This window comes from Actinomadura scrupuli (assembly GCF_050971785.1).
Taxonomy (GTDB): domain Bacteria; phylum Actinomycetota; class Actinomycetes; order Streptosporangiales; family Streptosporangiaceae; genus Actinomadura_E; species Actinomadura_E scrupuli.
On sequence record NZ_JBPCCU010000009.1, the window covers coordinates 1 to 384,794 of the forward strand.

Annotated in this window: 343 protein-coding genes, 4 tRNA genes, 1 other RNA gene and 2 pseudogenes; 162 read left to right on the top strand and 188 right to left on the bottom strand. The window is 70.6% G+C overall.

What is annotated here, in order from left to right:
• Positions 1-172 precede the first annotated feature (172 nt).
• On the top strand, positions 173-832 hold the full coding sequence (locus tag ACRYCC_RS32520; protein WP_433817589.1) for an HAD family hydrolase: 660 nt from the start codon (positions 173-175) through the stop codon (positions 830-832).
• Here ACRYCC_RS32520 and ACRYCC_RS32525 read toward each other — a convergent pair.
• Positions 813-1,646: an NsdA family TPR-like regulatory protein gene (locus tag ACRYCC_RS32525; RefSeq protein WP_433817997.1), complete on the bottom strand. Its 834-nt coding sequence runs from the start codon at positions 1,644-1,646 to the stop codon at positions 813-815. The two genes, ACRYCC_RS32520 and ACRYCC_RS32525, sit on opposite strands and share 20 nt — an antisense overlap.
• Here ACRYCC_RS32525 and ACRYCC_RS32530 point away from each other — a divergent pair.
• Positions 1,645-2,166, top strand: coding sequence for a tyrosine-type recombinase/integrase (locus ACRYCC_RS32530; protein WP_433817590.1), 522 nt, complete (start codon positions 1,645-1,647; stop codon positions 2,164-2,166). The genes ACRYCC_RS32525 and ACRYCC_RS32530 overlap by 2 nt on opposite strands.
• A 152-nt stretch (positions 2,167-2,318) precedes the next feature.
• Positions 2,319-2,456 carry an integrase gene (locus ACRYCC_RS32535; protein ID WP_433817591.1) on the top strand — a complete coding sequence of 46 codons (138 nt, stop codon included), beginning with the start codon at positions 2,319-2,321 and terminating at the stop codon, positions 2,454-2,456.
• 64 nt (positions 2,457-2,520) lie between these two features.
• Here the strand turns inward: ACRYCC_RS32535 and ACRYCC_RS32540 are convergent.
• The 3 genes from ACRYCC_RS32540 to ACRYCC_RS32550 form a co-directional block, all read right to left on the bottom strand.
• Positions 2,521-2,593: transfer RNA gene (locus ACRYCC_RS32540), tRNA-Thr, on the bottom strand.
• 66 nt (positions 2,594-2,659) lie between these two features.
• A complete protein-coding gene (locus ACRYCC_RS32545; RefSeq protein ID WP_433817592.1) occupies positions 2,660-4,177 on the bottom strand; it encodes an alpha/beta hydrolase in 1,518 nt (505 codons plus the stop codon).
• A gap of 190 nt (positions 4,178-4,367) precedes the next feature.
• Positions 4,368-4,787, bottom strand: coding sequence for a MarR family winged helix-turn-helix transcriptional regulator (locus tag ACRYCC_RS32550; RefSeq protein ID WP_433817593.1), 420 nt, complete (start codon positions 4,785-4,787; stop codon positions 4,368-4,370).
• A gap of 167 nt (positions 4,788-4,954) precedes the next feature.
• Between ACRYCC_RS32550 and ACRYCC_RS32555 the strand changes: the two genes are divergently transcribed.
• Together ACRYCC_RS32555 and ACRYCC_RS32560 are read left to right on the top strand one after the other, a co-directional pair.
• Positions 4,955-5,683 (top strand): response regulator transcription factor, encoded by a 729-nt coding sequence (locus ACRYCC_RS32555; protein WP_433817594.1) that lies wholly within the window; start codon positions 4,955-4,957, stop codon positions 5,681-5,683.
• Complete coding sequence (locus ACRYCC_RS32560; protein ID WP_433817595.1) at positions 5,680-7,116, top strand: sensor histidine kinase; 1,437 nt, start codon at positions 5,680-5,682, stop codon at positions 7,114-7,116. The genes ACRYCC_RS32555 and ACRYCC_RS32560 overlap by 4 nt, the downstream gene beginning before the upstream one ends.
• Before the next feature lie 133 nt (positions 7,117-7,249).
• On the opposite strand, the gene ACRYCC_RS32565 is transcribed toward ACRYCC_RS32560, so the two are convergent.
• The 4 genes from ACRYCC_RS32565 to ACRYCC_RS32580 form a co-directional block, all read right to left on the bottom strand.
• Positions 7,250-7,855, bottom strand: coding sequence for a single stranded DNA-binding domain-containing protein (locus ACRYCC_RS32565; protein ID WP_433817596.1), 606 nt, complete (start codon positions 7,853-7,855; stop codon positions 7,250-7,252).
• A gap of 64 nt (positions 7,856-7,919) precedes the next feature.
• Complete coding sequence (locus tag ACRYCC_RS32570) at positions 7,920-8,813, bottom strand: ABC transporter permease (RefSeq protein WP_433817597.1); 894 nt, start codon at positions 8,811-8,813, stop codon at positions 7,920-7,922.
• A 120-nt stretch (positions 8,814-8,933) separates the two neighbouring features.
• Positions 8,934-9,644 carry an ABC transporter ATP-binding protein gene (locus tag ACRYCC_RS32575; RefSeq protein ID WP_433817598.1) on the bottom strand — a complete coding sequence of 237 codons (711 nt, stop codon included), beginning with the start codon at positions 9,642-9,644 and terminating at the stop codon, positions 8,934-8,936.
• Positions 9,645-9,670: 26 nt separating this feature from the next.
• Positions 9,671-10,852 (bottom strand): efflux RND transporter periplasmic adaptor subunit, encoded by a 1,182-nt coding sequence (locus tag ACRYCC_RS32580; RefSeq protein WP_433817599.1) that lies wholly within the window; start codon positions 10,850-10,852, stop codon positions 9,671-9,673.
• 144 nt (positions 10,853-10,996) lie between these two features.
• Here ACRYCC_RS32580 and ACRYCC_RS32585 point away from each other — a divergent pair, with 144 nt between their 5' ends.
• The 4 genes from ACRYCC_RS32585 (at position 10,997) to ACRYCC_RS32600 (ending at position 16,225) form a co-directional block, all read left to right on the top strand.
• Entirely contained in the window at positions 10,997-12,397 is a 1,401-nt protein-coding gene (locus ACRYCC_RS32585) for a bifunctional glycosyltransferase family 2/GtrA family protein (protein WP_433817600.1), read from the top strand.
• Positions 12,394-14,595: a mannosyltransferase YkcB-related protein gene (locus tag ACRYCC_RS32590; protein WP_433817601.1), complete on the top strand. Its 2,202-nt coding sequence runs from the start codon at positions 12,394-12,396 to the stop codon at positions 14,593-14,595. The genes ACRYCC_RS32585 and ACRYCC_RS32590 overlap by 4 nt, the downstream gene beginning before the upstream one ends.
• A 192-nt stretch (positions 14,596-14,787) precedes the next feature.
• Positions 14,788-15,426: an RNA polymerase sigma factor gene (locus ACRYCC_RS32595; RefSeq protein ID WP_433817602.1), complete on the top strand. Its 639-nt coding sequence runs from the start codon at positions 14,788-14,790 to the stop codon at positions 15,424-15,426.
• Positions 15,427-15,460: 34 nt separating this feature from the next.
• Positions 15,461-16,225 (top strand): hypothetical protein, encoded by a 765-nt coding sequence (locus ACRYCC_RS32600; RefSeq protein WP_433817603.1) that lies wholly within the window; start codon positions 15,461-15,463, stop codon positions 16,223-16,225.
• An 88-nt stretch (positions 16,226-16,313) separates the two neighbouring features.
• On the opposite strand, the gene ACRYCC_RS32605 is transcribed toward ACRYCC_RS32600, so the two are convergent.
• The 5 genes from ACRYCC_RS32605 to ACRYCC_RS32625 form a co-directional block, all read right to left on the bottom strand.
• Complete coding sequence (locus ACRYCC_RS32605; protein ID WP_433817604.1) at positions 16,314-18,413, bottom strand: ArnT family glycosyltransferase; 2,100 nt, start codon at positions 18,411-18,413, stop codon at positions 16,314-16,316.
• A gap of 103 nt (positions 18,414-18,516) precedes the next feature.
• The gene (locus ACRYCC_RS32610; protein ID WP_433817605.1) at positions 18,517-19,347 is read right to left on the bottom strand and encodes a trypsin-like serine peptidase; all 831 of its coding nucleotides are present in this window, start codon (positions 19,345-19,347) and stop codon (positions 18,517-18,519) included.
• Positions 19,348-19,541: 194 nt separating this feature from the next.
• Positions 19,542-20,390: an SDR family oxidoreductase gene (locus tag ACRYCC_RS32615; RefSeq protein ID WP_433817606.1), complete on the bottom strand. Its 849-nt coding sequence runs from the start codon at positions 20,388-20,390 to the stop codon at positions 19,542-19,544.
• Positions 20,390-21,736, bottom strand: coding sequence for a cytochrome P450 (locus tag ACRYCC_RS32620; RefSeq protein ID WP_433817607.1), 1,347 nt, complete (start codon positions 21,734-21,736; stop codon positions 20,390-20,392). The genes ACRYCC_RS32615 and ACRYCC_RS32620 overlap by 1 nt, the downstream gene beginning before the upstream one ends.
• Positions 21,737-21,874: 138 nt before the next feature.
• Positions 21,875-22,477, bottom strand: a complete 603-nt coding sequence (locus ACRYCC_RS32625; RefSeq protein WP_433817608.1) for a TetR/AcrR family transcriptional regulator — start codon at positions 22,475-22,477, stop codon at positions 21,875-21,877.
• Between the two features lie 92 nt (positions 22,478-22,569).
• On the opposite strand from ACRYCC_RS32625, the gene ACRYCC_RS32630 reads away from it, so the two are divergent.
• The gene (locus tag ACRYCC_RS32630; protein WP_433817609.1) at positions 22,570-22,932 is read left to right on the top strand and encodes a YrdB family protein; all 363 of its coding nucleotides are present in this window, start codon (positions 22,570-22,572) and stop codon (positions 22,930-22,932) included.
• Between the two features lie 65 nt (positions 22,933-22,997).
• Here ACRYCC_RS32630 and ACRYCC_RS32635 read toward each other — a convergent pair whose 3' ends face one another.
• The 7 genes from ACRYCC_RS32635 to topA all read right to left on the bottom strand — a co-directional run bounded on the left by ACRYCC_RS32635 (position 22,998) and on the right by topA (position 32,457).
• Complete coding sequence (locus tag ACRYCC_RS32635) at positions 22,998-23,828, bottom strand: PSP1 domain-containing protein (protein ID WP_433817610.1); 831 nt, start codon at positions 23,826-23,828, stop codon at positions 22,998-23,000.
• A gap of 65 nt (positions 23,829-23,893) precedes the next feature.
• Positions 23,894-24,916, bottom strand: coding sequence for a hypothetical protein (locus ACRYCC_RS32640; protein WP_433817611.1), 1,023 nt, complete (start codon positions 24,914-24,916; stop codon positions 23,894-23,896).
• Between the two features lie 138 nt (positions 24,917-25,054).
• On the bottom strand, positions 25,055-25,870 hold the full coding sequence (locus tag ACRYCC_RS32645) for a fructosamine kinase family protein (protein WP_433817612.1): 816 nt from the start codon (positions 25,868-25,870) through the stop codon (positions 25,055-25,057).
• 4 nt (positions 25,871-25,874) lie between these two features.
• The gene (locus ACRYCC_RS32650; RefSeq protein ID WP_433817613.1) at positions 25,875-26,366 is read right to left on the bottom strand and encodes a low molecular weight protein-tyrosine-phosphatase; all 492 of its coding nucleotides are present in this window, start codon (positions 26,364-26,366) and stop codon (positions 25,875-25,877) included.
• A 27-nt stretch (positions 26,367-26,393) separates the two neighbouring features.
• Complete coding sequence (locus ACRYCC_RS32655) at positions 26,394-27,545, bottom strand: DNA polymerase III subunit delta' (RefSeq protein WP_433817614.1); 1,152 nt, start codon at positions 27,543-27,545, stop codon at positions 26,394-26,396.
• 79 nt (positions 27,546-27,624) lie between these two features.
• Positions 27,625-29,685: a dTMP kinase gene (tmk, locus tag ACRYCC_RS32660; RefSeq protein ID WP_433817615.1), complete on the bottom strand. Its 2,061-nt coding sequence runs from the start codon at positions 29,683-29,685 to the stop codon at positions 27,625-27,627.
• A 54-nt stretch (positions 29,686-29,739) separates the two neighbouring features.
• Positions 29,740-32,457 (bottom strand): type I DNA topoisomerase, encoded by a 2,718-nt coding sequence (topA, locus tag ACRYCC_RS32665; protein ID WP_433817616.1) that lies wholly within the window; start codon positions 32,455-32,457, stop codon positions 29,740-29,742.
• Positions 32,458-32,595: 138 nt separating this feature from the next.
• On the opposite strand from topA, the gene ACRYCC_RS32670 reads away from it, so the two are divergent.
• Positions 32,596-32,781: a DUF5703 family protein gene (locus ACRYCC_RS32670; RefSeq protein WP_433817617.1), complete on the top strand. Its 186-nt coding sequence runs from the start codon at positions 32,596-32,598 to the stop codon at positions 32,779-32,781.
• A gap of 188 nt (positions 32,782-32,969) precedes the next feature.
• On the opposite strand, the gene ACRYCC_RS32675 is transcribed toward ACRYCC_RS32670, so the two are convergent.
• The 3 genes from ACRYCC_RS32675 to ACRYCC_RS32685 all read right to left on the bottom strand — a co-directional run bounded on the left by ACRYCC_RS32675 (position 32,970) and on the right by ACRYCC_RS32685 (position 37,421).
• A complete protein-coding gene (locus tag ACRYCC_RS32675; RefSeq protein WP_433817618.1) occupies positions 32,970-34,865 on the bottom strand; it encodes a chaplin family protein in 1,896 nt (631 codons plus the stop codon).
• A 136-nt stretch (positions 34,866-35,001) separates the two neighbouring features.
• On the bottom strand, positions 35,002-35,988 hold the full coding sequence (locus tag ACRYCC_RS32680; protein WP_433817619.1) for a hypothetical protein: 987 nt from the start codon (positions 35,986-35,988) through the stop codon (positions 35,002-35,004).
• Positions 35,989-36,110: 122 nt separating this feature from the next.
• Positions 36,111-37,421 carry a M20/M25/M40 family metallo-hydrolase gene (locus ACRYCC_RS32685; RefSeq protein ID WP_433817620.1) on the bottom strand — a complete coding sequence of 437 codons (1,311 nt, stop codon included), beginning with the start codon at positions 37,419-37,421 and terminating at the stop codon, positions 36,111-36,113.
• 120 nt (positions 37,422-37,541) lie between these two features.
• On the opposite strand from ACRYCC_RS32685, the gene ACRYCC_RS32690 reads away from it, so the two are divergent.
• Positions 37,542-37,627, top strand: a tRNA-Leu gene (locus ACRYCC_RS32690).
• Here the strand turns inward: ACRYCC_RS32690 and ACRYCC_RS32695 are convergent.
• Both ACRYCC_RS32695 and ACRYCC_RS32700 read right to left on the bottom strand, forming a co-directional pair.
• Positions 37,609-37,896, bottom strand: coding sequence for a hypothetical protein (locus ACRYCC_RS32695; RefSeq protein WP_433817621.1), 288 nt, complete (start codon positions 37,894-37,896; stop codon positions 37,609-37,611). The two genes, ACRYCC_RS32690 and ACRYCC_RS32695, sit on opposite strands and share 19 nt — an antisense overlap.
• Complete coding sequence (locus ACRYCC_RS32700; protein ID WP_433817622.1) at positions 37,893-39,050, bottom strand: recombinase family protein; 1,158 nt, start codon at positions 39,048-39,050, stop codon at positions 37,893-37,895. Before ACRYCC_RS32700 ends, ACRYCC_RS32695 begins: the two co-directional genes overlap by 4 nt.
• Before the next feature lie 239 nt (positions 39,051-39,289).
• On the opposite strand from ACRYCC_RS32700, the gene ACRYCC_RS32705 reads away from it, so the two are divergent.
• From ACRYCC_RS32705 to ACRYCC_RS32720, 4 genes are all read left to right on the top strand, one after another.
• Positions 39,290-39,688 carry a hypothetical protein gene (locus ACRYCC_RS32705; protein WP_433817623.1) on the top strand — a complete coding sequence of 133 codons (399 nt, stop codon included), beginning with the start codon at positions 39,290-39,292 and terminating at the stop codon, positions 39,686-39,688.
• A 326-nt stretch (positions 39,689-40,014) separates the two neighbouring features.
• The gene (locus ACRYCC_RS32710) at positions 40,015-41,334 is read left to right on the top strand and encodes an AAA family ATPase (RefSeq protein WP_433817624.1); all 1,320 of its coding nucleotides are present in this window, start codon (positions 40,015-40,017) and stop codon (positions 41,332-41,334) included.
• A gap of 89 nt (positions 41,335-41,423) precedes the next feature.
• Positions 41,424-41,606, top strand: a complete 183-nt coding sequence (locus ACRYCC_RS32715; RefSeq protein ID WP_433817625.1) for a hypothetical protein — start codon at positions 41,424-41,426, stop codon at positions 41,604-41,606.
• Positions 41,607-42,040: 434 nt separating this feature from the next.
• On the top strand, positions 42,041-42,637 hold the full coding sequence (locus ACRYCC_RS32720; RefSeq protein WP_433817626.1) for a hypothetical protein: 597 nt from the start codon (positions 42,041-42,043) through the stop codon (positions 42,635-42,637).
• A gap of 1,168 nt (positions 42,638-43,805) precedes the next feature.
• Here the strand turns inward: ACRYCC_RS32720 and ACRYCC_RS32725 are convergent.
• Complete coding sequence (locus ACRYCC_RS32725; protein WP_433817627.1) at positions 43,806-44,048, bottom strand: hypothetical protein; 243 nt, start codon at positions 44,046-44,048, stop codon at positions 43,806-43,808.
• A gap of 60 nt (positions 44,049-44,108) precedes the next feature.
• Here ACRYCC_RS32725 and ACRYCC_RS32730 point away from each other — a divergent pair, with 60 nt between their 5' ends.
• On the top strand, positions 44,109-46,463 hold the full coding sequence (locus ACRYCC_RS32730; RefSeq protein ID WP_433817628.1) for a hypothetical protein: 2,355 nt from the start codon (positions 44,109-44,111) through the stop codon (positions 46,461-46,463).
• Between the two features lie 31 nt (positions 46,464-46,494).
• On the opposite strand, the gene ACRYCC_RS32735 is transcribed toward ACRYCC_RS32730, so the two are convergent.
• Genes ACRYCC_RS32735 through ACRYCC_RS32745 form a run of 3 tightly spaced genes read right to left on the bottom strand, consistent with a single transcriptional unit; the run spans position 46,495 to position 47,899 of the window.
• Positions 46,495-46,950, bottom strand: coding sequence for a TadE/TadG family type IV pilus assembly protein (locus tag ACRYCC_RS32735; protein ID WP_433817629.1), 456 nt, complete (start codon positions 46,948-46,950; stop codon positions 46,495-46,497).
• A gap of 6 nt (positions 46,951-46,956) precedes the next feature.
• Positions 46,957-47,178 (bottom strand): hypothetical protein, encoded by a 222-nt coding sequence (locus ACRYCC_RS32740; RefSeq protein WP_433817630.1) that lies wholly within the window; start codon positions 47,176-47,178, stop codon positions 46,957-46,959.
• A 46-nt stretch (positions 47,179-47,224) separates the two neighbouring features.
• On the bottom strand, positions 47,225-47,899 hold the full coding sequence (locus ACRYCC_RS32745) for a hypothetical protein (RefSeq protein WP_433817631.1): 675 nt from the start codon (positions 47,897-47,899) through the stop codon (positions 47,225-47,227).
• A gap of 399 nt (positions 47,900-48,298) precedes the next feature.
• Here ACRYCC_RS32745 and ACRYCC_RS32750 point away from each other — a divergent pair, with 399 nt between their 5' ends.
• Positions 48,299-48,637 carry a hypothetical protein gene (locus ACRYCC_RS32750; RefSeq protein ID WP_433817632.1) on the top strand — a complete coding sequence of 113 codons (339 nt, stop codon included), beginning with the start codon at positions 48,299-48,301 and terminating at the stop codon, positions 48,635-48,637.
• 128 nt (positions 48,638-48,765) lie between these two features.
• Complete coding sequence (locus ACRYCC_RS32755; RefSeq protein ID WP_433817633.1) at positions 48,766-50,835, top strand: hypothetical protein; 2,070 nt, start codon at positions 48,766-48,768, stop codon at positions 50,833-50,835.
• A gap of 105 nt (positions 50,836-50,940) precedes the next feature.
• Here ACRYCC_RS32755 and ACRYCC_RS32760 read toward each other — a convergent pair whose 3' ends face one another.
• The 3 genes from ACRYCC_RS32760 to ACRYCC_RS32770 form a co-directional block, all read right to left on the bottom strand.
• Positions 50,941-51,567 (bottom strand): type II secretion system F family protein, encoded by a 627-nt coding sequence (locus ACRYCC_RS32760; RefSeq protein ID WP_433817634.1) that lies wholly within the window; start codon positions 51,565-51,567, stop codon positions 50,941-50,943.
• Positions 51,568-51,654: 87 nt separating this feature from the next.
• Complete coding sequence (locus tag ACRYCC_RS32765; protein ID WP_433817635.1) at positions 51,655-52,227, bottom strand: hypothetical protein; 573 nt, start codon at positions 52,225-52,227, stop codon at positions 51,655-51,657.
• Between the two features lie 390 nt (positions 52,228-52,617).
• A complete protein-coding gene (locus ACRYCC_RS32770) occupies positions 52,618-53,574 on the bottom strand; it encodes an AraC family transcriptional regulator (RefSeq protein ID WP_433817636.1) in 957 nt (318 codons plus the stop codon).
• A gap of 82 nt (positions 53,575-53,656) precedes the next feature.
• Here ACRYCC_RS32770 and ACRYCC_RS32775 point away from each other — a divergent pair, with 82 nt between their 5' ends.
• Both ACRYCC_RS32775 and ACRYCC_RS32780 read left to right on the top strand, forming a co-directional pair.
• A complete protein-coding gene (locus tag ACRYCC_RS32775; protein WP_433817637.1) occupies positions 53,657-54,385 on the top strand; it encodes an SDR family NAD(P)-dependent oxidoreductase in 729 nt (242 codons plus the stop codon).
• Positions 54,386-54,577: 192 nt separating this feature from the next.
• Positions 54,578-54,829, top strand: coding sequence for a hypothetical protein (locus ACRYCC_RS32780; RefSeq protein WP_433817638.1), 252 nt, complete (start codon positions 54,578-54,580; stop codon positions 54,827-54,829).
• A gap of 229 nt (positions 54,830-55,058) precedes the next feature.
• On the opposite strand, the gene ACRYCC_RS32785 is transcribed toward ACRYCC_RS32780, so the two are convergent.
• Entirely contained in the window at positions 55,059-55,721 is a 663-nt protein-coding gene (locus ACRYCC_RS32785) for a response regulator transcription factor (protein ID WP_433817639.1), read from the bottom strand.
• Positions 55,718-56,884 carry a sensor histidine kinase gene (locus ACRYCC_RS32790; protein WP_433817640.1) on the bottom strand — a complete coding sequence of 389 codons (1,167 nt, stop codon included), beginning with the start codon at positions 56,882-56,884 and terminating at the stop codon, positions 55,718-55,720. The genes ACRYCC_RS32785 and ACRYCC_RS32790 overlap by 4 nt, the downstream gene beginning before the upstream one ends.
• Before the next feature lie 246 nt (positions 56,885-57,130).
• Here ACRYCC_RS32790 and ACRYCC_RS32795 point away from each other — a divergent pair, with 246 nt between their 5' ends.
• The 4 genes from ACRYCC_RS32795 (at position 57,131) to ACRYCC_RS32810 (ending at position 61,576) form a co-directional block, all read left to right on the top strand.
• Positions 57,131-57,811 (top strand): SDR family NAD(P)-dependent oxidoreductase, encoded by a 681-nt coding sequence (locus tag ACRYCC_RS32795; protein ID WP_433817641.1) that lies wholly within the window; start codon positions 57,131-57,133, stop codon positions 57,809-57,811.
• Between the two features lie 55 nt (positions 57,812-57,866).
• On the top strand, positions 57,867-58,289 hold the full coding sequence (locus tag ACRYCC_RS32800) for a hypothetical protein (RefSeq protein ID WP_433817642.1): 423 nt from the start codon (positions 57,867-57,869) through the stop codon (positions 58,287-58,289).
• A gap of 1,393 nt (positions 58,290-59,682) precedes the next feature.
• Positions 59,683-60,015: a MerR family transcriptional regulator gene (locus ACRYCC_RS32805; RefSeq protein WP_433817643.1), complete on the top strand. Its 333-nt coding sequence runs from the start codon at positions 59,683-59,685 to the stop codon at positions 60,013-60,015.
• Positions 60,016-60,994: 979 nt separating this feature from the next.
• Positions 60,995-61,576 (top strand): TIGR03086 family metal-binding protein, encoded by a 582-nt coding sequence (locus ACRYCC_RS32810; RefSeq protein ID WP_433817644.1) that lies wholly within the window; start codon positions 60,995-60,997, stop codon positions 61,574-61,576.
• Positions 61,577-61,661: 85 nt separating this feature from the next.
• Here ACRYCC_RS32810 and ACRYCC_RS32815 read toward each other — a convergent pair whose 3' ends face one another.
• The 6 genes from ACRYCC_RS32815 to ACRYCC_RS32840 form a co-directional block, all read right to left on the bottom strand.
• Positions 61,662-62,234 carry a recombinase family protein gene (locus tag ACRYCC_RS32815; protein WP_433817645.1) on the bottom strand — a complete coding sequence of 191 codons (573 nt, stop codon included), beginning with the start codon at positions 62,232-62,234 and terminating at the stop codon, positions 61,662-61,664.
• 229 nt (positions 62,235-62,463) lie between these two features.
• Positions 62,464-63,030: an RICIN domain-containing protein gene (locus tag ACRYCC_RS32820; RefSeq protein WP_433817646.1), complete on the bottom strand. Its 567-nt coding sequence runs from the start codon at positions 63,028-63,030 to the stop codon at positions 62,464-62,466.
• A gap of 938 nt (positions 63,031-63,968) precedes the next feature.
• Complete coding sequence (locus tag ACRYCC_RS32825; protein WP_433817647.1) at positions 63,969-64,184, bottom strand: three-helix bundle dimerization domain-containing protein; 216 nt, start codon at positions 64,182-64,184, stop codon at positions 63,969-63,971.
• Positions 64,185-64,207: 23 nt separating this feature from the next.
• On the bottom strand, positions 64,208-64,618 hold the full coding sequence (locus tag ACRYCC_RS32830) for a luciferase domain-containing protein (RefSeq protein ID WP_433817648.1): 411 nt from the start codon (positions 64,616-64,618) through the stop codon (positions 64,208-64,210).
• A 185-nt stretch (positions 64,619-64,803) separates the two neighbouring features.
• Positions 64,804-65,061: a three-helix bundle dimerization domain-containing protein gene (locus tag ACRYCC_RS32835; protein ID WP_433817649.1), complete on the bottom strand. Its 258-nt coding sequence runs from the start codon at positions 65,059-65,061 to the stop codon at positions 64,804-64,806.
• Positions 65,058-66,896 carry a pyruvate kinase gene (locus tag ACRYCC_RS32840; protein ID WP_433817650.1) on the bottom strand — a complete coding sequence of 613 codons (1,839 nt, stop codon included), beginning with the start codon at positions 66,894-66,896 and terminating at the stop codon, positions 65,058-65,060. The genes ACRYCC_RS32835 and ACRYCC_RS32840 overlap by 4 nt, the downstream gene beginning before the upstream one ends.
• 338 nt (positions 66,897-67,234) lie before the next feature.
• Between ACRYCC_RS32840 and ACRYCC_RS32845 the strand changes: the two genes are divergently transcribed.
• Genes ACRYCC_RS32845 through ACRYCC_RS32855 form a run of 3 tightly spaced genes read left to right on the top strand, consistent with a single transcriptional unit; the run spans position 67,235 to position 68,242 of the window.
• Entirely contained in the window at positions 67,235-67,561 is a 327-nt protein-coding gene (locus tag ACRYCC_RS32845; protein ID WP_433817651.1) for a PadR family transcriptional regulator, read from the top strand.
• Positions 67,558-67,914 (top strand): DUF1048 domain-containing protein, encoded by a 357-nt coding sequence (locus ACRYCC_RS32850; protein ID WP_433817652.1) that lies wholly within the window; start codon positions 67,558-67,560, stop codon positions 67,912-67,914. Before ACRYCC_RS32845 ends, ACRYCC_RS32850 begins: the two co-directional genes overlap by 4 nt.
• Position 67,915: 1 nt before the next feature.
• Entirely contained in the window at positions 67,916-68,242 is a 327-nt protein-coding gene (locus ACRYCC_RS32855) for a DUF1048 domain-containing protein (RefSeq protein WP_433817653.1), read from the top strand.
• A gap of 204 nt (positions 68,243-68,446) precedes the next feature.
• Here ACRYCC_RS32855 and ACRYCC_RS32860 read toward each other — a convergent pair whose 3' ends face one another.
• From ACRYCC_RS32860 to ACRYCC_RS32890, 7 genes are all read right to left on the bottom strand, one after another.
• Entirely contained in the window at positions 68,447-70,228 is a 1,782-nt protein-coding gene (locus ACRYCC_RS32860) for a hypothetical protein (protein ID WP_433817654.1), read from the bottom strand.
• 1 nt (position 70,229) lies between these two features.
• Entirely contained in the window at positions 70,230-75,419 is a 5,190-nt protein-coding gene (locus tag ACRYCC_RS32865) for a hypothetical protein (RefSeq protein WP_433817655.1), read from the bottom strand.
• Positions 75,412-78,510 (bottom strand): hypothetical protein, encoded by a 3,099-nt coding sequence (locus ACRYCC_RS32870; protein ID WP_433817656.1) that lies wholly within the window; start codon positions 78,508-78,510, stop codon positions 75,412-75,414. Before ACRYCC_RS32870 ends, ACRYCC_RS32865 begins: the two co-directional genes overlap by 8 nt.
• Positions 78,510-81,902: a DUF6603 domain-containing protein gene (locus tag ACRYCC_RS32875; protein WP_433817657.1), complete on the bottom strand. Its 3,393-nt coding sequence runs from the start codon at positions 81,900-81,902 to the stop codon at positions 78,510-78,512. Before ACRYCC_RS32875 ends, ACRYCC_RS32870 begins: the two co-directional genes overlap by 1 nt.
• The gene (locus tag ACRYCC_RS32880; RefSeq protein ID WP_433817658.1) at positions 81,895-83,241 is read right to left on the bottom strand and encodes a chymotrypsin family serine protease; all 1,347 of its coding nucleotides are present in this window, start codon (positions 83,239-83,241) and stop codon (positions 81,895-81,897) included. The genes ACRYCC_RS32875 and ACRYCC_RS32880 overlap by 8 nt, the downstream gene beginning before the upstream one ends.
• Positions 83,238-84,788, bottom strand: a complete 1,551-nt coding sequence (locus tag ACRYCC_RS32885; RefSeq protein WP_433817659.1) for a hypothetical protein — start codon at positions 84,786-84,788, stop codon at positions 83,238-83,240. Before ACRYCC_RS32885 ends, ACRYCC_RS32880 begins: the two co-directional genes overlap by 4 nt.
• 460 nt (positions 84,789-85,248) lie before the next feature.
• A complete protein-coding gene (locus ACRYCC_RS32890; RefSeq protein WP_433817660.1) occupies positions 85,249-85,884 on the bottom strand; it encodes a TetR/AcrR family transcriptional regulator in 636 nt (211 codons plus the stop codon).
• Positions 85,885-86,138: 254 nt separating this feature from the next.
• On the opposite strand from ACRYCC_RS32890, the gene ACRYCC_RS32895 reads away from it, so the two are divergent.
• The gene (locus ACRYCC_RS32895) at positions 86,139-86,699 is read left to right on the top strand and encodes a hypothetical protein (RefSeq protein WP_433817661.1); all 561 of its coding nucleotides are present in this window, start codon (positions 86,139-86,141) and stop codon (positions 86,697-86,699) included.
• Between the two features lie 361 nt (positions 86,700-87,060).
• Here ACRYCC_RS32895 and ACRYCC_RS32900 read toward each other — a convergent pair whose 3' ends face one another.
• The gene (locus ACRYCC_RS32900; RefSeq protein ID WP_433817662.1) at positions 87,061-87,822 is read right to left on the bottom strand and encodes a hypothetical protein; all 762 of its coding nucleotides are present in this window, start codon (positions 87,820-87,822) and stop codon (positions 87,061-87,063) included.
• A 46-nt stretch (positions 87,823-87,868) separates the two neighbouring features.
• Entirely contained in the window at positions 87,869-88,756 is an 888-nt protein-coding gene (locus tag ACRYCC_RS32905) for an NmrA/HSCARG family protein (RefSeq protein ID WP_433817663.1), read from the bottom strand.
• A gap of 120 nt (positions 88,757-88,876) precedes the next feature.
• Here ACRYCC_RS32905 and ACRYCC_RS32910 point away from each other — a divergent pair, with 120 nt between their 5' ends.
• On the top strand, positions 88,877-89,644 hold the full coding sequence (locus tag ACRYCC_RS32910; protein ID WP_433817664.1) for a TetR/AcrR family transcriptional regulator: 768 nt from the start codon (positions 88,877-88,879) through the stop codon (positions 89,642-89,644).
• Between the two features lie 4 nt (positions 89,645-89,648).
• Here the strand turns inward: ACRYCC_RS32910 and ACRYCC_RS32915 are convergent, their stop codons facing one another.
• Positions 89,649-90,167, bottom strand: coding sequence for a DUF4760 domain-containing protein (locus ACRYCC_RS32915; protein ID WP_433817665.1), 519 nt, complete (start codon positions 90,165-90,167; stop codon positions 89,649-89,651).
• A gap of 330 nt (positions 90,168-90,497) precedes the next feature.
• Between ACRYCC_RS32915 and ACRYCC_RS32920 the strand changes: the two genes are divergently transcribed.
• Positions 90,498-91,433, top strand: coding sequence for a hypothetical protein (locus ACRYCC_RS32920; protein ID WP_433817666.1), 936 nt, complete (start codon positions 90,498-90,500; stop codon positions 91,431-91,433).
• Positions 91,434-91,623: 190 nt separating this feature from the next.
• Entirely contained in the window at positions 91,624-92,301 is a 678-nt protein-coding gene (locus ACRYCC_RS32925) for a hypothetical protein (RefSeq protein ID WP_433817667.1), read from the top strand.
• A 25-nt stretch (positions 92,302-92,326) separates the two neighbouring features.
• Here the strand turns inward: ACRYCC_RS32925 and ACRYCC_RS32930 are convergent, their stop codons facing one another.
• Positions 92,327-93,577 carry an MFS transporter gene (locus tag ACRYCC_RS32930; protein ID WP_433817668.1) on the bottom strand — a complete coding sequence of 417 codons (1,251 nt, stop codon included), beginning with the start codon at positions 93,575-93,577 and terminating at the stop codon, positions 92,327-92,329.
• Positions 93,578-93,763: 186 nt separating this feature from the next.
• On the opposite strand from ACRYCC_RS32930, the gene ACRYCC_RS32935 reads away from it, so the two are divergent.
• Both ACRYCC_RS32935 and nadE read left to right on the top strand, forming a co-directional pair.
• Positions 93,764-93,949 carry a hypothetical protein gene (locus ACRYCC_RS32935; RefSeq protein WP_433817669.1) on the top strand — a complete coding sequence of 62 codons (186 nt, stop codon included), beginning with the start codon at positions 93,764-93,766 and terminating at the stop codon, positions 93,947-93,949.
• A gap of 69 nt (positions 93,950-94,018) precedes the next feature.
• Positions 94,019-94,861: an NAD(+) synthase gene (gene nadE / locus ACRYCC_RS32940; RefSeq protein ID WP_433817670.1), complete on the top strand. Its 843-nt coding sequence runs from the start codon at positions 94,019-94,021 to the stop codon at positions 94,859-94,861.
• A 159-nt stretch (positions 94,862-95,020) separates the two neighbouring features.
• On the opposite strand, the gene ACRYCC_RS32945 is transcribed toward nadE, so the two are convergent.
• Positions 95,021-95,431 (bottom strand): hypothetical protein, encoded by a 411-nt coding sequence (locus ACRYCC_RS32945; RefSeq protein WP_433817671.1) that lies wholly within the window; start codon positions 95,429-95,431, stop codon positions 95,021-95,023.
• 19 nt (positions 95,432-95,450) lie between these two features.
• A complete protein-coding gene (locus ACRYCC_RS32950) occupies positions 95,451-95,966 on the bottom strand; it encodes a zf-HC2 domain-containing protein (RefSeq protein ID WP_433817672.1) in 516 nt (171 codons plus the stop codon).
• A gap of 274 nt (positions 95,967-96,240) precedes the next feature.
• Here ACRYCC_RS32950 and ACRYCC_RS32955 point away from each other — a divergent pair, with 274 nt between their 5' ends.
• Both ACRYCC_RS32955 and ACRYCC_RS32960 read left to right on the top strand, forming a co-directional pair.
• Positions 96,241-96,867: a DNA topoisomerase IV subunit B family protein gene (locus ACRYCC_RS32955; protein ID WP_433817673.1), complete on the top strand. Its 627-nt coding sequence runs from the start codon at positions 96,241-96,243 to the stop codon at positions 96,865-96,867.
• A 77-nt stretch (positions 96,868-96,944) separates the two neighbouring features.
• A complete protein-coding gene (locus ACRYCC_RS32960) occupies positions 96,945-97,490 on the top strand; it encodes an HAD domain-containing protein (protein WP_433817674.1) in 546 nt (181 codons plus the stop codon).
• Between the two features lie 103 nt (positions 97,491-97,593).
• Here ACRYCC_RS32960 and ACRYCC_RS32965 read toward each other — a convergent pair whose 3' ends face one another.
• A complete protein-coding gene (locus tag ACRYCC_RS32965; protein ID WP_433817675.1) occupies positions 97,594-98,538 on the bottom strand; it encodes a LysR substrate-binding domain-containing protein in 945 nt (314 codons plus the stop codon).
• A gap of 71 nt (positions 98,539-98,609) precedes the next feature.
• Here ACRYCC_RS32965 and ACRYCC_RS32970 point away from each other — a divergent pair, with 71 nt between their 5' ends.
• From ACRYCC_RS32970 to ACRYCC_RS32980, 3 genes are read left to right on the top strand one after another with little or no spacing between them, the layout of a single operon-like run.
• Complete coding sequence (locus ACRYCC_RS32970) at positions 98,610-99,791, top strand: thiolase family protein (protein WP_433817676.1); 1,182 nt, start codon at positions 98,610-98,612, stop codon at positions 99,789-99,791.
• Positions 99,788-100,483: a 3-oxoacid CoA-transferase subunit A gene (locus tag ACRYCC_RS32975; RefSeq protein WP_433817677.1), complete on the top strand. Its 696-nt coding sequence runs from the start codon at positions 99,788-99,790 to the stop codon at positions 100,481-100,483. Before ACRYCC_RS32970 ends, ACRYCC_RS32975 begins: the two co-directional genes overlap by 4 nt.
• Before the next feature lie 2 nt (positions 100,484-100,485).
• Entirely contained in the window at positions 100,486-101,118 is a 633-nt protein-coding gene (locus ACRYCC_RS32980; RefSeq protein WP_433817678.1) for a 3-oxoacid CoA-transferase subunit B, read from the top strand.
• 143 nt (positions 101,119-101,261) lie between these two features.
• Here ACRYCC_RS32980 and ACRYCC_RS32985 read toward each other — a convergent pair whose 3' ends face one another.
• The 5 genes from ACRYCC_RS32985 to ACRYCC_RS33005 form a co-directional block, all read right to left on the bottom strand.
• The gene (locus ACRYCC_RS32985; RefSeq protein WP_433817679.1) at positions 101,262-101,888 is read right to left on the bottom strand and encodes a DJ-1/PfpI family protein; all 627 of its coding nucleotides are present in this window, start codon (positions 101,886-101,888) and stop codon (positions 101,262-101,264) included.
• Complete coding sequence (locus ACRYCC_RS32990) at positions 101,888-102,859, bottom strand: GlxA family transcriptional regulator (protein ID WP_433817680.1); 972 nt, start codon at positions 102,857-102,859, stop codon at positions 101,888-101,890. Before ACRYCC_RS32990 ends, ACRYCC_RS32985 begins: the two co-directional genes overlap by 1 nt.
• A 193-nt stretch (positions 102,860-103,052) precedes the next feature.
• Positions 103,053-103,460: an SRPBCC family protein gene (locus tag ACRYCC_RS32995; RefSeq protein WP_433817681.1), complete on the bottom strand. Its 408-nt coding sequence runs from the start codon at positions 103,458-103,460 to the stop codon at positions 103,053-103,055.
• Positions 103,457-103,930: a MarR family winged helix-turn-helix transcriptional regulator gene (locus ACRYCC_RS33000; RefSeq protein ID WP_433817682.1), complete on the bottom strand. Its 474-nt coding sequence runs from the start codon at positions 103,928-103,930 to the stop codon at positions 103,457-103,459. Before ACRYCC_RS33000 ends, ACRYCC_RS32995 begins: the two co-directional genes overlap by 4 nt.
• Positions 103,931-103,935: 5 nt before the next feature.
• Entirely contained in the window at positions 103,936-104,841 is a 906-nt protein-coding gene (locus tag ACRYCC_RS33005) for an N-acyl homoserine lactonase family protein (RefSeq protein WP_433817683.1), read from the bottom strand.
• Positions 104,842-105,328: 487 nt separating this feature from the next.
• Between ACRYCC_RS33005 and ACRYCC_RS33010 the strand changes: the two genes are divergently transcribed.
• The 11 genes from ACRYCC_RS33010 (at position 105,329) to ACRYCC_RS33060 (ending at position 119,503) form a co-directional block, all read left to right on the top strand.
• Positions 105,329-106,363 carry a threonine aldolase family protein gene (locus ACRYCC_RS33010; RefSeq protein ID WP_433817684.1) on the top strand — a complete coding sequence of 345 codons (1,035 nt, stop codon included), beginning with the start codon at positions 105,329-105,331 and terminating at the stop codon, positions 106,361-106,363.
• Positions 106,364-106,489: 126 nt separating this feature from the next.
• Positions 106,490-107,155, top strand: coding sequence for a 2OG-Fe(II) oxygenase (locus ACRYCC_RS33015; protein WP_433817685.1), 666 nt, complete (start codon positions 106,490-106,492; stop codon positions 107,153-107,155).
• Between the two features lie 14 nt (positions 107,156-107,169).
• Positions 107,170-107,994: a hypothetical protein gene (locus ACRYCC_RS33020; protein ID WP_433817686.1), complete on the top strand. Its 825-nt coding sequence runs from the start codon at positions 107,170-107,172 to the stop codon at positions 107,992-107,994.
• 212 nt (positions 107,995-108,206) lie between these two features.
• A complete protein-coding gene (locus tag ACRYCC_RS33025) occupies positions 108,207-109,352 on the top strand; it encodes an MFS transporter (protein ID WP_490885257.1) in 1,146 nt (381 codons plus the stop codon).
• A 140-nt stretch (positions 109,353-109,492) separates the two neighbouring features.
• Positions 109,493-112,330: a helix-turn-helix transcriptional regulator gene (locus tag ACRYCC_RS33030; RefSeq protein WP_433817688.1), complete on the top strand. Its 2,838-nt coding sequence runs from the start codon at positions 109,493-109,495 to the stop codon at positions 112,328-112,330.
• A gap of 124 nt (positions 112,331-112,454) precedes the next feature.
• Positions 112,455-113,249, top strand: coding sequence for an alpha/beta hydrolase (locus ACRYCC_RS33035; protein WP_433817689.1), 795 nt, complete (start codon positions 112,455-112,457; stop codon positions 113,247-113,249).
• A 218-nt stretch (positions 113,250-113,467) separates the two neighbouring features.
• Positions 113,468-114,253, top strand: coding sequence for an oxidoreductase (locus ACRYCC_RS33040; protein WP_433817690.1), 786 nt, complete (start codon positions 113,468-113,470; stop codon positions 114,251-114,253).
• Positions 114,254-114,420: 167 nt separating this feature from the next.
• Positions 114,421-115,215 (top strand): SAM-dependent methyltransferase, encoded by a 795-nt coding sequence (locus tag ACRYCC_RS33045; protein ID WP_433817691.1) that lies wholly within the window; start codon positions 114,421-114,423, stop codon positions 115,213-115,215.
• A gap of 121 nt (positions 115,216-115,336) precedes the next feature.
• Positions 115,337-116,335: a phosphotransferase gene (locus tag ACRYCC_RS33050; RefSeq protein WP_433817692.1), complete on the top strand. Its 999-nt coding sequence runs from the start codon at positions 115,337-115,339 to the stop codon at positions 116,333-116,335.
• Between the two features lie 192 nt (positions 116,336-116,527).
• Complete coding sequence (locus ACRYCC_RS33055; RefSeq protein ID WP_433817693.1) at positions 116,528-117,547, top strand: aldo/keto reductase; 1,020 nt, start codon at positions 116,528-116,530, stop codon at positions 117,545-117,547.
• Positions 117,548-117,781: 234 nt separating this feature from the next.
• Positions 117,782-119,503 carry an ArnT family glycosyltransferase gene (locus ACRYCC_RS33060; protein ID WP_433817694.1) on the top strand — a complete coding sequence of 574 codons (1,722 nt, stop codon included), beginning with the start codon at positions 117,782-117,784 and terminating at the stop codon, positions 119,501-119,503.
• A 54-nt stretch (positions 119,504-119,557) separates the two neighbouring features.
• On the opposite strand, the gene ACRYCC_RS33065 is transcribed toward ACRYCC_RS33060, so the two are convergent.
• The 16 genes from ACRYCC_RS33065 to ACRYCC_RS33140 are packed head-to-tail and all read right to left on the bottom strand — an operon-like array spanning position 119,558 to position 135,170.
• Positions 119,558-122,542: a hypothetical protein gene (locus ACRYCC_RS33065; protein WP_433817695.1), complete on the bottom strand. Its 2,985-nt coding sequence runs from the start codon at positions 122,540-122,542 to the stop codon at positions 119,558-119,560.
• Positions 122,542-122,793, bottom strand: a complete 252-nt coding sequence (locus ACRYCC_RS33070) for a hypothetical protein (protein ID WP_433817696.1) — start codon at positions 122,791-122,793, stop codon at positions 122,542-122,544. Before ACRYCC_RS33070 ends, ACRYCC_RS33065 begins: the two co-directional genes overlap by 1 nt.
• Positions 122,794-122,798: 5 nt before the next feature.
• The gene (locus ACRYCC_RS33075; RefSeq protein ID WP_433817697.1) at positions 122,799-123,431 is read right to left on the bottom strand and encodes a hypothetical protein; all 633 of its coding nucleotides are present in this window, start codon (positions 123,429-123,431) and stop codon (positions 122,799-122,801) included.
• Positions 123,424-126,585 carry a LamG-like jellyroll fold domain-containing protein gene (locus tag ACRYCC_RS33080; RefSeq protein ID WP_433817698.1) on the bottom strand — a complete coding sequence of 1,054 codons (3,162 nt, stop codon included), beginning with the start codon at positions 126,583-126,585 and terminating at the stop codon, positions 123,424-123,426. Before ACRYCC_RS33080 ends, ACRYCC_RS33075 begins: the two co-directional genes overlap by 8 nt.
• The gene (locus ACRYCC_RS33085) at positions 126,582-127,901 is read right to left on the bottom strand and encodes a baseplate J/gp47 family protein (RefSeq protein ID WP_433817699.1); all 1,320 of its coding nucleotides are present in this window, start codon (positions 127,899-127,901) and stop codon (positions 126,582-126,584) included. Before ACRYCC_RS33085 ends, ACRYCC_RS33080 begins: the two co-directional genes overlap by 4 nt.
• Positions 127,902-127,908: 7 nt before the next feature.
• Positions 127,909-128,334, bottom strand: a complete 426-nt coding sequence (locus ACRYCC_RS33090; protein ID WP_433817700.1) for a hypothetical protein — start codon at positions 128,332-128,334, stop codon at positions 127,909-127,911.
• Positions 128,331-128,651 (bottom strand): hypothetical protein, encoded by a 321-nt coding sequence (locus tag ACRYCC_RS33095; protein ID WP_433817701.1) that lies wholly within the window; start codon positions 128,649-128,651, stop codon positions 128,331-128,333. The genes ACRYCC_RS33090 and ACRYCC_RS33095 overlap by 4 nt, the downstream gene beginning before the upstream one ends.
• Positions 128,651-130,345 carry a hypothetical protein gene (locus ACRYCC_RS33100; protein WP_433817702.1) on the bottom strand — a complete coding sequence of 565 codons (1,695 nt, stop codon included), beginning with the start codon at positions 130,343-130,345 and terminating at the stop codon, positions 128,651-128,653. The genes ACRYCC_RS33095 and ACRYCC_RS33100 overlap by 1 nt, the downstream gene beginning before the upstream one ends.
• Positions 130,342-130,710 (bottom strand): hypothetical protein, encoded by a 369-nt coding sequence (locus tag ACRYCC_RS33105; protein ID WP_433817703.1) that lies wholly within the window; start codon positions 130,708-130,710, stop codon positions 130,342-130,344. Before ACRYCC_RS33105 ends, ACRYCC_RS33100 begins: the two co-directional genes overlap by 4 nt.
• A gap of 36 nt (positions 130,711-130,746) precedes the next feature.
• On the bottom strand, positions 130,747-131,253 hold the full coding sequence (locus tag ACRYCC_RS33110) for a hypothetical protein (protein ID WP_433817705.1): 507 nt from the start codon (positions 131,251-131,253) through the stop codon (positions 130,747-130,749).
• Positions 131,254-131,268: 15 nt separating this feature from the next.
• Entirely contained in the window at positions 131,269-131,436 is a 168-nt protein-coding gene (locus ACRYCC_RS33115) for a hypothetical protein (RefSeq protein ID WP_433817706.1), read from the bottom strand.
• 5 nt (positions 131,437-131,441) lie between these two features.
• Positions 131,442-131,834 carry a hypothetical protein gene (locus tag ACRYCC_RS33120; RefSeq protein ID WP_433817707.1) on the bottom strand — a complete coding sequence of 131 codons (393 nt, stop codon included), beginning with the start codon at positions 131,832-131,834 and terminating at the stop codon, positions 131,442-131,444.
• A 10-nt stretch (positions 131,835-131,844) separates the two neighbouring features.
• Positions 131,845-132,978 carry a phage tail sheath protein gene (locus ACRYCC_RS33125; RefSeq protein WP_433817708.1) on the bottom strand — a complete coding sequence of 378 codons (1,134 nt, stop codon included), beginning with the start codon at positions 132,976-132,978 and terminating at the stop codon, positions 131,845-131,847.
• A gap of 21 nt (positions 132,979-132,999) precedes the next feature.
• Entirely contained in the window at positions 133,000-133,185 is a 186-nt protein-coding gene (locus ACRYCC_RS33130; protein WP_433817709.1) for a hypothetical protein, read from the bottom strand.
• Between the two features lie 14 nt (positions 133,186-133,199).
• On the bottom strand, positions 133,200-134,027 hold the full coding sequence (locus ACRYCC_RS33135) for a hypothetical protein (protein WP_433817710.1): 828 nt from the start codon (positions 134,025-134,027) through the stop codon (positions 133,200-133,202).
• A gap of 60 nt (positions 134,028-134,087) precedes the next feature.
• Complete coding sequence (locus ACRYCC_RS33140; RefSeq protein ID WP_433817711.1) at positions 134,088-135,170, bottom strand: hypothetical protein; 1,083 nt, start codon at positions 135,168-135,170, stop codon at positions 134,088-134,090.
• 162 nt (positions 135,171-135,332) lie between these two features.
• On the opposite strand from ACRYCC_RS33140, the gene ACRYCC_RS33145 reads away from it, so the two are divergent.
• A complete protein-coding gene (locus ACRYCC_RS33145) occupies positions 135,333-136,157 on the top strand; it encodes a CHAP domain-containing protein (RefSeq protein ID WP_433817712.1) in 825 nt (274 codons plus the stop codon).
• 36 nt (positions 136,158-136,193) lie between these two features.
• Here ACRYCC_RS33145 and ACRYCC_RS33150 read toward each other — a convergent pair whose 3' ends face one another.
• The 3 genes from ACRYCC_RS33150 to ACRYCC_RS33160 form a co-directional block, all read right to left on the bottom strand.
• The gene (locus ACRYCC_RS33150; RefSeq protein ID WP_433817714.1) at positions 136,194-136,373 is read right to left on the bottom strand and encodes a hypothetical protein; all 180 of its coding nucleotides are present in this window, start codon (positions 136,371-136,373) and stop codon (positions 136,194-136,196) included.
• Between the two features lie 70 nt (positions 136,374-136,443).
• Positions 136,444-138,003: a phytoene desaturase family protein gene (locus ACRYCC_RS33155; RefSeq protein WP_433817715.1), complete on the bottom strand. Its 1,560-nt coding sequence runs from the start codon at positions 138,001-138,003 to the stop codon at positions 136,444-136,446.
• A gap of 58 nt (positions 138,004-138,061) precedes the next feature.
• The gene (locus ACRYCC_RS33160; RefSeq protein ID WP_433817716.1) at positions 138,062-138,673 is read right to left on the bottom strand and encodes a TetR/AcrR family transcriptional regulator; all 612 of its coding nucleotides are present in this window, start codon (positions 138,671-138,673) and stop codon (positions 138,062-138,064) included.
• 71 nt (positions 138,674-138,744) lie between these two features.
• On the opposite strand from ACRYCC_RS33160, the gene ACRYCC_RS33165 reads away from it, so the two are divergent.
• The gene (locus tag ACRYCC_RS33165) at positions 138,745-139,239 is read left to right on the top strand and encodes a DUF2834 domain-containing protein (RefSeq protein ID WP_433817718.1); all 495 of its coding nucleotides are present in this window, start codon (positions 138,745-138,747) and stop codon (positions 139,237-139,239) included.
• Between the two features lie 4 nt (positions 139,240-139,243).
• On the opposite strand, the gene ACRYCC_RS33170 is transcribed toward ACRYCC_RS33165, so the two are convergent.
• Together ACRYCC_RS33170 and ACRYCC_RS33175 are read right to left on the bottom strand one after the other, a co-directional pair.
• Positions 139,244-140,575, bottom strand: coding sequence for an MFS transporter (locus tag ACRYCC_RS33170; protein ID WP_433817720.1), 1,332 nt, complete (start codon positions 140,573-140,575; stop codon positions 139,244-139,246).
• 79 nt (positions 140,576-140,654) lie between these two features.
• Positions 140,655-140,954 carry a hypothetical protein gene (locus ACRYCC_RS33175; protein ID WP_433817722.1) on the bottom strand — a complete coding sequence of 100 codons (300 nt, stop codon included), beginning with the start codon at positions 140,952-140,954 and terminating at the stop codon, positions 140,655-140,657.
• Between ACRYCC_RS33175 and ACRYCC_RS33180 the strand changes: the two genes are divergently transcribed.
• From ACRYCC_RS33180 to ACRYCC_RS33190, 3 genes are all read left to right on the top strand, one after another.
• On the top strand, positions 140,953-141,729 hold the full coding sequence (locus tag ACRYCC_RS33180; protein ID WP_433817724.1) for a serine hydrolase: 777 nt from the start codon (positions 140,953-140,955) through the stop codon (positions 141,727-141,729). The two genes, ACRYCC_RS33175 and ACRYCC_RS33180, sit on opposite strands and share 2 nt — an antisense overlap.
• A 161-nt stretch (positions 141,730-141,890) precedes the next feature.
• A complete protein-coding gene (locus tag ACRYCC_RS33185; RefSeq protein ID WP_433817725.1) occupies positions 141,891-142,925 on the top strand; it encodes a sigma-70 family RNA polymerase sigma factor in 1,035 nt (344 codons plus the stop codon).
• A gap of 101 nt (positions 142,926-143,026) precedes the next feature.
• A complete protein-coding gene (locus tag ACRYCC_RS33190; protein ID WP_433817726.1) occupies positions 143,027-143,560 on the top strand; it encodes a pyridoxamine 5'-phosphate oxidase family protein in 534 nt (177 codons plus the stop codon).
• A gap of 49 nt (positions 143,561-143,609) precedes the next feature.
• On the opposite strand, the gene ACRYCC_RS33195 is transcribed toward ACRYCC_RS33190, so the two are convergent.
• Complete coding sequence (locus ACRYCC_RS33195) at positions 143,610-144,221, bottom strand: hypothetical protein (protein ID WP_433817727.1); 612 nt, start codon at positions 144,219-144,221, stop codon at positions 143,610-143,612.
• A gap of 255 nt (positions 144,222-144,476) precedes the next feature.
• On the opposite strand from ACRYCC_RS33195, the gene ACRYCC_RS33200 reads away from it, so the two are divergent.
• Positions 144,477-145,649, top strand: coding sequence for an amidohydrolase family protein (locus ACRYCC_RS33200; protein ID WP_433817729.1), 1,173 nt, complete (start codon positions 144,477-144,479; stop codon positions 145,647-145,649).
• A 181-nt stretch (positions 145,650-145,830) separates the two neighbouring features.
• On the opposite strand, the gene speD is transcribed toward ACRYCC_RS33200, so the two are convergent.
• Complete coding sequence (gene speD / locus ACRYCC_RS33205) at positions 145,831-146,220, bottom strand: S-adenosylmethionine decarboxylase (RefSeq protein ID WP_433817730.1); 390 nt, start codon at positions 146,218-146,220, stop codon at positions 145,831-145,833.
• A complete protein-coding gene (locus ACRYCC_RS33210; protein ID WP_433817731.1) occupies positions 146,220-146,750 on the bottom strand; it encodes a hypothetical protein in 531 nt (176 codons plus the stop codon). The genes speD and ACRYCC_RS33210 overlap by 1 nt, the downstream gene beginning before the upstream one ends.
• Before the next feature lie 340 nt (positions 146,751-147,090).
• On the opposite strand from ACRYCC_RS33210, the gene ACRYCC_RS33215 reads away from it, so the two are divergent.
• Entirely contained in the window at positions 147,091-147,702 is a 612-nt protein-coding gene (locus ACRYCC_RS33215) for an ATP-dependent Clp protease proteolytic subunit (protein ID WP_433817732.1), read from the top strand.
• On the top strand, positions 147,702-148,310 hold the full coding sequence (locus ACRYCC_RS33220; protein WP_433817999.1) for a ClpP family protease: 609 nt from the start codon (positions 147,702-147,704) through the stop codon (positions 148,308-148,310). Before ACRYCC_RS33215 ends, ACRYCC_RS33220 begins: the two co-directional genes overlap by 1 nt.
• 4 nt (positions 148,311-148,314) lie before the next feature.
• Here the strand turns inward: ACRYCC_RS33220 and ACRYCC_RS33225 are convergent, their stop codons facing one another.
• Both ACRYCC_RS33225 and ACRYCC_RS33230 read right to left on the bottom strand, forming a co-directional pair.
• On the bottom strand, positions 148,315-148,698 hold the full coding sequence (locus ACRYCC_RS33225) for a helix-turn-helix domain-containing protein (protein ID WP_433817733.1): 384 nt from the start codon (positions 148,696-148,698) through the stop codon (positions 148,315-148,317).
• A gap of 132 nt (positions 148,699-148,830) precedes the next feature.
• Positions 148,831-149,304, bottom strand: coding sequence for a MarR family winged helix-turn-helix transcriptional regulator (locus ACRYCC_RS33230; protein WP_433817734.1), 474 nt, complete (start codon positions 149,302-149,304; stop codon positions 148,831-148,833).
• Between the two features lie 111 nt (positions 149,305-149,415).
• Between ACRYCC_RS33230 and ACRYCC_RS33235 the strand changes: the two genes are divergently transcribed.
• The 3 genes from ACRYCC_RS33235 to ACRYCC_RS33245 all read left to right on the top strand — a co-directional run bounded on the left by ACRYCC_RS33235 (position 149,416) and on the right by ACRYCC_RS33245 (position 153,459).
• On the top strand, positions 149,416-150,861 hold the full coding sequence (locus ACRYCC_RS33235) for an MFS transporter (RefSeq protein WP_433817735.1): 1,446 nt from the start codon (positions 149,416-149,418) through the stop codon (positions 150,859-150,861).
• A 173-nt stretch (positions 150,862-151,034) separates the two neighbouring features.
• On the top strand, positions 151,035-152,438 hold the full coding sequence (locus ACRYCC_RS33240) for an SPFH domain-containing protein (protein WP_433817736.1): 1,404 nt from the start codon (positions 151,035-151,037) through the stop codon (positions 152,436-152,438).
• A 172-nt stretch (positions 152,439-152,610) separates the two neighbouring features.
• Positions 152,611-153,459 carry a DUF3152 domain-containing protein gene (locus ACRYCC_RS33245; protein WP_433817737.1) on the top strand — a complete coding sequence of 283 codons (849 nt, stop codon included), beginning with the start codon at positions 152,611-152,613 and terminating at the stop codon, positions 153,457-153,459.
• 11 nt (positions 153,460-153,470) lie between these two features.
• Here the strand turns inward: ACRYCC_RS33245 and ACRYCC_RS33250 are convergent, their stop codons facing one another.
• Positions 153,471-154,310 carry a class I SAM-dependent methyltransferase gene (locus ACRYCC_RS33250; RefSeq protein WP_433817739.1) on the bottom strand — a complete coding sequence of 280 codons (840 nt, stop codon included), beginning with the start codon at positions 154,308-154,310 and terminating at the stop codon, positions 153,471-153,473.
• A gap of 87 nt (positions 154,311-154,397) precedes the next feature.
• Between ACRYCC_RS33250 and ACRYCC_RS33255 the strand changes: the two genes are divergently transcribed.
• From ACRYCC_RS33255 to ACRYCC_RS33270, 4 genes are all read left to right on the top strand, one after another.
• Complete coding sequence (locus ACRYCC_RS33255; protein WP_433817740.1) at positions 154,398-155,075, top strand: winged helix-turn-helix transcriptional regulator; 678 nt, start codon at positions 154,398-154,400, stop codon at positions 155,073-155,075.
• Positions 155,076-155,162: 87 nt separating this feature from the next.
• The gene (locus ACRYCC_RS33260) at positions 155,163-156,242 is read left to right on the top strand and encodes an NAD(P)H-dependent amine dehydrogenase family protein (RefSeq protein ID WP_433817741.1); all 1,080 of its coding nucleotides are present in this window, start codon (positions 155,163-155,165) and stop codon (positions 156,240-156,242) included.
• Positions 156,239-156,718 carry a carboxymuconolactone decarboxylase family protein gene (locus ACRYCC_RS33265; RefSeq protein WP_433817742.1) on the top strand — a complete coding sequence of 160 codons (480 nt, stop codon included), beginning with the start codon at positions 156,239-156,241 and terminating at the stop codon, positions 156,716-156,718. The genes ACRYCC_RS33260 and ACRYCC_RS33265 overlap by 4 nt, the downstream gene beginning before the upstream one ends.
• 306 nt (positions 156,719-157,024) lie before the next feature.
• Positions 157,025-158,590: a GMC oxidoreductase gene (locus ACRYCC_RS33270; RefSeq protein WP_433817744.1), complete on the top strand. Its 1,566-nt coding sequence runs from the start codon at positions 157,025-157,027 to the stop codon at positions 158,588-158,590.
• A gap of 164 nt (positions 158,591-158,754) precedes the next feature.
• On the opposite strand, the gene ACRYCC_RS33275 is transcribed toward ACRYCC_RS33270, so the two are convergent.
• Together ACRYCC_RS33275 and ACRYCC_RS33280 are read right to left on the bottom strand one after the other, a co-directional pair.
• Complete coding sequence (locus ACRYCC_RS33275) at positions 158,755-160,200, bottom strand: dihydrolipoyl dehydrogenase family protein (RefSeq protein ID WP_433817746.1); 1,446 nt, start codon at positions 160,198-160,200, stop codon at positions 158,755-158,757.
• 306 nt (positions 160,201-160,506) lie between these two features.
• A complete protein-coding gene (locus ACRYCC_RS33280) occupies positions 160,507-160,878 on the bottom strand; it encodes a DoxX family protein (RefSeq protein WP_433817748.1) in 372 nt (123 codons plus the stop codon).
• Between the two features lie 145 nt (positions 160,879-161,023).
• On the opposite strand from ACRYCC_RS33280, the gene ACRYCC_RS33285 reads away from it, so the two are divergent.
• The 4 genes from ACRYCC_RS33285 to ACRYCC_RS33300 all read left to right on the top strand — a co-directional run bounded on the left by ACRYCC_RS33285 (position 161,024) and on the right by ACRYCC_RS33300 (position 166,610).
• Positions 161,024-162,619, top strand: coding sequence for a serine/threonine-protein kinase (locus ACRYCC_RS33285; protein WP_433817749.1), 1,596 nt, complete (start codon positions 161,024-161,026; stop codon positions 162,617-162,619).
• A complete protein-coding gene (locus tag ACRYCC_RS33290; RefSeq protein WP_433817751.1) occupies positions 162,616-164,172 on the top strand; it encodes a protein kinase domain-containing protein in 1,557 nt (518 codons plus the stop codon). Before ACRYCC_RS33285 ends, ACRYCC_RS33290 begins: the two co-directional genes overlap by 4 nt.
• A 261-nt stretch (positions 164,173-164,433) precedes the next feature.
• The gene (locus ACRYCC_RS33295) at positions 164,434-165,189 is read left to right on the top strand and encodes a hypothetical protein (protein WP_433817752.1); all 756 of its coding nucleotides are present in this window, start codon (positions 164,434-164,436) and stop codon (positions 165,187-165,189) included.
• Between the two features lie 119 nt (positions 165,190-165,308).
• Positions 165,309-166,610, top strand: coding sequence for a glycosyltransferase (locus tag ACRYCC_RS33300; RefSeq protein ID WP_433817754.1), 1,302 nt, complete (start codon positions 165,309-165,311; stop codon positions 166,608-166,610).
• A gap of 135 nt (positions 166,611-166,745) precedes the next feature.
• Here ACRYCC_RS33300 and ACRYCC_RS33305 read toward each other — a convergent pair whose 3' ends face one another.
• A complete protein-coding gene (locus ACRYCC_RS33305; RefSeq protein ID WP_433817755.1) occupies positions 166,746-168,011 on the bottom strand; it encodes a ricin-type beta-trefoil lectin domain protein in 1,266 nt (421 codons plus the stop codon).
• Positions 168,012-168,443: 432 nt separating this feature from the next.
• Here ACRYCC_RS33305 and ACRYCC_RS33310 point away from each other — a divergent pair, with 432 nt between their 5' ends.
• Entirely contained in the window at positions 168,444-169,223 is a 780-nt protein-coding gene (locus tag ACRYCC_RS33310) for a hypothetical protein (RefSeq protein WP_433817756.1), read from the top strand.
• Between the two features lie 4 nt (positions 169,224-169,227).
• Here the strand turns inward: ACRYCC_RS33310 and ACRYCC_RS33315 are convergent, their stop codons facing one another.
• The 3 genes from ACRYCC_RS33315 to ACRYCC_RS33325 form a co-directional block, all read right to left on the bottom strand.
• Positions 169,228-170,703, bottom strand: coding sequence for an RNA polymerase sigma factor (locus ACRYCC_RS33315; protein ID WP_433817758.1), 1,476 nt, complete (start codon positions 170,701-170,703; stop codon positions 169,228-169,230).
• A 209-nt stretch (positions 170,704-170,912) separates the two neighbouring features.
• A complete protein-coding gene (locus tag ACRYCC_RS33320; protein WP_433817759.1) occupies positions 170,913-172,745 on the bottom strand; it encodes a sigma-70 family RNA polymerase sigma factor in 1,833 nt (610 codons plus the stop codon).
• 96 nt (positions 172,746-172,841) lie between these two features.
• Positions 172,842-173,561, bottom strand: coding sequence for a hypothetical protein (locus tag ACRYCC_RS33325; RefSeq protein WP_433817760.1), 720 nt, complete (start codon positions 173,559-173,561; stop codon positions 172,842-172,844).
• A 214-nt stretch (positions 173,562-173,775) separates the two neighbouring features.
• Here ACRYCC_RS33325 and ACRYCC_RS33330 point away from each other — a divergent pair, with 214 nt between their 5' ends.
• From ACRYCC_RS33330 to ACRYCC_RS33340, 3 genes are all read left to right on the top strand, one after another.
• Positions 173,776-175,701, top strand: a complete 1,926-nt coding sequence (locus tag ACRYCC_RS33330) for an N-6 DNA methylase (protein ID WP_433817762.1) — start codon at positions 173,776-173,778, stop codon at positions 175,699-175,701.
• A 69-nt stretch (positions 175,702-175,770) separates the two neighbouring features.
• A complete protein-coding gene (locus ACRYCC_RS33335; RefSeq protein WP_433817763.1) occupies positions 175,771-177,315 on the top strand; it encodes a serine/threonine-protein kinase in 1,545 nt (514 codons plus the stop codon).
• A gap of 105 nt (positions 177,316-177,420) precedes the next feature.
• Positions 177,421-178,173, top strand: a complete 753-nt coding sequence (locus tag ACRYCC_RS33340) for an alpha/beta hydrolase (protein WP_433817764.1) — start codon at positions 177,421-177,423, stop codon at positions 178,171-178,173.
• Positions 178,174-178,202: 29 nt separating this feature from the next.
• Here the strand turns inward: ACRYCC_RS33340 and ACRYCC_RS33345 are convergent, their stop codons facing one another.
• Together ACRYCC_RS33345 and ACRYCC_RS33350 are read right to left on the bottom strand one after the other, a co-directional pair.
• Positions 178,203-178,640, bottom strand: coding sequence for a VOC family protein (locus ACRYCC_RS33345; protein WP_433817766.1), 438 nt, complete (start codon positions 178,638-178,640; stop codon positions 178,203-178,205).
• A 144-nt stretch (positions 178,641-178,784) separates the two neighbouring features.
• Positions 178,785-179,066 carry a hypothetical protein gene (locus ACRYCC_RS33350; RefSeq protein ID WP_433817768.1) on the bottom strand — a complete coding sequence of 94 codons (282 nt, stop codon included), beginning with the start codon at positions 179,064-179,066 and terminating at the stop codon, positions 178,785-178,787.
• A gap of 244 nt (positions 179,067-179,310) precedes the next feature.
• On the opposite strand from ACRYCC_RS33350, the gene ACRYCC_RS33355 reads away from it, so the two are divergent.
• Positions 179,311-180,210 (top strand): YbgA family protein, encoded by a 900-nt coding sequence (locus ACRYCC_RS33355; RefSeq protein WP_433817769.1) that lies wholly within the window; start codon positions 179,311-179,313, stop codon positions 180,208-180,210.
• Between the two features lie 99 nt (positions 180,211-180,309).
• A complete protein-coding gene (locus ACRYCC_RS33360) occupies positions 180,310-181,059 on the top strand; it encodes a 3-keto-5-aminohexanoate cleavage protein (protein WP_433817771.1) in 750 nt (249 codons plus the stop codon).
• A gap of 18 nt (positions 181,060-181,077) precedes the next feature.
• Here ACRYCC_RS33360 and ACRYCC_RS33365 read toward each other — a convergent pair whose 3' ends face one another.
• Positions 181,078-181,845 (bottom strand): HAD-IIA family hydrolase, encoded by a 768-nt coding sequence (locus tag ACRYCC_RS33365; protein WP_433817772.1) that lies wholly within the window; start codon positions 181,843-181,845, stop codon positions 181,078-181,080.
• Between the two features lie 152 nt (positions 181,846-181,997).
• Here ACRYCC_RS33365 and ACRYCC_RS33370 point away from each other — a divergent pair, with 152 nt between their 5' ends.
• The gene (locus ACRYCC_RS33370; protein ID WP_433817774.1) at positions 181,998-183,488 is read left to right on the top strand and encodes a hypothetical protein; all 1,491 of its coding nucleotides are present in this window, start codon (positions 181,998-182,000) and stop codon (positions 183,486-183,488) included.
• A 76-nt stretch (positions 183,489-183,564) separates the two neighbouring features.
• On the opposite strand, the gene ACRYCC_RS33375 is transcribed toward ACRYCC_RS33370, so the two are convergent.
• Complete coding sequence (locus ACRYCC_RS33375) at positions 183,565-184,053, bottom strand: cupin domain-containing protein (protein ID WP_433817775.1); 489 nt, start codon at positions 184,051-184,053, stop codon at positions 183,565-183,567.
• A gap of 131 nt (positions 184,054-184,184) precedes the next feature.
• Positions 184,185-184,538, bottom strand: coding sequence for a YciI family protein (locus tag ACRYCC_RS33380; RefSeq protein ID WP_433818000.1), 354 nt, complete (start codon positions 184,536-184,538; stop codon positions 184,185-184,187).
• A gap of 229 nt (positions 184,539-184,767) precedes the next feature.
• Here ACRYCC_RS33380 and ACRYCC_RS33385 point away from each other — a divergent pair, with 229 nt between their 5' ends.
• Positions 184,768-186,396 carry an MFS transporter gene (locus ACRYCC_RS33385; protein WP_433818001.1) on the top strand — a complete coding sequence of 543 codons (1,629 nt, stop codon included), beginning with the start codon at positions 184,768-184,770 and terminating at the stop codon, positions 186,394-186,396.
• A gap of 49 nt (positions 186,397-186,445) precedes the next feature.
• On the opposite strand, the gene ACRYCC_RS33390 is transcribed toward ACRYCC_RS33385, so the two are convergent.
• The gene (locus ACRYCC_RS33390; RefSeq protein ID WP_433817777.1) at positions 186,446-187,570 is read right to left on the bottom strand and encodes an XRE family transcriptional regulator; all 1,125 of its coding nucleotides are present in this window, start codon (positions 187,568-187,570) and stop codon (positions 186,446-186,448) included.
• The gene (locus ACRYCC_RS33395) at positions 187,567-188,289 is read right to left on the bottom strand and encodes a hypothetical protein (RefSeq protein WP_433817778.1); all 723 of its coding nucleotides are present in this window, start codon (positions 188,287-188,289) and stop codon (positions 187,567-187,569) included. Before ACRYCC_RS33395 ends, ACRYCC_RS33390 begins: the two co-directional genes overlap by 4 nt.
• Positions 188,290-188,439: 150 nt before the next feature.
• On the opposite strand from ACRYCC_RS33395, the gene ACRYCC_RS33400 reads away from it, so the two are divergent.
• Together ACRYCC_RS33400 and ACRYCC_RS33405 are read left to right on the top strand one after the other, a co-directional pair.
• A complete protein-coding gene (locus ACRYCC_RS33400; protein WP_433817780.1) occupies positions 188,440-188,679 on the top strand; it encodes a hypothetical protein in 240 nt (79 codons plus the stop codon).
• Between the two features lie 110 nt (positions 188,680-188,789).
• Entirely contained in the window at positions 188,790-189,404 is a 615-nt protein-coding gene (locus tag ACRYCC_RS33405; protein WP_433817781.1) for a hypothetical protein, read from the top strand.
• Positions 189,405-189,467: 63 nt separating this feature from the next.
• Here the strand turns inward: ACRYCC_RS33405 and ACRYCC_RS33410 are convergent, their stop codons facing one another.
• Together ACRYCC_RS33410 and ACRYCC_RS33415 are read right to left on the bottom strand one after the other, a co-directional pair.
• Complete coding sequence (locus ACRYCC_RS33410; protein ID WP_433817782.1) at positions 189,468-189,869, bottom strand: STAS domain-containing protein; 402 nt, start codon at positions 189,867-189,869, stop codon at positions 189,468-189,470.
• A gap of 170 nt (positions 189,870-190,039) precedes the next feature.
• Positions 190,040-190,411 (bottom strand): hypothetical protein, encoded by a 372-nt coding sequence (locus ACRYCC_RS33415; RefSeq protein WP_433817783.1) that lies wholly within the window; start codon positions 190,409-190,411, stop codon positions 190,040-190,042.
• Between the two features lie 220 nt (positions 190,412-190,631).
• On the opposite strand from ACRYCC_RS33415, the gene ACRYCC_RS33420 reads away from it, so the two are divergent.
• A complete protein-coding gene (locus tag ACRYCC_RS33420; protein WP_433817784.1) occupies positions 190,632-195,053 on the top strand; it encodes an HAD-IC family P-type ATPase in 4,422 nt (1,473 codons plus the stop codon).
• Positions 195,046-195,303 (top strand): Sec-independent protein translocase subunit TatA, encoded by a 258-nt coding sequence (tatA, locus tag ACRYCC_RS33425; RefSeq protein WP_433817786.1) that lies wholly within the window; start codon positions 195,046-195,048, stop codon positions 195,301-195,303. The genes ACRYCC_RS33420 and tatA overlap by 8 nt, the downstream gene beginning before the upstream one ends.
• A 66-nt stretch (positions 195,304-195,369) precedes the next feature.
• Here the strand turns inward: tatA and ACRYCC_RS33430 are convergent, their stop codons facing one another.
• Complete coding sequence (locus tag ACRYCC_RS33430; RefSeq protein WP_433817787.1) at positions 195,370-195,636, bottom strand: hypothetical protein; 267 nt, start codon at positions 195,634-195,636, stop codon at positions 195,370-195,372.
• Positions 195,637-195,919: 283 nt separating this feature from the next.
• On the opposite strand from ACRYCC_RS33430, the gene ACRYCC_RS33435 reads away from it, so the two are divergent.
• Positions 195,920-196,600, top strand: coding sequence for a hypothetical protein (locus ACRYCC_RS33435; RefSeq protein WP_433817788.1), 681 nt, complete (start codon positions 195,920-195,922; stop codon positions 196,598-196,600).
• A 118-nt stretch (positions 196,601-196,718) separates the two neighbouring features.
• Here the strand turns inward: ACRYCC_RS33435 and ACRYCC_RS33440 are convergent, their stop codons facing one another.
• Positions 196,719-197,918, bottom strand: a complete 1,200-nt coding sequence (locus ACRYCC_RS33440) for a glycoside hydrolase family 3 N-terminal domain-containing protein (RefSeq protein WP_433817790.1) — start codon at positions 197,916-197,918, stop codon at positions 196,719-196,721.
• 630 nt (positions 197,919-198,548) lie between these two features.
• Here ACRYCC_RS33440 and ACRYCC_RS33445 point away from each other — a divergent pair.
• The 5 genes from ACRYCC_RS33445 to ACRYCC_RS33465 all read left to right on the top strand — a co-directional run bounded on the left by ACRYCC_RS33445 (position 198,549) and on the right by ACRYCC_RS33465 (position 202,625).
• Positions 198,549-198,776, top strand: a complete 228-nt coding sequence (locus ACRYCC_RS33445; RefSeq protein WP_433817791.1) for a hypothetical protein — start codon at positions 198,549-198,551, stop codon at positions 198,774-198,776.
• Positions 198,777-198,919: 143 nt separating this feature from the next.
• The gene (locus ACRYCC_RS33450; RefSeq protein WP_433817792.1) at positions 198,920-200,524 is read left to right on the top strand and encodes a peptide chain release factor 3; all 1,605 of its coding nucleotides are present in this window, start codon (positions 198,920-198,922) and stop codon (positions 200,522-200,524) included.
• An 83-nt stretch (positions 200,525-200,607) separates the two neighbouring features.
• On the top strand, positions 200,608-201,009 hold the full coding sequence (locus ACRYCC_RS33455) for a cupredoxin domain-containing protein (RefSeq protein ID WP_433817793.1): 402 nt from the start codon (positions 200,608-200,610) through the stop codon (positions 201,007-201,009).
• A 276-nt stretch (positions 201,010-201,285) separates the two neighbouring features.
• Complete coding sequence (locus tag ACRYCC_RS33460; protein WP_433817794.1) at positions 201,286-202,143, top strand: helix-turn-helix domain-containing protein; 858 nt, start codon at positions 201,286-201,288, stop codon at positions 202,141-202,143.
• 278 nt (positions 202,144-202,421) lie between these two features.
• The gene (locus ACRYCC_RS33465) at positions 202,422-202,625 is read left to right on the top strand and encodes a DUF397 domain-containing protein (protein WP_433817795.1); all 204 of its coding nucleotides are present in this window, start codon (positions 202,422-202,424) and stop codon (positions 202,623-202,625) included.
• 6 nt (positions 202,626-202,631) lie between these two features.
• Here ACRYCC_RS33465 and ACRYCC_RS33470 read toward each other — a convergent pair whose 3' ends face one another.
• Positions 202,632-203,312 (bottom strand): hypothetical protein, encoded by a 681-nt coding sequence (locus tag ACRYCC_RS33470; RefSeq protein WP_433817797.1) that lies wholly within the window; start codon positions 203,310-203,312, stop codon positions 202,632-202,634.
• Between the two features lie 319 nt (positions 203,313-203,631).
• On the opposite strand from ACRYCC_RS33470, the gene ACRYCC_RS33475 reads away from it, so the two are divergent.
• Complete coding sequence (locus tag ACRYCC_RS33475) at positions 203,632-204,117, top strand: peroxiredoxin family protein (RefSeq protein WP_433817799.1); 486 nt, start codon at positions 203,632-203,634, stop codon at positions 204,115-204,117.
• Positions 204,118-204,325: 208 nt separating this feature from the next.
• Positions 204,326-205,858 carry an LCP family protein gene (locus tag ACRYCC_RS33480; RefSeq protein WP_433817801.1) on the top strand — a complete coding sequence of 511 codons (1,533 nt, stop codon included), beginning with the start codon at positions 204,326-204,328 and terminating at the stop codon, positions 205,856-205,858.
• On the opposite strand, the gene ACRYCC_RS33485 is transcribed toward ACRYCC_RS33480, so the two are convergent.
• Complete coding sequence (locus ACRYCC_RS33485) at positions 205,855-208,032, bottom strand: molybdopterin-dependent oxidoreductase (RefSeq protein WP_433817802.1); 2,178 nt, start codon at positions 208,030-208,032, stop codon at positions 205,855-205,857. The genes ACRYCC_RS33480 and ACRYCC_RS33485 overlap by 4 nt on opposite strands.
• A gap of 130 nt (positions 208,033-208,162) precedes the next feature.
• Here ACRYCC_RS33485 and ACRYCC_RS33490 point away from each other — a divergent pair, with 130 nt between their 5' ends.
• Positions 208,163-208,633, top strand: a complete 471-nt coding sequence (locus tag ACRYCC_RS33490) for a group II truncated hemoglobin (protein ID WP_433817803.1) — start codon at positions 208,163-208,165, stop codon at positions 208,631-208,633.
• Between the two features lie 53 nt (positions 208,634-208,686).
• On the opposite strand, the gene ACRYCC_RS33495 is transcribed toward ACRYCC_RS33490, so the two are convergent.
• Positions 208,687-209,430 (bottom strand): alpha/beta hydrolase, encoded by a 744-nt coding sequence (locus ACRYCC_RS33495; protein ID WP_433817804.1) that lies wholly within the window; start codon positions 209,428-209,430, stop codon positions 208,687-208,689.
• A 196-nt stretch (positions 209,431-209,626) separates the two neighbouring features.
• On the opposite strand from ACRYCC_RS33495, the gene ACRYCC_RS33500 reads away from it, so the two are divergent.
• Positions 209,627-210,175 (top strand): hypothetical protein, encoded by a 549-nt coding sequence (locus tag ACRYCC_RS33500; protein WP_433817805.1) that lies wholly within the window; start codon positions 209,627-209,629, stop codon positions 210,173-210,175.
• A gap of 150 nt (positions 210,176-210,325) precedes the next feature.
• Here the strand turns inward: ACRYCC_RS33500 and ACRYCC_RS33505 are convergent, their stop codons facing one another.
• Both ACRYCC_RS33505 and ACRYCC_RS33510 read right to left on the bottom strand, forming a co-directional pair.
• Positions 210,326-210,970, bottom strand: coding sequence for a response regulator (locus tag ACRYCC_RS33505; protein ID WP_433817807.1), 645 nt, complete (start codon positions 210,968-210,970; stop codon positions 210,326-210,328).
• Positions 210,922-212,238, bottom strand: coding sequence for a sensor histidine kinase (locus ACRYCC_RS33510; RefSeq protein ID WP_433817808.1), 1,317 nt, complete (start codon positions 212,236-212,238; stop codon positions 210,922-210,924). Before ACRYCC_RS33510 ends, ACRYCC_RS33505 begins: the two co-directional genes overlap by 49 nt.
• Before the next feature lie 303 nt (positions 212,239-212,541).
• Between ACRYCC_RS33510 and ACRYCC_RS33515 the strand changes: the two genes are divergently transcribed.
• A complete protein-coding gene (locus ACRYCC_RS33515) occupies positions 212,542-214,731 on the top strand; it encodes an MMPL family transporter (protein WP_433817810.1) in 2,190 nt (729 codons plus the stop codon).
• A 21-nt stretch (positions 214,732-214,752) separates the two neighbouring features.
• On the opposite strand, the gene ACRYCC_RS33520 is transcribed toward ACRYCC_RS33515, so the two are convergent.
• From ACRYCC_RS33520 to ACRYCC_RS33530, 3 genes are read right to left on the bottom strand one after another with little or no spacing between them, the layout of a single operon-like run.
• Positions 214,753-215,742, bottom strand: coding sequence for a ribonuclease Z (locus ACRYCC_RS33520; protein WP_433817811.1), 990 nt, complete (start codon positions 215,740-215,742; stop codon positions 214,753-214,755).
• A gap of 3 nt (positions 215,743-215,745) precedes the next feature.
• Positions 215,746-216,600 carry a spermidine synthase gene (locus ACRYCC_RS33525; protein ID WP_433817812.1) on the bottom strand — a complete coding sequence of 285 codons (855 nt, stop codon included), beginning with the start codon at positions 216,598-216,600 and terminating at the stop codon, positions 215,746-215,748.
• Positions 216,600-217,457 carry a hypothetical protein gene (locus ACRYCC_RS33530; protein ID WP_433817814.1) on the bottom strand — a complete coding sequence of 286 codons (858 nt, stop codon included), beginning with the start codon at positions 217,455-217,457 and terminating at the stop codon, positions 216,600-216,602. The genes ACRYCC_RS33525 and ACRYCC_RS33530 overlap by 1 nt, the downstream gene beginning before the upstream one ends.
• Before the next feature lie 160 nt (positions 217,458-217,617).
• Here ACRYCC_RS33530 and ACRYCC_RS33535 point away from each other — a divergent pair, with 160 nt between their 5' ends.
• Positions 217,618-218,817 carry a thiolase C-terminal domain-containing protein gene (locus ACRYCC_RS33535; protein WP_433817815.1) on the top strand — a complete coding sequence of 400 codons (1,200 nt, stop codon included), beginning with the start codon at positions 217,618-217,620 and terminating at the stop codon, positions 218,815-218,817.
• A gap of 66 nt (positions 218,818-218,883) precedes the next feature.
• On the top strand, positions 218,884-219,528 hold the full coding sequence (locus ACRYCC_RS33540) for a TetR/AcrR family transcriptional regulator (RefSeq protein ID WP_433817816.1): 645 nt from the start codon (positions 218,884-218,886) through the stop codon (positions 219,526-219,528).
• A 36-nt stretch (positions 219,529-219,564) separates the two neighbouring features.
• Here the strand turns inward: ACRYCC_RS33540 and ACRYCC_RS33545 are convergent, their stop codons facing one another.
• A complete protein-coding gene (locus tag ACRYCC_RS33545; protein ID WP_433817818.1) occupies positions 219,565-220,917 on the bottom strand; it encodes a serine/threonine-protein kinase in 1,353 nt (450 codons plus the stop codon).
• 194 nt (positions 220,918-221,111) lie between these two features.
• Between ACRYCC_RS33545 and ACRYCC_RS33550 the strand changes: the two genes are divergently transcribed.
• The 3 genes and pseudogenes from ACRYCC_RS33550 to rho form a co-directional block, all read left to right on the top strand.
• Complete coding sequence (locus ACRYCC_RS33550) at positions 221,112-222,830, top strand: MFS transporter (protein ID WP_433817819.1); 1,719 nt, start codon at positions 221,112-221,114, stop codon at positions 222,828-222,830.
• A 5-nt stretch (positions 222,831-222,835) separates the two neighbouring features.
• Entirely contained in the window at positions 222,836-223,276 is a 441-nt protein-coding gene (locus tag ACRYCC_RS33555) for a MarR family winged helix-turn-helix transcriptional regulator (RefSeq protein ID WP_433817821.1), read from the top strand.
• A 331-nt stretch (positions 223,277-223,607) separates the two neighbouring features.
• Positions 223,608-224,723, top strand: a pseudogene (gene rho / locus ACRYCC_RS33560) (transcription termination factor Rho); the annotation flags it as partial.
• Positions 224,724-224,896: 173 nt separating this feature from the next.
• On the opposite strand, the gene ACRYCC_RS33565 reads toward rho, so the two are convergent.
• The gene (locus ACRYCC_RS33565; RefSeq protein ID WP_433817822.1) at positions 224,897-226,477 is read right to left on the bottom strand and encodes an acyl-CoA synthetase; all 1,581 of its coding nucleotides are present in this window, start codon (positions 226,475-226,477) and stop codon (positions 224,897-224,899) included.
• Between the two features lie 272 nt (positions 226,478-226,749).
• On the opposite strand from ACRYCC_RS33565, the gene sigE reads away from it, so the two are divergent.
• The 4 genes from sigE to ACRYCC_RS33585 all read left to right on the top strand — a co-directional run bounded on the left by sigE (position 226,750) and on the right by ACRYCC_RS33585 (position 230,834).
• The gene (gene sigE / locus ACRYCC_RS33570; protein ID WP_433817824.1) at positions 226,750-227,298 is read left to right on the top strand and encodes an RNA polymerase sigma factor SigE; all 549 of its coding nucleotides are present in this window, start codon (positions 226,750-226,752) and stop codon (positions 227,296-227,298) included.
• A gap of 101 nt (positions 227,299-227,399) precedes the next feature.
• The gene (locus ACRYCC_RS33575; RefSeq protein WP_433817825.1) at positions 227,400-228,197 is read left to right on the top strand and encodes an alpha/beta fold hydrolase; all 798 of its coding nucleotides are present in this window, start codon (positions 227,400-227,402) and stop codon (positions 228,195-228,197) included.
• A 261-nt stretch (positions 228,198-228,458) separates the two neighbouring features.
• The gene (locus ACRYCC_RS33580; RefSeq protein ID WP_433817827.1) at positions 228,459-230,114 is read left to right on the top strand and encodes an acyl-CoA synthetase; all 1,656 of its coding nucleotides are present in this window, start codon (positions 228,459-228,461) and stop codon (positions 230,112-230,114) included.
• A 171-nt stretch (positions 230,115-230,285) separates the two neighbouring features.
• On the top strand, positions 230,286-230,834 hold the full coding sequence (locus ACRYCC_RS33585) for a YceI family protein (protein ID WP_433817828.1): 549 nt from the start codon (positions 230,286-230,288) through the stop codon (positions 230,832-230,834).
• Between the two features lie 79 nt (positions 230,835-230,913).
• Here the strand turns inward: ACRYCC_RS33585 and ACRYCC_RS33590 are convergent, their stop codons facing one another.
• A complete protein-coding gene (locus ACRYCC_RS33590) occupies positions 230,914-232,245 on the bottom strand; it encodes a HAMP domain-containing sensor histidine kinase (RefSeq protein WP_433817829.1) in 1,332 nt (443 codons plus the stop codon).
• A 77-nt stretch (positions 232,246-232,322) separates the two neighbouring features.
• On the opposite strand from ACRYCC_RS33590, the gene ACRYCC_RS33595 reads away from it, so the two are divergent.
• Together ACRYCC_RS33595 and ACRYCC_RS33600 are read left to right on the top strand one after the other, a co-directional pair.
• Complete coding sequence (locus ACRYCC_RS33595) at positions 232,323-232,664, top strand: YidH family protein (protein ID WP_433817830.1); 342 nt, start codon at positions 232,323-232,325, stop codon at positions 232,662-232,664.
• A gap of 218 nt (positions 232,665-232,882) precedes the next feature.
• A complete protein-coding gene (locus tag ACRYCC_RS33600; protein ID WP_433817831.1) occupies positions 232,883-234,358 on the top strand; it encodes a glutamate-cysteine ligase family protein in 1,476 nt (491 codons plus the stop codon).
• 108 nt (positions 234,359-234,466) lie between these two features.
• Here the strand turns inward: ACRYCC_RS33600 and ACRYCC_RS33605 are convergent, their stop codons facing one another.
• On the bottom strand, positions 234,467-235,741 hold the full coding sequence (locus tag ACRYCC_RS33605; RefSeq protein ID WP_490885256.1) for a PucR family transcriptional regulator: 1,275 nt from the start codon (positions 235,739-235,741) through the stop codon (positions 234,467-234,469).
• Between the two features lie 227 nt (positions 235,742-235,968).
• Here ACRYCC_RS33605 and qcrB point away from each other — a divergent pair, with 227 nt between their 5' ends.
• The gene (gene qcrB / locus ACRYCC_RS33610) at positions 235,969-237,594 is read left to right on the top strand and encodes a cytochrome bc1 complex cytochrome b subunit (RefSeq protein ID WP_433817833.1); all 1,626 of its coding nucleotides are present in this window, start codon (positions 235,969-235,971) and stop codon (positions 237,592-237,594) included.
• Here the strand turns inward: qcrB and ccrA are convergent.
• Together ccrA and ACRYCC_RS33620 are read right to left on the bottom strand one after the other, a co-directional pair.
• On the bottom strand, positions 237,575-238,891 hold the full coding sequence (gene ccrA / locus ACRYCC_RS33615) for a crotonyl-CoA carboxylase/reductase (RefSeq protein ID WP_433817834.1): 1,317 nt from the start codon (positions 238,889-238,891) through the stop codon (positions 237,575-237,577). The two genes, qcrB and ccrA, sit on opposite strands and share 20 nt — an antisense overlap.
• Entirely contained in the window at positions 238,884-245,513 is a 6,630-nt protein-coding gene (locus ACRYCC_RS33620) for an SDR family NAD(P)-dependent oxidoreductase (RefSeq protein ID WP_433817835.1), read from the bottom strand. The genes ccrA and ACRYCC_RS33620 overlap by 8 nt, the downstream gene beginning before the upstream one ends.
• Before the next feature lie 304 nt (positions 245,514-245,817).
• On the opposite strand from ACRYCC_RS33620, the gene ACRYCC_RS33625 reads away from it, so the two are divergent.
• Positions 245,818-247,632, top strand: coding sequence for an MFS transporter (locus ACRYCC_RS33625; protein ID WP_433817837.1), 1,815 nt, complete (start codon positions 245,818-245,820; stop codon positions 247,630-247,632).
• Positions 247,629-248,879 (top strand): glycosyltransferase, encoded by a 1,251-nt coding sequence (locus ACRYCC_RS33630; protein ID WP_433817838.1) that lies wholly within the window; start codon positions 247,629-247,631, stop codon positions 248,877-248,879. The genes ACRYCC_RS33625 and ACRYCC_RS33630 overlap by 4 nt, the downstream gene beginning before the upstream one ends.
• A gap of 193 nt (positions 248,880-249,072) precedes the next feature.
• On the opposite strand, the gene ACRYCC_RS33635 is transcribed toward ACRYCC_RS33630, so the two are convergent.
• From ACRYCC_RS33635 to ACRYCC_RS33650, 4 genes are all read right to left on the bottom strand, one after another.
• Positions 249,073-250,095 (bottom strand): alpha/beta hydrolase, encoded by a 1,023-nt coding sequence (locus tag ACRYCC_RS33635; RefSeq protein ID WP_433817840.1) that lies wholly within the window; start codon positions 250,093-250,095, stop codon positions 249,073-249,075.
• Positions 250,085-252,823 carry an MMPL family transporter gene (locus ACRYCC_RS33640; RefSeq protein ID WP_433817842.1) on the bottom strand — a complete coding sequence of 913 codons (2,739 nt, stop codon included), beginning with the start codon at positions 252,821-252,823 and terminating at the stop codon, positions 250,085-250,087. Before ACRYCC_RS33640 ends, ACRYCC_RS33635 begins: the two co-directional genes overlap by 11 nt.
• Before the next feature lie 107 nt (positions 252,824-252,930).
• The gene (locus ACRYCC_RS33645; protein ID WP_433817843.1) at positions 252,931-254,721 is read right to left on the bottom strand and encodes a fatty acyl-AMP ligase; all 1,791 of its coding nucleotides are present in this window, start codon (positions 254,719-254,721) and stop codon (positions 252,931-252,933) included.
• 244 nt (positions 254,722-254,965) lie between these two features.
• Positions 254,966-256,318 carry a hypothetical protein gene (locus ACRYCC_RS33650; protein WP_433817844.1) on the bottom strand — a complete coding sequence of 451 codons (1,353 nt, stop codon included), beginning with the start codon at positions 256,316-256,318 and terminating at the stop codon, positions 254,966-254,968.
• A 253-nt stretch (positions 256,319-256,571) separates the two neighbouring features.
• Here ACRYCC_RS33650 and ACRYCC_RS33655 point away from each other — a divergent pair, with 253 nt between their 5' ends.
• Positions 256,572-257,321, top strand: a complete 750-nt coding sequence (locus tag ACRYCC_RS33655; protein WP_433817846.1) for an IclR family transcriptional regulator — start codon at positions 256,572-256,574, stop codon at positions 257,319-257,321.
• Between the two features lie 67 nt (positions 257,322-257,388).
• Here ACRYCC_RS33655 and ACRYCC_RS33660 read toward each other — a convergent pair whose 3' ends face one another.
• A complete protein-coding gene (locus ACRYCC_RS33660; protein ID WP_433817847.1) occupies positions 257,389-257,757 on the bottom strand; it encodes a YkvA family protein in 369 nt (122 codons plus the stop codon).
• A 280-nt stretch (positions 257,758-258,037) separates the two neighbouring features.
• Between ACRYCC_RS33660 and ACRYCC_RS33665 the strand changes: the two genes are divergently transcribed.
• A complete protein-coding gene (locus ACRYCC_RS33665) occupies positions 258,038-258,901 on the top strand; it encodes an NAD(P)-dependent oxidoreductase (RefSeq protein ID WP_433817849.1) in 864 nt (287 codons plus the stop codon).
• Between the two features lie 34 nt (positions 258,902-258,935).
• Here ACRYCC_RS33665 and ACRYCC_RS33670 read toward each other — a convergent pair whose 3' ends face one another.
• The 3 genes from ACRYCC_RS33670 to ACRYCC_RS33680 all read right to left on the bottom strand — a co-directional run bounded on the left by ACRYCC_RS33670 (position 258,936) and on the right by ACRYCC_RS33680 (position 262,519).
• Positions 258,936-259,544, bottom strand: coding sequence for a septal ring lytic transglycosylase RlpA family protein (locus ACRYCC_RS33670; protein ID WP_433817850.1), 609 nt, complete (start codon positions 259,542-259,544; stop codon positions 258,936-258,938).
• Between the two features lie 357 nt (positions 259,545-259,901).
• Positions 259,902-260,468: a hypothetical protein gene (locus ACRYCC_RS33675; protein ID WP_433817852.1), complete on the bottom strand. Its 567-nt coding sequence runs from the start codon at positions 260,466-260,468 to the stop codon at positions 259,902-259,904.
• A 947-nt stretch (positions 260,469-261,415) separates the two neighbouring features.
• Positions 261,416-262,519: a ferritin-like domain-containing protein gene (locus ACRYCC_RS33680; RefSeq protein ID WP_433817854.1), complete on the bottom strand. Its 1,104-nt coding sequence runs from the start codon at positions 262,517-262,519 to the stop codon at positions 261,416-261,418.
• 322 nt (positions 262,520-262,841) lie between these two features.
• On the opposite strand from ACRYCC_RS33680, the gene ACRYCC_RS33685 reads away from it, so the two are divergent.
• From ACRYCC_RS33685 to ACRYCC_RS33700, 4 genes are all read left to right on the top strand, one after another.
• On the top strand, positions 262,842-263,729 hold the full coding sequence (locus ACRYCC_RS33685; RefSeq protein WP_433817855.1) for an ABC transporter ATP-binding protein: 888 nt from the start codon (positions 262,842-262,844) through the stop codon (positions 263,727-263,729).
• Positions 263,730-263,847: 118 nt separating this feature from the next.
• Positions 263,848-264,588: an ABC transporter permease gene (locus ACRYCC_RS33690; protein ID WP_433817857.1), complete on the top strand. Its 741-nt coding sequence runs from the start codon at positions 263,848-263,850 to the stop codon at positions 264,586-264,588.
• On the top strand, positions 264,585-265,865 hold the full coding sequence (locus tag ACRYCC_RS33695) for a sensor histidine kinase (protein ID WP_433817858.1): 1,281 nt from the start codon (positions 264,585-264,587) through the stop codon (positions 265,863-265,865). The genes ACRYCC_RS33690 and ACRYCC_RS33695 overlap by 4 nt, the downstream gene beginning before the upstream one ends.
• Before the next feature lie 35 nt (positions 265,866-265,900).
• The gene (locus tag ACRYCC_RS33700; protein WP_433817859.1) at positions 265,901-266,506 is read left to right on the top strand and encodes a response regulator transcription factor; all 606 of its coding nucleotides are present in this window, start codon (positions 265,901-265,903) and stop codon (positions 266,504-266,506) included.
• 16 nt (positions 266,507-266,522) lie between these two features.
• Here ACRYCC_RS33700 and ACRYCC_RS33705 read toward each other — a convergent pair whose 3' ends face one another.
• The 3 genes from ACRYCC_RS33705 to ACRYCC_RS33715 form a co-directional block, all read right to left on the bottom strand.
• Positions 266,523-267,530 (bottom strand): hypothetical protein, encoded by a 1,008-nt coding sequence (locus ACRYCC_RS33705; RefSeq protein ID WP_433817860.1) that lies wholly within the window; start codon positions 267,528-267,530, stop codon positions 266,523-266,525.
• Between the two features lie 130 nt (positions 267,531-267,660).
• Complete coding sequence (locus ACRYCC_RS33710; protein ID WP_433817861.1) at positions 267,661-268,260, bottom strand: LURP-one-related family protein; 600 nt, start codon at positions 268,258-268,260, stop codon at positions 267,661-267,663.
• Positions 268,261-268,353: 93 nt separating this feature from the next.
• Positions 268,354-269,547 carry an aminotransferase class V-fold PLP-dependent enzyme gene (locus ACRYCC_RS33715; RefSeq protein WP_433817862.1) on the bottom strand — a complete coding sequence of 398 codons (1,194 nt, stop codon included), beginning with the start codon at positions 269,545-269,547 and terminating at the stop codon, positions 268,354-268,356.
• Between the two features lie 226 nt (positions 269,548-269,773).
• Here ACRYCC_RS33715 and ACRYCC_RS33720 point away from each other — a divergent pair, with 226 nt between their 5' ends.
• Both ACRYCC_RS33720 and ACRYCC_RS33725 read left to right on the top strand, forming a co-directional pair.
• The gene (locus tag ACRYCC_RS33720) at positions 269,774-270,841 is read left to right on the top strand and encodes a CapA family protein (protein ID WP_433817863.1); all 1,068 of its coding nucleotides are present in this window, start codon (positions 269,774-269,776) and stop codon (positions 270,839-270,841) included.
• Between the two features lie 223 nt (positions 270,842-271,064).
• Entirely contained in the window at positions 271,065-272,165 is a 1,101-nt protein-coding gene (locus tag ACRYCC_RS33725) for a CapA family protein (protein WP_433817865.1), read from the top strand.
• Here ACRYCC_RS33725 and ACRYCC_RS33730 read toward each other — a convergent pair.
• Positions 272,130-273,935 (bottom strand): HNH endonuclease signature motif containing protein, encoded by a 1,806-nt coding sequence (locus ACRYCC_RS33730; protein WP_433817866.1) that lies wholly within the window; start codon positions 273,933-273,935, stop codon positions 272,130-272,132. The two genes, ACRYCC_RS33725 and ACRYCC_RS33730, sit on opposite strands and share 36 nt — an antisense overlap.
• A 223-nt stretch (positions 273,936-274,158) precedes the next feature.
• On the opposite strand from ACRYCC_RS33730, the gene ACRYCC_RS33735 reads away from it, so the two are divergent.
• The 4 genes from ACRYCC_RS33735 to ACRYCC_RS33750 all read left to right on the top strand — a co-directional run bounded on the left by ACRYCC_RS33735 (position 274,159) and on the right by ACRYCC_RS33750 (position 277,752).
• Positions 274,159-274,707, top strand: a complete 549-nt coding sequence (locus tag ACRYCC_RS33735) for a DinB family protein (protein WP_433817868.1) — start codon at positions 274,159-274,161, stop codon at positions 274,705-274,707.
• Positions 274,708-274,833: 126 nt separating this feature from the next.
• A complete protein-coding gene (locus ACRYCC_RS33740) occupies positions 274,834-276,615 on the top strand; it encodes an SDR family oxidoreductase (protein WP_433818002.1) in 1,782 nt (593 codons plus the stop codon).
• 39 nt (positions 276,616-276,654) lie between these two features.
• On the top strand, positions 276,655-277,293 hold the full coding sequence (locus ACRYCC_RS33745) for a GNAT family N-acetyltransferase (protein ID WP_433817869.1): 639 nt from the start codon (positions 276,655-276,657) through the stop codon (positions 277,291-277,293).
• A gap of 75 nt (positions 277,294-277,368) precedes the next feature.
• Positions 277,369-277,752 (top strand): VOC family protein, encoded by a 384-nt coding sequence (locus ACRYCC_RS33750; RefSeq protein WP_433817871.1) that lies wholly within the window; start codon positions 277,369-277,371, stop codon positions 277,750-277,752.
• Positions 277,753-277,815: 63 nt separating this feature from the next.
• Here ACRYCC_RS33750 and ACRYCC_RS33755 read toward each other — a convergent pair whose 3' ends face one another.
• Both ACRYCC_RS33755 and ACRYCC_RS33760 read right to left on the bottom strand, forming a co-directional pair.
• Positions 277,816-278,019 carry a DUF397 domain-containing protein gene (locus ACRYCC_RS33755; protein ID WP_433817872.1) on the bottom strand — a complete coding sequence of 68 codons (204 nt, stop codon included), beginning with the start codon at positions 278,017-278,019 and terminating at the stop codon, positions 277,816-277,818.
• A 5-nt stretch (positions 278,020-278,024) separates the two neighbouring features.
• On the bottom strand, positions 278,025-278,858 hold the full coding sequence (locus tag ACRYCC_RS33760; RefSeq protein ID WP_433817873.1) for a helix-turn-helix domain-containing protein: 834 nt from the start codon (positions 278,856-278,858) through the stop codon (positions 278,025-278,027).
• Between the two features lie 78 nt (positions 278,859-278,936).
• On the opposite strand from ACRYCC_RS33760, the gene ACRYCC_RS33765 reads away from it, so the two are divergent.
• On the top strand, positions 278,937-279,392 hold the full coding sequence (locus ACRYCC_RS33765; protein ID WP_433817874.1) for an ATP-binding protein: 456 nt from the start codon (positions 278,937-278,939) through the stop codon (positions 279,390-279,392).
• 40 nt (positions 279,393-279,432) lie between these two features.
• Here ACRYCC_RS33765 and ACRYCC_RS33770 read toward each other — a convergent pair whose 3' ends face one another.
• The gene (locus ACRYCC_RS33770; RefSeq protein WP_433817875.1) at positions 279,433-280,776 is read right to left on the bottom strand and encodes a GH1 family beta-glucosidase; all 1,344 of its coding nucleotides are present in this window, start codon (positions 280,774-280,776) and stop codon (positions 279,433-279,435) included.
• A gap of 218 nt (positions 280,777-280,994) precedes the next feature.
• On the opposite strand from ACRYCC_RS33770, the gene ACRYCC_RS33775 reads away from it, so the two are divergent.
• The 3 genes from ACRYCC_RS33775 (at position 280,995) to ACRYCC_RS33785 (ending at position 283,659) form a co-directional block, all read left to right on the top strand.
• Positions 280,995-281,546, top strand: coding sequence for a TetR/AcrR family transcriptional regulator (locus tag ACRYCC_RS33775; RefSeq protein WP_433818003.1), 552 nt, complete (start codon positions 280,995-280,997; stop codon positions 281,544-281,546).
• A 195-nt stretch (positions 281,547-281,741) separates the two neighbouring features.
• Positions 281,742-282,188: a Fur family transcriptional regulator gene (locus ACRYCC_RS33780; protein ID WP_433817876.1), complete on the top strand. Its 447-nt coding sequence runs from the start codon at positions 281,742-281,744 to the stop codon at positions 282,186-282,188.
• A gap of 16 nt (positions 282,189-282,204) precedes the next feature.
• Positions 282,205-283,659 carry a catalase gene (locus ACRYCC_RS33785; protein ID WP_433817877.1) on the top strand — a complete coding sequence of 485 codons (1,455 nt, stop codon included), beginning with the start codon at positions 282,205-282,207 and terminating at the stop codon, positions 283,657-283,659.
• Positions 283,660-283,749: 90 nt separating this feature from the next.
• Here the strand turns inward: ACRYCC_RS33785 and ACRYCC_RS33790 are convergent, their stop codons facing one another.
• The 4 genes from ACRYCC_RS33790 to ACRYCC_RS33805 all read right to left on the bottom strand — a co-directional run bounded on the left by ACRYCC_RS33790 (position 283,750) and on the right by ACRYCC_RS33805 (position 287,814).
• A complete protein-coding gene (locus tag ACRYCC_RS33790; protein WP_433817878.1) occupies positions 283,750-284,799 on the bottom strand; it encodes an alpha/beta hydrolase in 1,050 nt (349 codons plus the stop codon).
• A 209-nt stretch (positions 284,800-285,008) separates the two neighbouring features.
• Positions 285,009-286,136: an alpha/beta hydrolase gene (locus tag ACRYCC_RS33795; protein ID WP_433817880.1), complete on the bottom strand. Its 1,128-nt coding sequence runs from the start codon at positions 286,134-286,136 to the stop codon at positions 285,009-285,011.
• Between the two features lie 194 nt (positions 286,137-286,330).
• Positions 286,331-287,377, bottom strand: a complete 1,047-nt coding sequence (locus ACRYCC_RS33800; protein WP_433817881.1) for an SPFH domain-containing protein — start codon at positions 287,375-287,377, stop codon at positions 286,331-286,333.
• Complete coding sequence (locus ACRYCC_RS33805; RefSeq protein ID WP_433817882.1) at positions 287,374-287,814, bottom strand: NfeD family protein; 441 nt, start codon at positions 287,812-287,814, stop codon at positions 287,374-287,376. The genes ACRYCC_RS33800 and ACRYCC_RS33805 overlap by 4 nt, the downstream gene beginning before the upstream one ends.
• Before the next feature lie 198 nt (positions 287,815-288,012).
• Here ACRYCC_RS33805 and ACRYCC_RS33810 point away from each other — a divergent pair, with 198 nt between their 5' ends.
• Positions 288,013-290,289 (top strand): molybdopterin oxidoreductase family protein, encoded by a 2,277-nt coding sequence (locus ACRYCC_RS33810; RefSeq protein WP_433817883.1) that lies wholly within the window; start codon positions 288,013-288,015, stop codon positions 290,287-290,289.
• 57 nt (positions 290,290-290,346) lie between these two features.
• Here ACRYCC_RS33810 and ACRYCC_RS33815 read toward each other — a convergent pair whose 3' ends face one another.
• Positions 290,347-290,691, bottom strand: coding sequence for a hypothetical protein (locus ACRYCC_RS33815; RefSeq protein ID WP_433817884.1), 345 nt, complete (start codon positions 290,689-290,691; stop codon positions 290,347-290,349).
• Between the two features lie 198 nt (positions 290,692-290,889).
• On the opposite strand from ACRYCC_RS33815, the gene ACRYCC_RS33820 reads away from it, so the two are divergent.
• Positions 290,890-291,813, top strand: a complete 924-nt coding sequence (locus tag ACRYCC_RS33820) for a Rieske (2Fe-2S) protein (RefSeq protein WP_433817885.1) — start codon at positions 290,890-290,892, stop codon at positions 291,811-291,813.
• A 26-nt stretch (positions 291,814-291,839) separates the two neighbouring features.
• Here the strand turns inward: ACRYCC_RS33820 and ACRYCC_RS33825 are convergent, their stop codons facing one another.
• From ACRYCC_RS33825 to ACRYCC_RS33840, 4 genes are all read right to left on the bottom strand, one after another.
• Positions 291,840-292,094 (bottom strand): DUF8836 family protein, encoded by a 255-nt coding sequence (locus ACRYCC_RS33825; protein WP_433817886.1) that lies wholly within the window; start codon positions 292,092-292,094, stop codon positions 291,840-291,842.
• Between the two features lie 92 nt (positions 292,095-292,186).
• Positions 292,187-292,942 (bottom strand): sulfite exporter TauE/SafE family protein, encoded by a 756-nt coding sequence (locus tag ACRYCC_RS33830; protein ID WP_433817887.1) that lies wholly within the window; start codon positions 292,940-292,942, stop codon positions 292,187-292,189.
• 64 nt (positions 292,943-293,006) lie between these two features.
• On the bottom strand, positions 293,007-293,999 hold the full coding sequence (locus ACRYCC_RS33835; protein WP_433817888.1) for an SPFH domain-containing protein: 993 nt from the start codon (positions 293,997-293,999) through the stop codon (positions 293,007-293,009).
• A gap of 123 nt (positions 294,000-294,122) precedes the next feature.
• The gene (locus ACRYCC_RS33840) at positions 294,123-294,911 is read right to left on the bottom strand and encodes an ABC transporter ATP-binding protein (RefSeq protein ID WP_433817889.1); all 789 of its coding nucleotides are present in this window, start codon (positions 294,909-294,911) and stop codon (positions 294,123-294,125) included.
• Positions 294,912-295,001: 90 nt separating this feature from the next.
• Here ACRYCC_RS33840 and ACRYCC_RS33845 point away from each other — a divergent pair, with 90 nt between their 5' ends.
• Positions 295,002-295,799, top strand: coding sequence for an Rv1486c family protein (locus ACRYCC_RS33845; protein WP_433817891.1), 798 nt, complete (start codon positions 295,002-295,004; stop codon positions 295,797-295,799).
• A gap of 74 nt (positions 295,800-295,873) precedes the next feature.
• Here the strand turns inward: ACRYCC_RS33845 and ACRYCC_RS33850 are convergent, their stop codons facing one another.
• Genes ACRYCC_RS33850 through ACRYCC_RS33860 form a run of 3 tightly spaced genes read right to left on the bottom strand, consistent with a single transcriptional unit; the run spans position 295,874 to position 298,507 of the window.
• Entirely contained in the window at positions 295,874-296,629 is a 756-nt protein-coding gene (locus ACRYCC_RS33850; RefSeq protein ID WP_433817892.1) for a PP2C family protein-serine/threonine phosphatase, read from the bottom strand.
• Positions 296,630-296,661: 32 nt separating this feature from the next.
• Complete coding sequence (locus tag ACRYCC_RS33855) at positions 296,662-297,330, bottom strand: response regulator (RefSeq protein ID WP_433817894.1); 669 nt, start codon at positions 297,328-297,330, stop codon at positions 296,662-296,664.
• Complete coding sequence (locus ACRYCC_RS33860) at positions 297,323-298,507, bottom strand: GAF domain-containing sensor histidine kinase (RefSeq protein ID WP_433817895.1); 1,185 nt, start codon at positions 298,505-298,507, stop codon at positions 297,323-297,325. Before ACRYCC_RS33860 ends, ACRYCC_RS33855 begins: the two co-directional genes overlap by 8 nt.
• A gap of 144 nt (positions 298,508-298,651) precedes the next feature.
• On the opposite strand from ACRYCC_RS33860, the gene ACRYCC_RS33865 reads away from it, so the two are divergent.
• From ACRYCC_RS33865 to ACRYCC_RS33900, 8 genes are all read left to right on the top strand, one after another.
• Positions 298,652-299,326, top strand: coding sequence for an SDR family NAD(P)-dependent oxidoreductase (locus tag ACRYCC_RS33865; RefSeq protein ID WP_433817896.1), 675 nt, complete (start codon positions 298,652-298,654; stop codon positions 299,324-299,326).
• Positions 299,327-299,331: 5 nt separating this feature from the next.
• A complete protein-coding gene (locus ACRYCC_RS33870) occupies positions 299,332-300,690 on the top strand; it encodes an MFS transporter (protein ID WP_433817897.1) in 1,359 nt (452 codons plus the stop codon).
• Positions 300,683-301,894, top strand: coding sequence for an S-adenosylmethionine:tRNA ribosyltransferase-isomerase (locus ACRYCC_RS33875; protein WP_433817899.1), 1,212 nt, complete (start codon positions 300,683-300,685; stop codon positions 301,892-301,894). The genes ACRYCC_RS33870 and ACRYCC_RS33875 overlap by 8 nt, the downstream gene beginning before the upstream one ends.
• Positions 301,895-302,064: 170 nt before the next feature.
• Positions 302,065-303,270, top strand: a complete 1,206-nt coding sequence (gene serB, locus ACRYCC_RS33880) for a phosphoserine phosphatase SerB (RefSeq protein WP_433817900.1) — start codon at positions 302,065-302,067, stop codon at positions 303,268-303,270.
• 437 nt (positions 303,271-303,707) lie between these two features.
• Positions 303,708-304,814 carry a sugar ABC transporter substrate-binding protein gene (locus tag ACRYCC_RS33885; RefSeq protein ID WP_433817901.1) on the top strand — a complete coding sequence of 369 codons (1,107 nt, stop codon included), beginning with the start codon at positions 303,708-303,710 and terminating at the stop codon, positions 304,812-304,814.
• Between the two features lie 75 nt (positions 304,815-304,889).
• Positions 304,890-305,666 carry an ATP-binding cassette domain-containing protein gene (locus ACRYCC_RS33890; protein WP_433818005.1) on the top strand — a complete coding sequence of 259 codons (777 nt, stop codon included), beginning with the start codon at positions 304,890-304,892 and terminating at the stop codon, positions 305,664-305,666.
• Positions 305,663-306,913 (top strand): sugar ABC transporter permease, encoded by a 1,251-nt coding sequence (locus tag ACRYCC_RS33895; RefSeq protein WP_433817903.1) that lies wholly within the window; start codon positions 305,663-305,665, stop codon positions 306,911-306,913. Before ACRYCC_RS33890 ends, ACRYCC_RS33895 begins: the two co-directional genes overlap by 4 nt.
• Positions 306,914-306,989: 76 nt before the next feature.
• Entirely contained in the window at positions 306,990-308,201 is a 1,212-nt protein-coding gene (locus ACRYCC_RS33900) for an ROK family protein (protein WP_433818006.1), read from the top strand.
• A 19-nt stretch (positions 308,202-308,220) separates the two neighbouring features.
• Here ACRYCC_RS33900 and ACRYCC_RS33905 read toward each other — a convergent pair whose 3' ends face one another.
• From ACRYCC_RS33905 to ACRYCC_RS33930, 6 genes are all read right to left on the bottom strand, one after another.
• Positions 308,221-310,371, bottom strand: a complete 2,151-nt coding sequence (locus ACRYCC_RS33905; protein ID WP_433817905.1) for an FUSC family protein — start codon at positions 310,369-310,371, stop codon at positions 308,221-308,223.
• Between the two features lie 54 nt (positions 310,372-310,425).
• On the bottom strand, positions 310,426-310,902 hold the full coding sequence (locus ACRYCC_RS33910; RefSeq protein WP_433817906.1) for a SixA phosphatase family protein: 477 nt from the start codon (positions 310,900-310,902) through the stop codon (positions 310,426-310,428).
• A gap of 4 nt (positions 310,903-310,906) precedes the next feature.
• Positions 310,907-311,041 carry a hypothetical protein gene (locus ACRYCC_RS33915; protein WP_433817907.1) on the bottom strand — a complete coding sequence of 45 codons (135 nt, stop codon included), beginning with the start codon at positions 311,039-311,041 and terminating at the stop codon, positions 310,907-310,909.
• A 188-nt stretch (positions 311,042-311,229) separates the two neighbouring features.
• A complete protein-coding gene (locus ACRYCC_RS33920) occupies positions 311,230-313,686 on the bottom strand; it encodes a sodium-translocating pyrophosphatase (RefSeq protein WP_433817909.1) in 2,457 nt (818 codons plus the stop codon).
• A 466-nt stretch (positions 313,687-314,152) separates the two neighbouring features.
• Positions 314,153-314,623, bottom strand: a complete 471-nt coding sequence (locus tag ACRYCC_RS33925; RefSeq protein WP_433817910.1) for an ATP-binding protein — start codon at positions 314,621-314,623, stop codon at positions 314,153-314,155.
• Between the two features lie 97 nt (positions 314,624-314,720).
• Positions 314,721-315,074 carry an STAS domain-containing protein gene (locus tag ACRYCC_RS33930; protein WP_433817911.1) on the bottom strand — a complete coding sequence of 118 codons (354 nt, stop codon included), beginning with the start codon at positions 315,072-315,074 and terminating at the stop codon, positions 314,721-314,723.
• A 220-nt stretch (positions 315,075-315,294) separates the two neighbouring features.
• On the opposite strand from ACRYCC_RS33930, the gene ACRYCC_RS33935 reads away from it, so the two are divergent.
• Both ACRYCC_RS33935 and ACRYCC_RS33940 read left to right on the top strand, forming a co-directional pair.
• On the top strand, positions 315,295-317,643 hold the full coding sequence (locus tag ACRYCC_RS33935) for a DEAD/DEAH box helicase (protein WP_433817913.1): 2,349 nt from the start codon (positions 315,295-315,297) through the stop codon (positions 317,641-317,643).
• Between the two features lie 70 nt (positions 317,644-317,713).
• A complete protein-coding gene (locus tag ACRYCC_RS33940; RefSeq protein ID WP_433817914.1) occupies positions 317,714-318,088 on the top strand; it encodes a hypothetical protein in 375 nt (124 codons plus the stop codon).
• Between the two features lie 517 nt (positions 318,089-318,605).
• On the opposite strand, the gene ACRYCC_RS33945 is transcribed toward ACRYCC_RS33940, so the two are convergent.
• The 9 genes from ACRYCC_RS33945 to ACRYCC_RS33985 form a co-directional block, all read right to left on the bottom strand.
• Positions 318,606-320,504 (bottom strand): hypothetical protein, encoded by a 1,899-nt coding sequence (locus ACRYCC_RS33945; RefSeq protein WP_433817916.1) that lies wholly within the window; start codon positions 320,502-320,504, stop codon positions 318,606-318,608.
• Positions 320,505-320,726: 222 nt separating this feature from the next.
• Positions 320,727-321,497 carry an Rv3654c family TadE-like protein gene (locus tag ACRYCC_RS33950; RefSeq protein ID WP_433817917.1) on the bottom strand — a complete coding sequence of 257 codons (771 nt, stop codon included), beginning with the start codon at positions 321,495-321,497 and terminating at the stop codon, positions 320,727-320,729.
• A gap of 421 nt (positions 321,498-321,918) precedes the next feature.
• Complete coding sequence (locus ACRYCC_RS33955; RefSeq protein WP_433817918.1) at positions 321,919-322,308, bottom strand: TadE family type IV pilus minor pilin; 390 nt, start codon at positions 322,306-322,308, stop codon at positions 321,919-321,921.
• A gap of 74 nt (positions 322,309-322,382) precedes the next feature.
• Complete coding sequence (locus ACRYCC_RS33960) at positions 322,383-322,586, bottom strand: DUF4244 domain-containing protein (protein ID WP_433817919.1); 204 nt, start codon at positions 322,584-322,586, stop codon at positions 322,383-322,385.
• Between the two features lie 147 nt (positions 322,587-322,733).
• Complete coding sequence (locus tag ACRYCC_RS33965; RefSeq protein ID WP_433817920.1) at positions 322,734-323,363, bottom strand: type II secretion system F family protein; 630 nt, start codon at positions 323,361-323,363, stop codon at positions 322,734-322,736.
• A 146-nt stretch (positions 323,364-323,509) separates the two neighbouring features.
• Positions 323,510-324,322 (bottom strand): type II secretion system F family protein, encoded by an 813-nt coding sequence (locus tag ACRYCC_RS33970; RefSeq protein ID WP_433817921.1) that lies wholly within the window; start codon positions 324,320-324,322, stop codon positions 323,510-323,512.
• Positions 324,319-325,563: a TadA family conjugal transfer-associated ATPase gene (locus tag ACRYCC_RS33975; RefSeq protein ID WP_433817922.1), complete on the bottom strand. Its 1,245-nt coding sequence runs from the start codon at positions 325,561-325,563 to the stop codon at positions 324,319-324,321. Before ACRYCC_RS33975 ends, ACRYCC_RS33970 begins: the two co-directional genes overlap by 4 nt.
• Positions 325,560-326,648, bottom strand: coding sequence for a septum site-determining protein Ssd (ssd, locus tag ACRYCC_RS33980; RefSeq protein ID WP_433817924.1), 1,089 nt, complete (start codon positions 326,646-326,648; stop codon positions 325,560-325,562). The genes ACRYCC_RS33975 and ssd overlap by 4 nt, the downstream gene beginning before the upstream one ends.
• A 996-nt stretch (positions 326,649-327,644) precedes the next feature.
• A complete protein-coding gene (locus ACRYCC_RS33985; RefSeq protein WP_433817926.1) occupies positions 327,645-328,457 on the bottom strand; it encodes a Fic family protein in 813 nt (270 codons plus the stop codon).
• A gap of 295 nt (positions 328,458-328,752) precedes the next feature.
• Between ACRYCC_RS33985 and acs the strand changes: the two genes are divergently transcribed.
• From acs to ACRYCC_RS34005, 4 genes are all read left to right on the top strand, one after another.
• Positions 328,753-330,714 (top strand): acetate--CoA ligase, encoded by a 1,962-nt coding sequence (gene acs, locus ACRYCC_RS33990; RefSeq protein WP_433817927.1) that lies wholly within the window; start codon positions 328,753-328,755, stop codon positions 330,712-330,714.
• 354 nt (positions 330,715-331,068) lie between these two features.
• Positions 331,069-331,500, top strand: a complete 432-nt coding sequence (locus ACRYCC_RS33995; RefSeq protein ID WP_433817928.1) for a phage holin family protein — start codon at positions 331,069-331,071, stop codon at positions 331,498-331,500.
• Between the two features lie 7 nt (positions 331,501-331,507).
• A complete protein-coding gene (locus tag ACRYCC_RS34000; protein WP_433817930.1) occupies positions 331,508-332,428 on the top strand; it encodes an alpha/beta fold hydrolase in 921 nt (306 codons plus the stop codon).
• Between the two features lie 76 nt (positions 332,429-332,504).
• Positions 332,505-332,978: a DUF309 domain-containing protein gene (locus ACRYCC_RS34005; RefSeq protein WP_433817932.1), complete on the top strand. Its 474-nt coding sequence runs from the start codon at positions 332,505-332,507 to the stop codon at positions 332,976-332,978.
• A 26-nt stretch (positions 332,979-333,004) separates the two neighbouring features.
• On the opposite strand, the gene ACRYCC_RS34010 is transcribed toward ACRYCC_RS34005, so the two are convergent.
• The 3 genes from ACRYCC_RS34010 to nth all read right to left on the bottom strand — a co-directional run bounded on the left by ACRYCC_RS34010 (position 333,005) and on the right by nth (position 335,861).
• The gene (locus ACRYCC_RS34010; protein ID WP_433817934.1) at positions 333,005-334,201 is read right to left on the bottom strand and encodes a MarP family serine protease; all 1,197 of its coding nucleotides are present in this window, start codon (positions 334,199-334,201) and stop codon (positions 333,005-333,007) included.
• Between the two features lie 161 nt (positions 334,202-334,362).
• Entirely contained in the window at positions 334,363-335,067 is a 705-nt protein-coding gene (locus ACRYCC_RS34015; RefSeq protein ID WP_433817936.1) for an NUDIX hydrolase, read from the bottom strand.
• A gap of 20 nt (positions 335,068-335,087) precedes the next feature.
• Positions 335,088-335,861 carry an endonuclease III gene (gene nth / locus ACRYCC_RS34020; RefSeq protein WP_433818008.1) on the bottom strand — a complete coding sequence of 258 codons (774 nt, stop codon included), beginning with the start codon at positions 335,859-335,861 and terminating at the stop codon, positions 335,088-335,090.
• Positions 335,862-335,889: 28 nt separating this feature from the next.
• Here nth and ACRYCC_RS34025 point away from each other — a divergent pair, with 28 nt between their 5' ends.
• Positions 335,890-336,615, top strand: coding sequence for a Crp/Fnr family transcriptional regulator (locus ACRYCC_RS34025; RefSeq protein WP_433817938.1), 726 nt, complete (start codon positions 335,890-335,892; stop codon positions 336,613-336,615).
• Between the two features lie 15 nt (positions 336,616-336,630).
• Here the strand turns inward: ACRYCC_RS34025 and ACRYCC_RS34030 are convergent, their stop codons facing one another.
• The 5 genes from ACRYCC_RS34030 to ACRYCC_RS34050 all read right to left on the bottom strand — a co-directional run bounded on the left by ACRYCC_RS34030 (position 336,631) and on the right by ACRYCC_RS34050 (position 340,239).
• A complete protein-coding gene (locus ACRYCC_RS34030) occupies positions 336,631-337,539 on the bottom strand; it encodes an MBL fold metallo-hydrolase (RefSeq protein ID WP_433817939.1) in 909 nt (302 codons plus the stop codon).
• On the bottom strand, positions 337,539-338,399 hold the full coding sequence (locus ACRYCC_RS34035; protein WP_433817941.1) for an NUDIX hydrolase: 861 nt from the start codon (positions 338,397-338,399) through the stop codon (positions 337,539-337,541). Before ACRYCC_RS34035 ends, ACRYCC_RS34030 begins: the two co-directional genes overlap by 1 nt.
• Positions 338,400-338,590: 191 nt before the next feature.
• Positions 338,591-339,052, bottom strand: a complete 462-nt coding sequence (locus ACRYCC_RS34040) for a RidA family protein (protein ID WP_433817942.1) — start codon at positions 339,050-339,052, stop codon at positions 338,591-338,593.
• Positions 339,049-339,204, bottom strand: a complete 156-nt coding sequence (sp36, locus tag ACRYCC_RS34045; RefSeq protein WP_433817943.1) for a Sp36 family protein — start codon at positions 339,202-339,204, stop codon at positions 339,049-339,051. Before sp36 ends, ACRYCC_RS34040 begins: the two co-directional genes overlap by 4 nt.
• A gap of 123 nt (positions 339,205-339,327) precedes the next feature.
• Positions 339,328-340,239, bottom strand: a complete 912-nt coding sequence (locus ACRYCC_RS34050; RefSeq protein ID WP_433817944.1) for a slipin family protein — start codon at positions 340,237-340,239, stop codon at positions 339,328-339,330.
• Between the two features lie 236 nt (positions 340,240-340,475).
• On the opposite strand from ACRYCC_RS34050, the gene bagA reads away from it, so the two are divergent.
• Positions 340,476-341,471: an ATPase BagA gene (bagA, locus tag ACRYCC_RS34055; protein ID WP_433817945.1), complete on the top strand. Its 996-nt coding sequence runs from the start codon at positions 340,476-340,478 to the stop codon at positions 341,469-341,471.
• Between the two features lie 43 nt (positions 341,472-341,514).
• Positions 341,515-342,687 (top strand): ATPase BagB, encoded by a 1,173-nt coding sequence (gene bagB / locus ACRYCC_RS34060; protein ID WP_433817947.1) that lies wholly within the window; start codon positions 341,515-341,517, stop codon positions 342,685-342,687.
• A 148-nt stretch (positions 342,688-342,835) separates the two neighbouring features.
• On the opposite strand, the gene ACRYCC_RS34065 is transcribed toward bagB, so the two are convergent.
• Entirely contained in the window at positions 342,836-343,162 is a 327-nt protein-coding gene (locus ACRYCC_RS34065; protein ID WP_433817949.1) for a WhiB family transcriptional regulator, read from the bottom strand.
• Between the two features lie 243 nt (positions 343,163-343,405).
• On the opposite strand from ACRYCC_RS34065, the gene ACRYCC_RS34070 reads away from it, so the two are divergent.
• A complete protein-coding gene (locus ACRYCC_RS34070; protein WP_433817950.1) occupies positions 343,406-345,796 on the top strand; it encodes a penicillin-binding protein in 2,391 nt (796 codons plus the stop codon).
• Between the two features lie 111 nt (positions 345,797-345,907).
• Here ACRYCC_RS34070 and ACRYCC_RS34075 read toward each other — a convergent pair whose 3' ends face one another.
• Positions 345,908-347,170, bottom strand: a complete 1,263-nt coding sequence (locus tag ACRYCC_RS34075; RefSeq protein ID WP_433817952.1) for a L,D-transpeptidase — start codon at positions 347,168-347,170, stop codon at positions 345,908-345,910.
• A gap of 296 nt (positions 347,171-347,466) precedes the next feature.
• Entirely contained in the window at positions 347,467-347,922 is a 456-nt protein-coding gene (locus ACRYCC_RS34080) for a GatB/YqeY domain-containing protein (protein ID WP_433817953.1), read from the bottom strand.
• Positions 347,923-348,074: 152 nt separating this feature from the next.
• Between ACRYCC_RS34080 and ACRYCC_RS34085 the strand changes: the two genes are divergently transcribed.
• Positions 348,075-348,977, top strand: a complete 903-nt coding sequence (locus tag ACRYCC_RS34085; protein ID WP_433817955.1) for a metallophosphoesterase — start codon at positions 348,075-348,077, stop codon at positions 348,975-348,977.
• A 144-nt stretch (positions 348,978-349,121) separates the two neighbouring features.
• Positions 349,122-349,195: transfer RNA gene (locus tag ACRYCC_RS34090), tRNA-Pro, on the top strand.
• 324 nt (positions 349,196-349,519) lie between these two features.
• Here ACRYCC_RS34090 and ACRYCC_RS34095 read toward each other — a convergent pair.
• From ACRYCC_RS34095 to ACRYCC_RS34110, 4 genes are all read right to left on the bottom strand, one after another.
• Positions 349,520-349,948, bottom strand: coding sequence for a RidA family protein (locus ACRYCC_RS34095; RefSeq protein WP_433817956.1), 429 nt, complete (start codon positions 349,946-349,948; stop codon positions 349,520-349,522).
• Positions 349,949-350,194: 246 nt separating this feature from the next.
• A complete protein-coding gene (locus tag ACRYCC_RS34100) occupies positions 350,195-351,598 on the bottom strand; it encodes a hypothetical protein (protein WP_433817957.1) in 1,404 nt (467 codons plus the stop codon).
• Between the two features lie 306 nt (positions 351,599-351,904).
• Positions 351,905-352,531: a TetR/AcrR family transcriptional regulator gene (locus ACRYCC_RS34105; RefSeq protein WP_433817958.1), complete on the bottom strand. Its 627-nt coding sequence runs from the start codon at positions 352,529-352,531 to the stop codon at positions 351,905-351,907.
• A 164-nt stretch (positions 352,532-352,695) separates the two neighbouring features.
• Positions 352,696-354,129 carry a serine/threonine-protein kinase gene (locus tag ACRYCC_RS34110; protein ID WP_433817959.1) on the bottom strand — a complete coding sequence of 478 codons (1,434 nt, stop codon included), beginning with the start codon at positions 354,127-354,129 and terminating at the stop codon, positions 352,696-352,698.
• 184 nt (positions 354,130-354,313) lie between these two features.
• Between ACRYCC_RS34110 and ACRYCC_RS34115 the strand changes: the two genes are divergently transcribed.
• The 3 genes from ACRYCC_RS34115 (at position 354,314) to ACRYCC_RS34125 (ending at position 357,579) form a co-directional block, all read left to right on the top strand.
• A complete protein-coding gene (locus ACRYCC_RS34115; RefSeq protein ID WP_433817960.1) occupies positions 354,314-354,973 on the top strand; it encodes a TetR/AcrR family transcriptional regulator in 660 nt (219 codons plus the stop codon).
• 81 nt (positions 354,974-355,054) lie between these two features.
• Positions 355,055-355,972 carry an ABC transporter ATP-binding protein gene (locus ACRYCC_RS34120; RefSeq protein ID WP_433817961.1) on the top strand — a complete coding sequence of 306 codons (918 nt, stop codon included), beginning with the start codon at positions 355,055-355,057 and terminating at the stop codon, positions 355,970-355,972.
• Positions 355,969-357,579, top strand: a complete 1,611-nt coding sequence (locus tag ACRYCC_RS34125; RefSeq protein WP_433817962.1) for an ABC transporter permease — start codon at positions 355,969-355,971, stop codon at positions 357,577-357,579. Before ACRYCC_RS34120 ends, ACRYCC_RS34125 begins: the two co-directional genes overlap by 4 nt.
• Positions 357,580-357,648: 69 nt before the next feature.
• Here ACRYCC_RS34125 and ACRYCC_RS34130 read toward each other — a convergent pair whose 3' ends face one another.
• Entirely contained in the window at positions 357,649-358,335 is a 687-nt protein-coding gene (locus ACRYCC_RS34130) for an alpha/beta fold hydrolase (protein WP_433817963.1), read from the bottom strand.
• 130 nt (positions 358,336-358,465) lie between these two features.
• On the opposite strand from ACRYCC_RS34130, the gene ACRYCC_RS34135 reads away from it, so the two are divergent.
• The 4 genes from ACRYCC_RS34135 (at position 358,466) to ACRYCC_RS34150 (ending at position 362,979) form a co-directional block, all read left to right on the top strand.
• Positions 358,466-359,176, top strand: a complete 711-nt coding sequence (locus ACRYCC_RS34135) for a winged helix-turn-helix transcriptional regulator (RefSeq protein WP_433817964.1) — start codon at positions 358,466-358,468, stop codon at positions 359,174-359,176.
• A 109-nt stretch (positions 359,177-359,285) separates the two neighbouring features.
• Positions 359,286-359,636, top strand: a complete 351-nt coding sequence (locus tag ACRYCC_RS34140) for a hypothetical protein (RefSeq protein ID WP_433817965.1) — start codon at positions 359,286-359,288, stop codon at positions 359,634-359,636.
• A gap of 69 nt (positions 359,637-359,705) precedes the next feature.
• Positions 359,706-361,715 (top strand): erythromycin esterase family protein, encoded by a 2,010-nt coding sequence (locus tag ACRYCC_RS34145; protein WP_433817966.1) that lies wholly within the window; start codon positions 359,706-359,708, stop codon positions 361,713-361,715.
• Positions 361,716-361,878: 163 nt separating this feature from the next.
• On the top strand, positions 361,879-362,979 hold the full coding sequence (locus ACRYCC_RS34150) for a hypothetical protein (protein ID WP_433817968.1): 1,101 nt from the start codon (positions 361,879-361,881) through the stop codon (positions 362,977-362,979).
• On the opposite strand, the gene ACRYCC_RS34155 is transcribed toward ACRYCC_RS34150, so the two are convergent.
• Positions 362,958-365,453, bottom strand: coding sequence for a hypothetical protein (locus ACRYCC_RS34155; protein ID WP_433817970.1), 2,496 nt, complete (start codon positions 365,451-365,453; stop codon positions 362,958-362,960). The genes ACRYCC_RS34150 and ACRYCC_RS34155 overlap by 22 nt on opposite strands.
• A 334-nt stretch (positions 365,454-365,787) precedes the next feature.
• Between ACRYCC_RS34155 and ACRYCC_RS34160 the strand changes: the two genes are divergently transcribed.
• Positions 365,788-366,903: a ferredoxin reductase gene (locus tag ACRYCC_RS34160; RefSeq protein ID WP_433817971.1), complete on the top strand. Its 1,116-nt coding sequence runs from the start codon at positions 365,788-365,790 to the stop codon at positions 366,901-366,903.
• Between the two features lie 20 nt (positions 366,904-366,923).
• Positions 366,924-368,030 carry a fatty acid desaturase family protein gene (locus ACRYCC_RS34165; protein ID WP_433817972.1) on the top strand — a complete coding sequence of 369 codons (1,107 nt, stop codon included), beginning with the start codon at positions 366,924-366,926 and terminating at the stop codon, positions 368,028-368,030.
• A 72-nt stretch (positions 368,031-368,102) separates the two neighbouring features.
• Here the strand turns inward: ACRYCC_RS34165 and ACRYCC_RS34170 are convergent, their stop codons facing one another.
• Positions 368,103-369,092, bottom strand: a complete 990-nt coding sequence (locus ACRYCC_RS34170) for an alpha/beta hydrolase (protein WP_433817973.1) — start codon at positions 369,090-369,092, stop codon at positions 368,103-368,105.
• A 349-nt stretch (positions 369,093-369,441) separates the two neighbouring features.
• Here ACRYCC_RS34170 and ACRYCC_RS34175 point away from each other — a divergent pair, with 349 nt between their 5' ends.
• Positions 369,442-370,362: a serine hydrolase gene (locus ACRYCC_RS34175; RefSeq protein WP_433817974.1), complete on the top strand. Its 921-nt coding sequence runs from the start codon at positions 369,442-369,444 to the stop codon at positions 370,360-370,362.
• A 105-nt stretch (positions 370,363-370,467) separates the two neighbouring features.
• Complete coding sequence (locus ACRYCC_RS34180) at positions 370,468-372,234, top strand: S9 family peptidase (protein WP_433817976.1); 1,767 nt, start codon at positions 370,468-370,470, stop codon at positions 372,232-372,234.
• A 26-nt stretch (positions 372,235-372,260) separates the two neighbouring features.
• Here the strand turns inward: ACRYCC_RS34180 and ACRYCC_RS34185 are convergent, their stop codons facing one another.
• The 8 genes from ACRYCC_RS34185 to ffs all read right to left on the bottom strand — a co-directional run bounded on the left by ACRYCC_RS34185 (position 372,261) and on the right by ffs (position 379,519).
• Positions 372,261-372,932: a TetR/AcrR family transcriptional regulator gene (locus ACRYCC_RS34185; RefSeq protein ID WP_433817978.1), complete on the bottom strand. Its 672-nt coding sequence runs from the start codon at positions 372,930-372,932 to the stop codon at positions 372,261-372,263.
• A 75-nt stretch (positions 372,933-373,007) separates the two neighbouring features.
• Positions 373,008-374,072 (bottom strand): aspartate-semialdehyde dehydrogenase, encoded by a 1,065-nt coding sequence (locus ACRYCC_RS34190; protein WP_433817979.1) that lies wholly within the window; start codon positions 374,070-374,072, stop codon positions 373,008-373,010.
• Positions 374,069-375,346, bottom strand: coding sequence for an aspartate kinase (locus ACRYCC_RS34195; protein WP_433817980.1), 1,278 nt, complete (start codon positions 375,344-375,346; stop codon positions 374,069-374,071). The genes ACRYCC_RS34190 and ACRYCC_RS34195 overlap by 4 nt, the downstream gene beginning before the upstream one ends.
• Positions 375,347-375,489: 143 nt before the next feature.
• Complete coding sequence (locus tag ACRYCC_RS34200; protein WP_433817982.1) at positions 375,490-376,023, bottom strand: DUF5063 domain-containing protein; 534 nt, start codon at positions 376,021-376,023, stop codon at positions 375,490-375,492.
• Positions 376,016-376,615 carry a recombination mediator RecR gene (recR, locus tag ACRYCC_RS34205; RefSeq protein WP_433817983.1) on the bottom strand — a complete coding sequence of 200 codons (600 nt, stop codon included), beginning with the start codon at positions 376,613-376,615 and terminating at the stop codon, positions 376,016-376,018. The genes ACRYCC_RS34200 and recR overlap by 8 nt, the downstream gene beginning before the upstream one ends.
• A 97-nt stretch (positions 376,616-376,712) precedes the next feature.
• On the bottom strand, positions 376,713-377,072 hold the full coding sequence (locus ACRYCC_RS34210; RefSeq protein ID WP_433817984.1) for a YbaB/EbfC family nucleoid-associated protein: 360 nt from the start codon (positions 377,070-377,072) through the stop codon (positions 376,713-376,715).
• A gap of 159 nt (positions 377,073-377,231) precedes the next feature.
• Positions 377,232-379,385: a DNA polymerase III subunit gamma and tau gene (locus ACRYCC_RS34215; RefSeq protein WP_433817985.1), complete on the bottom strand. Its 2,154-nt coding sequence runs from the start codon at positions 379,383-379,385 to the stop codon at positions 377,232-377,234.
• A gap of 38 nt (positions 379,386-379,423) precedes the next feature.
• Positions 379,424-379,519, bottom strand: an RNA gene (gene ffs, locus ACRYCC_RS34220) — signal recognition particle sRNA small type.
• A gap of 59 nt (positions 379,520-379,578) precedes the next feature.
• On the opposite strand from ffs, the gene ACRYCC_RS34225 reads away from it, so the two are divergent.
• The 3 genes from ACRYCC_RS34225 to ACRYCC_RS34235 all read left to right on the top strand — a co-directional run bounded on the left by ACRYCC_RS34225 (position 379,579) and on the right by ACRYCC_RS34235 (position 380,882).
• Complete coding sequence (locus tag ACRYCC_RS34225) at positions 379,579-379,905, top strand: DUF952 domain-containing protein (protein WP_433817986.1); 327 nt, start codon at positions 379,579-379,581, stop codon at positions 379,903-379,905.
• 10 nt (positions 379,906-379,915) lie between these two features.
• Positions 379,916-380,003 (top strand) — tRNA-Ser (locus tag ACRYCC_RS34230).
• A gap of 396 nt (positions 380,004-380,399) precedes the next feature.
• Complete coding sequence (locus tag ACRYCC_RS34235) at positions 380,400-380,882, top strand: MerR family transcriptional regulator (RefSeq protein WP_433817987.1); 483 nt, start codon at positions 380,400-380,402, stop codon at positions 380,880-380,882.
• 120 nt (positions 380,883-381,002) lie between these two features.
• Here the strand turns inward: ACRYCC_RS34235 and ACRYCC_RS34240 are convergent, their stop codons facing one another.
• Positions 381,003-381,758, bottom strand: coding sequence for an SDR family NAD(P)-dependent oxidoreductase (locus ACRYCC_RS34240; protein ID WP_433817989.1), 756 nt, complete (start codon positions 381,756-381,758; stop codon positions 381,003-381,005).
• Positions 381,759-381,868: 110 nt separating this feature from the next.
• Here ACRYCC_RS34240 and ACRYCC_RS34245 point away from each other — a divergent pair.
• Positions 381,869-382,159, top strand: a pseudogene (locus ACRYCC_RS34245) (MmyB family transcriptional regulator); the annotation flags it as partial.
• A gap of 72 nt (positions 382,160-382,231) precedes the next feature.
• Positions 382,232-382,927, top strand: a complete 696-nt coding sequence (locus tag ACRYCC_RS34250; RefSeq protein ID WP_433817991.1) for an ATP-binding protein — start codon at positions 382,232-382,234, stop codon at positions 382,925-382,927.
• Between the two features lie 63 nt (positions 382,928-382,990).
• Here the strand turns inward: ACRYCC_RS34250 and ACRYCC_RS34255 are convergent, their stop codons facing one another.
• A complete protein-coding gene (locus ACRYCC_RS34255) occupies positions 382,991-383,245 on the bottom strand; it encodes a hypothetical protein (protein ID WP_433817992.1) in 255 nt (84 codons plus the stop codon).
• Complete coding sequence (locus ACRYCC_RS34260; protein WP_433817993.1) at positions 383,242-383,532, bottom strand: DUF6247 family protein; 291 nt, start codon at positions 383,530-383,532, stop codon at positions 383,242-383,244. The genes ACRYCC_RS34255 and ACRYCC_RS34260 overlap by 4 nt, the downstream gene beginning before the upstream one ends.
• Positions 383,533-383,803: 271 nt before the next feature.
• On the opposite strand from ACRYCC_RS34260, the gene ACRYCC_RS34265 reads away from it, so the two are divergent.
• The coding region (locus tag ACRYCC_RS34265) for an ATP-binding protein (RefSeq protein WP_433817995.1) at positions 383,804-384,794 on the top strand (991 nt) is incomplete at its 3' end.

Genomic DNA, 384,794 nt, shown 5'->3' on the forward strand with positions numbered 1-384,794 from the left:
GCGAGCTGCACATCCAACCCGCCCGTGATCTCGTCGTCGTTCACTGGTGATCCTTCCCAGCCAGAGCATCCGCTCCAGCCTTCCGGATCACCGCCCCACACACACGATCTTTATGACACTCCCGGGGTCAGTCCCATCTGATGCTTGACGGTCGGGGTCGTAGGCTTTTCGCATGATCAGGGCTGTGGTGTTCGATGTCGGTGAGTGTCTGGTGGATGAGACCCGGGAGTACGGGACCTGGGCTGATTGGCTGGGTGTTCCCCGGCACACGTTCGCTTCGGTGTTCGGCGCTGTGATCGCGAAGGGCTTGGACTACCGGGAGACGTTCCAGGTTTTCCGGCCGGGGTTCGATCTGACGCAGGAACGGGAGAAGCGGGCTGCGGCCGGCAAGCCGGAGTGGTTCGGCGAAGCCGACTTGTACCCGGATGTGCGTACCGCGCTGGGCAAGCTGCGTGCCGATGGGCTGTGGGTGGGCATTGCGGGCAACCAGACCGTGCGTGCGGGCGGGCTCCTGCGGGGCTTGGATCTCCCCTCGGACATGATCGCGACGTCGGATGACTGGGGGGTGTCCAAGCCGGATCCGGGGTTCTTCTCCTGTGTGGTTGACGCGACTCCGTACAGCGCGGGGGAGATTCTGTATGTCGGGGATCGGCTCGATAACGATGTCCGGCCGGCGGCCGAGGTCGGGCTTGAGACCGCTCTGATCCGGCGTGGTCCGTGGGGCATTATCCAGCGTGATGACCCTGAGGCTGATCGGGTGCCGACGATGCGCATCGACTCGTTGGCGGAGTTGCCGGGGCGGGTCGCGGAGTTCAACGCTGCAACGCGTTGAGCGTGGTGCTCCACCCGTACAGGCGGTCATCGAGGCGGCGTACACAGTCGCGGTCGGCGAAGGGTTGCAGGGAGCGCCGTACGCCGGTCACGCGTTCCATGCCGGTGGCGTACCAGGTGAGTTCGAGCTGGTCTAGCGCCTGCTCGGCGTAGGCACACGCCTCTTCCGGGTTGGCGGCTGCGGTTTCGACGGCGGCGAGATCAGCCAGGACGACGGCCCGTTGTTTCCCGTCGCCTTCGCGCAACGCCTCAAGGACACCGGTGAGGGTCTCGCGGGCCTGGACCAGGTGGCCGGCCTCAAGCTGGGTGTTGCCCTTGAACGCGGCGAGACGGACCGGGGTGAACCAGTCGAACCATTCCGGTGAGCTGTGCTCGCTGCCTTCCGCGAGCACGTCTTCCCCGTGGCCGATCAGGCGCAGCGCCTCGCGAGTGTGACCGCACCGGGTTTCGCATTCGGCCTCGACCGCGTCCAGCCAGGCGAGGAATTCTGCGGCCGCCGGCCCACGGCGGGCGTAGGTGCGGGCGGCTCGCATCCGCTCGGCAGCCTCTTCGCGTCGTCCGGCCCAGCCGGGGATGAACGCGGCGTGTGCGAGGATCGCCGCGCCAAGCGGTGAGTCGTCGGCTTCCCCCGCTGCCTGCAACGCCCGGACATAGGTGGCATCCGCGTCGTCGGGCTGGCGCAGGTCGAAGAACTCGATACGCCCGGCCAACAGCAGCGACTCGGCAAGTGCGGCGGCGAGGATGCGGCGGGCGACGCCGTTGGTCTCCGAGAGCAGATGGGTGCCGAGGCGCCTCCAGGCCGTCCGCCCGGCCATGATCACCAAGCTCTACCGTGACCTCCTCAAGACTGGTGGGACGGACGGTAAGCCCCTCGTCCACCGTGCTGCGTACCATGCCATTCTCCGCAAAGCCTTCGGGGATGCCGTCCTGGTCGACGAGCTGATCCCGAACAACCCGGTTGACCGGGCCAAACGACCCAAGGGACAGCTCCGCGAGCCAGGGAGCGTCTGGACTCCGGCACAACTACGGACGTTTCTGTCGGCCTTCTCCCACCTGGCCGCCTACACCGGGGCCCGGCGCGGGGAGCTGCTCAACCTCCGCTGGTCGAACCTCGACCTCGACGGACTCCGGATCACCATCACCGGGTCGACAGGGGTGATCGGCGGTGAGCGAATCGAAGGAACGACCAAGAGCGGCCGGTCCCGGGTCGTGACCATTGACGAGGAGACCGTGATCATCCTCAAGGCACACCGCAAGGCCCGAGCGGCCGATCAGCTCTTGGCCGGGGAAGAGTGGCACGGTGCCAAGGACGGATACGTGTTCGCAACCGGCTGAGGTGATCCGATCCACCCGGACTCGGTCGGCTGGCTGATGACGAAGACCATCCGGGCCCGCAACGCAGCCGAGGAAGAGCCTGCAGAGCCGCTCCCCACGCCCGCGTCCATGATCTACGCCATATCCACGCGACCACGCTCCTGCTGGCGGGAGTGCCCGTCCATGTCGTCGCCGCGAGGCTCGGCCATGCGGACCCGGCGATCACGCTCCGGGTCTATGCCCATGTGATCCGGTCCGCTGAGGTAGCGGCCGCCGAGGTCTTCGCGCGGGTCATGGCGGAGTCCGCGTAGCCCTGTTAGCAAGCCCGTTAGCAAAAGGCCCCTTGCGAAGATCGCAAGGGGCCTTTGAGCTGGGAGCCGCCTATCGGAATCGAACCGATGACCTATTCATTACGAGTGAATCGCTCTGCCGACTGAGCTAAGGCGGCCAGCCGTCCGGGGACAGCGGCATGAAGTCTACCGGGTCCGGGCACCTCTCCGCTCACGCCCGGTGGTCACCGGCAGAGGGTGTTCTTCTCGGGTGGTTTGCCGGCCGTCAGGTAGGTCTCGACCGCGCTGCTGATGCAGGGATTGCCCTGCAGGTAGGCGGTGTGGCCGTCGGCGTCGAAGCTGAGCAGGACTCCGGAGCTGAGCTCCGACGCCAGCCCCTTGGCCCATTCGTAGGGTGTGGCGGGGTCACGGGTCGTACCGACCACGACGATGGGCGGGGCACCGGTCGCGGCCAGCGGGCGGGGTTGCTCGGTGGTCCGGACCGGCCAGTATCCGCAGGTCAGGGTGCTCCAAACGATGAAGGGGCCGAAGCGCGGTGCGACCTTCTTGGCCTCGTCGGCCTGCCGCTGGAAGGAGGCGACGTCGTGGGCGAAGGGCTTGTCGATGCAGTTGACGGCGTTGTTGGCCTCCATCAGGTTGGTGTAGGTGCCGTCGGGCTTGCGCTCCACCTGCTCGTCGGCACTGGCCAGCAGGCTGGTGCCGTCGCCGTTCTTGATCGCTTGGGTGAGGGCCAGCCGCAGGAACGGCCACAGCTGCTTCACGTAGAGCGGCTGGGCGATACCGAGCGCGACGATCGCCTCGTTGATGGTGCGGCCGTCGCCGGTGCCGTTGCGCAGCGGGGTCCTGTCCGCCCGGGCCAGCAGGGCCGACACCTGGGCCAGTGCGTCGTCCACGGAGCCGGTGCCCAGCGGGCAGTTCGGCTTCTTCACGCAGTCGGCGGCGAAGGCGCGTAGGGCACGCTCGAAGCCCTTGGCCTGCTCGATGTTGACCTGTTCGGCGGTCAGCTTGGGGTCCACCGCGCCGTCGAGCACCATGGCCCGGATGTTCCTGGGGAACTGCTCGGCGTAGAAGGCACCGAGGTAGGTGCCGTACGAGGCTCCGTAGTAGGTCAGCTTCTGGTCGCCGAGCACCGCGCGCAGGATGTCGATGTCCCGCGCGGCGTCGACGGTGCCCACGTGCGGCAGCAGGCGGCCGGAGTCGGTCTGGCAGCCGTTGGCGAACTTCCTGCTGACCGCGGCGATCTGGTTCACCTCGGCCTGGTCGTCGGGCGAGGTGTCGGTGGCGAAGTACTGGTCGAGTTCCTTGGGGCTCAGGCAGCGCACCGGGTCGCTCTGCCCGACCCCGCGCGGGTCGAAGCCCACGAGGTCGAAGCGGTCGCGGAGCGAGGTGCCGAAGGCCCGGGCGGCGTTGCGGACGAACTCGACGCCGGAGCCGCCGGGACCGCCCGGGTTGGTGACCAGGGAGCCGATCCGCTCGGCGCGTTTGCGTGCGGGTAGCCGGATGACCTTGAGCTTCAGCTCACCGGTCGTGGGTTTGGCGTAGTCGAGCGGCACGCGTACGTCCGCGCACTGGAAGCCGTCCTTACAGTCGGTCCAGGTCGGATGCTGCCCGTAGAACTGCTCCAGGCCCGCCGGTCCCCGCTCTGACGCCTTGGCCGAACCGCCCGGCTCCTGCCCGCCCGTGCAGGCGGTCGCAGCCAGCGCGGCGGCGGCGATCATGGCCACCGTAGGAAGTGCCCTCACCCTGACCCCGTCTCGTCATACCCGCATGCGCGGCGCGCACTTCGAGGGACATTCCCTGTGTGCGTCCCCATATTCGTACGCTCGTCGGCGAAGGGCCAGCACTACGGGTAGGCATTCCATTACAGAATAGGACAGAAGATGACATCTTTCTGTTCTGGCGGCGGAGGCGGCGCGTGACGGGGTGCCGGGCTCACACCCTGGCCATCCGGGCGAGCCACTCCCGGACGACCTCGCGTTGATCGTCGGTGAAGGCCGCTTCGAGCTCGTCCTCACGACGGGTGACCGCGGGCCGGGCCTCCTCCAGCCGGCGGCGGCCCAGCTCGGTGAGGCTGAGCTGCTGGGTGCGCCGGTCGCGGGGGTGCGGACCGCGCATGATCAGGCCGTCCCGCTCCAGCCCCACGAGGAGCTCGTTGGCGGACTGCCGCGAGCTGGAGACGGCTCGCCCGACATCGGCGTTGGAGCAGCCCGGGTGGTCCTCGACGATGATCAACGTCGCGTACTGCGCCACGGAGAGCCCGTGCACCCTCAGCTCCGCCTCGATCGCCGACCGCATGCTCAACCAGGCCTGCCGGACCAGGAAGCTCAGCGATCCGCCCTGAAACTCGCTCACAGGATCCACGCTCTCACAGCCCGGCGAACGAGAGGCCGTCACGAGGCGAACGCCGGCCCGGCCTGGGGATGAGACGGACGTCAGGCCCGGATGAGAAGTGCCTGAGAACAGGCTGAACAGGGCCGTCCGAGCAGGCATGACGGGCCGGACGTGGTTAGCGTGGACGCATGGACGCTCATGACCCGCCGGATCGGCGCGCCCGCATCCTGGTCGTGGACGACGAGCCCGCGGTCCGGGAGTCCCTGACGAGCAGCCTCACCTTCGAGGGGTACGAGGTCGTCGAGGCCTCGGACGGGGTCGAGGCGCTCGAGCGGGTGGCGGAGGCCGAGCCCGACCTGGTCGTGCTGGACGTGCTGATGCCCCGGATGGACGGCCTGACGACCTGCCGCCGGCTGCGCACCGGCGGGTCCATGCTGCCGGTGCTGATGCTGACCGCCCGCGACATGGTGGGCGACCGGGTCACCGGTCTGGACGCGGGGGCCGACGACTATCTGGTCAAGCCCTTCGAGCTGGACGAGCTGCTGGCGCGCATCCGGGCGCTGTTGCGGCGCAGCACGCGTACGTCGGCCCCGGCCTCGGGCGATCCGGAGGAGTACGCCTTCGACGGCCTGACCATGAACGTCCGTACCCGTGAGGTGTCCCGGGAGTCCAGGCCGCTGGAGCTCACCCGGACCGAGTACATGCTGCTGGAGATGTTCCTGCTGCACCCCCGCCAGGTGCTGACCCGTGAGCAGATCCTGGAGACGGTGTGGGGGTTCGACTTCGAGCCGGCCTCCAACTCCCTCGACGTGTACGTGATGTACCTGCGGAGGAAGACCGAGATCGACGGGCTGCCCCGGCTGATCCACACCGTACGCGGCGTGGGCTACGTGCTCCGCTCGGCGGCGGCGTCGTGACCAGGCGGCTGACGCTGCGTGCCCGGCTGGCCCTGCTGGTCGCGCTGGCCGTGGCCGTGGCGGTCGCCGCCTGCGCCACCGTCAGCTGGTTCCTGGTACGGAGCGAGCTCTACAACGAACTCGACCACCGCCTGCGCGCCACCAGTGACCGGGTGAACAGGCCGCCCGGCGACTTCAGGCCGGACCACGACCCGATGTCCATGCAAGTGGCGGAGGCGGTACGGAACTGCACCGCCAAGCCCACCAGCGCCCCTGCCACGTTCGGGCCACCGCCGGGCTACACGTTCACGCAGGTGCTGAAGGCCGACGGGACGCCCTGCACCATCCCCGGCGGCGGTGCGCTGGAGGTGACCGAGGAGGATCGCGAGGTCGCCGCCGGCCGGCGCGACGAAGCCGTGCACGACGGCGCCGGCCTCGCCCCCGACAGCGGGGATCGGGTCCCGGTGCGCATCATGACCCGGCGGCTCCGCGGATCCGGGGTGGCAGTCTCCTTCGCGCTCCCCGTCAACCAGGTCGAGGGGCCGCTGGGCACGCTGGCGCTCATGCTCATCTCGGTGTCCGCCCTGGGCGTCCTGCTCTCCGCGCTGGCCGGTCTCATGATCGCTCGCGCCTCCCTGAAGCCGGTGGACCGGCTGACCGACGTGGTGGAGCACATCGCCCGCACCGAGGACCTGGACACCGCCATCCCGATCGAGGGCACCGACGAGATCGCCCGGCTCAGCCGGTCGTTCAACACCATGACCACGGCGCTGGTCAGCTCCCGGGACCACCAGCAACGTCTGATCGCCGACGCCGGCCACGAGCTGCGCACGCCGCTCACCAGCATGCGCACCAACATCGACCTGCTGATGCGCAGCGAGTCGACCGGCCGGGCCCTGCCACCCGAGACCCGGGCCAAGCTGCTGGTCAGCGTCAAGGCCCAGATGCTGGAGCTGTCCAGCCTGGTGGGCGACCTGCTGGAGCTGGCGCGGCAGGACGAGACACAGCGGCCCAAGCAGATCGTCCCGCTGCACGACGTGGTCGGCCAGGCGGTGGAACGGGCCCGGCTGCGCGGCCTGGGCCACGGCCTGCGGCTGGAGGCCTCCGTCGAGCCGTGGTACGTGCACGGCGACCCGGGCTCGCTGGAGCGCGCGGTGGTCAACCTGCTCGACAACGCCGTGAAGTTCAGCCCGCCGGGCGGCGCCGTGGACGTACGCCTGCACAAGGGCGAGCTCACCGTGCGAGACCACGGACCGGGCATACCGGACGAGGAACTGCCCCACGTCTTCGAGCGTTTCTGGCGCTCCCCCTCGGCCCGCAGCCTGCCCGGCTCGGGGCTGGGCCTGTCGATCGTGCACCGGGTCGCCGGTGAGTCCGGCGGCACGGTACGGCTCGCACCGGCCCCCGGCGGTGGCACCGTCGCCTCGCTGACCCTCCCGGGCAGCTCCGAGTAGCCGCACAGCTCCGCGCGGCCGGCGACCCGGGCCCTGAAAGGCCCGCCGGAACCGGCCCGGGACGCGCGACCGGCGACGCCCCGGCCGGAGGGAGCACCTGCCCGGCCAGGGCGTCACGTCCAACCGGCCGGCGTCAGCCGGGCGGGCCTCCGCCCGGGGTGCCACCGGTCTGCGGGCCAGTGCGCGGCGAGCCGCCGCCTTCGCTGACGGTGGTGGCGGTGATCGTGCCGTTCTCACCGGTGGATCCCTGGACGGTGACGGCGGAGCCGGAGGCGAGGTCCTTGGCCGAACCGCTCCGGGAGACCTTGACCTTGGTGGACCCGTCGGTGGCGACCTTGACGGTCCTCCCGTCCGTGGTCCGCAGATAGATCGTCTTTCCGTCGATCCTCTGTACGGTGCCGACCGTGAGGTCACCGGCGGTGCCGGCACCGTTCTGCGGGCCGCCGGTCCCGGTACGGGCACCGGCCCCTCCGGCGGCCGAGACGCCGGGCGGTACCGCGGGGTCACCGCCCCAGAGCCGGTCGGCCTGGATGCCCCCGGTGAAGCCGATCACGGCCAGGATCGCGGCGCCCAGGTACACGGCCGGGCCCGGCGCCATCGCCCGGGGCGGTCTCGCCGCCAGATCGGCCTCCAGGTCACCGTCGAACGGTGACGTGGCGAGCAGGTCCGCACCCTCCGCCTCGTCCTCGCTCCCCGGCAGGTTCACGGGGACCGGCTTGCGCCGCCGGATGTTCTTCACTCTGTCCCTCCTTGCTGTGCGTACTGCCGCTGCGTACTGCCGCTGTGCGTACTGGCGCCGGCGCTCACTGATGCCGCAGTGCTTCGATCGGGCGCAGCCTGGCGGCGCGGCCGGCGGGGTAGCCGCCGAAGAACAGCCCGATCGCCACTGAGACCCCGAGGGCGAGGGCGACCGAGGACGGGACGATCACCGGTTGGATGCCGGCGATCCGGAAGAGCCCGCCGGCCAGCCCGATGGCGACGCCGAGGACGCCGCCGACGAGGCTGAGCACGGTGGCCTCGGCGATGAACTGGCCGAGGATCGCGCCCTTGGGTGCGCCGATGGCCTTGCGGATGCCTATCTCCCGGGTCCGCTCGGTGACGGTCACCAGCATGATGTTGGTGATCCCGATCCCGCCCACCAGCAGGCTGATCGCCGCCACCGCGCCCAGCAGGACCGTGAACGTCCGGCTGGAGTCGGCCACCGTCGACTGCAGGCTCGCCGAATTGAGGATCTGGAAGTCCGCAGCCGCCGAGCCGCTGATGCCGTGCCGCTGGTCGAGGATCGCGGTCACCTCCGACTGCGCCGCGTCGACCGTGGTGGAGCCGGTGGCGGAGACCAGGATCTGGTCGAGCCCGCCATAGCCGGTGATGCTCTGCCGCACCGCCGACAGCGGCGCGATCGCCACGTCGTCGGCGTCCTGGAAGCCCGAGGAGGACGCGCCCGACTCCTTGAGCACTCCGGAGACGGTGAACAGGACCCCACCGACGTTGACCTGCCTGCCGACCGGAGTCACGGTGCCGAACAGCTCCGTGGCGACCGTGCTGCCGATGACCACGACCTTGCGTCCACTGGCGACGTCGTCCTGGGTGAAGGCCGTTCCCGTGGCGACGAGCCTGTCGGAGGCCTCGAAGTACGAGGCGTACGTGCCGATGAACTGGCCGATGGCATGGCTGGTACCGGAGTACGTGGTGGTCACCGACGAGGCGGTGACCACCGGGGAGGCGCTCTTCACCGAGGGCGCGGCGGCGGGCGAGGCGACTGCGCAGCTTGTTCGCGGTGAGGCCGCGCAGCGCGAACCTCACGATCTCCACGGGGCTCATCGGGCCCGCTCGGGCGTGGGGGCGGACCTGGGCGGCGGCCCGTCCACGGGAGCCTGCCGGCGATCTTCGACGATCTCGCCGTCGACCAGCCGGATCACCCGCTTGGCATGGGCCGCGACCTCATCCTCGTGCGTGATCAGCACGATCGTCCGGCCACTGACGTTGAGCCGGTCGAGGATCCCCAGCACCTCCTGAGTCGACGTCGTGTCGAGGTTGCCGGTCGGCTCGTCGGCCAGCAACAACGCCGGCGCCGTCACCAACGCCCGCGCCACCGCCACCCGCTGCTGCTGACCACCCGACAACTCACTCGGCTCATGACCCACCCGATCCGCCAGACCCACCCGATCCAACGCCGCCAACGCCCGACGCCGCCGCACCGCCCCCCTCACACCCCCGTACGCCAACGGCAACTCCACATTCGCCAACGCCGTCATCCGCGGAATCAAATTGAACGACTGAAAAACAAACCCGATCTTCCGATTACGCAAGACCGACAACCGCCGCTCCTCCAACACCCCCACATCCACACCATCCAGCAGATAACGCCCCCCACTCGGCACATCCAAACAACCCAGAATGTTCATCAACGTCGACTTCCCCGACCCCGACGCCCCCATGATCGCCACATGGTCACCGCGGTCGACCTGCATCGTGATCCCGCGCAGGGCGTGCACGGCCGTGTCACCCGCCCCGTACACCTTGGTCACGGCCCGCACGTCCAGTACGGGGGCGCTCACGGCCGTCCCCCACCCGGCACGCCGCCGCCACCGCCGGGCACACCGCCACCGCCGCCGGGGAGTCCGCCCCCGGAGGTCGTGGCCGTGCCCCCGGTGCCGGTGGTGATGACGACCTGCTCGCCCTCGGCCAGCCCGGACGTGATCTCCGTGCCGGTGTCGCCCTTCATCCCGATCCGCACGGTCCGGGTGACCTGCTCACCGTTCGTCAGGACGGTCACGGTGCTCTGGCCGCCGGCCGTCCGTACGGCCGCCGAGGGCACGTAGAGGACGCCGGACTTCGAGCCCGTACTGATCACGACGGTTGCGGTCTGGCCGATCCGCACCGAGGACGGGCGGCTCGTCAGCGTGATGGTCACGCCGTACTGCACGACGTTGCCGGAAGTGGTCGGGGAGACGTCGATCGCGCCGACCTTGCCGGTGGCCGTCACGTCGGTGAGGGCGTCGAAGGTGACGGTCGCCGGCTGCCCGGTCTTGAGCTTGGTGGTGTCGGCCTCGGTGAACTGCCCGGTGACCTTGAGCCTGGCGGTGTCCGACAGCTCGAGGAAGCCGCTGGAGGCCGACGAGGTGGAGCCCGACCCGGACGAGGAGCCGCCGGTGCCCGACGAGCCCGAGCCGGACGATCCAGCCGATCCGGACGATCCCGAGGACGCCGAGGACGAGGCGGAACCGCTCGAGCTCCCGCCCACCGAGCCGTTGAGCGCGGTGACCGTGCCCGCGATCGGCGCGGTGAGCACCGTCCCGGCGAGCTGGCGTACGGCGTTGTTGTAGGAGTTCTTCGCGGAGACGTAACCGGAGTAGCCCTGCGCCGTCGAGGTGTCCCCGTCCGCGGCCACCGCCAGGGCGGCCTTCGCGGCGTTGACGCTCTCCATCGCGGCGGTCTGGTCGAGCCGGGCGAGCACCTTGCCCTTGGCGACCTTCTGCCCGACCTTCACATAGATCTTGGTGACGGTGCCGGACGTACCGAAGCTCAGCGAACGGGTCACCGCACTCTCAACGGAACCGGACGCGGACACCGAGGACCGCACCGTGCCGCGGGTCACCTGAGAGGTACGGGTGGTGGCGCCCGCGTTCGCTCCCTGGTCGGTGAGCGAGACGTAGGCGAAGCCGATCCCCCCGGCCAGCAGCACGCCCAGCGCGCCGTTGACCAGGAAGGCCCGGCGTTCGAAGAGGGGTTTCATGCGCCAGAGGCTCTTACCCGCGAGTGGGCTGAATCTGATCCGCGGATGAGAATCGAATGAGACCGGCCTGCCCCGGCCCGATTCTCATCGGGCTCTCATTCCGGCATCACAGCGTTCCCACGACCCGCGCCGACCGTGGTCGCCATGACCGAACTCATCCGGTTCCCGGAGACCAGCGGGACAAGCGGGACCAGGCCCGGCACCAGGCCCGGCGAGGGGGGACGCGACCGCCTGCGGGTGGCCGGTCCGCACGGTGGCGGCTCGCCGGACCCTTCCGGTGGCCGCCGCGATCGCCTGGTCGAGGTCGTGGTGCCGGTGTACAACGAGGAGCGGGTCCTCGCCGCGAGCGTGCACCGGCTCGACACCTATCTGACCAGGAACTTCCCCTATTCCTTTCGCATCACGATCGCCGACAACGCCAGCACGGACGGCACCTGGCAGGTCGCCCACGGGCTGGCCCAGCGGCTCCCGCACGTCCGGGCCGTCCATCTGGACCGCAAGGGCCGGGGCCGGGCGCTCCGGCACGTGTGGAGCACCAGCGACGCCGACGTGGTCGGCTACATGGACGTCGACCTCTCGACGGACCTGGACGCCTTCCTGCCGCTGGTCGCACCGCTGATCTCCGGCCACAGCGACCTGGCGATCGGCACCCGGCTGTCCCGTGGTTCGGCCGTCGTGCGCGGCCCCAGGCGGGAGTTCATCTCCCGCGCCTACAACCTGCTGCTGCACACGACCCTGGCGGCCCGGTTCTCCGACGCCCAGTGCGGGTTCAAGGCCGCCCGTACGGAGATCGTGCAGGCTCTGCTGCCCACCGTCGAGGACGAGGAGTGGTTCTTCGACACCGAGCTGCTGCTGCTGGCCGAGCGCAACGGGCTGCGCATCCACGAGGTCCCGGTGGACTGGGTGGACGACCCCGACAGCCGGGTCGACGTCCTGCAGACCGCCCGCGACGACCTGCGCGGCATGGTCCGCGTCGGCCGCCGCATGCTGAGCGGGGCCTTCCAGGCGCCGGTCGGCGGACGGAACCGCGCCGGCGGCCCGGCCGAGCTGCCCAGCGGCATGGCCAGGCAGCTGCCGAGCTTCGCGGTGATCGGCGTCATCAGCACGGTCGCGCAGCTCCTGCTGTACGTGACCCTGCGCGCGGTGCTGCCCCCGCTGGCGGCCAACGCGCTGTCGCTGCTGATCACGACGGTGGCCAACACCGCCGCCAACCGGCGGTTCACCTTCGGGGTGACGGGCCCGGCCAACGCCTTCCGGCAGCAGTTGGAGGGCGGTCTGACCTTCCTGCTCGGGCTGGCCCTCAGCAGCGGCGGGCTGGCGCTGCTGCACCTGCTCGACCCGCATGCCGGGCGCGGCATCGAAGTGGCCGCGCTGGTCATCGCCAACGCGGTCGCCACCCTCGTCCGGTTCCTGCTGCTGCGCGCCTGGGTCTTCCACCCGCGCCGTCTCGGCAGGGCCGGAGCCACCTCGCCCACGTCCATCTCAACCACGTCCATCTCACCCACGTCCACCTCACCCGACACCGCTCAGGAGCCAAGCCAGTGACCACGCATCTCGCACCCCCGGACACCGGCACGCGTGCCGACCCGGCAGGGGGACGCCGCACCGGACGGGTCCGCCGGGCCCTGCTCGGCCGCCCGGACGAGCCACGCTGGGCCCGCCCCGCACTCTGGGCGGTGCTCGTCCTCACCGCCCTGCTCTACACCTGGTCGCTGTCGGCCAACGGCACCGCCAACTCGTACTACTCCGCCGCGGTGCTGTCCGGGACCAGGAGCTGGAAGGCGTTCTTCTTCGGCTCGCTGGACGCCGGTTCGTACATCACCGTGGACAAGCCGCCGATGGCCCTGTGGGTGATGGCCCTGTCGGCCAGGATCTTCGGGTTCTCCTCCTGGAGCCTGCTGCTGCCGCAGGCCGCCGCCGGGGTCGCCTCGGCGGGCGTGCTCTACACCACGGTGCGCCGCGCCCTCGCCGGACGGGCCGGGGACGCGGGGGGCGACGGTGGGCCGGGGGGCGCCGCCCCGTACGCGGCCGGGCTGCTCGCCGCGCTGGTGCTGGCGCTGACCCCCATCACCGTCGCGATCAACCGGGACAACAACCCCGACACGGTGCTGGTCCTACTGCTGGTGCTCGCCGCCTGGGCCCTCCAGCGCGCCATCGAGACCGGGCGGCTCCGGCCGCTGCTGCTCTGCGCGTTCTTCGTCGGCTGTGCTTTCAACACCAAGATGCTCCAGGGCTTCGTGGTGCTGCCCGGCTTCGCGCTGGTCTACCTGATCTGCGCGCCGGGAACGTGGGTGCGCCGTGTCGGCCGGCTGCTCGCGGCCGGGGCCGTGCTGGCCGTCTCCAGCGCCTGGTGGATGGTCATCGTCGATCTGCTGCCGGCGAGCGACAAGCCGTACATCGGAGGCAGCACCGACGGCACCGTCTGGGACCTGGTCATCGGCTACAACGGGCTCGGCCGCGTCTTCGGCGGCAGCGGCGGCGGCCCCGGCCGGGGCAACGGCGCGAGCTTCGGCGGTGCGGCCGGGGCCGGCCGGTTGTTCAACGACATCGTGGGCGGTCAGATCTCCTGGCTGATCCCCTTCGCGGCGATCGCCCTGGTGGCCGGGGTGGTGCTCCGTGGCCGCCGGCCCCGCACCGACCTCCCCCGGGCGGCCCTGCTGCTGTGGGGCGGCTGGCTGGCCCTGCACTTCGTGGTGTTCAGCTTCGCCGAGGGCACCTTCCACCCCTACTACACGACCGCGCTGGCACCGGCCATCGGAGCGCTCACCGGCCTGGGCGGCGTGCTGATGTTCCAGGCGGTCCAGGGGCGGCGTGGCACCGCCTGGGCGCTGATGGTGGCCTTCGCGCTGGCCCTGACCGGCGCCTGGTCGTACACACTGCTGCGTCGTACCCCGGACTGGAATCCGTGGCTGGCGTGGGTGGTCGCCGCGGCGACCGCGCTCGCCGTGGCCGGTCTGGTGGGCGCGCGGCTGGTCCGGCGCGCGGGCCCTCGCCTGATCTCCCGGCTGCTGACCGGAGCGGTGGTCGCCGGCCTGGTCGGCGGGCTGGCCGGGCCCGCCGCGTACGCCGCGTCGGCGGCGGCGGCCCGGGCCAACGGCACCAACCCCACGGCCGGGCCGTCGTCCGGTGCCATGGGCGGCCCCGGTGGCATGGGCGGGCCTGGTGGCATGGGGATGCCTGGTGGCATGGGGATGCCGGGCCGGCCGGGCGGCGGGGGCGGTATGCCGGGAGGGATGACCAGTGGCCCGCCACCGTGGCTGAACGGCGGCCGGCCACCCGCCGGCGCGCCCGGTCTCGGTACGGCCGCCCGGGGTCAGCGCATGACCGGCCCGATCGGCGGCGGGATGGGCGGGGGCGCCGACTCCAAGCTGGTCGGCTATCTGGTGAAGAACCAGGGGGGAGCCCGGTGGCTGGTCGCCGTGGGCAGCGCCCAGTCCGCCTCGTCGATCATCCTGCAGACCGGCAAACCGGTGATCGCCATGGGCGGCTTCACCGGCGGCGACCCGGCGATGACCGTGGCGAAGCTCCAGGGGTACGTCACGGCGGGCAGGCTGCGCTACCTCCTCCTCGGCGGCGACGACCGAGGCGGCGACCGGGGCGCGAGCACCCAGATCACCTCCTGGGTCCAGCAGAACTGCACCGTGGTCGAGGCCGGTGCGTACGGCGGGACGAGCAGTGCCACGGCCGGCGGAACGGGCGGTGACACGAGCGCCGGCCAGCGGCTTTACCGCTGCGGCACCTGACCGGCCCGGCCAGCGGAGGGCGGATCCACGAGCGGGTGGATCCGCCCTCCGCGTGTGTGACGGTGGGCTCCGCAGTTGTGTGAGGCAGGTCATATTTGTACGGTGTGACGCGATAAACCCGTTTGGCGCTTATCCAGCTGTGGGTTCCCAGTGCACAGCGGCAGCATCCTGAACCACCCGCACACCTTGCGAATGGCGACCTTGACCGAGCTCCACTCCCCGTCGGTCGACGGGCCGGACGACATCACTCATGCGATACGCCAGGCCCAGAAAGGCGACGAGGAGTGCTTCCGAACCCTGTACCGGGCGGTTCAGCCACGGCTGCTGCGATACCTCCAGGCGCTGGTGGGAGAGGACGCGGAGGACGTCGCCTCGGACGCATGGCTGCAGATCGCACGCGATCTGGGATCGTTCCACGGCGACGACGCCGGTTTCCGCGGATGGGCGGCGACGATTGCCCGTAACCGGGCCATGGACCATCTGCGGCGGCAGCGGCGGCGGCCGGTGCCCGCCATGTCGATCGAGGATCTGGCCGACCGGGCGGGCCCCGAGGACACCGCGGGGGCGGCGATGGAGGCGATGTCGACGCAGGCCGCCATCAAGCTGATCTCGACGCTGCCGCGCGACCAGGCCGAGGCGGTGCTGCTGCGGGTCGTCGTGGGCCTGGACGCCAAGAGCGCGGCGGAGGTCCTCGGCAAGCGGCCGGGCGCGGTCCGCACCGCCGCCTACCGCGGCCTGCGCCGACTCGCGCAGTACCTGCAGGAAGACGGCCCCGGTCCCGCACACCGGCGCGAACACCCTCCCATCGGCCCGAGCGGTGCCGCACAGTGACATCGGCGGCGGCTTCGGCGCTAAAGGACATGAGATGAGCGAACACCGTCCCAGGAAGATCGACCGGGAGACCGCCGAGCGGCTACTCCGCGGTGGGTCAGCCCTGCCTCCGGACGGTTCAGAAGCCCTCGCCGGCCTGCTCGCCGCGGCGGCCGCCCCCGCCCAGGCCGGCGAGCTCGCCGGCGAGTCAGCCGCCCTGGCCGCCTTCTGGGAGACGAGCAGGTCCGCCAGCTCGTCCCAGGTGCGCCCAGGGTTCCGCTCCACGGTCGCGCGATTCCTCACCGTGAAGGCGGCGGCCGCCGCCGTGGCGCTCACGGCCTTCGGCGGCGCCGCGCTGGCCGCCGGGGCCGGAGCACTGCCGGCCCCGCTGACCGATTCCGATCCGGCCGCGCACCGGCAATCGGCCCACCGGACCTCCAAGCCGGCGGCCCCCATCGCGCCGCTGGTCTCTCCGCACCCGGTCGGGTCCCCGGAGCCGACCCAGACCGCCGCCCCGGCGCCCAACATGGCCAAGCTGTGCAGCAGCTACCTCTCGCGGCTGCGGAGGATCGGGTTCCACGACAACTCGGGCAGCGTCCGCCGGCTCGCCGGCGAACCCCGCTACGCGGCCCTGGTCAAGGCCGCCGGCGGCGAGCAGAAGATCACCGCACACTGCCTGACGGTGCTGCGCCAATTGCGCGGCGGCCAGCAGAACCGCTGGCCGACGCTGCCCCCCGGCTTCCCGACCAAGATGCCGTCCTGGCCCACCGGCCAGCCGTCCTGGCCCACCGAGCGATCGGGCGACCATGACGGCCACTGACCACTCTCCCCCGCTGCGGAGGGGCGGCGGTTTCCCCCGTGACCGCCGCCCCTCCGCACCCCCTCCGCGACAGGACCGGCCGGTCCGCTCATGACCCGGTCAGGTCGTAGACCGTGGTGCCGCCCACGGTCGACGCGGTGAAGTTCGACTGGACCCACGAGCTGATCTCCTGCGCGTCGTCACTGCCGCTGGAGCCCTGACCGCCGCGACCGCCCATGAGCCCGCCGGTGCCGCCGCCGATGAAGTAGTGGATCCTCCCTTCGCGGACGTACTGCTGGAACCGTGCCGGCGTCGGTGCCGGGTCGGTGCCGTTGAACCCGCCGACGGCCATCACCGGCTCCCCCGTCGCCAGCTGGTAACCGGCCGCGTTGTTGGAACCGATGGCCGCCGCGACCCAGGTGTAGGAGCCGGCGCCCTGCTTCAGCAGCGTGGTGAGGGCGGCGCTGGGCGTGCCCGCGTCGAGCAGACCGCCCGCACCGGGACCCCTCATCCCCATCGGCCGTCCCTGGCCCTGGCCCGGCGGCCGCGCGAATCCGGCGGCGCCGCCCGCTCGGCCCGGCACCGTCCCGGCCCCCGGTCCTGCTCCCGGGCCTGCTCCCTGTCGTGCGCCCGCCGGGCCTGTTCCCGGGCCGCCCCGGCCTCCGCCGGGCACCGCGCCGGGACGGCCCATGCCGCCCGGGCCGCCGGTGGCGGGACCGGCCGAGGGGATCGCCCCGGTGTGCGGCGACGACGCGGTGTCGAGGGCGTACGCGGCGGGACCGGCGATCGAGGTCGTCACCGCGAGGGCTCCGGCGACGGCGAGCACCCGGCCCGAGCGGCCGCTCGCCGCCAACAGCGCCGCGGCGGCCACACCACCGATCAGCACGGCCGGCCGGAGCCAGGCGTTCCAGTCCGGGGCCCGGCCCAGCAGCGTGTACGCCCACCAGGCGGTCACCGCAACGCAGCCCGCCAGCGGCCCGCGGGCGGCGAGATCATGCCGCCGCGACCAGAGCAGGACCGCGCCGATGCCCACCAGCGCGGCGATCGCCGGGGCCAGCGCCACCGCGTAGTAGGCGTGGAAGATGCCCTGCATGAAGCTGAAGACCAGCCCGGTCACCAGCAGCCACCCGCCCCACAGCAGCAGTGCGGCCCGGGCCGGGTCGTCGCGGGATGAGCGCCGGGTGGCCCAGAGCCCGGTCAGGAGCAGGATCAGCGCGGCGGGCAGCAGCCAGGAGACCTGACCGCCGAGCTCGGCGCCGAAGAGCCGGCCCCAGCCGGCGTCCTGGTCGAGGTTGCCCAGCCCGCCGGTCTCGTCTCCGGTGAGCCGTCCGAGCCCGTTGTAGCCGAGGGCGAGCTCCAGCACGCTGTTGTGCTGGGAGCCGCCGATGTACGGGCGGGAGCCTTCGGGCACCAGGGCCACGATCGCCACCCACCAGCCGGCCGACACCACCATCGCGGCCCCGGCGAGCAGCAGTTGCCACAGCCGGCGGCGCACCGGAGCGGGGGCGCACACCAGGTAGACCAGCCCGAAGGCCGGCACCACCAGGAAGGCCTGCAGCATCTTGGCCAGGAAGCCGAAGCCGACGCAGCTCCCGGCGAAGACCAGCCAGCCGGTGCTCGCGTCCCGCTGGGCGCGTACGACCCCGTACGCGGCGAGCGTCAGCAGCAGGACCAGCAGCGCGTCGGGGTTGTTGAAGCGGAACATCAGCGCGGCCACCGGCGTGAGCGCCAGCACGGCACCCGCCAGCAGCGCGGCACCGGCGGCCTGCCCGGCCGGGACGCGTCCGCCGCCGAGCGCGCGCCGCACCGCCGCGTACAGCACCGCCACCGTGCCCACGCCCATCAGTGCCTGCGGCACCAGGATGCTCCAGGGACCCACCCCGAAGATCCGTGCGGTCAGCGCCATCGGCCACAGCGCGCCCGGGGTCTTGTCGACGGTGATGGCGCCGGCCGCGTCGGAGGAGCCGAAGAAGAACGCCTTCCAGCTGGTCGCCCCCGCCTGCACGGCGGCCGAGTAGAAGGAGTTGGCCCAGCCGGACGCGCCGAGCCCGTACAGGTAGAGGACGGCGGTGGCGGCGAGCAGGGCGATCAGCGCGGGACGCGCCCACGGCGGCTCGGCCCGGCGGCCGAGCACCAGCCGGCGGACCGGTGAACGTGGCTGTGGTCCGTCCGGTCCGGTGGCGGGCCCGGGCAGCAGTGTCGAGGGCATGCCACGGACGCTAGAGACCCGCCGTGGGCGGACGGTGAGAGCCGTCTGAGAACCCGATGAACCCGCTGTCCGGGTGGGGCTCTGATGAGGGCCCGCCGTTCGGTCAGCCCCGGCCGACGGCCCTGGCGTAGAGGCGTTCGACGTCGTCGTCGAAGTAGGAGCTGTAGGAGACCGAGTCGGTGAGGCCGCCCAGCTCGTAACCGCCGATCACCCCGACGATCTCGCCGGTGCGCTTGCGGGGATCGACGTGCACGACCCAGGGGCTGCCGCTGGTGCCCGGCGGATAGCCGCCGCAGGCGAACCGCATCTGATAGGTGCTCTGCCGCGAGCTCCTGGCCATACAGGTGATCGGCTTGTCGCTGTTCCTGGGATAGCCGGTGACCCGGACGACGTTGTCGAATCCCTTGTTGACGCCGAGCCTGTTGGCGCCGAGCACCTGTTCGATGTTCTTGCCGTCCCTGGACCGCAGCGACACGAACCCGACGTCCAGGTCCGGGTCGGCGGACCTGATCCACCGGTCGTCGACGAGCATCGACTTGGTCGCCCACACCCCGTAGGGCATCTCGCCGTTCTCGTAACCGGGCACGAACACGATGTTCTTGCTGTAGCCGCCGCTCCTGCTGTAGATGCAGTGCGCGGCCGTGACCAGTAGGTTGTTGTGCGGGCTGTCCAGCACGCCGGCGGTGCAGTAGTGATCGCCCTGGGCGTTGTCGTAGAACAGCGCGCCGACCCGGATGGCGAGAATGGCGGGCCGGGCGGTCGGCGACGGGTTCTGGGTGGCGAGCCGGTTCATGAGCCGCTCAAAGCGCTGCGGGTTCCACTTACCGGGGCTGGGATGCGGGGTGATCCCGCCACGCGCCGCACCGCAGGCCGTCAAGAGCGGTGCCACCATCAGGAACGTCGCCATCAGCCGGGCCAGCGCCCTGCGGTCCATGCCCCACCCCCGGGTCGCAGACCAGTCCTCCCACTGGAATCATGCCGTCCCGGCGGCTCCTTCCGGGCGGGGAGCGCCGCATTCCTGGGTGCCCCTTGACCGAAGTCCGGTGATGACGGGGACCGGGCGTCACGATGCGGGCCATCGGCTCGGCGGGCGGAACGGGGTCCATCGGCTCGGGCTCACCGCGAGGGTCAGGAGCGGATGCGCTCGTCATAGGCCTTACGGGCATCGTGATCGAAGTCGAGGAAGATCGTGTCCAGCCCGTACCGCCGGTTGGCCGCCTGCCTGACGCGGTCCGGGATGAGCCCCAGCAGCCGGACGTTGGCCGCGAGCCTGCGGGGCACGATCGCCTGCGGGCGCGGTTTGGCGATCATGGCGAGCACCGCGGCGGCGATGTCCTCGGGCTCACAGTTGCGCTGCCCCCTGGGGCTGCGGGTGCCCGCCACCAGCTCGGTGTTGGTGAACGTCGGCAGCACGGCGCCGACCCGGACACCACGACCGGCGACCTCCAGCCGGGTCGCCTCGGTGAACGTCACGACGGCCGCCTTGCTGGCGTTGTAGAGCGCCAGGCCGGGTGTCGGCAGCACCCCGGCCAGCGAGGCGATGTTGATGATGTGGCCCCTGCCGCGCGGCAGCATGCGGGCGAGCGCGAGCTTGGTGCCCAGCATCACGCCGTGCACGTTGATGTCCAAGCAGCGCCGGGCGTCGGCGTCGCTCTCCTCTAGCACGGGGCCGATCGGCATGATCCCGGCGTTGTTGACCAGCACGTCGAGCGGTCCCAGCTCCTCCTCGACCTGGTCGAGGAAGGCGGTGAAGGACTCGCGGCCGGTGACGTCGACGGTGAACGCGGGGACGCCGAGCCGCTCGCCCGCCTCCTTGGCCGCCGTGGCGTCGATGTCGCCGATGGCGACCTTCGCGCCGGCCGCCTTCAGCGCCGTGGCGGTGGCCAGGCCGATGCCCCTGGCCGAGCCGGTGATCGCGACGACCATGCCCCCGCCGACGTCGCCGGTACGGAGGGGGCCGGAGGCGGAACGGGCCATCAGATCTTCTCCAGGGTGACGGGGAGCCCGTCCTTGGGGACGGGGAGGGTGCTCATGTCGAGCGGCCATTCGTAGCCCGCCGGGACGCTCCAGCGGTAGCGCCGCACCAGCTGGTGCATGACGGACTTGATCTGCATGCCCGCGAAGTGCAGGCCGATGCACTTGTGCACGCCGCCGCCGAACGGTTCCCAGGCGTACTGGTGGACCTTGTCCTCGCGGCGGTCCGCGGCGAACCGCTCCGGATCGAACCGGTCGGGGTCCGGCCAGTACTCGGCGAGGTGATGGTTGACGTTGGGCGACAGGGTCACGGTGGTGCCCGCCGGGACGTGGAAGCCGAGGACCGAGGTGTCCTTGACCGTGTGCCGCGGCAGCGCGGGCACCGGCGCGACCAGCCGCAGGGACTCCTTCATCACCAGGTCCAACGAGACCAGCGTGTCGAGGTCCTCGGCGTCCAGGACGTCCTTGCCGAGGGCCAGTGACTCCGCGCGCACCCGCTCCTGCCACTCGGGGTTCTTCGCCAGGTAGTAGGCCATCGTCGTCATCGTGATGGTGGAGGTGTCGTGGGCCGCCATCAGCACGAAGATCATGTGGTTCACGACGTCCTCGTCGCTGAACCGGTGGCCGTCGTCGGTCTCGGCCTGGCACAGCGCGGCGAACAGGTCCTCCCCGCCCTCGGCCCGCTTGGCCGGCAGGTGCCGGTAGAAGAACTCCTCCAGCACCTTGCGGGCCTTGAGCCCGTTGGACCAGCGCAGTCCCGGCACCGGGAAGCGGACGATCGCCAGCCCGGCGCGGACGGCGTCCACGAAGGCGCGGTTGATGCGGTCGGCGGAGGCGCCGTCGAGTTCCACCCCCATGAACACGTCGATCGCCAGGTCCAGGGTGAGCTGCTTCATGTGCGGCAGGACCTTGAACGGGCCCGGCCGCCAGCCGTCGAGGCCGCTCTTGATCCCGGGGCCCATGGCCCGCTGGTAGCCGCGCAGCCGGTCGCGGGTGAACGCCTGCTGCATGATCCGGCGGTGGTGCAGGTGCTCCTCGAAGTCCAGCAGCATGATGCCGCGGTAGAAGAAGGGCCCGATGAAGAAGCTCCACGCCGGTCCGTTGGCGAACGCCTTGTCCCGGTTGACCAGTACGGTCTCGGCCGCGTCCGGGCCCAGCAGCGCCACCATGCGCTGGCCGAGGATCTTGCCCCAGGAGACCGGTCCGTACTTCTCGTTCCGCCGGTGCGCCGACCCGATCGGATCCCGCAGCATGGCGAGCGTCTGCCCGATGAACGGGAGGCCCGGGCCGCCGGGGATCGGCTTGAGGTCACTGCCCTCGGGGGCCTCCGCGAGCACTCTCATGGCCATGAACCACTCCAATGAGACAAAGACCCGGAATATGTCTCATTGTTGTACTCCGAACCGGGATCGCTGTCTAGAGCACCATTCGGTTTGATCTTGCAGGACTCCGGTCCGGGGCGAGCGGGCCGGCCGCCGCCGTCCGGGTCACGTACCGGTGAAGACGCCGGCACGAGCCGCGGCCAGGACGGCCGCGACGGACCGGTCGGCGAGCGACTCGGTCAGCGGATCGAAGGTCACCAGCAGCCGGTGGTAGAGCGGAGCCGCCATCTGCCTGATCACCTCACCGGCATCGGTGCCCTCCGGCAGCTGCCCGCGCTCGACGGCCCGCTCGACGATCGGGGTGACCTGGGCGAGCCGCACCGCCCACAGCCGTCGCGCGATCCGCTCGATCTCGGGCGAGCTCTGCGCCCCGGTGACCAGCGCCCGCAGCAGGGCGACGGCGTCCGGGTCGAGCAGCAGCGCCAGCGTGCCTCGCGCCAGCGCACGCAGATCGGCGTCGACGTCACCGGTGTCCGGCACCTCGATCAGGCCGTCCGCGATGCTCTCCAGCGCCTCGGCGACCAGCTGTTCCTTGGTCCGCCAGCGCCGGTAGAGCGTGGTCTTGTGGACGCCCGCCCGCTCCGCGATCGTCTCCACGCTCACCTGCTCGTAGCCGCGGGCCCGCAGGTCGGCCAGCGCCGCCTCGAACGCCACCGCGCGGGTCCGGGCCGTACGTCCGCCCGGCCGCACGGTTCCCGGCTCGGCCATCGGACCTCCTAAGGCAACCATCCGTTGCATTTAGTGTCTCACGCTGCCATACTCACACTAACGCAACAATGAGTTGCAACTAGGAGGATCCCATGAACCGCCCCGACGCTCAGGCCTGGACCCCGGTCACCGCCGTCAACGCGGGGCTCGCCTTCGCCCTGGAGATGGGGCTGCTGGCGGCCCTGTGCTTCTGGGGGGTCAGGACGGGCGGTGGCGTGGTGGGGAAGACGCTCCTCGGCGTCGGCACCCCGGTCCTCGCCGCGGCCCTCTGGGGGCTGTTCCTCGCCGCCGGCGGGCCGAGGTACGCGATCCCCGTACCGGCACAGATCGCGCTCAAGCTGGCGCTGTTCGGCGCCGCCGCGATGGCGCTCCACCGGACCGGGCACACCACCCTCGGCATCGCCTTCGGCGTGCTGGCCGTGCTCTGCGTCAGCGTGGAGTATCTGACCCGCTGACGCGGGTCAGCTTGTGGGTGAGCTCGGGGCTCAGGTCGCGCGGGTCAGGTCGCGGGTCAGGGCGGTCAGGGGAGGTCTTCCTGGTAGCGCTCCTCGTGCTGCTGCCGGGGCGAGCAGACGGAGGCGGACGGGCAGGCACAGCGACGGCCGCCGTCCAGCTTCACCGTCACCGTGTCGGCGGGCACGTTGCGGCCGACCACCTGGCCTTCGCCCTCGGGGGTCTCCACCCGCGCACCCGGCTGCGGCATGCGCTGGTGCGCCTCGGTGTAGAGCGGGTGCTCGTACTTCAGGCAGCACATCAGCCGGCCGCACGCACCGGCGATGCGCAGCGGGTTGACCGGCAGATCCTGTTCCTTGGCCATCCGGACCGACACCGGCTCGAAGTCCTTGAGGAAGGTCGCGCAGCACAGGTCCCTGCCGCACGGGCCGATGCCGCCCTGCAGCCGGGCCTCGTCGCGCGGCCCCACCTGCCGCAGCTCCACCCGGGCCTTCATGCCGCGGGCCAGGTCCCGGACCAGCGCCCGGAAGTCCACCCGGTGCGGCGCGGAGAAATAGACCTTGAAGACGTTCTCGTCATCGAGGTAGTCCACCCCGATGACCTTCATGGGCAGATCGTGCTTGCGGATGAGGCGCTTGGCGACGCTGCGCCCCTCGATCCGGCGCCGCCGGTTGTCCTCGTCCCGAGTCAGGTGCTCGTCCCCGGCGACCCCCGCGCACACGGGCAGCCCGCCGATGTCCTCCGAGACCCACTGCGGCGCCCACACGCACTCGGCCACCTCGGGACCGGAGTCGGTCGGCACCAGCACGCGGTCGCCGACCTTGGGGGAATGCTCGCCCGGATCCAGATAGTAGAGCCGCCCGTACCGTGTGAAGCTGACGGCCATCACCATGCCCATCTTCACTCCATTCGCCCGGGTCCTCACCACCCTACGTCGTCCGCACACGAACCGTCAGAACAAGATCACCAGGCGGCGTCGCGGTCATCGGTCGGCTGGGCGGGCAGATCGTGCGCGGGATCGGTGACTATCTCGCCCTCCGACGTGGTGGCGAGCAGATGCGTCCCGGTGGAGTCGGGCTTCAGCCGGGCCAGCCGCACCGTCCCCTTCGCCTGCCGCTGCCACATCACGCCGGTGCGTTCCCGGGTCACGGCCGAGAACTCCGCGACGGCCACCCCGCCCGGCTGCGTCACCGCGGTGAGCACCGTCGTGCCGTCCCGGCTGAGCACGGCCGCGTCGGTGCCCGCCGGCAGCGTCAGCAGGGGCCGGCTGGCACTGAGCACACCGCCCGGACCGAGCGTGTCGAGCAGTCTGACCTGCCGCTTCCCCGGGCGGGGCGGGATCCACACGAAGGCCAGCCGCGGACCTGCCCAGGACAGGCTGGTGACACGGCCGCTGGCCCTGCTCGTCCAGGTCTGCGTGGCGCCGGTGCTGATGGAGACGATCTGGATCCGGGCGAGCCTCTTCGCATAGGTCACGTACGCGATCCGGTCGCCGCTCACCGCCAGGTCCGACCACCTGGTCGAGACGCCGGTGAGCGCGGCGTTCTCCAGCGGCGTGAACTCGGCGGCCCCGCCCTTGGCGTTCAGCCGCAGCCGGTCGAACGACACCCGGCCCCTGCGGTAGCTGGAGACCACGTACGTTCCGTCGTCGACGGCGGCCACCTGCTCGAACCGGTGACCGGCCAGGGCCGCGTTGCCCACCACCGCGCCGTTGCGGACGTCCCGGACGACCACCTCGGTGCCGGAGCGCGGGATCGCGACGACGAACCGCGGCGCCGAAGCCGCCCGCGGCGCGCGTGGCGCGGCGCGCGACTTGGCGTGCGGTCTTCCCGGATGCCGGTCCGTCCTGTCGATGTACTCGAAGATCCCCGCCAGCGTGAGCGCGAACGCCGAGGCGACGGCCACGGGAGCGACCCACTCGCGTACGAAGATCAGGAATCCGTTGTTCTTGCCGTCCATCGAGGCGCCGTCACACCGACCTTCCACGCTCAGCTCACCGTACGCCCCCATCCTTTCGCCTTCGCCGTGGTGCGCGAGACGAGGACGGCTCAGCGGGGCCATCCGGTCGGGGGACTGCGCCAGAGTACGGCAGGGCGGGCGGCGGCGGGCCCACGAGGGATGTGCTCACCGTGCCCTGAGGGCGTCCTGCGCGGCCCGTGCCACCGCCTGGTGGTAGGTGCCGCCGTACAGCGTGACGTGCACCAGGAGGGGATGCAGCTGGTGCAGCGGGACCCGGTCGCGCCAGCCCGGTGCCAGCGGAGCCGCCTCGTCGTACGCGGCGATGATCCGATCCAGATGAGGCACTCCGAAGAGCGCCAGCATCGCCAGGTCGGTCTCCCGGTGACCGCCGTGCGCGGCCGGATCGATGAGCCACCCCCGGCCGCCCGACCACAGGACGTTGCCGGACCAGAGATCGCCGTGGATCCGGCTGGGCGGCTCCGCCGGACCGGCCAGCTCGCCGAGGGACTCGATGACCCGCTCCACCAGCCGTACGCCCACCGGATCGAGATCGCGCAGGAAGGGCACCAGCCGCCGCCGCGCGTAGAAGGCCGGCCAGTCGTCGTCTCCGGTGTTGTCCAGCGGTAGCTCGGCGATGAATCCCTGCCAGGGCGCGCCGTACGCCGGTGCTCCGTGCAGGTGCAGGGCCGCCAGCTCCCGGCCGAACCGCTCGGCGTCCCGTGCGGACGGGGCACCGGTCTCCAGCCAGGGGAGTACGAGGATACGGTCGTCGGCGGCCAGCACCTCGGGCACCGGCGCGGCCCCGGCCTCGGCCAGCCACCGCAACCCGGCCGCCTCGGCCTGGAAACCCCCGCCCGGCCCGTCCGCCCGCTTGACGAAGACCTTCCGGCCATCGGCGAGCTCCGCCCGGTGCAGGGTCCATTCATGGCTCGCCCCGAGGTCGGCCATCGTCACGACGGCGGAACCCAGCAGCTCCCTCATGAGGCTAGCCTCGCGCCTTCAGCCCCCGGCGCACCTCGTCCAGCAGCCCGGGCACGGCGGCCTCGATCAGCTCCAGCACCTGGTCGAAGCCGTCCTGCTCACCGTAGTAGGGGTCGGGCACGTCGAGATCGCCCGCCACGGCCTGTGGATCGAACTCCCGGAGCAGCCGGACCTTGTCGCGGTCCTCGGGCGTGGGGGCCATGGCGCGCAGGTCGCCCAGATGCCCCTCGTCCAGCGCGACGATCAGGTCGTAGTGGTCGAACCACTCCGCCTGGAACTGCCGGGAGCTGTGCTCCCAGGTGTAGCCGTTGCCGTCCAGCGTGCGTACGGTCCGGTGGTCGGCGACGTCGCCCAGGTGCCAGCCGCCGGTACCCGAACTGTCCACCTCCACGTCGAGCCCCTCCTCCTCGGCGTGGCGGCGGAACACGTGCTCGGCCATCGGCGAGCGGCAGATGTTCCCGGTGCAGACGAACGTGATGCGATACGGCTCACCCATGCGCCCATTGTGCCCGAGCCGTACTCCTCAGCCGGTCCGGAGGGCCAGGGCCATCGCCTCGACGGCGAGGAGGGGGTTGACGTTGAGCTCCAGGCGCTCGCGGCACTGCATGATGGCGTCCAGCCGCTTGAGCGTGGCCTCCGGGCCGCCCGCACCGGCGGCCGACCGCAGCTCCGCCGTCCGGTCCGCGTTGACCAGGTCGACGCCGGAGCCGAGCTGCAGGGCCAGCACGTCCCGGTAGTAGGACGCCAGGTCGAGCAGCGCCCGGTCCAGCGAGTCACGCTTCACCCGGGTGGCCCGGGACTTCTGCCGGTCCTCGAGCTCCTTCATGGCCCCCGCGGTGCCGCGCGGCATCCGTCCCTTGGCGCTCTCACCGAGGGCCTGCCGCATCGCCGAGGTCTCCGACTCGTTCATCTCCTCGGTGGTGGCCTTGGCGTCCGCGTCGGCGGCCTTGACCAGCGCCTCGGCCGCGCCGACCGCCTGCCCGACCCCGGTCAGCCGGGACGGCATCGCCAGCACCTCGTTGCGGCGCCGCCGGGCCTCCTCGTCGGTGGCGAGCCGCTTGGCCCGCCCGATGTGGCCCTGCGCGGCTCGGGCCGCACCGGCCGCGACCTCCGGATCGATGCCGTCCCGCCGGATCAGCACGTCCGCGACCGCGTCGGCCGGCGGGGTGCGCAGGTTCACCAGCCGGCAGCGGGACCGGATGGTCACCAGCAGGTCGTCCGGCGCCGGCGCGCACAGCAGCCAGACCGTACGCGGCGGTGGCTCCTCGATCGCCTTCAGCAGCGCGTTGGCGGCCGCCTCGGTGACCCGGTCGGCGTCCTCGAACAGCACGACCTGCCAGCGGCCGCCGCTGGGCGCCGACGCGGCCCGCAGCACCAGCGCGCGGGTCTCCTTGACGCTGTAGGACAGCCCGGACGGCCGTACCGCCAGCACGTCCGCGTGCGTCCCCTGCAGCACCTGATGGCAGGAGGGGCAGTGCCCGCACCCGCGCGGCGCGTCCTGGCACAGCAGCGCGGCGGCGAAGGCCCGGGCGGCCGTGGACCGTCCCGACCCGGGCGGCCCGGTGAACAACCACGCGTGCGTCATGCTGCCCTGCCCGGAGACCGACCCCTCCACGGCCGTACGCAACTGCGCGACGACCGGCTCCTGCCCCACCAAGTCGTCCCACACGCTCATGCACCCAAGATTAGGGGCTCACCCCGGCCGGCACCGACCGCCCGCTCCGGAAAGGAGCGCACGCGGGTGAGCAGGAAGATCAAGCGTCCGTGATGGCGGGGAAGGTGCTGGTGGCGTCCTCGGTGCCGAGCGGTACGGGGTCGGGCAGGATCGAGCGGATCCGGTCCTGGATCTCCCGGGTGATCTCCTGCTGCGGCCGTGCGGCGTCGATGATGAGGTAACGGTGCGGTTCTGCCTCGGCCAGTGCCCGGAACCCGCGCCGGACCCGCTCGTGGAACTCGGGCGGCTCGGACTCGATGCGGTCGGCCGGTGAGGCGAACCGGTTGAGCCCCACGATGGGCGGCACGTCCAGCAGGACCGTCAGGTCGGGCAGCAGGCCGGCGGTGGCCCACTTGTTGATCTCGAAGATCTCGTCCACCGGAAGCTCACGGCCGTAGCCCTGGTAGGCCAGCGTGGAGTCGATGTAGCGGTCGGTGACGACGACGGCGCCCCGGCGCAGCGCCGGAGCGATCACCCCGTCGACGTGGTCGGCACGGTCGGCGGCGTACAGCAGGGTCTCCGCCCGGGTCGACAGCCCGGTCATCTCCTTGTCCAGCAGGATGGCGCGCAGCCGCATGCCGACCTTGGTGGAGCCCGGCTCCCGGGTGGTCACGACCTCGTACCCGTTGTCGCGCAGCCAGATGGCGGTCAGCCGCGACTGCGTGGTCTTGCCGGCGCCCTCGCCGCCTTCGAAGGCGATGAGGACCCCCCGGTTGCCGATCGGCTCGGTGGCGACGTACGGAACCCCGCGCAGCGCACCGACCAGGTCCCGGCTGAGCGGGATGCCCTTCCGGTCGTCCATCTGCCGGTAGGCGATGAGGCCGACCAGGACGGCGACCGCGGCGGCGATCAACAGCACCGCGTTGGTGCCGTCGAACCGGTAGGAGACGCTGCGGAAGGAGACCTGGTGCGCGCCGATCAGCCCCGCGAGCAGCGGTACGACGGCGAGCACGAACAGCAGGACGACCCGTACCAGCGACTGCAGGAAGGCGAAGGTACGGCCGCGCAGCTCGTCGGAGACCTCCAGGCCGACCAGCGTGTAGCCGATCACCCACGAGACCCCGGCCGCGGCGCCCAGGAACGTGGTCAGGAAGACCACCACGACCAGGTTCTGGATGATCGCGATCAGCATCAGCGCGAACCCGGCGACCACGATCGACAGCCCGAACAACCGCCGTCGGCTGAACCCGCGCAGCATCCGCAGCCCGAGGAACATGCCGAGGGCCAGGCCGATGAAGACGGCGGCGAACACCGCTCCGTACGCGGCGTCCCCGCCCCGCAGCGCCTGGACGTAGACCTTGGCGATGGCGATGACGACGCCGCCCGCGGCCGACGCCCCGACCAGCCCGATGATGAGGCCCCGGATCACCGCCGTGGAGCCGGCGAACCGCCAGCCCTCGCTGATCTGCTTCAGCATCGACGGCACCGAGACGTGTTCGGTGCGCGACGGGATGCTCTTGAGCGTGAAGATCGTGATGGCCGAGACCAGGAACGTCAGGGCGTTGATGTAGAGGGCCAGGTCGGCCTGGTCGGTCTTGCGGAGGAAGGCTCCGGAGATCAGGGCCAGCACCGAGAAGAGCCCGGCGGCGACCGGCGCGGAGCCGTAGGTGGCCATCAGGCTGAACTGGTTGGCCTGCTCCAGCCGGTCCTTGGGCACCAGGTTGGGGACCGTGGCGTCCTTGGCCGGGATCCAGAACAGCGTCACGCATTCGACCAGGAACGTGGCGATGAACAGCCAGTCCAGCCGGCCGACCAGCGGAATCGACAGGAACAGGCCGAACCGGCAGATGTCGGCGATCACCATGGTGAGGCGCCGGTCGAACCGGTCGGCGACCGCACCGCCCAGCGGCCCGAGGATCACCGAGGGCAGCATCTTGACGATCAGCACGCCGCCGACCGCGTACGACTGGGCCTGGAAGCCACCCGTCTTACCGGTGAGGCTGCTGGCCAGCGCGGTCAGGGCGAGAATGCTCAGCCAGTCGCCCAGGCTGGACAGCGAGAGCGCGATCCACAGCCGCCGGAACGGCTTGATCGACAAAACGTTGGAGTTTCGGCCACCGCTGTCGCGCCCACGCGGTTCGGCCGCGCCCGTTCTGGTCATGTTGGTCAGCGTATCGGCGCTCCGGGGGTCCGGTGGGGCCGGATGACCGAAGTCTTACGAGCGCGACTTCGCCGTCCCCCGCCTGACGGGCGTCTTCTTACCTCCGCCCGCGGCGACCTTCTCCCGGCGTTCGGCCAGCAACTCCGCCGCACGCTGGATCGTGACCGACTCGACCTCGTCCCCCTTGCGCAGGCTGGCGTTGGTCTCACCGTCCGTGACGTACGGCCCGAAGCGCCCTTCCTTCACCACGACCGGCTTACCGCTCGCCGGGTCGTTGCCCAGCTCACGCAGCGGCGGAGCGGCCGCGGCCCGGCCGCGGCCCCGCTGCTTGGGCTGCGCGAGCAGCTCCTTGGCCTGCTCCAGGGTGACCGTGAAGAGATCATCTTCGCTGGTCAGCGAACGGCTCTCCGTGCCCTTCTTGACGTACGGCCCGAAACGGCCGTTCTGCGCGGTCACCGGCTCACCGTCGAGCTCACCGAGCGTGCGCGGCAGCGAGAGCAGCTTGAGCGCGTCGTCCAGGGTGACGGTGTCCAGCGACATCGACTTGAACAGCGAACCGGTCCGCGGCTTGGCCACAGCGGCCTTCTTGGTCCTGGTCCGCTTCTCGGCGGCGGGCTTGTCGCCGTTGCCGGAGGGCGGATCATCCGGCAGGACCTCGGTGACGTACGGCCCGAACCGCCCGGACTTGGCCACGATCAGGTGACCGGTCGCCGGGTCGACGCCCAGCTCCCGGTCGCCGCTCGGCTGCGCGAACAGCTCCGCGGCCTTGACCGCGTCCAACTCGTCCGGAGCGAGGTCCTCGGGGATGTTCACCCGCTCGCCGTCCCGGTCGAGGTACGGCCCGTACCGGCCGACCCGGATCATGATCTCGGTGCTGCCCTTGAGCGGGAACGAGCTGATCTCCTTGGCGTCGATCTCGCCGAGGTCGCTGACCAGCTCCTTCAGGCCCTCGTCGCCCTCGCCCTCGTCACCGAAGTAGAAGTGCCGCAGCCACGGGACCCGCTCGGACTCACCCCGGGCGATCGAGTCGAGGCAGTCCTCCATCCGGGCGGTGAAGTCGTAGTCCACCAGGTTGCCGAAGTGCTTCTCGAGCAACTGGATCACGGCGAACGCCAGGAACGCCGGGACCAGGGCGGTGCCCTTCTTGAAGACGTAGCCGCGGTCCAGGATCGTGCCGATGATCGACGCGTACGTGGACGGACGGCCGATCTCCCGGTCCTCCAGCTCCTTGATCAGGCTGGCCTCGGTGTAGCGGGCCGGCGGCCGGGTGCTGTGGCCCTCGGGCTCGACGCTGAGCGCGGTCAGCGGGTCGTCCTCGTCGAGGTTGGGCAGCCGGCGTTCCCGGTCGTCCCGGTCGGCCTCGGGGTCGTCGGCCCCCTCGACGTAGGCCTTCAGGAAGCCATAGAAGGTGATGGTCTTACCGGTGGCGCCGAACTCGGCGGCCTCCCCGGCGGTCGAGGTGCCGGCGATCCGGATGGAGACCGACTGGCCGACCGCGTCCTTCATCTGGGAGGCGACGGTCCGCTTCCAGATCAGCTCGTACAGCCGGAACTGGTCGCCGGACAGGCCGGTCTCACCCGGCGTGCGGAAGGAGTCACCGGCGGGCCGGATGGCCTCGTGCGCCTCCTGGGCGTTCTTGACCTTGCCGGCGTAGACCCGCGGCTTGTCCGGGACGTACTGCGCCCCGTACAGCGTGGTGGCCTGGGCCCTGGCGGCCGCCAAGGCGGTCTCCGACAGCGTGATGCTGTCGGTACGCATATAGGTGATGAAGCCGTTCTCGTACAGCTTCTGGGCGACCTGCATCGCGTACTTCGGCGAGAAACCGAGCTTGCGGCTGGCCTCCTGCTGCAAGGTGGTGGTCCGGAACGGGGCGTACGGCTTGCGGGTGTACGGCTTGCGCTCGACGGACTTGACCGCGTACGGCCTGCCCACGAGCCGGGCGGCCAGGCCACGCGCGGCCGCCTCGTCCAGGTGCACCAGATCGGCCGACTTGAGCTGCCCCAGCGCGGAGAAGTCCCGGCCCTGGGCGACGCGCCTGCCGTCCACCGCGACCAGACTGGCGGCGAAGGAATCGGGGTCTTCCGGCTCGGCGGGACCCGCCGAGGGCGTGAACTGGGCCTGGATGTCCCAGTAGTGGGAGGGGACGAAAGCGATCCGCTCGCGCTCCCGCTCGACGACCAGGCGGGTGGCGACGGACTGGACGCGGCCGGCAGACAGGCCCGGCATCATCATCTTCTTCCACAGGACCGGGCTGACCTCGTAGCCGTAGAGGCGATCGAGGATGCGGCGGGTCTCCTGGGCATCGACGAGCCGGAGGTTCAGTTCGCGGGGGTTCTCCGCGGCGGCCCGGATCGCGTCCCGGGTGATCTCGTTGAAGACCATCCGGTGCACCGGCACCTTGGGCTTGAGGACCTCCCGCAAGTGCCAGGCGATCGCCTCGCCCTCGCGGTCCTCGTCCGTCGCGAGGAAGAGTTCGTCCGCGTCCTGCAACAACTTCTTGAGTTTCGCGACCTGCTGCTTCTTGTCGGTGTTGACGATGTACAGCGGCTCAAAATCCTGGTCGACGTTGACGCCGAGCTTGGCCCACTCCTCGCCCTTGTATTTGGCCGGGACCTCCGAGGCCTTCCCAGGAAGGTCACGAATATGGCCGATACTGGACTCCACGACATAGTTGCCGCCAAGGTAGCCCGCGATGGTCTTCGCCTTCGCGGGCGACTCGACGATCACCAGGCGGGTGCCGCCGGACTTGGCAGTGCCGTTGTTGGCTGGCACAGTCGCTCCAACCTCGCTGTCTTGTCGTCTGTCTTGCTCCGAGCGGGAGTCTCAGTTCGTACCCCCGTACCGCCTCAACACTGAAGGACGGTACTCCAAGGGGTTCCCCATCCGTTCACCCCAGCCATAATGCATGCAATGGCGGAGTACACCTACCTCGTACTGCGACTGCCGCGCGGCACCACCCGGGAAGCCGCCCGGCAGATCCTCACCGAGCACGCCGAGTATGGAAGATGGGAACTCGACCGTCTGCGGCTCTACCCCGACGGTAGCCGTTACATACAACTCCGTCGAAAGATCATCCGTCAGGTGCGCACGATCTAGTACGGTCAGTGCGGACCTGGTGACTCTGTGTAGACAGGGCTTTGCCCGCTCCGGACCGCGCCTCCGGAACGGGCAAAGCGTCTGCGGCTTCACCCGCCGGAGGTGTCGTGCGGTCGTGCGGACCCGCACGACACCGTCCGAGGGTAAAGCGATTTTTGTACGCCGCTAGATCACCAGGGGTCCGGTGACTATCGACGGCGGAGGCGGCGGACGACGCCGCCCAGGGCGGCCGCACCGGCCAGGAGCGTCCCGACGACCATGACGTACAGCGAGCCACCGCTCATCCCACCGCCCAGCGGCTGAGCGCCGGAGGCCGGGCGCATGGCGCCGACCTGCTGCTGCAGGTCGCCGGCCTTGCCGGTGACCGTGTCGCCGACCTGACCGGCGACCTCACCGGCCTGCGGCCCGGGGAGGTGGCCGGCCTGCGGGCCGGGCAGGTGGCCGGCGGCCGCGGGACGAACGGCCCCCGGCAGCGCGTCGATGACCCCGGTGCCGGGGGCGGACGCCGCGCGGCCGACCGGTAGCTGAGGCGCTCCGGCCGGAGCCTGGGCGGGCAGGTGCGGGACCGGCAGCACGGACTGCGGCACCGTCCTGGCCGGGCCCTGGACGGGAAGCTGCGGCATGGCCGGAAGGGCGGCGGCGGGGACCACCGACGGCGCCTTGGCCTGGCCGGGCAGCATCGGCAGCACGGGCAGGCCCGCGGCGACCGGCTCACCGGACTGCCGGTGCGCGCCGGAGCCGTGACCGCCACCGCAGGTGGGGTCGACGGTGCCGGCGACCGCGGCGACGTTGCCGCAGACGTCGATCGGCGCCTTCACCGGGGCGAGAACCTGGTTGCCGGCGCCGACACCGTGCGCACCGGAGGTCTTCAGCCGGGGAACCCCGGAGTTGTTGGCGCGCGCACCGCCGACGCAGCCCGCCGCCGCGTCACCGAGGACCGCGGCGGCGTTGCCGCAGACGTTCACGGGAGCGGTGATCGGAGCGAACACCTGGTTTCCGGACAGCACGCCCTTCTTGCCGGAGGTGGTCGGGTCGCCAGGGGTGGTGGTCACGGACGAGCCGCCGTGGCACATCGCGGCGGCGTCACCGAGGACCGCGGCGGCGTTGCCGCACGCGTTGATCGGCACTCCCACGGGGGTGTAGATCTGGTTGCCCGACCCGACACCCTTCTTGCCGGTGGTGTTGTGGGTGATCGTGCCGCCGTTGTGGACCATCGCGCCGCCCTTGCAACCCGCCTCGGCGTTGCCGACGGCGTTGCCGCAGACGTTGATGGGGGCGCTGATCGGAGCCGTGACCTGGTTGCCGCCCAGGACACTTCCCTTGCCGGAGGTCTTGAGCTTGCCGCTGCCGCCACCGTTGTGGACCTTCGCACCGCCCTTGCAGCCGGCGACCGCGTCCCCGAGGAGCGCCGCGGAGTTGCCGCAGACGTTCACCGGGGCGCTGATCGGGGCGTAGACCTGGTTGCCGCCGCCGACGCTGTAGGCGCCGTTGGTCTTGCCGCCCTTGGAGCCGGTGCCGTTGTTCAGGACGGTCGAGCCGCCCTTGCAGCCGACGTCGGCCGAGCCGAACAGCGCGACGGCGTTGCCGCAGGCGTTGATCGGAGCGCTGATGGGGGCGTTGACCTGGTTGCCGCCCAGCACACTCCCCTTGCCGGAGGTCTTGCCCACGCCGCTCTTGCCGCTGTTGGTGACCGCAGCGCCGCCCTTGCAGCCGGCGTCCGCGGTACCGAAGATCGCCACGGCGTTGCCGCAGGCGTTGATGGGAGCGCTGATGGGCGCGTTGATCTGGTTGCCGCCTCCGACACTGTGCACCCCGCTCGTCTGGCCGCCACCGTTACCGCCGCCGCCGCGTACGGCCGTACCTCCCTTGGAGGACGCAGCGGACTTGCCTGCGACGCCGACGGCGTTGCCGCTGGCGTCGATCGGTGCGGAGACGGGCAGGTCGAGCTGGTTGCCGCCCAGCACGCTGCGGTTGCCGTTCGTGTCGGCGAATGCGCTGTTCGGGAAGACGGTGCCGGCGCCGAGCGCGACGAAGCTCGCGGTGAGTACTACGGCACGTGCCGTGCCTTGAGCCCACGTTCGCATGGAATGCTCCCTTGAATGGAGATCGACTGATCGAGGTTTGCTGGAGTGTTCGATTGACTGCCGCATGCCGCCGAGGGGGACGGCATGCCCCGGCCACGGCCCGGATCAAGCTGGTGCCGGGGCCGGTGGGAGGTGACTAGTCAGGTGAGAAAGAAGGCTCGTCCGTGGCCGCGTGCACCGCGGGAGGGACCTCGCCGAGCATCCGCGGGAGGACGAACGTCGGCCGGGCGTACGCCCCGGGCCGGATGACATGCCCGAGCCCCGGGCCGGTGGGGGCGGAGCCGCACAGGGACGACACCCCTCCGGACTGAGGGCTCACCGGCCGGGGGAACTCCGGCCCGGGTGCCGGATACGAGGCGGCCACATGAGCGACTGTCCAACCGCTGCCGACGACCTTGGGCGCCCCCGATGCGGTGTGGGCCGTGACGGCGTTCGCCGCCCGTCGGTCACCACCACCACCGGCAACCGCGCCTTCGCGGTGCCACAGGGCCCAAGAGATGCCGGAAGGCGTACAGTCCATCTGCGATCCGGCCGACACGAGCTCGGCGACCGCCTGCTCGATCTTGCCGGGCAGTACTTCGAAGATCGCTGATGGGCGTACCGGCAGGGCGTCGCTCACCTGTACGGCGGCGCCGTGGATCCCTCCCTGGCCGAACAGGTTCTGCACCGGATCGGCCAGCGTGCGGGCCAGATCACTGATGATGCCGTGCGGCGGCGACGCAGCTGACACCCGGGGTGCGGGGAGTGCCCCGTCCGTGGTGTGCTCCGTCTGATGGCCTCGCGAATGCCCCGGGGACGAGTGGGCGGCGCCGGAGGCCGTCTTGATGGAGCCACGAACGGACTGCGCGTGGACCGGGACGCCTCCGTGCGCCTCGTGCCGCACCTTGTCGGCCAGCCCCGCACCATCGGTGACGGGGCTGAGCGCGGCATGAGGCACCACGGCGGCGACGGGTGCGGGAACCGCGGTCTCGGCGTGAGCCTGCCCGGCGCTGCCGAGCAACCAGCCGGTCGCCGCGATCCCTCCGACCACGAGCAGGCGGCGAACCGTCGAGGAAGGACGCCGGGACAGCATGGAGCGCAGGCGGACGGAGACCGTCCGTTCCTGCGGCTGCCCAGCGGTCACGAATCCTCCTCGGCGGTGTCCCCGCCATCAAGGGAGCACCAACCGGCTCCCTACGGAGAGTCACGGTAGCACCACGGTCTGCGTGCTCCGCAAGCCATTCCGAGAAGGTTTTTGTGACTTATTCAGGAGAGATCAAGGAAACGGTCGAGAACTCGTACGCCGAAGCGCAATCCGTCGAGCGGGACCCGTTCGTCGATACCGTGGAACATTCCGGAAAAGTCCAATTCTGGGGGAAGCCGGAGCGGCGCGAAACCGTAGCAGCGCATGCCGAGCCGGGCGAACGCCTTCGCGTCCGTGCCGCCGGACAGGCAGTACGGCACCGGCCACGCGCCCGGGTCCTCGGCCTTCAGCGCGGTCTCCATGGCCGCCACCAGGGCGCCTTCGTAGTCGGTCTCCACCGCGGCGTCGTGATGGACGAACTCCCTCCGCACCGCCGGACCGAGCAGCCGGTCGACGGTCGCGAAGAACTCGTCCTCATGGCCGGGCAGGAAACGGCCGTCCACGTGGGCGGTCGCTTCCTGGGGAATAACATTGGCTTTATACCCTGCGTCGAGCATTGTCGGATTAAGGGTATTTCTAATGGTCGCCCCGATCATGCGGGCCAACGGCCCCAGTTCGGCCAGCGCCCTCTCCGGGTCCCCCGGATCGAACTCGATCCCGTACGCCTCGCAGGCCTGTTCGAGGAACGCCCGGACGGTCTTGGTCAGCCTGATCGGGAACTCATGGGTCCCCAGCCTGGTGACCGCGGCCGCCAGCTCGGTCACCGCGTTGTCGGGGTGCACCATCGAGCCGTGCCCGGCCCGCCCCTGCGCGGTGAGCCGCATCCAGGCCAGGCCCTTCTCCGCCGTCTCGATCAGATAGAGCCGACGGTCGCCCGGCACCGTGAGGCTGAAGCCGCCGACCTCGCCCACCGCCTCCGTGCAGCCCTCGAACAGCTCCGGATGCTCGTCCACCAGCCACTGGGCACCCCATTTGCCGCCCGCCTCCTCGTCGGCCAGGAAGGCCAGCACGACGTCCCGGGGAGGCCTCCGCCCCTCCCGGAGGCGCTGCCGTACGACCGCGAGGATCATGGCGTCCATGTCCTTCATGTCCACCGCGCCGCGGCCCCAGACGCAGCCGTCCTGGATCTCGCCGCTGAACGGGTCGAGCGTCCAGTCCTCCTTGCGGGCCGGCACCACGTCGAGGTGACCGTGCAGCAGCAGGGCGTCCCGGGAGCGGTCCTCGCCCTCGATGCGGACGACCAGGCTGGTGCGCTTGGCGTGGGATTCCAGGATCTGGGGCTCCAGGCCGACGTCGGCGAGCCTCTCCGCGACGTACTCCGCGGCCGCGCGCTCACCGGGCCCAGAATGATCACCGGGGTTGCTGGAGTCGATCCTGATGAGGTCGCGGCAAAGCTCGACGACCTCGTCTTCCGCGGTCGGCCGGTCGTCCATGGGTGCTCTCCTTCGCGCCTCGGGTCCTACGGTCTCCATCGTGCCCCGCGATCGACTTCGCCGCGACTCCTGACCTTTGGTATGGTTGGCCCGCCGCAGCGCGTTCGATCGCGCATGCAAGTCCGGGTGGCGGAATAGGCAGACGCGCTAGCTTGAGGTGCTAGTGCCCTTTACGGGGCATGGGGGTTCAAGTCCCCCCTCGGACACGCACCGAACGCACATGTGGGGGTTCCGGGATCACCCGGGCCTCCACTAGTTGCTTTTCGGGATAGTAGGTCATCCTCAGGCCGAGGCGCTGGCACAAACCGGCCTTGTCCAACGGGTCGGCGACAGCGATCATCTGGGCCAGGTTCCCGGCTCTGCTCAGAAGCTCGGTGATCTCCTGCGCGGAGATCCGATCCGCCCGCGGGGCGTTGAGCAACTGGGCGTCCAAACTGGCCCGCTCAGCTTTGACGGTGTTGATCCAGCCGGTCACCTCGGCCGGGTCGGCTCCGGCGTCGAGAGCGGCCCGGTACTGCTTGAGCCTGCGGTCACAGTCGGCCAGCTGGTTCCGCAGGTCCAGGGTGGCCGTCTCTGTTGAGTCGGAGGCCTGTGGTGGAGCTCGTTGACCAGGGCGTACTCCTGCGGGAACCGGCACCGGTAGTAGACCTGCCGGTTGTTCCAGTTTCCCTGCATTTTGCGCTCGCAGTACCCGCAGTGCAGGCAGCCACGGAAGACGTAGGGCCGCCCGGTCGCTTTGCCCTTCTTGGAGTACTGGCCGCGGGCTCGTACGGCCCGCAGCTCTCGGGCCTTTTCGAAGTCGGCCACACTGACCAGGGCGTCGTGGACCTCGTGCTCGGACCAGATCCAGGCGTCACGCTCGTTCCACCGCATCTTGACGGTGTAGCCGAGCGCCACGTCCTCGATGTCGAGCAGGACCTCGCCCTTGCGTTGCTTGTTCCATACCTGGCGGCCGGTGTAGCGCGGGTTGGTGAGGATCACCTTGACCGCCGACTTCGACCAGGCGACCTGGCAGCGGTGCCGGTTGCGTTCCGGATCGGCGGCCGAGGGCGACAAGATGCCCTGCCGGGTGAGTTCCTCGGCGATGTCCTTGGTACCGCGTCCCCGCAGGTACTGCGCGAAGATCCACTTCACCACCAGTGAGGTGACCGGGTGGGCCACCAGCCGCTTGAGGCGCTTGCCGTCAGCGGCCTTGGACGGGTTCGGGTGGGCGCCCACGTCCTCGAGGTCGTACCCGTAGGGCGGGCGTCCGCCGAGATAGTGGCCCTCCGTCGCGGTGATCGCCGACATCGCGGCCTTTACCCGGATCTTGATCCGGTTACGTTCACCCTTGGACAGGCCCCCGAACACCCCCATGATCATGTCGTGGGCCTCGTTGGCGGGATCGATCGGGCCACCGACCTCCGGCACCCATAGCGGGACGCGGAAGTGCTCGAACAGCGGGAACGTCAGGCTGTACTGGTTGCCGTAGAACGCCCGGTGCGGCTCCCCGATCACTACGGCGTCGAAGCCGCAGGCAGGGTCCTTCAGCTCATCCAGCAGGGCCTTGGCGTATGGCCGAGGCGACCAAGGGATCGAGCGGGACTTGTCGATGTCGACTCGATGGGGCTCTGGTGATCGTCCTGTCACAGATCATGGTCGCGCAGGGTGGTCTCCACCCGCTGAGCATCGGGGGATCCGAGGCGCTGGTAGATCGCCAGGACCTGCCGTAGATGTGCGGCGCCTTCACCGGGCCGGCCTTCATCCAGTGGGATCGGCCGATGCCCCCGGAGGGCATGCGGGCCGTGTGCGTGGTGTGCCCGGCTCGGCACGGTAGATCCCTGAAGCGCGACCCAGCATGAGGCGCGCCACAAACAGGGAGAATCAACATGAAGCGTGGTAGTCGCCTCGCCATCGCCGTCGTATTCGCCGTCATCTTGGGCGGCTTCTTCGGTGGCCTCTGCGGCGGTATCCTGGCCGGGATCAGCACCGACCTCTTCGACGCCGTCCTCGACTCCGGCGACGTCATCTACTGCCTGGTCACCTTCGGCGTCATCGGTGTCGTCGGCGTCCTGTGGGGCGTCTTCACCAGGGGCGTCGCCAACCGCGCCTCCATCATCGCCGGTGTCGCCCTTCCCGTGACCTGCATCGGCATCATCGTCGGCTTCGTCGGCGGCTCCACCATCGCCGGCGTCGCCGGCATCACCGCCGTCGTCGGCCTCAACGCCATCCTCGTCGCCATCGGCGGCTGGATCGGTGCCATCGCCGACCTCCACGACGGCGTGTAGCCCACTTGCAGGGGCCCGGTGTGTGCCGGGCCCTTGCTCTGTTTCCCGCCTGTGCATTCCCGCGCCACCAGGGTGATCGTGAGTCCGGCGAGCGGGCGGTCCCCGGCTGCAGATCAAGACGATCGCCGTGGGGTGGACAAAAGCGGACCGGCCTCCTGAACGGAGGCCGGTCCTTAAGAGTGTGTCCTGCGTGGTTATCGGGTGATCACCCGATAACCACGCAGGACACACTCTTAAGTTGAACATGATCTTGCATCGTTCGGATTGACCTTGCGCGCCGCTACCGACCATCAGGCTTCTGGGTCGTCGCCCTCGTCGGTCTCGGCATGGTGTTCTCGGTGGTCGGTAGGGCCGAAAAGCGCAGCGGGCGCGGTTACCTGCTCCTCGGAGAGGCCATCGAGGTGCGCGGCGATCCAACGCAGAGTGATGTCGAAGAGGACGGCCAGGGCGTGATCCGATCGTCGGGCCGTGCCGGATCCGTTAGCCTGGCGCTGGTGCGACGCGGCTCGGTCCTGTGGCTCTGCGGCCCGCCCGGGGTCGGGAAAACCTCCGTCGGATTCGAACTCTTCGACCAGATCAGCGATGCCGGAACCGCAACCGCTTACGTCGACCTGGACCAGCTCGGCCTCTGTCGCCCGGCGCCCGAGGACGACCCCAACAACAACCGGGTGAAAGCGCGCAACCTTGGACAGGTCTGGTCGGGCTTCCGGGCAGCGGGGGCGCAGTGCCTGGTGGTGAGCGGCATCGTCGATGACGCCGAGGAGGTACGCCGGCACGCTGACCTGCTTCCCGATACCGCCTTGATGGTGTGCCGGCTGCGCGTCGGCCACGAGGAGTTGCGCGACCGGATCGCGCGCCGGGGGTCGCTGCGGCACCTGACCGAGGAGGCGGTCCGCAATGCGGCGGAGCTGGACCGCACCGACTTCGCCGACCTGATCGTGGACACCGCAGGGGTGGCCGTCGCGCAGGTGGCGGCACGGGTACGCGGCGCCGGCTGGCCGGGCCGGGTGCCACCACGGCAGGTGTCCCCGCTGCCGCCGTTGGACGCCGCGCGCACCGGTACGGTCCCGGTGTTGTGGCTGTGCGGGCCGCCGGCGGTCGGCAAGTCCACGGTCGGGTACGAGATCTTCACGCGGGTGCTCGGCGACGGGGTACCGGCCGCTTACATCGACCTCGCCCAGCTCGGGTTCTGCCGGCCCGCGCCGGATGACGATCCCGATCACCACCGGCTCAAGGCACATCACCTCGGCTGTGTCTGGGAGGGCTTCCGCGTGGCCGGCGCCCGGTGTCTGATCATGTCCGGGAACGTCGCTGAGCAGGAAACCGTCGGTCGGTACATGGGAGCGATCCCGTCGGCGGCGTGGACGGTGTGCCGGCTCCGCGCCGGACGGGACACGCTCGCCGAGCGGATCCTGCTGCGTGGCCAGGGCGGTGGACCGGCCATCGCCGGCGACGAGTTGCGCGGGCGGTCAGAGGCGGCGTTGCGCCGGCGCGTGGTCGAGGCCGCCCAGATCGCCGACGCACTCGACCTCGCAGGTATCGGCGACGTCTCAGTCGACACCGACGGGCGAGAAGTCGCCGAGCTCGCCGGCCTCGTGCGTGCCGAGGCCGGCGGCTGGCCCGGCCGAGCGCTCTCAGCTCCGTAAGCGCCGGGCCTGGAACCCGCCCGCGCCCGCGAATACGAAGAGCGCAACCTCGTCGGGAAAGAAAGGCGACCCCCACCGACCGCGCAGACGTGGACATCCGCACCAGCCGGACCACGCACATGTGGGAGTCGTCGATCGGGAAGTCCGGCCTCTCGGTGACCACGGCCAGCGACACCCCGACCAAGTCCGCCACCGAGATCACCAGCGCGATGGTCCAGCTGTCCATCGCCGGCGCGATCGCGGCCGCGACCATCACCGGCATCGGCGCGTGATGGCCGCACCCGCCTGGGTCACCGTGGTGGTGGAAGGCCTGATCTTCTGCATCACCACCGGCGTCGGCATCCACCTGATGCGCACGCCTCACCGCACCTGATCACCGGTCAAAGGTGCACCGTTTTTCGGCACAGGTCCCGGGCCTTCACAACGGCCCGGGACCTCGCCCGGTCGATCCGAAAGCGTCAGGGATACCTGGGCATGACCGCGTCCTAGTCATCGAGAACGTGTCGAAGGATCGGGGCCAGGCGTGCCCTGGCACTCCGGCACCTGCCACTCAGTGAGGACGGGAAACCCCGAGGATCTCGGCTGCGGTGCCGTCCCAACCACGTCACCGTGGTCCCCGCAATGCGTGCGCGTCTACACGCCCTGGAGGGGAAGTCATGCCTTCGTCGAAGGGGGGTCAGAGTTCGGGTCAACCTATGCTCGTTGTGTGGACGAAGAGCTGATCGCTGAATGCCACCGGTTGCTGCGCGATGGCTTCCCGGACGAGCTCCCGGAAAGACGCGTACTCAGGGACGAACACGATTTCATCCCGCTCGGCCTCGATGTGGACGGCGACATCGCGGTGGTCGCGATGCTGCGATGGTGGAAAGGCCCACCCGAACGTCCCTCCCGCCTGCCCCAACCGCGCCCCCTGATCGATGTACGGCCGTTCCTTCGGCTGGGCGGCAACTGGAGCAGCCTCGGGGGCGGAGGCGGCCTGGTACCCGAATACCCCCTGACCGACCGCCCCGCCGCCGCCCACCTCGGCGGCCACCTCCGGCACCACGGCGCCGGCAGCACCTACGCCGGCGACACATCCCTAGACACTGATCTCTACATCAGCCACGCCCGGATACGCGCCGCAGCGGAAATCGACCGCGTCCAGGTCGGCGCCCGTCTGCTCCCGGTGCCGTTCCACGGCCACGTCGTGGTGGTCTGGCCCGGACGCCACGCCCCGACCATCGACGCGCTGGCGGCAGACGGAACTCGATTGGTCTCTCTCACCATTGATTCCGACCGGGAGTCCGGGGGTCGCTTCCAATGACGCAACTCCTCAAACCGCGTAGAAAACACATCCGACGCACAGAGCGTCATGAGTGAATTTTAAATGAACGAACCTCGACTAGTTGAGTTTTCTATCGTATTCGGTGCTGATTAATTCACTCAGCGTGAACCTTTACATCTATTTTGACCCACAGTGGTCACTCACCTTGAGATCGGGCTGGACCCCCGCTGACGATCGTCACGACTCGAAGATCGAGCACCCCCTGACAGGGGGGCCGGCCTCACTCCTCAGGGATGGATCGACCATGCGCATCAGAGCCGTGGCCATGGCTGTCGTAGCAGGCGGAGCCGCGTTTGTACCTGCGACATCCGCCCTCGCCACCCCACACCCCACTCCTTCTCCAGGTGTGAGGGTCATCATCCCCAAGACCAACGCAGAACGTGAAGCCCTGCGGAAGAAGATGGACACCCTCCGGCCTGCCGACGTCCCCAAACCCCCCGCGACCGTCCCCTACGCGCAAGTCGTTCTCGGTCCTGACTGCATCGGAATCTATGACGGCCCCTACCCTGGCGGCGGTAGCGTATGGGGAGAAGTAGGAACATACTGCGCCAGCACTTCACCCGGGACCATCGCCAAATCAGACCTCTATCGGACCGGCGGAAAGCTGGTTGACACAGATACAGATTCCGGCACCAACAGCTCCTATGCCGTCACCCAAACCGGCTGTTCTGGCGGGACCAGGTATTACCGGCACGAAGAGTACATGAAAGCCGGTGGCTACTCCTACGCGCACTACGACGCACTCAACATCAACTGCTAAGAACAATCCATACCTGGGCCCACGCGGCCGGACGTCCCCGCTGCTCGTTGTGAGCGGCTGCTCGCCCGGTCGAGATCAGCGTCGCAAGCCTCCGCGGAAAGCCTGCTGCCCTCAAAGCAACCTGGCACATTGAACCGATATACTCCGGCACCTCCCCGCGGAAGTGCTCACCTCATGCGTTGAGTTCCCCCGCTTAGGGAGCACCTTCTCAACGCCGCCGACGATCAGGCGCCCTCCTCTCCTGGATGGGGCTGACAGTCGAGCTGAGGGACCCGTCCCGCGTCAACGTCGCGACGGCCGCCGGTGCCAGCGACGCGACGAAAGGCCCTCCCCGAGGTTCAGCTCCGGGAGGGCCTTCGTCGTTTCGTCGCGATGCTGCAGCTGGCCTCAGCCACGATGATTCTCACGTCGGGGCACCGCACTCGACTCCGGCCGGACCAGGCGGCGGGAATCGTCGACGCCATCGTCGGCGGAGTCCTCCGCCGAGGGACCGGCAGAAAGGACCAGGATCAGCACCGGGATGATGATCATCGTCTCGGCGGTGACACTGCCCCGGTCGCGGCCGAGAGGCCGTGCCAGAGAGCGGGTGCTCACCATCTGGCTGGAACCAGCGGCATCGTCGCCGGCCACTTCCGTGCGTGGCGGCAGCCGGTCACACTCCCTGTGACGGGGACACGTGAGGAGGCCTTCATGATGGCCGACGATCGGCTGGCCGAACACGAACGCCGTATCGTGGCGGCCGCCCGTACCGGGCGACTGGTCGACCTGCGCGTCCACGATGACGGGCTGGACGATCCCGCAGGCGGTGCGAGCCGGCAGGATGCCCGCGCTGTGCGCGCCGAGCTGCTGATCGAGTTGCTCACCGCAGAACCCGCAGGCGAGGCCGGAGGGGGGCGAGCCATCAAGATTCAAGGCGCCCGCATCACCGGTCCACTCGACCTGGAGGGGTGCACGCTCCTTCGCCCGCTGCTGCTGCGAGGCTGCCACTTCGAACAGCCCCTCAACCTCGGCGAAGCCACCGCGCCCTCCATCCGCCTGCCCGGTTGTGACCTTCCTGGCCTGTCGGCCGGGTACCTGCGCACCACCGGCAGCCTCGAACTCAACGACGGCTTCACCGCCCATGGCGAGGTCGACCTCACCGGCGCCCACATCAGCGGCCGGCTCAACCTCAACGGAGCCCACCTGGCCAACCCCGGCGGGTACGCATTGAACGCCGAGGGACTCACCAGCACCGGAGACATGTCCTGCCGGGAGGGCTTCAACGTCCAGGGCGAAATGAACCTGACCGGCGCCGACATCGGCGGCAAAGTCGACCTCACCGGGGCGCACCTGACCAACCCCGGCGGACGTGCGTTGACGGCGGACGGGCTGACCGTCAGCCGGGTCGTTCTCTGCCAGCAGGGATTCCGAGCAGATGGTGAAGTGAGCCTGACTGGGGCCCATATCGGCGGCCAGCTCTCGTTCAAGGGCGCACACCTGACCAACCCCGGCGGGCACGCCTTGTACGCCGCTCGGCTCACCGTCGGCCGGATCATGTACTGCGGGGAGGGGCTCACCGCAGACGGTGAAGTGAACCTGGTCGGGGCCCACATCGGCGGCCGGCTCATCCTCAACGAAGCCCACCTGGCCAACCCCGGCGGGTACGCATTGAACGCCGATGGGCTCACCCTCGACCACGACATGTACTGCGGAGAGGCCTTCACGGCCGATGGCGAAGTGAGCCTGACTGGGGCCCGTATCGAGGGTCAACTCGACTTCAGCGGGGCCCAGTTGTCCAACCCCGATGGGTATGCGCTGAACGCCGACGGGCTCACCGTCGACCAGGGCATGTTCTGCCGGAACGGGTTCACCGCCGCAGGTGAGGTGCGGCTCCCGGGCGGCAACATCAAAGGCGTTTTCGACCTTGACGGGGCGCACCTGTCCAACACGGGCGGGTATGCGTTGACTGCCGCTCGCCTCGTCATCGAGCAGGACATGTACTGCCGGAACGGATTCACCGCCAACGAGCGCATCGATCTGGTCGGCGCCCACATCGGCGGCCAGCTCGACTTCAGCGGGGCCCACCTGGCCAATCCTGATGGGCGCGTGCTGGACGCCGACGGGCTCACCGTCGTTCGGGAGGTGCTGTTTCGAAAGGGCTTTTCCGCCGAGGGGGAAGTGCGCCTGTCCCGTGCACATATCGGTGGGTTCCTGCTGCTCAACGGGCGTTTCACGAACCCAGGCGGGTACGCGCTGACCGCTGAAGCGCTCACCGTCGACAAGAGCATGTACTGCCAGGAAGGGCTCACCGTCCTGGGCGGCCTGCACCTGGCCGGCGCCCAGGTCGGCTCCCACCTCGACCTGCGAGACGTCTCCCTGAACAACCCCGCAGGCCTGGCGCTGGACCTCGAAGCCGCCACCGCGCGCCACCTCATCTTCCGGCCAGCGCACACCCCGCAGGGCGGAGTCGACCTCACCAACGTCCGCGTGAGCTCCTTCGATGACGACCCGGCGACCTGGCCCACCTCCCTGCTGCTGCGCGGCTTCACCTACGACACCCTCGAAAACGATCAAGTCGGCATCCGGGACCGGCTGCGCTGGCTGAGGCTCCATCCAGGCGGCTACGCCCCCCAGATCTACGACCAGCTCGCTACCGCTTACCGGCGCGCCGGACGGGTCGAAGCGGCCCGCCGGGTAGGCGTGGCCAAGCAGTGGAGGCGCCGCAGCGCCCTCCATCCGCTCAACTGGCTGCTGTACCTCACCGTCGGGTATGGCTACCGGACCTGGCTCGCCGCGATCTGGCTGGCCGCGCTGGCCGTGATGGGCACCCGGGTGTTCACCTACGCCCAAACCCGGCACATGATGCGGGCGGGCCCCAACGCGCCGGCCTTCCATCCCCTCGCCTACACCTTGGACGTACTGGTGCCCATCATCGATCTCGGCCAGCGGAAGGCATGGACTCCCCACGGGTGGGCGCTGTACTGGTCGTGGGCTCTGATCGCGGCCGGATGGATACTGACCACCGCCGTCGTCGCAGGCTTGACCGGCATCCTCAAACGCGACTAACAAACAGGTTCGCGAACCAAAGGACCTGTGCTCACCCACCAGGCGTCACCGCCCTCGGGTTCGGATCAGATCCTTCGGAATTGGTGAGCCCGCGGGTATCTGTGGTGAACCGTTCGATGGGCCCGGCGCTTTGCGCCTGCAGGGTGAAGGACGGCAGGAACGGGACGAGAGACAGCGCCCGGCCGCGGACCTGGACGCGGACCGCGGTGGAGGTCACGGTGGTCGAGGCGGTGATGCCGGACAGGAAACCGCCCGCCGTCCTGGTGGCGTACTGCTGTGCCACGGTGGCGCCGGAACTGCGGGAGGCGTGTTCGGCGCGGGCGGCTCGTACGCCTTCCTGGGCGGCGGCGAGCGCGATGGAGTGGGCGAAGTACAGCAGGAACACCTGCATGCAGACCAGGATGGTCATCATCAGCACCGGGAGCGCGATCACCGTCTCGACGCTGAGCGCACCCCTCTCACCCCGAACACCCCTGCTCCCGTCCATGGGTGCTCACCCGAGCTTGAGGGAGTTGGCCTTGGCGATGACCTTGGCGCCGATGATGCCCAGCGCGGTCAGGGCGGTGGCCACCAGAATCCCGGTGATGATCATCGCTTCGGCCGACATCGCGCCAGCATCGCTCCCGTCCCCGCTGGTTGCCCGGCGCAGGCGATCTCTTAATCCGGCGGCGTAGGCGCCCAGGTAGGCGACTTCGGCGGGCAGCAGCTCGTGCATGGCGTTCTCCTCTGTTGTGAGTCAGGAAGTTGCAGGTCAGGACGTTCTAGGTCAGGAACAGGCGATAGACGGTGGGGAAGCAGACCAGCAGCAGGAATCCGCCGATGGACATGGCGATGGCCACCGGCATCTCGCTAGTGCGGCTGTTGGCTTTCGCTCGGGCCTCGGCGAGCGCCGCGCTGCGCATCGGGGTGGCCTTGGCGAGCAGGGTGGGCAGCACCGACGCGCCGACCGCCCCGGCGTCCTCGGCGATATCAGCGAGCTCGGTCAGCTCCGGTACTCCGGCTTGGCGGCGGAGGTCTGCCAGGCCGTGCCACGGCTGCTCGCCCGCGCTCCTGGCCCGAGCCAGTACGTGGTCGATGCGGGTGAAGACCCACCCGCGGCACACGTCCGCGGGTGCGTACAGGGCCTCGCTGGGCCCGGCACCTGCGGCGCGTTCCAGGGCGACCAGGTCCAAGTAGGTGGACAGGGCGGCGCGGAACTCCCAGCGCAGCTCCGCAGCCTGCCGGCGAACCGCGATGGAAGGAACCAGCGCGAATATGGCCCCCAGGACCAGCCCGGCCCCGGCGGGTAGCGGCCAGGACAGGGCACCGTCCAGCATCAGGGACGCCACCAGGTTCAGCACGGGTGGGATCGCCAGGCCGAGCAGCAGGTACCCGATCCTCTTGATCACGAAGGTCTCGACATCCACCCCGGCCAGGTCGATCGGCGACCGGAACACCGAGCCGCCCGCTACTGGGCAACCAGCTCACCACCCACCGCCCCAGATCAGCTCTCCCAGACGGCTCGCCAGCGGGTTGGGTGCCGTCGAGCCGGTCGAGAGCGGCGGACAGCCGGGGCGGGGCGGGCCGCAGCTGTACGGCCACGGTGATGAGCCCGAGTTCGAGGAGACAGCCTCCCGCTACGGCGAGGACGTTCACCGGCTCGCCTGTGTCTGCGATGCCGGGCCTACCTCTACTGCTTTGAGTTCTGTGTGGTGCAGGGTGCTCTGGTGGCGCTGGGTCGCAGGTCGTAGCGGGTTGGCCTGATCTTGCTGATTTCTCGCCGTTCCGTCGGGATTCCTGACAGGATGCCGATGTTCATGACGTCGTATAGATCTTGGTGAACCGGGGAGTGCCGGGTGCTGGCTCGCCGCGGTGGGTGCGGGCATCGCACCCTGCTGCTGGCCGACCCAGTCAAAGTCAAACTCGCCGCCTACCTCGACGACCGCCATCGCCGGTGTCCAGGAAGCCGCAACCCCCACTTCTTCGTGCACTGGCTGAACGCCTCGGCCACCGGCCCGGTCAGCCGCCACTGGGTCAACGGCCGCCTCGGCATGCCGGCCACCGCTGTCCGCCAAGACCGCATCGTTGACGAAGTCCCCGCCACCGGCGGCGACCTGCGCCGTATCTGCGACCTGTTCGGCGTGACCATCGCGACCGCCGAGCACTACACCACCGTGCTCAACCCCCCGACCTGACCGCCACCGACGAATGATTCGCAAGAATTGAAGAACCAGCGCGGACGTGAACCGCGATCGCTAAGCACTTCCGCCCTAGACGACAGCCAGCCACACTGCTCATGACAAGGGAGCACGGGGAGACGCCAATGACGACCGAGGACCAGTTGTCCGAGCACGAAAGTCGCATTGCGCAGGCTGCTCGCTCCGGGCAGCTGGTCGATTGGCGCTCCACCGATACCGGGCTCGAGGATCCCGCCAACGGTGCCGATTGGGACGAGACCCGCTGCATTCGCGCAGAATTCCTGATCGACCTGCTCACCGCGGAACGAGCAGCCGATAACGGACGCAACCGAGCGATCAAGATACGAGGCGCCCGTATCGTCGGCCAGCTCGATCTGGAAGCCAGCGTTCTCATGTGTCCGCTGCTTCTGCACGACTGCTACATCGAAGACCCCATCAACCTCGATGAAGCCACTGCACCCGCGATCCGGCTGCCAGGTTGCTACATCACCAGCCTGTCCGCCGCGCAATTGCGAACCACCGGGAGCCTGGATCTCAGTGAAGGCTTTACGGCAAAGGGTGAGGTGTTCCTGGCCGGCGCCCACATCGGCGGTCAGTTCCTCCTTGGCGGAGCATCCCTTAGCAACGAGCAAGGCCGTGCGCTGACCGCCCACCGGATCAGCGTCGGCCACGACATGCTCTGCGTGGACGGGTTCGCCGCAGCAGGAGAAGTCAATCTGGCTGGTGCCCACATCGGCGGAGAACTCAGCCTTGAAGGAGCATCCCTCAACAATCCCGGTGGCCATGCGTTGAGCGCGGAAGGGCTCACTGTCGATGAAAGTATGCTCTGCATCAATGGGTTCAGCGCAGTCGGAGAGGTCGACCTGGTCGGTGCCCAGGTCGGCGGAATGCTGATGCTCAATGGGGCATCTCTCAAGAACGCCGGCGGGTATGCGCTGAGCGCCGACAGGCTCACCGTCGACCAGAGTTTGCAGGGGTTTGACGGGTTCACGGTCGAGGGAGAGGTACGCCTGGCCAGCGCCCACATCGGTGACATACTCGACCTCAGCAGCGCAAGTCTGAAAAATCCGGGCGGGTATGCCTTGAACGCCGACCGGCTCACTGTCGATCAGAGCATCTTCTGCATGGACGGATTCACTGTTGAGGGGAAGATGAGCATGATCGGCGCTCACGTCAGCGGCCAGCTCGCACTCAACGGAGCCACCCTCAGCAACCCGGGCGGAGACGCGCTGCGCGCCAACGGGCTTACCGTCGAGCAGGATATGTTCTGTCTGCATGGGTTCACCGCAGCAGGACAAGTCGACCTGGCCGGAGCTCGCATCGGCGGTCAACTCGGACTCAATGGGGCCACCCTCAACAACCCAGGCGGGAGCGCTCTGCATGCCGACGGGCTTACCGTTGAGCAGGACATGTTTTGTCAGAACGGCTTCACCGCCAATGGGGAGGTGAGCCTGCAAGGTGCCCAACTCCGTTCCAGCCTGTTGTTCAAAGAAGCATCTTTGAACAACCCGGACGGCTGCGGCTGGGCGCTGAACCTCAGGAGAGCAAACATCGCGCACCTGAGTCTCCTGCTGGCGCAACCCCCTGATGGAGGGATCGATTTCACCAATGCGCGCGTGGGTGTCTTCGACGATGCTCAGCCCACCTGGCCACGCTTCCAACTGCTGCGCGGATTCACCTACGAGACGATGGGCAATGAACAGATCACTGTGCGGGACCGCCTGCGCTGGCTGAAGCTCCAGACCGACGGCTACAGTCCGCAAATCTATGATCAGCTCGCCGCAGCGTACCGGCGTGCCGGACACATCGAGGCGGCCCGCACGGTCGGCGTGACCAAGCAGTGGCGGCGCCGCAGCCCACTCAACCCGTTCAACTGGCTGATGTACCTCACCGTCGGGTACGGATACCGCACCTGGCTTTCCGGCCTCTGGCTGGCCGCGCTGGCCATCCTTGGTGACGAGGTGTTCACACGCACCAACACTCAAAACTTGATGCGAGCAAGCTCCGGCGCACCCACTTTCCATCCACTGGCGTACGCCCTTGACGTCCTGCTGCCCATCGTGGACCTCGGCCAGGAGAAAGCCTGGACAGCCCAAGGCTGGGCCCTGTACTGGTCGTGGTCGCTCATCGCAGCCGGATGGGTCCTGACCACCGCCGCGGTAGCCGGCCTGACCGGAATCCTCAAACGCGACTAGCCGGCCAGCTCCTGAACCCAAGCACCCACGCTCACTCACCAGGAGCCACCGCCCCCGGGTTCCTGCTGGAAGACCCTTCGGAATCCCTGAGCCCACCGGGGCCGGTCAGGAACCGTGGTGCCGAGTCCGGGCCGCCGAGCCGGTGCAGCCACCACAGCGCACCCCCGTAGCAGGCCGCGGCCAAGGCCAGCACCACCTGCCCGGCCGGGTACCGAACGGCTGCACGTAGGAGCGCTGCAGGACCGCGACGGTGGTCAGCACCGCCAGGATGGCGATGACCCACCGCACCGTCGTGCGGTGCTCGGCGCGCGCCGCCTCGACCTCGCGGCGGTCGCCGATGTCCCGGGCGACCAGCTCGGCCAGGGCGGCGAGCACCTTGCTGCCGCCGGTGCCACGGCGCCAGGCGACCAGGATCAGCGCGGCCGTAATGCGGTCCGCGACCGGGTCGTCCAGCTCCTGCGCGAAGTCACGTAACGCCTGCTCGGTAGGCATACGGGAGACGTTGATCCGGCGGGCAAGAGCGCGCACCGGCTCTGCGATAGGGGTCGGCACGTTACGGGAGGCGCTCTGCTGGAGGGCCTGCTCCAAGGCCCGCCCGGCGGCCAGCAGGTCGGCGAGCCGCCGCGTCCACTGCTCCAGCCCTTCCAGTCGCGCGATGCGATCCCGCGCCGCGTGCCCGGCGATGACCTGGGGGACGGCGATCACGCCTGCGGCGACCGCGACTGCGATCACGGGCCATCCGGTGAACGCGAACGCTCCCGCACCGGATCCCGCCGCTACCGCGATACGCCGGAGGACGGTCCGATCCACTCGCCCGTGCTACCCGACCCAGGCCATGTCGCGGTCCGGACCAGCTCGGCCCGCACGCGGAGTCGCGGGCACGCCAGAGGGCGCCAGCGCGACGAGGACAGACCCAAGATCAGCACGGCGGTCATCGCGAGGGGCGCGTGCACCGCGACTCCAGGAGTTCCTTTTGATAGACCCGCCAGCGGCATCGTCACCCCGGCGTAGGTAGGCGCGAATGGGTACCAGGCTGGTCCCCTTGGTGCCGGAGATCAGATGGTGAGTTCTCGCATCTGCGACCCCGGCCGTGGACGCGTCCTGGCATTCGGTCAGCTTCGCGGTCCGCTCGTTCACCTTGATGGTGAGAATGTGGACGGTGACATACCCCCATGCCTCGATGTGCCGACCCGGCCACCTGGCGGTGCCAGCCAACTCCTTGGCCATGGCCTCGGGGGTCAGGTAGGGCGCGAGCAGGACCCTGGCCTGGCTTGCTGGGAGTTTCTCCGCCCGCACGGAGGCCACCCAGTAGTCGGTGTAGGCCTGTGCGACCGCCGCCTGATCAGTTACCGGCGAAGACGATGCTGCTGAGGGCGTCGCGCGCACCAGCATGCTGTTGGCTCCAGTGGACGAACATCCGGAGAGCAGGCAGCCGACCATTAAGGCACAGGCCGACGCCACATGGAGATGCCGCCGACATGCGACCGCCACCAGAGATCCCCCCTGAATCACTGTGCGTCATAGCCGAGTACGCAGAGTAGCGCAGGATGGCTGAGTGCGACGCAGAAAGAGGTCGCTCGGATATCCGCGCTGCGGGCCCAGATGACACCCTGATGCTTCGGTGATCCCTGAGCCCGCCGCCGCGGCCATGGCCGTAGCGCTCAGGTCAGTCGCGACACGAGTGTCCTGGGCCAACACAGAACCCCGCGGCCTGCACGGTCAATTGGTCGGGAACGGCCCGCGGTATCTTCCACATCGCCCCTGGCACCGACGGCTGTTCCATCATTCCCCAGGGTTTGGTTCACTTCGCGCCACGGAGCGGCGCCAGGCCGAGGGTGTGTGTCCGCGGGCACGTTTGAACGCGACGCTGAACGCGAACGGATCCTGGTAGCCGGACTGGCGGGCGACGGTGGCGACGGTGTGCCGGGTGTCGCGGAGCAGGTCGGCGGCGAGGGTCATGCGCCAGTCGGTGAGATAGCCCAGTGGCGGCCGGCCGACCAGGGCGGTGAAGCGCTGGGCGAAGGCGGCGCGGGACATGCCGACCTTGGCGGCCAGCGCGGCGACCGTCCACCGGTGGGCTGGGTTCTCGTGCAGGAGGCGCAGCGCCGCACCGATCGCTGGGTCGGTCAGCGCTCGATACCAGGCGGGCGGTGTCGCCTCCGGCCTGGTGCACCAGGCTCGCAACGCGATCACGAGGACCAGGTCCAGAAGCCGGGCGAGGACCGCGTCCTGACCCGGCTCATCGCGGGCCGCCTCGGCGGAGAGCAGATCGAGGGCCGTCCGAGTACGCGGCCCCGCGGGCACGACCGCCAGCGGCGGAAGCAGGTCCAGCAGGCGGGAGGCCACATCACCGTGCAGCTCGTACACGCCACGGAGCATGACGGTGGCCCCGGACAGGCCGTCACCGTAGGTGCGAGGTGCCAGCATCGTGTGGGAGCCCGCCGGGGAGCCGGAGGGAAGGTACTTGCGTCCGCCGCGGATCACGAACTGGGGTGTGGTCGCAGGGTCGTCCGCGATCGTGTACCCGCCGGGTGCGGTGACGAGGGCGATGTCACCCGCGGTCAGGCGCGTGGGAGCGGAATCCCCGGACCAGATCCAGGCATGACCGCCGAGCGTGGCCGCGATCGTGAGCGGCGGCGCGTCAGCGTACGTCATCGCCCACGGTGGCCGCTGGATCAGCTGTCTGATCAGGGCGTTCTGCGCGCGGGCTCGGTGCAACAGGTCCGTCAGCACATCCACGTCTTCACCGTAGACGATCAAAAAGGCATCTAGGATTTTCACCCATGGATCGTCTAGGCATCGGTGGGATTGGCTGGACGCCATGACGAAGTCCATCGCAGTTTTCGGAACCGGCCCTGGTGTGGGCCGGGCCATCGCCCGCCGATACGGACGAGAGGGGTACGAAGTCGTCCTGGTCGCCCGCCGCCAGGGACCCCTGGACCTGCTCGCCCGGGAGCTGTCCGCCGAGAGCATCACCACCCACGTGATCAGCGCCGACCTCGACCGGACCGACGGCGTACCGGCGCTCGCCGAGCAGATCCGTGCGTGCGTCGGGGATCCCACGGCGCTCTACTACGGTCCGGTGCCCACCGACCCGGTGTTCGTTCCCGCCGTCGATCTCACATCGGAGATGCTTCAGGACCGCATGCCGATCACGTTGTACACGCTCTTGGCCCTGGTACGGGAGTTTCTCCCCGCCATGATCGAGCGGGGCGACGGCGCCATCCTCAGCGCTCAAGGAGCCGCCGCCGTCCAGGGCCGGGCGAACATGAGCGGCTGGCCCACAATCCTGGCCGCACAGCGCAACTACCTACACTCACTCGCAGCCGAGGTCGCCGACAAGGGCGTCCACGTCGGCATGCTCTACATCGGCGCCCGCATCCTGGGCACCCCCTTCGAGGCCGATTACCAGCGGCGCCAAGCCCAGGGCGAACCCGTGCCCGACCTGGCCGCCGCCGACCCCGCCGAACTGGCCGACATCCTCTGGGACATGCACACCAGGCGGAACCGCCACGAAACCGTCGTCCCCGCAGGGCTCCTGGATGGATAACACCGAACATCACCTAGCCGTCAGGACTCATCCGCTGGCAACAGCAGAACGACGAGGGCTTCCAGCGCGACGGCTGAAGACGACAATCTCGATGCGACAAGGCACCGATCTTCCGCGTGGACGCGATGGATCACCCGGAAAGTGTTCCGCTAAAGGACCGTCCGACGAGACATGCCTAGTCATCTTCCTGGAGTGACCAGCGAGGACGAGACGGGCGACTGGGTAGAGGACGCCGAGGAGTCGCTGACGGCCATCGCCGGCGTCCGCTCCGAGCCCGCCACCGGAGACCTGCGCCCGCTGTATCTGGCGTGGCTGTCGGCCTACCCAGCCTCATCGAACGATTCGACCGCGCCGGTCTCACCGACCGGTTCACCACTTGACGATCCAGCAACGGCGCATCTGCCCGGTCCAGACCCGGCAATTGCCGGGTCGGGTCAAGGCTGAGCGCAGCGGCCGAGCTTCCGCTGATATTGACGGCACATGACACCCACCACAGAGCTCCGGGCGGCTCACCTTCGCTACCGGGCACGACCCCCTGCCTCGGCGAAGTCGTACGCATAGACTTCGGGCGCCCTTCGCTCGCCAAGGCGGGTGAGACCAGACGCCGGCACCGTGCGGATCCTGCGCCCAGCCTGCCAAGAACGATCGTGCACGCGCCGTTCGCACCTACCTTTCAGGTTTGCGGCGGGTCGGTGATGCCGGCGCGTACGGCCAGGACGGCCAGGCGGATGCGGTTCGGGGTGCCGGTTTTCGTCATGAGGCTACTGATGTGCGTTTTCACGGTGGTGACGCCGAGGTGTAGCCGGTGGGCGATCTCCTGGTTGGAGTGACCGGCGGCGACCAGTGTGAGGACCTCGCGTTCTCGCGGGGACAGGGTTGGGAGCGGAGCGGTCGGGGCTTGGCATGGCGTGTCATGGGAGCGGACGGCTTGATCCACGAGGCGGTTGAGGGCGGTCTGGCTGAATGGGCTGTCGCCGTCGGCGGCCCGGCGGACGGCGTCGAGGAGCTCGCCCGGCGGCGTGTCCTTGACCACGAAGCCGCAAGCACCTGCGGCCAGCGCTGGATAAAGGTGGTCGTCGTCGTCGAAGGTCGTCAGCGCCAGTACCCGCGTTCCCGGTCGGGCCGCCATGATGCGTGCGGTGGCGGTCACCCCGTCCATGCCTGGCATGTGCAGATCCATCAGGATCACGTCGGGTAGGAGCTGCGTGGCCAGCCGGACCGCCTCGTGCCCGTTGCTCGCCTCACCCACGATCTCCACGTCGGACGCGGACTCGCAGAGCATGGTCAAACCCATGCGGACGAGGTGCTGGTCGTCGACGAGCACGACCCGGATCACGGCTCTGGCTCCGTGACGATCGGTAGTTCTGCGGACAACAGCCACCCCCGTCGGCTCGGGCCCGCGTGCAGCCGTCCGCCGAGCAGTTCCACTCGTTCCCTCATGCCGGTCAGACCGTGCCCGGATTTCTCCGGTGGGTGATCTGCGGCGTCGGCGTCGTTGCAGATCAGCAGTAGCAAGGTGCCTTCTTCCATTCGTAGCGACAGCTGGGCATGCGCGGACGGGCCTGCGTGCTTGGCGACGTTGGCCAGACCTTCCTGGATCAACCGCAACACCGTGAACCCCCGCAGAGTGTCCAGTCCGGCGACGGCCGGGTCGATCGAGGCCTCAATGGTGACCCCGGTCTTGCGGGCGTGCTGCACAACGGTGCTCAATGCGGCGGGCAGCGCAGCCGGATCGATCAGGGGTGGGTTTTCGTGCACCGAATCGGGATCGCGGAGTACTCCGACCAGGCGCCGCAGGTCCGCGAGTGCCGCCGTGCCGGAGGCGTGCAGGTCGCTGAGCACCTCGGCAACGCGTGGCTCGGCCTGCGGCAGGACATGTCGGGCCACGCTTACCCGGAGCACCATCGAGGACACGTGGTGAGCCACCAGGTCATGCAGCTCGCGGGCGATCGCGGTCCGCTCGGCCGCGCGCACGGCGCGCGTCTGCGACAGTCGCCGCTGTTCCTCCTCGGTAGCTTTGTTCCGGGCCTCGCGGGCATCTTCGCGTACGGAACGGATGTAGGCGCCCACCAGCAAAGGCACGCCCATGGTCGTCCCGACGCGGAACAGCACAGGAAATACTTCCGTTGGCGGCCGGCCGGCCCATTCGACCGCTATGGCCATGGCGAGCGCGCATCCGCCGACCGAAAGTTGCCGGCCCGACCGGCGCACGGCCAGTTCGAACAGCGCGACACCGTCCATCACTTTCACCGGCACGACGGCCCCCGCCTCGCTGACACCGGCGACCGCGACCAAGGTCGACAGGCCCAACACGGCGGGCAGCGGCCATCCACCCGCACCCAGGAGCAACACGTATCCCGTCAGGACGAGCGCCCAGTCCCTGGCCGTCTCCGGCCGGTGCAACAACGTGAGATCACCGATGACCAGGGCCGTGAGCAGCAGCAGGCGAACCGGGCTGAACCTGTGGGCGGCGGCACGTTCCACCCATTCGGTGAACACCTCCTGACTATAAGAGCGGGATGTGCTCATAGGGATCCTCCCGCCGGAGGAGGCAGGCTCCTGCGACTGGCCGCCATGACCAGCCGCCAGGCGGCACGGGCGGACCCATCGGCGGAGGTGCCCGGCCGTGCGCCCTGGTTGGCTCGAATGTCATGAGCACTGGAAAGGAATCGATGAGCAGGCGAGCGGTCGTGGGCGCTACGGCGGCCTTCGGACTCGCCGGGATGGCCGCCTCAACTCTGGGCCATGAGGGGCGGGCCGAAGCGGCGGCCGCGCCGTACAAACGTTTCAACCTACATCAAGGCCGACGTGCGCATTCCCGACCAGATGAAGAGTTTCGTGGACCGGGTCGCGGCACTGTACGGCAGGCTCGACATTGCCTTCAACAACGCCGGCATCGGCAACGCCTCCAAACCGCCCCACGACATCAGCGTCGAGGAGTGGGACGACGTTCACCACACCAACGCCCGCGGTGTCTTCCTCGCGATCAAGTACGAGATCCCGCACATGCTGAGGACCGGCAGTGGCGTGATCATTTGTACATCCTCGGCAGTGGCCGAACTGGCGCGCGCACCGCTTGCGGCCTACGGCTCGAGCAAGCGCGCCCTCCAAGGAGTCGTCAAGTCATCCGCGCTCGCACACGGCCCTAAAGGCATTCGCATCAACGCGATCCTGCCCGGGCCCACCGACACTGCCTTCGCCCGCCCTGCAGGAATTCCCGACGCCGATTGGAAACGATTCAAAGAGGCGTTCGGACCACTCAACGTCGACGGCCTCGAACGGATGGCCAGCCCACAGGAGATCGCGAACGCGGTGTTGGCACTCGCATCTGACCAGTTCACCTATATGACCGGCGCCTCGGTCGCGGTCGACGGCGGCCTCACCACCGGCCGGGAGATGGACCTACCCCCGGGCGTAGCACATTAGTAGCGAGCATCAGGAGAAGCCCGTGAAGTCACATCCAGTCGAGGTCGGCGTCCGTATGATCCTCGTGACCCTCGGGGTCATCACAACGCTGCCGGTACTGGCGCTGGGCTGGCCGAAGACGCTCCATGCATACGCCGGCCTCGGCGTCCCCTCCGACCCGATGACCCTGGCGTTGCTCCAGCATCGGGGAGTCTTGCAGGCGGCACTCGGCGCATCCCTGGTGTGGGGAGCATTCCAGCCCGCCGTCCGGATTCAGACCGCCGTCACGGCGATCACTACCAAGTCGACGTTCCTGATCCTGATCGCCAACCTGCCCGGCCCATCAAAGCTCGACGACGTCGCAGGAGTGCCGTTCGACACCGTGGCCATAGCGCTTCTAGCGATCATCGTGGTCATTTCGATCACGCAGATACGCGCCAGGCGAATGACCACCACGCCGGCAGAGGCAGGTCCGGTCTCATCTCCCTCACGCCGCTAAACCTTTATCCGACGCCCGCTACGCGTACGAGACCGGTGTTCCGGTCGGCGCGAGTCGAGCAGTCCTGGTCGGCAGCGACGGCGTCGTACGCGACGACAGCTGGATCGAGGTCTTCACCTCCGCCAGCGGCACCATCGCGCTGGTGCAGGCGTCCGGCCCCGGCAAGAGAGTGCGCCGCGGGCGAAACGCCGCCAGAGATTCCCGTCGCCCTCTCTTCGGCCAGGTAGCGGTAAGAAGTCACTGAGCGCGTACCGGATGGTCTCCGAAGATCCGTGTGAGCGTCGCCGCCTTCCAAAGCTGCGACGATAAGCTTCCCGACCAGCATGGCGTCCGCGTCAGCCATCGCTTGGGGCCAGGCCTGAGAGCCCCAGCTACCCCATCACGCAGTGATCGCAGGCCCGTGCCCTCTGGATCCAGGCCCAGGATGGTTCCGGACAACGCGAAGAAATCCCCATGGACCAGGTGGCACCGGGGATCCGACGTCAGGACGGCGCCGAGCGGTAGCAGCTCCCGCTCATGCCACTCGATCACTTCGCCGAGCGCCTCCACGACAGCCAGAGTGCGCACGCGCGAGTCTTCCAGTACGGCCTGGGCGGTGTAGCCGAGGCCGAGTTCCCCAAACGAGGACGTCCAACCCGGTGTTCGGAAGTCCCCTCAGACCCAGCTGGGCCACGCTATCTCGCCCACTGTGGACAGGTCTGTGAACAGACCCGGCTGAGAGTGCCGGTCACGGTCGGGTGCGTTGATGGGCTGCGAAGCCAGCAGGATCTGCTGTCAGCCAAACCTGAAATCTGTAGTGGTCGGTGTAGACATTGGGGTTGGTTGTGGGTAGTGTTCCTGTCATCGAGAGAGAGCAAGTCCATGAACGAGGCAGAGGACGAACTGCCCGCTTTGATGGATCGCAGTAAGGGCGAAGGCCAGGCGTACCGGGGTTGATGCAGTAGGAGGCCGGTACGGCAGGCGCGCGTCCTTGGCGGCCCGGTAGGTCGCCGTAGCAGTGGAGTTGGAGTGCCCAGAGGTTGTGGGCGAGGCAGGTGGGATGTGCCGGGGCCAGCGCAAGGCAAGGGGCTCGGGCCATCGGTCTGCCTCAGGGAAGGTCAGCAACAACAGCAGTACAGGCAACAGCAGTGCGAAGGTTCCACCAGTAGTGAGAAGGGAGTGTTCGCATCATCGGGATCGCCTGATCGGTGGTTGTTCGCTGATCGGGTACCGCAGTTCCACAGATTGGGTGGTGGTCTTCGGTCAAGCATTCGCGATCCCCGCGTCCCCTGCACGTCCAGGGATGTGGAAGACAACAGGCCGGTCTCGCTACCGGTAGATGATGTGCAACCTCAGAAGGATCGGGCCCCGGCGCACACGCGCCGGGGCCCCTGGCGTCGTTACGGAAGGTTTCATGACGCGAACCACACCAGCAGGAAAACCCGCCTCCGTGGCGGACCGGATCGATGATGAGGACTATCCCGCCTACAGCATGGGACGCGCCGCCGAGATCCTCGACGTGACGCCGGCATTCCTACGGGCCCTGGGTGCCGCGAAACTGATCGAGCCACTGCGCTCCGACGGCGGCCATCGCCGGTTCTCCCGCTACCAGCTCCGCCTCGCCCAACGGGCTCGGGAGCTAGTCGACGCCGGCACCGGCCTCGAAGCGGCCTGCCGGATCATCGTGCTGGAAGACCAGCTCGCCGAAGCACTCCGCATCAACGCACAACTCACAGCCAACAAGTAACAAATAGCCCCTGCCCGTGATTCACAGGAGCGCTGACTCCCGGAAACCCAGTCAGGCGACCGGATCGCGGTCGAGCCGGGCCGACACATCCAGGGGGAATCGAACTTGGCTGTCGTCCCCCATCGGACACAACCGCTCGCACATATGGCGGAGCTTGGGGAAAGGGTCTTAGTCCCACACCGTCATGAACCACCATGCGCGGTGGACGAATCACCCCAGGGCAAATCGGCCAGCGATGACGACCACGCAACCCTGCCATGGCGCCAGTCGAGCACGGGTCTGCCTGGCTCCCCGTTAGGGGTTCGAATCCGCGCACGAGGAACGGCGCGCCAGTTCAACGAGCGGACGCGCCGGAGGTAACCTCGGTGATCTAGCTGACCCTGACGTGGTAGATGTCGCCGATGGGGTAGCCGGGATATGTGCGTTCGGTAGTGTTCCCCCCTCGGACACGCACCGAACGCACATGTGGGGGTTCCGGGATCACCCGGGCCTCCACTAGTTGCTTTTCGGGCTAGTGGATCATCCTCAGGCCGAGGTGCTGGTACAGACCGGCCTTGTCGAGCGGGTCGGCGACAGCGATCATCTGCGTCAGGCTCCCTGCTATGGGCAGCAGATCCGTGATCTCCTGCTGAGTTGTGATTGTCGCTCGGAGTGGCCGGCAGTTGGGCTTCCAAGCTGGCGCGGTGTTCGGCGGTGTTGATCCAGCTAGTCACCTCGGCCGGGTCGGCTCCGACGTCGAGGGCGGCCTGGTACTGCTGAGCCTGAGGTCACAGTCGGATATCTGGTTCCTCACTTCCATGGCCGCCGTGTCAGTGAGGCCAGCGGCCTGCGTGCCATGATCTCGGCGGTCTCCGCGATCCGGTCCGGTGCGAACGTCGTGGCAAGCCAGGCGTCGATGTGGTCGAGATCTCGGCCTCCCGCAGGTGGACGACCGAGAACACACGAGAACACCGGAACGCAGAACGAAGAGGAACCGACGATGACCACACCCCAAGACCTGATGGCTTTGCTGTCACGTGCGCTCGACCAGACCGGCACCGCCATCGTCGGTGTCCGGCCGGAGCAGGCGACGTCGCCGACCCCGTGCCGTTCCTGGGATGTCCGGGCACTGGTCAACCACGTCGTGGACGAGGTGCACCAGTTCGCCGTGGTGACCGGTGGCGGCGAGCGGAACCCTCTCGGCATCGATGTCATCGGCGACGACTGGGGCGGTGCTTACTGCACGGCGGCGGCAGAACTGCTCGCCGTGTGGCGGCGGCCGGGCGCGCTCGACCGGGCACAGCGGCTGTCCTTCGGCGAGGTGCCGGCGCCGTGGGCGGTCCGCCGGCAGATCACCGAACTGGGGATCCACGCCTGGGACATCAGCAAAGCGACGGGGCAGCCGACCGACCTCGACCCCGAGGTCGGCGAGGTGGCGTTGCAGTGGTTGGAGGACAACCTCAAGCCGCAGATGCGGGGCGACGAGGCGGACGGGCACCAGATCGGCCCTGAGCTGCCGGTGCCGGACGGCGCTCCGTTGTACGACCGGATCGCGGCGTTCGCCGGCCGTGACCCGAGATGATCACTTACGCTTCCCACCGAGCTCCCAGAGCAAGCAACCTGAGCAGGGACCCCGACCTTCCTGTGATCACTTAAATGCGGCACACCTACTGCCTCTGGGCTGCCCACATATCGCGGCCGACTCGAGCGTGAACAGGTACTCGACAGGTCACAGCACGAAACCGAGTTTCCGTGCGGTATACGGTGCGCTGTCCTTCGTGGCGGCGTTGCGCGCCTGTGGGGGTGACGAAGGAGGTGCATAACCGCTGAGCGCGGACGCCCCACAGGTCGTCCTCGGGAGCGACGGCAGCGGCGGACTCAAGTCTGTCGGCCTGGACAGAGCGGCGGGGACGAGGTAGAAGCCGCATGCGCAGGAGAGCACGACGCCGCGGCCGATCACATCGACCCCAGTGCACGTTGTCCTGGTGATCCGGCCACGTCGGAGGCCGTTGTCGAACCACCGATCCTGGCTCAGAATCGTCGCACGACACGTTCTGTAGCCGAGCGCCACGTCCTCGATGTCGAGCAGGGCAGTGGTGCCGGTTGCGTTCCGGATCGGCGGCCGAGGGCGACAAGATGCCCTGCCGGGTGAGTTCCTCGGCGATGTCCTTGGTACCGCGTCCCGGCAAGTACTGCGCGAAGATCCACTTCACCACCAGTGAGGTGACCGGATGGGCCACCAGCGCTTGAGGCGCTTGCCGTCAGCGGCCTTGGCCGGGTTCGGGTGGGCGCCCACGTCCTCGAGGTCGTACCCGTAGGGCGGGCGTCCGCCGAGGTAGCGGCCCTCGGTCGCGGTGATCGCAGCTCAGAGGCCAGCCAGGGGGAAGTCAGGGGTGCTTTGTCGTGAGGTGGCGCGACACGCACGAGGCGCACGCTACCCCCAGTACCGGCGCTGGGGTGCCTCAGTTCTTACGCCGCCCTCCACTGTTGCTGAGCGCCGCCATGGCAGGTGAACTGCAGGACCCCGGTGCCGTTCCCGAGGCCGAAAGTCCCATCCCCCTGGTTGACCTCCATGCACAAGCCGCTGCGCCTGTTCTGGAACAGGAAGAAGCCGTCGCCCATAGCGATCTGCCGCCAGTGTTGCTGAACGCCGTGATGGCAGGTGAACTGCACGATCCCGGTGCCGTTCCCGAGGCCGAAGGTCCCATCCGCCTGGTTGGGTTCCAGACATTTTCCACTGCGGACGTTGATGAATGAGACGAACAGGATATTTCCTGCCCCGTCCAACACTTCGGCGAATAGGGTCCACTGTTGCTGAGCGCCGGCGTGGCAGGTGAACTGCAGGACTCCGGCGCCGTTCCCAAGGCCGAAAGTCCCATCCGCTTGGTTGACCTCAAGACACTTGCTGCTGCGCCTGTTCTGGATCCTGATGGGCGCAGCCGCCGCATAGCGTGCCGCTGACCGGCCGAGGCTTACGGATGCGCCGGTCGCGGCGTTCGCGGCCGTGGCCCCATTCCCGAGCAGGACCGGCGCCACCGCGAGGACACCTACGAGGCAGCTTACTGTGATTGACCTCATTGACTCCCCCTCCTATTCACCGGCCGATTTACGGCCTGCCACTCAGGGTGCCCGTGCCGATTCTCATGGCGCATGAGTAGCCCCTTACTCAACTCACTGAGGTGATCTCAGCGAATAACCGGTAGATGGTTATTATCAAAATGAGTAAGGACAAGCGCGGCGCGGGCGATGTCTCCAATGCTGCTGGGACTGAGAGTGACGTGCTGGAGAGTCCGCGAACGGCCCTTGAGCAGGCGAATCCGCGCTCACCGATACAGCGCAGGGCGCGCAGGAACCGGTTGCAGGGCCTGTTCGAAGTTCGGATTAGGAGGGTTGAAGACGCCCGACGCCGCCGCGACCGTCACTGAGCCACCACCAACCCAAGATCACTCCAGTGGCCCAGACAGTGGTCGGGTTCTCTCCATCTCGGTCGGCACGACCGGATCCCGGCCGTCTATGTCACCGTCTCGCCCGCGGCGATTTCTCCGAACGCATCCGCACGACGCTGGAACGCATCGAGTTGGACCTGGCCGCCCAGGACCCCGACGACCACGGCCTGGACGCATGAGCACCGCCCCAGCCCCGCCAGCGCACGTGCCGCCTGGCCCGCGCGCCATCGCGAGCCACCGATCCGGCCGCGACCCTTCCCCGGCGAGACAGTGACCTGCTACCTGCAGCGGCTCGCAGCCGCCGATCACCTCACCCGACACACCCTGCTGCGGGTCCTGAACAGCCGGAAGGGCTGCAAGGGCCCTTATCGCGGGTCTGTTCGCTGGCCGAGCTCACCGGGATGATCGCCGTACGACTTCGGCCGAGCCTCCAGAGAGACCTCGCCGGCTCCGTACTGATTCCGGCCCCGAGCTTGAGGCAAGAAGTTCGGGAACACGCACCTGATCGGCCACAGCCGATCGGTGGCCTCAGTCGTCCGCGGGCGCCCTCAGCTTCTCGCGAGCCAGGCGCTCGACCAGGACCGGCACAAAGTCGCGGATGGGCTTGTCGTCAAAGCGATGATGAATCGTGGTGACCGTCTCGGTCACCTGCTCCGGTGAGTACGCCGACCTGAAAGCCTTGGTCAGGCGGTCGGTCACCTCGTGCATGGCCTGGCGTTCACGAACCAACGTGTCCATACCCATGCCATCCCCCCACTGTGCAGGACTTATGCCTCAAACCGCACTTTCGACGCCACCCGCACCCGTGGGCAAGGCGTCACCCGGCGATGTGCCTTACCGGCATTGGTGACATTCGCCTTGATCGCCACGCTCACCAGCGAGACCAGCAACCTCACGTCGCTGTCACTGTCCAGGCTGACGCGCACCCAGCCCCCTCCCGGATCCAGCCGTACTCTGCCGCTCTCCAGCAGAACCTGCCGCATCCGCTCGATTACTGGCGCCGTCAGATACAACTCCGCCTCGTTCGTGCCGTGCAGATGGACGATCTGACGGGTGCTCAACGCCAGCCCCCTGCCCGCACCCGACTCCGCCCGGCACAACGTCAACGCCGGCCAGCGGCGCAGTTGCTCAACCGCACGCCCGGCGAAGGACATCTCCACGTGAGGGATCGCACCCATACCGGCATCCTCTAGGACCACCCACCATGATCGACACCCGAGCCGCTCAAATCGTTACCAACTCAGGCACCCCACATTCATACTCCAGCCACCCTTTGATCAGATCGACCACTGTGCCCAGCAGCCCATCCAGCACATCCCCCATTGCCTGCCGAACCTGGCGGGCCCCGCAGATTCAGGTCCCGTCAGATGAGGGCCAACATCACCCTCCTGGCCACAATGGCAGGCCATTGGTGTTGGGTGTGGCGGAGGCCGTCGCGGGCGAGGCGTTCGACCAGCAGCGGCACGAAGTCACGGACGGGCGCTGATTCGAAACGGATCAGTTCCTGGTCAATTACGGCGTTGACCTGGTCGGCGGGTATCTGGTCAAAGGTCTTGATGAGGCGGTCGCGCAGCAGGGCGAGCGCCTGGGTCTCCTTGCCGCGGGTGCCGGTGTCACTCATCTCGGGCCCCTTCCTTCGGCGCTGCCGGGCCGCCATGAACGCAACTGCCGCAGCAACGCGGTCTTCTTGTCCTGGTGAGCGGCCATCCGCCCGAGGATGTCGCCGAGGGCGGTGACGGCCTCCAGGATGTGCGGTCCCTTGTTGAGCATCACGCATTCGGCGCGTACTCCCATCGCGGCGTCGGTGATCTCGGCGCGTGAGGGCCGACCGGAGCGGGCGAGGCGGTCGAGGACCTGGGTCGCCCAGACGACCGGCACGTGCGCGGCCTCGCACAGCCAGAGGATCTCCTCCTGGAGTTCGGCCATCCGCTCGAGGCCGCATTCCACCGCGAGATCCCCACGAGCGATCATGACCCCTGAGTGCGGCCAGCGCAGCAGGGCGAACAGGATCTCCGGCAGGTTCTCGAATCCCGCGAGTGTCTCGATCTTGACGATGACGCCCAGCCGCCGGCCGCCCAGCCGAGTCAGGGCCGACAGCAGATCCTCGACATCTTGGGCGTCGCGGACGAACGACAATTCGACCAGGTCGGCGTGTGCGGTGACGAACTCCAGGTCCGTGCGGTCCTTACCGGTCAGAGCGGGGACCGGCAGCGTGGTGTCGGGCAGGTTGATACCTTTACCCGCCCGCAGCCGGGACCCGGTGGCCGCCGCCTCGGTGATCCGAACCTCGATCTGGTCAGTGTCGGAGGCGGTGACCAGACCGCCGATCTTGCCATCGTCAAAGTGCACCCGGTCGCCGACCCGGGCTTGCCCGAACACCTCGGGCAGAGTGCAGCCGATGCGATGCGGGCCCTGGTCGGAGACCGGCATCGGCGTACAGTCACGCGTCAGCGCCAAGATGTCGCCGCGGCGCAACGTGAGCGCCTGGGCGGCCGGCCGCAGCGGTCCGACCGGCACACCGGCCGCACCCCGGACCCGCAGGATCGTGCCCTCGCTGAGGTAGACGGTCCTGGCGGCCGATACCACGACCTGGTCGGGGAGTCCGGCCCGCTCGATGCGCAGGTGCCGTCGCGCGCCCCGGGCGTCCACCACGTGGATGGGTTCTCCCGGCAGCCGCCGGGCCAGCCAGTCCCCCGGCACCGGTATCCACGGCATCGCCTCGCCCGCCGGTGGCGGTTCGCCGGACGCGATCAAGCGGCACCGGGCCGGGGTCACGACCCGTCCCAGCACATCGCGGACGGGTTGCAGCTTCACCACCGCGGGCCCTTCGGCCAGCGGGCCGGTGCGTACCTTCGGACCGGCCAGGTCCATCGCGACGCGGCAGTCCCGGCCGGCGCCGTCAGCGGCCGCCCGCAGGTGAGAGATCATCGCCGCCCACGCCTGCGGGCCGTCGTAGGCACAGTTGATCCTGGCCAGATCCATCCCCCGGTCCAAAAGCCCGCCGATGAGGTTCTCATCGCCGGCCGCCTGGGAGGGAAGCGTCACCATGATCCGGGCGCGCCGGGTCGCCGGCGGGTCGCCGAGCAACTGCGCCGCACGCCGCCGCAGCAGCGCCTGCCCTTGCTCGAAGTCCACGGAAGGCTCGTCCGGGGCGGCGCCGTGACCGCTGAGCGCCGAGACCACCGCGGCGACGGCGTTCACCGTGGCCTGGACGTGCGGTTCACAGCGTCCCAGCGAGGACAGCCCCAGACCCGCCAAGCGGCCCTGCAGGTCACGCAGGTCGTACTGGCGCAGCGCCCAGTAGTGCGCCAGATTCACGGCACTGGCCCGATTCCGCGGATCCACCGACGCGATCCGCGAAGCCCAGGTGGCCTCCGCCGAGGCCAACGCCACCCGCAGGTCAGCGAGTTCCTCGAGTACCTCGGCCCACGGGCCGGCGAGCTGACTACTGGTCATGCCTTCACATTTCCACCGCACCCACCGGGCGGCGTAGAGCAGCCCGCCCCCCACGCCCATGACCACGGCCCTTGCACTTCACGCGCAGTTCACCCCGGGCCAGGTGAACCTCAGCATCGTCATCCGCCAGTCGACCGGCGGGCCCGCAGGTCGTCGATCGCCTCGTTCAGCTCATCCGGCGTCAGTTCCCCGGGTCCCCTCACGTACCGCGTACCAAGCGCGGCGCCGATGATCCGAATCGCTTCCGTGCCCCGAGCTCGCCGCTCGCCGAGCTACTCCGTGATACCGTATAGTGGTACTCGGTAATACATAGTACTAGGAGGGATCGGAGGGCTGCGATGGACGACCTGACGGAGATGTTGAAGGGCACGCTTGAGGGCTGTGTGCTCGAAATCATCGGCAGCGAGGAGACCTACGGGTACGCCATCACGCGTCGGCTGAATGAACTCGGCTTCGCCGACGTCATCGAGGGGACCGTCTACACCATCTTGCTGCGCCTGGAGAAGAACGGGTTCGTTCAGGTGACGAAACGACCATCCGGCATGGGTCCGCCGCGCAAGTTCTATGCGCTCAACGACGCGGGGCGCGAAGAACTCGGGAGGTTCTGGGCGAAATGGGAGTACCTCTCATCACGCATCGACAAGCTCAAGGAGGGCGGGAGATGAACTTCTGGGAGACCATTACCGGCAGTGACCTCACCAGGGAATGGAAGGCGTTCGAAGCCCGGGCCGAAGCCCTGCCGGCCGACTACCGGGCGGCATGGGAACAGATCAAGGTGCACCTCTCCCCCTACTCGGGCCTCACGGGTCGCAACCTGATGCCGATCCTCGACGGCGCCCTGGGACTGCTCGAAGAAACGGCCACGGACGGGCAGAGCGTTCACGAGGTGCTGGGCGACGACGTCGAGGGCTTCTGCGCGGCCCTGGCCGGCGGAGAAGGGGCCCGGAGCTATCGCGACCGGTGGCGCGAGCAGTTGAACCGGAACGTCGCACGGAAATTGGGCCGGCTAGGAGGCTGACATGGGCATCCAAGACATCATCGAGGGCAAGAAGCAGTGGCGGGCGCACCTGGCGCGGATCAAGGCGCTCCCGCCGGACTATCAGATCGTCTACAGGGAGATGCAGAAGTACTTCTTCAAGATCGGACCGATCGATCTGCCTGACGGGACCCTGCTCTCAGGGATCGTCGATTTCTTCGAGGAGGGCGTCGCGGCCGGCAAGGGAGTCCTGGAACTCATCGGCAACGACGTCGCCGCCTTCTGCGACGACCTGGTCAAAGACTCGCGCACCTACGCCGACATCTACCAGGAGTCCATCAGCAGGAAACCCGGCACGGTCGAGAAGTAAGACCGACGGCAGACCGATCACTTAAGGCGGCGTGTGCTGGGACGGCCGTCCCAGCCAGCTCGGCAGATCGGTATACATGGCGTGACGAGTGCGGCGGCGAGGTAAAGGGGGTAGAGGTAGAGGCCCACGACCTCGCCGCTCCTCTTGGTACAACACCGGAGCTTGCCGTAGTCAGTCATCCGACCGGCGCGCCGAACCCCGCCTCTACTGTCCCGCAACCTCCGGGGTGTCCACGAGCACGTCCCAGTCCAGGCCGCTGGAGGTCCCCCCACGGCCGGTCGTCCGGTGCACGCCCAGCCACACGACGACCCGGCCGTCGTACCAGCGGGCCCGCTTGAAGGCCAGCTCGAGGCGGGTGCCGACCCTCGGCACCTCCTCCTCGTGCACGACGTACCGCTGCACCGGCGTGGTGTCCAGGCCGGGCCGCAGCAGCGTCGTGCGCGGGCGCACCTTCACCGGCGGGTCCACCGGGCCGCCGGTCAGCACCCGGGGCATGGCGCCGCGCTGCAACTGGATCTCCCGGCTGGAATCGGGCACGTGCGCTGGGATGAAGGGGATCCAGTTCTCCGGCACGGTGGTCATCGCCTCGTAGGCCACCGGGGCGATCGGCACCTGGGGCTGACCCGGGGGCCGGAGCCGGTCGCGGTAGGCGAGGGTCTCCCGTGCGGCCTCGCTGCCGGACAGCGGGACTCCGCTCGCCGTCCAGACTGTGCGCTCGATGCCCCACACCATGTTGGCGTTCTCGTCGCGGACCAGCAACGCGTCCTCGACGGCCGCGCCCTCGAGCGGGGCGGCCGCCGAGGCCGGGACATAGAGCCCGGGGGCGCCGTCGACGGTGAACATCGACCAGCGCTGCCAGGTGTCGCCGGGGCCGCTGCCGGCCGGCTCGATCCAGAACCGCTGCCCGAACGTGTCGGTGATCATGAGGCCGTCGATCGTGGTGAGCGTGCCGTCCGACACGTCGCAGGGCAGCATCAGCCAGTCGCCGCCGTACACGAGCGCGAACTCCATGAGCATCAGGCGGACCAGGTCGGTGCTGGCGGCCGTGATCGCGCCGAAGTCGGTGCCGCCGTCCTCGAAGGTCCACCAGCGGGGGTTGGGCATGCCGGGGTAGCGCACCGGACCGGGCACGACGGTGCGGGTCACCGTGCCCGGCATGCCGGTGGTGCCGAGCGACGCCGGGTCGCCGGAGAAGGCGTGCCAGTCGAGCCCGCCACCCGGGTGTTCGGTCGCCGCGAGGACGGTCTCGCCGGGCAGGCCAAGGGCGAAGCGGTGTTCCAGCCGGGCCGGGTCGAAGGCGACCGGAGCGGCCGGCTGGGCGATCAGGTCCTCGAACCAGGCGATGAACTTGGCGGCCAGCTTGTCCAGGTCGGCCTTCTGCGGCGCGGGCACCCCGCTGATGCCGTCGTAGGCGTGCCCGCCGCCCTTGAGGTGCGCGTACAGCTCGTATCCGTCCATGACCCGGCCCGCGATCGCCTGCATCGTGGCCCACACGTCGGGGTGCGAGACCAGCGGCGCGTCGGCGTCGGAGGTGGGATCGGGGAGCCGGATGGGCCAGCGGGCGAGGAACTTGGGGCGCAGCGGCGGCGGGGACAGCAGCTTCATCCAGCGGCGGCCCATCGCCACCCGCAGGTCGAAGGAGACCTGGTCGGCGCCGATCGTGAACGGCACCGGACGTCCCTCCGCCACCGCCTCCAGCGGCAGCTTGCCGGGCAGCGCGCCGGGCGCCGCGTCCTGTGGCCGGTAGCGGGCCGGCGCGGCGGTGCGCAGGTGGTACGTCGCGGTGACCGGCGATCCGGCGTCCTCACCATGGAACTCGCCGAACTGCAGCTGCCGGGCGAGCATCCACAGCGGGTCGCGGACCTCGGCGCGCAGCGCGCGGTCGAACTCGGTCGTGCGGGGGCGGCCCTCCAGCCGATTCCAGAGGGCGACCGTCGGGAAGGTGCGCTGGCTCAGCGCGGCGCGGATGTCGGTGATGACGGTCATGTCAGGCCCCCAGGGTCGCGGCGTTGTTGGCCGCCAGGTCGGTCGAGATGGTGATCGGTGCGGGCGTCACCGGCAGCACGGTCGCCGGGAGCAACTGGGCGTACGCGGTGGCGTCGAGTTGCCCGGGTTCCACGGCGCGGGTGCGGGCCAGGTCCAGGGTCTCCCCCACGGCGGCGACCAGGTCGTCGAACTTCCAGGTGCCGGTGCGGTTGGCCGGGGTGACGAGCAGCATGGACTGGGGTGGTTCGGAGCCGGGCCGGTCGTACTGCGCGGCGACCCCGGTCGTGGCGGTGGGGCCGGGCACCGTCTCGGTCCACTCGTCCAGCAGCAGCGAGCACTGCGGGTCGTCGGCGTCGAACGGTTCGGCGTAGTGCGCGGTGTAGAGCAGCCGGTCGTCCTCGATCGTCTGCCCGGCGGGGAGCTCCAGGCCGAGCCAGGGCTCGTTCTTGACGAACGGCAGCTGGACCGGCCTGAGGTCCGGGTCGTCGCGGCCGATCGCCCCGGCGAGCAGCGTGATCCGCTCCCACCTGCCCGCCACCGGCCGGACCCTGGCCAGGCCGTGCAGCCAGTCGTCCAGCGGGAAGTCCCGGGCCAGGCCCTGGGTCAGGTCGGCTTTGAAGGAGTTCTGCCAGTCCGTGGCCACCGACTTGAGGAGGGTGAACTCGCTGGTCGCCAGGGCGTCCGGACCGAGGACGGCGCGGATCGCCGCGGTGGCCGCGGCGACCCGGCCCGGCCCGTCGGCGGCGTGGTCGTAGTCGGCCAGCGCGGCAGCCGAGGCGGTGAGCCGGTCCGCGACCTCGGCGCGCAGGTCGGTGGCGCGGGCGAGCAGGTCGGCACAGAAGGCGATCACCGTGTCCTGGATCGGGGCCAGGGTGAGGCCGGTGGCGTCGAACTGGCTGATCGGCAGCAGCCCGGACACGTCGCTCATCAGCTCGGCCAGCGTCGGCCCCGCGTCGTCGCCGATGGCGCCGCTCAGGGCGTTGAGCCGGTTGGTGAACTTGTTCCGAGCGGTGATCACGATGCCCCTGAGCTTCTGCGGGGTGTCCGGCCGCGGGCTGGTCGGCGCCGTGGTGAGCAGCCGCTCGGCCGCTTGAAGCAGGGCGTACCGCTGCTCGGCGGTCGCGGTGTTGGGCAGCGCGTCGTGGGCGGCCAGCTTGGCGTTGGCCGCGGCCAGCGACGCGGTCATCCTGGTCACCGCGAGCTGCACGGCGGCCTGCACGTCGTCGAACCGGGCCTTGCGCCACATCATCAGCTCGCCCCAGCCGCTGCGGACCAGCCCGAGGCCGTCGCCGGTGAGCAGCAGGTCGGCGTACCTGGTGAGGAGCGCGTCGATGCCGGACAACAGCTGGCCGCGGTGCGCGACCGGGTTGGCCAGCAGGGCACCGAGGTCGTGCAGGAAGTCGTCGAGGTCCTTCGCGAAGGAGGCCAGGGCGCTCCGTACCGCCGCGGGCCGGGCCCGAGGGAGGTCGACGGCGTCGTCCGCCGCCGGGTCCAGGGTGGCACCGGAGGCCGCCACGGTCGCGTCGCTCGGCCGCCCCGGGCGGGCCGCGAGCAGCAGCGCGCGCAGCTCGGAGACCAGCGACGACAGCTCGAAGAAGGAGATCTTGCCGGGGATCCGGTCGGTGTAGCGGATGACCGGCTCCACGTCGCCGCGCAGGTTCTGGGTGTGCTGCACCCGGCCGATGATCCGGTCGTCCAGCTCGGTCATGGTGGCGGGGTCGTCCGGACGCACCGTCCACAGCAGATCGATCGGCCGCAGGTCCAGGTCGTGCTGAGTGACCACGGTGCTGCGCGCGGCGCCGTTGTCCGGGTCGGTCCAGGTGACCACGCAGGCCACCTGGCCGTCGTCGGGAAGCAGGTCCTCCAGCCAGTCGTCCACGGCCGGGTCGGCGCTGCCGCGCGGAGTCAGGCCGTTCGGCGACCGGCCGTGCTTCAGGTGGAGCGCGAACCGGTGGGTCAGCCGCCGGCCGGTGCGCGGGGTGCGCACCACCTCGGGGTCGGGCGGGTTGCCGGTCGCGACGAACGCGTCGAGGGTCGCGGCGGCCCGGTCCGGGTTGCCGAGGACGGTCTGGTGCACGCTCTCGGCCATCACCAGCTCGGCGAGCGCGTCGTGGACGTCGACGAGCGCGGCCACCTCGGCGTCGATCGCGGCCGCCTGGTCGGGGTCGGCCTGCGGCAGGTCGGAACGGCCCCAGGGGTAGGTGGCGGTGCCGCCGCGGGTCACCTCCCGCACCAGCGCCAGGCCGTCCACGACGTTGCGGGCCTCCACCGAGGCGATGTCGGTGCCGTCCGTCGCGACCGTCTCCGGCAGCCGGCCCGCCACCAGCGGGAACGCCTGCCGCAGCGCGAGGATGAACGCGTCGGTCTCGGCGATGTCGTGGCCGTCGTGCAGGCCCCGCTCCAGCCGGTAGCCGAGCAGGGCGCCCAGCGACTGGCCGCCCCGGATGCCCGCGAGGGCCGACAGCGCGACCCGTACCCGGTCGGAGGTCAGGTCGACCGAGAGGGTGCCGGGGCTGGCCGGGGAGGCGTCGGCCAGGTAGCCGCTGCGCAGCAGCGCGGTGGTGGCCGCGTGGCTGGGCGAAGGGGCGTGCAGGAAGCCCTGGTTGGCCGGGTCGTGCAGCAGCGGCGGCGCGCCGGGCGGGGTGAACGTGGTGGCCAGGTCGCCGGTCAGCGTCACCTGGGTGAACTGGGCGGTGCGCGGCTTCAGGTCCTCCAGCCAGCCGAACGCGCCCAGGTGCACGCCCTTGACCGGGGTGCCGGACGCCGGGTAACGCATCGCGAACAGCCGCTCGGTGGCCAGGCCGAGCCGCCAGGCATCGAGGCGGTACGCGGCGCAGTCCAGGTGTTCGGCGAGCACCCGCTCCAGGCGGGCCGTCGGCACCTGCGCGAGGGCGCTCAGCCCGGCCAGCTGCTCCGCCAGCGCCTGGACGCCGGGCGGGGGCGGTTGCTGGGCGAGCGCCGCCGGGATGAAGTCGGCCAGCAGCGTGTCCGGGTCGCCGGTCACCGCCTGGTCGGGGCCGTAGAGCAGGCCGTAGCGGCTCTCGGTCACCTGGGTGCGTTGGCTGATGTGGATGAACGGCGGGTCCCGGCGCGCCGCGGTGACCTGCGCGTCGGTCAGGCCGTGCGCGGCGGCCGACAGGCGCAGTGCCGCCTCGTGGTAGCCGATCAGGACGGCGTGCCGCAGCAGCAGGTAGAGCAGCGCGGCCGGGGTGGCCCCGGGCGCGAAACCCGACTCCAGGCGGACGGCGTCGAAGGCGTTCCGCGCGGTGGTGGCGAGCCAGTCCAGGTAGTTGCGGCCGTCGGTGGTGTAGGGGCGGACCGGCGCGCTCTCCGACAGCGGCCGGTCGTCGACCAGCGGCCCGCGCATGGCGTGCTGCCGGGCGACGAACAGCCGGGACACGACGTCCGGGTCGGGGGCGGTGGCGGGGTAGCCGAGGCGGGTGAGCAGGTCGCGGGTCGGGCCGCGCAGGCCCAGGATGTTGAGCGCGTCCAGCACGATCTGGCCCTCGCCGCCGAGGTTCAGCCGGTTGAAGTAGTCCTCGGCGCTCTGCCCGTACCGCTGGTAGAACTCGGCGGAGGCCGGGTGCAGGCCGAACAGGCCGAGCAGCAGGGCGTGCGGGTCGCCGTCGTCGCCGAGCACCGGCACGTTCGCGGCCAGGGCCGTCCAGTCCTGCGCCGCCGCGGTGAGCACCGAGTTGAGCTTCCTGCGGTGCGCCGCGTCGGGGTCGGTGTCGGTCCAGGCGAGCCGGGAGAACGCGGTGGTCACCAGGATGCCGTACGGCTGGCGGCCGATCCGCACGGCGGGCACCGGGCCACGGCCGCTGACGTAGCGGGTGAAGAACGAGCGGGTGGCGTCGAGCGCGGCGGTCCCGAAGATCGGGTTGAGCGTCGTGCCCAGGTGGTGGCCCCAGGTGGCGGGCCACAGCGCGGCGTTCATGGCGCGGGCCTCGCTCTGGTCGGTGCCGTCCGAGCCGGGCACGGTCGCGATCACCGCCGGGTCGATGCCGAGCAGCTCGGCCAGCCACTGCCCGTCGCTGCGGGAGGAACCCAGCGGGTCGACGCGCGCGCCGCCGCCAGGCGAGTCGAAGCGGGCGGCGAAGGAGGCGCCGGTCAGGTCGGTGGTGCCGAAGGCCGACGGGACGGTGCCGGTGTTGTTGGTCGGGGTGCCCTGCGGCAGGACTTCGAACCCGGTGCGGCTCCCGGCCTGGTGGGTGATGAGCGTCTCCAGGTCCTGCCGGGACACCTCGGGGGTACGGGCGCGCAGGCCGAGCACGATCAGCCGGTCGAGGCCGCCCTTGATGGCGTCGGTGAGCGGGATCCGGAACCCCATGCCGACGGCGACCGCCTGGTCGAAGTCGGTCAGCCAGGCCAGGGCCGAGGGGATGTGCAGCGTGCCGCCGGTGGTCGTGAACTGGTCGGCGGCGGGCGTCGACGGGTCGGGGCCGACCGCGAGGTCCGGCTTGACCGGCTTGCCGGTGACGTTCACCACCAGCTGCCCTCCGACGTACCCGAGCAGCGTGAAGGCGTCGGGCAGCAGCCGGGCACGGGCCGCCTTGGTCCAGGTCGTTGCCCTGGTGTCGGCCGCTTTGGGCGCGGGCAGGTCGAGAAAGGCGACGGTGACGTCGGCGTGCTGCCGGTCCCCGGCGCTCGGCGGCCGGTCCAGGCCGTCCGGCGGCTGAGCCCGTACCTTGTCGGCGCGGGTGTTGCCGATCGCCTTGTTCAGCGCGGTGTCGGCGGCCCGCAGCGCGGTGGCGTCGCCGTCGGCCCGGTAGACCGCGGCCCAGTACGTACGCCCGGCGGGACGGTCGGCGGTCGCGATCGGGGTGCTGCCCGCCACCACCAGGATGACCTGCTCCGGGTGGGTGCGGTGCGGCTCGTCGGCCGGATTGAGGGGCTTGCGGGAGTCGACGATGTGCCCGGCCCGGCCGGAGCCGACCCGGCCGGCGAGGTCGTGCCAGGCGGCGAGCCGCAGTTCGCGGTCGCCGCCGGCCTGCCAGGTCCGGCTCCAGAAGGTACGGGCGTACTCCTGCTCCTGGGTGGTCCGCTGCTCCTCGAAGGTGTCCACCGCCCACTCGTCTGGGAAGACCCGGACCAGCAGCTCGGTGGCGGTGAAGCGGGTCTCCATGCGCACCGGCCCGAGCAGGACCGGGTAGGCGTCGCTCAGTGCGGGCGGCGTCGTGGTCTCAGGCATCTCCGAGCATCTCCCTTGCGTGCATGGCCACCAGGACGGGCGCCCGGTAGAGGATGTAGGCCAGGTCGGCGGCGTTGGTCTGCTGGTTCCAGGTGAGGTTGACGTCCTCGGCATGCTGGTCGGCCAGGTCCGGGTCACCGGTGGGGCCGAGGGTGAGCGTCGGGGTCTGCGCGTCCAGCCGCAGGAAGCTTCCCCCACCGGGCGTCAGGACGTCGGGCCAGGCCAGGTCGTTCCAGACCCGCAGCGCGGTGTCGCGTTCGACGTCCAGGCCGAACCGCGGGTCGCCGGGGCGTTCCTTGATGACGAAGAACCAGCCGGGGTCGTCGCCCGGGTTCTCGCCGGTGCCGCCTCGCACCATCTGCTCGGTGAGGCCGAAGCCGAAGAAGTAGATGTCCGGCTCGGCCTTCGCGTCGTACAGCGGCAGCTGGACCTTCGAGGGCGGCGGCGAAGCCTCCTCGGCCGGGGTGAGGTCGGCCAGGCGGCGCGGGCGGGTGAGGTCGATGGACCCGTCGGGGTTGCGCTGCCACTCGGCGCGGTGCGCGTAGATCACCGCGGTGGGGTACTTCTTCAGCAGCTCGCCGCGGATCACCAGCACGACCTCGTCGCCGGAGGCGTTGCCGCCGTGCTCGCCGAGCACCGACCGGGACGGCCACTGGTCGATCGGGACGATGTCGTACAGCCGCTCGCGCCGCTGGTCGGCGGACTCCCCCTGCAGCGGCAGCACGGCACGGACATCCCAGAACTGCCGGAAGACGCTGCCGCGCTGGTCGGTCGGGAACTCGCGCCAGAGCATCTCGCGGGCCATCTCGTGGTTGAGCCCGACGAGGTAGGACTCCACGAACCTGCGGTTGGTGTCCAGCAGCGTGACGCTGTCGTGCGGCACCAGGGTCAGGTTGGGCAGGAACCAGTCCGGCGAGAGGTCCAGCAGCGGCCGGTACATCGGCAGGTCGATGACCGGGTAGGCCATCACCTCGGCGAGCGGGTCACCCGCCGCCTCGATGAACTCGCCGCCTTCCGACCGGCTCAGCCGCGCGGGCAGGGTGACCGCCCCGAACGCCCGGCGCGGCACCGTGAAGTCCGGGTGGATGCCGTCCATGGTCGTGGCCCGTACGCCCACCAGGTCGGCGGCCGGGCGCGGCGGCACGAACCCCGCGTCGAGGGCGGCGTTGAAGGTGGTGTAGACGTCGTGCAGGGCCTGCTTGAACCGGGTCGCCTCGGCGCTGTCGGTGGTGCCGGTCGTGGGGTGCACGTTGTCGCCGGGCACCGAGATGAGGAAGTCCCCGCTGATGGGCAGGGCGTCCACCGGGTCGATGACCGGGTTCGGCGCGAACAGGATGATCGGGCCTGACACCGCGCTCTCCAGCGCGTCCACCGTGACGATCGAGGGCGGCACGACCTTCGGCGGCGCCGCGGCGACCTGACCACTGTTGATCTTGTCGAGGAGCCCATGCCGGTCCGCCGGGTCGGGGAACAGCCCGCGGGCCAGCCGGGCGGCGGGGCGGGTCGCCCGCCGCATGGCGGGCGACAGCGGGGTCCGCGCGACGAGGCTGCCCGCGATCGCGGTGGCGGGGGTCACCGGCGCCCCCTCGCGCAGGCCCAGCGAGAACGACACCACCCGGGACTGCACGGGGGCGGTCAACGCCAGCACCTGGGCCGGCGCGGTCTCCACCAGCGGCGCCAGGTGGCCGTCGTGCAGCGAGAAGCCGACCTCGCGGGCCACCTGCGCGGCCCTGATCCGCTTGTTGGCCGCCAGTACGTCGCCCAGCTGCTGCCAGGCGGCCTGCATGAACTCCTCCTGGTGGGCCCGCATCACGCGGGCGCCCATCCCCGCGGCGACCCGGAACCTGGGGTCGAGGTTGAGCTTGTGCACCCAGTTGTCGTTCGGGTCGAGCGGAGTGGTGCCGTCGGCGGCGGTGAGCAGCCGGTGCGTCAGCGCGTGCCAGCGGGCGTACAGCGGCGGGGTGACCAGCGGGTCGGGGTCGGACGGCGGCTGGTTCTGGTAGTCGTCGCCCAGGTTGATCAGCGCGGCCAGCGCCTTCTGGAACGGGTGCGGGTAGGGCTGGTCCCAGTTCTCCTGGATCTGGAGTTCGGCGCGCCGCTGCGGGTCGAGGTCGGCGTCGGGCACCTGGAGGGCGCCACCGAGCCACTGCACCCCGCCGAGCGCCGGGTCGGTGATGCCGGGAAGCCCGGCGCCCGGGTCGCGCACGTCCATGTCGCGGGTGCCGACCCGCTCGTCGACCGGGCGGGGCTTGAGCAGCCGCGCGAGGTACTCGAAGTCGCCGATGTCGGAGGTGCGGAACGTCCATTGGTGGTAGTAGGGCAGGTGGTCCGGCTCGGGCCGGTTCGCGTACGGCACCCAGCTCCCCTGCACGGCGCCCGGTGACGTTGCAGGGTCGAGGCCGAGCCCGGCCAGCCGCCCGGTCTCGAACGCCGGGACCAGGAAGGCGCGGTAAGCCGTCTGCGGTTCCAGGCGCCGCGGGCACATCACCCGCGAGCACGCCAGGTCGGGGTTCTCCGCGATGACGGCGGCCAGCCGGGGCAGCACGGCTCCCATGTCATTCGAGACGACCTCGGTGTCGGACGCGGTGACCGTGCGGTTGACGTGGACGTGCGCCCACGCGCCGAGCTGGTCGGCGGGCGGCAGCACGCTCAGGTCGGGCACCGACAGGAACGGCAGCGGCCGGCCGGGCAGCGAGCCCGCGTCGCTGAACTCGGCCTCGCTGAGCACCACCAGCGCCAGCCAGGGGCGGAGCCGCCCGGTCGCCGGGTCGGGGATGTCGGGGCTGTAGCGCCAGGGGAAGTCCTCGTCGTAGAACTCGACGAAGGGCAGGTGGTTGGGCTCGAAGTTGGTGACCCAGTTCAGCGGCTCGGTCCGGACGATGGCCCGCTGGTCCACCCCGACCACGTCGCCGGGCCCATACAGGCTCACCGCGTGGGTGACGTCGGCGGTCAGGGTGTCGCTCCCGGACACCGCGGGGCCCTCCAGGTGCAGCGCCACCGCCACGCTCGCCCGGGCGGCGGCGCCCGGGGCCTGCGTGATCTGGGAGGCGATGCCCCGGCGCAACCAGGGCAGGAACGAGTAGGCGTTCATCAGAGCACCTCCACAGCGGGGATGACGTGCAGCGAGTCGGTCTTGGACGGGTCGGTGGCGAGCAGGTCGGACAGGTGCGAGCGGGCCTGCGCCTCGGTGCCGAACAGCGGGCCCGCGGCACTGTTGTCCAGCACCGACGCCACCGCGAAGCTCTCGCCGGTGACGGCGACCCCGTCGGCGAACGGCTGCCGGAACGTCCGCTCGGCCTGCGCCAGCGGCGACCTGGTAACGCTCGCGCCGCCCAGGAAGTGGGTGAACAGCGCGGGGTGGAAGTCGGCGAAGTGAGTCTGCTCGCGGGCGATCGAGTCGATGACGATCTGCTCGTAGCGGGCGGTGCGGCGCACCGCCCGGCTGGAGGCGAGTGCGGCCCCGTCGGGACCGAGCTCCAGACCGGCGTGCTCGCGCTCGTACGACGGCAGCGCGAGCAGCTGGGCATCGGTGAGGTTCTGGTACTGCCCGAGCGCGAACGGCTCGGACTCGTCGGCCAGCTTCGCCAGGCCGGTCGGGACGCTCATGCTCACCCGGGACACGTCGACGGCCCGCTGTGCCCCCACCCGGTCGATCTTGATGTCGAGCGGCACCACCTGCTGCGACACCACCAGTGTGCCGAGCGGGTGCAGCACGATGTCGGCCTCGTCGGGTGCGAGCGTGCGCAGGGTGACGAGCGGAGCTCCGCTGACCGGCTGCTTGGTCCGCCAGCTCTGCGGCTTGGCCAGCTCGGCGGACAGCAGCGGCAACACGGCCACCGGCGGCAGCGTGGTGTCGAGCGGCGTTCCCCAGGTCTTGTCGAAGTCCACCCCGATGTCGAAGAAGAACAGCGAGATGGACGCGGACCCCGAGACGTTCCACGGTCCGGGGCCGGACAGCGTGGCGTCCAGCTTGACGCTGATCAATCCGGCGCCGAACACGTTCAGCGACACGTGCCCGCCGAGGTGGGCGGTCATGTGGAACGGCGAGCGCTGGAACAGCGCGTCGAAGCTGCTGCCGCCCTGGAGGTTGAGGTCGCTGAAGCCGAAGAACAGGTCGACGTCCGCGCCGAACTGCGCCGTGTTCGCGGTGATCGCGAAGTAGCCGGTCAGCGTGACCCGCGCCGCGCTGGAGTTCAGCAGGTGGAGTACGACCCGCTTGGGCGTCTGGAACGGCAGTGGCGGCGGCGTGAACTTGGGGTGGAAGCCACCGACCGTGATCACCAGGTCCTTCTGGGACGCGAAGCCGGTCAGCACCCCCATCTCGCCGTCGATCGTGGTGCCGAGGACGCTCGACTTGAACAGCGCGGCGAAGAAGTACACCCGCTGCCGGTCGAAATCGATCACCCCGGCGAAGTTCACCTGAAGCAGGAGCAGCGGGTCGTCCTCGGTCGGCAGCGCCACCTTCAGCACACCGAGGATCGCGATGTCGCCCGGCACCTCAATGATCACGGCGACCGAGGCGCTGACCAGCGTCGGCGTCCCCCAGGCGATCTTGGCCATCGGGCCGATGAGGAACACGCCGTTCTGCGGCGGGAAGAAGGCGGCCAGGTCGCTGAGGATCCGCGGCGCGTTGGCCACCACGTCGCGCGGGAACATGAGCGACTCGATGGCCCCGGTGCGTACCCCGTCCATGATCGCCTGGGTCCGCATGCCCCGGTTCAGGCCGAGCAGACCGCCCACGGCCAGCAGCCGGAAGCCGAAGCCGAGCTGGATCCCGGCCTCGCCGAAGTCGGCGGTGAGCACGACCAGCAGCGAGAAGCCCTTCGAGCCGTCCGGCATGCGGGTGGTGATCAAGCCGATGCCGCTGATCGCGAGGAAGTCGGCGAACTGCAACTCCACCGCACCGGCGTACTCGCCGCGGTCCGGGTCGTACGACAGGAACCCTCCGCCGGAGACCGGCCCCGCGTCCACCGCGATGCCGGCCCCGGTGGGCGGTTTGAAGCCGAAGGCCAGGTCGGCCGGGCCCAGGTTCCCGCCCCCGTCGGGGAACGTGAGATCGGCGGAGACGCCCAGGCGGTCGACGCTCACCTGCACCGGGCCGAGCGAGGCTGCGAACGCGGCCGACAGCTCGACCTTCACCTCTCCGTCGGACGGTACGGCGCGCAGGTAGAGGGCCTGCACCTCCACCGGGCCGACCTGGAGATGCACCGGAATCTGGATCTCCAGGCCGCCGCTGCCGTGGAAGCGGACCCCGGCGTCGGGGGTGAAGGTGAACCCGACGCTGAAGTCCGACTCCACTCGCAGGTCGCCGAGCACGGTGGCGACGAAGCCGTCCCCGCCGGTGGTGTCGATGACCAGCTTGCCGCCGGTGATCTCGCCGTCCGCCGTGGGCGTCGCGACGGCGTTCCCGGTGGCGGGGTCGAGCGCCAGGGTGAGTCCGCCGTCCAGCGAGGCCGAGGCGAACTCCAGGCGGCTGCCGCCGGTGACGCCGAGCAGCACGAACGGTTCGGCCGGAGTGGCGCGCACCCCGACCGTGGCGGCGGCGATCACGTCGCCGGTCAGGCTGAGGGTGCCCGGCGGCCTGATCTCCCCGGTCGCCGCAGCGGGTACCTCGCCGGTCAGCGACACGTGCGCCGACCAGGCCGGTGGGGACAGCGGTACGTCGAACCCGCCCTGGCCCTCGATCGGCAGGGCCAGCCCGAGGCTCAGCCCGGTCCCGTCGGCGGTCGGCTCCAGGGTGAGGGAGAGGGCTTCCAGGCGCGGCGGCGTGGTGGCGGTACCCGGAGTGAACAGGACCGGGAGGAACGCTCCGGCGAACGCCGACTCCAGCACGGTCAGCAATGCGGAAGGGTCGAACGAGCCGCTCCCCCACCCGTACAGCGCCTTGAGCCGGCCGACCGGATCGGTGATCGCGGGCAGCAGGCGGTCGCCGTGCACGGTGATCGCCTCGTACGGTGGCCTGGTCGGGTCGGCCGGGTCGCCGTCGTGGAAGTCGCGTTGCAGCACGCCGAACGTCTCCAGCACCGCGGCCGTGACGGTGTCCAGCTGGAGCAGATCGGCCAGCAGCAGATCGGTGATCTTGCGGGGCAGGCCGTCCACGAGGGCGGAGATCTGCGCCGCGGTGATGCCCGGCAGCGTCGGCCCGGCGCTGGTCAGCGCGGCGGCCAGCTCAGGGAACGCGGCGGTGACCCGGGCGCACTGGGTCAGCAGCGCGGCGCCCGCCGTCACGATGCCGACGTCGTCGCCCGCGTCGATCGCGGTGGTCAGGTTCGCGGTGAGACCGGCGAGTTCGCCGCCCACGTTGACGATCGTCCGCCGAGCCGCCGAGATGGTGGCGTTGGTCAGCAGATCGTCGGGGAAGTGGACGCCGAGCTGGTCGAAGGTGTCCAGCACGCCCTGGTCGCCGAAGCGGTTGGTCACGCTGGACAGCACCCCGGCCAGTTCCACGGCCACGTGCTCGAGGGTTCCCGACTGGTCAGGCATGCGCGGTCATCTCCTCCGCCGGGGTGGCCGCGAGCGCGTCGAGGATCCCCTGGTAGTCCAGCCCGGCCAGGTCGGGCGCGAGCGATCTGGCCCGCGCCAGGTCGGCGCGCAGGCCCGGTGAGGCGCAGCGGCGCACCTCGGCGTACGCCCTGTCCAGGCAGGCCATCAGAGGCTCGCCGTGCAGGGTCTCGGGCAGCGGCTGATCGGGGTGGGTGAGCATCCGCAGCATCAGCTGGACCAGCGCCGCACCGCCGCCGCGGTGCCACACGAGCATGAGCCGCCGGTCGGAGGTGAGCAGCCCGGTCAGCTCCGGCCGGTGCCGCTCCCACAGCGCGAGCAGGAACCGGCCCGCAGCACTGGCCGCCAGGTCGTCGCCGAGCCGTACGAAGGCGTCGTCGCGGGGCGGGATGTCGCTGAACCAGGGCCGTCCCACCGGCGCGAGCCCGGCCTCGCCGCGGAACGTCGCGGCCATCTCGGGATCGGCCACCAGCCGGGCCTCGATCTCTTTGGGGACCGGCACCATGGCGGCCCCCCGCACGGCGAACACGGGCGCCGGATCATCGGTGGTGGCGGCCACGAAGAGGTCGCGTTCCTGGTGGGGCCCGTTCAGCCGGGCCAGCACCCTCGCGATCGGCAGCACGTACCCGATCCCGAAGGCGTCGCGCTGGATGAGAAGACCGACCACCTGCCGCTGCGCGTTGAGCACGACCGCGCCCGAGTCGCCCGGCTGGACGAAGGTGACATGGTGTTCCCCGCCGTTGGGGTTGGGCTGGACGAGAAACCTGGCGGCCAGGCTGTGCTTGGCGTTCGGATCCGGGTTGTGCGCCTCGTCGGCCAGGACCACGCCGCCGGTGGCTCCGGTGCGGAACCCCCGCTTCATCACCTGGTACTGGCCGTCGAGCACGGCGTCGGCGGCACCGGTGATAGGGCCGAGGTCGGCGACCGCCGGACTCCACTTGATACCGGGCTTGAGCCGGATCAGCGCCTCGTCCAGGCCAGGCGACACCCCGTCGCCTGCGGTGAAGCCACCGATGACGTCGTTGCTGCAGGTACCGTCCCTGCCGTCCGGATGACCGACCTTGCTTCCGACGGGGATCTGGCTCGCTTGGGCGCCGTCGCCCCACAGGTGCATGACCGTGAGGATGTAGACCGCGTTCGGATCCTTGCGGTCCTGCACGAAGCAGCCGATGGTCCCGGGTGCGCTCGAACCCACCGCGGTGAGCTTGATGCCACCCACGAGCACGTCCCGCGCCCTTGGCTCCTCGGCCAGTTTGTGCAGGCCGTCGTCGATGTTGCCGGGCAGGTCGGCGGGCAGCGGGTGCGTCGGCGGCGTCGTCATGATCTCCCCCTCGTGGCCAGCGCGGCCAGGATCTGCGGATAGCTCAGCCCGGCCGGGTCGGGCAGGTCGGCGCGCACCCGGTCGAGGTCGCGGCGCAGCTCCGGCGACGCGGCGGCGTGGAGGGCGGCGTAGACGCGCTCCAGGCGGTCGGCCGGTGGCTCCCCGTTGATCGTGTACGGCACCGCGAGGGCCGGGTCGGCGACCACGCGGGCGAACGTCTGCAGCAGCGCCGGACCGCCACCCCGATGCCAGGCGACCGTCACGCGCCGGTTGCCGTTCACCAGCGCCAGCAGTTCCTCGTGGTGGGTCAGCCACAGGTCGACCAGCCGCCGCCCGGTGGCCGAGTCGTCAAGGTCCGCCCCCACCTGGCCGAACACCTCCTGGTAGGTCGGCAGGCCGCCGGGTGGCGGCAGCTCGGCGGGCGTGGGCGTGGGCGTGGACGTGGATGTGGGCGCCTTGTCGCACTTCGTGCGGACCTGGTTCAGCTGGGTGGCGGTGGCGATCTTGAGCGGCAGGTTCTCCTTCTTCGGGTCGGCGAACACCGCGAGGGTGGCCTCGATCGGTATCCCGTAGCCGTTGTGGATGAGCCCGTCGGGCGCACCGGCGAGGTGCAACGCCACGACCTCGCCCTTGCCGTTGAGGTAGGCGGCGCCGGAGTCACCGTCGGCGGCGAAGAAGTTCGGCCGGTCCTGCGGGTCGAGGTAGGGGAACGGGGTGACCACCATGAGGTTGTGGCGGGTGATGCCTTCTTTGGTCGTGGCGGTGTGGTTGACCGACAACACGAAGCCACCGGTCTTGCGGGTGTTGGCGCCGCGCTTGACGATCTGGTAGGGCGCGGCCGCCGCCTCCGTGGCATCGACGGTGTGCGTGCCCGTCACGACGCCGATCTCGAGGGATTCGGCCAGCCACTCGGTTCCCTGGTCGAGCAGGATCAGCGCGGCGTCCCGGATCTCGTCGGCGCCGCCACCCGCGTAGGTGCCGATCAGGTGCGAGCAGCACTTGGTGGGGCTGGTCTTGGCCTTGGGATGGCCGACCCGGGTCACGCCGACCACCGGCTGCGGGTCGGCGCCGGTCCTGGCGAACAGGTGGAACGCGGTCATCGCGTACACCTTGTTCGGATCGGTGGCGTGGCAGAGCAGGCAGCCGAGCGTGCCGTACCAGCCGCCCGGCGTCGCGGGCAGCAGGTTGACCCCGCCGATCAAGTGCGGGTAGCGCTTGAAGTCGGTGTCGGCCTCAGTCGTCGGCGGTGAGCCGACGGCGAGCGGCACGAACGGCGGCGCGTCGTCCGCCAGGAGCCCGCCGTGCAGGACCGGCGCCGCCATCTCGCCGACGTCCACGCCGACGCCCTCGAAGTCCGCGGGCAGCGCCGCGCCCGGTGCGAGGTCGGCCGGCGGGCGCTTGCGCTCCACGAAGACCTTCAGGACCAGTTCTCCAGTGAAGACGCCCGCCCGTATCCGGCCGCCGAGACCGACCCCGGTGACCCCGGGCATCGCCATGAACCGCTCGGCCGCCCGTGCCTTCAGCTCCAGCAATCGCTCATCAGGCATCGGCGAGACCCCCGGCCTGGCACCGTACGAACGGCATGTTCATCGCTCTCCCAGCTCGGCTGCACCACGCGCTCACGCATGCGCGCGTTCAAACTGGAGGCGTTCCATTCCGTTCCATACCGTTCCATGGGACCGGCGGAGTCGTAGATGTGCCGCCCAGCGGCAGACGGACGCCGCGGGCGACGAGAGCGTCGCCGAGGTCGCGGGCGTTGGGGACCGAACGGGCGAGCCGGTCGAGTTTGCGCAGGCGGGCACGCCGAGGCCAGTGAGAATTTCGGTCTGGTCTTGCATGACGGTCGGGCATCGGGCGTAGCCGATCAGTTCTCCAGTGAGGTCCCGGTGAGGGGCCTGTACCAGACTCGGCCGCAGCGCCAGTCGGAAGGTTCCAGCTTCTCCGCCAGAGAGAAGCCACATCCGGAATGACCGACGTTCCACCTCACAAGATCAGCGACAGAGCCGGTCAATGTGTAGACGCGTTGATGGCGTCTTCAGGGCCCGCCGGCCCAATGTCGTCGGTGGCGGCATGATCCTGTAGGAGCCTCTCGACTCCGCCCAGGAAGGTCTCGCAGATCAGCGCCGGGTCGAACAGGCAGCCGGCGGCCATGGCGCCGTCGCGCATCATCACGAAGTGGCGGGCGGCGGGCTCGGCGCCTGTCTCCCGGATCTTGGCCAGCAGTTCCGTGACGGTTTCCAGGAACCATTGGCGGTGGGCGAGCAGAGCCTTGCGCACCGGGGACTCGGGGTCGGGATACTCGGCGGCGGCGTTGAGGAAGGCGCATCCCCGGAAGCCGGGGGACTCGATGCCCTGGGCGATGGACGTGCTGAGGGCCCGGATGGTGTCGGCGGCCGGGAGCCCGGCGGCGACGGCCTCGTCCGCCTGGCTCCGCATGGCCCGATCGACCTCGTACAGGTAGGCGAGGACCAGGTCTTCCTTGCCGGGGAAGTGCCGGTAGAGGGTGGCTCGCGTCACCTGCGCTTCAGCGACGATGCGATCGATGCCGACGGCGTGGATGCCCTCCGCGTAGAAGAGCCGGGTGGCCGTGTTGAGCAGCCGGGATCGCGCTTCGGATGGCCGGCCTTCGGGGTGGCTGCGCATGCCGTCATCTTAGTGGGTAGAACGTTCGGTCTTGACAGCACGCACTGTCGTTCGCCATGCTGTGTCACGATAGAACGTTCTGTCTTGCGGGGGGGTCGTCCAGTGGTTCGTGGATGCACGTACACGCCGCCCCGCTGCCCATCGGTACAGCCGTTGGTCAGCCACGCCGACCTGGTCGCCCACCTGATCGAGAAGGCCGACCACGGGACGCGCCGAACCGCTCTCCTCGTCACTCATCCAATAAAAGGATCATCATGAGCACTATCGCCGCCTCGCCCGCTATTTCCGGGACCGCGTCCGCACTACGGCGGCTGTACTTCGTCCGGTTCGCGTTCGCCATCGTCTGGGCCCTCGTGATGTTCACGACCGCCTCGAAACTCGGTCCGGTCGCGGTCACTCTGCTCGTGCTCTACCCGCTGTTCGACGTGGCCGCCGCCATCACCGACGTCCGCGCGTCGCGCACCACCGGATCACCGGCCCTGCTCTACGTGAACATCGCGGTCAGTCTGATCACCGCCATCGGCGTGGCCGTCGCCTGCGCGTCCGGTATCCCTGCGGTGCTGCGCGTGTGGGGCGCTTGGGCGATCGTGGCCGGGCTGGTCCAGCTGATCGTGGGTGTCACCCGCCGCAAGATGGGCGGCCAGTGGCCGATGATCATCAGCGGCGGCATCTCCATACTCGCCGGTGCGTCGTTCATCGTCGGCGCCTCCGCGAGCGACCCGACGCTGACCAACGCGGCCGGCTACGCCATCCCCGGCGGCATCTTCTTCCTCATCTCGGCCTTCCGTCTCGGCCGCGCCGCGAAGGGAAACTGAGACGGCCCGGTCGGCGGCCGGTCACACTCCTGGTGACGGGGACAGGGTGAGGAGGCCTCCATGATGGCCGACGACCGGCTGGCCGAGCACGAACGCCGCGTCGTGGCGGCCCCGCACCGGGCGCCGGTCGACCGCACGCGTATCCGCGGTGCGCAACGCGAACAACCGGCACCCGGATGTGGTGGCCGTGCAGTGTCGGGAACGTGCCCCTGGTACGGCGTGAACGACACCGCCGGACCACCGCGTCGGCTCCGCATCCGGCGATCGCTTCGACGGTGCCGTCGTTCAAGGCGGTGGTGACGACCAGGCGGAGTACGTCTCCGTTGGCGCTGAGATCGCATGCTCGGTCGCCCACCGCTCCTCATACCGGCATGGGAGCGCTTCCGGTGATGAATGCGCTTACCGCTTGGCCGTCGGCGCGCCAAAGGCTGCCCGCGATCCCGGCGAAGCCTGTGGTCAGCAGGACCGCGCCGAGCAGCGCCACCAGGCCGAGATCCACGCCGGTCACCAGGAACAGCATGGCCTTCACCATGCCCAGGACGGCGCCGAGGCCGATGAGAAGGCCGACCCAGCGGGGCAGCACGCCGCGCCAGGTCACGATCCCCACCAGCAGCAGACCCGCGTTGGCCACCAGGCCCCCAGCGCTGAACGTCACATTGATCAAGTTCAGCAGCTCTCGGTATGCCTCCAGCAGCGCGCCGCGTTCCCCTACCGCCGCTGAGAGATAGCGGTCGGCCAGGGCCGGCGTGGCGGACAGGCGCAGACAAGCACCGAAGAAGCCGATGAGAGCGGCGGCACCGGTGGCGGAGATGAGCGACGCCCGTAGCGGCGTACGGTGGCGCAGCACGGCACCCCACGCCAGCAGGAGCCCGCCGATCCCCAGCCACGCCAGGACGTCGAAGACGATGGTCAACCGGTAGAGCCCGGGTGCGCTGCCGGCGACGTCCAGTTCGAGAAATTCCTGCGGCAGGGACCCGCTGGCCGCAGGTGCGACAACGGTCACGGATAGGACGATCAGTCCCAGGTAGGCGAGGGCCGTTGCCAGCGACCAGCGGGGCAGGAGACGCAGCCATTGCCGCGTGTTCTCGCCCGTCGTGACCGGGCTGGTGAGTGAGGCGTTCATGATTGTGGCCTTTCATACGGAGGGGTGAAGGGCGGGGCGTGTCCGGTTACGCAGGAGTGGAGTTCAGCTGCGCCAGGAGCCGCGCCTTGCCCGAGCGGCTGAGCCAGGTGGGGAAGTCCATGAGGTCGGCGTGGGTCTTGCGCAGGGGTGCGAGGTCGGTGTCGTAGTAGGTCTCGTTCGCCCAGGTGAAGACCTTCGCGACCTCGGGGGCGTGCTCCCACAGAACGTCGAGGGGAATCTGGGTGTGAGGGACGGGGCATCCGGCTGCCGCGCTGAGGGCGTCGGCGATCTGCGGGGCGGTCAGCCTGTCGCCGGTGATCTCAATGGCCCTGCCCAGGTAGGCGTCCGGCTCGGCGAAGGCCAGTGCGGCGAACGCTCCGGTGTCCTCGATGGCGATGAGCTGCATGACCAGGTCGTCGTGCCACGGGACGTTGAGCGAGCCGTTCTGGAAGAACCGGGCCGGGCTGGTGAAGTCCTCCATGAACCCGGCGGGCCGCAGGATCGTGGCGGGGACGTCCAGGTCTCGGATGTGCTCCTCGATCTGCCACTTGTCGATGGGGCCCCAGCCGTGCTCGACGTAGAACCGGTTCTGGCTCTCGACGCCGCCGACCGAGGAGTACACCAGATGCCGCACGTTCGCGGCCTTGGCGGCCTCCGCGACGTTCTTGCCCTGGGTGATCTCGTTGTCGTTGGCCGGCTGGACGCTGTAGAGGCCGTACGCGCCGCGTGCCGCCGCCTCGATGGAAGCGCGATCGTCCAGGTCACCGTGGACGAGCTCGGCGCCGGCAGCGGCCAGCGCGGCAGCCGCCGGCGTCGTGTCGTCTCGGACGAGGGCGCGGACGTGCCAGCCGTCGGCGAGCAGGTGGCGGACGGTGGCGCCGCCCTGGTTCCCGGTGGCGCCGGTGACGAGAACGTTCTTGCCGTGCATCTTCATGACTTGCTCCCGTTGCAGGTGGCACCCTTGCTTCGAGAAAAGATATGACGATTAATGAAAATTCGTCAACTCTCTAGAGAGGAGTTGACGAAATATCGCACCTGGTCATAGGGTCCGCGCGTGAGCACGAACGCCGAACGGCTCCGAGACCCCCAGCAGCGGGCCGAACGAGCCACGAGGATCCTCGACACGGCGGCCGACCTGCTGCTGAGTCACGGCTACCGGCGGGTCACCATGGACGACGTAGCCGACGGGGTCGGCATCGGCAAGGGCACCGTCTACCTGCACTGGAAGACACGCGAGCAGTTGTTCAGCGCGGTCTTCGCGCGCGAGGTGCTCCGCGCGATCGATGAACTACGGCAGGCGCTGCAGCAGGACCTCCGGGCGTGCCTCCTGCACAACTTCGCGCGCGCCTACTTCCTGGCCATCACCAACCGCCCGCTGCTACGCGGGTTGCTCCTGGACGACCCGCGCCTGCTCGGCAAGCTGACCAGTTACGCCGACACCGCTCGCAACCAGCGGCACGCTGCCATGGCGCGCGACTACCTCAACCTGCTCGCCGAGCACGGACTGCTCCGCGACGACATGAACGTCGACGAGATCGGCTACGCCTACCAGGCATTCTTCGAGGGCTTCCTCCGAGCCGAAGGCGCCGTCCCCGAGGGCAGCCCGCAACAGCGGGCGGACCTGCTCGCGCGGACCGTCCAGCACGCGTTCGAAAGCGAGCATGCAATCCCCGACGTCACCCTGCGGGACCTCTCCGCCGCCACCGTCACCCTGCTCGCCGGCCTGATCGACGCCGACCGCACCGCCTCCGCCCTCCCCGAGGATCGCGTCGCCAGAAGACGACCACCTCACCGAGGCGATCCGCGCGCAGGGGAGGCTTGAAGTTCTACCTACGGCGCGGCCACCGTTTTCGGTGGCGTTCGATCAACATGTTGACCGAATCCGGGGGCAGCCGCCTGGCGTCGTTGGCGTACTCTTCGAGGATCCTCAGCAGGTAGAGGCCTGAGGTGCCGTTGATCTCGCGTTCACGCTCGACGTAGGGCGCGATAGCGTCCCAGGCCCTGACCACCCTGACGTGCATGGAGACCATGGTGTCGTCGTCGATGATGCGCGTGAGCCGGAGCATCGCGAACCCCTGAAAGAAGTAAGCGACGTCGTAGACGGCCTGACGTGCTTGTTCAGGAAGCCCGGAGAGCCCCAGCTCCGGGTCATGTTCGGCCTGGAGCCGAGTGCATACGTACTGGTAGTGATCATGGAATCCCGTGGACCGGAGTTCAGTGAGCATCTGCATGTACGCGGGCACGAAGTTGGCGCGCCGCTGTACGGACTTCTGCTGCATCGCCAGATAGCTGGAGCTGACAAGCGCCAGGGCCGACAGTACGAGGGCGATGAGGTTGAAGACCATCAAACGCCTTTCGCTGAGGACCCCGGGACTTCAGATCAGACGGGAGGAGACCAGACGACGGTTCCTTCCCCTATCGGACGGCTCTGCGGCGCGACGGCGGCGTACGGCCGTATCCCCCGAAACCTCCAAGCCCGTGCCCGGCCCGGTATCCGGAGGGCCGACCCACCGCTTTCGCCGGGCGAACGCCGCCTGCGAGCGCAGTGCTGTCCCGATGTGGCCGTCTCGGCCTGGCTTCGGCCCTCGGATCGACCGTACTATTCCCTGCATCCGTGATCAGACGGTCCCGGCGGCCGCCTCAAGGGGAGTACTCGCGTGCGATGGACCAGGGCTGTGACATGCCTGGCCGTTCTGGCCACGACGGCGACCGGCTGCGGGTCCGACGGCGACGGGACCGCGCTCGAACGGGCGCTGTCGAAGGTCCCGGCCGGACAGCCGGCCCGGACGTCGGTGAGCTTCGACGACACCGCCGGGCTGACCAAGGTCGCCGGTAAGGGCTCCGGATCGAGCGATCCGGGATCCTATGCCGGCCTGCGCGGGTACGGCTCCGGCCCGGTCCTGGCGTACTCGTCGCAGGTCAAGGGCCTGACCCCGGCCGCCGCGACGTTCACCGTCACCGCCGGGACGCCGCCGCGCGCGGTCTCCCTGCTCTCCGGCGGCCAGGATTCGGGGCAGGTCGCCGACAAGCTCACCGCCGCGGGTTATCGCCGCGACGGGAAGAACCTGGCGGCCCCAGGTCTGGGCGCCGTGAAGGACCCCACGTTCGCCGGCCTGACCCTGTCCATGGCCAAGTTCCGCGCGTCCGGCCACGACATCGCCTACGGAGGAAGCGGGGCGGACCTGAGCGACCTCGGCTCTCCGTCCGGGAAGTCCCTCGCCGATGATCCGCTGATCAAGCCGCTGGCCGACTGTCTCGGTGACGTGGTCGCCGCCGACTTCGAGCCGATGCACGGCGCGTCCGGCTCGGTCGAGTTCGCGGTCGGCGTCCGGCGGCCCTCGTCTGGGACCTCCGTCCCCCAGGTGGTCGGTTGCGGCGCCTTCTCGACCGCCGCCCAGGCGAACGACTACCGCGGCAGGGCCGCCGACCCCCAGGGCGTCAGCGCCCGCACCCGCGAGCCCTGGACGAAGCTGCTGCCGGGCCTGCGAGCCGACGTCCCGGGCGGCCCCCGGCATCTGGTCCGCTGGACCGCGACCAGTCCCGGCCGCGTCCGCCTGGTCTTCGACATGCTCCGCGCCCTCGACCTGCCCGGCCTCCCCAGCACCCGCTGAGGACCGCGGGCAGGTGCTCAGCGGCACATCGCGTAGACGACGGGCTGGTCGATGACCGGCGCACCGTGCCGTAGCAGCCAGAAACCTCCGGAGTCACGGTTCTTCCCGCTCTCCCGGCCCGTGGCCCGCGCGCCGGCTAGGGCCAGGTAGGGGACGGGTTTAAGGGCCCGAACGATCTAGGGTGGCGGTTGTGGAGATGGTTGACTCGCCGTTGGCGATTTGTGCTTGTTGGCTCTCGTGGTTTGCGGTCCAGACTTCCGACCAGGCTGAGGTCGTCAAGCGACTTGGTCTCAGGGATGTGCAGGAGACCACGTGGGCCGAGGGCGTGGATCTCATCGATGACGTGGCGCACAGTGGCGAGGAGCGGTTCTCCACGGTCGTGGTCACTCCGGCTGTTCAGGGGTGGACGTTGGTCGTCGGAGTGTGGTTCGGGCTGCCCCATCTGGAGCGCACGGCCCATGTCACGAACCTGTGCCGGGAGTTCAGCGCACGGTTCGGGAAGGCCCAGGCGTACTTTCACAGCGAGCAGAACGACGGCGAGGCATGGCTGATCGCCGAAGACGGCGAGGTCATCAGGCGGTGGGTCAGTGAGTACCCCGAACTCGCGATCGGTGAGCCGTTCGGAGCCGAACGTCGGCTCCTCGACGCCTTCGGGATCACAGGTAAGCCCGAGGACCTTGATCCAGAGGACGACTTGGCCAGCAGTTGGGGGGCGACGTGGGGCGACTGCTTCGCGACAACGGTCGCCGCAGAGTCGAGCCTGGACCCCACACAGATCGGCCAGGACACCCGCATCCACGGAACGATGCTCGTGGCCGAGGCACCACCGTTCGAGCCTTTGGACCCGCTTACCGGCTCGGCACCCTGAAGTCTCGGCAGAGCGACTAGGACGGCTACGACCTTCCCGACAGCCTCTGGTCCGGCTCGCGGAGGCCGCTGGCGTGGGTTTCCGTTTCGATGCATCCGGCGATGTCGTCGCCGGCGGATTCCTGACCGGCTGTGGTCGTGGAAGTGCAGATGTGGAGGACCAGGGTCGTCGCGGCGGCCAGGAGGATGGGGACTGCGGCGATGGCGAAGCATGCCGCCAATGACAGCCGGCCCAGCAGCAGACCGGCCGCTGCGGTTCCACCGGAAAATCCCCCGTTGACGGCGGTGTTCACCCAGGCGCCCGCTTGCGTGCGGGCGCGGCGAGCGGCGGACTGGTCGGCGATCAGGTAGGCCGTGGCCAACGCCGGGGAGATGAACAGCCCCGTCGCGCCCGCGACCACAGCCAGGACATGGACGTTGGGCGACAGCCCTGCCAGCGCCAGCCCCACCGCCGGGACGGCGACCAGCAGGGGCAACCGTAGCCGCCCCGATTCCCGCCATGGCAGGGCGCCGTAGATCAGGCCGCCGACCACGCTTCCGGCCGAGAGCGAGGCGACGCACCAGGCCACCGCCGAGGCCTGGTGGTGCTGCTCGGTGAACGCGACCATGAACAGTTCGACCGAGCCCTCGAACAGCCCGACTCCCAGCGCGGCCGCCACCGGCTGAGCCACTTCAACGCCGATCCGGGACCGCTTTGGCGGCCCGTAGGCGGTGGTGTCCCGGGGTCTGCTCAGCCCGCGTACGGATGGCGACGAGACGAGCGTGAGAGTTCCGGCGAGGACCAGTCCGGCGCTGAGGGCCACACCTGCCGATGGCGCGGCGAAACCGGCCACGAGCCCGGCGAGCAGCGGCCCGGCGACGTAGAGCAGGTCCTCTGCGACGGTGTCCAGGCTGTAGCCGCGCCGCAGCAGCGCGGGATCGGAGAGCAGTTCGCTCCAGAGCGTGCGCATCACCGGGCCCAGTGGCGGCGCGGACACCCCCGCCGCCATGGCAAGTCCGCCCAGCAGCGGTCCGGGGGCTCCAGGACGCCAGGTCGCGGCAGCCAAACTCGCCAACACCAGCGCATACGCGACGGCCATCGGTGGGAGGACGCGCGCAGGGCCGTACCTGTCGATCAGCCAGGCCCGCACGGGAGCGAACACGCAGATGGTCAGCGCGAACAGAGCCATCACACCGCCCGCCACCGCGTACGACCCGGTGGCGCCGATCAGCGCCAAGATGAGCGAGACAGGAGAGATTCCGTAGGACAAGCGGCCCAGCAGGGCCGCACCGAACACCCGGCAAGCGTGAGGGGCACGCAGGACCGCCAGATACGACGGCGTTCGCGAAGGCGACGACATGAGAGATGTTCCCCAAAGAGGCAGGCGCACCGAGAGCCGAGCGCTGCGAATGTGCAAGGACGACGGGGGGACCGCACCCGACGGGTCACGGTCTCCGGCGCGCCTTACGCACGGGGGAGGAACATGGGGATCAAGCTAACACACCGGCCAGGACAGTCCGGCGCGCTGACCGCCGTCGACCGACAGGGAGAGCATCTCGGCCCGCCGGCTGGACGGGTAGCGGCCGAGCGGGTCGTCACCGGCAACGAACAGACCTCCGCGTTCACCTTCCGCACCCGGCCCGATCCCCGGGCGACGGCCGTATGGTGAAAGCACCCGGCAATCGAACATCGCCGTCGGGTCGCTCCGCAGGTCGATTCCGGCCAGTACTGTACGTGGGTGGCGAACCTACGGGAGCAGATTCTCGCCGAGCTCGGCGTCAAGACGACCATTGTCCCCAAGGTCGAGATCCGGCAACGGGTCGACTTCCTCAAGGACTACCTGCGGTCGACCCCGGCCAAGGGCTACGTGCTCGGGATCAGTGGCGGCCAGGACAGCACGCTGACCGGCAGGTTGTGCCAGCTCGCCGCCGAGGAACTGCGCGCCGAGGGGCATGCGGCCACCTTCGTGGCGGTGCGGCTGCCGTACGGCGTGCAGGCCGACGAGGACGACGCGCAGATCGCGCTGCGGTTCATCCAGCCCGACCGGTCGATCGCAGTGAACGTCAAGCCGAGCGCGGACGCTGTCGCCGCCGAGGCGGCGCTCGGCCTGCGGGAACTGCTGGGCGATGAGCCCAGGCTGCGGGACTTCGTGCGCGGCAACATCAAGGCCCGCGAACGCATGGTGATCCAGTACTCGATCGCCGGGCAGCTGAACCTGCTCGTCGTGGGCACCGACCACGCGGCCGAGGCGGTGACCGGCTTCTTCACCAAGTACGGCGACGGCGGTGTCGACATCACCCCACTGACCGGACTGACCAAGCGCCAAGGCGCCGCCCTGCTGCAGGAGCTGGGCGCACCACCGAGTGTCTGGGAGAAGGTGCCGACCGCCGACCTCGAGGACGACCGGCCCGCACTGCCCGACGAGATCGCACTCGGCCTGAAGTACGCCCAGATCGACGACTACCTGGAAGGCGTCGACGTCACGCCGGACCTGGCGGCAAAGGTGGAGTCGGTCTACCTCGCGACCCGGCACAAGCGGGCCGTTCCGGTCACCCCACTTGACGACTGGTGGCGGCGTTGACCCACCAGTAGACGATTCGGGCGGGCGTAGGGAATCGGATCACGAGTGACCCCGCAGACTGATCTGTGCCGCGTCCGGAATGATCATTCGAGCTGTCACGGCCGGCGGGAACCGCATCGCCGAAGACCAATGGTGAGCTCTCCCGCAGACGGGACGTCGTCATCTCGCGGGGTCGGCCGGTTCTCTCTCCGTCCCGCTCGCCTCGCCCTGCGGGCTCGCCGTGGCCGGAGGCGTTGCGGGCTCGGTCGAGATGCGGCCACCCGTCACGCGGCCCGTGACGAAGACGGCGACGATGGACACCGCGCCGGTACAGATGATGGCGGCCCCCTGCGTGGCGGCACCTCGGTCGATGGCGTGCCAGGCGACGGCGGCGAGGATGCCCAGTGAGGCCAGACCGGAAAGATTGCCGGTGAGCTGGGTGATGAGATCGGCCCAGGCCATCCGGCGGCGGTGCCGCTGGTCGTGTTCCTTCTGGCGCATGAGGTCGCGGTAGGCCTCCGGCGCCTTGGTGGCGAGCTGACCGAGTTCGCGTGCCGTCAGCCCGGCCGTCTCCGATTGGGGGGCTGTCACCGAACCTCCCTTGCAGGGCTCATCCATCGGCTCCCTGGTCTCCAGGTGCCGGCTCGAGCGTGCGAAGGAGTTCACGCACGCTGCGGGTCAGCGTGGCCTCGAACGGCGGTACCGGCACCACCTGGCGGCGCGCCCCGCCGAATACGTCGAAGACGCCGCCGAAGCCGTCGGTGAACGCCTGCCAGAGTGCCCTGGGCCGGGGACCAGGGCCTGGACCCTGCGGTGCCCGGGCGCTACGACGTCCCGGCAGACGCCGCGCAAACCACGCCCGGGGGAAGGACGGACCGGCACCCGCGGGGTGCGCACCCACCGGCCTCGCTTTACGCTCGGCGCTCATCGCGTACAACCGGCCCATCAGCGAAGCCGACGGCTCGGAGACCTCCAGAGTGCCCAGCAGCGCCGCCACTTCGCGCGCCGCCTCCAACTCGCGGCGGCACAGGGAACAGCCGGCGACATGGGCCAGAAGCCGCTCTGTATCCGCAGGCCCCAGCGTTCCATCCACCAGCGCGGGGAGGAGCCGTCCGAGATGATCCATCCGACCTCCGCAACTCACCGCATACTACGTCGCAAAAAGCGGCGAGGCTCGGCCGTCATGACCGAAACGCCCAGGTCATATTCCGAGCGCGCCCGAGGCCTGAAATACCTGGTTCACTCCGGCTGGCTGTGAGCTGTCGGCAGCGCCGCGTCTGCCGGGTTGATCTGGCGGGGGTGGAGACATTGGCCGGTAACGGTATCTCCGCTTAACGCTTGGGCCTGGTCGTGCGTCATGGACGCGGATCCAGTCTTGGACCAACCGGTAGTGTTCTTCCATGCCCGACCACGGCTATAGCGCGGCGGATATCCAAGTGCTGGAATTCGACGAGTCCGTTCGGGCAAGGCCTGGCATGTATTTCGGGGTGGGCCGGGAGAATGCCGCCCTGGCCACCGAGGTGCTCGGCTCCGTGCTGGTCCATGCGCTTCACCCCGCGGCCAGGCTGGCTCCCACACATACGCCCCGTGTCCACGCCGAGGTCTTCGCTGATCTCGCCTTCGCGGTGGCAGACGACCAGGCCGGCCTGGCCGGCGATGGTGGCATTCCCCGGCTGGGCTACCACGGTTCCCTTCTCGGTACCGACCGATGGCTCCTTGCCGCCGCGGCAGCCGTGAGCGCACGGGTCATCGTCGAGGTCTGGCGGGACGGCCGAGGCCATTGTCAGGAACTCAGCGGTCTCCGACCGGTGACGATGCCGCAGGAATTCGATGCCCCACCGGGCAGCGGGACGAAGGTGACCTTCGAACTGGATCGCATCTACTTCGGCCCGGACGCGGCCATCACCTCCGACCTGAACGCACTGGACCTCCACGGCCCGTACTGCACCGATCCACCCGGACCAGGGCGCGTCACCATCCGAGACCTACGCCGCGGGAACGACTCGGACACCATCAGTCACAGCTGAACCTGCGGGAAGTGCCCCGGCTCGACGCATCTCCTCATGGAGCCGGGCTCATCAACGTGGTCCGTTAATCTGCGGCCATGACCGGCACCACACGACGTCCTCTGCTCTTCCTCGATGTCGACGGGCCGCTCATCCCCTTCGGCGCGGCACCCCGGCAGTACCCGACCTTTCCGACCGATCCCCCATCACCGGGAGCCGACTCGAATCCGCTCCTGACCAGGATCAATCCCCTACACGGACCCCGTCTGATGGCACTACTGTGCGACCTGGTCTGGGCTACGACCTGGATGGCGGACGCGAACGAGTGCATCTCCCCGCGGATCGGGCTGCCGCAACTGCCCGTGGTGATCTGGCCGGAACCCAGCGACATCGATGAGCAGGACGAACGGCACGGAATGCACTGGAAGACCCGCGCCCTCGTCGACTGGGCAGCCGGACAGTCATTCGCCTGGGTCGACGATGAGATCACCGACACCGACCGAACCTGGGTATCGGCACACCACCCAGGGCACGCCCTACTGCACCGTGTCGATCCCCGCCAAGGCCTCACCACCACCGACTACGCCGCCCTCAGCGAATGGTTGCGCAGAACCTGCGACACCGCGCCACATGGTGCGGCCTGAAGCTCCCCCGGCTGCTTCACTCCACGCCCCACTTGTACGTCCAGTGCCCTTTCTTGCAGCGCCAGAAGCGGTAACGACAGGTGGCGCCCCTTGATGTCGCCGTTCACTCAGTCAGGCGGCCGAGCGGTTCGGTGTGTTCTTGCGCGGAAGTGCCGCGCCGGGCTTGTCGCACGATCTGCTGGATGGCCGAGACGGCTCGGGCGAGGTGCGGTTCGGTACGGTCGGTTCGGTGGGCGATCGCGAGGTCGACGCTCACCACGGGCTGCGCCAGTGGCCGGAAGACGACGCCCTCGAGGGCCAGAGCCGTCACCGGTTCGGGGACGACGGCCACGCCGAGGCCGCCTGCGACGAGGGTGATCAGGGTGGAGGTCTCTCCGACCTCGTGGCGGATCCGGGGCTCGACGCCTGCGTCGCGGAAGAGCCCGAGTACGACGTCGTACATCACCGATCGGCGGTCCGCCGAATGCACGATGAGGTCGGCGTCCCTGAGGTCGGTGACCCCCACATGCCGCAGGCCGGCCAGGGGGTGGTCGGCGGGAGCGGCGACGACGAGCCGGTCCCGGCGCAGCGGCAGGACACTGAGCGAGAGATCGGCGATCGGCGGCCGGAGCAGCGCCAGGTCGATCTCACCGGTCCGCAGGGCCGCGACCTGGTCGGGCACCAGCATCTCGCCGCGGAAGGAGAAGTCGACACCGGGCAACTCGAGGGACAGGCCGCGGGAGAGCGCGGGCAGCAGGCTGTAGGTCGCCGAGCCCACGCAGCCGATCGCGAGATGGCCGACCGCACCGGCCGCGACCCTGCGGGCCTCGTGCGCCGCCTCCGCCACCTCGCTGAGGATCTTGCGGGCCCGGGCCAGGTAGCTGCGGCCCGCGTCGGTGAGGTCGACCCGGCGCGTGGTCCGGTGGAGCAGTTCCACGCCCAGATCGGTCTCCAACTGGCGGATCGCCTGCGAGAGCGGCGGCTGGGCCATATTGAGCCGCTCGGCGGCACGTCCGAAGTGAAGTTCCTCGGCGACGGCGACGAAGTACCGCAAATGACGGAGATCCATATGGCGCAAGTCTCAATCAGAACGAATATTGATACTTCACTGTACAAGTCAGGCCGCCTAGCCTCGATGCCATGAGCTCCTATCTCTACTCCGCCATCCGAACCCCGTTCGGACGGTTCAACGGCGCCTTGTCGGGCGTACGGCCGGACGACCTCGCGGCGGGCGTGATCACCGCGCTGCTGGACCGGACGCCCCGGCTGGACCCGGCCGTGATCGGCGAGGTCGTCTGGGGCAACGCGAACGGTGCGGGCGAGGAGAACCGCAACGTCGGCAGGATGGCCGCGCTGCTCGCCGGGCTGCCGACCAGCGTGCCGGGCACGACCGTCAACCGGTTGTGCGGCTCCAGCCTTGACGCGGCGATGATCGGCTCCCGCACGATCGAGACGGGTGACGCGGACGTGGTCCTGGTCGGCGGGGTCGAGTCGATGACCCGGGCGCCGTGGGTGCTGCCGAAGCCGGCGAAGGGCTTCCCGCCCGGCGACCTCACCGCGGTCTCGACCACGCTCGGCTGGCGGCTGGTGAACCCGCGCATGCCGGAGGAGTGGACCGTCTCGCTCGGGGAGGCCAACGAGCAGCTCGGGGAGAAGCACGCCGTCAGCCGCGAGCGGCAGGACGCGTTCGCCCTGCGCTCCCACCGGCTGGCGGCGGCCGCCTGGGACGAGGGCTTCTACGACGACCTGGTCGTCCCTGTCGAGGGGTCGACCCGCGACGAGGGCATCCGCGCCGACTCCTCGATGGAGAAGCTGTCCGGGCTCAAGCCGAGCTTCCGCGCGGACGGGACCATCACCGCCGGCAACGCCTCGCCACTGAGCGACGGCGCCTCCGCGCTGCTGCTCGGCTCGGCCGCCGCCGCCGACCGGATCGGCCTCGAACCCCTCGCGCGCATTGCCGGACGCGGTGCGTTCGCGCTCGACCCGCAGGACTTCGGCTACGCCCCGGTCGAGGCGGCCGGCCGCGCACTCGCGCGGGCCGGGATCGGCTGGGACCAGGTCGGCGCGGTCGAGCTCAACGAGGCCTTCGCCGTACAGTCGCTGGTCTGCATCGACGCCTGGGGAATCGATCCGGAGATCGTCAACACCAGGGGCGGCGCGATAGCGATCGGCCACCCGCTGGGCGCCAGCGGTGCCCGGGTCCTCGGCACGCTCGCGAAGGTGCTCCGGGAACGCGGCGAGCGCTGGGGTGTCGCCGCGATCTGCATCGGAGTCGGCCAGGGCCTGGCCTGCGTCCTGGAGAACACGGCGGTGGGAGCATGAGCCGCACGCAGATCCTGGAGACCGTCGACGAGGCACTCAGCGGTATCGAGGACGGCAGCACCATCCTGGTCGGCGGCTTCGGCCTGGCCGGTATGCCGTTCGACCTCGTCGACGGGCTGATCCGGCAGGGCGCCAAGGACCTCTGCATCGTGTCCAACAACGCCGGCAACGGTGACGTCGGCCTGGCCGCGCTGCTCCAGGCCGGGCGGGTGCGGAAGGTGATCTGCTCCTTCCCCCGGCAGAGCGACTCCTATGTCTTCGACGGGCTGTACCGAGCCGGGAAGATCGAGCTAGAGGTCGTGCCGCAGGGCAATCTCGCCGAGCGGATGCGCGCGGCCGGTGCGGGCATCGGTGCCTTCTACTGCCCGACCGCCGTGGGCACCCCGCTGGCCGAGGGAAAGGAGACCCGGACCATCGACGGGCGCGTCCACGTCCTGGAGTACCCCATCAAGGGTGACGTGGCACTGATCAGCGCCCATCGTGCCGACACGATGGGCAACCTCGTCTACCGCAAGACCGCCCGCAACTTCGGCCCCGTCATGGCCACGGCCGCGGCCACCACGATCGTGCAGGTGGGCGGGATCGTCCCCGCCGGCGGCCTCGACCCGGAGGCGGTCGTCACGCCCGGCATCTACGTCGACCGTGTGGTCCAGGTCGAGGAACGGCAGTACACCGTCCAAGGAGCGCGCTGACCATGCCCCTCACCACAGACGAGCTCGCCGCGGTCGTCGCCCGAGACATCCCGGCCGGCTCCTACGTCAACCTCGGCATCGGCCGTCCCACCAAGGTCGCCGACCATCTCCCCGACGGCTCGGGCATCGTGCTGCACACCGAGAACGGCATGCTCAACATGGGCCCCGCCGCGGTCGGCGAGCAGATCGACCCCGACCTCACCAACGCCGGCAAGATTCCGGTGACCGAGCTGCCCGGAGCGTCGTACTTCCACCACGCGGACTCCTTCGCCATGATGCGCGGCGGCCATCTGGATGTATGCGTGCTGGGCGCGTTCCAGGTCTCGGCCACCGGGGACCTCGCCAACTGGCATACCGGTGCCCCCGACGCCATCCCGGCGGTCGGCGGGGCGATGGACCTGGCCATGGGCGCCAAACAGGTCTTCGTGATGATGACGCTCTTCGACAAGGAGGGCCGGTCCAAGCTGGTGCCCGCCTGCACCTACCCGCTGACCGGAGTCGGCTGCGTCAGCCGGGTCTACACCGACGTCGCCGTCATCGACGTGGGCCCGGACGGCGCGGTGGTCCAGGAGACCTTCGGCGTCACGCTCGAGGAGCTCCGCGACCGGGTGCCGGTCCCCCTCAAGGCCGCCTGACGCGGCACCAAGAAACCATCGGCGGCTCGACGGGGCTTCGACGAAGATCAGCGTTTGCGGCCGACGCCGCCGTACGCATTGACCTCAACGGGCGGAACGAGGCTGGGGTCAGGGCGCCAATGGGGAATCGGCACGATGCCGGGTCAGGCGGCCCTGAGGATGGAGTACACCAGCTCGGTGATCCTCGCCGGCGCGCTCGCGGGCGATCCCGCGTCGAGCGGAGGCCGCGGGGCATATTCCAATCCGAGCTGGATCGCCATGGCCGTGTCCCTGTCCGCCAGCAGAGCGGCAAGGTGCAGCGCCATGTCGACACCGGCCAGCACACCGCCAGCGGTAATGATCTTACCGTCCTCGACGAAGCGCACATCGGCGACGGGCTCCGCTCCGAACCGCCCGAGCAGGTCGTGCGCCGCCCAGTGCGTGGTCGCCCGCACTCCCTCCAGCAGGCCGGCGGCGCCGAGAGCCAGAGCGCCCACGCACACCGAGGTGGTCCACATGGTGGTGGGGTGCGCCCTCTTCAAATAGCCGATCAGCGGCCGGTTCGCCGTACTCTGCTCGATCCGCTTGGTGCCCGGCACCACCACCACGCTGGGGGCGGGCAGTTCGGCGAAGGACGCGGTGGCGGTCAGCGTGACTCCCTCGTCGGCGATGGCACCGGGCTGCTCGGCCACAAAGGTGACCGTGGCTCCTGGGATGTTGCGCAGGACGAAGTAGGGTCCGAGCGCGTCCATGGCGTCGTATCCCTCGTACAGCGGGATGGCTATGTCCATCAGGTGTCCTTGTCGTGGAATCTGCGCCGGTACTCGCCCGGTGGGATCTTCAGGTGCCGCTGGAAGACGCGATAGAGGGTCTCGGGCGAGCCGAGTCCGACGCGTACGGCGATGCGGTCAAGGGGCTCGTCAGTGCTCTCCAGCAACCGGCGGGCCGCCGCCGTGCGCGCGTGTTCGACATAGCGCGCGAGCGACATGCCCACCTCCGCGGTGAACACCCGTGAGAAGTGCCGGACGCTGGCGTTCACCCGTTCCGCCAGCGCCTGCACCGACAGGTCGCCATCGAGGTGCTCCTCGATCCAGGCCTGCAGGTCACGCAGGGGTTCGCGCTTGGGCGTCCGGGCACTCAGCGCCGTGCTGAACTGGCTCTGCCCGCCGGGCCGCTGCAGGTAGACGACCAGCCAGCGGGAGATCTCCCTCGCCAGCTCGTGCCCGTGGTCGTGGGCGACCAGGGCGAGGGCGAGGTCGATCCCGGCGGTGACCCCCGCCGACGTCCAGACGCGGCCGTCACGGACATAGATCCGGTCGGGGTCCACGGTGACCTCGGGGTTGTCACGGGCGAGCCGGTCCGCGACGGCCCAGTGGGTGGTCGCTCTCCGCCCGTCCAGCAGGCCGGCCTCGGCCAGCAACTGGGCACCCGAACAGATCGACCCCAACCGCTCGGAGACCTCGGCCAGCCTGAGCACCTCCGGCAGCAGCGCCGCAGTGTCGACGTCACCCTTGAGCGTCGCGATACCACCGACGACCAGCAGCGTGCCGATCGGGCCGGCGACCGCCCGCAACGGCGTCTCGACGTTCACGGTGACCCCGCACAGGGAAGCCACCGTTCCCGCTTGCACGGCCGTGAGCTGTACGTCGTAGCGGGCGTCGCGATCGATCCGACCGGCCGCGGAGAAGACGTCCGCCGGGCCCGCGAGGTCGAGCAGCTGGAAGCCATCGAAGAGCACGATGACGACACGGTGAGCGGGCATGCCTCCATGCTGGTGGGCCGGTGGGCATGGCAGCAAGGACACATATCTTGCAGATTCGGCCATGCCGCGAATCCGGGCGGGAGGAGCGAGGCGGGCGGCATCCCGCCTCCGGTGGGGCCGCCCCACCGCCCCCGACCGGCTCAGCGCCTACCCGACGAGACCATCCTGTTCGCCGGGCGCGGTCCGGCCCGGGTCACGCGCCCTGCTGAGCCATCCGCTGGGCGAGGCGATCGAGGCGTAGTTCGGCGACGCCACGGTAGGCGTTGCGCAAGAGGCGGGCGAGGCGGCCTTGGTGCTGGAAGCCGTGGGTCACCACCGTGCCGCCGTCGCGTTCATCCAGCAGCCAGGTGCCGGTTTCCCGCAGTCCCGGGACCTGCCAGACCGCGTCCACTCTATGGTCGGTGATGAGGGTGTACTCCCAGTGTCCGCTGAGGCCACCGCGGGCCGTGATGGGGTACCGGATGCCGGTGGCGGCTCCGGCCGGCCCGTCGAGGGAGTGGAAGGCCGGATTCCAGTCGGGCAATGCCCGCGGATCGAGCAGTGCCCGACGGACGTCGGCCGGGGGCACGTCGATGAAACGGGTCGCTTCCTGAGAGGTCATGACCGGGACTCCTGCTCGGTACCGATACGGCGGGACAAAGCCTGTCCCGAGGGAAGGCCTTCGACGAAGGCGCGGAGAAAGCCGGTGATCTCATCGAGGTCGCGGCCGTCCGCGGCGGCATCGATGGCGCGGTAGAGGTCATTTTCGATCTCGGTGATCCGGTGGGCGAGCCGCATGCCCTCCTCGGTGAGGGTCAGCTCCACGTGGCGCCGGTCGTGTGCGGCGACCCGCCGGTCGACCAGGCCGGCCGCGGTGAGCCGGTCGACCAGGCGGCTGGGGTTGTTGCCGCTCTCGCAGATCAGGAGGTCGCCCAGACCGGAGAGGGTGAGCGGCTGCCGCTCCTGCAGAATCCGGAGCACCTCGGCCTGGGAGGAGGTCACCCCCAGGGGCTTGAGCTCCCGGCCGAGCAGCCGGTTGCCCTCCCGCTGTGCGGCCAGGATCAGATAGCGGAGTTCTTCGGCGGGAAGCATGGCGCTCACGGTCTCACGGGCAGGTCCGTGCGCGGCGGCCCGGCCGGGCCCTGGTCCAGCGCGTCCGCCAGGCGGGCGGCGGCGCCGGGGTCGTGGGCGGGCAGGACGACCAGGCCCGGCAGCCGAGTGCGCAGCTCGTTCACCCTCTGTACTGCGGTGCGCATCTGCCCCTTGTGACCCACTCCCGGCACCTTGCCGTCGGCCAGGAGCCGATCGTCGTAGGTGAGGTCGCCGACCATGAGAAGCGGACGGGAGCCGGGCCGCCGCACCAGCATCGACAGCGACCCGGGCGTGTGGCCGGGAGTCGGCAGCAGCACCAGGCTGCCATCGCCGAACAGGTCGTGCCCGTGGCTGAACGGCGCGAGCGCCGGATCGGCGAGCTTCTCCGGCTCGACGTGCCTCCACCGTAGGCCCGGGAGGTCGATGTGGGAGGGCATCAGGCCTCGCATCTCGGGCATCCGCCTGTGGAGCGAGTCCCACTCCCGCCGGCTGGTGATGATCTCCGAGCGGCCGAGCTCGGGCAGCCCGCCGATGTGGTCCTGGTGCAGGTGGGAGAGGACGGCGGTGCGCACGTCGTCGACGCCGTGGCCCAGCCTGCGCAAGCCGGCCGTCAGGGTCTGGTCCACGCCGATGTCGAACTTGGCGAGCCGGGAGTACACCAGCCCGTTCAGGCCGCCGGGGAAGTAGCCGGGGTCGGTGACGGACGCACGGTCCTGGCCGGTGTCGAACAGTACGAGTCCCTCGCGGTGCTCGATGACGTAGGCGTTGATGGGAAGCGGAGCGGTCCACCGCCGGGAGGTGGACAGCCAGACGTAGAAGTTCTTCCACGTCGGGCCGACGTGCTCGGGGCGAATGGCGACCGTGCCGGTACTGATGACCGACACCCGTGCGATCGAGTCTGACGCTGTCATGATGGCCCCTCGTCGTGAATGTATTACACGACATTAGATTATACGACATCTATTCTGTCAACCCACCTGACAAGCCGCTTCCGGTGGTGATCAGTGACGCTGGGTGACCTGCGCTGCGGTGCGACCATCTCGCGACAGGACAAGGGCGCGCAGGCCCTCAGAGCCAGGAGGCGTGAAACTCGAGCACGCCTGGACATTCAAGGACAACGGGGTCGGAACTGTCCATTGCAGTGCCATGCAGGCCTTCGGTAGACCTTTTCGCCACCGTGGGAAACGGACACCAATTCACATTCCAGTCGAATCCGGTAGGCGGCTCACGGCATGCCGGTTCGGATCCGCTCCCGCTCTGGCATGCCGGCCTTCAGCGAAATGAAAGGCATCGATATCCGCAGAAGTCACCAACGATTCATCTGTCCAGGGCGCTCATCCTGTAGCGATCGTTTTGCGAAGTACGGTATGGTTCCCGTGTTGCTTGTGGAGGTGCCTGTTGGCCCAGCAAATCGTCGACCTGCGCAGTGACACCGTGACTCGGCCGACGTCCGCGATGCGCGCGACAATGGCCGAGGCCGAGGTCGGGGATGACTGTTACGGGGAAGACCCGAACGTCAACGCCTTGGAAGGTGAAGTCGCCGCGCTGTTCGGGCACGAGGCGGCGATGTTCACCCCTTCCGGGTCCATGGCCAATCAGGTGGCATTGGCGACACTGGTGCCTCGTGGGGACGAACTCCTCTGCGACGCGGACGCCCACCTGATCACGTACGAGACCGGCACGGCGGCTGCGTACAGCGGCATCTCGTCCCGAATCTGGCCCGCCAGCGGCGGTTACATCGACGTCGACCTCGTCGCCCGGATGATCCGGCCTGGAACGTACCAGGCCGTGCCGACCCGGGCGCTGGCGGTCGAGCAGACGCACAACCTCGCAGGTGGCGCCGTCATCCCGCTGGAAACGCTGCGGGACCTACGTCGCGTCGCCGACGCGGCCGGCATCGCGATGCACTGCGACGGTGCCCGGATCTGGCATGCGCACATCGCCGACGGTGTCGCGCTGGCCGAGTACGGCGCCCTGTTCGACACCATGTCCGTGTGCCTGTCCAAGGGCCTGGGCGCTCCGGTCGGCTCACTCATGATCTCTACCGAGGAGCGCATCGAACAGGCGCGGGTGATCCGCAAGCGGATGGGTGGCGCCATGCGCCAGGCGGGCATCCTCGCGGCGGCCGGCCGGTACGCGCTGGCACATCACGTCCAGCGGCTGGCTGACGATCACGCTCGGGCGCGGCGGCTCGCCGGGGCATTAGAGGAGTTCGGCATCGCCGACCCGGCCCAGGTACGCACCAACATCGTGCGGCTGGACCTGAGCAAGTCGCATCTGACCGTCCCCGGCCTGGACGCGGCGGCACGGGAGCGGGGGGTGCACGTCTCGGTCCTCGGCCCGCACGTTGGCCGGCTGGTCACTCACCTCGACGTGGACGACGCCGGCATCGACCGGGCCATCGAGGTCCTCACCGCGATCCTGCGTGCCTGATCCAGCTCGATTCCCCCCGTACCTGACCCGAGCACCCGCCACCCGAGCACCCGACCCGAACAGGCCCTCACCGCGCTCCGGCGCGGCCGATCCACGTCGATGTCTCCGCCCTAGGGAAACGGCAACATGGAAGTTCCGATTCGCACGCCATTCACATGGCACACCTTCGATGTCACCGCGGAACTGCCCGCAGGGTGGCGGGACGCCGTCACGCGCACGGCCCGCGAGCATGCCCAGGACCGCGCGGTCGGCAAGCCGGCGATCACCTCGCGGGAGCTACCCGGCGGCGCGGACGTGCTGATCAGCATGGTGGACGGCAAGGAGGTCGCCGAGCACCTGCCATGGCTGACGGACCTGTACACCGGCCGGTTCCGCGACCTTGCCCAGACCATCACCGACGAGACGGTCGAGACCGCGCGGGATCCGCGTTACGGGATCTACCTGAACGTGCAGACCGAGCGGCACGGCCGCTTCGAATGTCATGTGGACTCCAATCCCATCGAGGGACTGCTCTACTTCACCGATCAGCCGCCCGGCAGTGGCGGGACGCTGCGGGTGTCCAATTCGGGCGAGGTACGGGGCACCGACGCCGTCGACCGCGACTGTGCATCCATTCATCCGGTCGCCGGGCATCTGCTGTTCTTCGACGCCCGTCACCACACGCATTACGTCACCGCGCTGACCCGTAGTGACGATCTGCGGGTCGTCGCCGGCATGAACTACTACCTGCCGAGCGCGCCCGAATCGGCACGACCGGTCGACCTCAACGAACGACTATTCGGCGCGAAGTGATCGGAGCCCACACCATGCAGACCACCGACCCAGAGCGGCGGCAACGGGCCGGTCGCGTACTGAACCCGGCGCAGCCGGTCTCGCTGCTGCGTTTCGAGTACGACCGTGGAAACGACTATGAGAACGACACCGGAGTCGTCGCCGCGATATCGGCTCTGGTGCCTGAGGCCGAACTGGTGCACCCGGACCATCGGTTCTTCCAGCTCGTCCATTTGATCACCGAGTACGCGTGGGTCGGCATCCATCACGAACTGTGTCGCGTCACCGCGGCCCTGGGCGACGGCGACATCGGGACCGCCGATCGGCTGCTGCACCGCTGCGTCGAGATCGCCGACCTTCCGATCCGGTCCGTGCGGCTGTTCGAGGAGACGCTGCCGCAGGCCAGCATGCTGGCCATGCGGGAGAACCTGTCACCGACCGCGACCGGCCTGGACTCGCCGGGCCTGCGCAACCTGCGCCGGGCCGCCCGTGCGGTGTGGGCGGCGTTCGAGTCCGCGATCGCCGACGCCGACACCACTCTGACCCAGTTGACCGCATATACCGATGCGCCGGTCGCTCCCGAGGCGCCGCACTATGCGCGGATCACGCTGCTGACCGGCGTGATGAACAATCTGCACCGCTTCGACGCGAAGATCCTGGAGTGGAAGCACGTGCACCTGGCGGTCGTGTGGATGCTCCTGGGCGGGCATCCGGCGGCCACCGCCGACGTCGAGATGCCGACCAGCCTGCGCGGGCGGCCCGTCAGTGACCTGGAGCGACTGGCCGTCAAGCCGCTGTTCCCCCGGCTCTGGAAGCACAGTACGGACGTGTACCACCGTGGGCTGGCATCGAACCAGTAGCCGGAGAGGTCGTGCAGCGCCACAGGGAGCCCGGCCGGCCGGGCTCTGGGAGAGGGCACAGATCGCCGGCGCGGGATGGAGGGCCGACCGCATTGCCTCGGGGCAGGGCGTCCGCGAGGAACGGCGGGGTCGCGCCATGTCCCCCGCCGACGCGCGGGCCGCGCGCCCGGCGTGCCTCCCCTGCGAGGGGATTCTGGTTCGCCGCGGTCGCACTGACGATCTCGATGGCGTTCGGCACGGCACCTGCGGTGCTGTGGCCTCTCTACCAGGCGCGGGACGGCTTCGGCGCGACGACGGTGACCGTCGCCTTCGCCGTCCTCGTCGTCGGTGCCGCGTTCAGCTTCCTGACCCTCGGCCATCTGTCGGACCGCCTCGGACGCCGGCGGATCATCGCGGCCGCCCTGCTGGTGACGATCGCCGCTGCGATCGTCCTGCTGTGCCGGCCCGATGTGCCCGGGCTCGTGCTGGGACGCGTTCTGAACGGGATCGGGGTGGGATTGATGGCCTCCACCGCCACGACCTACCTGCACGACCTGTTCCGGCAGGCGCATCCCGGCCGCGCCGCTTCGCCGACCCCCGGCGTGGTGGCGACCCTCGGTAATCTCGGCGGGCTCGCCCTCGGTCCGCTCACTGCGGGCGTGATCGCCCAGTGGCTGCCCGCGCCACTGACCACGACCCAGGTCGTGTTCGCCGTCGCCCTGGCGATCTCACTCGTCCTCGTGCTGTCCAGCCCGGAGACGGTTGTCGCCGGCGGCCATCGGCAGGACCGGCCGCGCCGCTTCGCGCTGCAGGACGGCGGCGGAGCGGCGTTCGTCTCGGGCGCCGGGCTCGGATTCTTCGCCTTCGCCCTGCTGGGTCTGGTGGCGTCCCTTGGCGCCATCATGATCCGCGACGTCCTGGGCGCCGGCTCCCCTTTCGTCGCGGGCGTGGTGCCGTTCTCGATGTTCGCCTCGGCTGCGGTGGCCCAGCTCACGATCGGCAGGCGCGCGCCGGACAAGATGCTCACGGTGGGCGTCGTGGCCTTCGTCGCCGGGCTGGTGCTCGTGTCCGTCTCGCTGCGCCACCCGGCCCTCTGGCTGTTCGTGATCGCCGTCGTCGTCGCCGGGGCCGGGGCGGGTCTGCTGTTCAGCAGCGGCCTGACACGGTCCACCGCCGCCGCGGTGCCGGCCTCACGTGCCGGCGTCCTCGCCGTCTACTTCGTCATCGCCTACGCCGGGATGGGCGGGCCCTCGATACTCTTCAGCATCGTTCTGCGGTACACCGGCATGGAGACCGTGATGACGGCCTTCGCCATCGCACTCGCCGTGGGCGCCACGCTCGCGGTGATCGGAGCCACCCGAGCGGCGCACCGGACCTGACGCACCAGAGACGGGGACCCCCGTCTTTCCGCGGCAGCCCGGTACCTGGAAAACCCCATGTCAGCCGGTAGGATGAGGATCGATCAGCGAGAGATTACTGGGCGCCGTCTCGTCGGCTACGACCAGTGGGGAGTCGCGTCGTGGCCACGCACTCCTCGGAGTACCCGGCGGGTCCCCGGCGCGCAGGCGTGTCCCGGTCGGTCCCCTTGCTGGGCCGGCACGAGGAGTGCCTGGCGCTTGACGAGCTCGTCGAGATGGCGCGTGAGGGCCTGAGCGGGACGCTGGTGCTGATCGGCGAGGCCGGGATCGGAAAGACGCGCCTCCTGGAGTACGCGGCGGGTACGGCCACCGATCTTCACATCGCGAATGTCGCCGGGGTGGAGTCGGAGATCCAGCTCGGCTTCGCGGCGCTGCACCGGCTGCTGCTGCCTTTCCTCGATCGGGCGGACCAGTTGCCCGGTCCGCAACGCGACGCGCTGGGCGCCGCCTTCGGCCTCGTCGCAGGTCCGCCGGCGGATCGCTTCCTCGTAGGTCTGGCCGCCCTCACCCTGCTCGCGGACGTCGCCGGCGAGCAACCACTGATGTGCCTCGTCGATGACGCGCAGTGGCTGGACCGGGAATCGCTGGAGGTGCTGGCCTTCGTGGGGCGCCGCCTGCACGCGGACGGCATCGGGTTGCTGCTCGCCGTCCGGGACGGGCCGGCCGGCCTGTCGGCGCTCGGCGGGCTTCCCACGGTCCAGGTCGCCGGTCTGCCCGAGACCGACGCCCGCCGGTTGCTTGCCGCTGCCGTTGCCGGACGGCTCGATCCGCAGGTGGTCGAGCGGATCGTCACCGAGACCCGGGGCAATCCTCTCGCCCTGGTCGAGCTCGCGGTCGAGCTGTCCGGCGAGCAGCTGGCCGGCGGGTCCTTGCTGCCCGTGCCGCTGCCGGTGGGCCGGCGCATGGAGGCGCATTTCCTGCGTCAGGTCGGCGCGATGCCCGCGGAAACGCGGTCGTTGCTGCTCGTCGCTTCCGTCGCGCCGACAGAGGATCCCGCGGTGCTCTGGCGGGCCGCCGCGTTGCTCGGCCTGTCGCCTGAGGCGGCGGACCCCGCGGTGTCGGGCGGGATCCTTTCGCCACAGCCCGACCTCGCCTTCCGTCATCCCCTCATCCGTTCGGCGGTCTACGGAGGGGCACGGCCGGCGGACCGGCGGCGCGTTCACGAGGCGTTCGCCGCCGTGATCGATCGCGACCGTGATCCGGACCGCCGGGCGTGGCACCTGGCCACGGCGGCCGTCGGCCTCGACGAGGGGGTCGCGCTGGAGCTCCAGCGCGCGTCCGAGCGCGCCCGGAGCCGTGGTGGCCACTCGGCGCAGGCCGCGTTCCTCCTCCGGGCGGCGGAGCTGACCCCCGATCCGCAGGATCGGGCCGGCCGGCTGTTCGCGTCCGCCCAGGCGCACCTCGTCGCCGGCGATCCCCTCATGGCGCAGTCCCTGCTCGAACGGGCGGCGCCCGAGCTCGGTGCACCCGCGATGCGCGTCGGAGCGCTACGGCTGCGGGCGGCGATCGAGATGTTCTTCGCCCGGGTGGCGGCGGTGCCGTCGATCCTGCTGGAGGCGGTCGCGGCCATCGACCCTCGCGAAGAGCGGCTGGTCCAGGGCATGCTGTTCCAGGCGCTCGAGGCGGCGATCATGGCCCGCCGCTACACCACTGGGACGACCCTCGTCGACGTGGCGCGCACCGCACTCAATGCGCCCCGGGATCATTCCGTGCGCGCGACGGTCCCAGACCTGCTGCTGGACGCGTTCGCGAACCGCGTTGCCTGCGGGTTCCCGGAGGCGGTGCCGCTGCTGCGCGCGGCGGTCACGGCCATGCGCGCCGAGGGGGAACTCGTCGAGGCGGGCATGCCCCTCGCCGTCCTGCTCTGTCTGGCGACGGAGGACCTGTGGGATGACACTGGGCGCCGGGAGGTACTCGGGCGCCTCGACACCTTCGACCGCGATCAGGGTGCGCTGCAGGCGCTGCGGATCACGCTCCAGGGCCTGGCCAGCTGCGAGCTGTGGGCCGGCCGGTTCGGAAAGGCGGAGGCGCTCCACGCCGAGGCGGCCGAGATCGCCACGGCGACCGGGATACCGGCCGAAGGGTCGGGGCCCCTGGTGGAGCTGCTGGCATGGCGGGGACACGAGGCGCAGACGCGCGCGGCGGCGGACATCGTGATAGGGACGTGGGCCGAACAGCGGGGAATCGGAGCCGCGGCCAACCACGCGCTCCTCGCCCTCACCGTCCTCGAGCTCAGCCTCGGCCGTTACCGTGAGGCGCTCGCCTGGGCTCTCCGGGTCTACGAGGACGACGCGCCCGGGCCCGGCAACCATGTGCTGCCCGACGTCGTCGAGGCGGCCGTGCGCGCCGGGGACCGTGCCGCCGCGTCCACCGCTCTCGCGCGCCTGTCCGAACGTGCGCCGATCAGCGGGACGCCGTGGGCGCTGGGGGTGCTCGCCCGGTCCCGCGCGCTGATGGCCGACGACGACCGCGCCGAGGACCTCTACCTGGAGTCCATCGAGCTACTCGGCCGTACGCTGGTCGTCACCGAGCTCGCCCGGGCTCACCTGCTCTACGGCGAGTGGCTGCGCCGGCGGAGACGCCGCTCGGACGCCCGCCGCCGGCTGCGGACCGCACATGAGATGTTCGCCACCATGGGCGCCACCGCGTTCGCGGAACGCGCGCGGACAGAGCTGCTGGCCACCGGCGAACGACCCCGCAAACGGACAGCGCAGACCAGCCACCACCTGACGCCTCAGGAGGCGCAGGTCGCCGGTCTCGCCGCAGCGGGCGCGACGAACGCGGAGATCGCCACCAGGCTCTTCATCACCACCTCGACGGTCGAGTACCACCTCAACAAGATCTTCCGGAAGTTCGACCTCACCTCCCGGCGCCAACTCGCCCGAGCACTCCTCGATGAACCTGCCCCGGCACACGGAAGTCCCGGGCCGAGCGGCTGACGACCGCCCGGCCCCCGGGCGCTTCCGGGACTGGGGACTTTCCCCGGTTCGAACACACCCCCGGTCATGATGTCCTGGTTCATGCCTGGACCACAGTGTTCCGGGCCCGAGCTGAGAGGCGATCATGACTCCTACTCCTGTCATCTTCATTCATGGGCTGTGGCTGCACGCCACCTCCTGGAACCCCTGGGTCGAGTTGTTCCGGGAGGCGGGCTACGAACCGCTGGCACCTGGCTGGCCGGGCGACCCGGACACCGTCGAGGAGGCGCGCGCGAACCCCGAGAGCATCGCCGACCACGGTATCGACGACGTCGTCACGCACTACGCGAAGATCATCGACGGACTGCCGACCAAGCCGATCCTGATCGGGCACTCCTTCGGCGGCATGATCGCTCAGAAGCTCCTCGGCCAGGACCTCGCGGCCGCAGCCGTGGCCATCGACGCCGCCCAGATCAAGGGCGTGCTTCCGTTGCCGCTGTCCGCGCTGCGCTCCACCCTTCCGGTGTTCAAGAACCCGGCCAACAAGCACAAGGCCGTCTCCCTGACCGCCGAGCAGTTCCGCTACGCGTTCGGCAACGCCGTCTCCGAGGAAGAGTCCCGGGAGCTCTACGACCGCTGGGCGATCCCGGCGCCCGGCAAGCCTCTGTTCGAGGCCGCCGCCGCCAACTTCAACCCGCACTCGCCGGCCAAGGTCGACACCGCCAACGAGTCACGCGGCCCGCTGCTGCTGATCATGGGTGGCAAGGACCACACGGTGCCCGAGGCGGTCACCAAGTCCACCCTGAAGCAGTACCGCCACTCCGACGCGGTCACCGACATCAAGGACTTCCCCGACCGGGCGCACTCCCTGACGATCGACAGTGGCTGGCGGGAGGTCGCCGACGCCTCACTTGCCTGGCTGAAGGAACAGTCGCTCTGAGACCGCGCCCGCGCATCGGTCTTCTCACCCCAGGCCCAGGCCCGGTCTCGTTCGCCGCCGGCGACGGGGAGCCGGGCGTGGGTCGTACCGCCGCCATGGCGACCCGCGCGCCCATGGGCATCATCCGCTCATGACCACGCGGCGACGGCCACGTGCCGTCGCCGCCCCGGTCGGCATGACCAGCCGGTTGCCAGGATGGTTGGCAGGAAGGGAATTTCATGGATTTGGGACTGCACGGCGAGGTCGCGGTGGTGACCGGAGCCAGCAAGGGAATCGGCCTGGCCATCACCCGGTCGCTGGTCGACGAGGGGGTACACGTCATCGCCGGAGCACGCCAGGCGACGGCCGAGCTGACGGCGTTGGCCGAGACCGGAAAAGTGCAGGTGATCGAGGTCGATCTGTCCACCGCGACCGGGCCGGCCCGGCTCATCGCGGCCGCCGTGGCACGCGGCAGGCTCGACATCCTGGTCAACAACGTCGGTGCGGTCTCCCCGCGCCTGACCGGATTCCTCGACATCACCGACGAGCAGTGGTTCACCTCCTTGACCCTCAACCTGATGGCGGCCGTGCGCACCACCCGTGCCGCGCTGCCCACGATGCTCGCGGCCGGACACGGGAACATCGTGACCATCAGCTCGGTCAACGCCTTCCTGCCCGACCCGGCAGTGATCGACTACAGCGCCGCCAAGGCGGCCCTGACGAACTTCTCCAAGTCACTGTCGAAAGAGGTCGGCTCGCGCGGCATACGGGTCAACACCATCAGCCCCGGCCCGGTCACCACGGACCTGTGGCTCGGTGACCACGGCGTCGCCGCGACCGTCGCGCGCGCCGGCGGCGGCGACCCCGCCGCGGTGGCCGAACAGGCCGCCGCGCAGGCGGAGACCGGCAGGTTCACCCATCCTCGGGAGATCGCCGATCTGGTGCTGCTGCTGTCCAGCGACCGAGCCGGAAACGTCACCGGCGCCGACTTCGTCATCGACGGAGGGCTCATCAAGACCCTGTGACCCGCATGGCAGGGCCGTCCGGGCGGCCGGCGCCGCCCGGACGCCGCCTGGATGTGGAGGCGGCCGGACCCGGTCTGTCCCCGATCCGGCGAATCCGTGCTCCCACGTCTCCATCAGTAGTTGGATGATCCGGACGAACCCAACAGCCCCGAGTGAGGAAGTCACCCGTGACGAACGAGGTACCCGCGCTCAACCCCGACGTCCCCCAGACCGCCCGGATCTGGAACTACTGGCTGGGAGGCAAGGACCACTACGCCGCGGACCGGCAGGTCGGCGACGAGATCCTGAAGGTCATCCCGGACATGGCGCTGTTCGCCCGCGCCACGCGGCAGTTCCTCCAGCGCGCCGTCCGCCACCTCGCGGCCGACCTCGGCGTGAAGCAGTTCCTCGACATCGGCACCGGGCTTCCGACCGCCGACAACACCCATCAGGTCGCACAACGGGCCGTCCCGTCCGCGCGTGTGGTGTACGTGGACAACGACCCGCTCGTCCTCATGCACGCCCGCGCCCTGCTGACCAGCACGCCGGAGGGGAAGACCGCCTACCTGAACGCCGACCTGCGCGACCCGGACAAGATCCTTGCCGACGCGGCCGAGACCCTGGACTTCGGCGAGCCGATCGCGCTGCTTCTGATGGGCATCCTCGGCCACATCACCGACTACGACGAGGCGCGGTCGATCGTCCGGCGGTTGTCCGACGCGCTGCCCAGCGGCAGTCACCTGGTCCTCTACGACGCCACCAACGTCGTGGACCCCGCGTCCGCCGAGGCCATCGAGATCTGGAACCGCTCGGCCGAGCCCCCCTACACCCTGCGCAGCCCCCAGCAGCTCGAAGGCTTCTTCGAAGGCTGGGAGATCCTGCCGCCCGGAGTCGTGTCCTGTCCGCTGTGGCACCCTCCAGCCGTCGATATCAGCGAGGCCGTAGAGATCGACGAGTTCGGCGGCGTCGGCCGCAAGCCCTGACGGCGCGGCGGCCGGGGCGACGCGGGCCACGACCAGCGTCACCGCGTCGGCTCCCCGGCGTGGGCGAGCTTCGGATTTAATGCGTCGCAGAGCAGGCGCCGCCGGGGGCAGAGTGTGTTGTGTGCTCTCACCCCCGCGCGGCCTGGCCGACAACGACCTCGTCTCGGCACTGGCCGACGGCTGGGACCTGGACATCGCATCGGTCGCGTACCGGCCGGTCGGCTTCGGCAGCCATCACTGGTCGGTCACCGAAGCCGGCGGCGCCCGGTGGTTCGCCAACGTCGACGAACTGGGCGCCCCTGGGCAGGCCCCCGACGAACCGTCGCAGGTCCTGCACCGTCTGCGCGCTTCGTTCGCCACGGCGACCGCGCTCGGCGACCACGGCCTCGACTTCGTCGTCGCGCCGATTCCCGCCCGCGGCGGTGAACCGCTGATCCGGCTGGGCGAACGCTTCGCGGTGTCGCTCTACCCGTTCGTCGACGGGCAGAGCTTCGACTGGGGCGAGTACGCGAGCGCAGATCACCGCGACGCCGTACTCGACATGATCGTCGCCGTCCACACCTCGCCCCGCACCACCTGGCGGCACGCCGCCCGCGACGACTTCACCATCGCCCACCGCGCCGAGCTGGTGACCGCACTCACCGGCACCGGCGGTGCGGGGCGCGGCGGGCCCTACACCGCTCGCGCCGCGAGCCTGCTGGCCGCCAACGCCGCTCCCATCAGCCGATCGCTCGAGGACTACGACGCCCTGGTCGAGGAGGCCCGCTCCTACGCCGATCGCAGCGTCCTCACCCACGGCGAGCCCCACGCGGGCAACACCATGCTCGCCCCATCCGGCTGGAAACTCATCGACTGGGACACCGCCCTGGTGGCCCCTCCCGAACGCGACCTGCGGACCGTCGACCCCGGAAACGGCTCCGTCCTCGCCGCCTACCACCAGGCCACGGGCGTCACCCCGCTCCCCTCGATGATCGAGCTCTACGCCCTCCAATGGGACCTCACCGAGCTCGCGGTGTGCTGGAACCAGTTCCGCAACCTCCACCACGGCGACGACAACGACCACGAGGGCTGGCAGAACCTGCAGGAAGTGATCGAGAACATCGATCATCGGTCCGGCTGACCGACGACCGCCTCGCCGAGGTCCGCGGATCCTCATCTCCCGGTGACCTACCTCCGTCACGCCACTTGGCAAACGGAACCATGTTCCGTATGTTAGCGGAACATGGTTCCGTTTACTTCGGTTGCCGGAACAGGCGAGGCCGATACCGGGCCACGCCTCGCGAACTCGCTTCACCCCTCAGGAGGAACAGTCATGCAGTACCGCACCTTGGGCCGCACCGGTGTGCAGGTCAGCACCCTCGTGCTCGGCGCGATGAACTTCGGCAGTCTGGGGCGTACCACCCAGGACGAGGTCACCGCCATGGTCGACGCCGCCCTGGAGGGGGGCATCAACCTCATCGACACCGCCGACATGTACAGCGGCGGCGAGTCGGAAGAGATGGTCGGCAAGGCCATCGCCGGCCGCCGCGACGACCTCGTGCTGGCCACGAAGGCGAGCATGCCCATGGGCGACGAACGCAACCACCAGGGCGCTTCGCGCCGCTGGCTGGTCACCGAGCTGGACAACAGCCTGCGCCGTCTCGGCGTCGACCACGTCGATCTCTACCAGATCCACCGGTGGGACCCGGGCACCAGCGACGAGGAGACACTGTCGGCCTTGACCGACCTGCAGCGCGCGGGAAAGATCCGCTACTTCGGCTCCTCGACGTTCCCCGCGTACCGCATCGTGCAGGCCGAGTGGGCCGCCCGGGAGAACCACCTGGGCCGTTACGTCACCGAACAGCCCAGCTACTCGATCCTGCAACGCGGTATCGAGACCCACGTCCTGCCCGTGACCGAGCAGTACGGGCTCGGGGTGCTGGTGTGGAGCCCGCTGGCCTCGGGCTGGCTGTCCGGCGCGATCCGCGCGGGGCAGGAGATCACGACCAGCCGCTCGACGCTCATGCCGCAACGCTTCGACACCGCCATCCCCTCCAACCGGGCCAGGCTGGATGCCGTCGAGCAACTGGCCGGCGTCGCCGCCGAGGCCGGTCTGACCATGATCCAGCTCGCGCTCGGGTTCGTGACCGCGCACCCCGCCGTGACCAGCGCGATCATCGGCCCCCGCACCATGGACCACTTGCACTCTCAGCTCGCCGCCGCGGACACCGTGCTCTCCGCCGACGTGCTCGACGCGATCGACGCGGTCGTCGCGCCCGGCGTCGACCTCGCCGCACACGAGAAGCACGACACTCCGCCCGCCCTGCTCGACGCGGCGCAGCGACGTCGCTGATCGCTCGTCACGTCGGCGACCGAGCGGCGGGCGGGCGGTGGCCTACGCACCACCCGCCCCGCCCGACCCGTCGCAACGGCCGCGGACCTCACCGCTCCCGAACGGAGCGTGTCCCCCGTGGCTGTTCGATCATTCTTTGCCTTGCCGACACCATGGACACCACGACCATGCGCCAATCGAGCAGATGACCGGCGGCCGCCTGTGTGAAGATCGCTACATGATGCGAAGGTGGTCATGACCTTGCCGCGACTCCGCTCCTCGCCGCCCGAATCGGCGAGCGGCGGGATGACGCCGGGACGGTTCCAGGCGCTGCGGCGGCACCGGCGATGGCTGATCCCACTGGTGGCGGTCGCGCTGCTCGCCGAGATGGCGATCGCCATGGTCACGACGGCCGTGCAGCAGACTCCGACCACGGACGAGCCCGTGTACGTGGGCTCGGCGATGGTCTACCTGCGGGAGCACAGCCTGCGGTACAACCCCGAGCACCCGCCGCTCGGCAAGCTGATCATCGAGTCCGGGGTCGCGTTCGCGCACGCGCACTTCGATCCCGCCTTCGTCGGCTCCGACGGGGCGGTCGGACGGCATCTGCTCTACAAATCGGGCAACGACGCGTGGCGGCTCATGCTGCTGGCCCGGCTGCCGATGATCGTGCTGACACTGCTGTTCGGGCTGGTCGTCTTCGCGTTCGCGCGTGACCTCGCCGGCTCCGTGGGCGGGCTGGCGGCGCTCGGCCTGTACGCGTTCTCGCCCGACATCATCGCGAACGGGTCGCTGGCCACGCTCGACGTACCCGCGGCCGGCTTCCTGCTGACGTCGGTCTGGCTGCTGTGGCGGGCGCGGCGGCGGCCGTTGCGCTACCTGCCGCTCGCCGGGGTGGCGCTCGGCGCGGCCCTGGCCACCAGGATGAGTACGCTGCCGGCGGTTCCCGTGCTCCTGCTGCTGGTGACCCTGTCGTTCTGGTACGCCCACCGGAGACCCGATCTCGGCAGGCGCGGGGCCGTGAGGCTGCTCGGGCTCGGCCTGGCGGCGGCGGCCGGCGTGGCGCTGATCTCGGTCATCGTCGTGTGGGGCACCTACCTGGCGGTCGACCCACGGTTGCGCTGGACGACGCCCGCGAACGTACCCGTCGTCCACGGGCTGCGGGGGCTCGTCGTCGACTGGCTACCCTTCCCGCGGCCGTACCGGGACGGCATGCGCATCCAGTTCGGCTTCGAGTACCAGACGTACCGCGGTTTCCTGCTCGGCCACCAGTACCGCGGCCCGCGGTGGTACTACCTGCCGGTCGCGCTGCTGGTGAAGACGCCGCTCGGCATGCTCGCACTGTGGCTGGCGGGCGCCCTCGCGACGGTGACGGTGCCCCGGCTGCGGCCCGCGGTGCCGTACGTGCTCGTCCCGCCGGCCGTCCTGCTGGCCGCCGTCCTGAACGGCTCCCGCGACTGGGGTGTCAGGTACGCCATCATCGTGCCGGTGTTCATGGCGGTCGCGGCGGCCGGCGTGGTGGCCCTCCGCCGGCGGTGGACGCCCGCCGTGACGGCTGCGCTGCTCCTGTTCGTGGCGGCCAGTTCGCTGCGGACGTTCCCGTACTACCTGCCCTACTCCAACGAGGCGTTCGGCGGGCCGTCGAAGACCCACCTGCGTCTGCACGACTCGAACGTCGACTGGGGTCAGGACCTGGGGCGGCTCGCCGAGCACCTCCGGCAACGCCACCCGGGCGAGAGGATCTGGCTCGTCTACAAGGGCAGCGGCTTGCCGTCCTACTACGGCATCCACGCCTCGAACCCGCTCAAGGTCCCTCCGGACGAGGTCCACGGCCTGCTCGTCGTGTCCGACACCTGGATCGCCAAATCCCGCGGCCGGCTGGCGGCGCTGATCAACAGCAGCGAGCCGATCGACGAGGTGGGCCACTCGATCACGATCTACTACCGGCCCGCCGCGACCGGCTCGCCGCGACGATGACCTGAGCGGCACGGACCGCTGCCGCTACCGGGGCGGAAAGCCCTGGCTCACGGGCTACTCGGGCGCCCGGGCCGCCGCCCGGCGGGCGGCGGCGAGCGCGGCGTGCAACGGGTCCGTCTGGCCGGTGACCCGCAGTGGGATGTGGGCGGGTGCCGTGTCGACGGGCACCACGATGCCGTGGTCGCTGAAGTGGACGTTGCCGGGGCCCACCCGGGCGATGTGCGGCTCCATTCCGCTGGCGAACGGCCGGCTGCCGGGGCCCGGCACGTCGATGCGCAGGTAACTGCCGTCCGGGAACGCCCACGTGAGCGTCGCGGCGCCGCTGAGGGGCTCGCTCGGCTTGACCGGGATCCGGTTGGGGAGCTCGATCCTGGGTGGCCGCCCGAGCGCTTGGACGATCTCGGCGTACGACCGGTTGGCGAGTTCGCCCGGCAGGATGGTGGCCGCGGTCGCAGTGGACCGCAACCCCGTCAAGGTGCCCTCGACACCGTGCGTGAGCAGGACGCGGCGTTCGGCGGCGAGCGTTTCGAGGTTGGGCAGCAGGTTCTCCTCGCCCGCCGGGAAGCTTCTGGCCCGCTGCTCGATCGCGGCCAGCTCGTCGCGTACCGCGTCGCGGCCGGCCAGGGCCGAGGCGTCGCCCATCTCCACCCGCTGTTGCAGGTCGCGCAGGCGGCTGAGCCTGGCTACGTAACGGTCGATCACCGCCTGCTCGGCGGCGTTCGCGAGCGGTACCGGCCGCACCAGCCGCTCCAGCCGCTCCAGGTCCCTCATGGCGCCGCCGAGTCTCGGCTCCAGCCAGGCGATGGCCTCACGGACCTCCTGGTCCATCGCCTCGTGGGTGAAGCCCTTCCGGAAGCCGGCGAGCCCGGAGGTGAGCCGCTGGTCGTAGGAGCGCAGGCGCTTGACCATCTCCTCGGCCCGCTTGAGCAGCTTGTCCTTGCGATCGCCCCTCATGAAGCGGCCGAAGCCGGGGATGAGGTCCTCGGCGCGCCTGGTCATGTCCTGGATGAGCGCCCGCAGCCGCGCCTCGGCGGCGGCGGTCTCCGGCGACAACCGGGCCGCGGCCCCGAGGGAGCCGAACCCCGGCTTCGCCGGACCGGTGCGCGGCTGCGGCGCCCGCTCGGCCGGGACCGGCGCCGGCGGCTCCGGCGCCGGTCTGGGGGACCGCACGGGACCGCTCTTGGCCACGGGCACCACCGGCGTTCCCGCGTTCTCCAGTTCGGCCTGCGCCCAGTGCCCGGTCTGGCGGGGCACCCCCTGGACGTTGCGGTAGCGAGTGAGCCCCGCGGCATCGAGGTGGAAGACCTCGTCGGGGAAGTCCGGATGCACGAACACCACCCGGCCGCCGCCCGCGTCCACGAACTGGGTCCCGTGCAGGAACGCCAGCGCGGTTTCCTCTTCCTTCTTGACGCCCTTGGCCAGCAGCTGGACGGCTCTGGCGGACAGCCGTGACTGGTTCGGGAGCAATGTCTGGGGGGCGCCCCCGATCACCCCGGTGACCGCCAGGACGAGCGCGAACACCTCCCAGCCCTGACCGCTCGGTGCGGGCGGGTCCGCCAGCCGGGCGCCCGCGTTGGCCGCCGTCCGCCGCACTCGCTCCTCCTCGCGGCTTGCCGCGTCGTGGAGCTGCAGCAGGAGCTGGGCCACCCGGGCCGCATAGCCCACCACCGCCAGCGGGCCCCACGCGAAGCTGAGCACGAGCAGCAACTTGTCGACCACCGCCCGTACGGGGTGTCGTTCCGGCGCGGCCCGCCCTTCCCGGATGAGCCGCGCGGGTACGGACTCCGGTGGCAGGGAGAGCTGTTCCAGCGTCTCGTCGATGATGCGGTTGAGGCTGAAGACGTCCTCGGGATCGCTCGCGAGCGTGGCCCGAGTGGTGTCGATGTTGCCGAGCTGGGCCTGCGCGTTCTGCCGCAGCACGTCACCGAGGATGTCGGGCACGCGGACCGGCAGCACGTGCTGTAGCGCCCTCTCGTCCAGCAGGATCGGATACCGGCCGAGGAACGCCAGGACGGTGTCCTCGGACGGGGGCGGCGGGCGGCGCAGACTCGCCAGCTCGGTGGCCAGCTTCACCAGCACTGCGGGTTCCCCGTAGCGCTGGAGCTCGGCCCGGACGACCCGCTCGCTCTGCTTCATGGTGGCCAGCGCGATGTTGACCGCGCGGTCCCGCACCACCTGGCGGAGTGCCCGGACCGCGAGGTCGAAGTCGTCGACGGTGGCGAAGTTCGCCGCCCGCAGCCCGCGTTGCACCTTCTCCCGGAGCTCCCGTTTGCGCTGCGCGAACTCGGCCCGGAACTCCTTGGAGCCGGTGCCGTCCGGCATGATCTCCAAGAGTTTGATGTCCTCGTAGAGATCGGACAGGCCGGTGAGCCGGTCGATGGCCTGGCGCTCCCGGCCGGGACTGACCCGGGCGTGCGCCGCGTCGATCGCCGCGTCCCTGGTGGCGATCTCCCGGGCCCGCTGGGCGCGCCGGGCGCTGTGCACGAAGTCGTCTATCCGCCTGCTCGCCTCGGTCCAGTCACCGGGCGGGCGGTCCGCGCCGGCCTGCTCCTCCAGCAGCCTCCAGTCGTCCGGGGAAAGCCGCTGGAGCTGATCGTAGGCGTTCATCATGACCGCGAGCTCCGCCGGCCGCAGCGGGGCGAACTCGCGCAGCCGCTGGTACGGGAAGCGCCGCCCGTAGAGGTCGCGCAGGCCGAAGTAGCGGAGCATCACGGGGGAGCTCTGGATCTCCGCGATGTCGGGGTACGAAGTCAGCTCGTCATCGATCTCGAACGCCTTCGGCGGTTCCGCGGGCTGCTGGACGGGCGGCGCGCCGGCGGCCTTCGCGCGGTCGCCGGAACCGGGCACGGCGCGGCGGTCGCCGGACCCCGCGGGCCGGCCGGCGGGCGGCGGGAGCTTCCCGGCCGCCGCCCCTGGAGCGGGGGCCGCCTTCCGCACCCCGCGGGTGACACCGGTGAGCACCGTCCTGACCAGCGGCCGTCCGGCCGAGCCGGAGCCGGAGCCGCGGACGATGCGTGCGGGGTGGTAGTGCTGTCCCATCAGGCTTCCGGTTCCCGCCCGTACGGTGCCTGCTCACGTGGTGCCTGCTCGCGTGGCGGCTGCTCACGTGGCGGCTGCTCGTGCGGTGGCTGTGCGAGCATCTCGTGCCGCCGCTCCGCCAGCACGCGCTGGGCCCGCGCCAGCCGCGCCGCGACGGTACGGGTCAGCGCCGCGCCGAGGGCGTCCAGCTGGGCCTGCGTCGGCTCCCCGTACACCCGGACCGTGACCGGGACATGGCAGTTGATCCGCATGGCGATCAGACGTTGTTGTAGGTGATCTGGATGGAGAACAGGGTGACCGCGTCAGCGGGGTTGGCGTTGCCCACCCCGCTGCTCGCCGAGAACGAGTACCGGAAGTTGGCCAGGTCCACCACGCTGAGCGCCGAGTTGGGCAGCGGCTTGTCGGTGTTGAACGGAACCTGGCTGGTGTCGAACTGCACCACGTTCTGCGTCGTGCCGTCGGCGACCGAGGTACGAACGAGCACGAAGGCGGTGTTCTGCCCGGCCGGCGGAATGCCCTTGCCGCGGATCTTGATCGAGGTCATCTTGACCTTGTCGGGCAGCGTCAGCGCGACCACCCCGCTCGGGCCGCCGGTGGTCGGCGCCACCGCGGTGCCCGAGGTCTGCAGGGCCCAGGCCGTCGCACCCGCGACGGGTTGCAGGGTCGGCGTGACCGAGAGCACGACCGTCGGCGGGATGGTCGGCACCCGGGCATTGAGCTGGTCGAACGCGGTGGCGATGTCGGTGACGGTGGCGGCCACCGCCTTCAGGTCGCTCTCGATCGTGTCGAACCGGATGTTGAAGCCGCCCGGGCCGTCCGCCTCCACCAGGTCGACCAGGTTCCGGAAGGCCGGGTGATGGAACTTCGGGTTGTAGCTGAAACTAGCCACGAGAGGTGCTCCTTCGCTGGGGTCGCAGCACGCTGCGCACGCGGAACTTGGGGAAGGTGAAGACCGGGTTGATCTCGGCCAGGTTGCCGCGCACCTCGACCGTGTGGTCCCGGATGATCTGGGTGTTGACCTCGACGCCCACCGGGTGCAGGGCGTGGAGGATGTTCAGGATCAGGTCGTACTGGTCCTTGGAGATCACGGTGTTCGGGTTGTCCAGCTCCGGCCGCAGCTCCACCCGGAAGGTGTGCGGCGCGGGCAGGTCGCCGAGCAGGTAGCCGGCCTGTACCCAGACCAGCCCGGCCGAGTCACCGTGCAGGGTGGTGCTCGGCTGTGTGGGACTGCCCAGGGAGGCGCGGGCGGGGCTGGTCGGGTCGAGCCCGCTCGTCGCCCACCCGAGCCGGACCTTGCCGACGGTGGGCGGCACCGGCGGCGCCTGGTCGGCCAGCACGGGCAGCACGGAGACCGGCATCGTCTCCCCCTCGTCCAGCTCGATGACCAGCCGCCCGTTCGTGCCGTCAGGTCCCCGGACCACGACCAGCTCCCCCGGCCCCTGCCGGACCGTGACGTCCGTGGCGGAGCGTGTGACGTGGCCGAAACCGACGGCGTGCGCCAGCCCGGCCAGCGCACCGGGCGAGAGGGTCGTGTGCCGCAGGAACAGCATCCGGCCATGCCCGCTGAACTCCTCGCCGGGGACCACGGGGGTCCTGCTCACCCGGAGCCGGCCGTTGATCGAACGCCGGGCCAGCTCGTCCAGCAGCGCGTCCAGCAGTTGGGCCAGTGCGGGCTGCATCAGGTGGTCGGCCGGGTCGCCGCCGTAGTCCGCCCGCTGGTCGTCGTGCGGGAACAGGAACCGCGGGTCGAAGAACTCGAACGGGTCGCTCACCACGGTGATCGGCGCGCCCAGGGTGCCGTCGGCGGCGATCGTCTGGCCGTCCGGCAGGTCGGCCAGGCCGATCCGCAGCGGCCGGCTCGCCGCCACGGTGTGCCTGCCCAGCGTCACCTCCGCCTTGACGATCACGTTGCCGGGCGCGGTGGCCTGCAACTTCGTGATCGCGGTCGGACTGCCCGGGGCGCCGGTCGCGGTCAGCGTGCCGCGCCCGGGCCCGTTCGGCACGGTCAGCCAGCGCAGCACCGAGCCGGCCGGGGGCGCCGGACGCAGCCCGAGGGTGACCGTCGACCCGACGTCCAGATCGGTGGGACCGGCCGGGGCCGGGGTGATGTCCACGGCGAAGTAGTCGCCCGGTGCGCCGGCCGCGTACACGCGTGCCCCGTCGGGCTCGGCCTCGTCGCGTACGCACACGAAGCCGAATCCGGCCAGGTGCGCCAGCGCGGCCAGCCGTCCGGGCGCGATCGTGCTGTGCCCGAGCAGCACCGCCCGCCCGGTGGCGCGCAGATCGGCCGCGCGCGGGTCGAACGCGCCGCTGATCCGCAGCCGCCCCGCGGTGCCCGGCTCCGCGGCCGCCAGGCCGACCAGCTGGTCCAGCGGCGCGGCGAGGCCGACCTGCACCAGGTGCGGGTCGGGAGCCGGCTCGCCGGGGTCGAGGTCGCGGGGTGGCGGGGCGGTGAAGTCGACCTCGGCCCGGTCGTAGCCGAACAGGAACGCCGGGCTGAACGTCTCCTCCGCCGCCGCGGTGCCGACGGCGTCGGCCTCGCTCACCCCGCGCCGCCCCGCCGCGTCCATGCACTCACCCACCGCCAGCTCGACCGGGCGGATGCGCACCAGCCGGGTGCCGCGCACCAGCGCCGCGTTGGCGTCCTGGACGACCAGCGGATCGGGCTGCCCGCCGATGGTGCCGACCAGCTCGTTGAGCATCGCGGTCAGGTTGGCCGGGGTCGGCAGCGTCCAGCGCCGGAACACCCGCAGCCGCCTGCGGTAGTGCTCGTCCGCCTCGCCCAGGACGGGTGCGAAGTCGGTACGGGCCACCGCGGAGATCCGTACCTCGTCGAGCACACCGCGGAAGGCGCTGCCGCCCGGGCCGATCCGCAGCGGGGCGGTGTTCTTCACGGCGCCCAGCGAGCTGAAGGAGGCGCGGGCGCGCGGCACCCCGTCGACGTAGAGCCGCAGCACCTTCGCGGTCCCGTCCAGCACGCCGGCCAGGTGGCTGAAGGCATCCGTGGGCAGGCTGAGATCGGCGAACAGCGTGATCGGCGGCAGCGTCCCGTCGCTGACGACCAGCCGTACGTTGCGGGTCACGCCGCGGCCGAACTCCCCGACCGACAGCGCCCAGCCCGCCCCGGTGCCACCGGGCGCCGGGTGCTTGAACAGCACCTGACCCTCGGTGGTGGCGGCATCGGGCCGTACGAAGCACTCGACCGTGGCACTGGCGCCGACCGCGATGTCGAACGCCGTGTCGGTCGCCACCTCCACGGCCGCGTCCGCCGAGTCGAAGCCGAACGCGGTGCCGTAGCGGCCGGGCACGCCGAACCGGACCGCGCCCTTCGGGGTGCCGTTGTGGCCGGTACGACCCGGATACTGGCCGGTCACGTCCTGCGCGACGGTGGTCCCCCCGCTGGGGAGGTCGTCCAGGTGGTAGAGCGCGACGGTGCCGGAGTCGAACCCGTACGGCAGCGGGGGGAAGCGCGGCACGCCGAGGTCGGTGCCGATCAGGTCGAGGCTGCGGCCGGTCGCCGTGGGCAGGTGCCGCTGGGCCACCACCCGGGCGAGCCGGCCGGCGAGCTGGTCCCGCTCGCCGCCGATCGCCCACAGCAGCTTGGCCGTGGTGCCGAGCAGCGCGGTCAACCGCCAGACCTCCTCCGCCCGGCCGTCCTGCGGGGCCGGGACGACCTTCAGGCCGGTCACCCGGACCTGCGCGGAGACGGGAAGGGCCAGCGCGGCGGAGGCCCCGGCGGGCGTACCGGCCGCGAACGGCACAGTCACGGTCGCGGCCGACCCGTCCGGCTGGGTGAAGGCCACCGTCACCGTCGTGTCGGCCGCCACGTCCCGCGTGGTGGCCAGCACGTAGCGGGGCTCCGGCGTCTGGCCGAACCGGGCCTGGTGGTCGCCGAAGTCGTAGGGCGTGACGTTGGCGGACCCGGCGTCGGCACCCGGCACCACCCGCAGCGCCAGCGTGTCCCCGCCCCGCCCGAACGGTGCCGTCAGCCGCCCGCCCATCCGGGTCGCGGCGAGCACCTGGCCGGCCGAGACGGCGCTCATGCCGTCACCAGCGTGATGTCGAGGGCGTCGCCGCCGGGCGAGAAGACGGCCAGCTCGGTCGGGCCCATCGTCAGGTTCTCGCCCACTGCGGCCTCCACCACGGCGCTCTGCTGCGGCACCGCGCCGAAGGTGATCCGGCCGAACGCGGGCGGGTTGCGGCGCAGGTGCAGCTGCTGCACGTCGAACACCCCGGGCTGGTCCACGAAGGCCCGGATGACCTGCGAGTACAGCACGTCGCCGCCGAGCCGCTGGGTGCTGATGTCGGCCGCCAGCCGCTGCCGGATGGAGGCCAGCAGGGCGGCCCCGTCCGAGCCCGCCTCGATGACCACCTTCGCGCGTACCCCGATCTCGATGTGGTCGGCCTCCACGATGTTGGGGTGGATGCCGACCGGCCGCACCGCGTCCACCGCGGCGGTGACCCGCTCGAAGATCCCCTGCACCGGGCCGGTGGTGCGCCACGGCGCGCGGGGCTCGTGCGCCACCACGACGGTGAAGAAGTACGGCTCGCCGATCCGCCTGGCCGCCGAGCTGAACGTGCGCTGGCCGAACAGGAACGTGCCGAAGTAGCTCTGCGAGACGTCCACGCCGCCGCGCGGGTCGGACAGCACGACGTCCAGCACCCCGTTGACGCCGAGCGCGGCCTGCGCCACCGACTCCACCGTCCACAGGTTGCGGGCCAGCCCGGCCAGCCGGGCCCGGTAGGTGTCGTCGCCCTCGGTCCGGATGCCGCCGGTGGTCGGCTGCGGGTTGGTCACGGCCAGCTTGGCGTTGCCCAGGTCGGACAGGAAGATCGAGCGGTATGTGGGGTCGATGGCGGTGATCGTGGACTTGGGCACGTCACCGCCGGGCCCCGGCTCGAAGGCGGCCACGTCCACGGTGGCGGTCTGATGGGCCGCGTCCAGCGTCACCGGGGCGGTGGTGCCGAAGGCCCTGACCGGCGGCGCGGTGACCAGGATCGCCCCTTCCGGCACGACGTACCGCCGTCCCGGAGCCGCGTCGCTCAGGGTGATCTGGACCGTACCGGTGCTGGGCAGGTGCCGCCGGGCCAGCCCGACGTCCTCCCCGAGCAGGTCGAGGTTGTCGCCGAACGCGGTGGAGATGAAGTTGCCGTAGTACAGGTCCTCCATCCGCTTCCACAGCTCGCCGTCCTCGGCCGCGGTCACCTCCAGGATCTTGCGCAGCGGGCTGGTGCTGGTCAGGTCGAGGTCGTCGAAGACCGCCCGGGCCCGGTCGAACGCCTCGGAGAGGATCCGGTCGAACGGCTTGAGCACGAAGCCGTCGTCGGTCACCCCGAAATCGGTCACGGAATCAGCCATGGCCGGTTCACACCCCCACATCCAGTAGCAGCGTCAGCGGGTCGCCCGCCACCGTCTCGAGTTCGGCCTGTACGGTCCAGACGCGATGGCGGTGGGCGTTCCGTACCGCCGCACGATTGATTTCCGGCAGGTTCGGGTCGTCGTCGAAGACGACCTGGCGGATGTCGCGCACCCGCGGATCGGTGCCCAGCGTGCGCACCAGATTGAGCTGCACCAGTTGCTTCACCACCGAGACCGAGTTGGCCTGGGTGAACGCCGCGGCGATGTCCAGCCCGTACCCGGTGTTGAACGGATCGGACCCGAACGGCGTGAGCACGCGCAGCGTCAGCGCCTGGCTGAGGTTGGCCGCCCCCTCGACCTCCCGCAGCCGGCCCTGCGTCATGACCAGGTCGCCGTCGTCGAGGAGCAGGCCGCGACCGAACGGGCTGGTCATGTCGCCTCCAGTTTCGTTTGGCCCGGGTCGACGACCAGCCAGGTACCGGCGTTCGTCGTGCCCTGGGCGGTCTGCAGCAGCACGGGCCGGCCGCCGACGGTCAGCGCGCCGCTCACCCCCGCGTCGATCGTGATGATCTGTGCGCACGGTGTCGCCGGCGGCGTGAGCCGGCAGCCCAGGATCCGGGCGGCCAGCAGGTCGCCGTCGGCCAGGACGGCCGCGCCGCCCACGGTGAGCCCGCGGTGGCCGGCCTGGGCGACGACGGTCCCCTCGTGGGCGCACCTGATGGTCGACGCCTCGGTCAGTACGGGCGGCATCACGTCACCGCCACCGTCGGGCCGTCGAGCTGCAGGCTGACCGAACCGTTGGTCAGCGTGATGGGCCGATCCGATGTGCTGATCGTGACCGCGCCTTCGGAGTCCACTGTGATCGTTGTTCCGCTCTGGTGTTCGATGGTGATCGAGTTGTCGGTGGGCGGGTCGGGCCGGGCGCCCACCTCGGGCAGGCCGTCGGCGCCGACGAGCACGTGCAGCGCGGCCACCTGGACGACCCGGTGCCCGGCCGCGTCGGTCAGGTCGTTCACGCCCTTGCCGCGGGGCAGGCCGTCGTCGCCCAGTTCGGTGGGAAGTGCCAGCCAGTAGTCGCCGGGCTGGTTGGCGGGGCGCTGCTGGGCCGGGTTGTCCGGCCACACGAAGCCGGTGACCACGGCGTCGTTGACCTGGCCGCGGTTGTGCGCGAGCACGGCGCGCATCTTGGGATAGACCGGGGTCATCAGCCCGGTGCGGTGGAACGCGAACGCCGAGGCGATCGGTTTGCCGTGCAGTTCGACGTCGGTGCCGACCGGTACGGCCACGCTGGGTGCGGCCGCCTGGGCCTCCGGCGTCTGGCCGTAGTGCAGGGACGCTAGGTGCTTGCCGTCGGCACCGGCGGCGTAGCCGGTCACTTCGCCGACGTCGACGGCCGGGTGGTCGTCGCGGCTGCGGTCCACCAGGTCGCGCCAGCGGTCCACGACCGCCTGCACACCGTAGGCGACCTGGGCGCGTTCTCCCGGACCGGCCGAGATCAGGCAGAGTTGCGCGGTGTACCCGGCGGAGACCCGGAAGTCGTGCACCACCCGCGTGATCCGCAGTGGTCCCGCCGGTACGGCGGACAGACCGGTCGTGGTGGCCACCTGGCCGACCCGCAGCCGGGGATGCCCGAGCACCGTCGCCTCCACCGTGGTACGGACCGGTGGCCGCGGCGCGGCCTGGAGCGAGGGCGCGCCCTCCGTACCGGACGGGGGGAACGCCGGCCGCGCCGCGGTGTCCTCCACGGTGGAACTGCTGAGCGAGACGAGATTGGTGTCCGGGTGGAACGGGACCGGCGCCGGATCGGCGGGCGTCCCCACCGCACCGCCCAGGTAGACCTTGCGGTCGCGTACCACCAGCGGCACGTCGGCCTGCGCGGCCAGCGCACCGAGGGCGTCCAGCGTGGACCCGGTCCGTATGGTGAAGTCGCGCAGGTCGCCGCCCACGGTGGAGCCGTCCGCCAGCGACACGCCCGCGGCCGCGGCCAGCGCCCCGGCCACCTCCAGGGCCTGCGTGCCGGCCTGCCGGTCGTGCTGGGCCGGCGTGCCGCGCAGCAGGTAGCCGCCCTCCTCCTGGCCGTAGAGCACGGTACGGGACAGCCCGTCCGCGCCGACGCTGCCGGTCACCGCCATGATCCGGCCGACCAGCACCCGGGCCGCGTCCGTCCGGGTCGCCGGATCGCCGAAGTACCCGAGGTGGATGGTGGCGTTGAGCGGCCGGGCCGCGTGCGCGTTCCGCAGCAGGTCGGTGAGCCGGCCGGGCAGGTTGATCAGGCTGACCTCGAAGGTGTCCGCCTGTGCCCCGTCGGCCATCGTGACGGTGATGTCCGCGTCGACGACCGGGGAGCCGCTGAGCACGTCGTTGGAGACCGTGATCGGCAGGCCGAGGCCGCCCGCCCCGGTCGCGTCGCCGATCTCGACCTTGTACCACAGCACGAAGCTCATAGCGGCGCCACCCCGCCGGTCACCTCGGAGCCGAACGAGCCGATTCCGTTGAGGTTGCGCAGGTCGAGCCGGATCGTCCGGAAGGTCAGCGCCAGCTCCGCCGCCAGGTACTCCACGCCGGGCACCAGCTTGCGGCGCAGGATCGTGACCGGGCCGCCGGGCTCCTCCCGGTCCACCTCCAGCACCAGGAACGCCCCCGCGGACGGCAGGTCGAGCGGACCCGCCGGGGCGGCCTGGACGATCTCTTCGGCGATGTTCGCGTACAGCCGGAACTGGTACTCCCGGCCCGGCATCGCCAGCCGGAACGCCTGCGGGAAACCCTCGTCGGCGTCGATCGGCAACCGGCGGAAACTGCGCGCCGTCATGTGCCGCCTCCTTTCCTGTCGTGGTTCGGTGGGCGGCTAGAACGCGCCCAGGACGGTGCGGGAGATGGGGTTGGGCGAGACCGAGCCCGGCACCAGCGCGGTCCCGGCCGCCACGGCCAGATCAGCCGCCTCGCCGAGGAGCGCGGTCAGGCCGGGCCGGGGCACCTCCACCAGCGAGATCGACACGTCAAGCGCGTCCCGCTTGCTCACGCTCTGGGTGAAGTGCAGCTCGGTGATCTGCATGTCCAGACTGATGATCAGGCCGGACACCACCGGGATCCCGTTGGGCAGCAGGTCAGACGCGGTGGCCACCAGTGCCCGGGAGGTGAGTGCCAGCGCCTCCAGCGACTTCTTCACCGCCAGCCGCTGCGGGCCGAGCAGGACCGCCTCGATGCCGATCTGCTTCCTGGTCGGCTGCGTGGCGTGCTGGAACCGGCTGCCCATGATCCGCTCGATCTCGTACCCCTCGGTGACCGTCAGGCTCTGCACGTAGAGCAGCGGCACCGGTCCCACCAGCACCGGAACGTTGTTTCCCACCGCCATGTCTTCCCCTGCCCGTCACAGCCGGCCGGCGAGTTCCCGGCTCAGCCGGTCGAAGAACTCGCCGGCCAGCCAGGCCCGCTCGCCGTCGGGCAGCGACCCGACGGCGTGCACCTCGACCGGAAAGTGGTAATTGATCACGGGCCCGGTCTCCGCCGCGGCCGCCGCCTGCTCGCTGGTGTCCACGGCGGTCAGGCCTCCAGCCCGACGTCCAGCGCCAGGCAGGTGAAGCTGGCCTGCGGTACGCCGTCGACCACCACGTTGCTCGGGTTGGCCGAGGTGATCACGCACCGGGCGAACTTGATCGAGTTGAACGCCCAGTCGGTGCCCTTCTTCTCGGCCACCACCACGGCGAACTCCGCGCCGCTGGTGGCCAGTTCGGTCAGGTCCGCCACCGCCGTCGCCACGGCGGGAACCGCCATGGTGAAGGTGAAGGTGAACGGCTGGCGGACGAAGCCGACGTTGTCCGCCTCGACGCTGTGCAGCACCGTGTGCGGCACGTTGAAGGTCGGGGTGAAGCTGGAGATCGGGGTGATGGTGGCGTCCCCGAGCTTCACCTCGAGCCGTGTGTTCCAGTCCGGCATCGGTGGTCCCCTAGGTGAGCTTGAAAGTGATGGACAGCCGGTGGATGGCACCGGCGTACTGGACGGCGACCATGACCTGGACCACCCGCTGAACCTCCGCGTTGTGGATCTGCGTGGCCTCCGCGGCGGTGAGCGTCGCCGGATCCTTGTCCAGCAGCGCCAGCAACGGCACGCTCACCTCGAAGTCGTTCAGCACGTCGCTCTGCACCTGCGGCGCGAGGATGGCCTCGATCTGCGCGATCAGCGCGCGCAGCCCGGACCGGCTGATCCGGACGTTGCCGATCGCCCTGATCAGCTGGGCGTTGAGCTGGAAGTTGATCTTGTCGACGATGCGTACGACGTCGATGTACTTCTTGCCGCCCGGGTTGGCGGTGTAGCCCTCCCCCATGTAGACCCCGTTGCCGGGGATGATCGAGGGGGTGGTCAGCCAGTTCACGCCCTTGCCGGCCGGTCCGGAGTCGAAGTTCTCCGACCCGTTCAGGGTCTCGATCTGCGCCTGGCTGAACGGCGGGCTGGTGATGTTGACCGGTTTGAGCAGCAGCGAGATGTGCGGCTGGTACCCGGCGATGGTGCCGGCCACGGCCGCCGCGGCGTCCTGGGTGCTGCGGTGGGCGATGAAGACCATCCGCTCGTTGGCCAGCACACCGGTGACCGGGGCCGGATCGGCGGAGTCCTTGGGCAGCATGGCCACGCCCATCCGCTGCCTGCCGTCCCCGCCGGTCTCCGAGACCGCGGCGACGTGCTTGGCCAGCGAGACCAGTGCGCCCTCGGGGGCGTCGACCTTGCCGGTGGTGGCGTTCAGCGGAGTGTTGGCCATGACGACGAGTTGCACGTCGAGGCCGGCGACCACGTCCAGCGCGGCCTTGAAGTCCGGCGCCGTCTCGTTCACCCGGACTCCGGTGACGAGCGACGGGCCGGGGGACTGGGCGAAGGCGAGCGAGATGGCCTGGCCCAGGTCGCCGGGGGCGCGGCGGAGCGCCTCGGCCGGATCGGTGAAGTCGATCGGTACGTTCACCACGGCCAGGTCGGACGGGGGTGTCCCGGGTGGCGTGATCTTGCCGATCACGGCGATGTTGCCGAATGCCCGTACGGCCGGCGCGAATAGGTCGACCACCGGGTTCACCCGGATATAGCGGACGGTCATCGTCCCCTCTCAATCTGCTGGTCAGTGGTACTTGCGGGCGAGCCGGGCACGAAGGCGCTCCAGCTCCTGGTGGGACAGCGCGGGCTCCGCGGCCTCCTCGGCCGCGGCGGGCTGCTGAGCGGTGTCGTCGCCCTTGTCCGCGGTGTCGTCCTTGCCTGCGGCGCCGCGGGCGCGACTGGGCGGGCCGGCCTTGCTCTCTCGGGTCATCTGGTGGGTTCTCCTCAGCTGGTGGACAGGAAAAGCGCGGCCACGCCCGCCTTGGCGAGCAGCCGTACGACCGCGGCGACGGTGGTCCCGTTGTCGGCGGGCCCCGCCGCGGCGAACACCGCGGCCAGCGCGTACGGGGCGGTGGACTCCGCCACGACCCCGGCCCGCGCCGCGCCGGTGAGCGCGCGGCTCGCCGCCCGGACCACCTGGGCGGCGCGCAGCCCCGCGGCGAGGTCGAACGGATCGACCGCCACGGTGGCCAGTGCGACGGGCAGGGTGTGCACGTTGGCGGGGTCGTCCCGGTCGAAGGGCGTGGCGGCCCGCAGGCGCACCGTGGTCGCCAGGTACTGGAACGCGTCCCGCAGCTCGGCCACGGTGCTGATGCCGTGCTCCCGCATGAACGCGTCCAGGTCGAGGAACGGGAACCGCCGGCGGAACTCCTCCAGCGTGGTGAAGCCCTCGACCGTCTCGGTACGGACCGACTCGGCGCCGGCCGGGTCGACCTCGGTCACCACGGTGACCTGGAGCCGGGCCAGGATGTCGATCCAGGCGGGGTCCCGGGACCGCGCCCGCTCCAGGGCCAGCTCGGTCCTGGAGTAGCCGGGCACCGTCTGCGTCCAGTTGCCCGCCACCTGGTCGGTGCCGAACACCGGGTGCTGCAGTTCCAGCTCGCCCACCGTCACGTTCGTGACCTGGTCGATCCGTACCGCCGACAGGTCGTACGTGGCGGCGAGCATGGTCCGGACCAGCTGCCGGTCGGTGTCATCGGCAGGCTGCAGCAGTGCGGCGAACGCGGCCGGATCGCTCAGCTCCAGCATCACCTGATCCCGGAATGACGACACAGCGACTCCGTTTCGGTTGCGGCTTCGGTTGCGGCTTCGGCAACGGCAGGGGCCGGGCGCTCAGGAGGTCGGCGGCGGGTCGGCCGGAGGAAGGGGATCCGGGCCCGGCTCACCTGGGACCGGTTTCGACGCGGGGAACTGCAAGGTGATGGCGGAGGACGCGGAGGCGGTGCCGCCCCGGGAGTCGGTGGCGGTGACCGTGAACTGGAACGTGCCGGTGGTGGGCAGGTTCACCACCGCCCGCCAGGTCGACCAGTCGCCGCCCGGCCCGGTGTTCTCCGCCACGCCCGACGGCCCGTTGACGACGGCGTACTCCACCTTGGTGACGCCGGACTGCGCGCCGGGCGTCTTCCCGGTCAGCAGGAACTGGAACGGCAGCGAGGAGACCGTGACGGGGCTGGTGAACGGGTCGAGCGTCACGGTCGGCGGCGCCCCGTCGTGCGCCACGATCGAGCGCGTCCGCGTCGTCGCCTGGCCACGGGGATCGGTGCAGGTCACCGAGATGCTGCGGGGGCCCAGCGGGGTCTTGGCGAGGTTGATCGTCTTGAGGTAGCGGGTGCCGGAGTGCTGCTCCGAGGAGGTGACGCCGTCGCACGTGACGGCGACCGTCCACGGGTAGAGCTGGTCGGTCCCGCTGGACAGGTCCACCGTGACCTGGCCGGCCGTCGGCGTCAGGTCGATGACCGTGCCGTCGGCGGGCTGCGACCAGGTGAACGCGGGCGGGCCGGGCGCGGTCACCGTCAGGCTGCGCGGGCCGGGTGCGTTGATCTCCGTACCGTTGCCGGTCCTGCCGCACCCGGTGATCTGGTAGGTGCCGGGGGTGGGGAACGTGATCGAGAAGGGAGTGCTGCTGTCGTTCACCGACGACCGGTGGTCCCTGATCTGGGTGACCCCCGGAACGGTGAGTTCCAGCTCGGAGTAGGTGATCATGGGGATCGGCACCCAGGTGTTGGGCGGCTGGAGCCGGTACGTGGTGCCACGGTCGACGAACAGCGTGACGGTCGCCGGGACGCCCGCCGCCACCGTGCCGGCCGGCAGCCCAATGGACACCGCGGGCGGTACGTCCGGCGGCGGGGTGGTGATCGATTCGACCGGCGCTTCGGCCTGAGCGTCCTCGGCGGCCGGCGCTTCGTTGGTGGTCACAGAGTCTCCATTCGATGATCCATCCGCGCTTTGCGGACTAATCGAATGGCGTTCCATCCGGTTCCATCCCGTTCCATCCCGGCCGGCCTCACTGGAACGGGCCGGAACGGCGGGTGGAACGCCTCTCCTGTGAGCCATGGAGTTCACCTGTTGGAGGACCTGATGTCTGAACCGCTACCCCCCGAACCGTTCGAGCGGGCCCGCGTCCATCCCGGGGACGGCCCGCAGGACGTTCCGCAGACGCCGGGCAGCACCGTCGAACCGGCGATGGCCATCGTCCAGGGCACCGCCGAGCAGGTGCTCGCCGTGGCCCGCGGCGAGCTCGGCCAGGGCGAGCACCCGCCCGGCTCGAACCACAACAAGTACAGCCAGTGGTACGGCATCGGCGACGGGCCCTGGTGCGACATGTTCATCTCGTGGTGCGCCGACCGGGCGGGTGCCGCCAAGACCGTCGGGAGGTTCGCCTACACCCCGTCCCACGCCCAGTGGTTCAAGGACCACGGGCAATGGGGCAGCCGGCCCCGCAAGGGCGCGATCGTCTTCTACGACTGGGCCGGCACGCACAGCATCGCCGCCATCGACCACGTCGGGATCGTCGAAGCCGTCCGCGCCGACGGCTCCATCGTCACCCTCGAGGGCAACACCGAGGACCTGGTGCGCCGCCGCGTCCGCAGGCTCGGCATCGCCGGCTACGGCTACCCCGCGTACGCCCCGGACGGCACCACGTCGGACTCGCCCGGCACCTCCGCGCCGGCCTGGCCGGGCCGCTACCTGCGCCAGCCCCCGGCCATGACCGGCCCCGACGTGCGTACCTGGCAGCAGCGCATGCACGACCGGGGCTGGCAGCTCGCCGTGGACGGCGCGTACGGCCCCGAGTCGGCCATGGTCTGCCGCGGGTTCCAGGCAGAGAAGGGCCTGGAGGTCGACGGGGTCGTCGGCCCGCAGACCTGGCGCACCGCCTGGACCGCCCCGATCACCACGTCCTGAGGTCTCCGCAGCGAGCGGTCTCCTTACCGAGGAGGGTTACAGAGGAGCGTTACGAACGACCCACTCGTCAGGGTTGTAGGTGTCCTTCGCCGGGTCCGGGGACGTCGCCGGGACCTCCTGGATCGTGTCCTCCAGACGGATGCGCTTCGGCAGCCTGCCGAACCGGGCACTGCCCGCCGTCTCGGCGGCGTCCTGGCCCTTCTCCGTGTTCGTCACCCTGCCACCTTCCCTGGTGCGATTTCGTGCTCGCTGCTGTAACGCCACGCCGGGGACGGCTGTTCCTGGCTCAGGCCTGGGCGAGTACGGCCTGGGCGGCGTTGTAGCCGGGGATGAAGGTGATGCCGGGGCCGCCGTGGCAGCCGGCGCTGCCCAGGTAGAGGCCGCCGATGCCGAGGGGCTGGTCGGCATGGCCCTCGGGTCCGGGGCGGTTCGGGCCCATCTGGTCGGGGTGGATCAGGCCGTGGCAGTAGTCGCCGCCCGGGGCTCCGAACATCGTGCTCATGTGGCGCGGCGTGAACGTGGTGTGCCTGGTGACGAGGTCCGCGAAGTTCGGCGCCAGCCGGGTGATCTTCTCGATCACGCGCCGGCCCATCTCGGCCTTCAGCCGGCCGTAGTCGGCGTGGTCGGTCTCGACCGGGAACCAGAGCGAGAACGCCGACGCCGCGTGCTTGCCCGGCGGCGCCAGGCCGGGGTCCTGCGCCGACGGGATCTGGAAGGCGATGGCGGGGTCGGCGGGCACGATGCCGCGGCGGCAGTCCTCCCACTGCCGCTGCAGTTCCTCCGGCGTGCTGAACAGACCGATGGCGGCCTGCATCGACGGGTCGTTGAGCAGTTCGTACGGCGCCGCGAACTCCGGCACGCCGTCCAGCGCGAAGTGCATCTGGACGTAACTGCCGCGATGGTCGACCCGGGAGAACCGTTCCCGCACGTCGGCGGCGACCGCCCCGGACGTGACCAGCCGGGTGAGGGTCAGGTCGGGGGCCACGCAGGAGACGACGACGGGGGCGTCGAAGGTGGAACCGTCCTCGGTCCGTACCCCCGCCACCCGGCCGCCGGCGACGCGGATCTCGGTGACCTCGGTGCGCAGCCGCAGCTCTCCCCCGGCGGCGGCGAACCGTTCCCGGAGATGCGTGGTGAGCGTTCCGATGCCGCCGCGCAGTTTCTTCATCAGCACGGTGTTCTCGTCGGGGACCGCCAGGCCGAAGGCCAGGGCGGCGGCGCTGCCCGGCGTCGCGGGGCCGCGGTAGGTGGTGTTGACCGCCAGGAACGCGAGCATCCCCCGCAGCGCGCCATGCTTCTCCTGGTCCGGGAGGAAACGGTCGAGTACGTCGGTGACCGATCCGAAGAGCAGGTCGGTGATGCTCGACCGCTCGAACTCACTGGTCGCGCAGGCGTACATCTCGTCCAGCGTCCTCGGCGGCCGCCCCGCGTCGAAGCGGCCCATCGCCCTGGTCGGCGCCTGGCACCACGCCATCAGCCCGGCCATTCCGGTGACCACCTCGGGGCCGTGCACCTCGTCCAGGTGCGTCATCAGCCTCGTCAGGTCGGTGTAGTAGACGACCGGGGCATCGCCGATGCCCCGCATCGACACCGACATCACGTCCAGGTCGATGGTGGGCAGAGTGTCCAGGCCGAGCTCCCGGCTCACCACCGCCGAGGTCGGGAACTGCAGCGAGCCCGCGATCTCGAACCGGTAGCCGTCGAACAGCTCCACGGTGGAGGCCATCCCGCCCGCGTACCGATTCGACTCCAGGCAGAGGGTGCGCAGGCCCGCCCGTTGCAGCAGGGCCGCGGCGGTGAGCCCGTTGTGCCCCGCGCCGATGACGATCGCGTCGTAGCCCCGCATGGCGCCGCCTCCCGGTTCCGCCGACTCCCCGGCAGGCTGGCACGGACGCCATGTTTCGTCAATAGTGACGAAACATGCCGTCGACCAGACCGCCCTCGATCGAGGTGAGCGCGGAATGGCAGAGCCCGGCCAGCGCGGCGAGGGACCGGTCGTCGCCCAGCATCCAGACCTCCATCGCGCCGAAGACGGCGGCGGCGACGCACCGCGCGGTCACGGTGACGTCGAGCGGCGTGCCCGCGCCCGCTCCGGTCCGGGCGCTCAGCCGCTCGGCGACGGCCCCGGCGAAGTCCGCCTCGACCTGGCGGATGTGCGCGACGATGCGGCCGGGGTCGAGCTCCTCGGCCCGCAGCGCGGCGATCCGCGTGACGGCCTGCACGTCGTAGGGGAAGGCGAAGATGGCCACCCGCACCGACTCGATGATCGGCTCGTCGTCCGGCCGTGCGGCGAGGGCGCGGCGGAACCAGTGCAGTGCGGCGTCGTAGTCGGCGAAGAGCAGGTCGTGCTTGGAGGTGAAGTGCCGGTAGAAGGTCCGCAGGGAGACTCCGGCGTCCGTGGCGATCTGCTCGGCCGTCGTGTCCTCGACGCCCTGCGCGAGGAACCGGACCAGAGCGGCACGCCGGAGCGCCTCGCGCGTGCGTTCGCTGCGCACCGTCTGCGCCGACCGGACCATGGCGCCGAATATAACGCAGGGTCAGTTTCGTCAATATTGACAAAAGCAGTCCCCGGAGTGACGCTGGCGGAATGCTGTCGCTGATCGTTCACGCGATGCTCGGTGTGGCCGTCGTCTGGCTCCTCGTCGCCGCCAACCGGGCGATCTTCCGCCGGCCGGCGACCGGGCCGCTGATCTCGGCGCTGGAAGGCGCCTGCTACGTCGTGGGCGTCGCGTCCGTGCTGCTGGGCTGGTACTTCAACATCAGGTTCGTGCGCGAGTACGCCCACGGCAACACCAATCCGATCTGGGGCGACGGCAGCTGGGCGCACTACATCCAGCTGATGTACGTCAACCCCGCCGCGAGTTCCGCCGGTCAGGACTACACGATCGGCAACCTGGTCCTGCTGCCGCTGATGACGATCGTCGACGGCCGCCGCCGCGGCATCGCCCGCCCCTGGCTCTACTTCGTCGCCAGCCTGTTCACCAGCTTCGCGTTCGCCTGGGCCTTCTACCTGGCCACCGTCGAGCGGCAGCGTCGGCTCACGGCGGTGACCCCACCGGCCCTGAGCGACCTCCAGCCGTGATGTCTCATGAGGTCGGTTCCGCGAGATCCTCGATCGTGACCTGCGGCTGCGGGAGCGTGCCGATCGGTTCCGGCGGCTGATCGAAGGTGCCGCGGTGGTCGCCGCCGACCGGTTCACGGTCGTCCACGGGCGCGGGACGCGGGCGGCGGGGCAGTAGCAGCGGGCTGGTGAGGATGAGCAGTCCCACGACCGTGAGAGCGGTGCGCGGGCCGGTGACGTCGGCGAGCAGCCCGCCGAGCGCGGTGAAGATGGCGATGGACGCCTGCTGGCCGATCGACCACGCCGACAGGGTGCGTGCGACGAGGTGCTTGGGCGTGTGTTCGAGCCGGTAGGTGGCGAGCACCGGGGTGTACAGGCTCATGTTGATGATGATCGCCAGCTCGACGGCCATCACGGTGACGAGGCCGACGACGCCGGGACCGACGAAGGCCAGGCCGATCAGCCAGACGGCGCGCAGCGTGCCGACGGTCCGGAAGACCCCGTACTGGCCGTAGCGGGCCACGACACGGCGGGCCAGCCGGGAGCCGATGAGCCCGCCGACACAGGGGGCGGCGAAGGCGAGGCCGTACTGCCAGGGCGGGAACCCGAGCTGGCGGAGCAGGAGCACGGCCAGCAGCGGCTCGGTGGCCATGATCAGACCGGCGACGAGCATGTTGTTGAGGTAGAGCGCCCGCAGACCGGGATCGCCCAGGATGTGTCGCCAGCCGTCGAGCAGAGCGCGCGCCCGGAGCGGGCTTTCGTCGGTCTTCTGCGGCGCTTCTTCCCGGCCGCGAATCGCGGTGATGCCCAGCGCGGAGAACAGATAGCTGAGCGCATCGGCCACCACGGTGGTGACCAGCCCGAACAGGCCGATCGCCGCCCCGCCCAGCGGCGGCCCGACCGCGATGGAGCTCCAGTTCGTGGACTCGAACCGCGCGTTGGCCACGAGCAGGTCATCCGGCCGGACGAGGGCCTTGAGGTAGGCGCCGCTGGCCGCGTTGAAGGCGATCTTGGCTGCGGCGACCACTGCCGCGATCACGAGCAGCTGGACGAAACCGAGCCGGCCGAACGCGTAGGCGATCGGGATCGTCGCCATGACCGCGAACCGGGTCAGGTCCATCGCGATCATGACCGGGCGCTTGCGCCGGAACTCCACCCACGGCGCGAGCGGCACCGCGATCAGCGCGCCCACCGCGGGCCCCACCGCGGACAGCGCGGACACCTCGGCGGGGCTGGCATGCAACGCCAGCACAGCGATCAGCGGGAGTGCCCCGAACCCCAGCCCGGACCCATAGGCGCTGACCGCATATGCCGCCCACAGCCAGCCGAACTGCCGCCCCAGGGACCGTCTCGCCACCAAGCTCCACACCTTCCGTTCGCCTGACCCGACTCGCCGTTGGATCGCTGCGAATCAAATCAATGCCGGCGAGGGGGGATCAAACAACCGACCCGGCGGCGAGCCACAACTCCTCGTTGTCCCAGTCGTGCTCAGGCGGGCCCGGTTCCCGGTGGGAGGTTCCGCGCATGTGGTAGCCATTACCGATGATGCGCCTCCAGCCCCGTGCGATCCTGCTGGCGGCCGTGGTGACCACCCAGCTCACCGCGGCCTGCACGGCATCGGCACCATCAAAGGGCTCCGTATCGGCGAACACCCCGGCAGCGTCGGCCCCGTCGACGGCGGCTCCCGCTCCACGTCCCACCAGGGCCGCCGGGCGACCCAGGGTGCCGCCCGGCATGACGGTGGGGTACGCGGTCTTCGACCGCCGGACCGGCAGGACGACCATCGAGTACCACGCCCATCGCCGGTTCCGGTCGGCCTCGGTCGTCAAGATCCTCATCGCGCTCGACTACCTGGAGCACCACCCCGCGGCGATCCCGCCGGGGGATCTCGCCCTGCTGCGGCCGATGCTGCGGGGCAGCGACGACAGGGCGGCCACCCAGCTGTGGACCCGCGGCGGACGCACAAGGATCGTTCAGCGGACGTCGGCCACGCTGGGCCTGACCGACACCCGGCCGCCCCCGGCGGACAAGCCCGGCTTCTGGGGCTACACCGCGATCAGCGCCGCGGACATGGTGCGGACCTACCGGTATCTCCTCGACAAGGCCCCGCCGCGGGTCCGTGACTTCATCATGGGCAACCTGGACCAGGCCGCCCAATGCGCCCGCGACGGCTTCGACCAGTACTTCGGCATTCCCCGGGCGCTGCCCAGGCCATGGGCGGTCAAACAGGGCTGGTCCGGTTTCGGCTCGGTGCCTCCGCAGAGATGCACCCGGACGCAGACCACCGGCCACCTCGACGGCCCCGGCCGCACCCGTGTTCAGCCCGTCGGACTCGCCCCCGACCTGGGGCTGGGACGCCCCGTACTGCACACGACCGGCGCCGTCGGCACCGGTCACCGCAGGATCGTGGTCGTGCTGAGCCTCCACCCGGCCGGCAGCTCCTGGCAGACCTCCACCGCCCGCCTCACCACGCTGACCAGGGCCGTCTACCGCGCGGGGGCCCGAGGATAGTGACCTCGCCGGCTCGTGGACGGCCCCCGGGTCATTCCGCCGCCGCCGACCTGCGCGGTGACGACGACCGCGCCGGGCCGATGATGGGCTGATAGCTTCTCCGCCTGTCAGGCGTCCGCACGCCGCGAGCAGGTCACTGGAGGAATGCGGAGGACCGTTCATTGGGCGAGCTGCGGGCTGAGGATGGCGCGGTTGTCGCGGCCGCCCAGGCGGGCGACGAGTCGGCGTTCACGGAGCTTGTGGAGCGTTACCGGCGGGAGCTTCAGGTGCATTGCTACCGGATGCTCGGCTCGTTCGAGGAGTCGGAAGACCTGGTACAAGAGACGTTCCTGCGGGCGTGGCGCAAACGCGAAAGCTTTCAGGGCCGCTCCACATTCCGTGCGTGGCTCTACCGGATCGCGACGAATGCCTGTCTTGACTTCCTCGACCAGCACCCGCGGCACCCACTTCCACGTGAGGTGGAGCGGGCGAACGGCCCACACGCAGCGTCGCCGTCGGCGGAGATCGGGTGGCTGCAGCCGTACCCGGACCGGCTGCTGGAGCCGATCGCGCCCGGAGATGCCGAGCCGGAGGTCGCCGTGGTCGGCAAGGAGACGATCGAGTTGGCGTTCCTCGCCGCCGTCCAGCATCTGCCACCTGGACAGCGGGCCGCGCTGATCCTGCGAGACGTGCTCGGCTGGTCGACGAAGGAGACGGCCGACTTGCTCGGGACGAGCGTCGCCTCGGTGAAGAGCGCCTTGCAGCGAGCGAGGCCGGCCATGAGAGAGCACCTGCCCGAACGTCGGCTGGACTGGGCACCATCGGCGGAGCCGACCACGCGGGAGCGGGCGCTGGTGCGGCGCTTCATGGATGCCCACGAGCGGGCCGACACCGCTGCCTTCGCGGAGCTCCTGAGCGAGGACGTACGGATGACCATGCCTCCGCGTCCGTTCTGGTTCGCCGATCGCGCGGCCGTCGTCCGGTTCGCTGAGCACGCGTTCGGACCCGGCTCGCCGCTCCGTCAAGGACAGTGGCGATGCGTACCCACACGGGCGAACCGGCAGCCGGCGGTCGCGGGGTACATCCGGCTGGGAGACTCCGGCTACCAGGCCCAGGTGCTCAACGTGCTGCGGGTCGAGGGCGAGAAGATCGCCGAGATCACCGCCTTCGAGCCGCACCTGTTCCCCGCGTTCGGTCTGCCACTGACGCTGTCCTAGCCGGCGGCCGGTCCTGGCTCGACCCCCGTTCGGGCAGCGATTCCTTTCCAGCCGTTTCACCGTCTCAACACCGACGACCTCGATCTGCGTGGTCGACGACGATGAGGAACCGCCTGATGAAGATCGAAAACCACGGAGACGTGATGGCGCTACCGCAAGGTGATGTCGGCTTGCTGGACAGCGACGTCGCGCAACGGCTGCTCGCCTCGAAGGAGTTGGCGCGGCTGGCGTATGTGGCGGCGGACGGCACGCCACGCGTATTTCCGATGTTGTTCCATTGGACCGGAACCGAGGTCGTGCTCTCGACGTTCGGGGGCGCCAAGGTCCGCGCACTGCGGGCGAAGCCCGACGTCGCCATCACCATCGACGCCGCGTCCACCCCGCCCATGGTGCTCCTCATCCGCGGCCGGGCGTCGGTCACCGACGTCGACGGGATCGTGCCGGAGTACGCGCTGGCCCAGCGCCGCTACGCCGGGGAGGAACAGGGCGCTGCCAATGTGGCGGAGGTCGATCACCCCGGCACGAAGATGATCCGCATCGCCGTGCGGCCGACCTGGGTCGGGGTCCTCGACTTCCAGACCCGGCTGCCCGGAGGCACCAGCATGGAGGACTTCCAGAGTCGGGGCCGAGCGTGACGACCGAGGCCGAAGGCCTGCCCGCACCGCTGCCATCTAGGAGGACCGATTAGGACAGGCCGAGATCCCGCTCGGCGTGGATCCAGTCGGTGGCGATTGCGCGCTGGGCCGCTGCGAGCGTGACGGTGCCCGCGCACACCGCCCGGTGCAGCCGGTTCTCCACCGCGTCCTTGGGGTTGGGGATCTTGCCCACCTCCGGCCAGAGGTTGGCGATGTCGTTGTCGCCACCCAGTTCCAGCGAGACCTGATGGTCGAGTTCGCTCTTCTCGTCGGCCGGGATGCCGTAGGCGCTGTAGAGCAGCCGCTTGGCCTTACCGGTGTCGCTGGAGGGCGGCCGGACCGTGGCGGTGTAGCCGGACTTGCAGATCGTGGAGGACAGGTTGGCCTGGGTGACCTTCGGATCGATCCCGCCAGGCGTGCACGAAGGGTCCGGCAGCAGTGTCGTGGGGCTGTTCCCACGGACGTGGCATCCGGCCGGGTGGGTGGTGTAGGTGACGTGGCCCGGATTGGACAACACCACCATCCGGCCGGTCCCGCCGGCGGGGACGGCGCCGTCCGAACCCGGACCCGTCCCCTGCTCGGTGGTGCCCGTACAGGCGGACACAACGGTCGTGAGGGCGATCGCGGCGACGGCGACGCGGAGCGTCGGGGTGATCTTCACGCCCTGAAGGTAACCCTGCCTCCTCGCCATGCCGGGACGACACGCAGTCCGACATAGGAGATGTGCTCGGATAAATGCTGTTCGCACCTGTTTTGTGATCCAGCGTTCCGATCCCAGCGCCCGGTTGATGGAGTGAACGCTTGCTTTTTATAGCCGGAGCGAGATATAGATCTGATGACACGAGTTGGCCAGGAATCGCGATGAAGTCTCGCCCGTGATCGTCGGTGGTCGCGCGGCGTGGGGAATTGAGGGCAGATGGTGAAGCCGGCTGACGAGTTGCGGGTCATCGACGCGGACACGCACCTTACGGAACGTCACGACCTTTTCACTTCACGTGCGCCGAAGGGCTACGAGGACCGCGTCCCCCGCGTGGTGGACATCGACGGCGAGCCGTGGTGGATCGTGGAGAAGGACGTGAAGATCGGCCCGGCCCGGGGCGGTGGGGTGGTCAGCCGGGACGGCGAGAAGTTCCCGTTCGAGGAGAGCAAGCACAACGGCATCGACTGGGTTCACCGGGCGGCCTGGGATCGTGAGGCCCGGCTGGAGTACATGGACCAGAACGGCTTCCACGCGCAGGTGCTCTACCCGAACGCCATCGGCATCGGCGGTCAGACCATCGCCAACGACGTCCACGACCCGGTGCTGCGCCAGCTGACCATCGAGATCTACAACGACTCGATGGCCGAGCTGCAGGACTGGTCGAAGAACCGCTTCCTCCCCATGGCGGTCATGCCGGCGTGGAGCGTCGAGGCGGCCGTCCGGGAGGCGCAGCGCGCGGCCGACGCGGGCTTCCGCGGCGTGAACATGACCTCGGACCCGCAGGAGACCGGCGCTCCCGACCTCGCCCACCGCGACTGGGACGCGCTGTGGGAGGTGTGCGCGGACCTCAAACTCCCCGTGCACTTCCACATCGGGGCCAGCCTGACCTCGCTCAACTTCTACGGGAAGTACTTCTGGCCGTCCCTGCACCAGAACCTCAAGCCCGCCGTCGGCGGAGCGATGCTGTTCCTGAACAACGCCCGGGTCGTGCTCAACAGCATCTACGCCGGGATCTTCGACCGGCATCCCGAGCTGAAGATGGTCTCCGTCGAGAGCGGCATGGGCTGGGTCCCGTTCATCCTCGAGACCGCGGACTACGAGATCATGGAGAACGCGCCCGCGCAGGCCGCGGCGCTGTCCCGCAAGCCGTCCGAGTACTTCAAGGACCACTGGTACGCGACGTTCTGGTTCGAGGAGAACGCCGGCGACCTCCAGGGCCTGATCGACCGCGTCGGCGAGGACAACGTCATGTTCGAGACCGACTTCCCGCACCCCACCTGCCTCTATCCCGATCCGCTCAAGGCGGTCGAGGGGAGGATGTCGGCGCTGCGCCCGGAGACCCGCCGCAAGGTCCTCGGCGACACCGCCGCCAAGCTCTACCGCATCTGACCCGGGCCCGGAGCCGGGTGACTCCCTGCCCCGGGTACCCCCAGGACGGCCGGCCGGCGCGCAAGTCATAGAGCAGAGCAAGCCGGCCGGCCCCGGCAGGCCAGAGCCGACGCCCGCCGAGCGGATACGCCCTGGTGCCGGCGGCCGGCACCAGGGCGAGAGAAGCGGGAGATCGCGCGTCCTATCGGATGAGAACGGTGCTGGTGACCCGGCCTGCGGCGAAGTAGCGCTCCGTGAAGGTGGACGCCTTCTCCGGGTCGAATGTCCGGCACGAGAAGATGTTGATGTGCGCGCGGCGCAGGTGGTCGGAGAAGTGGCCGGTGATGCTCGAGGTCTCGATCAGCTGGACGAGGGTCCAGCCGGCGGTGATCGGGTCGTCGTGGCCGAAGTGCTCGAGGATGGGCTCGCCGTACGCCTTCATCTCGATGAGGTCGACGAGCTCCACCGCGTACCGGGCGAGGGCCTCCCGGTCGGCGAGCGTCCTCGGGTCGCAGTCGTCCAGGTCGAGGATGAGCTCCATACCGAACACCATCGTGCCGGTGCCGGTGTGCGATCGCCGGGTCGCGGCCATCACGCGCTCCGGGTGGGGTGGAAGGTCCAGAAGTGCTGGGTGTCGATGTTGACGCCGGTGGTGGGGACGACCCGGTTGAGGATCTTGCTTGAGGCCTCGGGGAGCCGCCGGGCGACGTTGGCCGCGGCGAAGTCCATGACCGCGATGCCGTCCGCTTCCACGGTGGGCATGTACATCTCCGAGATCAGCGCGGGGAACGTGCTGCTGGGCGCGGTCGGCTTGCGCGTGCAGACGAAGCCGATGTACCAGATCTTCCGCTCGAGGTACTCCTTGGGCCAGTGGTACTCGAAGTAGTCGGGGGAGATCAGCGGCCAGGCGGTGAGGTCGTTGGTCATGATCCCCATGCCGACCAGCCCGCCGTCGTCGTCGCGGGCGAGCCACTTGCCGATGCGGGTGTCCTCCATGGCGTCCGCGAACTCTTCGTAGGTCATCATGTGCCGCTGCACGGCGTGCTTGTTGATCTCTTCGAAGGCGCCCTGGTAGAGCGGCCACACCTCGTCGAAGAGGGTGAGGCTGACGGTGTGTTCCATGTCGATCTTCACGGTGGGGGAGCCCCCGTTCTGGGTCGATTGAGCTGGAGCAGGCATGGGCTGTCGGGCTGGACAGCAGGGGTGCGCGTCATCGCCTCCGACCGTCCGCCGAAGCGCCCTCGGTGCAGGTGCGCCGCGCCTCTCTTCTGGGTGTTTCTGGGGCCCTCGCGCGACCAGTCGCAAGGAGTGGTCAGGCGGATTCGCCCCGGGCACGGCGGCGGGCCGGGCGACGGATTATCTGCTGGCAGCAGATAGTGCTGTTCCGGGCTGTGGGCGGTTCCTATCGTCGGGATGGCACCGGGGTTCACCGGTGCCGGACCAGCACAGAGGGACCATGAGCATGACGGACGAAGTCGTCGCCGTCGGCGGCGCGCTCGACGACCAACTCGCCACCAGGCTGCTCCAGCAACGCATCATCGTGCTGGGCGCGGAGGTCGAGGACAAGATCGCGAACAGGCTGTGCGCCCAGTTGCTGCTGCTGTCGGCGGAGGACCCGCGCAGCGACATCAGCCTCTACATCAACTCCCCCGGCGGCTCGGTCAGCGCGGGGCTGGCCATCTACGACACGATGAACCTGATCCCCAACGACGTCAGCACCCTCGCGATGGGCCTGGCCGGGAGCATGGGCCAGTTCCTGTTGAGCGCGGGGACGCCGGGCAAGAGGTTCAGCCTGCCGCACGCCCAGGTGCTCATGCACCAGGGTTCGGCCGGGTTCGGCGGCACCGCGGCCGACGTCGAGATCTACGCCGGCCAGCTCGAGCGGATCGGCTCGCTGCTGACCCGGCTGACCGCCGGGCAGACCGGCCGCCCGGTGGAGACCATCGAACGCGACAGCCTGCGAGACCGGTGGTTCACCGCGGAGGAGGCACGCGACTACGGGCTCATCGACCACATCGTGGAGCGCATGGACGACGTCCGGCCCGCCTTCACCCGCACCCGGGCGGGGCTGTGATCATGAGCCAGTACACGATCCCCACCGTCGTGGAGAAGACCCCCACCGGCGAGCGCGCCTTCGACATCTTCTCCCGGCTGCTCTCGGACCGGATCGTCTTCCTCGGCACCGAGATCGACGACGGCGTCGCCAACGTCGTGATGGCACAGCTGCTGCATCTCGAGTCGGCGAGCCCGGACCAGGAGATCGGGCTGTACATCAACTCCCCGGGCGGCTCGTTCAGCGCGCTGACCGCGATCTACGACACGATGCAGTTCGTCCGGCCGGACATCGCGACGTTCTGCATGGGCCAGGCGTCATCGGCCGCGGCGGTGCTACTGGCCGCCGGCACTCCGGGCAAGCGATCCGTACTGCGGCATGCCAAGGTCATGCTCCACCAGCCGTCGAGCCAGGCCCGCGGCACCCTGCCCGACCTGGCGGTCCAGGCCAAGGAGGTGGCCCGGGTACGGGCCGAGATGGACGAGATCCTCAGCCGCCACACCGGCCACCCGGCGTCGAAGATCAGGGCGGACACCGACCGGAACCGCACGTTCGACGCCGGCGAGGCCGTCGGCTACGGCCTCGCGGACGTGGTCATCTCCAACCGCAGGGATGTCCTGGCCGCCTGAGCGCTCAGGCCGCCAGGCAGTGCGCGTCTCGCGTACCCGCCGGACGGGCGGCCACCGGACGGGCGGCCACCGGGCGGAGGGCGCCGGGGCGGACGGCGGCCGTCCGGCGGAGACGGTCGGCCGCCAGCGTGCGCCCGACTTCGACGAGCACGTCGGCCAACTCGACGCGCAGGGCCTCGCAGACCGCGGCGAGCACCTCCGAGGAGGCCTCCTTCCGTCCCCGCTCCAGCTCCGAGAGGTAGGGCATCGAGATCCGCGCGGTACGCGCCACGTCGGCGAGGGTGCGCCCCTGCTCTCGGCGGACACCGCGCAGCACGTCACCGAGCAGAACACGCAGCAGGGGCTTCGGCCTGGGCTCGTGCGCTCCCGCCACCACAGGCTCCAGCATGACCCGCCCTCCACCATCCGCCCACCGGATCGATTCGATCTCCTCGTTCCTATCCTGAGAGCCCCGTCCGCGAACACCCCTTTCGCGACAAGCGATATCCGGCCCGGCCATCCGGCCGCCAGGCCGCTTCCGTCACGGGCGGGGCCAGGGCTGTCCGGCGAGACGTTCGATGTCGGTGTTGAACCGCTGGAGGTAGGCGGCGAAGGTCGCCACCTCTTCGGGCGTCCAGGCGTCCAGGATCTTCTCCAGCCCGCCGACGATCGCCTCGCGCTCGTCGTCGAGGCGGCGCTCGCCCTCCGCGGTGATGCGGAACTTGCGGGCGATGCCCCCGGCGGGGTCGGGGATGCGTTCGACCAGTCCGTCGCGGAGCATGGCGGCGGTCTGCCGGTTGAGCGTGGAGGCGTCCAAGCCGAAGGCCTCACTGAGCTGGCGGATGGACATCGGGCCCTCCATCCGGATTCGGCTGAGCAGGATGTAGGCACTGCGGTCCAGGAGGCCGCCCTCCCGCCGGGACCGGGCGCCCAGAGTGTGCCGTCCGAGCAGCATGGTCTCGTATTCGACCAGGTGGGTGGGCTTGTCCATGCCGTCCTCCCGTGTGCCGCTCATCGGTAACACACCTGACATGCAGTGTACATAACTTGTGGCTAATACATAACAAGTGTATGGTGCATGTGTACGATGCACATTTGTCTCCGCGAGCAAGAACGGGAGGCCCGCATGGGCGACTCCACATCCGGTGCCGGCTCCGGCAGGATCGTCGGCGTGCTGGCGCTGGCCGGCATTGTCGCCTCGGTCATGCAGACGCTGGTGGTGCCGTTGATCGGCGAGCTCCCGCAGATCCTGCACACCAGCGCCTCCAACGCGACCTGGGCGATCACCGGCACGCTGCTGGCGGCGGCGGTCGCCACGCCGGTGACCGGGCGGCTGGGTGACCTGTACGGCAAGAAGCGCATGATGCTGACCCTGCTGGCGCCGCTCATCGCCGGCTCGGTGGTCTGCGCCCTGGCCGGCTCCCTCGCGCCGATGATCGTCGGACGGGGACTGCAGGGCATCGGCATGGGCATCGTTCCGCTTGCCGTCAGCGCGCTTCGGGACCTGCTGCCTCCCGAGCGGCTGGGCTCTGCGATCGCGCTTATCAGCGCCTCCATGGGCATCGGCGGGGCACTGGGCCTGCCGATCTCGGCGGCGGTCGCCGAGCAGGCGAGCTGGCGCGTGCTGTTCTGGGGCTCGGCGGTGCTGAGCCTGCTGGTCGCCGTGGCCACCTGGCTGGTGGTGCCCGCCACACCCGTCAAGGCCCGGGCACGTTTCGACCCGCTCGGCGCGCTCGGTCTGGGGGTCGGCCTGCTGTGCCTGCTGCTCGGTGTCTCCAAGGGCTCCGACTGGGGATGGACGAGCGGCACGATCCTCGGCCTGTTCGCGGTCTCGCTGGTCGTCCTGCCGGTGTGGGCCCTGTGGGAGCTGCGGACCGGTGACCCGCTGATCGACCTGCGGGTCACCGCACGGCCGCAGGTCCTGCTGACCAACGTGGCCTCGATCGTGGTGGGCTTCGCGATGTACGCCCAGGCGCTGATCGTGCCCCAGCTGCTGCAGCTCCCCGAGGCCACCGGCTACGGCCTGGGCACCTCGATGCTCGGCGCCGGGCTGGCGATGGCCCCGGGCGGCCTGATGATGATGCTGCTGGCACCGGTCGGCGGGAAGCTGACCGCGGCTCGCGGGCCGAAGGTCACCCTGTTCGCCGGCACCCTGGTCATCGCCCTCGGCTACGCCTCCTCCCTGGTCCTGATGGGGTCGGTGTGGGGACTGGTCCTCGTCGGCTGCATCTGCAACACCGGTGTCGGCCTGGCCTACGGGGCGATGCCCGCCCTCATCATGGGCGCGGTGCCGGTGTCGGAGACCGCCTCGGCCAACAGCTTCAACACCCTGATGCGCTCCATCGGCACCGCGGTTTCGGCGACCGTGGTCGGAGTCGTCCTGGCCCAGATGACCGTCCAGCTGGGTGGACATGCCCTCCCGTCCGAGCAAGGCTTCCGGGTCGGCCTGCTCCTCGGCGGCGGCAGCGCCCTCCTCGCCGCCGCCATCACCCTCACCATCCCCGCACGCAGAGCCGCCCGCCCGGCCGAACACGTGATCACGGCCGACGTGCCCGCGGAGGTCGTGGCCTGAAACCCCGCCGTTCCGCCGCATGCGGGCTCACGAGGGCCCCGCGGGCGAAACGGCGACGGCGGCCCAGCCCGCACCCGGGTCCTGCGGAACCGGGTGCGGGCTCTTCGCGTCGTACGTCAGACTCGCGGCGGTGTACCGGGGTCGTCTCGGTTTCTGCGTCCTACGGAGGCGTGATGAGTTCGTCTGGTGAAGGTGGCGGCAACACTTATCTGGATCAGGTGGTCGCGCAGCAGGCCGTCCTGGAGGACGACCTCAGATCGAGACGCGCGTACGGTGCCGCCCCCGTTGCGGCGGCGGCGCCCGGCTCGGTGAGCCCGCTCATGAAGCGGGAGCGGTCCCTTGGCGCCGTGGCCTCCCCCAAGCCGGGGCCTGGCCCCGTCGACGTACGGATCAGTGGATGGTGGCGGTGGAAGACCGTCATCGTGCCGCCGAACGCCTTCGTGGTCCACACTCGGCGCGGCAAGCCGGCACCCCTGCACATCGGGCTCGGCATGTCGTTCAAGTACAACCCGGCCACCGACTCCTTCCTGGTGGTTCCGGGGGCCACCCAGACGATCCTGATCAACGCGTACTGCATCTGCGGGGAGCTGCAGGGCGTGCTCGTTCAGGGGTACGTGCAGTGGATCATTCAGGACTTCGGCACGGCCTACCGCAAGCTGGACTTCAGCGACGGCGAGGATCCGATGCGGCTGGTCAACCTGCAGCTCAAGGAGCAGGCCGAGGCAGCGATCAAGGACAAGGTGTCCACCATGGGCGTGCGCGACGTGCTCAGCGACAAGCAGCCGATCATCGAGGAACTGACGGCCAGGCTGCGGGCGGTCGCCGAGGGCGAGGACAACAGCGACCAGGGGCTGGGCCTGCGCATCGTCACCGTGCAGATCAAAGAGGCCGTGGTCAGCTCGTCGAGACTGTGGGAGAACCTGCAGAAGCCCTACCGGTCCGACCAGGCCAGAATCGCCCGCCTGGCGGAGCTCCAGGCCGAAGAGGCGATCTCCGAACGCGAGATGGCCGCCGCCCGGCTGCGGGAGACCCGGCAGATCGAGAACCAGCGGGAACTCGCCGAGCTACGCGCCCGCAACGAGGCACGCCTGTTCGACACCGAGGCGACCGAGCAACTGCGGCGCACCCGGGTCGAACACGACAGCACCCGCGACGTGGCCGAGCTCGAGAAGGAGACGACGCTGCACGCGCTGCGGCTGGAGCGGGAGCGCAACGCCGAGGAGGCGGAGACCGGGCGGTTGCGGATCGGCACCGAGCGGGAGCTGAAGCGGCTCGAACTCGACGGCCAGCTGGACCAGGCGGCGGCCAAGGCCCGGTCCGCGCACGAACTCAGCCTCCTGGTGCTGGAACGGGAACGGATCCGCGCGGCGATGGCGAACGAGCAGACCCCGGCCAGCATCCAGGCGAAGCTGGTCGGCTCGCTGCCCGAGATCGTGGAGAAGCTCCCCAAGCCCGACGAGGTACGTTCGGTCACCATCGGGGGCAACAACGCCACGACGCTGGCAGGCCTGATCGCCGAACTGTCCGGCGTGCTCGGCGCGCTCCGGACGGCCACGGAGAGCGACCCCGAGAAGTAGACGGTCCCTGGACGGCCTCGCGCGATGTCCGATCCGGGCCGATCGTTGCAGTGGGATACCCCATAGGGAGGAAGGGGGCTATCGGGAAGCAATGGGATGTGTGCGTTGGCACACTTCCGTTGTCATGCGATCGTCTCCCTCGGGCCCGGTGCCCTGCTCAGTGCCCCCTGGGGTGCCCCCACGTGGCGACGGCGAACCCGACTGGTTCGCCGACGACTTCCACCGCGCCGAGCGGGGCCGCCGGACCGGGCTCCTCGTCGCGGTGATCGCCTTGGTCGCGGTCGGCACGGCGGGAGCCCTCGGCTGGGCCCTCTGGCCTGCGATGTCACCGGCCACGGCCAGGAACGCCGCACCGGCTCCCTCCGGGCACGACGGCACGGCCACGCCCGCCACCTCCCCCACGGCCAAGCCCCTCGTCTCCCCCAAGGGCAGGGGGAGCAGGACGCCGGACGTACCAGCGAGGGGGCTGGGGACCTTCACCGCCGCCAAGGGCGGCACCCGCCGCGTCGGTGACGGCGGGACGCTGATCCGCTACGCGGTGCGGGTGGAGAAGGGCATCGGCCGGCGGACCGGGGAGTTCGCCCGGGCCGTCGACACGATCCTGGCGGCCCCGCGCGGCTGGACGGCGGCCGGCAGGTGGTCCTTCCAGCGCGTCGACGCCAAGCCGTACGACTTCGTGGTCACCCTGGCCTCGCCGGACACCTCCGAGAGGCTGTGCGCGGCGAACGGAATGCAGACCGGCGGGAAGGTCAACTGCAGCGCTCCCGGTGACGTCGTGATCAACCTCAGGCGATGGATCCTCCTCACCCCCTACTACCGGGGCAGGCCCGACCTCTACCACGCGCTGGCGATCGACCATGAGATCGGCCACCGGCTGGGCTTCGGCCACATGGCCTGTCCCGGCAAGGGCAAGCCCGCCCCGGTGATGATGCAGCAGATCTACGGCCTGCACGGCTGCGTCGCCAACGGCTGGCCCTACGACTCCCGCGGCCGGCTCCTCAGCGGCCCCGGCGTCCCCTGACCTCCGCGCGGCTAGCCCCCTGTTCGGCGTGCGGTGAACAGCAGGTATTCCCAGTCCATCGAGCTGGAGCCGGTGCCGGCGGTGTGGCGGCGGGCGAGGGCGGCCAGGTCCTCGTCCAGGGCGGCGACGCGGTCAGGGTCGTCCGCGAGGCCGCGGTAGGCGGCGATGGTCGGGCCGTAGTGGGATTTGAAGAAGTCGCGGAACGCCTCGGGCGTCGGGAACCGGTCGATCCGAACGGTCCGCCGGTCGGCCGTGACGTCGGTGATCCGGTCGCCGAGGAGTGCGCGGACGTGTTCCGGCCGTCCCCACAGGGGTGGCGGCTGCGTGCCGGGCGGCGGGGACACGTAGGGCTTCATCGCCGCGAACATCTGGCCGATGAAACCCTCCGGCGTCCAGCTGATCACGCCGAGGGTGCCGCCCGGGCGGCAGACGCGGAGCATCTCGTCGGCGGCGGCCTGGTGGTGCGGGGCGAACATGATCCCGACGCAGGACAGCACGGCGTCGAACTCGCCGTCGGCGAACGGCAGCTCCTCGGCGTCGGCCTGGCACCACTCCAGCTCCGCGCCGCGCCGTGCCGACGCCCGGCGCCCGGCCTCCAGCAGCTCCGGGGTCAGGTCGCTGGCGACCACCTGGGCGCCCGCCAGCGCCGCGGGGATCGCGACGTTTCCCGAGCCGGCCGCGATGTCCAGCACCCGGTCGCCGGGCCGGACCCCGCACGCCTCCACCAGGGTGGCGCCCAGGTCAGGGATGACCTCCGAGGCCACTGCCGGGTAGTCGCCCAGCGCCCACATGGCGCGGTGCTTGGCCTTCAAGGCACGGTCCGTCTCGTCCACGCTGATCAATTCGCTCATGGAACCGACTCTAGGTAACGGCCGAATCACCTCCTAGTACAACATCTGTACCGGGCGGACGCCAGGGCCGGGCTCTACGCTGCACCCATGGGAGCCTCGTACTACCAGTTCTGCCCCATCGCCAAGGCCATGGAAATGCTCGACGAGCGCTGGACCCTGCTCGTCGTACGGGAACTGCTGTCCGGGAGCAGGCACTTCAACGAGATACGCCGTGGTGTGCCGAGGATGTCTCCCACGCTGCTGTCCAAGCGCATGCAGCAGCTGATGCGCGCCGGCATCGTGGAGAGGGCGACCGACGGCAACGACGTACGGTACGTCCTGACCCCGGCCGGCCAGGAGCTGCGGCCGGTGGTCGAGGCGCTCGGCGTCTGGGGCACCCGCTGGATCGGCCGGCTCGGTGAGATCGACCTGGACCCCAAACTGCTGCTGTGGGACATGCGCCGGCGCATCGACCACGAGGCGGTGCCGACCGGCCGGACCGTGGTGCTGTTCAGCTTCCCGGACGTGCAGCCGCGCGCCCGGGACTGGTGGCTGGTGATCGAGTCCGGCGAAGCCGACGTCTGCGACGTGGACCCCGGTCACCCCGTGGCGGTGCGGGTGACCGCGGGCCTGCGCCACCTGGTCGATATCTGGCGCGGTGACCTCGGCTGGCCCGACGCCCTGCGCTCCGGCGCGGTCGACGTCCACGGCCCCGAGGAGCTCCGCCGGGAGATGCCCGGCTGGTTCACGCTCTCGACGTTCGCCTCGGTGCCTCGCCCCGTCTGACCCTCCGGCGGGGCGGTCGGCGTGGGCGGTCGGCGGGGATGGTTGTGACCCTGTTCACAGAACCAAGCGTTTGCTACCGTCCGGCACATGATCTCCACGATTGTCTGGGGCACCGGCAACGTCGGTCGTCTGGCCATCCGAGCCGTCGAGGCCCACCCCGCACTGAAGCTCACCGCCGTACTCGTCCACAACCCAGACAAGGTCGGCCGCGACGCGGGTGAACTCGGCGGGCTCGGCCGCGACCTGGGGATCGCGGCGACCGACGACATCGACGCGGTGCTGGCCACCGGCCCCCAAGCGGTGGTGTACGCGGCGTCCGGCGACATCCGACCTGACGATGCGCTCGCCGACATCGTCAGGGCGATCCGGGCCGGCGCCGTGGTCGTCACCCCGGCGTTGTACGCGCTCTACGACCAGCGCAACGCCCCGCCGGAGCTGCGGGAACCGGTGCTGGCGGCCATCGCGGCCGGCGGCGGCTCGCTGTTCGTCTCCGGCGTCGACCCCGGCTGGGGCAACGACGTGCTGCCGCTGCTGCTCAGCGGGCTCGGCAGCACCGTGGACGTGATCCGCTGCCAGGAGATCTTCGACTACTCCACCTACGACCAGGAGGACTCGGTCCGGTACCTGGTCGGGATGGGCCAGCCGATGGACTACGAGCCGCCGATGCTCTCGCCGACGGTCCCGACCATGGTGTGGGGCGGGCAGATCCGGCTGATGGCCAGGGCGCTCGGCGTCGAGCTCGACGAGATCCGCGAGACCCTGGACCGGCGCCCGCTCGACGCCACGGTGAGCACCAAGACGATGGGCGAGTTCGAGGCCGGTACCCAGGGCGCCGTGCGGTTCGAGGTGCAGGGCATCGTCGAGGGCGAACCGCGCCTCGTCATCGAACACGTCACCCGTATCCACGCGTCCTGCGCACCGGACTGGCCGACGCCGCCCGACGGCGACGGGGCGCACCGGGTGGTCATCGAGGGCCGCCCGCGCATCGAGGTCACGGTCGAGGCCACCGACGAGGGCGGCAACCGGTCCGCGGGCGGGAACGCCACCGCGGTCGGCCGGCTGGTGAGCGCCATCGACTGGCTCGTGGACGCGGAACCCGGACTCTACGACGCGCTCGACGTCCCACTGCGCCCGGCAGTCGGCAAGCTCGGAAGGAAGCAACCATGAACATCGACATCCCCGAGGGCAAGGACGCGATCGAGTACGTGTGGGGCGAGATGGTCCCCGGCATCGGGATCGCCGCCTCCAACTTCTCGCTCTCGGTGTACGCCCACACCACCCTCGGGCTCCGTGAGTTCGAGGCCGCGCGGCTGCGGATAGCGCAGATCAACGGGTGCGTCTTCTGCCTCGACTGGCGGACCGAGCGGGACGGGGAGAAGGTCGAGGAGGAGTTCGCCGACGCGGTGACCGAGTGGCGCACCACCGACGCCTTCGACGACCGCACCCGGCTGGCCGCCGAGTACGCCGAGCGGTACGCCCTGGATCACCACGGCCTCGACGACGAGTTCTGGACTCGGATGACCGCGCACTACAGCCAGCTCGAGATCGTGGAGCTGAGCATGAGCATCGGCTCCTGGCTGGCCTTCGGCCGGCTCAACCACGTGCTGGGCCTCGACACCGTCTGCCTGCTGCCCCGCCGCTGACCCGCTCGCCGGGCCTGGCGTGCCGACCTGATCCGGCGCCGTGCACCGCCGGAGATCCTGCCTGCGATCACGCGGTCACGCTCCGCGAAGCGGACGAACACACTGTGATCCGGCGCTCCCGAAAATGTGATCAGCCACACATTACTCGCCAGTACGTAGTGACTTAACGCGCGAGCAACATGTAGAACTTGTTCTCATTCCGTCGAGAGTGAGGAACGTCACATGGGTGACCCCACCTTGCGTGGTAGCGCTTCCAAGGGCGTATCGCGCCGTGGATTCATCGCTGGAACTGGTTCTATCTTTGGAATGGGGGTCGTAGCCGCCGCAGGTCTCGCCACCGCAGCCCGGGCGGCCGCCGCCCCCACCGCCGCTCCGATCGACAACGGGGCCCACGTCCCGGCCCTGGTGATCGGCACCGGGTACGGCGGCTCCGTCGCCGCGCTGCGCCTGGCTCAGGCGGGCGTCAACGTGCACATGATCGAGATGGGCATGGCCTGGGACACCCCCGGCTCGGACGGCAAGATCTTCGCCAACACCACCAGCCCGGACGCCCGCTCCTACTGGCTCCGTACCAAGACCAAGCAGCCCCTCAGCAACTTCCTCGGCTTCCCGATCGACAAGACCATCCCCAAGTACACCGGGATCCTCGACGCCGAGGAGTTCGGCGGCATCATCGTCTACCAGGGCCGCGGCGTCGGTGGCGGTTCGCTGGTCAACGGCGGCATGGCGGTCACCCCCAAGCGGGAGAACTTCGGCGCCATCCTCCCGTCGGTCAACGCCGACGAGATGTACAACACCTACTACCCCCGCGCCAACGCCGCGCTCGGAGTCGGCACCATCGACCCGGTGTGGTTCGAGACCACCGACTGCTACCAGTACGCCCGGGTCGGCCGTAAGCACGCCCAGCGTTCCGGCTTCCCGTTCGTCTTCGTGCCCACCGTGTACGACTGGGACTACATGAAGCAGGAGGCGGCCGGGACCGTCCCCAAGTCGGCGCTGGCCGCCGAGATCCTCTACGGCAACAACTACGGCAAGAAGTCCCTGCAGAAGACCTACATCGCGCAGATCAAGGCGACCGGCAAGGTCACCATCTCGCCGCTGCACAAGGTCACCTCGGTCACCCCGGCGGCCGGTGGCGGCTACACGGTCGTCATCGACCAGATCAACACCACCGGCGACACCACGACCACCAAGACCGTGACCGCGGACAAGGTGTTCTTCGCGGCCGGCAGCGTCGGTACCAGCAAGCTGCTGGTCAAGCTGAAGGCCACCGGCGCGCTGCCCAACCTGAACAGCGAGGTCGGCAAGGGCTGGGGCGACAACGGCAACGTCATGTGCGGCCGCGCCAACCACCTGTGGGACCCCACCGGTGCGCTCCAGTCGTCCATCCCCACGGGCGGCATCGACAACTGGGCCGCCGGCGGCGCGTTCGCCGAGGTCGCACCGCTGCCCACCGGGATCGAGACGTTCGCGTCGTTCTATCTCACGATCACCAAGAACCCGAACCGCGCCACGTTCACCTGGAACGCCGCGACCGGCAAGGCCGACCTGAACTGGCAGACCGCCTGGAAGCAGCCGGCCATCGACGCGGCCAAGACCATCTTCGACAAGATCAACGCCAAGGAGGGGACGATCTACCGGACCGATCTCTTCGGCACCTACAAGATCTGGGGCGACCACCTCACGTACCACCCGCTCGGCGGCGCGGTCCTCAACAAGGCCACCGACAACTACGGCCGCCTCCTCGGCTACTCCGGCCTGTACGTCATCGACGGCTCGCTGATCCCCGGCAACACCAGTGTCAACCCGTTCGTCACCATCACGGCGCTCGCCGAACGGAACATCGAGAAGATCATCGCTACCGACCTGTAATGACGGTCTGATGTGGTGGCCGGCCACGGGCGCGTGTGGCCGGACTCCCCACGTAAGCACGCATCGCAAGCACGCATCGCAGGCACGGACGGACGCTGCTCGAGGTGGTCCTCGCAGCCGGTGTGCTCTCACCACCGATCCGTCCGAGGGTGACCACGCGGACGTCAACCCCGGTAGGCCTCCAGCAGTTTCAGCCAGACCTCGCTGATCGTCGGGAAGCACGGGACGGCGTGCCACAGCCGGTCGACGGGGACTTGGCCGGCGACGGCGACGGTGGCGGAGTGGAGCAGCTCGGCGACGCCCGGGCCGACGAACGTGACACCCAGCAGGTGACCGTGGTCGAGGTCGACCACCATCCGGGCCCGGCCCCGGTAGCCGTCGGCGTAGAGGTTCGCCCCGGGGACCCGGCCGAGCTCGACGTCGACCGCCCGTACCCGGTGCCCGGCCCGCTCGGCCTCGGCGGCGGAGAGGCCGACCGCGGCGGCCTCCGGATCACAGAAGAAGACCTGCGGCACCGCGTGGGAGTCGGCCGTGGTGGCGTGGGCGCCCCAGGGCGCGGTGTCCAGTGGCCGCCCGGTGGCGCGGGCTCCGATGGCGCTGCCCGCGACCCGCGCCTGGTACTTGCCCTGGTGCGTGAGGAGGGCCCGGTGGTTGACGTCGCCCGCCGCGTACAGCCAGCCGTCGTCGATGGCACGCACCCGGCAGGTGTCGTCGACCTCGAGCCAGGACCCGGGGGTGAGGCCCACCGTGTCGAGGCCGATGTCGTCGGTGAGCGGCTCCCTGCCGGTGGCGAACAGCACCTCGTCGGCTTCCAGCTCATCGCCGTCGTCCAGCAGCAGGGTGACCGGCCCGGTGCCGCCCGGGCGGCGCAGCCCGGTGACGGAGACGCCGACGCGTACGTCGACTCCGGCCTCGGCGAGCCCGAGGGCGACCAGTTCACCGGCGAAGGGCTCCATCCGTTCCAGCAGGCCGTTGCGGGCCAGCAGGGTGACCGAGGCGCCCAGGCCCTGCCACGCACTGGACATCTCCACGCCGACACCGCCGCCGCCGACGACGGCGAGCCGCCCGGGTACGGCGCTCGCGCCGGTGGCCTCGCGGTTGGTCCAGGGACGGGCCTCGGCGATACCGGGCAGGTCGGGCATCGCGGTCCGGCTGCCGGTGCAGACGGCCACCGCGTGCCGGGCGGTGAGCATCACCTGCCCGCCCTCGGGGATCTGGACGGCGACCCGGCGCGGACCGTCCAGCCGCCCGTGGCCGCGGATCAGCTGGGCGCCGATGCTCTTCAGCCAGTCGGCCTGCCCGTCGTCCCGCCAGCCGCCGACGAAGCCGTCGCGGCGCGCCAGCGCGGCGGCCGCGTCGAGCGGCCCGGTGACCGCCTGCCGCGCGCCACCGACCCGGCGGGCGTCCGCGACGGCGACGACCGGCCGCAACAGCGCCTTGCTGGGGATGCACGCCCAGAAGGAGCATTCGCCGCCGACGAGTTCGCTCTCCACCACCGCGACGCCGAGTCCGGCGGCGGCGGCCCGGTCGGCGACGTTCTGGCCGACCGGGCCCGCGCCGATGACCACGACGTCATAGATGTCCGGGGCTCCGCCCGCCGTTCCACCCATGGCCCGCTCCCATCCCCCCGCAGTAAGGCGCAGGCCCAGACGCGACCCCGAGCCCTCATGATCGACACACGGATCCGAGGTGCCACCGATCGCGTCCCCCCGCACCCCGGACACGCCGTACCTGCCCGAACCTGGCCGCGATCACACGCACACCGAGGCGTACTCCTCGTGCGGGGACACCGTCATCTCACGCGGCACGGAATCCCGTCGCCGTCGCCTCTCGTCATCGGCTACACCTCCGACGCTACGATCGGTCACCACCGGCGACCGAGGGGGCTCCGCCGGGAAGGGCGCGCCGGAGCGGCGTCACATGGACAGCGCGAGGGTGACGACGGCCGCGATGGCCACCACGGCCAGCACGATCGGCGCCATCGCGGGGCCGCGCAGCTTGGCGTCGGCGTAGTCGCCCGACTTGGCGTGGAAGCCGATCGCGCCGAGCATGAGGACGGCGAAGCCCGCCGCGGCGGCGATCCCGAGCGGCTGCCAGAACAGTCCGATGACCAGGCCGATCGTGGCGGCCACCTCGGCCAGGCCGATGAAGCGGACCAGACCCTCGCTCAGGCCCATGTGCTGCTGGAGCTGTACGGGAACGTCCCCCTTGAGCAGCACCTTCGGCACACCCGCGCCGGCCGCGGCGACGGCCAGCACGATGCTGAGGATGGCGGCAGCGATGAACATGTCGTTGATCCTTTCGACTGCGGCACCTGAACGGCCGTACCCGGGATTGTTGAAGCTTAAAAGTAAAGCTACGACTTTTACGTTGACACGTCAACTTTTTCCCGGGGGCGGGCGGGAAGTGCTTCGCCCGTGCCGGTGAGCGTGGATGAGTAGGATCACCAACGCGATGAATGGGGACGATCGCGTACTGGCCGGGCGGTACCGCATTGCCGCGCCTCTCGGCACCGGTGGCATGGGCACCGTCTGGCGGGCCCGTGACGAGCTCCTCGGCCGCGACGTGGCGGTCAAGGAGGTGGTGTTCCCGCCCGAGCTCACCGCCGCCGAACGCGCGACGGCCGGTGAACGGGCCCGTCGTGAGGCGCGCGCCGCGGCCCTGCTGGACCATCCGTCGATCATCACGGTGCACGACGTGGTCGAGGAGGACGACCGGCCCTGGATCGTGATGGAGCTCGTGGCCGGGCCGTCCCTGGCCCAGGCGATCGCGGAGCGTGGACCGCTCCCCTTCCGTACGGTGGCCGGGATCGGCGCCGAACTCGCCTCGGCGCTCGGGGCCGCGCACGCCCAGGGCGTACTGCACCGTGACGTCAAGCCGGGCAACGTCCTGCTCGCCGACGACGGCCGGGTGATCCTCACCGACTTCGGCATCGCCACCGTGGCGGGTGATCCGTCGATCACCAGGACGGGCACGCTGATCGGCTCCCCGGGATACACCGCCCCGGAACGGCTGCGCGAGGAGCCGGCCGGCCCCGCCGCCGACCTGTGGTCCCTGGGGGCCACGCTGTACGCGGCGGTGGAGGGCGCTCCGCCGTTCGAGCGCGACGGGCCGATGGCGGCGCTGAGCGCGGTGCTGACCGAGGAGCCGCCGCCACCCCGCCGCGCGGCCTCGCTGGCGCCGCTGATCTGGTACCTGCTGCGCAAGGACCCGGACGAGCGGCTGCCGGCGGGCACGGCCGAACAGGTTCTGCGCCGGGTCGCCGCCGGCCATCCGTCCGGGTTGCACGGCGCGCCGCCCGGACCCGCCGCCCGCCGGCCCCGGGAGCGCCGTGGTCGCCCGGCGTGGCTCGCCGCCGTGGCCGCGGTCATCCTGCTCGGCGGCGTCGCGCTCGGGGTCGCGCTGTGGCCGGACGACACGGCCCGCCGCCCGGCCGCTACCTCCGGGTCATCCGCGACCTCCGGGCCACCGGCGACCTCCGGGCCACCGGCGACCCCGGGGCCAGGCACCGCCCGGCCCGGTGGCACGGCCGCGCCCGTCGACTACTGCGCGCTGCTCGGCGACGCCCAGGCCAGGCGGCTGGTGCCCGGCGCGGGCCGGGCCCGGCCCGACCCCGACTACCCGGGGACCTGCTACTGGGCGCGACCCGGGCGCGGCCTGACGCTGGCCCCCGGCAACGGCTCCGAGAAGGCCGAGTCGCCGATCGAGGCGCACAACGCCTTCGTCAGCACGCGCAACGCCGAGCGCCTCGCCCCGGGAGGCCTCGTGGTCTGGGGCTGGGACGAGATCGGCGTGCCGCACGCGCGAGCCAGCAAGGGCACCGTGCGCGAGGTGCGCGGCCTGGGCGAGGAGGCGTTCGCCTACGAGGAGACAGGCACGTCGGTGCCGGTGGACAAGGCGTACGTGGTCTTCCGGGTGGGCCACCGGGTGGTGGAGGTCGGTTACGTCTACCGGCGCGGCGCGGCCCGCCCCGAAGGCGCGCTGCAGGCCGCCCGGCCGATCGCGCGGGCCCTGGCGGCACGCCGATGACCGTCACCGTGGCCGGTCGCTACCGGCTGGTCGAACGGCTCGGCCAGGGCGCCATGGGCGTCGTCTGGCGCGCCCGCGACCAGGTGCTCGGCCGCGACGTGGCGGTCAAGGAACTGCTGCTGCCCGCCGAACTCGACGCGGCCAGGCGCGCCGCCGCCGCGGCCCGGGTGCTGCGGGAGGCCCGCGCCGCCGCCGCGCTGCGGCACCCCGCGATCGTACGGGTGCACGACGTCGCGGAGCAGGACGGGCGGCCGTGGATCGTCATGGAGTTGCTGGCCGGCCGGTCCCTGGAGCAGGAGCAGCCGATGGCCCCCGGCCGTGCCGCGCGGATCGGGCTCGACGTGCTCGCCGCGCTGCGCGCCGCGCACGAGCGGGGGGTGCTGCACCGGGACGTCAAGCCCGCCAACGTCTTCCTGCGCGATGACGGCCGCGCGGTCCTGACCGACTTCGGCATAGCCACGCTGGAGGGGGACGTCTCGCTCACCCGCACGGGCGCCCTGATCGGGACGCCCGCCTACATGGCGCCCGAGCACGCCCGTGGCGAGACCGGCGGCCCGCCCGCCGACCTGTGGTCGCTCGGCGCCACGTTGTACGCGCTCGTCGAGGGGCGCACGCCGTTCGCGCGCACCACGGTGATGGGCACGCTCAGTGCCGTGCTCACCGAGCAGCCGGACCCGCCGCTGCGGGCCGGCCCGCTGACCGGCACCCTGCTGGCGCTGCTCGCCAAGGACCCGGCCGTACGGCTCAACGCGCAGGGCGCCGAAGCCGGGCTGCGCGCGGTGGCCGACGGGTCGGTGCCACCCGGTCCGGTCCCGCCCGTCCCCGCCGGCAGCCGTCCTGGCGGCCCGGCGCGATCGGCCGCGCGGGCGGACCCGCGCACGCTGCCGTTGCGGCGTCGCCGCCGGCTTCCGATCGTCGCGGCGGCTGCCGCCGTGGGCGTGGCCGGTGCCGTGGTGACCGTGGTGGTGTACGCAGGCGGGGGCGGTGGCGGGGAGCCGGTCCGGACGCCGACCGCCGCGCCCACGGGGGCGCCGAGAAGCGCACCCGCCAGCGCCGCCGCCGCGCGCTTCGCCGTCCGGCCGAAGGCCTGCAACCTGCTCACCGCGGAGCAGGCGGGCCGGTTCGTGCCGAGTGCGCTGATCAACGCGTCCGCCGACACCGAGCGCGACGAATGCACCTGGCAGACGCTCACCTACCCGCCGACCGGCCCGCAGTACGCCCTGTCGGTCGCCGTACGGGCCGTACCGCCCGGCACGGTGCCACCGGTGCAGGCGGCGCACGGCACGTTCGCCGCGGAGCGGGCGCGTGCCGCACCGAGCGGTGGCTCGTCGGTGCCGGAGGCCCCGTTCGAGGACCTGACCGGGGTGGGAGACGAGGCGTACCTGACCGAGTCACCGGCGAAGGACGGCGGACGGGCGGAGGTGCACCTGCGGGTGAGCAACGTGCTCGTCGACATCGTCTACCGGGCCGACCACGCTCCCGGCAGGGCCGTGCGGTGGCGCGCCGGCGCCGTCGCGAACGCCCGGCGGGTCGTCGCCGCGCTGCCGCGCTGAGAGTACGCGTCACGCCGCCGTACCGGGCGGGCGCACCCTGCCGATCGTGCGCGCCACGTCGGGCGGGCCCCTTGCCGTGCGGGCGCCTTGCCGGGCGGGCGGCGGTGAGCGGTGCCGCCCGGCCCGGATCTGTCACGATCGAGCAAAACGGCGGCCGAAGATGTGGCCGCACATCATTGATCATGCTGCGAGCGCGCGATTAGCCTGGCGCGGCCTCTCCTCCGGACCGCCGGCTGAGGAGCATCCCACCCCGGAGGATCCATGAAGCCCTTCCTCAGCCGTGCCCGTCTCGTCTCCGGGCTCGCCGCCACCGCCGTCGCCGCCTCCGTGCTCGCCGGCCCGGCGACCGCGCACGCCGACACCGCGTTCGTGCCCAGCGCGGCCGACTTCGAGAACTGCCCGGCGCTTCCCGCGGGAGCCGCCCGGCTGCTGTGGAACTGCGTCTCGGTCACCCTGGCCGCCGGCACGATCAAACTCGGCTCGCTGAACCAGACCCTGAGCAGCCCCATCCAGCTCAACGTCGCCGTCGGCCCGCAGAACGGCAAGCTCACCACCATCACCGGCGACCTCGGCGGCGGCCCGCCGATGCAGGTCCCCACCGGCATCGACTTCCCCGGGTTGGACTCGGTCGGCATCCAGGTCCAGCAGGCCGGTGACCTGCAGAGCGACGGCCTCCTCCCCACCGCCATCCCGATCAAGGTCAAGGTCATCCAGCCGCTGCTCGGCAACAACTGCTCGATCGGCACCAACGCCGCGCCGATCACCATCCGCCCGGTCGTCTCCAACCTCCGGGCGCAACTGCTCGCCGGCGCCCCGGTCATCCGCGCCGACGTGTCGGACTCGACGTTCGCGATCCCCGGCGCCTCGGGTTGCGGCCTGCTGACCGGGCTCGTCAACAGCGTCGTCGGGCTGCCCAGCGCGAGCGGGAAGAACTCGGCCACCCTCGACACCATCGTCCAGGTGCGCAACTACGCGCTCGGCAACATCACCACGAAGGTGGCCGCCGGCCTGACGTGATCCGGGCGCACCTCACGGCTCTGCGCCCGGGCCTTCGCCCTCGCCCTGGCCAGTGATCTCCAGGGAGATCGCTTGACATAGGCAATATATTGCCTAAGCTCGGGCGTGAGGTGATGTGCATGATCTGCCTGCTGCCGAACTGCTGCTTTCTGTCCGAGACCTCGCGCATGCTCGAGATCTACGAGGCACTGCGGGCCCGCGGGGCCGAGGTCCGGGTCGCCACCCATGGCGGGCCCTACACGCGGGTGCTGACCGACGCCGGGGTCTCCTACGAGCTGATCGGCGAAGGGATGGACGCGGAGCGCTCCGCCTCGTTCGTACGCTCCGTGCCCGGCATCGGCTCCCCGGACCAGAGCATGTGGGACGACGAGGAGATGCGCGGCTACGTCGAGGCGGAGGCCGCCTGCTTCCGCGCGCACGACGTCCGGGCCGTGGTGACCGGCTGGACGCTGACCGCGTTGCTGTCGACCCGGGTCGCCGGGATCCCGCTCGTCACCGAGCACGCGGGCTCCTATCTGCCGCCCGTCTTCGAGCGAGGCCTGCTGCCGGCGCCCAGCCGGCCCGTCGGCCTGCCCTTCGAGCGCCTGCTGCCCCGGCCCGTCCGGCGCTGGATGGTCAACAAGGGCGCCGCCCGCCTCGCCCTCTACACCGATGACTTCAACCGGCTCGCCGGTGAGCTCGGCGTCGAGGGGATCCCGAGCTTCCCGGCGCTACTGCTCGGGGACCTCACGCTGGTCACCGACGTTCCCGAGGTGCTCGGGGTCTCCCGGCACGACGTCGACACCTGGACGCCGCGCGATCCGAGCCGCTATCGCAACGGCACCCGCCTGCGCTACACCGGCCCGCTCTACGCGCGGCTCGCCCTGCCCGTGCCGGACCGCGTGGAGCGGTTCCTCACCGGCCCGGGCCCGGTCGTGTACGTCTCGGTCAACTCCAGTCCCGCAGAGCTCGTCCGCCGGATCGTCGGAGCGCTGACCGCGCTGGACGTACGGATCCTGATGGCGGCGACGGTGCACGACCTCGGCGATCTGGAGAGCGAGCAGGTGATGGTCGAAGCCCTGCTGCCCAACCATCTGGTCATGCCGAGGGTCGATCTCGCCGTCACCGCGGGCGGCCAGGGCAGCGTCCAGACCGCGCTGGCCTCCGGGGTGCCGCTGATCGGCGTCCCGTTGCAGCCGGAGCAGGACGCCAACGTCGCCTTCGCCGAGCGGGCGGGAGCCGCCCGGCTCGTCTCGATGGCGGACGCCGGGACGCCGCGCATGACCGAGCTCGCGCGGGCGATGCTCGACGGCGAGGGTCATCGGCAGGCCGCACGCCGCCTGCAGGCCGTGTTCGCCGCCGTCGACGGTGCGGGGGCGGCCGCCGAAGCCATCCTCGAACTCGTCGGCGCACCCGGGGCACATGCCGGCCGGTTCGTTTGATCACGGGTTCGCGCGAGACGGTCCCGGAGAGGCCGCCTGGCCGCACCGGCGCCCGCGGTCGTCGCAGGCGCCGGCACGGTGTCGTGACCAGGTGTCCCGACCGGGTGTCTCAGCCGGGTGGCCGCACTCGGTGTCTCAACCAGGCAGGTTCCACTTCTGGTTGGCGCCGCCGGTGCAGTCCCAGATCTGCAGGCGGGTGCCGTTGGCAGAGCTGGGCCCGGTCGCGTCCAGGCACCGGCCGGACTGCGGGTTGACCAGTGTCCCCCCGCTGCCCGCCTGCCACTTCTGCGCGCCGGTGCCGTTGCAGTCGTAGAGCTGCACCTGGGTGCCGTTGGCGGTACCGGCCGAGGTCACGTCCATGCACTTGCCCAGCGCCCGCAGCGATCCGTCCGCGGACACCGTCCAGCTCTGCGCCGCCGTGCCGTTGCAGTCGTAGAGCTGGATCGCCGTGCCGTTGGCGGTACTCGCCGCGGCCACGTCCACGCACTTGCCGCCGTACCCGGTGATCTGGCCGGTGCCCGAGCCCGTACCGCCACCGTTGGTGACGTGCACGTAGTCGACGACGAGGGTCTGCGGGAAGACCGTGCTGCCGTCGGGGTCGCCGGGCCAGTACCCGCCGACCGCCAGGTTCACGATCAGGTAGAAGGGATGGTCGAACACCCAGCGGTTGCCGTTGGTGTCCGCCGGAGTCCGGGTCTGGTACAGCTGCCCGTCGACGAAGAACTTCACCGAGCCGGGCGCCCAGTCCACCGCGAAGGTGTGGAAGGCGTCGGCGAAGCTCTGCCCGCCCGGCAGGGTGTAGCCGGCACCGATGCCGCCGGAGCCGGAGTAACCGGGACCGTGCAGGGTGCCGTGCACCGTCGACGGCTCGAAACCGACGTTCTCCATGATGTCGATCTCGCCGCTGCCGGGCCAGCCGACGCTGCCGATGTCGTTGCCGAGCATCCAGAAGGCGGGCCACATGCCCTGCCCTCTCGGCAGCTTCATGCGGGTCTCGAAGTGGCCGTAGGCCTGGGTGAAGGTGCCCGCGGTGGACAACCGGGCGGAGGTGTACTGACAGGGCCCGTACCAGCAGTTGTAGCCGGCCGGGTTGTCACGGCGCGCGGTGATCACCAGATGTCCCTGGCCGTCCAGGGCGGCGTTGTGGGTACCGCTCGTGTAGTACTGGCGTTCGTGGTTGTTGACGTTGTCGCCGGTCTCCGGGTGCCATTTGCCGAGGTCGACGCCGGCGCCCGCCGGACCGTCGAAGTCGTCGGTGAAGGTGGCGGCGGCGACGGCCGCCGGGGCGGCCGCGTGGGCGGTGACCGTGGCGGCGACGCCGCTCAGGCCGGTGAGCAGCAGGGCGGAGAGGATCAGGCGTACACCGCGTCGTGGGCGGGGTGGTGCGGTGGGCATGGTCATGAGGGCTTCGGCCTTCCAGGGCGGGGACGGAGGCACAGGTCGGTCAGCGGAGCGACGGTGGGTTCGCGGCGGTGATCACCTCTGTTCGCACGTCGTCGGGGGGAACGGTGCGGCACATCCCCTCAGCGGACCGGAGTCCCCGGGGGATCACTATTAGGAAAGGTTCCTAATAGTTCGGAAGTTAACTCCGGCCGCGAGTCCTGTCAATACCGATTCCGCGGCGGCATTTTCCAGCAGAGTTATGTGCGCCTTGAGGACACTATGAAGGGCTTGTCCGGTCTTGGGCGGCCCGCGACGACCCGGCCGGAGCCCACGATCCGTGACGTGGATCCCCCGCCCACGGTCCGCGTCGTCTCACGGAACGGATCGCCTGGCCTCGGCCGTTACTCTGAACAGAGCCGCCGGTTCGGATGTCGGTAGGAGGTCGTATCGGTGTACCCCCCGATCACTGACCCGACCATTCCCGAGCGGGATCGCCGGTTGCTGGTGCGGTACCCGCGGGTGCTGATCCCGGCGAGCTTCCCGCCGCCGCCGGTCCGTTCGCTGGCCGACCGGCTGTACGGAAGGGCTGCGGGACCGTGGGCCGATGTCTTCCTGTCCCTCGCCCAGACCGCCGCGTGGTTCGAGGGGCCCGAGGTGAAGGCCGCGCGGGCGGCCCGCTTCTACCACCGCCGCTACGTGCTGCCGAGCGATCTGGACCGGAAGGGCCAGCAGCTGGTGGTGCGCGCCCGGGCCGCCGTCCGCACCGTCCTGGAGTCCGAGGTCAGCAGGCACGGCATGCTCGACACCATCGCCAACCACGTCATCTTCCCCCAGCAGATCTGGGAGATCGCCTGGATGGCCCACCAGCAGACCGTGCTGCGGGCGGAGCAGCGGACGGTCTCCCGCTCCGAGATGACCGCGGTGCTGGCCGCGGTCGTCGGCCCCCAGCGCGAGGCCATCGAACGATCCGCCGCGGAGATCGGCAGGCGGGTCGAACTCCTGGAGCAGTACGCGCAGCGGGTGCGCGCGGCGGACTCGGCGCTGGTGGCGCAGCGGATGATGGCGCGCAACGACAGGTACCGTGACCTGCTCGCGCAGACCCATGACCGGCAGGGCATCCAGGGGCTCGCCGACGAGGCGGGCAGGATGGCCGACCAGCTGGAGAGCAGCGTGCACGCCGCCGTGGAGGCCGGTCAGGCGCTCGCGCTCCCGCGCGACCCGCAGTTCTGACTGATCAGCATCTCCAGCTGACCGAGGCGGACCCGTTGGGCGAGAACGACACTGAGCCGCTGCCCTGCCCGAGGCACCAGCCCTCCCGGCGGACGGTGACCCTGGCCGACTGGCCGGACGCGAGCTCGCCGCCGCCCGAGACGCTGAGCTCGCTCGAGCTGCCCGTCACGCGCCACCGCACCGGCCCGCCGTTCGCGGTCACCGTGATCGTGCAGCTTCTGCTTCCGGATCGCATGCTGCAGCCGGAGACCCCCAGCGTGCCCGGGGTCTCCGGCTTGGGGTCCTCGGACTTCGTCGGCTGCGGCTGGGCCGTGGTCAGCGTCGGCGTCGGCGTCGGAGTGGGGGTCGGGGTGGGCGTCGGAGTGGGCGTCGGCGTCGGAGTGGGAGTGGCCGACGTCGGGCTCAAGGTCGGTGACACCGGACCGGCGCCCGGGTTCCCGACGGACGAACGGTGCGGGTTGACCTTGCCCGGCGCCGCCAGCGCCTGGTCGCCGGAGCTCGGCGTCGTACCGCTCTGCAGGACCACGACCGCGGTGCCGGTGGCGAGGAGGCCGCAGACGGCCGCGGCGAGACCCGGCCACAGACGGGGCCGGTTGCGAGGAGCGCGCTGGACGCCGGTCCGCTGCGGACCGGCCTTCGGCGCGGCGCCCTTCTGTACGGGGTGGGCCGGCCAGCCCGTCTCGTCGAAGGGCTCGGCGCGGCGGGCGACGGCCGACCGCCTCGCCCGGCGTTCCGGCGCGTTCGTCGTGGTGTAGATCTCCCGCCAGAGTTCCGCCGGGAGCAGCGCGGCCGGAAGCAGCTGGAGCAGCCGCCGCGCGGGGACCTTGCGCAGGTGGCGTTCGCCGCACATCGGGCAGGCGTCGATGTGCCGGATGAGCCGCTGGTACCCGTCGCGGGTCGGCGGCCAGGTCTCGATCAGGGCGTTGACGCTCGGGCAGTCGGCCCGTCCCGTACGGGCGACGAGGGCGGCGGCGAACGCGATCTCGAGGTCACCGGACGCCTGCTCGGCTAGCTGGACGGCCTGGTTCTCCGAGATGCCGAGGACCCGGGCGAGCTGCCAGGTGTCGAGCTCGTGGCGCGCGATGAGGATGACCGCCTCACGCTGGCGGCCGACGAGCGTCGCCAGGGCGCTGAAGACCAGCTCCCGGATCTCCTCGCGCCGCGCCCGCTCCGCGGGTTCGAGGTCGACGTCGTCCTCGGCGGCGGGCGCCTCGTGACGCTCGGCGTGCACTCCCTGCCGCTCGTCGAGGCGGCGCAGGCACTCCCGGCGGGCGATGGCGTACAGCCATCCGCGCAGTTGCTCGGGCTCGTGCAGCTTGGCGATGTGCTGCTGGGCCGCGATCAGCGAATCGTGCACGGCCTCGGCCGTCTCGGCCTGATCGCGGAGATAGGTGTGGCAGTAGTCGTACAGCCGCGCCCCATAGCTCCGGTAGATCTGGGTCAGAGCCTTCGCGCCGGCCCCATGCAGTGATGCCGCCAATCGACGATCATCGACGTCTTCAATGCCCGGCCAACCGGCCACCAGTTTCCTCCCGCTCACAAGATCGCGCCGTTGCCGCTCGCGCACGCTCGGTAATCGTGGTCGAATCCACTAGGTACAAGCGCCAACACGATCACAAACGTCACAGCATGGCAGGACAAGCAGAGATTTATACGGATATGTGGGGGTTCTGACGGCCCCACCGGGGGTCAGCGTGCGGTCGCGGGCAGGGCTCTGAACGCCGAGCCGAGCTGCGTGGGAGTGCCCGCGCCGGTGAACAGGCCGGTTCCGCTACCCTTCGTGGCCGGCAGCCCGAACCACGCGTAGCGTTCCAGGTAGGGCAGGGCGGCGAGCATGGCCGCCGAGGACCGCAGGAAGGCCGCCTGCTGTGGCTGCGACGGGTACTGCGTGACGCTGCCGAAGCGGATCAGCGCGTACTCGGTGAGCCAGATGGGCTTGTGGTAGCGCGCGTGGACCGCCTGCAGATAGGCGCGTAGCTGGGCGACCGCGGCGGGCGTGCGGAAGTCCGAGCCGTACCAGTGCAGCGTGATGAAGTCGACCCGGTGGTGCCGGGCGGCGGCGCCCCGCATGAACTGGTCGAGCCAGCCGCCCGCGGTGGCACCGTTCGTCGCCACCGCCGGGCTGCCCAGCCGCATCCCGGTCGCCATCAGCCTGGGCCACAGGGCGAGCGCCTGGCCCGGCGTCATGTTGGACTGGGCGGCCATGTCGGGCTCGTTGAAACCGAGCAGGGTGTGCCCCTGCGACTTCGCCTCGGCGAGCGTCGCGGCGGTGACCGAGCGAGGGCCCCAGATCATCGGCACGAACTCGACGCCGCGCGGGCCGGTGATCCCCGACCTGCCGGCCGCCCAGTCGTAGTACCAGCAGGCGCCCGAGGCCGCCAGCGCCCGCCCGGACCCGCTGAACGTCCAGGTGGCGACCCCCTTCAGGCACGAGCCGGCGCTGCGCACGACCGGCCTGTTCGCCTTCTTGACCTGCGGTGAGGGCGCCGGCACCGGGCGCTCCGCAGGCCGGGCCGGGGGTGCGGAGCCGGTGACCGGTCCGGCCGAGGCGGTCACCGCCGCCGGTCCGGTCACCGCCGCGGGCCGGCCCTCCCCGCCATGGCCGAGCACGGCCAGGCCCACCAGGCCGGCGACGGCGCCGGCGGCGAGCGGTACGGAGATGAGCGCCTTCGCCGGGACGTGCGGGAGCCTGGCGGCATGCCGGGCCCGGAGGACACCCGGTCCGTGGCCGCCGGGCAGGCCGGAGGGCAGGCCGGCGTGCGCGAGCGACGGCGGGACCGGCAGCAGCGGGAGCCCCGCCAGCAGCCGCTCCGCCGGGATCAGGTCCGACGAGCGAGCCGAACAGCCGGCGCAGTCGCGGATGTGCCGGGCGAACCGTTTGCGCCACAGCGGTGCCGGCCGCCCGTCCCAGTCGGCCCGCAGCGCCGTCAGGTCCGCGCAGTCCCCCGGCCGGTGCAGGACGCGCACCACCGCGCGGCCCAGGTCGAGCTGCTCCTTCATCCGCTGCACGCGCACCGCGACATGCCGGGCCGGCAGCTCCAGCGCGGCCACCAGATCCGCCCGCTGGAGCTCGCCGCCCTCCTCCAGCCACCACAGCGCGAGCAGCTCACGGTCATCGGGGTCGAGCCAGCGGGTCGCCTCGGCGATCTCCTTGCGCTGGTGGGAGAGCCCGAGGCGCAGGGTCGTCAGCTCGGCGAAGTCGGCACGCGGATCGGGGACGTCGGCGATGTCCTCGAGGGTGGTCTGGCGGGTCTGCGAGCGCTGCCGCGACCGGTGGTGGTCACGGACCTGGTGGATCGCGACGGCGACCAGCCAGGACCGGAAGGAGACCGGCTGCTTCAGCCCGGAGATCCCGCGCAGTACCCGCAGCATCGTCTCCTGGACGACGTCGTCCACGTCCGGATGGCCGTTGAGGGCTCTGCCGATGATGTTGTAGAGCAGCGGCAGGCAGCCCGACACGAGGTCCTCGAGGGCCTGCCGGTCACCGCGCTGGGCCGCGCGTACGGTCTGCGGACCGGGCACGGGACGAGGGGATGCCACCACGAACCTGGACTCTGTCACACACGGGAGACTCCGCAGCAGGCCGCCGGACAACACTTTTTCCCGTACTTCGGCGACTCAGCGGGCGGACTGGACCTTCTTCGCGATGGCCTCGGCCATCGTCACCGCCGCCGCCCCCTTGTCCTTGTGGCTGGAGCTGTAGAGGGTCGTGATGACGACGTTGCCCACCCTGACGGCAGCCAGCGTCAGACCGCCCTCCCACACCGGAGAGGTCGCGACGGCCTTGATGCCCTCGTCACCCGTGCCCTGCACCGCCGACCCGACGAGCTTGACCTTGGCCGTCATGCCGTTGGTCTTCTCGGTGAAGGTCTTGCAGCCGGCGAAGGCCTTCCGCAGCGCCGCCATCGTCTTCTGCGCGTCGTCGCCGTGATAGGTGTCGATCTCCTGGGCGATCTGGCTGGTCTGGCCGGGGTCCCCGTAGTCGTTCTGCGCGAAGGTCGCGCCCTCGATGCCCGCGGCCCGGATCCATGACGTCTCCATGAGCATCCCGCAGACCTTCCCCTGCGGCACGGGGCTGCTGGAGGGGGGCGAGACGCTGTCGCCGGTGTTGCGCACCCCGTCGGCGTTGAGCCGGAAACCCTTCGGCATGGCGCTCGCGGGCAGGAGCAGGGAGTTGAGCTTGGTGCCCGAGAGCACCTTCGCCTTGGCCGGCGCCCCGGCGCCGGCCGAGCTGGGAGCGGTGGACTTGTCCTGGCAGGCGGTGGCGGCCAGGAGCATCAGGCCCGCCATGCCGAGGGCGGCGCCCGTCCGGAGGCGGTGGTCGGCGGAAGCGTTCATTTGAGGATCTCCACAGAGTCGGCTGCTGTGCACTGCACCCACGAGAGCATGCACATGTTTTGGTACTCACCAAGCCAAGCACATGTGAATTCAATAAACAACTACCAACCTTGTGTTCGACCGTACGCCGCCGCAGGGGTAACGTTCCCGTCATCGGCGGGGCCGACGGGTCCGGGTGAGACCCGGCGCGACCTCACGCCGGGAAGGACGGACCGTGCAGGACGAAGCGACAGTGAGCGCGGCGGACATCGCCCGGCTGGCCGGGGTCGGCCGGGCGGCGGTGAGCAACTGGCGCCGCCGGCACCCCGACTTCCCGCAGCCCGTGGGCGGCACTCCCATCAGCCCCGTGTTCGCCCTCACTGAGATCGAAGCATGGCTGCGCCACCAGGGAAAGCTTCATCACCTGCCCTTGGAGGAACGCGCTTGGCAAAGGCTCCGGGCCGAGGCGGCCGACGACCTCCGGCTGGCCGAGGTGCTCGGGGACGCGGGAGATCTGCTGCTGCGACGGCAGGCCCCGGAAACGGCCCGGACGCCCCGGGCCGACGCGCCGATGAGCGGCGAGGCGGCCGAGGTGGTCACCGAGCTGGCCGCCGAGCGGGGGGCCGCCGAGGCCTTCGAGTTCCTGTTCGGCCGCTACCGCGAGACCCAGGGCCGCCGCGCGGCCACCACCCCGGCGGAGATCGCGAGCCTGATGGCGGCGCTGGCGGGCGAGGCCCGTACCATCCTCGACCCCGCCTGCGGCACCGGCGAGCTGCTGCTCGCCGCCCTGGACGGGGACGCGGACCATGGGGCCGCCCCGGTGAACGGCGCCGAGCCGCGCCGGCTGCTCGGACAGGACGCCGCCGGCGAGGTCACCCGGCTGGCCGCGACCCGGCTGGCCCTGCACGGCGCCGAGGCGACCATCCGGGCGGGTGACTCACTGCGCCGCGACGCCTTTCCCGGAGCCCTGGCCGACGCGGTGCTGTGCGACCCGCCCTTTCACGAACGCGCCTGGGGCCACGAGGAGCTGACCGCGGACCCGCGCTGGGAGTACGGGCTGCCGCCGCGGCTGGAGCCGGAGCTCGCATGGGTCCAGCACGCCCTGGCCCACCTGGCGCCGGAAGGGCTGGCGGTGATCCTGATGCCCGCCGTCGCGGCCGGTCGCAGGTCCGGCCGCCGGATCCGGGCCCAATTGCTGCGCAGAAGCGCGCTCCGTGCCGTCATAGCGCTGTCCGCGACCCACCATCTGTGGTTGCTGCGACGTCCCGGCGGCGGCACCCCCGCGACCGCCCTCATGGTCGACAGCGCTGATCCGGGGACGGTCGTCACCGCCTGGCGGGCGTACGCGGGCGATCCCGACCACGACGAGCCGGGAGTGAGCCGGGCCGTACCCGTCATCGATCTCCTCGACGAGGAGGTCGACCTCACCCCCGCCCGTCATCTGTCCGCCGCCAGGCCGGAGCGGACGGCCGAGCGGTTCGGGGAGACCCACGACCGGCTGGCGGCGACGCTCGGCAGGCTCGGCGGCCTCGTGCCGGCGGTCTGGCCGGCCGCGGACCGGGCCGACCCGCGCACCGTTCCGGTCTCCGAACTCGACCGGATCGGCTATCTCACCATCCACCAGGCTCCGCTGCGCGGGGACACCCAGGACGGCGGCGGGGAGCCCTTGCTCACCGCCGAGGACGTCATCGAGGGCCGTCCGCCCTCGGGCCGGGTGCCCCCGGACGATGCCCGCTGGATCACCACGCGGGCCGGGGACATCGTCGTCGCCGTGGCCGCACGGCGCTTCGCGGCCCGGGTGGTGGAGAGCGACGGTGCGCTGCTCGGTCCCCAGCTCTCGCTGATCCGGGTCGACCCGGAGCGGCTCGACCCGTACTTCCTGGCGGGCGTGCTGCGCAGTTCCGCCAACGTACGCTCGTCGACCGTCCAGTCCACCGGGGGCACCAGCCGGGCCGACATCCGGCGCGCACAGGTGCCCCGGTTGCCGCTGGCCGAGCAGCGCCGGTACGGAGACGCGTTCCGGCACATGGCGGAGTTCGAGTCGGCGCTACGGTCCACGGCGGTGCTGGGCGCGGAGCTGGCCCAGCTCATGGCCGACGGGGTCGCCGAGGGGACACTCGCTGCGGAAGGCGGACAAAGTCCCCCTCCCGTCGATCGCTGACTCGGCCGTAAGGTGTGCACATCGGACCAGATGGTCTCGCTCGGCCAGCAGAGGGCGAGGAGAGAGAACGTGGGGCAGCACACGGTGCTGGCCGGTCGCTACGAGCTGATAAGCCCGCTGGGCCGGGGCGGCATGGGCCAGGTCTGGGAGGGAACGGACCGGCGGCTCGAACGCCGGGTCGCGGTGAAGCTGCTGACCAACGAGGTGCTCGCCGGACGCGCCGAGCCGCACGACCTGGCGCGCAGATTCGCGCGTGAGGCCGCCGTCACGGCCGGGCTGCGGCATCCCGGGGTTCCCGCCGTGTACGACGCGGGCACCTACGACGGCGGGCTCTTCCTCGTCATGGAGATGGTCGGCGGCTGCGCGCTCGGCGACCTCATGGCCGAGCAGGGCCCGCTCCCGGTGGCCTGGGCGGCCGGGATCGCGGCGCAGGTGGCGGCGGTGCTGAGCGCGGCGCACGAGCGCCGGCTCGTCCACCGGGACGTCAAGCCGCAGAACGTCATGCTCACCCGGGACGGGACAGTCAAGGTGCTCGATTTCGGTGTGGCGGCCGTCCTCGACCAGGCCGGCGTTCCCCGGATCACCCGGACCGGGGAGACCATCGGCACGCCCGCCTACATGGCGCCCGAGCAGTTGCACAGCCACCCGGCCACACCGCGTACCGACCTCTACGCGCTGGGCTGCGTGCTGTACGAGATGCTCGCCGGCGAGCCGATCTTCGATTCGACCTCGCCCGCCGGGCTCATGCACAAGCACCTCGAACAGGTTCCCGCCCCGCTGCGCCGCGCGGACGTTCCGCACGAACTCGACACGCTGGTCCGGCAGTTGCTGGAGAAGGACCCGGCCAGGCGCCCGGCCGACGCCCGGGAGACCTTCGACCGGCTGCTGCCCCACGTGACCCGGCTGGACCCGCTCGGCGACCTCGACCCGGCCGCGGACGACCAGAACGGCCTGCACCTCTACTCACGCGTCCTCGTGCGGATCACCGGTGCCGGCGAGCCCCGGCGGGACCCGGTTTCCTCCGGCGCTCCGTGGCCGCCGCCCTGGGCGGATCCCAAGCTGACCGCCGGAACCGACAGCCGGTACGGGCCGGGCCGCCCCGGGGGCGACGGCCGGTACGGGTGGAGCGGGCCCGCAGACGACGGCCGGTACCCGCCGGGCGACCCGGGCCCGACGGTCCGTGCCGCCGCGGGCCCCCAGCCGGGCCGGTACCCGGAGGTACGGCGCAGCACCGGCTGGAAACTCGTCCACAGCCTGTGGATCGTGCCGACCCTGCTGTTCGGGCTGGGCACGTGGTTGTCGTTCGGCTACATCGCGGCCCGGCACCGCAGGCTCTCCTGGCTGATCGCCGCGGCCGTCTACCTCGTGCTCGCGGTCGGCTCGTTCGCGCTCATCGGCAGCGGCCCCGAGGTGACCGAGTCGGAGACGGGCCCGATCCAGACCGATATCGGCATGGTCATCGCCCTGCTGGCGTGGCCGGCCGGACTCCTGCACGCCCTCTGGGTGAACCTGACGGTCCGCCTGCCCCTGCTGGACCACCGGGACCACGAACGCTGGAAGGCCCCGCCCCCGGTCACCACCGTCCCCTCCCCCGGCACCCGCCCCTTCGGGTAGACCTCCCGGGCGCGCCGCCGGGGACCGGCGTCGGGCCGTGGCGGCGTGGCGGCGGGTGCGGCTGCGATCAGCCGCTGACCAGCAGGGCAAGATGAGGGTATGGACATGCGGAGCCATACCCTGTTCGCCGCCGACGGCGTGCGCCTGGAGGCCGGTCACCTGTCCGCCGGTCACCTGTCGGCCGGGGACGGGCTGTGCATGGTCCTCGCCCACGGTTTCACCGGCTCGTGGCGGCAGCCCGCGCACCGCCGCATCGCCCGGGCGCTGCATCGGTACGGCGGCGTGCTGACGCTCGACTTCCGGGGTCACGGGCGCTCGGGCGGCCTCTCGACCGTCGGTGATCTCGAGGTGCTCGACCTCGACGCGGCGGTCCGGTTCGCCCGGGGGCTGGGCTACCGGCGGGTGGCGGTGGTGGGCTTCTCGATGGGCGGCGCGGTCGCCGTACGGCACGCGGCCCTGCGCGGCGGGGTCGACGCGGTCGTCTCGGTCAGCGCCCCGGCCCGGTGGTACTACCGCGGGACCTCGCCGATGCGCCAGGTGCACTGGGCGATCGAACGCCCGTCCGGACGGCTGATCACCCGGCTGGTGCGGCGTACCCGCATCGCCGCCCAGGGCTGGGACCCGGTGCCCGAGGCGCCGTACGAGGTGGTGGGACGGATCTCGCCGGTGCCACTGCTGGTCGTGCACGGTGACGCGGACCGCTACTTCCCCGTCGAGCACGCGGAACAGCTGTACGGAGCGGCCCGGGACCCTCGTGAGCTGTGGATCGAGCCGGCGTTCGGGCACGCGGAGGTGGCCGCCACCCCCTCGCTCATCCTGCGCATCGGCGACTGGGCCGCGGCCCGGTCGCTGTCCTGAGCGCACAGCGCCCTTCGGGTCGCCGGCCGTCACTCGCCGCGGCCCACGGCCCGTGCCCGGTCGCCGGTCCGCTCGGCCACGGCGTCGTCGTCCGCGTAGAGCCGGATCTGCATGCCGTCGGGGTCCCGGAAGCCCATGGCGTATCCGCGTGAGGCCTGCACGATGGGGCTGTGCCAGATTCCCAGCTCGTCCAGGTGGGCGGCCCAGCCGTTGAGCCCCTCGCGGGTCGTCGCCAGCGCGAACGGGTCCGTGTCGTAGAGGGCCTTGGCCAGCTCGGGGTTCTCCCGCAACGCCAGCTCGAACGGAGCATGGGGCACCCGGAAGGCCATGCCCCGGACGACGCCGTCGGCGTCCTCGAAGCTGATGACCCGCTCCAGCCCGAACACCCTCTCGTACCACTCCCGGCTGCTCGCGAGGTCGGACACCCAGACCTTGAGGTGGCGGACGCCGGTGACGAATGCAGTCATGTTCGTGAGTATGCGACACAGGACTGCGACATTCCGATGAAGTCGGCACTTACCGGTATGCGACCTGACGGTCACTCATGGCCGCACGCTGTGCTGCGGTGACGGCCCGGGAAGGCTTGGACGATCGTTACTTCCCCGGACGTCTCAGGCGGAGCGAACCCGCCGCTGGGCGGCGAGCTGGACGGCCCGGCGTTCGGCCGCGGCGGCGCGGGCCCGGGTGAGGCTGTCGCGCACCTTGGCGGCCCCCCGCAGGGCGGTGGGCGCATCGACGGCGCGGCCGGCATATTCGGCGAGCACCTCCCATACGGGTGGCGGGGAGGACTCTTCGCGCATTGTCAGAATTGCGGAGTTCCCTGCCGCAGGGGCCAGCACGAGCGCGGTGCGGCAGTGCGGGCAACGCAGCGCCGACTGAGTGTCTTTGCTCATAGAACCGAATCATTCCCGGCAGGTACGACAATTATGCGGCTCTTGTCCGCTCGCCACCGGATGAGCGCGCTGGAGACCCCGGGAGCGGCTCGTCGTGACCCATGCGCGCACCCTGATTTTCCCCCGAATATGAAGGTTTTGGATGGTAATCTTCCCGCGGCCAGAGGGACCGGAGCGCACGAGGGCGGCGGGAGGGCCGATGAGACCGCGGGTCGGAGTATCGCGCCGTCTGCTCGATAAGGCGATGCGCGCCGAAGATGGGCAAGGCCGCTATTACTTCCCCGCCGACGTGCTCGATCCATATGTGGAATGGGTGCCCTACAGCGTGGAGATGGAGACCGGCCTCGGCACGCTGCTGGAGATATCGCGGCTCGCCGATCAGAACCTGCCGGGCCGCGGCACCGACTGGACGACACAGCCGATGGCACGCGACCTCGACGGATATCTGTGGAAAGCCACCTCACCCGCCACCTCACTGGCCACCTCACTGGCCACCTTGCCCGCCGCCTCACCGGGTGGCGGCATCCGAGCCGTCTCTCCCTTTCCCGGCAACGGCTCGCCTTTCGGTCATGCGGTCTTCGCCGAGCGGCTCGCCGAGGCGGTCCCGCTGCTGCCCGTGCCCCCGGACGGGCGGCTCGACACGGCGGCTTCGTGCGAGGCCTTCGCCGAGCGGGTCTTCGCGCGGGCCCGCCTCCGGGAGCTGTTCACCGGTCCCTGGCGGCCGCGTGACCTGGTGGACTTCCACGCCCGCCACAAACTGCAGCTCCTCGCCCATGACCCGGTCCGCTACCGCCAGGCCGGCCGGATGGTCGCCCGGGCGGGTGCGCTGCCGCCCCGCGAGGTCGAGAAGGACTACCGGCATCTGTTCAACGCGGCCATGGCCGACCCGGCCACCCGTGGCCGGCACACCAGCGTGCTGCAGCGCCTCTTCGGGCACGCCGACGACCCTCCGGACGGCTCATGGCGACGCGACGTCCTGGCCACCATCGAGGCGTACCGGCGCGGCGCACTGCCGCTCAGCATCCCGCTCACCATGCTCGCCCGCCACGCCGGCCGCGACCGGCGGACATGGGCCGCCGGACAGACCTACCTGGCCCCCTTCCCCGCCGGTCTCCGGCTGTCCCAGCGGATGGAGGCAGGATGAACCCGCGGCCGACAGGACCGTCCCGGTGACATGACCGTGGTGACAGGACCGCGGTGACAGGATCCCGGTGGCGGGGCAGGGAGCGGAGGGGGACCTCGGATGTGGTTGAAGGCGTGTCTCAACGGAAACAGGCCGGCCGGTGCGCATCCCGCTCTGCCGATCACCCCTGACGGGCTCGCCGCGGACGCCGTGGCCGTACGGGAGGCGGGGGCGCGGGCCGTCCACGTGCATCCCCGCGACGCGGAGGGACGGGAGTCGCTGGGTTCCGCCGACATCGGCGCGGCCGTCGAGGCGATCCGCGCCGCCGCTCCGGGCCTTCCGGTCGGCGTCTCGACCGGACTGTGGATCACCGAGGGCGACGTCCGGGCGCGCCAGGAGATCGTCCGTGGCTGGGCGCGGCTGCCCGAGCCGGCCCGCCCCGACTTCGCCTCCTGCAACGTCTCCGAGGAGGGCTTCGGGGACCTCGCGCTGGCGGTGATGGACGCCGGCATCGACGTCGAGGCGGGGGTGTGGTCCGCACGAGACGCCGAAGCCCTCGCCGGCTCCGGTGTCGCCGACCGGCTCCTGCGCATCCTGATCGAGGTGATCGACGCACCCGCCGAGCAGGCGTGGCCGGACGCTGAGCGCGTGCTCGCTCGCCTGGACGAGCTGGGACTCTCCGCACCGCGCCTGCTGCACGGCGAGGGACCGGCCGCCTGGCCGCTGATCGACGAGGCGATCCGGCTCGGGCTGCCCACCCGCATCGGGCTGGAGGACGTCCTGCGCGGACCGGCCGGTGACCCGGTGGCCGGCAACGCCGAGCTGGTCCGGCTCGCCCTCTCCCGCCCCGGCGCGCGGCCGGGCCCATGACGTCGGCCCGGCGCTCCGCTAGCCCAGGCGCAGCAGCGAGGGCACGTCGGCGATGGAGTCGAGGACGTGGTCGGGGGTGCCGTCGGCCTCCTCCAGCGTCCGGGGCAGGAACTTGCCGGTCCGGACCAGGACGCCGGTGAGACCGGCCCGCTGGGCCGCCAGCACGTCCGCCTCGAGGTCGTCGCCCACCATCAGGGCCGCCGACGGATCGGCGCGCAGGGCGGCGAGCGCGGTCTCGAAGAAGGCGGCGGAGGGCTTGCCGATCACCTCTGCCGTGACCCCGGCGGCCTGCTCCAGGCCGGCGACGAAGGCACCGGTGTCCAGTTTCAGTCCCTCGTCGGTGCGCCAGTAGAGGTTGCGGTGCAGGGCGAGCAGCCGCGCGCCGTTCTGCAGGTGACCGAACACCTCGTCCAGCGCGCGGTAGCCGAACTCCACCCCCGCGCCGCAGAGGAGAACGAGGTCCGGGTCGTCCTCGACGAGCTCGACGCCCGCCAGGTCAGCGCTGATGTCACCGCTGTTGAGCAGCAGGCACCGGGCACCCGGATAACGCTCGGCGATGTAGTCGGCGGCCAGGGCCGGCGCGGTGAACACGTCGTCGACGCCGATCGGGAAGCCCGCCTCCGCCAGCGTCGCGGCGATCGAGGCCCGCGTCCGCGAGCTGGTGTTGGTCAGCAGCGCGAGCCCCAGGCCTGCCTCGCGCAGCCGGGACACCGCCTCGACCGCGCCGGGCAGCGGCCGCCATGACACGGTCAGCACGCCGTCGATGTCGATGAGAACCGCGTCCATGCCGGGAAGCTACCGGAAGGCGGGGTACCGATCCACGATCCTCCCGCGTCCGCAGGCACCCTGAGGCCTCTCTGGAGTGTCCTGAGGGTGTCCGGCGCCGGCCCGGAACGCGCCGGTTGACACCGGGACGCGGCGCGCGACAGTGTCCCCCGATGGATCCCAACGATCTGACGCCCGCGGAACGTCGTGTCTGGCAGGCGTTCCCGACCGGCGCGGAGGTCGACTTCCGGAAGGACGGCGAGGCGCAGGACGATCCGCCCGGCGAGCCCGCACCGGACGACCCGGCGCAGGCGGAGGGATGGGGTCCCGAGCGGACCGTGCGGGCCGAGGTCCTGCGGGCGCTGCTGCTGAGCAGCCCCGCGGCCGGGACCGAGGTGCCGGCGCTGCGGGTCTCCGGCGCCCGGATCCGCGGCGTGCTCAACCTGCAGTACGGAACCGTCGCGCACCCGGTGCGCCTGATGGGGTGCCACTTCGAGCGCACCCCCAACGTGTACGGAGCGCAGACGCGTCAGCTGAACCTTTCCGGCAGCTTCCTGCCGGGGCTGCGGGCCGCGACGCTTCGGGTCGAGGGGGTCCTGCGCATGACCGGCTGCCGTGTTCGCGGCGAGGTACGGCTCGGCGGAGCCCGGATCACCGGGGCGCTGTTCCTCGACGGCGCCCACCTCGGCGCCGGGCAGGGCCGGGTGCTGCAGCTGAACCAGGCCCGCATCGACGACGACCTGTGGGCGCCGGGGCTCCGGGCGGAGGGCATGGTCAGGCTGAGCGGGGCCCAGGTCGCCGGTGCGGTGAACCTGGAGGACGCCGTCCTGCGTCACGCCGGCGACGTGGCGCTGGACGCGGAGAACCTCGTGGCCGGTGCGGGCCTGCGCGGGCGCGGGCTGCAGGCCCGCGGCCAGGTGGAGATGCGGGGAGCGAAGATCACCGGACAGCTGGACCTGACCGAGGCCGGGCTGTCCAACCCGGGCGGCGTGGCGCTGCGGGCCACTAGCTGCACCATCGGCGAGCTGTGGCTCAGACGGGCCGCCCCCATCGAGGGCACCGTGAACCTCCGGCGGTCGCAGTTCGACCTCATGCACGCCACCCCCGAGGTCTGGCCCGAGGTGGTCAGGCTCGACGGCCTCACCTACGGTGCGCTCTCCCCCCGGCTGCCCGCTCGCGAGCGTCTCGCCCTGCTGGAGCGCGACGAGGAGGGCTACGTGCCCCACGCCTACGAACAGCTCGCGGCGGCATACCGGCGCGTCGGCGACGACGCCGCGAGCCGTACCGTCCAGCTGGCCAGGCAGCGCCGCCATCGCCGCCTGCAACCGTGGTACGCCAGGATCTGGGGCGTGGCCCAGGACGTCACGGTCGGCTACGGCTACCGGCCGGTGCGCGCCGCGGCCTGGCTGCTGGTGCTGCTGGCCATCGGCACCGTGGCGTTCGCACTGCACCATCCGCCGCCGGCCGAGCGCGGCAAGGGGCCGGATTTCAACCCGTTCATCTACACCCTCAACCTGTTGCTGCCCATCGTGGACTTCGGCCAGGCGAAGGCGTTCAACCCCAAGGGCGCCTACCAGTGGCTGTCGTACGGATTCATCGCCGCAGGCTGGATCCTCGCCACGACGATCGTGGCGGGCGTGACCCGCGCGGTCAGCCGTCAGTAGCGGCGGCGGGTCTCACGGCCGGCGGATCTCACAGCCGGCGGATCTCACAGCCGGCGGATCTCACAGCCGGCACGCCTTACAGCCAGTACGTGTCGTGGCGGAGGTAGAACTCGGCCAGTTCCTCGTCGCTGGGCCGCCCTGACACGGCGAACTCCGCGAGTCCCTCGAAGTAGCCCTCGCGGGGGGCGCCCGGCGCGAAGTGCAGCAGCATCGAGGCCGGCTCCCCCGACTCGTTGCGGAAGCCGTGGATCCCGCCCTCCGGGACGTGCACGAAGTCGCCGGGAGCGGTGTCGATCCAGCGGGTGCCGTCGTAGATGCGGACCGACCCGGAGAGGATGAAGAACGATTCGGAGATGGTCTTGTGGAAGTGCGCGTCCGGGCCGCTCGGCCTCTCGCCCATGTCCCACCGGTAGAGGCCGAACCGGCCGTTCGTGGAGGCGCCGGTGGCCAGGTAGTGCACCACGGTGCCCGACCGGTAGGTCAGCTCGGGCTCGTGATCGCCGGTGCGGTACGTGGCGCTGAGCTCGCCCTTGTCGCCCAGGTAGCGCGGTTCCGGATAGGTCATGAAGGCACCTTTCGGTCGGTCGGACGGTCACGGTAACCGGCCGAGGTGCACCGGCATCGGACGGCACGCCGGGGACCTGCCGCACCGGCGTGGTGTCCGGTGCGGCAGGTCTCCGGCACAGGAAGGGGTCGTCACTTCTCCGGATCGGAGGTGTGGATGACCGGGCGCACCTCCATGGCGAAGTACCGGGCGTCCGGCCAGCGTGCGGCGATCTCGGCCGCGCGCTCCGGGCTCTCGCAGTCCACCGTGAGGTAGCCGGCCAGTTGCTCCTTGGCCTCCGCGTACGGCCCGTCCGTGGTCTCCACGACGCCGTCCCGGACCCGTACCGTCCTGGAGCTGGACGCGTCGGCCAGCGCCTCGCCGCCGACCAGCTCACCGGAGTCGGTGAGCTCCTTCATGATGTCGTCGACCTCGGCGAAGAGCTCCGCGCGCTCGGCATCGGACCAGCCCTCGTAGGTCGCAGGGTTGTTATAGATCAACAGCATGTACTTCACGTGTCCACTCCTCGTGGTCCGGACGCCCCGTACGGGCACCGTTCGCCAGAGACGTCGGAGCCGGCGCCGCGGTCTCGACACGGTCCGTCGTCCGAAGCTACCCGACCGGCGCGGAAGGGATGTCGAGACGGGTCGGCCCGCACCGACGTACCCGTGAGAGGCGCCCGCCAGAGGGCGCCGCGACACTCACGAACCAGAAGGAAACCTCGTGGCAGAGAACATGGCACAGAACATCGCAGAGCACACTGCGTCCGGGTCCGGGCCTCGGGCCGGGCACCGGGAATGGGTCGGGCTGGCCGTGCTGGCGCTGCCCACCTTGCTGATCTCCATTGACGTCTTCGTGATGCTCCTGGCCTTGCCGCATCTGAGCACCGACCTGGGCGCGAACAGCACCCAACAGCTCTGGATCATGGACATCTACGGGTTCATGATCGCCGGCTTCCTGGTCACGATGGGCACGCTCGGCGACCGGATCGGCCGGCGCAGGCTGCTGCTGGCCGGAGCCGCGGCCTTCGGTATCGCCTCGGTGGCGGCCGCCTACTCCACCAGCCCGGAGATGCTCATCGGGGCCCGGGCGCTGCTCGGCATCGCCGGAGCGACGCTGGCGCCCTCGACGCTGGCCCTGATCACCAACATGTTCCGCGATCCCCGGCAGCGGGCGCTGGCCATCAGCGTATGGATGGTGTGCTTCATGTCCGGCGCAGCCATCGGCCCGCTGGTCGGCGGGGTGATGCTGGACGAGTTCTGGTGGGGCTCGGTGTTCCTGCTGGGCGTACCGGCCATGGTGCTGCTGCTCGTGCTCGGCCCGGTGCTGCTGCCCGAATACCGTGACGCCCAGGCCGGACGCCTGGACCTGGCCAGCGTCCTGCTGTCCCTCGCCGCGATCCTGCCGGTCATCTACGGGCTCAAGGAACTGGCCCGGGGCGGCTGGCAGCCGTTGCCCGTCGTGGCCGCCGTGACCGGCGTCGCCTTCGGGGTGGCGTTCGCGCACCGGCAGCGCCGGCTGACCGACCCGCTGCTGGACCTGAAGCTGTTCACCAACCGGGCCTTCAGCACCGCGCTGGGCACCATGATGCTCGGCACCCTGCTGATGGGGGCGATCATGCTGTTCATCACGCAGTACCTCCAGCTCGTGCAGGGCCTGTCGCCGCTGCGTGCGGGCCTGTGGATGCTCCCCGCGGTGGTCTGCTCGATCATCAGCGTCCTGGCGGCCCCGGTGCTGGCCCGCCGGTTCCGTCCCGCCCGGCTCATCGGAGCGGGCCTGTCGATCTCGGTGGTCGGGCTCCTGCTGATCAGCCAGGCCGGTGCGGTCACCGGGCTCGCGGCCGTGGTGGTGGGTTTCGCCGTCATCAACCTCGGCGGCGGGCCCATGGTGACCCTCAGCACCGATCTGGTCGTCGGATCCGTCCCCCCGGAGAAGGCCGGATCGGCCGCGGCGATGAACGAGACCAGCGGCGAGTTCGGGTTCGCGCTCGGCATCGCCGCCCTGGGCAGCCTCGGTACCGCCGTCTACCGCAACGAGATCACCGATGCGGTGCCCGCCGGGGTCCCGGCGCAGGCGGCCGAGAGCGCCCGCGACACGCTCGCCGGCGCCGTCGCCGCGGCCGACGGCCTGCCCGGCGACCTCGGCGCGGCGCTGCTCGCCCCCGCCCGGCAGGCCTTCACCAGCGGGATGCAGGCGACGGCCGCGATCAGCGCCGCTCTCCTCGCCGTCGTCGCCGTCGTCGCCGTCGTCCTGCTCCGGCACGTACGGCCCCTCGGGGAGACGCGGCCGGACCCCGCCGGAGACGCCGCCGATACCGCACCGGCGGAGACGGCCGGCGCCGAGGCCGTGGAGGCGGCCGTCTGAGCCGGGCTCCGGTGCCCGCCTCCGCCCACGCGGGCACCGGCCGGACGGCTCAGTGCAGCGAGGGGCGGGATCGGCCGGGGATCAGCAGGTCGAGGTCGGCGCGGGTGACGCGCGCTCTGCCGGCCAGCCGGTCGCGGCCGGTCCCGGAGTCGCAGGACAGCTCGACGGCCCTGGTGAGCATGGTGGGGTTCTCGAGCGGGCGGGGCGCCCCGGGTTCGTGGCGGCGCCAGCCCCGCGCGCTCATGGTCCCCATCGCGTTGCGGTAGGTGACCTCTTTCATGATCTTGAGAGTGCGGGCGCGGTAGAGCAGGGCCGCCATGCTGACCCCCCACGTGGACTTGAGCGCGGCGAGGCGGGCCCAGTCGGCGGTGCGCGGAAGGCTGTCCGCGATATCCGACTCGGGCATGAGGAACTCGGCGGCGAACCGGTTGGCCTGATCCTCCACGATCTTGCTGCCGGGTTCGGCGTCGGCGTGCATGACCAGGTGGCCGAGCTCGTGCGCGCCGTCGAAACGATTGCGCCAGTAGTCGCCCTTGGCGGGGTTGAACATGACCATGGGGCGCGGATGCGCGCTCACGCTGAACGCGTCCACGCGCTCGGTGGACGGCGGTAGCACGATCACCACGACCCCGTGCGTCTCCAGCAGCCGCACCAGGTGCGGGACCGGGCCCGGCGCGGCCACCATGGCCTCGCGGGCGAGCAGGGCGGCGCGCACCGGGCCAGGTCCGGCGATCTCGTCCGGTACGACCGGCCATTCCGGCAGCGTGACCTCGGGGAACTCCACCAGGTCCTCGAGCGCGGCGACCACGTCGGCGGCGATCCGCCCGTAGGCGAGCGCCTGGTCCCGCTCGACCTGAGTGGTGGAGCGCAGCGACCGGAAGTGGGCATGGGCGGTGTCCAGCACCGCGGAGCCGTGACCGGCCTGGAAGAACTCGACCGGCACGCCGAGGCACAGCGCCAGCCGGACCAGCGTGCGCTCCGACGGCCGGTGCACACCGGCTTCGTACTGCCCGATCGCGGTGGGCGTGGTCCCCACACTGTCGGCGAGCTGGTTCTTGCGGAGCCCGCGCAGCCGGCGGGCCAGGGTCAGCCGCTCGCAGTCGAACAGCAGCCGGGCCTCGGCGACCCGCCCGCCGGTCTGCCGTGCTCGTTGCCCATCGCCCGGATCGTTCACTTCGCCGTTTCAGCGTCGGTGTCCCGGCCCCGCGCCCGCGGCCGGAGGGCCACGTCGTCCTCGTCGTCGCCCCACAGCGGGACCGTCGGCTCGGCGAGGCCGCGGCGGGGATCAGGGCCCAGGGTGTCGGGCGTGAGCGGCAGCCGCCACCACCAGGCCGACCCCCCGTCGGCGTTGAACCTCGGCCGGCCGAGGAACAGCTCCATCTCCAGCGGCGCCTCGGTCGCACTGTGCGCCAGCACCAGGGTGAGCGGCGCCTGGACGTCCGCGAAGGGGTCGTCCCGCTCGATGCCCAGGTCGAGTGAGAGCTGCGGGTCCTCGCCGTACTCCTGCTTGGCGACCGCCTGCTTGGTGGAGCTCAGCTGGTCCCAGCGGATCGTGTCCACCGCGCCGAAGTCGTGCCGCTTGAGCAGGATGCGGTACGGCCCGTACCGCCAGCCCGCCGAGCCGTTGAGGTTGTCCCGCGCGACCCCCGGCAGGGCGGCGGAGCCGGACTCCCGCCCGGCCGGTGCCGGCGCGAACGGGCCCAGCTCGAAGACGCGGTCGAGCTGGGACTCCAGGACGTCGAAGGAGGTGTAGCCGAACGAGCGCTCCTTGAACCCCGCCGACCGGCTCAGCGCGCCGAACACGATCCTGGTCGTCGCCTCGTGCGCCTCGCTCAGCGCGTGCAGAAAGCCGGACTCGAGAAGTGCTTCCCAGATCTCCTGCCGCTCCGCCACGCACGGAACTCTAGCCCACGGGAGCATTCGGCGCGTGAAAATGAAGTCGCGTCCTCGATCATCGAGGATCACCCAGCCGCAGGGTGATCGTTGTTCAAGACGCCGCGGGGGAGCCCGGCTCAGCCCGCCACCGTGTCGTAGGACAGCATCATGACACCGCAGGAGGCCAACCCGGCCGGTCACCACGCCCATCCTCCGACGATGACCCCCGGCGCGGACGATCGCCGGCGCTCCTACGGCCGGCGGGTCGGCGACCGCTTCCCGGTCCACCCGCCCAACCGTGCCGTGGAACTGGCCAAGGGGATCATCGCGATGGCCGGCGCGGCCTTCGTCGTCGCGGTGCTGCTGATGGTCGGGGTCTGGCTCTGCCGGTCGTTGTTCCAGAGCTGACCCGGTCCGGAGGCGTGTCCGAAAAAGTGTCCGAAGCAGTGTCGGGAGGCGTGTCCGGAGGCGTGTCGGGAGGCGTGTTTAGAGCCGCCGGGGAGAGGCACTAAGGAGGCGTGATCGACGGTGCGCACCCCCCAGGCGGAGACCCCGGCCGCACGTCCGAGGCGGAGCCGGCCGGCCGGGCCCATGGCCCCGCGCGGCTGGTGGAGACACCGGAGTCCTCGCACACCGAAGTCCTGGAAGGGCAGATCGCCCTCCAGTCGCGGGTGGTGCCGCGCTGGATCGGCTGCGTCATCATCGCCACCGGCATCGTGATGCTGCCCTGGGTCGCCGGCCTGGCCGTCTTCCTGCCCGACCGGCACGAGGCGGCGGACTACGGCACCTCGTGGGTCGGGTTCGACCTGCTGCTGTGCGCCGTGCTCCTGCGCACCGGATGGCTGGCGTGGCGCGGCCGCGAGCACATCGAGCTCACCGCGGCGATGACCGGCACGCTCCTGGTGGTCGACGCGTGGTTCGACGTGATGACCTCGTCGAACGCGAGCGAGTTCCGGACGGCGCTGTTGCTGGCGATCTTCGCGGAGCTGCCGATGGCGGCGTTCTGCCTGTGGATCGCCGGCCGAGTGGAGTTCCGCCGTCAGGAGCGCGCCCGGATCATGGGCCGGCTCGTCCGGCGGCTGCGCCACGAGCGGAGGGTCTCCGGCGTCGCCGAACCCCCCGACGCCGCATGACAGCACTCGCACCCGACCAGTCACCACCCGGCCCACCCAGGACCGGCTCGCCCCAGGACCGGCTCACTCGACGCAGGCGGAGGGGTCCCTCCAGCGGCGGATCCGTGGTGAGCGGATGCCCGGCGGCCTGTCGTGCAGCGCCGATTCGACGGTGCGGTACACGGCGAGATCGTGTCGCAATCCGCTGATCTTCAGCAGGCGGTCGACCGGGTCGCTGGGCCGGGCGATCACCACGCTGCCGCCGTGGTCCTCCAGGTCGGTGGAGGCGTCGGCCAGCACCCGCAGGCCGGTGGAGCCCATGAAGCCGACCTCCATCAGATCGATGATGAGATGAGGGCTGTACTGCGAGCGAGCCTTGCGGATGCAGTCGTCGAGCTGACCGGCGGACGCGATGTCGATCTCACCTGCCACACTGATCACGGCCGACTCGTCGCGCCGTCGGATGTTCAGATGGAGCCTGTTCATCTGACAGGTGTGCCCGTCACTCGCGAAATAAACGGGCCGCTGCTCGCCGCCACGGGCCGGGCGGCATGTCCGCCGGGCCGGATCCGCAAGGCCCGCTCGCAGCCGGGCTCCGCCCCTCCCCGGCTATCTCCCGGTCGTGTCCCGCGGCATGTGCCGCGTCGTGTGCCGCGTCATCGCCGGCGCGACCGCCCGCCGTGCTCGGTCTCATGCGCCCGGGCGGCCAGCTCGCCCTGCGGGCCCCACCGGCGGATGGCCGCGTAGCCGACACCGATGCCGACCGCCACCGGCCATTCGAGGACCTGGGCGATGGCGAGCACGCCGAGACCGGCGTACAGCGGCAGCCCCTTCCGGGCGGGCAGGACACGGCCCACGATCGCGAAGGGCGCCATGGTGATGTCGACGATCGGCTGCGGGATCGTCAGGGTGACCCCCTCGTGCGGCCGGGCCTCCTGCACCCGTTCGGGGGGTGCGGCGCGCTGGGCCGGGCGGGACGGCGATCGCCTCGTCCTGGCCACGTCGGATGCTTGGTCGGTTCTGACCATGTCTATCGCCTCCAGCTGTGCGGATTCCCTGTCCTTACCCGCAAAAGGGCGGTCACTATCCGAAGTCACCGCAGCTCAGAACAGGCAGATCAAGGTTTCACCGCCGGTGTCAAGGTCATCTGGCCGGGGTAGGTTCTTCAACTCCCAGGCGGAGGAGAACAGCGACGGGGGGACGTCGATGGGGCTCTTGTCGGCGGCCACTCTGGCGCCACGTGTGCTGATGGCACCCGTGATGCGGTCCGCGCAGCTCGTGAGCACCCTGTCCGCCCGTACCGGGCTGGCCAATCTCGTCGGCCCGCGCAGGCAGCGCCGCGTGTGGTCCCAGGACGGACGCGCCTACATCGAGGTGCGCGGGATCACGGCCGGCGGTCCCCGGCCGCGCCAGGCGCTCGAGACCGCGCTGCGCCGGCTGGACGGCGTGCTCGAGGTGGAGACCAACGTGGTGACCGGTGAGGCCGTCGTCGCGTTCGACGAGGAGCACCTGGGCCTGAGCCTGGACCTGATGGTGGAGACGGTCGAGGAGGTCGAGGAGGCCCTGGGCGTCCGGGACGAGAGCCTGCCCGGCCAGGGACATCCGGCCGATCCCGAGCCGCTCACCGCGGAGACGCTCGCGCTCATGGCCGACGGAGTGGCCATCGCGGTGGCCACCGCCGGCCGGGTCGTCCGGCTGCCCAGGGTGCACCGCGGCGCCAGGCTGTTGTTCTCCGTCCTGGACAACCAGCCGCGGTTACGGCGGCAGGTGGAGGCCCGGCTCGGGCCGTACGGCACCGACTTCGTGCTGGCGATGGGCAACGCGGTGGTCCACGGGCTCACCCAGGAGCCGACGATGCTGGTCGTGGACGGGCTGCACCGGATGCTGCAGGTGGCGGAGCTGCGGGAGCGGCGGGCGGCCTGGTCGCGACGGGAGCCGGAGATCGCCGCGGGCGGCCTGCCGGCCCAGGCGCCCGAGCGGCGGGATCGGCCCTGCCCGCTCCCCGCCGGCCCGCTGGAGTCCTACGACGACCGCGCCGCGCTGGCCGCACTCGTCGGCACCGGCGGGATACTGGCGCTCACCCGCGACCCGGGCACCGCGGCCGACCTGCTGCTCGCGGCGGTCCCGAGGGCGGCGCGGCTCGGCCGGGAGGGGTTCGCCGCCATGCTGGACCGCCTGCTGGCGCGGCAGGGCGTGGTGACCATGGACACCAGGGCCTACCGGCGGATGGAACGGCTGAGCGCGGTCGTCTTCGACGCGGCGGTGTTCTGCGACGACGGCGTGCAGATCCTGGGCGCCCGCGGCCACGGCTCCGTGGACGACCGGGAGGTCTGGCGCGCCGCGGTCCGGCTGCTCGCCGACGATCCGGAGATCCGCGGCCTGCCGGATGCGGAGGGCCGCCGGCTGAAGCGGCTCGCGGGCGGCTCACCGGGCGATCCGCGGGGGTTGCGCGCGCGGGTCTCGGCTCCGGACGGCGACCCGCTCGGGGAGGTCCTCATCGGCTGCGGCATCCATCCGCTGGCGGACGCGACCCTGACCGCGGCACGGGTCAGCGACCTGAAGGTGCTGGTCACCGGCCATGCGAGCATCGCGGAGCTGATCTCCCAGGCCGACGCCACGCTGGAGGTCACCGAGCCGCTGGCCGAGCACGTACGCCGGCTCCAGGCGGACGGGCACGGCGTGCTCCTGGTCGGCGGGGACGAAGCGGCGGCGCTCGCGGCGGACGTGTCCCTCTCGGTGATCAGGGAAGGCCGCCCGGCACTGTGGGGAGCGGACCTGATCTGCGGGCCCGGCCTCGAACAGGTATGGCGGCTCCTCGCGGCCGTCGGCACGGCGCGGGAGGCCACCCGGCGCGGGGTCCGGCTCGCGTTCGGCGGCTCCACCCTGGGCAGCCTGATGGCCGTCACCGGCCGACGGACCCCGGCCGCGCTGAGCTTCGCTCCCGTGCACACCGCCGCGCTGATCGCACTGGTCGGCGGGGCGGTGTCGGGGCATCGCGCGGCGGTCCGCCCCTGCCCCCCGCCGACCCCCCGCCTCGCCTGGTACGCGATGGACGCCCAGACCGCGCTGCGGCGCGCCAGGAGACTCGCCGCCGTCCACGGCGCCCCGCGCGCGCCCGGCCGCCGGCTGCCGCGGCCGGCGCGGGCCGTGGCCGAACTCGCCCGCGCCGTGGAGTACGAGCTGCGCGACCCGCTCACACCGGTACTGGTCCTGGGTGCGGCGGCCTCCGCGATCGTCGGCTCGGGGATCGACGCCGCCCTGGTCGGCGGGGTGATGGTGGGCAACGCCATGATCGGCGGTGTCCAGCGGACCCGGGCGGAACACGCCCTCCGCCATCTGCTCGTCGAGCAGCACGCGCTGGGCCGCCGGCTCTGCGCCGATCAGTCACCCCTGCTGGAGCACCGGCCGGAGTCGGAGCTCGTGGACGCGTCGAAGCTGCGGATCGGGGACATCATCGCGCTGGAGCCCTCCGACGTCGTACCCGCGGACGCCCGGCTGCTGGACACCGACGATCTCGAGGTGGACGAGTCGAGCCTGACCGGAGAGTCCGTGCCGGTCGCCAAGTCGACCGTCTCGACTCCCGGGGCCGAGCTGGTGGACCGGACCTGCATGGTGCACGAGGGCACCACCGTGCTCGCCGGACGGGCCCTGGCCGTGGTCGTCGCGACCGGCGACGCGACGGAGGCCGGCCGGGCCGCGGCGATGGCCGGGCCGGCCGTCGCCGCCGCCGGTGTGCAGGCCCAGCTGAACGAGCTGACGCGCGTGTCCCTGCCCGCGACCGCGGTGGGCGGAGCGCTGGTCAGTGCGCTGTCGTTCGCGCGCGGTGTCCAGGTGCGGGAAGCGGTCTCGTCGGGGATCGCGGTGGCGATCGCCGCGGTCCCGGAGGGACTGCCGCTGGTCGCCACCGTCGCCCAGCTGGCGGCCGCACGCCGGCTGTCGCGGCGTGACGTGCTCGTACGCAGCTCCCGGACGCTCGGTGCCCTCGGCCGGGTCGACACCCTGTGCTTCGACAAGACCGGCACCCTGACGGAGGGAAAGCTCACGCTCACCCGGTTGAGCAGCCCGACCGAGGACGTCGAGGCCACCTCGCCGACCGGCCACCGGCTGCTCGTCACGGCCTCGCGGACCTGCCCGCGGGGCCGGCCGGCCCGGCACGCCACCGACCGGGCCGTGGCCGAGGCCGCCCGCCCGTACGTCGGCGCGGACCCGGGCTGGAAGCTCCTGCACGAGACGCAGTTCACCGCCACCCGCGGCTACTCCAGCGCGACCGGCACCGAGGACGGAATGCTCCAGGTAGCCGTCAAGGGCTCACCCGAGACGACGCTGTCCCGCTGTGCCCGGGTGGTGGTGGGCGACGGCACCCGGCCGCTCACCAAGGCGCGGCGCGAGGCCGCGTGGGCGACCGTACGGCGGCTGGCCGCGGACGGTCTGCGCGTCCTCGCCGTCGCGGAGGCGCGGGTACCCCAGGAGGACCGCGCCGAGGACCTCGCGGAGGTGGAGAAACTCGGGGAGACCGCCGAGCTGGTGCTGCTCGGATTCGTCGGGATCGCCGACACCGCCCGCCCCGAGGCGCCCGAGACGATCGACCGGCTGACCAGGGCGGGGATACGCGTCGTCATGATCACGGGGGATCATCCGGACACCGCGCGGGCGGTGGCCGCCGGGCTGCGCATCCCCGACCCCGACCGGATACTCACAGGCGCGGAGCTGGACCGGCTCAGCGACCAGGAGCGCACCGACCGCATCGCCGGGACCTCGGTGTTCGCCCGGGTCAGCCCCGAGCACAAGGTGCGCATCGTGCAGGCGCTGCAACGCGCCGGGGGCATCGTCGCGATGGCCGGCGACGGCAGCAACGACGCCGCGGCGATCCGGCTGGCCGACGTCGGGATCGGCATGGCGGCCGGCGACTCCCGCGCCGCCCGGTCGGCCGCCGACATCGTCCTGCCCGGCACCGACCTGCCCGCCATCGTGGAGGCCATGGCCGAGGGCCGGGCCCTGTGGGACAGCGTCCGCAACGCCGCCTCGATCCTGGTCGGCGGCAACGCCGGCGAGGTGGCCTTCACCATCTTCGGCACGGCGGTGGGCGGCCGCGCCCCGCTGACCACCCGTCAGCTCCTGCTGGTCAACACGCTCACGGACATGCTCCCGGCCCTCGCCGTCGCGCTCGCGGCTCCGGACCAGGAGTCACCGGAGACCCGGCCCCGGCAGACCCTGTTCGGCGACGCACTGGCCACCGCCATCGCGACGCGCGGGGCGGTGACCGCACTCGGCGCCGTGCTGGCCTGGCAGTCCGGGCGTTTCACCGGAAGGCGCCGCCGCGCCGACACCATGGCGCTCGCCGCTCTGGTGATGACCCAGCTGGCGCAGACCCTGCAGACCGCGTGGCGCAGCCGTACGGTCCTGGGCACCGTCGCCCTCTCGGCCCTGGTGCTCGCCGCGGTCATCGAGACTCCGGGCATCAGCCAGTTCTTCGAGTGCACCCCCCTCGGCCCGGTCGCGTGGACCATGGTCCTGACCGCGGCCGGCGCGGCCACCCTGACCTCGATGCTGCTCCCCCGTCTCGGGCGGTTGCTGCCGGCGCCGCAACAGGAAGGAGCCCGAGTCGAAGAAGCGCGCATCGAAGAAGCGGGACCCGAGGGAGCACGCACCGAAGGAGAAGGCGATGGGTGAGCTCGCTCCCTGGCACTGGGTGATCGTGGCGGTGGTCTTCCTGGTGCTGTTCGGCTCCAGGAAGCTGCCGGACGCCGCGCGTTCGCTGGGCCGGTCGCTGCACATCTTCAAGTCCGAGGCCGGCGACCTCACCTCCGGCACCTCGGACGGGGAGGCCCCGCCGGGAGCACAGGCACCGGAAGGCCGGAGCGGACCGGCCGCGCCCAAGGCCCCCGCCTCGGCACCGGCCGATCCCGGCCCCTCCGGCTGATCCTCCGGCTGACCCTCCGACGGATGTGGGTGCGCCGCCCCGGTCAGGCGGCGCCGGACCATCCCGTCAGACCAGCTCGGATCGCCTTTCCTCCGCCCAGTCCTCGACCCTGGCCGCCGCCGTGTCCTCCGGCCTGCGCTCCGCCGTAGTGGAGTCCTGCCGGGACCGGCCGGTCAGGGGAGCGCGATGGTGCCGCGCCCCGCGCAGCTCGCACAGCAGCAGGACGATCACCCACAGAGCGACGAAGGCGAAGAACGCGTCACCGCGGAGGCCGACCGACCATCCCAGGGTCGCCTCGGCCGCCAGGATCATCCCTGCCGTCGCTGTCCGCATGCTTTCACTGTCCGCCACGCGGCCGCCCGATGCCACTCATTTACCTGTCCCCCCGGGAGACCCGTACCTGCCCCCCTGAGAGACCCGCGCTCACCGGCCCCCGGAGACTGCGCGAGAGGGACGAAACCCCCACCCAATAGCACTTTCCGCCATCCAGCGATAGACAAACTGATCGGTTTTTCGATCAATTTGCCCGCTTCTGGCGGCATAGTCTGCGCGGCCACGACTGACTATCTTCACGATGCCATCCAAACCCGACAAAAGGGAGTAGATGATGGTCTCCATGAGACGCGAGGTCACCGTGGGCCTCGTCGCGGCCGCCGCACTCGCCCTGGTCGCCCCATCGGCATCAGCCGCCACCACCACGATCCGGGCAGGCGGGCCGACCGGCGCGCCGTACTCCGGCAACGTGCAGGTGTCCCTGCTCGGCCCCGCCTCGGTCACGACGGTGTTCGGTACCGGTAGCTGCAACCAGGGCTCGGTGTCGGCCTCGGTGCAGTCCAACGGCACCAACCTGAGCATCAGCGCGGCATCGTTCACCAACAACCCCGGTCCCGACTGCCCGGTCCCCGGGACCAGCTCCTCGGTCACGGTGACCCCGCAGAGCCTGCCGTGGAGCGGTGGCAACGTGACCTATGCGCCGGTGGCCGGCGGCAGGGACGCCACGATCACCCTGAGCGTCACCAAGGTCAAGGCCGTCACCCACAACGTGCCCCTCCTGGGGACGATCACCTGCTACTACGGCGGCACGGTGACGGCCTCCGGCTACAACCCCACCAACCCGAGCCGCCCGGACACCTCCGTGAGCTCGGCGCAGGGCAGGATCGACGGCGCCACGCTGAACAAGATCAACAGTGGCAGCAGCATCTACTGCCCCGGCACGGCGAGCATCACCGGCAACTTCCAGATGGTCGGCCAGAGCAGCTCGGGCACGTTCAACCAGACGCTGTACGTGACCAGCTGACGCACCACCCGAAGCCGGGCCGTTCCTCTTCGGTCCCCGAGTTCGAGGAGGATTCGCGGAACGCGGAGGAGCGGCCCTCCGGGCACCTGCGCCGGGAACGGACCGACCCGGCCGCGGGTCAGGGCTTCAGGCCGGCCCGCAGGGCCATGACCCGCTGCGCGGAGGCCGAGAAGTCCGCGGACTTCAGCCCGCCCGACCGCAGCGCGCCCACCAGGGCGTTCAGCCCGTTGATCCCCTGGTCGACGTCCTGGGCGGAGTAGAGCAGGAGGTCCATCCCCGCGCCGGCCGCCAGCACGCCGCGCCGGGAGGTGGAACCGAACTCCCGGAGCCCGCCGGCTTCTAGGGCATCGGTGATGGTGACCCCCGTGTAACCGAACCGCCGGCGCAGCTCCTGCTGGACGACGACCGGGGAGAGACCTGCCGGGCGGTGCGGATCGAGCGATGGATACCGCGCCCACGACAGCATGATCAGCTTGGTGCCCGCCGCGATCGCCGCCTTGTACGGCACCTCGTCCACCGTGCGCAGCGTGCTCGCCGGCACTCGCAGGGTCACCGGGACCAGGTCGGTGTTCTGCCGCGCGCCCGCGGTGCCCAGCCCTGGGAAGTGCTTGGCCGTGGCCGCGACGCCGGTGCGCTGCTGGGCCCTGATGAAGGCGGCACCGAGGGTGGCCACCGTGTTCGGATCCTTGCTGAAGGAGCGCTGGAACTGGTCGGCGAAGTCACCGGCCGTGCGGTGGACATCGAGGACCGGGGCCAGGTTGACGTTCATCCCGACCCCCCGGAGGTTCTGGCCGGCGCCGGTGCCGGCCTGGCCCGCCGCCGTCACGGGACGGCTCGACGCGCCGACCTGCTTGGCCGACGGCACCGGGTCACCCGGCAGCCTGCGGACGATGCCGCCCTCCTGGTCGGTCATCATCAGCAGCGGCGCGCGGACGGGGCTCTGCTCGTTGGCCTTCTGCAGTCGCGTGATGACGCCGCGGATCTGGGCCCGGCTGGCGATGTTGGCCTTGAAGAACATGACCCCCGCGGCCTCTCCGCGGCGGATCCGGGTGAACAGCGCGGCCGGTGGCGTCCGGCCCCGGTAGCTGTAGACGACCCGCTGGCCCGCGAGCTGCCGGGTCGAGAGCCGGGGGACCACCGCCCCGGCCGTGGGGGTGGGAGTGGCCGCCACCGGGCGTGAGGTCGCCGGGCGCGGCGAGACCGTACCGGCACTGGAGCCCAGCGCGGTGGGACCGGACGTGCCCCCGCAGGACAGCGACGCGGCCGCCGTAACGGTGATCACGCAGACGGTACGGACCCGCATCCGGCTCCGGCGCATCCGATCGCCTCCCTGGACCTCGTCCGTCCGGCCGCCGCCCGTCCGGGACAGCCCCTCGCAACGGCCTCTCGCAACGGCCTCTCGCGAACACTATGCGAGTTCCCCGGGATCGGCAGATCGCCACCATGACGGCCGGGCGGCGGGCTCGCGGCCCGCATCCGGCCGCCCGCGGCGCATCGGGCCCCGGACGGGCCGAGGGGCTCCGGCCCGCCGGCCGGAAAAGTCTTCCCCGGCTTTCGGTCCACATGAACCCCAGCCGGTCTTCGGCCGCGTTCTCCGGCCGCGTTGAACCGCGGCCCGCCCGCCCCCGTACCGCTGATCAGACCCTCTAGGCGGCGCGCGCTGAGGGGATTCGAGGCCCCGGGCGTCCGTGATCAACAGGGAAGGTCGCGGACACCCGGGATCCCTTGACTAAAGGCCGTTGCCGTCGGGCGTCCCATGCCATCCGGGCACTGCCCGATTCGCCGCCCCTGCCGCCGCAATACGCTGTGATTGGTTGCGGCCTGGCCGCTGTGTCACGTTTCGCCTGCTCAGCCGACCGCCAAGGTCGCGAGCTCTCGACTACCGTGCGTAGTAACACTCGATGGAGGCCGGAATACTAAGATCGGCCCACCGACCCTAGGAGAACCGTTGGCAGCCTCGAGCATGACAGACAACCTCGACCTCGCCGCGCGTGCCCGTGAGGTCGCCGACCGGGCCCCCGCCGGGTCCCTGCAACGGGCCGCGGCCGGAAGCGTGGCGGTGACGTGTGCCACCACCCGCAACGTCGCCGAGGCCCGTGACGTCCTCGACGGCGTCAGCCCGGACGACGTACGGGCCGCGGCCCTCGATCTGCTGGACCGTCTCGTTCTGGAGTAACGGGTACCTTAGGAAGGCGGTTCACTCCGCCCGCCGGACTCGGCCGGTCCGGTCGGATGCGCGTGCGGCCACGCCCCCAGTCACGGTCCGATGCCGCGCGCGAGCACGCCATCGAAGAGCACCTCAGCGGAGGAGACAGTCACGTGACCGCCGGAGTACAGATCGACGAGATCGAGGCGCAGGCGGCACGGCGCCGTACGTTCGCGGTCATCAGCCACCCCGACGCCGGCAAGTCCACCCTGACCGAGGCGCTCGCGCTGCACGCCGCGGCGATCACCCAGGCCGGAGCCGTGCATGGTAAGGCCGGCCGGCAGGGAGTGACCTCGGACTGGCTCGAGATGGAACGCAGCCGCGGCATCTCGATCACCTCCTCGGTGCTGCGGTTCGACTACGGCGACGCCCTGCTCAACCTGCTCGACACCCCTGGCCACTCCGACTTCTCCGAGGACACCTACCGGGTGCTGGCCGCGGTCGACAGCGCCATCATGCTGCTGGACTCGGCGAAGGGCCTGGAGGCCCAGACGCTGAAGCTGTTCGACGTCTGCCGGCACCGCGGCATCCCCGTGATCACCTTCGTCAACAAGTGGGACCGGCCCGGTCGTGAACCGTTGGAACTGCTCGACGAGGTGGAGCAGCGCATCGGTCTGCACCCCGCTCCGCTGAACTGGCCGGTGGGCATCGCCGGCGACTTCCGCGGCCTGATCAGCCGGGCCGACGGGACGTTCACCCGGTTCGACCCGGCCTCCGGTGGCGCCACCCGCGCGGCGGGGACGACCATGACGGCGCGGGAGGCGGCGGCGCTGGAGGGCTCCGCCTGGGAGACCGCGCACGAGGAGCTGGGCCTGCTCACCGAGATCGGCGCCGAGCTGGACCTCGAGGCCTACCGCGCCGGGATCTCCACGCCGGTGCTGTTCGGTGCGGCCCTGCCCAACTTCGGCGTCGCCGACCTGCTCGAAGCCCTGTGCAGGTTCGCCCCGGCTCCGGAGGCCCGGCCGGGCGACGACGGCCACCCGCGTCCGGTGCAGGCTCCGTTCGCCGGTCAGGTGTTCAAGATCCAGGCGGGTATGGACCGCGCGCACCGGGACTCCCTGGCCTTCATCCGGGTCAGCTCGGGGAAGTTCGAGCGCGGCATGACCCTCACCCATGCCTCCAGCGGCCGGCCGCTGGTGACCAAGCACGCCCAGACGGTGTTCGGCCGGGACCGCTCCACCGTGGACGTCGCCTACCCGGGCGATGTCATCGGGCTGCCCAACACCAACGGGCTGATCGTCGGCGACACGTTGTACGCCAGGACCCCGATCGTCTATCCGCCGATCCCCGCCTTCGCCCCCGAGCACTTCATGGTCTGCCGCGCCAAGGACTCCAGCAAGTACAAGCAGTTCCGGCGCGGCATCGACCAGCTCGACGGCGAGGGCGCCGTCCAGGTGCTGCGCAGCGACGCCCGCGGTGACCAGGCCCCGGTGCTCGCCGCCGTCGGGCCGCTCCAGTTCGAGGTCGTCGCCCATCGCATGGAGCACGAGTTCAACGCGCCCGTCGTGCTCAACGGGCTGGAGTACAGCACCACCCGGATCACCGACGCCGCCTCGGCGCCGGCGCTGGCCGGCATCCGCGGGGTCGAGGTCTTCACCCGCAGCCTCAACGGGGATCTGATCGCGCTGATCACCGACAAGTGGCGGCTGCGCGCCATCGAGCGTGAACACCCCGAGCTCACTCTCACCCCGCTGCTGGCCGCCGGCATCTCCGACTGAACCGGTACAGCCCGGGCGGCGAAGGCGACCGTTGTCGTGGCGTTCGTTGGAGCGGCCCACCCGGCCGAGTACGTTGCCTGAATATGAAAGCCACGTTCACGATGTCCGTCGCCACCGCCTGCCTGGTCACCCTGGTCGGCGGCTGCGGCGGCTCGGGCAGTCCACGTCCGTCCCAGGCCACGACGCCCGCCACCGCCACCCGGTCCGCGGCCGCCGACGTGGGCGCCCCCGACTCGGGAGCGGTGACGCTCACCATCTCGGATCACAGCTTCGGCGCACCGATCACCGCCAACCCGGGCGAGCCCATCAAGGTGGTCAACAAGGATGCGGTGCCGCACACCGTGACGTCGGGCTCGGCGTTCAGTGTCAAGGTCAAGGGCGGCGGCACGGCATCCTTCACGGCCCCCACCGTTCCCGGCAAATACCCGCTGACCTGCCGTTCCACCCCCAAGATGCACGGCACCCTCATCGTCCGCGGCATCTGAGCGGACAGCGGCGCGAGAGCGGCCGAACGGCCCCGGCGGGCACGCTCCGGAGGGCACGCTCAGCGACCGGCGGCAGGCCGCCGTTCAGGTCACACATGCCATTCCTGTAGGACGGAAGGCACGCATGGCCTGGCCATAGCAGACTCATGACCGGGACGCAGTTGATAAGCCTTTGCCTTGGCACTAGGCTCGCGACCTAGCGACCTGCCAGGTGTCGGTTGGCCTGCTGGCGGTTTATGTTCACGTGGCACGCCGGCATGGAAAGGACCCACGAAATTGCCTGACGTCCAGAGCCCGACCGTTCATCAGCGCAGGCTCCGCGTCGAACTGCGCAGAGCACGGGAGGCCGCTGGGCTCACACAGGAGCAGGTCGCCGCGGCGCTGGAATGGTCGCTCTCCAAAGTCATTCGCATCGAGGCCGGCGCGGTACGGGTCTCCATCACCGATCTCCGCGCGCTGCTCGACCACTACAACGTTTCGGCCGACCGGATAACGGAGCTCTCCGAGCTCAACCGCGCCGCCCGCGAGCGGGCGTGGTGGAGCGACTACGCAAAGGTCCTCTCGCCGCAGTACCTGGAATTCGTCGGTTATGAGGCCGCCGCGTCGACTCTCCGGCAATTTCATCCGCTGGTGATTCCCGGATTGCTACAGACGCCGGAATATGCCCAGGCGCTGGCCGAAGGCCTCTCGGATCCGGACGAGCGACCGGTGGTCAGCGCCGCGGGCGAGGTACGGAGCCGGCGGCAGGAGTTGTTCGACCGGGAGAACGCACCGAAGTGCTACTTCGTCTTCGACGAGGCGGCGATCCGCCGCCAGGTGGGCGGGGCCGGGGTCATGAAACACCAGCTCAAGCACATCCTTGGCCTGGTCGCCCGGGCCGCCGTGACCGTCCAGATCGTCCCGTTCAGCGCCGGAGCACATCCCGGCATGAATGGCCCCTTCGTGATTCTCGAGTTCCCCGACGCCGAAGATGACGATGTCCTGTATCTGGAGAAGGGAAGCGGCAGCCTGATCAGCCGTGATGTCCGGGACGACATAGTCGGTTACCGGGAGGCATTCGAACGACTCAGAGCCATCTCCCTGTCACCCGACGATTCGATTGCCCTGCTCGGCAGGCTGACGAACGACGACTGAACCCCCGCCGTCCACCCGCCACTATCGAGACGTAGATTCTTTCCAGCGGCACGTTTACACTGCCCTTTGACAGATCCAGCACAAGGTGGTGCTCGGCCCCGATGTCCCGGGGTGAGGTGACGGTCGGCGTGCGGGCGAACACATCGTCGTGGAAGGTTCTTGGGCTGAGGTCATCAGGACGGCTTCATTTCAGCGGGCCACTGCCGCGGGGCTCTCGCGCGGGCTACGCACATCTCGCGAGGCGAAGCGTGACACAGGGCGCGCGAGAGGAGACCAGCATGCCCGAGCCGGAGCCGTCCTCCACCGCTTGGCGAAAGAGCCGTCGGAGTGAACCCACCCAGGATTGCGTCGAGCTTGCCATGGGTGGCGGTTCGGTATGGCTGCGGAATTCCCGGAATCCCGGCGGCCCTACTTTGACCTTTTCTGTTGCCGGCTGGAAGAGCTTTATGAAACGGGTCCATCGCGGTGAGCTCGATCCCTGACCTCCGTCACTGTGCGCATCGGCCGAGGGACAGGATGGTCGCGGACCGGTCCGCCTCCTCGGCGGCGGCCCGCAGCGGCTCCGCCCTCATCGGCCGCCGATGCTCCATCGAGGCGGGCTCGTAGACGTACCCCCGGTGGACCGCCCCCTGCACGGTGATGCGGAACGCCTCGAAGCACCGGGGATCCAGGGCGCAGAACCCGGTCGCGATCACGTCGTCGTACAGCCCGCCGGACACCGCCAGTGCCAGATCACGGTCCAGATGACCGCTGAGGCTCTGCCGGAGCGGCCTGCTGTCCAGCAACCGGCCCACCATCGTCGGCGCCTGCCCCGCGTAGCCGAGCGGCCCCAGCGTGAGGGTGCCGTAGTGCATCGCGAACCGCAGGCGCAGCCGCTGCCGCCCGGCCTTGCCCTCGTTGAGCACGGCGAGGGCGGCCGCCAGCTCGCGGGTGAACCCGCCCACCGCGCCGGCCACGTCCACCTCGAGGGGCAGCACCGCGAACTCCCCGTCACCGCGCGGCTCGGTGTGCCAGCTCCCGCGGTCGAGCCCGGCGCCCGCCGCGGCGGTGGCCAGCGCGCCGCTCAGCTCGCGCTGCACGGCCAGCTGCGCGCGAGCGTCACGTGAGCTGTACTTCTCGACGTCCACCGCCCAGGCAAGGCGGTACCCGAACTCCTCGTTGCCGTTCACGTGCGTACTACTCCCCCGCACCATCACTCGGTGACTGCTCAACGACCCCACACCCGCTCCACGACCCCACAGCAGTGCAGCGGCCCCGACCCGCTCCACGACCCCTGACCATCATCACCCTTGGCCACCTGTATGTTAAGTGGGATTCAGAAAGCAATATGGCTGTTTGCCGGACAGCGATCCGCCAGGGTCCCTTCGGGCGGTTCAGGCGGGCCTACGCGGCAAGCCCGATGCTCCTCAGACGTTGACCGAGGCCACCGGGCTCCCTAGTCTCTATTTAAGACAGAAAGGTCTGTCTACTAACCCTGAGGAACCTGCCATGGCGAAGTCTCCCGATGTCGGCACGACCGCCCCCGACTTCACCCTGCCGTCCGTCACCCTGCGGGACGGCACCGCCCAGCGCGCGGACCTGACGCTCTCGCAGCAGCGCGGCAGCACGGTGGTGCTGGTCTTCTATCCCGGCGACGAGACGAGCGTCTGCACCAAGCAGCTGTGCTCCTACACCTCCGAGCTGGGGCGCTTCACCGATCTCGGCGCCACCGTCTGGGCGATCAGCCCGCAGGATCTCGACAGCCACGAGAGCTTCGCGCGCAAGGAACGGCTCGGGTTCCCGCTGCTCGCCGACACCGACCGCGCCGTCGTGCGGTCGTACGGCATCGGCCTGCCCGGGCTCGGGCTCCGCCGATCGGTGTTCGTGATCGACGCCGACGGCATCCTCCGCTGGAAGCACGTGGCCCTCGTCGGCCTCACCTATCCCGACGCCGCCACCATCGCCGGTCACCTCCCCGCGCACAGCGAGGGCTGAGCGGACCCGGCCCGTGTACGGGCGCCTGCACCTCCGGACCGGTCGCCCGCCACCCGCCGCTCACCCCGGCCGGACAACCGGATCATGACGCCGCGCGTCCTCAACCCCGGTAATGTCACGGCAGAACAACCCTGGGGTAACGGAGTGATGACGGCATGACGACCATCAGTGACCACCGGGAACGGTCGCACTCCGCCGGCCCCTCCGCATGACGGGCCGGGTGGAGGCGGCCGCACGGCCCGGCGACTCCGAGGACGACGAGGAGCCGCGGGTCTCACACCGCAGACGGCCCGCCGCCCGCCGCAGGCCGCTCCTCATCACCGCGGGGGTGCTGGGCGTGCTCGTGCTGCTGCTCGCCGGCACCGGGACGTTCCTGTACGTCAAGCTCAACGGCAACATCACCAGCATCCCCGACGACCCGGACGACCCGCGGCCCGGCGCGGCCGGCGCGCACCGGCCGATCAACGTGCTGCTGATGGGGTCGGACACCCGCGCGGGGCGGAACGGCAGCGTCGTCGGCGGCAAGGTCAGCGGGTTCGGCAGCGCCGACACGGCCATGGTCCTGCACATCTCCGCCGACCATCAGCACGCGACGGTGATGAGCCTGCCCCGTGACCTGGTCATCCAGCTCCCGAAGTGCAAGGCTCCCGGGGGCCGTGTCGTCGGGGGCACCGTGGGCCAGATCAACTGGGCCTATGCCAACGGCGGCCCGCTGTGCTCGCGGAAGACGGTCGAGCAGCTCACCGGCATCCGGATGGACCACTTCATCGTCCTGGACTTCCACGGCTTCGTCCAGATGATCGACTCCATCCACGGAGTGACGGTCTGCGTACCGCAGAAGGTCAACGACGTCCATGGGCACATCAACCTGAAGGCGGGCACCTACACCGTGCGGGGCAACGCCGCCCTCGACTACGTGCGCGAGCGGCAGGGCCTGGGCGACGGCGGCGACCGGTCCCGCATCACCCGCCAGCACGCCTTCATCTCGTCCATGATCAACAAGATGCAGAGCAACGGCGTGCTGCTCAACCCCACCTCGCTGTACGGCCTGATCAACAACGCGACCAAGGCCATCACCGTCGACCAGGGGCTGGGCTCGGTGACCAAGCTGCTCGGCTTCGCGGAGTCGATCAAGGGCATCAAGCCGGCGAACGTCAAGTTCTTCACCGTCAGGACGCAGAACTACCCGCCGACCATGCCCGGCTACTCGACCTGGCGGTACCAGCTGGTGCTGGCCCAGCCGGCGGCGTCCCGCGAGTTCGCCGCGCTCGCCAACGACACGCCGGTCGGCGACGCCACCACCCGGCCCGTGTCCGCCGCCGCTCCCGCCACCGCTCCCGCGGTCTCGGGAGCCGGCATCCGGGTCGCGGTGCTCAACGGCACCACGAGCCAGGGGCTGGCCGCCCGGGCGGCGGCCTCGCTGCGCCGCCGCGGTTTCACCATCTCCGGGCAGCCCGCCTCGGCCGCCACCCGCGACCACCCGACCACACTGATCCAGTACGGCCCCGGCCGGCGCGCGCAGGCTCAGACCCTGGCCAGGCTGTTCCCCGGCGCGAAGGTCAGGGCGGCCCGGGTGAACGTGATCACGCTGACCCTCGGCGCCGACCGCACCGGCCCCTCCGCCGCGAACCCGGCCGGCACCGACCCGGCCGGCACTCCGGCGACCAGGACACCGGCCACCATCACCAACGCCCGTTCCGCCACCAGCGACATCTGCTCGGGTCTCACCCAGGGCGACTAGCCGGGCCGGCCCGCGGCGGTGAGGCGGACCGGGACACCGTTGAGATGGGCCATGCCCGCCAGCCTTTCCAGGTCGGCGGGGTCTGACGAGGTGAGCAGGTTGACGTTCGCGCCGCCGGCCGCGTTGGCCCGCCGCCAGCCGCCGCGGTGTCCCCAGCCGTGCGGAACCGCGATGGTGCCGGGCCGTACCTCGTCGGTGAGCGCGGCGGGCAGCTCGATCGAGCCGTACGGCGAGGTGATCCGGCAGACGGTCCCGTCCGCGATGCCCTGGTCCGCGGCGTCCTTCGGATGGATGCGGGCGGTGTGCTCGCGGCGTCCCCGCATGAGCGTCTCGGAGTTGTGCATCCAGGAGTTCTGCGAGCGCAGCTCCCGCAGCCCGATCAGGCGCAGCGGGAAGCCGGGATCGTCGGCCGGTCGCTCGCCCAGCCGGGCGGCCTCCGCCAGGATCTCGGGCGGGTCGAGGCGCACGCGGCGGCCCCGGTGCCTGACGACCTTGCGCAGCACTCCGGTCTCGATCTGCTCACCGAGCACCACGCCGTGCGGATGGCGCCGCAGCCGCCGCAGGCTGAGCCCGCCTCGCCGCAGCCCGAACAGGTCGCCGTACCGGCCGAGCCGCAGCGCCGTGCCGACCAGCCGCTCCGGGGTGAGCCGCAGCGGCAGCCGCGCGAGGGGCCGGCCCAGCCATCGCAGCGGTCCGGGCAGCGGGAGGAAGGGCACCGCTCCCGCGCGGCGCGCCAGGTCGTCCATGATCTGCCACTCCTGCCGCGCCTCGCCGTAGGGCTGGACGACGGGATCGGCCCACTGGAGGTACGGAGCCGCGTGCAGGCTGAGGAAGGCGAGCGGCACGTCCTCGCGCTCGAGGAACGTGGTCGTCGGCAGCACGTAGTCGGCGTGCCGGTTGGTGTCGTTGACGTACAGGTCGAGCGAGACCAGCAGGTCGAGGCCGGTCAGCGCGTCCTCCAGTTCGGCTCCGTTGGGCACCGAGAGCACCGGGTTGCCGGCGGAGACGAACAGTGCCCGGATCCGGCCCGCGCCGGGCGTGGTGATCTCCTTGGCGAGCACGGCGGCGGGAAAGCTGCCGAGCACGTCGGGGAAGCCCCCGATGCGCGACCGCCGCCGGCCGTACGAGGGGAGCCGGAACCGATCGGCGAGATCCTCGAAGGGCAGCGGTGAGGAGCCGAACACCGCGCCTCCCGGCCGGTCGAGGTTGCCGGTGACGACGTTGAGGGCGTCCAGCAGGAAGGCGACGAGCGTGCCCTGGCGGCCCAGGCACGATCCCGTACGGCCGTAGACGGCGGCCGCCGGGGCGCCGGCCAGGTCACGCGCGAGCCGGCGTACGTCTTCGGCCGCGATCCCGGTACGCGGCTCGGCCGCCTCCGGGGAGTGCCCGGCTGCCATCTCGCGCAGCGCCTCGATCCCCCGGGCCTGGCGGGCGAGGGCGGCGCCGTCCTCCAGCCCCTCCTCGAAGATCACGTGCAGCATCGACAGCAGCAGCCAGGCGTCACCGTCCGGGCGGACGGCCACGTGCTCGAACTCGCGGGCCGTCTCCGACCGGCGCGGATCGACGACCACCACCCGGCCGCCCCGGTCGGTGATCGCGCGCAGCCGGTCACGGATCCGCGGCGCGCTCACCGCACTGCCGTGCGACACCAGCGGGTTGGCGCCCACGATGAGCAGGAACCCGGTGCGGGCCAGATCGGGGATCGGCACCCGCAGCAGCGAGCCGTACAGCAGCCTGCTCGCGACGAACCGGTTGTTGATGTCCTGGGAGCCCGCGGTGAACATCGAGTGCGAGCCGATCGCCGTCATGAAGCCCTGCAGCCACATCGCGTGCGAGTAGGAGAACGCCCCCGGGTTGCCGAAGTACCAGCCGACCGAGGAGCCGCCGTGGTCGCGGCGGATCCGCCGGAGCCGCCCGCCGATGTCGTTGAGCGCCTCGTCCCAGCCGACCGGCTCGAACTCCCCGTCCGGGCGCCGGCGCAGTGGCCGCAGCACCCGGTCCGGATCGTTCTGTACGTCCGCCATCGCGATGCCCTTGGGACAGGCGAATCCACGCGACTGCGAGTGCTCCTTGTCGGCCCGCAAGCGCAGCAACCGGCCGTCCTCGACGGTCGCCACCAGCCCGCACAACGGCTCACAGATCCGGCAGAAGGTCACGCGCTCCTCAGTGCCCATGACCCCCATTCAAGGGTAAGTGACCACTTGCAGGCAATGCCGGGCCGGTTTTCCAGGTGGATGATTACACCGTTACAGGGTTTACTGCTGGGTGTTCACGGATTTCCTCGACTCCCCGAAGGACGATCGTATGAGCGGCGACGAGCCGGTACCCAGCCTGTACGAGTGGGCCGGCGGCACCGAGGCGTTCGAGCGCCTCACCGAGGCCTTCTACACGAAGGTGCTCGAGGACGACCTGCTGCGCCCCCTCTTCGAGCACATGGACTCGCACCATCCGGCGTTCGTCGCGATGTGGCTGGCCGAGGTCTTCGGCGGGCCCGCCCGGTACACCGAGGAGCGCGGCGGCTACCACCACATGGTCACCCAGCATCTCGGCAAGGCCATCACCGAGCCGCAGCGCCGCCGCTGGGTGAACCTGCTGCTCGACGCCGCCGACGAGGTCGGGCTGCCCGCGGATCCCGAGTTCCGGGCGGCGTTCGTGGGCTATCTCGAATGGGGCACCCGGCTGGCCGTCGCCAACTCCCAGCCCGGCGCGCGGCCGCCGATGCAGGCGCCCGTCCCGCACTGGGGATGGGGCGTCGCCCCGCCGTACACGGGTTGATCAAGCCCATTGATCAAGCCCATTGATCAGGCCCGTTAATCTGCCCGGGTCGATCAGGCTCGGTCGATCAGCCGGCGTGTCCACTCACCGATCAGTTTCCAGAGCTCGTCGGCGGTCGGGGTGCCCGGCATGTAGAACCCGTGCATCTCGCCGTCGAACAGCTGCACGGTCACCTCGGCACCGGCCCGCTCGGCCGCCTGCGCGAACGCCAGGACGTCGTCGCGCAGCACCTCCTGCGAGCCGACCACCGTCAGCATCGGCGGCAGTCCGCGCAGATCACCGTGGGCCGGGGACTGCGGCGCCGCGGCGTGGTCGGCTCCGCCGAGGTAGGCCTGGCGCATCTGCTCCACGCCGTCGCGGTTCAGGATGTCCTTGCCGTCGTTGGTCTCGAACGAGGCACCGGGAAAGGTGAGATCGGTGACCGGTGAGATCGTGACCAGCCCGGCGGGCGGCCGCTCACCCGCCGCCAGCAGGGTCAGCACCGCCGAGAGCACCAGCGTCCCACCGGCCGAGTCCCCGGCCAGCACCGTCCGATCGGGGCTTCCACCCGCCGCAAGTACGGCCCGGTAGGCATCCAGCACGTCGTGCAACGCCGCCGGATAGGGGTGTTGCGGAGCCGGCCGGTAGTCGACCGCGAGCACGGACCACCCGGTGGCCTCGGACAGCTCCGCCGTCACCGCCCGGGTTATCTCCGGATCGCCCGCGGCGAATCCGCCCCCGTGCGCGTACACGATCACGGCAGGCCGGGAGGCCTCCTCGCCACGGATCCACTCCCAGGGACCTTCTGGGGGATTCATGGGTTCGATCTTAATGTCCGCCTCCTGAGAATGATTTTCGTTCCAGCGAACCGGCCGGGGGCTTGGCCGGGTCCGGTTGACGGAGGTGTTGACGGAGGTTCCGGGACGGTCTAGTCTCTCTCATATCGAGAGACTCTTAGAAAGAGTTGCTCGGAAAGCGAAGGTAGTTGCCCGATTCCTGGAGAGGAAAACCGTGATGAACTCCCCGCTCACCACCGGCACCACCACCACCGGCACCACCAACGACGGCACAGCCGACGTCGCAGGTGACGTCACCCAGGTCCAGTCCCACTACGCCTCGACCAAGAAGCTCGGCCACTGGACCACCAGCCGCCGCTTCGAGTTCCGCGGCCGCCGTGGCTCCGCCGTACTGGATCTCCGCTCCCCGCAGATCCCGCCCGGCGACATCGAGCTCGTCGTGGACATGGATCACTCGATGCTCAAGCTGCTCGTGCCCGAGGGCGCGGTCATCGACCACTGGGACCTGCACTGGACCGGCCGTGGCAAGGTCAAGCAGACCTTCCACGAGACCGAGTCCGCCGGCACCGGCCGCCGGATCCGGATCACCGGCCACGTCAAGCACGGCGAAGTCAGGGTGCACAGCGGCGGCGTCGCGCAGTTGTCGGCGATGTTCTCCCGCGAATACGTCGACGACGCCATTCGCGCCCACCGTGACGGCGACCACCCCACCGTCGACGACCCCGCCCGCCCTGGCCCCACGGCCCGCGCCGCCTCCACCGCCTGAGCCGGAGCTCGCAGCGCGCCGCAGGCCCCGAGCCGATCGAGACGGCTCCGGGCCTGCGGACATGCCGAGGCGGGCGGGCGGCAGCCCGGCGGCGTGGTTCGACCTGCTCGCGATGCTGCCCAGCGTCCGCATGCAGGGGCGGCCGTAGTCTCAGGCGTTGAGATAGGCCAGTACGGCCAGGACTCGGCGGTTGTCGTCTTCGGAGGGCGGCAGGCTGAGCTTGCTGAAGATGTTGTTGGTGTGCTTGCTGATCGCCTTCTCGGTGACGAACAGCCTGGCGGCGATCGCGGCGTTGGTGCGTCCCTCGGCCATCAGGGCGAGCACCTCGCTCTCCCGTGGGGTGAGCCGCAGCAGCGGCTCCTGTTTCGCGTGGCCCGCCAGGAGCTGGGAGACGACCTCGGGGTCAAGAGCGGTGCCGCCGTCGGCCACCCGGCGCACCGACTCGGTGAACTGGCGCACGTCGGAGACCCGGTCCTTGAGCAGGTAACCGACCCCGCCGGAGCTGTCGGACAGCAGCTCGCGGGCGTACAGCCGCTCGACGTGCTGGGAGAGGATCAGCACCGGCAGCCCCGGCACCTCCCGGCGCGCCGCCAGGGCGGCCTGGAGGCCCTCGTCGGTGAAGGTCGGCGGCAGCCGTACGTCGACGACCGCCACGTCCGGGCGGTGGGTGGTCAGCGCCCGGAGCAGTGACGGTCCGTTGTCGACGGCCTCGACGACCTCGAAGTCGTAGGCGGTGAGGAGCCTGATCAGTCCGTCCCGTAGGAGGGCAAGGTCCTCGGCGATGACAACTCGCACGGCAACTCCATGGTCACGACGGTGGGCCCGCCGACGGGGCTGGTCATGGCGATCGTTCCATCGAACGCCGCCAGCCGCCGTTCGATGCCCCGCAAACCGGTGCCGGAACCGGACTCCGCGCCACCGATGCCGTCGTCGCCGACCACCATCGAGAGCACGCCGCCCTCGTGGCGCAGCCGTACCCAGGCGTTCCCGGCGGCGCTGTGCTTGACCACGTTGGCGAACGCCTCGGCGACGGCGAAGTACGCGGCCGACTCGACCGGGGCCTGTAGCCTGCCCGGAAGTTCGATGTCCACGTCCACCGGGAGCGGAAGGGCCAGGGCGAGCGCGCGTACCGCCCCGTCCAGGCCCCGCTCGGCCAGCACCGGCGGGTGGATGCCGCGCACCAGGTCACGCAGCTCCGACAGCGCCACACCGCTGGCCTCACGGGCCTCGGCCAGCAGTCGCTGCGCGGTCTCGGGGTCCTTGGTCATGAGGTCCTCGGCCAGGCCGATGCTCATCCCGAGCGCCGCCAGCCGGGCCTGCGCGCCGTCGTGCAGGTCCCGCTCAATCCGGCGCAGCTCGGCCGCCTGCGCGTCCACCGCGTCGGAGCGGGTCTCGGTCAGCCGCCGTACCCGGGACGCGAGCTCGGCCTGCCGGGTGGGGGCCAGCAGCGAGCGGGTGAACAGCGCGTGTCCCCGCAGGATCCACGGCCCCGACCACAGCCCGAAGATCGTTAGCAGTGCGCCCAGCGGCACGGACAGCAAGGCCAGTACGCCGTAGTCCGACAGGGGCCACATCGGACCGTACCCGTAGCCGTCGGCCAGGTACCCCACCCAGGGAGCGACGAGGATCCCCTCCAGCCCGTACACCACCAGGCAGGCGGGCAGCAGGCCCAGCACCAGGCCCACCGGCACGTTGACCAGGGTCCACAGCAGGTCCCGCCAGCTCGCCGGATCGCTGAGCAGCCACTTGCACCGCTGGAGGCTTCCGATCAGGCCCTTCCCGTCGAACCGCGGGGCGGGACGGTACGGAACCGGGATCGCCACCCCCGACCATTCGCGCGCCCACTCGCGCTGGCTGCCGGCCAGCCCGCGGAGCGCCGGCAGCGTGAGCAGCACCAGCGGCACCCCGACCCCCAGGGGGAGGAAGGCGACCGACAGCACCGTCACGATGAACAGCGCGAGGCAGGCCGTCGGTGCCAGCACCGCCTGGAGCAGGCCGCGGCCGCACGTGACGAGCCCCCGCCCCAGCTGACCACGCGGGCCGTCACCGTATCGCTCCGTCATTACCGGCCTCCCTCATGCCCACCCGCGTACCGAACACACCTGTACCGAACACACCTGTACCGAACACCGTCGGAGGTACCGCCCTCCACTCGCACATTGTGATCGGCCCGGCAGGTTTCTTTCACGGGTGCCAGAGCCCCTTCCGTCCGCACCACAGGGAGGAGTTTCCCCTACCCCCGGGCGGGTCGTGAGACCAGTGATCGCCGTTCCGCCGCGCAGCAGGCTCTAGGTCATCAGCACAGCACGAGTGAGCACGGCACTGCTCGACACGGCGCTGCTCGACAACCTGGGAAGGACACGACGATGGCACGAGGGCCGGCGGTACGGATGGCGAGATGGAGCGCGACCCACCCATGGCGGGCGATCCTGATCTGGATCGTCTTCGTCGCCGTGTGCGTGGTGGTCGGGGGAGGCGCCGGAACCCAGAAGACCACGGAACGGGATCTGGGCGTCGGCGAGTCCGGCCGTGCGACCCAGATCCTGCACCGGAGCGGGCTGGACGATCCGGCGGTGGAGAACGTACTGATCACGGCACGGTCCGGGAAGCCGGATCCGCGGGTCGCCGCCGAGGTGGCGCGGCGGATGCGGGCCCTGCGGGAGGTCGCGGAGGTGGGCGAGCCGGCCCCGGCGCCGAAGGGCACGGCGATCCTCGTACCCGTCGTCATGCGCGGCGATCCGGACACCGCCAAGGAGCGGGTGGCGCCGTTGCTGAAGGAGACCGCGGCGATCCAGCGGGCCCACTCCGACCTTCGCATCGAGCAGGTGGGTGCGGCGTCGGTGGGCAAGGGCCTGGACGAGCAGATCGGTAAGGATCTCGCCACGTCGGAGGGCCTCAGCCTGCCGGTGACGCTGCTGATCATGATGGTGGCGTTCGGTGCGATCGTGGCCGCCGGGGTGCCCGTGCTGCTGGCGATCTCGGCCGTGGCCGCCTCCACGGGCCTGTACGGGCTGGCCTCGCACGTGTTCCCCGACAGCGGCACCGTCTCCAGCATGATCATGATGATGGGCATGGCGGTGGGGGTCGACTACTCGCTGTTCTACCTCAAGCGGGAGCGCGAGGAACGGGCGCGGGGCCGTGGGCGCATCGACGCCATCGAGATCGCGGCGGCCACCTCGGGACACTCGGTGGTGGTCTCGGGCATCGCGGTGATCGTGTCGATGGCGGGCCTCTACCTGGCCAACGACGTGATCTTCTCCAGCCTGGCCACCGGGACGATCATCGTGGTCTCGGTGGCGATGATCGGCTCGCTGACGATCCTGCCGGCGCTGCTGGCCAAGCTCGGCCGGGCGGCCGACCGTCCGCGCGTGCCGTTGCTGTGGCGGCTCACCGGCCGCGGCGGCACGCCCCGGCTCTGGCCGGCCCTGCTGCGCCCGGCGCTGCGGCACCCGCTGGCGACCCTGCTGGTGTCGGTCGTGGCGCTGCTGGCCCTCGCCCTGCCCGCGCTGGACATGCGGCTCAAGAACACCGGCACCGACGAGCTGCCGCGTGCGATTCCGGCGATGCAGAGCTACGACCGCATGATCACCGCGTTCCCCGCCGAGCACGCCCCGCAGAAGGTGGCCGTGCGGGCTCCGGCCGAGCGGGCGGCCGAGGTGCGGGCGGCACTGCGGGCGCTGGTGCAACGGACTCAGCGCGACCCGTTGTTCGTCCACCCGTCCGCCCCCGATCGGGCGGCGCAGAGCCCGGGGCCCGAGATCCGCTCCTCGGCGGACGGCCAGGTGCACACCGTCAGCCTGGTCTCCCCGTACTCCGGCGACTCGCCGCAGGCCAGGCAGGCACTTCGGGAACTGCGCGGGGAACTGCTGCCCGCCACGGTCGGCCACATCGCGGGCGCGGAGTACGCCGTCGGCGGGGAGACCGCCAACAACCTCGACTTCGGCCGCCATGTCGAGGAGAAACTCCCCCTGGTGATCGGCTTCGTGCTGCTGCTCACCTTCGTCATGATGGCGGTGACGTTCCGGTCCGTCGTGGTGGCGCTCACCGCGATCTCCATCAACCTGCTGTCCGCGATGGCGGCGTTCGGCCTGCTCGTCCTGGTCTTCCAGCACACCTGGGCGGAGGGGGCACTGGACTTCACCTCGACCGGGAACGTCATCGCCTGGCTGCCGCTGCTGCTGTTCGTCGTGCTGTTCGGGCTGTCGATGGACTACCACGTCTTCGTGGTCGGCCGGATCCAGGAGGCGGCGCGCGGCGGCATGCCGACCCGGGACGCGGTGGAGTACGGCATCACCCGGTCGGCGGGCGTGGTCACCAGCGCGGCCATCGTGATGGTCTCGGTGTTCGCGGTCTTCGCCTCCCTGCCCATGATGGACATGAAGCAGATGGGCTTCGGCCTCGCCGCGGCCGTACTGATCGACGCGGTGATCGTCCGGATCGTGATCCTGCCCTCGCTGATGACCCTGCTGGGCCGGGCCAACTGGTGGCCGGGCCGGATGTCCGCCGCGCGTCACGCACCGGTGGCCGAGCGGCCGGTGGGCGTCAGGGTGGGTTGAGCCGGCCGGGTTCCACAGGCGTCATCCCTCCGCCGCCGGCGTGCGGTCCGTGTTCGCGCGGGCCGCACGCCCGGCGGTGCGGTCGGGCACCCTGCGGGACGGCATCGCCACCCGGTCGAGGTCGTGCACCAGCACGATGTCGCCGTCGAAGACCGACGCGGCCTCCGCGACGAACCGCGACTCGTCCTCCGGGCGATACCGTTCGGAGAAGTGGGTCAGCACCAGGCGCCGCACTCCGGCCTCCGCGGCGACCCGGCCGGCCTGGGCGGCGGTGAGATGACCGCGCTCCTGCGCCTGGGCCGCCTCGGCCTCCAGGAACGTCGACTCGATGATCAGCAGATCGGCCCCGTCGGCCAGCGCGAACGCCGCGTCGCACAGCCGGGTGTCCATGACGAACGCCGCCTTCTGCCCGGGACGCGGCACGCTGCACTCCTCCAGCGTCACCGTCCGGGAGGTGGTCACGGCGCCGTCGCGCTGGAGCCGCCCGATCAGCGGCCCCTCGACGCCGAGCGCCGCCAGCCGGTCCGGCAGCATGGTGACGCCGTCGGGCTCGGCGAGGCGGTAACCATAGGTCTCGACCGTGTGCGACAGCCGCCGGGCGGTCAGCGTGAACGGCGCGTCACCGGTGTCGAGGGCCACCTCGTCGCCGGCCAGCGGCCGCTCCCGGATCACCGCGGTGTCGTGGAAGAGCGCCGCGTGCCGCAGCCGCCGCCAGTAGGCGGCACCGCTCGCCGGGAACGCGGCGTCCACCGGGTGCCGCACCCCGTCACGCGAGATGCGCTGGATGACGCCGGAGACCCCGAGGCAGTGGTCACCGTGGAAATGGCTGACGCAGATCCAGGTGACGTCGCCGGAGCCGAGCCCGGCGTGGATCATCTGCCGCTGGGTGCCCTCACCGGGGTCGAACAGGATCCCGTGGCCGTCCCAGCGCAGCAGGTAGCCGTTGTGGTTGCGGGTCTTGGTGGGGACCGCGGCGGCCGAGCCCAGGACGACGAGATCACGGGTGGACATGGACTAGAAGATGCCAGACGGCGGGTTCGGAGACGGCCGGGCGGTGTCGTCGGTGACCGGTGCCGCGCCGGCGATGAACTTCGTCAACTCCGGGCCGTACAGCACCCGGCCCGGGAACGGGTCGCCGGCGGCCAGCCGGGTCAGCGCGGCGACCGGCGGCTCCACCCGGCCGCCGACCAGGATGAGGTTGCCGAACCGGCGGCCGCGCAGCACCCCCGGGTCGGCGATCAGGCAGACCTCCGGGAGCACGGACCGCAGCGTCGCCGCCTGGGCCCGCGCGAAGGCCAGCGGAGCGCCGTCGGCGACGTTCGCCGCGAAGAGGCCCGCCGGGCGCAGCACCCTGGCCGCCGCCGCCACGAACTCCGCCGAGGTCAGATGCGCCGGGGTCCGGCCGGCCGCGTACACGTCGCAGATGACCAGGTCGAAGGTGTCCGCGGGGGCCCGGGACAGGACCTCGCGGGCGTCGCCGGTACGGATCCGGATCCGCCAGGTGCGCTCCAGCGGGAGGGCCCGGCGGACCAGGGCCACCAGCGCGGCGTCCAGCTCGACCACCTGCTGGGTGGACCGGGGCCGGGTGCTGGCGATGTAGCGGGGCAGCGTCAGGCCGCCGCCGCCCAGATGCAGTGCCTGGAGCGGCTTGCCGGGCGGGGCCGCCAGGTCCGCGACGTGGCCGAGCCGGCGGACGTACTCGAAGTCGAGGTAGGTCGGATCGTCCAGGTCGACGTGCGACTGGGGCGTCCCGTCCAGCAGCAACGTCCAGGCCCGTGCGCGGTCGGGGTCGGCCATCAGCTCCGCGGTGCCCGAGTCGACGTCCTCGCGCTGCACCACGCTGCGGCGGTTGCGCTGCCGTTGTGCCATCAGGAACCCACGTTCTCCGGTGCCGGCCGCCCGGTGGCGGAGGGCTCGCCGAACCGGGCCAGGATCAGGGTGGCCGCCACGGCCAGCACGAACCCGGCGAGCGCCACGGGAACGTACCCCCGGCGGGTGTGGTCGCCCAGCAGCCCGATGCCGACGGCGGCGGGCACCACCGTCTCGGCCACCACCACGGCGGCGGTCGTCGTGGTGACCGACCCGCGCTGCAGCGCGGTGGCGTAGAACAGCATCGCGGCGACACCGCCGGCCGCCAGCGCGTACGCCGCCGGATCACGCGCCAGGTCCAGCGGGGACAGGCTGGTCAGGACCCGGGCCCCGATCGCCACCGCGCCGAAGCCCAGCCCCGCGATCAGGCCCAGCACCGCCGAGCGCGCCCGCCCCCGGAGCCGCCCGGCCGCCATGCCCGCCACGAACAGCACGGCGACCGCGGCCAGCAGCGTGAAACGGAACAGCAGGCTCACCCGGCCGGCGCTCTCGTGGCCCGCGGCCAGGCCGAGCAGGGCGAGCCCGGCGCAGACGACGGCCACCGCGGCCCACTCACGGCCGGCCAGCCGGATCCTCATCACCCGGGCGGCGACCACCGCCGTCACCGCCAGGTTGGCCGCGATGACGGCCTGCACCACGTACAGCGGAAGCGAGCGCAGCGCCGCCAGCTCCAGCGCGAAGCCGGTCACGTCCAGCAGGAGCCCCACGACGTACGGGAGCTGCCCGGCCAGCCTGATCAGCAGCCGGGGATCGACGCCCTGCCCCGCCGGAGTCCGCCGGGCCGCAATCGCCTGCAGCACGGTGGCCACGCCGAAGCACAGGCTCGCGGCCAGCGCGCCCAGCAGGCTCCAGGTCATCGCCTCACACTATGCGCCGGTGGCCGCTGTCACGGCGCGCGGCCCGCCCAGGCTGGTCCCGGCCATGAGCGGATCGCTGGAGGGGTACAGGCAAGCGCTTGCTCGGACGCGGGAGCTAAGCTGCTCACCGAATCCGCTTCGGATCTGGAGGCAACGGGCGATGAGCACGAGCCAGGGCAACCGCACCTTCGTGGTCGGCGTGGGCATGACCAAGTTCGAGAAGCCGGGCTCCCGCGACTGGGAGTACCCCGACATGGCCAAGGAGGCCGTCGGGAAGGCGCTCGAAGACGCCGGCATCTCCTACGACAAGGTGGAGCAGGCCTACGCCGGCTCGATGTACGGCTCGATGGGCCAGCGCGCGCTGTACGAGACGGGGATGACCGGCATCCCGGTGATGACGGTGGCCAACGCCTGCGCCACCGGCTCCAGCGCGCTGTTCCTCGCCCGGCAGGCGGTCAAGGGCGGGCTGGCCGACTGCGTGCTCGCCCTGGGCATGGAGAAGATGCAGAAGGGCTCGCTCGGCGCCGGGATCGGGCAGTCCAAGGTGACCATCGTCGACTTCCACCTCGACTCGATGGTCAAGAGCCGCCCCTGGGAGGCCGCCGCCCCGATGCCGCAGATGTTCGGCAACGCGGGCCGCGAGCACATGGAGAGGTACGGCTCGACCCCCGAGCACTTCGCCTGGATCGGCTGGAAGAACCACAAGCATTCGGTGAACAACCCGTACGCCCAGTTCCAGACCGAGTACAGCCTCGATGACGTCAAGAACGCGAAGATGATCTTCGATCCGCTGACGAAGCTGCAGTGCTCGCCGACCTCCGACGGCGCCGCGGCCGCCATCGTGGCCGGCGAGCGGTTCGTCGACGAGCACGACCTGTGGGATCAGGCCATCGAGATCGCCGGCCACCACATCGCCACCGACACCCCGGACAGCTTCGCCGACAACTCCTCGATCCAGGTCGTGGGCTTCGGCGTCTCCCAGCGGGCCGCACGCGCGGCGATGGAGCAGGCGGAGGTGAGCATCGACGACGTCGACGTCATCGAGTTGCACGACTGCTTCAGCGCCAACGAGCTGATCACCTACGAGGCGCTGGGGATGGCGCCGGTCGGCGAGGCGCACAAGCTGGTCGACGCGCAGGCCACCACCTACGGCGGCACATGGGTCGTGAACCCGTCCGGCGGCCTGATCTCCAAGGGCCACCCGCTGGGCGCCACCGGCATCGCCCAGTGCGCCGAACTCACCTGGCAGCTACGCGGCCAGGCCGGCGGGCGCCAGGTGGAGGGTGCCCGGGTCGCCCTGCAGCACAACATCGGGCTCGGCAGCGCCTGCGCCGTGGCCGTCTACAAGCAGGCCCGCTGACACTTTCCCGGGATCTGCCGTCGTGTTGCTACTGAACGGTAGTTGGCGGCTTGATACCGTGCGACCGTGGACACTTCGGCCTTCCTCGACACCCTGCCACGCGGACGCCATCGCCTGTCCCGGGAAGAGGTCGTCGCTTCGCAGCGCGGCCGGCTCCTGCTGGGCATGGCCGAAGCGGTCGCGGAGAAGGGCTACATCCGGACGTCGGTCGCCGAAGTGCTCAAGCGCGTGCACGTCTCACGTGAGACGTTCTACGAGCATTTCGCCGACAAGGAGGCCTGCTTTCTGGCCGCCTTCGACAAGGCCGGCGAGTTGCTGGAGACCGGCGTCCGAGAGGCCGCCGGGTCACCGGACCTGCCCGCGATGGAGCGTTTCGACCGGGCCCTGACCACCTATCTCGACCTGATGGCCCGCGAGCCCGCGCTGGCCAAGATGTTCCTCACCGAGATCTACGCCGCGGGCCCGGCCGCCGCGGATCGCCGGTTCGAGGTGCAGCGGCGCTGGGTCAGCATGTTCACCGAGATCCTCACCGCGGACGAGCGCTGGCGTACGCTGCCGGACCCGCACTTCGCCTGCAACCTGGTGGTCGGCGGGGTGGGCGCGATGGTGACGGCCCGGGTGGCCGTCGACGACCACGCCTCGCTGCCCGGCCTGCGCGAGCCCGTCCTTGCACTGATCCGGTCCGTGCTCGACCGGCACTCCGGCGCCTGATCCCGGCTCGCTCCCCTATCCCGGCTCGCTCCGGGGTCAGCCCCGGAAGGTGCGCAGGATGTCGTCGAGCACCCGGACACTCGGCGTCCAGCGGTCCTCCGGTGCCACGAACAACAGGTCGTAGCCGGCCAGCCGGCTCCGCAGCGCGTGCGTCCCGGGCGCGGTGTACTCCCACTCGGCGCCGCCGCCGGGCGGTGCGCCGGTGGCCTCCAACCGGACGGTACGGTACCGGGCGTCCCGGCTGTGCCGCGCCGCGGCCAGCAGGCCCTCCAGCGGATCCCCCGCCGCCGGAGCGATCCGGATATAGCGCCTCATGCTCGGATCGGACCAGTAGATGCCATCGGTCCGGACGGTGCGCCGCCAGCCGAGCGGGATGCCGACCGAGTAGCCGGCCGCCTCCCGGTAACCGGCCAGCCCGGCGGCCACGACCATCTCCCGCAACCGTACGGTGTCGCTCGATCCCACCGAGGTCCAGCGCGACGACCAGGTGCCGCCCGCGGCGACGGCGGCGATGAGCACCGAGACGGTGGTCAGCGCGCCGATCCGGGGCAGCATCCGCGCCCGTCCGGTCCGCTCCCGGGCCTCCAGCCGGGCCAGGAGCCGAGCGGTCTGGTCCGCGGTGAGCCGCTCGGCCGGGTCCTTGCGGAGCAGCCCGTCGATCACCACTCGCAACCCGCCCGCGTGCCGCGGCGGCTCGTAGGGGTCGAGGAGCACGGCCATCAGGGAGGCCAGGGCGCCGCCGCGGGCGAAGGGCGGGCGCCCCTCGACGGCGGCGTACAGCATCGCGCCCAGCGACCACAGGTCGGACGCCTCGGTGACCGGCTGGCTGCTCGCCTGCTCGGGCGAGACGTAGGCAGGCGAGCCCTCCAGCGGAACGCGCGCGCCCACCTCGCCGCGGTGGACCGCCAGGCCGAAGTCGGTGAGCACGACGCGGCCGTCGACGGCCAGGAGCACGTTGCTGGGCTTGACGTCCCGGTGCAACAGGCCGGCCGCGTGCGCGGCCACCAGCACCGACAGCACCTCGCGGCCGATCGCGGCGGCCCGGTGCGGCGGCAGCGGGCCGTCCTGGTCGATGAGCCGCTGCAGGGAGGAGCCGTGGACCAGCTCCATCACGATCCACGGACGGCCGTCCTGCTCGACGATGTCATGGACCGTGATCACACCTGGGTGGTCGAGCATGGCGGTGGCGCGGGCCTCGGTGAGGACGCGGTGGTAGAGCAGCACGCGCTCGCCGACTCTCAGCTGCCCGGGGAGGGTCACCTCTTTGACGGCCACGTCACGGTCGAGGACCTCGTCATGGGCCCGCCATACGGTTCCCATGCCGCCTCTGCCGACCACGGTGAGTAGGCGGTACCGCTCTTGGAGCAGATTTCCCCGCACGCCCCCCATGTCCTCTTTATGCGGCCGAGGGCGCCCATGGCACGCCCGGTCATATGAAGATCATTGATTACCGCGTCGGGGACCTTCATCGGCGCGCTCCATCGGCGCCGTTCGACGGCGGGATCGAATGACGGCGGGATCGATTGACGCGCCATGCGGCATTGTATTTAGTTAGCACTAAGCAACATTCTGGAGGCGAGACCATGGACGATCGCGCCGGCCGGTACAAATGGGTGGCACTGAGCAACACCACGCTCGGCATGCTGCTGGCGATGATCAATTCGTCGATCGTCATCATCTCCCTACCCGCGATCTTCCGTGGCATCCGGTTGAACCCCCTCGAACCCGGCAATGTCAGCTACCTGCTGTGGGTCCTGATGGGCTACCTGCTGGTCGTGGCCGTCCTGGTCGTCACGCTCGGCCGGCTGGGCGACATCCTCGGCCGAGTCAAGATCTACAACGCCGGTTTCGCGGTGTTCACCGTCGGCACGATCCTGCTCGCCCTCGATCCGTTCACCAGCGGGGGCGGGGCGGTCTGGCTGATCGTGTGGCGGGTGGTCCAGGGCATCGGCGGTGCGATGCTCATGGCCAACGCCGCGGCGATCCTGACCGACGCCTTCCCCGCCCACCAGCGCGGCATGGCGATGGGCACCAACCAGGTCGCGGGCATCGCCGGTTCGTTCCTCGGCCTCGTCGCGGGCGGCCTGCTGAGCGAGATCGACTGGCGGCTCACGTTCTTCGTGTCCGCGCCCATCGGCATCGCCGGCACCATCTGGTCCTACCGCAGCCTGCGCGAGACCTCCGTCCGCTCCGCCGTACGGCTCGACTGGCTGGGCAACATCACCTTCGCCGTGGGCCTGACCGCGCTGCTGGCGGCCATCACCTACGGCATCCAGCCGTACGGAGGGCACGCGCAGGGCTGGACCAATCCGTGGGTGCTGGGCGGCCTCATCGGCGGCGCGCTGACCCTCGTCGCCTTCTGCGTGATCGAGAGCCGGGTCGCCGAGCCCATGTTCCACCTGGGGCTCTTCCGCATCCGGGCCTTCGCGATGGGAAACGCCGCCGGGCTGCTGACCGCCATCGCCCGTGGCGGCATGCAGTTCATGCTGATCATCTGGCTGCAGGGCATCTGGCTTCCCCTGCACGGGTACGACTTCGAGGCCACCCCGCTGTGGGCGGGCATCTACCTGCTGCCGCTGACCCTGGGCTTCCTGGTCGCCGGCCCGGCGTCGGGCTGGCTCTCGGACCGGTACGGCGCGCGGGCGTTCGCCTCCGGCGGCGCGGTGCTGGCCGCGCTGTCCTTCCTCGGGCTCCTGCTGATCCCCATCGACTTCGGGTACGGCTGGTTCGCGCTCCTGGTCTTCGTCAACGGCATCGGGTTCGGGCTGTTCCAGGCGCCCAACGCCACCGCCATCATGAACAGCGTCCCGGCGGATCAGCGCGGCGCGGCCGGCGGCATGGCGGCGACCTCCATGAACGCGGGAATGGTCCTGTCGATCGGGGTGTTCTTCTCATTGATGGTCGCGGGGCTGTCCGACAGCCTCCCGCGGACCCTGACCGGCGGCCTCACCTCGCACGGAGTCCCGCCGGACGTCGCCCAGCAGGTGGGTTCCCTTCCCCCGGTCGGCACGTTGTTCGCGGCCTTCCTCGGCTACAACCCCATCCAGCACCTGCTCGCGCCCAGCGGCACGCTGGACCGGCTACCGGCGGCCGACGCGCAGGAGCTGACCGGGCACCGCTACTTCCCGGAGCTCATCTCCGGGCCGTTCCACCAGGGCCTGGTCATCGTGTTCGGCCTGGCCATCGTCATGTCGCTGGCCGCCGCGCTCGCCTCGGTGCTGCGCGGACGCCGGTTCATCCACCAAGATGAGCCCCAGGTGCCCACCGCACCTCTCAGCGAAGCCGGGCGCACGACAGGATGATCAGTATGGTGACCCAGGATCTGACGGACGCCGAACTCGCCGCCCGGCTCCGGCTGGCACTGGCGAGGATCACCCGGCGGTTGCGGCAGCACACGCCGCAGAGTCTCAGCTCGAGTCAGGTCTCGACGCTGGCCAGCGTCGAGGAGCTCGAGCCGGTGCGGTTGAGCGACCTGGCGGTCGTCGAGGGCGTCAGCCTGCCCACCCAGAGCCGGGTGGTCGCCTCGCTGGAGCGGCACCGCCTGCTCGTGCGCAAACCCGACCCCGACGACGGACGGGCCGCGCAGCTGCACATCACCGCGCAGGGCCGCGAGCGGCTCGAACAGCTCCGCACCGAGCGATCGGCCTTCCTGGTCGAGCGTCTGGGCACCCTCACCGAGGCCCAGCGCGCCGCGCTGACCGATGCCCTCGACGCCCTCGAAACGCTGGCCAAGGGCGAGCGCGCATAGGTTCTCCCGAATGCGGGCACCATGATGTACGGTGCTACCAGCACTGGATCTCCCGCTCTGCGGTGGCAGTGCTGTCGGTGGCCTACCGCTCCTCGCGCAGGAATGAGGGCGTCGCCCGGCCGATCTGAGTGCCGCGGCTTTTCCACTCACTTTTTCATTGCTCAGCCATACCGCGTAGCGCACCGAGCCCTACGCGAGCGTTCTCCGGGATTCGCGCCGCGCTGCGGCACACCCGCGAAAGGAACCCCCCTTGACCGTGACGGACACATTGAGAACCACACAGCCCAGTAAGCCCGCGCCACGCGGGCACGCGATCCCGAACGCCCGGGGCACCGACGAACAGACGGTGCACCCGGTCGCCGGAATCATCTCCATCCACGACAACCACGCCTTCGTGCGGACGACCGGCTACCTGCCCGGCCCCGGCGACGTGTACGTCTCCCTGGCCCAGGTCCGCACGTTCGGGCTGCGCAGCGGTGACGTCGTCAACGGCACCGCCCGGCCGGCCCGCACCCGCGAGAAGCACGGTGCGCTCGTCGCCGTCGAGACCGTCAACGGCCTGGCCCCCGGCTTCGAACGCCCCGACTTCAACCGGCTCGTCCCGCTGCATCCGCAGGAGCGGCTGCGGCTCGAGTCCGACCCCACCGCGCTGGCCGCCCGGGTCATCGACCTGGTCAGCCCGATCGGCAAGGGCCAGCGAGGGCTCATCGTCTCGCCGCCCAAGGCGGGCAAGACCATGGTGCTCCAGGCGATCGCCAACGCCGTCACCCGCAACCATCCCGAGTGCCATCTGATGGTCGTGCTGATCGACGAGCGGCCCGAAGAGGTCACCGACATGCAGCGCTCGGTGGAGGGCGAGGTCATCCAGTCCACCTTCGACCGGCCCGCCGACGAGCACATCGCCATCGCCGAGCTGGCGATCGAGCGGGCCAAGCGGCTGGTCGAGCTCGGCCACGACGTGGTCATGCTGCTCGACTCCATCACCCGGCTCGGCCGGGCGTACAACATCGCGGCGCCCACCAGCAGCCGCATCCTGGCGGGCGGCGTGTCGGCCAACGCCCTCTACCCGCCCAAGCGGTTCTTCGGTGCCGCGCGCAACATCGAGAACGGTGGCTCGCTGACCATCCTGGCCACCGCCCTGGTCGAGACCGGCTCCCGGATGGACGACGTCTTCTTCGAGGAGTTCAAGGGCACCGGCAACATGGAGCTGAAGCTCAGCCGGCACCTAGCCGACAAGCGGATCTTTCCCTCGATCGACATCGAGCCCTCCGGCACGCGCCGGGAGGAGCTCATCATGGACCCGCAGGAGCTGGCGCTGAGCTGGCAGCTGCGCCGGGTGCTGCACTCCCTCGACGAGCAGCAGGCCCTCGAACTCCTCCTCGCGAAGATGAAGGAGACCGGTTCCAACGCCGAGTTCTTGCTCCAGGTGCAGCAGACGAGCCCGTGATCACCGGCTCGTGACGCCCCGCAAGGAGATCGGCGGCCGGCACCGAGATCGGTCGGCCCGCGGTGACCTCATCCCGCGGCCCGTTCACGCGGCCCCGGCGCTCTCCTCGCTCTCCCGCCCTCGCTCTCCCGCCCTTGCCCTTGCCCTCTCGCCCGGCCCCGTCCGGCCAGGGCTCAGGCGAAGACGGATCTGGCCCACTTGTAGTCGGACTTGCCGACCGCGGTGCGCTGGACCTCCTCGACCAGCCGCAGGGACCGGGGAATCTTGTAACCGGCGATCCGGTCCTTGAGGTAGGCGCCGAGCTCCTCCAGCGTCAACGTGGTGCCGGGCCCGGTCGCGACCACGGCCGCGACCCGCTGGCCGAACCGCTCGTCGGGCAGGCCCACGACGACCACGTCATAGACGTTCGGGTGCTCCTTGATCGCGACCTCGACCTCTTCGGGGTAGACCTTCTCGCCGCCGGTATTGATCACCAGCGAACCGCGGCCGAGCAACGTGATCGTGCCGTCCTCGTTGAGGGCCGCGAAGTCACCCGGGATCGACCAGCGCTTGCCGTCGGCGTCGACGAAGAAGGTCGAGGCGGTCTTGATCGGGTCGTTGTAGTAGCCGAGCGGGATGTGACCGCTGCGGGCCAGCTTGCCGATCTCCCCGGCCTCGACCTGCTTGAGGTCATCGTCGAGGACGGTGCAGTCCGGCTTCATCTGGAACTGCGCGGTGCCGCCGTCCTTGCCCTCGACGGAGGGCCCGCACGCTCCCGTCTCGGAGGCGCCGTAGTTGTCGAGGAACAGGATGCTGGGCAGGTGGGCCCGCAGCTCCGCCCGCGCGGCGGTGGTCAGCGGGGCTCCACCGGAGGCGATGGCGAACAGCGAGGAGGTGTCGTGGGTGCCCTTGGCCAGTTCCTGGGCCACCGGGCGGGCCATCACGTCACCGACGACCATGAGGACGTTGGCCTGCTCCGCGGCCAGCAGGCCGAGCACCTTGCCCGGGTCGAAACCATGGTCGGTGTAGAGCACGACCTTGGCGCCGCTGAACAGTCCCATGAGCGCGACCCACTGGCCGGCCCCGTGCATCACGGGCGCGCAGACGAGCACGGACATGGCCGGCTTGGCGGCGTTCTCCGCGATGGCCTCCGGCGAGGCGATGGGGTCACCGAGCACGTTGCCGCCGCCCAGCGCACCGAAGAAGACGTCCTCGCAACGCCACTCGACGCCCTTGGGATAGCCGGTGGTCCCGCCGGTGTACATCAGGTAATGGTCGTCGCTGGAGCGCTCGGGGAAGTCCGCGTCCGGCGAGGCCGCCGCCAGCACGTCCTCGTAGCGGACGGCGTCGGCGATCTCCTGGGCGCCGCCGTCCTCCAGTACGACGACGTGCCGCAGCTTCGGTAGTTCGTCCCGTATGTCCTCGACCCGGGCCAGCAGTGAGCGCTCGCCGATCACGGCCACGGAGTCGGAGTCGTACAGCACGTGCCGCAGCTCGGCGGCGACGTACCGGTAGTTCACCGGGACCGGCACCGCCCGGATCTTGAACGCGCCGAACATGCTCTCGAGCCACTCGGCCCGGTTGTAGGCGAGGATCGCGACGTGCTCGCCGGGCTGGATCCCGGCGGCCTGGAGATGGTGGCCCACCCGGCAGGCGCGGCGGTCCAGCTCCCCGTAGCTCAGGCGGGCGTCGCCGGCCACCAGGGCGGGGCGATCGGGGCCTGCCTCGGCCAGGATCTCCAGTATGTCTGCGAGGTTGTAGCTACGCTGCGTCATGGAGCTCCTCGGGGGTGGTGGAGGCGGCCCCTGGGACGGGCAGGGGGTGATCCCGATCATTGCTACCGACCGGTAGAACGTTCAACACTTCGCGGCCACCTCATCGGATGACATCGGTCACACCAAGCCCCGGCTGGGTGATGCCGTCCAGCAGTGCCATCGAGCACTGGCTGCCAGGTAACAGGCGAGTGCGCGCGTTCTTACGCGCTTCTTATCCCCGCCACGCCATAGTGAGCGGTAACGATTTCGCATCAGGTACCAGGGGGGCAGTGGTGACCACAGGTGTTGTGGCGTGGACGCCACCGAGCTGGGAGGAGATCGTTCGCGAGCACTCCGGCCGGGTGTTCCGGCTGGCCTACCGGCTGACCGGCAACAAGCACGATGCCGAGGACCTGACACAGGACGTGTTCGTCCGGGTGTTCCGCTCCCTGTCGTCCTACACGCCTGGAACGTTCGAAGGATGGCTGCACCGCATCACCACCAACCTCTTCCTGGACCGGGTCCGCCGCAAGCAGCGCATCCGATTCGAGGGACTCGCCGACGACGCGGCCGAACGCCTCGCCGGCCGTGAGCCCAGCCCGGCGATGGCCTACGACGAGGGGCTGCTGGACGCCGACATCCAGGCGGCCCTGGACAAGCTCGCGCCGGAATACCGGGCGGCCGTGGTGCTGTGCGACATCGAGGGGCTCACCTACGAGGAGATCGCGGCCACGCTGGGGGTCAAGCTCGGCACCGTACGCAGCCGGATCCACCGAGGCCGCGGCCAGCTGCGCAGCACGCTGGAGCACCGCCGCCCCGCCGACGTGCCCGCCCCGGCGTGACGGCCCGGTAACGCCCCTAGTGTGGCCACCCGATGTGAGGGCCGTCACTCGTGGCTGCATTACTACTGACAAGTAAGTAACTTCTGCCCTAGCCTCGCGGCGTGGACATCGTCTTCGAGCGCCGCGGGGAGGGCCCCCCGCTGGTGCTGCTGCATGGCATCGGCCACCGCTGGCAGGCCTGGGAGCCTGTCCTCGACCTGCTCGCCAAGGAGCGGGACGTGATCGCGGTCGACCTCCCCGGGTTCGGGGCGTCGCCACCGCTACCCGCGGGCACTCCCTACGTCATCGACACGGTGCTCGAGGTCATGACGGAGGCCTTCGAGAAGTTCGGCCTGGACAGGCCACACATCGCGGGCAACTCGCTGGGCGGCCTCTTCGCCCTGGAGGCCGCCGACCGGGGGCTGGTGAGCTCGGCCACCGCGTTGTCACCGGCGGGATTCACCTCTGCCGCCGAGCTCCGCTACGCGGCCGCCGTGCTGCGGGCCTCCCGGCTGGCCGCCAGGGTCCCCGACACCGTGCTGGAGGTGCTGGCACGTTCGCCGCAGCGGCGTAAGGCGATGTTCGGCTTGATCTACGGCCATCCCGAGCGGCTGAGCGCCGACGCTCTGGTCGCGGACGCGAAGGCACTGCGCGACGCGGTCGGGTTCGAACCGACGTTGCGGGCCGGAGTCGAGACCCGGTTCCGGGGCGCCTGTGCCGGAGTGCCGATCACCATCGCCTGGGGCAGCCGGGACCGCCTGCTGCTGAAGTCCCAGGCCATTCGGGCCCAGCAGCACCTGCCGAAGGCGCGCTTCGTCTGGCTTCCCGACTGCGGTCACATCCCGATGGGAGACGACCCCGAGCTGGTCGCCCAGGTGCTGCTGGAGGGCAGCGCGACTCCGGTGAGCCGAGGGATCTGAAGGCCTGCAGTCCGAAGTGCAGTCTGAGGCCTGCAACCTGAGGCCTGATCCGAGGCCTGCAGTCCGAGGCCTGCGGTCCGAGGCCTGCGGTCCGAGGCCTGCGTCCGAGGCCTGCGGTCCGAGGCCTGCAGCCTGAGGCCTGATCTGAGGCCCTTCTCTGAGGCCCTGATCTGGAGCACGCGGGTGTCGGCCGGGCTCGGTTTGACGGTCTCCGGCAATGGGGAAGTAACCACTTACTGCCCACCCCCGCCCGGAGGACGCATGCCCAGCTTCAACCTTGCCGACCTGTTCGAGATCGTGGCCGACGCGGTGCCCGACCGGCCCGCACTGGTCGCCGGGAGCACCCGGTCGACCTATCGCGAGCTGGACGAACGGTCCAACCGGGTGGCCCACCACCTGGCGCGGGCGGGGATCGGCCCCGGGGACCGGGTGGCACTGCTCTCCCACAACCGGGCCGAATGGCTGGAGGCACAGATCGGCGCCTTCAAGCTGCGCGCCGTCCCGGTGAACGTCAACTACCGCTACACCGCCGGCGAGCTGGCCCACGTGATCGCGGATTCTGGGAGCGCCGCCCTCGTCGGCGAGCGCTCCCTGATCGCCCGGCTCGGCCCCGCCCGCTCGGAGCTGACCGGCCTCCGGCACGTGGTCGTACTCGAGGACGGATCCGGCGAGGAGACGCCGGGGGCCGTCCCCTACGAGGCCGCACTGGCGAACGCGCCGGGCTCCCGGGAAGGCCTGGTGGCCCCGGGCACCGAGCGTTCCGGCGACGACCTCTACCTGCTCTACACCGGGGGCACCACCGGCCTGCCCAAGGGCGTCATGTGGCGCAGCGAGGACATCTTCTTCGCGGCGATGGGCGGCGGCAACATGATCGGCGAGCCGGTGACGACCCCCGGGGAGGTCGGCGCCAACGCCCTCGCCGGCGGGCTGACCATCTTGGTGACCGCCCCGCTCATGCACGGCGCCGGCATGTGGGTGGCATGGGCGGCGCTCACCTCGGGCGGCACGCTGGTGCTGTGGTCGGAGCCCCGGTTCACCGCGGAGGGAGTGCTGGCACTGGCGGCCAGGGAGTCCGCGCAGGTGCTGGTGCTGGTGGGCGATGCCATGGCCCGCCCGATCGCCGATCTCCTGGACCAGGCCGGAGACGACGGGAAAACGTACGACCTGTCCGCGCTGTTCGCCATCGCGACCGGCGGTTCGATCACCTCGCACGCGGTCAAACAACGCCTCCAGCGGCGGATCCCCTCGTTGCTGCTGATCCTGGACGCGGTCGGCGGATCGGAGACCGGGGCCGCCGGGCAGGGCATCGAGCCCGCGGCCGACGGGGCGCCCAGGTTCCTCACCCGGCCCGACGTCGCCGTCCTCGACGAGTCGCTCCGGCCGGTGGCCCCCGGCTCCGGGGAGGTGGGGGTCTTCGCGCGCTCCGGGCGGATCCCGCTGGGCTACTGGAACGACGAGGCCAAGACCGCCAAGACCTTCGTGACCGACGACGCGGGACGCCGCTGGGCGTTGCAGGGCGACATGGCGCGCGTCGACGAGGACGGCAATCTCGTCCTGCTCGGCCGGGGCTCACTGGTGGTCAACACCGGCGGGGAGAAGGTCTTCGTCGAGGAGGTCGAGGCCGCGCTCAAATCGCACCCGGCCGTCTACGACGCCCTGGTGGTGGGAGTACCGGACGAGCGTCTGGGCAGCCGGGTGAACGCGGTCGTCTCCGTGGCGCCCGAGCGGCACCCGGACACGGCCTCCCCGGCGGCCGGCGAGACACCGCGACTCGACCTGGACGAACTGCGGGAGCACTGCCGCAAGAGCCTGGCGGGTTACAAGGTGCCCCGGGAGATCCACCTCGTGCCGGAGGTACGCCGGTCCCCCGCGGGCAAGGCGGACTACCGTTGGGCACGCGATATCTGCGCCGGCTGACCCCGGTACGACCCACCGGGCTCCATCCACCGGGTTCCACCCTCTGGACTAGGGCCGCTGGACTTAACTTGAAGTTTCAACTAGAGTGTGGTTTATTGCTTGAAGCTTCAACCGTGGGCGGAGCCCGCGGATTTCGGCACTCTGATCCGCCACTCTGGAGGAGAACACCACATGAGCACCATTGCTTCCGACCTGGGCATCACCGCAGGTACCTGGAACATCGACCCGGCCCACTCCGAGGTCACCTTCAAGATCCGTCACCTGATGAGCAAGGTGCGCGGCACGTTCACCGAGTTCTCGGGCACGGTCGTCGTCGCCGAGGACGTCACCTCCTCCACCGCGACCGCCGAGATCAAGACCGCGTCGGTCGACACCCGCACTCCCGACCGCGACGCGCACATCAAGTCGGCCGAGATCCTCGACGTCGAGAAGTACCCGGCGCTGACGTTCAACACGACGGGCGTACGGGCCGACGGCGGCGACTACCTCGTCGACGGCACCCTGACCGTGAAGGACGTCACCCTCCCGGTGACCCTCGAGGTCGAGTTCAACGGTGTCGGCACCGACCCGTGGGGCGGCACCCGGGCCGGCTTCACCGCCACGACGTCGATCAGCCGCAAGGCCTACGGCGTCGAGTTCAACGTCCCGCTGCAGGGCGACAAGGTGCTGCTGGGCGACACCATCGAGATCCAGCTCGAGATCCAGGCCGTCAAGGCCTGAGGCAGGAATCTCCGGAAGGCGGTCGTCCGCGGGTGGACGGCCGCCTTCGGCGTTTCCGGGCCGGTTCCGGCCAGCGGGGTCACTCCCGCCCGGCAAGGGGCAGCCTCAGCACCAGCCGGGCACCCTGCGGGCTGTCCTCGATCAGCAGCGTGCCGCCGTGCGCGACCGCGATGTCCCTGGCGATGGCCAGCCCGAGGCCGGTCCCGCCGGTCTCGCGGGCACGGGCGCTGTCCAGCCGGGTGAACCGCTCGAACGCCCGCTCCCGATCCGGCACCGCGATGCCCTTCCCCCGATCGGTGATCATCAGTATCGCCCGGTCCCGGTGCACGGCGACCGCGACGTCGATCGATCCGTCCCCGTGCCGCTCGGCGTTGTCCAGCAGGTTGTCCAGCACCCGGACGAGCTGAATGCGCACACCTTTCACCCGTACTCCGGGGCAGAGGTCGGTGACGATCGGCGCCGACGAGGGGCGCATCTCCAGCTCGGCGGAGACCATCTCGGCAAGGTCGATCTCCTCGGTCACGACCGGGCCACCGGTCCCCAGCCGGGCCAGCAGCAGCAGATCCGTGATGATCGCCTCCAGCCGGTCGGTGTCGCGCAGGGCGGCGCTGAGCGTGCCCACGAGGTCGGTGTCCTCGGGGTACATCAAGGCCGATTCCAGCTCGGTGCGCAGCCCCGCGATGGGAGACCGCAGCTCATGGGAGGCGTCGGAGGCGAAGCGGCGCTGCCGTTCCACCGAGCGTTCCAGCCGTTCGATGGTCTGGTTGGCGGTACGAGCGAGCTCCGCGATCTCACCGATGCCGCAGGGCTCGGACACCCGGCGGCTCAGATCCGTACCGCTGATCTCCGCCAGCTGGGCCCGGACCTCCTCGATCGGCCGTAGCGTACGCCCCACCATGTACCACGTGGACAGCCCGGCCAACAGCACCAGGAGCAGCACCGCCGTTCCGAGCAGGTACTCCAGATGATGCCCGTGCAGCAGCCAGGGCTCGTCCACCCCCGCGTAGATCACCACCGGGGCGCTGAGCATCCGCCGCGCGGTGTAGAGACGACAGCGTCCGGCGTCACAGGCGGCGAAATTCCTGACGGGCTCGTCGAGGGAGGGCTGGTAGGCGCTGAGCGGCCGTACCCGGGCCCCGGCCGCGGAGGCGTGCACCAGCCGTTTCCGCATGTCGAACACCTGGATGAGCGGGATCCCGTTGTAGGCCGGAACGGGATCGGTCAGCGCGTCCTTACGGATCTCAGCGACGACCTTGGTGGCGGCCCGCTGGGAGTCGTTGAAGATGGTGTTCACGATGGACCGGCGCACCGCCACGTCCACCCCGACCGCCAGCATGGTCAGCAGGACGGCGGAGACGACAGTGGCTATCAGTGTGTCCCGGGCACGGATCGACCGGGGCGACAGCCGCATGATGATCCCCCCGAATCATGTCCGACCAGGTAGTGCCCCGATCCCCAGCGCCCCACAACGTACGGGACGATGAGATCATGGAGGAGCAGCCACGCGAGCCGGATCCACGGTTCACCCTTGCCAACGAACGTACCTTCCTTGCCTGGATACGTACGTCCCTGGCCCTGATCGCCGGGGGCATCGCACTGGCCGAGTTCGGTGAGCGCATCGGGCCGTCCCCGATCCGGCAGGCGATGTCGGTGGCCCCGGTGATGGCGGGCACCGCCCTGAGCCTGCTCTCCTACCTGCACTGGCGGAGCTGCCAACGCGCCCTGCGCACCGGCGAACCGCTGCCGCCGCCCCGGTTCGCCATCGGCCTCACCGCCCTCGTCGTCGCGGCCGGCCTGGTGTTGTCGATCTCCCTCCTGCTCCGGCACTGACCTGCTCGGCCACCCGTTCCACCACCGGCCTGCTCGGCCGCCGACCCGCCCGCTGACCCGCCCGCCGACCTGCCCACCGACCTGGCCACCGACCTGGCCGCCGACTTGGTCTTGGCCTCAACACCCCGCCTGCCGCACTCCCCGCCCATGGGGCGCCTTGTACGGATCCACGACCCGCAGGTGGTTTCACCGCCCGTATCGGTGGGAGATCTCCACGTATGGGCAAGGATGTCGCCCGGATCTCGGTCAGCCGGGACGATCGGCGAGCGTACCGGGAGAAAGTGCACCGCTGTCTGGACGTGCTCGCGCGCATGCTCCAGGAGTCGCAGTTCGAGTTCAACCGTCCGCACATCGGGCTGGAGATAGAGCTCAACCTGGTCGACGACCAGGGCGACCCCCTCATGCGCAACGCCGACGTCCTGGACGCCATCGCCGATCCGGCCTGGGAGACCGAGCTGGGCCAGTTCAATCTGGAGATCAACCTGCCGCCGAGGGTGCTGGGCAGCGGCGGCGAGCTCGAACAGGAGATCCGCGCCAATCTCAACAGGGCCGAGGAGGGCGCCCGGAGCGTGGGCGGCCGGCTACTCATGATCGGCATCCTGCCGACGCTGCGGGAGTCCAACATCCATCTGGGCACGCTCTCCCACAATGAGCGGTACAAGCTGCTGAACGAGCAGATCTTCGCGGCCCGGGGCGAGGATCTGCACATCACGATCGATGGAGTGGAGCGGCTGGACACCTTTGCCGACTGCATCACCCCCGAGGCCGCCTGCACGAGTGTGCAGTTCCACCTGCAGGTGAGCCCGGAGGCATTCGGGCCGTACTGGAACGCCGCGCAGGCCATCGCGGGCGCCGAGGTGGCGGTCGCCGCGAACTCACCGTTCCTGTTCGGGCACGAGCTCTGGCACGAGACCCGCATCACCCTGTTCGAGCAGGCCACCGACACCCGGCCGCAGGAGCTCAAGTCACAGGGCGTACGGCCCCGGGTGTGGTTCGGCGAACGCTGGATCACCTCGGTGTTCGATCTGTTCGAGGAGAACACCAAGTTCTTCCCCGCGCTGTTGCCCATCTGCGCGGACGAGGACCCGGAGGCCGTCCTGGCCGGCGGGGGCATCCCGCAACTGGACGAGCTCACCCTGCACAACGGCACCGTCTACCGGTGGAACCGGCCGGTGTACGCGGTCGTGGACGGCAGGCCGCATCTGCGGGTGGAGAACCGGGTGCTGCCGGCCGGGCCCACGGTCACCGACGTGATCGCCAATGGTGCCTTCTACTACGGGCTGGTCCGCTACCTCGCGGAGGAGGACCGGCCTGTCTGGTCACGGCTCCCGTTCAAGGCCGCCGAGGACAACCTGCACAGCGCCGCCCGGCACGGCATCGAGGCTCCGCTGTACTGGCCGGGGCTCGGCGAGGTGCCCGCCTCCGAACTGGTCCTGCGGCGGCTGCTGCCGATGGCCCACGAGGGCCTCGAACGGTGGGGCGTCGGCCGGGCCCGCCGCGAGCAGTTGCTGGGCATCATCGAGCAGCGCTGCATCACCGGCCAGACCGGCGCCGCCTGGCAGATGGCGACGCTGCACGCCATCGAGGAGTCCTTCGACCTGGACCGGCACGCCGCCCTGCAGCTCATGACCAACGCCTACATCGAGCGCATGCACACCAACGAGCCCGTGCACACCTGGGACATCGGCCCCTGAGCGGGCGCCGGCTCACGGAAGACCGGCCGGGGAAGGTCGGATGCGGAAGACCGGCCGCGCAAGACCGGATGCGGAAGACCGGATGCGGAAGACCGGATGCGGGAGGCGCTAGCCGCGGAAGGCGATGACCTCGCCCGCCGTCTTGCCGGCGCCGGTGACCTCCACGGCGAGGCGCTCACCGTGCGCCATGAGCAGCCGCCGGGCCCGCAGCACGATCTCCAGGTCGAACCGCAGGTCGGGATCCAGCAACTGGTCTCCGAACAGGTCCTCGAGCTGGCGCAGCCGGTAGCGCACGGTCTGCGGGTGGACGTGCAGGCGCATGGCGACCTCATTGGCGTTGCGGCCGGCCTGCAGCCAGGCCAGCAGCGTCTCCGCCAGCCGGTCCTGCTGGCTGGGCCGCAGATGCGCCAGCGGCGCCAGCCGCAGCACGGCCAGCGACTCCAGCAGGTCCTCGTCCTGGAAGACGATTAACGTGGAGATGTGCTCGACGCACCGCACCACGCCCGTCTCCTCGATGATCCCCCGCTGGCTGAGGGCGAGCGTCTGGCGGGCCCACTGCATCGAGCGGGACGCCTCGTTGAGCGGCACCGTGGGCCCGACGGCGGCGACACAGTCGGCCAGCGCGCGGTCGATGAGCTTGGCCCGGCCGGGCCCGTCGGGATCGGGGATGATCAGCGACGGCTGGCGCCGGGTGAGGTCGGCGAGGATGTCGGGGGGCATTGCGGGCAGCCGGGCGTCCTGGTGGTTGCCGCCCAGCGCGACCGCGGCGACCGTGCGCGGCAGCGGCCAGTGCGCGGCGGCGGCCAGATCGGCGATGGCGTCCATGCTGGAGGGCGGCGTGCTGAGCAGCAGGTCGAGCAGCCGCCGGCGGCGGCGCTGCATCTCCCCGGCGGCGGCGGACTGCGCCTGCGCGTGACCTTCGGCGGCCGCCGCGGCGAGCTCGTCCTGGAACGTGAGCATGGCCTCGCCGAGGGTCGCCACCACCTTGGAGGCGATGTCCAGCTCCACGGCCCCCTCGGAGATGTGCCGCCAGGCGATCAGGCCACCGACCCGGGTGGCCGCCTGCATCGCGTCGAGGCTGCGCCCCTCCCCGGCCTCGCCGCGGCCGATCGCGCGGAAGAAGTCGGTGACGGACTCGGCCGGCGTGTCGGGGGAGCCGATCCGGTCCACGAAGTACTGGAGGACGCGCTCGACGGCGAGCCGCAGCGTCGCCGAGTACGGTCCGTCGCCCGGGCGTGAGTACTCCCGGACCCGCGCCTGGATCTCCTGGATCATGTCATCCGCCACCTCGTCGAGGTGGGGCCGGATCATCTCCGCCACCTCCTGGGGGATGTCCGCCCAGGGCTGACGAGACGGGGCGGATGGACCGGTTTCTCCAGCCACGCAGCTACCTCCAGCCGGTCACGACCTCACCAGTAACGCACACGGCAATAGGAGATGTGGTTACTTGCGCAACTACTACGGGAAAAATCATGACCTGTCGGTGGCCAGGTCGCCAGTGTAGGTCGGATCAAGGCCAGCTTCGGCCGCGGCGGCATGTCACGAAATGGGATATCCAATCCGTCTTGGTGGGTAGATGCGAATTGGTGACGGGCGATCTGGAGGTCCCGATGGCCGCTCCCCCCAAGGCACCGGCCGGCCGCGGTGCGAAGTCAGCCAGGGCGATCGACGACCGCTTCGGACCCGGGAAGTTCCTCGGCAAGGCCATGAAGAAGGCCTTCCCCGACCACTGGAGCTTCCTGCTCGGTGAGATCGCCCTGTACTCGTTCTTGATCATCTTGCTGACCGGGATCTTCCTGACGTTGTTCTTCCGGCCGAGCATGGGCGAGGTGGTCTACAACGGGTCATACGTGCCGCTGCGGGGTGAGCGGATGAGCGAGGCCTACGCCTCGACGCTGCACATCAGCATGGACGTCCGCGGCGGGCTGCTGATGCGGCAGATGCACCACTGGGCGACCGTCATCTTCCTGGCGGCGATCGTCATCCACATGCTGCGCAACTTCTTCACCGGGGCCTTCCGCAAGCCACGCGAGCTCAACTGGCTGATCGGCGTGGCGCTGTTCACCCTGGTGCTGCTCAACGGCCTGTTCGGCTACTCGCTCCCGGACGACCTGCTGTCCGGGGCGGGCCTGCGGATCCTCTACGGGGTGATCCTCTCGCTTCCGGTCGTCGGCAGCTATCTCATGTACTTCCTGTTCGGCGCGGGCGGTTTCCCGGGCGACGCGCTGATCCCCCGCCTGTTCACCATCCACGTCCTGCTCATCCCGGGCATCCTGCTGGCCCTGATCCCGCTGCACGGCGTCGTGCTCACCTGGATGCAGACGCACACGCAGTTCCCCGGCAAGCGCAGCACCAACCGGACCGTCCGCGGCTACCCGTTCTTCCCCGTCTTCGTCGCCAAGACGACCGCGTTCTTCCTCTGGGTCTTCGCCGTCACCGCGCTGCTGGCCACGTTCTTCCAGATCAACCCGATCTGGCTGTTCGGGCCGTACCGCCCGGAGGACATCACCGCGGGTTCGCAGCCGGACTGGTACATGGGCTTCATGGAGGGCGCGCTGCGCATCATGCCCGCCTGGGAGGTCAACCTGTGGGGCCACACGCTGGCGATGAGCGTGATCATCCCCGCTCTGGTGGTGCCCGGTCTCCTGTTCACCGGGCTGGCCCTCTACCCGTTCCTGGAACGCTGGGTGACCGGCGACCACGAGGTGCACCACCTGCTGGACCGGCCGCGGGACGTGCCGGTGCGCACCGCCATCGGCGCGGCGGGCATCGCCTTCTACGGCGTGCTGTGGGCGGCGGGCGGCAACGACGTCCTGGCCACACGCTTCTCCATCCCGCTGTTCTGGACGACGTGGTTCTTCCGGTTCGCCGTCTTCCTCGCGCCGGTGGCCGCCTACATGGTGACGTACCGGATGTGCCTGGGCCTGCAGGGACGGGACCGCAGCCTGGTCTCGCACGGCCTGGAGACCGGGATCATCAAGCGGATGCCGGACGGGGAGTACATCGAGGTCGAGCGGCCCCTCACCGCGGAGGAGCTGGCACCGATCACCGATGCCCGCCCGTCGCCCGCGGTCGTGCTGGCCCGCCCGGAGCTGGACGGCATCCAGGCGCCGGCGAACCGCGGTCCCGTGAACCGGCTGAGGGTCGCCCTGAACCGCAGGTTCATGACCGACCTCGGCGGGCCCCCGCAGGAGCCCGCCGAGGAACAGCGGGCGATCAGTGGCGGTAAAGGTTGATCTTGTCCTCGCCGATGCGCTCGCGCATGGCGTAGTCGTCGATGCCCTCGTTCTCCTTCAGGGCACCGCACAGCACCGCGACCTTGCCGATGTGCTGGTTGGTCTGCACCGCGCGGGTGGCCTCGGCCGCCTCGGTGAGCGGGAAGACCTTGGAGAGCGTCGGGTGGATCATGCCGAGGCTGATCAGCCGGTTGGTCTCCACGGCCTCGTGGTAGTTGAAGCCGTGCGAGCCGACGATGCTCTTGAGCCGCATCCACAGGAAGCGGTTGTCGTACTCGTGCTTGTAACCGGTGCTGGAACCACAGGTCACGATCTTTCCGCCGCGCTTGGCGACGTAGACCGAGGCGCCGAAGGTCTCGGCGCCGAGGTACTCGAACACGATCTGCGGGTCCTCGCCGACCAGCCGGCGTACGGCCTCGCCGAGGATCCGGCCGGCCTTCGGATGCCGGAAGCCCCGCTCGCCCAGCTCCAGCTCTTTGCGGTTGATGACGTGCTCACAGCCCTGGGCCCGGACGAGGTCGGCCTTGGCCTCCGAGCCGACCACCGCGACGGGGATGCCGCCGCCGTTCCGGACCAGCTGGGTGGCGTAGCTGCCCAGGCCGCCGGTGCCGCCCCAGACCAGGACGACGTCGCCCTGCTTCATCTGGGCGCCGTGCTTGCCGACCAGCATGCGGTACGCCGTCGAGGCGCACAGCGTGTTGGCGGCCGACTCCTCCCAGCTCAGGTGGCGGGGCTTCTTGATCAGCTGGTTGGCCTTGACGATGCAGTACTCGCCCAGGGAGCCGAAGTTGGTCTCGAAGCCCCAGGCCAGCTGGGTCTCGGTCATCATGCCGTCGTCGTAGGAGGCGTGGTCCTCCTCGTCCACGTAGGACGGGGAGATGACGACCTTGTCGCCGACCTTCCAGTGCTTGACGCCGACGCCGGTGCGCACGACCACGCCGGAGCCGTCGGAGCCGAGGATGTGGTACGGCAGGTTGTGCCGGGCGCCGTTCCAGCCCTGGCGGCCGAACTTCTCGAGGAAGGCGAAAGTCGGAACCGGCTCGAAGATGGCCGACCAGACGGTGTTGAAGTTGATGGCCGCCGACATGACCGCGACGACGCACTCGTCGGGTGCCAGCTCCGGCATCTCGACCTCACCGACGTGCAGTGACCTGCGTACGTCCTTGTCGGTCTCGCCTTCGAAGATGCCCACTTCGTTCTTGAGCGTGTACGCGGCCGTGAACCTGGACGGCAGTTCGCACTCGCTCAACTCAGCGGCGTCAGCGCCTGCGCGTACGGCGTCGAGCAGGTCAGACATCGATAACCTCCGGGGTACGTGACGGGTCGACCACTGGCGCGCCTCCAGCGAGCTGTTCGCCCAGGTGGGCGGCGATGGCCTCCACACCAGGGGGATCGAGCAGATTCAGGTGATGCGTCTGCGGGATCCAGACGATCTCCAGATTCGAGCAGAGCTCCCCGAAACCATTGGTCTCGTCGAGCGCGTAGCGTTCACCGACGTCCAGCCCCCAGGGGGTGGGGTCGGGGGCGCGGTACAGGACCACCCGGCCCTCGTAAGGCTGTGGGTGGTAGGCCTCCAGGGATCTGGTGTCCTGGTGCGAGGTGAGCTGGTGGTGCAGCACCGCCGGCGGAAGGATCTCGATCAGCGGCGCCGCGCGCTCCATGACCAGCGCGAACTGCTGCTCTTCCGACAGTCCGGCCAGCTCATCGTAGGACAGGACGAGGTTCAGCCCGTAGGTGGTGTTCAGGTACTCGACGAAGGCGGAGAACCGCCTGGCCAGCGTGTCGGCCTCGTCCTCCACCGGCCTGGGCACCCCGGCGTCGAACAGCACGACCATCTCGACCTCGCGGCCGGCGGCCACCAGCTGGCGGGCGGTCTCGTAGGCCAGCACGCCGCCGAACGACCAGCCGCCGAGCCGGAACGGCCCTTCGGGCTGCGCCTGCCGCAGGTGCTCGACGTACCGGGCGCACCGCTCCTCCACGGTGGGGGCGTCCTCGAACCGCTCCAGCCCGAAGAAGGGCTGGTCGGGGCCGAGCAGCGAGGCCAGCTGCTGGTACACGCCGGTGGTGCCGCCCGCCGGATGCGCCGAGAAGAACGGCAGGCGCGTTCCGTGCGGCTGGAGCGGCCGCACGGTCTGCCGCGCCGCCTCCTCCTCCGCGCCGCGGATGACCTCCGCGACGTGCTCGGCCGTCGGCGTGACGAACAGCTCGGACCGGTTGAGCTCGCAGCCCAGCTCGGCGGTGAGATGCCGGACGACCTCGTCGGCCTGGTGGTCGTGGCCGCCCAGCTCGGCGAAGAAGTCGGCGATGACGCTGACGCGGGAGACCCCGAGGACCTCCTCGAAGATCCGTACGGCCAGCCGCTCGGCGGCGTCCCGGGGCATGACGTAGGAGGGGTCCTCGGCCACCGTCACCTGGGCCGGCACCGGCGCGTCGCCGAGCCCGAGCTCGCCGGCCGCCCAGGCCTCGAAGGACCCGACGCTGGCGCCCTGCAGCAGGATCGCCGGGGGCACGGTCAGCCCCAGATCGTGCTCCACACCGCTCTTGATCCGCACCGCAACCAGCGAGTCGAGACCGAGCTCGGTCAGCGGAACGGCCGGATCCAGCTGCTCGGGGGCGTACCCCAGCACGGTGGCGATCCGCCAGCGCGTCCGGTCGGAGATCATGCGCCTGGCCAGTGCGGGTTCCAGCTCCTTGAGCGCCTCGGGCCCGGGCCAGCCGGCGTCCTCGGCGTCCTGCCGCTGCTCGGCCTCGCTGACCAGCGCCGTGAAGTACGGCATGCCGGTGATCTCGGGGAACAGGCTGAGCGCCGTCACCGCGTCGAAGCGGACGACTCCGGTCGCGGCCCGGTCGTGGGCGAGCAGCGCCTCCAGCGCCTCGGCGCCCTCGTCCGGTGTGATCGGCGCGAGCACGGTGACGCTGAGGTCGGCGGCCCCGCCGACCTGCGACCAGGGGCCCCAGTTGATGGTCGTCGCGGGCAGTCCCTGCGCCCGGCGCCAGTCGACGAGGGCGTCCAGCGCGGCGTTGGCCGCGGCGTAGGCCGCCTGGCCGGGCGAGCCCAGCAGGGCGGCGGCGCTCGAGTGCACCAGCCACCAGTCGAGATCCAGACCTCGCGTCGCCTCGTGCAGCCGCCACGCACCGCCGACCTTCGGGGTCCACACGGTGTGCAGATCCTCGGCGCCCAGGTCGGCGATCAGCCGGTCGTCCATGCCGGCCGCGCCGTGCACCACGCCGCACAGCCGGACGCCGCCCTCCTGGGCCACCGCGACCAGCCGTTCGGCGACTCCGGGCTCGGCTACGTCGCCGAGGACCACCCCGACGTCCACGCCGCTCTCCCGCAGCCTGGCGATGATCTTCTCCGCGTCGGGCCGGGGCCCGGACCGGCCGGACAGCACGATCCGCCCGGCGCCGCGCTCGGCCAGCAGCCGCGCGGTGACCAGGCCGATTCCGCCGTAGCCACCGGTGATGATGTACGAGCCGCCACGGCGCACGATCTTCTTGGGCCTGCCCTCGCCCAGTGCGGCGGCCTGGAGCCGGGCGACGTAGCGTACGCCGTCGCGGTAGGCCACCTCGGTGTCGGCCGCGCCGGCGGCCAGCTCCGCGAGCAGCAGCCCGCCCGTCGCCAGGTCGGCCGTGCCCGGTCCGGTACGCGGCTCGCCGGTCTCGGGCGGAAGGTCGACCAGGGTGGCGCGCAGTGCCGGGTGCTCGAAGCCGAGGACCCGGACCAGGGCCCGGACGAAGGCCCGGCGGGGGTCACCGCCCTCCCGCTCCCGTACGGCCAGCGCGCCGCGGGTGACGATCCACAGCCGCGGCGGGGTCTCGGCCGCCGGCCCGCCGCTCTGCTCGCCCGCGGGCGGGGACGCCAGTGCGCGAGCCGCACCGGTGACCGCGAGCACCAGCCGCTCGTCCACCAGATCGGCGGGCGGGGCCAGCACGACATGCCGCGGGGACCGCGCCGCCATCGCGCGCACGAAGGCCTCGACGTCGTCCCAGTCGACGGCGGCGGCGCCCTCGCCCGGCACGCCGTCACCCGGCACACCGTCACTCAGCACCTCGGCACCCAGGCCGAGGTCACCCAGCACAAGGTCACCCAGCACGACGCGGGTCCCCGGGTCGCCGCCCTCCGGGGTCTCCAGCGCCGGCGTCTCCTGCCAGGCCGGCTCGACGAGCTTGCCGGTCAGCGGGACGGGCACCTCCGTGGCCGGCACTCCGCGCAGCACGACGCCGGTGGCCTCGGCGAGGACCTCGCCGTCGTTGCCGAGCAGGCGTACGGTGCCGACCGGGCCGTGCTCGGCCTGCACGATCTCGGTCTGGACCCGGCCGCCACGGTGCGTCGGGCCGAGCACCCGCAGCCCGCCGATCCAGGAGGGCAGCACGGTGCCGTCACCCGCCGCACCCCCGGACTGTGCCGCTCCGGACTGGGCGTCGGCCTCCGCGCACAGGACGGCGAGACAGCGGTCGAACACCTCGGGGTGCAGCCGGTAGTGCCTGCTGCCCCGTACCGCGGGCTCGACCGCCACCCCCGGCTCGGTTCCCGCCACCGAGGCGGGACCGGAGTCGGGACCGACCTCGGCGTAGGCCAGCCGGGCCCAGGTGCCGGCCGGGTTCAGCGCGTGGATCTCCACTCGCCGGTCGGCGACGGTGAGGGTCGTCGTGACGGTGGTCTGCTCCTCCAGCGGGAGCAGCCGCTCCACGCACAGGCCGTTGACGCGGAGTGGCGAGGTGGAGGTGCCGCCGAGCGCCTCGGTGCCGGCGGCCAGCGCCATCTCGGCCAGCGCCGCGGCGGGCAGCAGCGTGGTGCCGTGCACGTGCCGTCCGGCGAGCCAGGGCTGTGCGGCGGTGCCCACCTCGGCCCGCCAGGCGTGCCGGTCCTCGCCCGGCAGCTCCACGTGCGCGCCGAGCAGCGGGTGTTCGTCCGCCCGCGGGGCCGGGCGCGGGGCGACCCAGTGCCGCTCGTGCCGCCAGGGCGCCGCCGGCAGATCGATGATCCTGCCACCGGCGGGCGGGCTCACCTGGTGACCGTGGACGGCGAGGGTGGCGAGCGCGACATGGAAGGTGAGGGTGTCGTCGGTCTCCTGGCCCTTGGGCGCCCGCTTGAGCGTGTGGGCGACCAGCGTGCCGGGAACGTCGTGCAGCGTCTCGCCGACCGCGTGCGACAGGATCGGATGGGCGTTGATCTCGACGAACGTGCGGTGGCCGTCCGCCGCGGCGGCGGAGACCGCGTCGGTCAGGCGGACCGGGTTGCGCAGGTTGGCCACCCAGTACTCGGCGTCCGGCGTCGCGCTCCCCGTGAGGGCGCGCGGGTCCTCCAGAGCCGTGGTGTAAAGCGTGATGCCCTCCGCCAGCGGCGTCCCCGGGGAGCCGCCGAGGTCGGCCAGCTCCTCCCGGAGCAACGGCAGCAGCGGGTCGACCTGCGGGGAGTGCCCGGCGCCCTCGGCCTTGACCATCCGGGCCAGCACGCCCCGCTCCTCGGCGCGGGCGACCACCAAGGCGACCTGGTCGGCGTTGCCGGTGACCACGGTCTGCCGGGGCGAGGAGTGCACGGCGGCGTACACCTCGGAAAGGTCCGCGGCCAGCTCGGCGACCTCGGCGGCGGACAGGCCGAGCACGGCCATCGCGCCACCGCCCACGAGCCGCGTCAGCAGCCGGGACCGGCGGGTGATGACCTTGACGCCGTCCTCGACGGTCAGCGCGCCCGCGATCACCGCGGCGGCGACCTCGCCCATCGAGTGACCGATCACCGCTGACGGAGTGACGCCGTACGACGCCCACATCCTGGCCAGCCCGATCTGGATGCCGAACAGCACCGGCATGGTCTGCGCGGGACCGTCCGGCTGCTCCCCGGCCTCCAGCAGATCCCACAGGGAGAAGCCGGCCTCCTCGGTGAACAGCGCGTCCAGGTCGTCGATGGCCTCGGCGAACGCGGCCTCCTCGGCCAGCAGCTTCTGGGCCATCCCGGGGCGCTGCGCGCCGTACCCGGAGAAGACCCAGACCGGGCGGGCCGGGGCGGCGGTCAGCGCCTTGCCGGCGACGACCGCGGGGTGCGGCCGTCCGGCGGCGAGCGCGTTCAGTCCGTCCAGCAGCCCGGCGCGGTCGCGCGCCACGACGGCCGTACGGGCCCGGCCCCGGCCGTCGCGCCGGTGCAGGGTGTGCGCGACGTCGGCCAGCGGGACGTCCTGGTGATCCTCCAGCCACGCCGCCAGCGCGGCCGCGTGATCGACGATCCGCTCGGCGGAGGTGTCGGAGAGGCTGTACGCGCGGGCCGAGGCGGGCCGGGGCACCACCGTCTGCGGGCCGGCGCCCTCCAGGACGACATGGGCGTTGGTGCCGCCGAACCCGAAGCCGGACACCCCGGCCCGGGCCGGGTGATCGCGGCGCGGCCACGGGGTCCGGGCCGCCACCACCTCCAGCCGCAGATCCTCGAAGGGGATGTGCGGGTTGGGCTCCCGGTAGTGAATGCTCGGCGGCAGCGTCTGGTGATGCAGCGCCAGCACCGTCTTGATCAGGCCCGCGATGCCCGCGGCGGACTCCATGTGGCCCAGGTTGGACTTGGCCGATCCGATCAGCAGCGGCCGGTCCTCCGCCCGGCCCGCGCCGAGCACCTCGCCCATGGCCTTGGCCTCGATCGGGTCGCCGAGGAAGGTCCCGGTGCCGTGCGCCTCGACGTAGTCCACCTCGCGGGTGTCGATCCCCGCGCGGGCGTAGACGTCGCGCAGCAGCGCCTTCTGCGCGTCCGAGTTGGGCGCGACCAGGCCGTTGGACCGGCCGTCGGAGTTGACCCCGGAGCCCTTGATGAGCGCGAGCACGCGGTCGCCGTCCCGGCGGGCGTCCGACAGCCGCTTGAGCACGATGACGCCGCACCCCTCGGCACGGACCATCCCGTCGGCGGAGGCGTCGAAGGCCTTGCACCGGCCGTCGGCGGCGGTGCCCCCGGCCTGGTCGAAGGTCATCGTGATGGTCGGGGAGAGCAGCAGGTTGACGCCGCCCGCCAGCGCCACGTCCGCCTCACCGCCGCGCAGGGCCTGCACGGCGAGGTGGGTGGAGACCAGCGAGGACGAGCAGGCGGTGTCCACGATCATGCTGGGCCCGCGCAGGTCCAGCAGGTACGACAGCCGGTTGGCGATGATGCTCAGCGCCGCGCCGGTCGCGGTGAACGCCTCCAGCCGGGCGAAGTCGGACGCGGTGAAGGCGGCGTACTCGGGGGCGGAGACACCGACGAACACGCCGGTGCGGGTGCCGCGCAGCGTGGCGGGGGCGATGCCGGCGTTCTCCAGGGCCTCCCAGGCCACCTCGAGCACGAAGCGCTGCTGGGGGTCCATGACGGACGCCTCGCGCGGGGTGATGCCGAAGAACTGGGCGTCGAAGCCGGCGATGTCCTCGATGAAGCCGCCGAGCTTGGTGGTCTTGGCGAGCAGGTCCGCGACCTCGGGCGAGCCGTCGTTGAAGGCGTCCCAGCGGCCCTCGGGGACCTCCCGGACGGCGTCGCCGCCGCTGGTGAGCAGGTCCCAGTACGACTCCGGTCCGGTGACGCCGCCGGGGAACCGGCAGCCGATACCGACCACGGCGATGGGCTCGTCGGTCGTGGTGGCGGCGGACGCGGGCGGGGCGGTGGCCTGCGCGGGAGCGGCCGGGGCGGCGTCGTCGCCGCTCGCCAGGGCCACGGCGAGCCGGTTGATGGTGGGGTACTCCCAGACGAGCGTGGCCGGCAGTGCGCGGCCGAGCATCTGCTCCAGTTCGCCGGCGATCGCCACCGCGTCACGGGAGGCCAGTCCGAATTCTTCGAGTGGGCGGTCGGGATCGACCTCTTCGGTGCTAATCCGTGAGCGGCGCGCGACCTGGTCGATCAGGTAACGCCGGACCGAATCTTCGGTGACCGCCGGCGACTCGCCATGCGCAACTCCGGAACGATCATTCGACTGCATGAGTGTGGTTCCCCCAACGATGAACCCCGGATCGGATCGTTCGAAGCGGAGGACCCACCTTGTCCTATTTTGAGTACATCATGATGCGCATCGGAACCACTTTTCTCAGGAGTTCCTTGTCACGTCAATGACAAGACGCTGTACGTCCGATTGTGGCCTGATGGGACCGTCAGCGGGCTGATGCGCAGAACTCTGAGGTTTGCGCAGGATGCTACCGGTTAGGCTGTGCGTCCGGGTGAGGAGGGGACTTCGTGAAGCTGGCGGTGCGCCTCTCACTGCCCGTGTGCCGTGGGGCCCGCACGCCATGAGCCGGACGAAACACGAACGGTTCGGCCTCACGCTGGTCGTGGTGGCCATCAGCGCCTTCATGATCACCATGGACAACACCGTGGTGATCATTGTCAAGGAGGCCATTCAGCTCGACCTGCATACCACCGAGTCGACGCTCGAGTGGGTCGTCACCGGCTACATTCTGATCTTCTCCTGCCTGATGATTCCCGGCGGCCGGCTGGTCGATGTCTACGGGCAGCGCATCATCTTCACCATCGGCATGTCGATCTTCACCGCGTCCTCCCTGATGGCCGGATTCTCGGACGACATCGGGCTGCTCACCGCCGCCCGGCTGCTGCAGGGCGCGGGCGCGGCGCTGGCGCTGCCCGCCACGATGGTCGCCGTCACGGTGAGCCGCACCGACAAGCAGAAGTCCCTGGGCATGATCGTCTGGGTGGGAACGTCCGCCGCCGCCGCGGCGCTCGGGCCCACCATCGGCGCGATCATCAACAGCGTGTGGGGCTGGCAGGGCATCTTCTTCGTCAACGTGGCCCCCGGCGTGCTGGTCATCCTGATCGCCCTGGTCGTGCTCAGCGGCGCGCACGACGCCGCCGCCCCGCGCGTCGACCTGCCCGGCGTGCTCACCTCCGCCACCACGCTGTTCACCCTCACCTACGCCCTGACCGAGGGGCCCCGGCTGGGCTGGACCGATCCCGCCGTCCTCAGCGTCTTCGTGCTGGCCGCCATCGCGCTGCTGTCGGTGGCCATGGTCGAGCGGTGGGCTCCCGACCCGATCTTCGACACGTCGTTCTTCCGGAACAAGGTCTTCAGCGGCGCGCTCATCTCCCAGGTGCTCATGGGGCTCGGGTTCAACGGGGTGATGTACTTCGGCACCACGTTCATGGAGAAGGTGCTGGGCTTCAGCGACACCCAGAAGGCCCTGGTCCTGCTCCCGCCCGCCATCACCATCGGCATGCTGACCCCGCTGTCGTTCTGGGTCGCCGGGAAGATCGGGCCCCGGCTCACCATCGGCGGCGGGATGGTGATGATCGCCGTCGGCATGTTCCTGTTCAGCTCCCTGCACCAGGGCGACACCGTGGTGGACCTCCTGCCCGGGGTCCTGATCCTCGGCGCCGGTTCCGCGATGGGCATGCCCCTGGCGATGTACGTGCTCAAGTCGGTGCCCGAGGAGCGGTCGGGCGTGGCCAGCGGCATCCTCAACGTGGGCCGGGAGATGTCCGGCGGCCTGGGCATCGCCGTGCTCGGAGCCTTCATCCTGTCCATCCAGAACTCCGCCAGGCACACCGGTGTGGCGGACGGCGAGGCCTTCCGGCAGGGGGCCGCGGTGGGGCTGCCCATCGGCGCGGCCATGGTGCTGGTCGGCGGGTTGATCGCGGCGATGACCATGCCGGCCCGGGAGAAGGCCGCACGGCACCGCAGGCGGACCACCCGGCGGCCCTCCACCGCCCCGGGCGGCACCGTCCCCGCGTACCGTCCCGAGCCGGTCGCCGCCGGGCACCGGGCCGGCGGATCTCAGCCGCCGCCGTGGCCGCCACCGCCGCCGGCCCCGCCACAGCGCCAGCAACAGCCGCGGACGTCCCCGCAGCAGCAACCACGGCAGCCGCTCCGGCCGCTCTCGCAACCGCCCCGGCAGGCCGAACCCCGGCCCGCCGAGGCCCAGCCGTACGAGCCCCAGCCCTACGAGGCCGGACCGTACGAGCCTGGACCGTATGAGCCCGAGCCGTACGAGCCCGATCCGTACGATCCGTTCAGGCACACCAGGGCCCGGCGCGGTCAGGTTCCCGGCCCGAGCGGCGGTGGCCGTTCCACGTCCGGAGGCAGACGATGAGCCGGCTGATCGTGATCATCGCGGCCGGTTCACGCGGCGACATCCAGCCGTGCGTGGCCCTCGGGCAGGGGCTCACCGCGCGCGGCGACAAGGTGCGGCTGGTCGCCAGCGCCCGCTACGAGCCCATGGTGACCGCGGCCGGGATGGAGTTCGCCGCGCTGACCGCCGACCCCACCGAGATCCTCAGCTCGGCGGAGGGCCAGGAGTGGCTGGCCGGCGGGCGCGACCCGGTCAGGTTCATCCGCAACTTCAAGCGCGTCATCGGGCCGATGGCGCACCGGCTGCTGGCCGAGGCCCTGGCCGCCAGCCAGGACGCCGATCTCCTGCTGGCGCCGACCATCGGCTTCTTCGGCGAGCACGTCGGCGAGCACCTGGACATCCCCCGGGCGTTGATCCACTTTCAGCCGAGCCAGCCGACCGGGGCGTTCCCGCATCCGCTGCTCCCGCAGGGACGGCTGCTGGGGCAGGCCGGCAACCGGCTGAGCTTCCAGGCGGTCGACCAGGTGGCCTGGCAGCTCCTGCGCCCCTTCATCAACCCCTGGCGGCAGCGGTCACTCGGCCTGGCGAAGCTGCCGCTGCGCGGTCCGATGCACCGGGTCCGCCGTGACCGGCGGCCGGTGCTGTGCTGCTTCAGCGATGCCGTGGTGCCCCGGCCCGCGGACTGGCCCTCGTACGTCCACACGACCGGCTACTGGTTCGTCGACGCGGCTCCGGACTGGAGCCCGCCGCGCGACCTCGCCGACTTCCTGGCCGCCGGCCCGCCACCGGTCTACGTCGGCTTCGGCAGCATGGTGCCCGCCGATCCCGCCCGCACCGACGCGGTCGTACGCGCGGCGCTGCGCCGGGCCGGCCTCCGCGGTGTCCTCGCCGGGGATCCCGCGCACGCGCCGCAGGACGACGACGTCCTGGTCGTCAACGACGTACCGCATGCCTGGCTGTTCCCCCGGATGGCCGCCGTGGTCCATCACGGCGGCGCCGGCACCACGGCCGCGGGACTGCGCGCCGGGGTGCCCACGATCGTCTGCCCGTTCTTCGGCGACCAGCCGTACTGGGGTGAGCGGGTGGCCGCGCTGGGCGCGGGACCCGGGCCCCTCCCGGTCAAGGGGCTCACCGCCGGCCGCCTGTCGGCCGCGCTCGAGCGGACGACGGGCTCCGAGCGCATGCGGGCCGCCGCCACCCGGCTCGGTGAACGGCTGTCCGCCGAGGACGGCGTCGGGGCGGCCTGCGACATCCTCGCCACGCTGTGACCCGGCCACCACCCTGGCTACGGCCCGGCCCCGGCTAGGGCTCCGGGCTCCGGGCCGGCCTGGCGTGAACATGACGTACCGGGCCGGGCAGATGTCCTGCCCGGCCCGGATCGTCATGCGATGACTCCGGCCGACTCTGACTCCTGCTCCTACTCCGGCCCCGACTCCGAACCCGGGTGGTGGGTGGCGGTGGTCAGAACTTCTTCGCGCCGAGGGCCGCCATGATGCTCGTCCACTGGGCGTGGAACTCACGGATCCAGGCAGGCCAGGCGTGCCGGCCGTTGCCGTAGATGTCGGCCTTGTAGGGGATGTTCAGCTGGTTCAGCCGGTTGCGGAACTCGATGGCGGTCTGGCCGACGGCCTTCTCGCTCAGCAGGCCGATGTCCCACGGCGCCAGGTTGGGATCGTCGCCGGGACCCGGCTGGCCGGTGGTGCCCGAGGAGAAGAAGAGCTTGGTGCCCTTGAGCTTGGCGGCGAGGGCGTACGGGTCGTGCGCCGCCCAGTTGGCGTCGTCCAGCCCGGGGACGCCCCAGATGTCGAAGGGGTTGATCGTGGAGGTGCTGATGTTGGTGTACATCAGCAGTGCCGGGATGCCGGGCGAGCGCATCGACAGCACACCGCTGAAGGAGGCGGCGTACTTGAACAGGCCGGGGTGCCGTGCGGCGTAGGTGATGGCCCCGCCACCGCCCGAGGAGTTGCCCATCGCCGCCCGAATGCCGCCCGAGTGGTAGTTGCGCTCCATCAGCTGGCGGACCTCCTGGGTGTGGAAGGTCTCCCACTTGGGGCTGCCGCCCCGTCCCCCGTTCCACCAGTCGGTGTACGACCCGTTGGAGCCCTCGGGCATGACGACCATCACGTCGTACTTGGCCGCGTAGCTCTCGATGTCGGTGCTGCGGGTCCAGGACACGTACCCGTCCCGGCCACCGTGGTAGGCGTAGAGCGTCGGCCAGGTGCGCTTGGCCGTGAAGCTCCAGGTCTTCGGCACCAGCACCCGCACCTTCTGCGAGGCGCCACCGAGGGCCGGCGACTTGATGGTGAAGTCGAACTGGGTCTTGCCGGCCCACTTGTAACTCGTGATCTTGGCACCGTCGTCGGCCGCCTTGAAGGTCACCGCGGCTTGCGCGGTGCCGACGGGAGCCAGGCCCGCGGTGAGTGCCGCTGCCGAAACGATCGCCCCCGTCCGCCTCAGGCGCCGTCCGCGAGAGCTACTTGGCATGGTCGTCCTCCGCTGTCTTCCAGTGCCACCCGGGTCCGTCCGGGTTGGGAATGATTTCGCGTGCATGGCCGGGAGCGCCAGTCCCGTTGTCATATTGATGCGTGGGGGGTTGATGCGTGGCTTGCTGCCTGGGGGGGTGGTGCTGTGCGGCAGGTTGCCTGGGGGGTTGAGGGCTACGGGGTTGAGGGCCGGGGGGCGGGGATGATGGCGGGGATGCGTGCCGGCCGGCTCGGGGCCGGGCGGCGGGTGGTGCGGAATCCCGGGGCTCCGCATACGACGGCGGCCCGGGGGCGGGTGGCGGGGAAGAACGACCGTTGGGCTCGGTGGCCCAGCGGTAACCGGTGTCCGGTGAACCGACCACGACGAGCCGGTCGTCACGGACCCGGTCGTCACGGACGCGGTCGTCACGGACGCGGTCGTCACGGACGCGGTCGTCACGGACGCGGTCGTCACGGACGCGGTCGTCACGGACGCGGTCGTCAGGGACCCGGGGGGCACGGTGCCGCGCCCTGGCGGGAGCGGGAGCGGGAGCGGAAGCGGGGACGGCGGCGCGGACGGGTTCGTCCGGGATCTCGTCGACCTCACGCAGGTCCATGTGGCTGTGCAGGCTGGCCAGCGGTCCGGGCAGCCACCAGTTGGCCGCACCGAGGAAGCGCATGGTGGCGGGCACCAGCAGCGACCGCACCAGCGACGCGTCCACCAGCACCGCCACGAACAGGCCGACGCCGATCAGCTTCATGATGGTGAGACCGGCCAGCGAGAACGCCGCGATGACGACCAGGAACAGTACGGCGGCGCTGGTGATGATGCCACCGGTCTTCTGCATCCCGACCGCCACGGCCGCCCGGTTGTCGTGGGTGCGGTCCCACTCCTCCCGGATCCGGCTGAGCAGGAAGACCTCGTAGTCCATGGACAGCCCGAAGACCATGGCGAGGATGAAGACCATGCTGGTGGCCTCTACGGAGCCGGTCGGGGTGAAGTCGAGCAGGTCGGCGAGGTGACCGTCCTGGAAGCCCCACACGATCGCACCGAACGACGCCCCGATGGAGAGCATGTTCATCACGATGGCCTTGAGCGGCAGGACGATCGAGCCGAACGCGGCGAACAACAGCAGGAACGTCATCACCCCGACGAAAGCGGCCATCCACGGCAGGGTCCGCATCAGGCTGGCCATGAGGTCCAGCTGGGCGGCGGTACTGCCGCCCACGTCGATGTGCAGGGTCATGCCGTGCTGCGGTGGGATGTCCAGTTGCCGGATCGTCCGGACCAGGTCCTGCGCCTGGGGACCCATGGGGTCCAGCTTGTGCGTGATCGAGATCCGGACGGCCCCGTAGTCTCCGGAGTAGCCGCTGAACTTCGCGTCCTTGACGTCCGGCAGGGCCGCCAGCCGTTTCCGGAAGTCCTGGAGGTAGCCGGGGATGTTGTCGCTGGTCTTGGACGGTTTCCACCGCTTGGGGATGATGTCGCCCCAGACGACGACGTCGATCGGTTCCAGGTTGCCGTCCGGGAAGTCGCGCTTGACCTCCTCGACCACCTGCCGGGTCTCGCTGGTCTTGGGCAGCACCCGGGTGTCGATGCTGCCGAACTGCACGTGCAGGAACGGCTGGAACAGCACACCGAGGATCGTGAGGACGATGACGAAGTAGGGCAACGGGCGGCGCATGACGCTGTGCCCCAGCCGGAACCAGAAGCCGCTGTCGGTCTTCTTGCCGCGCCGTCCGGGCCTCCGCCAGGGCACCCGCAGCCACTCGATCCGGTGGCCCAGGACGGCCAGCATCGTCGGCAGTACGAAGGTCGCGCCGACGACCGCCACCATGACCGTCGCCATGCCCGCCAGCCCGATGGAGCGCAGGAACATCTGCGGGAAGAGCAGCAGGCCGGCCAGCGCGGTGGTGACCGTGACACCGGAGAAGACGATCGTGCGGCCGGCCGTGGCCATGGTGTTGGCCAGCGCCGTCTCCCGGTCCCGGCCGCTGTCGAGCTCCTCGCGGAATCTCGTCACGATGAACAGCGAGTAGTCGATGGCCAGCCCGACGGCCATCATCGTCACCACTTCCAGCGCCGTGCTGGTGACGTCCGTGACCATGGTGATCACCCGGAGCACGGCGAGGCCGGTGATGACGGAGAACATCCCCACGACCAGGGGCAGCCCGGCGGCGATGACCGCGCCGAAGATGATGATCGTGAGAATCAGCAGGACCGGCATGGAGATGACTTCGGCGGTGACGATGTCCTTGACCATCTGTTCGCCGAACTCCAGGCCGAGCGGGATGTTGCCCGCGACCTTCAGATGCAGGCCCGGAGCCGTCAGCTGTGGCTTGAGGTCCACGTAGTTCTGCATCTTGGCGACGTCGTCACCGGCCATGCGCAGCGCCACGAAGGTGGACCGCCGGTCCTGGGAGACGAACGAGGTCAGCTCTCCCGGGGCGTTCCAGTAGCTGGTGACCTCGGCGACCTTGTTCTTGGGCAGCCGGGCGACCGTGGTGAGCACGTCCCGCATGTACTCCGGGTCGTCGACCGTACGGTCATCGCTGGTGTAGAGCACCAGGACGTCGGGGTTGGTGCTGCCGAAGTAGGTCACCGACAGCTTCGACACGAAGGTGGACGAGGCGTGCGGGTCCTCGAAGCCGCCCTGCTTGAACTTGCTGAGCACCCCGATGCCCCAGACGGCCGAGCCGGCGGTGAGCACCATGATGAGGACGAGGAAGGTCCAGCGTCGTCGATGCACGAGACGCCCGAGACCTGCGAACAATGTCCCCCCTTCCCGAGAAGCGGTGCTGGTGAAGCCGTGCCGATGAAGCCGTGCTGGTGAAGCCGTGCTGGTGAAGCCGTGCTCTACTTCCGTGCCGACAGCCGGGCCCCCGTCGTCGGGAGCTCCCCGGCGAGATGGCGCTGGCGGGTGGCGGCCCGTGCGATCTTGCCGCTGGACGTCTTGGAGATCCCTCCGGGTTCGATCAGTACAAAGTCATGGACGCGCATCTCGTGCTCCAGGTTGACCGCCGCCCGCACCCTTTCCTCCACCTCGGCGAGATCGAGCTGCGCCAGCGGGACCCGCCGGTTACGCTCCGCGACGATCACGAGGTGCTCGGTCTCGCCGCCCGGGACCGGGAAGGCCGCCACGTGGTCGGGCCGGATCGCCGGGTGCGCCTCCTGGGCGGTGACCTCGAGGTCCTGCGGGTAGTGGTTGCGCCCGTCGACGATGATCAGGTCCTTGATCCGGCCGGTGACGAACAGCGCACCCTCGTGGATCACGCCGAAGTCGCCGGTGCGCATCCAGGGGCCCTCGGGCAGCCCGTCCGCGGGGTCGGTCAGCGTCCCGCCGAAGACATCCTGGCTGCGCTCGGAGTTCTTCCAGTAGCCGGGGGCGACGTTCGGGCCGTGCACCCAGATCTCGCCGACCTGGTCGTCGGGCTGCTCGCGGCAGGTCTCCGGGTCGACGATCGCGACGAACTGGCCCACCGGGGCGCCGCAGCCGACCAGCTCGTTGGACCGCTCCGAGTCCGCGCCGACCACCTCCAGGGTGCCCCGCATGAGCGCCTCGCGGTCGACCGACAGGATCGTCGGCGGGACGTCGTGGCAGTCCGCGGTGACGAAGACCGTCGCCTCGGCCAGCCCGTAGCCGGGGCCCTGGGTGTGCTCGCTCAGCCCGACCGAGGCGAAGGCCTCGTAGAAGTTCTTGAGCGTGGCGGGCCGGACCGGCTCGGCACCGTTGAGGCAGCCGCGCAGCCTGCTCAGGTCGAGCCCGGCCTTGTTGGCCTCGGTGGCCCGCTCGGCGACGTACTCGTAGGCGAAGTTGGGCGCGGCGGTGTACACGTCCTCGTACTCGGAGATCAGCTGTAGCCAGCGCAGCGGGTTCATCACGAACGACAGCGGCGCCGTGTAGACCGCGTGGTTGCCGTACACCAGCGGCAGCGCCATCGCCGCGATGAGCCCCATGTCATGGAAGAGCGGCAGCCAGCTCACCAGCATCGAGCGGCCGGGCGTGCCGGTGAAGCCGCCCCACAGCTGCCGGGCGTTGGCGTTGACGTTGCCGTGAGTGATCTCCACTCCGGCCGGCGCCCGGGTGGAGCCCGAGGTGTACTGCAGGTACGCGACCTCGTCCAGGTCGATCGGCTCCGCCACCCAGTCGTCGGCCAGCGCGGGGTCGACCGACTCGGCGAGGACGACCTCCTTGGGCTGCGGCACGTCGTGGTCGTCCAGGAACTTCTGTACGTACGGCAGCGCGCTCTCGACGGTGACGATCACCGTGGGCGCGGCGTCCGCGTACGCCCGGATGAGCCGGTCGGCGTGGCCCGGCAGGTCCGGCGAGAACAGCGGTACGGCGATGACGTGGGAGTACATCGCGCCGAGCATGGTCATCATGTACTCGAGGCTCTGCGGCAGCAACAGCGCCACCCGATCGCCGGGCTCGGCGGTCTGCCGGAGCCTGACCGCCATGGCCCGTGCCCGCCGGTACGTCTCCGCCCAGTCGATCGTGATCTTGAGGCCCTTGGGGTTCGCCGAGTAGTCCACGAAGGTGAACGCGGGCGCGTCCGGCTTTTCCGCGGCCCACTTGGCCACCAGCTCGATAAGCGGCGAGCGTCCCGGTCCCTCGACGAGCTCGGGGAGGAGAGAACCCAGTGCCATAACGCCTAACTCCAGGGGGAAAAGGCCACCGACGCCCGAGGGGGCGGGGACGTCGGCGACATTCGAGCACAGCTGTGGGGCACGACCAAAACCCGGACGGCGTGCTACGCCGACCGGGCTACACGGCGGTGATCTTTCAACGTCGGTGATCTTTCAGTGGAAACCTACCGGAACGTAGCAAAAGAGGGCTGCGCTCAACTCCCACATTTCCGGCAGAAGCTGTTGTCACTGCTGTGACAACAGTTCACTCACCGCGTGAGCGTATCCGCCTGCCCATCAGGGCGGCGCGGGCGGCCATCCGCGAGCGTAGCCGAGGCGCCCGGCGCACCAGCGTGGCGGCAGGCCGCAGCAGCCGGGCGTTGCGGACGCCGTTGCCGACCGCCTGGCCCAGCAGCAGCCGGCGCCGCCAGAGCCCGAGGCTGGCCGCGAGCCACAGCACCGCGGCTTCGGCGACCACCACCACGGCGAGTGCTCTCGTCCACGACCACCGCCCGTCCGGCAGTTGCGGTCCGGTGGCCAGTGACATCGGTGCGGTGTCATCCGGCTCCTGCGCGGCCCCCACCTGGCCGCCGCCTTCTTGCCCGCCGCTTCCCTGCCCGTCGATCGTCTGCCCGCCACTCACCTGCCCGCTCTCCTGCGCACCGCTCCCTTGCGTGCCATCCCCCTGCGTGCCACTCCCCTGCGTGCCACCCCCTTGTGCGAGGTCGGGGACCTGCGGGAGCGCCAGGGCGGGAGTGGCGGGCGGCGGCGCGATCGGCGCTGCCGGGATCGCCGGCGCGTGCACCGGTGCCCTCGGGTTCATGGTGGGCAGCCACGGCTCGGCCGCCAGGGCGGGCTCGCCCGGACCCGCGGACTTCGACGGCACCAGCGGCGGCATCAGCGGCCGTTGGACGGGCCCGCCCCGCCCGCCCGGCCCGAGCGGGCCGGGCGCGGAGAGCGGCGCGGACATCGGCGCCTCGCGTGACCTGGGCGGTCTTGCCTGCGAGTGGGACAGCACCGGGGAATCGGCCGGTGTCCGTTGCGGTGCGGCGGCGGCCCCGCCCGGCGTCACCGCCGGGCCTGCGGCGGGCCCCGGCCCGGCCACCGAGGGCGTCGCACCCTCGGGGGCCGACGCGGAGATGGCCAGCGGCCGGAGCGAGACGACCGCGCTCGCCGTGCTCGGCCGGACCGCGTTCGCGGCCTTGGCGACGGCCTGGATCCCGAGCCCGCTCGGGATCCGGACCCCGGCCGGGACCTGCAACGTCATCGTCACCTTCGCCGAACCGGTCACCTCGCCAAGAGTGCAGGTCAGCCGGACGGCCTGACCCGGCGTGACCTGGCCCTGGGCGGTCTGGTCCTGCGGAAGCCGGCAGTACGTGGGGAAGATGGACCACTGGGCGGGCAGCCCTGTGGTGACCGTCAGCCGGGTGCGCCGCGCGGTCCCGCCGGCCGACTTCACGTTGACGGTGTAGGCCGCGAAGCGGGTGCCCTCGGCGGCCGACTGGAGCACCGGCGTGATCGACGTCTGCAGCCGGATCGTCGCGGCGGCAGAGGCACCGCTCGCGAGCGCACCGCCGGCCAGGCCCACCGTCACCGCGCCGATAGCCGCTCCTGCCATCGGCCGCCGGATAGCCCCCATCCCCACCGTCTCCATCCCTTCGACACTCGTCGTCGCTCGGTCACGTCGCTCAGCCGGTGCCTGGGGGGAGAGGCGGGACCGGTGGCCCGGCGTCCGGCCCGGTGAGTATTTCCCTTTGGTCGCGCTCAGTAACGCCCACCGGTCAAATCGCGGGTGCTTTCGCAGCACGAAAACCGCACTCCGTAGAATCAAGATCAGAAGAATCAAGATCAGAGATGGCCGACCGAGGGGGATGTCCGCAGTGGCCGAGGCCGTACGTTCGCTGGAACGCGCCTTCGAGCTGCTGGAGCACCTGGCCGACGCGGGCGGTGAGATGGCGCTCTCCGAGCTGACCGAGGTGTCGGGCCTGCCGATGCCGACGATCTACCGGTTGATGCGCACCCTGGTGAACCGCGGCTATGTGCGCCAGGAGCCCTCCAAGCGCTATGCCCTGGGGCCGCGGCTGATCCGGCTGGGCGACAGTGCCAGCCGGCTGCTGGGCACCTGGGCGCGGCCGGTGCTGGCCGGGCTGGTCGACGAGGTCGGCGAGACCGCCAACATGGCCGTGCTGGAGGGCGACGAGGTGGTGTACGTCGCGCAGGTGCCGTCCAAGCACTCGATGCGGATGTTCACCGAGGTCGGCCGGCGGGTGCAGCCGCACTGCACGGGGGTGGGCAAGGCCCTGCTCGCCCAGTTGCCGGTCGAGACCGTCCGGTCAATCGTGGCCCGGACCGGCATGCCCGCCCACACCCCGCGGACGTTCACCGACCCCGACGCGCTGCTGGCCGAGCTGGTGAAGATCCGGGATCAGGGGTACGCGCTCGACGACGAGGAACAGGAGCTCGGCGTGCGCTGCGTGGCCGTACCCCTGACGGGCTCACCGACGCCCGCGGCGCTCTCGGTGTCCGGACCGTCCGGGCGGATGACGCCACAGGTCGTACGGCGGATCGTGCCCCTCATGCACCGTGCCGCGGACCGCTTCACCCGGGACCTGCCGCTCTGACCCGGACCGGTCCCCGGGTCACCGGATCTCCGGGTCAGACGGGCTGCGAGGTCAGACGGGCTGCGGGTCAGACGGGCTCGCGGAGCACGTCGGCCTTGACCACGGGGGGCCGGGACCGCTCCCACTGCACGAACTCCCCGGTCGCCCCGACCAGCGTGGCCAGGAGCCACATCGCGACGCCCAGGTCGTCGGCCACCCCGATGAAGGGGAGGAACTCCGGGACCGCGTCGATGGGCGACAGGATGTAGATCAGCCCGAAGACCAGCAGACCGACCTTGCCGGCGCCGAAGCCCTTGTAGTGACCGCGCATGACGGCCTTGAGCATGCGCGGGATGGACGTGAACCGCTCGCGCAGCCCGGGGGCTCCGGGGGCGCGCGTCTCGCTGTAGATCTGCCAGGCCTGGCCTGCCGCCGCGGTGCGCCGGGTCTTGTCCACGTCGTCCTCCCTGGAGCCGAGGGGGTGTGCGCCCCCGTGGGCACACCCGCTTACATAAGACGTGGGACCCCGCCAAGTTGTTCCATCGTCCTGTGGGGTAGACCAGGCCCCGGACAATGGGGACGACCCATGACGAACCCGCTGCTCGATGACAACTGCCCGAGAACCACGCTGTAAGTACCTGACCGTAAGAACCAGGCTGTAAGCACCAGCCTGTAAGAACCTGCTTGCAAGCACGTGCTTGCAAGAACCTGGTTGTAAGACCTGAGGGAGACTAGACATGGCCGAACCGACCGTCGCCGTACTCGGTACCGGGATCATGGGCGCCGCCATGGCCCGCAATCTGCTCCGCGCCGGGATGTCCGTGCGGGCCTGGGACCGTACGCGGCCGAAGGCCGAGCCGCTCGTGGCGGACGGCGCCGTGGTGTGCGACGAGCCCGGTGAGGCCGCGGCGGGCGCCGAGATCGTGTTGACCATGCTGTACGACGGCCGCGTCGTCGAAGAGGTGATGGCCGGCGTGCTGCCCGCCATGGAGGAGAACGCCGTCTGGGTGCAGTCGAGCACGGTCGGGCCCGCCGCCGCGGACGCCCTGGCGGAGCTGGCCCGCCGGCATGACGTCCCGTACTTCGACGCACCGGTGCTCGGTACCCGGCTACCGGCGGAGAAGGGTGAGCTGACGGTGGTCGCCGCAGGCCCGGTCGCCGCCCGCGATGAGGTCCTGCCGGTCCTCGACGCGGTCGGAAGCCGTACGATCTGGGTCGGCGAGACCACCGAGGCCTCCCGGCTCAAGCTCGTGCTCAACGACTGGGTACTCGCGCTGACCGCCTCGCTCGGCGAGGTGGTGGCGCTGGCCGAGGCCTTCGGGCTCGATCCCCGAATGTTCCTGGACGCGATCTCCGGCGGTCCGCTGGACGTCGGCTACGCCCACGCCAAGGCGGAGCTGATCCTCTCCGGTGACTTCGCGCCCAGTTTCAAGGCCGAGACCGCGGCGAAGGACGCCACCCTGGTCACCGAGGCCGCCCGCGAGGCGGGGCTCTCCCTCCTCGTGGCCGAGGCCGTACGCGAACAGATGGTCAAGACGGTGCACCTCGGCCACGGGGAGGAGGACATGGCGGCCGTCTACCACGCCGCCCGGTCCTCATGAGCATCAGGTCTCGTGAGCATCAGGTCTCGTGGGCTCAGGCCCTGGCGAGGACCTGGTACTTCGCGGTGATCACGCCGGAGCCGACACCGCCGACGGCCTTCATCGCCGCGGTGGACAGGTCGAGGCACCGCCCGCCCACGTAAGGGCCTCTGTCGTTGATGCGCACGATCACGGACCGGCCGGTGCCCTCGTTGGTCACCCGGACCCGGGAATCCATCGGCAGGGTCTTGTGCGCCGCGGTGAGCGCGTGCGAGTCGAAGGGCTCACCGCTGGCGGTCGCCTGCGAGCCGCCGTAGTAGGAGGCCTGGCAGACCCCGGAGCTCAGGACCCGGAACCGCGCCCTCGGTGCCGCCTTGCGTACCGGCCTGACCCGCTTCCGCACCGGCTCCGGCGCCATCGAGGCGGCCCCGGTGGCGGCCGAGGGGTCGGCGAGCGGAGTGCGCAAGCCGTCGCGAGCGGCCCGGCCGGGAGTACGGCCCGTGAGTTCGGCCCCGGCCGCGGTGGAGCGGGCCTTCGGGCCACCGGTCGAGACCAGGGCCCAAGCGGTGGTGGTGATGACGGCGAGGGCCAGCGTGGAGGCCATCACGATGCCGCGCAGCCGGGGGTTGCCGGTCCTGGAGCCGTGCTTGGGAGAGCTACCCACAGAGAATCCTTTGATGGGGGACAGGGAGTCCCGGCGGCCCTGGGACCCGCGCCCGCTCTTCCGCGGGGGGCCGGCCGTCCGGTGGGCGCGGCGGTGGGCCCCGGATCATGGGTCCGGTTCGGCCCGGGTAAAGGCCGCGCACAAGTTCTTGACCGTACGTTGCCCTGCGAGCAAACCCGTACCCACAGGCGCCTTTGTGGGGTTTCTCACCGCGCATATCGACCCACCGGAATCGGCCGATCACGATTCGCGCACATTAAGGAAGATCTACTTTTACTGAAATCCGCTACGCGAAAACGCGTACGGGGTGCGCACCGCCCTCAGGCCGTGCGCACCCCTGGCCGAGATTGCCGGGGCTCAGCCCAGCGCGGGCCTGATCGGCAGCCGGCACAGCATGGTGCCCGGCACGACGCCACCCAGCCCGGGCAGCCCGCCGAACCTCCCGCTCGGGCCACCCGGCACGACGCCCGGCCCTCCGGCCACCTGGCCCGCCACCCGGCCGGTCTGGAGCGGGGCACCGGAGACCGGCGCCGGCAGTTCGGTGTCCCCGAGCCCCCCGGGCAGCGCGTCCTTCATGGTGCCCGCCGCACGGAACGGCTCATGCGGCACCGCCGCCGGGTCCATCGGCAGCCTGCACATGGCGTCGTCGGTCACCTGGTCGAGCCCTCCGGCGGGCAGGCTCCCCGCCGGGCCTCCGCGGAGCAGCGTGGCGAGATGACCGTCCAGCCGGCCCCGCAAAGCCTTGGCCCGCCCACCGAGCACCGACCCCGGGCGCCCGGCCAGGCCACAGGGCATGACGGCCGGCCGCCGGACGCCGTCACCCCCGGCGGCGGGCCGGCCCGCCGCCTGACCGGCGTGCCGCTCGACGTGCCGGGCGGGGTGCTGGCTCGCCTGGGCGGCCGCGCCCGCCAGGACGGACAACACCGCTACGGGCGTACAGACCATGGTTTTCAGCACGATTCTGGTAGAGCGATTCACCCTTTGATCCCCCCGGATCCAGTTCTTGTCCTGATCCCGGCCGGCCACCGACGTGTGCGTCGATCCGTACCATCAGCGCTCGACCGAACTCGGACGGTAGTACACCGGGGCATCGCATGTGGTGAATTGCAGAATGAGGCGAAGCTCCCAGAAAAGAGCGACTCGAATGGTTTGCTGCTGGGTCTAAATCCGACGGGCACGACGCCTTCGCCGCACCGACGCCGACCACAGCAGGATTCCACCCGTCAGCACTGCCACCAATCCCGTCAATATCGCCACTACGGAACTATGTCCTGTAAATGGGAGGTTGCCGTGGTGGCGAGTATTCGGTCGCGGGACATGGTGATTTCCGTGGCCGGGGTGATGGGGGCGAGAAATCGGCGGAGCACCGTCATCACGGCCGTTATCACTGCCGTGGGATCCGCCGACGGACGCGCCGTCGCTCTCCTGATCGGTTTCGACGTCCACGGAAACACCGTGCTGGCCAGGGCCGGGAACCGGGTGCGGCATCGGACCGGCCGTGGGGCGTCCCGGCAGCACCCGGAGCGACACCGAGGAGCCCGCGGGATCCGCGGTATGAGCTTCGGACGACCCGGCCGTGTGCCGCCCGCCGGAGGTCCGATCCCGCCCACCTGGATCGGCCGATGAACCGGACCAATGCCCGGGACCAATGCCCGGGACCATTACGCAGGACCGGTGCGCAGGACAGGTGCGTACGGACACAGGCGCTCTACCCATTCCCCGCCGCCATCACCCCTCTTGCGGTGCCGGGCAGTACGACGCGCGCGGGCCGAACGCGAAGGTCCCGGCGACGCCGGGTGGCGTTGCCGGGAACCCGTCGCCGGGATATGTGGCCGGGACCGGTGACCCTGCGGGGTCGCGGAAGCGAAGCCCTATTCGGCGCCGAGCGCGATGGCCTGGTCCACCTCGGTCTGGCGGACGGTCAGCTCCCGCGCGGCCTTCTCCTCGTCGTAGCGCTCGGCGATCTCCTCGTCCTGCCGCATGAGGGCGGACAGATCGGCCTTGGCGTTGTCGATGACGCCCATGTCCGCGTAGGCGGCCTGCACCTTGTCGCCCCACAGCCCGATGTCGCGCACGCACGGCACGATGCGGCTGAACAGCAACGACTGGTAGAGCGTGAACATGGCGGACCTGTCGACGTACTCCATGCACTCCTTGACCGGCATGTTCAGCTGTTCGAAGATCTCCCGGCCCTTGAACCGGTCGCGCATGAGGTAACAGCCCTCGACGACGAACTCCTCGCGCTCGGCCCGCTCCTTCTCGGTGAGCTCGGCGTAGTAGTCCTTGAGCGCCAGCCGGCCGAAGGCCACATGCCGGGCCTCGTCCTGCATGACATAGGCCAGGAGCTGCTTGACCAGCGGGTTGGTGGCCATGTCCCGGTAGAGCCCGAACGCCGCCAGGGCCAGGCCCTCGATGAGCACCTGCATGCCGAGGTACGGCAGGTCCCACCGGCTGTCGGAGAGCGACTCCGCGAGCAGCTTGGCGAGGTCCTGGTTGACCGGGTAGTACAGCCCGATCTTCTCGTCCACGAACTTCGCGTACAGCTCGACGTGCCGGGCCTCATCCATCGTCTGGGTGGCGGCGTAGAACTTCGAGTCCAGGTCGGGCACCGACTGGACGATCCGGGCCGAGACGTTGAGTGCGCCCTGCTCGCCGTGCAGGAACTGGCTGAACAGCCAGGAGCCCTGGTGGCGGCCGAACTCGTCCCGCTCCCGCTGGCTCAGCCTGTTCCAGATGTCGGAGCCGAACAGCGGGTTGAACTCCTCGGGCAGACCGGCGACGTTCACCGGGTCCACCTCGACGTCCCAGTCGATGCGCGACTGGGCGTCCCACTGCTTGTCCTTGCCCTTCTGGTACAGCGACAGCAGTCGATCGCGGCCGCCGTCGTACTCCCAGGTGAACCGGGCGTCGCCCGACATCGGCACGTTCCAGGTGTCCTGCGAGACCGGGGTCGCATAACGGTCGTACGAGCTCACGGGGGATCCTCCCTTGGACCGGCGGTCGCCGTGGGGGCGGGTTGGCACCACCAACCGGCTTTACATCTCTTGGTAGCACGTAAAGCCGACCGGAGCCATACCCGTACGCCGGTCACCTCGTACTGTGACCATATGGTCACATCCTTGTGACCGGGTGGTCGCTTGTCTCCGCGGTCGCCGTACCAGTCGCTCTACGAGTCGGCGTAGGGGGCCGTACGCAGGGCTGATGACCGGTGCGGCAGATCGACCATGACATCCGTCATGGCCGGCTCACGACAGCACGCACTAACCGGCCGAGCCGGGAATTCCTAGCGTTGAGGGCATGGACGCGATCACCTTCACCCAGGTCTCCAAGAGCTACGGCGCCGTACGAGCGGTCGACGAACTCCAGCTCACCATCGGCGCCGGCCAGACCGTCGCCCTCCTCGGCCCCAACGGCGCGGGCAAGAGCACCTCCCTGTCCATGCTGCTGGGCCTGACCCGCCCGGACTCCGGCACCGTCGAGGTGTTCGGCGGCGGCCCCGACCAGGCGGTCGCGGGCGGTCTGGTCGGCGCGATGCTGCAGGACGGCGCGCTGGTCGCCGGGCTGACCGTGTCCGAGGTCGTCGACTTCGTTCGCAGGCTCTACCCGGACCCGATGCCGCTCGGCGAGGTCCTGCGCATCGCCGACCTGACGGACCTGGCCGGCCGCCGGGCCGACCGGCTCTCGGGCGGTCAGTCCCAGCGGGTCCGCTTCGCCCTCGCCATCGCCGGAGCTCCCCGGCTCCTCGTCCTGGACGAGCCCACCGCCGCGATGGACGTCGAGTCCCGCCGGGCCTTCTGGGCGAGCATGCGGGCCTACGCCGCCGGTGGCCGCACGATCCTGTTCGCCACGCACTACCTGGAGGAGGCCGACGAGAACGCCGACCGGATCATCGTGATCGCGGGCGGCCGGGTCGTCGCCGACGGTACCGCCACCGAGATCAAGGGCATGACCGGCGGGCGCACCGTCCGGTTCGCCCTCGGCGCGCAGTCCTCCTCGGGGCTTAACCGGCTGACCGGCGTCACCGGCGTCGAGATCCACGGCGCCACCGCCGTCCTGCGGACGCTGGACGCCGACGCCACGGTCCAGGCGCTGTACGGCACCGGCCTGGTGATCCGCGACCTGGAGGTCAAGGGCGCCGGCCTCGAGGACGCCTTCCTCGACCTCACCTCCGCACCCCGGCCCTGAATTCCCCGCCTGTATCCCCGCCGTGAATCCCCCGGCTCTGGCCTCCCGGCCCCGAAGCCCGGCCCGTACTCGTAGCCACGCCGGACACGTCCGGTCACTCGTAGAAAGCGACCAGAACATGCTGCTGCGTTATCTGAGCCTGGAGATCAAGCGCACCTTCCGCGATCGGCGCTTCGTCTTCTTCACCATGGCCTTCCCGGTGGCCATGTACCTGCTGTGGGCGAACGTCTCCACGGGCAGCGAGCCCACGACCGGCCTGACCGCACGGACCTACCTCATGGTCTCGATGGCCTCCTACGGTGCGATCGGCGCCGCGGTCACCACCACCGGGGCCCGGCTCGCCGCGGAGCTGGGCAGCGGCTGGCTCCGACAGCTCCAGGTGACCCCGCTGCCGGGCTGGGCGGTGATCGGCGCCAAGACGGTCGCCTCGATGACGCTGGCGCTGCCGCCGATCGCCCTGGTGGGGCTCACCGCGGCGCTCACCCAGCACGTGCACCTGTCCGCCGCCCAGTGGGCGGGCCTGGCCGCGGTCCTGTGGGTCGGTACCCTGCCGTTCGCCGCGCTCGGCACCCTGATCGGCTCGGCCGTCAAGGGCGACGCGGCGCATCCGGCCTCGGTGGCCGTCTACCTCGGCCTGTCGATGATCGGCGGACTGTGGATTCCGGCCGCGCAGCTGCCGTCCGCCCTCCGCTCGATCTCCCGCTGGACCCCGTCCAACCGGTTCGCGGAGCTGGGCTGGGGCATCGTCGGCGGGCACGCCCCGTCCGGCACGGCCGCGCTGATCCTGGTCGCCTGGACGGTACTCCTGGGTGGGCTGGCGGCCGTGGCCTACCGCCGCGCTACGGTGACGGCGTCGTGAACGGCATCTTCGGATTCACCGCCGACGGGACGGGCAGGAGCTCGCCCCGCCGGCGGCGTGCGCTGGGACTCTCCATCGGGCTGCTCTACCTGATCGAGCTGGTCAAGCAGGTCGCCGGTTACTCAGGGGCCAGGCTCATCCTCGGCACGCTCGCGCTGGTGCTGTTCGTCGCCGTCTACATCACCGCGGGACTGGTGCGGGACAGCTGGGCGGAGCCGCTGGACGGGCGCGGCTGGGCCGTGTTCGCGGTGTTCGCCGCGCTGGCCGTCGGTCTGCCCTTCGCCTTCGGTTCGGACTGGTCCGGGTTGCCGATCTACGTGGCCGTCGTGTCGGCCATCATGCTCCCCGCCGCGTGGGCGTTCCCGGCGGTCGTCGGCGCCAGTGCGGTGGCCGGCGGGCAGGCCTGGCTGCTGGGAGTGCACGGCGGCGGCGTCCTCACCCTCACGATCACCGGCTTCACCATCGGCATGATGATGATCGCCTTCCGGCACTCCCGGATGCTCGTCCTGCAGCTCCAGGAGGCGCGCGGCGAGGTGGCCCGGCTGGCCGCCAACGAGGAACGGCTGCGCATCGCCCGCGACCTGCACGACCTGCTGGGCCACAGCCTGTCGCTCATCGTGCTGAAGAGCGAGCTGGCCGGCCGCATCGCGGAACGCGACCCGGCGAAGACCACCCAGGAGATCAAGGACATCGAGTCGGTGGCCCGCCAGGCCCTCGCCGACGTCCGCGAGGCGGTGTCCGGATACCGTCAGCGCGACCTCACCGACGAGCTCGACAGCGCCCGCGCCGTGCTGCAGGCCGCCGGCGTGGACGTGATCGTACGGCTCCCCGGCGCCCCGGCCGGCGGATCCCCGCTGCCGGACACGGTCGACGGCCTGTTCGGCTGGGCCGTCCGCGAGGGCGTCACCAACGTGGTCCGGCACGCCCGCGCCTCCCGCTGCGAGATCGAGGTCTCCCGGGAAGGCCCGACGGCGATGCTGCGCGTCGACGACGACGGCACGGGAGCGGAGCCCCACCCGCCCGATGGCGGGATCGGCGGCAACGGGCTTCTGGGCCTGCGCGAACGCATCAAGGCGGCGGGCGGCTCGGTCGAAGCGGGTCCGCTGCCGTCGGGTGGGTTCCGGCTGACCGTGCACGTCCCCCTTTCCGCCCCTGCCCCCGCCACTGCGCCTGCCCCCGCTCCCGCTCCTGTTCCCGCTCCCGCTCCCGCTCCCGAGCCTGCGCCCGCTCCCGAGCCTCGGGATCGTACGGCGCCGGCCGGCGAGACCACCCGGTGACCGTCCAGGGGCCGTCGTCGGTAGGGTCTCCAAGCGTGATCCGGGTGATGCTCGCGGAGGACCAGGCCATGGTGCGCGGTGCCCTGGCGTCACTGCTCGGCCTGGAGGAGGACATCGAGGTCGTGGCGCAGGCGGCGAACGGCGAGGAGGCCATCGCCGTCGCGCTGGCGACCCGGCCGGACGTGGCCCTGCTCGACATCGAGATGCCGGGCAAGAACGGGATCACCGCCGCCGGGGAGCTCCGCCGCGTGCTTCCCGAGTGCAAGGTCATGATGCTGACGACGTTCGGCCGGCCGGGCTTCCTCCGGCAGGCGATGGAGGCCGGGGCGTCGGCGTTCCTGGTCAAGGACAGCCCGGCGCAGGAGCTGGCCGCCGCGATCCGCCGGGTGCGCGCGGGCGAACGCGTGATCGACCCGGCGCTGGCCGCCGCCGCGCTGAGCGCCGGGCCGAACCCGTTGTCACCCCGGGAGCGCGACGTGCTCGCGGCCTCGGCGGACGGCTCCACCATCGCCGACATCGCCGGGCGGCTGCACCTGTCCGAGGGCACGGTCCGCAACTACCTGTCCGCGGCGATCCAGAAGGTCGGGGCCCGCAATCGGATCGAGGCCGTACGGTCCGCCGACGCGCAGGGCTGGCTCTAGCTCCGTCAGCGCGAAGTCAGCGCGAAGTCAGCGTGGGAGCGGCCGGGGCCCAGCTCCCGACCGGCAGCCTGGGCCGGGAGTCGTGCGCCGGAATCTGCGATGGGGCCTGAGCCGGGGCCTGTGCTGGGATCTGCGCCGGAACCTGGCTGAACGGGACCGTCGGCGGCGTCTCCCGCGCCTTCACCCCGAACCGCTCCCGGAACCAGCCGGTGAGCGCGGCATCGACGCTGACGGCCTCGGCGATCGGTGGTTCGGCGGCCAGCCCGGGTTCGGCGGCCAGGGCATGACCCATGCTGAACGTCAGCGCCTCGACGGTGCCTCCGCCGGCCGTCAGCCGGTCGCGTAGGACGGCCAGCTCGGACTCGGCGACCAGCTCGTCGCCGGCGCCGGCGACGAGCATCAGCGCCGGGTCCCGGGCGACGACCTCCGCGGCCCGGCTCGTGAAGTCCAGCCGGTCGGCGACGGCCCGTGACTCGGGTGTCCAGGTGTAGGTGCCGCCGCTGCGCCGTTCCATCGCGGCCAGCACCAGGGCGGGCACCGCGATCGGCGCGATGAGCGCGGCCGCGGCCACCTCGATGTTCCCCTCCGCGAGGGCGAGCAACGCCGCACCGCCCCCCGCCGAGAAGCCGACGAGCCCGATCGGGGTGTCGGCCAGCCCCAGGTCGTCGCGGATTTCCGCCACCGCGGCGGGCAGCTCGGCCGCGGCCTGCTGGACCACCGGGCCGTACAGCTCCAGCAGGTAGTCGCGCTGGGCGCGGGCGCGTACCTCCGCGATGCCCCCCGGCGGCAGCCGGTTGCCGAACATGGGCAGCCCCAGAAAGACCCGCCAGGCCGGTACGCCGCTCATCGGGACGGCTGCCGCGAACGAGCCCTCCGAGCGCGGCGGCTCGAAGCCGTGCCAGGCGACGATCAGCCGGGTCGGGCCGTCCGGCTCGGCGTCGATCGCGGTCGGCGGCAGCGCGACGTACGGCACTCTGGCGGCGGTGCCGCTGCAGGGCCGAGCCGGCCGATCACTGCTGCTCATCACGGTTCCCCCGTCCCCACCCCGGCGGATTGACCGCCTTGTGACCATCTCCCCGAATGGCGATTTTCGCACTTGGGGCTGAGGAATACCGGCGAATTACAGCAGCGGACCCATTCCGGTGAGCGGCCGATCAGCGGCTCTGCAACGCGTCCAGTGCCACGGCCTGCGCGATGACCAGGCGACGGTCCAGCCGCGGGTCCTTGATCTCGATCACGTACCGGTCCCGGAGGCCGAACTTCTTCTCCACCGAGAAGACCACCTGGTCTCCGGCGGAGAAGTCGAAGTGGTACGGCCAGGCGAACGGCAGCATTTCCACATAGGGGATGAAACCCCATACTCTGCGCAGAATGGCGACGCCCTGGTTGCGCTCGGTTCCGGTGGTGACCCCGAGGTTCGGCTGCTCCAGGTGCCAGGTGGAGCTGAGCAGCGAGCGCTTGAAGTCCTTGCGGAAGTTGCCGATCGGCGCGCCGTTGTGGTCGGTCACGTCGTACGTCGCGGACAGGTCGATGCGCCGGCGGGCCTTGAAACCGCCGAAGACGAACTTCTTGCTCGCGTCGGTGTAGAGCGTCACCTGCTCCTTGAAGGCCATCCGCTTCTGCTGGGCGAAGGCGACCATCTCACCCTCGGAGCCGCCCGGCCCTTCGGTGTGCACTTCGTACTGGTTGACCATCATCCGGACGCGCTGCCGGACCAGGAGGCGCTGCTGCACCTGAAGCGTGTCGAAGTCCACCGGAACTCACCTGTTCATCTATGACGCGGGTCTCAGGACGAGGAGATCTATCACGTGAAGGTCCCGCCCTGCTTCGGCGGGATTCAGGGGAGTTTAGGGGAAGATCTCGGTAAGGGCGCGGAGTGTCTCGTCGATTTCGTCCTGGGTGTTGTAGTAGTGCACCGAGGCCCGTACCCGGTGCCGCGGCCGGACTCCCTCGTCGTAGCGGAAGGTCTGCTCGGCCACCCGGACGTTGATCCGCTGCTCCGCCAGCCGTTCCACGATCTCCTCGGCCTCCAGCCGCTCATGGCTGAAGGTGACGATGCCGCTCTTGCGCAGGCCCCGGTCGTGCACCGTCACGCCGGGCAGTTCCCGCAGGGCGCCGCGCAGGCCGTCGCCCAGCAGCAGCGCCCGCTCCTCGATCGCGTCCATGCCGATCTCCAGCGCGTACGCGGCCGCGGCGGCCTGGCCGAGCTGCCCGGCCACGAACCGCTCCCAGGTCTCGAACCGCCGGGCGTCGGGCCGCAGCTCGTACGAGGTGGGGCCCGTCCAGTCGGCCGCCCGCAGATCGACGAAGGGCGGGTCGAGCAGCTCCAGCACGTCACGGCGCACGTAGAGGAAGCCGGTGCCACGGGGGCCGCGCAGGAACTTGCGGCCGGTGGCGGAGAGCATGTCACAGCCGATCGTGTTCACGTCGAGGGCGAGCTGACCGATGGACTGGCAGGCGTCGACCAGGTAGAGGGCACCGGCGGCCTTGGTGAGCTTGCCGATCTCGGCGACCGGGTTGATGAGCCCGTCGTGGGTGGGGATGTGGTTGATCGCCACGAGCCGTACCCCGCCCTGGTCGAGCAGCGAGGCCAGCGCCTCCAGCGACATCTGGCCGTGCTCGTCGTCCGGTACGACCTCGACGACCGCTCCGTGCTGGGCCGCCACCTGCACGAAGCCGAGTGCGTTACTGGCGTACTCGCTGGTCGTGGTGAGGATGCGGTCGCCCTTGGCGAACGGGATGGAGTAGAACGCCATGTCCCAGGCACGGGTGGCGTTCTCGACGTAGGCGATCTCGTCCGGCCGGGCACCGATCAGCTGCGCGAGCAGGTCGTACGACTTCGCGAGCCGGTCCGCGGCGGCGTCGGCGGCCTCGTAACCACCGACCCGGGCCTCCAGCTCGAGATGGCGGAGCACCGTCTCCAGAACGGGCTGCGGCGGCAGCGCGGCACCGGCGTTGTTGAGATGGACGACGTCCTTGCAGCCCGGCGTCTCCGCCCGTATCCGCCCGAGGTCCAAACCGGCCTCGCCCCTGAAGTACACGGCGTATCCCCTCTATAGCCCTTAACTCGATGGCCTCAACGCTTTGGTCCGTAATGGGGTGTTCCCGCCGAGATCCTGCCCGGTATTCCCCCCGACAACAAGGCTTCCCGTCACATCCCGCGCACATCCGGCTGCGACGCGCGACGGGTGACGCCCGTCCTGAACTCTCACGCCCTCCGGCGCATCCAAGCATCGACTGCAAATCAGGAGCAATGTGGAGGTAACGGTGCGCGGAGGCCGGTGGCGGCTCGCCATGGGAGCGGGGGCGGCGCTGGTGCTGGCCACCACGGGGTGCGGGCCGCTCGCGCACGTGGTCGACGAGGGCACCACGCCGAAGAAGCAGCCCTTCACCATCGCGTTCGGCGGCGACGTCCACTTCGAGGGCCAGATCCGGACCCGGCTCGACGCCGATCCCGCGTCGGTGTTCGGGCCGATCAAGGCCACGCTCAGCTCCGCCGATCTCGCGATGGTGAACCTGGAGACCGCCGTCACCACCGGCGGCACCCCGGCGGCCAAGCAGTTCACCTTCCGCGCTCCGCCCACCGCGTTCACCGCGCTCAAGGCGGCCGGGGTGGACGTGGCCACCATGGCCAACAACCACGGCATGGACTACGGGGAGACCGGGCTGCGCGACTCCCTGGCGGCGGCCGGCAAGGCCGGTTTCCCGGTCGTCGGCATCGGCGCCAACGCCGCGGAGGCGTTCCGCCCGTTGATGACGACCGTCAAGGGCAACAAGGTCGCGATCATCGGTGCGACCCAGGTGCTGGACGACAACCTCATCGCGGCGTGGACCTCCACCGACGCCAAGGCCGGGCTCGCCTCGGCCAAGGACGTGCCGAGACTGGTCCGGGCGGTGCAGGCCGCCCGCCGTACCGCCGACGTCGTCATCGTCGACCTGCACTGGGGACGCGAGCTGAGCGGCTGCCCGACCGGGACCCAGACGCAGCTCGCCGGGCAACTCGCCGACGCCGGAGCCGACGCCATCATCGGCAGTCACGCGCACGTACTGCTCGGCGGCGGCTACCTCAAGAGCGCCTACGTGCACTACGGACTGGGCAACTTCGTCTTCTACAACTCCTCCGGGCAGACCGCGCAGAGCGGCGTGCTGACCCTCACCTTCAGCGCTGGCCAGGTGACGAAGTCGCACTGGACGCCCGCGCTCATCCAGGACGGACGGCCCCAGCCCCTCACCGGCACCCCGGACGAGCAGCCCGCGCGGGCGCGGTGGGAGGCGCTCCGCGGCTGCACCGGCCTCAAGGCCACGCCTCCCGCCGGCACCTCCGCGCCTGCCTGATCGCAGCCACCGTCCGAGGTGGGCTCTCCGATCTGCCGCGAGAGGGGTGTCGGAGATGTCGCGGCGATGGGCCGACGTGGCGGTATGCGGTGGGAGGCAGAGGTCCGCGTGCGGTGGCGACGAGGACCGCGTGCGGCGGGAGATAGAGGTCCATGTGTGGACGAAAGGTGAGAATCAACCTGGCGACGTGGCATCCTAGGGCGACTCGAAGCTGGGAGGCAGGGTGCGACGACGCAACACCGCATTGGTGTCGGCACTGGTCAGTGCGGCTCTGCTCGCCACGGCCTGTGGCGGCGGCGGCACGCCGGCGGCCAACGGTGACACCGGTACGTCGGGTGCTCCGTCGTCCCCGCAGAGCAAGGGCGGGAAGAAGCCCGCCGACGGTGGCCCCAAACAGGCGTACACGATCGCCTTCGGAGGGGACACGCACTTCGAGGGGTCACTGCGTTCCCTGCTCGCCGCCAACCCCGCGACCGCCATGGGCCCCATCGCCAGAACGCTGAAGTCGGCCGACTTCGCCATGGTGAACCTGGAGACCGCGATCACCACGGGCGGGGTGCCCGCCCCGGCCAAGGAGTTCCACTTCCGGGCCCCGGCGACCGCGTTCACCGCGCTCAAGGCGTCCGGGGTGGACGTGGTCACCATGGCCAACAACCACGGCATGGACTTCATGAAGCCGGGGCTGCGGGACTCGCTGGCCGCGATCAAGAAGACCCGGTTCCCCACGGTCGGGATCGGCCGCGACGCCGATCAGGCCTACCAGGCGTACCGGACGACCGTGAAGGGCAACCGGCTCGCCATCGTGGGCGCGACCCAGGTGCTCGATGACCACCTCATCCAGCCGTGGACCGCCACCGACTCGCAGGGCGGCCTCGCCTCGGCCAAGGTGGTGTCCCGCATGCTCCAGGCGGTCCGGGACGCCCGGCAGGGCTCCGACACGGTCATCGTCTACCTGCACTGGGGCCAGGAGATGAGCACCTGCCCGCTGCCCCGCCAGCAGGTACTCGCCAAGCAACTCGTCGACGCCGGCGCCGACATCGTCGTCGGCGGCCACGCGCACGTCCTGCTCGGTGGCGGCTACCTCAAGGGCAAGTACGTCCACTACGGCCTCGGCAACTTCCACTTCTCCTCGGCCAGTGGCAAGACCGCCGAGTCCGGGGTACTCCAGCTGACCGTGCGGGGCCACCAGGTGACCCGCGCCCAGTGGAAGCCCGCCCGGATCTCCGGCGGACTCCCCCGGTTGCTCTCCGGCCCCGCCGCCACTTCTGCCGTCAAGAGCTGGAACGGCCTACGCCGCTGCACCGGCCTCACCGCCACCCCCTGAAGCCGGTCCGCTCAACCGGTCCCCGGAGCCTCCGTTCACTGGTTCGGCCGCCGTCGCACCATGCTTGCGGGGGTGTCGCACCATGCCTGCGCGGGTGACTGGCCCGTGCTTCATGGCGCTCCGGGGGTTGGGGCAGGGCGGAAGGATCTCGAGTACCGTCCGGCCCTGGTCGTCCCGGATCTGGTCGACCCGGTCTTCGTGGGTTTCGATCCACCTGTTGTGCCAGCCGCAGAGCGGAATGAGCTGGTCGATGTCGGTCGGCGTACCGAGTTTCCAGCCGCCGCCCAGATGATGGATCTCGCAGAGATGCGCGGGAATCCGGCAGCCGGCGATACCGCACGTGTCGTACTGGGCAAGCAGGGTTCTACGCTGCGCCGACGTGGCGAATCTGATGGAACGCCCCAGGTAGAGAGGTATCCCCTCATGACCGAGGATCAGGCCGCTGATCCCGGCGTTGAGTGCGATGCGGCGTGCGTCCTCGGGCGAGATCGGGGTCCCGTCCAGTAACCGTGCGGGTCTTCGTAACGCTCCTGGTAATGCTCCTGGCGGAGACGATCCGGGCCTACGTCGCATCCTCTCGTCCGGAACCCCGACGTCATGAGCGGCGCACCGCTCGGCGGCATGGCCGGTCTCAGCCACATCGCTCGCGGCACCACTCTCAGCGGCATCCCACTCGACACCCTCGCTCCGAGCCGCATTGCTCTCAGCCGCATCCCTACCGGTATGGCTCTGAGCGGGGTCTCCGGACACGGCATCGCCCTGAACGTCTCTCCAGGTATCGCTCCGAGAGGGACGGCCGGGCGCAGATGGGCTCTGTGCGGCGGCGCCCTGAGGGACATCATGCTCGGCGGAGCGAGACCCGGCGGCATGGCCGTTGTCGGCGTTGCGGGGTGTCGGGGGGCCGGAGGCCGTACCGGTGCGGGGGGTGTGGGTGCGGGGTGTGTGGGTGAAGGGTCCGGTGTCGCCGGTGGCGGCGGTGTAGGCGGCGAGGTCGATGATGAGGGTGATCCCGGCGCCGCGGTTGCCTTCGGTCAGGACGGAGAACAGGGCGTCGGCGGTGCGCTGGGCGATGTCGCGGTCGTCGCCCTGGGCCCTGGGCTTGGCGAGCGGGCCGATGATCTGGTCGAGCGCGGCGGTGTGCTCGGGGTTGCACCAGCCCTTGAACCACGAGCCGCCGTCCAGTGACTTGGACCTGGTCATCCAGGAACGCGCGAAACCCCGCTTCGAATCCTCCGGCTCGACCTCCCTGCCGAGACGCTCGGCGATGAGATCGGTGATCCTGTCACCGGCCTTGGCCACCTGCCCGACCGAGCATCCATCCTCGACCATGCCCAGGAGGATGTCCTCGGCCACCGCGGCGTCCTCGGCGTCCAGGCGCGGGGTCGCGGCACAGACGGTGGAGGCGAACCCGAAGGAGAGCCCGCCGCCGGACAGCAGCTTCCGTACGCGTTCGAGGCGGGGCAGTTGCCGGGCCAGGGTGACGCGCTCGGCGGCCCGCCCGTGTCGCATGCCCAGCCGCTCGCGCAGCCATGACACGGTGGAGGGGAAACCATGCTCGCCATGCACGCCCGAGACGTCCACCCTGGCGACCAGCACGGCCAAGGCGGCCTCGGCCCGATCGACGGCCCGGCCCACGGTCTCCGCCACCTCCAGGGCGGCGAGCCCCGGCTCGGGTGCCGGCCGCGTCGCCAGCTCGGCGGCGATCGCCTCACAGGCCTGCGCCAGCTCCCCCCAGGAAGCGTCTGCGAGCCCCGCATCCATCGACCACATGTTCTAAAAGCTACGCCTCCCCGGCCACCGGCACCCTGCCCCAACAAGCAACAGAATCGAGTATGTGAGCGATGAAACTCCATCCTGCTCGCTACAAAATCGCAGGTCAAAGGCATAGAAGACGGTCAGTCCGGTCGCCCGCCGAGGGGCAGGGCCAGCGGCCGAGAGAGGATCGTCGGTGGTGCCTGGCAGACTCCGAGGCGTTCCCAGGGGAGGACCAACGATGACCGACGCACCCGCAGCCACCGGCTATTCACCACAGTGGAAGGACGGCACCCGGACGCCACTTCCGGATGTCGGTGACGAACGAGAGGTCCTGACCTCTTTCCTGGACTGGCACCGGGAGACCTTCGAGCTCAAATGCACCGGCATACCGCCGGAGCGGCTCTCCGAACGGGCCGTGCCACCGTCCTCGCTGTCCCTGCACGGCTTGCTGCGGCACCTGGCCGGCGTCGAGCGCTGGTGGTTCCGTCTGCAGTTCGCCGGCGAGGACGTGCCGATGCTGCACTACTCCGACGACGACCCCGACCAGGACTTCGACGCGCTGGACGGTGACGTCGGCGAGGCCTTCTCCGGGTGGCGAGAGGAGTGCCGGCGCTCCCGGGAGATCGTGGCCGCCACGGCGTCGCTGGACGAGACGGGGATCGTGCGGAGGACGGGCCGGCCGATCTCGCTGCGTACGATCCTGGTGAAAATGATCGCCGAATACGCCCGGCACAACGGGCACGCGGACCTCCTCCGCGAACGGCTCGACGGAGCGACGGGAGTGTAGACCGGACCGGCACCGTGACCGATACCAAGGCCCGGCCGGACACCTTCGTCCGGGCAACCGGGTGACTGGACACGGGCGTCCGACGGCGTACCTTCGCTACCAGCGGCGTACGGAGAGGTGAGCGAGATGCGGGAGCACCGGGTCGTATCAGGCGACGTAGAGCTGGCGGTACGGGAGCGGGGCGAGGCCGAGCGGCCCACGGTGTTGCTGCTGCACGGGTTCCCCGACACCGCCAGGGCCTGGGACGAGGTGGCCGGGCACCTGGCGGAGCGGTTCCATGTGGTGACCTACGACGTCCGGGGCGCGGGTGCGTCCTCCGCGCCGGAGGGCGTGGAGAACTACCGGATGGACCTCCTGCTGGAGGACCTCCGCGCGGTCATCGATGCCACCAGCCCGGACGCTCCCGTACACCTGGTGGGACACGACTGGGGTGCGATGCAGTGCTGGTCGGCGGTGACCTCGCCGACGCTGGCGGGCCGGATCGCCTCCTTCACCTCCGCGGGAGGGGTCAGCATCGACCATGCGACGGGGTTGCTCCGCCGTACGGCTCGGACCGATCCGGCTGCGGCCGTTCGCCAGCTCGCCATGTCGTCGTACATCGGCATGATCCAGTTGCCGGGGCTGCCGGAGCTGGCGGTGCGGCGGGCAGTGGCACCGATGTTCGCCACCATGCTGCGCGATCAGGGCGTCGCCGTGCGGGCCGGTCACCCCGCGGAGACCCTCGAGAAGGACATGCTCCACGGCCTGAACCTCTACCGCGCCAACATGCTCACCCCAGGCCGGGCCACGACGACCGGGAGCACCCCGGCCGGGATCGGTACGCCATCCGCGGTATCGGTATCGGTGCCGGTGCAGATCGTGGTGTGCACCCTGGACAAGTACCTCAGCACCGAACTGGCGAGCGCCCATGCCGGGCTCGCCGACCGGGTCTGGGTCCGCCGGGTGGCGACCGGCCACTGGGTACAGCGCACCCGGCCCGGCCTGTTGAGCACGTGGATCGCCGAGTTCGTGGACGCGGCGGAGCGGGGCGGCGTCGAGTCCAGGCGGTTCGGCGCCTTCGAGGGACAGCTCGTCGTCGTCACCGGGGCGGGCAGCGGCATCGGCCGGGCGACGGCGTACGGCTTCGCGGCCAACGGCGCCCGGGTCGTGGTCGCCGACCTCGACGAGGCCGCGGCCAAGCACACCGCCGACGGCATCGCGGGCCGGCCCGGCTCCGGCCGCGAGGCGGCGTACGCGTACCAGGTGGACGTGGCCGACGCGGAGGCGATGCGGAGGTTCGCGGCCGAGGTCCGGGACACCCATGGCGTGCCGGATGTGGTGGTGAACAACGCCGGCATCGGCATCGCCGGGCAGCTGCTGGAGACCACCGAGGAGGACTGGGACCGGATCACCTCCATCAACCTGGACGGTGTCTACCGGGGTTGCCGGTTGTTCGGACGCCAGATGGCCGAACGCGGCGAGGGCGGCCATCTGGTCAACATCGCCTCGATGGCCGCGTTCTCACCGACGGGGTCGCTGGGCGCCTACAGCGCGACCAAGGCCGCCGTGCTCCAGCTCAGCGAGTGCCTGCGGATCGAGCTTGCCCCGGCGGGAATCGGGGTGAGCGCGATCTGCCCGGGTGCCATCAACACCCCGATCACCCGGAACTCCCGTTATGTGGGGGTGGACCCGGAGCAGGCCAGCGAGCTGCGCGACTTCGCCGCCCGTGCGTTCGAACGGCGCAACTTCCCTCCGGAGAAGGTGGCGCTGGCCATCATGCGCGCGGTGTTGCACGACCGGCCGGTGGTCCCGGTGGCGCCGGAGGCGTACGTGGGCCGGGCGCTGTCCCGGTTCGCCCCTTCCGCGGGCCGTGCCCTCGGCCGGATGGGCGAGCGCATCAACGCCCGCCGCCTGCAACGCCCGTCGTGACACCGGGAGGCGCCGGGCCGGGGTTGTTAGGGTCGTTCGATGCCCTCGACACAGCAGCTGAGGACCGACCGGCTCGTACTGCGCCGCTGGCGGGACGGGGACCGGGCACCGTTCGCGGCCATGAACGCCGACCCCGAGGTGATGGAGTACTTCCCGGCCGCGCTGACCTCGGACGAGAGCGACGCGTTCATCGACAGGATCGAGGCCGGCTTCGAACGGCACGGGTTCGGGTTGTGGGCCGTGGAGATCGCCGAGACCGGGCGGTTCATCGGATTCACCGGCCTTTCCGTACCGCGTTTCGAGGCTCACTTCACCCCGGCGGTGGAGATCGGCTGGCGGCTGGTCCGGCCCGGCTGGGGCCACGGCTACGCCAGTGAGGCCGCCCGCCGCGCGCTCGGCTTCGCCTTCGACGACCTCGGGCTCGGCGAGGTCGTCTCGTTCACCACCCGCGCCAACCTCCGATCGCAGGCGGTGATGGAGCGCATCGGCATGACCCATGACCCGGCCGACGATTTCGACCATCCGCTGCTGGAGGAGGGCCACCCGTTCCGGCCTCATGTGCTGTGGCGGATGACGGCCGGGCACCGGCCCGATCGGCAGGTCGGTGGCCGGGCTCGTTCCGGCTCGATCGTGACGGGCGGTCTCCCGCCGCGCCTCGGTGGCCGCCCCCCGGCCTGAGCCCATGATCGTCGGTGCTCGGCGCTACCCTGCGAGGACAATGCCGACCAGGGCACTGCCGACCCATCAGGGAGCATGGTGCGCATCGACCGGCTCGACCATCTGGTACTGACCGTCGCCGATCTCGACCGCACGGTCGACTTCTACACCCGCGTCCTGGGCATGGACGAGACGGTCTTCGGCGACGGCCGCCGGGCCCTCGCGTTCGGGCACAGCAAGATCAATCTCCATGAGGCGGGCCACGAGTTCGAGCCGAAGGCCCTGCGAGCCGTACCCGGCAGCGCCGACCTGTGCCTCATCGCGGTCGAGCCGCTCGACCAGGTGATCGCCGAGCTGACCGCGCACGGGGTGCGGATCGAGGAGGGCCCCGTGGAACGTACCGGAGCGGCCGGGCCGATCATCAGTGTCTATCTCCGCGACCCCGACCAGAACCTCATCGAGATCAGCAACTACCGCTGAGCCGGGGATGCCCGCAAAGCGTTCGCACCTGCCGCGCACCCGCCACCGACCCAGGTCACGGCACTAGAGGTCCAGCGCCCCGGCCTTCGCACGCGCCAGGAAGGCCGACCAGCCGGCGGATCCGATGATCAGCTCAGGCCCACCGGGGTCCACGGAGTCCCGGACGGCAACAGCCCGACCGAGATTCGCGACCTCTACACACTGCTCGGGAGCCGTATTGGAGCGACTGCTCTTTCGCCAGTCAGGACGAGAAAGGTCGGTACTCATAGGGCCTACTCCTCGATCAACCTCTTGATCAGAGTAGCCGACCCGTGCTCGTCGAGCGCTCGGTCACGGAGGTGATCGAAATCAGTGGCGAAGACAGCGATCTCATGAGCTTCGTGGAGATAGTGCTCACCCACACGGGTCTCGATGAGAACGATGTCGGGATCGGGCGGCGGGAACCCGACGATGACGAAGGGATATCCGATGGCGGGATAGAGACCGATCTCCTGCGGCAGGACCTGGATACCGACGTTCGGCAATTCTCCCAGTTCTATGAGATGCCCGAGTTGAGCCCGCATGGTCTCGGCTCTGCCCGCCGGCCGGTGCAGAACGGCCTCGTCCAGTACGGCCCGCACCTGGAGGAGAGGGTCTGTGTACAGCCGTTGCTGCCTGTGCATCCTGGCTGCGACGCGACGCTCCACCTCCTCGGTGTTCAGTCGCGGAGACGAGGAAATGAAGGCGCGAGCATAGTCCTCGGTCTGCAGGAGACCGGGAATGACGCTGGGCTCGTAATTACGCACTTCAGAGGCTTCGGCTTCGAGCGCGACATAGGGACCGGGCAACAGGTCCCGGTAGGCCGACCACCATCCGCCTCTCTTGCGCGCATTTCGAGCGAGGTCTATCAGACGGTCCCGGAGTTCGGGATCCGTCGCCTCATAGATATCGAGCATGGCCCGCAGATCGCTGACGCTCACGGTGCTCTGGGCGCTCTCGATCCGAACGATCTTCGAGACGGCGGACCCGAGGTGGAGGGCCACTTCTTCCTGGGACAAACTCGCGCGGTGGCGTAGCGCCCGAAGCTCACTCGCCAGGCGGCGACGCAGGACAACCGATGTGCTCATGATTTTTAGGAGTTCCTACTTTGAGAGTGCTCAAAGTCAGCTCTACTGTTCTGGAAGGCAACAGTGTGTCATCGAACGATGACAGATCGGGGCGAGATGGTGGAAGAGCTCACTCAAGGTCGGCGGGTCGTCGAGAGCCACCGGCCCGTACTGGCGTCCGCGACGTACCGGTGCGTGGCCGAGGCCGCCGGGCAGGCTCGCCGCTTCGCCGCCAAGGTGCTCGACGTGTTCTACGGAACCGGCGACGAGCGGACCGACAATGCCGTGCTCGCGATCTCCGAAGCCGTGGCGAACAGCGCCGAGCACAGCGACTCCCGCTTCGACGGGCACGTCACGATCGCGCTCTTCGACGCGGGCGGCGGGGTGGTACGGGCGGAGATCACCGATGACGGCGCCGCCACCGTACCCACCAGCCACCAGGTCGGGAACACCGCCACCAGCGGACGCGGCGTCTTCCTGATCGAGGCGCTCACCACCAGGTCCGGCCACTTCTCTGCGCAGGACGGGCGCATGACCTTCTGGTTCGAGCTGTAGACCGCCCAGCGAGGATCGAGCGGCCGTCAGTGCCCGGGTGTCAGACCTCCCCGGGTGCCCCACCCGCCGCGATGAGGTCGCGGTACCAGGCGTAGGAGGCCTTGGGGGTGCGCCGCTGGGTCTCGTAGTCGACGTGGATCAGGCCGAATCGCGGGTGGTAGCCCTCGGCCCACTCGAAGTTGTCCAGCAGCGACCAGACGTAGTAGCCCCGGACGTCCACGCCCTCCGCGATGGCGGCCCGTACGGCGGCGAGGTGGGACTGGAGAAAGGCGATCCGCTCGCGGTCGTCGACCGTGCCGTCGGGTCCGGCCTGGTCGTCGAAGGAACAGCCGTTCTCGGTGATGTGGATCGGCGGCAGCGCGGCCCCGTACGTGTCCCGCAGCGAGACCAGCAGCGACCGGAGCCCGTCCGGGACGATCGGCCAGCCCATCCCGGTGACCGGGAAGCCCTCGACCGGGAGGATGTCGAAGGGCAGCGGGGCGTCGGCGACGTGGGAGAGCCGGTTGGGCTGGTAGTAGTTCACCCCGAGCGCGTCGATGGGCGCGGAAATGATCTCCAGGTCGCCGTCCCGGATGTGGGAGAGGTCCGGGGAGCCCAGCGCCGACAGGTCCGGGTAGCGCCCCAGCAGGATCGGATCGGTGAAGAGCCGGTTGATCAGGGTGTCGAAGGCGTCCGCGGCGAGCCGGTCCCGCGCCGAGCCGGTCGCCGGCCAGGCCGGGATGTAGTGGTTGCTGAGCGCGATCTTCGCTGCGCCCTGGTCGCGCAGGACCCGCACCGCCAGGCCGTGCGCGAGGAGCTGGTGGTGGGCGGTGGGCAGTGCGTCGAGCATGAGCGCCCGGCCGGGGGCGTAGACGCCGAAGGCGTAGCCGTACGCCATGACGACCACCGGCTCGTTCAGTGTGATCCACATGTCGACCCGGTCGGCCAGCCGCTCCGCGACGAGGCGGGTGTAGTCGGCGAACCGGTGCGCGGTGTCGCGGTTCATCCAGCCGCCGTCGTCCTCGAGCGGCTGCGGCAGATCCCAGTGGTACAGCGTGGGGGTCGGGGCGATGCCCCGCTCCAGCAGCCCGTCCACGAGCCGTTCGTAGAAGTCGAGGCCCGTCGGATTGGCCGCTCCCCGGCCGTCCGGCTGGATCCGGGGCCAGGCGACGGAGAACCGGTACGCGTCGATGCCCAGGCCCGCCATGAGCCCGACGTCCTCGGGCCAGCGATGATAGTGATCACAGGCGACGTCGCCGGTGTGGCCGTCCCGGGTCCGGCCGGGCTCGTGGCTGAAGGTGTCCCAGGTGGAGACGCCCCGGCCGTCCTCGGTGACCGCGCCCTCGATCTGGTACGCCGCGGTGGCGACGCCCCAGCGGAAGCCGGCAGGAAAATCTCTGGTCACCGCTGTGACACCCCCAGCCGCCCGCACGCAGCGTGACGATCCCTTACCTCGGCGGAACACCTTCGGCACCGCCCAATATGAATAACTCTCGGATCCTAGAGTCGTCCCCTGCCCGGCGGGAAGGGCAAGATGTGAGGGTGACCGAGAACGCGGGATCGACCCGTACGCCGCTACGCCGCCTGCCCGCCCAGCGCCGCAGTGCCGAACGCGTCCAGCGCATGGTCGACGCCTGCGCCGACATCCTGGACGAGACCGGCTACGACGGTCTTTCCACCACCCGGATCGCCCAGCGCGCGGGAGTGGCGATCGGCTCGGTCTACCAGTTCTTCCCCGACAAGCGGGCGGTCGCACAGGCCCTGGCCCAGCGCAACCTGGAGACCTTCGGCGAGCGGATCTCCGTCCGGCTCACCGAGGGCGGGTTCGCGCACTGGTCCGACGCCGTCGGCGCGATCATCGAGATCTTCGTCGACATGCACCGGACGGTCCCCGGCTTCCGGGTGCTGCGCTTCGGCGACGTGGCCGACCTCAACCTGCTCGACGAGTCGGCCGACAACAACTCGGTCGTCGCGGACCGGCTGCGCGACCTGATCATCACCGCGTTCGGCGTGCCCGACGGCGCCGACCTGGCCCGGGCGCTGGCCATCTCCGTCGAGGCGGGGGACGCCGTGCTCAAGATGGCCTTCCGGAACGACCCGGACGGCGACCCGTACATCCTGGCCGAGGCCAAGCGCCTGCTACAGGGTTACCTCTCCGCCCACATCGACGGCTGACGCCGGCCCGGCGGGGCCGTACCCACCCATTTCGACGCACTCAGCCCTACGCCGGCGGGGGCGCGTACCAGCCTGTTCAGCGGGACCAAGCCGGGCTGAGCGCGGCTCCAGGCGGAGCCATACCGGGAGAACCTTGACCAAAGACGGATAACTCATTGTCTTGATTCATTCGTGTTTAGGTGGTTTTGTGGACGAGTGACCACCGACGGACCTACCTCCGGACGGCCGGCAGCCGCGGAGTTGCGCAGCGCGGGCCTGCGGGTGACGGCCGCCCGGCTGGCCATTCTGGGGACCGTACGGGCCCGTCCCCACCTCGGAGCCGAGGCGATCGCCGCGCTGACACGCGATCAGGTCGGCTCCGTCTCCACCCAGGCCGTATATGAAGCCCTCAACGCGCTGACCGACGTGGGTCTGCTGCGACGCATCGAGCCCGCCGGGAGCCCGGCCCGCTACGAGGGGCGGGTGGGTGACAACCACCACCACCTGGTGTGCCGGCGTTGCGGAGCGGTCACCGACGTCGACTGCGTCACGGGCCAGGCGCCCTGCCTGGAGCCGGTCGACGACGCCGGCTACCAGGTCGACGAGGCCGACGTCATCTTCTGGGGCGTATGCCCCGACTGCCAACGGACACCAGCCACCTAGAACAAGGAGCGGCGCAATGACCGAGAGGCCACCCACCACCACCGATGCCGGGATCACGGCTCCGAGTGACGAATTCTCCCAGTCTGTCGGCCCGAACGGGCCGCTGCTGCTGCAGGACCACTACGTCATCCAGAAGATGGCGCAGTTCAACCGCGAGCGGGTGCCGGAACGGGTCGTGCACGCCAAGGGCGGTGGCGCCCACGGGTTCCTGGAGATCACCGAGGACGTCTCGCAGTTCACCAAGGCGAAGCTCTTCCAGAAGGGCGCGCGCACCGAGATGTTCGCGCGGTTCTCCTCGGTCGCCGGTGAGCTGGGCAGCCCCGACACCCAGCGCGACCCGCGCGGGTTCGCGCTCAAGTTCTACACCGAGGACGGCAACTACGACCTCGTCGGCAACAACACGCCGATCTTCTTCATCCGGGACCCGCAGAAGTTCTCCGACTTCATCCACTCGCAGAAGCGCCGGGCCGACAACCACCTGCGCGACCACAACATGCAGTGGGACTTCTGGACCCTGTCGCCGGAGTCGGCGCACCAGGTGACGTTCCTGATGACCGACCGCGGTACGCCCTCGTCGTGGCGGCACATGCACGGCTTCGGCTCGCACACCTTCCTGTGGTACAACGCCGCGGGCGAGCAGTTCTGGGTGAAGTACCACTTCCGGACCGACCAGGGCATCGAGAACTTCACCGACGCCCAGGCGGGCGAGATGATCGCCCAGGACGCGGACCACCACGTCCGCGACCTGTTCGAGCACATCCGGGCGGGCGACCACCCGTCGTGGACGGTGAACGTGCAGATCATGCCGTTCGCCGACGCCGCGGACTACCGGTTCAACCCGTTCGACCTGACCAAGGTCTGGCCGCACGGCGACTACCCGGAGATCACCATCGGGAAGTTCACGCTGAACCGCAACCCGGAGAACTACTTCGCCGAGGTGGAGCAGGCCTCGTTCGAGCCGGCCAACTTCGTGCCGGGCATCGGGCCCTCGCCCGACAAGATGCTGCAGGGCAGGCTGTTCTCCTACCCCGACACCCACCGGTACCGGATCGGCCCGAACTACCTGCAGCTGCCGATCAACGCGCCCAAGTCGCCGGTGCACTCGTACAACAAGGACGGCGCGATGCGCTACTCCAACCCGGGCGACCCCGTCTACGCGCCCAACTCCTTCGGCGGGCCCGCCGCGGTGCCCGAGGTGTGGCAGGGCGAGCAGTACGCGGTGGCCGGCGAGATCGTCCGCAGCGCCTACCGCCCGCACGCCCAGGACGACGACTTCGGCCAGCCCAGGGCGCTGTGGGAGAAGGTGCTCTCCGACACCGACCGGGAGCACCTGGTGAGCAACATCGTGGGCCACGCCTCGGCCCCCGAGGTGACCTCGGACATGAAGGTCCGCGTCGTCGAGTACTGGCGGAACGTGCAGAAGGACCTCGGTGACCGCGTCGCCTCCGGACTGGGCGTCAACGGCTCCTGACCCATCCGAACGGCGAGGGGTCCCGCACCGGGCGCACGGTGCGGGACCCCTTTCCCGTACGGGCCCCTTTCCCGTACGGGCGGTCGGGTCTCAGGCCTTCCGCGCGCCGAGCGAGGCCATCATCAGCGGCCAGGCCTGGTCCAGCTCGGGCCGCCAGTACCGCCAGTTGTGCCAGCCCTTCTCGTACAGATGGACGGTGGCCGGGATGCCGAGCTGCTTGATCCTGGCCACGAAGTCGGCGGTGGTCTGGCCGGCCAGCAACTCGCCGGTGCCCCCGGCGAGCGCCTCCTGCACGGGGTCGCCGCCGTCGGGGTTGGGATCGTAGGGGCCGGGCAGCCCGGTGGTGCCGGCCGAGATGTAGAGGCCGGTGCCGCGCAGCTTCGGTGCCAGCTCGTACGGGTCGTGCGCCTTCCAGTTCCTGTCGTCCCACCCGGGGATGCCCCACACCCGGTACGGATCGAAGTCGAAGACGAAGCCCTGGAGCATGAGGACCGAGGGGATCCGGGGCTTGGTCAGATGGAGCAGCCCGCTGAGCGACACCGCGTACCGGTACATGCCGGGGTGACGGCCGGCGTAGCCGATCGCCCCCTGGCCGCCAGAGGAGACGCCGAGGGCGGCGCGCCGCGTACCCCCGTGGTAGTTGCGCTCCACCAGCTGGATGACCTCACTGGTGTGGAAGGTCTCCCACTTGGGGGTGCCGCCCTTGCCGTAGTTGAACCAGTCGGTGTACCCGCCGTCCTTGCCGCCCTCCGGCAGGGCCACGATGACGTCCCAGCCCCTGGCCAGCGTCGCGAGCTGCGAACCCTTGATCCAGGACAGGTAGTCGTCGTTGCCGCCCTGGTAGGCGTACACCACCGGCCAGGTCCGCGCGGCGTCCCGCGACCAGCTCCGAGGCAGCAGCAGCCGCATCTTCTCCGGCTTCTCCAGCGACGGGGTGCCGATCGTCACGTCGACCGTCGAGGCGTCGATCCACTGCTCGGCGACGATCTCCGCGCCGTCCGAGGCGGGCACCCGGACGGGCGCCGCGGAAGCCGCCGGCACCGGCCCGGCCAGCAGGCCGGCTCCCGCGACGAGGCCCGCTCCGGCCAGCGAGGCCACCAGGGCACGGGCGAGGCGGCGGGCACGCGAACCATCCGACATGGCACACTCCCGGATCACGAACTCTGTTGTTCACGGATCACGCTAGCGAACAACCATGTTCGTGAATAGCCGATCTCCCGCGAGATGCCTCACGAACCGGCTGCCACATCCGGCCACGCCGTACCGGGAAAGCCGTACCGGGAAGGCCAGAGCGGCGACGCCGTACCGGAAAGAGCCGCGAGGCGACAGGGAAGCCTCAGCCGCCGAGGTCAGGCGACCTTGGGGGCGCCGATGGCCTTCATGATCAAAGGCCAGGAGGTGTGCATCTCGATGGTCCAATAACCCCACTGGTGCCAGCCGTCACCGTAGATGTGCGTGGTCACCGGGATGCCGAGCTGCTTGAGCCGGGCCGCGAGGGAGACGGTGGTCGCGCCGGCCACCGATTCGCTCACCCCGGCGACCACGCGGGCCTTGACGAAGTCGAGCCCGACGAACGGCGGGTCCAGCGGCCCCGGATTGCCGGTGGTACCGGCGGAGAGGTACAGCCCGGTGCCGCGCAGGCCGGCCGCCAGGAGGTACGGGTCGTGCGCCTTCCAGTTCGCGTCGTCGACCCCCGGGACGCCCCAGATGCGGAAGGGATCGTCGCCGGGGCCGAAGACGATGCCGTTGAACATCAGCACCGCCGGGACCCCGGGGTAGGTCAGGTGGACGATGCCGCTGTAGGACGCGGCGTACCGGAACAGTCCCTTGTGCCGGGCGGCATAGGTGATGGCCCCCTGCCCGCCCGAGGAGATGCCCATGGCGGCGCGCGCCGTACCGGCGTGGTAGTTGCGCTCCATGAGCTGGAGGACCTCCTTGGTGTGGAAGGTCTCCCACCTCGGCGTCCCGCCCTTGCCGTAGTTGTACCAATCGGTGTACGAGCCGTTCACCCCGCCCTCCGGCATGACCACCATCGCGCCGTAGTGTCCGGCGACGGTGGCGATGTCCGTGCTGCGGGTCCACGAGAGATAGCCGTCGGCACCTCCGTGGTAGCTGTACACGACCGGCCAGGTGCGCTTGGCGGTCGCGCTCCAGCCGGTCGGCACGATGACCCGGACCTGGACGGACTTGCCCAGCGCCGGGGACTTCACGGTCACGTCGAACATGCGCGGGCTCAGCCACCGCTGAGCGGTGATCGCCGCACCGTCGTCGGCCTTGACGGTGGCCGCGGCTCCGGCCGCCGAGGTGACCGGCGGTACGGCTCCGGTGCCGAGCACCGCCGCCGCGAGGATCACGCCGAGCCGGCCTGTTCGGCGGTGGCCGACGCGGCGGGCGAAGAGGCCGGGGGTGAGGCGGGCGAGGCGGCGCGTCGGCCGCCGGGAGGACGGGACGTGGTCGGGGGGGCTGAACACGGTCACTCTCCGAAGTCGTTCCTCACCCCTGATACGGGCCGGCGGTTCCGCGAGCCTGCCGGGCCGGAACCCACGACATCGTCGCCGCGCGAGAGGTAGCGCGAAGGTATCGGACAACGACCTCGGCGGGCACCTCGCACTTCAACAGTTTTGATCATCTGATTTTGTCCACTGAGTGATAAGAATCGCGATCAAAGTAGTCACTCCGGAGCGATCGGTGACCCCACCCCGGAACCGTCCCCACCTGCATGATCTCGTCGGTCACTCTTCGTACGCGGGGGGTCGAGCTCCAGGGCTTCCGGGACCACGGCGTCCGTCGCCGCGGGGCCCTGCTCCGTGCGAGTCTCCGTGCGGCCCGGCCCCTCGGCCGGGCCGCCGAAGGCCTGGGACACCGCCTGCAGTGCCGAGGTGACCTCGCTGGGGATCACCCACATCGTGCTGCCCTGTCCCTGGGCGAGCTTCGGCAGCATCTGAAGGTACTGGTAGGCCAGCAGCTTGGGATCGGGATCGTTCTCGTGGATGGTGGTGAAGACCCGCTCGATCGCGGCGGACTGGCCCTCGGCCTCCAGGATCGCCGACTGCTTGGCCCCCTCGGCCTTGAGGATGGCCGACTGCTTGTCGCCCTCCGCGGTGAGGATCTTGGCCTGCCGTACGCCCTCGGCGGTCAGGATCGCGGCCCGCTTCTCGCGTTCGGCCCGCATCTGCTTCTCCATCGCGTCCTTGATGGACGGCGGCGGCTCGATCGCCTTGATCTCCACCCGGGTGACCCGGATGCCCCACTTGCCGGACGCGTCGTCGAGCACGGCCCGCAAGGCGGTGTTGATGCGATCCCGCGAGGTCAGCGTCGCCTCGAGATCGAGGGTGCCGATGACGTTGCGCAGCTGGGTGGCGCTGAGCTGCTCTATCGCCTTGATGTAGTCGACGATCTCGTAGTCGGCCGCCCGCGGGTCGGTGACCTGGAAGAACAGCACCGTGTCGATGTGCACGACGACGTTGTCCTCGGTGATCACCGGCTGCCCGCGGAAGGCGACCACCTGCTCACGGAGGTCGATCAGCGGCTTGACCCGGTCCACGAACGGGATGATGAAGCTGATGCCGGGGGCCAGTGTCCGGTGGTAGCGGCCCAGCCGCTCGATGTTGCGCGCCCGGGACTGCGGGATGATCCACACCGACCGCATCACGGCCACGGTCAGCACCAGGACCGCGGCGACCAGGATGACGAGCACGGCGACGGCCAGATCGGTCATAGGGCGGCCCCTCTCGGATGGACGAGGGCGGTGGCGCCCTCGATCGCCAGGACGTCCACGGTGGCGCCGGCGGGGATCACTTCGTCCGGGTCGTACGGCCGGGCGGTCCATTCCTCGCCGCCGATGCGGGCCCTGCCGCCGCTGCGGGTGACCTCGGTAAGGGTCATCGCCTCCCTGCCGACCAGGGCGGCGACCCCGGTGCGCAGGGCCGGTGGCTGCCGGAGGTGCCGCAGGGCGATGGGCCGTACGACGACCAGCCCGGCACCGGCGGTGACCGCGAACACCAGGACCTGCAGGGCAGGCGGAAGCCCGAGCGCGCCACCGAGCCCGGCGGCGACCGCCGCCACGGCGAGCAGGCCCAGCGCCAGCGTGAGAGTCAGCAGTTCGGCGACTGTGAGCACCGCGGCCAAGAGCAACCAGACGACCCACGGCTGCATGAGCGTCTCCTCGGCGGGCCATAAAAGTCCCTTACTTCAAGGTAACTCCGGGGACCACGAAACGGCCATACTTCCTCTGGAGCAGAGTTTGCCCAGACCCGGTGTGATCCTTTGGAACGAACCAGTTCACTTTGTCGGCGACACCGTTCATGATGTATTCGATCCATAACTGAACGATCGTCTAGCCGGAGTGTGGCCATGAGTCGTACGGCTTACCGCACCTGTCCGCTGTGTGAGGCCCTGTGCGGCCTGGAGCTCACCCTCGAAGGTGACCGGGTGACCGGGGTCCGCGGTGATGCCGCCGACCCGTTCAGCCGTGGCTTCATCTGCCCGAAGGGCGCCACCCTGGGCCGGCTCGACGGTGATCCCGACCGGCTGCAGGGCCCGCTCCTGCGCGCCCATGACGCGCACCTCGAGGCCGACTGGGCGGCCGCCTTCGCGGCGGCCGAGCGTGGCCTGCGCCGCGTCATCGACGAGTACGGCAAGGACGCGGTGGCCGTCTACATCGGCAATCCGACCGCGCATTCGATCGCCGGCCCGCTCTACGGGTCCGCGATCATTAAGGCCCTCGGCACCCGCAACGTCTACAGCGCCAGCACCGCCGACCAGATGCCGAAACACGTGAGTTCCGGGCATATATTCGGCAATCCGATGGCCATTCCGGTGCCGGATCTCGATCGGACCGACTATCTGCTGATGCTCGGAGCCAACCCGCTGGAGTCCAACGGCAGCCTCTGCTCCGCCCCCGACTTCCCGGGCCGGCTCAAGGCCCTGCGCGCCCGCGGCGGCCGGCTCGTGGTCGTCGACCCGCGGCGGACGCGTACCGCCCGGCTGGGCGACCGGCACGTGTTCATCCGCCCCGGCACCGATGCCTACCTGCTGATCGCCCTGGTGCACACGCTGTTCGCCGAAGACCTGGTCGCGCTGGAACACGACGTCAACGGGCTCGACGACCTGCGCGCCCTGGCGGTGGACTTCTCGCCCGAGGCGGTGGCCGCGGTGACGGGCGTGCCGGCCCCGGCGATCCGTACGATGGCGCGTGAGCTGGCGGGCGCGGAGCGGGCCGCGGTCTACGCCCGGATCGGCACCTGCACGCAGGCGTTCGGCACCCTGGCCAGCTGGCTCGTGGACGTGCTCAACACGCTGACCGGCAACCTCGACCGGCCCGGCGGGGCGATGTTCGCCCGCCCCGCGCACACGCCGGTCTACCGCAACCGGCGGCGGCCCTACACCACCGGGCGGTGGCACAGCCGGGTCCGCGACCTGCCCGAGACCAACGGCGAACTGCCCATCGCCACGCTCGCCGACGAGATCGAGGCGCCGGGCGAGGGCCAGATCAAGGCGCTGATCACCATCGGCGGCAACCCGGTGCTGTCGGCCCCGAACGGCGCCCGGCTGGACGTCGCGTTCAGCGGGCTGGAGTTCATGATCAGCGTCGATCCCTACCTCAACGAGACCACCCGGCACGCCGACGTGGTGCTGCCGCCGCCCCGGCCGACCCAGACCGCCCACTACGACCTCGCCCTGCTCGGCTTCACCGTGCGCAACTACGCCCGCTACTCACCGCCGGCGGTGCCGCTGCCCGAGGGACGTCCCAGCGAGTCGGAGATCCTGGCGCGGCTGGCGGTCATCGCCTCCGGCCTGGAGGGGGACGCGGCCGGCCTGGACGAAATGATCATTGCCAGCACGCTGTCGAAGGCCGTGGCGATGGTGGGCTCACCGGTGCACGGGCGAAAGGTCTCGGAGCTGCGGCCGATGCTCGAGGGCGGCTCCGGCGCGGAACTGCGGCTCGACATGATGCTGCGGCTCGGCCCGTACGGCGACGGGTTCGGCGCGGACCCCGACGGGCTCACCCTGACCCGGCTGCGCGACGACCACCCGCACGGCATCGATCTGGGGCCGCTGGAGCCACGGCTGGAGGAGGTCCTGTGGACGGTGTCCGGCCGGATCGAGCTCTGCCCGCCGACCTTCGCCGCCGACATCGACCGCCTGCGTGCCGCGCTGGACGGCGCCGGAGCGGAGCGCACCTCGCAGAGCACGGGAGACGGTGCGGCGGCCGAGGGCGTCCAGGGGGCGGACTTCCTGCTGATCGGCCGTCGCCATCTGCGTTCCAACAACAGCTGGCTGCACAACGTGCCGGAGCTGGTCGGCGGCTCCAACCGCTGCACCCTGCAGCTCAACCCGGCCGACGCCGACCGGCTGGGGATCGCCGCCGGTGAGGTCGTCCGGATCGTCTCGCGGGTCGGGGCGCTGACCGCGACGGCCGAGCCGACCTCGGAGATCATGCCCGGAGTGGTGAGCCTGCCGCACGGGTGGGGCCACGATCGCCCCGGCACCCGGACCCGGGTCGCCCAGGACAACGCCGGGGTCAACGTCAACGCGGTCACCGACGAGCAGCAGATCGACCCGCTGTCCGGCAACGCCGTCTTCAACGGCGTCCCGGTGCGGGTGGAGGCCGTCCGGGAGGGGGTCTGAGCCGGCCGGCATCTGAGCCGGCCGGCATCTGAGCGAGCCGGCAGGGGCGGCAGGCGGTCAAGCCACCCGGCGGGCGCAGTCGTTGGCGGCCTGGATCGCCTCGCGGAGGCCGGCCCAGGTGTCGGCCTGGACGATGAGCCGGCAGCCGGCGCGAAGCTGCTCGATGGTCAGGGGGTGCGCCGCGGTGCGGAACGCCCACCAGCGCCGGGTGTCGCTGCGCCAGACGCCCCAGCCCGGGAAGTGCGTCTCGATCTCGCGCACCAGCGCGTCCTCGGCGGCGGGGTCTTCGGGGGGACCCCCGGCGGCGGGTGGCCCGGCGGCGGGCGCGACCGGCTGCGGGAGGCCCGGGTCGTCCGCGCCCGGGATCGGGGAATGACCGGCTCCACGGTGTTGCGAAGGCATCGCATCCCCACCATCCGGACGGCCTGCGGGCGCGGTCGAATTCACTGTAAGCGATGGGACCGACGCCCGCGAGAGCCGGGACGGCCGCAACGCGCTCGCCCCGCCGGGCGGACCCCTCGGGTGGCCCCGGTGGGAGCCGCCGACTAATGTCGGTTGGGAGACGTCCTGTTACGGTCATCCGTGTGCAAGGGGGGATCTGTGATCCGCGGACGGGTAGGCAAGATCTTCCTGCGAGGCCCTCGGCCACTTTCCCGGCCGCATCCGGTCGACCTGGCACAGAGCCTGGAGCACGACAAGCGGCTGGACGGCCCCATCCAGGCGATGAACATGACCCTGCACCGGTTGCTGCGGCCGGGCCGGCTCAAGGACGTGTTGCACGGCGTGCCGGCGGGTCATCCCGCCCATCCTCCGCTCACCGATCTGCCGCTGGGCTGCTGGATGTCGGTCGCCGTCCTCGACCTGCTGCCCGGCACCCAGCGGGCGTCGAACATCCTGCTGGCCACCGGCCTGGCGGGTGCGCTGCCCACGGCGCTCACCGGGCTGGCCGACTGGTCGGCCCTGCACCGCGAGCAGCAACGGGTCGGCCTGGTGCACGCGCTGAGCACGGTGACCGCCAGCGGGCTGTACGCCGCGTCCCTGCTGGCCCGTCACCACGGGCGGACGGGCAGCGGGAAGGCACTGGGCTACGCGGGGCTGACCACGCTCATGGCGGGCGGCTATCTCGGCGGGCACCTGGCGTTCCGGCTGGCCGCCGGGGCCAACCACTCCGAGTCCGTCACCCACCTCATGCCGCTGGGCTGGCACGACCTGTGCTCGACCAGTGAGCTGCCCGACGGCTGGCCGGTGCATCGCCGGCTGGGCTACATCAGCCTCCTGGTGCTGCGCGCCTCGGAGGAGGTCCATGTGCTGGCCGACCGCTGCACCCACCTGGGCGGGCCGCTGCACCAGGGCCGGGTGGCCACCGACGGTGACGACCAGCTCTGCGTGATCTGCCCCTGGCACGGCAGCACGTTCCGGGTCGCCGACGGCGCCGTCGTGCACGGCCCGGCCACCGCACCGCAGCCCGCCTTCGAGACCAGGGTCTCCGACGAGGGCATGGTGCAGGTGCGGCCGATCCGCTGAATCTCAGGCACGCCCCGGGCACGCCGTCAGGCGCTGCTGAGCCCGCGTTCGGCCGGTGTCTCCCGGGCGCCCGCCACCGGGTGTTCGACCAGGGCCAGCACCCGGCTGGCCATGAAACGCGCGGTGCGCACCGGGGTGCCGGTGCGGGTGACCTCGCTGACCTCCACGACCCCGCGCCGGTTGGTGATCTCGACTCGCCGTCCCGCCCTGGTGGCGGCCACTTCGTAGGTCCGGGACGCCTCGCCGGCATCGATCACGATCTCGACCCTGTCGCCCTTCATGGTCCCACCTGCCCCGCCCAGCCAGCTCGAACGTATATTCGAGATATACCCACCCAAAGCCAGATAGAACCCGTACAGACCGGGCGAAATCATTAGCCGAGCAGCAGTTTGACGATGGCGGCCACCCCGACGACGACGATGACGCCGCGGAGCACCACGGGGGGCAGTTTCCGCCCGGTCGACGCGCCGACGAAGCCGCCGAGGGCCGAGCCGAGGGCGATCAGCAGGACGGCGAGCCAGTTGATCGGCGCGATGAAGACGAACAGGATCGCGGCGGTGGTGTTCACGATGCCCGAGAGCGCGTTCTTGGCGCCGTTGATCCGTTGCAGCCCGTCGTCCAGGAAGATGCCCAGCAGGGCCGTGAGAATGATCCCCTGGGCCGCCCCGAAGTAGCCGCCGTAGACGCCGGCCGCGAAGACGCCCAGCCACAGCCACGGGCCGCCGTGGGTGTGCGGGACCTCCCGGCGGGCCGTCAGCCAGGCGTTCAGGCGCGGCTGCACCACGACCAGCACCAGGGCGATGACGATCAGCACCGGGACGATGATCTTGAATGCCTGGGCGGGCAGGCTGATCAGCAGTATCCCGCCGAGCAGCGAGCCGAGGAGCGAGGCACTGCCCAGCCGGAGCAGCCGTTCGCCCTGCCCCTTGAGCTCCCGGCGATACCCGTACGTACCCGTCGCCGAGCCGGGCACCAGGCCGACGTTGTTGGAGACGTTCGCCACCACGGGCGGCAGGCCCAGTGCCACCAGTGTCGGGAAGGTGATCAGCGATCCCGAGCCGACGAGCGCGTTGATGCCGCCCGCGCCCACTCCTGCCGCGAAGATCGCCGTGGCATGCCACGGGTTCACTCAGCACCCGGCCGGCTCGTACGGTTCGTCACGCGGCTGATCGTAGGCAGCGGGCCGGCCCCGGTCAGAAGCGGGGTTCCTCGTCGGGGAACGGGCTCTCCAGGAACGCGGTGGGATCCGGAGAGACCTCCTCCGGGACGAGGTCCGTGCGGGAGTCCTGGGCGGCCCCGAACAGGCCGCCCAGCCCCTCCAGCGCCCGGCTCATCTCGGTGGGCACGATCCACAGCTTGTTGGCACTGCCTTCAGCGATCTTGGGCAGCATCTGGAGGTACTGGTAGGCCAGCAACCGCTGGTCGGGCTTGCCGTCGTGGATGGCCTGGAAGACGGTCGTGATGGCCTGGGCCTGCCCGCGGGCCTGCGCCGCCTGGGCCTTGGCCTCCGCCTCGGCCCGCAGCACCGTCGCCTCGGCCTCGCCGCGGGCCTTGAGCACGGCAGAGGTGCGCTCCCCTTCGGCGGTGAGGATGGCCGACTGCTTCTGGCCCTCGGCGCTGAGGATCGACGCGCGCTTGTCCCGGTCGGCGCGCATCTGCTTCTCCATGGAGTCCTTGATCGACTCTGGCGGGTCGATCGCCTTCAGCTCGACCCGGTTGACCCGGATGCCCCACTTGCCGGTGGCGTCGTCGAGCACGCCCCGCAGCTCGGTGTTGATCTCCTCGCGGGAGGTGAGCGTGCGTTCGAGGTCCATGCCGCCGATGAGGTTGCGCAGCGTGGTGACGGTGAGCTGCTCGATCGCGGTGAGGAAGTCGGCGATCTCGTAGGTCGCCGCCTTGGGATCGGTCACCTGGTAGTAGATGACCGTGTCGATGTGCACCACGAGGTTGTCCTGGGTGATCCCCGGCTGCGGCGGGAAACTGATCACCTGCTCGCGCAGGTCGATCCGGGACCGGACCTGGTCGATGAAGGGCACCACCAGGTTGAGCCCCGCGTGGAGGGTCCGGTGGAACCGCCCGACCCGCTCGACGATGTCAGCGGTGGCCTGCGGCACGATCCGCACGGATCGGTAGATCGCGGCCGCCCCGACCGCGATGACGATCAGACTGACGATGAGCGAGGTCATGAAGCCTCCGGAGTGGACGTCGGCGAGACCCACTGGGATCGTAAGTCGCCGCGTCACGCATTGCTCATCGTTTCCGACCGAAACCCCGGTCGGGTACGGCACCTAATCCGTACGGCCGGCGCCCTAGCGAGCGGCCCGCGCGTACCAGCGGCCTTCCTGCCGGTCGACGGTCAGCGGCACGCCGAAGCACTTGGAGAGGTGCTCCGCGGTGAACACCTCGTCGACCTTGCCGGTGGCCACCACCGAGCCGCGGCGCAGCAGCATCGCGTGGGTGAAACCCTCGGGGACCTCTTCCGGATGGTGGGTGACCAGCACCATCGTCGGCGCGGTGCGGTCCTCGGCCAGCCTGCCCAGCCGGTCCACGAGGTCCTCACGTCCCCCGAGATCCAGTCCGGCGGCCGGCTCGTCCAGCAGCAGCAACTCGGGGTCCGGCATCAGCGCACGGGCGATCTGAACCCGCTTGCGCTCCCCCTCCGACAGGGTGGAGAACCGGCGCCGGATCAGCGGAGCACAGCCGAGCGCGTCGAGCAGCTCGACGGCCCGGGTGACGTCGGTGGAGTCGTACTCCTCCTTCCAGCGGCCGAGGATGGCGTACGACCCGGTCAGCACCAGATCGATGACCTTCTCCCCGGCGGGGACCTTCTCCGCCACCGCGGCGCTGGTGAATCCGATGCGGGGACGCAGGTCGAACACGTCGGTCTTGCCCAGCCGCTCGCCGAGAACCTCGACGGTCCCCCCACTCGGATGCAGGGTGGTCGCCGCCACCTGCAGCAACGTGGTCTTACCGGCTCCGTTCGGGCCCATGATGACCCAGCGTTCGTCCTCGTTGACTGTCCAATCGACGTTCTTCAGCAGGGTCGCCCCGTCACGCCGGACCCCGACACCGTCCAGGCGTAGTACCTCTCCGGCCATCGTGCGTATTTTCCCCAATCACAAGGGTCCCGGATGATCCCATCCTCCGAGGATGAACCTATGCCATCCGGAGCACTTATTGTGGTCGGCATGCATGTTGCGCAACCTCCGCTACATGCCTCTGGCGCCCTGGTCGCCTGGGGCAACGCCTGGCTGACCGGCCATGTGGGCCTGGACGAGGCGGTCGACGCGATGGAGCGGGCATCCGGGCCCGGCGTCATCAACGGCATACCCGACGTCCCCGAGGAGGTTCCGCTCCGGCGCGGCCTCGGTGATCTGCGGATGGCGGGACTGACGGAGCTGAGACTGGCCCTGCCGGTGCCCGGGGATCCCCTCGGGCTGCCCGGTCCGCCCGAGCTCAACGTGGCCGCGATCGAGGCCGGAGGAGCCGCTCTCATCGATCTGGCCGGCAGTCCGGCCGCGCTGGTGCCGGCCGAGGACCGGCGCGGCTCGTCCTACGTCGGCGTGCGGTGGACCCTGTTCCAGGCGCTGCCGGGCCAGCCCGACGTGCCGTCGCTGCCGGAGGCCGATCACCAGCTGTCGCTCGCGCTGCGCGAGGCGACCAACGCGCTGCTCAGCGTGGACGACGTGTCCGGCCGCCCGCCGGCGGTCCGGCCGGAGATCCTCGACGCGCTGGCCGCGCTGCGCAAGTCCCACCACAACGAGCCGACCACCGGCCTGGCCCCCGGTTACCCGCCGCGCGCCCATCGGGTGGCGGCGCTGGCGGGCCGGCTGGCCGTGGTGGTCGAGCTGGCCCGGACCCTCGACGGCCACAATCTCGACGCCGAGCAGATGCGGCGCCGGGCCGAGGCGCTGAACACCCTCGACCGGGCGGTACGCCGCGCCCGGGTCGCCGCCCACAACAGCGCCTTCGACCCCGTCCCCTAGCCTTCCCGGGCAGCCGCGTCCGGCAGCGGCGTCCGGCAGCCGTGTTCGGCGGCGGGCGGCCAAGCCGGTCCCCCTCAGCGGTCCCGTTCGGCGGCGGCGCCGACCACCACGGGGGCGACACCGTCGGGCACCTCGACGACGTCGGCCACGACACAGGTGATGTTGTCCGGCCCGCCGCCGTCCTTGGCCAGCTCGATCAGGCGTTTGACCACGGTCTGCCGGTCGGCCTCCCCGGTCAGCACGTCGTACAGCGCCTCGGGTCCCACCGGGCCGGTCAGGCCGTCCGAGCACAGGAGGTACCGGTCGCCCAGCCGGGCCGTCCGGGGCGAGAGGTCGGGCTCCCGGTCGGCGCTGCCGTCCAGCACCCGGAACAGCATGTGGGACAGCCTCGGGGAGCCGGCGCCGCCCTCGCCCAGCAGCTTGTCGAGGGTGTGGTCCTGGGTCATCTGGAAGAGCTCGCCGTCGCGCAGCAGGTAGCCGCGCGAGTCACCGATGTGCGCCAACGCGACCTGGTCGCCCGACCAGAGCATCGCGGTGAGGGTCGTCCCCATCCGGTCCAGCTCCGGATGCTCCCCGATCACCCCGCGCAGCGTCTCGTGGGCCTGGGTGACCGCACGGCCGAGGGTCTCCACCAGCTGGTCGGCGGGCACCTCCGCGTCGAACGACCGAAGCGCGCCGATGACGGTGGAACTGGCGACCTCACCCCCGGCGTAACCGCCCATGCCGTCGGCGACCGCGATCAGCCAGGGCCCGGCGTAGCCCGAGTCTTCGTTGTTCTCGCGGTTGCATCCGATGTCAGAACCCGCGGCGTAGGCAATTGTCACGTTCATACTGATTTCGATGAGGTCCCGGTATGAGGAGTTCAGCCTTCGGCGAGGCCATGACGTACGGCGAACAGAGCCGCTTGAGTGCGGTCCTGCACGCCGAGCTTGATGAACAGATTAGACACATGCGTCTTGACCGTCTTCTCCGAGACGATGAGTACGCGGGCGATCTCACGGTTGGAACGTCCATGCGCGATCTGCACGAGCACCTCCCGCTCTCGTTCGGTGAGGGTCTGGATCCCTCGCTCATCCCCTGAACTCCGCTCCCCATGCGCCATCGCGTCGGCCGCGTCCGGTGCGAGGAGCACATGCCCATCGTGCACCGCCCGGATCGCCTGCACGAGTGCCTGGGGATCGACATCCTTGTACAGATAGCCTGCCGCACCGGCCCGTACCGCAGGAAGCACATGCGCACGTTCGGTCATGCTGGTCAGCACCAGCACCCGGGCGGCCAGCCCGCGGGTCCGGAGCTCGGTCAGCGCGGCCTGCCCGTCGACGCCGGGCATCTTGAGGTCCAGCAGGATCACGTCCGGCTCCAGCGACTCGGCCGCCGAGACCGCCGAGGCGCCGTCCGACGCCTCGCCCACCACGTCGATGTCCGGCTGCACGCCGAGGAACGTGCGCAGTCCCTGCCGTACGACCGGGTGATCATCAACGATCAGCACCCGGATCGGGGCGCGCCCGGGTCGCTCGGCGTCGTCAGGCACGGGGAACCTCCACGCGCACGACCGTACCGCTACCCGGGCTCGAATCAATGGTCAGCGAGCCACCGGCCGAAATCGCGCGATCCCGCATCGAGGTCAGGCCCAGGCCGTCCTTGATCGTCACCGAGCCGTGCCGGGCCGCCGGGGCGTCACCGTACCCGGGCAGTGGGGCCTCGAAGCCGGCCCCGTCATCGGCGATCTCCAGGACCACGCACGGTCCCTCGGTGCGCAGCCGTACCTCGATGGAACCGGCGCGGGCGTGTCGCAGCGCGTTGTAGAGCCCCTCCTGGGCGATCCGGAACAGCGCCGTCTCGCGGTCCCCCGGCAGGGCCGGAAAACCTTTGACGGAGAAGCTCAGCTCCGCGTCGTACACCCGGTCCAGCACCTCCACGTGCTTGCGCAGCGAGGCCACCAGGCCGTCCCCGGCCAGGTCGGCCGGGCGCAGCTCGAAGATGACGGCCCGGAGCTCGGCCAGCGCCTCCGCGGCCAGCCGCTCGACCTGGGCCAGCTCTGCCACCGTACGGTCCGGGTCGGTGGCCGCGAGCGCGGCGGCGGCGTGCGCGGTGAGCCGCAGCGAGAACAGCTTCTGGGCGACGGCGTCGTGGAGCTCGCGGGCCAGCCGGTTGCGTTCCTCCACCACGGTGAGCTCGCGGTTGCGCTCGTAGAGCCGCGCGTTGGTGAGGGCGATCGCGGCGTGCGCGGCGAACAGCGTGAGCAGCTCCTGGTCCGCCGGGGTGAAGCCGCCCGGCGCCCGCTTGTTGGCCAGGAAGATGATGCCCAGGACGTCCGCGCCGCTGCGGATGGGCACGCCGAGGAAGTCCGTGAGCACGGGGTGGGCGGCCGGCCAGCCCTCGAAGCCCGGCTCCCGGCGGATGTCGGCGTGCCGGTGCGTGGCGCCGTCCCGGAGCATCACCGCGAGCATGCCGTGCTGGCGCGGCAGCGGCCCGATCGCGGCCCACTGCTCGTCCGAGATGCCCTCCACGACGAACTCCGCGAACGACCCCTGGTCATCGGGAATCCCCAGGGCGGCATAGCGCGCGTCGAGCAGCTGCGCGGCGGCCCGCACGATCACCTGGAAGACCTCGTGCACGGACAGGTGCCGGGTGACGGCGAGCACCGCCGCGCTGACGGCCTGCAGAGCCGCATCGCGGTCCTGCCCTGCACACCCGTCGCTGCCCACGGTCCCGACGGTACCCGGCCCCCGGCCGGCCCGGATCCGCCGCGCGACCTAGGACATCTGCCGCACGGCCTAGGACGTTGTCATGAGCGGTCCGGGACTGATGGGCGATTTCGCACCAGGTGCCCGGGCCCTAACGTCGGGGACATGACGACGAAGACGGCTCTCATCACCGGCGCCTCCCGGGGGCTGGGCCTGGCACTGGCCACCGCCCTCGCCAAGGACGGCTGGCGTCTGATCATCAGCGCGCGGGGCGCGGCGGACCTGTCCACGGCCGCGCGGGACCTGGGCGCGACCGGGCTGGCGGGTGACGTCACCGACTCCTGGCACCGGGGCGCACTGATCAACGCGGTCGAGGAGGCCGGGGGGCTCGATCTGCTGGTCAACAACGCCAGCGTGCTCGGAGCCGTACCCCTCCAGCCGTTGCACGCCTACCCGCTCGACCGGCTGGAGCACGCCTTCCGGGTCAACACCCTGGCACCGCTGGCGCTGATCCAGGGCCTGCTGCCGCCGCTGCGGGAGCGCGGCGGGGCGATCCTCAACCTCAGCTCGGACGCGGCCGTGGAGGCCTACGAGACCTGGGGCGGCTACGGGGCGAGCAAGGCGGCGCTCGACCAGCTCTCGCACGTGCTCGCCGCCGAGGAGCCCGGGGTGTCGGTGTGGTGGGTGGATCCCGGGGAGATGCGGACGCGCATGCTGGCCGAGGCGATGCCGGGCGAGGACCTGTCGCGGACACCCCCGCCCGAGGAGGCCGCCGCCGCGCTGCTGCGCCTGCTGGAGCGCCGGGCACCGAGCGGCCGCTACCGGGCGGCGGAGCTGTGACGGCCGTGGCACTGGAGGTCCCCGCGAAGACGCCACCGGGCGGGCTGCTGTCCGGGCGGTACCGCGCGCCCACGCTCGGCATCGTGCTGCTGGTCACGCTGCTGGCGTTCGACGAGATGGCGGTCGGCACGGCGCTGCCGGTCACGGCCCGCGAGCTGGGCGGGCTGCCGCTGTACGCCTGGGCGTTCTCCGCGACGCTGATCGCCAGCCTGCTCGCCAACGTGGTCGCCGGCGGCTGGGCCGACGTCTCCGGGCCCGCCCGGCCGCTGCTGGCCGGGCTGGCCTGTTTCGTGGCCGGCCTCGTGCTGGCCGGGCTGGCGCCGGGGATGGGGTGGTTCGTCGCGGGCCGGGCGATCCAGGGCCTGGGGGCGGGAGCCGCCATCGTCGCGATGTACGTCGTGGTGGCCCGGGTCTATCCGGAGGAGCTGCGGCCCCGGGTGTTCGCCGGGCTGGCCGCCGCCTGGGTGGTGCCCTCGCTGGTCGGCCCCACGGTCGCCGGGCTGGTGGCCGAGCATCTGCACTGGCGGTGGGTGTTCCTCGGGCTGATCCCGCTCGTCGTGCCGGCCGCCGCCATGCTCCTGCCCGTGCTCCGGCGGACCGGCGGCGGCTCCGGCGCGTTCTCCGGGGCACGGTCGCTGGCCGCGGCCGCCGTGGCGGCGGGTGCCGCGCTGCTGCTGTACGGGCTCGACCACGCGGTGATCGTCCTGACGGTCCTCGGCCTCCTCGGGCTGGTGGCGGGGCTGCCGCGGCTGCTCCCCTCCGGAACGTTGCGGCTGCGCCGGGGCCTGCCGGCGGCCGTGGCCATGCGCGGGCTCTTCGCCATCGGGTTCTTCGGCACCGAGGCGTTCATCCCGCTCGGGCTGACCGCACTGCACGGCTTCACCCCGACCCAGGCGGGCATCGTGCTCACCGTCGGCGCGCTCGGCTGGTCGGCGGCCTCCTGGGTGCAGGGCCGGTCGACCCGCTCGCGCCCGTTCTTCGTCGTCCTGGGCGCCTTCCTGCTGGCCATCGGCGTCACGGCGATCGTCCTGGCCACCCCCGTCCACGGCTGGCTCGCCGCCCCCGCCTGGGTCGTCGCCGGTGCCGGGATGGGCTTCGGGACGGCCGCCCTCAGCGTTCTCATCATGAATCGGTCCGCCCCCGCCGAGCAGGGCACCAACTCCGCCGCCATGCAGATCAGCGACACCGTCGGCGCCTCGCTCGCGGTGGGCGTCGCGGGCGCCCTGGTGACCGGCTCGGCTCATCACGCATGGCTTTCGGGAGGGGGTCTGGCGGACGGCATCCGCACCGCCGGGATCCTCACCGCCCTCATCGCCGTCGCCGCCGTCATCGCCGCTTTCCGGGTGGAGGCACCCCATGATTGAGTTCGCGCTACCCCCGGCCCTGGAGGCCCACGAACCCCCCGAGGCCCGCGGGCGGACCCGAGACGGCGTACGACTGCTGGTCAGCCGCTCCTCCGGGGTCACCCACCACGAGTTCCGGGAGCTTCCGGCCCTGCTCGCGCCGGGAGACCTGCTGGTGGTCAACACCTCGGCGACCCTGCCCTCGGCGGTGCTGCTCGACCGGCTGGCGATCCATTTCTCCACTCCCGTCTCGGACCCTCTCTCGGACCAGATCTCGGACCAGATCTCGGACCAGGTCTCGGACCAGGTCTCGGACCAGGTCTCAGACCAGGTCTCAGACCGGCAGGCCGGCCAGGAGGTCTGGCTGGTCGAGCTGCGCCGCCGTACCGGCAAGGCGTCCGCGCCGTACGCGGGCGGGACGCGCGGCGAGTGGTTCCCGCTGCCCGGCGGGGCGACCCTCACCCTGATCGACCGGCAGACCGACCGGCTCTGGCGGGCCCGGCTGAGCACCGAGGTCGTCCCGTACCTGCGCCGGCACGGCAGGCCGATCCGGTACGGCTACGTACGCCGGGACTGGCCCGCCTCGGCCTACCAGACCGTCTTCGCCCGGGACAGCGCAGCCGAGGGGAAGGTCAGGGAGGTGACGGCCGGGGACGGGGAGGCCGGCAAGCAGGTTATGGCCGGGGTCCCGGCCCTCCCGGGCGGGTCCGTCGCCGCGGCGGAATCCGCCAGGGGCAGCGCCGAGATGCCGAGCGCCGGCCGTCCCTTCACCGACGAACTGGTGACCCGGCTGGTCTCGCACGGAGTGGTGCTCACCCCGCTCAGCCTGCACACCGGGGTGGCCTCGCCCGAGGCGCACGAGCCGCCCTATGCCGAACGGTTCACCGTCCCGGAGACGACCGCGTCGCTGGTGAACCACGTGCGCGCCCGTGGCGGCCGGGTGGTCGCCGTCGGCACGACCGTGGTGCGAGCCCTGGAGACCGCGGTGGACCCGGCCGGCCGGGTCCGGGCCGCCGACGGCTGGACCGAGCATCTGGTCACGCCCGCGAGCGGTGTGCGCGTCGTTGACGGCCTGCTCACCGGGCTGCACGAGCCCCGCTCATCGCATCTGCAGATGCTGACCGCGATCGCCGGCGCGGAGCTGCTGGAGCGCACCTACGCCGAGGCCCTCGCCAAGGGATACCTCTGGCACGAGTTCGGCGATCTCAACCTTCTCCTGCCCTGAGCCCTTTCTCCCGAGGACCCGGATCGCGTACTTTATGGCAGGTCCGGGCGGTGTCCGGAGGCCGCAGGTTAACGCAGAGTGACGCGCGGATATACATCCAGTGACGCATGCTTCCACATGGTGGACGCGTCGCCGGCGGCTCGGCGGTGACGGGTAGCGTGGAGCGCAGTATGAACGGCACACAGCGCACGTTGCTCATCACACTCACTGGCCGTGATCGCCCCGGGGTGACCTCTCGTCTGTTCAGCACCCTGGCGGGTTTCCCGCTGACGGTGGCCGACGTGGAGCAAGTCGTGATCCGCGGGCGCCTGATCCTGGGTGTGCTGATGTGGTACGGCACGGCCGTGGACATCGGCCAGGTGTGGTCCGCCGCCGAGAAGGTGGCGTCCGACCTCGACCTGGAGATCGAGATGGCGACGGGCAGCGCCAAGAAGGTGGCGCCCAAACGCCGCGGCGGGCTGCACGTGACCGTGCTGGGCGCCCCGCTGAAGCCCGCGGCCATCGCCGGGATCGCCGGGCGGATCGCCGCCAACGGGGCCAACATCGACCGGATCGAACGCCTCTCGCACTATCCGGTCACGAGCATCGAGCTGGACGTCTCCGGCGCCGACCCCGCCACCCTGCGCGCCGCGCTGGCCATCGAGGCCGCCGAGCAGCAGGTCGACGTGGCCGTCGAGCGGGCCGGGCTGCACCGCCGGGCCAAGCGGCTCATCGTCATGGACGTCGACTCGACGCTCATTCAGGGCGAGGTCATCGAACTGCTCGCCGAGCACGCGGGGCAGCTGGACAAGGTCGCGGAGATCACCGAGGCCGCCATGCGCGGCGAGCTCGACTTCGAGGCGTCGCTGCGCGACCGGGTGGCGCTGCTGGCGGGCGTGGAGGCCTCGGCCATCGACGACGTACGGCGCAAGCTGGTGCTGTCCTCGGGGGCCCGCACGCTGGTACGGACGCTGAAGCGGCTGGACTACAAGTTCGCGATCGTGAGCGGCGGATTCACCCAGGTCACCGATGCCCTGGTGGAGGACCTGGGGATCGACTACTCGGCGGCCAACACCCTGGAGATCGTCGACGGCAAGCTGACCGGGCGGGTCACCGGCCCGATCATCGACCGGGCTGGCAAGGCGGCGGCGCTGGCGAGGTTCGCCGACGAGGCCGGCATCCCGATCAGCCAGACGGTCGCCGTCGGCGACGGCGCCAACGATCTCGACATGCTCCAGGCGGCCGGTCTCGGCATCGCCTACAACGCCAAACCGGTCGTCCGCCAGGCGGCTGACACCGCCGTCAACGTGCCGTACCTCGACACGATCCTGTTCATGCTGGGGATCTCCCGCGACGAGATCGAGGCCGCCGACGCGGAGGATCTCCCCCAAGCGTGAACCAGGCGTGAACCAGGCCTGAACCACGGCGACCGCGGGGTCGTCCGACCGGCGTGACGCACACTCAGCGTCATGACCGAATTGCCGTTACCGGACCGGCCGTTGCATGCCCGTCCTGGGACGAAACCCATCACGGCACGAGCCCTCCACCAGCAATGCGGCGTTCGTCAAGCCCTTGACCTGCGGGTATCTTACGTGTCCGGATCACTTCGATTGTTTCGTCCGTATTGCCGGTACGTTGTCTGATTGTTATCTCATCCAACAAATACCCGGCTGTAGGACCTAGCGCCGTGGGTGATCCTCGTCATATGTTCCCTGACACAACATTCAAACGGGCGGATCGGCCGAGAACCGGCAAAACGCCACAGAGAGCCACATAACACCCCAGCCCCTCGACCGCGGCGTACGCGGTACGTACCCCAGAAAGGACCCTGCACATGCGCAAGGGGATCCTCAGCTTGACCGCAGCCTCGGCGGCGCTGCTCGTCGGCCTCACCGCCTGCGGGAGCTCCGACGGTGACAAGGACAAGACGTCCGGTGGCAGCACCGCGGCCAAAAAGGGCAAGATCGGCGTGATCCTGCCGGACAGCAAGTCCTCCGCCCGCTGGGAGACCGCGGACCGCAAGTACCTCGGCGAGGCTTTCAAGGCCGCCGGCATCCCGTATGACATCCAGAACGCCCAGGGCGACAAGACCGCCTTCCAGACGATCGCCGACCAGATGATCACCAACGGCGCGACCGTGCTGCTGACCGTGAACCTGGACAGCGGCTCCGGCAAGGCGGTGCTGGACAAGGCCAAGGCGCAGGGCGTCGCGACGATCGACTACGACCGGCTCACCCTGGGCGGCAGCGCCCAGTACTACGTGAGCTTCGACAACACCGCGGTCGGCAAGCTCCAGGGCGAGGGTCTGGTCAAGTGCCTGACCGAGAACAAGGCCACCAAGCCGGTCATCGCTGAGCTCAACGGCTCGCCGACCGACAACAACGCCACGCTGTTCAAGAACGGCTACGACAGCATCCTGAAGCCGAAGTACGATTCCGGCGACTTCGTCAAGGGCCCGGACCAGTCGGTGCCCGACTGGGACAACGTCCAGGCCGGCACGATCTTCGAGCAGATGCTGACCAAGGACCCGAAGATCGCCGGAGTGCTGGCGGCCAACGACGGCCTCGGCAACGCCGCGATCTCCGTGCTCAAGAAGCAGAAGCTCAACGGCAAGGTCCCGGTCACCGGCCAGGACGCCACCGTGCAGGGTCTGCAGAACATCCTCAACGGCGACCAGTGCATGACCGTCTACAAGGCGATCAAGCAGGAGGCCGACGCGGCCTCCAAGCTGGCCATCTCGCTGGCCAACGGCCAGAAGGGCGAGACCAACGGCACCACCAACGACCCCGAGGGCAAGCGTGACGTGCCGTCGGTGCTGCTGCAGCCGAAGGCCATCTACAAGGACAACGTCAAGGACGTCGTCACCGACGGCTTCGTGACCAAGGCCGAGCTCTGCACCGGCGCCTACGCCGCCAAGTGCACGGCGGCAGGGATCCAGTAGCACGACCGTAGGGGCCCGGCGGCGCGCTCCCCGCGCCGCCGGGCCCCACGGCCCCCAACAGAGGAGCCGCCCGACCTGTCCGCGACCCCCGTCCTGGAACTACGCGGGATCGACAAGAGCTTCGGTCCGGTGCAGGTCCTGCACGACGTCGCCCTCTCGGCCTATCCGGGGGAGGTGACCGCTCTGGTCGGCGACAACGGCGCCGGCAAGTCCACGCTGGTCAAGTGCATCGGCGGGATCTACCCGATCGACAACGGTGAGTACTACTTCAACGGTGCTCCCGTCCACGTGCACAGCCCCCGTGAAGCCGCCGCGCTGGGCGTCGAGATCGTCTACCAGGACCTCGCGCTCTGCGACAACCTCGACATCGTGCAGAACATGTTCCTCGGCCGGGAACGTAAGAGCGGCCTCGTCCTCGACGAGGCGTCGATGGAGGAGATGGCGGCCAAGACCCTCGACGGGCTGTCGGTGCGCACGGTCAACTCCATCCGCCAGCAGGTGTCCAGCCTGTCCGGCGGGCAGCGGCAGACCGTCGCGATCGCCAAGGCCGTGCTGTGGAACAGCAAGGTGGTGGTCCTGGACGAGCCGACCGCCGCACTCGGGGTCGCCCAGACCGCGCAGGTGCTGGAGCTGGTCCGGCGGCTGGCCGACAACGGCCTGTCCGTGATCCTCATCTCGCACAACCTCAACGACGTGTTCGCGGTGTCCGACCGCATCGCCGCTCTCTACCTCGGCCGCATGGCCGCTCAGGTCAAGACCTCGGACGTCACCCATGCCCAGATCGTGGAGCTGATCACCGCTGGGCGCAGCGGGGACCTGGGCCTCCAGAACAGCAACGGAGCCAAGCAATGAGCGTCGCCACCTCGAAGAGCTCGGCCGGAGTGGCCTCTCCGCCTCTGACCTCCCACGCGCGTGGTTATCTCGAGCGGGTCCGCGGCGGCGACATCGGCGCGCTGCCCGCCATCCTCGGCCTGATCGTGCTCTGCACCACCTTCTCGATCCTGCGGCCGGTCTTCCTGTCGGCCGGCAACTTCGCCAACCTGCTCACGCAGGGCGCCGCCGTCACGGTCATCGCCATGGGACTGGTCTTCGTCCTGCTGCTCGGCGAGATCGACCTGTCCGCCGGCTACGCCAGCGGCGTGTGCGCCGCCGTGCTCGCGGTGCTGCTGACGAAACACGGCTGGCCCTGGTATGCGGCGGTCAGCGTCTCGCTGCTCACCGGCGTGCTCATCGGGCTGGTGCTCGGCGTGCTGGTGGCGAAGATCGGCATCCCGTCGTTCGTGGTCACCCTGGCGGCGTTCCTGGCCTTCCAGGGCGTCGTGCTGATGCTGATGAACAACGGCTCCAACATCTCCATCGAGAACAAGACGGTCCTGGCGATCGCCAACAAGAACGTCACGCCCCTCCTCGGCTGGGTCATGCTCCTGGTGGGCGTCGCGGCGTACGCGGCGATCCTGCTGGTGCGGGCCCGGCGCCGGGCCGGCCGGGGGCTCACCACCGACCCGCTGGCGCTCATCGCGATGCGGGTGGCCACCCTGGCCGTGGCCGGCGGGATCGCCGTCTACGTGCTCAACCTGGAGCGCAGCCGCAACGCCATCGTGGTCTCGCTCAAGGGCGTGCCGATCGTGGTCCCGATCATCGGCGTACTGCTCATCCTGTGGACCTTCGTGCTGCACCGCACGGCCTACGGACGGCATCTCTACGCGGTCGGCGGCAACAAGGAGGCCGCCCGGCGGGCCGGCATCAACGTCGACGCCATCCGGATCTCGGCGTTCGTCATCTGCTCGGCGATGGCGTCCGTGGGCGGGCTCATCGCCGCCTCGCGCGCCAACTCGGTCGACCCGAACACCGGCGGCAGCAACGTCCTGCTCTACGCGGTCGGAGCCGCGGTCATCGGCGGTACCAGCCTCTTCGGCGGCAAGGGCCGGGTGCTCGACGCCGTCCTGGGCGGCGCCGTGGTCGCCGTCATCGACAACGGCATGGGTCTGATGGGATACAGCGCGGGCGTCAAGTACGTCGTGACAGGATCTGTGCTGCTGCTGGCGGCCGGTGTCGACGCCCTGTCCCGGAGGCGTGCCGCGGCCACAGGACTTCGATGACCTGTCCAGCCGGCACGACCTGTCCAGTCACGACCTTTCCACTCACAACAGAGACAAGAGCAGGGTCTCCCGAATGATGAGAGCCGGTCCCTCCCAGGAGGAAATCCGCCGGCACAATCTCGGCACCTTGTTGCGCCACGTCCACCTGGGCGGCCCCGCCTCGCGGGCCGTGCTCGCCGACCGGATGGGGCTCAACCGCAGCACCATCATGGCGCTGACGGCGGAGCTGACCGCGGCGGGCCTGGTCCGCGAGGAGCTGCCCAAGGAGACCGGCAAGGCCGGGCGACCGTCGCTGGTCGTCCGGCCCGAGTCGACCAGGGTGTACGTCCTGGCCTTCGATCTCGGGGTGGACCGCCTGGTCGCGGCCCGGATCGGGCTCGGCGGAGTGATCCTGGACCGCCGCGAGACGGTCCGGGCCCGCGACGGCTTCGAGCTCGACGACGTGGTGAAGGTGCTCGCCGGCTTCGCCCGGCAGATGGTCCGCAAGGCGGCCGCCGACACCGTGTGCGTGGGCGTGGGTGCGGCCGTCTGCGGCATGGTCCGCCGGGCGGACGGCATGATCCGCTTCGGGCCGAACATCGGCTGGGTGAACCAGGCGTTCGGAGAGGTGCTCGGCAACGCGCTCGGCATGGGGCTGCCCGTGTCCGTCGGCAACGACGGCAATCTCGGGGCGCTGGCCGAGCACGAGCGCGGAGCCGGCATCGGTTTCCAGAACCTGATCTACCTCCACGGTGACGTGGGCATCGGCGGCGGGATCATCGTCGGCGGCAAGCTGCTCGGCGGCGAGGGCGGCTACGGCGGCGAGGTCGGCCACATGGTGGTCAACCCCGACGGGCTCATGTGCGGCTGCGGATCCCGGGGCTGCCTGGAGGCCGAGGTCGGCGAACGGGCCCTGCTCACCGCCGCCGGCCGCGACGAGACGCCGGGGCTCATCGGCCGGGACGCGGTACGCGCCGTCGTGGACGCGGCGGACCGGGGCGACTTCATCGCACGCGACGCCCTGCACCGCGTCGGCGACTGGCTCGGCATCGGCGTCGCCAACCTGGTCAACGTCTTCAATCCCGGCCTGGTGATCTTCGGTGGGATGCTGCGGGAGATCTATCTCGGCTCCGCCGCCCAGGTGCGCAGCCGCATGACGACCAACGTGCTCGCCGTCTCCCGCGAGAAGGTACGGCTGCGCACGCCCGCCCTCGGTGATGACGCCACCCTCGTCGGCGCCGCCGAACTGGCCTTCTCCGAGGTCCTCACCAGCCCGCTCGAGGTCCTCGCCCGCACCGTGGCCCCGTAGGAGGGGCCGGCCGGCCGGGTCAGCGGCACAGCGCCGCGTCCAGCGCCCGTACGTCGTCGTACAGGCTCCGCAGGGTGTGCTGGACGACCGCCACGCTCAGCAGGTCCCGGCGCAGCGGGGTGGACTCGTCCAGGGTCGCCCCGGCGGCGATCTCGGCCCGGCGCCGCTCGGCCAGCGACGACAGGTAGTGGTCCAGATCGGTCAGCAGATCGTCGATGTTCAGCGTGGGCACGGGGGTGTCCCCCGCCCTCAGCGCATCCGCGACCTCCTCGAGGTGGTCGGCGATCCGTAGGAGGATGGAGCTGACCGGCCCGATGTCGCCCTCCTCCGCCCGCGACGTGCCGGCGACCGTGATCACGCGATCCTGGATCCGGCGGGCCGCCGCGACCGCGTCCCGCAGGCAGCCGACCAGCCCGACGTCCGGGGACGGCTCCTGGGCCATCCGGTCGGTCAGGTCGGCGACGGCGTCCGCCGCCTCCCGTACGCGGATCAGCTGTCCGGTGAGCGGCTCCCGGGAGGCCGCCGTCTGCCGGACGAGCGCGGCCAGGCGGGAGCCGAGGTCCGCCAGCACGCCCGAGAGCTGGAAGGAGCCGGTGGACGGCCACAGCAGCCGGGCCGCCCCCAGGGCGATCAGGCCGCCCGCGACGTTGAGCCCGATCCGCACCAGGGTCTGGTCCCACGACACCGGGGTACCGAAGTCGACGAGCATCATGATCAGCGGTGTGCAGAAGCACAGCCAGAAGAAGTAGCTCACCGGGCTGAGCATGAAGCCGATGAAGGCGCAGCAGAAGATGACCAGGGCCAGTTCGGTCTCGCCCCGTACCACCGCCAGCAGGACGGCGGCGATGACCCCGCCCAGCGCGGTCCCGCCGATCCGCTGGAAGACCCGGTCGACGGTCTGGCCGTAGGTGGCGCGCAGGGACAGGAACACCGAGATCACCAGCCAGTGCCCGCGTGGAATGTCGAACGCCGCCCAGATCACCGTCGCGACCAGCACCGCGACCCCCGCCCGGAGCGCGTTGCGGACGGCAGTGGACCTGCTGGACAGGGCGTCGACGGACCTGCTCCACAGCGAGGCGGGCCGCGGTGCCCCCGGCAGCCTGGGCGTCGAGACGCCGACGGTGATCCCGGCCGCCACGATCCGGCCGGCCGAGTCGATGGTGGCCGCGATACGGCGTACGGTGCGCCAGACCTGGGCGGCGAGCGCCGTGGCGACCAGGTCCGCACCGCCCTCGAAGGCGGTCCGGCGGATCTCCTCGACCCGGTCGCCCAGCCGGCGGGCGCCGTCCGGGTCGGTCTCGTGCCAGGTGGCGCCGGCCGGGTCGCCGATCGCCGCGGCGAGCAGCCGCAGCCGGGCACCGAGTTCGTCGATCGCCGCCGTGGTCTCCGCGTCGGCGCTCTCGCGCAGCGGGCGGAGGGCTTCCGCCTCGATCAGGGCACGCAGCGCGACGATCTCGTGCATGATCTTGACCAGGGTCTTGATGAGGCGGGCCGGCCGTTCGTCGTCGCTGGTGGCGCTGTAGAGGCCGTACGTCGTGCGGGCCCGGCCCAGCGCGGCGGCGGCGGCAGCGCGGCGGCGCTCCCACTCGGGGTCCCCGGCGGGCACCGTCACCACCTCGAGGGTCCCGGCGACGGACGCCGCGGCCTCCGACAGCGCCTCCAGCAGCGGGCGCAGCCGACGCCGCGGCCACGGTGCCAGCACCAGCGCGCACATGAACAGGGCTCCGGCCAGCTCGTACGCGCAGTCGAGCAGGACGTCGTCGCCGGCCGGCCTGATCGCGGCCGTCATCGTGGCAAGGCCCAGGGTCGGCCCGACACCGGACACGACCGACTGGTAGATCACGACCAGCGGCAGGACCGCCACGACGATCCAGCGATGACCGCTGAGCAGGCCGCCGATCAGCGTGCCGACCAGGATGACCGTCACGATGACGGCCAGTTGCCGGGCCTTCTGCCCGTACGTCCCCTGCGGAGAACGGACCGCGACCAGGTAGGCTCCCAGCGCGGCGACCAGGCCGGGTTGGGACCGTCCCAGCTGGGCGCCGATCAGCAGGGGCAAGGCGACGGCGACGGCCGCGCAGAGGCCGTACACGGGGGCGGCCCGCCCCTCGACCGCGGTCAGCATCCGCCGCAGCCGCGACCAGCCCCACTCCTTCATTCCGGCGGTCACCCCCCGGTCAGCCGCGCATCCGCCCAGGATAGTGCGCTGGGCCGGCGGGCCTTTTCAGTGCTGGGCGTGCGCGGGCGTCCAGAGCGCCGTGGTGCGCCCGGCGCCCGGCCAGGCCCCGGACCAGCCGCCGTCCCACTCGATCACGGCGAGCGCGCAGGTCGGAAAGGCCTCGGGGGCGGCTCCGCTCAGATCGAACACGAGCTGGTGGAACGAGGGGTTGTGCCCGACGAGCAGCAGCGTCCCGACCTCGTCACCGGTCTGGCGGACCAGGTCCAGCAGGGTGTCGACGTCGTTGTCGTAGATCGCGGGCTCGTAGGACACCCGGGTTTCGAGGTCCAGGCGGTCGAGGGTCTCCCGGGTGCGCTGCGCGGTCGAGCAGAGCACCTGGTCGGGCAGCAGTCCCTCGGCCCGCAGCCAGTCGCCGGCGGCGCCGGCGTCACGCCGCCCGCGACCGGTCAGGACACGGTCGTGGTCGGCCTTGCCCAGGGTGTGCTCGGCCTTGGCATGGCGCAGCACGATCAGGGTCGGCATGCGGTCAGCGCTGCGGGGTGAGGCCGTGCGGCGAGAGCAGGTACCCGATGATCCACAGAGCGATGATCACGGCGAACATCGCGCCGACGATGATGGTGAAGCCCTTGGCTCCCGACATCGGCTTCTTCTGGCCGCTCATCCGCCATGTCCCCCTCGGCTGTCTGCTGTCGTCCGACCGTACCCGACGAGAAGGAGCCGGTGGCAACCGGCCACCGGCTCCTTCCGTCCATCGCGTTCCCCTGCGTCAGGTCAACCCGATCAGGTCTCCCGGATCAGGTCCTCCCGCGTCGGGTTCCGGGCATCGGATCCTGCCCGCCGAACAGACGCTCAGGTCTTGCTGACGGACTTCGCCTCCTGACCGGACTCGCCGCCCTCGGCGCCGTTCGCGGCCGCGGTCGCGGCGGGCGACTCGTCGGCCGCCGGGACCTCCTTGGTCGCGCCGTCCGGGTGCTGCGGCGCGGCGGCCGAGGACTCCCCGGCGTCCGACCCGAGCGAGCCGGCCCGGCGCTTGGAGATGATGATCGAGCCGACCACCACACCGACGGCCACCACGGTCACGCCGACGCGCAGTGCCACGTTGTCGGCGTAGGTGACCACGGCCTGGGCGATGAGCAGGGCGACGAGGTTCATCACCTTGATCAACGGGTTGATGGCCGGGCCGGCGGTGTCCTTGAAGGGGTCGCCGACCGTGTCGCCGATCACCGTGGCGGCATGCGCCTCGGAGCCCTTGCCGCCGAGGTAGCCCTCCTCCACGAGCTTCTTGGCGTTGTCCCAGGCCCCACCGGAGTTGGACAGGAACACCGCCATCAGCGTGCCCGCCGCGATGGCCCCGGCCAGGTACGCACCCAGGGGTGCGTAGCCGAGGGCGAAGCCGACCGCGATCGGGGTCATGATCGCCAGCAGACCCGGGGTGGCCAGCTCGCGCTGCGCGTCCCGGGTGCAGATGTCGACCACGGCCTGGTAGTCGGGCTTCTCGCTGTAGTCCATGATCCCCGGGTGGTCGCGGAACTGGTTCCGTACCTCCACGACGACCCGGCCGGCCGCCCGGCCCACCGCCATGATGGCCAGCCCGGAGAACAGGAAGACCACCGAGGCACCGATGATCAATCCGATGAGCACGTTGGGCGAGTCGATCGACAGGCTGAAGCTGCTGAAGTCGCCCAGCGCCTTCTTGACGGCGTCGGACGCGCCCGCCAGCTCGCCCTCGACCGTGGTGCGGAACGAGCCGAACAGCGCGGTCGCCGCGAGCACGGCCGTGGCGATCGCGATGCCCTTGGTGATCGCCTTGGTGGTGTTGCCGACCGCGTCGAGGCGCTCGAGCACCTTGGCGCCCTCACCGGTGACGTCACCGGACATCTCCGCGATGCCCTGGGCGTTGTCGGAGACCGGGCCGAAGGTGTCCATCGACACGATGACGCCGACCGTGGTGAGCAGGCCGGTGCCGGCCATGGCGACCGCGAACAGCGCCACCGTGGCGTTGCCGAAGCCCAGCAGGAACGCGCCGTAGATGGCACCGCAGATCAGCAGCGCCGAGTACACGGCGGATTCGAGGCCGAGTGCGATACCGGACAGGATGACGGTCGCCGCACCGGTTCTGGCGCTCTCGGTGACCTCCTTGACCGGTTTGCGGTTGGTCTCGGTGAAGTACCCGGTGAGCAACTGGATGGCGCTGGCCAGCACGATGCCGATGATGACGGCGCCGATCGCGACCAGCCGCGGGTCGACGTCGGCCATGTCGCCCTTGATCGTGCTGTTGACGCCGTGCAGGTCCGCGAACTTCGACGGAAGGTAGAGGAAGGCCGCCACCGCGACCAGCACGGCCGAAATGATCGCGGAGAGGAAGAACCCCCGGTTGATCGCCGTCATGCCGGAACGGTCACGGTCCCGGGGCGCCACGGCGAAGATGCCGATCACAGCGGTGATGACGCCGATCATCGGCACGATCAACGGGAAGACCAGGCCCTCGGTACCGAACGCCGCCTTGCCCAGGATCAGCGCGGCGACCAGCATCACCGCGTAGGACTCGAAGAGGTCGGCGGCCATGCCGGCGCAGTCGCCGACGTTGTCGCCCACGTTGTCGGCGATGGTCGCCGCGTTGCGCGGGTCGTCCTCCGGGATCCCCTGCTCAACCTTGCCGACCAGGTCGGCACCGACGTCGGCGGCCTTAGTGAAGATACCGCCGCCGACTCGCATGAACATGGCCAGGAGCGCCGCGCCGAAACCGAAGCCCTCCAGCACCCCGGGCGCATCACCCTTGTACGCGATAACGACGACCGCGGCACCGAACAGGCCGAGGCCCACGGTGAACATGCCCGCCACGCCGCCGGTGCGGAAGGCAAGCCGCATGGCCCGCTTCTCACCGCCGGTCTCGGCGTCCCGGGCGGCCGCCGCCACCCTGACATTGCCTCGCACGGCGAGCCACATGCCGGTGAAACCAGTGATCGCGGAGAACAGCGCCCCCACGACGAAGAACACCGAGCGTCCGATCCGTACACCCGTGCTGTCCGCCGGCAAGAGCAGGAGCAGGAACGGGATCAGCAGCACGAAGATGCCGACCGTACGGAACTGCCGTTTGAGGTACGCGCTGGCGCCCTCCTGTACGGCTCGGGCGATATCCTGCATCTTCTCGGTGCCTTGGCCCGCGGCCAGCACCTCTCGTACAAGTCCTCCGGCGACGGCCAGCGCCAGAAGCGCGATCACGCCGACGATGACGACCAAGGTGAGGTCGTTACCGGCGAGACCTACTTCCGTGCTTACCGGGCCGGAGAGGGAAAGCCCAGACATCCGTCCTCCTCGATACGTGCTGTCAAGTGGCCTTCAGGACCGACGGCATGGCCTATTCGGTCAGGGCACTGCAGTGCCGGGAGTCTACGCAGGCCACGTCTCAATGAGAAGCCTTCCGGCGCGCTCGTGCGAACGGCGTACGAGGCCGACGGGCGCTTCGCCAGGATATGCCAGATAAGTACCAAGAACAGGCATCGTCGCAGGTCAGGCCGATGGCCCGGGGGACGAGATCGCGCCGACCAGGAATCGAACCCCGCATGGAACGATGCGAGCTTTGTGCGCACGCTCAGGATCACCGAGTGATCGGCCGGTAATCGGGGAGTAATCAGCGACCCAATCGACGATCAAGGGCCGACCGAAAATCGATCTTCGCCCGGCCGCCCCTTCGCCCCCCGCGCCATACGGTCGCCCTGCCGAGGGCACGAAAAAAGCCCCGCACGAGGCGGGGCCCGAGGCGGTCGAAGTCCTACTTCGGCCAGCTCATCCTGATCTGAACGCCCTTGGGAGTCGAGGAGACGACCACGTCGTCGGCGAGGCCCGCGATGACGGCGAGCCCCAGGTCCCCGGCACCGTCACCCAGTGCGGCCAGGCTCAGCTCCTGCCAGTCGTCCTCCCCGGGGCGGACCGCGCCGGGCAGGTCCTGGCCGGGTGACGACTCGGCCGACAGCATGCCGGCCGCGTCGTCACCCAGTACGGAGTCGCTCACGATGACTTCGAACCGGCTCTTGCCATCGATCATTTCCAGCCGTACGGGCTCGTCCGGACAGTGCTCCAGGTGTGCCTCGACGGCACGGGAACACGCCTCGCCGACCGCCAGCCGCACTTCGTCGAGCAGCGCCTCGGGGACACCGCTGCGACGAGCCACGGCCGTCACGATCAGACGGGCCGTACGGACGTGCACCGGAAGTGCACTGAAAGAGAGCTCGACAGTCGCCATGTGATGAGTCATCTCGGGGAGAACGCCGTTTCCTTCCGGAGGTTGGCTGGAGGCCGTCTCCGGCCCCTGAAACAGAGGGGCTCGCCCCCGCCGTTCCTCACTTCTGGTTCTTGCGCTTCTCCCGCGCTTCCTCGATCGAGTCGTGGATACCGAAGACCTTGGTCAGCCCGGTGATCCGGAAGATCTTCAGAATACGCTCCTGCGTGCAGACGAGCTCGAGTGACCCGTCGTGCGCGCGGACCCGCTTGAGCCCGCCCACCAGAACGCCGAGACCCGTGGAATCAAGGAACTCGACCTTCTCCATGTCAACGAGGAGGTGGAACTTGCCCTTGTTGACCAGGTCGATGAGCTTCTCACGGAGCTTCGGCGCCGTATAGACGTCGATCTCTCCTTCCACGTTGATGACGGTCAGGCCATCTTCGGTGGTGTAGTCGTTCACCTTCAGGTCCACATATCCTCCTGCGCCGTGCCGCGAGTAGTCCGGGGGGCAACGGAACCCCGCCATGATTCAACCACGCTCCGGCGCCGTGTACCCACGAAATCCTCGCCCAGGGGAGGCGTTGGCTCCGTCAGCCTGACCTGGCGCTCCACCGTCGAGGAGCAGGGGAGGTTCACCGTCCGACACCGGGACGTGTCTACCTGTCCTGCCCCGGATGTCAGACTGGAAACCTGTGAATTCCTCGCCGAGTCCTCCCCATAGCCCCGCGGGAGCCTCAGACCAGCCGCCGCACAAGGCGCTGGCCAGGCTCCTGGCCGACCCGTCGCGACGTGACCAGATCACCCATGTCGAGTTCGTTCCCGCACGTCAGGGCCGCCAGGGCGAGTGGCCGGAGTGGGTTCCGCGGGTGCTGATCGACCGGCTGAGGACGGCGGAGATCGAAGCCCCCTGGGAGCACCAGGTCACGGCCGCGGAACACGCCCGTTCGGGCGATTCTGTGATCATCGCCACAGGAACGGCCTCGGGCAAGTCGCTCGGCTACCTCATGCCGTCCATCGCGGCGATCCTCGAGGGTGAGGCGCCGGGATCCCGTGGCGGGAGCGTGCTCTACCTGTCGCCGACCAAGGCTCTCGCCGCCGATCAGCTCCGGGCGATCCGGTCCCTGCGGCTGACCCAGGTACGCGCGGCGACGTACGACGGCGACACCCCGCCCGACGATCGCGGCTGGGTCCGGCAGCACGCCAACTACGTGCTCACCAACCCGGACATGCTGCATCGTTCGCTGCTGCCCGGGCACGGCCGCTGGTCGGCGTTCCTGCGCCGCCTGCAATACGTGATCATCGATGAGGCGCACGGCTACCGCGGGGTGTTCGGCTCGCACGTCGCGCAGATCCTGCGCCGGCTGCGCCGCGTCTGCGCGCGGTACGGCAGCTCACCGGTCTTCATCCTGGCCTCGGCGACCACCGCGGACCCGGCGGTGGCGGCCGGCCGGCTGACCGGGCTCCCGGTCACCGCCGTGGCCGAGGACGCCTCACCGCACGGTGCCACGGCCTTCGTGCTGTGGGAGCCGCCGCTGCAGACCACGCTGCACGGCGAGCACGGCGCCCCGGTCCGCCGCAGCGCCACCGCCGAGGCCGCCGACCTGCTCGCCGACCTGGTGGTCGAGGGAGTGCAGACACTGGCCTTCGTACGCTCCCGGCGCGGGGCCGAGTCGGTGTCGCTGGCGGCCAAGCGTGCGCTGGCGGAGGTGGCGCCCGGGCTGGCCGACCAGGTCGCCGCCTACCGGGCCGGCTATCTGCCGGAGGAGCGGCGGGCGCTGGAGGCGGCGCTGCGGTCCCGGTCGCTGTCCGGGCTGGCCACCACCAACGCGCTCGAGCTCGGCGTGGACGTCTCGGGGCTGGACGCGGTGCTGGTGTGCGGCTGGCCGGGCACCCGGGCCTCGCTGTGGCAGCAGGCCGGCCGGGCCGGGCGGGCCGGCCAGGACGCGCTGGCCGTCCTGGTGGCCCGCGACGACCCGCTCGACACCTATCTCGTGCACCATCCCGCGGCCATCTTCGGTACGCCGGTCGAGTCGACGGTGCTGGACCCCGACAACCCGTACGTCCTGGAACCCCACCTGTGCGCCGCCGCCGCCGAACTGCCACTGACCGACGGCGACCTCACGCTGTTCGGTCCGTCGGCGTCGGACGTGCTGCCCGATCTGGTGCGGCGCGGGCTGCTCCGCCGGCGGCCGACCGGGTGGTTCTGGGCGCGCCGGGACCGGGCGGGCGACCTCGCCGACATCCGGGGCGCCGGTGGCGCGCCGATCCAGGTCGTGGAGGCCGGTACGGGCCGGCTGCTGGGCACCGTGGACGAGGCGTCGGCGCACACGACGGTGCACGAGGGCGCCGTGTACGTCCACCAGGGCGAGTCGTACCTCGTGCAGATGCTCGACCTGGACGACTCGGTGGCGCTGGTGTCGCCCGCGGAGCCGGACTACTCCACGACGGCGCGAGACGTCACCGACATCCGGATCCTGGAGCGGCTGCGGTCCTCCTCCTGGGGCGAGGCGACGCTGTGCTTCGGCACGGTGGAGGTCACCCGGCAGGTCGTCGCCTACCAGATGCGCAGGCTGCAGTCCGGTGAGGTGCTCGGGGAGAAGCCACTGGACCTGCCGCCGCGCACCCTGCGCACCCGAGCCGTGTGGTGGACCCTGCCGGACATGCCACGCGACCTGGACGTGGCCGGGGCCGCGCACGCCGCCGAGCACGCCTCGATCGGCCTGCTGCCGCTGTTCGCCACCTGCGACCGCTGGGACATCGGCGGGGTGTCCACCCCGTCGCATCCCGACACCGGCCTGCTGACCGTCTTCGTGTACGACGGGCACGAGGGTGGTGCGGGGTTCGCCGAACGCGGTTACTCCGGAGCGGCCACCTGGCTGCGGGCCACCCGTGAGGCGATCAGGTCCTGCGAGTGCGAGGCCGGCTGCCCCTCCTGCATCCAGTCGCCCAAGTGCGGCAACGGCAACGAGCCCCTCGACAAGCCGGGTGCGCTCGACCTGCTCGCCGAGCTACTGGAAAATGTCCCGAACGACGGGAAATGAGCCGCCTGTCTGTGTCAGAGTCTCCGGAAGACCTTCCGGAACCCCCGCTACCGGAGAGGACACACTCCCCTTGATCTTTCTGGGTCTCATGGTGGCCGCCCTGGCCACCGTCGCAGCCGTAGGCGTCATCCTGGACAGCACCGCGCCCGCCTCGCTCTCGGTGTTCGGCGAGACCGTGCCCGGTATCAACAGTCAATGGCAGATCTTCTCGGCCGGCGTCGTCCTGGCCATCGTCTTCATGACCGGCATCATGATCGCGTTCTTCGGGATCGGGCGTGCGTTCCGCGTCCGCCAGGAGCTGCGCGAGCTGCGTGACGAGCACGAGCAGTCCATGCACACACTCGAGATGGAGAAGCGCCGCCTCCAGCGCGCGCTGGAGCACGCCCGCTCCGGGAACGGCGGCCCGCCGCAGCTCCCCGCCCACAACGTCGCCACCTCCCGCTGAGCGATCCCCCGGTCGCGTCGCCCTCACGCGACCGGGGGCATGGCCGTCCCTGGCCCTCACTCGGCCGCCCTGCCGCGCGACCACCGATCGCGCGGCCTTTGGCGACCGCATGTCTCCAGCGCCTTGCCGGACCGCTCTGCCCTGCCGCCTGCAGTCGCCTGGGTCGCCTGGGTCGCCTGCGGTCGCCGCTCGCGCCGTCGTGCCGTCGTAGCGAGACCTGGCGCCCTCGGCCCTCGCCCGGCCGCCCTGCCACGCGCCACCGACCACGTGGTCCTTACCGCGCCCGCACGTCTCCAGCGTGTGGTGAACCGCATTGCCCTGCGATTTGCCCTGCGATCGCCGGGTCGAGCCGTCGTACCGCGATCGGGGCACGATCGTTCCTGTGTCCTGCTCGGCCGGCTGCAGATCGTCGTGCGGCCGTCCGAGGCCGAGTCCACCGACCGGCCCTCGCGGCTCCGGGTCGGAAGCTCTGCTCCGAAGAGGTCTATCTCCGAACAGGTCTATCTCCGAAGAGGGTCTATCTCGGGCGGCGGCGGCCGCGCAGCGCTCGCCTGGAGGGCTTGCGCTCGTCCTTCTTTGCGGAAGCGGCGGGCTTGTCCTCTTTGTTGCCTTCGCCCGCGGTCGCCGACCGGTCCAGGGGCTGGATGGGCGGGACGGCGGCCTTGAGGGAGCGGGAGGCGGACTCGGCGATCGTCGGCGTTCCCGAGAGCGGGGAACTGCGGACGTCGGTCCTCGTGGCGAGGCCGGTCAACGCCGCCATCGCCTCTTCGACCTGAGGGTCGCCGGCGGGCGGGTGACCGCCGGTGCCGAGCCGCCGCTCGCTGCCGAACTCGTCCCTGCTTGACGCGTTGGTATCCGCTTCGGTCTCCGCTGCCGTGCCGGTCTCGACGGTGCTCGCCGTGCCGCTCTCGGCCCAGGAGTCGGTCCAGCTCCCGACCTGGGCCCCGGCCGCCGTGCCGGTCTCCACGCTGTCCGCCGCGCCGATCCCGGCCCAGGAATCGGTGCCGCCGCCGATCTCGGCCCAGGAATCAGTGCCGCCGCCGACCTTGGTCTCGGCCCCGCTCACCGCGCCGGCCTCGGCCGTGGCCTCGATCGGGCTCTCGGTCCGGCTCCCGGTCTTGGTTCCGCTCTGGGTTCCGGGCTCGGCCGCCTTGGTGGTGGCCGATGGGTCGCCGGAACCGTTGGCGGCGTGCGCCGTCGACCTGACCTTGGACTTGCCCTTCGTCCGGCCCTTCGGCCGCTTCTCTCCCGCCTTGTCGGCGGCCGTGGCCGTGGACTTGGCCGTCGCCGTTGACTTGGCTGTGGACTTGGACTTCTGCGTGGCGGCCGCCTTGCCCAGGATGTCGGCCTTGTTGAGCGTGCCGGTCTTGGCGAGGGCCTCCGCCTGCGCTATGCGCTCATGAGCGGTCTTGACCCTTGCCTTCCCGCCGGCCCGGCGGCCCAGCCGACCGCCCGTGCCCAATCCGGCCTGCGCGAACCGGAGACGACGTGTCCAGGTGCCCAGGTGCGCGGCGCAGACGAGCAGGATCAGGGCGAGGGCGAGGCTGCGGCCCCACGCCATGCGGCTGACCTCCGCGACGGGCTTGGCCTTCGGCGAGACCTGGTTCTGGGTCGCCACCTCGGGCGGCGGGGTCGGGTAGACGAACCCGGGGGTCGACCCGTCGGGTGCAACGGTCGGCAGGTTGAGCCCGGCATTGGGGTTGACCGGGGTCAGCGGGGTGTTGGCACCGCTCGGGTAGCTGTAGTTGGGGATGCTCGGCGTGCTCCCGCCACCGGAACCGCCGGCGCCTCCGACGTTGACGCTCGTCTGCGACGCTGCCGAGGTCACCGTGCCGCCGGCCCCGTTGGAACGGCGAGCCCGCACGCTGACCTTCACCGAACCGCCGGCGTTCGACGCCAGTGTGAACGAGGTCGAGCAGATGCTGCCCGGGCAGGAGGTCCCGACACTGTGCGACTTGCCCAGGGCGGTGGCCGTGTAGCCGGTGAGGTCGTCCTCCAGGCCGAGGTTCCACCGCACCGTGAGCTTCCTGCCCGACACGGTGGCCCCCAGGCCACCGGGTGCGGCCGGGGGTACACGCACCGAGAAGTTCCGCTTGCTGCCGCCGATTCCTTGCAATTCAATTCGGTAGGTGCCGTTCCGGGGGATCGGGACCTTGCCGCTCAGCTTGGCTCCGGCGTCGCCGCTCGCCACCCGGATGGACGCGCCCACCGGCGGAAATACATAGAGCGTTCCGCCGAGGAAGGGAGCGACCGCGCTCACGGTGACACTCGGGCCGCGAGTGATCACCGCGCCACTGGCGGGGCTGGTGATGCCGGCCGCCGCGGCATGGGCGGGCAGTGGTGCACCGAGGATCGTGAAGCCCATCGCCAGTGGCGTCGCCAGCGCCAATGCACCGAGCTTGCGAATCCTCGTCACAGCGCCGATCCCTTCGTCGTGCGTGTCGCCCCGAAGCACTTTGGCCCGGTTCGGTGCGGCCAGTCCATGGCGACCATCGGAGATGCCGCAGCGTCCAGTGATACCTATGCGCTTACGGCAGCGTATATGACCCAGTTGATGGCGGTACTTAACGGAAAGATGACAAACGGAAGGATTGGTGCGGCGACCGTCCTCATTGTCACTCTGCGTGCAAGCCGGCATTCAGTCTATTGACGCTGTGTACAACGAATGTCCGGACGACAGGTTACGGGTGGACGTCGAAGAAGATGCTCCCGGGGGTAAGGGAGCCGGACCGGTGGCGTCCACCGCGACCGGAGCCGCCCTGGCCCGGGCCGGGATCCGCAGCGTGACAGGCCAGGCGGGCCCACGGTAGGTCGCCACCACGGACACGTCGGCCAGCCATCCACCGCCATACCGGGGCCCATTTCGCTGGAGTCCGAGCGGTCCAGGTCCACCCTGGGCGCCTGGGCCGGTCCCGTGCTGGCCGAGCCCGCGCCGTCGATACCCACCCCGGGCGCCCGGTTCAAGCCCATCCGGGCCGGTCCCGTGCTGGCTGAGCCCGCGCCGTCGATACCCGTCCTGCACGAGCCGGTTCGAGCCGGCCCCTGGCACGACCCTCACGACGCAGCCGGTCAGCCGCGCCCCTGTGCCGGCGGCGACGGTGGCCGCGATCCGACAGGCCACGGCGGGGCCCTCCGCCGCATGCGCCGCTGCGGCCAAGGCGGCCCCGTCGGCCGCGGCGTGCGCCCGATGCCGGGCCGCGCGTACGCCACCGGCCACCATCGTCGTGATCGCGACCAGCCAGATCAGCGCCATCAGGCCCACCACCCAGATCGTGCCGGAGCCCTCGTCCGGGCGACGGCTCTCACGACGCCCATGACGTCGTCCACGGTGTGACCGGAGGGTTCGCCGGTCACCGCCCACCGGACCTCCTCCGAACCGGCGAGAAGAGAGCCGGTGGGCGGCGCTCACGCGATCACACCCTCAGGCCGGTCGGTGCACCACCGCACCGGCCGGGTCGCGGACCACCGGTGATCAACGATCGCCGCCGACGCGGACACCGAACAGCGAGCCCGGCGACGCCCGTGTGGACAGAATCCGGCGGGTCGCCGAAGGGGGCGGACAACCGAACCGGCCCCGGCCGCAGGCCTGAACCGACGCGTTTCACCGGCACACCTGCCCACCCTTGGAACACTCCGAAGTCCTGTCCACGACTCATGAGGTCACACCGTTCAGTCATGACGTCCCGTCCATCACGAGCGAGGTCCTTCCTCCACACCTTCGGTCCCTCCTCCATCACGTACGAGGTCTCGTCCATCACGTACGAGGTCTCGTCCTTGAGCCGTGCAGGCCGTCACTCGGGAACCCCTCCCCACTCACGCACTCCCGTCGGTCACTCAGGGGGATCCGATTCCTCACCTGGCCGGATCCGCCTGCCATCGGCGGGCTCGGGGGCGTCTACTCCCGGCTCCGTCGCCGCCAGTGCGTGGGCCCGGACGGTGAGGGCGGGGAATCCCGTAAGAGCGGGCGGCCGCAGCGACACCTGGACGGCGACCGTGGTGGTGTCCCTGCCCCGGCGAATCTCGGCTTTCGCCCCGGCGGGAGCCGCCCGCTCGACGACCGCCTGGACGGCGGGCAGGGACTCGCCCCGCGCGGCCGCTCGGGCACCGGCTCGCACCGCGTCGACACAGGCGACCTGTGCCGATGCGGTGGTGATCCCCCAGAGGGCGGCGACGGTGACCAGCATCAGCGCGGGCAGCGCGACCGCGATCTCGATGGTCACCGACCCGTCGTCACCTGGACCCGGACCCGCCGCGCCGCCAAGCCGGTGCCGGCACCGACGCCAGGGCATCGCCGTCACCCGGCCAGCTGAAGCGCCTTCTTGATGATCCCTAAGAGCAGTTGCCTCACCTCCGGGCTGGTGACCAGCTTGAACAACAGGCCGGCGAAGGCCGCCGCCGCGACCGTGCCGACCGCGTACTCCGCCGTGGACATCCCCAAGTCCCGCGCCGTCCGGCGCCGCTGGGCGATCTTCAAGCGGACCGCTGAGTGGATCTGCATCTGCGACCTCCATCGCATCGGGCTCTCGCCTTGTGCCGGGGCGGCTCACCGCCCCCACGACCAAGCCTGAGCCGAGCGGCCCTCCCCCACCAGATGAACCGGCTCCTGTGGATAAGCCCTGTGGACAACTCGCGGGAGGGGGCTCTGTCAGGGCAACAGCACCGTGGCGGCGATCCCGGCGACCGCGGGGACGATGCCGAGCAGCACGAAGGCGGGCAGGAAGCACAGCCCCAGGGGTGCCACCGCCCGGATGCCGGCCGCCCGGGCCCGGGCGGTGGCCGCCGCGCGAGCGGACCTGCGCTGATCCTGCGCCAGCCGGGCCAGCGCGGGCGCGAGGGAGGATCCGCTGTTCACAGCGCGTGCGACCGTGCGGGCCAGCTCCGACAGGGCCGGCTCGCGGGTCAGCGCCAGCCAGGCGGTCGCGGGGTCGGCGCCCAGCCTGACCTGCGCGGCGACCCCCCGCAGCTCCTCGCCGAGCGGACCGCCGAGTGCCGTGGCCACGGCCTCCACTGCGGCGCCCCAGGGGGTGCCGCCACGCAGGCAGGCGGCGAGCAGGTCGACCGCGATCGGTATGTCCGCGATGAGGCGGGCTCTGCGTTGCCGGAGCTGCCGTGGCTCCGGCCGGGCCGACACCCGGAGGCAGACCACGGCCACCACGGCTCCGGCTATCAGCCCGAAGAGTCCTCCCAGCGCGAGGGCACAGGCGATGCCGGCCAGCGCCGCCATGCCCCGGCGCCGCAGCGCGCTCGGACTCCCCGCGGCAGCCTGCTTGTCCACAGCCTGTGGACAAGCAGGCCGACGGTCAGGCGACCAGCCGGAAGGAGACCGGCCGGCCGGGAGTAATCGCTCCAGCCGCCGAACGGCCGGCTCCGTGCCGGGCACCAGCGCTCCCGCCACCGCCGCGCACATCATCGCCCACACCATCATCGGGCCGCCTCCGCCGCGGCCACCAGGCGCCGGGTCCACCACAGGCCGAGCGCGTCGAGACCTCCGCCGAGGACCAGGCAGATCACCCCCGGCAGGGTCCCGAAGAGGAACGACAGCGGATGCGCGCCCAGCGCCGCCCCCATGGCCAGGCCGAGCACCGGCAGCCCGGCCAGCAGCCGGGCGGTGGCCCTGGGCCCGGCCAGCTGGGCCGCGATCTCCTCCCGGTGCGCCTCCTCATCGCGGAGCGCGGCGGCCAGCCCATCGACGACCGAGGCGAACGTGCCACCGCGCTCGGCACCGATCCGCCAGCAGGCCGCGAGCGGCCGCAACCCCTGTGCCCCGGGGAGGCGGGCCACCCGCTCCAGCATCTCCGGGATCTCGAGACCCGCCGGCGGCACGCCGGAGGGCCCGACGCCGGCGCCTCCCGCCCATTCCGCTCGCAGCACGGCCGCCGGCTCGGGTTCGAGCGCCGCGATCGCCTCCGCCAGCGCCGGCTCCTGCGCCCGGCCGGCGGCCAGCTCGGCACCGACGCCGTCGCACAGCGCGATGACGGCGATCCGCCACCGCGCCTCCTGCCGCCGCCCGGCCCGCCACGAGGTCACCGCGGCTCCCAGCCGGCGGGCGAGCTCCCGCGCCGGATCGAGCGGCGACCCCCCGGCGGACGCCGATCCCGGCTGATGCGCGGTCTCGTGCGAACCGTCCGCGGAGCCGAGCACGCGGCGTAGCCGAAGGACCGAACGGCCGGGAAGCAACAGCGACCACACCGCCGCCGCCGCGCACAGACCGGCCGCCACCACCGTCAGCGTCATCCGGCGCCACTCCAGCCGGGCCCACGCCCCCGAGGATGCCAACGACCGTCGAGCGTGTCCGCCAGGGCTCCCATGCCCGGGCCGGGCCGTACAGCGCCGTCCGGCTCGAACGACAGCGCCGGCACGGCACCGACCAGCCCGTCGGGGCCACGGCGCAACAGGCACACCTCCGCCACCCTGCGCCGTCCGCCGCCGGCCTCCCTGGTGAGGTGGACGACCACGTCCAGGGCCGCCGCGAGCTGGCTGTGCACCGCCTCCCGGCTCAGCCCGGCGGCACAGGCGAGCGCCTCCAGCCGGGCGGGCACGTCCGCGGCGGCGTTGGCGTGCAGCGTCGCGCAGCCGCCCTCGTGGCCGGTGTTGAGAGCGGCCAGCAGGTCCACGACCTCGCCGCCACGGACCTCGCCGACCACCAGCCGGTCGGGACGCATGCGCAGCGCCTGCCGGACCAGGTGGTGCAGGGTGATCTCGCCCGCGCCCTCCACGTTGGGCGGGCGCGCCTCCAGCCGCACGACGTGGTGGTGCGCGGGCCTCAGCTCAGCGGAGTCCTCGACCAGCACCAATCGCTCGTCCGGGCCGGCCAGCGACAGCAGGCTCGACAACAGGGTCGTCTTGCCGGTGCCGGTGCCGCCGGTGACCAGGAAGGCCAGCCTCGCCGCGACCAGCGCGGCCAGCAGCGCCGCACCCGCCTCGGGCACGGCTCCGCTCGCCACCAGCTCGCCGAGCGTGAACGCCCGGCGTCTCGGCAGCCGCAGCGAGAGGCAGGGGCCGTCCACCGCCACCGGCGGCAGCACCGCGTGCAGCCGGATGCCGCCGGGAAGCCGCGCATCCGCGTACGGGGACGCGTCGTCGAGGCGCCGCCCGGCCGCCGCCGCGAGCCGTTGCGCCAGCCGCCGCACAGCCGCCCCGTCCGGAAAGGTGACGGGTGTCCGGACCAGGCCCGTGCCCGTGTCGACCCACACCTCGGCGGGCCCGTTCACCAGTACGTCGGTGACCTGAGGATCACTCAGCAGAGGCTCCAGCGGCCCCGCTCCCACCAGGTCGGCGCGCAGCTCATCGACGAGCGTCAGCACCTCCACGTCGCCGAGGACGCCCTCCTCCGCACGCAGTGCCGCCGCCACCTGTGCGGCGGTGGCCTCGGCCCCGGCGTCGGCGAGCCTCCCCCGGACGGCCTCGACCCGCGTGCCCGGAGTCGCTCTGCCGGACCGGTCCGGCCGGGCGGTGCCGCCCGCGGGGCTCGTCATGCCGCCGCCCGGGCGGGACGCGGGAGCTCGTCGACCAGCCGGCCACAGAGCTCGGGCAGGCTGCCCCGGCGGCTCACCTTCCGCAGGTCACCCCGCTCGAGTGCGGTGCCGATCCGCCGATCGCCCACCACCTCCCCGGCCAGCGGCAACTGCAGCGCCGCCGCGACGGCCCCGGCGGAAAGCCCGTCGGGGGCCGGGCCGCGCACGACCAGGCGCAGGTCGTGGCAGTAAGGCCGCAGCCCGGCCGCGACCCGATCGGCCGCCACGGTGGCCCGCACCTCCGCGGGCACCACCAGCACCGTCGCATCGGCCGCCAGCAGAGCCTCCATGCCCGCCTCACCCGGCTGCCGTGCCAGGTCCGCGACGATCAGATCGAACGCACCGGCGGCGGCGCGCAGCACCGAGCGCATCGCCGCCGCCCCGATGGGCTCGGTGGCTCCCCGGTGCCAGGAGAGCACCGCCAGCTCGCCCGGCCCGCGGTGACGCCGGACGGTCGTCCTGGGCAGCGACCCGGCCAGGGCCGAGCCGCTCAACCGGCCCCGCAGCCCGGCGAACTCGGGCCACCGGGCACCCTCGGCCCGCTCCAGCCCCAGTGCCAGATCGAGCCCGCCGCCGAGCGGGTCACCGTCGACGAGCAGTGTCCGGAGCCCCCGGCGCATCGCGACCAGCCCCAGCACCGAGGCCAGCGCGCTCGCACCGGCACCGCCCCGCCCGCCCACCACGCACAGGCCGGTGGTGCGGCCGTCCGCCGGCTCGGCGGCCTCGGCGATGCGGCCGGCCAGCCACTCCTCCCGATCCGGCAGCACCGCGACGTCCTGCGCTCCGAGCTCGATCGCCTGGCGGTACACCTCGGGGCCCTGCTCCCCGGAGGCCACCAGGACGACCCCCGGACGCCGGGGCGAGCCGTACAGCCGGTCGGCCAGCTCGGCGCCGACCAGCAGCAGCGGCACACTGTGCCAGGCCAGCCGGACCTGCTCGAGATCGCGGGCCACGCCGGCGGCCACATCCGCGGCGGCGGCCAGCCGCAGCAATCGGTCGGACAGCCACGGATCGGCCGTCACGATCAGCACGACAGGGGTGGTCATCGGCGCTCCACCGGCTCGGCATCGGGACCTTCAGCGTGCGCCGATCGCCGGGACGGGCGGAAGGGTTTCCCCAGCCTGTGGATAACCCTGGTGACGGCATATCCCGTCGGGCCGATGGTAAAGAGGGAAACTCATTGACCACCGGACAGCCGACGACCCCCGCCGGGGGGGAGAGCGGGGGTCGTCGTACGGTCCGGCTCCGGGGGGGTAGAGCCGGGCCGTTTTCCAGAAAAGTCTTCGGACTTGGCTGGCAAAGGGAGGCTAGGTCAAGTCTCGAGAGAGTAAACCTAGCGCCTGCAGTCTAGGCAGATACAACATATGCTGCCCGATCCATGCGAGTTCCGTCGAGCAGAAGAGTTCCTTCGGGTTCGTTTTTTTCTCCTTCAGTAGTGGTGATCCCTCCTTCGGCCAGGGACACAGGGCAAATGCAACATGCATATGTCAGGTCGCCGCCACGGTCCGCACCGGAGTGGCCTGCCAAAACCGTCATTATCGGGTCATTGTCCGCCGAAGGCGGCGAACGGCACCGAGCCATGCGGATTGTGATCACAGCCAGTGATCGAATTCAGTGATCTTCTGCTCAGTGGAAAACGCGGGGCGAGACCCCGGCGGCCCCAGGGGTCCCGTGCCGCACACATCCCCCGGATCGGCCGTCCGGCGGCCGGGCCGCCGCCGGAGAATCCCAGTTTTGTGGTTCGGGGCTTGTCAACTGGGCGAATGAGGCGTAGACAGGTGTCAAGGACCAAGTGTCCGAGCACGTCAACCGGTGTACCCACGCGCGACCAGCCGCGGGAGGCGCGTCGAGGCGGGCTTGTCCCGTCCGACGAATACAGGTGCACGCTTGGTAACCCGGGGTGACGTGACGGCGACGGCGCTCCCTGGATAGGGGCGCCGTTCGCTTGTGCCCGCCGAGCCGGCCCACCGATACCGCGCCCGACGCCGGAGCACCCCCACCCCGGCACCGATACAAGACACCCGGCCCGGCATCGAGGCCGCTCAGCCGCGCAGGAACGCCTCGCAGATGGCGAGCGAGTCGCGGGCCGCCACGGCGACCGAGTCGGCGCAATGGCGGATCCAGGCGGCGACCCCGTCGGGTGTGCCCGCCACGTAGCCGCGCAGCGCTAGGGCGTACTCGTCGGCGAGCTCGGCGTGTCCCACCTCCGGCGCGGTGAGGGACTTCGGGTCCAGGCCGCGTTCGACCAGCGTGAGCCGCTGTGCCGCGCGGGCCACGATCCCGTCACCCCAGCCGAAGGGCCGCAGCGCCAGCAGCTCGCCGTGCACCAGAGCCGCCACGACGAGCGCCGGAGCCTGGGTGGGCCGGGTGAGCAGGCCGCTGAGGCTCTCCAGCCGGGCCGCGACCTCGGCAGGGCTCGGCGGGGTGCCGAGCTTCAGCACATCGGAGGCGTCCTGGCCCGCCGAACGCGGCCGGCCGAGCTCATCGGCGCCCACGGCGTCCGCCGCCGCCAGCACGTGCAGCCGGGCGAGAACCTGACGCGGCGCCTGCCGCCAGGTGCCGGCCAGCGTGCCGAGCTCCGCGGAGACCCGCAGGCTGCCCTGCACGACGGCGTCGGGCTCACCGGAAGGGCCGGAGGAGCCCGCAGAGCCGCGCAGCGCGTCGAGCGGCACGTCCGTACCCTCCAGCGCCGCGGAGGCCCGCGCCCCGCGCAGCGCGGACTCGGCCGACACCTCGGCGCTGCGCCGGCGCAGGATCCGGTGGCCGAGCAGACGGTCCACCGCCCCGCGCGCGTCGGCGACGGCGTCGGCCACTCCGGGCAGCCGCGCCACTTGGGCAAAGGGGTCGTCGCTCACCCGACAGACCCTACCGAGCGGGCCACCGTGCCCGGACTACCCCGCACCCTGGGACGCCCGGCCCGGCTCACGCCCACCGGTACGGGCCGTACGCAGGAGCGGTATGCGCCCTTGGCTCCACTCGATCGAATAGGCATGTCAGAGGTGGTATGACAGATCTGTTGTGTTCCCCATCACCTAGCATCCTTATCCGGAGTCGTGTCCACCCCCCGGCACTTGTGAGCCTGCGGCCTCCCTGATGGGGTAGGGCCAGAAACCGGGCGCGCCTCAGCTCTTCCGCTTCGAAGGAGTACGCGTGAGTCAAGAGACACTGTCGAACCTGCTGAGCGAGAACCGGCGCTTCGCCCCCCCGCCCGAGCTCGCGGCGTCGGCGAACGTGACCGCGGAGGCGTACGAGGAGGCGGCTGCGGACCGGCTCGCGTTCTGGGCCGCGCAGGCCGACCGGCTGACCTGGGCCAAGCGGTGGGACACCGTGCTCGACTGGAGCACGCCCCCCTTCGCGAAGTGGTTCGTGGGCGGGGAGCTCAACGTCGCCTACAACTGCGTGGACCGGCACGTCGAAGCCGGCCGGGGCGCCAAGGTGGCCATCCACTGGGAGGGCGAGCCGGAGGGCGACTCCCGCACCATCACCTACGCCGACCTGCGGCGGGAGGTCTGCAAGGCCGCCAACGCGCTGCTCGAGCTGGGGGTGCGCAAGGGCGACCGCGTCGCCATCTACCTGCCGATGATCCCCGAGGCCGTGGTCTCCATGCTGGCCTGCGCCCGCATCGGCGCGACCCACTCGGTCGTCTTCGGCGGTTTCAGCGCCGAGGCACTCCGGACCCGGATCGACGACGCCGACGCCAAGCTGGTCATCACCTCCGACGGCGGCTACCGGCGGGGCAAGCCGTCCGCCCTGAAGCCGACCGTCGACGAGGCGGTCGCGGCCACGAGCTCGGTGGAGCACGTACTGGTCGTCAGGCGTACCGGTGAGGAGGTCGCCGAGACCGCCAAGGACGTCTGGTGGCACGACATCGTGGACCGGCAGAGCGACGAGCACACTCCCGAGCCGCACGACTCCGAGCACCCGCTCTACATCCTCTACACCTCCGGCACCACCGGTAAGCCCAAGGGGATCCTGCACACCACCGGCGGGTACCTCACCCAGGCCGCCTACACGCACCACGCGGTCTTCGACCTCAAGCCCGAGACCGACGTGTACTGGTGCTCGGCGGACATCGGCTGGGTGACCGGCCACTCCTACATCGTCTACGGCCCGCTGGCCAACGGCGCGACCCAGGTGATGTACGAGGGCACGCCGGACACCCCGCACCGGGGCCGCTGGTGGGAGATCATCCAGAAGCACAAGGTCACGATCTTCTACACCGCGCCGACCGCGATCCGCACGTTCATGAAGTGGGGCGACGACATCCCCGCCCAGTACGACCTGAGCAGCCTGCGGGTGCTGGGCAGCGTCGGCGAGCCGATCAACCCCGAGGCCTACGTCTGGTACCGCATGCACATCGGCGGAGATCGCTGCCCGGTGGTGGACACCTGGTGGCAGACCGAGACCGGCGCCATCATGATCAGCCCGTTGCCGGGGGTGACCCACGGCAAGCCCGGCGCCGCGATGCGGCCGCTGCCCGGCATCTCCGCCGACGTGCTCGACGACCAGGCCCAGTCCGTGCCCGACGGCGGCGGCGGTTTCCTGGTGCTCCAGGAGCCGTGGCCGTCGATGCTGCGCACCATCTGGGGCGACGACCAGCGGTTCATCGACACCTACTGGTCGCGTTTCGAGGGCTTCTACTTCGCCGGCGACGGGGCCAAGAAGGACGCGGACGGCGACCTGTGGCTGCTCGGCCGGGTCGACGACGTCATGCTCGTCTCCGGCCACAACATCTCCACCACCGAGGTGGAGTCCGCACTGGTCTCGCACCCCAAGGTGGCCGAGGCCGCGGTGACCGGCGCCACCGACCCGGTGACCGGGCAGGCCATCGTCGCGTTCGTCATCCCGCGCGGCAACGCCGAGAACACCGAGGGCGAGGACTTCGTCAAGGAACTCCGCGACCATGTCTCCTCGGTGCTGGGCCCGATCGCCAAGCCTCGCCAGATCATGATCGTGCCGGAGCTGCCCAAGACCCGTTCCGGCAAGATCATGCGGCGGCTGCTCAAGGACGTGGCCGAGAACCGCAGCATCGGGGACGTCACCACGCTCGCCGACAACACGGTGATGGATCTCATCGCCGAGAAGCTCCCCGCGGCCAAGTCCGACGACTGACCCGCACCCGGCAGGACCTGCACCGAACGTCGCGACCATGCGATCGGCCCCGCGCCGATCGCATGGTCGGGATGGGGACGCGCGGACGATTCGCCTGGGTAGCCTGGCAGCAGGGAACTCCACCATTTCGCAGCTCATCGGCGATTTGGCCTACCCAGGAACGGATCGATCCGAAAGAGTGACCCAGGGATCGCCGTCTCGTCGTGCCGGCGACCTGCCGCCACCGTGTTCCGGCCCCGCGTACGTCCAGCGGATCCGGCCGGCAGGGCGGCCGGGTAGGGCCCTCGGGTGGCCTCGAGGTACGGCTGCTGTCAGGCTGTGTGCCCAGTGCCCGCACGGAAAAGGAGAGGCGATATGACCGAGGTACGGCCGGATGAGCACATCGAGGACAAATCGCTCGGTGAACTGGTCGCATTGGCGTCGGGCAATGTCTCCCGCCTGGTCCGGTCGGAGATGGAGCTCGCCAAGCTGGAATTGAAGGGCGACATCAAGAAGGCCGCCTGGGGCGGCACGCTGTTCGGTGTCGCCGGGGTGATCGCCTGCGTGGTCGTCATCCTGTTGTCGATCGCGCTGGCCTACGCGCTGATCGACATGGGCGTCTGGCGCTGGCTCGCCTTCCTGATCGTCTCCCTCGCATACGTGCTGCTGGCCGCGATCCTCTGCGGCATCGGCTACCTGCGCATGCGCAAGATCGGTGGACTGAAGCGCACCCGCCGGACCACCAAGGACGACCTGACCATGCTCCGCCGTGGTGGCGGCGACGAGCAACCCGCCATAGTCAAGTAAGGCAGGTATGACCGCCCTCAACGAGATCGTGCAGATCGACGGCCCGTGGACACACCGGGCCGTCAGCGCGGGCGGAACCCGTTTCCACATCGCCGAGGCGGGCGACGGGCCCCTGGTCCTGCTCCTGCACGGATTCCCGGAGTTCTGGTGGTCCTGGCACAACCAGCTGGTCTCCCTGCCCGCCGCCGGCTACCGGGCCGTGGCGGTGGACCTGCGCGGCTACGGCGGGAGCGACAAGCCACCCCGCGGCTACGACCTGGTGACCCTGGCGAGTGACGCCGCCGGGCTGATCCGCGCGCTCGGCGAGGCCAACGCGGTCATCGTCGGCCACGACTGGGGCGGCCTGCTGGCCTGGACGATGGCGGTCTACCACCCCAAGGTCGTCCAGCGCCTGGTCGCGGTGTCCGCACCGCATCCGCTACGGCTGCGGCAGGCGATCCGGGAGGACCCGAGCGGGCAGGGGTGGGCGTCCCGGGACACGTTCAGGTTCCAGGTGCCCCGCCGGCCGGAGCGGGCCCTGCTGCGGGACGACGCCGCCAAGGTCGGGCGCCTGCTGCGCGACCGGTCGGCGCCGGGCTGGCCCGACGAGCGCACCGAGCGCCTGGTCCGGCGGGCGTTCCAGCTGCCCGGCGTCGCGCACTGCGCCCTGGAGTACCACCGGTGGCTGGTCCGCTCCCAGCCCCGGCCCGACGGGCTGCGCTACAGCCACCGGATGCGCGCTCCGATCCGGGTCCCCACCCTGCACCTGCACGGCTCGCTGGACCCGTACGTCCTGCCGCGCAGCGCACAGGGCTCCGGGCGCTACGTCGAGGCGGCATACCGCTGGAAGCTCATCGAGGGCACCGGGCACTTCCCGCACGAGGAGCGCCCGCGGGCGTTCGACGGCCACCTGCTCGGCTGGCTGGCGGATCCGGAGCCCGAGCGCTGATCCGCGGTGCCGCATCACGGGCGCCGGGACGGGCGGCCCCTGAGTTGGATTACGTTGCATGTGTGAGGAACCTGCCGTGAGAGACAGGGACGCCGCCGGTCAGGCCCGCAACGCACGGCCCCGGGACGCCTACGGGCGGCCGCTGCCGCGTGGCGTGCAGGGCGAGCCCACCATGCCCGACGATCTGGCACTGTCCCCGGCCGACGCGCTCGTGGAGGCCCAGCGGCTGCTCGACGCCGACCGGCCCTTCCACGCTCACGAGGTGCTGGAGTCGGTGTGGAAGGCCGCCCCGGAGGAGGAGCGGGAGCTCTGGCGGGGGCTGGCCCAGCTGGCGGTCGGGCTCACCCATGTACGGCGCGGCAACGCCCGGGGCGCGCGCTCCCTGCTGAGCCGTGGCGCCGACCGGCTGGTGGCCTTCGCGGGAGCGCCGCCGCACGGCCTGGATCTCGACGCGGTGGTCCGGGACGTACGCGCGCTCACCGACCGGCTGGAGACCGAAGACCTGCGGACCGACATGGAGCTGGGCGTGCGCCTCATCGGGCCGCGCTGAACCCCTCGGCCCGCGCGGCCGGCGGGTCAGTCGGAGCAGCCCTGGGTGGAGACGGGCCGGGTGAGGGAGGCACCGGCCGCGGCGTCGGGGGCCACCTCACCGGCGGTCAGCGCGTAGCCGGTGTCCTTGTCGTCCAGCGCGGCGGCGAAGATCACGCCGTAGACGCCGCCGTTCTCGGCCAGCAGCGGGCCACCGGAGTTGCCCGGCTCGACCAGTCCGCGGATGGCGTAGATCTCCCTGAGCACCTGCCCGGAGCGGTAGATGTTGGCGCCCTTGGCCGACTGCTTGGCCCGGATCCGGGCCGCCCTGGTCCGGAAGCCCTCGTTCTTGGGGAAGCCCGCCACGACCGCGGGGTCGCGCGACTGCGCGTGCTCGTCGAACTTCAGCAGCGGCAGGTTGAGGCCCGGCACGTAGAGCACCGCGATGTCCCGGGCCGGGTTGTAGAGCACGACCCTGCCGGAGTACTTGCTGCCGTTCAGCGCGAAGATCTCGGATTTGCCCTTCGCGCCGGCCACCACGTGCGCGTTGGTCATGATGTGGTCCCGCGCGAAGGCGAAGCCGGTGCCCTCGATGCGCCGCTGGCACGACGGGGCGACACTCTGGATCTTCACCACGCTCTGCTGGGCGGCCCGCAACGCGGGGGTGGTGAGCACGTTGGGATCCGGCGGCGGCACGTTGACGATCGGCTCGCCCCCGAGCCCGCCGAACACCTGCTGGAAGCCCGTCTTGGCGACGAACCCCCGGAACGAGGAGAACCAGCCGTCGGCGGCGTCGGGCATGACCCCGTCGACCGCCTTCAGCACCCCCGAGTTGGTCACCTGGTTGCGCAGCGGGGCGAACGGCGAACCGCGCACCGCGCTGCCGATGAACCAGGTGACGATGAGGAGCGAGACCACGCTGACGACCGCCCCACCGGCGGCGTCCACGGCACGGGCGTTGTTGCCCGTCACCCGGTTGCGCAGGACCGCGCCCATGGAAGAGGCGATCAGCTGTCCCAGCGTCGCGGCCATGAAGGCGATCACGATGGCGACCAGCGCCTGCTGGGCGGCACCGTCCACGACGGCCTTGGCCAGCGGCGGCGCGATGAGGGTGCCCAGGACACCGCCGCCCACGAAGCCGACGAAGCTCAGCAGGCCGACGATGAAACCCTGCCGGTAGCCGGACACGCCGAAGAGCGCCACCAGCAGCAGCAGAACCCCGTCGAGGAGATGGTCACCCAGCACGCCTTCACCGTATAGGGAAGCAAGCCGGTCCACGTCCCCTCGCAGAACCACATCCCCGGGGAACCGGTCATTCGGCGGAGTGACCGGGCGTACGGAGCGTCAGCGGCACGAGGCGGACCGCCAGGAGCGCGCCGGCAGGACGCCGGTCGGGCGCCGGGACGTCAGCCGCGTGCGGCGAGCGCCAGGACCTCGGGCGGCAGGTCCTCCACCCGTGCGGGGTCCCAGGAGCGGTCCCACCCGCCCACCTCGAGCACCTGGGTGAGCAGCCCGGCGGTGAACCCCCACACCAGCATGTGCCGCTCGCGTGGCGGAGCGCCCGCGGCCACGAATCGCGATCCCCGCACCTTGAAGGCCGGGCCCGCCAGCCCCGCGGGGTGCCGGACCGTCAGCCTGTTCTGCGGGTCGGCCAGCTCGGCGAGGGGCACCCGCGCCACCGAGGCCACCTCTCCGGGGTCGTAGGCCGACACCTCCGACGGCTCCCGCCACCAGGCCGCCACCGGGGTGATGCGGTAGTCACTCCGGCCGAGGTACAGCTCCGGCAGGGTCACCAGCACCTGCACCCCGGCGGGGTCCAGACCGGTCTCCTCGTGGGCCTCCCGCAGCGCCGCGCCGACCGGGCCGTCGTCGCCCGGGTCGATGCCGCCGCCGGGGAACGCCGGCTGACCTGCGTGCTTGTTGAGATGCGCGGCCCGCTCGATGAGCAGCACGTCCGGGCCTTCGGGCCCCTCCCCGAACAGGATGAGCACCGCCGCGGGACGTGCCCCGGACTCCGGCGGACTCAGGAACGGCGGCACGGTGAGGGACGGCGCCTCGACGCGAAAGCGGTCCAGCCAGGAGGGGGGATGCACCTCTTTGCCAACCGCCACGGGCTCCGGTTCCTTCCCGATCATGAGAAGGGGCCCGGACGGACGAGCTCCAGGGCGGTCTTCTCGTCGGTGGGGCCTTCGCCGTAGGAGGGGCAGAGCCTGGCCAGGGGGCAGGCTCCGCAGGCGGGCCGGCGCGCGTGGCAGACCCGGCGTCCGTGCCAGATCAGCCGGTGCGACAGGATCGTCCATTCCTTGCGCGGGATCAGCGCGCCGACCTCGTGCTCGATCTTCACCGGATCGGTGGAGGTGGTCCAGCCGAAGCGCCGGGAGAGCCGCATGAAGTGCGTGTCCACGGTGATTCCCGGGACGCCGAAGGCGTTGCCGAGCACCACGTTGGCGGTCTTGCGGCCGATGCCGGGCAGCGAGACCAGCTCGGCCAGGGTGTGCGGCACCTCCCCGCCGAACCGGTCGCACAGGATCTGGCCGAGCTTGAGGATGTTGTTGGTCTTGGCCCGGAAGAACCCCGTCGACATGATGATCTTTTCCATCTCCTCGCGGTCGGCCGCGGCGTAGTCGGCCGCCGTCCGGTAGCGCGCGAAGAGGGTCGGCGTGACCATGTTGACCCTGCGGTCCGTACACTGCGCGGAGAGAATCGTCGCGATCACCAACTGGAGCGGATCTTCGAAGTCCAGCTCACAGTGCGCGTCGGGATAAAGTTCTGCAAGCTCACGGTTGATCCGCCGGGCGCGACGGACCAACGCCAGGCGTGTTTCGTGAGTGTTCTGGGACTTTCTGAGGTCTGCGCTGGGCACAGGGCAAGAGTAGGCGGTCTGCCCGTTGATCCGGCGCGCCATGACCCCGGGTTCCCCATCGCGGTGGGACATGCGTCACACTGTGCAGGTAGAGGTTTGGGGAGGAAGCGTGACCGACCGCGACGTGGACGTGCTGAGCAGGGCACCGCTGTTCGAGGCGCTCGACGAGCAGGGCGCCAAGGCGCTTCGCTCCAACGTGACCGAGATCCGGCTCGCCCGTGGCCAGACCCTCTTCAACGAGAACGAGGTGGGCGACCGTCTTTACGTCGTTCTGGAAGGCAAGATCAAGCTGACCCGGACGGCTCCGGACGGCCGGGAGAACCTCCTCAGCGTGCTCGGGCCCAGCGAGATGTTCGGCGAGCTGTCGCTGTTCGACCCCAGGCCCCGGACGGCCAGCGCGATCGCGGTGACCGAGTGCCGGCTGGCCGGGATGGGCCATGACGACCTCCGGCCGTTCCTGACCGGCCATCCCGAAGTCGCCATCTACCTCCTGCGCGCCCTGGCGATGCGGCTGCGCAAGACCAACGACGTCATGGCCGACCTGGTCTTCACCGACGTGCCCGGGCGGGTGGCCAAGGCCCTGCTCGATCTCGCCGAGCGGTTCGGCCAGCCGTCGGACAACGGCCTGCACGTCCATCACGACCTCACCCAGGAGGAGCTGGCGCAGCTCGTCGGGGCCTCCCGGGAGACCGTCAACAAGGCGCTCGCCGACTTCGCCGCCCGTAGCTGGCTGCGCATCGAGGCCCGCGCCGTCGTCATCCTCGACATCGACCGGCTGCGCAAGCGCAGCAAGTAGCGGGACCTGCGCGGCTCAGCCGCCGGTGCCGCCCCGCTCCCGCAGATAGTCGAGCTGGGCGCGTACCGACCACTCGGCGGCGGGCCACAGCGACCTGTCGACGTCGGCGTACACCCGCTCCACCACCTCGCGTGCCGTACGGGCGCCGGCGGCCATCGCGGCCTCCACCTGGGCCAGCCGGTCCCGGCGGTGCCGCAGGTAGTGGTCGAGCGCCCCGGTGGGGTCGTCGAGCTTGGGACCGTGGCCGGGCAGGATCGTCCGGGCCCCCTCCTCCCCGGCGAACTCGCGGAGCCGCTCCAGGGAGTCCAGGTAGTCGCCCAGGCTGCCCTCGACGACCGTGGTGCCGTAGCCGAGCACGGTGTCCCCGGTGAGGATCGCCGAGTCCGCCGGGATCCAGAACGACAGCGAGTCGTCGGAGTGCCCCGGCGTCTCCAGCACCCGCACCTCCAGGCCGCCGAGCGTGACGACCTCGCCCTCGGCCAGCCCCTCGTCACCGAGCCGGTGCCGGGGATCCAGGGCGCGCACGGCCGGGCCGCCCGCCAGCCCGGCGAACTTCCCGGCTCCGGCGGCGTGGTCGGGATGCCCGTGCGTCAGCAGGACCAGGCCGACACGGCGGCCCTGGGCGGCCACCGTGTCCGCGACCCGGCGCAGGTGCTCGCCGTCCTTGGGCCCGGGGTCGACGACGATCGCCTGCTCCGAGCCCGGCTCGGCCAGGATCCACGTGTTGGTGCCGTCCAGCGTCATCGGTGACGGGTTGGGGGCCAGTACGCAGTGGGCCCGTTCCGTCCCCATTCCGTCGATATCGCTCATAGCGCCCATTCTTCCGGCCGCGCCGGTGACCCGCGCCAGGTGCCGGAGCGCGGAGGTCCCGGCCAGCCGGTAGACCACCGCCTGCCGCAGGGAGCGGGCCACGGCGCCACGCATCACTGGCCCGGGTAGTGGTGAGCCGCGTGCTCGGGGAGCACCAGATAGGGCACCCCGTCGACGATCTCGGCGGTCGGCTCGTGCACGACGATCTCCCGGTCGGCCGCCAGCACCGCCGCGACGGAGTCGTACGCCGTCAGATCGGTGAGCGTGGCCAGCGTGGGCGGCAGCATGAACATCTCGCCCCGCTGGGCGGCCTCCACGGCCTCGCCGGGCCGCACCCAGGCCACCCGGTCCGCCTCGGTGCTCACGTCCAGGGCCCGCTGCCCCTCCGGCATGGCCGCGACGAAGAACCTTGTGTCATAGCGCTTGGGCTCGATCGCGGGAGTGATCCAGTGCGCCCACGGCCGGAGCAGGTCCGAGCGCAGCACCAGGCCGCGCCGGTCGAGGAACTCCGCGAACGACTGCGAGCGGTCCAGCAGCGCCTGCCGGTCGGTCTCCCAGCCCCCGGCGCCCTCGCCGGACATGGTGTCACCGACCACGGAGTCCCCCGTGGGGCCCGCCAGCAGCACCAGCGTCTCCTCGAAGGTCTCCCGCACGGCGGCGCAGACGAGCTCGCGGGCGAGCGTGGCGTCGGCGCCGAAGGCCGTGCCCCACTCCTGCGGCGAGGGCCCCGTCCACCCGGTGCTGCGGTCGCCGTCGCGCGGGTCCACCGAACCGCCGGGGAAGACGTACGCTCCCGGCGCGAAGGCCATCGACGAGACCCGGCGCAGCATGAAGACCTGCAGGCCGTGCTCCCGGTGGTCGCGGAGCACGACCACCGTGGCGGCGTCGCGCGGCTTCGGCGGCTCGATCCGGCCGGCGTGGATGTCCTGGATCCGCTCCAGCCATTCGTCCGGCAGCTTCAGCCCGTTCACCATGCCGCGCTCCCCCGGCCCGGCCGGATCTCCGGCGACCCGGCCAACCGCTGCTTGATTCCCATGGCGGCTAATACCGACATACCGAACCCCATTCCGTCAAGCCGCCGTGATCATGCAATCCATCGTCCAACGATTGCGTGATCACGGAGGAGGCACGGAGGAGCGCGGCGGCCGCACGCGATGGCGGGAGGTCAGGCGACCTCGGCGATGAGCTCGACCTCCACCGGGGCGTTGCGCGGCAGCACCAGGACGCCGACGGCGCTGCGGGCGTGCCGTCCGGCGTCCCCGAAGACGCTGCCGAGCAGATCGCTGGCGCCGTTGATCACCTGCGGCTGACCGTAGAAGTCGTGCGCGCTGGCCACGAAGCCGACGACCTTGACGATGCGCTTGATCTTCGACAGCTCGCCCGTCTCGGCCCGCAGCGCGGCGATGGCGTTGAGCGCGCAGATCGCGGCCAGCTCGGCGGCGCGCTCCGCGGTGACCTCCAGGCCCACCTTGCCCACGGCGGCCAGCTCGCCCTTGACGATGGGCAGCTGCCCGGCGGTGTAGACGTACGGGCCGCTGCGGGCGGCGGGAACGTACGACGCCAGGGGCGGCACCACGTCCGGGAGCTCCAGGCCCAGCTCGGCGAGGCGTTCCTCGGGTGTGCTCACGTCAGCTCGCGCTTGAAGTAGGCCACCAGGTTCTCCGGGGTCGGGCCCGGAATGACGGTGACCAGTTCCCAGCCGTCCTGGCCCCAGTTGTCCAGGATCTGCTTGGTGACATGGACCAGCAGCGGAACGGTCGCGTACTCCCACTTCTTCATGGGCCCAACCCTAACGATGCGCGGGTCCCCCGTGCGACAGGGCCGCGTGAGGAGCCACAGGCCGCCCTGAGGTCACAGGGGCACCAAGGGGGCACCCCCGTCACCGCAGGACGGCTCGGAGGCCTACAGGCTCTCGGGGCGGGCTTGCGGCTCGACCTCGGGCGAGGCCTCGATCGGGGGCATGTCGCCGACGGGCTCGATGGGAGGCAGCAGCTCCTCCTCCAGCGGCGTGGCCGGGGTCGGCTCCCGGTCGCCGGCGGCCGCCGGCTCGGCCGGCGCCATCCGGTCGAAGAAGCGGAGCATCTCGACCGGCAGCGGCATGACCAGGGTGCTGTTCTTCTCCGCGGCGACCTCCGTGACGGTCTGCAGCAGCCGCAGCTGGAGCGAGGCCGGGTCCTTGGACAGCTCGTGCGCGGCGGCGGCCAGCCGCTTGGAGGCCTGGTACTCACCGTCGGCCGTGATGATGCGGGCCCGCCGCTCCCGCTCCGCCTCGGCCTGCCGCGCCATCGACCGCTTCATGCCCTCCGGCAGCGAGACGTCCTTGATCTCGACTCGCTCGACCCGCACACCCCACGGGTTCTCGGTCATCTCGTCCATGATCTCGCGCAGCTCGGCGTTGATGGTGTCGCGCTCGGAGAGCAGGGCCTGCATGTCGGCCTTGCCGATCACCGAACGCAGCGACGTCTGCGACACCTGCGAGATCGCGTACGCGTAGTTCTGGATGTTGACGACCGCCTTGATCGGGTCGATGACCCGGAAGTAGACGACCGCGTCCACCCGTACGCTGACGTTGTCCTGGGTGATGCCCTCCTGCGCGGGGACTCCCATGGCGACCGTCTGCATGTTCACCTTCTGCATGCGGTCGACGATCGGCACGATCGTGGTGAGACCCGCCTGGCGAACTCCGTTCAGCTGGACCCGGCCGAACCGGAACACGATGCCCTGCTCGAACTGCTGGACCACCCGGACCGACGTGGCGAGACCCACCAGGACGAAGAAGGCCAGGATTACCAGGAGGACGATTACCGCGCCCATTGCGGTCACCTCTCTCGCGTACCTCACTGTACGGCGCCGGAACCTGCTGGTCCGGCTCCGGTGATGTGACGGCGGCGGCAAGCCGCCGGTTTCGTCGTTTCCCACCCTATTCTCCGGGCACGCTGAGATCAGCGGGCTCGCGTCGACCGGGGGCTCGGACCGGAGGTGGCCAGCGTCACCCCCACCGACCGGGGTAAGAAGGAAGTCCTTGCACAGCGAACGATAATCTGGGTCAAGTGAGCGCGAGAGATACCGATTGGGACGGCGTCCGACTGCACGTCGTCACGGGCAAGGGCGGCACGGGGAAGACCACCGTGGCCGCCGCGCTCGCGCTGGCGCTCGCCGCCGGCGGGCGCAAGGTCCTGCTCGTCGAGGTCGAGGGCCGGCAGGGCATCGCCCAGCTCTTCGACACCCCGCCGCTGCCCTACGAGGAGCGCAAGGTGGCGGTGGCCCCCGAGGGCGGCGAGGTCTACGCCCTGGCCATCGACACCGAAGAGGCGCTCCTGGAGTACCTCGAGATGTTCTACAACCTCAAGCGGGCCGGCAAGGCGCTGAGCAAGCTGGGGGTCGTCGACTTCGTCACCACGATCGCCCCGGGGCTCCGTGACGTGATCCTCACCGGCAAGGCGAGCGAGGCCGTACGGCGCAGGAAGAAGAACGGATCGCGGGTCTACGACGCGGTCGTGATGGACGCCCCGCCGACCGGGCGGATCAGCAAGTTCCTCAACGTCAACACCGAGGTCGCCGGGCTGGCCAAGATGGGGCCCATCCGCAACCACGCCGACACCGTGATGCAGGTGATGCGCAGCCCCGAGACGGCCGTGCACTTCGTCACGCTGCTCGAGGAGATGCCGGTCCAGGAGACCCTGGACGGCGTCGCGGACCTGCACGAGAACGGCATCCCGGTCGGCGGAGTGATCGTCAACATGGAGCGGCCCTCCGTACTCCCCGAAGCGGACCTGGAGGCCGCCGGCGACGGCCGGCTCGACCTCGAGGAGATCACTCGCGGGGTGAAGGCCGCCGGGCTGGAACAGGACGCCGGGCAGATCACCGCGATGCTGGCGGCCGAGGCGGCCGACCGCGCCCAGCGCACCGCGCTGCAGCGGCGCGAGAAGGAGCGGCTGTCCGTGCTGGAGCAGCCCCGCTACGAGCTGCCGCTGCTCACCGAGGGCGTGGACCTCGCCGGGCTCTACGATCTCGCCCAGACCCTGCGCGAGCAGGGCGCGGCATGACCACGGACCCGCGCGAACAGGCACAAAAGAGAGGCACCGTCCGATGAGCCCGAAGGCTCCGCCCGTCCTCGACATCGACCGGCTGATCGACGACCAGCGCACCCGGATCATCGTCTGCTGCGGGTCGGGCGGGGTGGGCAAGACCACGACCGCCGCGGCCCTGGGGCTGCGCGCCGCCCAGCGAGGCCGCGACGTCGTCGTCCTCACCGTGGACCCGGCCCGCCGGCTGGCGCAGTCCATGGGGCTCAGCGAGCTCGACAACAGCCCGCGCCGGATCGAGGGGTTCGAGGGCGACGGCGAGCTGCACGCCATGATGCTCGACATGAAGCGCACCTTCGACGAGATCGTCGAGGCGCACTCGGATCCGGACCGCGCCAAGCAGATCCTGGCCAACCCCTTCTACCAGTCGCTGTCGTCCAGCCTGTCCGGGACGCAGGAGTACATGGCGATGGAGAAGCTCGGCCAGCTGCACCGGTCGGGCGCCTGGGACCTCATCGTGGTCGACACCCCGCCGTCGCGTAACGCCCTGGACTTCCTGGACGCACCGGAGCGCATGGGCAGGTTCCTGGACGGCCGCTTCATGAAGATCCTCGCGGCCCCGGCCAAGACCGGCGGCCGGCTGGGGGTCAAGATGCTCAGCGCCGGGTTCAGCATGTTCACCAGCGTGGTCAACAAGGTCATCGGCGTCCAGCTGCTCAGGGACGTCCAGACGTTCGTGGCGGCCTTCGACACGATGTTCGGCGGCTTCCGGGAACGCGCCCAGAAGACCTACGAGCTCCTGCAGACCCCGGGCACGGCCTTCCTGGTCGTCGCCTCGCCGGAGCCGGACGCGCTACGGGAGGCGTCGTACTTCGTGGAACGACTCGCCGCGGAACGGATGCCGCTGGCGGGTCTGGTGGTCAACCGGGTCCACGAGGTGGGCCACGAGGCCGGGGACGAGCCGGCGGTCTCGACGCTGTCGGCCGCGCGGAGCCAGGCCGCCGCGGAGATGCTCACCGAACGCGGCGAGCACACCCTGACGGCCGCCCTGCTCCGGCTGCACGCCGAGCGCATGCTGCTCGCGGCCCGGGAGGCCCGGCTGCGCGAGCACTTCTGCTCGGCTCATCCGACGGTGCCGGTGGTCGCGGTGCCCGCGCAGTCCGAGGACGTCCACGACCTGGACGGGCTGGGCCTGGTCGGCGAGGCCCTGGGCACCCCCCTCGAGCCCGCCGCCTGACCTGCCGGCACTCGATGCCGACACCCGACGTCGGCCCGGCACCCGAAGTCGACACAAATGGATCTTGGCTGGGAGCAGACGGCTCCCAGCCAAGATCCATTGAAACGAGCGACACATCCGACTGGGGGCCGGGGGCCTGCAGGCTCGGTCAGCTTGCGACGAGCTCGTCCACGTCCACGTCTGCATCCGTGTCATCCGTGGACCGCTCGTACTCTTCCTTCGCGGTTTCCAACAGGTCACGCCAGGATGTGACATCCGGGCGCCTCCGCATCAGAGCACGCCGTTCCCTCTCGGTCATACCACCCCAGACACCGAATTCAATTCGGTTGTCTAGCGCGTCGGCCAGGCACTCTGTCCGCACTGGACACCCTCGGCAGATGAGCTTGGCCCGGTTCTGGGCCGCTCCCTGCACGAAGAGGGCATCTGGATCCGCGTTACGGCAGGCGGCGCGGGCAGTCCAATCCGTGATCCACATCTTGGCCCCACTCCCCTAGGGTCTTGTGTGTTCTGCGCTCCATGGCCAGTACGGGCGCGGACGTCTGGCCGCCAAACGAAAGCCGTGGGGAAGAACTTACGGAAGCGAGGGGCGATTCAACAGCCCCCAATGGGCCCATTCTCGATATAGCCCGGTGCCGGATCGGACTAGTTACCTGTACCGGGGCGGTAACCGGCGGCCGCTGCCCCGTATGTGTTTTGTCGTCCCGGGTACCTTAGACGCGTGCAGGAAAATCCGGATCAGGACAACGCGTTCACCAAGCTGTTCCAGCTGGTCGCAGCCAGTGTGGCGGCGGGCGTCCTGGTCGCCTTGGTGGTGCTGCCAGGGGTGAGCGGCGTGGGCCTGACCGCACGCGACGCGGCCGCGGCCTTCGACAACATGCCCTCTGAGCTGAACACCACGCCGCCGCCGGAGAAGACGGTCGTCTACGCCGCGAACGGCACCCAGCTGGCGACGTTCTTCGACGAGTACCGCGAATCCGTACGGCTGGACCAGGTCGCCGACATCATGCGCAAGGCGATCGTGGCCATCGAGGACTCCAGGTTCTACGAACACGGGGCCCTCGACATCAAGGCCGCCATCCGGGCGCTGGCCACCAACGCCCAGGCCGGTGCGACCAAGCAGGGTGGCTCCTCGCTGACTCAGCAGTATGTCAAGAACCTGCTGCTGGAGAACGCCGACACACCGGCGCAGGAGCGGGCGGTGACCGCGCCCACCGTGGGCCGCAAGCTGCGCGAGCTGCGGTACGCCCTGGACGTCGAGAAGAAGATGTCCAAGAACGAGATCCTGCAGGGCTATCTCAACGTCGCCTACTTCGGCGCCGGGGCCTACGGAGTGCAGGCCGCGGCCAAGCGGTACTTCGACAAGCCGGCCTCCAAGCTGAACCTCGCCGAGTCGGCGCTGCTCGCCGGGGTGACCAACAGCCCGTACGCCTACGACCCGACCCTGCACGAGGGAGCGGCGCTGAAACGCCGCAACACGGTGCTCTACCGGATGTCCGACCTGGGCATCATCACCCGGCAGCTGGCCGACAAGACCGCCAACGAGCCGATCAAGCTCAAGCAGCACAAGCCCAAGGGCGGCTGCGACACCAGCAGGGCGCCGTTCTTCTGTGAGTACGTCCGCTACGAGATGCTCGACATCCTGTCCGGCGGCAAGTACTGGAAGATGACGCCGGCCAAGCAGGCGGTGGTCCTGCGCAAGCTCAAGCGCGGCGGCTACAACATCCGTACGACCCTCGACCCGCAGGCGCAGCGGGCCGCCGAGGAGGGCCTGACCGGCGAGGTCTCCCCGCAGAGCAAGCAGGTGGGCGCCCAGGCGATGGTCGAGCCGGGCACCGGCAAGATCAAGGCCATCGCCACCAGCAAGGGCTTCGGCAACGGCAAGCGCCAGACCTCCATCAACCTCGCGGCCGACTCCCGGCACGGCGGCGGCGTCGGCGTCTCCGCCGGCTCGACGTTCAAGGTCTTCACGCTGATGGCCGCCCTCGACGAGGGGATCACGGTCGGCACCAGCTTCAACTCTCCGGCCCGGATCTCGATCGGCGGCTTCGCGCCCTGCGAGTACGAGGGCTACATGAAGATCAACAACAAGGAGATGCACGGCAAGAACCTGACCAGCGGCACCTGGGACGTCGGCAACGCGGGTGACAGCGAGAAGGGCCGGTTCAACCTGCGGACCGGCACCTGGCACTCGGTGAACACCTTCTACGCGCAACTGGAGCGCGAGGTGGGCGTCTGCGACGCGATCAAGATGGCGGAGAACTTCGGCCTCAAGCGCGCCGACGGCAACCGGCTGCTGCCCTTCACCTCACAGGTGCTGGGCACCAACGAGGTCGACATGGTCCATCTGTCCGCGGCCTACGCGGGGATCGCGGCCCGCGGGAAGTACTGCGCGCCGATCGCCATCACCGAGGTCACCGACGCCAAGGGCCACAAGCTCAACGTGCCCAAGCAGGACTGCCACCAGGCTGTCGACCGCGACATCGCCGACGAGACGAGCAAGATCCTCAGGGGTGTGCTGAGCCAGGGCACCGCCAAGGGCGTGCCCTCGGTCGGCCGTCCCGCCGCCGGCAAGACCGGCACCTGCGAAGAGTTCTCCTGCGCGGTCTTCGCCGGATACACCCCCAACCTGGCCTCCGCGGTGGCCTACTGGGACATCCGGGGCGGCTTCAAGTACCCGGTCTACGGGGTCTACGGCGCCACCATCCCCGGCCCGATCTGGGCACGGTCGATGCGCGAGGCCCTCGACGGCAAGCCGGTGATGTCCTTCACCGAGCCGACCAACGACTTCGGCGACGTCACCTCGGTCGAGGTTCCCGACGTGAAGGGGGCGTCGGTCGGCGTGGCCAAGGCCGAGCTCGCCGCCGCCGGCTTCCAGGCCACGGTCTCGCCCAGCCCGGTGCGCTCCGACCAGCCCTCGGGAACGGTCGCGTACACCACGCCCGGCGGCGGCAGCAAGGCAGAAGAGGGCACCACCGTCCTGATCTTCATCAGCAACGGCAAGGACGCGGGCGGCGGTTCGGACGACAATCCTGACGATCCAGGCTTTCCCGGCCTGGGTAACCGCGGGAACGGTTTCCAGTGGCCGCCCATCGACGGCGGCACCCCGTAGCGGTCGCCCCTCACGCGAGAGACCCCGATCCGGCCGCGGATCGGGGTCTCGTGCGTCGGGCCTGAGCCGGAAGCCGGGCTTGAGCCGGAGGCCGGGTCTGAAGCGGAGAGGTCAGGGCGTCGGGGTGCCCGCGGTCGCACCCGCTCCGGCGGCCGGAGTCGTACCGGCACCGGCGGCCGGGGTCTCCGACGGGGTCGTGGCCACCGTCCCCGACGCGGCCGTGGACACCGGCTTGTCGAACGCGCTGCCCTTCACCCACTGCTTCCACGGCTTCTGCCACCAGCCGAAGCCGTTGTCGAACTCCAGCTCACGGCTGGTGCCGGTGATGGTGACGATGTCGCCCCACTGGGCGAGGTTGTAGAACCACCTGGCGAAGGCCGGGCTGGCGTTGACGCAGCCGTGGCTGACGTTGCTGTTGCCCTGCGAGCCCACCGACCAGGGCGCGGAGTGGACGTACTCGCCGCTGTTGGAGATGCGGACGGCGTAGCCCACGATCTCCTTGTAGTAGCCCGGCTCGCCTTCCTTGATCCCCGGCGAGATCATCGTCACCGGGTTCTCCTTCTCCATCGTCAGGTGAACGCCGTTGGTCGTCGTGTACTTGCGTTCGCCGCCCTTGCCGGCGCTGATGCCGACGTTCTTCACCTTCTTGCCGTTGATGGAGACCGTCATCCGGTGGGTCCGCACGTTGACCTTGCTGACGTGCGAGTCACCGATCTTGAACTTCAGCTTGAAGTCGGAGGTGCCGTACGTGCCCGAACCCGACTTCACCCCGGCCAGGTGCGCGGTGAGCGCGATCTTCTGGTTGGGCGCCCAGTACTTCTTGGTCCGGAAGATCGCCTGCTGGCTTCCGTACCAGTACCACGCGCCCTCGTTGGGCTGGTCCGAGACGACCTGGAGCGAACGCTCCACCGCCTTGCGGTCGGTGACCGAGCGGTTGAAGTTCACCACGATCGGCATGCCGATGCCGACGCGCTGCCCCGCGCTCGGCATGACCGAGCTGATGGACAGGGTCTGCGACGCCTTCAGGGTCTTGAACTTGCTGCTCGCCGTCGTGCTCTTCTTGGCGTTCTTGGCCGTCGCGGTCACCTGGTAGGAGGAGTTGGGCGTGAGCGTCCAGGAGGACTTCCAGGAGGTCTTGTCCGGAGACAGCACGCCGGGGACCGCCTGGCCCTTGAGCTGCACGGCGACCGTCTCGAGGGTGCCGTTGGCGGCCTTCACCTCGATGCCCTGCTCGGGCTTGGCCTTACCCGTCCCGTCGACCGGAGTGATGGTCACCTGCGGGGCGGCGGTGTCCTCCTTGCCCGCGGCGGGCACCCCGTCGCCCTTGCCACCTCCGGAGCACGCCGTCGCGAGAAGCAGGACCGCCCCTGTCAACCCGGCAGCCGCCCGCGCCCGGCGCCATCCCCCTGCAGTGGACTTCCGCCGCACTGTGACCTCCAAAACCCCGCCCCATAGTGGTCAAGTGACATTAGCGACTAAACCTGGTTCTTACCTAGTCATAATCGAAACTTGTGACTAAGTGGACATCTTGATCATCGATCAGGGGTCTGACCTGGGCGGCGAACGGCTACGGAAAGTTTCTCTACCGGCACGTAGAATGTCCGCAAAGAAAGCAGACCCCTCGATCCGGCGGATCGGGGGCCTGCTCGGGGTGGGTCCCGGCGGCTGCCTCAGGTGCCGAGCTGACGCCGCACCTCGGCGGCCACCCGGCCGCCCTCGGCCCGGCCGGCGACTCTCGGGTTCACCAGCTTCATGACCTGACCCATCGCCCGCGGGCCTTCGGCACCGCTCTCGGTGACGGCGGCGGCCACCAGCGCGACCAGCTCGTCGTCGGAGAGCTGCGCGGGGAGGTAGGCGTCGAGCACGGCGCCCTCGTCCCGCTCCGCCTGCGCCTGCTCGGCCCGGTCCGCCTGGGCGAAGGCCTCGGCCGCCTCCCGGCGCTTCTTGGCCTCCCGGGCGAGCACCTTGACGATCTCCTCGTCGGACAGTTCCCTGGCCTGCTTGCCCGCGACCTCCTCGGTGGTGACCGCGGTGAGGGCCATGCGCAGCGTACGAGTGCGGAGCTCGTCGCGCGCCTTCATCGCGGTCGACAGGTCGGACCGCAGCTTCTCCTTCAGGGCGCTCATGAGGTCCATGATGCCGCGTGCGGGGCTCCGCCTCATCCGCATTACCCGCGCGGCGCGCCCGGAAAGCACCATTGCGCAATGCTTTCATCCCGGAACGTTCTGCGGATCTGCGCATCTCTGGCAGCATGGAAGATGTCGTTGTAAGGAGAATCGTGCGAAAGCTCTATGCCGTACCCCTGGCCCTGGCCGGGACCGGTGCCGCCGGGATCGGTTACGCGTCGGTCATCGAGCGCAACTGGTTCCACCTGCGCCGTTACGACGTGCCCGTGCTGCCCCCCGGGCGCCCGCCGATCAAGATCCTGCACATCTCCGACACGCACCTGACCCCCGGCCGCAGGCGCATGATCAACTGGGTCCGTTCCCTCGACGCCCTGGAGCCGGACCTGGTCGTCAACACCGGCGACTCCATCTCGCACCGGGACTCCATCGGGCCGTTCCTGGAGGCCCTCGGGCCGCTGCTCGACCGTCCGGGCGTGTTCGTGTACGGCTCGAACGACCTGTACTCCCCGGTCTTCAAGAATCCCGCCCGCTACCTGTGGCGCACCAGCAAGAAGGACTACGAGCGCAACCGGCGCATGCCCGACCTGCCCTACCGCGAGCTCGGCTCGTCCCTGCAGGCCGCGGGCTGGCTGGACCTCAACAACCGCATCGGGCGCATGAAGGTCGGCGACCTCGACGTGGAGTTCGGCGGCATCGACGACTCCCACATCAACCGGGACCGCTACGACAAGATCGCCGGCCCGGTCGACCCGCAGGCCGACCTGCACATCGGCGTCAGCCATTCACCCGAGCCGCGCAACCTCGACCGGTTCTCCGCCGACGGCTACGAGCTGCTGCTGTCCGGGCACACCCACGGCGGCCAGCTGTGCGTGCCGTTCTACGGCGCCCTGGTCACCAACTGCGGCATCGAGCGCGCCCGGGTCAAGGGCCTGCACCGCAACGGCCCCTCCTGGCTGCACGTCTCCGCCGGCCTCGGCACCTCCCCGATGGCCCCGGTCCGGTTCTGCTGCCCGCCCGAGGCCTCGTTGCTCACGCTCGTACCCCGGCCGTACTGACCACTCCCGTCCGGCCGCTTTCGGCGCGCCATCGGTTCGGTGGCCCAGGGATTGCCTGGATTTAAGCGATCGCAGCACTCCTGGGGATCCGCTAAGCTGTCCAAGGCGCCGGGAGGCACGTACGACTCCCGGGCAGCCACCAATCGGGGTGTAGCGCAGCTTGGTAGCGCGCTTCGTTCGGGACGAAGAGGTCGTGGGTTCGAATCCCGCCACCCCGACAGAGAAGTACCAGCTCAGAGGCCAGTTCCCAAGATCGGGAGCTGGCCTCTTGATCGTTCATCGACGTGGACGGCACTCTGCGGCTCGCTCCGCAACGCAGCGAACACGTCGCCTGCGCCGGCGGCGCCCCCGTCCTGAGCGCCGGAGAGATCAACTTCGTCCACGAGCACAGCCGATGGACCGTCGGCGAGATCAGCAACCAGTCGATCGGCTACGGCCCCGACCTCACCTCCTGGCCGGCCGTTCAGGCAGCGCTCGACGTCGGGGCTCAGGCCAGCACGGGTCGAGGGCGATCGCTGCCGACGTCACGCGGATGCGCGGGTTCACCCGCGTTGATCCGGCGTGTTCTCCGCGGCGGGGAGAGCGGGGTCGGGCGCGACGGCGATGGCTTCGATCTCCAGCAGCCAGGCCTCGTCATAGATGCCGGTGATGATGATCGTGATCGCGGGGCGGTGGTCGCCGAGCACCTCGTGGCGGATCCGGGAGTTGGCCTCACGGTACCGCCGGTCGGACAGGTAGACGGTGACCTTGGCGAGGTCGCGGACCGTCATACCGGCCTCGGCGAGCACGGCTTTCACGTTGTCCCAGGCAAGACGGCATTGCCCGGGGAAGTCGGCCGGTATGTCGCCGTCGAGGGTCCAGGGCGGCTGGCCGCTGATGAAGAGCGTCCGCTGCGCCCCCCGTACCAGCGTCCCGTGGGTGTAGGCGGGCGACGACGCGGGCAGCCGGGCGGGGTCGATCGGTTCGATCATGAGGGTCATCGCCTTCCCTCGGCGGCGGGCAGATCAGCAGATGATCGGTGAACGTAAGCGTGGGGCCGACGCTCTGCGGAAAGAGATGGGCCGGCCTCCTGAGAGGCCGGCCATATGTTCACTTACGGATCATGATTGATCCGCTCGTGCGGAAGGTCCGCTCCACGGCGCCGTGGAGCGGGTCATCGGCATAGGGATCCGTGACGCCCTGGGGGGACGTCACGGAACCCGACGCCGTTCACGTGATCAGACGCTGGCCGGTGCCTGCACTGCGAGAACCTGCTCGGGCGCTCCACCCCCCTGGAACTGCCGGAGGATGGTGCCGAGCTGCTCCCGCGCCTCGCGCCCCTTGACGTTGCTCAGCTCGACCACGGCCTCGCGAGCCTCGTCGTGCGAGAGCCGCGCGCCATCGGACGCGCGCGTCACGGAGCGCAACTGCAGGTACCTGCTCAGGTTCTCCGCGGACGGAGACGTGGCGAGGAGCGTCAACGCCTCGGTGCTCGTGGCGCCGACCCTCATGAGGTCGACGACCAGGCGCACGTCGGCGTTCGAACGCCCGACCTCGATCAGCTCCGCCGGGGAGGTGCATCCGACGGAGCGCAGCTCCGCCAGTTCCTCCGGCGAGAGGCCGGTCGCGCACGACTCGAACTCGTCCTTGGCCCTCTGCACAGCGGCCAAGTCCTCGTTCGCCTTCGCCTTGTCGGCGGCGACCAGAACAACACTGGCCGCCACGAGGGTGACGACGAAGAAGCCGACCCACTGGTAGGTGATCGGGGACGCCAGGTGGGCGAACCCGACAGCGGTGGCGGCCACCCCGACCAGAGCGTAGACGGGAGCGGCCATCGAACTCATCGCTCCCACGTTGTCCTTGCTCAGGATCCGCGAAGCGAAGTTGGTCAGGAAGACCGGGATCACCATCACGAACAACGCTGTGATGGCCATGGTCCCCAGCTGCCCCGAACCGAACTTCCAGGTGGTTCCCTCCATGTCAGCCAGAACCGGAATGTGGTCCTGGAACAGGGACAGGCCGACCGCCGTGGCGAACACGAATGGCGTGGCAAGGACGTTCGCCCAGACCATGCCCTGGTCCGAACGGTCGTCGACCTTCGGGCCGCCGGCGCCCAGCATCTTCAGGCACCCCGGAAGGTTCCAGAAATGCCAGGCGGCGAGAGCCGCCGCGACGACGCCGAGCACGTTGAGGTGTCCGGCGAGCGCGTTCGTGCTGAGGATCACGCCGATCACGACGACAGCTCGCATGAGCAGCGGGGGAAGCCCCCGCAGCAGCAGCAAGCCCACCATCAGGCTTCCCACGGTGGTCGCCGTCGCCGCCGGCCCCGCACCCAGCAGGGCGGTCGCCAGCGGGGCGCAGATGTTGACGAAGAAGCTGCCGAGCGCGATGCGGTAGACCGCTCGCCTCTGCTGCTTGGTGAACAGGGACGGGCGCATCTTCGCCCATCCGTGCTGCTTGAGTGCCCACAGCGCGATGACGGGGGTGCCCAGCACCGCGATGGCCGCACTGGCCTGCAACGGAGCCAGGTTCGTGGTGAACACGAACCCGAACCCCTGGAAGGCCAGCATGGCGATCATGGTGATGATGCCGAGCATCGTCCCGCCTCCGACCTTCCGTAGGCGGTTTGCAAGTGGAGACATGACGTCACCACTCCTCTCTTGTTTGTTTTCACCCGGACCTTGTGTCTGGGAGGTTTCGGCTCCGAGAGCCGAACGTTGTTAACAGTCCCGAAACGGGAGGGAGTGGCAGATAATCTCTGGGAAATTTTCGGGACGGCGGCCTCCACGCGCCGCTGGGCGGAGGCGAACGCCCGGATCGCCGCGCTCGATGCTCTGGTGGACAGCGGACACCGCGCCCAGAAGCAGACAGGTAAGAGGCCGGTCCCCAGGATCGGGAACCGGCCTATTGATCGTCTTTACCGGCCTACCGGATACGAATCCCGGCCGCTACGACCGGACCGATGGCGACGTCGCGGGTCCGCTGGTGGATGCCGGCCGGCGTAGCCCGTCGATGGCCTCGCGGAGGCTGATCTCGAGGTAGCTGATGCGATCGGTCGCCATCAGTATCGTGGCGCCGCCCGAAATAGCGGTGAGGATCTCAATGGCGGCGTTGTCCACGTCGATCGCGGAGTCGATCGCGCCGCTGTCCTTGAGGGCCTGGACGCCGGCGGCTATGTACGCCTGCCACCGCTCGTAGAGGTCGGTGATGATGTCGCGGACGGCCGGGTCGGCCATGCCCAGCTGTGCGGTGAGGGCCGACAGGGGGCATTCCTGGCGTTGGGCCTCGTATATCTCGATCACGCGCTCGCGCCAGGCCTCCCATTTGGGCCAGGTCGTCAGGTCGCCGAGCATCGGTTGCTGCTCCGCCAGCACCTGCTCGGCCTCGTGCGTCGCCACCGCCAGCAGGAGGTCGGCCTTGCCGTCCGGGAAGTAGTGGAACAGCTGGCTCTTGCTCGTCGACGTGACGGCCCGGATGTCGTCCAGCCCCACGTTGGCGGGCCCGCGCTCCCGCATCACGCGTGCCGCGCCCTCCACGATTCGCTGCCGGGTGGCGGCACCCTTCGGCGTCAGCACGCGCATCCATGCCCTTCCGGTGGGGCGGTCCGCTGGCGGGCGGGCTCGCCCAACGTCATCGTCCGGCGGTCAGGTTAACAATATGGACTCTACAGTCCAACATGCGGCAGGTGCGGCCCTGGTCCGATCACGTACCGGCCGAGCACCGGTGGCACCCCGGACCTTCAGTTCTTCCGCAAGCTCCACGTCCATCGCCGTCCCGTTACGTTGTGGGCTTTGCCGGAGATGGTGTTCCCGGTGATGGTGCCCTCGTAGATCGAGTAACCGCCCTTCATGTCGATGGTGAGCTTGGAGCCGTTCACCGACCAGCGATCCTCCTGGTTGTCCCAGTTGCCGGTGGGGCTCCGATACTTGACGTGGCCATCCGCGACGAACGTGAAGACGTAGTAGTCCCCGTCGGAGTCCACACCGCTCCACGTGGTGCCGGCGAGGGACGTGGCTCCGGCCTGAAGTGTCGGGTTCGCGGGCGACGGGGATCCCGACGCGGCAGACGGTGTCCCGGAGGCGACGGACGGCGTTCCCGAGGCGGTGGGCGTCTCTTTGCCGTGCTGCGCACGCGTCCCGAGGTACGTCGTTCCCCACCAAATCATCGTCGCGGCGATGCCCGTCAAGGCGATGGCTCCCAGGCCGCCGAGCAGCACGACCCCGCGTCTCAGCCCGTGTCCGCCGGGCGGCCGGGGCCCGTGCAGTCCCGGCGGCACCGTGGTGGTGCCCTGGACCGGGGCCATGCCGGGGCCAGGAGCGTGGTTCGGCACGGTGTTGCCCACCGGTGGGGAGTGGAGCGCGGACATGGCCCACGCCAGCGCCCGGGCGGTCTGCTCGGCGGTGGCCCGGTCATCGGGATTCTTGACCAGCAGGCCGGCCAGGGCAGGGGTGAGCGGGCCCGCCCGCTCGGGCGGGCGGGGGCCCTGGGTGAGGATCGCGGCGTACAGCGAGGTCAGGGTCGGTCCGGCGAAGGGAGGCCGGCCCTCCACCGCCGTGTACAGGGTGGCGCCCAGCGACCACAGGTCACTGGCCGCGGTGGCGGGCTTGCCCTCGATCTGCTCGGGCGCCATGTACCGCGGGGTTCCCATCACGGCCCCGGAGACGGTCAACGCCGTGGCATCGGCCATACCGGCGATACCGAAGTCGGTGATGACGATCCGACGGCCGGCGAGCAGCACGTTGTCGGGTTTCAGGTCCCGGTGCACGATTCCCGCCGCGTGCGCCTCGCGCAGCGCGTCCAGCATCGCGACCCCGATCCCGGCCACCCGCTCCGGCGGAAGCCTGCCCTCTCGTTCGATCGCGGTGCCCAGGGACACGCCGGTGAGCAGTTCCATCACGATGGCCGGGACGCCGTCGTGCTCGACGACGTCGTGGACGGTGACGATCCCCGGATGGTTGAGCCGGGCCGCGGCGCGGGCCTCGCGCAGCATCCGCCCGATCAGCGACTCCCGCTGCTCCTCCGGAAGCCCGTACGGGAACAGGACCTGCTTGACGGCGACCTCCCGGTCCAGCACCTCGTCGTGGCCGCGCCACACCCGGCCCATCGCGCCCTGTCCGATCGGCTCGACCAGCCGGTACCGCCCGCCGACCAGTTCACCGGCTCTCTCCGTCACGAAGGCAACGATAGACAGAGGCGATCTCGCGGGCATCTCGTACGGATAGGAAGCCCGGTCGGGCGACCGATCCGGCTTCCGATCACCCTGCCGTCTGTACAGCCACGACCATACGCGCGTATTGTCAGCAATACATGTGTATGGGATGGTGACAGTGGGATCGGATGATCGATCGAGTGACCCGGTGTTCGAGGACCTGACGGCCCGGGCGCGGATCAGGGACGCCGCGTTGCTGCAGTTCGCGGAGCGAGGCGTCAGGGGGGCGACGATCCGCGGCATCGCGGAGGCCGCCGGGGTGTCGCCCGGGCTGGTCCAGCACCACTTCGGTTCGAAGGAGGAGCTGCGGGCGGCCTGTGACACGCACGCGATGGAGGTCATCCGGCGGGCGAACGATCAGGCGACCAGCACGGGGATGCGGGATCCCGGCATCTTCTCGGTCACGATGCGCGCCACCATGCCGGTGCGGCGCTACGTGGCGCGCGCGATGGTCGACGGCTCCCCGGCCGCCGCGAAGCTGTTCGACGACCTGGTCGGCTACAGCGAGCGGTACCTGGCCGACCCTCCGCCCGGCATCGCCGAGCCGCAGACGTCCGATCTGCACGCGTACGCCGCAACCATCACCGCCCTGAGCCTGGGGATCATCGTGCTGCACGAGCATCTGTCCCGGGCGCTCGACGTCGACACCCTCACCCTCGAGGGATATCCACGGCTCGGCCTGGCCGTACTGGAGGTCTTCACCGACGACCTCCTCAGCCCGGAGCTCGTCGCGCAGAGCCGTGCCACGTTGGAGCAGTTTCTGAAGGCGGGCCCGTCGTCCGCCGCGGGAGACGGCACGCCGCCATGAGCCCGCCTTCCGCGCCGGCTCACCGGCCCGTGACCCCCCGCACTCCCGCGACCGCCTTCCGACCAGGAGGAACCCCCCGTGATGACATCGGCGACACCGGCGATCTCGATCTCCGGACTACGCAAATCGTTCGGCCGGACCCAGGCCCTGGATGGCCTGGACCTCTCAGTCGCCACCGGAGAGGTGCACGGCTTCCTGGGGCCCAACGGTTCCGGTAAGACCACCACGATCCGCGTCCTGCTCGGTCTGCTGCGGGCCAGCGCGGGCACGGTCCGGCTGCTGGACGGCGACCCCTGGCGGGACGCCACGACCTTGCATCGACGGCTCGCGTACGTGCCCGGCGACGTGACGCTGTGGCCCAACCTGTCCGGCGGGGAGGTGATCGACCTGCTCGGCAGGATGCGCGGCGGCCTGGACGCCCGACGCAGGGCCGACCTGCTGGAACGCTTCGATCTGGACCCGAGGAAGAAGGGCCGCGCCTACTCGAAGGGGAACCGGCAGAAGGTCGCGCTCGTGGCCGCACTCGCCTCCGACGTGGAACTGCTGGTGCTGGACGAACCGACGTCCGGCCTCGACCCGCTGATGGAGGAGACCTTCCGCGAGTGCATCACCGAGGAACGCCGCAACGGCCGGACGGTTCTGCTGTCCAGCCACATCCTGAGCGAGGTCGAGGCGTTGTGCGACCGGGTGACCATCATCCGTAAGGGCCGGACCGCGGAGAGCGGCACGCTGGCCGAGCTGCGCCATCTGACCCGTACCTCGATCGACGCCGACCTGGCCGGACCACCGACCGGGCTGACCGGGCTGCCCGGCGTCCACGACCTGCGGGTCGACGGCACCCGGGTGCGCTGCGAGGTCGACACCGCCCGGCTGGACGCGGTGCTCAAGCACCTGACCCAGGTCGGCGTCCGCACCCTCACCAGTCGGCCGCCGACCCTGGAGGAACTGTTCCTGCGCCACTACGACGAGCCGGCCGCCCTCTCGGAGGCATCGCGATGAAGGACAGCCTGGTGGGCGTCGGCGGCCTGGTACGGCTGGTGCTGCGGCGCGACCGGTTCCTGCTGCCGATGTGGATCGGATGGCTGGCGCTGCTCCCGGTGGGCATCGTCTCGGCCACCGAATCGGTCGTGTCCACGGCGGCCGAGCGCCAGCACTATGCGGACACCGTCGGAGCCAGCTCGACCTACGTCGCGCTGTACGGGCCGTTGTACGACTCCAGCCTCGGCGCGATCATCGCGCAGCGGCTCGGCTTCCTCACCGTCGTCGTGGCGTTGATCAGCGTGCTGACCGTCGTCCGGCACACCCGCACCGAGGAGGAGTCGGGCCGCCGCGAGCTGCTGGGCTCGACCGTGGTCGGCCGGCACGCCGCCCTGGTGGCGGCCCTCATCGTGACGCTGGCCGCCGATCTGGTGCTCTCGGTCCTCGTGGCCCTCGCCCTGATCGGCACGGGCCTGCCCATCTCGGGCTCGTGGGCGCTCGGGCTGAGCTTCGCCCTGAGCGGCTGGGTCTTCGCCGGGATCGCGGCCCTGACCGCCCAGCTCACCGAAGGTGCGGGCGCCGCGCGCGGCCTTGCCATGACCGTGCTGGGAGTGGCGTACGTGCTGCGTCTTTCCGGTGACCTCAGCGGTGCCAGCAGTGGATGGTCATGGCTGTCGGCCCTCTCGCCGATCGGGTGGGCGCACCAGATCCGTGCGTACGAGCACGAACGATGGCTCATCCTGGCGGCGGCCGCCGTGCTCGTCGCCGTGCTGGCGGCGGCCGCCGTCGCGCTGTCGGCGCGGCGGGACGTCGGCGCCGGAGTGCTGGCCCCACGGCTCGGCCCGGCCGGGGCGGCGGGCGACCTGCGTGGCCCGTTCGGCCTGGCCTGGCGGCTGCACCGAAGCCTGCTGGCCGGCTGGGTCGCGGGTTTCATCCCGCTCGGCCTGGTGCTGGGTGCCTTCGCCCACAGTGTCGTGGACATCGCGAAGGACAATCCCGACCTGGCGGACATGTTCACCCGCATGGGTGGCCAGTCCGCACTCACCGACTCCTACCTGGCCGGGATCATGCGCATCCTCGCCCTGTTCGCCGCCGCGTACGCCGTGCAGGCCACCCTGCGGCTGCGGACCGAGGAAACAGGGCTGCGGGCCGAACCCGTGCTGTCCACGCCGGTCGGCCGGCTGAAGTGGGCGGCCGGCCATCTGGCCTTCTCGGCTCTGGGTCCGGCGCTGGTCCTGGCGATGGCCGGACTGTCCGCCGGGCTCGTCCACGGCCTGAACACCGGCGACGTGGGACGCGAACTGCCTCGTGTGCTGGCCGGCGCCATGATCCAGCTTCCCGCCGTCTGGCTGCTGGCGGCGCTGGCGGTGGCGCTCTTCGGGCTCCTGCCCAGGTTCGCGCCCGTCGTCGCCTGGGCGGTCCTCGCGGTGTGCCTGACACTCGGGGTGCTGGGGCAGGCGCTCACGCTGGACCAGACATTGCTGGACCTCTCCCCGTTCACCCACACTCCGGAGTTGCCGGGCGGCGTGGTGTCGGCGACGCCCCTGCTCTGGCTGGTGGGCATCACCGCGGTGCTCACCGCCGGTGGGCTCGCCGGGCTCCGGCGTCGCGACATCCCGGTGGGCTGACCGGGCATCCGTCACGATTCCACACGGAGCGGCGGCGGCCCGAAGCCGGCCGTGCCTCTCGAGGTACGGCTACAGCTCGGCGCGGTAGGTCTCCAGGCGCTCGACGAGTTCCTTCGGACGGGCCAGCGCGGGCAGGTGGCCGCCGTCCATCTCGTCGGGGGTGATGCCCAGACGGTCCCGTACGACCCGGCGCTGGAACTCGGCCGGGAAGAACCGATCGTCGCGGCACAGCAGGAACCTGGTCGGTACGTCCGGCCACGCGGCGAGCGGCCAGGGCTTCTCGAACGGGGTGCCGGACTGGTCACGTCCTCTGGTCATCGCCTCCGCCAGCACGTCCGGCGGTAGGTCGTGCAAGAACATCGCCACCGGGTCGAACTCCTCGGTGATCACCCGCCCGTCGCGCTCGGCCTGCTCCCGCATCGCCGCTGCCTGACCGGTCTCGCCCCACCAGTCGCCCGGCGTCTCGCCCGGTGCGGGGACCATCGCCGCGACCAGGACGATGAGGTCCACCGGCACACGGGTCGCGACCAGCGGCGCGGTGAAGCCGCCCATCGACTGCGCCACCACGATGAGATCGGTGCGATCCCCGACGGCGTCCACCACGACGTCGGTGTACTCGGCCAGCCCGGCGGAATCGTCGTCGACGGGCAGGTCGGGCGCCACCACGTCGTGACCCCGCGCGCGGAGCTCGGGGATCACCAGGTGCCAGTACCAGGAGTCGGATCCGGCGCCGGGGATCAGTACGTAGGTGGCCATGGCCGGCCGTCCTTTCCGTCAAGGTCGTGCGCCGCGGGGGCGGTGCCGGACCTGCGCTCCGGCCGGCGAGTGAGTCCTAAACTAACACCAGATGCTCCTTAATCAGGAGTGATGATGAAGGAGTATCCGGATGACCGGGCCCGGCAAGAGGACCTACGACGATCCATGCGGGATCGCCCGCGCCCTCGACCTGGTCGGGGAGCGCTGGGCATTGCTGGTCGTGCGCGACCTGGTGCTCGGCCCCAAGCGGTTCACCGACCTGCGGCGGGGCCTGCGCGGCGCGAGCCAGAACGTCCTGTCCCATCGCCTGCGTGAGCTGGAGCAGGCCGGGGTGGTGCGGCGCCGCAGGCTCGGCCCGCCCGCCGGCACCTGGGTGTACGAGCTGACCGAGTGGGGGTACGACCTCGAACCCGCCCTCCTCCAGCTCGCCCGCTGGGGCAGCCGCGCCCCCATGACCTCCGACGGCGAGCTCGGTGCCGAGGCGCTGATCCTCGCGCTCAGGACGACGTTCGACCCGTACGCCGCGGGAGAACTGCACGCCCGCTACGAGCTGCGGCTGGACGCGGACCGCTTTCACGCCGAGGTCTCCGGCGGCCGTATCGAACTGGCCCGCGGGCCCGCCGACCGGCCGGACGCCACCCTCGAGACCGATCTCGCCACCCTCAGGGCGCTGGTCTTCGGCGGCCGCCCGCTCGCCGACGCCGTGCGCTCCGGCGACCTGACACTGGAAGGCGATCAGGAGGCGGTGGCACGTTTCGTCGGTCTCTTCCCACGGCCGCGCCCCCTCCAGGACCCCGCGGCGAGTGCGGCCGTCCAGGGCGTGGAGGCGCCGCGGAGGTAGCATGAGAGGTAGTACAGATCATGAAAAGCAGCTGTTCCTCGGCATCACACGACTACCTGGCCTGCTCCTCATCGGAGGACAGAGGCCGGCGCGGCGGAGGTGATCGACCTTGGCGGTGACCCTCAACAAGCAGGCCCTCCAGCACGCCCAGGGCCTGGTGAAGGAGCACAAGGTCGTCGCGGACGACCGGGACGACTGGAGCGAGCACCAGCCCACGGCGCAGGCCGAGAACGACCATCTCGAAGAGCACGGCTTCGCCGAGTACCAGAAGTGGTACTTGGGCATCGACGACGAACACGGCGAAGAGACCAAGAGCCGCTACAAGTTCCCGTACGGCGACTTCGAGAAAGTGCACCGGTGCGGCCTGATCGCCGTCGAGGTGCGAGCCGCGCAGAACGACTACACCGACATCGAGCAGGCCGCGAAGCACCTGCGCGAAATGCTGGACGAGTCGGCCTGACGTGGTTTCGTCGGCCGTCCGGCCGGGCCGGTAAGAGGCCGGGCACAGCGAGGCATGGGGGGCTGAGAGATGCCGGACCGCCTGTTCCGCGACCGCAGGGATGCCGGCCAGGTGCTGGCCGGACTCCTCGAGCACTATCACGGTGACCCGCAGGTCGTCGTCCTCGGCCTGCCGCGCGGCGGCGTGCCGGTGGCGTACGAGATCGCCGCCGCGCTCGACGTCCCGCTGGACGCCTTCCTCGTCCGTAAGCTCGGGGTCCCCGGCCGGGAGGAACTGGCCATGGGAGCGATCGCCGGCGGCGGCGTGGTGGTGCTCGACGACGACGTCATCCGCGGCCTGGAGCTCTCTCCGGACGCCGTACGGCAAAGGGCCGAGCACGAGGGCCGGGAGCTGGCCCGGCAGGATCAGGTCTACCGCGAAGGGCGGCCCACGCCGCATCGTGAGGGCAGGACCGTGATCCTGGTGGACGACGGACTCGCCACGGGCGCGAGCATGCGCGCAGCCGTTCAGGCCGTGCGGCGACTGCAGCCCGCGCGGGTCGTCGTCGCGGTGCCGGCCGCACCCGAGTCGACCTGCCGGGAGCTCTCGGCCCTGGTCAACGAGGTCGTGTGCGCCACCACCCCGTCGCCCTTCTTCGCCGTGGGCGCCTCGTACTGGGACTTCGTCCAGGTCACCGAGGAGGAGGTCCGGGACCTGCTGCGCGCGGCGTCGCGGGCACGGCCCGCCGGTCCCGGCTCGCGGATACCGGCGGGGGCCGCCCTCATCCGGTTCGAAGCCGTACCGGTGGAGGAGGGCGTGCCGGGCGACCAGGCGCTGTTCGACCTGGTGGGCGACGCCCGTTTCGTACTGATCGGAGAGGCCTCCCACGGCACCCACGAGTTCTACGCGGCCCGCGCTCGCATGACGCGGCGGCTCATCGAGGACAAGGGGTTCTGCGCCGTGGCGGTGGAGGCGGACTGGCCCGACGCCTACCGCGTGAACCGCTACGTGCGCGGGCACGGCGACGACGAGACGGCCGAGGAGTCCCTGCGCGGTTTCGAGCGCTTCCCGGTTTGGATGTGGCGCAACGCCGTGGTCCTCGACTTCGTGGGGTGGCTGCGCGAGTACAACTCGCGGGCGCGGGCCGACCCCGCCAAGGCCGGCTTCTACGGGCTCGACCTCTACAGCCTGTACCGGTCGATCAGGGAGGTCATCGCCTACCTCGACCGGGTCGACCCGGCCGCCGCGGCGCGCGCCCGCGAGCGCTACGCCTGCTTCGACCACCACGGCGAGGACGATCCCCAGGCCTACGGCTTCCAGGCGGCGTTCGGCGCGGGCGAGACGTGCGAGCAGGAGGTGGTGGACCAGCTGGTCGACCTGGAACGTCACGCCCTGGACTACGCGCGCCGGGACGGCCGGCTCGCCGCGGACGAGGTCTTCGACACCGAGCAGAACGCGCGTACGGTCCGGGACGCCGCGCAGTACTACCGCGCGATGTTCAGCGAGCGGGTCTCCTCCTGGAACCTGCGCGACCGGCACATGACCGCCACCCTGGAGGCGCTGGCCGAGCACCTGAGCCGGCGCCGGGCCGAGCCGGCGAAGATCGTGGTGTGGGCGCACAACTCCCACCTCGGCGACGCCCGGGCCACCGAGGCCGTGATCCGGGGCGAGCTGAACGTCGGCCGGCTCGTACGCGAGCGGTATCCCGGGCAGTGCCGGCTCCTGGGCTTCACCACCTACACCGGCACGGTGACGGCGGCGGACGACTGGGGCGGACCGGCCAAGCGCAAATGGATCCGGCCGGCGCTGGGCGACAGCGTCGAGGAGTTGTTCCACGAGGCGGGGGAGAAGGAGTTCATGGTCTCCTTCGGAAGTGCTCCACGGACCGCGGACATGCTGCGCTCCGCGCGCCTGGAGCGGGCGATCGGCGTGATCTACCGGCCGGAGACCGAACGGCAGAGCCACTACTTCCGCGCCCGGGTGTCGGACCAGTTCGACGCGGTGATCCACATCGACGAGACCCGGGCCCTTGAGCCGCTCGAGCGTACGGCCCGGTGGGACGAGGGCGAGGTGCCCGAGACGTATCCGTTCGCCGTGTGAGCCCCAACCCCGATGACGGGCGGGCCGCCGGCCCGCTGATCGGGGCACGGGAGGAGCTCCACCGTGTCACTGCGTCCCCAAGCGGTTCCGTAGCGTCGCCGTCCCTGACATCATCGAACGCGTGCGCTGCCGGAGGGTCGTCGTTGCCTTAGCCGTTCTGTCCGTGCTGTCCGTACCGTCCGCCTGTGCGCGGGGTGGGGACGGGAAGACCGCGTCACCGCTGCCGATCAACCCGACCCCGACCTCGCCCGGCCAGGTCGTCGTCCTGGCCGGGAACGGCGAGCAGAAGAAGCCCGTCGACGGCGCCTTCGCGACGCGAAGCCCCGTCTACGCCTCCGGGGCGATCGCGGCGGCACCTGACGGGTCGATTTTCACCTTCGCCGACAACGGGCGGAACCGGACCCTGGTACGCATCGGCAGCGACGGCAGAGTTCACGTGCTCCCTGTGCTGACCCCGCTCGCCGGCCGGGTGGTGCTCGCCGCGACGCGCACCGGAGTGTGGTCCATGGACACCGGGGAGCACGCCTCGCTCACCCGGACCGCCCTGGACGGCTCCGGGCAGACGCTCGTCTTCGGGCCGGCCGAGGGCGGGCCGACGAGCCTCACCTTCGTGGACGCCGCCGGACGCCTCTTGCCCGAGGCACAGCGCCGGACCCTGCTCAAGCGCTGGAAGCCGTCCGCGATGGCCGTCCGGGATGACGGAATCCCTGTCGTGGCCACCGAGGACGGGAGCCTGTACGAGGCCCTCGGCCAGGGAAAGCTCCGCCCCTGGACCCCGGCGGGCTACGCCGACGCGGTCCGAAAAGCCCGCACTCGGCAGGGCACATCCGGACCTTCCCCGATCGAACTAAGTCCTTCCGCGATCATGCCCGGTAGAACTGGGGAGGTCATCGTCGTCGGTACCGGCATCATCCACGTTCCTCGCCGTGGCGAGGTGAAGGCAACGGGCTTTCGAGTTCCTCACGATGTGCTCTGGAGATGGAGCGGCGGAGTGGCCCTCAACGATGGCAGTCTCTTGCTGCTCGAGACCAATATTGGCCGTCTCCTGCGGGTTGCCGCGGATGGCAGCCTGTACCGGCTCCCGGCTTTTGCAACACAGATCTGCACAGACTACAAGCCAGTGGTCGGTCCTTCACGAAGGCCTGACGGCACTATCGCTCTGGGAAGTTGCGGCAGATTACTAGGCTTTCGACCGCCCATGCCACAAGGAGATGAGCCCATGTTTCCCGGTTATGCTCCTGATCAAATTCCCGAGCTCCCATAGCCTTCCTTGGCCTTGTCCAGGAAGCGCATACCGGCGACGTGTTGCAGTATGGTCTTGGTGTGCCCGTTCTCCGTGATCGTCAGACGGATCGGCACCATTTGCTGCCTGGCCCATTGCCGGAACAAGTAGGCGGTATGCCCGGTGAGATCTCCACGCAAGGTGCCGTCGACGTTGAAGATGTCGGACACCTTTACCTCGCCGTCAGCCGAGTGCAGCACGGAGACACCTTTGGCGGTAGCCCGATAGATGGCTGCGGCAATGGACATGGACACCTGATCCGCGCCTGCGACGTTGATAGCCGCCGCCTTCCGCTTGGCCTGGGCCAAGGCGTCGGTTTCGATCTGGTCGAGAAGCCAGTCGGTGCCACGACTCCAGACAGAGTGCACACCGGTTACCTTAATGAGTTCGCCGAATACCGGTATTTTGTCACCGAACTGGTCAACGAGATCCCTGGCCTCCCCAAGCATCTCCTTCGTCTGCTTTACCGCCTCGTCCTTGGTCTTTCCCTGACTGATCAACTCGGCCTGAAGCGCATTGCCAAGGTTGGCATTCAGACGTCCTGACCACACTGCGGCGTGATCAACTTGATCGATGGTGCCGTGTTCAATCGCCCAAGCCAGCTCCTGGCGCGCGAAAAGCTGCGCTGCGATGATGAGCTCGCGGCGCATCTTGTCATCGTTCGCGATCAGTCGTAAAAAGTTGCGAGTGGTCGCTACGTCGAGCATGATGTTCCACTCTTCTGCCGCCGGGTCAAGGAAAGGCTCGCCCGCATCGGACGGAAATCCGGGGTCGTGTGCGGCGAAGCTCGGGATGTAGGCCTTGCTCATGTCGAGCAGTGCGCGCTTGGTCGAGTACTGCAGATCGAAATCGCGCATGGTCATTTCCCTGGGATGCACGGAGTCGCCGATGTTGACGAACGGCCGGCCGACCGTGTGGTTCCGCAGGAAATCCTGCACCTGCTTTTGCCCGGTCTGCTTCCACCAGGCTCCTTGCTGCATGAGCTCGCGGGCGATCAGTGCTGACCGTTGCCCGTCCGTTCCCGTACGGCCGGCCATGGTGGCGAGCCTGATGACTCCGCCTGCTGCCTGGCCGCCGTCGATCCAGTCGGGGGCGAGCAGTAGCGAGGCGTAGGTCTTGCCGGGCATACGCGACAGCCAGGCCGGCGGCCTGCTGGACTTCAGTTCGACCTTGGAGGCGTCAACGAGCTGCAGGACGGACGGCAGGTCGGCACTCGCCAGTTCGCGGGCGGCGGCGCCGTCCTTGGCTTGGGTGATCTTGGCGAGGATGTTGATCGCGGGGTCGAGATCCCTGATGGCGCCGACGTCCTTCTCCTTCAGATCCCAGTCGTCGAACCAGTGGCGGCCGTTCGGGCCTTTGTTGTCGCCGTCCGGGTCCGCCGGCAGGTCGCTGTCGCCGGCACCACCCCAGGACAGCGCGTAGGAGTGGTAGTCCAGCCGCCATCGCAGCGCCGCCTGGCCCAGCTCTGCCAGTACGTGCGAGTCCCACCTTCCGTCGCCGAACTTCACCAGCAGACCCTGTCCGGGCAGGTCAGCGACGTACGCTCCGAGCGCGTGTTCGATGATCGGCCGATCGTCCTCCGCCCCGGCCGGGCGGCTCGTGCGCTCCAAGGCCTCTATTCGCGACAGCGCCGCGAGCGCCGTACCCATGTCTCCGAGGATCCGCTTGTCGGTGCTGTCCGGCGACGGACCGCCGGAGTGGCGGTGCAGCAGATAGGCGAGTCTTCCGGCGGCGCCGGGCGGGATGCCACCGAAGAACGCCTTGAGGTAGTCCGGATCGTTCAGGTGGTCGCGAAGCCGGGCTCCCACCCCGGCGAGCGTCTGCTGGAGATCACTGCCGGGACGGCTGTAGGCGCTGGTGAACAACCGGGCCTGGAGCCGGCCGAGTTGCCGCATCTCACCGGCGCCGAACCGGTCCACGTCGGGTATGCCCACCATGCGGTTGAACGCGATGCCGGCGAGCAGCGGGTCCACCTTGTCGGACGCGAGCGCGTACTCGATCCGCTGCCGGGTGGTCACGGCCTGCCTGCCGCACCACTCGGCGGCCCGATCGCAGGCCCGGGTGTTCGCCCGCCCGCCGCCAGCCGCCAGCAGGCCGGCGATCCGCCTGCCCACGACGGGGAGCCGTCCGGCGGCGGCCCGCAAGGCGTACTCCAGCCGGGTCAAGCCGTCGGGGGACACCGAGGCCACCGGCCCGGTCGCGGGCTGCGGCTGCACTCGCGGCATGGCCGGCGGCGGCCCGCACGGCTTCCTGTTCACCGCGGCCACGTCCTGGCACACCTCGGCCATCATCACCGACAGCGTCTTGTTCGCTGCCCGCAGGTCATCGGTGAAGCGACCGGCCGCGCCGCCCTGCCAGGTCTGCGGGCTCATCGCGGTGGTGACCGCTGCCATCGCGGAGCGGATGGCGTCCAGCTCGGCCAGTACCGCGTGCTCGTCGACCTTCGGCCCGGCCATGAGACCCCCTTTCCCCGCGTCCGCCCTCGCGCCGGAGACAGCCCACCATGGGACACGTTGGTGACGCTATGTATTTATACGATTTCACTGTGTGTCGACGATGTCGGAGGCCTAGTGACTCGGACCGGCGCGACGGGGGGCGGTCGCATCCGAAAGCGAGGTGGGACGCGTCACATGCCGGCTCGGGCCCGGCCCTGAAACCACAGCTCATCCGCCCGCGCAGAGGCCCTTCGGAGGGGGCTGTGAGGGAGCCCACGCTTAGCGCCTCGACCTCCCGGGCATCAAGAAAGCTACGGTTACGTAGGCGTAAGTTACTGATCAGGAGGAGCTTCCGATGGCCACCCCGCTCTCCACCGCGCGACGCCCAGCCGCCCTGCGGCGGCTGGCGGACGCGGCCACCTGGCTGACCACCCCCCTGCTGCCGGAGGACTACCTCGGGCTCATCAACCCGCTCTGGTCCACCGAGGAGCTACGCGGCCGGATCGAGTCCGTACGGCTCGAAACGGCCGACGCGGCGACCCTCGTGATCAGGCCCGGCCGCGCCTGGACGGGACACCGGGCGGGCCAGTGGATCCGGATCGGCGTCGACATCGACGGGGTGCGGCACTGGCGGACCTTCTCCCTCTCGGACGCGCCCGGGCGGGCCGAAGCCGGCACGCGGCGCGACCGCGCGACGGCCACCCTGGCCATCACGGTCAAGGCGAATCCCGACGGCATCGTCTCCACGCACCTGGTCCACGGCATCAAGCCGGGCACGATCGTCGGGCTGGCCCCGGCGGAGGGCGAGTTCGTCCTGCCCTCACCCGTCCCGGACCGGCTGCTGTTCGTCACCGCCGGGAGCGGCATCACACCCGTGATGGCGATGCTGCGCTCGCTGGCCCGGGACGGCTCGATGCCCGACGTGGTCCTGGTGCATTCGGCGCCGACCGCCGAGGACGTCATCTTCGGCGCCGAACTACGCGCCCTCGCCGAGCGCTTCCCGACCCTGCGGCTGCACGAGCGGCACACCCGCGCCGACGGCCGGTTCGAGCCGGCCGAGCTGTCCGGCCTGTGTCCCGACTGGCACGAGCGCCCCACCTGGGCGTGCGGCCCCGCCGGCCTGCTCGACGAGCTCACCGCGTACTGGTCCGGCCAGGGGACGGCCGGCAACCTGCACCTGGAGCACTTCCGGCCGGTGCTGGTGACCGGCGGGGCGGGTGGCCGGGTGCGGTTCGCCAGGAGCGACCGCGAGGCCGACGCGGACGGCGGCGCCCCGCTGCTGGAGGTCGGTGAGAACGCCGGGGCCCTGATGCCGAGCGGCTGCCGGATGGGCATCTGCTACAGCTGCGTCGGCCGGCTCCGCTCCGGCCAGGTCCGCGACCTGCGTACCGGCGAGGTGCACGGCGAGGAGGGCCACCTGATCCAGACCTGCGTGTCCGCCGCCGCCGGCCCCGTCGAGATCGAACTCTGAGACCCCTGAGGAGGAGCATCATGACCGCCACCACCGCACATCTCACCGAGGCCGACATCGAGGCGTTCGGCCGCGAGCTGGACCAGATCCGCACGGACATCACCGAGAGCCTCGGAGAGAACGACGCCGCCTACATCCGCAAGGTGATCAAACTGCAGCGCGGCCTGGAGGCCGGCGGCCGGGCGCTGCTGTTCCTCTCCTTCCTGCCGCCCGCCTGGATCGCCGGCACCGCGGCGCTGTCCACGGCCAAGATCCTCGAGAACATGGAGATCGGCCACAACGTCATGCACGGTCAGTGGGACTGGATGCGCGACCCCAAGATCCACTCGACCACGTGGGAATGGGACACCGCCTCCCCCGCCGACCAGTGGAAGCACTCGCACAACTTCATCCACCACACCTACACCAACGTGCTCGGCAAGGACCGCGACGTCGGCTACGCCATCCTGCGGGTCAACCCGGAGCAGCCGTGGCACCCCGCCTACCTGCCGCAGCCGATCTACACCGCGCTGCTGGCGCTGTTCTTCGAGTACGGCGTCGCGCTGCACGACCTGGACCTGGCGGCGATACGGGCCGGCACCAAGGACACCACCGAGGCACTCGGCCAGCTCCGCGAGATCGGCCGCAAGGTGGGGCGCCAGATCCTCAAGGACTACATCGCGTTCCCGCTGCTGGCCGGGCCGAACTTCCTGCCCGTGCTGCTCGGCAACCTGACCTCGAACCTCGCCCGCAACGTGTGGGCGCACACCATCATCTTCTGCGGGCACTTCCCCGAGGGCGTGGAGGTGTTCGAGGAGGAACGGCTCGAGGGCGAGACCAAGGGCGAGTGGTACGTCCGCCAGCTGCTCGGCTCGGCCAACATCAGCGGCGGCAGGCTGCTGCACCTGATGAGCGGCAATCTGAGCCACCAGATCGAGCACCATCTCTTCCCGGACCTGCCCAGCAACCGGTACGCCGAGATCGCCCCGCGGGTGCGGGCCCTGTGCGACAAGTTCGACCTGCCCTACAACACCGGGTCACTGGCCCGGCAGGTCGGCTCCACCTGGAAGAAGATCTTCCGGCTGTCCCTGCCCGGTCCCCGGCCGACCGGGCGCGAGGAGCGGGCTCCTCGGCCGGAGACCGCCTGATCTGGCACGGTGCCGCCGGGGTGCGACCACTCCCGGCGGCACCCCGGGCGACGGCTCACCTCGGGCGACGGCTCACCTCGGGCGGGGGCCGGCCCCGAGAGCGCGCATGATCAGGGGCCAGGAGTTGTGCAGCTCCCGCTGGAAGTACGGCCAGGTGTGACTGCCCCGCTCATAGAAATGGGTGGTCACCGGGATGCGCAGGCTCTTCAGCAGGGCCGCGAACGGCTTGAGCGTGTAGTAGATCGTCATCTCGGTCACGTCGAGGAAGGGGAGCTCGTCCAACGGCCCCGGCAGCCCCAGCGTGCTGCAGGACAGGTACAGGCCCGTGTGCCGGAGCCGCTTCGCCAGCGAGTACGGGTCGTGACTGCGCCAGACGGTGGTGTTGTCGAACGGGCCCCACATGTCCACCGGCTCCAGCCCGGTGGAGGGAATCCCCACCCACAGGATCTGTCCGATCCCCGGCAGCAGGGTGGCCGCGTACCCGCTGTAGGCCGCGGCGTAGCGGAACATGCCGGGGTGCCGCGCCGAGTACGCCAGCACACCGTACCCTCCGGTCGACAGACCCGCGGCGGCCCGCCGGGGGCCCGCCCGGTACCGGCGCTCCAGCAGGCCGCGGATCTCCACCAGGTGATGGGTCTCCCAGCGGGGCGCACCGCCACGGCCCCCGTACCACCAGTCGGTGTAGCCGCCGGCCCTGCCACCGTCCGGCATCACCACCAGCACGCCGTACTGCTCGCTCAGGGCCTCGATGTCGGTGTCGCGGGTCCACGCGGTGTAGTCGTCGCTCCCACCATGGAACAGGTAGAGCACCGGCCACCTTCGCTCCGCCGCGCGCGACCAGTCACGCGGGACGATCAGCCGGGCCTTCATGACGCGCTCCATGGCCGGCGAGTCGATCGTCAGCTCCAGCAGCCGCCCGCTCAGCCACGTCTCCGCGACGACCCTCGGCGCGGAGGCCGCCGCCCAGGCGTTCCCCGGCAGCAGGCTCAGCCCGGTGACCCCTCCGGCCGACAGTCCGGCGGCACGGACGAAGTCCCGCCGCCGCCATGAGGTCCGTTCCACAGTCGCTCCTTCACCGTCCGCCATCCGCCGCGCCGTCACACGGCCTTGCGGCTCGCAGGAGCACGAGCCGCAAGACCGTGCGGGATACGCGCGATCGCGTAGGTGGAAGCATGGCGGCGGCCGGGCGCGGCGGCTTGGTACCGGGCCGATGAGTGATCGGCAGGCGGTTGTGAACCCGCTGACAAGGCCCCTTCCGCCGGGTGGGCCCCACGGCCCCGGATGAGCGCGGAGCCGCAGGTGAGCGGACCGCACGACGGACCGGCGCGGCCGATCCCCCAATGGGCCTGCCCAGCGCTCCCACGGGTCACTAGGGTGTCCGGATCCTCCGTGTCAAAGGATGAGGCCGCTCATGCACAGGTGGGCCCGCGTCACCATGGTCACCGCTGTTCTTCTCCCCGGACTGTTCATGCTGCCCACCTCGGGTGCGCGGGCGGCGTCGGGCGTCTGCTCGTCCACCGCCGACCCGGCGATGGCCAGGAGGCTGAGCGCCGCCATCAAAACTGCGCTGAGCGGCCGCAGGAGCACCACCGCGGTCGGCGTCTACGACCGCAGGCACAAGCTCGGCTGCTGGGTGGGCGCCGCCCGCCACTACGACTCCGCCAGCACCGTGAAGGTGACCGTGCTGGGGGCGCTGCTGCGCAAGGCCATCGAGCAGCACCGGCTGCTGACCGCGCACGAGAGGTCGCTCGCGCACGCGATGATCACCAAGTCGGACAACAACGCGGCGACGGCCCTCTGGAGGTCGCTGGGCCGTTCGCGCCTGCAGCACTTCCTCCACCTGGTCGGGATGAAGCAGACCAAGCTCGGTCCGGGCGGCTACTGGGGGCTCACGCAGATCACCGCGCACGACGAGATGCTGCTGCTGACCAGGCTGACGCACTCCAACGGCGTGCTGACCGAGCGGGCCCGCAACTACGCGCTGTACCTGATGAACCACGTGACCTCCTCGCAGCGCTGGGGTGCCCCGGCGGGAGCACCCGCCGGGGCGCGGGTCCACGTCAAGAACGGCTGGCTGCCCCGGTCCACGCACGGCTGGCGGGTGCACAGCCTCGGCACCTTCGACGGCGGCGGGCGCGACTACATGATCGTGCTGCTCAGCCACGACAACCCGTCCATGGCGTACGGCATCGCCTCGATCGAGCGGGTGGCCCGCGCCGTCCACCGCACCCTCAACCCCGGCCAGAAGTCCGCCTCCAGGGAGCGCCTCGCACCGGACCCGACCTGGGAGATCCCGGACGAGCAGCTCCCCGACCTCCCGCAGATCCCCTGACCGCACCCACCCACCCCCCACCTCCGTGATCACGCAATCAATCGTCGATCGATTGCATGATCACGAGGGTTCGGGAGGTGACCGGGGTCCGGGATACTTGACGGCATGGTCGATGAAGAGCGCTGGAAGGCCCGGTTCCGCGCGGCCCGGGTGAGCCTGCCCGGCTGGGCACTGGACGCACCACACCGGTCCACCTACCGGTCGAACGCGACGGGCACCTGGGAGATCTACGCCTGGGACCGTACGACCGGCGAACGCCGGCAGGTGACCGACCGGCCCAACGGGACCTGGTCGGGGGGCGTCGACCCGACCGGCGAGTGGATCTGGTGGTTCGCCGACACCGACGGCGACGAGTTCGGAGTGTGGCAGCGCCAGCCCTTCGGCGGCGGCGCCGACGAGCCCGCGGTCCCGGGCCTCGAGCCGTCCTACCCGTCCGGGCTGGCCGTCGGCTCCAGCGGTCTGGCGATCATCGGCCGTACCGGTGAGCACGGCACCACGCTGCACCTGTGCCGTCCCGGCGGCGAGCCGGAGACCTTGTACGAGCACGCCGAGGACGCGCACGTCGCCGGGATGTCCCGGGACGAGAGCCTGATCGCGATCGGGCACAGCGAGCACGGTGACAGCCGGCACATGGCGCTGCGCGTCGTAGGCCCGGACGGCTCGGCCGTCGCCGACCTCTGGGACGGACCGGGCAAGGGCGTCTACGGGGCCGGGTTCTCCCCGGTCGGCGGCGACCCCCGGCTGCTGGTCAACCACGAGCGGCGGGGCCGCGAGGAACTGCTGATCTGGGACCCGGTCGCCGGCACGGAGCGGGAGATCGTGCTCGACCTGCCCGGCGAGGTCGGCGCCGACTGGTATCCGGACGCGTCCGCGCTGCTGATCTCGCACTCCCACGAGGCCCGCGACGAGATCTACCGTTACGACCTGGGCTCCGGTGCGCTGGAGCGCATCGACACCCCGCGCGGCGTGATCGGCGGGGCCAACGTCCGGCCGGACGGCTCGGTCGAGTTCGCCTGGACCTCCGCCGCCGAGCCGCCGGTGATCCGGTCGACCTCCGGCGCGGTCGTGCTCACGCCGCCCGGCCCGCCGCCGCCCTCGTCGGTGCCGGTCACCGACGTCTGGGTGGACGGCCCCGGAGGGCGCATCCACGCGCTGGTGTCGACGCCCCTCGAGGGCACCGGGCCGTTCCCGGCCGTCTTCGACGTGCACGGCGGCCCGACCGCGCAGGACACCGACGCCTTCTCTCCCGCCGTCGCCGCCTGGGTCGACCATGGCTTCGCCGTGGTCCAGGTCAACTACCGGGGCTCCACCGGCTACGGCTCCCAGTGGCGGGACGCGCTGGAGGGCCGGGTCGGGCTCACCGAGCTCGAGGACGTCAAGGCGGTGCGAGACTGGGCGGTCGATTCCGGGCTCGCCGATCCGGCCAAGCTGGTCCTGACCGGCGGATCATGGGGTGGATACCTCACCCTGCTCGGGCTGGGCACCCAGCCGGACGACTGGACGGTCGGCGTGGCGGCGGTGCCGGTCGCGGACTACTTCGCGGCGTACGAGGACGAGATGGAGGGCCTGCAGGCCTTCGACCGGTCACTGTTCGGCGGCTCGCCGGCCGAGGTCCCGGAGCGGTATCGCGAGTCGTCCCCGCTGACCTACGTGGACAAGGTGTCCGCACCGGTGCTGATCCTGGCGGGGGAGAACGACCCGCGCTGCCCGATCAGGCAGATCGACAACTACCTCGGCCGGCTGACGGAGCTGAACCGCCCGCATGAGGTCTACCGCTACGACGCCGGGCACGGGTCCCTGGTGGTCGAGGAGCGGATCACGCAGTTCGCCGCGGAGCTGTCCTTCGCCATGAAGCACCTCGGCATGCGCTAGAGCCGGCTCGGGTCCGTGGGGATATGTCAGTCGCGTACGTCGCGGATGACGCCGACCAGCTCCCGGGTGACCGACTTGAAGCCCGGGAGCCGCGACATCGACACCATCCGGTTGACCAGCGGTACGGTGCGGTCCACCAGCAGGTAGGTCTTGCGGCAGCCGGGCGAGTCGTCATGCACCCAGAACAGCACGATGCCCATCGAGTACAGCCAGAGCAGCTCGGGCAGTTCCTCCCGGAACTCCTGGTCGATCTTGAGTGTGGAGCCGTTGACGACCTCACGGTAGATCGCCACCGCCGCCGCCCTGGCCGGCCCGGACTCCGAGCTGAACGGATTGAGCGGGCTCGTCGGCTCGGCCGCGAACTTGAAGAACTTCCCGGCGAACGCGTGGTAAGGCACCATCGTGTCGATCCGGGCCTTCAGCACGCCCAGCAGGCGCGCCGCGAAGTCCTGCTCGCGGTCCAGCACCACCCGGCAGGCGGCGAGGTGGTTCTCCTGCAGCTCGTCGTAGTACGCCTGGATCAGCTCTTCCTTCGAGCCGAAGTAGTAGTAGGCGTTGCCGACCGAGACCCCCGCCTCCTTGGCGATGGCGCGCATCGTCGTGGCCTCGTAGCCGTTCTCGCGGAACAGCCGCAGGGCCGTCTCCACGATCAGCGCCCTCGTCTGCTCTGATCGTGCCACGGGCTTCGGCTCGCTCACACAGGCCACTGTAAGGGGCGGGCGATGCCCGCGGAGCCGACGATCCTCACGACGAGCCCGCCCGGACCGGCCGGATCAGCGGGCGAACTCCGCGGCGACCAGCTCGGCGATCTGGGCGGTGTTGAGCGCGGCGCCCTTGCGCAGGTTGTCCCCGCACATGAACAGGTCGAGCGCGTGGGGGTCGTCGAGTGACCGGCGCACCCGGCCCACCCAGGTCGGATCGGTGCCGACCACGTCGGCCGGGGTGGGGAACTCGTGGTTCTCCGGGTCGTCGACCAGGACCACGCCCTCGGCACCGGCGAGGACCGCCTGCGCCTCCCGCTGGTCGACCGGCGAATCGAAGATGGCGTGAACCGCCAGCGAGTGGGTCGTGACGACGGGGACGCGGACGCAGGTCGCGGAGACCCGGAGCGACGGCAGGCCGAGGATCTTCCGCGACTCGTTGCGGACCTTGAGCTCCTCCGAGGACCAGCCGTCCTCCTTGAGCGAACCGGCCCAGGGCACGACGTTCATCGCCAGCGGCGCCGGGAAGGGCCCCAGGTCGCCGACCGCACCCCGTACGTCGCCGGAGCGCTGGCCGAGTTCACGGTTGCCGCCGACCTTCTCGAGCTGGTCGTGCAGGGTGTCGATGCCCTCCTGGCCCGCCCCGGAGGCGGCCTGGTAGGAGGCCACGATGAGCTGGCTCAGCCCGTACTGCCGGTGCAGTGCGCCCATCGCGACGATCATGGAGAGCGTGGTGCAGTTGGGGTTGGAGATGATGCCCTTCGGCCGGTTGCCGGCCTGCTCCGCGTTGACCTCCGGCACGACCAGCGGCACGTCCGGGTCCATCCGGAAGGCCCCCGAGTTGTCCACGGCCACCGCGCCGTGCTGCACCGCGATCAGGGCCCACTCGGCGGAGACCGCGTCGGGCACGTCGAACATCGCGATGTCGACGCCGTCGAAGACCTCGGGAGCGAGGGCGACGACCTCGACCTCCTCGCCGCGGACGGTCAGCTTCTTGCCCGCGGAGCGGGCCGAGGCGACCAGGCGGATCTCGCCGTAGACGTTCTCCCGGGTGGAGAGGATGTCGAGCATCACGGTGCCGACGGCGCCGGTCGCCCCGACGACGGCGAGAGTGGGCTTGCCTGCTGTGGCGGTCATCGTCCGGTACCCCCGTAGACCACGGCCTCGACCTGGTCGGAGTCGAGATCGAAGGCGCGGTGCGCGGCGCCCACCGCGTTGTCGACGTCATCGCCGTCGACGACCACGGAGATGCGGATCTCCGAGGTGGAGATCATCTCGATGTTGACGCCGGCGTCCGCGATGGCGGAGAAGAACTTGGCGGTCACGCCCGGGTGCGAGCGCATCCCGGCACCGATCAGCGAGACCTTGCCGATGCGGTCGTCGTAGCGCAGCGACTGGAACCCGATGCGCTCCTTGACCTTGTTGAGCGCGGTCATCGCGGTCTGCCCGTCGGTGGCCGGCAGCGTGAAGGAGATGTCCGTCCGGCCCGTGGAGGCGGCGGAGACGTTCTGCACGATCATGTCGAGATTGATCTCGGCGTCGGAGAGGATCGTGAAGATGGTGGCGGCCTCACCGACCTTGTCGGGCACCCCCACGACGGTGATCTTCGCCTCGCTCCGGTCGTGGGCGACACCGGAAATGATCGCGTTCTCCATGATGGTTCCTTCGGTGCTGTCGGTGCTCCCGGCGACCCACGTGCCTTCCTTGTGGCTGAAGGAGGACCGTACGTGGATCGGGATGTTGTAACGCCGCGCGTACTCCACACAGCGCAGGTGCAGGATCTTGGCGCCGCACGCGGCCATCTCGAGCATCTCCTCGTAAGAGATGCGAGGGATCTTCCGCGCCGCCTTCACGATGCGCGGGTCCGCGGTGAACACGCCGTCCACGTCGGTGTAGATCTCGCACACGTCGGCGTCGAGCGCGGCGGCGAGCGCCACCGCCGTCGTGTCGGAACCGCCGCGGCCGAGGGTGGTGATGTCCTTGGAGTTCTGCGAGACGCCCTGGAAGCCGGCGACGATGCAGATCGAGCCCTCGTCCAGCGCGCTGCGGATCCGGCCGGGCGTGACGTCGATGATCCGGGCTCTGCCGTGCGAGCCGTCGGTGATGACACCGGCCTGGGAACCGGTGAACGAACGGGCCTCATGACCGAGGTTGGCGATGGCCATGGCCAGCAGCGCCATCGAGATCCGCTCCCCGGCCGTGAGCAGCATGTCCAGCTCCCGGCCCGGCGGCAGCGGACTGATCTGCTGGGCCAGGTCGATCAACTCGTCCGTCGTGTCACCCATCGCGGAGACCACCACGACGACGTCGTTGCCGCCCTTCTTCGTGGCCACGATGCGCTGGGCCACTCGCTTCACGCAGTCGGCGTCGGCGACGGAGGAGCCACCGTACTTCTGCACGACAAGAGCCACGGTCAGGAGCTCCTCAGATCGGGGTCAGGGCGTACCGGACATCGAGTCTACCGAGGTCACCGGGCTCGATTGCGAGCACATTGTCTCACGATGCGAGACAGCCTCGCGGCGCCTCCCGGCCCCGGCGGCTCCGCCGCGCCTGCTCAGGAGGTGGCCACCGGCTCCGACACGTCGAGCCGGGCACCCGCCACCACCGCGTGCAGGGCCCGCAGGGCCGCACCGGCGTGGTTTCCCCAGTGGTTGAAGTAGGAGTACTGCCACCACCACAGCGCCTCGAGCGGGCGGCCGGCCTGGTAGTGCCGGAGCCCGTGGACGAGGTCACTGGCCACGTCGACCAGATCGTCGGAGAGCCGGTAGGCCGTCGGCTCGAAGTCCTTGTACGGGTCGAAGACCTCGATGTACTCGTCCACGGAGGTCAGCCGCTCGGCCAGCCCCTGCCGGATGACGTCCAGGTCCGGGTCCTCGCCGACCTCGGGCTCCCAGTTGCCCGGCAGGATCACGTCCGCGCTGGCACCGAGCTGGGCGCCGGCCAGGATGACCTGGGACACCTCCAGCAGCAGCAGCGGCACGGTGTGCACACCACCGTCACCGCGGGCGACGGCTTCCAGCCCGCCCAGGTAGTTCTCCACGTGGGTGGCCACTCGCTTGGCGAGCGTGTCCCAGTCGGTGTTAGACATCGAGAAGTCTCCGTCCTTCGAATGCACGTCCAAGCGTGACCTCGTCGGCGTACTCGAGGTCGCCGCCCACCGGCAGCCCACTGGCCAGCCGGGTGACGGCGATGCCCATGGGCTTGACGAGCCGGGCGAGGTACGTCGCCGTCGCCTCGCCCTCCAGATTCGGATCGGTCGCGAGGATCAGCTCGGTGATCTCACCATCGGCAAGTCTGATCATGAGTTCTTTGATCCGCAGATCATCCGGCCCCACGCCCTCGATCGGGCTGATGGCCCCGCCCAGCACGTGGTAGCGGCCCCGGAACTCCCGCGTCTTCTCGATCGCGACGACGTCCTTGGACTCCTCGACCACACAGATCACGTGCAGGTCCCGCCGGGCATCCCGGCAGATGCGGCACTCCTCGGCCTCGGCGACGTTTCCGCACGTCTTGCAGAAGCGCACCTTGTCCTTGACCTCGGTGAGAGCCTCGGTCAGCCGGCGGACGTCGGCCGGATCGGCGGCGAGCAGGTGAAAGGCGATCCGCTGCGCGCTCTTGGGGCCGACGCCGGGCAGCCTGCCCAGCTCGTCGATGAGGCTCTGAACGACCCCCTCGTACACCCCTCACACCTTCCTGACTTTCGCTCGTACGGTTCGGTACCGTGTCCCGGTCCTACGACCCTAGGCCTCGCGGGCGCTCACGTCTCCAGGACGGGAGCTACATACCGGGCAGGCCGAGCCCCGGCATGCCGCCACCGCCCAGCCCCTGGGCGAGCGGTCCCATCTTCTCCTCCATCAGCTCCTGCGCGGCCCGGGTGGCGTCGTTGATCGCCGCCAGCACCAGATCGGCGACCGTCTCGGCGGTCTCCTCGGCGTCGCTCGTGTCGATCGCCTTGGGATCCACGACCAGGCCGATGATCTCGCCCTGGCCGTTCGCCGTCACCGTGACCAGGCCACCCCCGGCCGTGCCCTGCACCTGCGTGTCCGCAAGCTCCTGCTGCGCGGTGAACAACTGCTCCTGCATGCGTTGCGCCTGCTCAAGCACGTTCTGGAAGTTCAGCTCGTTGCCCGGTTCCATGGCGTTCCCCTCCACCTTCCAGCCCCCAGGTCAGGGGACCTTCGCTGACCGCCGGACGTCTGTCTTCCCGAGACTACGGGGTCCGGTTGTGATGCGGTACGCGCCCCAGCGGCGTACGCCGAGGATAGGCCTCCGTACCCGCGGAGCGGCCACCTGAGATCAGGTGTTGTCGATCTCCTTGATGATCTGGCCACCGAGCTCACGCTGGATGAGGACCATACCGCTCATCGCCTCGTCCGCACCGGCATCGGCGTCGCCCTCCGGGTCGACCTCCTCGCTCTCGTCCACCGGGGGCGGTGGAAGCGGCGGCAGATCGGGCGGCTCGGGGGACGGCTGCGGGCCGCCGGGCCGCCGGGCGGGGCGGGACGGGGGCGCGGCGGGCGACGGCGAAGCCTGCCGGGCCGGGCCGGGCGCGGGCGCCGCCGGGCCGGGCCGGGCCGGGGGCGGCTGCGCGGTCGGGGGCGCGGAGGGCTGTGCCGGAGCGCCCCCCACCCGGCCGGCGGGTACGGCATCGATCCGCCAGTCCACGCCGAAGCGCTCCTGGAGGACCTCGCGTACGACCGCGTCCCTGCCGGCGAAGGCCTTGCGGTTGTTCTCGCTGGCGAAGGCGAGCGTGAGCACGGTGCCCTCCAGCGAGGCGACCTGTACGCCGTCCATGAAGATCCCGGCGACCCGGCTCTTGCGCTTGACCGCCTCCAGGATCTCGGTCCAGTCCCGGCGTACGGCCGCGACATCGAGCCCTCCCGTGGGCACGGGTGCCCGCGGCTCCACCGGAGCGGCCACGGGGGCCGCCACGGGCGGTGCGCCGGGCCGGCCGCTCCCCGGGCCGGCCGCCTCGGGCCAGTCCGAGGCGGCGGTCCTCGGAGCCGCCGGAGCGGAGTCTCCGGCGCCCTGGACCGGCCGGGAATCGCGCTGCGGACCGGCGGGCCGGGCGGGCTCGGCCGCGGGAGACGCCGGAGCGGGCCTGGCGGGGGCCTGCCGCGCGGGAGGCGGCTCCACCGGTGCCGGGGCCTGCGCGGTCTGGGTCTGCGCTGTCCGGGCCCGCACGGCCGGGCTCGGTACGGTCTGGCTCTGTGCGGGCTGGCTCTGTGCGGTCTGGCTCTGTGCGGCCAGGGCCTGGGCGGTCCGGCTCTGCACGGGCAGGTCGCCGCCCTCGCCCAGCCGGCGTTCCAGGCGCTCCATCCGGGTGAGCACCGACATCTCGTCGTCATAGGCGCCCGGCAGGAGGATCCGGGCACAGATCAACTCCAGCAGCAGGCGCGGCGAGGTGGCGCCGCGCATCTCGGTCAGCCCGGTGTGCAGCAGGTCCGCCGCGCGGGTCAGCTCACCCCGGCCCAGCCCGGAGGCCTGCCGTTCCATGGTCTTCAGCTCGTCCGAGGGCACGTCCAGCAGCCCGGTGGTCCCGGCCTCCGGCACGTTGGACAAGATCACCAAGTCCCGGAACCGCTCCAGCAGGTCGGCCGCGAACCGGCGCGGATCCTGACCGCTCTCGATCACCCGGTCGATGGCGGCGAAGACCGCCGCGCCGTCCCGCGCGGCGAAGGCGTCCACCACCTCGTCCAGCAGCGAGGCGTCGGTGTAGCCCAGCAGCGAGACCGCCCGGGCATAGGTGATGCCCGCCTCGTCGGCCCCGGCCAGCAACTGGTCCAGGATGGACAGCGAGTCCCGCGCCGAGCCGGCGCCCGCCCGCACCACCAGCGGCAGCGCGGTCGGCTCGTACGGCACGCTCTCGGACTGGAGGATCTCCTCGAGCAGTTCCCGGAGCACTCCCGGCGGGATCAGCCGGAACGGGTAGTGGTGCGTCCGGGACCGGATCGTGCCGAGGACCTTCTCCGGCTCGGTGGTCGCGAAGACGAACTTCAGATGGGGCGGCGGCTCCTCGACGAGCTTCAGCAGGGCGTTGAAGCCGTCCTTGGTGACCATGTGCGCTTCGTCGATGATGTAGATCTTGAAGCGGGCCGCGACAGGCGCGAAGAACGCGCGCTCACGCAGGTCCCTGGCGTCGTCCACACCGCCGTGGGAGGCCGCGTCGATCTCGATGACGTCCAGGTGCCCGGCGCCGCCGGGGCCGAGTGCCACACAGGAGTCACAGACCCCGCACGGGTCCGGGGTCGGGCCCTGCTCGCAGTTGAGCGAGCGGGCCAGGATCCGGGCACTGGAGGTCTTGCCACAGCCCCGGGGACCGCTGAAGAGATATGCGTGATTGATCCGGCCGTTGCGCAACGCCTGCTGCAAGGGCTCGGCAACGTGCTCCTGCCCCTTGAGCTCGGCGAACGTCGCTGGCCGGTACTTGCGGTACAGAGCCAGACTCATCAGCGTCCGTCCTCGTCAGATCCGGCCTCCCGCTGAACGCAGGGGACCCCTCGCACACCCGTCAGAGCCTGTTTATCCTTGCTGCCTTCCGGCCCTGGGGAGGTTCACAAGATGACGCCGTGCAAGGGGTCTGCGCCGAGTCTATGGCATCCGCACACCGGGTTCGACCGGTTCCCCCCGTACCCTCGAAGGCATGTCCCAGATCTTCCACATAGCCCAGCGACAGGTCTGGGAGACGGCCCGTGACACCGGGGTCCCGTACACCATGTCGACCCGCGACCTGACCCTGGAACAAGAGGGCTTCATCCACTGCTCCGCCACCATGGAGCAGGTCGAGGGGGTCCTGAGCAGGTACTACGCCGACGTGGAGGAGGAGCTCGTGCTGCTGGTCATCGACCCCGCCCTGCTCGACGCACCGGTACGGCTCGAGCCCGCCGGCGACGAGTTCTTCCCCCACATCTACGGCCCGATCCAGCCCTCGGCCGTTATCGATGTACGCGCACTGCCCCGGACCCAGTAAGCTCTTCGACGGAGGATTCGCCTAGTGGCCTAGGGCGCACGCTTGGAAAGCGTGTTGGGTGCAAGCCCTCACGAGTTCGAATCTCGTATCCTCCGCCAGAGCCTCACCGGGCACGTTGTCGAAGGGCCCCACCGTCGCGGTGGGGCCCTTCGACGTTCTCCCTCTCAGTTTCCGTCTCAGTTGGCATCCGGCGAGCTCCACAGCGCGTCGCCAACCTGACGAGCCACGTTCTTCAGCACGGGTCCGGTCACGTGCATGTACCGCGAGTGCATCCGGCCGAGCCGCCCGGTTCCCAGCCCATGATCGCGTCCACGACGATCAGCGACGGAGCCCACGACGGTCGCACCGCGGCGAGGGCGGTTTGATCCGACATTCCGGACCTTGGAGGCAGTCAAACCTTTCCAGTAATGTGAAGGTACAGCGGGTGAAAGCAAGATCGCCTACCTGTGCGACGACGAGGCGTGCTGTTCGCACGAATGCCCGGGGAGGGCGATGTGAAGATCGGAGAACTGGCCGCGAAGACTGGTGTCGCGCCGCGGCTCCTTCGTTACTACGAAGAGGTCGGCATCCTGACGCCGTTCCGGAGCCCCAACGGATACCGCACGTACGGCGAGCCGGCCATCGACCGTGTACTGCAGATCCGCGAACTTCTCGAAGTCGGTTTGACGACGGAGATGATCCGCGAGGTCTTGCCCTGCCTTGAGTCCATCGAGGGCGATGCGCACGCCCGGGAGTGCCCGGACGCAAAGGACCTGGATGGTCTGCGACGTCAACTCAGCAGCATCAAACGGCGCATCGACGTGCTGCAACGCAACCAGCGCGCGATCGAGGCATATCTGCGCTTCCAGAAGGACGCCACGACCCCCGTGCCTACGACGGCGGATGAGGTCCTGGTCCTGGTGCGGAGTGACAGCGGCGAGACTCACGTGGCCGGCACTCGGCTGCCGGAAGGTGCTATCGGTGAGGCCCAAGGCTGACGCTGCCGGCGAGACGGAGACGGGCTGGACGCCGCAAGGGACCGATTTCCCAGTGGCGGGGCTCCGTACCGTCGGCTGTAGTCCTAGCACCGGAGCCCGCGCGTTATGGATGCTCCCGAGTCAGATGCTGAATCCGCCATCGACGGTCAATCGTGCGCCTGTGATGTACGCAGCGTTGTCGCTGGCGAGGAAGACGACCGCCTTGGCGATGTCCTCGGTGGTGCCCATGCGCCCCAGAGGTGTCATGGCCACCTGAGGGGCGGCGTTCGGCCCGTCCGCAGGGTTCATGTCGGTGTCGGTCGCACCGGGCTGAATGACATTGACCGTGATGCCGCGCGGGCCGAAGTCACGCGCCCACCCGCGGCCGAGCTGGTCGATCGCCGCCTTGCTTGCCGCGTATTCGGCGACACCGGGGACAGGAATGCTGTGGGCGACGGTGCTTCCCACCAGGATGACACGCCCGCCGTCGGGCAGAAAGCGCGATGCGGAATGCGTGGTGACGATGGTCCCCAGCACATTGGTGCCCATCATCTGCTGGACACCTGCGAGAAGCTCCAGGTCCAATTGGTCGACGGTGCCCATGACGGCGACTCCGGCAGAGTTCACCAGCACGTCGATCTGGCCGCCCAGGAACTCGGCAGCCTGTTCAACAGCGGTCGACGCCTCGTGGGGAACGGACTGATCCGCCTGTACGGCAAGCGCCTTCGCCCCAAGAGCGGCCAGGTCGGCGACAACCTCTTCCGCCTGCTCGCGCGACTTTCGATAGGTGATGACGACGTTTGCACCTTCGCGCGCCAGTTCACGAGCAATCCCCGCACCGATACCCCGCGACCCTCCGGTCACGAGCGCAGTCCGTCCTATCAGAGCCTTGGACATGGCAATGTCTCCTTGCGCCGTTTCAGCTGGCTTTCAGCTACTGAACCAAGGCTAAAGATTCACATTAGTGTGAAGGTCAAGCCGCAGCGCGATCTTTCCACGGGCCTTCGCGATGCACCCACGGCGCAAGGCTCCACCATCACCCCGTCGTCGGTGACCTGCACTTCGTCTTCGAGTCCTTCCCGGTTCCCGGAGACGCGGAACAGACCCTGTACGTCTACAACGTAGAACCGGGCTCACCGACCGAAGAGGCACTGCGGCTGCTCGAATCCTGGAACACGCCCACCCTGAGCACACATCATCCCGCCCTGCTGCCTCAGCCTGATGCCGCAGGGTCCTCGGCCGCCGCAGGGACTGTAAAAGAACGGCTCCGTCCCGTAATCGGGGGTGGCGCCGAGTGATCCTCACTGCGGCACGATGCAGTGGCGCGGGCCGGAGCGGGTTGACCGTGGCCCAGCGGGCGCTGGGTGGACATGGCGCCCGTCAGCGACGGTGCCCTGACCGGCCTGGTACCGGCAGAACGCCCACCAAAGGTTCGCCAGAACGCCCACTACGGTTTCGGCAGGATGCCCACACAAGCTCCGCTAGCTGCGCTCAGCATGGTGGCCGCGCGCATGGGGACACTGGCCGTGGTGCAGTCGATGGCCAATGCCGTCGGCCTGCCACGGATGACGCTTTCGCGCTATCTGGATCTGCTGGAGTTGGTGTTCGTGATCAGGCGGGTTCCTGCCTGGTCGTCGAACCTGACCACTCGCGCCATCTCAACGCCCAAGCTGATCCTCACCGATTCCGGGCTGGGTGGCAGGCTCGTCGGCCTGTCGGAGGAGCGCGCCGAGGATCCGACCGCCCTGGTCGGGCCCCTGCTGGAGAACTTCGCGATCGGTGAGGTGGCACGCCAGCTCAGTTGGGCGGAGGAACCTGCCCAGCTCTTCCACTATCGCGACCGCGACAAGGTCGAGGTCGACATGGTCCTCGAGCACGCCTCGGGCCGGGTGATCGGCATCGAGGTCAAAGCGGCCGAGACCGTACGGGGCGATGACTTCCGTGGTCTGCGGCACCTCGCGGACCGGCTCGGTGACCGGTTCCAGGCGGGCTTCGTCCTGTACACGGGAGAACAATCGCTGCCCAAGCCCTCACGAGTTCGAATCTCGTATCCTCCGCCAGCCTGACCAGGTAGAACAGGAGGCCGGTACCCAGCGGGTACCGGCCTTGTCGAATTTCTGCCGGTCGGATCAGCCGATCCACACGATGTCGAAGATGCGGATCAGCTCGGCCGTCTCGTCGACGTGGAAGGACAACACTCCCTGTCCGGAGCCGAACACCGTCTCGCGGAAGGCCGGATCGTCTCCAGGTGGTAGGACGGCGGTGTCGTCCCAGGGTCTTTCTGCGAGTTCGACAGCGCGTTCCACCAGTGCGTCACGTGCGTCCTTGGGCAGGGTGTGGAACTGAACCTGGGCGCCGCCGCCGAACTCGACCCGGTAGGTCATATGGCCGGCCAGCCAGGGATCACCTGGTCGGCCGGCTTGAAGTCGTCGTCCTGGCCGTCACGGACAGCCTGCAATCTGGCCTCGTACCCGGGATCGGAGTAGGCGACGGCACGCAACCGCCACAGCCGCAAGAGGTCATGCAACTGCCGATAATGCTCCACCTGCCGGGCGCCCTCCACGGCCGCCCCGTACTCGGCCAGGAACTGATCATGAAACCGAACCGGCAGGACACGCAGAATCTCCACCGGATCGTCCGGATCGTAGTCGTCCAACGGCTGCGCGCTCATGACCATCAGGTTATCGCCAACACATCCGGAGCGCCTCGGACGACCAAGAGGAGGCAGCGGTCAGCCCTGGCAGGACCGTCGCGGTCTCTCCCCCCGGAACCTTCCGCGTGCGTGCGACAATCTACGCCCACTCTGGATCCGGCAGAACGCCCACCGAGGGCTCGGCAGAACGCCCATCACAGTATCGGCAGGATGCCCATACGAGCACTGCTGGCTGCGCTAAGTTCGTCGGATGGGTATGGGTGGACTGTATTCTCGGCGGGCTGAGGCGATGGCGCTCGAAGCGCTTGCCGACACTCGGGTGGTGGTGGTCAACGGTGCTCGGCAAGTAGGTAAGAGCACCCTGGCCAAGCTGATCGTCGAGCGGTCTCCGGAAGCACGGGAGTTGTACCTGGACGATCCAGCCGTGCGGGCGGCGGCGGAGAGCGATCCCAGTGCCTTCGTGCGACATGACGGCCTGTTGTTGATCGATGAGATCCAGCGGGTCCCGGAGTTGCTGTTGCCGATCAAGAGGGACGTCGATCGGGACACGCGTCCGGGCAGGTTCCTGCTGACCGGTTCCGCTCGTCTGCTGGGATTGCGTGATCTTCCTGACGCGTTGCCGGGACGGACCGAGACGATCGAGTTGTGGCCGCTGTCACAGGGGGAGATCGACGGAGCGCCGGACGGGTTCGTCGACGCGGTGTTCGGCCACGGTGCTGAGGTCTCGCTGCCCGCCTGCGAGTTGACCAAGCACGACTACGTGGCCCGGGCGTTGCGTGGCGGCTATCCCGAAGCCGTCCGGCGGGATCCCGGGCGCCGGAGGGCGCGGTTCTTCGACTCGTACGTCACGGATCTGGTGACGCGGGACGTGCGGCAGATCTCCGACATCGAGCGGCCGGCGGAGATGCGTCGGCTGCTCAGCATGGTGGCCGCGCGCATGGGGACACTGGCCGTGGTGCAGTCGATGGCCAATGCCGTCGGCCTGCCACGGATGACGCTTTCGCGCTATCTGGATCTGCTGGAGTTGGTGTTCGTGATCAGGCGGGTTCCTGCCTGGTCGTCGAACCTGACCACTCGCGCCATCTCAACGCCCAAGCTGATCCTCACCGATTCCGGGCTGGGTGGCAGGCTCGTCGGCCTGTCGGAGGAGCGCGCCAAGGATCCGACCGCCCTGGTCGGGCCCCTGCTGGAGAACTTCGCGATCGGTGAGGTGGCACGCCAGCTCAGTTGGGCGGAGGAACCTGCCCAGCTCTTCCACTATCGCGACCGCGACAAGGTCG

What these genes read in the sequence shown, in the direction of transcription:
- ACRYCC_RS32520 (WP_433817589.1), top strand. Translation starts at nt 173, where the DNA reads ATGATCAGGGCTGTGGTGTTCGATGTCGGTGAGTGTCTGGTGGATGAG.
- ACRYCC_RS32530 (WP_433817590.1), top strand. Translation starts at nt 1,645, where the DNA reads ATGATCACCAAGCTCTACCGTGACCTCCTCAAGACTGGTGGGACGGAC.
- ACRYCC_RS32525 (WP_433817997.1), bottom strand. Translation starts at nt 1,646, where the DNA reads ATGGCCGGGCGGACGGCCTGGAGGCGCCTCGGCACCCATCTGCTCTCG.
- ACRYCC_RS32555 (WP_433817594.1), top strand. Translation starts at nt 4,955, where the DNA reads ATGGACGCTCATGACCCGCCGGATCGGCGCGCCCGCATCCTGGTCGTG.
- ACRYCC_RS32580 (WP_433817599.1), bottom strand. Translation starts at nt 10,852, where the DNA reads ATGAAACCCCTCTTCGAACGCCGGGCCTTCCTGGTCAACGGCGCGCTG.
- ACRYCC_RS32585 (WP_433817600.1), top strand. Translation starts at nt 10,997, where the DNA reads ATGACCGAACTCATCCGGTTCCCGGAGACCAGCGGGACAAGCGGGACC.
- ACRYCC_RS32595 (WP_433817602.1), top strand. Translation starts at nt 14,788, where the DNA reads ATGGCGACCTTGACCGAGCTCCACTCCCCGTCGGTCGACGGGCCGGAC.
- ACRYCC_RS32600 (WP_433817603.1), top strand. Translation starts at nt 15,461, where the DNA reads ATGAGCGAACACCGTCCCAGGAAGATCGACCGGGAGACCGCCGAGCGG.
- ACRYCC_RS32605 (WP_433817604.1), bottom strand. Translation starts at nt 18,413, where the DNA reads ATGCCCTCGACACTGCTGCCCGGGCCCGCCACCGGACCGGACGGACCA.
- ACRYCC_RS32610 (WP_433817605.1), bottom strand. Translation starts at nt 19,347, where the DNA reads ATGGACCGCAGGGCGCTGGCCCGGCTGATGGCGACGTTCCTGATGGTG.
- ACRYCC_RS32615 (WP_433817606.1), bottom strand. Translation starts at nt 20,390, where the DNA reads ATGGCCCGTTCCGCCTCCGGCCCCCTCCGTACCGGCGACGTCGGCGGG.
- ACRYCC_RS32620 (WP_433817607.1), bottom strand. Translation starts at nt 21,736, where the DNA reads ATGGCCATGAGAGTGCTCGCGGAGGCCCCCGAGGGCAGTGACCTCAAG.
- ACRYCC_RS32625 (WP_433817608.1), bottom strand. Translation starts at nt 22,477, where the DNA reads ATGGCCGAGCCGGGAACCGTGCGGCCGGGCGGACGTACGGCCCGGACC.
- ACRYCC_RS32630 (WP_433817609.1), top strand. Translation starts at nt 22,570, where the DNA reads ATGAACCGCCCCGACGCTCAGGCCTGGACCCCGGTCACCGCCGTCAAC.
- ACRYCC_RS32635 (WP_433817610.1), bottom strand. Translation starts at nt 23,828, where the DNA reads ATGGGCATGGTGATGGCCGTCAGCTTCACACGGTACGGGCGGCTCTAC.
- ACRYCC_RS32645 (WP_433817612.1), bottom strand. Translation starts at nt 25,870, where the DNA reads ATGAGGGAGCTGCTGGGTTCCGCCGTCGTGACGATGGCCGACCTCGGG.
- ACRYCC_RS32650 (WP_433817613.1), bottom strand. Translation starts at nt 26,366, where the DNA reads ATGGGTGAGCCGTATCGCATCACGTTCGTCTGCACCGGGAACATCTGC.
- ACRYCC_RS32655 (WP_433817614.1), bottom strand. Translation starts at nt 27,545, where the DNA reads ATGAGCGTGTGGGACGACTTGGTGGGGCAGGAGCCGGTCGTCGCGCAG.
- tmk (WP_433817615.1), bottom strand. Translation starts at nt 29,685, where the DNA reads ATGACCAGAACGGGCGCGGCCGAACCGCGTGGGCGCGACAGCGGTGGC.
- ACRYCC_RS32670 (WP_433817617.1), top strand. Translation starts at nt 32,596, where the DNA reads ATGGCGGAGTACACCTACCTCGTACTGCGACTGCCGCGCGGCACCACC.
- ACRYCC_RS32675 (WP_433817618.1), bottom strand. Translation starts at nt 34,865, where the DNA reads ATGCGAACGTGGGCTCAAGGCACGGCACGTGCCGTAGTACTCACCGCG.
- ACRYCC_RS32685 (WP_433817620.1), bottom strand. Translation starts at nt 37,421, where the DNA reads ATGGACGACCGGCCGACCGCGGAAGACGAGGTCGTCGAGCTTTGCCGC.
- ACRYCC_RS32705 (WP_433817623.1), top strand. Translation starts at nt 39,290, where the DNA reads ATGAAGCGTGGTAGTCGCCTCGCCATCGCCGTCGTATTCGCCGTCATC.
- ACRYCC_RS32710 (WP_433817624.1), top strand. Translation starts at nt 40,015, where the DNA reads ATGGTGTTCTCGGTGGTCGGTAGGGCCGAAAAGCGCAGCGGGCGCGGT.
- ACRYCC_RS32730 (WP_433817628.1), top strand. Translation starts at nt 44,109, where the DNA reads ATGATGGCCGACGATCGGCTGGCCGAACACGAACGCCGTATCGTGGCG.
- ACRYCC_RS32735 (WP_433817629.1), bottom strand. Translation starts at nt 46,950, where the DNA reads ATGGACGGGAGCAGGGGTGTTCGGGGTGAGAGGGGTGCGCTCAGCGTC.
- ACRYCC_RS32740 (WP_433817630.1), bottom strand. Translation starts at nt 47,178, where the DNA reads ATGCACGAGCTGCTGCCCGCCGAAGTCGCCTACCTGGGCGCCTACGCC.
- ACRYCC_RS32755 (WP_433817633.1), top strand. Translation starts at nt 48,766, where the DNA reads ATGACGACCGAGGACCAGTTGTCCGAGCACGAAAGTCGCATTGCGCAG.
- ACRYCC_RS32765 (WP_433817635.1), bottom strand. Translation starts at nt 52,227, where the DNA reads ATGCTGGTGCGCGCGACGCCCTCAGCAGCATCGTCTTCGCCGGTAACT.
- ACRYCC_RS32775 (WP_433817637.1), top strand. Translation starts at nt 53,657, where the DNA reads ATGACGAAGTCCATCGCAGTTTTCGGAACCGGCCCTGGTGTGGGCCGG.
- ACRYCC_RS32795 (WP_433817641.1), top strand. Translation starts at nt 57,131, where the DNA reads ATGAGGGGCGGGCCGAAGCGGCGGCCGCGCCGTACAAACGTTTCAACC.
- ACRYCC_RS32800 (WP_433817642.1), top strand. Translation starts at nt 57,867, where the DNA reads ATGATCCTCGTGACCCTCGGGGTCATCACAACGCTGCCGGTACTGGCG.
- ACRYCC_RS32805 (WP_433817643.1), top strand. Translation starts at nt 59,683, where the DNA reads ATGACGCGAACCACACCAGCAGGAAAACCCGCCTCCGTGGCGGACCGG.
- ACRYCC_RS32810 (WP_433817644.1), top strand. Translation starts at nt 60,995, where the DNA reads ATGACCACACCCCAAGACCTGATGGCTTTGCTGTCACGTGCGCTCGAC.
- ACRYCC_RS32825 (WP_433817647.1), bottom strand. Translation starts at nt 64,184, where the DNA reads ATGGGTATGGACACGTTGGTTCGTGAACGCCAGGCCATGCACGAGGTG.
- ACRYCC_RS32830 (WP_433817648.1), bottom strand. Translation starts at nt 64,618, where the DNA reads ATGGGTGCGATCCCTCACGTGGAGATGTCCTTCGCCGGGCGTGCGGTT.
- ACRYCC_RS32835 (WP_433817649.1), bottom strand. Translation starts at nt 65,061, where the DNA reads ATGAGTGACACCGGCACCCGCGGCAAGGAGACCCAGGCGCTCGCCCTG.
- ACRYCC_RS32840 (WP_433817650.1), bottom strand. Translation starts at nt 66,896, where the DNA reads ATGACCAGTAGTCAGCTCGCCGGCCCGTGGGCCGAGGTACTCGAGGAA.
- ACRYCC_RS32845 (WP_433817651.1), top strand. Translation starts at nt 67,235, where the DNA reads ATGGACGACCTGACGGAGATGTTGAAGGGCACGCTTGAGGGCTGTGTG.
- ACRYCC_RS32850 (WP_433817652.1), top strand. Translation starts at nt 67,558, where the DNA reads ATGAACTTCTGGGAGACCATTACCGGCAGTGACCTCACCAGGGAATGG.
- ACRYCC_RS32855 (WP_433817653.1), top strand. Translation starts at nt 67,916, where the DNA reads ATGGGCATCCAAGACATCATCGAGGGCAAGAAGCAGTGGCGGGCGCAC.
- ACRYCC_RS32860 (WP_433817654.1), bottom strand. Translation starts at nt 70,228, where the DNA reads ATGACCGTCATCACCGACATCCGCGCCGCGCTGAGCCAGCGCACCTTC.
- ACRYCC_RS32865 (WP_433817655.1), bottom strand. Translation starts at nt 75,419, where the DNA reads ATGCCTGAGACCACGACGCCGCCCGCACTGAGCGACGCCTACCCGGTC.
- ACRYCC_RS32870 (WP_433817656.1), bottom strand. Translation starts at nt 78,510, where the DNA reads ATGAACGCCTACTCGTTCCTGCCCTGGTTGCGCCGGGGCATCGCCTCC.
- ACRYCC_RS32875 (WP_433817657.1), bottom strand. Translation starts at nt 81,902, where the DNA reads ATGCCTGACCAGTCGGGAACCCTCGAGCACGTGGCCGTGGAACTGGCC.
- ACRYCC_RS32880 (WP_433817658.1), bottom strand. Translation starts at nt 83,241, where the DNA reads ATGACGACGCCGCCGACGCACCCGCTGCCCGCCGACCTGCCCGGCAAC.
- ACRYCC_RS32885 (WP_433817659.1), bottom strand. Translation starts at nt 84,788, where the DNA reads ATGCCTGATGAGCGATTGCTGGAGCTGAAGGCACGGGCGGCCGAGCGG.
- ACRYCC_RS32890 (WP_433817660.1), bottom strand. Translation starts at nt 85,884, where the DNA reads ATGCGCAGCCACCCCGAAGGCCGGCCATCCGAAGCGCGATCCCGGCTG.
- ACRYCC_RS32895 (WP_433817661.1), top strand. Translation starts at nt 86,139, where the DNA reads ATGAGCACTATCGCCGCCTCGCCCGCTATTTCCGGGACCGCGTCCGCA.
- ACRYCC_RS32900 (WP_433817662.1), bottom strand. Translation starts at nt 87,822, where the DNA reads ATGAACGCCTCACTCACCAGCCCGGTCACGACGGGCGAGAACACGCGG.
- ACRYCC_RS32905 (WP_433817663.1), bottom strand. Translation starts at nt 88,756, where the DNA reads ATGAAGATGCACGGCAAGAACGTTCTCGTCACCGGCGCCACCGGGAAC.
- ACRYCC_RS32915 (WP_433817665.1), bottom strand. Translation starts at nt 90,167, where the DNA reads ATGGTCTTCAACCTCATCGCCCTCGTACTGTCGGCCCTGGCGCTTGTC.
- ACRYCC_RS32935 (WP_433817669.1), top strand. Translation starts at nt 93,764, where the DNA reads ATGGGGATCAAGCTAACACACCGGCCAGGACAGTCCGGCGCGCTGACC.
- ACRYCC_RS32950 (WP_433817672.1), bottom strand. Translation starts at nt 95,966, where the DNA reads ATGGATCATCTCGGACGGCTCCTCCCCGCGCTGGTGGATGGAACGCTG.
- ACRYCC_RS32955 (WP_433817673.1), top strand. Translation starts at nt 96,241, where the DNA reads ATGCCCGACCACGGCTATAGCGCGGCGGATATCCAAGTGCTGGAATTC.
- ACRYCC_RS32960 (WP_433817674.1), top strand. Translation starts at nt 96,945, where the DNA reads ATGACCGGCACCACACGACGTCCTCTGCTCTTCCTCGATGTCGACGGG.
- ACRYCC_RS32965 (WP_433817675.1), bottom strand. Translation starts at nt 98,538, where the DNA reads ATGGATCTCCGTCATTTGCGGTACTTCGTCGCCGTCGCCGAGGAACTT.
- ACRYCC_RS32970 (WP_433817676.1), top strand. Translation starts at nt 98,610, where the DNA reads ATGAGCTCCTATCTCTACTCCGCCATCCGAACCCCGTTCGGACGGTTC.
- ACRYCC_RS32975 (WP_433817677.1), top strand. Translation starts at nt 99,788, where the DNA reads ATGAGCCGCACGCAGATCCTGGAGACCGTCGACGAGGCACTCAGCGGT.
- ACRYCC_RS32980 (WP_433817678.1), top strand. Translation starts at nt 100,486, where the DNA reads ATGCCCCTCACCACAGACGAGCTCGCCGCGGTCGTCGCCCGAGACATC.
- ACRYCC_RS32985 (WP_433817679.1), bottom strand. Translation starts at nt 101,888, where the DNA reads ATGGACATAGCCATCCCGCTGTACGAGGGATACGACGCCATGGACGCG.
- ACRYCC_RS32990 (WP_433817680.1), bottom strand. Translation starts at nt 102,859, where the DNA reads ATGCCCGCTCACCGTGTCGTCATCGTGCTCTTCGATGGCTTCCAGCTG.
- ACRYCC_RS32995 (WP_433817681.1), bottom strand. Translation starts at nt 103,460, where the DNA reads ATGACCTCTCAGGAAGCGACCCGTTTCATCGACGTGCCCCCGGCCGAC.
- ACRYCC_RS33000 (WP_433817682.1), bottom strand. Translation starts at nt 103,930, where the DNA reads ATGCTTCCCGCCGAAGAACTCCGCTATCTGATCCTGGCCGCACAGCGG.
- ACRYCC_RS33005 (WP_433817683.1), bottom strand. Translation starts at nt 104,841, where the DNA reads ATGACAGCGTCAGACTCGATCGCACGGGTGTCGGTCATCAGTACCGGC.
- ACRYCC_RS33015 (WP_433817685.1), top strand. Translation starts at nt 106,490, where the DNA reads ATGGAAGTTCCGATTCGCACGCCATTCACATGGCACACCTTCGATGTC.
- ACRYCC_RS33020 (WP_433817686.1), top strand. Translation starts at nt 107,170, where the DNA reads ATGCAGACCACCGACCCAGAGCGGCGGCAACGGGCCGGTCGCGTACTG.
- ACRYCC_RS33035 (WP_433817689.1), top strand. Translation starts at nt 112,455, where the DNA reads ATGACTCCTACTCCTGTCATCTTCATTCATGGGCTGTGGCTGCACGCC.
- ACRYCC_RS33040 (WP_433817690.1), top strand. Translation starts at nt 113,468, where the DNA reads ATGGATTTGGGACTGCACGGCGAGGTCGCGGTGGTGACCGGAGCCAGC.
- ACRYCC_RS33055 (WP_433817693.1), top strand. Translation starts at nt 116,528, where the DNA reads ATGCAGTACCGCACCTTGGGCCGCACCGGTGTGCAGGTCAGCACCCTC.
- ACRYCC_RS33060 (WP_433817694.1), top strand. Translation starts at nt 117,782, where the DNA reads ATGACCTTGCCGCGACTCCGCTCCTCGCCGCCCGAATCGGCGAGCGGC.
- ACRYCC_RS33065 (WP_433817695.1), bottom strand. Translation starts at nt 122,542, where the DNA reads ATGGGACAGCACTACCACCCCGCACGCATCGTCCGCGGCTCCGGCTCC.
- ACRYCC_RS33070 (WP_433817696.1), bottom strand. Translation starts at nt 122,793, where the DNA reads ATGCGGATCAACTGCCATGTCCCGGTCACGGTCCGGGTGTACGGGGAG.
- ACRYCC_RS33080 (WP_433817698.1), bottom strand. Translation starts at nt 126,585, where the DNA reads ATGAGCGCCGTCTCGGCCGGCCAGGTGCTCGCCGCGACCCGGATGGGC.
- ACRYCC_RS33085 (WP_433817699.1), bottom strand. Translation starts at nt 127,901, where the DNA reads ATGGCTGATTCCGTGACCGATTTCGGGGTGACCGACGACGGCTTCGTG.
- ACRYCC_RS33090 (WP_433817700.1), bottom strand. Translation starts at nt 128,334, where the DNA reads ATGACCAGCCCGTTCGGTCGCGGCCTGCTCCTCGACGACGGCGACCTG.
- ACRYCC_RS33095 (WP_433817701.1), bottom strand. Translation starts at nt 128,651, where the DNA reads ATGCCGCCCGTACTGACCGAGGCGTCGACCATCAGGTGCGCCCACGAG.
- ACRYCC_RS33100 (WP_433817702.1), bottom strand. Translation starts at nt 130,345, where the DNA reads ATGAGCTTCGTGCTGTGGTACAAGGTCGAGATCGGCGACGCGACCGGG.
- ACRYCC_RS33105 (WP_433817703.1), bottom strand. Translation starts at nt 130,710, where the DNA reads ATGACGGCGCGCAGTTTCCGCCGGTTGCCGATCGACGCCGACGAGGGT.
- ACRYCC_RS33110 (WP_433817705.1), bottom strand. Translation starts at nt 131,253, where the DNA reads ATGGCGGTGGGAAACAACGTTCCGGTGCTGGTGGGACCGGTGCCGCTG.
- ACRYCC_RS33120 (WP_433817707.1), bottom strand. Translation starts at nt 131,834, where the DNA reads ATGCCGGACTGGAACACACGGCTCGAGGTGAAGCTCGGGGACGCCACC.
- ACRYCC_RS33125 (WP_433817708.1), bottom strand. Translation starts at nt 132,978, where the DNA reads ATGACCGTCCGCTATATCCGGGTGAACCCGGTGGTCGACCTATTCGCG.
- ACRYCC_RS33130 (WP_433817709.1), bottom strand. Translation starts at nt 133,185, where the DNA reads ATGACCCGAGAGAGCAAGGCCGGCCCGCCCAGTCGCGCCCGCGGCGCC.
- ACRYCC_RS33145 (WP_433817712.1), top strand. Translation starts at nt 135,333, where the DNA reads ATGTCTGAACCGCTACCCCCCGAACCGTTCGAGCGGGCCCGCGTCCAT.
- ACRYCC_RS33155 (WP_433817715.1), bottom strand. Translation starts at nt 138,003, where the DNA reads ATGCGGGGCTACGACGCGATCGTCATCGGCGCGGGGCACAACGGGCTC.
- ACRYCC_RS33160 (WP_433817716.1), bottom strand. Translation starts at nt 138,673, where the DNA reads ATGGTCCGGTCGGCGCAGACGGTGCGCAGCGAACGCACGCGCGAGGCG.
- ACRYCC_RS33165 (WP_433817718.1), top strand. Translation starts at nt 138,745, where the DNA reads ATGCTGTCGCTGATCGTTCACGCGATGCTCGGTGTGGCCGTCGTCTGG.
- ACRYCC_RS33180 (WP_433817724.1), top strand. Translation starts at nt 140,953, where the DNA reads ATGACGGTGGGGTACGCGGTCTTCGACCGCCGGACCGGCAGGACGACC.
- ACRYCC_RS33175 (WP_433817722.1), bottom strand. Translation starts at nt 140,954, where the DNA reads ATGCCGGGCGGCACCCTGGGTCGCCCGGCGGCCCTGGTGGGACGTGGA.
- ACRYCC_RS33190 (WP_433817726.1), top strand. Translation starts at nt 143,027, where the DNA reads ATGAGGAACCGCCTGATGAAGATCGAAAACCACGGAGACGTGATGGCG.
- ACRYCC_RS33200 (WP_433817729.1), top strand. Translation starts at nt 144,477, where the DNA reads ATGGTGAAGCCGGCTGACGAGTTGCGGGTCATCGACGCGGACACGCAC.
- speD (WP_433817730.1), bottom strand. Translation starts at nt 146,220, where the DNA reads ATGGCCGCGACCCGGCGATCGCACACCGGCACCGGCACGATGGTGTTC.
- ACRYCC_RS33210 (WP_433817731.1), bottom strand. Translation starts at nt 146,750, where the DNA reads ATGGAACACACCGTCAGCCTCACCCTCTTCGACGAGGTGTGGCCGCTC.
- ACRYCC_RS33215 (WP_433817732.1), top strand. Translation starts at nt 147,091, where the DNA reads ATGACGGACGAAGTCGTCGCCGTCGGCGGCGCGCTCGACGACCAACTC.
- ACRYCC_RS33225 (WP_433817733.1), bottom strand. Translation starts at nt 148,698, where the DNA reads ATGCTGGAGCCTGTGGTGGCGGGAGCGCACGAGCCCAGGCCGAAGCCC.
- ACRYCC_RS33230 (WP_433817734.1), bottom strand. Translation starts at nt 149,304, where the DNA reads ATGAGCGGCACACGGGAGGACGGCATGGACAAGCCCACCCACCTGGTC.
- ACRYCC_RS33235 (WP_433817735.1), top strand. Translation starts at nt 149,416, where the DNA reads ATGGGCGACTCCACATCCGGTGCCGGCTCCGGCAGGATCGTCGGCGTG.
- ACRYCC_RS33240 (WP_433817736.1), top strand. Translation starts at nt 151,035, where the DNA reads ATGAGTTCGTCTGGTGAAGGTGGCGGCAACACTTATCTGGATCAGGTG.
- ACRYCC_RS33250 (WP_433817739.1), bottom strand. Translation starts at nt 154,310, where the DNA reads ATGAGCGAATTGATCAGCGTGGACGAGACGGACCGTGCCTTGAAGGCC.
- ACRYCC_RS33255 (WP_433817740.1), top strand. Translation starts at nt 154,398, where the DNA reads ATGGGAGCCTCGTACTACCAGTTCTGCCCCATCGCCAAGGCCATGGAA.
- ACRYCC_RS33260 (WP_433817741.1), top strand. Translation starts at nt 155,163, where the DNA reads ATGATCTCCACGATTGTCTGGGGCACCGGCAACGTCGGTCGTCTGGCC.
- ACRYCC_RS33265 (WP_433817742.1), top strand. Translation starts at nt 156,239, where the DNA reads ATGAACATCGACATCCCCGAGGGCAAGGACGCGATCGAGTACGTGTGG.
- ACRYCC_RS33270 (WP_433817744.1), top strand. Translation starts at nt 157,025, where the DNA reads ATGGGGGTCGTAGCCGCCGCAGGTCTCGCCACCGCAGCCCGGGCGGCC.
- ACRYCC_RS33275 (WP_433817746.1), bottom strand. Translation starts at nt 160,200, where the DNA reads ATGGGTGGAACGGCGGGCGGAGCCCCGGACATCTATGACGTCGTGGTC.
- ACRYCC_RS33280 (WP_433817748.1), bottom strand. Translation starts at nt 160,878, where the DNA reads ATGTTCATCGCTGCCGCCATCCTCAGCATCGTGCTGGCCGTCGCCGCG.
- ACRYCC_RS33285 (WP_433817749.1), top strand. Translation starts at nt 161,024, where the DNA reads ATGAGTAGGATCACCAACGCGATGAATGGGGACGATCGCGTACTGGCC.
- ACRYCC_RS33290 (WP_433817751.1), top strand. Translation starts at nt 162,616, where the DNA reads ATGACCGTCACCGTGGCCGGTCGCTACCGGCTGGTCGAACGGCTCGGC.
- ACRYCC_RS33295 (WP_433817752.1), top strand. Translation starts at nt 164,434, where the DNA reads ATGAAGCCCTTCCTCAGCCGTGCCCGTCTCGTCTCCGGGCTCGCCGCC.
- ACRYCC_RS33300 (WP_433817754.1), top strand. Translation starts at nt 165,309, where the DNA reads ATGATCTGCCTGCTGCCGAACTGCTGCTTTCTGTCCGAGACCTCGCGC.
- ACRYCC_RS33305 (WP_433817755.1), bottom strand. Translation starts at nt 168,011, where the DNA reads ATGACCATGCCCACCGCACCACCCCGCCCACGACGCGGTGTACGCCTG.
- ACRYCC_RS33325 (WP_433817760.1), bottom strand. Translation starts at nt 173,561, where the DNA reads ATGAACGCTTCCGCCGACCACCGCCTCCGGACGGGCGCCGCCCTCGGC.
- ACRYCC_RS33340 (WP_433817764.1), top strand. Translation starts at nt 177,421, where the DNA reads ATGCGGAGCCATACCCTGTTCGCCGCCGACGGCGTGCGCCTGGAGGCC.
- ACRYCC_RS33345 (WP_433817766.1), bottom strand. Translation starts at nt 178,640, where the DNA reads ATGACTGCATTCGTCACCGGCGTCCGCCACCTCAAGGTCTGGGTGTCC.
- ACRYCC_RS33350 (WP_433817768.1), bottom strand. Translation starts at nt 179,066, where the DNA reads ATGAGCAAAGACACTCAGTCGGCGCTGCGTTGCCCGCACTGCCGCACC.
- ACRYCC_RS33355 (WP_433817769.1), top strand. Translation starts at nt 179,311, where the DNA reads ATGCGCGCCGAAGATGGGCAAGGCCGCTATTACTTCCCCGCCGACGTG.
- ACRYCC_RS33360 (WP_433817771.1), top strand. Translation starts at nt 180,310, where the DNA reads ATGTGGTTGAAGGCGTGTCTCAACGGAAACAGGCCGGCCGGTGCGCAT.
- ACRYCC_RS33365 (WP_433817772.1), bottom strand. Translation starts at nt 181,845, where the DNA reads ATGGACGCGGTTCTCATCGACATCGACGGCGTGCTGACCGTGTCATGG.
- ACRYCC_RS33370 (WP_433817774.1), top strand. Translation starts at nt 181,998, where the DNA reads ATGGATCCCAACGATCTGACGCCCGCGGAACGTCGTGTCTGGCAGGCG.
- ACRYCC_RS33375 (WP_433817775.1), bottom strand. Translation starts at nt 184,053, where the DNA reads ATGACCTATCCGGAACCGCGCTACCTGGGCGACAAGGGCGAGCTCAGC.
- ACRYCC_RS33380 (WP_433818000.1), bottom strand. Translation starts at nt 184,538, where the DNA reads ATGCTGTTGATCTATAACAACCCTGCGACCTACGAGGGCTGGTCCGAT.
- ACRYCC_RS33385 (WP_433818001.1), top strand. Translation starts at nt 184,768, where the DNA reads ATGGCACAGAACATCGCAGAGCACACTGCGTCCGGGTCCGGGCCTCGG.
- ACRYCC_RS33400 (WP_433817780.1), top strand. Translation starts at nt 188,440, where the DNA reads ATGACACCGCAGGAGGCCAACCCGGCCGGTCACCACGCCCATCCTCCG.
- ACRYCC_RS33410 (WP_433817782.1), bottom strand. Translation starts at nt 189,869, where the DNA reads ATGAACAGGCTCCATCTGAACATCCGACGGCGCGACGAGTCGGCCGTG.
- ACRYCC_RS33415 (WP_433817783.1), bottom strand. Translation starts at nt 190,411, where the DNA reads ATGGTCAGAACCGACCAAGCATCCGACGTGGCCAGGACGAGGCGATCG.
- ACRYCC_RS33420 (WP_433817784.1), top strand. Translation starts at nt 190,632, where the DNA reads ATGGCACCCGTGATGCGGTCCGCGCAGCTCGTGAGCACCCTGTCCGCC.
- tatA (WP_433817786.1), top strand. Translation starts at nt 195,046, where the DNA reads ATGGGTGAGCTCGCTCCCTGGCACTGGGTGATCGTGGCGGTGGTCTTC.
- ACRYCC_RS33430 (WP_433817787.1), bottom strand. Translation starts at nt 195,636, where the DNA reads ATGCGGACAGCGACGGCAGGGATGATCCTGGCGGCCGAGGCGACCCTG.
- ACRYCC_RS33435 (WP_433817788.1), top strand. Translation starts at nt 195,920, where the DNA reads ATGAGACGCGAGGTCACCGTGGGCCTCGTCGCGGCCGCCGCACTCGCC.
- ACRYCC_RS33440 (WP_433817790.1), bottom strand. Translation starts at nt 197,918, where the DNA reads ATGCGCCGGAGCCGGATGCGGGTCCGTACCGTCTGCGTGATCACCGTT.
- ACRYCC_RS33455 (WP_433817793.1), top strand. Translation starts at nt 200,608, where the DNA reads ATGAAAGCCACGTTCACGATGTCCGTCGCCACCGCCTGCCTGGTCACC.
- ACRYCC_RS33465 (WP_433817795.1), top strand. Translation starts at nt 202,422, where the DNA reads ATGCCCGAGCCGGAGCCGTCCTCCACCGCTTGGCGAAAGAGCCGTCGG.
- ACRYCC_RS33475 (WP_433817799.1), top strand. Translation starts at nt 203,632, where the DNA reads ATGGCGAAGTCTCCCGATGTCGGCACGACCGCCCCCGACTTCACCCTG.
- ACRYCC_RS33480 (WP_433817801.1), top strand. Translation starts at nt 204,326, where the DNA reads ATGACGGGCCGGGTGGAGGCGGCCGCACGGCCCGGCGACTCCGAGGAC.
- ACRYCC_RS33485 (WP_433817802.1), bottom strand. Translation starts at nt 208,032, where the DNA reads ATGGGCACTGAGGAGCGCGTGACCTTCTGCCGGATCTGTGAGCCGTTG.
- ACRYCC_RS33490 (WP_433817803.1), top strand. Translation starts at nt 208,163, where the DNA reads ATGAGCGGCGACGAGCCGGTACCCAGCCTGTACGAGTGGGCCGGCGGC.
- ACRYCC_RS33495 (WP_433817804.1), bottom strand. Translation starts at nt 209,430, where the DNA reads ATGAATCCCCCAGAAGGTCCCTGGGAGTGGATCCGTGGCGAGGAGGCC.
- ACRYCC_RS33500 (WP_433817805.1), top strand. Translation starts at nt 209,627, where the DNA reads ATGAACTCCCCGCTCACCACCGGCACCACCACCACCGGCACCACCAAC.
- ACRYCC_RS33510 (WP_433817808.1), bottom strand. Translation starts at nt 212,238, where the DNA reads ATGACGGAGCGATACGGTGACGGCCCGCGTGGTCAGCTGGGGCGGGGG.
- ACRYCC_RS33515 (WP_433817810.1), top strand. Translation starts at nt 212,542, where the DNA reads ATGGCACGAGGGCCGGCGGTACGGATGGCGAGATGGAGCGCGACCCAC.
- ACRYCC_RS33520 (WP_433817811.1), bottom strand. Translation starts at nt 215,742, where the DNA reads ATGTCCACCCGTGATCTCGTCGTCCTGGGCTCGGCCGCCGCGGTCCCC.
- ACRYCC_RS33525 (WP_433817812.1), bottom strand. Translation starts at nt 216,600, where the DNA reads ATGGCACAACGGCAGCGCAACCGCCGCAGCGTGGTGCAGCGCGAGGAC.
- ACRYCC_RS33530 (WP_433817814.1), bottom strand. Translation starts at nt 217,457, where the DNA reads ATGACCTGGAGCCTGCTGGGCGCGCTGGCCGCGAGCCTGTGCTTCGGC.
- ACRYCC_RS33535 (WP_433817815.1), top strand. Translation starts at nt 217,618, where the DNA reads ATGAGCACGAGCCAGGGCAACCGCACCTTCGTGGTCGGCGTGGGCATG.
- ACRYCC_RS33545 (WP_433817818.1), bottom strand. Translation starts at nt 220,917, where the DNA reads ATGGGGGGCGTGCGGGGAAATCTGCTCCAAGAGCGGTACCGCCTACTC.
- ACRYCC_RS33550 (WP_433817819.1), top strand. Translation starts at nt 221,112, where the DNA reads ATGGACGATCGCGCCGGCCGGTACAAATGGGTGGCACTGAGCAACACC.
- ACRYCC_RS33555 (WP_433817821.1), top strand. Translation starts at nt 222,836, where the DNA reads ATGGTGACCCAGGATCTGACGGACGCCGAACTCGCCGCCCGGCTCCGG.
- ACRYCC_RS33565 (WP_433817822.1), bottom strand. Translation starts at nt 226,477, where the DNA reads ATGACGCAGCGTAGCTACAACCTCGCAGACATACTGGAGATCCTGGCC.
- ACRYCC_RS33580 (WP_433817827.1), top strand. Translation starts at nt 228,459, where the DNA reads ATGCCCAGCTTCAACCTTGCCGACCTGTTCGAGATCGTGGCCGACGCG.
- ACRYCC_RS33585 (WP_433817828.1), top strand. Translation starts at nt 230,286, where the DNA reads ATGAGCACCATTGCTTCCGACCTGGGCATCACCGCAGGTACCTGGAAC.
- ACRYCC_RS33590 (WP_433817829.1), bottom strand. Translation starts at nt 232,245, where the DNA reads ATGCGGCTGTCGCCCCGGTCGATCCGTGCCCGGGACACACTGATAGCC.
- ACRYCC_RS33595 (WP_433817830.1), top strand. Translation starts at nt 232,323, where the DNA reads ATGGAGGAGCAGCCACGCGAGCCGGATCCACGGTTCACCCTTGCCAAC.
- ACRYCC_RS33600 (WP_433817831.1), top strand. Translation starts at nt 232,883, where the DNA reads ATGGGCAAGGATGTCGCCCGGATCTCGGTCAGCCGGGACGATCGGCGA.
- qcrB (WP_433817833.1), top strand. Translation starts at nt 235,969, where the DNA reads ATGGCCGCTCCCCCCAAGGCACCGGCCGGCCGCGGTGCGAAGTCAGCC.
- ccrA (WP_433817834.1), bottom strand. Translation starts at nt 238,891, where the DNA reads ATGTCTGACCTGCTCGACGCCGTACGCGCAGGCGCTGACGCCGCTGAG.
- ACRYCC_RS33620 (WP_433817835.1), bottom strand. Translation starts at nt 245,513, where the DNA reads ATGCAGTCGAATGATCGTTCCGGAGTTGCGCATGGCGAGTCGCCGGCG.
- ACRYCC_RS33625 (WP_433817837.1), top strand. Translation starts at nt 245,818, where the DNA reads ATGAGCCGGACGAAACACGAACGGTTCGGCCTCACGCTGGTCGTGGTG.
- ACRYCC_RS33630 (WP_433817838.1), top strand. Translation starts at nt 247,629, where the DNA reads ATGAGCCGGCTGATCGTGATCATCGCGGCCGGTTCACGCGGCGACATC.
- ACRYCC_RS33635 (WP_433817840.1), bottom strand. Translation starts at nt 250,095, where the DNA reads ATGCCAAGTAGCTCTCGCGGACGGCGCCTGAGGCGGACGGGGGCGATC.
- ACRYCC_RS33645 (WP_433817843.1), bottom strand. Translation starts at nt 254,721, where the DNA reads ATGGCACTGGGTTCTCTCCTCCCCGAGCTCGTCGAGGGACCGGGACGC.
- ACRYCC_RS33650 (WP_433817844.1), bottom strand. Translation starts at nt 256,318, where the DNA reads ATGGCAGGAGCGGCTATCGGCGCGGTGACGGTGGGCCTGGCCGGCGGT.
- ACRYCC_RS33655 (WP_433817846.1), top strand. Translation starts at nt 256,572, where the DNA reads ATGTCCGCAGTGGCCGAGGCCGTACGTTCGCTGGAACGCGCCTTCGAG.
- ACRYCC_RS33665 (WP_433817849.1), top strand. Translation starts at nt 258,038, where the DNA reads ATGGCCGAACCGACCGTCGCCGTACTCGGTACCGGGATCATGGGCGCC.
- ACRYCC_RS33685 (WP_433817855.1), top strand. Translation starts at nt 262,842, where the DNA reads ATGGACGCGATCACCTTCACCCAGGTCTCCAAGAGCTACGGCGCCGTA.
- ACRYCC_RS33690 (WP_433817857.1), top strand. Translation starts at nt 263,848, where the DNA reads ATGCTGCTGCGTTATCTGAGCCTGGAGATCAAGCGCACCTTCCGCGAT.
- ACRYCC_RS33705 (WP_433817860.1), bottom strand. Translation starts at nt 267,530, where the DNA reads ATGAGCAGCAGTGATCGGCCGGCTCGGCCCTGCAGCGGCACCGCCGCC.
- ACRYCC_RS33730 (WP_433817866.1), bottom strand. Translation starts at nt 273,935, where the DNA reads ATGTGGTCGATGGATGCGGGGCTCGCAGACGCTTCCTGGGGGGAGCTG.
- ACRYCC_RS33735 (WP_433817868.1), top strand. Translation starts at nt 274,159, where the DNA reads ATGACCGACGCACCCGCAGCCACCGGCTATTCACCACAGTGGAAGGAC.
- ACRYCC_RS33740 (WP_433818002.1), top strand. Translation starts at nt 274,834, where the DNA reads ATGCGGGAGCACCGGGTCGTATCAGGCGACGTAGAGCTGGCGGTACGG.
- ACRYCC_RS33745 (WP_433817869.1), top strand. Translation starts at nt 276,655, where the DNA reads ATGCCCTCGACACAGCAGCTGAGGACCGACCGGCTCGTACTGCGCCGC.
- ACRYCC_RS33750 (WP_433817871.1), top strand. Translation starts at nt 277,369, where the DNA reads ATGGTGCGCATCGACCGGCTCGACCATCTGGTACTGACCGTCGCCGAT.
- ACRYCC_RS33755 (WP_433817872.1), bottom strand. Translation starts at nt 278,019, where the DNA reads ATGAGTACCGACCTTTCTCGTCCTGACTGGCGAAAGAGCAGTCGCTCC.
- ACRYCC_RS33760 (WP_433817873.1), bottom strand. Translation starts at nt 278,858, where the DNA reads ATGAGCACATCGGTTGTCCTGCGTCGCCGCCTGGCGAGTGAGCTTCGG.
- ACRYCC_RS33765 (WP_433817874.1), top strand. Translation starts at nt 278,937, where the DNA reads ATGACAGATCGGGGCGAGATGGTGGAAGAGCTCACTCAAGGTCGGCGG.
- ACRYCC_RS33775 (WP_433818003.1), top strand. Translation starts at nt 280,995, where the DNA reads ATGGTCGACGCCTGCGCCGACATCCTGGACGAGACCGGCTACGACGGT.
- ACRYCC_RS33785 (WP_433817877.1), top strand. Translation starts at nt 282,205, where the DNA reads ATGACCGAGAGGCCACCCACCACCACCGATGCCGGGATCACGGCTCCG.
- ACRYCC_RS33790 (WP_433817878.1), bottom strand. Translation starts at nt 284,799, where the DNA reads ATGTCGGATGGTTCGCGTGCCCGCCGCCTCGCCCGTGCCCTGGTGGCC.
- ACRYCC_RS33800 (WP_433817881.1), bottom strand. Translation starts at nt 287,377, where the DNA reads ATGACCGATCTGGCCGTCGCCGTGCTCGTCATCCTGGTCGCCGCGGTC.
- ACRYCC_RS33805 (WP_433817882.1), bottom strand. Translation starts at nt 287,814, where the DNA reads ATGCAGCCGTGGGTCGTCTGGTTGCTCTTGGCCGCGGTGCTCACAGTC.
- ACRYCC_RS33810 (WP_433817883.1), top strand. Translation starts at nt 288,013, where the DNA reads ATGAGTCGTACGGCTTACCGCACCTGTCCGCTGTGTGAGGCCCTGTGC.
- ACRYCC_RS33815 (WP_433817884.1), bottom strand. Translation starts at nt 290,691, where the DNA reads ATGCCTTCGCAACACCGTGGAGCCGGTCATTCCCCGATCCCGGGCGCG.
- ACRYCC_RS33825 (WP_433817886.1), bottom strand. Translation starts at nt 292,094, where the DNA reads ATGAAGGGCGACAGGGTCGAGATCGTGATCGATGCCGGCGAGGCGTCC.
- ACRYCC_RS33835 (WP_433817888.1), bottom strand. Translation starts at nt 293,999, where the DNA reads ATGACCTCGCTCATCGTCAGTCTGATCGTCATCGCGGTCGGGGCGGCC.
- ACRYCC_RS33840 (WP_433817889.1), bottom strand. Translation starts at nt 294,911, where the DNA reads ATGGCCGGAGAGGTACTACGCCTGGACGGTGTCGGGGTCCGGCGTGAC.
- ACRYCC_RS33845 (WP_433817891.1), top strand. Translation starts at nt 295,002, where the DNA reads ATGCATGTTGCGCAACCTCCGCTACATGCCTCTGGCGCCCTGGTCGCC.
- ACRYCC_RS33850 (WP_433817892.1), bottom strand. Translation starts at nt 296,629, where the DNA reads ATGAACGTGACAATTGCCTACGCCGCGGGTTCTGACATCGGATGCAAC.
- ACRYCC_RS33865 (WP_433817896.1), top strand. Translation starts at nt 298,652, where the DNA reads ATGACGACGAAGACGGCTCTCATCACCGGCGCCTCCCGGGGGCTGGGC.
- ACRYCC_RS33875 (WP_433817899.1), top strand. Translation starts at nt 300,683, where the DNA reads ATGATTGAGTTCGCGCTACCCCCGGCCCTGGAGGCCCACGAACCCCCC.
- serB (WP_433817900.1), top strand. Translation starts at nt 302,065, where the DNA reads ATGAACGGCACACAGCGCACGTTGCTCATCACACTCACTGGCCGTGAT.
- ACRYCC_RS33885 (WP_433817901.1), top strand. Translation starts at nt 303,708, where the DNA reads ATGCGCAAGGGGATCCTCAGCTTGACCGCAGCCTCGGCGGCGCTGCTC.
- ACRYCC_RS33895 (WP_433817903.1), top strand. Translation starts at nt 305,663, where the DNA reads ATGAGCGTCGCCACCTCGAAGAGCTCGGCCGGAGTGGCCTCTCCGCCT.
- ACRYCC_RS33900 (WP_433818006.1), top strand. Translation starts at nt 306,990, where the DNA reads ATGAGAGCCGGTCCCTCCCAGGAGGAAATCCGCCGGCACAATCTCGGC.
- ACRYCC_RS33910 (WP_433817906.1), bottom strand. Translation starts at nt 310,902, where the DNA reads ATGCCGACCCTGATCGTGCTGCGCCATGCCAAGGCCGAGCACACCCTG.
- ACRYCC_RS33915 (WP_433817907.1), bottom strand. Translation starts at nt 311,041, where the DNA reads ATGAGCGGCCAGAAGAAGCCGATGTCGGGAGCCAAGGGCTTCACCATC.
- ACRYCC_RS33920 (WP_433817909.1), bottom strand. Translation starts at nt 313,686, where the DNA reads ATGTCTGGGCTTTCCCTCTCCGGCCCGGTAAGCACGGAAGTAGGTCTC.
- ACRYCC_RS33925 (WP_433817910.1), bottom strand. Translation starts at nt 314,623, where the DNA reads ATGGCGACTGTCGAGCTCTCTTTCAGTGCACTTCCGGTGCACGTCCGT.
- ACRYCC_RS33960 (WP_433817919.1), bottom strand. Translation starts at nt 322,586, where the DNA reads ATGCAGATCCACTCAGCGGTCCGCTTGAAGATCGCCCAGCGGCGCCGG.
- ACRYCC_RS33970 (WP_433817921.1), bottom strand. Translation starts at nt 324,322, where the DNA reads ATGACGCTGACGGTGGTGGCGGCCGGTCTGTGCGCGGCGGCGGCGGTG.
- ACRYCC_RS33975 (WP_433817922.1), bottom strand. Translation starts at nt 325,563, where the DNA reads ATGACGAGCCCCGCGGGCGGCACCGCCCGGCCGGACCGGTCCGGCAGA.
- ssd (WP_433817924.1), bottom strand. Translation starts at nt 326,648, where the DNA reads ATGACCACCCCTGTCGTGCTGATCGTGACGGCCGATCCGTGGCTGTCC.
- ACRYCC_RS33995 (WP_433817928.1), top strand. Translation starts at nt 331,069, where the DNA reads ATGACCGAGGTACGGCCGGATGAGCACATCGAGGACAAATCGCTCGGT.
- ACRYCC_RS34000 (WP_433817930.1), top strand. Translation starts at nt 331,508, where the DNA reads ATGACCGCCCTCAACGAGATCGTGCAGATCGACGGCCCGTGGACACAC.
- nth (WP_433818008.1), bottom strand. Translation starts at nt 335,861, where the DNA reads ATGGCGCGCCGGATCAACGGGCAGACCGCCTACTCTTGCCCTGTGCCC.
- ACRYCC_RS34025 (WP_433817938.1), top strand. Translation starts at nt 335,890, where the DNA reads ATGCGTCACACTGTGCAGGTAGAGGTTTGGGGAGGAAGCGTGACCGAC.
- ACRYCC_RS34030 (WP_433817939.1), bottom strand. Translation starts at nt 337,539, where the DNA reads ATGCGTGGCGCCGTGGCCCGCTCCCTGCGGCAGGCGGTGGTCTACCGG.
- ACRYCC_RS34035 (WP_433817941.1), bottom strand. Translation starts at nt 338,399, where the DNA reads ATGGTGAACGGGCTGAAGCTGCCGGACGAATGGCTGGAGCGGATCCAG.
- sp36 (WP_433817943.1), bottom strand. Translation starts at nt 339,204, where the DNA reads ATGAAGAAGTGGGAGTACGCGACCGTTCCGCTGCTGGTCCATGTCACC.
- ACRYCC_RS34050 (WP_433817944.1), bottom strand. Translation starts at nt 340,239, where the DNA reads ATGGGCGCGGTAATCGTCCTCCTGGTAATCCTGGCCTTCTTCGTCCTG.
- bagB (WP_433817947.1), top strand. Translation starts at nt 341,515, where the DNA reads ATGAGCCCGAAGGCTCCGCCCGTCCTCGACATCGACCGGCTGATCGAC.
- ACRYCC_RS34065 (WP_433817949.1), bottom strand. Translation starts at nt 343,162, where the DNA reads ATGTGGATCACGGATTGGACTGCCCGCGCCGCCTGCCGTAACGCGGAT.
- ACRYCC_RS34080 (WP_433817953.1), bottom strand. Translation starts at nt 347,922, where the DNA reads ATGAGCGCCCTGAAGGAGAAGCTGCGGTCCGACCTGTCGACCGCGATG.
- ACRYCC_RS34095 (WP_433817956.1), bottom strand. Translation starts at nt 349,948, where the DNA reads ATGATCGAACCGATCGACCCCGCCCGGCTGCCCGCGTCGTCGCCCGCC.
- ACRYCC_RS34100 (WP_433817957.1), bottom strand. Translation starts at nt 351,598, where the DNA reads ATGTCTCCACTTGCAAACCGCCTACGGAAGGTCGGAGGCGGGACGATG.
- ACRYCC_RS34120 (WP_433817961.1), top strand. Translation starts at nt 355,055, where the DNA reads ATGACATCGGCGACACCGGCGATCTCGATCTCCGGACTACGCAAATCG.
- ACRYCC_RS34125 (WP_433817962.1), top strand. Translation starts at nt 355,969, where the DNA reads ATGAAGGACAGCCTGGTGGGCGTCGGCGGCCTGGTACGGCTGGTGCTG.
- ACRYCC_RS34130 (WP_433817963.1), bottom strand. Translation starts at nt 358,335, where the DNA reads ATGGCCACCTACGTACTGATCCCCGGCGCCGGATCCGACTCCTGGTAC.
- ACRYCC_RS34135 (WP_433817964.1), top strand. Translation starts at nt 358,466, where the DNA reads ATGACCGGGCCCGGCAAGAGGACCTACGACGATCCATGCGGGATCGCC.
- ACRYCC_RS34145 (WP_433817966.1), top strand. Translation starts at nt 359,706, where the DNA reads ATGCCGGACCGCCTGTTCCGCGACCGCAGGGATGCCGGCCAGGTGCTG.
- ACRYCC_RS34155 (WP_433817970.1), bottom strand. Translation starts at nt 365,453, where the DNA reads ATGGCCGGGCCGAAGGTCGACGAGCACGCGGTACTGGCCGAGCTGGAC.
- ACRYCC_RS34160 (WP_433817971.1), top strand. Translation starts at nt 365,788, where the DNA reads ATGGCCACCCCGCTCTCCACCGCGCGACGCCCAGCCGCCCTGCGGCGG.
- ACRYCC_RS34165 (WP_433817972.1), top strand. Translation starts at nt 366,924, where the DNA reads ATGACCGCCACCACCGCACATCTCACCGAGGCCGACATCGAGGCGTTC.
- ACRYCC_RS34175 (WP_433817974.1), top strand. Translation starts at nt 369,442, where the DNA reads ATGCACAGGTGGGCCCGCGTCACCATGGTCACCGCTGTTCTTCTCCCC.
- ACRYCC_RS34180 (WP_433817976.1), top strand. Translation starts at nt 370,468, where the DNA reads ATGGTCGATGAAGAGCGCTGGAAGGCCCGGTTCCGCGCGGCCCGGGTG.
- ACRYCC_RS34190 (WP_433817979.1), bottom strand. Translation starts at nt 374,072, where the DNA reads ATGACCGCCACAGCAGGCAAGCCCACTCTCGCCGTCGTCGGGGCGACC.
- ACRYCC_RS34200 (WP_433817982.1), bottom strand. Translation starts at nt 376,023, where the DNA reads ATGTCTAACACCGACTGGGACACGCTCGCCAAGCGAGTGGCCACCCAC.
- ACRYCC_RS34210 (WP_433817984.1), bottom strand. Translation starts at nt 377,072, where the DNA reads ATGGAACCGGGCAACGAGCTGAACTTCCAGAACGTGCTTGAGCAGGCG.
- ACRYCC_RS34215 (WP_433817985.1), bottom strand. Translation starts at nt 379,385, where the DNA reads ATGAGTCTGGCTCTGTACCGCAAGTACCGGCCAGCGACGTTCGCCGAG.
- ACRYCC_RS34225 (WP_433817986.1), top strand. Translation starts at nt 379,579, where the DNA reads ATGTCCCAGATCTTCCACATAGCCCAGCGACAGGTCTGGGAGACGGCC.
- ACRYCC_RS34240 (WP_433817989.1), bottom strand. Translation starts at nt 381,758, where the DNA reads ATGTCCAAGGCTCTGATAGGACGGACTGCGCTCGTGACCGGAGGGTCG.
- ACRYCC_RS34250 (WP_433817991.1), top strand. Translation starts at nt 382,232, where the DNA reads ATGGCGCCCGTCAGCGACGGTGCCCTGACCGGCCTGGTACCGGCAGAA.
- ACRYCC_RS34255 (WP_433817992.1), bottom strand. Translation starts at nt 383,245, where the DNA reads ATGACCTACCGGGTCGAGTTCGGCGGCGGCGCCCAGGTTCAGTTCCAC.
- ACRYCC_RS34260 (WP_433817993.1), bottom strand. Translation starts at nt 383,532, where the DNA reads ATGAGCGCGCAGCCGTTGGACGACTACGATCCGGACGATCCGGTGGAG.